The organism is Sphingomonas kaistensis, assembly GCF_036884275.1.
GTDB classification, from domain to species: domain Bacteria; phylum Pseudomonadota; class Alphaproteobacteria; order Sphingomonadales; family Sphingomonadaceae; genus Sphingomicrobium; species Sphingomicrobium kaistense_A.
This window is the reverse complement of sequence record NZ_CP145607.1, coordinates 1360538-1821910: the sequence shown is the minus strand read 5'-3', so window position 1 is coordinate 1821910 and position 461373 is coordinate 1360538. Positions and strand designations below refer to the sequence as shown.

The following is a 461373-nucleotide window of genomic DNA, read 5'->3' as shown; positions in this document are numbered from 1 at the left end:
ATTGTGGCGGGCATCGACCGTGTGCCATTCACCGCCGAGATAGGCTTCGAACCACGCCGAGAAATCCATCGGTGCGTCGGCCTTGGGAACCCCGATCTCGCCGAGAAAGCCGGTGCAATAGCGGGCCGGAATATTCATGCAGCGGCACAGCGCGATCGCCAGATGCGCATAATCGCGGCATACGCCCCGCCGCTCCTGATGCGCGTCCCACGCCGTCTTGGTCGAGCGGGCGTGCTGATAGCCGAACTCGATCTGCTGATGGGTGAAGTCGAGGATCGCCTGGAGCCGGGTCCAACCGGGCTGGACGTGGCCGAACAGCCCCCAGGCGGTGTCCGACAATCGGTCGGTCTCGCAGTACCGGCTGCCCAGCAGATAGACGAGCACGTCGTCCGGAAGGTCTTGCACCGGATGCTGGATCGCATCGGGGGTGACCCGATCGGGCTCGCCGCTGTCTTCGATGACGAAGCTGCTCGACAGCAGGGTCTCGCCTTCGGGGAGGACGAAGCGCGTGGCGATGTTGCCGAAGCCGTCCTTGTAGTCGTGCATCGGAATGTCGGGATCGCTGACCAGCCGGGGCTGAGTCTTGAGATATTGGTGGCGCGATTCATGGACCCCCAGAAGGGCCATCATCGGCGTCGGCTGGCGGCAGGTGAAACGGATATCGTAGCCGGCGCGGATCAGCATCTTGGGTTTTACTTTCTCGTAACAGCGGCGGGGATCGCCGGGATAAGGGGTTCGACCTGCTCATCGAGCGTGACGTCGACGGTGACTTCCATGCCGAGGTCGCTGGCGGGAAAGCCGCTCCACGTGCCGGAAATGGGAATGGCCTGCGCGGGATCGCGAGCGACGGCGACCCGGATCAAGCCCGAGTTTCCGACGATCCCGTTGGTCGGGTCGAACTCGACCCATCCCGATCCGGGCAAGAAAATACGCACCCACGCATGTGTACTGCCGCCCCCGACCCGGCCTGATGTTCCTTTGGGATTATACAGATAGCCGGAGACGAAGTGGGCGGCGAGTCCCAGCGCGCGGCAGGCTTCGATCATCAACACCGCAAAATCGCGGCAGGTGCCCTGGCGCTTGTGCAGCGTTTCGATCGGGGACTGGGTGCCCTTTTCGGCGCGCGACAGATAGGTGAAGTCGCGGCGGATCGCGTTGGTCATCGCCGTCAACATGGCCAGCGTATCGGTCTCGGCGCTTTTCTTGACGAAGCCGCGCGCCCAATGGTCGAGAATCCGCTCGGGATCGTGATGCTGCCGCTCCATCGACCGCAGCAGGTCGGGCAATTCGTCGGGCGAATAACCGAAGGGATAACGCCGGGCGTAGGGTTCGATCTCCACCTCGCCGCGCAGCAGCGGGGTGTGCTTGAGGCGAATCCAGCTGTCGATCCGCAGTTCCTTGGCCCGCCGGTTGAAGGTCGCAAGCGCCAGCGAATTGCCGAATACGTCCTGAGTCCAGCGCAATTCGGCAGATTTGGGGCTGATATCCAGCCGCGCTTCGAGCAGATGCTGGTCGTAGCTTTCACGCGGGCGGACAAATATACGATGCTCGCCAAACGCGACGGGCTGCCGGTAGGTGTAGCGTGTCACATGAGAAATAGTCAGGATCGTCATGCAAAATGGGCCCACCGTCGCCGTAGCAGCGGGCACTCCTATCTTGGCTCCCGATGAGCCGCCACCCGTCAATGTGCTGAACCCCGCGGGGGCCTCCCCGTTCCTGCTGCTCGGCGATCATGCCGGAAATCGCATTCCGCGGGTGCTCGGCGACCTCGGGCTCGATGAAACGGAGCGGACCCGGCACATCGCGTGGGACATCGGGATCGCCGCGCTCGGCACGCTGCTGTCGGCGCGGCTCGATGCGACCTTTATCCACCAGACCTATTCGCGGCTGGTGATCGACTGCAACCGGCGGCCGGGTGCGCCGACCTCGATCCCGCCGGTCAGCGACGGAACGGCGATCGCCGCCAACGCCGCGCTCGATGCCGCCGGGGCGGCGGCGCGGGCCGCGGCGATCCACGCGCCCTATCAGGCGACCATCGCCGCCGAGATCGAACGCCGGCGCGCCGCGGGGCAGGAAACCATCCTGATCGCCCTGCACAGCTTCACGCCGTCGATGAACGGGATCGACCGGCCGTGGCAGGTCGGGATCCTGCACGACGCCGGTGACAGCCGCTTCGCCCGCGCCATGCTCGCCGCCTTCGCCTTGGACTCGGCGCTGACGGTCGGCGACAACGAGCCCTATTCGATGGACATCATCGATCACACCATCCCCCACCACGCCTACCCCCCTCGCCTACCCTACGCCGAGATCGAGATACGGCAGGACCTGCTCAGTGACGACGCCGGGATTGCGGCATGGAGCGAACGGGTCTTCGCGGCGCTGGAAGAGGCTTATCGGTCCTATCAGCAGTTCTAGGGGCGTCCGGCCAATCGAAAGCTCGCCTTCTCAGGGAAGGTGAACTGCATGGCCGCTGGCTGCGATACCAAGCATTCAGCTGAGTAGCCTCGGCCCTTGTTCTATTTTCGAGGGACTGATCTCATCAGCACGCAGTTCCGCGGAGACTTAGGGCGCGACGAGACGCACCGCGAGATTGATGCCAACCAAATCGCCGGGTCGTTGATCACGTCTAAGCCGGTCGCCGCGCGTAAAAGCCGTATCCAGCAATCACCGCATAGCAGAGCGCCGGCAAGATCAGTGCGATCGCCAGACTGCCGCTGGCGTCGGCCAGCATGCCGGTCAGCAGCGGGATCACCGCGCCGCCGAAGATGGCGATGTTGATGATCCCCGACCCATCCGCCGCCCGCGCGCCCAGTTTCTCGCAGGCGAGGCTGAAGATCGTCGGAAACATGATCGAGTTCATCAAGCCGATACCGAGCAGACTGTAGGCCGACACCTGGCCGGTGCTGTGGGTCGAGATCGCGAGCAGTGCGATGGCGCCAGCCGCGACGCTCGCCAGGATCAGCCCCGGGCTCATCACCCGCAGGAACCAGCTGCCGATGAACCGACCGATCATCGCGCCGCCCCAGTAGAGGAAGATCATGTCCCCGGCGGCGCGTTCGCTAAGCCCGAGCACATGGCTCTGCTGGAGGTAATTGACGATCAGGCTGCCGATCGACACCTCGGCGCCGACATAAAGAAAGATGCACAAGGCGCCGAGGCCGAACCGCTTGCGGCTGAGCAGCGAGAAACCGGCGAGCGGCGAGCTGCGCTCATGCTGCTCGCCCGGCAGGCGATTGCGGAACAGGAACACCGCGCCCGCGATCACCAGCAGCGCGACCGCCAGGCCGATGTAGGTGTTGCTGATCGCCTGCGTTTCGGCGGTGCGATAGGCTTCGAGCTCGGCCCCAGTGAGATCCGACGCGCTGACCCCCGCCAGCCCGCCGAGGATCAGCGCCGAGCCGACGATCGGAAACACCGTGGTGCCAAGGCTGTTGAACGCCTGCGCGAAAGTCAGGCGGCTGTGCACCGTCCTGGCCGGTCCGAGCAGGCTGATCAGCGGATTGGCGACGACCTGCACCACCACTACGCCGCTCGCGAGCACGAACAGGGCAAAGAGGAACAGGCCATAGGTGGCCGTGCGCGAGGCAGGAATGAACAGCAGGCACCCCGCCATCATCACCAGCAGGCCCGTCATCGCGCCGCGCATATAGCCGATGCGCTTGACCAGCTGTGCGCCCGGAATGCCGATCACCAGATAGGCGGTGAAAAAGCAGAACTGCACCAGCATCGCCTGCGTGTAATTGAGCGTGAAGAGCTCTTTCAGCTTGGGCAGGATGACATCGTTGAGGCTGGTGATGCCGCCGAAGATGAAGAACAGCGCGAACACGAAATAGCGCAGCTCGGGCGCATCGACGCCGTCGCCCGCATCGCTGCCGCCGACCTCTGCGGATGTGGCACCGACCATGCTTTTCTCTTCCCCTTGTTATTCAGCGTCAGGTGCGTTGCGCACTGCTAAAAGGAGCATTCCACCCCGGCCGGAATGTCCTGTCGTGCGATCCGTGCGATACGCAAGGTCAACGGACCTGCGCTGGTGATCGACAGGGAACGGCCGGTGCCGGGCGCGCAGGCGCCGGTGATGATCATCTCCCGCCAGCCCTTGCCGGCGGAGGTGGTCAGTCCGGCGGTGACGTCGATGGTCTTGCCCCCGGTGCTCATCGTGACCGGCACGGTCGGTGCATCGGCAAGTTCGTAGAGAATTCGAAAGCCTCCGGTTCCGCGACCCGCATCGGTAAAGGTCAGAGTCGCGCCTGGCGTAAAGATGATCTCGCGCGCATCTTCCTGACGATTGCGGTCTACCCCTCGCGCCGTAATCCCGCCGCCCGAACCGCGCAGATTGGCAAGCGCAACGTCGCCGCCGCGCACGGTTATCCCCGTGCCGATCCGGCCGAGGTCGAACCATTCGGCCGAGCGCGCATCGAGTATCGCGCAAGTCTCGGGGAGCCGGGCCGCGGGCACCGCCTGACCGAAAGAAAGGCCATAACCGCGCTGGAAAAGCGCGCCCTCGGTGCCGTTCACCGGTTGCCCGGTGCAGGCAGCGGGCCAGCTGAACGACAAGCGACCGGTTGCAGGACGGCGACCGTAAAGGAAGTCGGCGACACCCGCGCCCTCCCCGCCCGGCAGCCAACTCGCGACGAAAGCGTCGGCGGCATTCATCTCACGATTCATCCACAACGGCCGGCCCGAAAGGAACACTGCAACCGTGCGAATGCCCGCCGCGCGAAACTTGCGAAGTAACGTCAGACCCTCGTCGTCGGCGAACACCAGATCCTTTAGGTCGCCGGCAAATTCGGCATAGGGCTTTTCGCCGAAAACGACGACGGCGACGTCGGGCTTCTTGGTATAGCTGCCATCGGCGGAAAGAGTGGCAGCACCGCCCCCTTCGCTTGCCGCAGCTTTGAGGCCCGACCAGATCGACGTGGCGCCGGGAAAGCGCGCATTCGTAAGGTCCTCGCCGCCCTGCCAGGTCAGCGTCCAACCACCCGATGCCTGCGCGATATCGTCCGCAGCGCGCCCGGCGACGAGAATCGAGGCGCCGGCCTTAAGCGGCAGAACGCCATCGTTCTTGAGCAGAACCTGGCTCTTCGCCACCGCCTCGCGTGCAAGCGCGCGATGCTGCGGCGAACCGAGCAAGGCGAGCTTGCCGCCATTGACCCGCTCCGATGGCCGCTTCGCGCTCGGATCGAGCAAGCCGGCCCGCAATTTCATTCGCAGCACGCGCGTCACGGCTTCGTCCAGACGCGCCATCGGGATGGTCCCGTCCTTCACCTGCGCCAGCAGGCTGGCATGAAGGGCCTTGGCATCGTCGGGCACCATGTAGATGTCGAGCCCGGCGAGCAACGCCTGCGGGCAATTCGAATTGGTGCAGCCAGGAATCTGCGCATGGCCGTTCCAATCGCCGACCACGACGCCGGTGAAACCCATCGTCCCACGCAGCAGCCCGGTCAACAGCGGCTTGTTGCCATGCATCTTGGTGCCGTTGATCGAATTGAAACTCGCCATCACGGCCTCGACCCCGGCGGCAATCGCGGCCGGATAAGGCCGTGCGTGGATCGCTTCGAGCGTCTTGAGGTCGCCGTCGACATTGCCTTGATCAACGCCCTGCGCCGTGCCGCCATCGCCAAAGAAATGCTTCGCGGTAGCGATCACGTGACCTTCGCCGATACGCCCGCCCGGCTGCGCCTTGCCCTGCAATCCCTGCACCAAAGCTGCGCCCAGTTCGGCGGCGATGTCGGGATCCTCGGAATAGCTTTCATAGGTCCGACCCCAACGATCGTCTTGCGCGACCGCGACGGTGGGCGAGAAGTTCCAGTCGATACCCGTGGCCGCGATCTCGGCCGCGGTGGCAGCACCGATACGGCGGACCAGATCGGGATCGCGCGCGGCGCCAAGCCCGATGTTGTGCGGGAAGATGGTGGCACCGACCACATTGGTATGGCCGTGGACGGCATCGGTGCCCCAGATGGCAGGGATCGCCGGCTCACCACCGGGCAATGGCGCAGTGGACGCGTCCCACATTTCATCCGCGAGTTTCAGCCAGTCGGCGGCCGGCGCATACTCATTGCCGTACGGTCCGCCATTGCCGCCATTCAAATAGCTGCCGTAGCGATAGGTTCGCATTTCCTCCGGCGTGACCGAATTGATCTGCGGCTGGATCAACTGGGCGACTTTGCGCTCCAGCGACATGCGCGCGAGCAAGGCGGCGAGACGCGTATCCTCGCTGACAGGTGCGGTCTGGGTCGCGGCGAGGGGCGCAACCACGCCCGGCGACGCGCATCCAGCAATCACGGCAACCAATGCGGCCGCGCCCAACAGCTTGCAAACTCGCTTCGTCACCCCACCGCCCCGTCTTTGTGAGAACGTTCTCAGGCTGGGAGGTCTGACATGCGATCTGGCCCTTTGCAAGCTGCTAAGATGTGCGTGGCATGCGGAGCAGGAGTAACGTCGCTATCGCGGCAAAAGCCGACAGCGCGACGAATAGACCGGTGAAACCGAATGCCGGCACCAAGGCCAAGGTCAGCCATGGCATGACCAGCGATGGCCCGGTGTTCGTGAGATTGAATATGCCAAGATCCCGTCCGCGGTGTTCAGCGCGCGGCAGCACGCGCAACGTCTGCGCACTGTGCAGCGACAGAAAGATCGAAGCGGACAGGCCGAAGATGACGTAACCAGTCAGCGCCGCGCCCAACCCGGGCGCGGCGGCCATCACCATGAGTCCCACGGCGGCCCCGGCTGCGCAAAGGGCAAGCGGGGCGAATGGACGGTCGTGACGGTCGGCCCATTTGCCTGCAGCGATCGCAAGTGGGACCGCACCGGCTAGGATCAGCCCAAAAATCTGCGCGACGCGGGCGTCGGTCATGGCGGGATCGATCGCTCGAAACCAGAAAAACAGAAAGGCGAACAAAGCGGCCTCGGATATCTGTACCAGCAGGCGCGCCGTCCACATTCGAATGACCTCGCCACGCTGGCGCTTGCGCGGTGCCGTCACTTCGTTTCTCTGCTCGTCGAGGGCGACAAGCGAGCGTGCGCGGCCGAACAGCAGCACCGGGGCGACGCAAAGGGCGACCAGCGCGGCGACCAGCCACAAGCGGGTGTCGGCCGTAGCGAGCCCGGGAAGCGTCACGAGCACCCCCGCCGCCGCCCCGGCCGCCGGCGAAAAGGCCAATAAGCCTCCAAGCCTACCCTTCTGGTCGTCGGGCACATGATCGCCGGCCCAGGCGGCGAGCGGCGCCAGCATCATGTTGAGCGCTATCTGCCAGAGCAGGAGCAGCAATATTGTCTCGGCGACGCCCCCGATCCATCCGAATGCTCCGAGCAGCACACTGGACGTGACCAGACCCGCCGCTATCCACGGCTCGCGCCGCCGGGTCCGATCGCTGGCCCAGCCGAAAGCGATATTCGACAGGCTTGCCGCAATCGCACCGAAAAAGGTGGCGTACGCAAGCCAGGCGACGTCGTCGGTTCCGGCCATTCCGGTGACCCGCATTGGCAGCAAAATGGTGAGAAAAGGGACATAAGCCACCGAACCGCCGGCGGCCGCGAGCGCATATAGCCACAAGAATCGCCGCGATTGCAGCGCGGCGCCTTGCTCCTCAGCCGGCAAGCGGCGCGGGCCCGGTCGATCCGCGCTCGATAAGCCGGGCGGGAACGATGACCGGCAGATCGGGCAGTGCCTCGCCGCGGCTGGCTGTGATAAGCAATTCAACCGCCTGGCTGACCGTTTCGGCGATCGGCTGATCGATCGCTGTTAGTGGTGGGTCGGTGAAGGTCGTGACCGGCGTGTTGTCGAAACTGATCAGTGAAAGGGCGCCCGGAATCGACAGGCCGATTTCCCCGGCCACATCGCGGGCCGCGAGAGCCATTTGGTCGCTGCTGGCGATGATCGCGGTGGGGCGTGGTTCAAGCGCCAGGAGCTGGCGTGCGGCCTTGCGACCCGAGCGATAGCTGAAGTCACCGCGGACACAGAGTTCTGTCGTCGGCAGGCCGGCCTCCGCCATCGCGTCGCGCCACCCGGCCTTGCGCCATTCGCTGAGCGAATAATCGGCCGCGCCCGCGATAAAGCCGATGCGGCGGTGTCCGAGTTCGACGAGGCGGCGCGTGGCGTCGCGCGCGGCATTCTCGTCACCCATCACCAGCGGAATGCCGCCCGCCTCGCCTTTCGAACCGATGCGCGCGAAAGGCACTCGGCGGCTCTGCAGAAAGGCTGTTATCTTGGGATTGTCCGAGTGCGGCGGAGTAAGGATCACGCCATCGGGCTGAAGCGCGGCAAGGGTCGCGGTCAGTTCGCGTTCGACGTGGTCGTCGTGCGTATCGACCAATTCAAACAGCATGCGATAGCCGTGCTCGGCGCATTTCAGCATGCCACCAAGCAGCATCTGGTCGACCCAGTCCGACCCCTGCCGCGCGCGCCACGCGTCGATCGTACGATCGCGGTCGTTCAGCGCCAGAATGAGATAGGAACGCGACCCGCTCATGCGCTGCGCGGCGATCGAAGGACTGTAGCCCAGCCGGTCGATCGATTCCTGCACCCGTTCGCGCATCTCGCTGCGCACATTGGGTTCGGCATTGATGACCCGGCTTACGGTTTGCAGTGACACTCCGGCATCGGCGGCGACATGCTTGATCGTAACGGCCTGACGCCTTCTCGGCATTGGTTCAGCGCTCTCCTTCGCAGGAGCGTGCGCTACCTCTTGGAGGCTGGCACTTCCAGACCCGCACCCAATCGACTTGCATCGTTCGTGGCCAGATCGTCTCGTCGACGCCGGTCAATCCACGCTCCTCCGACAATCCGCCCCCTACCGCGAGGTTGAGGATCAGATGGAAGTTACGGTCGAAGGGCGCAGCGGGGTCGCTGGACGCCGACGTCCACCAATCACCCCGGCGCTTTGTAGCAAACACGCGACCATCATAGGTCCAGTCAATGCGTCCCGGGGCCCAGACGATGCCGAAAGTGTGAAATCCGTCGAGGATATCGGGCGCATTGGTCTCGGTGCTGTTCAGCGCATTCTTGGGCCAGTTGCCGCCAAAATGAAGCGTGCCGAGGATGGTATTCTCGCGCCCGCCCGGACAGGCGGCGCAGGCAACACCGAGATTGACCGCCTCGAGAATATCGATCTCGCCCGACGCCGCCCATGGTCCGAGGCTTTTGTCTTCGGGCAGCATCCAGATCGCCGGCCACGTCCCCTGCCCCCCAGGCAGTTTGGCGCGCACTTCGATCCGGCCGTAGCGCCACGATGCCTTGCCGCGGGTAACCATCCGCGCGGAGGTATAATCCTTCGTGACGTCGGCGACCGGGCCGGACGCGGGCCGCATGGACGCCGGCAAAGACGGACCGGTGAAGCGTTCCTTGCGAGCGGTGATGGTGAGCAGGCCGCCGCCGACCGATGCGTTGGCCGGACGGTCGGTGTAGCATTGCCGCTCGCTGTTGCCCCCGCCCCAACAATCACGGTCGAAGTCCCACTTTGTGCGGTCTATCGACGGTCCATCGAACTCGTCAGCCCAGACCAAATTCCAGCCCCGTTCGCGGCCGGGCTCGCGGGTGGTCCCGGGGGCCGGCATGGCGACCGTGGCGATCGTTTTAGGCGGGCTGTCGGGACCAAGGTTCGCTGAGGCGGTCTGCGCCTCGGTGGTGCGTTGGGTGGTCGAGCAACCCGACACCGCAGCGCCAAGGGTGAGCGCAAACATGGGCACGCGCAAAATCATGGTCCCCGTCCCTTCGATCAATCCGGATGGCCCCTATGCGGTGCCATCCGGATATAGCCTGGCGACTTAGAAGTTGAAGCGCGCCAGGAAGGTATAACGGCGGTCATTCCGGAAGGCCGACCGGGTTACCCGATTGCCGTCGAAATCGATCACCTGCGTGGTTTGCGTCACCTCGTCCAGCAGGTTCACACCCTGAACGCCGAAGGTGATCCGCTTGGTCGGCGAATAGAAGACCGAGGCATCGAGCTGCCCCGAGGCTTCCTGCCAGATCGGCGAGAAGGGGAAGATGTCGTCGCGCGGGGTGATCAAGAAATCCGACCGCCAATTATAGGCGGTACGCGCGGAGAATTTGCCCTTTTCATAAAACAGCACGGCGTTGACCGTGTGCTTCGAAATTCCGGCAAGCGGCTGCTGCGCGGCAAACGAACTGCGTGTGGCACCGCCGACCTGTGTGTTTCGGAAGTCGCCGCCGTCGACATAAGTATAGGTAAGCTGCGTGCCGAGGCCGCCTAACAGGCCAGGCAGGAAGTCATAAACCTGCTGGTAGGCCACTTCGAAGCCCTTGAGCTTGCCACCGCTGCTGTTGACCGGCCCGTTGACCTCCACCGGAATCGTCAGGCCGCCTGGGCTGGTGAACGATTGCAGATCGACGCCGCCATTCACGATTCCCTTGATGTCCTTGTAGAACAAGGCGCCCGTCAGCGATCCGACCCGAGCAAAATACCATTCAAGCGAAAGATCGTAGTTCCAGGATGTCACCGGCCGCACATTGCGATTGCCGGTGAACAGCTGGAACAGCGGACCGTTCGCCAGCGTGCCCTGGGCCCGCAGGTCATTGGTGTTGTCGCTGATCCCGCCACCCGACGAGAAGAGGTTGAGCTCTGGCCGTGACAGGCCCTTCGACACCGCGACGCGGACCAGCTTGCCGCGACCGAAGTCGAACTTGGCATTGAAGCTCGGCAGCCAGTGATCGAAGGTAATCGCGCGATTGTCGTTGAGGAATTCGCCGGTGAACGCGTTGGCGAACTCCTGCTGGCGGGCCGGGGTCAGACTGCAATAGCCCGGAAGCGATTGACCCGGTGGGGTTTGGGCGCAGGCCGCGGTCAGTTCGGCGACTTCGACCCTGCCATTCTTGTTCCCGCCAGGGCCATTGTCGAACGCGAAGCCATTGGGGAAGCCGATCAGGCCGGTCGTCTTGACCCGGGTCTGGACGTAGCGAACACCGATGTTTCCATCGACCTTGATCCCGCCACTCCCGAGATCCCCGCCGAAATCGAGGCGACCGTAGGCTGCCTTGGTGACCTCGCCGACCGCGGAGATTTCCGGCGGGCAGAAGGGGGTGCAGGCGACCACCGTGCCGTCGAGCTGGGTGTAGGAACGACCCTGCACGCCGAAGAACGGATTGGGTGTCTGCGAGAAGGTATTGATCTCCGTCGCCTGCCGCTTGCTAATCCCGGCAAGATACTCACCGAGGAAGTCGTCGCCGCCAAAGAAGAATGCCGATCCGCCGGGGAGCGGAATCGGGGCATTGCCGCGCTGGAAATTGTCGCCGAACGGGCTGCGGACCTGCGAGTAGGTGGGGAAGTCGCTGACATACGCGCCGCCGGCGATGGCGAATTCCTGCCCTGGCAGACCGGTGTACAATCGGCCCGGGACAAACGGGCAGTTGGGCCCGGCATTCCACGGCGCGCAGCCGGCGCGGCCGGCCCACGGTGCCGACAGATTGCCCCACGTGCTGAAATTGGTGTTGCGAGTGGTGCGATCGCGATCAGCCCAACGCCCGCCGAAGCGGACGTTCTTGAAGAATCCGGTTTCGCTCAGTTCGTAATCGCCGTCGACGCGCAGCGTGTTCATCTTGGCGTCGTTCTTCTCGATGCTGTCGAGAAGGAACCAGTAGTAAGTATAGAAACCGCTCGAGAAATAGTCGGCGGGCGAGCCCTGTGGCGCCAAGAAAGTGACATTGGGCGTCTTGCCCGTCGCGTCGATCTGGACGTCGGCCCAGGTGCTCATCGCGCCGATGATGGAATCACGATTGAGGTCCGACTTTACGTGCTGTGCCTCGAAGTTGAGGCGCAGGCGCTCGCTGACGTTCCATTTGACGTCGAACGAGAAGTCCTCGGTCGTGCCGGTCGCGTCGCGCTGAAAGCGAAGGCTTTCGAGCGGGATGCCGCCGCGGCCGAACGGATTGGCGTAGGCGTCGCCCGGACGTTGGGTCAGGATGCCGCTCTGGAACACGCCGTTCTGGTCGAACTGCCAGGTGCTACCGGCCCGCGGCACCGGGAACAGGGCGTCGTCGTTGACCAGCGCCAACAGCGCATATTCGTCAGTGAAGAAGCTGGTCTTGGACTTCAGCCATTCGCCGGTCGCGACGATCGCGCCGCTCGGCGATTCCCACTGAACGGTGGCGTTGTAGGCGCGGCGCTTGCGCTCAAGCTCGGTGGTACGTACGCCCGCCCCCTTCGGCGCGACGACCGTGCCCGGCGGCGGGAAGTTGGCTTCGGTGAAATTGGGAGTATCGCCAAGCCCGGCCGACGTCGCCGACTGAACACGAAGGCAAGGCCCGTCGAGCGTGGCTGCGCGGTAACAGGGATCGGTCAGCTGCGACGCATCGGTCCGCGAGGTTAGCTTTGAATCGGCAATGCCGAACTGCAGGCCGATGGTGCCGATGCCGGTCTTGAAGGTATTGGAAGCAAGCAGCGAGAGGCCCGGCGTCCACTTCTTGGCCATGTCGCCGTAATTGGCCTCGAGCGTGCCCGCGATGTGGAAGCCCGAACGGTCGAGCGGCTTGCGGGTGACGAGGTTGACGGTGCCCGAGATGCCACCGTCGATCATATCGGCGGTGACGTTCTTGAACACCTCGACCCGGCCGAGCAGTTCGGGCGAAACGTCGTTGAAGCTGAGCTCACGCCCGCCGGTCGCGGAGAAGATGTCGCGGCCGTTCAGTTCGGAACGGACGAACGGCAGGCCGCGCAGGATGACGCCGGTGCCCTCGACCGAGAAACGATCGGGATCACTGGTCTTCTCGAACCGTCCGATGTTGATGCCCGGAACGCGCTGCAGCGCTTCGGCGACCGAGCGGTCGGGAAGCGCGCCGATGTCTTCGGCGGTGATGACGTCGACCACTGTGTCGGCATTGCGCTTGCGCGACTGCGCGCTGCCAAGTGCGGCACGGTAGCCGGTGACGACGATCGCGTCCGCATCGGGTTCCGGAGTCGTCGGGGTTGTCGCGACCTCTTCTTCGTCGTCAGGATCCTTGGCCGGGGCGGTCTGCGCATACGCGGGCTGTGCCGCGATCAAAGCAAGCGCCGATGCGCTGGTGACGATGCAAAGACGGCTTGCATCAAGACCGAGCCGGTGACGACGAACCAAGTGATCCTCCCCCTGCCAAAAGGCACTGTCACAATCAACACACACCCCTGTAACACGACAATGGATAACTTGGCTCGTGAACGTTCACAACAAAATAATGAACGTTCACATCTTGCATCGTGAAAGGCCCTGCGCGAACCTTCGTGTTGTTGGGGGAGGGTCAGTCAGTGAAGCCAATTCGACATATCGTCATCGTCGGCGGAGGGACCGCCGGATGGATGGCTGCGGCAGCCTTGTCACGGTTGCGGGAAGGCAACGATCTTTCGATCACGCTTATCGAGTCGGAAGAGATCGGCACGGTCGGCGTGGGCGAAGCGACGATCCCGCCCTTTGTCGAATTCAATCAACTGCTCGGCGTCGATGAGCGCGAGATGATGGCGGCCTGCCAAGCGACCTTCAAGCTTGGCATTCAGTTCGTCAATTGGGGCAAACAGGGCGACAGCTACATCCACCCCTTTGGTGCCTATGGCTATCCGATCGACGGGATCGGTTTCCAGCAGCACTGGCACCGCGCCCGCACCCTCGGCGACGCGCGACCGATTCAGCTCTTCAACCTTGAAACCATGGCGGCTTATTTCGGCAAGTTCGCGCGCACCGACGACTATCGCCGCGAGGATCTCCCGCCCGTCAATTACGCATACCACATCGACGCTTCGCGCTACGCCAGATATTTGCGCGGACTTGCCGAAGCGCGCGGTGTCGTGCGGCAGGAAGGCCGGGTCGCCCACACCTTACTCGAAGGCGAAACGGGTTTTGTGCAATCGGTCACGATGCAGGACGGGACGGTAATCGCGGGCGATCTGTTCGTTGATTGCTCAGGCTTTCGCGGACTGTTGATCGAACAGGCGCTCAAGACAGGGTACGAGGACTGGCGGCATTACCTGCCCTGCGATCGCGCGGTCGCCCTCCCCTGCCTGCGCGAGGACGGCTCGCCCCCTGCGCCCTTCACCCGCGCGACCGCGCATTCGGCCGGTTGGCAATGGTGCGTCCCGCTGCAACAGCGCAACGGAAACGGGCACGTCTACTGCAGCGAATACATGGCCGATGACGAGGCGCTCGGCATCCTTACCGGCAACCTTGCCGGCAAGCCGAAGGCCAATCCCAACTTCCTCCGTTTCGTCACCGGACGACGCAAGAAATTCTGGAACGGCAATGTCGTCGCGCTGGGCCTTGCGGCGGGCTTCATGGAGCCGCTGGAATCGACCTCGATCCACCTGATAAACACCGGCGTGAACAAACTGATTTCCCTGCTTTCGCTCGACGGGATCACGCCCGTGCAGGAAGAAGCATTCAACCGGCTGACGACCAAGGAATATCTGCGCATCCGCGATTTTCTGGTTCTCCATTACAACGCCACCGCGCGCACCGACTCGCCTTTCTGGGATCACGTGCGGACGATGGCCGTGCCCGACACGCTGACCGAGAAGATGCAGCTGTTTCGATTGAACGGCCAGATCTTCCGGGAGGAAGACGAACTGTTCACCGAGACCAGCTGGGCGGCGGTGATGATGGGTCAGGGCATTGCCATGGAAGGCCATAATCCGATGGCCGCCCGGATCCCGCCCGCCAAGCTGCGCGGCGAATTCGACGAGATCGAAAAATCGGTGCGCTTCGTCGTCGATCGCATGCCTTCGCACGCCGATTACCTGGCTCGTTATTGCCCCGCCGCGGCTGCATAGCGGAGGTCGGTGCAAGCAGCGCCCCTACCCGGCCGGATAACGCGCCACTTCGCTGTACTGCTCGTGCTGCGGCGCGCCGAGAATGACCGATCCGTCGACACTGACCCAGACATGGGCGGTGATCGCCTTGCCTTCCCGCGGCATCCGGACGCCGTAATGCAGGATCGCGTCGATACCGCGGCGGCGGAGCATCCATTGCAGCGCGATCCCGCGTTGCAGGCAGACCGAACGAAACGGAGCGCGCCGGCCAAGCGCATCCACGATCCGCGCAGTCTCGATCCCGCCGGCCCGAGAAACCCGCTCCAGCGGCCGAGCACCCAGCCTGATATAGCGTTTGAAAGGCAGTAGCCGCGTCGCAGCGGACGCGGCCGCAAGCGCCAGTCCAGCCTCGGCGATCGCGCCCCAGTTCCGGCGTACTAGCAGAGGATTTTCAGCCACGCGCATGGGTCGCTTCTAGCACCCTATGCCGCGCTTCGTCAGCCTTGCTCCTGCTCTTCGCCGGGAATGGGGGTTGCGGTGTCGAGCGCTTCACGAACGTAAAGCTTCTTCACCAGCACATAGATGACGACGGTCAGCGGCGCGGCGAAGATGATGCCGAGTGCGCCGAACAGGGTGCCCATCGCCAGCAGCGAGAAGAGCAGTACCGCGCCGGGCAGATCGACCGCCCATTGCTGCAACAATGGCGAGAAGAGATAGCCTTCGAGCTGCTGCACCACGAAATAGACCCCCGCCACCCACAGCGCCGACTGCGGATCGACCGCGGCGGCAATCAGGATCGCGGGAATGGCGGCAAGGATGGGTCCGACGAACGGAATGAATTCCATCAATGCGGCGAGAAGGCCGAAGGCGAGCGCATTCTCGACGCCCACCAGCCACAAGCCTAAGCCGGTCGCAGTGCCGACCGCGGCCATGGTGAGGAGTTGGGCTTTCAGCCACAGCCTCAGCGCAGTGCCGCTGTCCTCGATGGCGTCGGCGGTGAGGCCGCGGCGCTCCGACGGGAAAAGCTTGATCAGCCCGGTGCGGTAGAAGCGCGGTGAGGCGGCGAGAAAGATCCCGCCGATCACGATCAACAGCGCATCGGCCAATCCGCCGCCCACACTCATGACGAAGCTTCCGGCGTTAGAGACGAAGCCGCTGCCGCCGCTCTTCAGTTGGTCGAGCTGGCCGGCAAGGCCGAACCCTTCAAGCCGCTGCTGAAGCGCTGCCCAGGCGCGGGGCAGTGTCTCGCGGATCTGCTCATACTGGCCGACCAGTTGCGCGCCGAACAGCGCGATCCCGATACCCACCACCAGCAGCACCGTCAGGACCGCCAAAAACAGGCTGACCCCCTCGGGCAGCCCGATCTTGCGATAAAGGCCGGCGAGGCCTTGGAACAAGGTCGCGACGACGACGGCGCCGAACACCATTAGCAGGACTTCGCGCAACTCCCAGGCGAGCAGCGCAAGCGCGACAAGCGCGATGACGATGAGTGTTCGTCGAACGAAGAGCCCGTCGGGCTTGGTGACTGGGGTCATGCCTGACGGGACGCTTCGAGGGTGCTTACGGTTCCGTAAGGATCAGTCCGTGCCGCTCCCGGGCTCATTCAGCTTGCGGCCCTGCTCGGCGCTGACGCTTTCCGGAAGAACGCCAGCGGCAAGAACCTGCGCCTTGTTCATCAGGCCATGCACGACCGCATGCTCGCCCTTTTTCATCGCTTCCCAGCCGGTCTTGGCGACGTCCGCAGGATCGTCCTTCTTGGCCTGACCGACCTTGGTGTCCTCCATGTCGGCACGGGCAAAAAATTCGGTATCGGTCGCGCCGGGCTTGAGGCAAGTGACGGTGACGCCCGTGTCCTTGAGTTCGTTCCCAAGCGCGGCGGCGAAGCTGTCCACGAATGCCTTGCTGGCATGATAAACCGCCTGGAACGCCGCCGGGATGTGTCCCGCGATCGAGCCGGTAATGAGGATCTTGCCCTCTCCGCGCTGCGCCATCTTCTTGGCGATCGGCTGGATCAACAGCAGGGTGCCGGTGATGTTGGTGTCGATCACGTGCCGCCATTCAGCCGGCGCCTGGTCGAGAAAGCCGTGGCCCAGGCCGTGTCCGGCATTGGCGACCAGCACGTCGACATGGCGGTCCCCGATCTGTTGCAGCAGCTGCTTCACGCCTTGCTCGGTGGCGAGGTCGGCGTCGATCGAACTGACCTCTCCATCGAGGCCCGCGCCGGCATCCACCATCGGGGTATCGGAAGCGACGACCAGGTCGTAGCCCTCGGCTGAAGCCAGGCGCGCGAGTTCAAGGCCGATGCCCGAGGAGGCGCCGGTAATGACGGCAAGTTTAGTCATGTGTCTTTCCTTTACTCAGCCGGCTCGACCTGGCGCGCGGCGGCGCGGTCGGTTTCGGGTTTCCGGTCCATGCCGGGCTTCAGCACGATCTTGGTGTAGGTATCCTGCTCGTCGTGCCACTTCTGATAAAGCTCGGCGGCGTCGTTCAGCGGCTCGCGGTGCGAGATCATGAAGGTGGTGTCGAGTTCGTTTTCCTCGATCAGCTTTAAGAGGTCCTTGGTATATTTCTGGACGGGCGTCTGACCCGACTTGATGGTCAGCCCCTTCTCCATCAGCTGGCCGAGGGGGAATTTATCGGCGAACCCGCCATAGACGCCCGGGATCGACACCCGCCCACCCTTGCGGCAGGCGATGATCATCTGGCGCAGCGCGTGAGGCCGTTCCGTCCCGATCATCAGATGCGCCTTGGCGGTATCCATCAGGTTGTCGATCGCCAAGCCATGGCTTTCCATGCCGACGCAATCGATCACCGCGTCGGGGCCGATCCCGCCGGTCAATTCCTTGAGTGCCTCGAGCACCTCGACCTCGCGATAGTCGAGGATGTCGGCGCCGAGCTTTTTAGCGAGCATGAGGCGCGATGGATAATGGTCGATGGCGATCACCCGGTGCGCGCCGAGCTTGAAGGCGCTCTGGATCGCGAACAGGCCGACCGGGCCGCAGCCCCAGACCGCCACCGTGTCGCCAGGCTCGATGTCGGCGTTGACCGCCGCATGCCAGCCGGTCGGTAGGATGTCGGACAGGAACAGCACCTTGTCGTCGTCGAGGTGATCGGGAACCACGATCGGGCCGACATCGCTGAACGGCACGCGGACATATTCTGCCTGGCCGCCGGCATATCCGCCCGTCAGGTGAGCATAGCCGAACGCCGCGCCCATCGCATGACCCATCAGGGTTTCGGACGCGTCCGAGGTTTCGGCCGGGTTGCTGTTGTCGCAGGCGCTATACTGCTGCTTTTCACAGAAGAAGCAGGAGCCGCAGCTGATGGTAAAGGGCACCACCACGCGCTGCCCCTTCTTCAAGGTCGACTTCGACCCGACTTCGACCACTTCGCCCATGAACTCATGGCCGAGAATGTCGCCGGCCCGCATGGTCGGGATGTAACCATCGTAAAGGTGGAGGTCGGAGCCGCAGATAGCGGTCGACGTCACCTTCAGGATCGCATCGCGCGGAAGCACGATTTCGGGATCGGGAACATTATCGACGCGCACGTCGTGGCGGCCGTGGAATGTGAGGGCACGCATGGGCGAAACTCCTAGATACGGGGCTGGGTGGGGCTTTCGCCCTTGCGACCCGAAGGTGAGGCGTTGACCGGCACTTCGCCGGTTTCCATCAATTGTTTGAACCGGCGCAGGTCGCGGCGAGCCTGGACGTTGGGCTCACGCTGCATGACCTTCGCGACCAACCGGCCGAGTTCGCCTGCAGGCGGCGTGTAACGGAGCAGCAGGCGGACATAGGTTCCGCGGCCCGGAGGAGCGTCGGCGAATTCGACCCGGCCCTCGTGCTCGATCTGGCTGTCAGGCTCGCTGACCCAGGCGATGGTCTTGCCCGGCACGTCTTCAACAATGCGCGTCTTGACCGACACGGTGGCACCGGCGGGCGCTTCGATGATCCATTCCGAGCGGGTGTCGTCGATGCGCTTGATCTCGCGGACGTTGTCCATGAATTCAGGGAAACGCTCGAACTTGCGCCAGAAAGCATAAAGCTCCTGCGCGGGCTTGCCGATGGTCACGGTGCGCCCGACCAGCGAGCGACCCTTTTCCTGGTTTTGCGCCCGCTTCAGAGCCTTTCCGCGAAGAACATGGTCCGGCGCGTCGCTGAGCAACGGCCCGTCCGGCTCGTCGTCCGCAGCCTTGGCCTTGGCGAACAAGAACGCGGCGGCACCGGCGGTCGCCAATGTCAGGCCGAGCCCGATCAAGGCGCTGCTGCTGCCGCCGCCCTTGCGCGACGAGCGATCACCGTGGGCTTCCTCCTCGTCGCTGATCCGGACGCGCTCGTCCTCGTCGACGTGCGGGATCTGGCGGTCGCCGCTGTTCACTGGTGAACTGCGCGTTGCCTTGCGGACAGCTTCTTCGTTCAGGCGGGCAGCCTCGGCGGCCACCTCATCATTATCATTGTTACGGACCACTGCATCCTCCTGTCCTTTTTGCCAACGGGTCGGAGGATAGGGTGTTCCTATTGTTTCGGCTGCGCTTCGGACCAGCCTTCGATGATCTCGACGAAGCGACTGAGCCAGGCGTTGGTCTGATGCCCGTCGATGACGCGATGATCGATGGTCAGCGTGACATACGCCATCGGACGGATGGCGATCACATCGGCGCCGCCCTGGCTCAGCACCACCACGCGCTTCTGCAATTTGCCGACTCCAAGAATGGCGGCCTGTCCCTGATGAAGAATGATCGGCGCCGCCAGCAGCGAGCCCGACACGCCATGGTTGGAGATGGTGAAACTGCCGTTGGCGACGTCCGCGCGCTCGAGTTTGCCGGCCCGGGCGCGGGCGGTGAGATCGTCGAGGCGCGCACCGATCTCTTCGAGACTTGCGCCGCCGCAGTCGCGCACCACCGGGACCACCAGCCCCTTGTCGCCGAGCGCGGTGCCGACCCCAATATCGACGGTCGGCGAAACGACGATCCGGTCGTCGGCCCAGCGGCCGTTGACCGCCGGCGCGACCGCCATCGCCTCGGCGGCGGCTTTCAACAGATAGGCGGTGTAGCTGAGCTTGATGCCCTTCGCCGCAAGCGCCTTCTTGTGCGCGGTGATGGCGGTGAAGTCGGCTTCAAACAGCGCGGTGACGTGCGGCGCTTCGGCCACCGCGCGGACCATGTTGTCGGCGATCGCGCGGCGCATCCGGTCGTGGGGGATTTCCTGCCAGTTCGCCTCGGCCACCCGCGGCTGGGCGATCGGCTTGGGGCCGCCGTCGACGTGGCTGACCGTCGCACCTTCGACCGCGCGGTCGACGTCCTCGCGAGTGATGCGGCCGTTACGCCCGGAGCCCGTAATGCGGGCGGGGTCGATGTCGTGCTGCAAAAGCGCGCGGCGGACGGAGGGAGAGAGCCGCGTTTCTGCCTCCCCGCTAGTCCCGAGCGAAGTCGAGGGACGGTCGTCCTCGCGCACCGTTGCCTCGACGTCGCTCGGCACGAACGGCTTGGCTTGGCCGCCCTCCGCATCGATCCGCCCCAGCACCGCACCGGGCACCGCCTCGGCATCGGTGCCGAGCAGGATCTCCGCCAGCACCCCGGCCGCCGGCGACGGCACTTCCTGGGTGACCTTGTCGGTCTCTAGCTCGACCAGCGGATCGTTGACCGCCACCGTGTCACCCGGCTGCTTGAGCCAGGCGCGGACCACCGCCTTGGTGCCTTCCTGTTCGTCGGGGACGCGAACGTCGATCATCGTCTTCAGAACCCCACCAGGCGGTCGATCTCGGCCCGGATCCGCGCCACGCTCGGTACCGCGGCTTCGAGCAGCGACGGGTGATGCGGGCTCGGGATATCGGGCATGGTCACGCGGGCAACCGGCGCGTCGAGATCGAGAAAGGCTTCGTCGGCAACCACCGCCGCGATCTCCGCCCCGAAGCCGCCGGTGCGCAGATCCTCGTGGACGATCAGACAGCGGCGAGTGCGGCGGACGCTGTCGAGCACGGTGTCGCGGTCCCACGGGTTCAGCGTGCGCAGATCGATCACATCGGCGCTGATGCCCTCTGCCGCCGCCTCGCAGCGCGGCACCATAGCGCCCCAGGTGACGATGGTGATCTGGTCGCCCTCACGCGTCTTCTTCGCCTTGCCGAACGGCAGGACATAGGCATCGCCCGGCCACGGCCGCCGCGCCCAGCTGTCGTCGAGCATCGCGCGATGTTCGAAAAACAGCACGGGATCGTTACCGCGCAGCGCCATGCGGAGCAGGCCGACGGCATCCTCGGCATTGCTCGGCACCGCCACCATCCAGCCGGGATTGTGGACGAATTGCACCTCGTTGGTCTGGCTGTGCCAGGGATCGCCGCACTTGAAGAAACCGCCGGGCACCCGCAGCACCATCGGCGCGGCGAAGCGGTTGGCGGTGCGCCAGCGCATGGTGCCGGTGTCGTTGATTTGCTCCGTCGCGGGCTCGGCATATTTGCGGAACTGAATTTCGGGCACGGGCAACAACCCGGCAAGCGCCATGCCGACGGCACGGCCGACGATGCCTTCTTCGTTCAGCGACGTGTCGAACACCCGGTCGTGGCCGTATTTGTCCTGCAGCCCCAGCGTCACCGCGTGGACGCCGCCCTTGGGGCCGACGTCCTCGCCGAACACGCACATGCGCGGATTGGCGCCGAGTTCCTGGTCGAGCACCTTGCGGATCGCGGTGACCATGTTGATCCGCTGTCCCTCGGGACGCGGCTCATCATGGGTGCCGTCAAGCGACAGCCCGGCGCGGCCGCCGACCTCGGCATGATTGCCCGAAAAGAAGACGTCGTCAGCGACCTTGTCGCCGTCGAGCACGGGGCGCGCTTCGGCCTCCTCGCGGGCGCGGGCGACGTCCCAGGCGACTTGGGTCTCGAGTTCGCCCCAGCGCGCTTCGCCGATCTGCAAGGCGGCGCAATGCGACTTCAATTTGGGCAGCGGATCGCGGGCCCATTCGGCGGCGATTTCCGCCTCGCTCTTGTAGGTCTGTGTATCCTGGTAGCTGTGCCCTTCAAGGCGCGGCACGGTCAGGCGCAGCAGCGCCGGCCCCTTCCCGCTCCGCACATGCGCCACCGCCGCCTCGACCAGCCGCGCGGCCTCGACCGGATCGGTGCCGTCGCCGTTGAAGATGGTGAGGCCGGTGAAGCTGGCGAGGTTCGCCGCGATGTTCTGACCCGGCGTTTGATAGGTCGACGGCACCGAGATGCCGTAGCCATTGTCCTCGACATAGAAGAGCAAGGGCAGCTTCTGCGTAGTCGCGATGGTCAACGCAGACCAGAAGCCACCCGTTGCGCAACTGGCGTCGCCGCCAAGCACCAGCGCGAGGTCACCCTCAGCGCGCTCCCTCAGCACCTCGGCCTTGTAGCGAACGGCCTGTGCCCAGCCGGCCGCCGGGGTATATTGCGCCCCCACCCCGCCGCACATCGGCAGCGCATGGGCCCCGCCGGGGTTGGGGTAATTGAACACGACCCCGATATCGCGGCCGCCCGAATAGCCGCCGCTTCGTCCCATGCCCGAGCCGAGCGCATCGGCCAGCGGCACGCCCAACGCCAACAGCAGCGGCCGCGAACGATAATAGCCGCAGGCCGCGTCACCGTCGCGCAGCTTGAGGCCGAGCAGCACCTGCGCCATATCGTGGCCGCGGGCGCTGAACTGATAGAGGACCTGTTTGGCGGGAACGAGTTCCTCTTCCTCCAGGCGGTCGAGCTCGCGACTGGTCAGGACCAGGCGCGCAACTTCTTCCCAGTCGGTGTCGACGGTAAAGTCGGGGTCCTTTTCAGCCATTCATCGTCTCGACAATGGCGGCGCAGAAGCGGTCAAGGTCGTGGTCGGCGATCCCGACCAGGTTCGCTCGGCCGCTGTCGGCCATGTAGATGGCGTGGGTGTCACGCAGTTGCTGCACCTGATTACGCGACAGCGGCAGCATGGAGAACATGCCCTGCTGCTCGGCGATAAAGGCCAGCCGCGAGTCGGAGCCCGCAATTTTCTCGCGGACCATGCGGATCCGGGCGTGCATTTCGTCCAGCTCGGCGCGCCAGTCGGCGGCGAGGCCTTCGTCCTCCAACACGGTGCGAACGGTCGCCCCGCCATGATCGGGCGGCATCGACCAGGCTTCACGGCTGATCTGCAAGAGATGGGTGAAAGCGAATTGCGCTTGATCGGTGGTCGCTGCCTTGACGAACAGGCATCCGACACGGTCGCGGTAGACCGCGAAATTCTTGTCGCAGCTTTGCGTGATCAGCACCTCGTCGCAGGTGTCGAGCATCAGTTCGACCCCAAAGCGATCCTGATCGAGGCCACGGGCAAAACCCTGATAGGCAAAGTCGATCAACGGCAGCAGCCCGCGCCGCGCGACGATCTCGGCGACCTGACGCCATTGATCTTCGCTGAGGTCGGCGCCGGTTGGATTGTGGCAGCAGCCGTGAAGCAGCGCGACATCGCCGGGACGCCCCGCCTCGAGCGCCTCGGTCATGGCGGCGAAATCGACCTTGCGGGCGTCAGGTTCGTAGTGGCGATATTCGCTGATCTGCAGCCGCGCGCCAGCGATCATCGGCGGGTGGTTGGGCCAGGTCGGCGTGCCCATGATGACCTTCGCATCCGGGTTGGCCGTCGCGACCAGTTTCAGCGCAAGAAATATCGCGCCGCAACCGCCGGGGGTCTGGAGCCCGACGATCCGCTTGTCACCCGCATGGCGGCCAAGCACGATCGGGCGAAGGGCCTGGGCGAACCCACGGTCGCCAGCGCCGCCGAGATAGGATTTGCTGTGCTGCTCGTCGTGCAGCTTTTGCTCGGCCGCTTTGACTGCGCGCATGATCGGGGTTCGGCCCGCGCCATCGCGATAGACGCCGACGCCCACGTCGATCTTGTCGGGTCGGGCGTCCGCATTGACCATCGCGATCAGCGCCAGCAGCGAGTCGCTGACGAGGGGTGGCAGATCGGCGAAGCCGCGGCGCGCTGGACTGGTCAACATGGGAACGGCGATTAGCGCGGTCAGGCGTCGTAATCCACCGCCACGCCTTCACCCTTGGGCACGGCCTGGCAGGTCAGCACATAGCCGGCAGCGATTTCCTCGTCGGACAGGCCATAGCGGGCGGCCATGGTGACCTCTCCGCCGGTGACGCGGGCCCGGCAAGTAGCGCAGACACCGGCCTTGCAGGCGAAGGGCGCCGGGAGACCGGAGGCGCGCGCCGAATCGAGGATGTTGCTGCCGTCGAATGCGATCCGCCGGGTGCGCCCGTCGATGGTCACGCTCATTGTCTGGCCGGCCGCCTTCTGGCTGAGTTCGGCCATCTCGGCAGCGAGCGCGGCCGACGGCCTTCCGGCGGTGAAGCGCTCGATGTGCACGCGGTCGGCGGAAACCCCTGCATCGAGCAGAGCGGCCTCGGCGGCGTCCATCATCGGGCCGGGGCCGCAGATGAAAAAGGCATCGACGTCGGTGACGTCGGGCACGAAGGCGGCGATGACCTGCTCGCACGTTTCGCGGTCGAGCATGCCGTTCAATAGCTCGACATCGCCTTCTTCGTCGCTGAGCAGATGGAACAGCTCGAACCGCCCGAGATAACGGTCTTTCAGTTCGGCCAGCGCGTCGAGAAAGATGATGCTGCTGGCGTCGCGATTGCCGTAGAAGAGGGTGAAACGGCTGCCGGGCTCTTCGGCCAGCGCGGTGCGCGCCAGGCTCATGATCGGGGTGATGCCTGACCCGCCCGCGAACGCGACATAATGCCGGGTTGCGGCAGCGTCGAAGTCGGTCGTGAATGAGCCATGCGGCGGCATGACGTCGAGGCGGTCGCCGGGCTTGAGATTGCTCGCGACCCAGTTGGAGAAGGCGCCGCCGGCGATCTGCTTCACCGTCACCTTGAGCGCGCCTTCATGCGGCGCGGTGCACAAAGAATAATTGCGCCGCACGTCCTCGCCACCGATCTCGGCGCGAAGCGTCAGGTGCTGCCCGGCGCGATAGCGGAAGAGGTCGGCAAGCTCGGGCGGGACCGCGAAACGGATCGAACGCGCGTCGACGGTTTCCTCCACGATTTCCGCCACTTCGAGCGGGTGGAAATGCTTTTCGCTCACCACACGGCGTCCGGATAGGTGCGCGGCAGATATTGCATGATCGCGAGCAAGTGGCCGAGATGCTCGCTGTGATGCCCGCGGCGGCCGCCGAGAATGGCGCGCTGGTCGGCGGGCACGGGCAGCGTGGCTTCCGTCAGCACCGCCGCGATGGCCGCGCGATAGTCGGCTTCGAAAGCGCGCGGATCGGCGGCGATGCCGGCAGCGATCGCAGCTTCCAGTTCCTCGTCGACCTCGAACAATTCGGGCACGAAACGCCAGCACCAGTCGAGCGCGTCGAGCGTGCGTGCTCGGCTTTCGTCGGTGCCGTCGCCAAGACGAACGATCCACTCGCCGGCGATTTCGCGGTGATAGGCGACTTCCTTGACGCCCTTGGCCGCGACCTCGCGCACGGCCTGATCGCGGCTGTCGCTGAGCGCCTGGTAGAGCATGTGCTGCCAGGTCGAGAACAACAGGTGCCGCATCATCGTGCGGGCGAAATCACCATTGGGCTGCTCGACCAGCAGGCAGTTGCGAAAGTCGAGCACGTCACGCTTGAAGGCCAGTTCGTCTGCATCGCCCGCTGCACTCAGGAACAGGGTCGCCTGTCCGACCAGATCGAGCGCGAGATTGGCGAGGCTGAGGTCGACCTCGACCGACGGAGCATGACCGGTCCATTCGCTGAGGCGCTGACCGAGGATCAGCGCGTCGTCGCCGAGGCGCAGCAGATAGCCGGCGCGGACCGGGTCATGCGCATCGGACGGCGCATCGAAGGCCCCGGTCGGGCGCACCGTTTCCGCGGCGGCTACGTCCTCGGGCTGAATGGTCGGAAGGCTCGGCATCAGATGTGCTTCACCTCGTCTGGGATCTCGTAAAAGGTCGGGTGACGATAAACCTTGTCGGCGGCTGGCTCGAACAATTCGCCGGCCTGGGCTGGATCGCTCGCGACGATGTCGGAGGACTTCACCACCCACAGGCTGACGCCTTCCTGGCGGCGGGTATAGGTGTCGCGGGCGTGGCGCAGCGCCATTTCCGCGTCAGGCGCGTGGACACTCCCAAAGTGACGGTGCGCGAGCCCGCCCTTGGTGCGCACGAACACTTCCCACAATGGCCAATCCGACATCTGTTCCTCCGTCCGCGTCGGCCTGTCGCCTTGGCGGCGGACAACGTCAAGCGGCGGCCTTGCGCGCCTGCTTCTTGGCCTCGTGCGCCGCAGCGGCTTCGCGGACCCAGGCATTCTTTTCCCAAGCTTCGCGGCGAGCCGTGATCCGCTCCTTCGCGACCGGGCCCTCGCCCTTCACGACCGAATAGAATTCCTCCCAGTCGATCGCGCCGAAGTCGTAGCCGCCTTTTTCCTCGTTCCACCTCAAGTCGGGATCGGGGACGGTAAGACCGATGAACTCGGCCTGCGGCACGGTGATATCGACGAACTTCTGGCGCAGTTCGTCATTGGTCTCGCGCTTGATTCGCCAGCGCATCGACTGCGCGGTGTTGGGCGAATTGTCGTCGGGCGGCCCGAACATCATCAGACTCGGCCACCACCAGCGGTTGAAGGCGTCCTGCATCATCCGCTTCTGCTCCGCAGTGCCGCGGGCAAGAGCCATGCTGATTTCATAGCCCTGGCGCTGGTGGAAGCTTTCTTCCTTGCACACGCGGACCATCGCCCGGGCATACGGACCGTAGCTGGTCCGCTGCAGCGGCACCTGGTTCATGATCGCCGCGCCATCGACCAGCCAGCCGATCGCGCCCATGTCGGCCCAGGTCAGCGTCGGATAATTGAAGATCGTGCTGTACTTGGCCTTGCCCGAATGCAGCGCCTCGATCATTTCCTCGCGGCTCGTGCCCAGCGTTTCCGCCGCGCAATAAAGGTAAAGGCCGTGCCCCGCCTCGTCCTGCACCTTGGCGAGCAGGATCGCTTTTCGCCGAAGCGACGGGGCGCGGGTGATCCAGTTACCTTCGGGCAGCATGCCGACGATTTCGCTGTGCGCGTGCTGGCTGATCTGCCGCGTCAGGGTGCGGCGATAGGCCTCGGGCATCCAGTCCTTGGGCTCGATGAACTCGTCCGCCGCGACGCGCGCTTCGAACGCGTCGAGCAGCGCAGGATCCTCGGCGGGGCCGATCGGCTGGACCTTGGCGCTGCCGGGCTTGGAGAGATCGGTCGTGTACATGAGCCTTAGATAGCGATTGCAGGCCCTTGGTTCCACCCGGTCCTTTCGCCTAGAGCGCCCGGGTGCCCCTCCCTCGCGCCCGTGTCGTCACTTTGAATGCTGCCTTGGGGCCGCTCGACTACCGCGTGCCCGATGGCATGGCGGTCGAGCCGGGCAGCGTGGTAGTCGCGCCGCTGGGCCCGCGCCAACTGGTCGGCGTGGCGTGGGAAGCCGAACGGCTGCCGAGCGAGGAAGTCGGCGACAACCGCCTGCGCCCGCTTGCCGGGTTGATCGACGTGCCGCCAATCCCGGCGCCGCTTCGCCGCCTGTGCGAATGGACGGCCGACTATTATCTCTCGCCGCTCGCCTCGGTGCTGCGGATGGTGCTGCCGTCGTCGTCGGCGCTGGAGGGCTCACGCCAGCTGACCGAATACCGCCTGACCGGAGAGCGTCCGGACCGCCTGACCCCGCAGCGCACCCAGGCGCTCGACCGTCTTGAAGGCCGCCAAGGCACGATCCGCGAGCTTGCTGCCCATGCCGAGGTCAGTGATGCGGTGCTGCGCGGGCTGGTCAACAGCGGCGCGCTGGAGCGGATCCAGGTCGAGGCCGACCAGCCGCTGAGCTGTCCCGATCCCGACTTCGCGCCGCCGACCCTCAGCGAGGACCAGCAAACCGCCGCCGACAGCCTCGTCGCCTCAATCGGCGGCGGGTTCGACCCGGTGCTTCTCGACGGCATCACCGGCTCAGGCAAGACAGAGGTCTATTTCGAAGCCGTCGCAGAAGCGGCGCGCAAAGGGCTGCAAGTGCTCGTACTTCTCCCTGAGATCGCCCTCACCCAGCCCTTCCTCAAGCGCTTCGCCGCCCGCTTCGGCTGCGAACCGACGGCGTGGCACAGCGACCTGCGCTCTTCGCAGCGGCGCCGCGCGTGGCGTGGGATCGCCAGCGGCGAAGCGAAGGTGGTGGTCGGCGCGCGCTCCGCTCTCTTCCTGCCCTACGCCAACCTCGGCCTGATCGTCGTCGACGAAGCCCACGAAGCCTCGTTCAAGCAGGAGGACGGCGTCCAGTATCACGCCCGCGACGTGGCGGTGATGCGGGCGCGGTTCGAGGACATTCCGGTAATCCTCTCCTCCGCCACCCCCGCGCTCGAAACGCGGCACATGGTCGAGACCGGCCGCTACCGGGAGCTGCAACTGCGCGAACGTCATGCCGGAGCGCAGTTGCCAACGCTGACCGCCCTCGACCTCACCGCTGACCCGCCGCCGCGCGGACGCTGGATCGCCCCGCAACTGGTGAGCGAAATCGAAGCCAATCTGGCAGCGTGCGAGCAGAGCCTGCTATTTCTCAATCGCCGTGGCTTCGCTCCGCTGACGCTATGCCGCACCTGCGGGCATCGCTTCCAATGCCCGAACTGCACCGCCTGGATGGTCGAGCATCGCCTGATGCGCCGCCTCGCCTGCCATCATTGCGGGCTGGTCATCCCCCCGCCCGCCGCCTGCCCCGAATGCGGCGACCAGGACAGCCTCGTCGCCTGTGGCCCCGGCGTCGAGCGCATCGCTGACGAGGTGCAGGCGCTGTTTCCCGACGCGCGCACCGCGATCGTCACCTCCGACACCATCTGGAGCCCGGCCCGCGCCGCCGAATTCGTGCGGCAAATGGAAGACGGCGAAATCGACATCGTGGTCGGCACTCAGCTCGTTACCAAGGGCTATCACTTCCCGAACCTCACTTTGGTTGGCGTGATCGACGCCGACCTCGGCCTGTCGGGCGGCGACCTTCGCGCGGCCGAGCGCACCTTCCAGCAGATCAGCCAGGTCGCCGGCCGCGCTGGACGCGGAGGCAAGCCCGGCCGCGTGCTGGTTCAGACCCACCAGCCCGACGCCCCCGTCATCGCTGCCCTCGTCAGCGGCGACACCGAGCAATTCGTCGCCGCCGAAACCGAATCGCGCCAGGAAGCCGGCATGCCTCCGTTCGGCCGCCTGGCCGCCATCGTCGTCAGCGCCGAAGACAAGGGGGAAGCCGAGCAAACCGCCACCCGCATCGGGCGCAAGGCCCCGCAGGTCGAGGGCATGGCGGTCTACGGTCCCGCCCCCGCCCCGCTCGCCATGCTGCGCGGCCGCCACCGCTTCCGCCTGCTCGTCCACGCCCGACGCAGCCTCGACGTCCAGAATGTCATCCGCGATTGGCTCGGCGAGGTCGAATGGTCCGCCAAGGTCAGGGTCGCGGTTGACGTGGACCCCTATTCCTTTCTCTAATTCCGGCAGTCGTTTCGGGGGGAAAGGAATGTTGATTCGTAGTGGGTTGCTTGCCCTTCTGCTGATTGCCGCCGCGGTTAGTCCTGCAGCGGCGCGCTGGCACGAAGCAAAGACCCGGCATTTCATCATCTATTCCGAGCAGAAGCCGAAGGACCTGGCCGACTATGCCGAGCGGCTCGAACGGTTCGACGCCATGGTCCGGCAAATCCGCAAGATGGAGGATCCCGAACTGACCGACGGGGCACGGGTCACCATCTACGTCCTCCCATCGGTTTCGGCCATGCAATCGCTGTATGCGCGACCCGACCGCAGAAACGTGCTCGGCTTCTACATTCCGCGCGCCGCCGGCTCGGTAGCTTTCGTCAGCAACCGCAACGAGGAAAGAACTAACGGTGTGTCTGCCGAACACATTTTCCAGCACGAATATCTGCACCACATGATGCTGAGCGACACCATGACGCCGCTGGCCCCGTGGATGATCGAAGGCTTTGCCGAATTCTTCGGAACCGCCGAGGTCCAGAAGGACGGATCGATCAAGATCGGTCTGCCTCCGCAAAGTCGGGGCTATTCGATCGTGAACGACTTCGGCTTCAACGCCGAGCAACTGCTAACGGCGGCTACGCCCCGCAATCAGGAAGATCACGCTTCGATCTACGGCAAGGGCTGGCTGCTCGCGCATTTCCTGTCGTTCAGCGACGCGCGCCGGGGACAGCTCGACACCTATGTTCAAGGGCTTGCACGCGGGCAGAAGCCGCTCGCGGCGGCGCAAGCGGCATTCGGCGATCTAAAGCTTCTCGACCAGCAACTCGACCGCTACGCGCGAGGGACTTTCCGCGGCGCTCTCGTGTCGCCAGGACCCAAGCCGGTCGTCGCCCTTCGCCCGCTCAGTGCCGGCGAAGAAGCGATCATGCCGATTCGCATCCGTTCGGAACGCGGGGTCAATGCCGCGACCGCGCGTTCGGTGGCCGCCGACGCCAGCCGTATCGCTGCAGCCTTCCCCGGTCACGCCTCGGTTCAGGCGTCGCTCGCCGAAGCGCTGTTCGATGCGAGGGACTATGCCGGCAGCAAGGCTGCCGCCGATCGCGCTGTGGCTGCCGATCCTAGACACCCTCAGGCCTTGTAGTACCGCGCCAAGGCGATGATCGCGGAGGCACGGACGGCGCCGACTAAGGCCGATTGGTCCGCGATCCGACGGTGGCTGGTCAGGGCCAACGGCGCTGACCTCGAGAACGCCGAGCCCCTTTATCTCTTCTACCAGACCTTCCGGATGGCCGGAGTTCGTCCAACGGCGAATGCCATCGATGGACTTTATTACTCCTTCGCTCTGGCCCCCAACGACATCGGACTGCGCCTGACCACGGTTCGGCAGATGCTGACCGACAAAAAGGTCGAAGCGGCCGAACCCCTGCTTGCGGCGGTGATCTTCAATCCGCACCTCGACATCGCCAAGCGGCCGATGCTCACCCAAGCCATGGATCGGATCAAGGCCCGCGATGCGTCTGGTGCTCTTACCGCAATGGAGGACGATTTCCGGATGCGGTCAGGTCTTGAAGAAGATTCCGATCAGGGCATCGCCCTTCCATCGACATTACCCGACGGCGAATAGCGGCAGACGAGATAGGTCCACTGCCCGCCCGAACGGATCGCGCAGCCGACACGGGTGGTCCGGCTCGCGACCATTTGCGTGTAATGGCCGACGTCGATCCAGTTGCCGGTCGTGCTGACCGCCGGAAACACGCCCGGCCGGAACCAGCGCCGCTCGCCGGTCCAGCCGCCGACCATGTCCTCGATCCGGTAGGCGCCGGTCGTGCCCATCCAGAGGTTCTCGCCCTGCCCGGGCCGCGTCGCCTTGGGGCTGTGCCCCCACCGCCCGGTACGCGCGAGTTCGCTCGCATAGACGTCGGCCGCGGCGGCAAGCCCGAAGTCCCAGGCCAGCGGCGCGACCCGGAACGCAGCGCGCTCCCGGTTGTGCAAGTCCAGGGCCTGCGCTTCCCATGATTGAGCGGAAGCAGGCGCGGCGAACAGAAGGGACAGGGCCAGGGCGGCCGGGATTCGGGCAAGCATCGGGATGATCCTTGCCCGACAATCTCTTAACCGGGAGTAGCGATGGCCGCGTTAGCGCCAAATCGAGGCGCCACGCTGACGAAGCGCCGCCATCAAACTTTCGCTTACCGATACCGTCGATGGGCCACAGGCCGCATCCTTCCGCCCGGTCCATCCGTCTAGCCTGGCGACATGCTGCTTATTCCCATTCTCGGCGACCAGCTCAGCCACGGCCTCGCCTCCCTGCGCGGGGTCGACAAGACGGACGCCCGCCTCCTGCTGATGGAGGTTGCGGAGGAGACCACCTACGTCCGCCATCACAAGGCAAAGATCGTCCTGATCCTCTCGGCGATGCGCCATTTCGCCGAGGAGCTTCGCGCCGACGGCTGGCAGGTCGACTACATCCGCCTCGACGGCAACGAGAACACGGGCAGCTTCACCGGCGAGGTGGCCCGCGCGGTCGAACGCCACCGTCCCGCCGCCATCCGCATCGTCGAAGCCGGCGAATGGCGCGTCCAGAAAGCGATCGAAGGCTGGGCCGAACGCTTCGGCCTGCCGGTCGAGATCCTCGCCGACGACCGCTTCATCTGCCCCCTCCCCGACTTCTTCGCCTGGGCCGCCAGCCGCCGCGAACTGGTGATGGAAAACTTCTATCGCCAGCAGCGCCGCCGCACCGGCCTCCTCATGGAGTCCGACGACACGCCCACCGGCGGCCAGTGGAATTACGACAAGGACAATCGCGCCCCGCCGCCCAAGGCCCGCCCCATGCGCGAGCCGCAGCGCTTCGCGGCCGATACCATCACCCGCGAGGTCATCGCGCTGGTCGAAGGCCGCTTCCGCCATCATTTCGGAACGCTCGACCGTTTCGCGCTGCCGGTGACGGCGACCGAGGCCCGCGCGCTGCTCGACGATTTCGTTGCCGAGCGGCTGCCCCGCTTCGGCACCTACCAGGACGCCATGCTCGAAGGCGCCGACTTCCTCTATCATTCGCGCCTGTCGACCAGCCTCAATTGCGGGCTCCTGACCGCCCTCGAAGTCTGTGAAGCCGCCGAAGCCGCCTATCACCGCGGCGAGGTCCCGCTCAACGCCGCCGAAGGCTTCATCCGCCAGATGATCGGCTGGCGCGAATATATTCGCGGCATGTACTGGCTCGAGATGCCGGGCCTGTCCGAGGTCAATTTCTTCGAGAACAGCCGCGACCTGCCCGATTTCTACTGGACCGGCGCCACCGACATGGCGTGCTGCGCCGACAGTGTCCGCAACACCCGCGACAACGCCTACGCCCATCACATTCAGCGGCTGATGGTGCTCGGCAATTTCGCCATGCTGGCGGGCATCGACCCCGCCCAGGTCGCCGACTGGTATCTGGTAGTCTACGCCGACGCCTATGAATGGGTCGAGCATCCCAATGTGCTCGGCATGAGCCAGTTTGCCGACGGCGGGCGCTTGGGCACCAAGCCCTATGCGGGCTCGGGCGCGTACATCAACCGGATGAGCAATTACTGCAAAGGGTGCCGCTTCGACGTCAAAAAACGCGTCGGCGAAGACGCCTGTCCGTTCAATGCGCTCTACTGGGATTTTCTCGATCGCAACGAAAAGAAGCTGCGCAACAACCGGAGATTGTGGCAACCCTATGCGACGTGGGACCGCTTCGGGCCAGAAACCAAGGCCGAGGTGCGGGCACAGGCGAGGCGGTTTCTCGATTCGATCGAACCCGCCGCACCCGGCTGGGCCAAAGCGGTGCCTGGCAGCCCTTACGAATAGGCCGCTGCGGCCAGTATCGGCGCCTTTGACGTTTCGTAAGCGGAGGATCGATCAAATGGTCGCCTGACCTCTTCTTCGTCGAGCCCGAACGCCTTGGCGTCATAGCGATGCCCCCGGTGCTCGCTCGCGCGGTCGAGATAAGCCGCCATTCCGCCCAGCGCCTCTTCCGTCAGCGGTTCGCCGAGGAAATGGTAAAGCCGGTGCATGGCCGCTCGCCAGTCGCTCGACACTTCGTCGTAGGAAAGGTCGAAAGCCGCGATGGCCGGGTGGCGCTTCCGCGCGGCATCCTGATTCTGCTGGCGCTCGAGCGTGCGCGCGAACCATTCGGCCCCGACCGCTTCGCGATGCACGGCATCGCTATGAATTCGGCGTTGTTCGAACACCAAGCTGGCGCTGGACGCCACGACCGTGGCTGGATCGCGGCCCAGATGAATGACGCTGGCGTCGGGAAAAGCCTCGAACAGCGCGTCGGCCATGTCGCCATAAGCCGGGCATTTCAGCACCCATCGCCGCCCGGGTTTCTCGCCTCTTGCCCAGCCGTTCAGCCGCAGCAAGGTCGCCAACTCGTTCATCACCGGCGACCAGTCGCGCTGCTTCTCGGCCGCGACCAGACCGGGCACGTGCCACTGCACCGCCGCCTGCGCGCTGGTCATGGCATAGGAAAGATGCCCGAACTCCTCGTCCGGCAGCGTTGGACCCGAAGGATGGATGCGTTGCACCGCCGGGTTGAGCGTGCGCAGCAAGCGATGCACCGCAGCCGCCTGCCACTTCCGCCGGACGTTCCCGCGTCCATAGGGCACCGGGAACAGACTTTCGTAGAAGCGTGTCCAGGCAAAGCGTGGATCGCTCGCAAGCAGGCGCTGCACGCGGGTCGAGCCCGATCGCATCGGCCCCATGATGATGATCGGCCGTTCGATAGGGCGATCCATGATCTCCGGATGGCGCGCCAGCAGCCGCTCCGCCCGAACCCGCGCAGTCAGCAGCCCGACCAGTTGCCCATTGGCGACGAGACGACCGAGGGGATTGAGCGCGGCATGTCGTTCCAGCTCTTCGGCCAGGAGCGAGAACCACGGGCGCCAATGGTCGCCATCGATCCGCGCCGCGCCCGCGCGCTTCAGCACGAACGCCTCGATCTCGTCCGGATCGAGCGTAACCGGCGGCGCCTTGGCGAGCGCGCGGTTGGTCCGGTCGAGAAAGGGAAGCGGCGTGATCACGACCTCAAAGCAACGAACCTTGCGCGTGCTTTGTTTCGGCGGCGAGAAGATCCTTCTTGCGCTCCAGCCCCCCGGCATAGCCGCCGAGCGATCCGTCGTTCCGCACCACCCGGTGACATGGCACGATGATGGCGATGGGATTGGCGCCGTTGGCCGTCCCCACCGCGCGGGTCGCATTCGGATCGCCGAGCGCCCGGGCGATATCGAGATAGGACCGTGTCTCACCCGGCGGGATACGCCGAAGCTCGGCCCACACGCGTTGCTGAAACGCGGTGCCCGAGACATCGGTGGGCAAGGACGCGGCCAGCGCCGGGTCGTCGATCGCGGCCAGCGCCGCCTGGATCAAGGGGGCGTCCGGATTCTCGTTGAACGTCGCCGCCGGATAACGGCCCCGTAGCGCAGCTTCATCCTCGTCGAAGCAGACCCGGCAGAGCCCGCGCTCGGTGGCCGCAATCAGCAAGGGCCCGAATGCGCTCTCGACCCGGGCCCAATCGATGATCATGCCTTCTCCTCCTTTGCGCAGCGCTGCCGGCTTGAGGCCAGCGGCCTTTGCGTCGGCATAGAAGCGGCTCGGCGCCGAATAGCCCGCTTCGTAGATTGCGTCTGCCACGGAAGCGCCATCGCCAAGCCGCCGATCCGCGTCATTCAGCCGACGCGCCCGTTGCCAGGCCGCAGGCGAAACGCCGACATCGCGGGTGAACAGACGCTGGAAATGATGCGGGGCATAACCGACCGCACTCGCCAGCGCGTCAAGCGACAGCTTTTCTTCCGCCTGCTCCAGCAGCGTCAGGGCGGCAGCCACCGCCGCCCGGTCCCGCGCCACCGTATCGGGCGTGCAGCGCAGGCAAGCGCGATAGCCGGCGGTGACCGCCTCTTCGCCGGTGGGGAAGAAGCGAACATGCTCGCGCCGCGGGCGCCGTGCCGGGCATGAAGGACGGCAGTAGATGCGGGTGGTGCTGACGACCACGACGAAACGGTCGTCCGCCTTGCGGTCTCTCGCCTCGAAGGCTTCCCACGCCGATTGTTCGTCGATCATGCCAACGCTTCTACCAAGCCCGAGCGCCGGGCGCGTCCCGAATATTGCGGTCAAAGCTTCACCTCGCCCCGCCGCGCGCACCGGTTTAGGAAAGGCGCCATGCCGATCACCATCACGCAAGGCGAACTCGACCGGCCCGACGTTCAGGCGCTGCTGGCTCTCCATGTGGCCGCCATGCACGCCCATTCGCCGCCCGAGGCCTGCCACGTGCTCCCCGGTTCGGCTCTCGCCCATCCCTCCATCACCTTCTTCACCGCCCGCGAGCACGGCGAACTCCTTGGTTTCGGTGCGTTGAAAGCGCTCGGGGACGGCGAAGGAGAGATCAAGTCGATGCGGACCGACCCGGCCGCGCTCGGCAAAGGCGCCGGCAAGGCGATTCTCGCGGCCATCACCGCCGAAGCCTGCGCCCGCGGCTACGACCGCCTGCTGCTCGAAACCGGGACCACGCCCGATTTCGCCGCCGCGCTCCGCCTGTACGAGCGCGCGGGCTTCCTCGCGAGTGACCCGTTCGGCGGCTATCCGACCAGCGATTTCACCCGTTTCCTCCGCCTCGACCTGTGACTCGCCTTGCATCGTCCCGACCCCCCTGCTAGGGGCGCGGCAATCCGGCAGGGGTGATCGATCGCAAGGTCGAAGACGCCCCGCTTTGCATATCTTTGACGGAGCTTTGGGCGCGTGGAGACTTCCGGCGGCATTCGGGCCAGCTTAGCGGGACGCTATGCGTCTGCGCTGTTCGACCTTGCCCGCGACGAACGCCAGATCGATAACGTCGGGCAGAGCCTCGACAAGCTCAAGGCGGCGCTTGGCGAATCGCGTGACCTGCAGGGCCTGGTCTCCAGTCCGCTGGTATCGCGCGACGCGGCCAGCAAGGCGCTGGACGCGGTCGCTCCCTCGATGGGCCTCGATCCGCTGACCACCCGCTTCGTGGCGGTGCTGGCAAAGAACGGCCGCCTGCGCCAGTTGTCCGACATTATCCGCATCTTCGGCTCGCTTGCGGCTAATCATCGCGGCGAGACCACGGCCGAGGTTACCTCGGCCCGTCCGCTCGACGACAACCAGATTGCTGCGCTTAAGACCCAGCTCGGCGCCCGCGTCGGGCGTGACATCCGTATCGATGCCCGCGTCGATCCCTCCATCCTCGGCGGCATCGTCGTCCGGCTCGGAAGCCAGATGATCGACGCGTCGATCCGCACCAAACTCAATACTCTAGCTACGGCTATGAAAGGCTGAACATGGATATCCGCGCCGCTGAAATCTCCCGCGTCATCCGCGACCAGATCGCGAACTTCGACGCCGACGCGCAGGTCTCCGAAGTCGGCCAGGTGCTGTCGGTCGGCGACGGCATTGCCCGTATTCACGGCCTCGACAACGTCCAGGCCGGCGAGATGGTCGAGTTCGAGAACGGCACCAAGGGCATGGCCCTGAACCTCGAAGCCGACAACGTCGGCGTCGTGATCTTCGGGTCTGACTCGAACATCTCGGAAGGCTCGACCGCCAAGCGCACCGGCACCATCGTCGACGTTCCCGTCGGCAAGGGCCTGCTCGGTCGCGTTGTCGACGCGCTCGGCAACCCGATCGACGGCAAGGGCCCGATCGTCGCCGAAAAGCGCAGCCGCGTCGAAGTAAAGGCACCAGGCATCATCCCGCGCAAGTCGGTCCACGAGCCGATGCAGACCGGCCTCAAGGCCCTCGACGCCCTCGTCCCCGTCGGCCGCGGCCAGCGCGAGCTGATCATCGGCGACCGCCAGACCGGCAAGACCGCCGTCGCGCTCGACACCTTCATCAACCAGAAGGCCGCGCATCAGGGCGATAACGAGAACGAGAAGCTGTACTGCATCTACGTCGCGGTCGGCCAGAAGCGCTCCACCGTCGCGCAGATCGTACGCGCGCTCGAAGAAAATGGCGCGATGGAATATTCCATCGTCGTCGCCGCCACCGCGTCGGAGCCGGCCCCGCTGCAGTTCCTTGCGCCCTACACCGGCTGCGCGATGGGCGAATATTTCCGCGACAACGGCATGCACGCCGTGATCGTGTACGACGATCTGTCGAAGCAGGCCGTCGCCTACCGCCAGATGTCGCTCCTGCTGCGCCGTCCGCCGGGCCGCGAAGCCTATCCGGGCGACGTCTTCTATCTGCACAGCCGGCTGCTCGAGCGCGCCGCCAAGATGAACGATGCCAACGGCAACGGCTCGCTGACCGCGCTTCCTGTGATCGAGACCCAGGCGGGCGACGTGTCGGCCTACATTCCGACCAACGTCATCTCGATCACCGACGGCCAGATCTTCCTTGAGACCGACCTGTTCTACCAGGGCGTTCGTCCGGCCATCAACGTCGGTCTCTCGGTCAGCCGCGTCGGCTCGGCCGCGCAGACCAAGGCGATGAAGAAGGTCGCCGGCTCGATCAAGCTGGAGCTGGCTCAGTATCGCGAAATGGCCGCCTTCGCGCAGTTCGGTTCGGACCTCGACGCCTCGACCCAGAAGCTGCTGGCCCGCGGCGCGCGCCTGACTGAGCTCCTGAAGCAGGGCCAGTTCCAGCCGATGCCGATCGAAGAACAAGTCGTCGCGATCTTCGCCGGCACCCAGGGCTTCATCGACAGCGTGCCTACCAACGACGTGACCCGCTACGAAGCCGCATTGCTCAGCTACATGCGTTCGGACAAGCCGGAGATTTTGGCCAAGATCCGCGACACCAAGGCGCTGGACGACGAAACCGCCGCTTCGCTCAAGAGCGCGCTCGGCGAGTTCGGCAAGCAGTTCGCCTGAAGCTAGTCCCCTCCCCAGCGCGGGAGGGGTAAAGGAACGAAGATGGCATCGCTTAAAGCCCTCAAGCTCCGCATCGGCTCGGTCAAGTCGACGCAGAAGATCACCAAGGCGATGAAGATGGTCGCCGCGGCGAAGCTTCGCCGTGCGCAGAGCAATGCCGAGCAGGGCCGTCCCTATTCGCAGCGGCTGAGCGATGTCGTCGCCAGTCTTGCCAGCCGGATCACCGTCGGCCCGCAGAGCCCCAAGCTGATCGCGGGCACCGGTTCGGACCAGCGCCACCTGATCGTGGTCGCGAGCTCGGATCGGGGGCTTGCCGGCGCGTTCAACACCAACATCGTCCGCGCGGTTCGCCGCCAGGCCGATGAGCTGGTCGCGCAGGGCAAGGACGTCAGCTTCTACATCGTCGGCCGCAAGAGCCGCCCGGTGCTGACCCGCTTCTTCGGATCGGGCAAGATCGTCGGCCAGTACGACACCAGCGAAATGAAGAACCCGACCTACGCCGACGCGCAGGCCGTCGCCGCCGAGGTCACCCGCCGCTTCGAAGCGGGCGAGTTCGACGTCGCGCATCTGGCTTACTCGAACTTCCGCTCGGTCCTCGCGCAGGAACCGACGGTCGAGCAGATCATCCCGGTCAAGCCGCGCGCCGCCAACGACGCAGGTGCGCCTCCGAGTTCGGCTACTTCGGCCGCGGTCGAATATGAGCCGGACGAAGAAGAAATTCTCGCCGCGCTGCTGCCGCGCAACGTCGCGATCCAGATCTATCGCGCGATGCTGGAAAATCAGGCCGGCTTCTACGGCAGCCAGATGACCGCGATGGACAATGCGACCCGCAACGCCGGCGACATGATCAATCGCCTCTCCATTCAATACAACCGCCAGCGCCAGGCTGCGATCACGACCGAACTGGTCGAGATCATCTCCGGCGCCGAAGCGCTTTAAACAGACACGACAAGGCAAGGAAAACAGCCATGGCTACCGCCGCCGACAACATCATGGCCCCCACGACGGGCACCACTTCCAACCTCACCGGCCGCGTCGCGCAGGTGATCGGCGCCGTGGTCGACGTCGCCTTCGACGGCGAGCTTCCGGCCATCCTGTCGGCGCTCGAGACCGACAACAACGGTAACCGCTTGGTCCTCGAGGTTGCCCAGCACCTCGGCGAGAGCATGGTCCGCACCATCGCCATGGACGCGACCGAGGGCCTGACCCGCGGTCAATCGGTCCGCGCCACCGGCTCGCAGATCCGCGTTCCCGTCGGTCCCAAGACCCTCGGCCGCATCATGAACGTCATCGGTGAACCGATCGACGAGCGTGGCCCCATCGGCAGCGACATGTCGGCACCGATCCACGCCGACGCCCCGCTGTTCGTCGACCAGTCGACCGACGCCTCGATCCTGGTCACCGGGATCAAGGTCATCGACCTCCTCGCTCCCTACGCCAAGGGCGGCAAGATCGGCCTGTTCGGCGGCGCCGGCGTCGGCAAGACCGTGCTGATCCAGGAACTGATCAACAACATCGCCAAGGGCCACGGCGGCGTCAGCGTGTTCGCCGGCGTCGGCGAGCGTACCCGCGAGGGTAACGACCTGTATCACGAGTTCCTCGAAGCCGGCGTCATCGCCAGCGACGCCGACGGCAACCCGACCAGCGAGGGATCCAAGGTGGCGCTCGTGTTCGGCCAGATGAATGAGCCGCCGGGAGCGCGCGCCCGCGTCGCCCTGTCGGGTCTGACCCAGGCCGAATATTTCCGCGACGTCGAAGGCCAGGACGTGCTGTTCTTCGTCGACAACATCTTCCGCTTCACCCAGGCGGGCTCGGAAGTGTCGGCGCTGCTTGGCCGTATTCCCTCCGCCGTGGGCTATCAGCCGACCCTGTCGACCGACATGGGCCAGCTGCAGGAACGCATCACCTCGACCAACAAGGGCTCGATCACCTCGGTGCAGGCGATCTACGTTCCCGCCGACGATCTTACCGATCCGGCCCCGGCCGCGTCGTTCGCCCACTTGGACGCCACCACGACGCTGAGCCGCGCGATTTCCGAGCTCGGCATCTACCCGGCGGTCGATCCGCTCGACTCGGTCAGCCGCGTGCTGACCCCCTCGGTGGTCGGCCAGGAGCATTATGAAACCGCCCGCGCGGTTCAGGAAGTGCTTCAGAAGTACAAGAGCCTGCAGGACATCATCGCCATTCTTGGCATGGATGAACTGTCGGAAGAGGATAAGCTGGTCGTCAGCCGCGCCCGCAAGATCCAGAAGTTCCTCTCGCAGCCGTTCCACGTCGCCGAAGTGTTCACCGGCATCCCCGGCAAGTTCGTGCAGGTCGAAGACACCGTCCGCTCGTTCAAGGCGGTGGTGAACGGCGAGTACGACCACCTTCCCGAAAACGCCTTCTACATGGTCGGCGGGATCGACGAGGCGGTGGCCAAGGCCGAGAAGCTGGCCGCCGACGCGTAAGCGCCCCTTCCCCTCCCGCTCGCGGGAGGGGGTCGAGGGGTAGGTCTTTCGCGGCCGCCTATCCCTCAGATTGACGAAGGCCCACCCCCAGCCCCTCCCGCCCGCGGGAGGGGAGCAGGTAACAAGCGATGGCAGACCTTCACTTCACCCTCGTCACTCCCGAGCGCCAGTTGATGAGCGACGACGTCCACATGGTCGTAGTCCCCGGTACTGAGGGTGAGTTCGGCGTGATGGCCGGCCATGCGCCCTTCATGACCACGCTGCGCGATGGCGAACTGGCAGTCTATCGCACCGCCAACGGCACCCCCGAGCGGATCCGCGTGTCCGGCGGGTTTGCCGAGGTCGGCGACAGCGGCCTCACCATCCTCGCCGAGAGCGCCGAGGCCTGACCCTTCGCGCCCGGAGCAGGCAGCCCGCAGCTCCGCATAGTTAAGAAACGCCTTCCCCGATTAGCTTTTTGGCAAAGTTTGCGTGGCATCAACCACGCTGAACTTCGCTTAAAGAGAGACGGGACAGTACGGGCATGAGCGCATTCGGAAAGCGTGGCGGTGGGCGCCCAAGCTTCGGCGTGGCCCGTCCGATGAAGGGCGGCGCTGCCGGTGCCCCGGGCGGCGGCGAGCAATTCCCGCCGATCGACGAGCCTGAGATCGCATCTGCCGCTGCCCCGGCGGTCGAACCGGGCGGCGCGATGGACCGGCTGAACAACCGCATGAACGCCAGCGCGGATGCGGGGTCGTCGAGGCAGGAAGGGTTCGAAGCCTCGGTCCACCGGATCAAGGAGCAGGTGCTCCCGCGCCTGCTCGAGCGCGTCGATCCCGAAGCCGCCGCGACCCTCAGCAAGGACGAACTGGCCGAGGAATTTCGCCCGATCATCTCGGAAGTGCTGATCGAGCTCAAGATCAACCTCAACCGGCGCGAGCAGTTCGCGCTGGAAAAGGTGCTGGTCGACGAACTGCTCGGTCTCGGGCCGCTCGAGGAACTGCTCGCCGATCCGGCGGTCAGCGACATCATGGTCAACGGCCCCGACCAGACCTTTATCGAAAAGAAGGGCAAGCTGCAGCTCGCCCAGATTCAGTTCCGCGACGAGGAACATCTGTTCCAGATCGCCCAGCGGATCGTGAACAAGGTCGGCCGCCGCGTCGACCAGACCACGCCGCTCGCCGACGCCCGCCTTGCCGACGGCAGCCGCGTCAACGTCATCATCCCGCCCTTAAGCCTCAAGGGCACCGCCATCTCGATCCGTAAGTTCTCGGAAAAGCCGATCACGCTCGACATGATGCGCGGCTTCGGCTCGATGAGCGAAAAGATGGCGACCTGCCTCAAGATCGCGGGCGCGGCGCGGATGAACATCGTCATCTCGGGCGGTACCGGTTCGGGCAAGACCACCATGCTGAACGCCCTGTCGAAGATGATCGACCCAGGCGAGCGCGTCATCACCATCGAAGACGCGGCCGAACTTCGCCTCCAGCAACCGCACTGGCTGCCGCTCGAAACCCGTCCGCCCAACCTCGAGGGACAGGGCGCGATCACCATTCGCGACCTCGTCATCAACGCGCTGCGTATGCGTCCCGACCGGATCATCCTCGGCGAAATTCGCGGCCAGGAATGTTTCGACCTTCTGGCCGCCATGAACACGGGTCACGACGGCTCGATGGCAACCCTCCACTCCAACTCCCCGCGCGAATGCCTCGCGCGTATGGAGAACATGGTGATGATGGGCGACATCAAGATCCCGAAAGAAGCGATCAGCCGCCAGATCGCGGACTCGGTCGATCTCATCGTGCAGGTGAAGCGTCTTCGCGACGGGTCGCGCCGCACCACCAACATCACCGAAGTGATCGGCATGGAAGGCGAGGTCATCGTCACCCAGGAGCTGTTCAAGTTCGAATATCTCGACGAAACTGCCGACGGCAAGATCATCGGCGAATATCGCGCCATGGGCCTTCGCCCCTATACCCTCGACAAGGCTAAGCAGTACGGGTTCGACCAGCCGTATCTGGAGGCGTGCCTCTAGGGGGCGGACGATCGACCGGTGCACGGTCCCCTACCCCGGCAACAGCCGCTTACGCAAAATGTCTGCTTTCGACCCATTGCGGACATTGCGCAGTAGTTTAGTGCTTCCGCTATGGATTCAGCGGAACACTCCCAGTTGCCGCTTTCGATGCCCCACCGTCGTAGCGAGATGGTCCTCTACCTCCACGAAATGGCTTCATCTGACCCGCGCACCCTCTGGAGTGCGCAAAGAGAGAAGGGATTGGCTGCTGGCATCGACGAGGTCTTTCACTTTTTCTTCGATGACAATGATTTGGACGAGACTGACATCGGCGTCACGCTGCTGAATCACACTGAGGTCGCTGCCATTCAGCATCTCAAAGCTGCGCTGGAGATCGTCTTAGGGAGCGTTGGTAACGGGGATGATATTGCGTTCACTGGCCATCCCATGTGGCAGCAGGTCAGTGCAGCCGCATCAAACGCGTTGGAGCAGTTAGCCGCCCAGCCGTGATGTCCGCTTTCCACCCTAAGCAGACGTTAGTTCCACACCTCTTCAATGGTAAGCACGCCTCTTGAAAGGCTTACCGACACATCAGCCCCGTCTTCAACTTTGCGGGAGCGGGTGAACTTGCAAGTCGCCACGTCGGTTTCTCCACAAAGACGCCTTAGGTCAGACGCAGAGGCGTCGGCCTTGTAACGCCATCTCGCGAAGCCTTCGCCGAATTGAGAGAAATGCCGCTCTTTGGAGATGAGGCTGTCATCAGTAGCGATAGTCGTTCCGAGCACTTCATGCTGGATGTTCCTCGGCCATTGGAAGGCAAAATGGCGGTGGTCGTAGAGCCATGTAGTTGCTGCGATGCAGCCGACGAAGCCCAGCAACGCCGCTAGTTTTCTTTTTCTGCGGATACTTCGGGCTCGCATCATATCGAGATGAGCATATCGAATGTCCGCTTTCCACCCAAAGCGGACATTGGCGATAGCCACGACATCCTTTATGAGTCTTGTCGCGGAACTTTGATACCGATCCGGTAAGGCCCGGCACGCGAGGCTAGTTGCTGCCCTTTCCAGCTCAACCGAATCACGCCCTCCTCGAGCAGGCGATCGACCGCCGAGTGGACCACCGGCATGACCATGCGCCAGTCTTCCCCGGCAGCCATCGCCCGCGCGACCTCGCTGGGGCAAACGGTCGCGTCCGGCGCGCGCGTTGCGAGAAAGGTGAGTAGCGTCTGGCGCGCATCCGCGGTCATGGGCGGCGGCGGCCTCGTGATAACCGCCCGGACGTCATCGGATCGGGTTTGGGTGGCCGCTTCCACCCGGGCGGCGGCGTCATGCGCTGCTGGCTGGTGCCGAGGCCCATCGCGCCAGGCTCCTGCCGCTTGATCCCCTCGAAGTCGGCCTGCTCGGCCTCATCCGGCGTCGCCCCGCCGCGCAGCAGCGCAATCCGATCGCGACAGCGCTTCGCTTCTTCGAAATCCAGTGCAAGCGCAGCGCGCTCCATTCGCTGGTGAAGGCTTTCGATCGTCTCCGACATGCTCTCATAACGTACGGACAGGCATCCCGGATGCCGGGGATCGTTGCCGCCCGGGTCAGGCATCGCCGCCCGTCATCGTCCGTCGCCACCGCGCTTGCGAAGTCGGACTTCGCCTCACGGCAAGAAACGCCGTCAATACGCCAATCGCAGCGGAAAGCTCACGCGTCTGGCGGCGACGGCCCCCGGTACTTACCGACCGCGACCCTATTCGACCTTTGCCTGTCCGGATGATCCCAGCGGCTTCACCAGCACCGTCTTGATATTGACGAACTCGCGGATGCCATAGTCGGCGCATTCGCGGCCGTACCCTGAGTGCTTGACCCCGCCGAACGGCATCCGGGGATCGGAGCGAACATTCTCATTGACGAAGCTCATCCCCGCGTCGAGTTCGTCGCGGGCGATGCGGCGGCCGCGGTCGAGGTTGCCGGTCAGCACGCCCGAGCCGAGCCCGAATTCGCTATCGTTGGCGATGCGGATGGCGTCGGCCTCGTCCTTCGCGGTGATGATCGCCGCGACCGGTCCGAAGATTTCCTCGTCATGCGCAGGCTGGCCGGCGGCGACGTCGGTAAGGACCGTGGCGGGGTACCACGCGCCCGCCTTGTCCGGGATTTCGCCGCCCAGCAGGAGCTTCGCGCCGTTGGCGATGCTCTTCTCGACCTGCTCGTGAACCTCGTCGCGTGCCTCGACGCTCTGCATCGGCCCGAGCTTGGTGTTCTCCTCGGTCGGATCGCCAATCGCATAGGCTCGCATCGCCTTGACCAACGCGGCCTCGAACTGCTGCTTCATGGCTTCGACGACGATAAAGCGCTTGCCCGCGATGCAGCTCTGGCCGCCGTTCACCATCCGCGCGGTCGCCGCGACCTTGGCGGCGGCGGCGGGATCGGCATCGTCGAGGATCAGATAGGCGTCCGATCCGCCAAGCTCGAGCACGCACTTCTTGAGCACACCGCCGGCGGCTGCGGCGACGCTCTTGCCCGCCGCGACGCTGCCGGTCAGCGTGACGGCAGCGATATGCGGACTTTCGATCAGATGAGCGATGTCCTTGCTCGGCAACAGCAGGGTGCGAAACAGGTCGTCGGGAAGACCGGCATCACGGAACAGCTGCTCGATCGCGAGCGCGCAGCCCGGCACATTGCTGGCGTGCTTCAGCACCGCTCCATTGCCCGCCATCAGCGCGGGTGCGGCAAAGCGGATGACCTGCCAAAAGGGAAAATTCCACGGCATGACCGCAAGCACGACGCCAAGCGGATTGAAGGTGACAAACACCTCTCCTGCCCCGTCCACATCGACCGGCTGATCGGCAAGGTAGCGTTCGGCATTCTTGGCGAACCAGTCGCAATGCGCCGCGCACTTCTCGATTTCGGCGCGCCCGTCGGTCAGGGTCTTGCCCATCTCCTGCGTCATCAGCGCGGCATAATCGTCCGCCCGGTCGCGCAGCAGGGCGGCGGCCTTCCCGACCACCGCCGCACGGTCGGCGAAGCTGGTCTTGCGCCAGTCCAATTGCGCCGCCTTCGCGCGCTCCGCCGCCTTCAGTGCCTCGTCCAGCGTCGTCAGGGGATAGCTGTTTTCCCGCGCACCGGTGGCGGGGTTGACGACCTGCGCTACCGCCGCGCTGTCAGTTTTGGGCATGCTCACTCCTCGTTAGAGTGAGGCTTAACGCTCCATCCGGTAGATGAGGTTCAGCACCACACCGGTCTCGAGCTGTCCCGGGGCGACCAACGCATCGGCCTGGCTGCGCTCGACGCCCGGGGGCGGCGGCGGCGCGGGCGGCGCCGCGTAATTGACCCGGCTTCCCGTCACCACGACATCGGTGCCGCGGTAGCTGGTGCCCTCCTCGACCGACAGCAGGGTGACCCGCGTGAAGCCGCTGTTGCGGGCATATTCGAGCGCTTCGGCCATGCCGCGGGCAAGTCCGCGTACCCGCGCTTCACGGCGCAGCAGAATCGGATCGCTGATCGAGAAATTCGGTCCATAGACGCTGTCGGCCCCCGCCGCGGTGAGCGTATCGAGCAGCGCGGTCAGCCGCGGGATATCGCGGGTCTTGAGCTGGATGGTGTTGCTGGCGAGATAGCCGCGGAACACCTGCCGCCCGCTGCGTGCCCCGGGGTCCTGCACATAATCATATTCGGGCTGAAGCTGGATGCCCTGCGTCTGGATATCGCGCTCGCGAAGACCGGCCTTGCGGATGGTGGCGAGCAAACGCTCGGTCTTTTCCTTGTTCGCCGCACTCGCTGCCACCGCGGTCGGCGCGCGGCTCTGGGTGCCGACCTGGATGCTGGCCTCGTCGGGCGGGGTGCGGAGGTTCTCGGCGATCTGCAACTTCACCAGCGGTGTCGTCGCCATTTCCGCGATACTCGTCTGCGGCGCGACCTGCGCGGCAACCGGCGCGGCGACGAGGCAGGCAGCGAGAGCGACGGATGAGAACGGACGCATGGGCATTCCTTCGTGATTCGATTCCACATTCGAAACGGGAAGTTTCGGCGGCAGGTTCCAGGGTGATGGCCCGCCGTGCCTGAACCATTGCCGACCATACCACCGACGGAGGTGCCGATTGCGCTGGGCAAACAAAAAGGGCCAGCACGCTCCCCAGGAACGTGCCGGCCCTTCCAATCCTTCGGTAAAGCTGCCAGCCATCCGCTCCCCAGCAGAGGCGGCGGTCTTGCCTCAGGCGTCGTCGTCGGCTTCGGGTCCGACCATCAGCGCATCGCCGATCTCGTCCTTGCCGCGGCGAATGGCGGCTTCGAGGCGCGCCATGACCTCGGGGTTTTCCTTGAGGTAAGTCTTCGAATTCTCGCGGCCCTGGCCGATGCGGATGCTGTCGTAGCTGAACCAGGCGCCCGACTTCTCGACCACCCCGGCCTTGACGCCAAGATCGAGGATCTCGCCGACCTTGCTGACACCTTCGCCGTACATGATGTCGAATTCGACCTGCTTGAACGGCGGCGCGACCTTGTTCTTGACGACCTTCACGCGGGTGGTGTTGCCGACGATATCGTCGCGATCCTTGATCTGCCCGGTGCGGCGGATGTCGAGGCGAACCGAGGCGTAGAACTTGAGCGCATTGCCGCCGGTCGTCGTCTCCGGATTGCCGTACATGACGCCGATCTTCATGCGTAGCTGATTGATGAAGATCACCATGCAGCGCGAACGGCTGATCGAGCCGGTCAGCTTGCGCAGCGACTGGCTCATCAGACGGGCCTGCAGGCCGACGTGGCTGTCGCCCATCTCGCCCTCGATCTCGGCCCGCGGAACCAGCGCGGCGACCGAATCGACCACGAGCACGTCGATCGCATTGGAGCGGACCAACGTATCGACGATCTCCAGCGCCTGCTCACCGGTATCCGGCTGCGACACGATCAGTTCGTCGATGTTGACGCCAAGCTTCTTGGCATAAGCCGGGTCGAGCGCATGCTCGGCATCGACGAACGCCGCGGTGCCGCCGGCCTTTTGCGCTTCGGCGATGGTGTGCAGCGCAAGCGTCGTCTTGCCCGAGCTTTCCGGGCCGTAAATCTCGATCACGCGGCCGCGCGGCAGGCCGCCGACGCCAAGCGCAATGTCCAGCCCGAGGCTGCCGGTCGAGATCACCTCGACCTCCATCTTCTCGCGGCTGCCGAGCTTCATCGCCGAGCCCTTGCCGAAAGCCCGATCAATCTGCGCCAGCGCCGCGTCGAGCGCCTTTTGCCTGTCTACCGTCATTGCGTTCCCGCCCATACCAACAACCTTCAGCTGCGTTGCCATGCGCTTTTCCCTTCGTCCACGATAAAGGCAAATGCCCCCGTTACGGACATCCTGTACACGGTTCGTTCTCAAGGAACAAGAGGAGAACGGAATGAAAGGGAGGAACGCAGCAAGAATGAGCCGAGCATGCGCAGTCTAGCCGACGTCAGGATAAGCGCAACAGGTCAGAGCGTCGTCTTGAGCGGCGCGATCAGCGGCGCCTCGCGTCCCATGATGGAACAAATTTTCCGCTTCGCTGTCAGCAGCTTGTAACAGTGCAAGGCCACTGGCAGAGGCCGATCATCATGGTTTAAGCGGCCGCAAGATTCGGTTGCGTTGGGAGGGGTTTTCAACAGATGGCCAAGACGTATTTCAGCCTGCAGGGTGGTAATTTTTTCCAGGATTGGAGCGACACCAGGCTGATCACTGCCAACGATGTCTGGACGAACGTTCCCAGCATCGTCGGCTATCTCGGCAACGGTCTTAGCGGCACGAACCCCGGCTCGGTTACCGGCGACAGCATCGATGTCGACGTCATCGCCAATCAGACGAATCCCAACACCCTGACAAGCGGCGGCGTCGCGGAATTTCAGATCGTCAATCCGACCATCGCGCTGCAAGGGTCCGGCACCGCAGGCGCGCCCTACATCGCGCTGTATATGGATTCGACCGGCCGCGATAACGTCGTCCTGACCTTCAATGCCCGCGACATTGACGGAAGCGCCGACAATGCGGTCCAGCCGATCGCGGTCCAGTACCGGATCGGCGACAGCGGTCCCTGGATCACCCTCCCCACCGGGTCCTATAACGACGTCACCACCGGGCCGAGCCTCGCCACCGCGGTCACGCCCGTGACGGTGGCCCTTCCCGCCGAAGCGAGCAATCAGTCGCAACTCCAGATCCGCATCATCACCACCAATGCGGCGGGCAACGACGAGTGGGTCGGCATCGACGATATCAATGTCACCAGCTCGGCGCTTTCCGCCGTTGCGCGCGGGATGTTGTCGATCTCGGACGCCACACTTACCGAAGGCGACGCCGGCGCCACCGACATGCTGTTCACCGTCACCCGCAGCGGCGGGAGCGACGGCGCCGTGTCGGCGACCTGGACCGTATCGCTGAACGGCACCGCCACGGCCGACGACCTCGGCACGCCGCTCAGCGGAACGGTGACCTTCGCCGACGGCCAGACCAGCGCGACCATCCGTATCCCCGTCACCGGCGACCTCGCGATCGAACCCAACGAGACCTTTTCGGTGCTGCTCACCAGCCCGGTCGGCGGCGCGACCATCAGCGATGGCCTTGGCATCGGCACCATCCGCAACAACGACTTCCCGCCGGTTGCCAACGTCTTCATCAACGAGATCAACTACGATCCCGCCGGCGACGACACGGGTGAGTTCGTCGAGGTCGCCGGTCTAGCCGGCACCGACCTCACCGGCTGGTCGCTGGTGCTCTACAACGGCAACGGCGGCGGCAGCTACGGAACGCTCCCGCTGTCGGGCGTGCTGACCGACACCGCCAACGGCTTCGGCTTCAGCTCGATCACCACCGCCGCCAACGGCCTCCAGAACGGCGTGAGCGATGGCATCGCGCTGGTCGATCCGTACGGCCGGGTGGTCCAGTTCCTCAGCTACGAAGGCACGCTGACGGCCACCAATGGCCCCGCGGCGGGCATGACTTCGACCGACATCGGCGTATTCCAGACTCAAGGGCCGGTCGGGACCAGCCTGTCGCTGCAAGGCACGGGATCGAGCTACGCCGACTTCACCTGGGGCTTCAACATCGCCGGCACCAGCGGCGGAGCCAATACCGGCCAGAGCTTCCTGTCGGGCACCGACCAGGGTCAGATCCGTATCAGCGATGCCGCGGTGGTCGAAGGCAATAGCGGCACCACCGCCATGACCTTCACCGTCAGCCGCTCGGGCGGGTTCGCGACGCAAGCGAGCGTCGCCTGGACGCTCGACCTCGGCACCTCGGCCAGCGCCGACGATCTGGCGGCGAACACCCCGACCGGCGGGGTCATCACCTTCGGCCCCAACGAATTCACCAAGACGATCACCATCCAGGTCGCCGGCGATACCCTCGGTGAGAACAACGAAGGCTTCCTTATCCGCCTCGGCGACGTCAGCGGCAACGCGACGGTGGTCGACGGCAGCGGCCTTGGGGTGATCCTCAACGACGACCCCGTCGCCCGCACCATCATGGAGATTCAGGGCGAAGGCCATCAGTCGGCCTATGTCGGGCAGCCGGTCATCACCGGCGGCATCGTCACCGCGGTCGACGCCAACGGCTTCTATCTTCAGGACGCGACCGGCGACGGCAATGCGCGCACGTCGGACGGCATCTTCATCAAGACCGCCGGTGCGCCCACCGTGCTCGTTGGCGACGCCGTGCAGACGACCGGTATCGTCGCCGAATACAAGCCGAGCGACACCGGCCTCTCGGTCACTCAGGTCACCGCATCGGCCGTGACCGTCCAGTCGAGCGGCAACACCCTTCCCGCCGCCGTACTGATCGGCACGGGCGGCCTCCTGCCCCCGACCGAAAGCATCGACAGCGACGGTCTTTCCGTTTTCAATCCTGAGGTCGACGGCATCGACTTCTGGGAGAGCCTTGAAGGCATGCGGGTCACCATCGACACGCCGATCGCCGTGTCCAACAGCAACGAATTTGGCGAAACCGACCTCGTCGCATCGGGCGGCATCGGCGCGACCGGTGTCAACGAACGCGGCGGAATCACCATCAGCGAGGGCGACTACAACCCCGAGAAGATCCAGCTCGACGATCGCCTCGTCGGTCAGCCGACGCTGTCGATCGGCGACCGGCTTGGCTCGGTCACCGGCGTCCTCAACTACAGCTTCGACCGCTACGAACTGCTGGCCACCGAGCGGGCGGTGATCACCACCGACCGGACGCTCGGCGACAACGGGACGACGCTCAAGGGCGATGCCAATTATGTCAGCGTCGCGACGTACAATGTCGAGAACATGGACCCGTCGGACAACAAGTACGACATCCTCGCCAACGACATCGTCAACAGCCTCAAGGCGCCCGACATCGTCGCGCTGCAGGAAGTGCAGGATGCCGACGGCGCGGGCAACGGTTCGATCCTGTCGGGAGTCAGCAACGTCCAGGGCCTGATCGACGCGATCGCCAGGATCAGCGGGCTCGTCTACACCTATGTCGAGATCGCGCCGACCGCCGCCAACACGACCGGCGGCGAGCCCAACGGCAACATCCGCAACGGCTATCTCTATCTTGCGGACCGAGTCACCCTGGTCGAAGGCAGCCTCGGCCTGATCGAGGACCCTGCGTTCAGCGGCTCGCGCAAACCGCTTGTCGCGACCTGGTCCTTCAACGATCAGCAGTTCACCACCGTCAACGTCCACTTCACCTCGCGGCTCGGGTCCGATCCCCTGTGGGGCGACGCGCAGCCGCCGCGCGACGGCGGCGACGCCTCGCGCACCGCGCAGGCCGCAGCGGTCGGCGACTATGTGTTCGACATCCTGTCGAAGGATGCCTCGAAGCAGTTCGTGCTGCTGGGCGACTGGAATGGCTTCTATTTCGAGAAAGCGCAGACCCAGCTGACCGATGGCGGCGTGTTCACCAACCTGTCGAAGCTGCTGCCGGAGGAAGAGCGTTATTCCTATATCTTCGACGGCAACTCGCAGCTGATCGACAACATGCTGGTGACCGGCGGCCTGCTGACCGCCGCCAAATATGACGCCGTCCATATCAACGCCGAATTCACCGGCGTGCGCCCGACCGATCACGATCCGCAGGTCGCGCTGCTGCGCCTCGGCATCACCCCGACGAACGTCGTGATTACGGGCGGCACCGTGGCCGAAAACCTGCCCGCCGGAACGGTGGTCGGCACCCTGTCGGCGACCGACACGCCGGGCGATAAGCTCAGCTACACGTTGCTCGACGACGCCGGCGGCCGCTTCTCCGTCGATTCCAATGGCGTGGTTCGCACGACCGTCGCGCTCGACTTCGAGACGGCGTCGAGCTTCGTGCTCAAGGTGCAGGTGACCGACAGCGCCGGATTGACCAGCAGCAATGATGTCACGATCGCCGTGACCGACGTCAACGAAGCGCCGGTCGCCACGGCCGACGGCATTGCGGTGAACGAGGACGCCACCAGCGACAACCTCTGGTCGCTGCTGCTCGGCAACGACAGCGATGTCGATGCCGGCGACAGCCTCTCGATCAGCGCGGTCGGCACGGCCGGAACGCTCGGCAGCCTGCTGTTCGATTCCGCGACCAAGACCCTTCGCTACGTCGCCGACAACGATGCGTTCGATGCCCTCGCCCCCGGCGCCGTCGCGACCGACAGCTTCACCTACACCGTGACCGACAAGGGTGGGCTGACCAGCACCGCCACCGTCACCGTGTCGGTGACCGGCATCGCCGACGGCATCACGCTGCACGGCGGCAATGGGGTCGACAATCTGTTGGGCACCGGCGGCGAAGACCTTCTGTTCGGTGACAATGGCGACGATCGGCTGTTCGGGCTCGACGGGCACGACCGCCTCGACGGCGGGCGCGGCAACGACCAGCTGTTCGGCGGGCGCGGCAACGACCTGCTGATCGGTGGCCAAGGCGACGACAGGCTGGAAGGCGGCGCGGGCCGCGACAGCTTCGTGCTGAGCGCGCGCGGCGGCAACGACGTGATCCTCGATTTCGACATCGCCAACGACAAGCTGTTGTTCGACGCCACCGCCATACGCTCGAGCGACGCCCGTGACTGGAATGGCGACGGAACAGTCGACCTTCGCGTGAACCTGACCGCGGGCGGCTCCGTCACCCTGCTCGGCCTGTCGTCGCTGTCGGGCGTGCAAACCGGCCTCTACAGCGAAGCCTCGGATGCACAGCAAGCGCTTGCCTTTGAAGGGATCGACAGCCTTGCCGCGCGTCACGCGCTGAGCGGCGGCGACTTCTGGCTGGTCGCCTGATCCTGAACGGCGGGGTGGCCGATGCGCCGCCCCGCCGACTTCAGAAGAAGACGGCCGTCAGCCCTGCGTAAAGGATGGCGATCGCCGACAAGGCGGCGCCCATCAGGGCGATGCCGCCAAGCCAGGGCCGAAGCTCGTCTTCCCCGCGCGCCTCCCAGACGCGCCATGCCCCGAGCCCGAGCCAGCCCACGACGACCAGCGCGACAAGGGTAAGGCCAAGCGTGAGCCAGCTTGCCAGCGGCTCGCCCGGGAACAGGCTGGCGGCGATGTAGACGGCAAAGAAATGCGCGGTCCAGACCAGCAGCCCGCCCAGCGCGAACAGCCATTGCCGCATCAGGCGGCCACCGGGAACAAGCGGATCAGCAAGGCCGTCGCCGCCCCTTGCGCCGCGGTGTAGAGCGTGAACAACGCGACGACGTCGAAGGTCGTGTTGCTTGGCCGCGTGACCAGCCCCCGCGCCGTCCGCGCGGCAAGATAGACCGCCATCAGCACCACCACCGCCACCAATTGCGCTTGCAACGCCAGCATGGCGTGCGACATCGCGCCCTGGCTGGTGAGTTCGGGATCGATCCCCTGCGCGCGCCAGCTGAACCAGTCGATCGCCAATGCGGCGGTCACCGCGATACAACCGAACAGCAACGCCGCCGTCGGGCTCCACACCGTCGATCGCTCGCGCGCCAGCAGACGCCAGCCGAGCAGCACCAGCGCGGCGCCGAATCCGTACAGGCCCGCGATCGGCCATGCCCACCAGCGCTCCGTCGGCATCGTCCAGAAGCTCGGATGGATGCCGTACAGGAAGAGATAGCCGAACACTGCCATCAGGAAGATCATGAAGCAGACGACCAGCAGGCACACGATCGCCCACCAGCCGTGCGCGCTGCGACCGGTAACATAGGTCGGCAGCATGATACCCGCGCCGACATCGGCCTTGGGCATCGGCGGCGGCCGGTCGGTGTCCCACAGCCAGCGCAGCACCGAAAAGATCGCCAGCGGCAGGCAGACGATCGACAGGAAATAGGCCTGCACCGTCAGCAGCAGGAAGAAGCCGGCGGTGAATACGGCAGCGAGGAACGGCCACACCGAAGGCCCCATCATCACCGTCAGATATTGCGGCTCGGCGCGCACCGGGCTGGTGACCAAGGTTTCACGCAGGCCCGTCGCGCTGTTGGGGAGGAAATAGCGCCCTTCCTCGACGTTCTTGGCGAGGTCGGGATCGTCCCATAGCGGTTGGCGGCTCTTCACCACCGGAATGCTGCGGGTCGAATAGAGCCCCGTCGGCAGCCACTCCAGCGTGCCTCCGCCGTAGACGTTGCCGGCATCGTCGTCGGTCGTGAATCGGAAATTGCGGGCGAGGTCGAACAGGAACAGTACCACCGACAGGCCCAGCACGAACGCCCCGACCGTCGACAACAGATTGGTCCACTCCCAATCCATGCCCGGTAGATAGGTATACACCCGCCGCGGCATGCCCATCATGCCGGTCAGGTGCATCGGCAGGAACGTCAGGTGCATGCCGGCGAAAAACAGCCAGAACACCCATTTGCCGAGCCGCTCGGACAGGCGCTTGCGGCTGGTCATTCCAGACCAGAAATAGAAAGCGGCGAACACCGGCATGACGGCGCCGCCGATCAGCACGTAATGGAGGTGGGCGACGATGAAATAAGTGTCGTGCGCCTGCCAGTCGAACGGCACCATCGCGACCATCACGCCGGTCAGACCGCCCATCACGAAGGTCACCAGCCCGCCGATGACAAACAGGGTCGGCGTATTGAGGCTCGGCCGCCCGGTCGCCAGCGTCGCGATCCAGCTGAACACCTGGATGCCGGCAGGGATGCTGACCGCCATGCTCGCGGCCGAAAAGAAGCTCGTGGACAGCGCCGGCATGCCGGTCGCGAACATGTGGTGGGCCCAAACGCCGAAGCTGATGAAACCGGTGCCGACCAAGGCCAGGACGATCAGCTGATATCCCACCAGCTCGGTCTTCGCCAGCGCGGCGACCATCATCGAGACTAGGCCCGCGGCGGGCAGGAAGATGATGTAGACTTCGGGGTGACCGAAGAACCAGAACATGTGCTGCCACAGCATCGGGTCGCCGCCGCGCGTCGCGTCGAAGAACGGCCAGTTCAAAGCGCGCTCCAGCTCGAGCAGCAAGGTCGCCAGGATCACCGAAGGAAAGGCGATCAGGATCATGCCCGCGAACACCAGCATCGCCCAGGCGAACAGCGGCATGCGGGCCAGCGTCATGCCGGGTGCCCGCGTCTTAAGGATGCCGACCAGGATTTCGATCGCGCCGGCGATCGCGCTGATCTCAATGAACCCGATCCCGAGCAGCCAGAAATCGGCGTTGATGCCGGGTGAATAAGTGGTGCTGGTCAGCGGCGGATACATGAACCAGCCGCCGTCGGGCGCGAGACCCGCGAACAGCGACATGAAGAAGCACAGCCCGCCGATGAAGTACGCCCAGAAGGCATAGGCCGACAGCCGCGGAAACGGCAGGTCGCGCGCGGCCAACATCTGCGGCAGCAGCATGACTCCGATCGCTTCCATGATCGGCACCGCGAACAGGAACATCATCACCGTGCCGTGCATGGTGAAGAACTGGTTGTAGGTTTGCTGCGGAAGCACGCCGAGCAAGGGCAGCGACAGTTGCAGGCGCATCACCAGCGCCAGCACGCCCGCCAGCAAGAAGAACAGGAACGCCGCCCCGACATACCACAGGCCGACATAGTTATTGTTGACGTCGGTCAGCCGAGCCCAGCCGGTCGGCGACTTCCAGATCTCCTTCAGCCGCTCGAACTCGCCCTCAGGCCGCGGCTCCCTGGTCGGAAAACGATCGTAAAGCTTGGGATCAAACCCCGTTTCCGACGTCACTTCTGCGCCTCGAGATAGGTGGCGAGGGCATTCAGCTGATCGGCCGGGAGCACGGTGTACGGCGGCATCCGGTTGTTGGGCTTGATCGCTTGGCTATTACCGATCCACCCCATCAACGTGCCGCGATTGTTGGGCAGGATGCCGGCGCCAAGGCTGCTGCGGCTGCCGACGTGGGTGAGGTCCGGCCCGGCAAGCCCATTTGCGCCCGTTCCGGCGATACGGTGGCAGGACGAGCAGCCCGTGCTCTCGAACAATTGCGCCCCCGCGCCCGCCGCGACCGGCGCGGCGGAAGTCTGCCGGGCCATCCGCGCTGCCATCAGCTGCGCGAATTGCGCCGGCTGGTGGGCGATCACCTTGAATCCCATCAGCGCATGCGGCCCGCCGCAATATTCGGCGCATTGCCCGCCGAATACGCCTGCCTTGTCGGCCTGGATCCGCATCAGGTTGCGACGGCCTGGGATCATGTCGAGCTTGCCCGACAGGCGCGGCACCCAGAAGCTGTGAATGACGTCGGCCGACTGAAGCTCGAGCACCACCGGGCGCCCGACCGGGATGTGCAGTTCGTTCGCGTCCTGCACGACCTCGCGCCCGCTGCCGTCGAGATAGGCGACCCGCCACCACCACATCTCGCCCGTCACGCGCACGCGCAGCTCGTTGCCGGTGATCGGGTCCGACAGGTGCCGTGTCAGCGACAGGCCGTAGATCAGCAAAGCGGTCAGCACGACCAGCGGAAACGCCACGCCGCCGACCCAGATCGCCGTCTTGCCGCCGACCTTGGCCTGCAGCGCCGGCCGCCCGAACAGCGCCAGATAGAGCGCGACGAGGACAATTACGAGCACCGCGGCGCCCATGCCGAACAGGATCCAGCTGAGCAGGCTGACCGACGTCGCATACGGCCCCGCCGGGTCCAGCACGGGGGGTGGCCAGCCTTGCAACATTCCTACTTCGCTCCCTGTTCGTAAAGATAAGCCGCGATATCGCGGGCGTCTGCATCGTTGATCGGCATGGCCGGCATCGCCGAACCGGGAACCAGCGCCGGCGCGTTGCGAATATACGCCGACAGCACGTCGGGCTCATTGGGCAACTTGCCCCCGATCAACGCCCGTTCGGCCAGCCCGTCGAGCGCGGGCCCGACCTTGCCCTGCGGCCAGCGCACGCCGGGAATGCTGTGACAGCTACCGCACCCGACCCGCTCGATCACTTGCTTGCCGTGAGCGGCATCGGCCTGCGGCATGAATTGGCGCTGGTCGGGCGGCGGCTTGCAGGCGGCGAGCGCCAATGCCGCCAGCGGGAACAATCGCCGCATCCGGCTGGTTGCGGCCCCGTGCGCAAGTTCATCCTTCCAGCCGCGTCGGCGGCCCTGCTCGCCGGATGCGCGGCAGCCGACTCCACCTCGCTCGATCGTTTCGCGGAAAACGGCCGGGTGATCGCGCTGAGCGGGGCCAAGGCCGGCGCGGCCAACGCCTGTTTCACCTGTCACGGTCTCGACGGACGCGGCAACGGCGCCGGCGCCCCGCGCCTCGCCGCGCTCGACGCCGGGTATATGGAGGGGCAACTCGACGCTTATGCCGACGGACGACGTTACCATCCGCAAATGGGCTGGATCGCGCAGCAGTTGTCGGCCGACGAGCGCAAGGCGGTCTCGACCTTCTACGCCGGGCTGCCGTTCGAAGCGACCGCTTCCCCCCCGACACAGCGGCTCGCGCTTTACCATCAGGGCGATCCCAAGCGCGGCGTCCTCGCCTGCGCCGCCTGCCACGGCGAGCAGGGGCAAGGCCTCGGCGCCGGCAACCCGCCGCTCGCCGGTCAGCCCGCGACCTATCTTGCCGAACAGCTGCGCCTGTGGCGCATCGCCAAGCGCCGCAACGATCCGGGGGACGTGATGCTTCGGATCAGCCAGCTTCTGACCCCTTCGGAAGCGGCGGCGTTGTCGGCCTATTCGGCGGCACTGCCCGGCGGTGCCCTTCCCAATCGGGCACTTCCGGCAACATCGCCCGAAGCACGTCGTGTCGATCCCAGAAATGATGCTTCAATGCCGCCCCTGCATGTGCCGGAATCAGCAAGAGCAGAAGAATGACCGATGCGATATGCACGTCCTCGGCAAGGTCGAGGATGGCATATTGCGTAATCGGGTCGAGCGAACTCAGCGGCACCTGCGGCCACGGCACGATCCCACCCAGATAAAGCGGCCCCGGCGCCGCGACCGACGACCACATGAACCAACCCGACACCGGCAGCGTGAAGAACACCACGTAAAAGGTCATCGCGGTCCAATGCGCGATCTTGCTCTGCAATCCTGGCCGATCGGCATCGTTGATCGGATCGCTGATAAGAATGCGCCAGGCCAGCCGCGCTACCCCCAGCAGGAGAACGGGCAACCCAGCGGCGCTATGCACCTGATAGGCGAACACCTTGTCCCCGCCCGGCATCATCCAGTCGGTCCAGAACCCCCAGCCGATCTGAAAGAGGATCAGCAGCGCCATCACCCAGTGAAAGATGATCCCGATCGGCGAATAACGGCCGCGCCGCGTGTGGCTGTTGCCCCATTCCCGCAATCGCTCGATCATGCCGCGATCCCGCGGTCCTCGGCAGCGAACCAGCGCTGCGCGATGATCAGGGCGGCGGCGAGATACAGACCGGCCGACGGCGCCCACATGATCAGCCCGGCCATCTGCTGATCCTCGAGCGCGGAAAAGCCCCACGGCTCGGTGGTGAAGAAATGCGGGGCGTAAAGCGGCGCACCGGCAAAGGTAATCAGCGCGCCGAGCAGGCCCATCTGCACCGTGCTGACCAGCAGTGCCGCGACCGACGTCAGCGCGCTGGCCCGCCGCAGCGCTCCCCAAAAGCCCATCGCGGTCAGCGTCAGGGACGCCTGCATCGCCCAGTAGATCGCATCACTGCTCAGCGCCTCGGCATAAAGCCCGGGCGCATGCCATAACCAGAAGGTAACGGCCTGCACCCCGGTCCACAGCCCGAGCGACCCCGGCCAGCGTGTCTTGGCTTCGGGCAGAGCATAGATCAGCAACGGCGCCAGCACCGCGGCCAGCAACACGTGATGCGTCACCCGCGCGCTGAACAAGGCCGAACTCAGCGCGCAGAAGGGCGACACGAACAGGAACAGGGCAAGGGCGACGGCGGCAATCGTCAGTCGCCGTTGGACGCCCGTCTCCCCCGCCCGCCACAACAGCAGCGCGACGAGGCCGATACCGGCCAGCAGAAGGGCATCCAGGTTCCAGCGGCCCAGCAGGTCCGCCGGCACTGGCGCCGCGCCGCAATAAGGGAGCCATTCACGGCCGGCGGGGATGCTCACCTGACAGAGGCGACCCGCGCCGGCGCTTGCGTCCGCGTCGGCGTGACCCGCCACACGGTGTTCGACAAGTCATCGGCCACCAGCAGCGCGCCGCGCGGATCGACGGTCACGCCGACCGGCCGTCCGAAGGTCTTCCCGTCGGCCTGGAAGCCGCTGACGAAATCGACCGGCTGCCCGCTCGGCCATCCGCCGCGGAAGGGAACGAAGCTCACCCGGTACCCGACCGGCGTTCCGCGGTTCCAGCTGCCATGCTCGCCGATGAACACACCATCGGCGAAGTTCGCGCCCATTGCGCCATTTGAGAAGGCGATCCCGAGCGGCGCGTGGTGGGAGCCGAGCGAATAGTCGGGCTTGATCGTCTTGGCGACCATGTCTTCCTTGAACGGCTGGACCCGGCGATCGGGATTGGCGCCCCAATAAGCATAAGGCCACCCATAAAAGGCGCCCTGACGGACCGAGGTCAGGTAATCGGGGACGAGATTGGGCCCAAGCTCGTCACGCTCGTTGACCACCGCCCATAGCCGGCCGGTGCCGGGCTGGATGGTCAGTGCGGTCGGGTTGCGGATGCCGGTCGCATAGCGCCGCGACGCACCGGTCTGCGCATCGACTTCCCAGACCACGGCACGGTCCTCCTCGACCTCCATGCCCCGCTCGCCGATGTTGCTGTTGGAGCCGATGCCGACATACAGGAAGCGGCCATCGGGACTGGCGGTAAGCGCCTTGGTCCAGTGATGATTGATCGCGGAAGGCAGCTTGGTGACCTCCACCGGCGGCCCGCTCGCAGCAGTCTGGCCGGGTTGATAGGCGAAGCGCACCAGCGCATCCTGATTGGCGACGTAGAGCTGGTTGCCGACGAGGGCGAGGCCGTAAGGCGCATTCAGGTTCTTGGCGAACACGGTGCGACCTTCGTAGGTCCCGTCGCCATTGGCATCGCGCAGCAGAGTCAGCTGGTCACCGCCCTTCACGCTGCTGGTGCCCTTCGCCATGAAATAGCCGGCGATGATATCCTTGGGCCGCATCGCGGGCGCATCGGCCCCGCCCTTCCCCTCGGCAACCAGAATATCGCCGTTGGGCAGGACCAGCATCTGACGGGGGATCTTGAGATCGGTGGCGATGGGAGTGATCGTGAAGCCCTGCGGCACCGTCGGCCGGTTTTCGCCCCACCCGGCGGGGCTCGCAATCTTGAGCGTGGGAACCAAGCCACGGTGCGCGTCGGGAAGCGTGGGGTTGGGTCCGAATTGCCGCGCGTCGGGATCCTTACCGCAGGCTGACACCAGGCACGCGAGCGAAACGGCGGCGAAGAGAGTGGGCGACTTCATCGACGGGCTCCCGAGCGAAGGGTGGAAAAACCGAGCCAAACGGACGCGGCGACGAGCAGGAAGGTGATCAGCGACATCATCAGCCCGGCCGGCATCGTTGCGTATCCGTCCTTGCTGTGAATGAGAGCCGTGATGAACCCGATCACGAAAGTGGCGAGCAGCATCAGGACATAAAGGATCGAGTTCCGATCCCGCCCTACGTCGGAACGGAAGAAATCGATAATTGCCCACGCCAGCGCCAGCCCGGCGAACACCAATGCCCCGGCGTTCAGCCAGGCCGCAAAATTGATCCACTGCACTTCCTTGGTCGACGAATAAGCCCAGTCCGCCAGCAGGGCGCCGAGAAAAAGCGAAAAGCTCGAACCGAGGAGAAGGGCGTGCACCGGGTGAATGACCCGTCGCGGCGCGGTGATGCTGGCCATGAAGCTTCCTTTGCGCGTCGGCATGTCCCCTTCGGGCCAAGCCATGATGGAGCCGGTTTTGTGACGTCGCGGCCCCAGAACGCAGAGCCTTCATTTGCCAATGCCGAACCCCCGTACCGGTTCCGTCACGAAGTGAAGAAACGACTGCGGAGCGACTTCAGAACTTTTCCCGCGGACCTGCGTGCGGCCTGAAACCGTGCGTTCCGCCGAGGCCGAAGCTAAGCAAGACTTTCAATAATGGTGACGTTGGCGATGCCGCCGCCTTCGCACATGGTCTGCAGCCCGAACCGCTTGCCGCGCGCCTTCAGGGCATGCACCAGCGTCGCCATCAGCTTGGTCCCGCTGGCGCCCAGGGGATGGCCGAGCGCGATGGCGCCGCCGTTGACGTTGAGACGCTCGGGATCCGCTTCGAGCTCGCGCAGCCAGGCGAGCGGTACCGGCGCAAAGGCTTCGTTGACTTCGTAAAGATCGATATCGTCGATCACCCGCCCCGCCCGCTCCAGTGCGCGGCGGGTGGCGCGGATCGGTTCGATCAACATCACGACCGGATCACCTGCCGTGACCGTCAGATTATCGATCCGCGCCAGCGGGGTCAGGCCATGCTCTTTCAGCGCGCGCTCGCTGACGATCAGCGCGCCGCTCGCGCCATCGCAGATCTGGCTCGCGTTGCCAGCGGTGATGACGCCATCGGGCTTCAGCGTCTTGAGGCTGGCGAGCCCCTCCATCGTGGCCCCCGCCCGAACGCCTTCGTCACGCGTGTGGTGGTGGCGATTGCCGTCGGCATCGGTCACCTCGAGCGGGACGATCTCGTCGGCAAAGGCGTCGGCTTCGATCGCCGCTTCGGCCTTTCGGTGACTGCCGAGCGCAAAGGTATCGAGCTCCTCGCGGGTCATATCATATTGCTTCGCGATCATCTCGGCGCCGGTGAACTGGCTGAACTCGGTGACGCCGTAGCGGTCGAGGATCGCCTTGGACCACGGCCCCTGCCCGATTCCCGCCTGCATCGGCAGGATCACCGGCGTGCCCATCGGCACCCGGGTCATGCTTTCGACGCCCGCGGCGATCACCACGTCCTGCGTCCCGCTCATCACCGCCTGCGCGGCAAAGTGCAGCGCTTGCTGGCTGCTGCCGCATTGCCGGTCGATGGTGACCGCCGGCACGCTGTCGGGGAGCTTGCTCGCCATCACCATGTTGCGGCCGACGTGAAAACTTTGTTCGCCGATCTGGCTGACGCAGCCGACGATGACATCCTCGATCGCCACCGGATCAATTCCGCTCTTGTCGACCAGCGCATTCAGCACCGCCGCGCCGAGGTCTGCCGGGTGCCAGTCACGCAGCGCCCCGCCCCGCTTGCCGCCAGCGGTGCGGCGGGCATCGACGATATAGGCTGCGGTCATGGGCTGCTCTCCATTCTGGAAGTGCGTCATGCAAAGCCGCGCAGGCCCAAGGGGTCAAGGGCTTTCGCCCAGGCTCCGCGAAGCCACGGTTCAGCCGATCAATATTGGACGGTGATGATCACCGTGTCGGTATAAGTCCCGCTTCCCACCCACTGGCCCGCCGGTATTCGCCCGAAGACCGGGATCACGGTACTGGAGGTCAGAAGTCCGTTGAGGCTGGCGGTCGCGGTGGTCGTCCCGCCCGTCCCGTCGCCCAATATCTGGCTCCGCGCGATATCCGCATAAAGATTGTAGTTCAGTCCGGTGGCGGCCTGCACCATCGTCCTTTGCAGCTGATTGTTCGAGCTGCCCGTCCCGACCCTTACCTCCACCACGCCGAGAAGCGCGACAAGGCCGTTGCAATCGATCGACACGAGCGCACTCGCATCGCGCGGCAAAGCCGACACGGAATCGTAAGTCCCGAAACTGAGCGACGAGGCTGACGTCGTGCACGAACACGAGATGCAGGCGCTGGCCGCGGCCGGCAGCATCGCGAGGATCAGGGCCGCGAGGACGCGCCATAATCGTCGGCACACTACAGTACGGGTCATTGCGCGCGTTCCCTTGGTGAAGGCCGGCAAACAATCGGCGCTGCGGGTCCGAGGCTGCTTGTACTCCGCAGCACCGGCACCATCGCCTCGCACCGACCTTCCGTCGTCTTCACCCGCAACCGTTGCCCGTCGCCACCACCGGCAAGGAAGACCAATCCGTCATGCCCGGTGACGCCGATCCGCTGATCGTCGAGCATGACCTCGAAGCCCGGTCCAATCGGTCGGCCCTGCTCATCGACCAGCGCAATGGTTCGCGGGGCGCGGGCTTCGGTCGTTCCGAAGCGAACCAGCGCGGCCTGGCGGAAGCCCGGAACGGCCACGCCCTCGTCGTCGTCGAGGTCGATGTCGAGCGGAAGGTCTTCGGTACGAATGCCGACACGATTGGCGGCAAAGGGCTGCAGGCCGGTAAGCAGAACCGGACGTCCCGCCCTCGCCCGACGCGCGACCGGCCGTCCTTCCTGCAGGATGCGCACCCCCGTCTTGCTCTCGACTTCGACGAGAGCGAAACCGTCGTGCAAGCGCGGCGTCGGCACCAGGCGGCCTTCGATCAACACCAAAGCGCCGCGCGCGCTTGCCCGCATCGCCAGTCGCCGGTCCGCCCTGAACGCCGTCATTTCGAGGTCGCCGAACGAACTCAATGCAAGCGCATAACCGTTGAAGCGCATATCGCCGCCCGAACGGGTGGACGCGACGCCAAAGCTGACGCCTTGCCGATCAGGCGCGCTCCATTGGTAGCTGCTTGTCACCTGCCCCTTGTCGGCGGTGAGAGCGGCGCTGCCATGTCGTCCCAGCGGGCGACTGAGCGACAGGAAGAAGCCTTTGTCGGTCCCGCCGTTGAGGCGCGAGGCGCGCAGGCTGGCAGACAGGAAGACTGACCTCACGCTCGCGGAATAGCCGGCTGAGGCGAGGCGATAGCGTGAGCCGTCGCGAAGGCCGGCATCGACCACACCGACGCTGATCTGGCCGACGGGGAGGACCAGGCCAGCGGTGGCGCTGAATTCGTGCCGACTGGTGGCACCGAGCGCGGCGCGATCGTCGCCCACACGCGCGAATGTCCCGTTGCTTCGCAAGTAGCTGACCAGGAACGAGCCCCGCGGCCCCAGCCGCTGCGCCTGCGCACGCCACAAGGAACCGGCACGCGCACCACTGCGCGACAAGGCCCCCGCTACCGCGATTTCGCCGACGCGTCCGACCACCGCATTCACCGTCGCCCCGCCCATGACCGAGGTCTGGCTTGCCTCGATCCGAGCCCCGGCCGTGATCGAAGAATTTAGGCCCCGGCGAAGGCCCAACGCCGCGAAGGCAGGCCCATAGGAAGCGCTGCGCTGTCCGTAGCGCCGACGCAAGGCGCCGACTTCGAGCGAGAAGTCGGTCAGCCCCGGCCGAATCAGGCGGTTGCTGGTATAAAAGCTCTGCCGCACCTGCCGCACCGCTCCGGTGACGTCCGCGATTGTCATCACCACTTCGCCCGCGCCGCTGATGACCGGCGGCGCTTCGATCAGGAAGCGGCCGGGTCCGACCTCGTGGCTCTGCCGACCGCTGGCGGCAAGCAATTCGACGGTGGAGGGTACGAGCGCCGAACCGGCGAGCACGGGCAAGGGATAGCCGATCTCGCCCGGCGCAAGCGCGAAATCGGTTCCGATCCGCACGCCGCCGAAGCGCGCCGAGCCGTTGAAATCGCTGGCCCGGGTAAAGCTGTCGCCGATGACGAGCCGCAGCCTTTGCGCCGGAAAGTCGCGCTGGAAACTGTTGTCGAGCCGAACGGGCCGCTTCCCGCCGGCCGCCAAAAGCAGGGTCGTTCCCGCCACGCCCCAACTGCCCGACGCCCCGGCGTCGAACAATCCGCTCGCCCGAATGCCGCCTCGCTCATTGGCGAGCGACACGTCGTAGACGAGGAAGCCGAGCGGAAGAATGGTGCTAACCGGGGGCGCAGCGGCCCCCACCCGCGCAGAACGACGCGTCGCCACGAAGGCCGACGGCGACGCGGTAAGCAGCAGCGCGTCCTCGTCTTCGCTAAGCCGTCCCGAAAGCCCGGCGACGTCCGACACGCGAACGAAATCCTGTTCTCCGATCCGATTATGATTTCGCATGGGAGGCACGATGATCCCGAGCGCGATGAGGTCGTCGCGAAGCATCGCCAGTTGCCCCCCGACGGTCCCGACCAACGTCGGCTGTTCCTGAGGCAAGCCGTTCAGGACCAGGCCGACGGGCTTTATTGTCGCAAGCGACGACACCGAGCCTTCCGCCGGCTCGGCTGACGAGGCTTGGGCATCAGGCGCAGATGCGAGCAATAGCGAGAGGAAAAGCGCGCTTCGGCCAGCGAATCGATAGCGACCGCGATTGACCGGCATGCGATCACTCAACGGCCGTGGCGACGACATCCACCTTTCCGGTGTCCATGACCGCTTCGATCCGGGTGATACCGGCCGCACCGCCAGCAAGCGTAATCGGGCGGCGCGCGCCTGCCAGTAGATAAAAGCCGCGTTCGATCGTCTCGGGCTTTTTCCCTTCGCGAGTAACGATAAGCTTGCCGATCAGAGCATGCGCTCCGCCGGTGTTGCGAAGGTGCAGCGCGGAGCCGTCGCCGGCGCTCCATCGCAGGGCTGGCATCGCACCAGCGGGCTTGCGGAAGATCGGCAGGCTCAGCCGCAACACCGTCTGCATGGTGCCCGGCGAAAAATTGCCCCGCGGCAATTCGTCGACCAGCAGGCGGTGGCTGCTTTCCGCCGCGCCGGCCTGAGGTGGCAGGCTGCACCGCACCAGCCGTTTCTGACCTGCTTGCAGCTCCATGATCGAAGGGTTCACCGCGATGTCGGCGGGGTCGAGCCGGTCGGCGCCGTCGGTATCCTGCGACCAGGCGAACCCGCGCAGCTGCACCGCCACCTTGTCCTGGCCAAGGTTGCTCACGTGCAGCGAGCAGAAGTTGGCGTTCGACGCCAACTCGATCCTGATCGGCGCTACCGCAATCCGGGCGGCTGCATGCGCGGTGGACGCGGCACAGGCCCCGGCAAGAGCGCACAAGAAGGCGACGGCGCGCATCATTCAGTAGGTCACCGTAACCGTCACGGTGTCCGAATAGGCTCCCGCCGGCACGTTCTGCTGGGCGGCGATCTGGCCGTACACGGTGATCACGCTTGGGACGAGCGTTGCCGTGATCGGCGGCAGCGCATCCACCCCCGAGGTATTGCCCCAATTGCTCGTCCGGCTGGCATCGGTGAACAGGCCGTAATTCAAGCGCTGCGCCGCATTCGACATTTGCCGCGTCGACACCGTCGCACCTGCCGCCGTCCCCGCATTCAACCCAACGACGAAATTTGTCCCCGTCGTACAGGTCACGGTGATCAGGCCCATCGCATTGGTCGGCGTTGCGCTGGTCGGATCATAGCTGCCGAACACTATGGGAGCAGCGCTGACCAGGCATGAACTCTGCACGGTTGCAGACACGTTCATGGTGGTCTGCACCGTGCCGGCCTCGGCAATGGTGCCCCATCCCGCAAGCAGCGCGAGAAGCGCAAGGCAGATCCTGGGATGAATTGTCATGTCACTGGGTCCTTGGCTGCAAACAAGGTAAACCGGCTGACTAAAGGTTACCTTGCCTGTCGCTTCAAAGTGGACCGAAAAGGAAGAGCGGCGTGCCAACAGCACGTCCGCGACCGACTGGCATAAATCTGTCGCACCCGCGCGAAAGACAATTCACGCACGGAACCAAGCGGACATTGCCCATCGCCACAGCACCAAAAGTACGCCGCCGTACCGGATTGCCGAGTTGCTTGGCAAAAGCGGCCAGCGGGCGAACACTTGGCCGACGCGAACAGGAGATATCATGCGCAAGCTCTTCCTTCTGGCCACGGCGAGCCTCGCTGTCGCCGCTCCCGCCGTTGCCCGCGATGGGCAACCTTACATCGGTCTCGAAGGCGGCATCTTGTTTCCCCGAAACCAGAGCGGCGACATTCTTGTCGACTATACGACGACCCAGTCGCCAGCGACACCGGCGGCACCGGTCGGGCCCGCCGATTTTCGCGCGGGCAATGCGATCCGCCTCGATTATCGCCGGGGCTACGACGTCGACGCCTTGCTCGGCTACGACTTCGGTCCGGTAAGGGTGGAAGGCGAGTTCGGCTACAAGCGCGCCAAGCTCGATGGTTTCACGATCGACAACGGCTTCGTCACCAGCCTCAACACCGCGCTCAATCGCCCGTCCGCCGTTCCCGATCCCGGGGCGCCGGGCGTACGCGCGCTCACCGCTTCCGACTTCACCCTCGACGGACGGGCGAGCATCTATTCGGGGATGGTCAATGCCCTGATCGACCTCGGCAACGAGGACGGATTGTCCTTTTACGCCGGCGGCGGCGCGGGCCGCGCCCGTGTCAGATTCGCCAGTGCCAGGGACAATGCCTGGGCCTACCAGCTGATCGCCGGCGCGCGCTACGCCATCAGCGACAACATCGATTTCGGTCTGAAGTATCGCTATTTCATGACCGAGCGGCTGAATCTGACCGACGACAGCGGCGTCAATCTCGTCGGCAACGCCAATAGGTTCGTCGTCAATCCGGCGAATGCGACCATCGTCGACCAGACGACCAGTGCGGCATTGTTCACCACCTTCGACCGCAAGTTCCGCAGCCACTCGGTGCTGGCCAGCCTGACCTTCAATTTCGGCCGATCGGAAGCGCCGCCGCCCCCACCGCCGCCTCCCCCGCCGCCGGTTCAGGCTGCGCCGCCGCCGCCGCCTCCGGCAACACAGACCTGTCCCGACGGGTCGGTCGTTCTGGCAAGCGACGTCTGCCCCGTTCCGCCACCGCCCCCGCCGCCGCCCGAGGTGGCACCCGTTCGGGGCTGATCACTTTTTGAATGCAGAAAAGGGAGGCACCGCGGGGTAGCCGCCCTTTTTTGTGAGGAAAAACTTATCGCTCAGTGACTGTTGATTCCAATCACACGGTCGGCGCGGGACGGCAGCGATTTGCCGAACGGACCGAGCACCGAGCGATAAAAGGCTTCGGACGAGCCGTAGCATCCGCCCGCCACGCTCTCGAGGCCGCGACGGTCCCGAACGATGATCCGCCCGCGGCGGCCGCGGACATGGCCGGCGCCTTCGAGAAGGTGAAGCGTGTCGGTGATCGTCGCGCGGCGGGTACCGAGGTTCAACGCAATGCCGTCGTGGTGCACCGGTATCTCGTCTCCGCCCAGTCGATCATGCCTCAGGAGGATCCAGCGGGCCAGCCGTCGTTCCAGCGAATGCGATGCGGCGGCACCGATCGTTTCCGCCATTTGCAGCCCGACCGCATTGATGAAACCGACCAGCATCAGGCCGATCGACGGTCGCGCTACGATCAGTGCGCGAAGATGATCGCCGCGCACCCGAAAAACCCAACCGTCGCGGCCGCAAACCGTCGCTTCGAATGGTGATGCCGCGCATCCGACCAACGTCGGCCAACCGACGACGCCTTCGCTTCCGACCAAGGCCACTTCGACTGTATTGCCCTGGCTCAGCGAGATCAGTGGACCTTGCGAAAAATAGGCGAAGTCCCCGACGTCGGCCATCGCGACCAGCATGGCGCCGCGAGCGACCTCGACGAGCTCGAGACTGGGTTTCAGCAGCGCGAAATCGGAATCGCAGAGCCGTGACAGGAACCCAGTCGGGCGCCTTTCCGGCAACGGCATGGCGAAGTCGGATTCACAATGTAACAGCAACGCAGCCTCCGGATCGCCATACGGTTCGCCGCCGTTTTCGGATGCAAAAATGACGAAGTTTTTTATGCGCTTAAACGGAACCTAAAGACGCCTGGATTGCAGCAGTTTGATTTAACGTACGGGGGCGTACCGGAGTGAATGCGCCCTTGGCAACGCCCTCCGAACTCGGGACATTCGTCGCATACCGACACCCCAACCGGAGGCGTGCAATGGCCGACGATACAATGCTCGACATCTTGGAAGCGCGAGCAAAACGGCGAGATGAACGCCGTTCCTTTGTGCAATCGCTTGGGGTCTACGCGGCCGGAATCGGCGTCGCGGCAGCGACCATGAGTTCGCGCGCTTTTGCGCAAACGGTGTCGGATGCCGACATCCTGAATTTCGCGCTCAACCTCGAGTATCTCGAAGCGCAATTCTACTCGTTCGCGGTGTTCGGAACCGGCCTGCCCAACAGCAGCCTGAGCGGTACCGGAACCCAGGGTGCGGCTACCGGTGGTCGCCAGGTCGCGTTCACCGATCCGGTTGTCGCGCAATATGCCCGCGAGATCGCGCAGGACGAGATTGCCCACGTAAACTTCCTTCGTCGCGCCCTCGGCACAGCCGCCGTGGCCCAGCCGGCGATCGACATCGGCACCGATCCGAACGGAGCGTTCTCAACTGCTGCACGGGCCGCCGGACTGGTCGGTGCGGGGCAGAGTTTCGATCCCTATGCGAGCGACGAGAACTTCCTGCTCGGCGCCTTTATCTTCGAAGATGTCGGGGTCACCGCCTACAAGGGCGCAGCGCCCCTCCTCGCCAACAAGACCTTCACCGAAGCGGCGGCCGGCATCCTCGCGGTCGAGGCCTATCACGCGGCGATCGTGCGCACGACCTTGTACCGCAAGGGCATCCAGACCCCGGCGCTGATCGACGCGACCGAGAAGATCTCCAACGCGCGCGACTCGCTCGACAACCCGGCCGACGTCGATCAGGGCGTCGCCGCCATCGGCAATGCCAGCAACATCGTTCCGACGGACTCGAATGCGTTGGTGTTCGGCCGGACCACGGGTGACGTCCTCAACATCGTCTACCTGAACCCCGGAGCGGTCCCGCGGGGCGGCTTCTATCCCAATGGTGTCAATGGCGCCATTACCGTCAGCAGCGCCGGCTGAGAACTCCAGACAGGAAAGCGGTCCCATGAACCAGCAAGATCTCATTGCCGAACTGGGCGAGCGTCAGGCTGCTCGCCGCCAGCAGCGCCGGGCGTTTCTCAAATTCGCCGGTATTTCGGCAGCTGTCGCCGGAGCGACGGCGCTCAGCGGCTGCGGCGGCGGCGGTAACAGCGGCGACGGGCTCGGTGTCGATCCGGGTGCCAACACACCGCCCCCGGCCACCGGCCTGTCCGACGGCGACATTCTCAATTTCGCGCTCAACCTCGAATATCTCGAAGCCCAATTCTACAGCTTCGCGGCGACCGGCTCGGGCCTTGCCGCCAATCTCCTGACCGGCACGGGAACGCAGGGCGCGGCGACCGGCGGACGCGCGGTGACGTTCACCGATCCGGTGGTGCGCCAATATGCGAACGAGATTGCGGTCGACGAACGCCAGCACGTCATCTTCCTGCGCACGGCCCTCGGCAGCGCGGCCGTGGCGCAGCCGGCGATCGATATCAGTTCGTCACCGACCGGCCCGTTCTCGCAAGCCGCGGTCGCGGCAGGCCTAATCACGCAGGGCCAGTCGTTCGATCCCTACGCCAGTGACGAGAACTTCCTGCTCGGCGCGTACATCTTCGAAGATGTCGGCGTCACCGCCTACAAGGGTGCTTCGCCGCTGCTGAAGAGCGAGGTCTTCCTGTCGGCAGCGGCCGGGATTCTAGGCGCCGAAGCCTATCATGCCGGCCTCGTCCGCACCGTGCTCTATGCCAAGGGCATCGCGGTTCCGGCCTTGATCGACGCCACCGAGCGTATCTCCAATGCCCGCGACTCGCTCGACGGACCGACCGATGTGGACCAGGGCGTACGCGGCGCAAACGGAGCGTCGAACATCGTGCCGACCGACGCCGACGGCATCGCGTACAGCCGCACTCCAGGCGACGTTCTCAACATCGTCTACCTCAACGCGGGCGCGGTTCCGAGGGGCGGCTTCTTCCCCAATGGCGTCAACGGCTCGGTCAATACGAGTTCGGCCGGCTGATCCAGATGGAAAGGTCATGATGCAAGGGTCTGCCTTGAAATTCAGTCGCGGGGGCGTGGCACGCCGCGCCGCCGCGACTGGCCTGGCCTGCCTGGCGCTTGCGGCCGCCAATCCCGCCCGCGCCGACGTGATCGAACTGAACAAGGACGGCACGATCCTGGTGCGTGCCGCCGACCGTGGCAGCGTTTCCCCCACCGTCGGCGAAGTCGAGCAGATCGGCGATCTCCGGCTTCCCGCCGATGCGATCACCATTGCGGCCCCGTCATCGTCGCCGGTCGCTTATGCCGGTCTGGTCGAACAACTTGCCGAACAGCATCAGATCAGCCCCGCCCTGCTGGAAGCGTTGGTCTGGCAGGAAAGCCGGTGGCGCAGCAACGCGCGTTCGCCGGTAGGGGCGATCGGGCTTGCCCAGCTGATGCCCGCTACCGCGCGTGACCTTGGCGTCAATCCGCTCGACACCGCCGCCAATCTGGCGGGCGGAGCACGCTATCTTCGCCAGCAGCTGGATCGCTTCGACGGCGACGTCGAACGCGCGCTGGCAGCCTACAACGCCGGCCCGGGCCGGGTGATTCGCGCGGGCGGCATTCCGCGCATCCGCGAAACCCAGAATTACGTACGGTCCATCGTCGACCGCCTCAGCAACTCGACCAATTCGCAAGGAAGGGCACGATGAAGAGCACCACCCCACTGGCAACCTCGATCCTGCTGACCGCGGCCTCGCCCGCCCTGGCGCAGACGACCGATCCGCAAGGATCGGGACCGATCGTGTCCGCACTGGCATGGCTGCAGGGAACGCTGCTCGGCAATGTCGCCACCGCCGTTGCCGTGATCGCGGTGGCGATGGTCGGCTTCATGATGCTGACCGGCCGGATGAACTGGCGCTTCGGCGCGACGGTAATCGTCGGCTGCTTCGTGCTGTTCGGCTCGGCCGCCATCGTGTCGGGTATCCGCACCACTGCGGCAGTGTCGGGATAGGAAGGTGACCAGCCTCCACCGCGACCCTGTGTTCCGAGCGTTGACCAGGCCACAGATGTTCGCGGGCGTCACCTACAACTTCTTCGTCATCAATGCCGCGGTGACGACCGAAGCCTTCCTCATCACCGGCTCGTTCCTGGCGCTGCCGATCGCGCTGCTGGTCCACGGCATCGGCTATGTCGCCTGCCTGCGCGAGCCGCGCGTGTTCGACCTGTGGCTGACAAAGGTCAGCCGCTGCCCACGGGTCGCCAATTGGAAAAAGTGGGGTTGCAACAGCTATTCGCCATGACCGCACGCCAGTCAGGAACGCGCGGCATGGCCGCCTGGGCGAAGAAAGAGCAGCGCGCCGGGGATCGCCTGCCTTATCGGCGGCTGCTTGACGAACGCACGATCGAGCTTCGCGACGGGTCGCTGATGCGCTGCCTGCACGTGCCGGGAATGGCGTTCGAGACGGCCGACGCGGACGAACTGAACCATGCCCACGGCGTGCGCGAAATGCTTCTGCGCGGCACACTCGACGCCCGCTTCGTTCTGTACCGGCACATCATCCGGCGGCCGATCTCGACGTCGCTGTCGGCGGTGGAAGGCCCTGCTTTCGCCCGGCATCTCGACGAGCAATGGCGGGCCCGGCTCGGCGGACGGCAGATGTTTGTCAACGACCAATTCCTTACCATCGTCCGGCGCCCCGCGCGCGGCAAGACCGGCTGGCCCGAACGGATCGCGCGCAAGCTGTCGCGCGGCAAGTCCGAGATCGAGCACGACCCGAAAGCGCTGCGCGATCTCGACGCCGCCGCCACCGCACTGGTCGCCGGCCTCGCCGATTATGGCGCGCGACAGCTCGGCGGCTACGATGGTCCGGGCGGGCGCTGCTCCGAACCATGCGAATTGCTGTCGGCCTTGTTCAACGGCGAGCTTCGGCCCGTGCTTGCCCCCGATCCCGCAACCGATCTGGGCCAGCACCTCCCCTATTCGCGGATCAGCTTCGGACTGGACGCCTTCGAGCGGAGCGGGCCGTCCGGGCGCAGCTTTGCCGGCACCTTGTCGATCAAGGAATATCCCGGGACCACCCGCCCCGGCATGGTCGACGGCCTGCTGCGCCTGCCCCGCGCGCTGGTGCTGACCGAAAGCTTCGCGCCCGCCGACCGCCAGGTCGCCAAGGAGCGGATGGACCTCGCCATCCGCCGGCTTCGCGCCACCGACGAGGAAGCGACCACCGAACGCCGCGAAATGCTCGGAGCCAAGGACGCCCTCGCGGCCGGCCAGGCAGCCTTCGGCGACCACCACCTGACGCTCAGCCTGATGGTCGGCGACCTTGCCGTCCTTGACGAAGCGGTCGCCGAAGCTGCGGCGGCGCTGGCCGACCTGGGCGCCATCGCGGTCCGGGAAGACGTCAATCTGGAGCCGGCGTTCTGGGCGCAATTCCCGGGCAACGAGACCTATATCGTGCGCCGCGCCCTCATCAGCAGCGCCAATGCGGCAAGCTTCCTGTCGCTGCACGGCTTTCCCTTGGGCCGCGCCGAGGGCAATCACTGGGGTGAAGCAACCGCCCTGTTCGAAACCACCAGCGCGACGCCCTACCACTTCAATTTCCACGAAAACGACCTCGGCAATTTCACCGTCATCGGGCCCTCGGGTTCGGGCAAGACGGTGGTGCTGAACTTCCTCGCGGCGCAGGCCCAGCGCTTCAATCCGCGCACCGTCATCTTCGACAAGGACCGCGGCGCGGAAATCTTCGTGCGGGTGATGGACGGTCATTATGCGCGGCTGTCGGCGGGTCAGCCGACGGGCTTCAACCCGCTCCAGCTGCCCGACACGCCGTCCAACCGGGCGTTCCTGCGCGATTGGCTGGAAATCCTGCTGCAGGTCAGTAACGGGCACGAACTGCGGATCATCGCCGAAGCGGTGGATGCATGTTTCGAGCATGATCCGGCCTTCCGCCGCCTGCGCCATTTCCGCGAACTCCTCGCCGGAAACAGCCGCCCCGAGGAAGGCGATCTGGTGTCGCGTTTGGGTCCCTGGGTGGGGTCGGGCGAACATGCCTGGCTGTTCGACAATGCCGAGGACGAACTCGATCTCGACCGCCGGATGATCGGGTTCGACATGACCGCGCTGCTCGACAATCCGCGGCTGCGCACGCCGACCATGCTCTACCTGTTCCACCGGATCGACGAACGGCTGAGCGGCGAACCGGCGATGATCCTGATCGACGAAGGCTGGAAAGCGCTCGACGATCCGGTCTTCACCGGGCGCATCAGGGATTGGCTCAAGACCCTTCGCAAACGCAATGCGCTGGTCGGCTTCGGCACCCAATCCGCCCGCGACGCGCTGGAAAGCAGTATCAGTTCCGCGATCGTGGAGCAGACCGCGACGGGCATCTTCATGCCCAATGCCAAGGCCAGAGCCGAGGATTATTGCACGGGCTTCGGCCTGTCCGAACACGAACTCGACTTGATTCGGGCGCTGCCCGTCCACAGCCGCTGCTTCCTGGTCCGGCACGCCAATCATTCGGTTGTCGTGCGGCTCGACCTGTCGGGGATGCCAGAGGTGCTGACGGTCCTGTCCGGACGCGAAGCCAGCGTGCGCCGCCTCGACGGCCTGCGTGCCCTCTACGGCGAGCATCCGGCCGCCTGGTATCCGCATCTCACAGGAACCGCTTGGCCGGCCGGACCCGACGACGACTACACCCCCTGGCTGCAGGCCGCGGAATGAGCAGCTGTCCACCGCTTTCCCCGTCGACCGCCTCGGGCATCGCCGACGTTCTGCGGTCGGTGGACTGCGTGTCGGCGGAAGCGGCGGCGGGCGCGTTCGGCCGTTTGTTTGGACCTGATGGCCGGCTCGGTACGGCGCTGACGCTGCTGCTGACCTTGTACATCGCTTTGCTTGCCGTGAACCTGCTGACCGGCCGCGCGCGCATCGGCCTCAGCATGCTGACGCCGCGCATGATGACCCTGGGGCTGGTCCTGACCTTCGCCACCAGCTGGATCGCCTACCAAAGCGTGGTCTGGACCCTGTTGACCGGCGCGCCGGATCAGATCGCGGCGGTGGTGACCAATCAGCAAGGCTCGGCCACCGCGGCCTTCGCCAACCGTCTCGATACCTTGTTCACCGCGGTCGCTAATGCGGCCGAGGTCGCTAGTACGCCGGCTCCGGTTTCGCAGGTCAACGGCATTACCCCCGCCCCCGCCCAAGCCGCCGGATGGACCGCGGGCGACGTCCTGTGGATGGCCGCGCTGATGCTACTGCTCGGCACCGTGGGCGTGCTGCTGGTCGCCCGCATCGCGCTTGCCGCCTTGTTGGCGATCGGACCCGTTTTCATCGTTTTCGCCTTGTTTCGCGGCACTCACGGATTGTTCGTCGGCTGGCTCAAGGGCGCGGTATTGTTCGCGATCGTGCCCCTTTTCACGGTGCTGATCGGCGGCGCCGCTCTGGCGTTGCTGTCGCCGATCGTGGCGGAGCTCGCCATGGGCCCGGTCAGTATGCGCGCGGCGGTGTCGATGTTCTTGGGCGCGTCGGTCTACGTCGCGTTGATGGTGCTGGTGCTCAAGGTGTCGAGCACCATCGTCGCCGGCTGGCGGATCGGCCGCGGCGGACGTGAGTCGATCAGTGACGAGCGCGTCGTCAACGGCGGCGGTACGGTCGCGGGCGCGGCGGGCACCTCGGTTGCCGTTCAGGCCGCCGAGCAAAGCGTGGCGCCCACGGCACCCCCGGTGTCGGATCGGGTCCGCGCCATCGTCAGTGCAACCCAGGTGCCCGCCAACGACACGGGCATGCCGGGCGCCGTGGCGGATCGCCGCGTACCGATATTGGCGACCACGGGCGGAACCGGGGCCGACACCTTCGCCCCCCGGGCCCTTGCCACCGACCGACGCGTGCAAGGGGTGGGCACACGCTTCCGTTCCCCCGCGGCGCCCAGCAAATCTCCAGGAAAGCCGGTCCAATGAAGTTGCTTCCACTCGCCCTCGCCCCGTTGCTGCTGCTTGCCGGCCAGGCCGCGACGGCATCGGATGCGCGGGTTCGCTCGATCATGTTCACCCCCGACGAGGTCGTGCGCTTCATCGCCAAGCCTGGCTATCAGAGCTCGATACGCTTCGGCGCCGACGAGCGAATCGAGAATGTCGCGGTGGGTGACAGCGCGGCCTGGCAGGTGACGCCCAACAAGCGCGGCAATTACCTCTTCATCAAGCCGCTGATCGCCGGCGCACGCAGCAATCTGATGGTGATCACCGACCAGCGCACCTATCTGTTCGATCTTGAGGCCACGCGTGGATCGCAGCCGGTCTACACCTTGAGCTTCGACTATCCCGCCTACCCTGCCCCCGGGTCGATCCAGCCGCCGCCGCCACCGCCGCCAGCCCCGGCCGCCACGACCGCGCTGGCAAGTGCCCCCGTCACTCCGGCGCCGGTGCTCAACTTCGGCTGGAAGGTCGACGGCGCCAAATCGCTGCGCCCGGCCCGGATCTTCGACGACAGCAAGGCGGTCTACCTCAGCTGGCCCGACGCGCTGGCGCTGCCGGCAGTGCTGGCCCCGGCCTCCGACGGCACGGAAAGCCCGCTCGACTACCGGATGGAAAAAGGCTTCATCGTGATCGCCGGCCTGCCCCGGCGGATCATCCTGCGTCGCGGCAAGGAAACCGCCACCGTGCTGGCGACCAGCAATCGCGTGACCCTGACCCAGACCGCCAGCACGGAGGCCCGCAATGGACGTCCGTGAGACCCGCTCAACGATCGTCGGCGACGAGGTACAGCGCCCGATCGGGATGAGCGGTCAACTGGTGCCGTTCGACCCGCGCAGCCATCTCGACGAAGGCGCGCTGATCGAAGCAAGCCGGCTGGCTTATCCCGCGGTGGCGACGCCGCCTTCGCGCAAGGAAGGAATGGCACTGGCGGTCGGCGGCGGGGCCGCGGTCATGCTCGGCCTGGCGACCTTTCTCGGGCTGAGCAGCGGGCGCGATGCGCGGCAGGCGCCCGTGGCGCGGGACGCCCCTGCGGCGGTACAGAATGCCCCCCTCCCCGTGGTCCCCCCTCCCACCCCCGAACAGGTCGCGGCGCTCAACGGCGCGGGGCAGCCTGCCGGCGGATCTTTGGTCTTCAGTTCGCCGCCGCAAACCTTTCCGCAAGTCGCGCCCGTGCCGTCCGGAACCCCCGGCATGTCGGTAGCCGAGCGCCTTCGTTCGCCGACCCTGCTGTTCGACGGTTCGGGACCGGTGCTGAGTGCGCCCGGCGAACCGGCGGCGGCCGGCGCGGCAGCCGCGACGAGCCCGGCGACCGGGTCACGCCCGGCGGTGGGCGGCGATGATTTCGCGGCGCGGGCCGATGCGTCGGCCTCCGAAACGGCGATGGCGCGGCCGATGGCCAATCCGGCGTCCACCGTCAGCCAGGGCACGCTGATCCCCGCGGTGCTCGAAACCGCCATCAACAGCGACGTGCCGGGTTACGTCCGGGCGGTCGTCAGCCAGGACGTGCGCAGCTTCGACGGCAGCCAGATCCTGATCCCGCGTTCCTCGCGGCTGGTCGGCCAGTACAAGAGCGGCCTCGCGGCGGGTCAGACCCGTGCCTACATCCTGTGGTCGCGGCTGATCCGGCCCGATGGCGTCTCGGTCGCGATCGCTTCCCCCGGAACCGACGAGGCCGGGCAGAGCGGCCTTGCCGGCGAGGTCGACAATCACTTCTTCAAGCGCTTCGGATCGGCATTGCTGCTGTCGGTGGTCGGCGCGGCGAGCGCCATCGGCACCGGCGGCGCAAGCGTGCTGGCGTCGGGCGGCGGGATCGGCGCGGCCGGCGTCGCCGCGCAGCAAAGCGGCGGCATTCCGCCGACGGTGAAGGTGCGTCAGGGTCAGCCGATTCGGGTATTCACGGCCCGCGATCTCGACTTCTCGCGGGTCTCGACATCATGAACCCCCACCTCGTCAGCGTGCCCGACGAGGACCTGAGAGTGAGCAGTGACGGCGGCGTTTATCTGAACGCCTACCTCCATCCCTTTCGCCCGTGGATGGAACGCGACGACGTGTCGGAGATCATCGTCAACGCGTCCGGCGAGGTGTGGATCGAACAGGCCGGTCACATGCATCTGCAGCGCGTCGCGGCGCCGGGAATCGACGACCTGCTGGTGCGGCGATTGGCCGAGCAGGTGGCCCGATCGACCCATCAAGGCATCAGCCGCGAACGGCCCTTGTTGTCCGCGATCCTGCCCAACGGCGCGCGCGTGCAATTCATCTCGCCCCCAGCCACCCGCCGCGGCTGGGCCATGGCCATCCGGCAGCACCGGCTCGTCGACCTGCCGCTTTCTGCCTACGCGGGGGTTCCCAAGGCTGCCACCGAAGCCGCGGACGCGCCGTGCCCCGCCACCGATCCGGTGGGCTATCTGCGCCACGCCGTCCTCCAGAAACGCACCATCCTGATCAGCGGCGGCACGTCGTCGGGGAAGACCACGTTCCTCAATGCCCTGTTGCGAGAAGTGCCGGTGTCCGAGCGGATCATCCTGATCGAGGACACGCCCGAAATCCGCCTGCACAGTCCGGCAAGCCTGGGCCTGGTCGCGGTAAAGGGCGAACTTGGCGAAGCGCAGGTCAGCACCGACGACCTTCTCCAGGCCTCGCTGCGGATGCGGCCCGACCGGCTGGTGCTGGGCGAGCTTCGTGGCACCGAAGCGGTCAGCTTCCTGCGAGCGATCAACACCGGCCATCCCGGCTCGTTCAGCACGCTTCACGCCAACAATCCCCTTGGCGCCCTCGAACAGCTCGGACTGATGGTCATGCAGGCCGGGCTGGGCCTCACCCGCAAGGACACCCTGGCCTACGCCCGCTCGGTCATCGACGTCATCGTCCAGCTCGACCGCCGCAGCGGCAAACGCGGGATTTCGGACATCCTCGATCTACGCGCAGATCCGCCCATGGCGGACTGATGGAGGGAGCCGAAGCTGACCGCGCTTCATCGCTCAGAACCTTCAGCGGCTTTCAGCAGAAACTGGTGGGCGTGGCAAGGATTGAACTTGCGACCCCTGCGATGTCAACACACGCCCTTAGCACAGAAAGGGCGAAAACCCGGCCTTTTCCAGCGCAGCGCATGCAGAACAGGACTAGAACAAACAGGCTTTTTCCGCCGGTTGCACCGGACTTGCACCGGACTGCCTACCGAGAGCAAACGAGCGGATATTCAACTGCAGAAGGGTGAAGGACCAGAGAGGATTGATGGTGAAGCAGTGAGCTTCCTCATCAGATGAAAATCGAAGGGAGCTCGGATTGGCCAGATGGCCGCCCTCGATAGAGAAGAGAGTATCCCATTGAACCTTCACGTCCCAACGCTCGCCGCTCCGTCCCGTCCGACGGCAGCCATCACCAATCTCGTGCAGCGTTCGCTTGGTAACGTTATGTCGGAGCCAGTCACTGCCGGCCTTCCTGCCGGAGCCAAGCTCCTACCGCAGCAGCAGCTGGCGATCGCCGGCACTGTTTGCACCGTACCCCTCTTTCGGGAAGCGATGGAGGAAGTTGCCCAAACAAAAAACGTCGACGTTATTCTGGCCCGTCACGACACCTACCCCGAACTGCTGAGCGCAGTCATGTGGGACGCTGCTCTTCGCGTTAGCGGCCACATTCTCATGCTCACCGACCTCGTTCTCTTCGCGCGGGGCGTCGAAGATTATTGGCTGCTTCCCGCCAAGCCCGGCTTGTCCCTCCGGATCGGCTGTGACGGCATTCACATGGAGTCCGACGGGCCATTCATCACTTGGTACGAGCGCTGCACCGGCGTTTGCGAGGCGGCGAAGCGCATCGTCAAAGCTACTCGGCCTGGACTGGAGGGCTAAGCAATGGCGATCAAGAAGCGCCCTACCCCGCCCTCCTGCGACTACGAGCCCATCCCCGGTGCCGTCGAGGATATCTCTTTCGGCGTGGTGGAAGCATCTGGCGATCCTCAGCGCCGACTCGAGGATGCGATTGGCAAACGCTGGTTCCCGACAGAGCGCCCGGAGGACCTCAGCGCAGCGTGGCCGATACCTACAGCCGCCTCAGCCGAAGTTCTGCTTTCCCGGGGCGCGCCGGACCATTTCTCGTCGGTGCGCCACCTCTGCGAGGCCTACCATTCGAAATCTGGTAACCAAATCAAGCATCTCGCTGCCCAGATTACCATCCGGTTTCCCGGCGTCGACGAGGTGCCGCAGCGGCTGCGCCTGCATGAAGCCCGAGAGCTGGGTCGCGGGTTCGGGCTGCGCCTTGCTTCTAAGCTGCAAGCAGCTGTTGCGTTCTGCTTTCATGTCCCGGCGACATCATGGGCCCACGGAGTCCCGCACTGCCATCTGGTGATCCCAGCCCGTCATGTCCTCAGCGGCTCGGGCTTTGGGCGCTTCATCCCTACGCTCGTCGTCAACCCGGAAGAGGGCCGCGCAATGGTCGATGCCGAGTGGCTCAGCTGGACGAAGGAGAATGGCTATGAGTTCTGAGGAGGAGCTGTTCGCTAAACTGGACCGCTGGCTGGAAACTCTGCCAGCGGAGCCTACGATCTTCCAGGTGGCCGAGACCAAGGATGCGGATCTCTTTGCGGCCTACGTTCTCCGGCACTTCCGGGCCGCCGCCAAGGACGCGGTCGCCGATCGGTTGTCGCTCGAGGCTGGTAAGCTTGGTTCAGCAAAATGGGAGCGTGCTGGTGCGATCGGCGCGATTGTCGATTTCCTTGCGGAGACGTGGCGTCTTTCTAGGGCCGAGCAGCTGACACTCTTGGGTCTTGAAGATGAGGCCGAACTCGTCGCCGTCCGCAGCCAGCCAAGAGCCGCCGCTTCGCACCAGCTGCTGGACCGCCTGACGATGCTCATGGACATCTACCAGGCGCTTCGTTCACTTCTGCCGGGGCGCGAGGATGACGATGCTTGGCTGAGAAGACCGAACATCGCGCCGCTCTTCGAAGGCAAGAGCGCCATCAGCATCATGCTTGAGCGCGGGCGTTCGGGCATCAAGGATGTTCGAGCCCACCTGTGGGCGCAGATATGGTAGGCTCAGACTAAGTCGCAGCTGTCTGCTATGCGCCCTTCTCGAACTTTCCGAGCAAACGATGCGTCGACCGCAAGCGGGCGGTCTTTCGGCTAAGTCTAGCCGGGCTCCCGGCCGTTGCAGCGGCCGGGAGCATTATTGCCGCGGACGACTGATCTCGCGGCGATTGGTACGCTCTCGAGAGGTGTTTAAAAGTCTTCGGCTGATGCAGAAAGAGGAAGGCCGCTCGTTCGGGTAACTCTTGCCCTCGAATGCAACCTCTCCCTCCTGGGCTCCTCACGCACCTGGCGCACCACCACCACCATCAACCCCCCCGGACGCAGCTTTCCTGGCACTTTCCTCTTCGGCGAGGAGATTTTCGAACGACTTGGGTGTGGCCCCTTGCTCAAGCAAGGAAACGCCGATGTTCTTATTTTCCGTCACCACATACCCAAGTAACCGGAGGTTGTCGCCATCATCCATGATCAAGTCATGACCACGAGTCTCGATGCGCTGCTCTCGTTTGCTTTGGCTATAAGAACCTCCGCCACCCCAGCCTACTCCGAATATTTTCGCCTTGGCACTTCCTTTCGCTGAGAAGTCCGACGCGTAATCGTATGACCAATTCTGGGATGAGGTGAACTTGAAATTGAGACCTCTTGCCATGATGAGGTGGGTTGGATAGAAGCGAAGAGTTCCGTTATCTCCCAAGTATCTCTCGAACTTACGCCTGTTCCGCAGGACAAGAGGGTGCGAGAACATAGACGCGTTGAGCCATTCATTGACGATCGGTAGCGCCTGCAGCGACTTGGCTCCGACGGTTACTGATTGGGCGCTGGAGAAGTCGTTCTTAATACTCTGATGACTGCTTACTGAAGCGCTAACTCGGATGAAACGATAGCCACCAGACCCACTTGCAGACCAATCCGTAGTAATGCTTGAATTGGCGACGCTTGTCTTCGACAGAGTGTCACTGAACGAACCGAGAGTGCCGCTTGCGATCTGAGAAAGAGTGGACGTAGTCGTGAGCAGTTTCCGATTTGCAAAGATGCTCGACTCATTATCCGGGAGTCTTGCGAAGTAAATCACATTGAATTTTTTAGCTTCCTCGCCGTACTCACTGTCTCGATATAGAGGGTACCGCATGCGCGAGGCTGGCGACGTTGCCGCAGCGTATGCGTCCACAACGGCTTGATCCTCTGGATTGGTGTAGCGACGTATGCGGAGAGCATCGCTAAGCGCTTGATCGCGGGCCTGCTCCTCGGCGAGGGTGTACATCTCCTTGGTTGTCCAATGCTTTTGAGACCAGTGCTCAAACACGGTTACATCACCAAGATCGTGCATAGACCCTCGGGCGTAACTCTCCCAAGCCTCCCTCCTTTGATCACGAAGAGCCCAGATCTGGGTTTCGTAGTTCCTTATACGTGTGCCTAGGACATCGATGTCTTTGAGTGTCTTTGCATCAAGCTCTTTATACTCCACTAAGCTCAAGAGGTCAGACAAGAACAGAATATACTCGTTTGAAAACTTCGCGTTTGCTAGCAGCGTAACGTTGTCAGCGGCGCCGACTGGATCGATCCGTACGTCGAAGAACTTGGCGAGATTGCCGAGCGAGAACCAAGTATATTCAGGACTCACGTCGATAGGAATCGCGGTAAGCTGAATTTGTACCTTTTGGTCTGTTTGTAGATTTCCAACATTCGTCTTTACAAGCGAGTAGAAGTGGTCAAGAGTAAGCTTGAAGTCCGCCATAACGTCGACTTCTTTGATGTCAGACATCTCTCTCTCCTTCGCGGTTGATCACTATCTCTACGCAGCGATTTGCTGGTTCCGGCATTCCGTCTTCAGTCGGAAAAGGTAGCCTTGTTTCTCCACGCCAGCGGATCAGGAGCTTATCTCCACCAATGCCTTCGGCACGTAACTGGGCCGCGACAGCTAGTGCTCGTCGACGAGAGAGGCGGAGATTTCTCCATCGATGACCGACCCGATCGGCATGCCCAGTCACAGTGATGGACTGGACCCGATCTGACTTTGCGAGTGGCACAATAGCCCGGATGGCTTTGACTGCATCGTCCGTGAGTTCGTCTCCACCGTAAAGGAAATGGATCCTGTAAGGACCGAGATTTGGTGGCTGGTCACGTTCTTCCGCTTGCGCAAGGTCACTACCGAATCGGTAGTCGTGCGTGCTTGGTTCATAGAGCGCTCGTGCGTACCCATCTTGCAAACGCCCCGCCGAACTTGCTGCACTAACAGGCAGCAAGCAGCACAGGATCATGAAAGTAATTGATGCTTTGATGCCCCACCTTGCGGCGGATACTTTGGCTTTCGTGCTTAGGCTTTCAGCGATCGGCATTATGGCTTGGGCTGCGCGCGAAAGATGCTTCCAAGCTGATTAAATGCATACGGAGCGAACAACGATGAGCCCGCAAGAAAGAAGGTGCCCGTTTGCTCGAGCACGCTAGGCATTGCATTTGGCTGCCAGAATGCAGCCCAGATCATGTAGTTGGCGAGAGCCCAAAGGGCCGCAACAAGTACGAGAGACCCTAATACGCCAGCCATTCTGCTGAAACTTGCAGGGATTACATCAGCAGGTGAGCCGGGCGGAAGCTCGGCCGGCTCGTCAGAACTTGCGCCCAGCACCTTAGCCTCCCGCAGAAAATCGGATTTAGCAGCCAGGAGAGCTGCCTGCGCCTGCAAAAGTGCGGGATCCTTTTCGAGGATGATGCTCTTGAGTTCAGTGTTCAGGGAAATCCGCTTGAGGACCCAGAGCACGAATATGTTTAAGCCCACTAACGCGATCAAGAAGGTCAAGGCTCTTGGATCGAGTGTAACCAAGCCCAGCTTTAGACTGTTGTCGGACACCAAGCTTCTCCAGATCCAATCGAGCGGGCCTTACGAAGCAATCTATATGGAAACTAACTTGCGTCAACAACCTCGCGAGCGCCTCGGTTTCTGGAACTTGCTTAGGGCCTTTGACGTGACCGGTCCCGAAACCCCATCGGTTCGGCCGTGCCCATCAGTGTTGGAACCGCAGAGTTGACTGAGGGCTGCCTTGTATCGGCGAGCTTCGCCGCCTCTGCAGTCACAGGGCGAATACGTCGAAATCGGAAGGTGGCCGTGTATTGCTCTGGTTCGGTCAACGTGCGACTTTGCTGTCATAGGACTCGCGCACGCAACATGCTTGCGCTTGACTTCGTTGGGAACTCAAACTCGAGAGGTGCGCATGGCCGAGTATCCGCCACGGGGCAATATCAAGGGTCGCGTTTCTGAGGATGGCCAAACCTTTGTAGAAACCGGCCGAGACCTTCCATGCGAATTGATGGTTGGGCCGCGGCAGGCAGCCAGCGAAGCTAAAGTCGATCTATCAGCTCACGCGGGTCAACTGGTAAATGTTCGATACGAAGACACAAGAAGTGATTACGTAGCATACCAGTGCGACGTAGGAACGAGCGACGGCTGACAAATGCGATTGCGATAGTGCCGGCGACTGCCTGCGCGGACGCGTCCAGCATCGCCTTCCGATGTAACGCGTTCTGCCGGGCAATCCGCTGCCGCTCGGCCTGCTTTGCCGCTCGGTCCATCGCGCGCATCGTGCGAACCAAGCCGCGGGCGAACTGCCGCGAGATGACCATCTTCCCCCCTAGACTTCCGTTCCCCTGCGAGCGCTTATAGAGAATTGGGCCCCCTGCGGCCTGAGGGGGTTCTCATTGTCTTGGATTGCATTGGCACTGGCCGCGCAGGTTACATTCGCCGGTCGCGCAGAGGTGGTCGACGGCGACACGCTGCACGTCGGGAGCGAGCGCGTTCGCCTGTTCGGTGTCGACGCCCCGGAAATGTCGCAAACATGCGGGGTCGGTGCAGAGAAGGTGCCCTGCGGCCAATTCGCGGCACGATGGTTGAGATCGCGTGTCCAAGGCAGAACGCTGCAGTGCTCCGCGATGGACCGAGACCGATACGGACGCGTCGTCGCGCGCTGCAGGATTGATGGCGCCGATCTCGGGCGATCTCTTGTCGAGACAGGCTGGGCTACAGCGTACCGCAAATACTCCCTCCAGTACATCGATGCAGAGGGCCGCGCCCGGGCGGCGCGGCGAGGCATCTGGGCACTCCGTTTTCAGAGACCCGAGGAATACCGGCGAGCCCGTACCGCGACGGTTGCGGCGCAGGCTCCACCCGACCCGCGTTGCTTGGTGAAAGGTAATGTGAGCTCGAAGGGAGCACGCATCTACCACCGCCCGGGGTCCCGGGACTACCTGGCAGTCCGGATCGACCCCGGAAACGGGGAACGCTGGTTCTGCAGCGAGGCCCAGGCAGCCGCCGCCGGCTGGCGCCCACCCCGGTGACGATCAGCGGAGCGTTCGCTCTCGCAGCGCGGGAGCATCCGCGGCGGCGACTCCGCCTTTCGCTCGCTCGACCGCGATCCGCTTGAGCGGCGTGGCCCCGATGGGTAGCGCACGCTCGATAACTAGGCCACCGCCGGTCGTCTCCAGAGCGTCTTGCAACTTCGAGACGTCGCCGCACCAGATCGTCTCGGCGTCGCGGTCGCGGCCGGGGTGTGGTCCAGAGCCGCCCGCCTCGAACGCAACCGGACGCAGCTGCATGCGCTCGGCGCCCGCCACCGCACTGACTTCAACACCGTAATCTGGTCGCGCGGCGCTCCGGAGCACTAGTCGCCCCTCGTCTGCCAGCGAAGTCGCCATACCTTCGGTGACCTCATAGCCAAGGCCGGCGAGACCCTCGAGCACCGCCGCACGGCGCGCAGCCGTGGCGCGCTTGGCCCGAAGATCGTCAATGGCGGCACGATCCGAAGCGATCGCAGCCTCGAGTGCCGCCGCGTCGAAGCTCTCGATGTCGCCCTCTGGAATTGCTCCCCCGGCAGCCGCAAGTTCGGCGCGCACGAGTAGGAGGTCGGCCCGCAACGAGGCGCGCTGGCGGGCGTCGCTCAGCCTACGCCCGGACTCCACCTCCAGGCCGTCAACCAGCAAGCCGCGACGAGCCGTATTTGCCAAGTTGGTCTCGTCCAGCCGCGCCCGCAGGCCTGCCGTGTCCACTCCACCGATCGCGTCGAGCTCGTCGAGGCGGGCGGCGATCCGCTCGATCGCCGGGTCCGCGGGCGCCATCGGCTGCATGGCGAGCCAGTCCGCGAACGACGAGGCGGGTGACCCGTCCATGAGGCGCGCCGCAAGGCCGGGGGCAGCACCTTGCTGCCTTGTAGCTTCCGCCAAAATCGCGAACCCGGCGGCAAGCGCTTCCGCGTCACCCCGTTCCAAGGCTGTCGCCATGCCGACGTCGAGGGGAGCGTCCAGCTCCCGCAGCCGGCGCAGAAGGGTAGCCGCCGCTTCACGCCCGCGCCGCTCTTTCGACCGAGCGGCCGCCTGCTCGGCTGCAATCGCTACTAGCCTGCGCTGCATGTCGGCCCGCAGAAATTCCTCCTCGACCGGGGCTTGCTTCTGCAGCTCCATGAAGCGGTCGGCCGCAATCATCGCGGCCAGTGCGTCCCGCCGCCTTTGAGCCGCAGTCACCGCCTCCTCTTCGATGCAGTCGTTCCTGCGTCCAATCCTGATCCATTCCGCGAGCGCCGCATCCACGCGGGCTAGGTGCCCGTGGCAGATCTCCATGATCTCCTCGCGCGTAACAATGCGCACGACCTTCGGTCCGCTCACGCCAGCACCCCCATTGCCGAGATTACCGCTCTCCGCAGCCGCTCACGCTCCAGGTCAGGCTCATGGAACCAACGATGCGAGGAAACCCGGTGGATCGTCGGGATCGACCGCCTTAGCACGTCCGGCCGCCACATCTCACGGGCGCGGGCGCTCTCGAGGAGCGGATGCCTGGGCGCGTCGCATTCAATGCCGATCCCGTAAAGCCCAGAGCGCGGGTCCTCGATCGCAAAATCGAGGCCGAAAGCGCCGTCGTCGCCTACGGAAGCGGGTTCCCAGCCTAGCGAGCGGATCTCCTCGGCCACTGCCACCTCGAGGCCGTCGCCAGCCCCCTCACGCGAACGCTGACGACGCGGCTCGGGCGTCAGCCGCGAGAGCAGCGCCTCGGCAGCCTCGAGATCGCCATCTGAAAGCGCACGGGCATACTCGAAGTAGGCTTGGAGGAAGTCGCGGGGGCTACCGGCCTGTCGTCGCGTCGAGAGCAGGTCCGAGATCAGCGGGATCGGCATCGAGGTCACCAAGACCACCTTCTGCCGCGCGCGGGTCACCGCGACGTTGAGGCGTCTCTCCCCACCGGTCTGCCCGAGCACCCCAAACGATCGGCGGAAGGTCCCCTGAGCGTTGCGCCCGAATGTCGAGGAGAAGACGATCACGTCACGCTCGTCGCCTTGCACGTTTTCGACATTCTTGACGAACAGGCCCATGTCCTCACCGCCCTCCACACGCTCGCGTTCGCGGGAGAGCGCCGTCCGGAAAGCGGGATCAGCTTCTGCACGGTCCTCCAGGACCTCCTCGATCAGGTCCGCCTGCTTGCGGTTGAAGGTAACCACGCCGATGGTCGGAGGGCTGGTGACGGTGTCAGCCCAGATGTCCCGCAGGATGTCCGCAACCCGCTCCGCCTCCTCGGGGTTGGTCTGACCGACGTAGGTGCCGTCGACGCGGATCATCTCGACCGGCCGCTTGCGTCGCACTTCGTCAGCCGGATGGCGCGCCGGCACACTCAGGCGATTGACGTAGAAGGACGCATTCGAGAACTGGATAAGCTCGCGGTACGCAGACCGGTAGTGGATCTGCAGCGTAGTCGACGGCAGCACAGTCTTCGCCAGTTGCAAGAGATCGGGGCAGTCCTTGATCTCGCGCCGGTTCCAGGTCTCCTCGACCGCGTCGCGGTCCTCTTCCGGTAAATCCTCGTCGGCCGCCTGCCCCTCGAAGACCTCGGCCTCGTCGTTTTCGACGCGGCTGGAGAAGAAGGCAGTGGGAGGCATCTGCTTCTCGTCGCCGCTCACGATCATCGCGCCGCTGCGATAGAGTGTCGGAAGCGCATACTCGACCGGCATCTGCGAGGCCTCGTCGAAGATGACTGTGTCGAAAAGAGCCCTGCGCAAGGGAAGAAGCCGGCTCGCGACGTCGGGATTCACGAGCCAGACTGGCCGAAGCTGCATCAAGCCGAGGTCCGCGCCACGCTCGACGAACTCTCGCAGCCGACGGGCGCGTACACCTCGAAGCCGCGTAATATCCTCCCATTCGCGGAGCGGCCTCAGGCGACTGGCATCAAGCCCATCGACGAGGAGCCGGCGGTTTAGGCCACGCATCTCCCTGTCCGCAGTCTTGAGCGAGGCCGCCTTTGCCTCGAGCTCGTCGGCCTCCAGCATCAGGGTCGGGTCGGCTGCCTCCATACGGGATTTCCAGGCGAGCCGCGCTTCGATGCCCATAATGCGCCGCACCGTAGGCTCGAGGTCCGCGCGCGGCAGCTGCTCAAGTTGATCACGGATCCTCGCCAATTGGCCAAACACCGCCATCGCCTCGTCGCCAAGCTGCGGGACCCTCGCGCGAAATCGCTGGTAGGCGGACACGTGCGGCAGCTCATCCAGCAGCGGCGTGGCGGCCTCCGCCCCGGGTGCGTTCGCCCCAATGGCTGCCTCGCGCGCCTCGATCCAACCGTCCTGCATCCACGGTCGCATGAGCGCGAGGGCGGCACGCGAGGCGGTGCGAGCTGCATGCCGCGCGAGACCTTGGTCGATCCCCTCGATGAGATCCTCGACCGCGCCACGGGTGGCGGCACGGGCCATCGCCAGGGCAACGCGCGGCTCGGGATAGGACTCAAGCCGCAGCACTAGTGCCTCGGCAGCGGCAAGTTCCGCCTTGAGCACCCGGAGGTGCGCCAGAAGTTCGGGAACTCGCTGCGGCGGAAGCTGGCCGGCGGGCTCGCCGGCGGCAGTGGTCACCTCGATCAGTCGCGAGCGCAGCGGCCGCAACCCCGTCTCCCGGTGAAGCGCGGCTCCCAGGGCGGCACGATCGGCCAAGCCCTGCCGGCGCATCAAGCCCCGGCGTTTCCAGGCAGCCATCCAGCGGCCTGGAGACAGCCGTTGAAGGAGAGTCGGACGACGCAGGAGACGGTCCGAGATCGCGAGCCACTCTTGAAGCTCCGCGTCTTCCATTGCGCGCGCAACCTCGACTGCATCCGTCGGGGCTTCGTCCGCGGCCAAGGCGAGCATCGCACGCTCGAGCTCCGCCAACTCTGTCTGCGCCGCAGTGGAACCGGGCTGGCGATCCGCGGCCCCCGCGAACCGGTCGAGCCAGCGCGCCAGGCGTTCTCGCTGGCTTTCGTGGAGATCAAGAAGGCTCCTGCCGTTCGCAATCGACCAAGCACGATAGGGCTCGGGATCCTCGATCGCCAACGCATCAGGGGTCCGCTCCAGGACTTCGTCCCGCGACATCTCGGCGATGTGGAAGGCGCGGATGTCATCCCCGAAGGTCTCAACGCTTCCGTCATCGGTGCCGAATGCACGGGCTTCGGCCAACGGGCTGCCCTCGTAGCGGGCGGGGAGCCAGAGCCGGGCCGTCGGTGCACAGACCTCCTGCAGCACGGCGAGCCTGCCCGGATCCAGCCCGGCCAACGTGTGGCGCAGTGACGGGAGCGCGGGCGTGGCGCCCTCGCGGGCAAGGCCGATCAGGTCGCCAAGGACCAGCCGATACGAGAGGCCCGTTTGTTGATCCGCGGCGTGCAGAGCGCGGTGCTGGCCATCGAGGTCGCGCTCGAGAGCCTCGATACGCGCGGCAGTCTGCTCCCGCTGCTGACGCCAGCCGGACGCGCCGTGCGGGCGTTGGAAGAGGTCCTCGAGCTGATCGCGGACCGCACGAATGACGGGCTCCCGGTCCTTGTTGACGTCATTCACCATCACGATGCGATTACCGAGACCCGCCGCTTCAAGCCGCTTATGTACCACCTCAAGAGCCGCCTGCTTCTGGCAGACGACCAGCAGGCTGCGGCCGGTGCCGATCGCGTCGGCGACCATGTTGACGATTGTCTGGCTCTTACCCGTGCCCGGCGGACCCTCCACAAGCAGACCTCGGCCGGCCCTCGCCTCCAGGACCGCAGCCTCCTGGGAGGGATCGCTGTCGGTCGTGAAGTAGCGCTCGCGCTCGGGGACGTGCGGCACCTCGGGGCGGCGGATTTCCTCGCCGACCCTGAACGCCGTCTCTAGGCTGCTCCCCGCAGGCGGCATGGCCTTCAGCTGCCGCAAATCCTCCATGACGGCTTGCCCCATGAAGCCCAAGTGGAACAGCGCGGCAGAGCAGAAGACCCGGTCCTCACCAGGCGCGACGCGCAGGTCCTTCGAGGGCAAGGACGCAAGCGTCGGCCCTTTTGCTTCGGCCAGTTCGCCGAAAGCCTCCACTACCTCGGCGGCCGTCGCTGAGGAGCGGCCCAGCACCTCGTCAGCTACATCCTGCCAGCGTCGCGCCGCGTCGATGCCGAGGAGCGTCTCGAACGCCGGATTGAGACGGACCTCCTCGCGGTCCCGGTCAAAAGCGAGAGTGACACGGCCACGCGAGCCGGTCTCCGGGTGAAGCCTGACTGGCCACAGTAACACAGGCGCGATGCGCGGCCGCGTTGAACGGTTGGCCTCCTGCATCACTAGGAATGGAAAGCCAAGATAGAGTCCGTCAATACCGGTGTCGCGGCGGTAGAGCGTCGCGTGGGCATGAAGGGTGCGAAGCCGCCGCTCAACTCGCGGATCTTCAGCGAACGCGTGCGGATCGACGTCGATGACCTGCTCGTTGCGCAGTAGCACGTGGTCGAGGAGCGACGCCGCAGTTCGACGTGGACTGTCGAGTTCGGCGAGGTCGACGCGCGCGGTCGTCTTCCCGACGATAAGTCTGGTGAGCGGTCCGCGCATGATCGCGCCTGTGATGCGCCGCGCGTAGAAGTCGAGCAGCGTGGCGACGTAGGCTTGGCGCGGCGGCTGTCGCCATTCGCCAGACGGAACCGCCAACAGTGCGAGAGCCCGGGCGAGCGGCAGGCGCCGCTCAAGCCGAAACTGGTCACCCCATTCGTCGATGCGGTCCCGACCACACCTGGCGAAGCCCTCGAGGCGGGCTTCGATCTCGGCGTGGAGCTCGCGCCGCGACGTCGCCGTCCGAGCTAGAGCGGCATTCCGATCGAAGGCGTCGACACCGGCCCGGCGCGCAGCGTCCTCCGCCTCGTCGACAATCGCGTCGGCTGCGCGGAACTGGGTGGCGGCCGCGCTCAGCAGGAGGATCAGGTCCTCCTCCTCGGTCACGCGACGCTCGACGATCGCGAGCAGTCCGGGGTGGTCGGTATCCGGGAGGATGCGGCGGCGCTCGTCCCATACGGCAGCCAGGCGACTCTTCGAGGTCGAAAGCGCCGTGACACGCAGCTGCGCTTCATCGAGTTCGACGTCGAGCTGGCGCGCGCGCTCGCGAACGCGGGCCTCGCGGCGCTTGAGGCGCGCCAGCCAGACCTCGTCGTCGTCCCGCTCGAGCCGATCGGGCACGGGCCCGGTGACCAGCGCGTAACCCTCTTCGGGATGGTCCAGGAGCCAGCCCGGCGTCACAATCTCGCCGCGCACCACCAGCGGCATCGATGGGTTGAGCGCCTTCAGCGCCAGCGCCAGGCGCATGTCATTGGACACGCCCTCAAGCGTGACGATTGAGCGGATCTCGGCCCTTAGGCCGGCATGCTGACCAGCCTCCTCGAGCCAAGTGGCGAGCTCGCCGCCGAGCAGCATGGAGCGGGCCTCGTCCCAGGCAGTGGCCTCGGCGGCCGCGAGCGCGAAGCGCTCCGGACTTGGGTGCCTCGCCCCAGCCAGTCTTATGGAGCGCCCGCCTTCGTGGTCAGCGGCACGAAGCGCCGGCGGCGCCGGCGGGACTTCGCCGGCGAGCCAACGCTGGAGCTCCGCCCACTGCCACCGAGAGTGACGGTCGAGCGAGAGCAGGCCGCGCAGCAGCGCGTCAACGGGCGGCGCCAAGCCGTCGGGTATTGGCGCTCCGTTGGTAAGCACCGTGATGAGGAATGTTTGGTCGTCCGCACCGGCGAAGCACTCGCCGCGTGTGACTTGCTCGAGAATGAGCATCCCCAGGCTCCACCAGTCGCTCGCTGCGGCGACTCCGCCAGCGACCGCCTCGGGGGCGGTGTATCGGGTGATCTCAAGCGGCGAGACGACGTCTAGGTCATATTCCGAGAGGCGGGCCGAGCCGAACCCGCCGAGCACGAGATCCAGCGGCTCGCGTTGACGGACGAGGATGGCCCCCGGCCGCAGATCACGATGGCGAAGCCCGCACTCCCCCAAAGCCGCGAGCGCGCCGCCGACCTCGCGCAGGATACTCGACATCGTGACATGATCGTCAGCCAGCAAGCCTAGGTCGGCAAAGGTGCCGCCACGCACGTCCTCCGCGACCTCGTACGCCCGGTCCTCCCAGCGCCCCGTCTCGTAGATCTCGGGCACGTGGTCGCGGTTCAGCGTGCGAAGCGCGTCATAGACCTCCGTGTCCGGCTCACTCCCGTTTGCGTAAAGGGTGAGGACCGCCTCGCGACCGTCATCGCCGTGGACGACCTCGTACCGCTCGCGCACCTGGCTAGTGGTCGGCAGACGCCGGAGGAGCCGCCAGCCCGCAACGACCGTCTCGGAAGCCGCCTCCGCGGCTGAACTCGCCCCATGATCCAACCCGGCCGGGGCCAGGTTCGGCCGATCGGACTCTTCGAGCGGAGCAGTGTTATCGGCGCTCTCCGCGATGTCACCGCCGCATTCTGCGCACATGATGTCGCCGGGGTCTACGGCGTGGCCGTTCACGCAGAACGGCGCCGCTGCCGCGCCAGGGGCAGCGGGAGCGATCTGCTCCGGTCGCCAGCCATTAGGTCGTAAGGGCTGCGACGACAGCGGCCAGTCGCAGGGCGCGTCGTCAACCTCACCCTCGCAGAAAGTCTCAGTTGGAGGGCGCTCAGACCGGCAGTTGGGGCAGAACCTGATCAAGAGAATGCTCCCATTTTGTCGGACGTGACGGCGCGGTGCCCAGCGGCCGCAAGAGCGCGCCTGAGCCGTCCCATCTCGCCGCGTGCTGGGATGCCCGCCAGCCAGGCGTGGCCGTGCTCATCGAACGCCACGTCTAGCCGTCGATCGTCGGCAGTGGCTGGACGGTCATAGGCCAGCATCCCCGCACCGGCGGCAGTCAAGACTTGAATGCGTTGGTTGTCGCTGCCGCGCATCGCGAGCGTCTGCGGCAGATCTGAGCGAAACGGTCCGGTGACAAGCGCATCGACTAGGCCGGGGTGATCGGAAAGCCACCCCTTAACGTCGGCAAGCTCCCTACCGGTGAAGATGAGCGTAGGGGACGCGGCGGTAGTGCGCCAGTGCGTGAGGATCGCGGCAAGCGCGTGCGGCTGATCGAACGGCTCGCCGCCCGAGACGGTCAGTCCATCGGCCTCGCCGGCAATCGCGGCGAGCCGATGGAGGACATCAGCGAGGAGCACGGACCCGACGCCCGGCTCCCATGTGTCGACCGAGATGCAGCCGGGACATCGGATGGAGCAACCCTGGAACCACAGGCCGACCCGCCGTCCTGGGCCGAGGGTGGTGACGGGGAAGTGCAATCTCGAAATGGAAACGGTTGTCACGCGTCCTCCAACACAAGGGTCGTGACGGTGCCGGTCTCGACGCGCAGCACGGTAGCCGGGACATCGGACTCGCGGTCGAACAGGGCGCGAGCGAGCGGATTGATCAAGTGTGCCTCGATCTGATTGCGGATGCCGCGGCCGCCGTTCGAGAGGTCGGCGGTGCACAAGTGCCGTAGCGCGTCCCAAGCCTCGGAAGACAGGCTGATACGGTAACCGGACGTCTCCGCATCGGCCAGGACCGAGCGCACCATGGACGCGAAGATCTCCTCCGCCACTGCTGGTCGGATGAAATCGAAGACGATGACGTTCTCACCGAAGCGGTTGAGGATCTCGGGGCGGTTCAGGACTAACTTGAAGTGGTTGCCAATCTCGGCGCGAACGCGCGAGCGCACCTCCTGGAAGGGTTGGTCTGGCGTGACGTTGGCTTGGCGGCTGCCATCGGGTGCAGTCGAATAGATCCCGAGGTTCGAGGTGAAGACGATCAGCGCCTCCGAGAAGTAAACTCGGTCGCCTCGGCCTGACGTCAGGACCCCGTCGTCGAGTATCTGCAAAAACTTGTCGAGGATGCGCGGATGCGCTTTCTCGATCTCGTCGAAAAGGACCACCGAGAATGGGCGCTCACGGACCGCGTTTGTGAGTTCGCCGCCGGCGTCATAGCCGACGTACCCGGGCGGCGCACCGATGAGCCGCTGGTCTGCGTGCTCGGCGCTGAACTCAGACATGTCGAAGCGAATGTATGCGCTCTCGTCGCCGAAGAGCAGTTCGGTGATGGTCTTCGCCAGCTCGGTCTTGCCGACCCCGGTCGGCCCGGCGAGGAATGCAATGCCGCGGGGCCGACCCCCGCGACGCCCCCCGCCGATGCCCGTTGCCGCGCGCTTTACGATATCCAGCATGTGCACGACTGCGTGGTCCTGCCCAACTACCCGACGCTTGATGATGTCGGCGCCGCCACGGATCCTGTCGCGCTCTATCTTGCGCCAGGCATCCTCCGTCACGCCAACCTTGTATCGTCGGACGGCCTCCGCCACGTCCTGCACCGTTACCCCTTCGGTTCGCGCAAGCTGCGAGACCGCGCTGAGGTCGACCAGCAGCATTCCCTCCGTGGCGTCCACTAAGTCTGCCACGGCCGCGTCTACCACGTCCTGTCCAGCCTCGCGGGCTCCAGGCATGCCGCGGACCAGTGACGGCGCGACGGCGCCCCGCGCCGCCCGATCAGGCGGCGCGACCGGTATGTGGCGGAGCCTCGGGTTGTCGATCGTCAGCCAGTCGGGGAGATCGCCCTCCCTCTCGGCGATCCAGACTACGCAGTTGTAGCGGGGTGCGCGGCAAGGCCCGACGGGGCGCGCCTCCGCTGACTGGCTCAGCACGAGCGCGCGGGTGAAGAGAGCCTGCTCCTGCGGCGACAGCGCATCGTTGCGGACAACGAGGCGGGAGGCGAAGTCAGCGACTAAGGCGACCGGAGGACCGTCGAGCCTGACAAGCCGCTCGAGCGTGGTCCCGAAGAGATCCTGGCCCGCCGGGGCCCGGCCGTCGGACGGCGTAAGCCCGAGCCGGGTGAGGACTCCGTCGGGGTCACCCTGAGACCCGTCGGGGCGCGCCAGCACCGCGAAGCCCGTAAGGGGATCGTAGCGGACAACATCGGCGTAACCACCCTCGCAGAGCGTCGCCGCTAAGACGTCGGACAGCGGGGCTGCGACGGCAGTCCCCCCGACGTCGCGTATCTGCAGGTCCCGCACGTTGCCGGTCAGCACGAACTGGCTCTTGAGGGGAAGAAAGCGCGTTAGGTCGCGGACCCAGCGCGGCCGCAAGTCTTCTTCGCTCACCTTCGTGTTCCCCCATTTTCGGACGACTCCCTTCTTCCAGGTTCGTCGCGCGGCAGACTATCGGGTCGAGCGCTTATTTCAATGCGGACAGTGACTTGTTGCCCTGAACGGGACAGTTCGGCAGTCTGTTCTCAGGGTCGGCGGGAGAACGCGGCCTAGGGGGAGCACTGCAATGAGGAAGCCCGTAAGGATCGACAGGGCGTCCGGCACGCAGCCGACGTCTGCAAGGTTAACCACGCTTCCGGCGACGCCAGCGAGATCGACACAGCAGGACTCTTCCGTGGGCCAGGGCTGCGGCGGCGTGCTGGCGATCATCTTCATCCTGTTTCTCTTAGGAAAGTGCTCGTCAGATTTTTCAGAAGCGCCCCGCGCTTCGCCTCAGGCCGCGGTGTCGGAATCTGCCTACGTTGCGGCGCGAAGCCTGAACTGCCGGCGTGAGCCAAATGCTTCGGCAGCGGTATCGGAGGGTCTCACCCGGAACATCCAAGTGATCGTCGCTGAGCGCCGCGGCGAGTGGGCGCGCGTCACCCGCGCCGGCGGCGATTGCTGGGTGTCGAGTTCCTTCCTTGCAAGCGCCCCGGGTGAAAGCACAGCAGCCGCTGACTCGACGTCAGGCGCGCAAGGGCTGATGTCAGCCGGCACCGGCTCCACTGTAGCGGCGGGCGGCGCGGGGTACGTCGCCCGTAAGAGAGGCAAGTCAACGCGGGAGTACTCGCGATCGAGGCATCGGGGCGCATCCCGCAACTACCGCAGCTCGAAGGGTAGCTACTCGGGTTCAAGCTGCCCCTGTTCCGGCTCGCGCGTTTGCATCGGCCCGCGTGGTGGGCGCTACTGCATCACCAGCGGCGGCAACAAACGGTACGGGGTGTGACGATGGTCTCTCGGACGTGTAGGGATCATAGCAGGTCCGACAGCATGTCCCTGATCTCTTCCTCAGCAACCCCCAGCTTCGCGGAAGAGTACTCGATCGAGAAGCTGGTCTCATCACCTCCGAAGCCGTTTGCACCCAAGAACACATTCGTCAGATCCTCGGGCAGCTGCGCATAGGGTCTTTCCCATATGGTGAAGTAGTGGCGCTCATTGGCACTGAGTCCTTGCGTCCAGTCGCGGTCCTCGTCCCAAATCGATCCGGCCACTAGGAAGTCAGTCGTTTTTCCGGGTCCGTACCTCTTCTCCAGCTGGCCTCGGAGGTCGCCATGCTGCTGTCGAACCCGAGTTCCATAGGCGTCGTTGTTGAGGACCGGCGAGACTGCCTTGATCCACACGACACCCAATCCAGGTGTGGCCTGCACGACATATTGCTCGAAGGAAGGATGGGGCTTGGGCGCCGATACAAAGAACTTCCCCTGTCCCAGGTCAGTTAAGATTTGTAGGTCCGCCACTGCGGAGTAGAATTCAATCCCGAAAGGTGCGGTCATATATACCTCAACGCAGTTGAGCCGGCCTAAGAGAAGCAAGCGAGCGCGGCTGGACGGCACTTCTCCGCGCTTCATGCGGCGAGTAAGGCTCTAAGTCGAGTACCGTTAAGCGAAGCAGGTGCCCGGCAGCATTAACATTACCCCGCGTCCGAGCAGGCGCGAGAAGCGCTTGTAAGGGCCAAGCGCCCACCTCAGCGGCTCTTCACCGTGGCTCGCGTTACACTCTCAATCCGACTGTGCTGCCCTCCCCGCCGTTCCATGTAGCTGATCTACAACTTCACTGTTTCTGCTGGCACGCCCCAGAGAGTTGTCCATACTGTCTGCTGCTTGCGTCGTATGGCCTGACACAGCTCTTCGACCTGCCACCGCATCTTCTCAATTTCTCGAATGCCTTCCAGCGCATCTGCTTCTTCGAAAGCGATGGGCATTGGAACTTCGAAGGCCCGCAGATCCGCCATTTGGAGCATCTGTACTGACGTCCCACCAGCAAGTGCCTGAAGGCGATCAATGACCCCTGGTGCCGTAAGAAGCGCTGCTAAAATCAAGGAGAGATCCGACCGAGGCTCGACCCTGGCTCGGACAATGGCGAAGCTCTGGGAGATCACCCACGGCCGTCCATCTTTGCGAAGATCTGGTACCATTCCCACCAGCCCAACCCTTCCCTTCACGCAAACCACTATGTCGCGAGACTGCACAGCCGACCGGGACACGCGGTCTCGATCTGCCAACGAGAAGCGAACAAGTTTCGAGGGTCGGGTCACCCCCCCATCAACGATGTCGGCGGTAGTGAGTTCGTGCGCCTCGAAGGACTCTTCGACTTCGGCGGGTAGCGTTTTCGCGGCCTGCGGCCTTATGACTTCAGCGACGATGTCGAGCCTCATCGGAATCGAACGTCGCGGCCGTGTGCTGGGACCTGGAGGGCTGGCCCCTAGGTAACGCTCAACGGAGAGATTGAAGGCTTCGGCCTCGATCTCAGCAGTAGGAACACTCCTGTGTCTCTCCGGGCTCTCACCTAGCATCGCCGGTAAGGCCGCGAGATGCGCAAGCAAGTGCTGCTGAGTTGGCCGAGCCACACTCTCCGCTAAACGCCGTCCATCGTGGAAAACGACTTCTCCGGGCTCGTCCCGCCCGAAGATCAACAGGGTAGAGTTCGTTTCGCGACCAGCACCGCAAACACCTGCGGGAAGTGATGTAACCACAGCGTTTGACCGGCGCAGGATCATCTCTCGGATACGTCGTTCCTGGCCTGAACTTCGATGAAGAAAGCCATCCGTTACGACCGTTATCATGGTCTTGGACCAAAGATCGTCCAGTTCCTCGAACTGCAGGACCTCAGCACGTTTGGGCCCACCCCCGTCTCCCAGGTCGTACCGCTTCCCCAGAGGTGGCAGAGAAAAAAGGTGTTCGACTTCGGAAGAAGACCAGCATGACAGTTCTGAACGCCTACTGCCGAACGCGCTGCGCGAGAGAGGGTCTCTGACATCGACCGACAAGCCACTCCGAGTTCCTATGCCCAGCAAGGCTGACGTTATCGCCACGATCTCGTTGCCAGCGAAGAACCTGACTGGATTCGATACCGCAAGCCGCAAGGCCAAATGCGACGCTTGCGGGAAAGCGCACGCAACCGACTGTCCTCGCTCTACTGGTGAGCCGGCAATCATCAGCTCGGCCAAAGTCGGCGACAGAACCCCACCCGTACCAAGATGCAGATTCAAGATGGTGAGGATATGGCTCGCCACCGACAGGCATGCTGGTCCATAGTCCGGATCCACTCCCCGGGAGATCGCACTGGAGATCTGCCGGAGCAGAGCCTCGTCGAGACGCCGAATGGGCGGGTTGAGCAACCAAGCCCGGGCCAGAGCACCTCCGTCGAAGTCCTCACCCTGCGGCAGGGCGGAGCCTAGGGCAGTCAGAGCCGCAAACGGGGCTTCCGTGCGGGCGTGACGACCAAGAAGTTGCTGCGCTGCCAGGAATGCTGCGGCGCAGATCGCGTAATCGTCAACGCGGCCGCGTACGCCCCAACATTCGTGATTGAGATCAACTCGCTGCATCGCTTGCCCCTCCAGCAGCAACGCGAGTGGTATGGCGTGACACATCTTCGGTGGTATGCGGTGACACTGCATGCTCGTGGTAAGCCGTGACACAGCTACCCGGAACGGGCGCAATACCGTAAAATTTCCGGGCCAATTTTACTTTGCGGGGCAGCGGGGCTGCCCGTCGGCGGCTTTGCCGCCGGGGCCTCTGCAGCCGCGTTCGACGGCTGCTACGGCAGTTTGCTTGGGACCAAGTCACGAGCATCGAGCTTACTGACCGTCAAGCTCTACGAGGATGCCCGCAATCCGGCGAAGTCGCTCGGGCGATACTGCTGCCCAATGATGGTGCGTAATCCCGTGATCGCTGTAGAGCCGGTTCACCGCAGCTGCAGCAGCCGGATAAAGGCCGACGTCTGCCTTGGTGGAATGCTTCAGCAGCGCCTGCTCCTGCAAGGCCCGGTGCTCCGCCAGTTCCTCCTCATTCGTCTTCAACTTCAAGCTGACACGGATCGCGTTGATCAAGAGATGCTCTAGTTCTTCGCGTCCCTTCATCGCGGCGGCTTGAAGAGCGCGGACAGCCAGCTCCGGGTAGGTGGTCTTTAGCGCCGGGTGCTGCAGCCGCCGGCGGCCGTCGTCCGATGTTGGCCCCCGCCGCAAGCCGGCAACCTGTTCCTGGAGCGTCCGCACACGTGCAACGAGCTTGGTCAGTTCTGCCCCGTGCTGCTGGGCAGCCAAGGCGATGAGGATGTCCGCTACCGCATCTGCGGGAAGATCCAATGCGGATTCCAAATCTTCCCCTTCGCTATTGAACCAAATCTTCATGACGCTCTCCTCTTTACAACATATGACATCGCTCATAAGTTAGATGTGATCAAGGGGAGAATGAAATGGCGTTACGGGTTAGTAAGGCGGCCACGGTGACGGCTCTGCTGGCGTCGCTGGGTCTCGCGCCTGCCGAACGGAAGAAGCTTGAGGCTCGTCTGGCATTCATCGGCCGGACTGGGTTCCCGGCCGGGATCAATGCCGGTCGGGGATACCGTGGCGGGTACACGTACGAGCAGTTCTGTCAGATCTTCATGCTGCTGCATCTGCAGCGGATCGGCCTGTCGCTCGGCTCGGCCATCAAGGTCGTCCAGGCTCATTGGGCGCTCGCTTGCGCCCCGATCGACATCGCGTTCCAGAACGCGTCGGACCAGTTGCAGTTGACCTTCTATTGGGTCTTTCAGCCCGACGAAGCTCTGCCTGGAGATGAGTCCGTCTCGAACGGAACGTTCAACGTCTATGGTCTCGGGCCGGGTGAATCCCTCGAGGAGAAGGTGGCCCTCGGTCCGCATTTTGCGGCGATCAATGCAACTGCGGTGATCGCTAAGGCAGACACCGCCTTGAAAACCGCACTCGATCCCAGTGTGCGGGATGACCTCGTTGAAGCCCACCGGCTGTGGAAGGGTGAACTTAGCGCCTCCCTCCGCAAGCACATGAAGAGCAAGTCCAACGCCGCGTAAGCAGTCCTACGCTGCGACTGCCACATAGCCGCTAACGAGACCCGGCGGCCTACAGCCCGGCGGGCTCATCCAGATCAAGCAAGAAGATGCCCCATGAGCGAGATGACCCCCATCGCGCCGCCCACTCCCGAAGCGGCCATCATCGACCTCGACCGGCGCATGGCGCGCGCACTGGACCAGCAGCGCGGGATGAAGCTGAGTGGTGAAGAAATGGCCGTTCTCGCGGCCACTGGTGCCTACGGCACGCTCCGCGCAGCGGCTGGAAAGATTCTAGAGGAACAGGCGCGGTGCCGAGTAACAAAACAGATATCTATCGCAGAGGCGAATTCGTCCTCCGTTGGGACCGAAAGACGGATGGTACGCTCCGCTCCCCCTACCTGGCCATCGTCACCTACGACCCGAAGCGACGCCGGACTGTCAGCACTTCAACGGGCACAAGCGACATTGAAGCAGGGAAGCTGAAGCTTGATGCACACTATCTGAAGGTAACTCGCGGCGAGATTGTCTGCCCGACATGCGGTCAGCACATGCCCAGAGCGGCGGAGGCTCTCTTCCTCGCAGACGCGATCGCGAATTACCTCACGACGGAACTCGACAAGAAGGCCTCGGCTTCCGCAATCAAGGCCCGTCTCGCTCATGTCGTCAACTATCTCTCCACCTTGCCGGGTGACGTTCGGTGTAGTGACGTGGACGATGACTGGGTCGAGGGCTTTCGGCAGTGGGCCGCGAAGCAGCCGATCGTCACACCTACGGGCAAGCAGAAGGAGAGGTCACTCTCCACGGTAGAGAACAGCGTCCTACAGCTTGCTGCGGTAATTAACCACGCCTACGATTTTCGGCGCACGGGCAAGGGAGCGCTGTTCCGCCCCATTCCGACGAAGGAAGTCAATCGGACGCCTACCCATCGCTCCAGCGTGGCGCAGCTGGCCGAGATGTTTGCTTACGCCACGAACCCTGATCGCAAGGAGCGCCGTAAGCCGCTTCATCGTTTCCTCATCATCTCCGTTGCCACGCTCGCCCGCCCAGACGCCGCGCTCGACGTCTCCACGGCGCCGGAGCGTGGGCAATGGCATTCGAACCTTCGCGTGCTGAACCTCAATCCCAAAGGGCGCCGCCAGACGAAGAAGTACCGCCCCACCCTGCCCATCGCAAAGCAGGTGGCACCTTGGCTCGATGCCACCAAGGGCTTCTTCGTCCCCGTCGCAAGCGTGCGCGCAGCTTGGCGCAATATGGCGGCCGAGTTGACGTTACCCAAAGATGGAGAGAGCGGCATGAAACTCATTCGCCGATCCATGGCCAAGCTCCTCCGCGATCGCCTGCCGAAGGAGAATTGGGTCGATGTGGAACTGGTCTTGGGCCACAGCAAGTTCGACTCGGTGTCGGACATCTACGCCCCATCCGACCCTTCCTACTGCGCGGCTGCCAAGGCGGAGATCGAGAAGATCATCGACGAAATCGAGGCAGTCGTGCCTGGAGCGTTCAGTTTCGAACCAAGCAAGAAGGAGAATACGGCATCACAAAACATCTGAACGCATAGGCGGGGCGATCAGCTAGGCTCACCACCATACTCTTTCTTAAAGGGCGGGTCAGCGGAAGCCTTGAACGGAACTGGTGATCCTTGCGCAGCGCTCTGCGCGGTCGTCAACAGAGTCGGCGCGAATAGATGCCCGGCCGACGCATCATGATGCCGGACGTCTTCGCCTGCTCGTGAATCGCTGTATCGTCCATGGCGCGCGCGGCACGCTGCTCGCTCAGTTCGAGACGGGTCAGCGAGATCGTCTCGTTGCGGATTCCTAAGTTCACCAGCGTCTGCCTAGCGCCCTCAGTGCGGATCGGCGCAAGGATGCCGCTACCACCGAACGGGGCGACGTTGCTGAGAATCACGTGCTGGTAGAAGCGGTGGGAGTCGGCAATGCAGCACGTCCTGTATAGTTCGCCGAACGGATTGTGGGCGATAACGAACAGCGCGTCTAATGGAGTTTCGCGCCCTTCCATGTTGATCCGATGGACAAGATCGAAGTGGCTGAAGTCGTAACAAATCAGCACGCCGAAGGCATCGGCGTTTGAGTTCGTGAATCGGTAGAGCTTCCTTCCTCGCATCAAGGGCATGCGTCCGCCGACCTCATCGGCGAGCGCATCGTACTGCGACCGCGTGACTTTGTCGTATTCGGCGATCCTTCCCCGGCCTGTCATGATCCAGGCCGAGTTGCGGTTTTCCTCGTCCGTACTCCCCGGATAGTCTACTCCGCAGATGGCCACTGCGTTCGTCCTCTCACAGAAGGATACTAGCTCCTGCTCTGCGAACCTGCGCGAGACGAAGACCTCCGGCAGTACCAGGAAATCCAACACCTTCCGGCCGTTCGCTCCAACCGGTAAACGCTGCTCGAGGAATGAAAGATGAAGCTTCAAGCCTTCCTCGAAACGCGCCAGCTTGTAGGTATCCGCGAGCTGGTCCAGCCGGTAACGGCAGGCAACGTATTGGTCGGCTGGAACGGAATTGAGCTGGACAATTGCCACGGTCGGATCGTCACCGTTCCATTCAAGCGAAACGTCCACCACCTCGTCGACGGCTGGTGATCCTGCTTCACGATCGTAGGTGTGCATGAAGTGTTCGGACGGCGCTAGCGGCAAGTATTTGGCGCTGCGCATCGCCTTCGGACCTGACAAGCCCTCATCGCCGTATAGCTGACGAAGGCGGCGGAGCTCGGCGATGTCCAGATTGACCGTGGCCGTGGTTTCGAATGGTCCCCGGGTGGAGAATAGCTGCCCGGCGGTCCGCAACGTAGCGTTGCGTTGGTTCCCCAAGTGTCGGAAAGGCGCAAACGCGGCTGACCCGCCCAGTTCGGCGACGTTTACGACGATTATGAAGCAAAACAGGCGGTGGACGTCGGCAATGGCGTACTCCCAATAGAGTTGGGTAGCAGCGTTGAAAGTCACGACGACAAGAAGTTCGATCCGCCGCTCCAGCAGGATCTTCATTATGTCAGCGTGCGTGTATTCGTGGCAGTTCACCACGGCCCAGCGCACCGCCTCCGGTTCGTCCTCGTTGTGAAAGACGTGGAGGACGCGACCAGCGATAACGCCGTCGTCGCCGTCTTCCGACGAAAGCGACGTCTTAGCCTGCTCGTAGACCCTTCCGCCGCTTGCGATGATCGTCAGATTGTGAGCCTCCGGGCTGATGCCTCCGAGCGTCACGATCGACCGGTCTGAAGCCGCCCGTTTCAAGGCTTCGCGATTGCGTTGCACGCCGCGGTGAAATGACATCACCGCCAACTCGCCTTCGCGAGTGAGCCTCAATCGTTCCTCAAATGTCTGCACTTCGGACTCGGTGACATCGTCGACTTGCTGCGCGCGACGCAGAGCGTCCCGATCACCGAGAACGTCCCGCTCCGCTCGGTCCTGGAAAACTCTTACTTGCAGGGTTCCGTCGAGCGGTCGCAACGCTGATTCTTCGAGTTTGATCTCAAGCATCGGCTCTAGTCGGGCATGTGGGCGCAGTGAGCAAGATCGGGAGCGTTGGTTGGATCTCGTCGAATTGATCACCTGGTTCAGGCAAACCGAGCGGCGACGTGTCGCAGTTGCGCCCACGCCGACTATGTACCAAGTGCTGAGCACGGAGGTTATCGAATGGCTGAGCGGATCCGCTTCTATTATCATGAGAAGGGAAACCACGATGAGACGTGGCACTTCCTTTGCTTGGGCAAGGACGGCGAGGTGCACGTAGAGACCGAGTTTTCGGCTGGCCCTGGTCGCGGCGACATGGAAGTTGGTAAGCCGTTCATTCGGTCTGTGAATGAGTTCCTTGGGAGTGGGCGCGGCACCGCCCAGGACAAACTAAGGGCGCTTCTTGACGAACGCGGCATTGAGCACGCCTGAGCCCCCCGCAACTCGTTGGACCCACCAATCTCACCTTGTTGGTGGTTCGATGCCGCAACTGCCGCGGACAGCGCAGCAGTGACCAACCCCCAGCGCTGGGCCGAGCCATCTTTGCGCGCTCCCCGGGAGTTCACCCAGCTGTCCTAATTGATAGCCATGGACCCGCCTCCCTCACCTGTAGGCTGCTGCGCTATGAACTTTTCTTCCCTCCTCTCCGACACTCAGATCGTTGCAATTCGCAACGCTGATCTTGATGGCGATCAACGCCACCCAGCCTGGCCCATCCTTTTCGGCACCGACAAACGGCCGATGCACCACCTCGTCGATCAGATGGCGCGCGTGATTGCGACCGAACCGCAGCCGCGCGCGTCAGTGCAGACGATGATCGACCGAGCCGTCGCCATCAGCGATTACACTGATGCTGCTGCAGCACTGGCCGAGTTGCGTGCACTCGGAGGGCTGATGGAAGCTGGTATGGCTGTTCGGCCCATCGTTGCCGGCAAGGGACGCGGTGCTACGGCCGATTTCGAGGTCGATGCTGGTGACGGACCGGTGATTGTCGAAGTGCATGCCAAGCATGAGGATGGTGATCAGACTGCGCGCCGTCGTGCGATCGCGGCAGGCGAGACACCAGCAGGGGTGGAGCGTAGGTCAACCCGATTCGGAGACCGGGTCATCACTTCAACCACCTCGGTCTCCCATCCCGGTGGTTCACCGGATCCTGCAAAGCCACATGACTCCGTTCAGGCCAACGTGATCAGCAAGCTGTGCGCGGTGAAATCAAGCGAGCACCAGCAGCAACGAGACTTGCCCTTCGTTCTCTGGCTCGACCTTTGCCACTTCGGCGCCATGACCCACACGCTGCTTGAGCAAGCGCATCCGCTGATCTCTGGGCACATGGGGCTGACCTCGGGAGCGATCTGGTACGCTTTCTATGGCTGGAAGGGCGCCCCGATCTTGGAAGAAGGCAGCCCTCGCAAGGTTCTCATGGGGCACGATGGCCGCTTTCGGCAGCGTGGCGAACGCAAGAGCCGTGTGACGGCCGTAATCGTTGCGACGGATGGTGGAAGCTTCTTGCTGGAAAACCCCTGGTGCGAACGGCGCTTGCCCGTACAATTCCGCCGACGCTGTGAGCGACTTCCCTGGTTCAACCTCAATGCCAGTGTGGCCGACTGGACCCCGAAGGAGAGTGAGGCCTTGGTCAAGCTCCAGGAGGCGCGGATTGCCAAGCTTGCGACCGCTCGGCTGGAGTGATCTGGAGGCGATCGGCGGACGCGGATTAGCCGCCTAGAGAGCGCATTCCCTGCGGTACCGCCATGCCTCCCTTATGCAAGTCGAGCATCATGCGACCAACTTTTGACGGTCTCGAAGCGAGCGGGTCCATTCCGTAAGATCCGCCACGTGGGCTAGGAGATCGTCCGGTGGCGGGCATGCGGCGTTGCGCCCTCGCGACGGATCGTGGGCATCCGTGATGTCGCAGCAAACCTTGTATCCGCGCTCCCATCCGGCGATGTCTGCGCCCTCCAACACGACCACCTTCTTCAGGTCCTTTGGGTTGATGTAGTCCCGGTGTCGGTGGACCACGTTGCAGAACGCCACGTCTTCAAGGGCGCGCTCCCACGTGCTGCGCAGATGATTATAGAATGTGGCGACTGCAGCCGCGTAACCATCCTCGTCATGGTTCTCGTACAGAATGCGAGCGGCTCGCGCTTCCTTCTCGAGATTGTCCAAGCGTTCAGGGATCCGCTGTCCAACCCAAGGCAGGCCTTCCCGCACGACGCCGGCCCCACGGGCCGACTGACTGAGCGAGACTTCCTTGTGAGGAATGCCCCCGCGAGAGGCCAGCGTCTGAAGATCGCTCAGGAAGACGAGGTCGTGGGTGAAGACGATGATCTGCCTCGTCCGAGCCTCTTCGATGAGGCGCTCCGCGACCTTCTGGCGCCAGCGATGGTCGAGTGAGGAGACGGGATCGTCAAAAACAAGCGCGGAGGGTCGGTCGGCGGTGGTGAGCTCGGTGAGGAACGCTGCGAGCGCTACGCAGGTCTGCTCCCCTTCGCTGAGGATGGAGTGAACTTTCGCCTTCTCGTTGGCGAACAGCCGAACCTGATATTGAGGTGAGCCGAACCGCCCGCCGGATCGCACGATGTCGACCCGAACCCTGCCTGCAGCGAGCTTCTGGATCTCCTCTTGGAAGCGATCTCTCACGCGCGGCGTAATGACCTCATCGGCGATGGCATTGCCGAGCCTCGTTACCGACTTCGTGTCGGTCTCCGCGAGAGACCTGTGGATGCAGGCAAGCTCCCTCAGGCGGGCGATCTCGGCTTCGGCTTTTGGAAGGAGATCCCGCAGCGACTTCCGGTCACGGAGTTCGTCCCTCGCACTCTCCAGCCTTGCGCGCTCCTGGGGATCTGCAGCTCGCGTGAGTTCGTCAGCGTAATGCCGAGCCCTGGCGGCAAGCCCACGCAGGACATCGACGGGCGAAGAAGTCGGATGCGGCAGCTTCGCGATGTCCTGATCCGACAACAGTGTAAGCGCCCGCGATCTCCTGACGCGGGAGGCAGCAAGGCTACGCAAAACCGTCTTCCAGACGTCGGGAACTCGAATGGCCAGTTGCCCGACCAGTGGGAAAGCCGTGAGCCGAACAGGTGACGCCGCTAGCGCGCCAACCAAGGTATCACGCCGCTTCTCCGCCTGCTGCGCCTGCCTTTCGATGTCGTCTGTGACGAATGCCTCGAACGAAGTGAGACGGATGCGTGTTGCCGGATCAATCGGCTGCTGACACAGCAGGCATGCGGCATCTGCGTCTACGACAGGGAAGGCTTTGTCTGGATAGGCGCTCTCCTGTGAGTATCGCCGGGCCGCATCCCACAGGGCCCGCCATGGCGCTTCCCCAACACCTCGGACAACGGCTGCACCGAATGCGGCGCCAGCAGCCAATTGGGCGGCCTTCCGCTTGTCTTGAGCATCGACAACCGCCTCCATCAAAGCGCTTACGGCGACCTCGCTCGTCCTGGCCAAGGTCACATCAAGCTCTGTCGCGAAGCGCTCCAGCGAGCTTGCCCAAGTCCGCTCCGCCGTAGCGGCCTTGAGGGGGTCTCCAGCAAGGTCCTCAGAGAGTCGCTCAAGTCGTTCGAGCTCCTGGGCGGACATCGTTGCCAGAACTCTCAGGGCCTCGAGATCAGAGTCGGCGGTCAGCGAGCTCATAATGCGCCCGACGCACGACTGAGTGCTATACGGCGGTCGCGTGAAGATTTGATCTTGCGCTCTCGATAGGCGCTCCTGCTCCTGAGAGAGCTTCTCCTTCACGGCCTGACATGCCGCCGCGAGCTCATCCGGGATGTCCAGGCCGAACGGCCGGAACGCGACCTCATTCTGATCACGGACGTGGACGGCGGCAGAATCTCGATCGAACACGCTGATCGCACAAAGAACGGGGTGAGGCGCACCCTCATCGCTCCACTCGATCGGCGGACACTCGACGCCCTCATCTGCCCAACAGATTGTCGCACTCGCGGGCCCGGCTTCTGCCGGAGCGAATGCGTCCGGCAGGATGGCCGCGCTGAAGCGGGCGCGACAGGCACGCTTCAGAATTCGTGCGTAACCTGACTTCCCGACCCCGTTGTCGCCATAGATTACGGTGAGGCCCGCCGGCTCGAAGGGCAGCGTCTGTTCAGGAGCCAGGCGGTTGGCCCGAGTCACGTTGCTGATCGAGCGAAGGGAAAGCGCACCGCCTGCGGTTACGCGTACCAGGCGGTCGGCCGACGAAAGCGGCACCGGCTCAAGCGCCACGTCCTTCTTGCCTTGGCCTCGCAAGCACAACTGAACCAGCGCGTCGATGTCGCAGGGGTCCAGCTTACCGTTGGCCACGATCCGCTTTAGCGCATCCTGCTGCCACAAGGGCCGGCTCGGAGCCCACGCCAGGATCATTTCATATGCTGATTTCGGCGCGTCCGATCTCATGCCTGCCCGAACCGCTTTCCCGAAGCCGGTCCGCCCCCTTTGCCCGGGCGCAGACTAGCCGGTCTCGCGGACTAGGCCATCCCTAATTCTTGTGGACGTCGGCGGGATCTGCCGATCCCGGCAGATCGCTGGGATTTAAGCACGAGGATGCCACACTCGTACGTCAGGTTCCGACAATCATGCCGATTACTTCGGTAGAACCGGCTACCGAGCGAGAGTTCGCAAGTGACCACTCAGTGGTGTCTCAGCCCCCCTCTGGGCTCCCCCGCAGACCACGAGACGGGTGAAACAGCGAGACAGCGGAGACTAGGAAACCGCGATACCCGCAGGTGGCCGAAGACCTCAATAAATTCAGCCACCTATCGATCGGTCTGCGGCTCAAATGAGCTGACTCGGAATCCGACTTGGCCTGAATCAGTCAAGTTCAAGTCTTGGCTTAACGGCGTTTGTGGCGCGCTCATTCGCAGATACCAATACTCTGCATTCGACTCGATCAGGGAGGAAGCGTATTCATGCTCCATCGCTGAAGCCATTTAGCGAGCTTCCGAGCTCCAAACTCGGATGCAAACTTAACCCCCGGTCTTCGCGGTTCCTGGGGTTTGGTCAAGTAGCGAAGGGCCCGGCGTCCAAACCCGGGCCCGCCACTCCATCAGTGAGAAATTGCATGGTTCGCAGAAAAAAGAGGGACATCCTCCAAAGGCAATTGGATGCCAGAAAGCAGCTCTGGCCTGACCTTGACCCAAGGATGCTCTGGTCCGCCAGCAGTGGCGGCTGGGTAGCAATGCCTCGGCTTATGCCTCTTATGATGAGCATCATGGACGATCTATCTGGGAAGGGCTTTCCCGTAGGATCAACGTACCTTGAGCTGTGGTCTCGGATGCGGATCGAGGAAGGGTTCGTAACCCTAAACAGACCGGAAGAGATGGCATTCCACGCTGGCTTCGAAGGGCAGCGGGCCCTGAGAACTTGGAAAGACCGCGTCCAAAGGCTCGCGAACCTCGGCTTCATCGGCGCGAAAGGCGGACCACTTGGCGACCTTTCGTACGTCGTCGTTTACAACCCTTACCATGTGATCAAGCGTAAGGCCTTGGCTGGTCAGGTGCAGGATCGAAAGTGGCAGGCGCTAACCATTCGGGCGAATGAGATCAGCGCCTTTGACACTGACGACATCGATGAACACGGGGCCTTGCTGCCGCCGGACGAAAACGAACCAGGCAACATACAGGCGACGCTAGAGGTGCTTGCGTCCAAGCCTGCGTCGAAGCCAAAGGCGAAGAAGGTGACGGCAGTCAGCTGAATCGTCCTTCGCAATGACCGGCGCTGTCGCGCACGAGCCTGCTCAAAAGAGGGACCGCGATCGAGCAAGCGTTTGCTTCTCAGCGGTTGAGAAGTGTTGCTCGAACTCTCCTGGCCATCAGACTGGCCGCGTTCTTGTCGTGCTGACGGGCACTTTCAGCAAGGGCGCAAGTCGCCGCGAATGTCAGCAGGTGCGTCGTTTCAAACGTAAGCTCCTGCTCAACGCGTGCCAGACCTCCAGCCACTCGCCCGTCAACTTCTTCGCTCTCCTACCCGAACGCGGGCACGAGGAGACCACCACCTCTACCATTGCCCGCGCGGAGACCTTCACCGGAGTTGCACCGGACAGATGAAGTCAGCCGGCCAAGCGGACCGGCCTTAACTTGCTGAGATTGACGGAAAAACTGGTGGGCGTGGCAAGGATTGAACTTGCGACCCCTGCGATGTCAACACAGTGCTCTACCACTGAGCTACACGCCCACTCTGGGACGGGCCTCTAGCGGGGCCTTGGGCACCGCGCAAGGCGTCACGTCATGCGATGGCGAGGAATTTCTCGCGGCGGGCCGTGCGCAGCTGATCGGGGCTCTTGCCCGCGAGAAGGTCCAGCTCTTCGACGATCGCCACCTTGAGATTGGCGATCGCCTCCGCCGGCGCCCGATGCGCGCCGCCCAAGGGCTCGGGGACGATCCGATCGATCACCTTGAGCGACAGCAAATCCGCCGCGGTGATGCGCATCGCCTCGGCGGCGTCGGCGGCCTTGTCGGCGGTACGCCACAGGATCGAGGCGCAGCCTTCGGGGCTGATCACTGAATATACCGCATGCTCGAGCATCAGTACCCGGCTCGCGGCGGCGATCGCGATCGCGCCGCCCGAGCCGCCCTCGCCCACCACCGCGGCAATCGAGGGCACGCCCAGCGCCAGCCCGCGCTCGGTCGAACGAGCAATCGCTTCGGCCTGCCCGCGTTCTTCGGCTTGCACCCCCGGAAAGGCGCCCGGCGTGTCGACCAGGCTGATCACCGGCAGGCCGAAGCGATCGGCAAGATCCATCAGCCGGATCGCCTTGCGATAGCCTTCGGGCTTGGCCATGCCGAAATTATGCTTGAGTCGGCTGGTGGTGTCCGACCCTTTCTCATGCCCGATCAGCATCACCTTGCGCCCGTCGATCCGGGCCAACCCGCCCAGGATCGCCTGATCGTCGGCGAAAGCGCGGTCACCCGCCAGCGGCACGAATTCGTCTGCCAGACCGGCGACGTAATCGCGAAAATGCGGCCGCTCGGGATGCCGCGCGACCTGCGTCTTCTGCCACGGGGTCAGATGCGAATAAGTGTCCTTGAGCATCCGCGCGCTCTTGGCTTCGAGCCGTTCGATCTCATGGTCGATATCGAGGTCGCCGCCGCGCGCGGTGTCCTTCAGTTCCGCCACGCGGGAATCGAGTTCGGCGATCGGCTTTTCGAAGTCTAGAAAGGTCAGCATAGCGGGCGCGGGGCTAGGCCGGACTGCCATTCTTGGCAAGCGTCGCCCGCGCCAGGGGATGCACCCGGTTGACCAGCTCGACCAGCCGCCCGGCATCGACGTGCGTGTAAATCTGCGTGGTCGCGATGTCGGCGTGGCCGAGTAGTGCTTGCAGCACCCGCAGGTCGGCGCCGCCGGCCAGCAGGTGTGTGGCAAAGGCGTGGCGCAGGACGTGCGGGCTGACTCGGTCGGGCGCGATCCCCGCGTCGGCGGCCATCGCGCGGACCAGCTGGAACAGCCTCACGCGGCTGATGTGCCTGGTCCCGCCCGGGAACAGCCACGCTTTGCCCGGCGGCATCACCGCGCGCCAGCGGGCCACGGCGACGCGCGCCCGCTCCGAAATGGGCACCAGCCGTTCCTTGCCTCCCTTGCCGGCGAGGATCAAGAAGGGCTCGGGCCGGGCCAATGCGGCGGCGGGCAGGCTGACCAGCTCGGTCGCGCGCAGCCCCGAGCCGTAGAGCAATTCCAGCAGCGCGAGATTGCGCAGCCGCAGCGGTTCGTCGCTGGCGGCGCGGGCTTCGGCCTCGGCGAACATCGCGTCGACCTCGTGCCGCTCAAGGATGCGCGGCAAGGGGCGCACGGTGCGCGGCCGCGGCAAGGCGGCCGACGGGTCGTCTCCGCGCAACCCCTCTTCGACGAGAAATCCGTAGAATCGGCGCAGCGCGGCCGAGCGCCGGGCAAGCGTCGCGGCGCTCAAATCGGCCCATGCCTCGGCCAGCAACCCGATCTCGTCCGCGCCGGCCTCGCCGAGGCAACCCATGACCTCAGCCGCGGCGGCGAGGTCGCTTCGATAGGCGAGCAAGGTATTGCGCGCTGCCCCGCGTTCGGCGGCCAGCGCATCGGCGAAACGGTCGACCAGCGCGCGGTCGTCGGGGGTCACTGCCCTCGCGCGGTCCGCGCCAACATCTCTGCCGCGATCAGCCGGGCTTGGCTCTCGAGGCCCGCCGACCGCATCGCCTTCAGCGCCTGGAAAAGGTGGGCCGACGGAATACGCTCGGGTGTTGTGGCTTGCATGCCGACCGCGGCGAACAGCAAGGCGCTGCCCGGCTGCCGTCGCGTTCCGGCCTCGACCATGAAGCGCGTCCAGCTGCTCGACCTGCCAAGGCCGAGGCCATAGCTGCGGTTGAGCGCGGTTGCCGTCTCCGAATCGATCTTCCCGAGCCCGGCCAGCCCCGCCACCAGCAGCTTGGACCGGCTCTTGTCCTTGCTCGTGTCGGCGTCGATGAAATCCTCGATCCGGCTCGCCGAAACGTCGACTTGCGCAGTGGTGCCGAGCGCAAGCAGCGCCCAGGCCTGATCCGCCGCCGCTTCATTCTCGATCTCGCCCAGCACGGGCGCCCAGCGCGCGGCAGCCGCATCGTTGCCCCCTGCCAGCAGCGAGGCGATCAGCTTGGGGGCATCCGCCTCGACCGCCGCCGACGGCCGCACCCGGCTCGCGGCGAGCGACAGCAAGGCCTCGCCCGCCAGCCGCTGAAGTTGATCGTCGCCCGTTCCCCACAAACGGCGCATCGCGGCCAGCCGCTCGGCCGGATCGCGCGCGGCAAAGGCGAGGCGCAGTTGCCACGCATCGGTGCCGGCCAGATCGGACGGATCGGTGGCGTCATACACGGTCGAATACAGGTCGCCGAGCGCGGAGGAGGAGAACACGCCCAGCCCGGCCGCGATGCGCGCCGAGGGAAGCCGTTGCTCGGCGCTCAGCATCGGGACACGCGCTTGCCAGGCCCGGACCCGCGCCGGCGCCCGGTTAAGGAGATTGGCGGGCGGCATCATGCCGGTCGCCGCCGACAGGCCGAAGCGCCAGGCGGTCAGCGCCTCGACATTATCCCATTCGACCGTCGCCGCGCGACCCGTATCGGCCCCTGCGCCGACCACCTTGTCGGCCAGCACATGATCGATGCCCACGATCGGACCGCGACGCCGAGCCTGCTCGATCCGCGAGGCGGCCGTGGTCGCTTCGCCGGTCAGCGCCGAACACATGGCGTCGGTCAGCGGAAGAACGCGCTTTTCGACCTTGGCCATATTCTCGCGCAGCGGGCACAAGGCACCGGGGTCGGCCGACGCCAGCGCGCTCTGCACCGCGACCTGGGTCATCTTGGGGGTAAAGTCCGACACATCCACGCCCGCGACCAGCATGGCGGCGGCATCCGCCTCGCCCATCCGCAGCAGCAGCCAGGCCCGTTCGGCGACCCAGTCGACGGGATGGACCTCGGGCGGCGCATCGCTGCGCGCCAGCAAGGCGTTGCGCAGCGCGATATGCAGCCAGCGGCTCGGCAACGGTGTGTCGAGCCGGCGCATCAGCCCCGAAAGGAAGCTGCCGTTGGCGCGGCCCCACGGCGCATCGCCGAGGCCCCAGTTGAGCGGATCGATTGCGCCCACCCGCCGCGGATCGCGCCGCGACGCGTCGGGAATCTCGACCGGCGGCGGCGGGGCGGGAAGCTCCGCCAGTTCCTCCGGGGTCAGGCTTTCGCTTTCCACCACGGTCGAGCCTTCGGCGGCGGCGCGTCGCTGCGGCCGGCTCGCTTCGGCGGCGCTGCTGTCGGGCGCCTGCGCATTGCTCTGGCTATTGGTCTGCTCGGGCGCGGGGGCAGGATCGTTGAAGACCGGCGGAAGCAGGCTCTGCTGCGCCAGCGCAAGCGCCGGGATCGCCACCAGCCCGAAGGCCGCGCCCAGCAACAGGCGGTTAGGCCGGGCGGGCAACGTCCACCTCGATCGGCCGGGTCGGAACTTCCTCGACGCTGCCGGCCAGCCACACGGCGAACGCCACCAATATTGCCAGGATGATCAGCCAGATGATGAGCCCGCGCGCGGGATGCGGAGGCTTGCGTCGGATTGCCATGACGCGGGCTTTTGCCGACTTGGGCCCACGCTGTATAGCCCCGGCGAACATGTCCCGCCGTCCTCTCCCCTTCAATGGCAAGCTCGACCGCCCCGTGGTGCTGGTCGGGTTGATGGGCGCGGGCAAGTCCACCGTCGGCCGCCGGTTGGCCCGCCGCCTCGGCCTTCCCTTCGTCGACAGCGACAGCGAAATCGAGGATGCCGCCGGCCTGACCGCGGGCGAAGTCTTCAAGCGCTTCGGCGAACGCGACTTTCGCGATGGCGAGCGGCGGGTCGTCGCGCGCCTCGCCAATGGCCCGGTGCGGGTGATCGCCACCGGCGGCGGCGCCTTCGTCAACGACGGCACCCGGGCGCTGCTCAACGAGAAATGCATCACCGTCTGGCTCGACGCGCCGGTTGAGCTTCTGACCGAACGCACCGCGCGCCGGCCCGAGACCCGGCCGATGCTGACAGACGCCGACCGCGCCGAAACCCTCGCCCGGTTGAACGCCGAACGCCGCCCGGCCTATGCCGAAGCGCATATCCGGGTCACCAGCGAAGCGGGTGCCCATCATCAGGTGGTAGAGCGGATCGTCGCCGCCATCGATCGTCACCTCGAGGAGAAATCGTGAAAAGCCTGACCGTCGACGCCGGCGATGATCGCTATGACGTGCTGGTCGGTCGGCTGGAGGATTGCCGCAGCCGCCTGATCCCGCTCGCCGGGGGCAAGCCGCTGGTGGTGGTGACCGAGCCCAAGGTGTGGGGCCTCCACGGCGCGCGGCTGGAGGCGCTCCTTCCCTGCGATCCCATCCTGGTGCCCGAAGGCGAGGCCGCCAAGGATTGGCCGCACCTTCAAGGGCTCCTCGATGCCTACACGCAGCGCAACCTCGACCGCTCGGCGGCGATCGCGGCGTTCGGCGGCGGGTCGGTCGGCGATCTCGCAGGCCTTGCCGCCGGCCTGTTCAAGCGCGGCATTCCGATCGTTCAGCTACCCACTACCCTCCTTGCGCAGGCGGACAGCGCGGTCGGCGGCAAGACCGCGATCGATGCCTTTGGCCAGAAGAACCTCGTCGGCATGTTCCACCAGCCCCGGCTGGTCATCGCCGACATCTCGCTTCTCGACACGCTCGACGAGCGCCAGCTTCGCGCCGGCTATGCCGAGATCGTGAAATATGGCCTCATCCGCCACGAAGCCCTGTTCGAATGGCTCGAAGGCCACGGCGCCGCCCTTCTCGCCGGTCAGCGCGAATATCGCGAGGAAGCGGTGTGGCAGAGCATCGCCGCCAAGGCCCGCTCGGTAGAGGCCGACGTCACCGACCGCAACGGCGCGCGGGCGCTGCTCAATTTCGGCCATACCTTCGCCCATGCGATCGAAAGCGCGGCTGGGCTCGGCACCCTGCTTCACGGCGAAGCAGTAGCGATCGGCATGGTCCAGGCCTTCGACCTGTCTGCGGCGCTCGGCCTGTGCGCCCATGACGATGCCGAGCGGGTGCGCGCGCATCTCACGGCGGCCGGCCTGCCGGTCTCGATTGCCGAAAGCGGGGTCAGGCGCGCCGACCTTCTGCCGCTAATGCGCACCGACAAGAAGAATGCCGGCGGGGCGGTAAAGCTGGTGCTGACCCGCGGGATCGGCGACGCCTTCCTCAGCGAAGGCGTGGACGAAGCGGTCCTCGCCGACTTCCTCGAGCGCGCGGCCTAGTCTTCCAGCGGGGCCTTGGCGAAGCTGCGCTCCAGCCCGCTGCGCAAATCCCCGCTCGCATGCTGCGCCATCAGCCGCTCGCGGTCGCGGCTGCGATATTCCTGCTCGACCCGGTCGACCTCGCGAACGGCGATGCCCAGCGCCGCCAGCGCCTGGCGACCCATCAACACCGCGCTGTCGAACACCTCGCGCTGCATCCACGACAGGCCCAGCCCCTTCAACGCCAGCATCTGGCGGCGATCAAAGGTGCGGACCATGATCTTGGCCTTGGGAAAGGCTTCCACGATCGGGCCCAGCCGGTCGGGCCCAAGCTCGGCATCGTCGATGCAGAAGAAAATCCCTTCCGCTTCCTCGGCGCCCGCGGTGCGCAGCAGGTCGATCCGCGTGCCGTCGCCATAATAGACCTTGGTATCGAATTGCCCGGCCAGTTCGATCTGGGCGGGAGTGATATCGATCAGCGTCACCGGAATGCGCTTGGCCATCAGCATCTGCGCCACCGTCTGCCCAAACCGGCCATAGCCGACCACGATGGCATTGGTCGCGGGGCTGAATTCGGGTCCCGGCAGATCGACGTGCTTTTCCGGTTGATTGGCCTGAAGCCAGCCGATGAAGCGCATCAAGAACGGTGTCGCGGCCATCGAGGCGGTGACCACCGCGCCCAGCAGGCTCGCCTGGTCGCGCGTAATCAGCCCGCCGACCGCCGCGCTGGCAAACAGGACGAACCCGAACTCGCCCGCCTGGCTGAGCAGCAGCGACAGCGTCGCCGACCGGCCGGGCCGCGTGCCGAACGCCCGCGCGATCGGATACAAGGCTGCTGCCTTGAGGACGATCACGGCCAGCGCCAGGCCGATCACCAACAACGGTTGCCCGGCAATCACCCGGAGGTCGAGCAGCATGCCCACCGACATGAAGAAAAGGCCGAGCAGGATCGAGCGGAACGGCTCGATGTCGCTTTCGAGCTCGTGCCGATAGGGGCTTTCCGCCAGCATCACGCCCGCGACAAAGGCGCCGAGCGCAACCGACAGATGAAGCGCGTGCATCAGCGCCGCCGCGCCGATCACCACGGTCAGCCCGGCCACGATGAACAGTTCGCGCTCGCCGAGTCGCCCGATCAGCGCAAAGAAGGGTGCGACGACGAACCGGCCGGCAAGCACCAGCCCGACCACCGCGCCGATCGTCAGTCCGGTCATCGCCAAGCCCGACGGCGTGTCGGGATCGCCGGCAACGCTCAACGCCGCGACCAGAGTGATCAGCGGGATCAGCGCCAGGTCCTGCAGCAGGAGGATCGAGAAAGCGCGCTCGCCATGCGGGCTGTTGAGCTCCCCGGTCGATTTCAGCATGGGCAGCACCTGCGCGGTCGATGACAGGCCAAGCGCAAGCCCGATGGCAATTGCCGGCCCCCAACCGAGGCCGAGCACCAGCTTCACTAGCACCGCCAGCAGCGCGCCAGACGCCAGTAGCTGCGCGAGGCCGAGCCCGAAGATGTCACGCTTCATCCGCCACAGTCGCGAGGGCTGAAGCTCGAGCCCGACGATGAACAGCAGCAGCGCGATGCCGATTTCGCTGACCCGGTTGATCGCTTCCGCGTCGCCCGACAGATTGAGAACCGACGGCCCAACCACGATCCCGCCGACGATATAACCAAGCGTCGCGCCGAGCCCGAGGCGGCGGAACAGCATCACGAACAGCAACGCCGCGCCGAGCAAAACTGTCAGCCAGGTCAGATAATCGGTCACTTTTGGCCCCCCGGCGCCGGTTCCTCGAACGCCTTGAGCAAGGCGTCGAAGGGCAGCAACACCGCCCCGTGCCGCCCTGCCCGGCCCTGCACCGGCCTCAACACCGCGAATCCCTCCGGCACCTCGCCGCGCCCGTCGAGCCATGCCTTCACCGCGGCCCGCATCACGATCACCTCGGCCTTGAGCCGGCCCGGCGCCCACCCTTGCACCAGCGCGGCACTGGCCTGTCCGTAAGCGCAGGCCGTGACTTTTTGTGCGATGGCGGCGATCCGTCCGTTATCGGTCCGCAGTTCGCTACGGATGGTCGAACCGCACGTCGCCGATCGCGCTTCTGCGACATGGGTCGCGGCAGGCACCGAGGTCTCGATCGGCAAGGACGCCGCCAGCCGCAGGATATCCAGCGTGTAAGGCGGCTCGCGCGTCACGCCCTCCGCCAACTCGTGCCCTGCGGCCCGTCTTCGAGCAGGATGCCGTCGGCCTTCAATTTGTCGCGGATGCGGTCGGCTTCCGCGAAATCGCGCGCTTTCTTGGCGGCGTTGCGCGCTTCGACGCGTTCCTCGATCGACGCTGCGTCGTCGCTCGCCGCATCGCCCTTGAACCAGCGCGTGCCGCTTTCCCCCATCAATCCGAGCAGGTTCGCGCTCGCCTTGAGGGTCGCCGGATCCTCGATTTGACCGAGCCGCGAGATCGCCAGCGGCGTGTTGAGATCGTCGCCAAGCGCGTCCAGCACGCCCGCATCGACCTCGCCCGGTTCGGCATCACCGACGCGGCGATACAGCCCGTCCAGCGTCGCCCGGCTCTGCGCGATCAGCGCCTCGGTCCACGGCAGCGGCGAACGGTAATGCGCGCTCAGCAGCGCCAGCCGAAGCACTTCGCCCTTGTGCCCGGCCACGAACAAGTCTTCCGGCGTCACCACATTGCCGAGGCTCTTGCTCATCTTCTCGGCGCCGAAATCGACAAAGCCGTTGTGCAGCCAGAAGCGGGCCAGCGGCGCGCCGCCATGCGCGCAACGCGATTGCGCAGCCTCGTTCTCGTGGTGCGGGAAAACCAGGTCGATGCCGCCGGCATGAATATCGATCGTCTCGCCGAGGTGGCGGCGGATCATTGCCGAGCATTCGATGTGCCAGCCCGGCCGACCCCGGCCCCACGGGCTGTCCCAGCCGATCACACCTTCCGCGCTCGGCTTCCACAACACGAAATCGCCCGGCGCCCGCTTGTATGGCGCCACCTCGACCCGCGCACCGGCAAGCATCGCCTCGCGGTCGCGCTTCGACAGCGCGCCGTAATCAGGGTCTGACGCGACATCGAACAGCACATGGCCTTCCGCTGCATAAGCATGGCCGCGCTCGATCAGCGTCGCGATCATCGCCACCATCGGGGCGATTTCTGCGGTGGCGTGCGGCGCGATGTCGGGATCGCGCACGCCCAGCGCGCGCATGTCGTTCAGATAATGTTGCTCGAAGCGCTCGGTGATGACCGAGGTGTCGACCCCCTCGGCCGCCGCTGCCTCGATGATCTTGTCGTCGACGTCGGTGATGTTGCGGGCATAGACGAGGCTATCTTCGCCATAAGTATGCCGCAGCAGCCGCGCGAGCGTGTCGAACACCACCGCCGGCCGCGCGTTGCCGATGTGCGCGCGGCCATAGACCGTCGGCCCGCACACATACATGGTGATGCGATTGGGATCGGCAGGCTCGAAGGCGCGCTTTTCGCGGGCGGCGGTGTCGTAAAGGCGGATCATTGCTGGTTCATTCGCTTGAGACGGGTCTCGTTCCAGGTGGCGAGCAGCGCCCGCCCGCTGGCATCGAGCAGGGGATAGGTACGGCTTGTCCGCATCCATTCGGGTCGTTCGGCCCGCGCGCCGTAGACGAGATCGGTGCCGAGGTTGGCGAGCAGGAAGAACAGGGTCGCGCCGATCAGGCCCTTCAGCATCCCGAATCCGCCCCCGAGCAATCGGTCGAGCGGCATCAACCGCGAGGCGCGGGCCTGCCGGCCGAGGCGGTGGGCGAGCAGGCGCATCAAGACATAGGCCGGCAGGAACAGGATCACGAACGCCAGCGCCGAGGCACCGGTCGGACCGTTCGTCAGATGACTGACCGCGGCGGCGGTCGGCGCATGAAACAGGATCAGCGCGACGATTCCCGCAAGCCAGGCGGCCAGCACCAGCGTTTCCTGCACGAACCCGCGCACGAACCCGACCAGTGCGCCGCCGCCGAGCGCCAGGAGAACAAAGATATCGAGCGCAGTCATGGTGCAGCGCAGCGATAAGGGAGAGCGGGCAGCGGCGCTAGAGGCGCGTCACCGCCCCGTGACCTTCTCGACCAGCCCGCGCAATTGAGAAAACCGGGCGACCTTGATCCCCTTGGCCTCGACCCCGCCCGGGACCCATGCTTCCTCGAACCCGAGCTTGGCCGCTTCCTTGAGCCGCAACTGAGTATGCGCCGCCTGCCGAACCTCGCCCGACAGCGCCACCTCGCCCATCACCACCGCTTCGGCCGGGACCGGCCGTTCGGAAAGCGCCGAGACCAGCGCCGCCGCCACCGCCAAATCGGCCGCCGGGTCCTGCAATTTGTACCCGCCCGCGACGTTCAGATAGACCTCCGCCGTCGCGAAGCTCACGCCGCAGCGCGCCTCCAGCACCGCCAGCAGCATCGCCAGGCGCGAGCTATCCCACCCGACCGCCGACCGCCGCGGGGTCGCCCCGCTCGCCAGCCGCACGGTCAGCGCCTGGATCTCGACCAGCACCGGGCGCGTGCCTTCGAGCGCGGGGAAGATTGCCGTTCCACTCACCGGATCGTCGCGGCGGGTGAGGAACAGGGCGCTCGGGTTCGGCACTTCGGCGAGGCCCGCGCCTTCCATCGCGAACACCCCGATCTCGTCGGTTCCCCCGAACCGGTTCTTGACCGCGCGCAGGATCCGATACTGATGACTGCGCTCGCCCTCGAAGCCCAATACCGCATCAACCATATGCTCGAGCACGCGCGGCCCCGCGATGCTGCCATCCTTGGTGACGTGCCCGACCAGGATCAGCGCCGTGCCGCGCTCCTTGGCAAAGCGGATCAGTTCCTGCGCGCTCGCCCGGACCTGGCTGACCGTGCCCGGCGCGCCCTCGATCAGGTCCGAATGCATGGTCTGAACGCTGTCGATCACCAGCAGCGCCGGATTTTCGCTTTGCAAAGTCGTCAGAATATCGCGCACGCTGGTGACGCTCGCCAGCTTGACCGGCGCCCCGCCCAGCCCCAGGCGAAGCGCGCGCAGGCGGACCTGGTCCACCGCTTCCTCGCCCGAGACATAGACCGCGCCCTTTCCCGCGCTCGCGACCGCCGCCGCGACCTGCAGCAGCAAGGTCGATTTGCCGATGCCGGGATCGCCCGCCAGCAGCATCGCCGATCCCGGCACGATTCCGCCGCCCACCGCCCGGTCGAATTCGGCGATCCCCGTCGACACCCGCACCGGAAGCGCGACTTCGGCGTCCAGCCCGACCAGCTCGATCGCCCGTCCGCCGGTCGACAGGTCATGCTTCTGGCTGAACACCGTCGGTGCCGCGCTCTCCTGCAACAGCGTGTTCCACTCGGCGCAATCGGGGCACTGCCCCTGCCAGCGGGAATGAACTGACCCACAGGCCTGGCAGACATATCGGGCTTTGAGCTTGGCCATCGGCAGCGACGTAAAGATCCCTTCGACGCGCGGCAACGGGAAGCGGGTTCATCCGTTAACCATCCGCAACTCAAATGGAGAATCTGAATGCCGTACGCCAAGGCCAAAGATGGCACGATGCTGTATTACAAAGATTGGGGCCAGGGCGATCCCGTCGTCCTGATGCACGGCTGGCCGCTGACCGGCGATACCTTCGACGATCTCGCGATCAAGCTGGTCGAAGCCGGCAAGCGCTGCATCATCCCCGACCGCCGCGGGTTCGGACGCTCGGACCAGCCGTGGAACGGCTATGACTACGATACCTTCGCCGACGACGTCGCGGCGATCCTCGAAGATGCCGGAATCAACCAGCCGGTCGCGCTGGTCGGCTTCTCGATGGGCGGCGGCGAAGTCGCGCGCTTCACCTCCAAGCAGGGCAAGAACCGCGTCAGCGCGGCGGTATTCGCCAGCTCGGTCGTGCCGCAGGTGGTGCAGAGCGACGATTGGCCCGACGGCGTGCCGCAGTCCAAGCTCGACGACATTACCAAGCAGATGACCGAAGACCGCGCGGGCTTCATGAAGACCTTCCTGCAGCAATTCTACGGCTGGGGCGTGCTTTCGCGTCCGGTCAGCGAAGCGGTGCTCGATTCGGGCTTCCAGCAGGCGATGATGGCCGGCGCCCGCCCGACCTATGCGGCGGCTGCCGCCTGGGCGAGCACCGATTTCCGTCCCGATCTGCAGGCCTTCGACGGCGTGCCGACGCTGATCCTGCATGGCACCAGCGACGCCAATGTTCCGATCGAAGGCACTGGCCGCAAGACCAAGGAGCTGATCCCGCATGCGACGCTGATCGAATATGACGGCAGCCCGCACGGCATCTTCGAAACCGACAAGGAGCGGTTCTGCAAGGACGTGACCGAGTTCCTGACCCGCGAAAGCCGTGGCACCAGCGCCGACACCAGCGCCAGCGCCATTCCGCTGAGCAACTAAACCAGAACCTCCCGCGCAGCCCCCTGGCTCAAGAAGGTCTGGGGGCTCGCGGTGAGGCCGTAAGCCCCGGCGCAGAAGATGGCGATCGCGTCGCCCACCTCTGCGCGCGGGAGCATCACCTCGTCAGCCAGCAGGTCGAGCGGGGTACACAGGCAGCCAACCACGCTGACCTCTTCTTCCGGTTCAGCGCCGAAGCGATGCGCCACCGCTACCGGATAATTGCGCCGCAGCAGCTGCCCGAAATTGCCGGACGCGGCGAGCATGTGATGAAGCCCGCCATCGACCACCAGAAAGGTCTTGCCCCGACTGACCTTCCGATCGATCACCCGGGTCAGATAGACCCCGCACTCCCCAACCAGCCAGCGGCCAAGCTCGATCACGAATTTAGTATCCCGCAAGATCACCGGCCGCGCCGACAGCGTCTCTGTGAGCGCCGCGCTTACAGCCCCAATGTCGAGTGGCTTGTCGCCAGCGAAATAGGGAATACCGAAACCACCACCCAGGTTCACCTCGGGCGGCGTCAGCCCGACCTCGGCCGCAATCTCGCCGGCCAAGGCGACCGTCGCCCGCTGCATCTCGATCACCGCCTCGGCCCTCAGCGATTGCGAGCCGGCATAGACATGCAGCCCGCGCCACTCGGCCCCGGCCTCGACGATCCGTCGCACCAGCGCAGGCACGCGATCGTGATCGACCCCGAACTGGCTCGCCAGCCCGCCCATTTTCATTCCCGAGCCCTTGAGCCCGAACGGCGGATTCACCCTCACTGCGAAGCGGTCCGACCCGCCATGCACGAAGCGGTCGAACTCACCCTCGCTCTCGAGATTGACGGTGAGGTCGCGCGCAGCCTGCAAATCGGGCTTAAAATCAGGCTTGCCCGGGCCGGCGAAGCTGACCGGTAGTGTCCAGCCAGCCACCTCGCGAACCAATTCGAGTTCCCGCCAGGAGGCGAGGTCGAACCCGTCGACCAGCGGCGCCAGCGCCTTGACCAGCGGCGCATAGGGATTGGCCTTGACCGCATAGTGCAAGGCGACCTCCGGCGGCATCGCTGCCCGAAAGCGCGCCGCCTGGGCTTTGACGATCGCCCGGTCGTAAGCAAACAGCGGCGTGCCGCCCTGCGCCGCGACCAAGTCCGGAGCGCGCCAGTCGCCGACCATGAGCGAGCCGTCATCGGACGCCCGAAAGCCTGCCGGAATCGGCCCCATCGCCTTCATCGCGACAGCTCCGCCGCCAATGCCCACCGATTGATCTTGCCGTTGGGCGAGAGCGGCAGGGCATCGACCCATCGCACCTCGCTCGGCCGCAGATGCGCGGGAAGCTCGGCGGCGAACCAGCGCTGCAAGCGTTCGTCAGCCCCCTCACCCTTCGCCACCGCGACCAGCACGATCCGCTGGCCCAGCCGCTCGTCCTTCGCCCCGAACGCCGCGCAATCTTCGATGGCGCCGCTGGCCATCGCCGCTTCCTCGATCTCGCTGGGGGACACACGGTGCCCCGACACCTTGATCATCGCATCGTCGCGGCCCCGGATCCGCAGCAGCCCGTCCGCGCCGACCACCGCCCGGTCCCCCGACCAGACCGCCCCATCGCGAAAGCGCTGCGCGGTGCGTGTCGGATCGTTCCAATAGCCTTGCGCCACCAATGGCCCGGCGTGGACCAGCTCGCCCTCTTCCCCGCACGCCGCCTCGCTCCCGTCCGCGCGGCGCACCGACAGCTCGGCGAAGGGAATGGCGGCACCCACCGCATCCGGCTTCTTGTCGACCAGCGCGGGATCGAGGCTGGCCGAGCGGAAGGCTTCGGTCAGGCCATACATCAGGTGCAACCGCGCCTCCGGAAACAGCGACCGCAGCCGCCGCACCAACGGTTCGGGCATATGCCCGCCAGAATTGGTCAAGGTGCGCAGGCTAGCCCCCGCCCCGCCCCAATCCTGCTCGGCCAGCTGCACCCACAAGGGCGGCACCCCGGCGAGCACCGTCGCCCCCGTCCGCTCGACCGCCCGCACCACATCGCGCGGCAGGAGATAGTCGAACGCGATCGCCTCGCCGCCAGCGCACCAGGTCGAGAAGAGCTGGTTCTGTCCATAATCGAAGGCCAGCGGCAGCACGCACAAGGTGCGATCGCTCGCCGACAGCCCGAGATAATGCGCTACGCTAACCGCGCCGAGCCACAGGTTGGCATGGCTCAGCATCACCCCCTTGGGCCGTCCGGTCGAGCCGGAGGTGTAGAGCAATGCCGCCAGATCGTCCGGCGCTGCAGAACCGGCGGGCAGCGCCCGGTCGCCCTCGACCCACTCCTCCAGCGCGACCACCAGCTCCGGCCGCGCTTCCAGCGTCCCCGCCCGCGCCCGATTGGCCACCAGCAGCCGCGTCCCGCTATCGGCAAGAATATGCTCGGCCTGCGCCCGCCGCAGCACCGGGTTGATCGGAACATGCACCAGCCCCGCCCGCGCGCAGGCCAGCGGTGCCACGCAGGCAAGCCGCGCCTTGCCCATCCATGTCGCGACCCGGTCGCCCGGCCGCATCCCCAGCGCCAGCAACCGATCCGCCATCCGCCCGACCGCCTCGTCCAGAGCCGCATAACTCAGCGTCGCACCGCCCACCGTCAGCGCGGGCGCGCCCCGCTCCCCGCGCAGGGTCAGATGATCGAGCGGAAAAGGCGTCGGGTCGGGGCTCATCGCCAGCGCGGAATGCCGCCTAACTTGCGCCTTGGCCAGCCCTCCCCTAGAGGCGCGCCACCATGGCCGCCCAGCCTCAGCCCCAGTCGGCGAACGTCGACACCGCGCTTCGCCAGCTTCTGGCCGAGACCCTTGGCCTCTCCGAGGCCCGCGTCGCCGCCTTCGACGACAACACCGAACTATTCGGCGCGCTGCCCGAATTCGATTCGATGGCGGTCGCCAATCTCCTCACCGGGATCGAGGAAACCTTCTCGGTCCTGATCGAGGACAGCGACGTCGAAGCGGAGGATTTCGCCAGCTTCGGCTCGCTCAAGGCCTTCGTGGAGCGGCTGGCCCCCTAAGCCCGGGCGATCACTCGGCCGCCTGCAACTCCGCAAATTCCTCGGCCGCCAGGAACCGCTCGGCATCGAGCGCCGCCATGCAGCCCGTTCCCGCCGCCGTCACCGCCTGACGATAGGTCTTGTCCATCACGTCGCCGCAGGCGAACACGCCCGGGATGTTGGTCCGGGTCGATCCCGTCTCCACCGCCAGATAGCCATCCTCGTCGAGGTCGAGCTGGCCGTCGAACAACTCGGTCGCCGGCTTGTGGCCGATCGCCACGAACGCACCGTCGACAGCGATCTCGCTCAGTTCACCAGTCACCCGGTTCTTGAGCCGAAGCCCGGTCAGCGCCTCGGGCTCGCCGCCCGACAGGAATTCATCGACTTCGCTGTTCCAGATCACCTTCACCGACTTGTGCGCAAATAGCCGGTCCTGAAGGATCTTTTCCGCGCGGAAGCTGTCGCGGCGGTGGATCAGGGTCACGTCGTCGCTATGGTTGGTGAGGTAGAGCGCTTCCTCGACCGCGGTATTGCCGCCGCCGATCACCGCCACCTTCTTCCCGCGATAAAAGAAGCCATCGCAGGTCGCGCAGGCGCTCGCGCCCTTGCCCTTCATCCGCTCCTCACTCGGCAAGCCGAGCCACTTGGCCTGAGCCCCGGTCGCGATCACCAGCGTCTCGGCGAGATAGGTCGTGCCACCGTCACCGTGCAACCGGAACGGGCGGCCATTCAGCTCGACCTTGTCGATATGATCCCACACCATCCGCGTGCCGACATGCTCGGCTTGCGCCTGCATCTCTTCCATCAGCCACGGGCCCTGCACCACGTCGCGGAAGCCGGGATAATTCTCGACATCGGTGGTCGTCGTCAGCTGGCCGCCGGGCTGGATGCCCTGAATGACGATCGGCTGCAGCCCGGCGCGGGCGGCATAGATCGCGGCGGTCAGGCCGGCCGGGCCCGAGCCCAGTACGATCAGGCGGCTGTGAATGGTCTCGCTCATGGCCGTCTACTTAGTGATCATGCTCGTGAGCGCCATGCCCCTCGGCGGCGGCCGGCGCCTGCGCCTCGGCCTTTTTCTCGCAGCAGGGCATCGGCTTGTCCTTGCAGCAATCCATCGGCTTGCCGTCCTTGGGGCAGCAGGGCCCCTCGTGCTTCATGCCTTCGTGATGGCCGGAATGGCCTTGGGCAGGAGCGGAAACAGGCGCGGGAGCGGCGGCCAGCGCAGCGGCGAGAATGAGGTGAATCATGCCCCGCCACTAGCAGGGGCCGCGCCCCTGCGAAAGCGGATCAGGGGCGGCCGATCGCGCGCAGGCCGACGCGAGCGCTCACTTGGCCAGCATCCACACCGCCATCGCCACCATCATCACATTCTCGGTCAGCGACACGAAGCCCAGGGGCACGTTGGACGACCCGCCGACGCAGGCGCATTTTAGCTCACGCTTGTCGACATACACCGCCTTGAACACCGACACCGCACCGATCCCGCCGATGACGAGCGCGATCGGCACCGACAGCCACATCGCCGCCCCCGACAGCATCAGCACGCCCGCCAGCCCCTCCAGCCATGGATACAGGCTCGCATAAGGCACCCACCGCCGCGCCAGCAGGTCGTAATTCAGGAACATGGAGGAGAATTTGGAGATGTCCTGCAGCTTCAGCAGCGCCAGCACACACATCGACAAGGCGATGAACCATTCGCCGGCCATCACCGTCAGCGGCGTGCCGAACATCGCGAAACTCAGTGCCAACGCCATCGCGGCGGTCATCCCGAACAGGGCGGCAACCGGGCGATAGCTGGTCTCGCCCGGTTCGGCGACGCGAAGCCCGAGGAACCGCCGCAGATCGTCGTGCCCGCCGATCCGCTGTCCATCGATGAACACCTGCGGGGTGGTCTTCACGCCCGTTTCGGCTTTGAAGGCGTCGGTCTCCTCGCGGGTGGTGAGATGCCGGTCCTCGACCTCGTAGCCGCGGCTTTTCAAGAGATGCAGCGCTTTCAGTCCGAACGGGCAGACATGCTCGGGCATGACCATCCGAACCAGCGTTGCGCGGCGTTTCGTCGAGGCGGGGGCGTTCATGCGCCTCATATAGTGTGCCCCGTCGTCCCGGCGAAGGCCGGGACCTCAGGCGGCAAAGGCGCCAGACCCCACAGGTCCCGGCCTCCGCCGGGACGACGCACCAATCAGACCAACCTGCTTTGCTTCACCGCCGCCGCAATGAAGCTTGCGAACAGGGGATGCGGGTCGAACGGGCGGCTCTTGTATTCGGGGTGGAACTGCACGCCCACGAACCACGGATGGTCCGGCCGCTCGACGATTTCGGGCAGGCGACCGTCGGGCGACATGCCACTGAACACGAGCCCGCTCTTCTCGAGATCGGCCTTGTAATGCGAATTGACCTCGTAACGATGGCGGTGCCGCTCGGTGATCTGGGTCTTGCCGTAGATCGCCGCGACATGGCTATTGCCGCCCAGCGTCGCGTCATACGCGCCAAGCCGCATCGTCCCGCCAAGGTCACCCCCGGCGCGGCGCTCCTGCAAGCCTTCTTCGCTCATCCATTCGGTGATCATGCCGACCACCGGCTCGGTCGTATCGCCGAACTCGGTCGAGGAAGCGCCCTCGACCCCCGCCGCCCGCGCGCCCTCGATGCAGGCCATCTGCATGCCGAGGCAGATGCCGAAAAACGGCACCTTGCGCTCCTTGGCAAAGCGGACGGACGCGATCTTGCCCTCGGTCCCACGCTCACCGAAGCCGCCGGGCACCAGGATCGCGTGCATCGGCTCCAGCTCGCTGATCGTGTCGCCATCGGGCTTCTCGAATAGCTCGGCGTCGACCCACTTGATGTTGACCTTGACCCGATTGGCGATGCCGCCGTGGACCAGCGCCTCGCGCAGCGATTTGTACGCATCCGGCAAGCCGACATATTTGCCGACCACGCCGATCGTCACCTCGCCTTCGGGGTGATCGACCGCGTCCATCACCTGCTCCCAGCGGCTGAGATCCGGGCGCGGGTCGGTCGGCAGCCCGAACGCCTTCAACACCTCGTCGTCGAGGCCTTCGCGGTGATATTGCAGCGGGACGTCGTAGATCGACCGCGCGTCGAGCGCCTGGATCACCGCGCTCTTGGGCACGTTGCAGAATTGCGCGATCTTGGCCCGCTCGGCCTCGGGAATCGGCATTTCGCAGCGGCACAACAGCACATCAGGCTGCACGCCAAGGCTCGCGATCTCGCGCACGCTGTGCTGGGTCGGCTTGGTCTTGAGCTCGCCCGCGACCTTGATCCACGGCACCAGCGTCGTGTGCACGCTGACCGTATTGCCCCGGCCAAGGTCGTTGCGCAGCTGCCGGATGGCTTCGATGAACGGCAGGCTCTCGATATCGCCGACCGTGCCGCCGATTTCGCAGATTACGAAATCGAGGTCGTCGGTATCGGCCAGCGCGAACTCCTTGATCGCGTTGGTGACGTGCGGGATGACCTGGACCGTCGCGCCCAGATAATCGCCGCGCCGTTCGCGGGCGATGATGTCGCGGTAGATGCGCCCGGTGGTGACATTGTCCGACTGCCGCGCCGACACACCGGTGAAGCGCTCGTAATGACCGAGGTCGAGATCGCTCTCCGCCCCGTCGTCGGTCACATAGACTTCGCCATGCTGATAGGGGCTCATCGTCCCCGGATCGACGTTCAGATAGGGGTCGAACTTGCGAATACGGCACTTGTAGCCGCGCGCCTGCAGACAGGCTGCAAGACTAGCCGAAAGAAGACCTTTGCCGAGGCTGGAGACCACGCCGCCGGTAACGAAAACAAACCGCGCCATGGGAGTCGAGCCTTAGGGATGAGAGTGGGGAGGAAGCAAGCGCAAAAACGTGTCCGTCGTCCCGGCGCAGGCCGGGACCTTAGGCGGAAAAGCACTTGATCGAACGAGGTCCCGGCCTTCGCCGGGACGACGCAATTCTTACTGAGCCAGCGGCACCGCGCCGTTGTCGGCCGGAGCCGGAACAGCCGGATTGGTGGCCGGCGCCGTACCCGGGGCCTGCTGCACCGGAGCCTGGATCGGGGCATTGGCGATCGCGGCATCGACCGACACGCCGTCGCTGCGCGTTCCGGCCAGCGCCGCCAGTGCGATGCACAGGATGATGAACGCCCCGCCCAGCCAGGCCGTCGCGCGGCTCAGGAAATCGGCCGCGCCGCGCGCGGTCATGAACCCCGCCGACGACCCGCCGACGCCCAGCCCGCCGCCCTCGGAGCGCTGCAGCAGGATGACGGTGCACAGCGCGATCGCAACGATCGCCTCGACAATAAGCAGGAAGGTGAACATGGGCGGCCACTTAGCGGCGCTGCTGCCAGACTTCAATGCGGCACGGAATCCACAGGCTCGTTCGTGCTGAGCGAAGTCGAAGCACGCTCGCGCGGGCGCTCTTTGACTTCGCTCAGGGCAAACGGAGAAAGGCTAAGCAGCCCCCGCCTCGACGATCGGCAGGAAGTCCGCGGCCTTGAGGCTCGCCCCCCCGACGAGCGCGCCGCCGACCTCCGGCACCGCGAAGATCTCGGCCGCATTGTCCGCCTTGACCGACCCGCCATACAGGATACGCACGGCCGCCCCCGCCTCGCCGTAAGCCGCGACCAGCCGCTGCCGGATGGCCGCGTGCATCGCTTCGATATCGCCGGTGCTCGCGACCTTGCCCGTGCCGATCGCCCAAATCGGCTCATACGCCACCGCCAGCCGAGCCGGATCGACCTCGCCCTGCGGCAACGACGCATCGACCTGCGCCGCCACGACCTCGATCTCGCGTCCGGCCTCGCGCACCTCGAGGCTTTCACCGACGCACAGGATCACCTGAAGCCCGGCGGCGAGCCCCGCCTCGGCCTTGGCCCGCACCGCGGCATCTTCTTCGCGATGGGCCTCGCGCCGCTCGCTGTGCCCGACGATCACCAGGCTCGCCCCGGCGTCGTGCAGCATCGCCGCCGAGATATCGCCGGTGTGCGCGCCCTTGTCGTTATGATGCATGTCCTGCGCCCCGATTGCGAAGCCCGGCACCGTGTCCGCCGCCCGGTGGATCAGCGTCGCCGGCACACACAAGGCGACATCCACCGCCCCGGCATATTTCTCGGCAAAGGTGGCCACCGCCTCGATCTCGGCCAGGCTGTCGGCCGTGCCATGCATCTTCCAATTGCCCGCGATCAGCTTGATCATGCCCGTTCCCGTTCAGTTTCGCTCAACCGCGCGCCTAGCAAGGCCGTCTGCTTGAAGGAAGGCGGCGCCGCCCCTAAAGCGCCGTGCAACCCGTTCCACAGGATCACAGCCGACCCATGAAGACCTTCCGCCGCCTGTCGAAGTCCAAAGTCGGGACCGGCATCCTTGTCCTGTTCCTGCTGCTGATCCTGGCGAGCTTCGCGATTGCGGACATTTCCAACCTCAGTCAGGGCGGCGGCTCCCTGCCGCAGAACACGCTGGCCAAGGTCGGCGATGCGGAACTGACTGCGGCGGATCTCGACACGGCCATGCAGCGCCGGCTGGCGCAGGTCCGCCAGCAGAACCCGCAGGCGACCTATGCCGATCTCGCCGGCGACTTCGACGCCATCGTCAACGCGCTGATCCAGGAACGCACCTTGTGGGCCTACGCCCGCAAGCATGGCTTCACCGTGTCCAAGAAGCTGGTTGACGCCGAGATCGTGAAGATCCCGGGCGTACGCGGGCTCGACGGCCGCTTCAGTGAACAAGCCTATCGCGCCTTTCTCGCGCAGGAGCGCCTGACCGACGCGCAGGTCCGCCGCGAGATTGAAACCAGCCTTCTCCAGCGCCTCATCATCACCCCCGTCGCCGCCAGCGTCCGCATCGCGCCGGGCATCGCGCGGCCCTATGCCGACGCCTCGCTCGAACAGCGCAGCGGCAGCCTCGCGCTGCTGCCCTTCGCGGCCTTCACCGGCGGCGCCGCACCGACCACGGCCGAGCTCCAGACCTTCTACCGCCAGAACGTCGCGCGCTACACGGTGCCCGAACGCCGCACCTTCCGCCTCGCCCGCATCACCAACGATCAGCTTGGCAATGTCGCCGCGACCGATGGGGAAATCGCGGCTTATTACCAGCAGAACCAGGCGACCTTCGGCGGGGCCGAGAAGCGCGTGATCAGCCGCGCGACCCTGCCCGACCAGGCGGCGGTCGCCGCCATCGCCCAGCGCGCCAAGGCTGGCGGAACTTTTGCCGCCGCCGCCGCGCCCGCCGGTTTCTCCGCCGCCGACGTCAGTGTCGGCCCGGTGACCCGCGCCGAACTCGTCACCCGCGCCGGTGAAGCCGTCGCCGCGCAGGTCTTCTCCGCGCCCGCCGGAACCGTGGTCGGCCCGGTCCAGTCCTCGACCGGCTTCGACGTGATCAAGGTCGAAAGCATCCAGACCGCCGCCGGCCGCAGCCTCGCCGATGCCCGCGCCGAAATCGCCGCCCAGCTGACCGCCGAAAAGCGCAAGAACGCCATCGCCGACCTTGTCGGCAAGATCGAGGACAGCCTCGCCGACGGCCGCACCTTCGAAGAGGTCGCGACTGCGAACCGGCTGCCGGTGCTCGTCACCCCCGCGCTGACCCGCGCCGGTGCTGCCTTCGACCAGCCCGACTTCAAGCTTCCGCCCGAATATGCCGCCGTTCCGGGCGCCAGCTTCGACATCGGCGCGGATGACGAGCCGGTGGTCGAACCGCTCCCCAACGACGGCGGCTATGTGCTGGTCGACGTCGCCGAAGTGATCCCCGCCGCCCCGGCCCCGCTGGCCCGCATCCAGGACCAGGTCCGCACCGACTTCATCGCCAAGCGCGCGCAGGACCGCGCCAATGCGGCCGCATCCGCCATCCTCCAGCAGGTCGCCCAGGGCCGCTCGCTGGCCGAAGCGGTCGCGGCCGCCGGTGTCTCCGGGGTCAAGCCCCCCGAAGCGGTCGAGCTGCGCCGCGGCGCTCTCGCCCAGTTTGCGCAACAGGGCCAGGACGTCCCCCCGCCGCTTCGCATCCTGTTCACCCTTGCGCCGGGCAAGGCGCAGCGCGCCGCGGGCCCCTCGGGCATTTACCTCGTCAAACTCGACCGGGTGGTGCCGGGCAACGCCGCCTCCAACCCGCAGCTGATCGCCGGTGAAGTCACCAACCTCCAGCGCAGCGCGGGCGAGGAACTGGCGCTGCAATGGCTCGCCGCCGCGCAGAAGGAGCTTGGGGTCTCCCGTAATGAGGACGCGATCCGCGCCGCCCGCAGCCGCATCCTCGGCGGCGGCGCCCAAGCGGAGTAATGGGGCGCCGGAGTGACGTGCACCTCCTTGTCGTCGACAATCACGACAGCTTCACCTTCACGCTGGTCGACTACCTTCGCCAGCTAGGAGCGACCGTGACGGTGGCGCAGGCCGACACGCTCACCGTCACGCAAGCGCTCGCCCACGACGGCCCGCTGCTGATCAGCCCCGGTCCCGGCCACCCCGCCGACGCCGGCATCTCGGTCGCGCTCGCCGCCGCTTGCATCGAGACCGCAAAGCCCCTGCTCGGCGTCTGCCTCGGCCACCAAGCGATCGCACTCGCCGCCGGCGCAGCGATTGCCCGGGCCGAGCCGATGCACGGCAAGACCGACCGCATCACGCACGACGGCAGCGGTTTGTTCGAGGGCCTCCCCTCTCCGCTCACCATGGCCCGCTATCACAGCCTCGTGGCGAACGACGTGCCCGACAGCCTCCACGTGACCGCCCACGGCAGTGACGGCACCGTCCAGGCCCTCGCCCACCGTACCGCCCCTCTTCACGGCATCCAGTTCCACCCCGAAAGCATCGCCAGCGAGCACGGCCTTGCGCTTCTGGCGAACTTCCTGCGCCTCGCTCACGCCCCCGCTTGACACCCCCGCATCCGTTCCTTACTCGTTCCCCGTCTGTTCACTACAGGGCCTCGTGAACCATGCTCACCGTCAAACAACGCGAACTGCTCACCTACATCGACCAGCAGCTCAAGGCGTCGGGCATCAGCCCCAGTTTCGACGAAATGCGTGAAGCGCTCGACCTCAAGAGCAAGTCGGGGGTCCACCGCCTGATCTCCGCGCTCGAAGAACGCCAGTTCATCCGCCGCCTCCCCAACCGCGCCCGCGCGCTGGAAGTGGTGCGCCTGCCCGACACCCAAGGGTCGGCCCCCGCCCCGACCGCCGCGCCGCAGCCGCGCGCCGTGGTTCCCGCCAACGATACCATCGACCTGCCGCTCGCCGGCTGTATCGCCGCCGGCACCCCGATCGAGGCGCTGCAGGGCCAGGACAGCTTTCCCGTCCCCGCCGCCCTGCTCGGCCCGGGCGAACATTATGCGCTGGAAGTGTCGGGGGACTCGATGGTCGACGAGGGCATCCTCGATGGCGACTATGTCCTGATCCGCAAGTCCGACACCGCGCGCGAGGGGGAGATCATCGTCGCCCTGATCGACGACGCCGAAGCCACGCTCAAGACCTTCCGCCGCGAAGGCCAGATGGTCCGCCTCGACCCCGCCAACCGCGCCCACGAACCGCAGCGCTACGACCCGCGCCGGGTCAAGATCCAGGGCAAGCTCGCCGGCCTCATCCGCCGTTACCATTAAGCCGTCGTCCCGGCGCAGGCCGGGACCTCAGTCCTAACGCGCTGGCCTCATCGGTTTCCTTTCGCCGATCTGCCTCAATCCGCCGCTGACCGGCGGAACGCCTTCCCACCGTGCCGCTTTATTCCTGCGTACCCATTTCGCAGGAGGACACCAGCCATGGCCTACGACCGCTTTTCCGACGACAATTCCCAGGATCGCGCCCTCGACGACCGCTACGACCGCGACCGTGATCGCTCGCGCAGCTGGGGTCGCGGCTTCTTCCGCGGCGGCCGCGACGACCGCGGCCCGTCCGACCGCTACCGTGACGATCGCGACACCCTCGACAGCCGCCGCGACAACACGCGCATCGCCCGCGACGACGACCACCGCGCCCGCCGCGGCATCCCTTACGACGAAACCCCCGACCTCATCGCCTCGAGCAAGGTCGAAGGCACCCCCGTCTACGGCCGCGACGACCGCCGACTCGGCACCGTCAAGGCACTGATGATCGACAAGGTCCGCGGCCAGGTCCGCTATGCCGTCCTCAGCCATGCCACCGGCTTCCTCGGCCTCGACGAGGAAGTGGTCCCCGTCCGCTGGGAAGAACTGCGCTATGACGAACGCCGCGGCGGCTATCGCGTCGACTTCACGTCCGACGACGTCGCCTACACCATCGAAAACCGCCGCCGCGACCGCGAGCACGGCCGCGATCTCGACCGCGCCGGCCGCGTCCGCCGCTAAGCCCCCCACCTTGCCCACCCCGCCAGCCCCGCTAGGGTCGGCGGGGCCGGGCCAGGGGGTGGGTGTGACCAGCAAGCTATTCTACGGCGACAATTCGAACGTCCTGCGCACGCAAATCGCGGACGCCGAGATCTTCCAGGGCAAGAAACCTGGTTTCCCGTTTGGCGACCCCGCCAGCGTCAGGCGAGCCAAACGCAAAGATGTAAAAGCTCAGATCGATTAAGGATTTGATCTAAGGCTGTAGGCCAATACGAACCACACCGACCCGCCTTGCCCTGAGCGGCCCTCGTTCCCATTTCGCCCTATCGCCAGCGCCTTGCGCTTGCTTCCAGAACGAAAACGGAACAAACCTCCTCCATGCTGACTCACATCACCGTCAAGGGCGCGCGCGAACATAATCTCAAAGGCGTGGACGTCTCGATCCCGCGCGACCAGTTGACGGTGATCACCGGCCTCTCCGGCTCGGGCAAATCCTCGCTCGCCTTCGACACCATCTATGCCGAGGGACAGCGCCGCTACGTCGAGAGCCTGTCGGCCTATGCCCGTCAGTTCCTCGAGATGATGCAGAAGCCGGATGTCGAGCATATCGACGGCCTCTCGCCCGCCATCTCGATCGAACAGAAGACCACCAGCCGCAACCCTCGCTCGACGGTCGCCACCGTGACCGAGATCTACGATTACATGCGCCTGCTGTGGGCGCGCGTCGGTATCCCTTATTCGCCCGCCACCGGGCTTCCGATCCAGGCCCAGCAAATCTCGCAAATGGTCGACCGGGTGATGGCCTTGCCCGAAGGCAGCCGCCACTACCTGCTCGCCCCTGTCGTCCGCGGCCGCAAGGGCGAGTATCGCAAGGAACTGCTCGAATGGCAGCGCGCCGGCTTCACCCGCGTTCGCGTCGACGGCACCTTTTACGAGATCGACGAGGCGCCCGCCCTCGACAAGAAGTACAAGCATGACATCGAGGTGGTGGTCGACCGCATCGTGGTGCGCGACGGCATCCAGACCCGCCTCGCCGACAGCTTTGAGACCGCGTTGAAGCTCGCCGACGGCCTCGCTTATCTCGACCCCGCCGACCCCGCTTCCGAGCCTGCGGGCACCGAGCGCACCGGCGTCGCCGAAGTGCTGGAAAAGGCCGCGACCCGCGCTGTCCTCGCCACCAACGCGCCCCCGGGCCGCATCTGTTTCTCCGAAAAATTCGCCTGCCCCGTCTCCGGCTTCACCATCGCCGAGATCGAGCCGCGCCTCTTCTCCTTCAACGCACCGCAAGGCGCCTGCCCGGCCTGCGACGGCCTTGGCGAGCGAATGGAGTTCGACGAGGACCTCGTCGTCCCCAACCACGACCTCAGCCTCGCCAAGGGCGCGGTCGTGCCGTGGGCCAAGAGCAACCCGCCCTCACCCTACTACATGCAGGTGCTCGGCAGCCTGGCGAAGCATTACGGCTTCGACCTCCAGACCCCGTGGAAGGACCTCGATCCCGAACACAGCCGCGCGATCCTCCACGGCACCGGCGGCAAGGCGATCACCCTGCGCTTCGTCGACGGCCGCAAGAGCTACGAGGTCAAGAAAGCCTTCGAAGGCGTCATCGGCAATTTGAACCGCCGCCTCGCCCAGACCGAATCCGCGTGGATGAAGGAAGAGCTCTCGCGCTACCAGGCCGCCCACGCCTGCGAAACCTGCCACGGCGCCCGCCTCAAGCCCGAAGCCCGCGCGGTGAAGATCGCCGGCGAGGACATCTCGATCGCCGTCCGCCGCTCGGTCGCCGACGCCTATGCCTGGTTCGGCGCGCTCGAACCCAAATTGACGCCCCAGCACCAGGAAATCGCCCGCGCGATCCTGAAGGAGATCAACGAGCGCCTGGGCTTCCTCCACAATGTCGGGCTCGACTATCTCCACCTCGACCGCACCTCGGGCACCCTGTCCGGCGGCGAAAGCCAGCGCATCCGCCTCGCCAGCCAGATCGGCAGCGGCCTTTCCGGCGTCCTCTACGTCCTCGACGAGCCCTCGATCGGCCTTCACCAGAAGGACAACGACCGCCTCCTCGAAACCCTCCAGCGCCTCAAATCACTCGGCAACACCGTGCTGGTGGTCGAGCATGACGAAGACGCGATCCGCGCCGCCGACCATGTGATCGACATGGGGCCCGGCGCCGGCGTTCACGGGGGCGAAGTGCTTCATTCGGGCAGCCTTGAAGACCTGATGAAACAGGAAGGCAGCCTCACCGCCGACTATCTCTCCGGCCGCCGCTCGATCCCCCTGCCCGCCAAACGCCGCAAAGGCTCGGGCAAAAAGCTCACCGTCCACAACGCGCGCGAAAACAACCTCACCGGCGTCACCACCAGCGTGCCGCTCGGCACCTTCACCTGCATCACCGGCGTCTCCGGCTCGGGCAAATCGAGTTTCACCATCGACACCCTTTACGCCGCCGCCGCACGCCACCTGAACGGCGCCCGCATCCTCGCCGGCAAGCACGACAAGGTCACCGGCCTCGACCGGCTCGACAAGGTCATCGACATCGACCAGTCGCCGATCGGCCGCACCCCGCGCTCCAACCCCGCCACCTACACCGGCGCTTTCACCCAGATCCGCGACTGGTTCGCCGGCCTCCCGGAATCGAAAGAACGCGGCTACAAACCCGGGCGCTTCTCCTTCAACGTCAAGGGCGGCCGCTGCGAAGCCTGCACCGGCGACGGCCTGCTCAAGATCGAGATGCACTTCCTCCCCGACGTCTACGTCACCTGCGACGTCTGCCACGGCAAGCGCTACAACCGCGAAACGCTCGAAGTCCTCCACAAGGGCAAGAGCATCGCCGACGTGCTCGACATGACGGTCGAGGACGCGGTGGAGTTCTTCAAGGCCGTCCCCGGCATCCGCGACAAGATGGCGATGCTGGCCGAAGTCGGCCTCGGCTACATCAAGGTCGGCCAGCAAGCGACGACCCTCTCGGGCGGCGAAGCGCAGCGGGTCAAGCTCGCCAAGGAACTCTCCCGCCGCGCCACCGGCAACACCCTCTACATCCTCGACGAGCCCACCACCGGCCTCCACTTCGAAGACGTCCGCAAGCTCCTCGAAGTCCTCCACGCCCTGGTCGAGCAGGGCAACACCGTGGTCGTGATCGAACACAACCTCGACGTCATCAAGACCGCCGACTGGATCATCGACCTGGGCCCCGAAGGCGGCGTCAAGGGCGGCGAGATCGTCGCGGTGGGCACGCCCGAGCAGGTGGTGAAGGAGGAACGGTCGTACACCGGCCAGTACCTCAAGCCGCTGCTCGAGCGGATGGTTCCGGTTTTGGAGAGTGCTCAGGGCAAGCCGGCAAGGACGAAGCAGCGGAAGGTTGAGAAAAGTGCCGTCGCATAACTAGGTGGAGCTTCTCCAGGAGTCTTCTACCATGCTCCGACATCGTCGATTCCAAGCCTAGGTGATCGCGTTGGTTGCCAGACGATGCGCTACAGATCGTGCTTGGCAAACGGCTTCGTAGTTAGCACTACTTTATGTTACGCTAATCACGCTATGAGCATCTCCCTAGCCCCAGACTCGTTGCGCTTGCCCCTGTTTTGAGCTTGTGCATTTCAGTCTAGTTTGCGGCTTGTGGGTAGGTATGCCGCACAAATAACCAGGTGAAAACTCTCGTGCTCCGTGAATTCAGGATCAAGAACTACAAATCCATCGAAGAGCTGACCTTACAGCTTGGTCGGTTCAATGTGTTCATCGGAGAGAACGGCGCAGGCAAGAGTAACATCTTAGAGGCTTTGGCACTAACTGGTGCAGCAGATGCTGGGAAGTTAGATAATGAGTTTCTTGCCTCACGAGGAATTCGGGTCACGTCACCGCAGCTGATGCGATCAGCTTTTGACGGAACCAACGAGAACCGACCCATTGTCACTACGCTACGGACTCACGACGGCGCCACTTTCTCATACACGCTTAGCAATGACAACAAGCCTTACTCAAGTTGGACTAGTCACGTTAATATCACGCCGGGCCGCTCCAAGGAAGTTCTTGGTAGTTTCTCGAGAATGTTTGAGACTTATATGTCCAAACTTCCCGCCGAAGAGAGGATTTCGTTTGCCAAAGAGCTCTCCGAGCAATTGCGAACAGCTGTAGAAATTCTAGAGAATTCTGACGGAAGACAACCTGATAAAGATTTTACCCCCGTACGTATCCCATTGAGAGAGGATTTCCGGTTCGATCTGAGAAGCACTTCTACATCAATCGCGGATTTCGTTATCTATTCGCCTGAAAACTCGGCTTTGCGCGAGTTTCAAAAAGAGGGGCAGATTGAGCCTCTCGGCGTGAATGGAGAAGGTCTTCTTAAGCTTCTGCAGGTCTTGCAGACCGAGCAGCCAAAGTCTTTTAAGGCAATACGCGACGCCCTTCGTATGTTGAGCTGGTTCGACGATCTTACCGTCGTTTATGATGGAAGCCGAGCCGACTTGAGCATCGTTGACTGCTTTATCGATAGCCAGATTCGCTCGATTGATCAAAGGAGTGCTAATGAGGGCTTCTTGTATGTGGCCTTCTACTTCGCTCTGTTGTCTACTGATCTAACGCCTAAGGTGTTTGCCGTGGATAATATAGATGCTTCACTTAATCCTAAACTGTGTGAACAAATGACGAAAAAGCTCGCGTCCTTAGCCAAGCGTAATCGCAAGCAGGTCATATTGACCACTCACAATCCAGCCGTACTCGATGGTTTAGACTTGAATGACTCTCAGCAGAGGTTGTTTATCGTCAGTCGCGATCTGAAGGGACGGACCAAGGTAAGAAGATTTCAGAAATCGATGCCCGAGGGATTTCCAACCCGATTGTCGGAACTATTCCTACGTGGTACAATTGGCGGATTGCCGAAGAGTTTCTAATGCCCACGTTCGCGATAATTAGTGAAGGCATAACAGATCAAATTGTCCTTGATGCGATAGTACAAGGGTCTTGTGCCGATAAATATTCAGACGATGTGAGCGTGAACTTTCTTCAGCCAATTCGCGACGCGACTGACACGAATACCGCTGCTCATGGCGGATGGGAATTAGTGTTCGAGTACTGTAATCTACGGATGCTTGATGCAGTTTCTACGAATGATTATGTGATCATACACGTTGATACCGATTGCGGCGATCATGAGCGCTTTGGGTTAGCCCTTACTGAAGGTGGGGCGGATCGTCCAACTGCTGAGTTGGTAGAGGACGCAAAAACGATCCTTCGGAGCAAGATCGATCCCGCAATACTCGCCGAACATGCGCACAAGTTGATCTTTGCGATCGCCGTACATTCTACGGAGTGCTGGCTTCTTCTGTTACTTTTTGACGTACGGCGCACTAAGGGTTGCGCTGAAAGGCTGAACAGAGAACTAAATCGGAAATCTGGCTTTCGACTTTCCAAAGACGCCCGATCATACATGAAGGCAAGTCGTCTTTTAAAAAAGCGCAGGCTGTCTGAGGATTTCGGAGAAGCTGAAAGTCTCACTATATTCCTCCAAGACCTAAAGAACGTTGCGGCTTGACCTTCAATTGCTCGCCCGATACGCCGATGATAGTCTTCGACGACAACTCGGATCCAAGAAGCTATCGTAGCCGTTAGGGGTCCTCAAGAAGCTTCTTCGGATTCACAGTCACTCGTTGCTTTGCTCTCGCAGGGATGTCGATATACACGCGCCCCACGCAGATTTCGGCCTCGCCTCCGCCTCACTCGGGTTGGTCGCGGCGCTGGAGTGGAATGAGGTGATCAAGGCGACGCTCGCCTACCTTGGCCTCGGGGACAGCCTCGCCGGCCTCTACACCTATGCGATCATCGCCACCGTCAGCGCCGTCGCGGTGCTGGTTTGGCTCGGCAAGCTCGCCGCCCGCGTTGGCGGGGATGCGGCGTTCAGTCGTGAAGCGAAGGGCTGAGCGTCCCGCTCAGCTCTGCCCCGCGCTCTGCCTCACCCCAAACGTCCGCTCCACCCCGGCCCCCGCCATCACCCGCGCCACCACCTGTGCAAGCTCCGCCGGGCCGTCGCCCGCGAACACCTCGCCATAGCCGACGCCCGCCCGCCGCAGCGCTTCCTTCTTGACCGCGTCGCGGGCGGCCGCCGCGCCCTGGTGGTGCCCCTGCCCCTGATATTCGATCGCCATCCGCGGGCGCTGATCGGCGTCGACCAGCAGGGAATCGACCCGCTTGGCGTTGATCGTGTTGAACGCCTCGACCGTGCCGCCGTCCAGAACTTCGCCCAGGCTCACCTGCGTCCACACCCGCCAGCCCGGCTCCAGCTTGGCGACGATCGGTTCCAGCGCCGCCAGCACCTTTTCCTCGCCCTTGTTGAGCAGGCGCTTGGGGCGAAATTCGGACGCCATGACGATCCGCAATTGCTCGGCGGCATCGGGCACGCCCCGCGCGATCGGCGGCGCCGGCTCGGCCGATCCGAGCCCCTGCGCCCCCGGCCACGGCCCGCGCCATCCCGGCGGCGCGCCTTTGCGCGGGCGCTGGTTCCACTCGCCCTTTGGGCGCCATTTGCCGCGACCGCGCCGCTTCTTCGTCCCGAAGGCGCGATTGAGCGCGGCAAAGGCCGCCACACTGACAACGGCAAACACGACCAGCGGAACGAGATGCGGAATGGCTTGGCCGGCACCTGACGCCAGCATGTCCATGTAGGGATTGCTCATACGCCCTCCTGCCACGGCAAGGTTATGCAAAAGTTGATCGGGAGCAAGAAGAAGGGACCGTCACGGGAGTGAATCCCGTGACGTCAGACGGGTTCGGCGGTGCCGACCCGCTGGCCGGCCGGCTTCGCGGCTCTTCGCACTGCTTCCCGGTTGCTCGCGCAACCGCTCAGCTGCGCTCGGCGCTGCGCGGCTTGACTAGTAGGATCCCAACTGCCCTACCCTGGTCGATGGACAAGCACTGCATCGACCGCCTCTTCGACCCCACCTTCAACAGCTGCGAAAGCGAGGAGGAGTTCGCCCTCGCCTTTGCGATCCAGGGCCGGCTCGCCGACCTGCTTAAGAAGGGCGGCGCCCACCGCGGTCCGCAGCCGCGCGATCGCCACACCAATCTGCGCCGCCAAGCCGCCGAGCGCGATGCCGACCAGCGGCTGCGCGATCAGCATGAGCGCCGCGCCGAGGCGGTGCACGTGTTCGAGGACGACGACGATCCCGCCCTCGACCACGTCCGCGCCGAGGTTCCCGCCGACGTCCGCATCGACGGCTGGACCGCCAACCGCCGCATCCTCTTTCTCGAGCTGCTGGAGGAACGCGGCAGCATCCTCGCCGCCGCCCGCGCGGTCGGCATGTCGCGCCGCTCGGTCTATCGCCTGCTCCCCCGCGCCCCCGCCTTCGCCGCCGCCTTCGAAGCTGCGATGAGCCGGGTCGCCGCGACGCTCGCCGACACCCTGTTCGACCGCGCGCTCCACGGCCACGAGGTGCCCGTCATGCACGGCGGCGACGTGGTCGCCACCCGCACTGTCCACCACGACATGCTCGGCCTGCATCTCCTGCGCATGCGCGATCCGCTCAACTACGCTTCGCCCGGCGAAGGCGAACGCTGGCTTGCCGGCTCCGGCCTCAAGCCGATCGCGCAAATGCCCTCCCGCCCCGCGCTTCCCGAGCCCGCGCAGACCCCCGCCACCGGTGACCTTTGTGACCTTGTTCAGGAAACGCCCGACCACGAACCTTCTTCCTCATCCCGGACTCCGACCCAGGATCCCGCTTCTTCCTCCTCGCCCCCGCCAGACCAGGCGAACACCCCCTCACACCGGCGGCAACACCGTCAGCCGCGCCGAGCGCCCGCCGCAGCGCGAACAGCGCAGCCGCCGCTCGGCGGCCTCCAGCGGGCAGGATCCGAAGGCGGTGACCGCCTCGGGCCCGCTCATCGTCCGCGCCGAGGCGCAGTCCAGGCAGTCGAGCCTGATGCTCGCCCTGAACCGCACGAGGTCCCCCATCACCCGGATATGCTTGGCCGACATGAGTCGGACCTGTAGCGCGGTGAGAACGTAACGGGAACAGATGCGGCGGCGGAAAGCTGTGGATAGCGCCGCAAACGAAAAAGGGCCCACCTCGCGGTGAGCCCTTTGGTGGCAATGGCGCGCCCGGAACGATTCGAACGTCCGACCCTCAGATTCGTAGTCTGATGCTCTATCCAGCTGAGCTACGGGCGCCTGCCGAGGGCGGCATCTAGGGGCAGGTCGCCTGGAGCGCAACCCCTTGTTGCAGGGTTTCGCGCTGGTACAGGAAAGCGATGCGCCGCTTCACTCCCGCCCTCGCTTTGTCGCTGTTGCTGCTGGGCGGCTGCGCCTCGGTCACCGACGCCCCTTCGCTCGCCCGCCGCCCGGCCGAAGCGATCGATCCGCGGCTGCCCATCGTCGACGTGTCCGCCGCCCTCCCCGCCGATCCCGCGCTCGCCGCCGCGCTCCGCCGCGTCGCCGGCCCGGCCTTCGCGCAAGCGTCCGCCGTCGACGCCGCCATCGCCCGCGCCGACGCGCTTGCCGGCTCGGCCGGGACACCCGGCAGCGAAAGCTGGATTTCGGCGCAGCAGGCGCTCTCGGCCGCGGTCGCCGCGCAAGCTCCCGTCACTCGCGCGATGGGCGATTTCGACGCCGCCGTCTCCGACCGCATCCGCTCCGGTGCGCGCCTCGTGCCGCAGGACTTGGCGGCGGTCCGCGCCATCGCCGCCGACCTCGCCGCTCTCGACCGCCGCCAGCGCGCGGCGCTCGCCGCGGTTCAGGCCAAGCTCGCGCGCTGAGCCGCCCATTCCTCGCGGGTGATGCCGAACGTCACCTGCGGATTCGGCGGCGCGTGCGCCGGGAAGCGCGCGTCGATATAATCATGCTGCGGCCAGTGCCGCATCCCGAGCCGCTTCATCAGCGTCTGGCTCGGCGCGTTCCCCGCGGCTGTAAAGGCGATCACCCGCGCCGCGCCGAACCGATCGAAGGCCAGGTCGAGCGACGTGGCTGCCGCCTCGCGGGCATAACCTTGCCCCCACGCATCCTCGCGCAGCCGCCACCCGATCTCCACCTCGCCGTGGAGCGGCTCGGCACCCGGCGCATTGGCACGCTTCAGCCCGCAGAAGCCGAGCAGCGCGTCTTCCTCGTGCCGCTCCACCGCCCAGAAGGTGAAGCCATAGTCGCGCTGATAAGCATCGAGCCGCGCCCGCGCCGCCGCCATCTGCTCGGGCGAAAACACCCCGCCCAGCCAGCGCATCACCGCGGGCGTGTTGGTCAGTGCGACGAAGGCCTCCCAGCGCGGATCGTCCCACGTGCGCAGGCGAAGCCGGGCGGTTTGGGCGACGACTTCGCTCACCAAGGCTTGGCCACCACCGGCAGAATCGAAGCGTGGTCGTCGGTCCAGTGGACTCGGCGGCCAAGCGGGAGGTTGACCCACAGGCCGGGCTCGGTCGCGCGCACCCGGGCGAGGGTCGCCGGGTCGCTCGACAAAGCGGTCCAGGTCGATTCGTAGCCGCGCAGCAAGGGTTCTCCGGCCGCGGAGGCGAGCACCCCCGCCATGCCCACGCTCTCGCCGCCGGTGCGGACCACCGGGCGCAGTTCGAGGTGGCGGTTCGAAATGTGGATCATCAGCACCCCGCCCGGCCGAAGCACACGCTTGTAGATCGCGAAGGCCTCCTTGGTCAGGAGATGCATCGGGATCGCGTCGGACGAGAAAGCATCGATGACGAGGATGTCGAAGCTGGCGGGCGCGGTCTCGCCGAGCTTCAGGCGCGCGTCGCCGATCACCACCCGCGCGGTGGGCAAACAATCGCGCAGAAAATGGAAACCCGGCCCACGCGCGATATCGATCACCGTTGGATCGATCTCGAACAACGTCCAGCTTTGGCCCGGGCGCGAATAGCAGCCAAGCGTGCCGAGCCCGACGCCCACCACGCCGACCCGCGCGTTCGGACCGGCGATCGCCGGAAGCTGCGACATGACACGGCCGACGCCCGAGCCTTGCCAATAATAGCTGGTCGGCGTCCTTTCGCGTTCGGGCGTGCCGAGCAGTTGGACCCCATGCGTGGTCGTGCCGTGGATCAGCATCCGCTGCCCGACATAATCGTCGCTGACGCGGTAGACGCCGAAATAGCTGCGGGTCATCTGCCCCGTCAGGCTGTCGTGAAGTTGCTTGAGCCCGCCACCGGCAAGCATCACCGTCGCCAGTGCGAGGACGAACAGCCAGGCACGGCCAAGCGCGAAGGTCGCCATCCCGGCGGCGACTGAGGAGAGCAGCGCCAGCACGGCATATTTGCCCATCATGGCGGCAAGAAACGAGCCGATCAGCATGATGAGAATGAGGAGCAGGAGAACGCGCCCAGCCCGCTCGCCGCGCATCAGGTCGGCGATCGCGGGCAGCGGCTGGCGCGCGCCAAGCAGGAATGCGGCGGCGAGTATCAGCAGCGGATGCTCGTAGGTCCAGTCGAACAGCAGCGGCGCGAATAGCGCGCAGATCAATCCGCCGATAACCCCGCCGACCGACATGGCGAGATAGAAGAGCGTGAGGTTCTGCGGCTCGGGGCGCTGGTCGTACAGCCGCGCGTGAAGGGCGCAGGCGCTGAGGAACATGGCGAGGATCGCGGTCAACACGACCAGCGGCAGCATCGCGCCCGACATGACGAAGAGCATGGCTGCGGCAAGGATCAGCGCGAAGGGCGCCGCAGCAGTGCAGATGTTGGCGGCCCTACGCCGTTCGGAAAAGGCGATGGTGAAGCTGAGAAGATAGAGGCCAAGCGGCACGACCCACAGCAGCGGCATCGGCGCGACATCGGTGGTGAGATGCAGCGTCGTCGACAGCATCAGGCCGGACGGCACGGCCGCGATCAGCGCCCAGCGGATGAAGGTGCTTGCCCTGACCCGCGGCGCGTCGGACCGGGCGGGCGGAGCATGATCCTTACGCAGGAGCGGCAGCCCACAGCCCGCTACCAGCAGTAGCATGATGCCATAGCCCCACGACCACCACAGGCTGTTCTCGGCGACCCCGACCATCGGCTCGAGCAGCAAGGGATAAGCGACAAGTCCGCAGAAGCTACCGAGGTTCGAGGCGACATAGAGCGGGTAAGGATTGAGGCCGCCGACCGCCAGCCAGCGCTGGAGCAGTGGCGCTTGTGCCGAGATCGCGAAGAACAGGGGCCCGACCGAGATCAGCAGCAGCCACGGCACCCACAGAAAGGGCTCGGCGCTGGAGGGCGGACTTCCAGCCGCGAGCGACAGCGGAAGGGTCAGTCCGGCGAGCAGCAGCACCGCAAGGTGGACGCCGACCTGAATGCGGGTCCCGAAGCGGCCGAGGAAATGCGCATAAGCATAACCCGCTAGCAGCAGCCCCTGATAAACCAGCATCGCCGAATTCCACACCGCCGGTGCACCGCCCAGCCGCGGCAGTGCCATGCGGGCCAGCATGGGCTGCACCAGGAACAGCAGAAACGAGCCGGTGAAGATGCCAAGCGTGAACAGCCAGCGCGGCGCGAAGGAGGCGGCGGGCGCGGGTGCCGGAGGAGCGAGACTGGCCATTGTTTCTCCAGGTGAGCGATGCCGTTTCGTTAGCCGCTCATGGTTACGAGCGGCTTAGCCCGCGATAAGCCGTGCGGCGTCGAGGGCATGATAGGTCAGGATGCCGCTGGCGCCGGCGCGCTTAAAGGCGAGCAAGGTTTCGAGGATTAGCGCGTCGCGGTCCCCTGCCCCGGCCGCGGCAGCATGCTCGATCATCGCATATTCGCCGCTCACCTGGTAGGCGAAGGTCGGCACTTCGAAGCGTTTGCGGACGGCGGCGAGCACGTCGAGATACGGCATGCCGGGCTTCACCATCACCATGTCGGCGCCCTCGGCGATGTCGAGCGCGACCTCGCGCAGTGCTTCGGCGGCATTGGCCGGATCCATCTGATAACCGCGCTTGTCGCCCTTCAGGCGGCCGCCCGATCCCACCGCATCGCGGAACGGGCCGTAAAAGGCCGAGGCATATTTGGCGGCGTAGGCCATAATGGCGGTATCGCATTTGCCGGCCTGCTCCAGTGCCGTGCGGATCGCCCCGACGCGGCCGTCCATCATGTCGGAGGGCGCCACGATGTCGGCCCCTGCTTCGGCCTGAACCAGCGCCTGTTGAACCAGCACCGCACTAGTCAGGTCGTTCAACACACAGCCGCGTTCGTCGATCAGGCCGTCATGGCCATGCTCGGTATACGGATCGAGTGCGACATCGGTCAGCACGCCGATTTCTGGACAGGCGTCCTTCACCGCCTTCACCGCGCGGCAGATCAGATTATCGGGGTTGAGCGCTTCTTCCGCGCCGACGGTGCGCAGAGGACCCGGCGTATTGGGGAAAAGGGCCACGCACGGAATGCCCGCCGCATGAGCCTCCCTGGCGCGCGCGCCGATTTTGTCGACCGTCCAGCGGCTGACGCCCGGCAGCGCCGCGATCGGTTCTTCGCAGCCTTGCCCGTCGCAGATGAACAGAGGGAGGATGAAATCGCTCGGATGCAGGCGATGTTCGGCCAGCATGGCGCGAATCCAGGGGGCCGAGCGGCCGCGGCGCATGCGGAGCGCGGGAAAAGCTGCAGTCATGACCTGCTCTATACGGCACCCTATGGCTGTTCCAAGCATTGTGCCGCCATGAGTGACGATACGCTTCCGAAACAGGCCGTCCTGGTCGTCAATGCCATGAGCCGGTCCGGCGGCGATGCGTTCGAGGATGCGAAGCGGCTGCTGGAGGAGCGCGGTGTCGAATTGCTTGGCGCCCATGCCATCACCGACCCCGAACAGATGCGGCCTACCGTGGTGGCGGCGCTTGCCGACAAGGCCCCGATGATCATTGTCGGAGGCGGCGACGGATCCTTGTCCAAGGCCATCGACGACTTCCTCGGGACCGACACGGTGTTCGCGTTGCTGCCGCTCGGCACCGCCAACAGCTTTGCCAAGACGCTGGGGATCGGGACCGATCTGGAAGCCGCGGTCGAGACCATCGCCACCGGCAAGAAACTAAGGATCGATCTCGGCGCCATCGACGGCGATTATTTCGCCAATGCTGCGGCGATGGGACTGTCGCCGCTGATCGCCGAAACGGTGCCCCACAAGCTCAAGCGCACGCTGGGCATGCTCGGCTACATGATCTGGGCGGTGCGGGTTGCTTTCAAGTTCCGGCCCTTCCGGCTTCGCATCACCGAAGGCGGGCGGGTCCACAAGGTCTGGGCGACCGAAGCGCGGATCGCCAACGGAACGCACCACGGCGGCATCGAGCTGGTCGAAAGCGCCGACCTGCAATCGGGTGAGATCGTGGTGCAAGCGGTGACCGGCAAGAGCCTCGTCCACCTCGCCTGGAGCTGGCTTGCGACCTTGTTCAAGCTCAAGTCGCGCGACCAGAATGTGACCGAGTATCGCGGTCGGGAAATCCGTATCGAGGCGCGGCCGCGGCAGAAGATTTCGATCGACGGGGAACTGAGCGCCAAGACCCCGGTCACCGTCACGGTTGCGCGGGCTGCGGTATGGGTCGCGGCGCCCCGTTGACCGCCATGCGAGACTGTTTCCACCGGCCTGAGCGGAAATAGAGCACCGCCAGCACGAGGTTCGTCAGCGTGCTAGCCGGGAAGCTCCACCACAAGGCGTCGGCCCCGAGCCAGTCGCGACCGAGCCAGGCAAAGCCGATCCGCACCGGTAGCAGGCCGACCGCGAGAATGATCAGCGGTGCGATCACTGCGCCATTGGCCCGGACGGTTCCGAAGATAACGAGCGTGACCCCGAACAGGAGGAAGCTCCAGGTCGCGATCCACTGGATGTGGATGGCGATCGGCAGCGCCGGGCTGTCCATCCCGAGGAACAGGCCAAGCGCGGGCCGTTCGAACAGCAGGAACAGAGCGATCATGGCGCCGGTGATCGCCAGCACCTGTATGATCGCGATGCCGGTAATCTTGCCGACCCGATCCCATTGGCCCGCGCCGATGTTCTGCGCTGTCATCGCGCTGACCGCGGCGCCGAAGGCCATCGCGGGTATCTGGATATAGGTCCACAATTGCATGGTGACGCCATAAGCGGCAGCGGTGTGCACCCCTTCGGCATTGACGAGGCCGATGAGCAGGAGGCTGGACAGCGAGATGACGATCATCTGCAGGCCCATCGGGAAGCCTTTCACCACGATGGTCTTGAGCCGTTCGCCCGACGGGCGGAGATAGGCGAGCTCGGCCCCGCGCAGGCGGAGCGGCAGGTCTTTCCAATAGATAAACGCGAACAGCCCGGCGAGCGCGGTCCAGTTGGCGATGCTGGTCGCCACCGCCGATCCGGCGATACCCATCTGCGGAAACGGGCCGATACCTGAAATGAAAAAGGGATTGAGCCCACTGTCGAGCAGCACCGCCATCCCCATAAACCACAAAGGTGTCAGGCTGTCGCCGGTCCCGCGCAGGGCCATCATGGTGCTGACCATCAGGATCGCCGGGGGCAGCGCGACGAAGATGATGCGCAGGTAGGCGTCGGCCAGCGGCACCGCTTCGGCCGGGGTGCCGAGCAGGGAAAGGATGTTCGGGCTGAGGAACCAGCCGCCGACTGCGACGACCACGGCCAAGAGGCTGAAGAAGCCAAGCGCGGTGCCGAACGAGCGGCGGGCGGCGTCGATGTCGCGGCGACCGAAGGCCTGGGCGATCAGGATCGAGCTTGCCATCGAAAAGCCGAAGGTGAAGGCGCTGGCGAGGAACATCACCATATTGGCATTGGCGGTCGCGGCCAGCGCATCCTCGCCGATCAGCCGCCCGACCCAGGCCGAATTGATCGAGCCGTTCAGCGACTGAAGGATCGAGGAACCGAGCGTCGGTAGCGCGAAGCTGATCAGCGTGGTGCCGATCGGGCCACTGGTCAGGTCGCGCTGGCCGGGTCGAGCGGGCGAGGCGGTCGGGCGGTCGGCGTCAGCCATCAAGGCCGGTCGCGGCGGAAAAAGCCATAGGGTCCACTTCGTCCACTTCGCCGGGAAAGGCGGCTGAGAGGGTCAGATCATCGTGAACGCGCTGACGGGCAAATCGCACCAAATGCGCTTATCCCATTTGGTTATTTTCGTCAAGATTGCGGCTTTGGCGCGACGCCCCGGGTTTTTCGCCACGATCAGCCTCACGAGGCGGAACGTCGGGTAGGCAACATAGTTGAATGAGCATCGCCGGGATAGCCGGCGACTGAGAGACTGAGTGGTGCTCTCCATTTTCAAAACCGGGCCAAGCCATGTCGCGTTTTTTCTTTCATCTCAGCACAAGCCACAACATTCCGGATAATGAAGGCGTCGAACTCGACAGCCTGGAAGACGCCCGGTGTTATGCGGTGCGAATGATTGCCGAGGTGCTGTGCACCGCACCCCAGCGCTATTGGGAAGCCGAAACCTACCGGGTGACCACCGCCGACGAGCGCGGGCTGACATTGTTTACGGTGGAAGTCGTTTCCACCGACGCCGCCGCGATCGGAACTCGCCGCTCCTAGGAGCAGAAGGGCAGGACCACCTTCGGCCCTGCCCTTTTTCCATCAACCGAGCCGGGCCAGGGCAGCACGAAGCCGCTCGGCCTCGGCGCTGCGGGCCTCGTGATCGGCGCGGGCCTTGGCAACGGCTTCGGGCTTGGCGCGCTCGGCAAAGGCCGGGTTGCCGAGCCGCGCACCGAGGCTGTCGCGGTCCTTTTCCGCCGCTTCCGCGGCCTTGGCGAGGCGGGCGCGTTCGGCGTCGAGATCGATGGCGTCACCGAGCGGGAAGGCCACGGTCGCGCCACCGACGACGATCTGCGCCGAGCCGGCCGGCGGCGCATCCGCGGCTACGGCGGGGCCGACCTTGCCCATGCGGGTCAGCGTCGCGCCTTCCTGTGCGATGAGGTCGAGCATGGCGCTGCTCCCCTCGCCTGCCAGCACGTGCGGCACCAGCGTCGCGGTCCACGGCACGTTCAATTCGGCGCGGAGGGTCCGAATACCCTCGATGAAGGCGATAATCGCCTCGACCTTGGCTTTCGCCTCAGCGTCGCCCGAGGCCTGCGGCGCCGGCCATTGCGCGACGATCAGGTCGTAGGGGCGTGCCCCCATGCCGTGCCACAATTCTTCGGTGAGGAAGGGCATGAACGGGTGGAGCATGACCAGGATCTGGTCGAACGCCCAGCCGGCGACGGCGCGGGTTTCCTCGTCAAAGCCGCCCTTCACCAGCTCGACATACCAGTCGCAGAAAGTGCCCCAGGTGAAGTGATAGATGGCGTCGGCCATTCCGTCGAAGCGAAGCTCGTCGAAGGCGCGGTTGAGACGGGTGAGCGTCTCGACCACCTCGCCGATGATCCAACGATTGACCGGCTTGGTCGCTTGCGGCGCGGCGATCGACTGCGACGGGCCGACCCCGTTCATCTGCAGGAAGCGAGCGGCGTTCCACAGCTTGGTCGCGAAGTTGCGATAGCCCTCGACGCGCTTCTCCTCCAATTTGATGTCGCGGCCCTGGCTTTCCATCGCCGCCATGGTGAAGCGGAGGGCGTCGGCGCCATATTTGTCGATGAGGCCGAGCGGATCGACGGTGTTGCCCTTGGACTTGGACATCTTCTGGCCCTGGGCGTCGCGCACCAAGCCATGGAGATAGAGGATGCGCCACGGCACCTCGTCCATGAACTCGAGTCCCTGCATCGCCATGCGGGCATCCCAGAAGAACAGGATGTCGAAGCCGGATATCAAGACATCGTTGGGGTAGTGGCGGGCAAGGTCCTCGGTCTGCTCGGGCCAGCCGAGCGTCGCGAAGGGCCACAGCGCCGAGCTGAACCAGGTATCTAGAACGTCTTCGTCCTGCGTCAGCGGGCGGTCGTCGCCGGCCTGAGCTTGCGCTTCCTCGGCGCTTAGTGCGACGAAGGCGTTGCCGTCGGCATCGTACCAGGCGGGAATACGGTGGCCCCACCACAATTGTCGCGAGACGCACCACGGCTGGATGCCTTCGAGCCAGTTGAACCAGGTCTTGGACCAAGTCTCCGGCACGACCTTGATCGCGCCGCTCTTGGTCGCCTCGACCACGCGCTCGGCGAGCGGCTTCACGTCGACATACCATTGGTCGGTCAACCACGGCTCGATCACCACGCCCGAGCGGTCGCCGAGCGGGGTGGCGATCGTGCGGTCCTCGACCTTGACCAGCGCGCCGGCCGCGTCGAGCAATTCGACGACGCGCTTGCGGGCCTCGAACCGCTCGAGGCCGAGGAGGTCGGCGGGGATCAGGCCGTCGGCGGTCTGGCAGATGTTGGCCGCCGCATCGAGCATGTTGAGCATCTCTGCCGGCTTGAACCCGGCGCGCTTGCCGACCTCGAAGTCGTTGAAATCGTGGCCGGGCGTCACCTTGACCGCGCCCGACCCAAGCTCGGGATCGGCATGTTCGTCAGCGACGATCGGGATCAGGCGGCCGGTGATCGGCAGCTTGATCTGCTTCCCGACGTGCCCCGTATAGCGCGCGTCCTCGGGATGCACCGCGACCGCCATATCGGCCAGCATGGTTTCGGGCCGGGTGGTGGCGACCTCGATATGGCCGCTGCCGTCGGCGAGCGGATAGCGCAGGGTCCAGAATTTGCCGGCCTGGTCGCGGGTCTCGACCTCGAGGTCGGAAATGGCGGTCTGGAACTTGGGATCCCAGTTCACCAGGCGCTTGTCGCGGTAGATGCGGCCGCGCTTGTGCAGCTCGACAAAAGTGTGGAGGACGGCCTTCGAGAAGCCTTCGTCCATGGTGAAGCGCTCGTTGGCCCAATCGCACGAGGCGCCGAGGCGGCGAAGCTGGCGGGTGATCTGACCGCCGCTTTCGTGCTTCCATTCCCACACCTTGTCGACGAACTGGTCGCGGGTGAAATCGGTGCGCTTCTGTTGGTGAGCGTTCAGTTGCCGCTCGACCACCATCTGCGTGGCGATGCCGGCGTGGTCGGTGCCGACCACCCACAACGCATCCTTGCCCTGCATCCGGGCGCGGCGGACGAGGATGTCCTGCAGCGTGTTGTCGAGCGCGTGACCGATATGCAGGCTGCCCGTGACGTTGGGCGGCGGCATGACGATGGTGAAGGGCTCGGCCTCGGGGCGCGCCGGGCGGAACGCGCCGCTTTCTTCCCAATGCTGATACCAGCGGGTTTCGATCGGGCCGGGTTCGAAGGTCTTGGGGAGGTCGGTCATGGGGCGACCCGATAGCGGCCCTTGCCCGTCTCGTCATCCCGGGCTCGACCCGGGATGACGAAAGGCTCAGTTGCCGGCCGGCGCCGTCCCCTGCCCGCCGGTCCAGCGCTTCATCCAGCCTTCGACCTCACGGTACCATTGGATCGAATTCTGCGGCTTCAGCACCCAGTGGTTCTCGTCGGGGAAAACGACCAGCTTGGACGGGATGTCGCGGCGCTGGAGGGCGGTGAAGGCGGCGATCCCTTGCGTGTAGGGGATGCGATAATCCTTCTCGCCGGTGATCACGAGCATCGGGGTCTTCCATTTGGCGACGTGGTTGACCGGGTTCCAGCGTTCGAAGGCGGCCGGGTCTTCGTAATAGGTCTTGCCGCCATGCTCCCACTCGTCGAACCATAGCTCCTCGGTCTCGTAGGCCATGGCGCGGGCGTCGAACACGCCGTCGTGTTGGACGAGGCACTTGAAGCGATCGGGCCATTGGCCGGCGATCCAGTTCATCATGTAGCCGCCGTAGCTGGCGCCCAATGCGCAGGCGTTGTCGGCCTGGAGCTGCTTGTCCTGCGCTGTGGCGTAGGCGAGGCCGAGCTGAAGGTCCTGCAGCGGCTTGCCGCCCCAGTCGTTGCGGATGCTGTCCGTAAAGGCCTGGCCGTAGCCGGTGGAGCCGTGAAAATCGATGCTGACGACGCCGAAGCCCGAGCCGAGATTGGCAAAAGCCCGCGGATTCCAGCGGTAGGACCAGCTGTTGCCGAAGCTGCCTTGCGGGCCGCCGTGGACGACAAAGGCGATCGGCAGCGAGGCGTTGGTGACCGGCTTGACCTTGATGCCCCAGACCTTGTCGCCGTTGGCGCCGGCGAAGCTGAAGCGGTCCACGGTGATCGGGTCGAGCTCGGCCAGCAGCGTCTTGTTGACGGCGGTCAGCTGGACCGGCTTCCCGCGGCCGCGGAGGAGATACAGGTCGTCGGGCGCCTGGATGCTGTTGGAGGTGTAGAGCACCGCGCCGCCCGGCAGCGCCTGGACGTTACCGGCGTTGCCTTCGCCAGTCAGGCGGGTGACCCGGCCGCTGGCGACATCCACTCGGAAGATGGGGTGCTCCAGCGTGTCGCCGGTGGTGACCAGGATCGAGCGATTGTCCGGCGCCCATTCGATCGAACCGACCGAGCGGTCCCAGCCTTGGGTCAGTGCGCGGACGCGGCCGGTGGCGAGGTCGCGCAGCATCAGCACCTGGCGGTCGGCTTCGTAGCCGGCGCGGGCCATCGAGACATAGGCCAGGGTGCGGCCGTCGGGCGAGACGGTCGGCAGCGTGTCGGTGCCGTCGTTGTCGGGGGTCAGGTTGGTCGGTTGGCCCGACCCATCGGCGGGCGCTGCGAACACGTCGAGGTTGGTCGAGGTCGGCTCGATCCGGCCCGCTTCACGCAGGGCGAAGAAGACCGTGCGGCCGTCGCGCGACCAGCTGATCTCCTCGCCCCCGCCGAAGGGCTTGGACGGCGTGTCGCCGACAAGCGCGCCGGTGACGCGGGTGCCGAAGCCCTGCAGTTTCCCGTCGGCGATGTCGAAGGTGTAGATGCGACTTTTGGTGCCGGGTTCGACCCAGGTATCCCAGTGGCGCACGAACAATTGGTCGTAAACCCGGCCCGAGCCCGGCTCCTTGGCGGCGAAGGTCGTGGCGGCACAGGCGAGGTCGGGGCAATCGCGCTGATCGGCCCAGACGAGGACTTTGCTGCCGTCGGGGCTCAATTTGAAGCCCGAGATGTCTGCGCCGAAGTCGCTCATCACCTGCGCGGGCTGCCCCATCACCATGCGGTGAAGCTGGTCGCGCTCGCCGACGGCTTTCAGGAAATACAGCGCGCCATCGGGCCCGAACACCGCATCATGCGCGCCCTCGGCGCTGGCGACCGGCTGCGGCGCGGCGCCGGTGCGGGTGAGGTCGAGGCTGTGGAGGACGTTGCTGCGCTTATTCGCCGCAAGATCGGTGGTCGACAGCGTGAACACCGCGGTTTTGCCATCGGGCGACACCTCGGGCGCGCCCATCCGGCGCATCATGTGCATGTCGGTAGCGGTCATCGGCCGGGCGGCGGCGACCGTGGGGGCGAGAACGGCGGCAGCGGCCGCCAGCAGGAGGGAGCGCTTGATCATGGCGCCGAGGGGTAGCAGCGCCGCGATGAACCGCAAGTGGCGGCGGTTACAGCCCCTGCCCGGTGATCCGGCCGATCTCACGCTTCACATGCTCATCGACGATGCCGGGCAAGTTCTGGTCAAGCCAGTCCTTGAGCATCGGGCGCAGCATGTCGCGAACCATCTGCTCGAGCGGATTGACCGCTGGCGGCGGGGGCGCAGCGGCGGCAGCTTCCTGCAGCGCGGCAAGGCGCAACCGGCTGGCTTCCGCCGCATCCTCGCTGACCAGCGGCGGTCCGAGATCGACCTCGGGGAGGCGCATCGTCTCGACCACCGGCTCGTCGAGTTCGAGCACTTCCTCGTCGGCCGGCTCTTCGGGGTCAGGCTCTGCCTCAATGGGCGGAAGCGGCGCGGCGACCGACACGGTGCTGCGCAGCTCCTTTTCCTCCGCGATCACTTTCTTGATCGAAGCGAGGATGTCTTCCATCGAGGGTTCGCGGCCAGCCATGACGACTAGCTACAATCAACGCGGCGGATTTGTCACCCCCGGCGCGGGCGGCCCGGCGACCGGCGCGGCGGGCTGCACCGCTAGTGGCTCTTCCGCCGCGGACACGGTGCGGGTCGAGCGGGGCACATAGCGCCCTTCGCTCTTCCAGTCGTTCCATTGCGACGCGGTGCGGCGATAGGCGCCGGTCGGATCGTACAGCGGCCCGCCGTCCAATCCGAGATCGTCGGCCTCGGCCTGACCCATTGCGTTCAGCAGCTGGAAGCCGGCGACATATTGGTCACGGCGCGCACTGACGAGCTGGACCTGTGCGTTGAGCAATTCCTGCTCGGCGTTGAGCACGTCGAGCACGGTGCGGGTGCCGACGCTGCGTTCGGCGCGGGCGCCTTCGAGCGCGAGCTTGGCGGAGGACACCGCGACCTCGTTGGAGGCGATCGCCTGGCGCGTCGCGACGACGCTGGCAAAGGCCGAACGGACCGACTGGACGATCAGCCGCTCGGTTTCGATGGTGCGCTCGAGAAGCTGGCCTTCAACCGCGCGGGCCTGCGCGATGCGCGCGCTCGGCAAGCCGCCCTGATAGATGGGGATACGGGTGTTGAGGCCAATGGTGGTCTGCGTTCCCGACCGCGGGATCCCCGCCGTGGCGCCGCCCACGGTGTTGACGTAATCGCCGCTCACCACCCCCGACACGGTCGGCAGACGATCGGCATTGGCGACCCGCACGTCGAGCCCGGCGGCCTCGGCCTGGCGGACCACGGCGATCACGTCGGGGTTTTCGACCAGGGCGATGCGGACGGCTTCGTCGGCGCTGGCGGGCAGCGGCGGCAGCGGCGGGGGCGAGGCGAGCTGGCCCGGCGCCTGGCCGACCACCTGGCGGTAAAAGGCTTCGCTCGACAGCAGGCGGCCCTGCGCCAGCGCGAGGCTGGAGCGGGCGAGCGACAGGCGGGCTTCGGACTGGGCGACGTCGGTGCGGGTCAGATCGCCGATCTGGAACCGGTCGTTGGTGGCGCGCAAATTGGTGCCGAGAACATCGACCTGATTGCGGTTCAATTCCACGATCGCGCGGTCGCGGATCACGTCCATGTAAGCCTGGACCGCCTGGACGAAGACGTCGCCTTCCACCGCACGGAGGGTGGCACGTCCGGCTTCGACGCGGGTGCGCGCCGCTTCGACCGAATTGCGCACGCGGCCGCCCTGGAACAACGGCAGGCTAAGATCGACGCCGCCCGAGACCACCGGTCCCTTGCCGCGCCCGGTGTTGAGCACGCCCGAGCGGGTGAGGTCGCGGTTGAGGCCGACGGTGGCGGCAACCTGTGGCCGGCCGGCGGCGCGGGCCACGGCGACCCCGGCATCATTGACGCGCAGCGCCTCGCGCTGACCGTTCAGGGTCGGGTTAGTCCGGTAGCTCGCCACCAGAGCCTCGCGCAAAGTGTCGGCCGCGGCGGGGGTGGCGAGAGCAAGCGCGACAAGCGCGGTGCAACTGAGAAGATGGCGCACGGGCAGCTTTCTTGTGATCATCAGAAGGTGAAGACGGCGGGCCGGGCAAAGCCGGGCAGCGGCGCCATCGAGGCGTCGGCGACGGCCTTGAGCCCGAAGCCATGAACCGAACGTGTCCCGACCATCAGCCGCGGAACGCCCTTTTCGACGAGGCAAGCGGCGAGCCGGCCGCCGGGCTTGAGCTGTTCGACGAGGGCGTCGGGGAGCTGTTCGATCTGCCCGTCGACGAGGATCAGGTCGAACGGGCCCGCGGCAGGCGCGCCCTCTTCGAGCGCGCCTGCGTGAACGGTGATGCCGGGCACCGTGCCAAGCTGGTCGAGCAGGGTGGGATCGTTTTCGACCGCGACGACATCGACGCCCATTTCGGCCAGCACGGCACTGCTGTAGCCGGTGCCGGCGCCGACCACGAGCGCGCGCTCGCCTTTGCGGCAGCGCATCTCTGTTAGCATCCGGCCCAGGCTGGCAGCGGGGCTGAGCATACGCCCACCCTCGAGCGGCACCATCCGGTCGATATAGGCGATCGCGGCCGACGCCTGCGGCACGAACGCCTCGCGCGGAACGGTGGCCATGGCCGCGACCACCAGCGGATCGGTCACCGCCTGGGGCCGAAGCTGGCTGTCGACCATTGCGCGGCGCGCCTGGGCAAAGTCCATCGGGTCCTCGTCGTCCTTTTCGAGCTGAAACGCTTTGAGTGTCTTATCGCACTATGACACCGTCTTTGGCAATGCCCATGTAACGATGGCCGCGCGTCCCGCCAAGCGACGGGGCCGCCGTTTATCGAACGGAGGCGCCAGAGGATCGAGCGGTAACCGGGAACCGCTTGGCAGGCGTGGACTGCTCGGCTCTAACTCCGGGGGCACCCAAGTGTTTGTGATTCGGGCAGGAGATGGCATGTTCTTGAAGCGCCGCGTGGCCGTTGCGGCTTCCCTCTTGCTGGCCGGCACCGCCCTCCTCGCCGCCCCGCCACCCTCTCCTGCCCGGTCGACCGTTGCGGCGTCGCCGTCGGGCTGGATGCAGGGAGAAGGACTTCGCGCCGATCCGGAGCTGAAGCTCGGCACCCTGCCCAACGGGATGCGCTACGCCATCCGCCGCAACAAGACGCCGCCGGGTGAAGCCTCGCTGCGGCTGCTGATCGACACCGGGTCGCTGAACGAAGCGAACGACCAGCGTGGGCTGGCGCATTTTCTCGAGCATATGGTCCTGAACGGAACCGAGAACGTCCCCGAAGGCGATTTCGTCAAGCGGCTGGAACGGGCCGGACTCAGGTTCGGGCCGGACACCAATGCCTCGACCGGCTTCGGGCAGACCGTCTTCAAGCTCGAGCTTCCGCAGGCGAGCAAGGCGACCCTGGATGAAGCCTTTTTCCTGCTGCGCGAAGTGGCCGGCAAGGCGACCATCGATGCCGGCGCGCTCGACCGCGAACGCGGCATCATCCTGTCGGAAGAGCGGGCACGGGCGACCCCGTCCTACCGCATGCTGGTGGATCAACTGGCCTGGCTTTATCCCGGTCAGAGGCTGGCCGAGCGGTTGCCGATCGGCACCACAGAGGTGATCCGAACCGCGCCGCGCCAGCGCCTGCTCGATTATTATCGCGCCTGGTACCGGCCCGAGCGGGCGACCATGATCATCGTCGGTGACGTGGATCCGGGCGACATCGAACGGCGCCTGCAAACGCAGTTCGGCGACTGGAAAGGCATCGGTCCTGCCGGAACGCCGGCCGATCAGGGCAAGCCGATGGTCCGGCCGCTGGACGCGCGATTGTTCATCGATCCGGCCTTTGCCGCCGCGCTGACCATGAACTGGGTCCGCCCGGCCGATCCGACGCCCGACAGTCTCGCCGACCGCACCCGCGATCTCGAAGAACAGATCGCAGCGACCATCCTCAACCGTCGGCTCGAGAAACTGGCGCAGAAGGACAATGCACCGCCTTTCGTTGCCGCCCGGCTTTCGATGTCGAACCTCGAGGAGACGGCCGACACCACCAGCCTGGCGGTGCAGGCGCGGCTGGGCGACTGGCGCGGCGCGTTGAATAGCATCGACCAGGAGCAACGGCGGCTTGTCCAGCATGGCGTGACCGACGACGAGGTCGAGCGCGAATTGGTCGGCGTGCGCGCGGCGCTGGAAGCGGGGGTTGCCTCGGCCGCCACCCGCGCCAATGCCTCGCTCGCCGACAGCGTGGTCGCCGCGGTCGGTAATGAGACGGTGGTGACCAGCCCGGCCGACCGCCTCGGCTTCTTCCAGCAGGTCGCGCCGACCATGACGGCGGCGCGGGTGAGCGCGGCGGCCAAGCGGCTGTTCACGGGCTCCGGACCCCTGCTCTATCTCAGCCTGCCGAGGGGCGGCGTCACAAAGGAAATGCTGCTCGCGGCTTATGAGAGCTCGCGCAAGGTCGCCGTGTCGCCGCCCGCCGTGCAAGCCAGGATCGCCTGGCCTTACGAGCGCTTCGGAACCCCCGGCACGGTCGCCGAGCGGCGCGAGTTCAAGGATATCGGCGTGACCCATGTCCGCTTTACCAACGGTGTGCGGCTGACGGTGCGGCCCAGCACGACGCGCAAGGAGCAGGTGCTGGTGAGCGTGCGCTTCGGCGACGGGCGGCTCGCCATGCCGAACGACCGGACAAGTCCGGAATGGGCCCTGCCCGGCGCCTTCACCTTCGGCGGCACCGGCAAGCTCGACGCCGACAGCGTCAGCCGTGCGCTGACCGGCAAGCTCGTCGGTGCGGGCTTCGGGATCGACGACGACCGCTTCGTGCTGTCCGGTGTGACCCGGCCGACGGACCTTTCGACCCAGATGCAGCTTCTCACAGCCTACATCAGCGATGCCGGCTGGCGCCCGCTCGGATGGGAGCGGCTGAAGGCGCAGGCGGCCTCGATCCACGATCGATTCGAAAGCTCGCCGGGTGGGGTCCTCAACCGCGACTTGGGATTGATCCTGCGTTCGGGCGACAAGCGCTGGCAGGTGCCGAGCCGGGCGGCGATGCGGGCGAGCAGCATCGGCGAAGCGCGGGCGCTGGTCGGCCCCGCGGCCGAGACCGGACGGATCGAGATCATCATGGTCGGCGACATCACCGCCGAGCGCGCCATTGCCGAGACCGCGGCGACCTTCGGCGCTCTTCCGGCGCGCGGTGCCAGCAATCCCGTCGCCGGCCCGATGACCTTCCCGCCGCCTCCCGCCGGCGGCCTCATCACCCTCACCCACAAGGGGCGCGACGATCAGGCGGTGGGATTCATCGCCTGGCCGACCACCGGCTATTCGCCCGAAACCCGCCGGCTGGCGCGGACCCTGACCTTGCTCGGCGCGGTGTACCAGCTTCGCCTGACGCAAGAGCTGCGCGAAAAGGAAGGCGTCAGCTATGCGCCGTCGGCCACCCACGGCGCCTCGTCGACCTGGACCCGCTACGGCTATCTCGCCGCGCAGGTCGAAGCACCGCCCGCCAGCCTGCCGCGCTTTTTCAGCGAAGCCCAGAAGATCGCCGACGACCTCGCCTCGCGCCCGATCGACGAGGACGAGCTGGTCCGCGCGCGCCGGCCGCTCCTGGCCTCGCTCACCCGCGCGATGGACGGCAACGGTTATTGGATGGGGGCGCTGGAAGACCTCGGCGAGGATCCCTTCACGCTGGAAAGCATCCGCACCCAGCGCTCCGACTTCGAAGCGGTTACGCCCGCCATGTTGCAGGCGGCCGCTCGTCAGTATCTGCTGGCCGGGAAAGCGGTTCGGATTCAGGTGGTGAAGGAGACACCGTCAAAGCCCGCGTCAGCCAAAACCGCGTCCGCAAAAGATTGACAGGCCAGCGGTGCCCCTGCTTAGGGGGCGGACCGCATCGAGGCCCGATGGCGGAGTGGTGACGCAGAGGACTGCAAATCCTTGCACGCCGGTTCGATTCCGGCTCGGGCCTCCATTTCTCTTATCGTGAATCTCAGACGAGCAGTCGCCGGGCTGGCTGTTTGCCGAGCACGGGGGTTTGACGGCTCTAGACCAATCGAAGCTGGGCGCTATTCGGAATGGCTGGCCGCTTCACAGATGACCCTGTCATCGAACGAGCGGATGCCGGAGCTCAGCGAAACGCGATGGCGCGGTTCGCAAGGACGCACGTCATGCGGTGGATTTGAGTTCGTGATGCGGAAGCACTGTTCGCAGTGCCCCTAGCATTTCGTCTCCGGTGACCGGCTTCTTGAGCACGCGCTCATCCGACACGCGGAACGAGATTTCGGAAGCATCGTAGGCGGTGACGAAAATGAACGGAATGCCTCGCTGACGGAGGATCTCGGCCACCGGTTCCGATGTCTTGCTTCACCCGAGATTGACGTCAAGGAACGCTGCATCGAACTTGTCAGTCCTGGCAATCTCGATCGCCTGTTCCTGATGCACCGCCGGCCCGACGACCTCGAAGCCGAGCCTCTCCAAGAGGTCCGCCATATCGAGCGCCACGATGGTGTCGTCCTCGACGATGAAAATCTCTTTGATGTCAGACATCAGTTGAGGAATCCCGATCCTCAAATGCTGGCAGGTCGAGGTGCCATGTCAAACCGTCCTCCGAATAGTCAACCGCGACCGTGCCCCGAGACGATTGGACCCACATGACCGTGGGCGACGCACGAACTTGCCACCAATGCGATCAAATACGGTGCGCTGAAGGTCATCAGCGGAGTGGTCGACATCGAATGGCGGCTGATGGGCGACGAGCTCGAATTCAGCTGGTCCGAAAGCGGTGGTCCGGCGGTGGTTCAGCCCACCCGGAAAGGGTTCGGAAGCCGCATCCTCAATCGATACGCCACAATTACCCTCTCCGGCACGCCGAGCGCGAGTTATGACGCCAGCGGTTTTGCCTATCGATTAGTGGTTCCTGTAAGGGCCCTACAAAACGACTAGCGAGCGAGTATTCTTCGCCTTTTATACGAAGATAACGTTCTTCATTCTTGTCACGCCGCGACCTTTCGTCGTGCGAAAATCATTTTCTTTGATCCGTTTGGCATCGGCATCGCAATCGTCGGCGCTGACCAGGTACATCGCGCGATTGATGTCGTTCTTGGCGGCAAGCGCGCGCAGCATCCGGGATTTTTTTGCGAAGCAAACGCAGGGTGTCGAACATGCTTTGTTCGAGCATTTCCTCCTTGTAAGATAGCGGTCGGGCGTCAGGACGTAGCTCTTGCCGGCCTCCATCGGCATGTTCTCGTCCGCTTCGCCTACCGGCAACTTGGCAAACCGCTCCAGTATGTCCGCCGACTGGCTTTCGTGATCGGGAGCGAGACGCTGCAGGATTACGAAGCTGGCGGGCGTATCCGACGGTATCTCCGCGACGAGAGCCGTCAACGCCTCGATGCCGCTCAATTCGGTCTAATCATCTGTTTCTTGTATGACATCGCCGATCACACGGCGGACCACTTCCGTCGTCGTCCCGAACACCAGATGCGACGCCAGGGCGTAGAGGTGAGTGGACATGTCCGCTTTCCACGGTGGGTCGCCAAGCCCCGCCGCCGGCACGCCGATCTCATCGAACAGGGCGGCCGTTGCCAAGCCGAAGCCTGAGCCCGCGCCGGCCGTGATGCCGGGACGATATTCCGCCGCGATGCCGTATCCCAGCCCGAGTAGCGCGCCGAACCCGTAGTGGACTGCCTGCCCGGCGAGAGGCTTGTTGGCCTCGGACACCGGGGCGCCCGTGACCCCTTCAGCGACACGATCGGCAGCTTTTTCGGTGGCCGGCTCCTCATTCTCGGAATCGTCGGAAGACTGCATCCGGGATAGCGCCTTCTGGGCGAGGTCCATCGCAAGGGAGGCCACCAGTCCGGCGACCAGTCCTGCCATGGCGCCGCGCAACGGGTCCGGCGACCTGCCGCCGTCCCTCCCGTCACGGCGGGCCTCAGATTTACTGGCGTTGCCATCGGTCATGTCTTGCTCTCCAGGATACCGGAAAGAAACATGGCGTCATGATCGGAGTTCCAAAGCGGCTTCACGATACCCGCGTCGCCTCTCCATCGCTGGCCGCATCGTGCAGACCGCCGATTTCGGGCTGCCGTATTTATCCGATGCATCCGGAAAGGCCCCGCCGGGCCTTTCGTTGATCTTCTACCTATTTGGAAGGACGCTGGAATGACCGACAAAGCCGTGCCGCCGACGACAACCGATGCGGGCATTCCAGTGCAGAGCGACGAGCATTCGCTTAGCCTCGGGGCCGACGGGCCGCTGGTCCTGAACGACTTCTACCTCATCGAGCAGATGGCCAATTTCAACCGCGAACGGATCCCGGAGCGGCAGCCCCACGCCAAGGGATCGGGCGCGTTCGGGCATTACGAGACCACCGCCGACGTATCGCGCTACACCAAGGCCAAGATCTTCCAGCCCGGCGCGAAGAGCGAGGCGGCGATGCGCTTCTCGACGGTCGCGGGCGAACGCGGCAGCCCCGACACCTGGCGCGATCCGCGCGGCTTCTCGGTCAAGCTCTACACCGAGGACGGCAATTTCGACATGGTCGGCAACAACACGCCGGTATTTTTCATCCGCGATCCGCTGAAGTTTCAGCACTTCATCCGAAGCCAGAAGCGCCGCGCCGACAATGGCTTGCGCGACCATGACATGCAGTGGGATTTCTGGACGCTGTCTCCGGAAAGCGCGCACCAGGTCACCTATCTGATGGGCGATCGCGGGATCCCGAAGAACTGGCGCGAGATGAATGGCTACGGCAGCCACACCTACATGCTGATCAACGCGGACGGCGAAAAGTTCTTCGTCAAGTTCCACTGGATGACCGACGTCGGGACCGAGAGCGGCAACGCTTATCTCAGCCAGGATGAGGCCGACCGTCTGGCCGGCACCGACGGCGATTATCATCGCCGCGACCTGTTCGATCATATCGCCAAGGGAGATTATCCGAGCTGGACCTTGAAGTGGCAGATCATGCCGTTCGAGGAAGCCAAGACCTACCGGATCAATCCGTTCGACCTGACCAAGGTCTGGCCGCACGGCGATTATCCGTTGATCGAGGTGGGCAAATTGACGCTCACCACCAATCCGGTCGACTGGGACACGCAGATCGAACAGCTGGCGTTCGAACCCAACAACATGGTGCCGGGCACCGGCCTGTCGCCCGACAAGATGCTGCTCGCGCGCGGATTCGCTTATGCCGATGCGCATCGCCACCGGCTGGGCGTCAATTACAAGCAGATCCCGGTGAACGCGCCCAAGTCGCCCGTTCACAGCTATTCGCGCGGCGGCGCGATGCGGGTGCAGAATGCGCTTGATCCCGTCTACGCGCCCAACAGCTATGGCGGTCCCGCGGCGCAGCCGCAGGTGGGCGGCGAAGCGACCTGGCACGCCGACGGCGAAATGGTCCGCGCGGCCTACACGCTCCGCGCGGACGACGACGACTTCAGCCAGCCGCGTGACCTCATCCGCAAGGCATGGACGACGAACAACGCGAACGGCTTGTGCAGAACATCGCCGGTCACCTCGCCGACGGGGTAAGCGAACCCGTATTGGTGCGGGCCTTCGAATATTGGCGCAACATCGACGAGGAAACGGGCCGCAACGTCGAAAAGGCCGTCCGCGACCTGATTGGCGGGACGTCCGAGGAGCCCGGCATGGCATCGGCCGAAGCGGTGCGCGAGCCAGAGCCGGCGGAATAGCCGCTCGGCTTGCGCCGCATGTCCGGCCGATGACGATGTATCAAGTCTAGCTTACGACAGGCAAAGAAGGCGGCATGGACGCGGCGCCATGCGCTGGTAGGCGAGGCGGCTGGAGGATCGCCATGCTGACCCATCAACAGGCCACCGACAGCGGCGACGTCGTGGTCACCACCGCCGCCGGTGCCGTGCGCGGAGTCCGGAGCGGCGCGGTCGAACGGTTCCTCGGCCTTCCCTATGCCGCTCCGCCGGTCGGCGCGCTGCGCTTCGCCGAACCGCAGCCCGCTGCATCGTGGCAGGGCGAGCGCGATGCGACGCACGGCGGCGTGACCGCACCGCAGTGCCACAACCCCTTCCCCGCGCTCGACGTCGCGCCGCTGATCGGCACCGATCAGGCCGGCGGGAACGATTACCTGACCCTCAACATCTGGCGCCCGGCGGGCGGTGGCAGCGCCCTCCCCGTCATGGTCTGGATCCACGGCGGCGGCTTCGTCATCGGCAGCAAGGACGCGTCGGTGTCGGACGGCAGTGCTTTCGCCCGCGACGGGGTCGTCTGCATCGCGATCAATTATCGGCTCGGCATCGAAGGCTTTCTGCCCATTCCGGGCGTGCCGACCAATCTTGGCCTTCGCGACCAGATCGCGGCGCTGCGCTGGGTGCAGGACAATATCGCGGCGTTCGGCGGCGATCCCGGCAATGTCACCGTGTTCGGCGAATCCGCGGGCGGCATGGCGGTCGCCGATCTGCTGACCTCGCCGCTGGCCGCCGGCCTGTTCCGCCGAGCGATCGTGCAAAGCGGCCACGGTGCCATGACCCGCGACATCGGTGTCGCGCAGCGTCTTGTCCGGAGGCTGGCCAAGATGCTCCGGATCCGGCCTGACCCGGACGGCTTTCGGAGCGTGAGCACCAAGCGAGCGCTCGACGCCCAGCAAAAGATAAGTCAGCCGACCACCCTTATCGACCTGCGCGATGGCGACGGCCGCGAACCGGTGTTCGGGATCAGCCGCTTTGTCCCCGTGCATGGCGACGACGTCCTGCCGCAGCAGCCGCTGGCCGCGCTGAAGAAGGGCGCCGGCAAGGATGTTGACCTGTTGATCGGCACCAATGCCGAGGAGATGAATCTTTACCTCGTCCCGACCGGCGTGCGCGAAAAGATCGGGCGGTTAATGGCGACCTACCTGCTCCACCGGTCGCAGCCCAGAGCGCGCAAGGTGCTGACGGCCTACGGCCTTGGCCGCGATGGCCGGCGCCCGGGCCATGCGCTGACCGATGCGCTTAACGACCTCGTGTTCCGCTGGCCGGCGCGGCGCTTCGCCGAAGAGCATCGGGGGCGGACACACGTGTACGAGCTCGACTGGCGTTCGCCGGCGTTGGACGGTGAACTCGGCGCCTGCCACGCCATGGAATTGCCCTTCGTGTTCGACACGCTGGCAAGCGTCACCGGAGAACGCGGGCTTGCCGGAACCACGCCCCCGCAGGACCTTGCCGACCAAGTGCACAAGATCTGGGTCGATTTCGCCAAGACCGGCATCCTGCCCTGGCCAGAGTTCGACGCCTCCACGCGGCAGGTCTATCAATTGAGCAAGGGTGAAGCCGTGCACGAGCCGCCCATGCCCGCCGCTCCATTTCTTCCGTGAGACGCTGATGTATCTGGAGCGATTGCGGTTGGACGGGCGAACCGCGCTAGCCACCGGCGGCGCCGGCGGGATCGGCTTCGCCTGCGTCGAGGCGCTGGCCGAGATGGGCGCCTCCGTTACCATTGCCGATCGCGATGCCGGGGCGATCGAGGACGCCCGCTCTACGCTGGACCGCAAAGGCTACGACATAAGAGGCGTCGTTCTGGACGTCGCCGACGCGGCCGGCGTCACCAAGGTCGCCGACAACCTCGGGCCGATCGACATCCTCGTCAACAACGCCGGCATCGCCCGCAGCGAGACCGCCGCGGAAGACGTCGCCGACGAGCATTGGCTGAACGTCCTCGACGTAATTTGAACGGCACCTTCTGGTGCTGCCGCGCCTTTGGCCGGCACATGCTGGCCGCTGGTCGTGGCAGCATCGTCAACGTCGGATCGATGAGCGGGTTCATCGTCAATCGTCCGCAGCCGCAAAGCTATTACAATGCGTCCAAGGCGGCGGTGCATCAGCTGACCCGCAGCCTCGCCGCCGAATGGGCGCCGCGCGGTCTTCGCGTCAACGCGGTTGCGCCGACCTACATCAACACGCCGCTCAACCAGTTCGCCGACCGGGAAGGCGAGATGTATCGGCGTTGGATCGACGGCACGCCGATGGGCCGCCTCGGCGAAGTGGAGGAAGTCGCCTCGGTAGTCGCCTTCCTCGCCTCCGACGCGGCCAGCCTGATGACCGGGAGCATCGTCCTTGTGGACGGCGGCTACACCTGCTGGTGAACCTTGCCCTCGCCAAGAGCGTACCTGATCCGATCGGCTAAATCTTTTCGACGCTCGGCAAACTCAAACTCCCTGCTGTAGCCTTTCAGATAGGTTGCCTGTCTGATAGGTCAGCTTCCATCGATCAGGTGGAGGATGAAATTGTCGACGCGCTGTTCCAATCTGCTGTTTCTCGGCTGTGCGCTGAGCGCCCTTGCCGCCACCAACGGTGCCGCTCAGCCGGTGCCGCCCGCCGGGCAGACCGCGGCCCAGGACAGCACGCCGGGCGATACCCCGCAGACTGAAGATCAGCTCCAGCCGCAGGCGATTCCCAACGACGAGATCGTCGTCACCGCCCGCAAGCGCGAAGAACGGCTGCAGGACGTACCGGTCGCGGCGACCGCCGTGACCGGCGACCTGATCGAACGGCGCGGCCTTGCCTCGGTGCGCGATGTCGCCACGCTGACCCCCGGCCTCAACGTCAATGGCGATGCCGCCGGCCGTGTCTTCGTGTCGATCCGCGGTGTCGGCCTGACGCTGGTGCAGACGGTGCAGCCGGGCGTCGGCATCTTTATCGACGGTGTCTATCAGCCGAATACCTCGATCCTCAACAACCCGCTGGTCGACGTCGAACGGGTCGAGGTCCTGCGTGGGCCACAGGGTACGCTGTACGGCAAGAACACGCTGGGCGGCGCGATCAACATCATCAGCCGGCAGCCGAGCAACGAATTCCAGGTCCGCGGCGGCGGCAGCTTCGCCGGGCCGGACAATGCCTGGACCGCCTTCGGTTCGATCAGCGGTCCGATCATCGCCGACCGCCTGCAAGCCCGCGTCGCTTATGCCCACCGCGAACAGGATGGCTTCCTGCGCAATCCCTTGCTCGGCATCGATGCCAATCCGCTCAACAGCGACACGATCAACGCCACGGTGCGGGCCGAGCCGGTCGACGACCTGGTGCTCACCGTCAACGGTTATCAGGACAAGGTGGAAGGCGCTTCGACGCCCTATGCGCGGGTTACCGGTCCCACGGACTATTCGCGTCTGGTCACCTTCAACGCCGCCAATCGGCAGTTGATCGACTATCGCGGGGTCAATGCCCGCCTGCAGTTTCCGATTGCCGGTCTGAGTACCGACGTCACCCTGATCGGGGCGTATGACGAGCGCAAAGGCCGCACGCCCGACAGCGACGCCGACTTCAATCCGGTCAATTTCGCGCGTGCCAATGGCAGCGACAAGACGGAGGTCACCACGGCCGAGCTTCGCTTCGATAGCCGTCTGTCCTCGACGCTGACGTCGCTACTGGCCGTCTACTACAGCCGCGAAACCCTGTCCGCCGATGGCATCACCAGCATCATTCCGGCCGGTCTCAACCTGCGGGACGTGTCGCAGAAAAAATCCAACAACTACGCCGTCTACGGCACGTTGTTCTGGCGTCCGGTGGACGAATGGGAAGTGTCGGCGGGCCTCCGCTACGACCGCGAAAAGCGCCGCCTGACCGGCGCCACCGGTCTTGCCAACGCTCCGCTCGCGTCCGTTCCGTCGGTCGAGGACGGGCACAAGGAACTGTCGCCGCGCGTGACCGTGACCCGGCACTGGGACAATAGCTTCATGACCTATGCCTCGGTCGCCCGCGGTTTCCGTGGCGGTGGCTTCAACATCAATCCACGGGCGCCTTTCCGCAGCTACGAAGGCGATAAGGTCTGGACTTACGAGCTGGGCTCCAAATTCGCGTCGGCCGACCGCCGCCTGTCGCTCGCCGGCGCGGTGTTCTACAACGACTATAAGGACCTGATCGGCCTCAACACCATCGTTGGTCTTCCCGGTGGCGGGTTCGCCACGGTCGACCTCAACACTGGCGATGTCGAAAGCTACGGTCTCGAGCTCGAAGGCTCTTTCCGTCCGGTCAGCAACTGGACGCTGAGCGGCGGTTTTTCGGTGCAGCGCGCCAGGTTGACCGACATCTCGCCCTTCACCGCGGTGACCGGCCGGGTGCTTCCGTCGGATCGGCTACCCTTCCAGCCCGACTGGAACTTCAGTCTCAACAGCGATTATGTCGTGCCGGTCGGCCGCGGTGACCTCACCTTCACGGCCGGCGTGACCGGCAAAGGCAGCCGCATCGCCGCCTCGATCAGCGAAACGCGAGCGCCGGTGCTCGCCAGCTACGCGCTGGTGAACGGATCGCTCACCTATCGCCTTGGCGGGGTCGAGGTCGCGGCATTCGTGAACAACCTATTCAACAAGGACTATTTCGACTCGTACATCGAACAGACCACCCTTGTTCTCGCGATCCCGTTCCTGCCGCCGTCCGACCTCGGGATCATCGGCGAGCGCCGGCGCTACGGAGTGCGGGCCCGGTTCCGGTTCTAGATGCGATGGACAAGCCAGTAACTACGCCCGAGCGCCCGCCGCTCGACCCGGCGTTCATCGAGCTACTCCGCGCCTTGTTCGGGGAACGGCTGCACCTCACCGAGGCGATGTGCCTGCAACACGGCGGCAGCGAAGCGCATTTCGCGACCATGCCCCCCGACGCGGTGGTGTTCGCCCGGTCGACCGAGGAAGTGGTCGAACTCGTCAAGCTCTGCACCGCCCACGACGTGCCGATCATTCCTTACGGCGCCGGCACCTCGATCGAAGGCAACACGCTCGCGGTTCGTGGCGGGGTCAGCGTCAACCTGTCGGAGATGGACGCGATCCTCGCCGTCAACGCCGAGGATCTCGACTGCACCGTGCAGGCCGGTTGCCGACGCGAGCAGTTGAACGAATATCTCCGCGATCAGGGGTTGTTCTTCCCGATCGATCCGGGCGCCAACGCCACCATCGGCGGCATGGCCTCGACCCGCGCGTCGGGCACCAACGCCGTCCGCTACGGCACGATGCGCGAAGCGATCCTGTCGCTGCGCGTCGTCACCCCGGACGGGCGCGACATCCGGACCGCCCGGCGCGCCCGCAAGTCGGCCGCCGGTTACGATCTCACCCGGCTGATGGTCGGGGCCGAGGGCACGCTTGGCATCATTACCGAGGTTACCCTGCGCCTTCACGGCATTCCCGAGCAGATTTCGTCAGCCGTGTGCGGCTTTGAGACCCTGCAGGGCGCGGTCGATACGGTGGTCCAAGCGATCCAGATCGGGGTGCCGCTGGCCCGCGTCGAAATCCTCGACGACATGCAGATCAAGGCGGTGAACCTCTTCTCCAAGCTCGACCTGCCCGAGACGACCCATCTGTTCTTCGAATTCCACGGCTCGCCGGCCCATGTCGCCGAGCAGATCGAGACCGTGTCCGAGCTCGCCGCGATGAACGGCGGCGGGCAGTTTCAATGGTCCAATCTGCCGGAAGAACGCGCCCGTCTGTGGAAAGCACGGCACGAGGCTTATTATGCCGCCGTGGCGCTTCGCCCGGGCTCGGTCGGCTGGGCTACCGATGTTTGTGTGCCGATCAGCCGTCTCGCGGAATGCGTGGCGGAAACCAAGCGCGACCTTCAGACCTCCACGGTACCGGCAACCATCTTGGGGCATGTCGGTGACGGCAACTTCCATGTCGTGTTCGCGATGAACCCAGACGACCCCGCCGAGCGCGCGGAGGTCGAAGCGATCAACGGGCGGCTGGTCGAGCGGGCACTGGCGATGGATGGCACTTGCACCGGGGAACATGGCATCGGCCTTGGCAAACAGAAGTATCTCGAAGCCGAACTCGGCGAAGCGGTGGACCTCATGCGCATGATCAAGACGGCGCTCGATCCCAAGGATCTGTTCAACCCCGGAAAGATCTTTGCGCGATGACCCCAAACGCCGCCGCCGCATCATCGGCTGTCGCCGTGCCGGGCGACCCATCGCTGGCGCGATCGATCGGGCCCATCAGCGCAATCTCGCTCGCCATCGCCGCCGGCTTCACCGCCATGATGTCGTTCGGCACCGTGCAGGAAGCCGCGAAAGCCGAAATGGGGCTGAGCGACGCGGTGTTGGGTCTGGTCCAAGGTGTCAGCGCGGCCGTTCCTTTGGTGCTGTTTTCGATCCCGATCGGCATTCTGGTCGATCGCGCCAATCGCATGCGGCTGTTCGTCGCGCTGGCCCTGACCTGGACAATCGGCACCGCGCTGACGGCCTATGCGCAGACGGTCCCGGCGCTGTTCGTCGGGCGGATGCTGGCCGGGATCGGCACCACCGGCGCGCTGACCGCGGCCTTGTCGCTATCGGCCGATCTGTGCGCACCGCACGAACGGGGCCGCGGCGTGCTCCTCATCAGTCTCGGCAAGGCTCTCGGCCAGGCTGCAGCCTTTGCGATCGTCGGCTGGACCTTCGGCGCGTTCGTCGATGCCGCGGCTCCGACCTGGCTCGGCCTGACCCCGTGGCGCTCGACCCACCTTGCGCTGACTTTTGCCAGCCTCGCCTGCATCCTGCCACTGCTGTTCTTTCGCGAGCCCGCCCGGAATGAGGTCGAGGCGCATGTCGGAGCGCCCTTTCGCATCCTGATGAGCGAATTCTGGCAGCGTCGTGCGTTTCTCGTCCCGCTGTTCGCGGGGCAGGTCACGGTGGTGATGGCCGACGCCGCCGCGGCGATCTGGGCCGCGCCCGTTCTCAGCCGCGATTTCGGGCAGCAACCGCAGGACTTTGCCGGGTGGATGGGGGCGATCATGTTGCTGACCGGCATCGGCGGCGCGATCCTCGGCGGGATCGCAGCGGACGTGGGGCAAAAGACCGGTCGCCGTGGCGGCCTGTTGATCGGCGCGGTCGTTGCCGCCGTGCTGGCGATCCCCGCCGCGCTGTTCCCGCTATCCGAAAGCACGACGACCTTCGCCGTCGCGCTCGGCACCCTGGTCCTGTGCGGTACTGTCACCGGGCTCATCACCTCGGTCGCGCTGACCGTCTACATTCCGAACGAACTTCGCGGTTTGTGCATTGGCCTCTTCATCGCGGTCGCGGGCCTGATCGGCTTCGGGATCGCGCCGAGTCTCGTCACCCTGGTCAGCAGCCTGCTCGGAGGAGAGCAACATCTGGCGATCGCCCTGGCGTGGGTCGGCGTCGCGGTCAGCATCGTGTCCCTCGGCGCATTTATCATCGCCATGCGCAACGCACCTTCTCATGCGACAAAACCTGTCTGATAGGCTTGCACCAGCTTTCAGATAGGTTATGGATGGCTGGAGCATTGAGGGCATGAGGCGTCGCCATGAACCGTGAGCTTATCCAGGTTTCGCCCGAGATGAACGCGCTGATCGGCGCTGGAAGCCTCGACCCCTCGTCGTTTCCCGATCAGGCGGTCGCCTTCTCCTTTCAGGTTGCCGACCCGTCCGCCACGGTCGCCTTTCACGGCGCGGCGGACGCCGAGGCGCTGCAAAGCGTCGAGGCGCCGCTGCTGCTTATTGTCGCCCGCTCAGCCTGCCTTCGCATCTTCGGAAGCCTGCCTGACGAAGGCGTTTTCCACGCCCCGCCCGCGATCCGCGCCATTGCCGGAGCCATCCTGCAATGCTCTTTGCCCGAACCTGCCCGCACGACGCTCCGCCTCGCCAAGTCGATCGAGCTGCTGTGCGAAACCTTTCAGTTGTTTGCTGAGGACGCGCTAATCTCGACCACTCGCGACGCGCAGCTGTCCTATAGCGACTGTCAGCGCATTCGTGCGGCGCGGCGGCTGGTCGAGACGCGCTGGAACGAGAAACTGACGCTGGAGTCGATCGCGGCCGCCTGCGGCCTGAACCGAAGCAAGCTGGCGCGCGGCTTTCGCGACCTGTTCGACAACAGCGTTGCCGGCTTGCTGTCCGAGCAACGTTTGAGCGCCGCGCAGCAGATGCTGCTGGCGACCGAGCTGCCGATCTCCTCCATCGGCTATCGCTGCGGCTACGGCACCAATGCGGCGTTTACGCGCGCCTTCTCGCGCCGCTATGGCGTGGCTCCTTCCGGCTATCGCGCCGCGTCTTTAGCGGCCTGAGGACAGCAACGAAAATGGCGACCCGAGCGAACGACGGCCGATCCCTGGTGCATCAGGCGGTCCAATCGGTCCGGGATCATATCAAGGCCAACGACCTCAAGGTCGGTGACAATCTGCCGGGTGAAGGCTATTTCGCGGATGTGCTGGGGGTCAGCCGGGCCGTGATCCGCGAAGCATTTGGAGCGCTCGCGGCGCTGCGCCTGATCGATGTCGGCAATGGCCGCCGCGCGCGTGTCGGCGCGATCGACGGTTCGGTCATGGCGACCTCGCTCGATCACGCCGTCGCCACGGCGCAGGTGTCGTTCGGCGAGGTGTGGGACGTGCGGCGGACCCTGGAGCTGCGCACGGCGGAACTGGCTGCGAACGCCCGCTCGGATGCCGACGCCAAGGAGATCGTTCGCCTGGCCGACGGCATTGCGGCGTCGGGCGACGATCTCAAGGCCCGCACCAGCTACGACGTCGCCTTTCATGCCGCGATCGCCCGCGCCTCGGGCAACATGCTGTTCCTGCAGATCGTCCGCGCCTTCGCGCCGATGATGGAGATCGCGATTCCCGCTGCCTGGCATACCCGCACGGCCGAGGACGAACGCGAGCGCATTTCCCGGCTTCACCAGGAACTCGCCAGAGCGATCGCCGATCGTGACGCAGAGGCTGCGCGCACGCTGATGGACACTCATTTCGATGCCAGCATCCGCGATCAGCTGGTGACTTCCTGATAGCCATGCGGCGGCGCTGACCTATGCCGCTAGGCACGAACAGGCGCCTCGACCGCGCCAATAACATCGCGGACCTGCGGCGCCTGGCCCGGCGCGCGCTGCCGCGTCCCATCTTCGACTATATCGATGGCGGCGCGGACGATGAATGGACGCTCGCTCGCAACAGCACCGCATTTACGGATTACGAACTGATCCCCGATGTGCTGACCGACGTGTCAGCCATCCGCACGGCGACAAGCTTGTTCGGCCAGCCGGTGTCCGCCCCGGTGATGCTGGCGCCGACCGGGCTGACGCGGATGTTTCATCCCGAGGCCGAATTGGCGGTGGCACGGGCTGCCGCGAAGCACGGTCTGCTTTACAGCCTGTCGACGCTCGGCACGACGCGGCTCGAAGATCTTGCCGCCGCTGTCGGCGGTCCCAAGGTGTTTCAAATCTACATCTTCAAGGATCGCGGCCTCACCGCCGAATTCGTTGCCCGGTGCAAGGCGGCGGGCTTTCACGGCCTTGCCCTTACCGTCGACACGCCGGTCGCCGGCAACCGCGAGCGCGATCGCGTCAACGGCCTGTCACTACCGCCCAAACTGACCTGGAAATCGATCCTGAGCTTTGCCGCGCATCCCTCCTGGTCTCTTCCGGCGCTGCGCGGCTCCCGATTCGATTTCGCCAACGTCAGTCACAAGGTGGATGCGCTGGCGGCCGGGCCGATGAGCCTGTTCGACTATATCGGCGGGCAGTTCGATCGCAGCCTGACTTGGCGCGACGTCGAATGGCTGGCCGCCGAGTGGGGCGGTCCGCTGGCGGTCAAGGGCCTGATGACGGCGGAGGATGCCAAGCGCGCAATTGGCTGCGGCGCGACGGGCGTCATGGTTTCCAACCACGGCGGTCGCCAGCTCGACGGCGCACCGGCACCGATCGATCAGATCGCAGCCGTCCGCGGGGCCCTCGGCGACGGGCCCGACGTCATTTGCGACGGCGGCATCCGGCGCGGTTCGGACGTGATCAAGGCGCTGGCGCTCGGCGCCACGGCCTGCTCGATCGGGCGGCCCTATCTCTACGGTCTTGCCGCCGGCGGGGAAGCAGGCGTCGATCGCGCGCTGACGCTGCTCATCGAGGAGCTCGAAAGGACCCTGGCGCTGGCGGGCGTGATCGACGTTGCCAAGCTTGAGCGAAGGCACGTGCGCGCTCGCCGCAACATGGCTTATTAGATCAGCGCTCAGCTCACCGCCTGCACCTGAGCATCATCGAATGCGAGAAGCGATCGGTGCGATTCCGGCCAAATCTCCTTTCTCCGCATATCTTCCGGCCGGGACATTCGGCAAAGGACCCCGATGCTGTCCCTGATTCTTGGTCTTGCCGCCGTTGAACCCGAGCCGATCATCGTCACCGGGCGCGGGCTTGCCGCGGGCGAGACCGCGGGCGCGGCGGTGGTGGTGATCGACCAGGACCGGCTGCGGCAATCGGCTAGCGGACGGCTCGAAGACGTGCTTCGCGACGTGGCGGGGGTGCAGAGCTTTCGGCGGTCGGATTCGCGGTCGAGCCATGCGACCAACCAGTCGATCACGTTGCGCGGGCTGGGCGGCAATGCGTCGTCACGAGCGCTGCTGCTGCTCGACGGCGTGCCGCAGGGCGACCCGTTCGGCGGCTGGATCACCTTTCCCGCTTATTCCACCGACCGGATCGGCGAAGTCCGCATTCGCCGCGGCGGGGGGAGTGCGTATTTCGGGCCGGGAGCGCTCGCCGGAACGGTGGAGCTGGAAAGCGCAGTGCCGTCCGCCGACGACGCTGTGCGCGGCGCGCTGACCGTCGGCAGCCGGGACAGCCTCGACGCCCGTGCCGGCCTGCTGCTGTCGTCGCGCTCGCGCTTCGCAACAGTCTCGGGTGCCTTTGCCCGGGGCGATGGCTTCATCCCGATCGTCGCCGAAGACCGCGGCCCGATCGATCGCCGCGCGCCCTATCGGCAGGCGTCGGGGGCGGTGCGGGTGGTGCAGGACGTCGGTGCTGCGACCGAGGCGCAGCTCAATCTAGGTGCCTTTTCCGACCGACGCGACCGGGGCGTGCCCTTCACCACCAACCGCGGCCGCGGGATCGACACGTCGCTGCGGCTGGTCGGCAAAGGCCGGATCCGCTGGTCGGCACTCGGCTATGCGCAGTTCCGCAATTTCGCGTCCGATTTCAGCAGCATCAATGCCACCCGGACCACTAGCACTCAGACCCTCGACCAATATAGCGTTCCTTCGCGCGGCTACGGGTTTCGCGGCGAGATCCTGCCCCGCGTTGGAAGCGCGGAGCTGCGGGTCGGGATCGATGGCCGCCTCGTTCGCGGGGAAACCAAGGAATTGTATCAGTTCGTCGCGGGCGCACCGACCCGGCGGCGGGTTGCGGGTGGGCGGTCGGACACGTTCGGCCTGTTCGCCGCGGCTACTGTTCCGGCGGGATCAGCGATCCTGAGTGTCAGCGGCCGGGCCGATCGCTGGAGCATCACGGACGGGCGCTTCCTGCAGCAGACCCTGAACGGCCCGACCCTGACCGACACGGCCTTTGCCGACCGCAACGGATGGCAGGGCAGCGGCCGCGTGGCGGGTGAGGTCAGGGTCGCCCCGCCGCTCAAGCTTCGCGCCGCAGCCTATCGCGGCTGGCGCCTGCCGACGCTGAACGAGCTGTATCGCCCGTTCCGCGCGGGCGCCGATGCGACCGGCCCCAATCCCGGTCTCGAGCCCGAGACGATGGTCGGGGGCGAGATCGGCGGCGACTTCGGCTTTCCGCGCGGCTGGAAGCTGTCGCTCACCGCTTACACGGCGCGGCTCGATGGGGCGATCGCCAACGTCTCGCAAAGCAGCGGGCCGGGCACCTTTCCGATCGTCGGCTTTGTCGCGGCGGGGGGCACCTATCGCCAGCGCCAGAATCTCGACGCCATCCGCTCGCGCGGGCTCGAAGCGGACCTCGGCGGTGCGCTCGGCCCCCTAGATGCGCGCCTGTCCTGGTCGCTGGTCGATGCGCGGGTGGAGGGGTCGGGCGCCGCAGCGTCGCTCGACGGCAAGCGTCCTGCGCAGACCCCGGCCACCCAGGCCTCGGCGACGCTCGGCTGGAGCGGAGCCGACGACTGGCGGCTGTCGGGCACCGTGCGCGCGCTGTCCGGGCAATATGAGGACGATCTCAACCTGCGGCGGCTGAAGCCCGCGGTCACGCTCGACGGCTATGCCTCGGCGCCGCTGGGGTCGCGGATCGCCCTCGAAGTACGCGCCGAAAACCTGTTCAATCGCACGGTGGAAGCGGCGGTGAGCGGCGACGGCGTGATCGAGCGGGCACTCCCCCGCACCCTCTGGATCGGTCTGCGTCTGCGCTGACGCCGATCACCGTCGCCAGGCGTGGAAGCGCTCGACCCAGTCCAGCAGCGCTTCGGGCTTGTGCGCTTTCTTCCACTCGCCCGCGGCATATTTGTTGGCCTCGCTCATGGTCGGATAGGCGTGAATGGTGCCGAGCAGCTTGTTGAGGCCGATGCCGTGCTTCATCGCCAGCACATATTCGGCCAGCATCTCCCCCGCCCCGGCCGCGACGATGGTCACGCCGAGAATGCGATCCTTGCCCTTGGCGACCAGCAATTTGACGAAGCCCGAGCGCGCGCCTTCGGCCACCGCGCGATCGAGATGGTCGAGCGGGAAGCGGACGACTTCATACGCCTCTCCCGCTTCCGCCGCGGTGGCCTCGGTGTGGCCGACATGCGCGACTTCGGGGTCGGCGAAGGTGGTCCAGGGAATGACCCGATAATCGACGCTGATCGATTTAAAGGTGCCGAACAGCGCGTTCACCGCCGCAAACCAGGCCTGGTGTGCGGCGGCGTGGGTGAATTGATAGGGCCCGGCGACGTCGCCTGCGGCATAGATGTTGGGCAAAATCGTCTGCAGCCGCTCGTTCAGCGCGAGCGGCTTGTCGGTGTCGATACCGAGCGCTTCGAGCCCGAAACCCTTGAGCCGCGGCTTTCGCCCGACCGCGACAACGATTTCCTCGAAAGGTAGCGTCGTCTCCCGCCCCTCGCCTTCGACGATCAGGCATTTGCCCTCGCAGCGCAGCGCCTTGTGGCCGAGGAGCACGGAGACGCCTTCGCCGCGCAGCGTGTCCAGGATCAGGGCCGAGGCTTCGGGATCGTCCTTGGACAGCAGGCGCTCGCCGCCTTCGACCAACGTCACGGGGACACCCAGCCGTTGAAAGGCCTGCGCCATTTCGGTCCCGATCGGGCCACCGCCGATGATGACGAGGCGCCGAGGTGCGGTGTCCAGCCCGGCGAGATGATCCCACAAAGTCTCGCTCGTCAGCACGCCTGCTTCGCGCAGGCCCGGCAGGTCGGGAACGACCGGTTCGCCTCCGGAAGCGATGACGATGGAACGGGTGGTCAGACGGTCTTTCTGTCCGTTCGGACCGGCGATCTCGACCGTCCAGGGATCGATGATGGTGGCATAGCCCTGGCGGACGTCGACCCCGAGGCCGGTGTAGCGCTCAACGCTGTCGGCGGGCTCGATCACCCGGATCACCTCGCGGATGCGGCGCATCACGGCGGGGAAATCGACTTGCGGCTCGCTGCCCCCGATCCCGAAGTCGGCGGCATGGCGGATTTCGTGTGCGGTGCGCGCGCTGCGGATCAGCGACTTGGACGGCACGCAGCCGGTGTTGAGGCAGTCGCCGCCCATCTTGCCGGCTTCGACCAGGGTCACCTTGGCGCGTACGGTCGCGGCGATGTAGGCGGTGACGAGGCCCCCGGCGCCGGCACCGATCACCACCAGATTGCGATCGAACCGCCGCGGCCTCTTCCACCGGGCGTACACTCGCCGCCGCTTGACCATGCCGAGCACCCATTTGGCCAATAGCGGGAACAGGCCGAGCAGGACGAACGAGCCGATCAGCCCCGGCGACAGGATGTCCGACACGCTGCGGATCGCGGCGAGCTGGGTTCCGGCGTTGACGTAAACCAAGGTGCCGGGGAGCATCCCGACCTGGCTGACCAGATAGAAAACCGGCAGCCGCATCGCGGTCAGACCCATGGCGAGGTTGATGAGGAAAAAGGGAAAGGCCGGGATCAGGCGCAGGCTGAGGAGGTAAAAGGCGCCGTCCTGCTCCACGCCGCGGTCGATCGCCGCGACCCGTCGCCCGAACCGGTTTTTGACCCAGTCACGCAGCAGAAAGCGCGAAGAAAGGAAGGCGAGGCTCGCGCCGATCGCGGACGCGAAGGACACGATCAGCGTGCCCAGCCACAGTCCGAAGATCGCGCCCGCCGCCAGCGTCAGGATCACCGCGCCGGGCAACGACAGGGCGGTGGCCGCGACGTAGAGAAGGAAAAAGCCGCCGATGACCAACACCGGCCTTTGCGCCAGCAACTGCGCGATGCCGTCCCGCTGCGCCTTCAGATTGTCGATCGTCAGCAGGGAGCCAAGATCGAAGAGGAAAAAAGCCGCCACAGCGCCGACCAGCAGCACCAGCAGGGCGAGCCGCCCGGCAAGTCCGCTTTTCATTTGAAGTCCTTATGCCGGGACGGGGCGTGCCCTGCGGTTGGCAATTCGATCGCTCCTTCCCATCTCATCCGTATCGGCCGCTCATTCGTAGCTCATTGAAATGGTGGCTGGTCAAGCGAGGCAAAGAGGTAGCATGGACCTGAAGATGACAAAGCGCGGCTTTCTCGGCGGTTCGCTGACGACCCTAGGCGTGTTCTTGAGCGGCTGCGGCCAAAGCGAGGCCAAGGAAAGTTTCGAGATCACCAAGTCCGAAGCCGAGTGGCGGCGCATCCTGCCGCCGGCCGCGTTTGCCGTGCTTCGCAAGGAGCAAACCGAACGGCCGCGATCGAGCCCGCTCAATGCCGAGAAGCGTCGCGGCATCTATGCCTGCGCGGGATGCGCGCTGCCGCTGTATCGCTCGGATACCAAGTTCGAAAGTGGCACCGGCTGGCCGAGCTTCTTTGCCCCGATATCCAATGCGATCCGAACCCGGCCCGACGGCATCGGGCCGTTCAAGCGGACCGAAGTGCATTGCCGGCGCTGCGGCGGGCATCTTGGCCATGTGTTCGACGACGGGCCGCCGCCAACCGGCAAGCGTTATTGCATGAACGGCGCGGCGATGACCTTCCGTGCCGCTTAATCGCGCCCTCCTCGCCGCTTTGGGCTCGGCCGCCTTGCTGGCCGCGTGCAGCAGCGACCCCTCCCCCGCCGCGCCGCCCCCCGGCGGCCAGCGCGCGACGGCGGTGTTCGCTGGCGGCTGCTTCTGGTGCACCGAAAGCGATTTCGACAAAATGCCGGGGGTGATCTCGACCGTGTCGGGCTATACCGGCGGCAAGCTTGCGAACCCGACCTACGAGCAGGTGTCGGCTGGTAATACCGGGCATATCGAATCGGTGCGGGTGACCTACGACCCGAGCAAGGTCAGCTATGCCGAGCTGGCGCTGCGCTTCATGAAGACCATTGATCCCCTCGATAGCGGCGGCAGCTTCTGCGACCGTGGCTACCAATATCGCTCGGCCTTTTTCGTCGCCAACGATCAGCAGCGGCGGATCGCGGAAGCCGCCAAGGCACGCGCGATGCAGCAGCTGAGGCGACCGATCGCGACATTAGTTCTTCCCGCCAGCACCTTCACGCCGGCCGAGGACTATCACCAGGATTATTATAAGAAGAACCCGGTGCGCTATAAATTCTATCGCTCGCGCTGCGGCCGCGATGCGCGGCTGGCGGAAGTGTGGGGCGGGAAGTAGACCTACGCGGGTGAACGACCTCAGTCCTTTCGCGGCACCGCACGTCCGGCCGCTCGACCCGGCCAAGTTTCGCGATCCGCTGATTACGGCGGGCGGCGAGGTGCGGGCCGAGGTGGCAATGACGCGGCTCGATACGCTGTGGATCAATACCGGCACGCTGTGCAATCTCGCCTGCCGCACCTGCTATATCGAAAGCTCACCGCGAAACGACGCGCTGGTCTACATCAGCCTTGCTGAGGCCGAGGCTTATCTCGACGAGGCGTTGACCCTCGGCACGCGGGAGATCGGGTTCACCGGCGGCGAGCCGTTCATGAACCCCGACATGCTGGCGATGCTCGATGCCGCGCTGGCCCGCGGGTTCGAGGTTCTGGTGCTGACCAACGCGATGCGGCCGATGCAGCGGTTCGAGGCGCAGTTGCTGGCGCTGAAGTCGGACCGGCTGACCTTGCGCGTCAGTCTCGATCATTACAGCCAGCCGATCCACGAGGCCGAGCGCGGGCTTGGCACCTGGGACAAGGCCATCGCGGGGACGAAATGGCTCAGCGACCATGGCTTCCGGCTGGCCATCGCCGGGCGGCAATTGCCAGGTGAAACGCTTGAAGACGCGCGCGCGGGCTATGCTGCCCTGTTCGAAGCCGAAGGGCTGAACGTCGACTCGGCCGATCCCGCCGCGCTGGTGCTGTTCCCGGAAATGGATGCGACGGCCGACGTGCCGGAGATCACCGAGGCCTGCTGGGGCATTCTCGGCAAATCCCCCGACAGCATCATGTGCGCATCGAGCCGGATGGTTGTGAAGCGTAAGGGCGAGCCGCGCCCCGTCGTCGCCGCCTGCACGCTCATCCCCTACGACCCCGAGTTCACCATGGGCGAAACGCTGGCCGAAGCGAGCCGGCCGGTGCGCCTCAACCACCCCCATTGCGCACGCTTCTGCGTGCTCGGCGGGGCGAGTTGCTCGGCCTGAGAGAGGACGGCGCCGAGCGGCTGTCGGTGGTCATTCCGGCACTCAACGCCGCCGCCACGTTGCGCGCCTGTGTGGAGCGGCTCGCCGGCGCGAACGAGATTGTCGTCGTCGATGGCGGATCGAACGACGGCACCCCTGCCCTCGCCGCGCAGCTTGATGCAAAGGTCATCGAGGCACCGCGCGGCCGGGGTGTGCAGCTTCGTGCGGGCGCTGAGGCGGCGATGGGCGACTGGCTGCTGTTCCTTCATGCCGACACCCTGCTCGATCGCGGGTGGCAGCAGGCCGTCCGCGAGCACATCGCCGCCTTCCCGGATCACGCCGCCTGCTTCCGCTTCCGCCTCGACGATCCCGCCTGGCAAGCGCGGGTAATCGAACGCGGCGTGAGCCTACGGGCGGGAATGCTCGGCCTTCCCTACGGTGACCAGGGTCTGCTGATCTCGCGCCGACACTATGACGCGCTCGGCGAATTTCGCGCGCTGCCATTGATGGAGGATGTCGATCTCGTCCGGCGGATCGGACGAAAGCGCCTGCGCCATCTCGACATCGCGGCGGTCACATCGGCAGCGCGGTGGCGGCAGGACGGCTGGTGGCGGCGCTCGGCGCGCAACCTCCTGTGCCTGACGCTCTACCGCGCGGGGGTCAGTCCGGAGCGGATCGCGCGGCTTTACGGCTGACGGCCGAGCGTACGGGCGAGGATCGCGCCGAGCTTCTCGATCAGCGCCGGATCGCGCGCATCGGATGCGGTGATCAGTGCCGCGTCGAGCACCGTGTCCACCGGCGACAGGGCGCGCGTCGCCGGGAGCGAGCGGGCAAGCTCGACCACCAGTTGCCGCCCGAGATCGGCATTGGCCATCAATTGCGCGATCACCGCCGACACCTCGACCTGATCGCCTTCGCGCCAGCAATCATAGTCGGTGACCATGCCGACCAGCGCGTACGGAAGCTCGGCTTCGCGGGCGAGCTTGGCTTCGGGCATGGCGGTCATGCCGATGACGTCGCAGCCCCACCCGCGATACATGTGGCTTTCGGCGCGCGAGGAAAATTGCGGGCCTTCCATCGCAAGATAGGTGCCGCCGCGCGTCACGCTGGCACCCGCCGCCTCGGCCGCATCGGCGCACAGCGCCGACAGCCGCGCGCAGGTCGGATCGGCCATCGAGACGTGAGCGACGAGGCCCGTCCCGAAGAAACTGTGCGGCCTTGCCACCGTTCGGTCGATGAATTGATCGACCACCACGAAATGCCCGGGCGGCAGTTCGTCACGGAGCGATCCTACGGCGGAAATGGCGATCACATCGGTGCAGCCGGCCGCTTTCAGCGCATGGATATTGGCCCGGGCATTGACCTCGCTCGGCGGAATCCGGTGCCCGCGTCCGTGGCGGGGGAGGAAGACGAACCGGACGTCGCCGAGGCGTCCGGTCAGCAGCTGGTCGGACGGCTTGCCCCACGGCGTGTCGACGTCAATCCACTCGGGGCTTTCCAACGCATCGATGGCGTAGATGCCCGACCCGCCGATGACGCCGATCGTCCATTCGCTCACGCGGTGCGCTCCTTCAGATCGTTCAGGAAAGCGCGCACGCGGCGGGCATTGACGCCGACATCGCTGCCCCCGACCCGGCTGATCGAGCGCATGTCAACCACCGAGCCGCCGGCGCTGGCGGGATCGGGGCGGACCCGCACCACCACATCGTCCTTGAAGCGGAAAAAGCGGGTGGTCGCGGTCGCTTCCAGGATGCCGGCGGCGGGGTCGACCGCGGCGACGGTCCAGCCGCGATCGCGGGCAAGCAGTTCTGCCTCTTTCAGTACCGCTTGCGGCGTCGCCGTCACACGCAGGGGTGCCAAGTCGCCATAGGCTTGCCGGTGGAGCGCCTTCCACCGCTCTTCGGGCGGCAGCGCCTTGAGCTCTGCCCGTCCCTGGTCCGGGACCTTGTCGAGATTGTCGGACCGCACCGTCAGCCGGCTGAACTGCGGCAGATCGTCGAGATCGGTCGCGACATCGTGGATGGCGGGCACGGTACGGGCGGTGAAGATCATGTTGCCGAGATAGCCCGCGAACAGCAGGCTCGTCACGAGGGCAAGCCCGGTCGGCCACCCCGTCCGCACGCCCTTGCGCCGCCCGCCGATCCATGCCGCGATGGCCAGCACCCCGCCCGCCAGCGCCAGCGGCAGCGCGTAGCGCAGTGCGCCAAGGCCGCTGCCATACGGCCACCATCCCGCGCCCGTGCCCACCGCCGCGATCAGCGCGATGCCAATCCCGCCAAGGCTCAGCGCGAGCGCCAGCCAGGACAGGCGTTTGGGCCAGATTGCCTTGCCGTCGCTCATTTCTTCTCCCTTTGTTGTGGCGGTAGCCTCCGGAACGGTTGCAGCAGTAAGCGGCCCAGCGCCAGATCTCGCTCATCTCGAAATTGCGGCACGCCGAGGGTCATGCCGTCATGCCCGGCCTCCGGCTGCGCCCGGTAGGTCCCGAACAAGCGGTCCCATATGGCAAGATTGAACCCGAAGTTGCTGTGCGTTTCGCGCGGAACGATCGAGTGGTGGGTGCGGTGCATGTCGGGCGTCACCACCAGCCGGCGAACGATGCGGTCGAGGCCGAGCGGCAGGCGGATGTTGGAATGGCTCCACATGGCGGTGGCGTTGAGCAGCACCTCGAAGATCAGCACCGCCAACGCGGCGGCGCCGAGCGCCATCACCGCGGCGATCTTGATCGCCATCGACAGGACGATCTCGACCGGGTGGAAGCGCAGGCCGGTGGTCACGTCGAATTCGAGATCGGCATGGTGGACGCGGTGCACCCGCCACAGCGGCGGCACGGCATGAAACAGCACGTGCTGGCCGTAGATCAGAAGGTCGAGCAGGATCACCGCGGCGGCGATCTCGACCCAGGCGGGCAGATCGACGAGGTTGAACAGCCCCCACCCGCGCTCTTCCGCAAAGATCGCCGCGCCGACCGCCGCCGCCGGAAACAGCAATCGGACCAGGAGAGAGTCGAGCGCGACGAGGCCGAGGTTGGCGGGCCAGCGCTTGCCCCGGCCGATCGCTTGCCGCCGCCGCGGGGCCAGCATTTCGGCCACCGCCAGCACCGCCAGCACGCCGGCAAAGGTGCCGAGCCGAAGCCAGGGTTCGAGATCGGTCGGGAAGGTCACCCGACCCACATGGCAGTTTCGCCCAAGAATTCCATGTCGCCCCTTGGTCGCGCTTGGACTATCGACCTTGGCATGAGCGCAGTCCGGCTGGTCATCTTCACCCGCTATCCCGAACCCGGCAAGGCCAAGACCCGGCTGATCCCGGCGATTGGTGCCGAGGGGGCCGCAGCGCTGCATCGGCGGTTGACCGAGCATACGTTGGCCGAGGCGCGGGCATCGGGGCTGGCGATCGATCTGCGCGTTACCGGAGCGCCCGAAGCGGCGTTCCGCGAATGGCTGGGCGAAGGCTTGACCATCACGCAGCAGGATGAAGGCGATCTCGGCGACCGCCTGCGCGCCGCCGCCGCTCCGCCGCCGGTGCTGTTCATCGGCTCCGACCTGCCGGATCTCAGCGCCGCATATCTGGTCGAAGCGGCCGACCTGATCCGAGCCGGACGCACGGTCATTGGCCCGGCCGAGGATGGCGGCTATTGGGCGCTTGGGCTGACGGCACGAGCCGACTATCTGTTTGAGGACATGCCGTGGAGCACCGCAGCCGTCTTCGCGCTGACCGAAGCGCGCCTCAAGGGCCGGGGAATCGAGCCGGCGCTGCTGCCGGAGCTTGCCGACTGCGACCGCCCGGAAGACTTGTCGCGCTGGCCATGGCTCGCCGTTTGACTATCACACGGCCGACGCTTGGCGGCGGAGCGGCATGGTCAGGCAATGCACCCCGCCGCCGCATTGGGTGAACTCGCCGAGCGGCACCGTCAGCACCTCAAACCCTAGTGCGCGCACCGCAGCGTCGACCCGCGGCGCGGAGCCGGTGGAGATGATCCGCCGCCGCCCGAGCGACAGGACGTTGCAGCCGAGGCTGGCGATTTCCTCTTCGTGTACGGGCACGATGGTGATGCCAAGTTCGCAGATCATCGCCACGAACGCCGGGTCGAGCTTCTCGACGCAGGCCAGTGCCACATCGCGGTCGATCACGCAGAAGTGCGTGTCGAGGTGCAGCAGATCGGGATCGATCGGGGTCAGCGTGACCTGCCATCCGCGCTCCTCGAAGAAGCTGCCGAGCGCCCGAGCGCCCTCGGTGGTGGTGCGCTTTTCCGATACGCCGACGACGAGATGACCGGGGCGCAGCAGGCAGACGTCGCCGCCTTCAACCGTGCCTTGGCGGACCCGGCCGAGGATCGGCACGTCGTTCGCCCGCGCGGTTTCCAGCACCACATCGACCTCCCCCCGGCGATGCTCTGCACCCGGCCGCAGCCCGACCAGCCCCCACGGGGTCATCAGGCTGGTGTCACGAGTGAAAGCGAGGTCGGGAAGGCCCGCCACCGGCTGCACCATCCGCACCCTGACGCCTGCCGCAATCAGCGTGTCGAGAAGCGCACGATGCTGTTTGGCCGCGCTGATGCTGCACGAGCTTCGCCCTTCCGCCAGCGCGTCCTCGCTGACCCGGTTGCAGGGCACAATGCTGAGATTGCGCGGACTCGCCAGCAGCACGTCCCTGAGCAAGCCATATTCGCTGTTGGGTCCCTCCGTCGCCGCACTGGTCAACGCCGATGCGGCGGTGTTCGCGGGAAGGCCGGACGCGCGAAGTAGCTCAGGGGTCAAGGATCATCCTCTGGACGTGAAAAAGGTCTGCTGGCCCGGTCATGGATGGGCTCCAGTCAGACGAACCGTGCAGCCACGCCAACTGTTCCGCCCGGCTGTTCCCTCGACGAAAGGCCATCCCGGTCGGCAAGCGACATGGAAGGCCGGTTGCATGGGCGCAGGGGCTGCGCCATCGTGCGCCACGTCTTTTGGCCGGTCGCGCCTGACCGGCTTCGTCCTTCACCCATGAGGCCACAGTCATGATCGCCAAGCTTTCGCTCACCTGCGCTCTTCTGGCGAGCAGTGCGCTCGCCGCCGCGCAGGAGGCCGCCCCGCCCGCGCAAGCCTCGCCGGCCGAAGCCGCGACCCAGCACACGCCGCCCGCCGCCGCCCCACGCGAAACCGCGGACAAGGACGCCGCCAAGTGGAACGTCGAGGCGCCGCGCGGCATGACCTTGCGCAAGGTCCGGCTCGATACCGCCGAGGGCACGTGGATGAACGTCGACGTCTCGCCAGACGGCAGCCGGATCGCCTTCGACATGCTGGGCGACATCTATGTCATGCCGATCGGTGGCGGCACTCCGACCCGGATTGCCGAAGGCTTGTCCTACGAACAGCAGCCGCGCTGGTCGCCGGACGGCACCCGCATCGCTTTCGTCTCGGACCGGGCGGGCGGCGACAACATCTGGATCATGAACGCCGACGGGTCGAACCGGAAGCAATTGACCAAGGAAGACTTCCGCCTCCTCAATCAGCCGAGCTGGAGCCCGGACGGCCGCTACATCGTCGCCAAGAAGCATTTCACCACCACCCGCTCGCTCGGCACCGGCGAAGTGTGGCTCTACCATGTCGACGGCGGCAGCGGCGTGCAGCTGGTCAAGCGCGTCAACGACAAGTGGCAGAAGGAATTGGGCGAACCGACCTTCGCGCCCGACGGGAAGCATATCTACTTCACCCGCAACGTGACGCCCGGCGGCACCTTTCAATATGCGCAGGATTCGAACGGCGCGCTGTTCGCGATCGAAAGCTACGAGCTCGATACCGGTGAAACGCGGCGCGTGACCGGTGGCAATGGCGGCGCGGTGCGCCCCAACCCCTCGCCCGACGGCAAGTATCTCGCCTTCGTCCGGCGCGAGCGGGCCAAGTCGAAGCTGTACGTCCGCGACATGGCGAACGGCAACGAGCGCAAGCTGCTCGACCTTCCCGACCAGGACATGCAGGAGACTTGGGCGGTGACCGGCGTCTATCCCAACATGGACTGGACCGCCGACAGCCGCGAGGTCGTGCTGTGGAGCGGCGGCAAGCTGCGCCGAGTGTCGGTCGTTGACGGCAATGCGCGCGACATTCCCTTCCGCGTCAACGACGACCGAGTAGTCGCGGAATCGCTTCATCCCAAGGTCGAGGTGGCCCCCGACAGCTTCCAGACCAAGATGATCCGCTGGGCGCAGATGAGCCCCGACGGCCGCCAGATCGTTTATGAATCGCTTGGCAAATTGTGGGTCAAGCCAGCCGGCACCGGCGCGGCGGCGCGGCGTCTGACCCGCAGCGACGACAATAGCTTCGAGGCTTATCCGACCTGGTCGCGCGACGGCCGCACCCTGGCCTTCGTCAGCTGGACCGATTCCGGCCTCGGCAAGATCATGACGGTCGGCGCCGGGGGCGGCACACCCAAGGCCGTCACCACCGATCCCGGCCATTACATCACCCCGCGCTTCTCGCCCGACGGCAAGACCATCGCTTTTGCCGCGGGATCGGGCGGCGGGCTGACCGCCGACCGCTGGGGCCGCGACGGCGGCGTCTATGTAATCCCGACGAGCGGCGGCAAGCCGAGGCTGGTCGAGCGCGGCGCGTCCAACCCGCAATATGGCGCGACGGGCGACCGGCTGTTCATGACCATGCGCGGCGACGACAAGCTTCAATTGGTGAGCACCGACCTGTCGGGCGAGGCGCGGCGCAACCATGCGTCGGGCGATCTCGCCAGCGACTTCCAGGTCGCGCAGGATGGGCGCTCGGTGCTGTTCCGGCAGAATTACGAAGCCTATCTGATGCCCCTGCTGCCCGGCGCGCAGGACGTCACCGCTTCGACCGACAAGGGCGCGCTTCCCGCGATCCGGCTGAGCCAGGGCGGCGGCGATTTCCTCCACTTCTCGGCTGGCGGCCGCAAGGCGCACTGGAGCATCGGGCCGGTGCTCTACACCGCCGATGCCACCGGCAGCTATGCCGGTGGATACAAATATCCGACTGCCGGCGAGAATTTGTCGCAGACCGTTCGTGCGGCCAAGCCCACCGGCAGCGTCGCGCTGACCGGCGCGCGGATCGTCACCATGCGCGGAACCGATGGCGGGATCATCGAGGACGGCGTGATCCTGGTCCAGGGCGACCGCATCGCCGCGGTCGGCCGCCGCGGCGAGGTGCAGGTGCCCGCCGGCACTCCGACCATGGACCTTGCCGGCAAGACCGTCGTGCCGGGATTCATCGACGCCCACGCCCACGGACCGCAGGGCGAGGACGGCCTGACCCCGCAGCAGAATTGGTCGGCGATGGCCAATCTGGCGCTCGGCACCACCACCATCCACGATCCTTCGAACAGCGCCGCCGAAGTCTTCGCCGCCGCCGAATTGCAGCGCGCGGGCAAGATCCTCGCCCCGCGCATCTTCTCGACCGGCGAAATCATCTACGGTGCCCGCGCCGCCGGCGCCTTTGCCGAGATCGGCAAGTTCGCAGACGCGCTGGCCCATGTGCGCCGCCTCAAGGCGCAAGGCGCCTGGAGCGTGAAGAATTACAATCAGCCGCGACGCGAACAGCGGCAGATGGTGGTCGCCGCCGCGCAGGCCGAGAACATGCTGGTCGTTCCCGAGGGCGGCTCGCTGTTCAACATGGACATGAGCCTGATCCAGGACGGCAATGCCACGGTGGAGCACAACGTACCCGGCAGCACCTTCTATCAGGATGTGCTGCAGATGTGGGGTCAGACGAGGACCAACTACACGCCGACTTTGGTCGTGACCTATGGCGGCCCGGGCGGCGATCCCTACTGGCGCTCGCACACCAACGTCTACGAGCAGCCGCTGCTGCGCGCCCACATTCCGCCGGGAACGCTGGCCGCCGCCAATGCCCGCCGCGAGATCGCGCCCGAGGAGGACTATTCCGACACCTGGTCGGCCCGCGAAGCACGCAAGCTTGCCGACCGCGGAATCTCGGTCAGCATCGGCGCGCACGGCCAGCAGGACGGCATCGGCGCGCACTGGGAGATGTGGAGCTTCGTCAAGGGCGGCTGGACCCCGCTGCAAGCGTTGCAGGCGGCGACGGTCAACCCGGCCCGCACGCTGGGTCTCGATCGCGATCTCGGCAGCCTCGAAGTCGGCAAGCTCGCAGATCTCGTGGTGCTCGACGCCAATCCGCTCGATAACATCCGCAACAGCGAAAAGGTGTCGCACGTCATGCAGGGCGGCCGGCTCTACAATGCCGCGACACTGAACGAGGAAGTGACCGGCAACCGCCGCCGCCAGGCCTATTGGTGGGAAACCAGCGCGTCGCCGATGCCCGGCAACCGCCCGGCCGCTTCGGCACACAAGCACTGATGAAAGCCCTTCAGGCCATCATCCGCCACACCGGCGGCCCCGAGGTGATCGAGTGGGTGGAAGCCGATCTTCCCCCGCCCGGCCCCGGCGAGGTGGTCATGGCCAATGACGCGGTGGGGGTGAACTTCATCGACACCTATCACCGCACCGGCCTTTATCCTGGGCCACTGCCGAGCGGGCTGGGCATGGAAGCGGCGGGCCGGATACTTGCGGTGGGGCCGGACGTGTCGCTGAAGGAAGGCGACCGGGTCGCGACCTTCGGGCCGGAACGCGGTGCCTATTCGGCGGCGCGGATCGTCCAGGCAAAGAATTTGCTGCCGGTGCCCGACGATGTGGCGTTCGAAACTGCCGCCGCCGCTCTCCTGAAAGGCTGCACTGCCGAGTTCCTCGCCGAACGGTGCGGCGAGGTGAAGCCGGGCATGAATGTGCTGGTCCACGCCGCGGCGGGCGGGGTCGGGCTGATCCTCGTGCAGTGGCTGAAAGCGATCGGCGCCCGAGTCATCGGCACCGTCTCGACCGAGGCCAAGGCCGAACTGGCGCGCGAAGCCGGCGCCGACGACATCATCCGCTACGATCATGAACCGGTCGCCGAGCGGATTCGCGACCTGACCGGCGGCAAGGGCTGCAAGGTCGTGTTCGACGGGGTCGGCGCGGACACCTGGGAGGCGAGCCTCGATTCGGCGGCGCGGCGCGGGCTGATCGTCAGCTATGGCAATGCGTCGGGCCCGGTCACCGGCGTGAACCTCGGCGTGCTCGCGCAAAAGGGCAGCCTGCACGTTACGCGACCGACCCTGTTCGATTATTACACGAGCGAAGAGGAACGCCGCGCCGGTGCCGACCGGCTGTGGGCGATGATCCGCGGCGGGAAGGTCCAGGTGACCATCGGGTCGCGCTACCCGCTCCGGCAAGCGGCCGACGCGCATCGCGCGCTCGAGGCGCGGCAAACCACCGGCTCGTTGCTTCTCCTCCCCTGACGGCAGCTGGGACAAGGCGCTTCGGCGCATCATGCATGGGCCGAAAACCGCCAAGCCTTGCTCTTACCGCTCTTTCGTGGCCCAATCATCCGATCATGCTGCTCGCCCTCGACACCGCCACGCCCGCCTGCACCGCCGCCTTGTTCGGCGCAGATGGCGCACTTCTGGCCCGTGCCGACGAAATCATGTCGCGTGGTCACGCCGAGAAGCTGATGCCGCTGCTCGAACGGATGCTCGACGGCCGCCGGGCCGACGCCATTCTCGTCGGCTGCGGGCCCGGCAGCTTCACCGGGCTACGGGTCGGGATCGCCGCCGCGCATGGCCTTGGCATCGGTTGGGACGTGCCGGTGCTCGGCCTATCGACCCTCGCATTGATCGCCGCCGGACTGCCCGGCGAAAGTCCGGTCGCCGTTGCGCTGACGGGTGGGCACGGCGAACTATTCGTTCAGCAGTTCGAGCGCGCACCGCTCGCTCCGGTCGCTGCGGTAGCAAGCCTCACGCCCGCCGCCGCCGCCGCGGCGATCACTGCGCCGCTGATGGCGGGATCGGGCGCTGCCGCCCTTGTCGCCGCACGCGGTTTTGGCGAGGCGGTCGACGCCCTCCCCACCGCCGCCCATGCTCTCGCCCTGCCCGAAGCGCTTCGCTCGCTGGCGCCGCGCCCGACCTATGCCCGCGCGCCCGACGCCAAGCCGAAGGCGGCATGAGCAGCACCGCTCCCGTGCCGCTCGTCGTCGAACGCGGCGGCGGCGACTCGCTCGACGACGTCATGGACGTGATGACTGCGGCCTTCGACCGCCGCTTCGGCGAAGCCTGGACCCGCGCACAATGCGCCGGGATCCTGCCAATGGCCGGCGTGACCCTCATGCTGGCGCGTCGGGGCGACGAAATCGCGGGCTTCAGCCTTGCCCGCCGGATCCTCGACGAAGCCGAATTACTGCTGATCGCGGTTCATCCCGATCACGCCGGAACGGGCACGGGCACGCAATTGCTCAAACGATTCATTGCCGACCAACAGATGGCGGGGGCGCACAACCTTCATCTCGAGGTGCGCGATGGTAATCCGGCCGTCCGCCTGTACCGAAACACCGGTTTCGACATCATTGGGCGGCGCAGCAATTATTACCGTGGCACCGACGGAGAGCGTTTCGACGCCTTGACCATGGCACTGAGGATATAAGGTCGCCGCCACATCCTGTGCTCGTGCTGACTTGTTATTCAGGCGTAATTATTGTTATCGCTTTGGGTGCTGTAGCTCGGGCCGCGGCAACTTGCGGTAGCACGTCTATTAGGACCTTGATAATGAACGAGATTGACCAGAACGCCGAAACCTTGATCACCCTCACCGCCGACATTGTTGCGGCACATGTCAGCAACAACAGCGTGTCCGTGAACGACTTGCCGCAATTGATCCAGAACGTGCACGGTGCGCTTTCTGGTCTCGGCGGCAAGGCGCCGGAGCCGGAAGTGAAGCAGGAGCCGAAGGTCTCGGTGCGCTCCTCGGTCAAACCCGATTATCTCGTCTGCCTCGAAGACGGAAAGAAGCTGAAGATGCTCAAGCGGCATCTGATGACCCACTACAACATGACTCCCGATCAATATCGCCAGAAATGGAATCTCGCGTCCGACTATCCGATGGTCGCGCCCAACTATGCCGAACAGCGCCGCACCCTCGCCAAGAGCATCGGTCTTGGCACCAAGCGCAAGCGCACCGGTGCGCGCGCCGCGAAGTAACTCACCTGGCGGGAGGCGGGGCCTAGACGCCCCGCCTCCTCTACCTTAATCGCTGCCCCATGCACCGCAACATCGACATCGAAGCGCTTTGCGCGGAAAAAGGGCTGCGGATCACCGAGCAGCGGCGCACCATCGCCCGCATCATCTCGGAAAGCGCCGATCACCCCGACGTCGAAACGCTGCACGAGCGCGCGTCGGCGATCGATCCCAACATCTCCATCGCTACCGTCTACCGCACCGTTCGCCTGTTCGAGGAAGCGGGCATTCTGGAGCGGCACGAGTTCGGCAACGGTCGCTCGCGCTACGAAGCGGTGACCGAAGAGCATCACGACCATCTGATCGACGTCGAGAGCGGCAAGGTCGTCGAGTTTCATGACGAGGAGCTGGAGCTGCTCAAGTCGCGCGTCGCCGAGAGGCTGGGCTTCAAGCTGGTCGACCACCGGCTGGAGCTGTACGGCGTACCGCTTGAGCGCGACCGTTAGGCCGTCTTTCGTCGTATCGTGAAGCTGCGGGCGTTCCTCCGGCTTCTTGCCATCGTTCTGCTGTTCGCCTTCTGCGCGAGCATTCATCTCGTAAGTCGTCAATTCGGCCGATCGCCCTGGCCGCGGCGTTTCTTGCGCGGGATCGCGTGGATCGCCGGCGCGCGGGTCCGCACGGTGGGACCGCAGCCGACCGAGCGCACTTTGATCGTGGCCAATCATGTCAGCTGGCTTGACATCCCGATGCTGTCGGGCGCGACCGGTTGCGCCTTCGTGGCCAAGGACAATCTTGGCGATCACCCTTTCATGCGCTGGCTGTGCGAGGAAAATGGCACCGTCTTCGTCGAGCGTGACCGGCGCGGGTCGGTCGGCGAGCAATTGGCCGCGATGAAGGCGGCGATCCGCAGCCATCGGCCGCTCTGCCTGTTCCCCGAAGGCACCGTCAGCGATGGCACCAAGTTGCTTCCCTTCCGCTCCAGCCTGCTCAAACTCGCCGAAGACCCGCCGCTGCCGCTGACGGTCCAGCCGGTGGCGATCGATTATGGCGGCGACGCGCCCGAGTTCGGGTGGCCGGCCGGCGAGACGGGACAAGCCAATTTCATCCGCCTGCTCGGTCGCCGTGGCACGGTGGATGTCACGCTCCGTTGTTTGGAGCCGCTCGCGCCCGGGCAGGATCGCAAGGCGCTGACCCGCCAGTCTGAGGCCGCCATCGCCGCTGCGCTGCGGCTGGCCTAGCCGCCGCGCACCGCGTATAGGCGCGGCGCCATGACCGCCCCCCGCACCTTCGCCATCAAGTCCTTCGGTTGCCAGATGAACGTCTATGACGGCGAGCGGATGGCCGAGCTCCTCGGCGCCGAGGGCATGACCCCGGTCGCTGCCGGTGCAGACGCGGATGTCGTTGTCCTCAACACCTGCCACATTCGCGAGAAAGCGGCGGAAAAGGCCTACAGCGAAGTGGGCCGCCTGCGCCGTGAGGACGGCACGCGCCCCGTAATCGCGCTCGCCGGTTGCGTCGCACAGGCCGAGGGCGCCGAGGCCAAGCGCCGGTCCAAGGCCATCGATGTCGTGGTCGGCCCGCAGGCCTATCACCGGCTGCCGCAACTGCTGCGCGAAGTGGAGGCGGGCGCCCGCCCGGTCGATACCGATCTGCCGACGCTTGACAAGTTCGCCGCCCTTCCCCGCCGCCGCCGCGTGGGCGTGTCGGCGTTCCTGTCAGTGCAGGAAGGCTGCGACAAATTCTGCACCTATTGCGTGGTGCCCTACACCCGCGGGGCCGAGGTCAGCCGGCCGATCGGCGATCTCCTTGACGAAGCAGCCCAGCTGGTCGAGGGCGGCACGCGCGAGCTCACCCTGCTCGGGCAGAACGTCAATGCGTGGGAGGATGGGAGCGAAACGCTGGCGACCCTGATCTGCCGCCTGGCGCCGCTGCCGGGGCTGGAGCGGATCCGCTATACCACCTCGCATCCGATCAACATGGGCGACGACCTGATCGCCGCCCACGCCGAGGTGCCCGAGCTGATGCCTTATCTGCACCTTCCCGTGCAGGCGGGCAGCGACCGCATCCTCAAGGCGATGAACCGCCATCACACGGCGGCAGACTATCTCGCCGTTCTCGCCAAGGTCCGCGCCGCCAACCCGGCCATCGCGCTGTCGGGCGATTTCATCGTTGGCTTCCCCGGCGAAACCGAAGAGGATTTCGCCGCGACGCTCCGCCTTGTCGAGCAAGTCGGCTACGCCTCGGCCTTCACCTTCAAGTACAGCCCCCGCCCCGGCACCCCGGCGGCGACAATGGACGACCAGGTCCCCGAGGCGGTCAAGGACGAAAGGCTGCAGCGGCTCCAGGCGCTGGTGATGGAGCAAAGCCGCGCCTTCAATGCGTCCAAGGTCGGCACGCAAACCCGCATCCTGATCGACCGCGTCGGCCGCAAGCCGGGACAGATGATCGGCAAGTCGCCGTGGCTCCAGTCGGTCTTCGTCGATACCGACGCCAAGATCGGCGACATGATCGACGTGCGCCTGACCGCTGCGCTGCCCAACAGTCTGGCTGGTGAATTGATCGCACCCGGCAGCAAACAGGCCGCGTGACTCTGCCGAAGGACGCACTACATTCGGGAACGATGACGACATTCAAGGCTTCACGCCGCTAGATGCCCAAGCGCCCCGACCTTCGCGCCGTGGACGACCCCACCCGCGCCCGCCTCGAAATCGAGTTCGAGCAGCCTTATCTGCTTGGGCCGCTATTCGGCGAATATGACCGCCACCTGGTGGCGATCGAAGACCGGCTCGGCGTCAACATCGCCGCGCGGGGCACCCGTGTGCAGATCGAAGGCGAGCCCGACAGCGCGGCCAAGGCCCGCGAAGTGCTGGTCGATCTCTACAGCCGCCTCGATGCCGGTCAGGACGTCGATCTGGCGGTGGTCGAAAGCGTAATCGGCATGGGCGCGCAGCGCCAGCTCGACGGGATCGTGCCCGACGCCGATGCGCCGGCCGCCAACCCCAACCGGGTGATGATCCGCACCCGCAAGAAGACCATCGTTCCGCGCTCGACCATCCAGACCAGCTACATGGAAGCGCTGGCCCGCGACGACATGATCTTCGCGCTGGGACCGGCGGGTACCGGCAAGACCTATCTCGCGGTAGCGCAGGCGGTGTCGATGCTGATCGGCGGGCAGGTCGATCGGCTGATCCTGTCGCGTCCGGCGGTCGAGGCTGGCGAGCGCCTGGGCTTTCTGCCGGGCGACATGAAGGAGAAGGTCGATCCCTATCTCCGCCCGCTGTACGACGCGCTGTACGATATGCTTCCGACCGAGCAGGTAGAGCGGCGGATCGCGAGTGGTGAGATCGAGATCGCGCCGATCGCCTTCATGCGCGGGCGCACGCTCAGCGACGCCTTCATCATTCTTGACGAAGCGCAGAACACCACGCCGCAGCAGATGAAGATGTTTCTCACCCGCTTCGGCATGCGGTCGCGCATGGTGATCTGCGGGGATCCCAATCAGACCGACCTCCCGCGCGGGGTCGAAAGCGGGCTCGCCGATGCGGTGGACAAGCTCGAAGGCATTCCGCGGCTGGCGACGGTGCGGTTCAGCGCCGCCGACGTGGTGCGCCATCCGCTCGTCGGGCGCATCGTCGAAGCCTATGAGGGTCCCGGCCGGTGAGCCTCGACATTACTATCGACGCCGACGAGGAATGGGACAGTAGCACCGACTGGGCGCGGCTTGCCGAAGCCGCGGCCCAGGCCGCCATCGCCGAAAGCGCCTTTCCTGGGCTCGTGCAGGCCGCGCGGCCTGTCGAACTGTCGGTCGTGCTCACCAATGATGAGGAAGTGCGCGGCCTCAACGCCGAATGGCGCGGCAAGGACAAGCCGACCAACGTCCTGTCCTTCCCGCAGGCCGAAGCCGACGAACTCGACGACGCCGATACCCCCGGCCCCGAACTGTTGCTCGGCGACATCGTGCTGGCGCGCGAAACCTGCGCCCGCGAGGCCGAGGAAAAAGCCCTGCCTTTAACGTCCCATGCCACGCACCTGCTGGTGCATGGCACCCTTCACCTGCTTGGTTACGACCACTTAGACGACGAGACCGCCGAAGACATGGAAGCCCGCGAAATCCGCGCCCTCGCTCGGCTTGGCCTTGCCAATCCCTATGAGGTGGCCGCCTGATGGCGACCGAGCCCGACACCGGATCGCGCTTGTGGCGCGGCCTGCGCAGCCTGATGTTCGGCGACGACGGCGAGACGACGCTGCGCGATCAGATCGAGGAAGCGATCGACGACGCTGAAGACGACAGTCCCAAGCAGGGCGACCTCAGCCCGCTCGAACGGCAGATGCTGAAGAATCTGCTGCATTTCGGCGACCGCACCGCCGGCGACATCTGCGTCACCCGCGGCGAGATCATCTCGGCCAAGCATGGCAGCAGCATGGAAGAACTCGCCAAGATCTTCGCCGAGGCCGGGCACAGCCGCCTTCCGATCACCGGCGAGAGCCTCGACGAGATCGTCGGCATGGTTCACATCAAGGACGTCTTCAACGCCTATTTCGACGCCACCGAGCGCAAGAGCGTCGACGAGATCCTGCGCGTGCCGTTGTATGTGCCCGAAAGTATGGGTGTCCTCGATCTCCTCGCGCGGATGCGGGCCGAGCGGACGCATCTTGCGGTGGTGATCGACGAATTCGGCGGGACCGAGGGCCTCGTCACCATCGAGGATGTGGTCGAGGAAATCGTTGGGGACATCGCCGACGAACATGACGAGGAAGAGCAGCCCCTGCTCGCCCGGCTCGACGACGGCCTGTGGGAAGCCGATGCGCGTCTCGAGCTCGACGAGCTTGCCGAAGCGGTCGATGCCCGCCTGATCGCCGAGGACGACGAAGTCGACACGCTGGGCGGGCTCGCCTTCCTGCTTGCCGGCCGGATCCTAGAGCCGGGCGAAAGCATCGCTCACCCAAGCGGCTGGCGTTTGGAATCGGTCGAAGCGGATGAGCGCAGGCTAATCCGGCTTCGCCTCCACGCCCCCGAAGGCACCGAGCTGCCCGACGCCTAGCGGCGACGATATTTAAGATAATAAGGCCGCCGCCCCTCGCGCCGGCTCTTGGCGCCGTAGCGGGTCTCGATCCAGCCGGACGGGGGATCGAGAAAGTCCGACGGCTTTTCGGCCAGCCATTCGAACGTGTCGGTGTGGCGGGCCATGACGCTCAGCGTCCATTCGAGGTAGATCGGATGATCGGTCGCGATCCGCAGTTCGCCGCCCGGCTTGATCTTGTCGGCAAACAGGCCGACCGGGCCGTCGTTCACCATCCGCCGCTTGGCATGGCGCGCCTTGGGCCAAGGGTCCGGATGCAACAGATAGAGCATCAAGAGGCTGCCGTCGGGCACCCGGCGCAGCACCTCGAGCGCGTCGTTCATGTGCAGCCGCACGTTGCGCAGCGGCCCGTCGCGGACATGGCCGAGCGCGGTTGCAACGCCGTTCAAGAACGGCTCGCACCCGATGAAGCCGTGATCGGGCAGCAGGTCGGCGCGATAGGCGAGATGCTCGCCCGAACCGAACCCGATCTCGAAATGCAGCGGCCGGTCGTCGCCGAACAGGATCCGCGAACTGATCTCGCCCTCGGCGGGCACGCCGATCTCGGGCAGGAGGCGGTCGATCAGCTCCTGCTGGCCTTGCCGCAGCTTGTGGCCACTCGAGCGGCCATACAGACGATTGAGCGTGGTGGGATCACCGGACTTGAAGGCGGTCATGGGACCTGCCTTTAGTGCCCTGCGTTCACGCGACAACTGGCAAGGCGGCTAAGACGGTAATGACTGGCGACAATCCCCGCAGCACGGCGCAGATCGGTGGGCATCCGATCCACCCTTTGCTGATTCCTTTCCCCATCGTCAGCTTCATCGGCGCGCTGGTGACCGACGTCATGTTGCTGACGACGCTGGAGCGCGGCTGGGCGACGGCAAGCAGTTGGCTGCTCGGGATCGGCCTCGTTACCGCGCTGGCCGCGGCGGCGGCGGGAATGACCGATTATCTCGGCGACGATCGGATCAAGACGATCGGTGCCGCGACCCGGCACATGATCGCCAACATCGTGGTGGTGACGCTCGAGGCTGTGAACCTTGCCATTCGCCTTGCCAGCGGCGCCGATCAGGTCGCAGGCTTCGGCGTGTGGCTGAGCCTCGCGAGCGTAGCACTCCTGGCTTACTCGGGCTGGCTTGGCGGCGAACTGGTCTACAAGCACCGCGTGGGCGTCCAGCAATCGCCCGACACGCCCACGCCGGACCGCGACTTCAGCCGCGACCGGCGGTAGGTCCCCCGCCTTTGGGCCATTGCGGGCCCGCGATCGCGAATTGATCGTTTATGGGGGCATGAGCTTCACGCAACTCGCCCCGCCCCTTCCGCTTCATGTCGTCGACCGCGGCAAAGGTCAGGCCATGGCCGTCATCGACTATGGCCCGGAATTCGACCTGCTGTGGGTCGTTGCCATGGACGAAGGCGGCGAGATCTGGTGCGTTCCCAACCCGCAGGTGAGGATGCAGGCCAACTGGTCGCTGGGCCGAAGCCGGGAGAAGCTGCCCGCGCTGGGCAAGCTTGCTCCCGTGCCGCGGGCGGCGGGCGCCTGATCTTTAGGCGACCAGCGACTTCAGTTCGTCGCCAAGGTCGGTCTTTTCCCAAGGGAATAGCTCGCCCTCGGCCTTGCGACCGAAGTGGCCGTAGGCAGCGGTCTTGGAATAGATCGGCTTGTTGAGGCCGAGCGCGGTGCGGATGCCGCGCGGGGTCAGCCGGCCGAGCCGTTCAATCTTGCCGATCGCCTGCTCGAGCTTGTCGTCGCCGACGCTGCCGGTACCGTGCGTATCGACATACAGCGACAGCGGCTCCGACACGCCGATAGCATAGCTCAGCTGAATGGTGCAGCGAGTCGCCAAGCCAGCCGCGACGATGTTCTTGGCCAGATAGCGCGAGACGTAAGCCGCCGAACGATCGACCTTTGTCGGGTCCTTGCCCGAGAACGCGCCGCCGCCATGCGGGGCCGCCCCGCCGTAGGTGTCGACGATGATCTTGCGCCCGGTCAGACCCGAATCGCCGTCAGGGCCGCCGATCTCGAAGCTGCCGGTCGGGTTGATGTGATAAACGGTCTCGTCGCTCAGCAGATTGGCCGGAATCACGCTGGCGATCGCGTCGCGGACATAGGCCTTGAGTTCGGCTTCCTTGTCGCCCTCGTCATAGCCCTTCTTGTGCTGGGTCGAGACGACGATGGCGGTCGCGGCAACCGGCTTGCCGTTTTCGAAGCGCAGGGTGACCTGGCTCTTGGCATCAGGCTCGAGAAACGGCGCGGCGCCCGAATGGCGGTCGGCGGCCAGCTTTTCGAGGATCTTGTGGCTGTAGTCGAGCGTCGCCGGCATCAGGTCGGGCGTCTCATCGCAGGCGAAACCGAACATGATGCCCTGGTCGCCCGCGCCCTCGTCTTTGTTGCCGCTGGCGTCCACGCCCTGCGCGATGTGCGCCGATTGCGGGTGGAGGTTGTTCTCGAAGCGCAGGCTTTCCCAGTGGAAGCCGTCCTGCTCGTAGCCGATCTTCCTCACCGTCTCACGGACGACCTCTTCGATCTCATCTTCGATGCCGGGCGCCCAGTTCCCGGCCTCGTCCATGATGCCTTTGCCGCGGATTTCGCCGGCGAGGACCACGAGATTGGTGGTGGTTAGCGTTTCGCAGGCGACGCGCGCTTCAGGGTCCTTGCTAAGAAACAGATCGACGATGGCGTCACTGATCTGGTCGGCGACCTTGTCGGGATGGCCTTCGGACACGGATTCGGAGGTGAAAAGATAGGACTGGCGCATGGGACTCCGGTGCGTCTGGGAGCGGATATAAGGATATAAAGATAGCTTTATATGTGCTGTCTGTAGCGAGCCCGCGCGTCCATGCCAACCGCCAACACGACGAGCAGGAACGCCAGGCTCAGGGGGATCACATTGCCATGGCGACTGAAAAGCGTTGACGCTGCGGAGGGTGGGAGGTCGGCATCGATTGCGCCGGCGGTCCGCCACGGCAGGCTGGCCAGGAGATTGCCCTTCGCATCGATCACGGCGCTGATCCCGGTCGGGGTCGAGCGGATCACGGGCAATCCCTCCTCCGCCGCGCGCAGGCGGGCCTGGGCGAGGTGCTGGGGCGGGCCCCACGCGCCGAACCAGGCGTCGTTGGACGGGTTGAACAGGAAGTTCGGGCGGTGCGCGGGATCGATCACCTGTCCCGAGAAGATGATCTCGTAGCAGACCTGCACCCCCATGATGCCCCAGCCGGGGATCGACAAGTTGCGTGGTCCCGGGCCTTCCAGCGTGTCGCCTTCGCCCGGCGCCAGTTGGCTGAGACCGATCGCCGACAGCAAGGGCCGCATGGGCAGATATTCGCCGTAGGGCACCAGATGCGCCTTGTCGTAGCGGCCGAGAATGCTTCCGTCGCCCGCGATCGGCATCACGCTGTTGGTGCTTCCGACCAGCTTCGCATTGCGATCGACTACCAGCGCAAAGGCGCCGGTGACGAGCAGATCGCCGCCCGGCCGCAGCAAGGCACCCGCCCGGCGGGCCGGCGGCAGCGGCGTGGTCAGGCGCGCGGGCGGCGGACCTTCGAGCTGAAAGGCGACCGGCACCGCAACCTCGGGCCACAGGATCAAGGTCGGTGGTGCACCGGCCGGAAGGGCCGACAGCTTGGAGAGGCGTTGGAAGGCTTCTTCTTCCAGCCCTTCGCGCCATTTGTCTTCCTGGCCGATGTTGGGCTGAACGATGCGGAGTTTCTTTGCCGCCGCAACCTGGGGTAGCGGTGCGCGAAGCCAGCCCGACGCACCGACAGCGAGAACAAGGGTTGCGAGGACGAGCGCGTTTCGCCGGGCGGCGGAGAACAAAAGGAACAGCGCGCCGCCCAGCAGCACCACCAGCACCGACAGTCCATACGTTCCGATACCCGCCGCACTCAAGCGCCAGAAGGTCTCGAGCAGGGTTACGCCAACCGGATTCCACGCGAAGCCCGTGAACATGGTCGCCCGCAGCCACTCGCTCACCGCCCAGCCGCCGGCCAGCGCCAGCACCAATCCGGTCGGCGAGCACTGTCCGAAGCGCCAGGCAAGGCCGGTCGCCAGCGCCGGATAGACCGCCAGATACAGGCTGAGCAGCACCACCGCCAGCCAGCCGAGCCACGCCGGCATCGCCGCCTGGTAGGTAAAGGCGGTAGCGATCCAGTTGAGACCGAGCACGAATTGCCCGACCGCGAACAGCCAGCCGGTCCACAGGGCACGCGGCAAGCTCCCGCTTCGCGCGACCAGCAGCGCCAGCACCGCAAAGGCGAGCGGCATCAGCGGCCACAGTCCGACCGGCGCAAAGGCAAGCGCGGACAGGAGGCCGAGGGGAAAAGCGAGCAGCGAGTGCGAGGGCCGTAACGTCACGCCGGGCCCTTTGGCAGATGCGCGGACGCCTGCAAACACGAACGGCACTCCTGCGCCTCTCGCGCGTTGATGCCGCGAACCCAATTTCGGAGAACAATAATGAACATCGACACGATCGCCGGCGAAGGCACGGCCACCAAGGGCGATTTCAAGCGCGGTCTCGGCGAAGTCACCGGCGATGCCAAGCTGCAGCAGGACGGCACCGTCGATCAGCTGACGGGCGAACTGCGCAAGGGCTTCGGCCAGGTTCGCGACTTCGTGAACAACAACAAGGCTGCCAGCTACACCGCCGCCGCCGTGTTTGGTCTCGCAGTGCTGAACAGCCTGCGCGGCAAGGGCCGCGCTGCCTGATTAGCTGATCGCTGACAATATAAAGGGGCGGCTCCTCGCGGGGCCGCCCCTTTTCGTATCTTCAGGCCGGGGTCAGGCGCAGAAGCCGGCCGCTGTCCTCGAGAAGATAGACTTCGCCGCCGGGGCCCTGTTCGACCTCGCGGATGCGCTCCATCGGCCAGCGCTCGGCCTTGGCCGCCTGATCGCCGTTGACGTCGATGCGAATCAACGACTTGCCCGACAACGCGCCCATCAGGATGTCGCCCTTCCATTGCGGGAACAGGTTGCCGGAGTAGACGATCATGCCGGCGGGCGACACAGCAGGGTTCCACCAGACCTTGGGCGCTTCGAACTCGGGGCGGGTCGGATGATCGGGAATATCGCCGCCGCCATAGTTGGAACCGTTGGACACCACCGGCCAGCCGTAATTCTTGCCGGCCACGATGAGATTGACCTCGTCGCCGCCCTGCGGCCCCATCTCATGCTGCCAGAGCTTTCCGTCGGGCGCGAACGAGATGCCGAGGACGTTGCGATGGCCGATCGAATAAAATTGCGCCTGCACACCGCCTTTGGCCGCCCACGGATTGCCCGGGAACGGCTGTCCTTCGGGAGTCAGGCGAAGCACCTTGCCGAGATTGCCGGTCATGTCCTGCGCCGGCTGGAATTTCTGCCGGTCGCCTGAGGTCAGGTACATCGCGCCATCGGGACCGAAGGCGATGCGGTGTGAGAAGTGGCCGTTGCCGGTGACCTTGGGCGATTGGCGCCACACGGTCTTGAAGCCTTGCAGCGCGTAGGTGGCGCCGGTCTTCACCAGCCGGCCGTAGCCGACCGCCGCACCGCTGGTCCCACCGTCGCCGCCTTCGACGTAGCTGAGATAGATGCGGTTCTGCGGGCCGACGACTACATCGCCAAGACCGCCCTGCCCCGCGACCTTGAGCTTGGGCAGGCCCGATACCGCGGTCTTGGCGCCGGTGGCGGCATTGACGACCCACAGGCGCCCCTCCTTCTCGCTGACCAGCGCCTCGCGGCCACCCGGCAGGAAGGTCATCGCCCACGGCGTGTCGAAGCTGGCGACCGGAGCCACCTTGAACGGCACCTGTCCGCCCGTCGCCGGCTGATCCTGGGCCGGAACGGCGGCCGTTCCGCAGGCCGAAAGCGCTAGTCCAAAGGCCATCACGCCATGAAGAGCCCTACGTCGCATCCTTAATCCTCCTCGGCGAGTTACATTGCTCGAACCCCTACCTTAGGGGCCCAAAATAGGAAGCACCTCACTTAGTGCAGCCCGTCACTTTACTCAGCCTCGCCTCTGCCGTCCCGCCCTATCGCATCAGCCAGGCTGAGGCCAAAGCAATCGGCCGCGACCTCTTTTCCGGGCGCAAGGCGCTTTACGACCGCCTGTCGGGCGTGTTCGACAATGCCGGAATCGATGGGCGCAATCTCGTCGCGCCGCTCGACTGGTATGCGGGCGATCACGGCTGGCAGTCGCGCAACGACCTGTATCTCCGCGCTTCAGAGCAATTGTTCGAGGATGCGGCGCTTGGGGCGATCGTAAAGGCGGGTCTCCAGCCCAGCGACATCGACGGCATCGTGTTCGTGTCGACCACGGGGATTGCTACTCCGAGCCTCGAAGCACGGGTCGCCCCGCGGCTCGGCTTCCGCTCCGACGTCCGGCGCGTGCCGGTCTTCGGCCTCGGCTGCGCGGGCGGGGTCAGCGGCCTCGCCACCGCCGCGCGCCTCGCCGCAGCTGAGCCGGGCACTCGCTGGCTGTTCGTCTGTGTCGAGACCTGCTCGATTTCGATCCGGCTCGACACCGACGATCCCGCGGCGCTGGTCGCGACCGCGCTGTTCGGCGACGGCGCGGCGGCGGCCATCGTGTCGACCGAAGGAAGCGGCCCGGCCACCATCGCCGCAGCGGGCGAACGGCAATGGCCCGACACGCTCGGCATCATGGGCTGGCGGGTCGAGGATCCTGGCCTCGCCGTCGTGTTCGACCGTGCCATCCCCCCGTTCGTCACTGCCGAACTCGCGGGAGCGATCGACGGCATCCTCGGCGACATCGGCCTTTCGCGGCGCGACATCGACCGGCTCTGCTCGCATCCCGGCGGAGCCAAGGTGATCACCGCGATCGAGGAAGCGCTCCAATTGCCCTCAGGCGCCCTCGATCTGGAACGCGAGGTGCTTCGAGATCATGGCAACATGAGTGCGCCGACCGTCCTGTTCGTCGCCGAACGGCTGATCGCGCGCGGCCTTCCCGAGCGGACCTTGATGACCGCCTTCGGTCCCGGCTTCACCTGCGCCGCCCTGACACTGGAGCGCGCATGAGCGAGCATCACTGGCCGGCCTACGCCATCCTGTTCTTCGTGCTGTTTCAGCGCCTGTCCGAACTGAAGATCGCGCAGGCCAACACCGCCCGGCTGCTCGCCGCCGGCGCTTACGAGCATGCGCCAGGCCATTATCCGCTGATCGTCGCGGTGCATGCGGGCTGGCTCGCTACCCTGTTCTGGCTGGCGCCCGGACGCGACATTCACTGGTGGCTGTTCGCCCTCTTCATGCTGCTTCAGGCAGGGCGGTTATGGGTGTTGAGGACTCTCGGGCCGCGGTGGACGACGCGGATCATCGTGCTCCCGAATGCTCCGCTGGTCACCGGCGGACCGTTCCGCTTCGTGCGGCACCCCAATTACCTGGTCGTGATCGGCGAGATCGCAGTGCTGCCACTGGTCTTCGGCCTGTGGCAGGTCGCGCTGATCTTCTCGATCTTGAACGCCATCGTCCTGACCATCCGCATCCGCGCCGAAATGGGCGCGCTCGGCGGCTGATCAGCGGGGATAGACGTAGACGTCATATTCCTCGTCGCCGCCGGCATTCCGTAGCGAAGCAATCTTGCGAGTCGCCGCCTTGAATCGCGCCACGCTGGCCGGCGTCAGCAAGGTATAGTCGCGGTACATCATGTCGTAGGCGCCCGACTGCGTCCGATCGAGATTGAGCGCCAGCGCGATGACCACTGGTCGGCCGGTCCGGCTTTTTAAGCCATCCGCCTGTTGCAGCAGCCGGTCGAGCGTCAGCCTTTTGTCGCCCGCCGACGAAAAGGGCGTCAGCGTGGCCAATCGGTCGCGGCGGATCAGCCAATAGGGCCGACCGGTCTGGTAAACGACCGATTCTCCCATCGAATCGGGATCGATCATCAGCATCGAGCCCGAATATTCCGGCCGATTGAGGATCTGGGCGAGGTCGGCGGCATGCGAATAAGGCCGCCCTTCAACGAGGTTCGCGATCGGATCGGCGAGATAGCGGGCCGTTTGCGCGCCCATCAAGACTACGAAGGCGGTTGTGCCGAGCAACAGCGCCGGGCGCACGTCCGCCGTTTTCCATTCGCGCACCCAGCCCTTGCCCGCTTCGATCCAGGCCAAGGCAATCAAGAAGATGAAGAACAGCGACGAATGCCGGTAGTAGCCCGGATAGACGAAGAAAAAGAAGAATTTGAGGGTGATGAGCGCAAGCGCCGCGGTGGCGAGCGCCTTGGGCCGGTCGAGGAACAGCAACAGGCTGAACAGCACCACCAGGGATCCGAACAGCGACGCATTGCCAAGCCCGATCGCCATGAACGACCGCTCGGCGGTGAACAGCGCGCCGAGGAGGTTGGGGAGCGTGAGCGGCGCCGATCCGGCACTGGAGGCCGAGTCATTGGCCGGCGGATAGACCGCGATGAAGCACAGCAAGGTGCCGACCAGCAGCAGCGCGACGTTGAGCATCCAGCGCCGCCATTCAGGCGAGTGGAGGTTGCGATTGCCCTCCCACACTTCGAGCAGCCGATAGAAAGCGAAAGAGCCGGCAATGAACACGCTCGGCACGTTGGTATTGCACAAGAGGATCAGCAGCGCGCCCAGCCACAGGCTGTCGCGGATGCGGGTCCAGGACGCGGCGATGACGAGAATGATTAGCGCCGAGATGCCGTAGTTGCGGCTCAGCACCGTATATTCGAAGCCGAGGTGAAGGCTGAACACCAGCAGCGCCAGCATGCCGATCCGGAACGGCCCGCGCAGGATCAGCAGCGCGGAGGCCGCGGCGCCGATGACGGGACCGGTCACGCGCAGCACCTCGGGCGCCCCGAACACCTCCCACCCGGCGCGCAGCAGCATGTACCACAGGTAGGGATGACCCTCGCCTTGAACGGTGCGAAACATGTCAGGCCACGACCGGCCCATCAGCATCAGCGACCAGGCCCGCGCCTCATCGCGCCAGGGCACGTGCTTCACCGCCAGCACGATCGTAACGGTCAGCCAGACCCCCAACAACAGCCAGCGCGCGCCGCGATTGTCGGTCGTCGGACGCTCCGCCAACAGCGGCTGCCGGAGCCACCTATCCACCTTGCCTGTCACCCTGTTCCCCACCCGCGCTGCCCCGCAGCACCCCGCTCTTCCCAAGGCCGCACTTTTTCTGCAAGCGTTTACACTCTCGTTAACCTTCCTCGGCGATGGTTGCGGCCATTCGCGGTTTGAAGGAGAGCGTTTGGTGATCAACGGTAAAAAGGTGGCGGTGGTTCTTCCGGCCTATAACGCCGACCGGACGCTCGAGCGGACGTACAACGAAATCGACTTCAGCATCGTCGACGACGTGATCCTGGTCGACGATTGCAGCAAGGACCGCACCTCGGCCCTCGCCCGCGAGCTCGGAATCTTTACCGCGACCCACGACGACAACCGCGGCTACGGCGGCAACCAGAAGACCTGCTACACCATCGCGCTGGAGCGCGGGGCCGACATCGTGATCATGCTCCACCCCGATTATCAGTACAGCCCAAAGCTGATCCCGGCGATGGCCGGGATGATCGCATCGGGTCATTACGACGCCGTTTTCGCCTCGCGAATCCTCGGCAACGGCGCGCTCGCGGGCGGGATGCCGATCTACAAATATGTCGCCAACCGCTGCCTTACCGCGCTTCAGAATCTGCTGATGGGCGCCAAGCTCAGCGAATATCACACGGGCTATCGCGCCTGGAGCCGGAACGTGCTGGAAACGCTGGCGCTTCCGGCCTGCTCCGACGACTTCGTGTTCGACAACCAGATGATCGCGCAGACCATGTGGACGAACTTCCAGATCGGCGAGATCAGCTGCCCGACCCGCTATTTCGAGGAAGCGTCGAGCATCAACTTCCGCCGCAGCTGCACCTACGGCTTCGGCGTACTCGGCACCGCGTTCCTGTATCGGCTGTGCAAAATGGGGCTGACCTCTTCCACCCTGTTCACCAGCAAGGAACGGCTCGCGCCCGCCATGGCCGGTGCGGGGCGCGCTCCCCGGCCCGTTCCGGCGGTCGCCGAGCTCGTCTGATGCTTCGACCGTTGATGGCCGGTCACGCCCGCAAGGCGCAGCAATTGCTGGCGCATCCTGCCTCGCGCCAGCTTATCCGCTACATCATCGCTGGCCTGTTCGTGACCTGGCTCGCGACCTCGGCTTTTTCGGCGCTGGTCTGGCATCACGTCGATCCCTACCTCGCCAATGTCGGAAGCACCGCAGTGGGACTGTCGATCGGCTATTTCGTCCACAGCCGCTGGAGCTTCCGCGAAGGCGGCAACAAGGGCGAAGCGCTGCAGCTCGGGCGCTTCCTGATCTCGGCGGGCATCGCTTTTGCGATCAACAATTTCTGGATCTGGCTGACGGTGAAGCAACTCGGCCTCTCGCCGCTGGCCGCCACCCCGCTGATGATGGCCGCGACTCCGATCCTGAGCTTCCTGCTCAATCGTTATTGGGTGTTCAAGGCGCACTGAGCCGGTTGCGCAACCGCGCCGCTCTCCCTATACACGAATCTCCTCCTCACATCGTCGATGCTGGCGAGGCTGCCCGGGACACCGCGGCGGTCCGAGGGGGTTTGGATTGATGGGAGCCGCATGGACGCAACGCTGACTTCACGGATCGAGACCGAGGCCAAGGCACTCGGGTTCGAACTCGTGCGCGTGGCGATGATCGGCGGCAAGTCCGATCCGACGTTGCAGATCATGGCCGAACGGCCCGAGACGGGTCAGCTCGACCTCGGCGATTGCGAAGCGCTGTCGCGCCGGGTGTCCGACGTTCTCGACGAAATGGAGGCCGCCGGCCACGATCCCGTCGAGGGCGCCTACCGGCTGGAGGTCAGTTCGCCCGGCATCGACCGGCCGCTGACCCGGCTCAAGGATTATCGCGACTGGCAGGGCCACGAAGCCCGCCTCAAGCTAGCCCGCGAAGTCGATGGCGCCAAGCAGGTGACCGGTGACATCGAAGGCGTCGAGGACGAGACGATCCTGATCTCGGGCTCGCAAGGCACGCGCCGGATCCCCTTCGATGCCATTCATTCGGCCAAGCTGCTGCTGACCGACCGTTTGATTGCCGCCACCCAACCGCTCTCGACCGAGGGCGCCGATGAAGTCTTCGAGGCACCTTTGGATGGTGCCGACCAACTCGAAACCCAAGAGGAAGAGTAAGAATCATGGCCACCGCCGCTCCCGCCGCACCGACGGCCAACCGGGCCGAGCTGCTCGCCATCGCCGACAGCGTTGCGCGCGAAAAGCTGATCGATCGCGGCATCGTCATCGAAGCGATGGAAGACGCGATCCAGCGCGCCGCCCGCGCTCGCTACGGCCAGGAAAACGACATCCGCGCCAAGCTCGACCCGCAGACCGGCGACCTGCGCCTGTGGCGCGTTGTCGAAGTGGTCGAGGAAGCCCCGGAAGATTATTACAAGCAGATCGACCTCAAGGGCGCGCAGAAGCTCAAGGCCGATGCCGCGGTGGGCGACTTCATCGTCGATCCCCTGCCCCCGATCGAATTCGGCCGCATCGCCGCGCAGGCCGCCAAGCAGGTCATCTTCCAGAAGGTCCGCGACGCCGAGCGCGAGCGCCAGTATGAAGAATTCAAGGACCGCACCGGTGAGATCATCACTGGCGTCGTCAAGCGGGTCGAATTCGGCCACGTCGTCGTCGACCTTGGCCGCGCCGAGGGCGTGATCCGCCGCGATGCGCAGATCCCGCGCGAAATGCACCGCGTCGGCGACCGCGTCCGCAGTCTGATCCTGCGTGTCGCCCGCGAAACCCGCGGCCCGCAGATCTTCCTTTCCCGCTCGCACCCCGACTTCATGAAGAAGCTGTTCGCGCAGGAAGTGCCCGAAATCTACGACGGCATCATTGAGATCAAGGCCGCAGCCCGCGATCCGGGCAGCCGCGCCAAGATCGGCGTCATCAGCTACGACAGCTCGATCGACCCGGTCGGTGCCTGTGTCGGCATGAAGGGCAGCCGCGTGCAGGCCGTCGTGCAGGAAATGCAGGGCGAGAAGATCGATATCATTCCCTGGAGCGAGGACACCGCGACCTTCGTCGTCAACGCCCTCCAGCCCGCGACCGTTGCCCGAGTCGTGATCGACGAGGAAGAAGGCCGGATCGAAGTGGTGGTGCCCGATGACCAGCTCAGCCTGGCGATCGGCCGCCGCGGCCAGAACGTGCGTCTCGCCTCGCAGCTGACCAGCTCGCAAATCGACATTCTGACCGAGGCTGACGCCTCCGAGAAGCGCCAGAAGGAATTCGTCGAGCGCTCGGAGATGTTCCAGAACGAACTGGACGTCGACGAGACGCTGGCTCAGCTGCTGGTCGCCGAAGGCTTCACCAGCCTTGAGGAAGTGGCCTACGTCGAAGCCGACGAAATCGCGTCGATCGAAGGCCTCGACGACGACATTGCGACCGAGCTTCAGGAGCGTGCCTCCGAAGCGCTGGAGCGCCGTGAAGCGGCTGCCCGCGAAGAACGCCGTGGTCTGGGTGTCGAGGATGCATTGGCCGAGCTGCCGCATCTTTCCGAGCAGATGCTGGTGACTTTGGGCAAGGCCAAGATCCTGACCCTCGACGATCTTGCCGATCTCGCAACCGACGAACTCGTCCAGAAGAAGCGTCCCGAACCGCGCCGCCGCGCCGAAAACGCGCCGCAGCGGGCCGAGGACAAGGGCGGGATCCTCGCCGAATATGGCCTGACCGAAGAGCAGGGCAACGAGATCATCATGGCCGCCCGCGCGCATTGGTTCGAAGACGAGGCCGAAGCCCCGCACGCTGAGGAGGCCGCCGATGCGGAATCCTCGCAATGAGGCGCTAGCGCCCACTGACGGCGACGGTGCGGACGGGCATGGGCCCGAACGCACCTGCGTCCTGACGCGCCAATCCGCCGACAAGGCGGAACTGATCCGGCTCGTCCTCGGCCCCGATGGCCAGGTCCACCCCGATGTCCGCGCCAAGGCGCCTGGGCGCGGGGCGTGGATCGGCGTGTCCCGGCCCGAACTCGAGACCGCGATCGCAAAGGGCAAATTGAAAGCCGCGCTGTCGCGCGCGTTCAAGACCCAAGGAGTCGAGATCCCGGCCGACCTGCCCGAGCGGATCGAGCAGGCGCTTTCCCGCGCCTCGCTCGACCGGCTGGGTATGGAAGCGCGCTCGGGCACGCTGATCAACGGTGCCGACCGGGTCGATGAAGCCTGCCGCCGGGGCAAGGTCCACCTCCTTCTCCACGCCGCCGATGCCGGGGCCGATGGCCGCCGCAAGCTCGATCAGGCGTGGCGGGTCGGCGGGGCCGAGGAGCTTGGTCATCACCAAGGCTTGGAAATACCGGCTTCGCGCACCATCTTGAGCATGGCGCTGGGACGGGAAAATGTGGTACATGTTGCCCTGACCGACCCGAGAGCGGCCGCGCGCGTGCTTGGCACCCTCAAACGCTGGCGTGCTTTCATTGTAGGAACTGCTGGGCTAGGCCGCGGCGACGACGTCGTTGGTCAACCCCTTGCTGACGACGAGTAGATAAGGAATTTATGAGCGACCAGACCGACAAGCCGAAGCTGGGTACCCGGCCGCCGCTGGGCATCAAGCGCACGGTTGAGACTGGCAAGGTCAAGCAGAGCTTCAGCCACGGCCGTTCGAACACGGTGGTGGTCGAGGTCAAGAAGCGCCGCATCCTCGGCCGACCGGGCGAGGCGCCCGCTGCTGCGCCAGAGCCCGAAGCCGCCGCGCCCGCACCGGCGCCGGCGCCCGTTGCTGCGCCTGCTCCCGCTCCGGCGGCCCCGCGCCGTTCGGCGGCCGACGATATTGCGGCCCGCAAGGAAGAAACCGCTCGCCGGATGCGCGAGGCCGAAGAAGCGCGCATGACCGCGCTCGAAGACGCTCGTCGCCGCGAAGAGCAGGCCAAGGTCAACGCTACCGAGGACGAAAAGAAGCGCGCCGAGGACAAGCGCAAGGCCGACGAAGAGGCCGCCCGCCAGGCCGAGGAAGACGCCAAGCGGCGAATCGAGGAGGAAGCCCGCAAGGCCGACGAAGCCGACAAGGCTGCGGAAGCCGCTGCTGCTGCGGCGGCTGCCGCTCCCGCGCCCGAGCCCGAGGCTCCCGCTCCCGCGGCCACCCCGCGCACCGTGGCGTCGCGCCCCGGCCAGATGTTCCAGCCGGTGCGCCGACCGCCGCCGCCCGCGCCCAAGCCCCAACCCCAGGCCGCCCCCCAGGCGAGCCAGCAGCAATCCGCGCCCTCCTCGGGCGGCGGAAGCAGCAGCAGCAGCAGCGGTGGTGGCAGTGCCTCGCCCGCGCGCCGTCCCGAGCCGGCTCGTCCGGCGCGTCCCGGCCAGCGCGGCGGCGACGATCGTCGCCATTCGGGCAAGCTCACCGTCACCCGCGCCCTTGCCGGTGACGACGATCGCTCGCGCAGCCTCGCCGCCCTTCGCCGGGCGCGCGAAAAGGAAAAGCGCGCTTATTCGCAGTCGGGTCCGCGCGAAAAGCAGGTCCGTGACGTCGTGGTGCCCGACAGCATCACCGTCGGTGAGCTTGCCAACCGCATGGCCGAAAAGGCCGCCGATCTGGTGAAGGCGCTGTTCAAGATGGGCACCCCGGTGACCGTCAATCAGAGCATCGATCAGGACACCGCCGAACTGCTGGTCACCGAGTTCGGCCACAACATCAAGCGCGTCAGCGACAGCGATGTCGATATCGACACCGCGGCCGACGTCGATGATGCGGCGACCCTCGTCGCCCGTCCGCCGGTGGTGACCATCATGGGCCATGTCGATCACGGCAAGACCTCGCTGCTCGACGCGCTTCGCGGCGCCAATGTCGTGTCGGGCGAAGCCGGCGGCATCACTCAGCATATCGGCGCCTATCAGGTGAAGGTGCCGAGCGGCGATCTCATCACTTTCCTCGACACGCCGGGCCACGAAGCCTTTACCGAAATGCGCATGCGCGGTGCCAATGTCACCGACATCGTGGTGCTGGTGGTGGCTGCCGACGACGGACTGAAGCCGCAGACGATCGAGGCGATCAACCACACCAAGGCGGCCGGCGTGCCGATGATCGTGGCGATCAACAAGATCGACAAGCCCGATGCCAAGCCGCAGCGGGTCCGCGAGGAACTGCTTCAGCACGAAATCGTGGTCGAACAGCTGGGCGGCGACGTTCAGGATGTCGAAGTGTCGGCATTGAAGGGCACCAACCTCGACGGGCTGCTCGACGCCATCGCGCTGCAGGCCGAAATCCTCGAACTCAAGGCCAATCCCGACCGCGCCGCCGAAGGCACGGTGATCGAAGCCAAGCTCGACAAGGGCCGGGGTCCGCTGGCGACCGTTCTGGTGCAGCGCGGCACCTTGAAGGTCGGTGACGTCCTGGTGGTCGGCGCCGCGTCGGGCAAGGTCCGCGCGATGACCGACGATCATGGCAAGCAGGTCAAGGTCGCCGGTCCGTCGATGCCGGTCGAAGTCCTCGGCCTGGGCTCGGTCCCGTCGGCGGGCGATCAGCTCACCGTCGTCGAGAACGAAGCCCGTGCGCGCGAAGTCGCGAGCTATCGCCAGAGCGTGCTCGATCGCAAGCGGACCACCGCCGCGCCGATGAGCCTTGAGAATATGTTCGCCAACAAGGCCTCCACCATCATCGAATTCCCGCTGGTGGTGAAGGCCGACGTGCAGGGCTCGGCCGAAGCGATCGTCAATGCGCTCAACCGCCTGTCGACCGACGAGATCAAGGTCCGCATTCTGAATTCGGGCGTCGGCGCGATCACCGAAAGCGATGTCACCTTGGCCTCGGCCACCGGGGCGCCGATCATCGGCTTCAACGTCCGTCCGAACGCCAAGGCACGTGAAGTCGCGGCGCGGAACAAGACCGAGCTTCGCTATTACGACGTCATCTATCACCTGACCGACTGGGCCAAGGGTGCGATGGCGGGCGAGCTTGGGCCCGAGATCATCGAAACGGTCGTCGGCCGTGCCCGCGTGCAGGAGGTCTTCCCGGCCGGCAAGCGCGACAAGGCCGCCGGTCTGCTGGTGCTCGAAGGTGTCATTCGCAAGGGGCTCCACGCGCGCCTCACCCGCGAGGACGTCATCGTTTCCAAGACCACGATCAGCTCGCTGCGTCGCTTCAAGGACGACGTGGCGCAAGTCATCGCGGGTCTGGAGTGCGGTGTGCTGCTGGCCGACACCAACGACATCAAAGCTGGCGACAACCTCGAAGTGTTCGAGGTTGAGGAGCGCGCCCGGACGCTTTGACGAGGCAAATTCGAAAGAAGACGCGGTTCAAGCGGCTCTTCGACGGAGCAGATTTTGGGGGGTGCCTCGGCGAGGGCTGCGGGTGCCTTCTGCCCTGTCTGCTATTAATACCCGTTGCTGGCTGGATGATTGTGGCTTGAGAAAACAGGAAACCTCGGAAGGTCGTTCGGTCCGCTTGCTGCGAGTCGGCGAGCAGGTGCGCCACGTGCTGAGCGAAGTGCTGGCACGTGGCGACGTCCATGATGCGACGTTGCAGAGCCATCTCGTCAGCGTCACCGAAGTCCGGATGAGCCCGGACCTGCGCCACGCCACCGTGTTCGTGAAGCCGTTGCTCGGCCAGGACGAGGAAGTGGTGCTGAAGGCGCTGCGCACCAACACCGCCTTCTTCCAGGGCGAGGTCGCCCGGCGGGTGAACACTAAATATGCCGCCAAGCTCAAGTTCTTGGCGGACGAGAGTTTCGACGAAGGCGGCAAGATCGATCAGATCCTGCGCACCCCGCACGTCAAGCAGGATCTCTCCGACGAGCAATGAGTGAGCTGGCCGCGCCGATGACGGGCGATGGCTGCTCCGCCCTTCCCTTCGCCGAGGACTATCGCGCGGCACTCAAGAGCGCCTGCGCCGAAGACCGCGACATCTGGTCGATCTATTCCGTCAATTGCGGGCCGGACCAGTTCGACAACACGATCGACGCCTTGCTCGCCCGGCGGGATGCCGAGACCTTCGTTCTCTTCGACGGCGACGTCCTTGCTGGCATGTCGAGCTTCCTGCGCATCGACCCGCGCCATCGCGTGCTGGAAATCGGCTTCACTTACTGTCGCCCTGCCCTGCGCGGAACGGGCTTCAATCGGCGCATCAAGGACATGATGATCCGCCGCGCCATCGCTTGCGGGTTTCGCCGGATCGAGTTCCGGGTCGATGCCCGCAACCACCGCTCGCAGGCGGCGGTGGCCAAGCTCGGCGCCGTCCGCGAAGGCGTGCTGCGGGCCGACACCATCACCTGGACCGGCCATGTCCGGGACACGGTGATCTTCTCGATCCTCCGCGACGAATGGGTGGGCGAAGGACCGTAAGGCACCCTTGCGCGCTCCGGCGTTTTACGCTGCGACAGTGAGGAGAGTACGCATGACCGAGAAAAAAGGCCACGGCAGTGCCACCGCGCAGAAAGCCAACGCCAAGGCCAGCCACGAGGGCAAATCCAACCCCCGCAAATCGTCGGCAGCGCAGGCCGAGCTTGGCAAGAAGGGCGGAAAGGCCGTCGCGAAGAAGTGAACTGGACCCCGGCTTCGGCCGGGGTACAAGGCCGCCCATGGCCAAGCTCTATTTCTACTATGCCGCGATGAATGCGGGTAAATCGACGACGCTGCTGCAAGCCGATTTCAATTATCGCGAACGCGGCATGGAAACGATGCTGTGGACCGCCGCGCTCGACGACCGCGCGGGCGAGGGCCGGATCTCCTCGCGGCTGGACATCGGGGCGGACGCGCATAGTTTCGATGGCACCACCGATCTGCTTGAAACCGTAGGAGCCGAACTCAGCCGTCGCCGGGTCCATTGTGTGCTGGTCGACGAGGCGCAATTTCTGACAGAGCCGCAAGTGCTTCAATTGTGCCGCCTGGCGGACGAGATGGACGTGCCGGTGCTGTGCTATGGCCTGCGCACCGATTTCCGCGGAGCGCTATTCCCCGGGAGCGCGGCGCTGCTCGCCTTGGCCGATGCCCTCGTCGAACTGAAGGCCGTCTGCGAGTGCGGGCGCAAGGCGACCATGAACCTTCGCGTCGATGCCGATGGCCGCGCGGTGGCGCAGGGGCTGCAGACCGAGATCGGCGGCAACGACCGCTATGTTGCCCTCTGCCGCCGCCATTTCTTCGCGCGGCTACGGTCGGCGGAGGAAGCCCATCCGCACGAGCCCGCGGCGTGAAGCGCCCGCTTTCGGGCTGGATCGTCCTCGACAAGCCTCTCGGCCTTGGCTCCACCCAAGGAGTGACAGCGGTCAAACGTGCGCTGCGTGACGCCGGCGAGGCGAAGACCAAGGTCGGCCACGGCGGCACGCTCGATCCACTCGCGACCGGCGTGCTGCCCATCGCGCTGGGCGAAGCGACCAAGCTTGCCGGACGCATGCTCGATGCGGTGAAAAGCTACGACTTCACCATCCGCTTCGGCAGCCAGACCGACACGCTTGACCTCGAAGGCAAGGAAATCGCGTCCAGCCCCCATCGCCCGACGCTCGCCGAGGTAGACGCCGCCCTCCCGGCCTTCACCGGCCCGATCAGCCAGGTTCCGCCGGCTTATTCGGCCCTCAAGATCGATGGCCACCGCGCCTATGACCTCGCCCGCGCCGGGGAGGAAGTCGAACTCAAGAGCCGCGACGTCACCATCCATACGCTTGAGCGGGTCGGCGGCGAGGATGGCCCGCTGGAGGAGATCACCCTCTCCGCTACCGTCTCGAAAGGCACCTATATCCGCAGCCTCGCCCGCGACCTCGCGCTGGCGCTGGGCACCGTCGGCCATGTCACCATGCTGCGGCGGACCAAGGCCGGGCCGTTCACGCTTGCCCAGGCGATATCGTTGGACTTTCTTGGCGAATGCGCTAAGGGCGGCTCGCTCGACGGGGCACTTCTGCCATTGCAAGCAGGGCTGGACGACATCCCGGCCTTTCCCGTCACCCCCGATGAAGCCCGCCTGCTCCGTGTCGGACAGCGGCTTTCCCGGGTTCCGCTGGCAAGCGGTCTTCACGTCGCCGTCGACGGGCTCATCCCCGTCGCGCTGATCGAAGGAGACCGGATCGTCCGCGGGTTCAACCTTCAGGAATAGGAGTAACACGATGTCGATTACCGCCGAGCGCAAAGCCGAAGTGATCAAGGAATATCGCCGCGACGAGAACGACACGGGTTCGCCCGAGGTCCAGGTCGCTATCCTGACCAACCGCATCCAGACGCTGACCGAGCATTTCAAGGGCCACGCCAAGGATAATCACAGCCGCCGCGGGCTGCTGATGATGGTCAACAAGCGCCGTAGCCTGCTGGCCTACCTCAAGAAGGAAGACGCCCAGCGCTACACCGATCTGATCGGTCGCCTCGGCCTCCGCAAGTAACACCGAAATACGAAGGGCGCCCCAGCGGCGCCCTTCGCTTATGGGCGATCCGCATCCGGCGGGGCGTTCAGGGGCAAGGAAAACGCCCCAGCCGCTGGCAGACCGGTTTGTCCGCCAAAGCTGAACCCGTCCGCATCCGGCGGCGGGACAAAGGATACTCAATGTTCAATATCAACACCGTGGAAGTCGATCTCGGCGGCAAGACGCTGAAGCTCGAAACCGGGCGCATCGCCCGCCAGGCCGATGGCGCCGTGCTCGCCACCATGGGCGAAACCGTCGTCCTGTGCGCCGTCACCGCCGCCAAGAGCGTGAAGCCCGGCCAGGACTTCTTCCCGCTGACCGTCCACTATCAGGAGAAGTTCTCCGCAGCCGGGCGCATCCCGGGCGGCTTCTTCAAGCGTGAGCGCGGCGCGACGGAAAAGGAGACGCTGACCAGCCGTCTTATCGACCGCCCGATCCGCCCTTTGTTCCCGGAAGGCTTCTACAACGAAGTCCTCGTGATCGCGCAGGTCCTTTCCTATGACGGCGAGAATGAGCCAGACATCGTCGCCATGTGCGCCGCGTCGGCAGCCCTCACCCTCTCGGGCGTTCCCTTCATGGGCCCGATCGGCGCCGCACGCGTCGGCTATGTCGGCGGTGAATATGTGCTCAACCCGACCAACGAGCAGGTCAAGGAAGGCGATCTCGATCTCGTCGTCGCCGCCACCGGCGGGGCCGTGATGATGGTCGAATCCGAAGCCAAGGAGCTGTCGGAAGACGTCATGCTGGGCGCCGTCGTGTTCGCGCACGACGCCTGCAAGAAGGTCGTGAACGCGATCTGTGACCTCGCCGAAAAGGCCGCCAAGGAGCCGTGGGACCTGAAGCAGGCCGACGACAAGGCCGCCACCAAGGCCAAGCTCAAGGACCTCATCGGCGCCGACATCGCGGCCGCCTATAAGGTGACCTCGAAGGCCGAGCGTTCGGACCTCCTCAACGCCGCCCGCGCCAAGGCCAAGGAAGCCTTTGCCGACGCGGAAGCGCAGGAGCAGCTCGTCGCCGCCAAGCTGGTCAAGGTGCTGGAAGCGGACATCGTCCGCACCGCCATCATCGAGGAAGGCCGCCGCATCGACGGCCGCGACACCAAGACCGTTCGTCCAATCGAGGCGATGGTCGGCTTCCTGCCGCGCACCCACGGCTCGGCGCTGTTCACCCGCGGCGAAACGCAGGCGATCTGCACCACCACGCTCGGCACCAAGGACGCCGAGCAGATGATCGATGGTCTCGACGGCCTCAGCTACTCGCGCTTCATGCTGCACTACAACTTCCCGCCCTATTCGGTCGGTGAAGTGGGCCGCTTCGGCGCTCCCGGGCGCCGCGAAGTCGGTCACGGCAAGCTCGCCTGGCGCGCGCTGCACCCGGTGCTGCCGACCAGCGAGGAATTCCCGTACACAATCCGTGTCCTCTCCGACATTACCGAGAGCAACGGCTCCTCGTCGATGGCCACCGTTTGCGGCGGCTCGCTCAGCATGATGGACGCGGGCGTTCCGCTCGCGCGTCCGGTCGCGGGCATCGCCATGGGCCTCATTCTCGAAGGTGAGAAGTTCGCGGTGATCAGCGACATCCTCGGCGACGAGGATCACCTCGGCGACATGGACTTCAAGGTCGCCGGCACCGACCAGGGCATCACCACGATGCAGATGGACATCAAGGTCGCCGGCATCACCGAGGAGATCATGAAGGTCGCCCTCGCCCAGGCGAAGGACGGCCGCGCGCACATCCTCGGCGAAATGGCCAAGGCGCTCGACAGCACCCGCGGCGAGCTTTCGGCGCACGCCCCGCGCATCGAGACCATGCAGATCCCCAAGGACAAGATCCGCGAAGTGATCGGCACCGGCGGCAAGGTGATCCGCGAGATCGTCGCCACCACCGGCGCCAAGGTCGACATCGACGACGAGGGCCTGATCAAGATTAGCTCGTCCGACGTGAAGCAGATCGAAGCTGCCCGCCAGTGGATCCAGGGCATCACCCAGGAGCCGGAGCCCGGCACCGTCTACACCGGCAAGGTCGCCTCGATCGTCGACTTCGGCGCGTTTGTGACCTTCATGCCCGGCAAGGATGGCCTGGTGCACGTTTCGGAAATCAAGAACGAGCGGGTCGAGAACGTCCGCGACGTCCTGACCGAAGGCCAGGAAGTGAAGGTCAAGCTGCTCGAGGTCGACAACCGCGGCAAGGTCCGCCTGTCGATGCGTGTCGTCGACCAGGAAACCGGCGCCGAGCTGGAGGACACCCGTCCCCCGCGCGAGCCGCGTGAAGGCGGCGACCGTGGTCCCCGCGGTGACCGCGGCGATCGTGGCCCCCGCCGCGACGGCCGTGGCGGTCCGCGCCGTGACGGCGGCGATCGTGGCGGCCGTGACGGCGGCGGCGACCGTGGCCCGCGCGGCGAAGGCCGTGGCGACCGCGGCGACCGTGGTCCCCGTCGTGAGCGTTCGGACAGCGACAACGGCCCCGCGCCCGAGTTCGCCCCGGCGTTCCTGACCGGTGGCAACAACAACGACGACTAAGTCGGACGCTCTCGTCTGAAAAAGGAAAGGCCTCGCAGCGATGCGGGGCCTTTTCTCATTTCCTTCCTCATCAATTTGTTCACTTCGCCCGGCTAAGGTGGCAGCGAGCGCCAAGTTCATCCACAAGGACCGCATGACCCCCCTGCCCCGCATCATCGTCGCCATCTGCACCTACAAACGCAACGATCCGCTGCGGACCCTGCTCGACGCTTTGGTCGAGGTCGCCGCGACTTCGCGGGAGCGGGCTCGGGTCGGCGTGGTGGTGGTCGACGACAATCCCGATCGCCGGGCCGAGGCGGTGGTCGCCGATTTCGAAAGCGCCTTCGATTGCGGCATCCGCTACCGCGCGTCGGGCAAGGCCAACATCTCCATCGCCCGTAATCTGGCGGTCAATACCGCGCTCGAAGACGCCGACTGGGTGGCGATGGTCGACGACGATTGCGAGCCGGCGCCTGACTGGCTCAATGCCTATCTCGACGTACTCGAGGCGACCGGCGCCGATTGCGCAACCGGAGCGATGAACCTGCGGGTGCCTGACGGCTCACCCAAGTGGATGACCGACCAGCCTTTCTTCGACGATATCCGCTTCGACTTCGAAGATCGTGCCCCGATGGATCTGGCTGCAACCAACAATTCCATCATCCGCGCCCAATTCCTGCGCGACCATCCCGAGATCCGCTTCGAGCCGCGCTATGGCAAGCTAGGCGGCGAGGACATGGTGTTCTACCGCACCGCCCATGCGGCGGGCCTCACGATCCGCTTTGCCAAACATGCGGGGGTTTGGGGTAATGAGCCGGCCGACCGCGCGACCTTCAAGCACCTCGTCCTGTATCGCTTCTGGCTCGGCAATTCGATGTACGTCACCAACGCGCACTTCGGCGCCGGAAAGCTGCGCTTGTTCCTGCGCGGCGGGAAGACCAGCGCACGGGCGATTTTGCGGCCGGTCTCACGCCTGTTGCGCGGGGATCGCCCGCAATGGCGCTATGGCGTGGCGAGCTTCGCCACCGGGATCGGCCAGATGGCCGGCGCCGCCGGTTTCCGCAAAGAGCATTGATCCACCCCATGCGGATTCACTTTCTCCTCCCCGGCCTGCACCGCGTTCATCGCGGCGCCGAAGTCGCGTTCGAAGCAGTCGCGACCGAAATCGCCAAGCTTGGCCTCGACGAGGTCAAGCTCGTCGGCTCGGGTGACCCCATTCCGGATCGCCCCTACGACTTTCAGCGGATCGGCCTGATCCCGCGCGAACGCTTCGAACGAGCACCCAAGTTTCCGCCCTTTCGCTCCGAATCGATCGACGAGGAAGCGACTTGGGTGCTGAACGCGCTGCGCCACTATCGAAGCCGCGACGCCGACATCACCCTGACCTGCAGCTATCCGTTCGTGAATTGGATGCTCACGCGCTGGCCGCCTGGCGGCAAGCGCCCGGCGCATGTGTTCGTCACCCAGAACGGCGACTGGCCGGCTTATGCGGAAAACAGCGAATACAAGCTGTTCCGCTGCGACGGATTGGTCTGCACCAATCCGATCTATTTCGAGCGCAACGAAGCTCGCTGGCCCTCCGTTCTCATTCCCAACGGCATGAACCCAGAGCGATTTTCTCCTGGGGCACCCGTGCGGGCCCGCTTCGGACTTCCGGAAGACCGGCCCGTCGTTCTGATGGTCAGCGCGCTGATCGACAGCAAAAGGGTGCTGGACGGAATGCGGGCGGTGGCGCGGATTCCCGATGCCGAGCTGGTGGTGGCGGGTGACGGCCCCCTGCGCGATCAATTCGATGCGCTCGGGAAAGAGCTGATGCCCGGCCGCTTCCGCCGTATGACCCTTCCTCTCGCGGAGATGCCGAACCTCTATCGCTCCGCCGACGTCATGCTGCACCCGACGTTCCACGAATCCTTCGGCAACGTCTATGCCGAAGCGCTTGCCATCGGGGTGCCGGTCGTCGCCCATGACTATGCGGTCACCCGCTGGATCTTCGGCGATGGCTATCCCGGTCTGGTCGATGCCGCCGACAGCGACGCCATTACCGCCGCCGTCAGTAAGGCCATCAAGGAGGGCAAGCCCGATGCACTCGCTCGCGCCGCGGCGGGCGCCGAGCGCTTCTCATGGCGCAACATCGCTCGCCAGTATCGCGACTTTCTGGTCGAGGTTCACGACAGGCACCGCGCCGCCCGCCGCTGAACGGCCTCACTCCTTGCGAAGGATCGCTCCCACCGCCGCGATCCGGTCGGCGCCGGCGTCGGCATACACCGGCTGCTCGAGCTCTTCGCCGAAAATATCGGGGTCCAACTCCTCATAGCGAAGGCTCGCGCCCGCTTCGTCGGCGAGTTCGGACAGAGCGCCGAGCAAGCGGTCTTCGCCGGCGATGATCGGGCTGCCGGTATAGAGCAGCATGGTGCCGCCCTCGCCCAGCCGGCCCAGCGACTGACGCGCCCAGTCCAGCGACACGCCTGCGCCCAGCATCTCGCCGCCGTCGCGATAGTTGCGGCCCTTGGGGTCGGCGATGAAGGGCGGGTTGGCGATAATGAGATCGATGTCGCCCTCGACCTGCTCGAGACCACCCTCGATCGTCTCGACCTCGAGCCCCGCCGCCATCGCATTGGCGCAGGCCAGCGCAAGGGCGCGGGGATTGATATCGACCAGGCTGATCGTCTCGGGCTCGAGCAGCCCGGCGGCGCTGATCCCGCCCGGCCCCGCCCCGGCGCCAAGATCGACGAGGTGTCGCGGGGTCTCGAGATCCTCCGCGCTGGCCTCGACAAAACGGGCGAAACGATAGGTATCGGGTCCGAAGAAGACGCTGTCCTCGTCGTCGGTCGGAAAGGCCGAATGAAGGAACAGCCGTCCCGACAGCGACGACACTCGCACCAGGCTGCGACAGGTGCCGCTGCTCTCGTCCAGCGCGCCGCCTTCGCGCAGGAGATCGAAGAGATCGCCCGGCAGCAAATCGCGCGTGAACGGCATACTCCACCCGAAGATGTCGCGCAGGTCGCTTGCCGCCCGCCCCGGCCGCCGCGCCAGCACGCGGGCGTGGGTGGCGGGCGTCACGGTGGTGAAGGCATAGCCCTCCTGGTCGAGTTCCTGGAGCAGGGCGGCTAGCGGTTCGGAGGAAAAGGTCATGGGCACGCGGGTAGCAGGGGCGGCCCGCAAGACAAGCGCCCCGTCCCGCGGTCAGGCGACGCCCAGCAACTCCCGGTACCGGTCAAAGCAGCGCTCGCCGCACTTCAGGCGCATCAACGCGCCCTCGGCCATCGCCCGCGCCCGCGCCGGGCCCTCGGCCGCATCCTCGACCGCCGGACGGATGGCTTCCTTGTTCCATTCTTCGCTATGCTTGATGTCGAGCACGGCGTGGAGATCGAAATAGCGCCGCAGCTTCGCATCGAAGCCAAGCCGCCGCATCGTCTTCGACACCGCCGCCGACCGCGCCGGCGCGGTCAGTTCGATGGCACCGAGCGCGCCGACACTATGCCAGGCATAGCTGCGGTTCGAGGCCATCGCGGTCATCGCATTGGCGAGCGCAAGGCTCTCCCAGCAGGTGGTCTCGATTGCGGGCGTCAATTCCAGCGCCTCCACCACATAGTCGAGCATCGGGCCGTGCATCCCCTTGGGATTGCCGCGCCCCATCTCGTCCCAATAGTTGCGAGCAAGCTCCATCTTGGGCCGCGTCGGTAACCGGACCTGGGTCATCGCGACGAGATCGTCGAACCCGGCTTCGCCCGCTGCTTCCTGCGTCAGAAATAGTTTGAGATCGTCGACGGTGGCGTCGGTTTCCAGCCAATCGAACAGGCGATCATGCTGCCCGGGACCTTGCTCTTCGAGCGCTTCGAACCATTCAATGAACCCGTCGGCATCGGTCGGCGCCGTGGCGGCTTCGTCCATCACCTCGGCCCGAAGATCCTCGAGAAAGCCGAGTTCGAGCCGCATCATCCGCGCGTCGCGATCGATCCGTCCAGCGGCGCGCTCACCCGGAAACTGCGGCGCAAGCCGGTCGCGATTCCACTGGCTCAGCGCGCGCTGGAAGACGTCATTGAAAAATTGCGATCCGGACAGGGTCGAACGGAAACGGGTAGCCATGCTGGAGTCGCCTGCAAATAGAAGAGGTCTATCTCTCCCGAACGGCCCTCTTGCGCGACTTGTTCCGGCGCGTGGCCCAAGGTCCATGGTGTCGGCAACGATGCGCGATGCTGTCGCCTCGCGGCGAACTCGTGGGGGTGAGCTCAGCCCGCCGAGACTTGGACGCTATCCATCAATCTCAGGCCGTCCCGCGGACGATCAGGCGCGGCGGCATGACCACGCTTTCGGTAACTTCGCCGGCAAGACGGCGGACGAGCAGGTCGACCATGGCGAAGGCACCGGCGCGGATGTCCTGCCGGATGGTCGTGAGGGGCGGCGACGTCTGGCTCGCCAACGGAAGATCGTCGAACCCCAGCACCGGCATCTGATCGGGCACGACGATGCCATTGGCCTTGAGCCGTGCCAGGCAAGCCATCGCGATGCTGTCAGTCGCCGCAAAGATCGCATCGCCAGTTACGAAATCGCGATCAAGGTTGGCGGCCACTTCGGCTTCAAGGCGATCGCTGGACAGATGGCTCATCAGCGGGGTGATGGCGACCCCCATCCGTTCCGCCGCCTCAGCCGCGCCGGCATAGCGGGCGGCGAATTCGACTGCCGACGTGTCGCCCAGGAAGTAGATGTGCCGCGCGCCCCCGGCGATCAATCGCTCGGCCGCAAGCCTGCCGCCTAGCCTGTTGTCCGATCCGACGACGCAGTGACGCTGGCCTTCGGAATAATTGCCCCACACGACCATTGGTAGATAGCCGTCGGCCACGGCTTCGATGCGGTCGAACTGATCCGATTGGCCGATCACCAGGATCCCATCGATCATCCCCGATCCGATAAATCGGTCGAGCCAATCGGCATCACGCTCGGGAATGACCCGCCGCAGGCGCAGATCATAGCCGCGTTCGGTCAGCGCGTCGGCGAGATGCCCCAGAAGCGTCATGAAAAAGGTGTCGGAGATCTGCTGACGCTGATCGTGGCCGAGCGGGATGGCGATACCGATGACGTCGGTCTTTTGCCGGCGCAAGCTGCTTGCCATCTGGTTGGGGCGAAATCCGTGCTCGCGGGCCAGGGCGACGATCCGCTCCCGCGTTTCGGTATTCACGAGGCTGTTGCCCGCCAGCGCGCGGCTGACGGTTCCCGCCGACACACCAGCGATCCGCGCCAGATCGCTGAGCGTACGGACCGCAGGACGGCCCATCGTGGCAAGTTTCGCGCTCATCGCGGCGGCGATACCACGCCGTCAGTGGCTGGGAATAGCCGAAGCCAGATTGCCCGATCCGGACGCCCGTTCAGGCCTGCCGCCGGCTTGCACGAACAAGGTCGCAACCGCGCCCAACAGCATCAGGGCGCCGCCCATCATCAGCGCATTGCGCGGATCGCCTCCTAGTACCGGCTGATAGATCAGCGGCATCGTCACCGTTTCGATCAGCATCGGGATCACGATGAACATGTTGAAGATGCCCATGTAGATGCCCGTCCGCGCGGGCGGAATGGCGTCGGCCAGCATCACATAGGTATTGCCCATCATGCCTGCCCAGCCGATCCCGATCCCGAGCATGAGCACGAACAGTCCCACTTTGCTTTCCATGCCGGGGATCAGCAGCATTGCCGCTCCGGAGGCTGCGAGGCACGCGGCGTGAACCGGGCGGGCGCCGAGGCGGCGAACGATCGGAATCAGCACCAGGGCCGAGGCGAAAGCGATGAAATTGTAGAAAGCGCCGATCTGTTGCGATGTTAGTGTCGCCTCGCGGAAGGCGGCGCTTTGTGGATCGGTGGTGCCGTAGAGCGAACGACCAACCGCGAAGGCGATATACTGCCAATAGACGAACATCGCATACCATTGGCAGAGCATCGGGATCGCAAGCTGGCGCATCGGCGCTGGCATCTCGCGAATCGCGCCCACGATATCGGAAATGGCGGATCGCGCCGAAAGAGGTCGTGCCTTAAGCTCGGCTTGCTCGTCCTGGGTGAGCGGCAGCTCGGGCACCCGCCAGACCGACCATATGATCGTGCTGATCGACAGGATGGCGCCGATGATGAACGCCACCCGCACGATCACCGGCACCCCGTTTGAATCGAGCACGTCCCTCGCCACAAATGCCGTCAGGAGCGTCGGGGCCAGGTAACTCAGCGTCTGGGCGAGGCCGGTAAAGGCACTTTGCGTCAGAAAGCCGACAGGCTTCTGGTCCGGCGAAAGGCGATCAGAGACATAAGCGCGGTAGGGCTCCATCGTGATGTTGTTACCGGCATCAAGGATCCAGAGCAGCGAGGCTGCAACCCATAGCGCCGGCGAATAGGGCATGGCGAAAAGCGACAGCGAACAGATGATCGCGCCGATCAGGAAATAGGGCGTGCGCCGTCCTAGGCGGCTGTTGGTACGGTCGCTCAGCGCGCCAACAATGGGCTGCACGAGCAGCCCGGTCATCGGCCCGGCGAGCCAAAGCAGCGGCATGGTGGCTTCGTCCGCGCCCAGGAACCCGTAGATCGGCCCCATATTGGCTTGCTGGAGCCCGAAACTGAACTGAAGGCCGAAAAAACCGATGTTCATCTCGATGATCCGCGCCAGTGAAAGACGCGGTTTTCCAGCAGCTTCCATCAACCCTGCTCCTCCGTTCCGTTGCCCGAACACAACAACGGAAATCGATACGTGCCACCAAAAGGCTCTTTCTGCAATCGTTTGCAAGAAATTTGTTGCAAACGATTGCAGCGAAGTTAGGTTTAGGTTCGAATCGACGTCACGACGTGGTTTCTGGAGGAGAGGTTCATGAAAGTTCGTCACGCCCTGATTGCCGGCGCTGCACTATCGGCGCTCGCCACGCCTGCTTTTGCGCAGGACGCCACCATGACGGACGACGTGCCTCCGGCCACTGATCAAGCCGATATCGTGATCACCGCCGTCGCCCGCGGCCAGAATGTGCTCGACAGTTCGGTGTCGGTCAGCTCGATCAACAGCGAAGCAATCGTCGATCTCGCGCCGCGCTCCTCGGCGGAATTGATCCGGCAGATCCCGGGTATCCGCTCGGAAAGCTCGGGCGGCGAAGGCAATGCCAACATCGCCGTGCGCGGCCTGCCGGTGGCCTCGGGCGGTGCGAAATTCCTTCAATTGCAGGAAGATGGTCTGCCGATCCTCGAATTCGGCGACATCACCTTCGGCAACGCCGACATCTTCCTGCGCACCGATTACAACATTTCCCGCGTCGAAGCGGTTCGCGGCGGATCGGCCTCGACCTTTGCGTCAAATTCGCCCGGCGGTGTGGTCAACTTCATCTCCAAGACCGGCGAGCGCGAAGGCGGATCGGTCGGCGTCACGGCCGGTCTGGATTACCGCGAATATCGTGCGGACTTCGACTATGGCGGCCGCCTCGGACCCAACACCACCTTTCATCTGGGCGGGTTCACCCACATCGGGGACGGTCCCCGCAGCGTCGGCTACGACGGCGCGCGCGGCGGTCAGATCAAGGCCAACATCACCCAGAAATTCAATGGCGGCTATATCCGCATCTACGGCAAATATCTGAACGACCATTCGGTCGGTTATCTGCCCAATCCCGTCCGCGTCACCGGCACCAATTCGGACCCGGACTATTCCAGCATCACGAATTTCTCGATCAACTCGGACTCGCTGCATTCGCGCAACTTCGCACCGATCACCACGCTTGATCAGAACAACCAGGTCCGGACCTACAATATCGATGAAGGCATGCACCCCAAGGTGCTCGCCGGCGGGATCGAAGCGCAATTCGGGGTCGGCCCGTTCAGCGTCACCAATCGCTTCCGCTATTCCGACATCAGCGGTGCCTTCGTTTCGCCGTTTCCCGGCAGCGTGACCGGCGCGCAGGCCGCGGCCGATGCGATCGGCGGCGCTGGCTCGCGGCTGTTCTACGCCAGCGGACCTCTGGCCGGCCAGGCCGTCGCCAATCCGGCAGCGCTGGGCGGGAACGGCCTGATCGCCAACATCGTCACCTTCAACACCCGCCTCAACAGCCTCGACAATCTGACCAACGACTTGCGCGCGACAGCGGATTTCGACGTCGGCGGCGGCAAGGCAACGCTGACCGGCGGCCTCTTTTACTCGCGGCAGGACATCGACACCGCCTGGCTGTGGACGTCGCACCTGATGAGTGTCGAAGGCAACGGCAACGCAGTGCTTCTCGATGTCCGCAATGCGGCCGGCGTCGCGCAGACGCAGAATGGTACCGTCGGCTACGGGGCGACCTTCTTCGGCAATTGCTGCCGGCGATCCTATGATCTTCAATATACGACCAAGGCGCCCTTCGCCTCGCTCGGCCTAGAATTCGGCGGCCTCTCCCTCGACGGCAGCGTGCGCTTCGATTTCAGCCACGCCGAAGGCCGGACCTTCGGCGATGGCCCGTTGACGACACGCGACATCAACGGCAACGGCGTCATCAACAGGGCGGAAACATTGGTCAGCGTGCTGCCCACGACCGGCGCCGCGCTGGTCGATTACGACACCGATTACGTCTCCTATTCGATCGGCGCCAATTATCTCCTCACCAACTCGCTGTCGGTGTTCGGACGATACAGCAAGGGCGGTCGCGTCAATGCCGACCGGATCCTGTTCAATTCCAACAACGTCAACCCGGCGACGGGCGCGTTGCTGAATTCGGCCGTCGCGGTCGATTTCGTCAAGCAGGCGGAGATCGGCGTCAAATATCGCGCGGGCGGGCTTTCCCTCTATGCGACGGCCTTCGACGCGCGCACCGAGGAAGAGAATTACGAAGCCACCACGCAGACGGTGTTCAGCCGGGCCTACAAGGCGCGCGGCATCGAACTGGAAGGCGCGTACCGGATGGGTCCGTTCAGCCTTTCGGCCGGCGCGACCTACACCGATGCCGAAATCAGCCGGGACAACATCAGCCCGGCCAATGTCGGCAACACGCCGCGCCGTCAGGCTGACTGGATCTATCAGCGACCGCGGCCTATGACAGCAAGCTGTTCGGCCTGGGCCTGAATGCGGTCGGGACAACCGACAGTTATGCCCAGGACAACAATCAGCTGGTCCTGCCCGGCTTCACGGCGGTGAACGCCTTTGCCAACCTACGCCCGTTCGACGGCGTGACCTTCTCGCTGAACGCCAACAATCTCTTCAACACCAAGGGCTTTACCGAAGCGGAAGAAGGATCGATCCCGACCGGAGGAATCGTTCGCGCCCGTTCGATCAACGGACGGACCGTGTCGGCGTCGGTCCGCTTCGATTTCTAAGCAACGCCTGGCCCGGCACTGCCCTCGCAGAGCCGGGCCGTAACGTCTTCCTGTTCGTCCATTCGAGGATCGAAAGTGACCAGCGCATGGACCCCGGCCCACGTGGCCGCGATCAGACCTGCCGAAGCGGCCACCGTACCTCTCAGCGTACATGTGACCCGCCCAACTGGGGGCGAGCATCGTTATTATTGGGACATGTGGCCGGTGCAGGCCGCCGACGGCACGGTCGCCAGGCTCGGCGGGCGCGAGATGTGGATGGCGCTCTCCGCGACCGATGGAGGCGATCCCGGTCGTCGCCACTTCGAGGCCGAAATCCGCTGGCTGGAGCGAAACGAAGGCACTTGGATCGATCGCGGCGCCGTCTTGCCACCTCAGTCGCGACCGTACGAACGCGAATGGGCGGGTTCCGCCTTGTTCGACGGCGGCCGGCTGACCTTGTTCTTCACGGGGGCGGGCATCGCCGAGCGCCCGGGGGGCTACCAGCAGCGCCTGTTCGAAGCGAGTGCTCCGGTGGGCGCCGACGGCACGATCGGCGAGTGGACTCGGCCTCGGCCGTCGATCGTCGGCCTGACGCCCGAATATTGCGCTGCCGACGCGCACGAGGGCGAGCCCGGCCGGATCAAGGCGTTTCGCGATCCGGCCTTCTTCCGCGATCCAATCGGCGGCCACGATTACCTCATCTTCACCGCCTCGCTGGCGGCGACGTCGTCACCCTATAACGGAGCGGTCGGGATCGCCCGGCGCGACGCCGACGGCTGGGCGCTCCTGCCGCCGCTCGTCCATGCCGACGCGGTGAACAACGAACTCGAGCGGGCGCACATGGTCTTCCGCAACGGTCGCTACTTCCTGTTCTGGGTCACCCAGCGCGCCACCTTCGCGCCCGACCTCACGGCTGGACCCACCGGATTGTACGGCATGGTCGCCGAGCATTTGTCGGGCCCGTGGCGGCCACTCAACGGAGGCGGTCTCGTGCTCGCCAATCCGGAGAGCGACCCAAGTTGGTCCTACAGCTGGTTCGTCAGCGCCGAAGGCATCGTCGCGAGTTTCGTCGACGATCGCGCGGGTCATGGGTTCGCCGGCGCCCCAGCCCCGCTGATGCAGCTCGACTTTGCCGGCGAAAACGTGCGACTGGCTTCATCGACGACATGATTGGTGGAATCGAAGCTGGCGGCACCAAATGCGTGCTCGCCGTGGGACCGGAGCCCGGGCGCATCGACGCGATGCACATCGTGCCGACCCGCAGCCCCGACGAGACGATCGCGGACATTCTTGCTTGGTTCGCCTCGCAGCCGGCGGTGGCGGCGGTGGGGCTCGCGACCTTCGGGCCGGTCGGGCTTGACCGTTCGCGGCCCGACTGGGGCCATATCCTGCAAACACCGAAGCCCGGGTGGAGCGGCTTCGATTTCGCCGGAGCGCTGGAAGACAAGCTTGGCGTGCCGGTAGCGGTGGAGACCGACGTCAACGCCGCAGCGCTTGCCGAAGCGAATGCCGACGGCAGCGTCTCGTCGCTGGCCTATATGACCGTGGGAACCGGTATCGGCGTCGGACTGCTCATCGATGGACGCTGCGTCCACGGGGCGGCCCATCCGGAGATGGGTCATTACCGACCCCGTCGCCCGGCCGGCGACAACGGTTTTGCAGGGATCTGCCCCTTTCACGGCGATTGCCTCGAAGGGTTGGCAAGCGGACCCGCCATTATCGCCAGATGGGGCTCAAGGCTTTCCGATCTTCCCCCTTACCATTCCGCGCACGGCCTGATCGCCGACTATCTGGCGCAAACCTGCCATACCCTGTTTGCCGCGACGTCGGTGGAGGTCATCGTCGTTGGCGGCGGCGTTCTTGCAACGCCGGCCCTCCACGACCGGATCGTCGCCAGATGCATGGAATTGGACGCCGGCTACTTTCCGGGCGGAAACAGACATCGCATTATCGCCCCCCGCCTGGACGCGGGTTCCGGGATTACCGGGGCGATGCTTCTGGCAAGCGGTTGTTGAGATTCGCGACGGGCGCACAATCCGCTGAGTAGCCGTGCGAGCGGTCTGACTGAAACATGATGTAGCCGGGTTTCAGGCTTTCTCCGTCACTCTGACCGTCGCCTTGTCTGACAAACAGAGTTGCAGGTGGTCTGCCAACCTCATCGCGAGCGAACCAATGGCAAGGCCGGTGTGAGAGGCGCCGGTAGAAGGCAGGACCGACGCATCGCAAGCGTATACGCGCTGCCGCTGATGCACTCGAAGATTACTGTCCACGACCCCTGTGTCTCCGTTCAGCGAGATGCGACAGGTGCTGGCATGATGCGCGCCCGACCATAGACGAGACGATATTCCGTCGGGGGGCAGGTGCAGCTCGGCCTCAAAGGAGGCTGCTAGCTTTTGCAACGAGCGGGTGAGAGCCGCTACGCCGGCTTCTGCAATCGTCCACGATAAAATAAGTCGGCCGGAGGAATCATTGCGAACCGTATCATCTTCATTCGGCTCTTGTTCGAGCGTCGCGAGGACATAGGCGAAGCGGCCGACGCACTTTCGACCAAGCGCCCTATTCTTCCACATTTCGCGGTAGCTTTGGTTCTTGACCTTTTCGTAGAGCTCCAATGCGGAAAACATACGCCCGCCGCCTCCATTGGCATTGCTGAGGTAATGCTCCTCGGCAAAGGATGTATCGTGCGTTGGGCAAAGCTGAAATGAAGCCCACAAGCTGGTTGCTTCATCCTTAATTTTGATGATTGTTCGAAGCCCGTCGGGCCGGGCAAGCTGTGCATTGACCCGCATCGGGTTGCCGACTTCCAATTTAGCGACAAGACCCATGGGGTGATCCGTCAAATTACTCCCAACGAGGGGAGAGAAAATACCGCTTCTTCTTAGTATCCCGGGAGTATTCAGTGCTCCCGCACAAACGATGGCAAGGTCGAAGAATTGCTGCTGCCAATTCGCTCCATCACGAAAAACCACGACGACGCCTGATCCCTTCTCCTCCACCCGATCTACAACGCAATTGGTCCGGACGGAGACGGAGCGCCACGTCGACGATTTGGCAAGGCGTGGGCTTCTCGCTGGAACGAGCAGTGATCTTTCGAGGATATCGCCTAAGCTAGAATCCCATTCCTTCCGGCGAGACCATAGTCCGCCGCATCGCTCTCCAGCGAGATGGGTCACGAACTCGAGGTATGACCGCGGCAGTTCCTTTTTGACGATGTCTGGCCAGAGTGCGCCAAATTCATCTGCCTCCATGTCGAGCAGGCAGCCACGCCAGAGTGCGGTGGTGCCGCCAAGGCCATAGTTGACGGTCGAATGGAGCCCTAAAGATCGGCCGGAGGAGACGACGTGCGGTGAATATAGGCCGCGCGTGCTGCCACGTTCGAAAACAGTGACTTCGCAGAAGGACGACAGCCGTGCAGCCAACGCCTCCCCCGCCAGTCCCGATCCAATAATGGCGATCTGCGGCCTGACTCTACCGGAGAAAACATACGGTGGAGACGGTTTCGTCTCGTCCTTACGCAACCAGGCAAGTCCTTGAAAGTATATCAATGGTTCTGGCGCACATATCCGCCGAATATGTAACTTTCCGTTGGGCAGAGAGGAGGGGATTGGTTCGAGGATCCGCGCCGCAATGCTGCAATACTGGAAGCCAACTCACATAGTCATGGCGCTTGATGTCTCCGATCCTCGTCACAGCCGAATGCTGTGCCGCAAACTCCTTTGCATCCTGTGAATTCTCGAAGGTCAGGGTTAAACCGACCGCAGCATCGGGATCGTGGTGGGGGGAGACTTTTGCTCCTGACAACGGCAACAAGCGATCGATATTTCGCGCGCGTCGTCGACGTCGGTTTTGAAGATCTTTGTCGAGTCGACCGAATTGCGCCAGCAGTACCGCGCTGGTCAGTTCCGAGACACGCTGGTTACAACCGACAAAATCCCAGTCCTGCACCGAATAGTCGGCGCTGAAGGTGCCAATATCATGGTAGACTTCGGCTCTTCGCATGAGATGGCCGTCGTTGGTGATGACTGCTCCACCTTCACCCGAAGTGACATTCTTGTAGTGATTGAAGCTGAATGCACCCAAGTGCCCAATCGACCCGGCCCGCCGTCCCTTGTAGGTGACACCGACGGCTTGGCAGGCATCCTCGATCACGGCCAGTCCATGGCGGGTCGCAATCGCCATGATGCTATCCATGTCGCATACCAGATTCAGCATGTGCACCGGAATGATAGCCTTGCTGAACGGGGTTATCTTTCGCTCAAGATCGGCCGGGTCCATCGTGAGGCTCTCGTCAATATCGACCAGGATTGGGATGGCGCCGAGGAAAAGAGGAGCGCTTGCGGTCGAAACCCACGTGTAGGCCGGGACGAGAACCTCGTCCCCCGGGCCAATTCCGGCAGCTTTCAGCGCAACGATAAGTGCGCTGGTCCCACTATTTACCAGAAGGGCCTGCTCGACACCCATCATTTGGGCCAAGCGGGCCTGCGCACGTCCGGTAAAACTGCGGGTTTCACCCGCATGATGCATCAATCGGCCTGTGGCGATGACGCGGGCCAGGTTCAGCATTTCCATTGCACCTGGACGCGGCATGTCGAACTTTCAGCTTGGTTGTAGGGATGCGATTTAAATTTATCCCATCTGTTTTGAGGTTAACTTATCAATTTAATTTTGAGGATAAACAATATCACTCTCACTTAGGCGCCGATTTCGGCAAGTTAGCACCGCGCCTCAACCACCGTACCGATCACGCAGCACCTTTGCCGAAACCTTCGAAGGCGCTGCCAGCATGGCGTCGAACAACGAGGCCCGGGCCGCGCAACCTGTTTTTGTGGCTCCTTTGTCGTCCAAGGCGGCGAGAAAGACTTGTGGCTCCAGCCGCGCGCGCTTGGCGGCAAGTTCGACCACCTCGCCGGGAATAGTGTAATTGAACGTCCCGCCCGCTTCCGGAAGGGGCGCGGCGGGATCGGCCTTGTCGATGAGCTTCACCGTCAGCCTTTCGTAGGCACGCGAATACTCGCTGCCTGCGGCCTCCATCTTTCCATCCGTGAATTCGGCGCAAAGATCGGGGGTGCTGGCAAGGCGGGTGAATGTTGCGCGATCGAGTTCGGCCCGCTCCCGCAACAGCGAGATTGGTGCGTTCGGCCACTGCGCGTGTGCCATCAGGTAAACCGCGTTGCGGATTCCCGCGCGATAGGTATCCAGCGTGCGCCCTTGCGCGGCGGCGTTGGCCCAGTCGCGTTCGAACCAGGCGTAGAGCGCAGGATTGCGGTCCCGAACGCCGGCCGGATCCTCCTCGAGGCCAAGATCGCTTGCGAGCGTCCGCCACTCCTCCTCGCTGCTGCGGAGTGGCTGGGTGGTGACCACCCGTCCCGATGCGCTCGCCGTGGGAGCGGGATCGGTCTGAAGATAGCGCAAGCTCAAATGCGCGATTAGCAGTACGAACCAGACGGCAAAAAAGATGGTGCGGCGGCTGCCAGCGCCCTTCCGATCCCAAAGCCCGACGCGCCAGCTGTCCATGCTGTATTCGAGGGTGGGATGTCGGGTGCGAACAAGGGTCAGCAACTCCTGGACCTTGGCCGTGCTGACCAGCCAACCGCGCGAACTGCGATCGTTGGCGGGCTTGCGCAGTTCCTTCCAGGCGCGATGAAGAGGATGCGAGGGCTGATCGAGCTGACGGGCGAAGCCAAGGTCACGGCGGCGGTCGAGGACGCTGGCCAGGGCAGGATTGGCGGCAAGCTCATCCGCTTTCGTCCAGCCGAAAAAGAGAGCTGCCGGTTCGATCAGCAGGTCCGATTGCGGCAGGTTGTAGGCCAGCATCTCGGCAAAGATATCGGAGCCCTGCGCCAGAAGCCCGACATGCTCGAGCAGCGGATTGGCGACGAAATGGTCCCACGTCCGTGCGATCTCGTGATGCTCGTCCTCTCGCAGCCAGCGCTCCTCCTGATGCGCGGTGTCGAGGATGCCGGCGATCAGGTTCGTGTCCCGCGCCAATTCGTCGCGCAGCGCCTCGGCTTCGCCTGCGTCCATCGCATCGCCGTCAGCCGCTAGATGGGCGGCACTATCCGCATCGGTATCGGGCGTTGGCGAGGCTTCGAGCTGCGTATCGACGGGGAAGTCGTGAAGCGAATGCAGCGCTTCGATATCGGCGACGGCCGCGCCTTCGGCATAGCGAAGCGCGGCGTCACGGGCATCGCGAAGCCTGGCATAATCGTCCGGATTGGCCTCGATATCCATCGCCTTTAACCGGGCGGCATAGGCCTGGCGAATCGTCTTGCGATCGGCGACGGGATCGATCCCGAGGGTCTGGAAGCAATCCGGAACCCTCACAGAAAGCGTTCCGCTTCCAATTGATCGAGCGCGGCTCCGAAGTGACCGCGCGCTTCGTCGATGGCGCGGGGATCCTGGGATTCAACGGTGGAGCGGAACTGCTGGATCATCAGCCCAAGCTGCTCGCGCTCGGCCCCGAGATGATCTTCATAAGCTCGCTCCGCCCGGGCCAGCAGGGCGACGTTCGCGGCCTCTTCACGGGGATGCACCTTGAGCGCAGCCAGGGCCGTACGACGCTTTTCGATCTCGCCCGCCGGCATCGCCCCTTCCTCATCGACAATGACGAGATTGGCCCTCTCCCCCGTGGCCGGAATGAAGGTATCGACCTCCAGCAATCCGGAAAGATCGTAGCTGAAGCGGATGATCGGCGAGAATTGTCCTCCGATCAGCACCCCCCTCTGGTCGAAATTGCCGACCTCGACCCCGAGCGAGAACGGGCAGATGTCGGTCATCCGCACCTCCTCGAGGTGAACGTCGCGGTCCATCAGGCCGACTTGCACCGCGGCACCCCGTGCCACCGCCTCGTCCGGATGCACACGGTGATTGGGGAAGCGGCCGAACAGCCGGGTGATCGCCTTGCGCACCACCGGCATCCGGGTTGCGCCACCGACCAGCACGACGTCGCTCAATTCGTTGGCCCGAATGCGGCTGTCGCGCAGCGCGCGAAGCACCGGCTCGCGCAGACGCGTGACGAGACCCGCGACCTGGGCTTCGAACTCATCCGTCCCGATCGTGATCGCGAACCGTTCTTCCCCGACGGTCAGCGCGAACTCTCCGCTGTCCTGATGGGTAAGCTGACGCCGGCAGCTTTCGGCAGCGGCGAGAAGCCGCGTGCGAAGGATTTCGGGATCGATCCGCTTGCTGTCGATACTGAGCCGTGGCTGTGCGAGGCTTACCAGCGCCTCGTTGAAGTCTTCGCCGCCCAGACGATTGTCGCCGGCGGACGCGCGTACCTCGATGATCCCATCGTATATTTCGACAATTGAGACGTCGAAGGTCCCGCCGCCGAGATCGAAGACGAGGAACGGTTCGTGATCTTCCCGGTCGCTGATCCCAAAGGCGAGCGCCGCGGCGGTCGGCTCGTTGATCAATCGATCGATCGGAAGGCCGGCCAGTTCGCCGGCACGCCGCGTCGCCTTGCGCTGGCGATCGTTGAAATAAGCCGGGACAGTGACGACCGCGCTGGTGACGGCGGTTTGGAGATAGGCCTCGGCATCCCGCTTCAATGATTGCAGAACCAGCGCCGACAATTCCTCCGGCGCGAATTCCCTGCGTCCCAATTTTCGGCGATGAGCGGTACCCATGGAACGCTTGAACGTCGTCGCGGTGGTCAGCGGATGGCTGAGCTGCCGATCCAGCGCGGCCCTTCCCACGGTGACATTGCCATCGTCGTCGATCGAGACGGCAGACGGTGTCAGTAATTCGCCAAGCGCATTGGGTATCAACGCAGGCTGACCATCGACGAATGCCGCGACGAGGCTATTCGTGGTTCCAAGATCGATACCGATACGCAAATTACTTTCCCCCAGGCGCAACTTTCTGGACAATGCAGAAATTGAACTCAAGCGTTGCTTCAGCTGGGATCATGGTCTGAAAGCGAATTTTCTCGTCAGAGCCCTTAACGTCCGCTTCTTACCACCGGCATAACTGCGAAGCCTGACCCGTTCCGCTTCCGAGCGATCGGCCTTGAACGATACGGCGGCGCATGAAAGCGTCAGCCAACCGGACGCAAAGTTGCCTGCGATATCAGCGCGATGAGGAAACGGGCTGGCAACAAAGGCCGCGCCGCTGGGGAACCATCGAAATGCTTGAAGTCTAACCGGTGCGGATGGTGGAGCTGAGGGGAATCGAACCCCTGACCTCTGCAGTGCGATTGCAGCGCTCTCCCATCTGAGCTACAGCCCCGCACCGGTTGCCAGCGCCTCTAGCCGTGCTTTCCGCGCCGTGCAACGCGCTTTTCGCGCAGTCGCCGCCAGCCCTATCGATTCGGCCTTTCGATGCCTCATTCTGGCCTTCACGCCCGGAACGCCTACCCCAGCCTGACCGTTAACCATTCAACATCTCGGCGCCCCCTTGGCCGCGGATGCTTCAATGGAGGAGAGTAAATGGCTTACGATCGGTATGACGACCGCGACAACCGCGGTTACCGTAACGACCGCCAGCGCGGCGATCGCAGCGGCGGCAACAATGAAGATCGCGGCTTTTTCGATCGCGCGATCGACAGCGTGTCGAATTTCTTCAGCGACGACGACAGTGGCAGCCGGCGCGAATCCGGTCATGGCTACAACCGCGCCGCCAACACCTATGACCCCAATGCGTTCGAGCGCGGCGGCGGCTACAATCGCAGCAGCTACGAACCGCGCTCTTACGACCAGGACGAGGACCGCCAGCGCCGCGACCGTGAGGACGATCGCTTCGGCAATAGCGACCGCGGCGCGTTGTTCGGTGGTGGCCAGTCGACCAGCTACGGCCGCGGCCGTGACGACGGCGATTATCGTAACCAATATGGTCGCGGTGGCGGTGAAAGCGGCGGCTTCGGACGCGGCGATTACGACCGCCAGTCGCAGAGCCAATACCGCGACACCGGCAGCTCGTCGCGCTACACTCCGTCGACCTACGGTCAGACCGGCGGCAGCGCGTATCGCGACAGCCAGCAGTCGTCGTGGAATGACCGTGGCGGCAGCCAGGACCGCCAAGGCGGCGGCTACCAGAGCCAGGGCGGCGATCGTTATCGGCCGATGACCGGCGACTATGGCCGCAACTCGAGCGAGGAAATGCGCGGGGGCTCTGGCCTCGGCAGCCAGAACTACGGCCAGCAGCAATATGGCAGCCAGGATCGCTATCAGGATCAGGGTTCGTCGAGCCGCGGCGGGACCTCGGGCTTCGGCAGCAGCAGCAGCAGCTCGTCGAGCTATGGCGGCCAGTCGATGCGCAGCCCGCACGACCAGCATTATTCCTCGTGGCGTCAGCGCCAGATCGAGGAACTGGACCGCGACTATGACGAATATTGCCGCGAGCATCAGAACCGGTTCGAGAACGAATTCTCGGGCTTCCGCCAGACCCGGCAGACCAAGCGGCAGATGCTGACCAGCATCCGCGAGCATGCCGAAGTGGTGGACGAAAGCGGCCAGCACATCGGCACGGTCGACAAGGTCCGCGGCGACAAGGTCATCCTGACCAAGAACGATCCCGAAGCGCATGGCGTGCACCGCAGCTTCACCTGCTCGCTGCTCGACCGCGTCGAGGACGGCAAGGTCTATCTGACCGGCACCAAGGACTCGATCCGTTCGCGCCTCACCGAGGAGCGCGAGGACGATCACGGCCGTTCGCAGGGCGGTGGCATGCTTGGCGGCCTGTTCGGCGGCAGCGGGTCGGATCGTGACGATCGTCAGACTCAGTCGTCGACCAACCAGCCGACCGGCCAGACCATGAGCCCGACCTCGACCACCGGCGCTTCGACGACCGGGACCACGAGCGACGGTCCCCACATGCTCGATAAGAGCTTCTCGGGCACCTACGACGACGACTCGTCGACCACAGGTCGCTCGACCAAGAAGTAAGCTGTCCCCAGCAGCTTGACGGGAAGGCCCGGGCACCCCAGCGGTGTTCGGGCCTTTTCCGTTTCAAGTGAGGACCCGACCCATGCCCCAAGCCTGGCACCTGAAGAGCCGCCCGAACGGCACTCCCACAGCCGACAATTTCGAGTTCAAGGACGTGGCGTTGCCCGAGCTTGGCGAGGGCATGGTGCGGGTGCGCAATCACTGGCTGTCGGTCGATCCCTACATGCGCGGGCGCATGAACGACGTGAAGAGCTATGTGCCGCCGTTCCAGATCGGGGAGCCGCTCGAAGGCGGCGCGGTCGGCGAAGTGGTGGAAAGCCGCTCGCCCGACTTCCAGCCCGGCGACACCGTCATGCACATGATGGGCTGGCGCGACGAAGCGGTGGTGCCGGCACAAGCGCTGAACAAGCTGCCGACCATTCCCGGCGTCGAACCGCAAGCGTTCCTCGGCAACCTCGGGCTGACCGGCGGCACCGCTTACTGGGGCCTCCTCGACGCGGCAAAGGCCAAGGCCGGCGACATCGTGTTCGTGTCGGCGGCGGCGGGCGCGGTCGGCTCGGCGGTGGTGCAGATCGCCAAGGCCAAGGGCATGACCGTGATCGGCTCGGCCGGCGGGGCCGACAAGGTCGAGTTCGTGAAGTCGCTGGGGGCCGACGAATGCATCGACTATAAGGCCGGCGTCCCGCTGGTGAAGGCGCTTGGCGAAGTCGCGCCCAAGGGCATCGACGTCTACTTCGACAATGTCGGCGGCGAGCATCTCGACGCCGCGCTGGCGCTGGCCCGCAAGGACGCGCGCTTCGCCATCTGCGGCATGATCGACGGCTATAACAGCGGCGCCCCCACCAGCCTGCGCTACCTGATGCGCGTGATCGCGATGCGGCTAAGCCTCAAGGGCTTCATCTACACCGACTACCTGCCCCGCAACGGCGAGTTCTACGCCGAGATGGGTCCGTGGATCGCAAGCGGCGCGGTCAAGGGCCGCGACACGGTGGTCGAGGGTCTCGACAAGACCCCCGAGGCCTTCCTCGGCCTGTTCTCGGGCGCCAACACCGGCAAGATGCTGGTCAAGCTCTGAGGCGTGAAACTCCCCCGGTCCGCCGGGGGAACATCCCTTACACCCGGTTGTAGTTGCAGCTCGCCGGATTGCCGGTGCTGTAGCCACGGCGCAGCGCCTCGACGCGCTGCTGGCTCGACCCGTGGGTGAAGCTTTCGGGGCGCACCGACTGGCCCGCCTGCGATTGCAGCTTGTCGTCGCCGATCGCGGCGGCGGCGGTCAGGCCCTCTTCCAAATCGCCCTGCTCTAGCACCGGCGTGCCGTCGGGATTGCGGGCATTCTTGGCCCACACGCCGGCATAGCAATCGGCCTGCAATTCGACACCGACCTGGATCGCATTGCCCTGCGCCTCGCCCGCCGCGCGCTGCGCCCGGCTGGCGCGGTCGAGCGTGCCCTCGAGGTTCTGGACATGGTGCCCGACCTCGTGCGCGATGACATAAGCCTGCGCGAAATCGCCCGGTGCGCCGAACTTTTGGGTAAGCTCGTTGAAGAAGCTCGGATCGATGTAGACGTTTTGGTCGCCCGGACAATAAAACGGCCCGTAGGCTGCCCGGCCAGCGCCACAAGCCGTCTGCGTGCCGCCAGTGTAGGCAACCAGCGTCGTCGGTTTATATTGCTGTCCAGCTGCCGTGAAGATCTGGGTCCACACGCGCTCGGTCGAGCCCAGCACGCCGGTCAGAAAATTCTGGGTCTGCGCCGGAAGCGTCGACTTCGCGTTGCGGTCGCCCTGCTGGACGGTCGGGCTTCCGCCTCCGCCGCCCAGAATGCCGCCGCCGCCCAGGCCGCCCAGCGCGCAATAGCCGAGCGCAAGGATCAGCAGGCCGACGATGCCGAAACGGCTGAGGATCAGCGGCACCAGCAGGCCGAGAATGCCTCCGCCACCGCCCAGGATGGACCCGCCGCCCTGGCCGGTACGATCCTCGAAATTCGAACTGCCTGGTCCGTCGAGCCGCATTCTGATCTCCCTTACGGGTCCACAATGATCGGCGGCCCGCGGGGTTGCAATCGGCACTTCGTCATTGCGAGCCGCAGGCGAAGCAATCCATAGACGGCGCAAATCGATTGCGTCGTCGTTGCGCTCCTCGCAAGGACGACGCCGATAGGGAGTGTTGAACGATGATCCTCAAGGACAAGGTTGCTTTGGTGACCGGCTCGACCAGTGGTATCGGCCTCGCCATCGCCCGCGCGCTGGCCGCGGAAGGAGCGCGGATCATGCTCCACGGCTTCGGCGACAAGGACGCCAACATGGCGTTGAAGGACGAACTCGCTGCCCTGGCGGGTGATATCGCCAGCTTTTCCGACGCCGACCTGTCCGATCCCGAGGCGATCGACGCTTTGGTCGCGCAATGCACCGACGAACTCGGCAGCCCGTCGATCCTGGTCAACAACGCGGGCGTCCAGCACGTTTCCCCGATCGAAAGCTTCCCGGCCGAAAAGTGGGACTGGATCATGGCGGTCAATCTGTCGGCGGTGTTCCACACCACCCGCCTATGCCTCCCCTCGATGCGCCAGCGCGGGTTCGGGCGGATCATCAACACCGCCAGCGCCCACAGCCTCGTCGCCTCGCCCAACAAGGCGCCTTATGTCGCGGCCAAGCATGGTGTCGCGGGCTTCACCAAGGCGGTCGCGCTGGAAGCGGCGCGGGACAACGTCACGGTCAACTGCATTTCGCCCGGCTACGTCTGGACCACCTTGGTCGAAAATCAGATTCCCGACACGATGAAGGCCCGCGGCCTCACCCGCGAGCAGGTCATGAACGACGTCCTCCTGGCCGCCCAGCCGACCAAGCGCTTCGTCGAACCGGTCGAGGTCGCCGCGCTCGCCCTGTTCCTGTGCCGCCCCGAAGCCGGCAGCATCACCGGCGCCAATCTTAGCATGGACGGCGGCTGGACCGCGCAATGACGGCGCTGCGCTCTTCCATCGCGCTGGCACTGCTGCCGCTCGCCGCCTGCACCCCCAACGAGCGGCCGACCGCCGGGCCGGTGGCGAACGCCGCGTCGTGGCAGACGGTCGCCACGGTCGAAGATCGCGGCCGGCTGCGCGAATGGCGCAAGGCCTTTGCCACCGGCCTCGCGCAGGCCCGGGCGGCCGGTCACGACGGGGCGATCAGCCGCGAAGGCCCGCTGCTTCAGCCCGATGCGGCGATCGGCGGCGGCATCCCCAACGGCGACTATCGCTGCCGGGTAACCAAGCTTGGCGCCCGCTCGCCTGGCCTCCTGCCTTACGTCGCCTACCCGGCCTTCAACTGCCGGATCGCCACCTCCGGCCGCCTCCAGGCCTTTACCAAGCTCAGCGGTTCGCAGCGGCAGGTCGGCTATATCTTCCCCCACGACCAGATCCGCACCGTGTTTCTCGGCACGCTCGTGCTCGGGGAAGAACGGCGCGGCCTGCCCTACGGCGCCGACAATGACCGCGACCTTGCCGGCTATGTCGAGCGGATCGGGGCCAATCGCTGGAGGCTTATCCTCCCTTATCCGCGCTTCGAAAGCCTGATCGACGTGGTGGAGCTTGTGCCCGCTTCGTGAGCCACTAGGCTCGGCCCCATGCTGACCCTGCTCGCCGCCGCCGCCCTCGCCGCCCAACCGACCACGGCCGAGATGACCCCGCTGATGACGCTCTACCGCGAGCTTCACGCCGCGCCCGAGCTGGCCATGAGCGAGACCAAGACCGCCGCTCGCCTCGCACCCGAATTGCGCAAGCTTGGCTATCAGGTGACCGAAAAGGTCGGCGGCACCGGCATCGTCGCGGTGATGAAGAACGGCCCCGGCAAGACCGTGCTGGTCCGCGCCGACATGGACGGCCTGCCGCTCGAGGAAAAGACCGGCCTGCCGTTCGCGTCCAAGGTCCGGACCAAGGCCCGCTCTGGCGTCGACACCGGCGTCATGCACGCCTGCGCCCACGACACCCACATGACCGCGCTGATCGGCACCGCCCGCCGCCTCGCCGCTGCCAAGGCGCAGTGGAAAGGCACGTTGGTCCTGATCCTTCAGCCCGGCGAAGAGACCAGCGAAGGCGCGGCGGCGATGCTGGCCGACGGCCTGTTCACCCGCTTCGGCAAGCCCGACACCATGCTGGCCTTCCACAACAGCGCCTCGCTGCCGGCCGGCACCATCGGCCTGACCCCCGGCCCGGCGCTGGCCAACGTCGACAGCGTCGACATCACCGTCCGCGGCGTCGGCAGCCACGGCGCCGCGCCGCAGAACGGGCGCGATCCGATCGTGGTCGCTTCGCGCATCGTCTCGACCTTGCAGACCTTGGTCAGCCGCGAACGCAATCCGTTCGATCCGGCCGTTGTCACCGTCGGCAGCTTCCACGCCGGCGCCACGCACAACATCATCCCGGACGAAGCCAAGCTCCAGATCACCGTTCGCAGCTACACGCCCGAAGTTCGGCAGAGCCTGCTCGACGGCATCCGCCGCATCGCGCGGGGCGAAGCGATCGCCGCCGGTGTCCCCGACGACCGCATGCCCGTGGTGACCGTGCGCGATCCCTATACACCTGCCACCGTCAACAGCTCCGAGCTGACGAATGAAGCGCGCACCCTGTTCACCGGCCTGTTCGGAGAGAACCGGGTGCGCATGGTCCCCGCCGCCATGGTCGGCGAGGATTTCAGCCGCTTCCTGATTGCCAATCCGCAAGGCCGCAGCCTGCTGTTCTGGGTCGGCGGCGTGCCGCAGGCGCGGTGGGATGCGGCCGGCGGCGAGATCACCAAGCTTCCCGGGCTGCACTCGCCGCTGTGGGCGCCCGATGCCGAGCAGGTGATCGGCACCGCCGTCGTCGCGATGGAAGCGGCGACGCTGGAGGCGCTGAAAACCTGACGTCGTCCCGGCGCAGGCCGGGACCTCCGCAAGCTGAAGCGTCACGCCCTTCCCGCCTGAAGTCCCGGCCTTCGCCGGGACGACGAATAGACGGCGATAGTCCGTTCACCCTTCCTTTGTAAATTTCTCCGACAGTGGCGGCGTGGACAGCCTGCTCGCCTTCTGGAGCCATGCGCTTGGCGCGGTGGCGATGGCCGCCGTCCTGCTGTGGCAGCTGCGCGGCTGGGTCGCCGGCCCGGCCCAGAAGCTCCTCCTCGCCGGCCTGCTCGCCACCGCCGCCTCGGCCTGGCTCGGCGGGGTCATGGCCGGCACCATGCTCGCCGCCAACGCCGAAACCGCGCGCAACCTCGTCTGGGTCGCGATGCTCTACGTCCTGTCGAGCGCGGGCGAAGGCGGCGCCCGGCAACAGGGCGTCGCCCTGGTCTATGGCGCGGTCGCGCTGGTGCTTGGTGCGCAGACCCTGGTCGACAGCCTAGCCCCGCTCGCCCCCGCCGCCGACCAGCTCGCGCTGGAAGCGACCGGCATCGTGCTTCGCACCCTCACCGCGGCCGGCGCGCTGATCCTCGTCCACAATCTCTACGGGCAAGCCGCCGCCGCCAGCCGCGTTTCGATGCGCCTGCCGATGCTCGGGCTCGCCCTGCTCTGGGTGTTCGACCTCAACCTCTACACGCTGCAAGCGCTGCAACTTCCGCTCGGTACGACGCTCACAAACGTCAAAGGCGTGATTGTCGCGATCGCCGCGCCCTGCTTCGCCCTGACCCGCCCCGACAGCGCCGCCTGGCGGCCCAAGCTGTCGCGCGCCGCCACTTTTCAATCGCTCTCGCTGCTCGCCATCTGCTCCTATTTCGCGATCATGGCGCTGCTGGCGGCGATCTTGCGCACCGGGACCTTCGACTGGCTGCGCAGTCTCGCAGTGCTGGTGCTCGTCGCCATGACGGTCGCGCTTCTCGTCCTGCTGCCAAGCCGCCGCGCGCGCAGCTGGACCCGGGTCAAGATCGCCAAGCATTTCTTCGAACATCGCTACGACTATCGCACCGAATGGCTGCGCTTCGCTGCGACGCTCGGGGCCGACGGATCGAAAGAGCCGCTCGCGGTGCGGATCGTCCGCGCCTTTGCCGACATCCTCGAAGCGCCGCGCGGCCTGCTGCTCGCGCCCGACGATGCCGGACGGTTCACCGTCACCGGCGCCTGGCACTGGCATGACCGCCTGCCCGACGCCGCCGTCGCCGGCCAGGGTCTCGACGCCCTGTGGCCGCTGCTCGGGGAAGGCCGGGTGATCGAGCTCGACGCTCAGCGCCATCGATGGGGAAGCGCGGCCGACCTTGCCCTGCCCGTTCCCGACTGGCTGCGCGCCGACGAGAGCCTGTGGGTCGGCGTGCCGCTGGTCCACGGCGACCAGACGGTCGGCCTCGTCCTGCTGGCCGCGCCCGAACTTCGCCGCCCGCTCGACTGGGAAGATTTCGACCTTCTCCGCACCGCCGGTCGCCAAGCCGCCGCGAGCCTCGCCGAATTCGGCGCCGAACAGCGCCTCAGCGAAGCCCGCCGCTTCGACGAATTCAACCGCCGCTTCGCCTTCATCCTGCACGACGTGAAGAACCTCGTCAGCCAATTGACCCTGATCGCCCGCAATGCCGAGCGCCACGCCGACAACCCCGAATGGCGCGCCGACATGGTGGCGACGCTCAAATCCTCGGTCGGCAAGATGAACGACCTCCTCGCCCGCCTCGCCCCCGCCGCCACGCCTCCGGGCCGCCAGCCGCTCGCCGCTGTCGCGCTCCGCCCCCTTCTCGCCGCCTGCATCGCCGGGCACCGCGCCGCGCACGACGTTCGCCTGGCCGGTGAGTGCGGCCTCTCCGTGCTCGCCGACGCAGCTGGGCTCGAACAGGCGGTCGGCCATCTTCTCGCCAATGCGGTCGACGCCAGCCCGCCTGCCGAACCGGTCTCTGTCCGTGTCACCCACGGCGGCGGCGAAGCGCGGATCGAGATCAGCGATCACGGTCCCGGGATGGACGCCGACTTCATCACCACCCGCCTGTTCACCCCCTTCGCTTCAACCAAGCAGAATGGCTTCGGCATCGGCGCCTACGAAGCGCGCACCCTGATTCACGCGATGGGCGGCCGCCTGACCGTCGATAGCCGTCCCGGCTCTGGCACCCGCTTCACCATCACCCTTGCCCTCGGCACGGCCGACGCCGTTGCCTCGCCTGAAAGACTGATCGCATGACCGACCCCGCCGACCTTCCCGTCCTGCTCGTCGTCGAGGATGACGAAGGGCTGCAGCGCCAGCTGAAATGGGCTTACGACGGCTACAAGGTCGTCAGCGCCTTCAACCGCGCCGAGGCGCTCGAGTTGCTGCGCCTGCACGAGCCGGCGGTCGTGACCCTCGACCTCGGCCTGCCGCCCGATCCCGACGGCACCACCGAAGGCTTCGCGATCCTGTCGGAAATCTTGGCATTGAAACCCGACACCAAGATCATCGTCGCCTCGGGCCACGGCGCCCACGAAAGCGCGCTTCACGCCATCGCGCTCGGCGCTTATGATTTCTGCGCAAAGCCGGTCGACATCGATCAATTGGGTCTGATCGTCGCCCGCGCCTTCCACCTCCACGCGCTGGAAGCCGAGAACCGTCGCCTCGAAGCGCAGGCGTCCGAGGGTGGCACGGTGCTCGGCAGCATCATCACTGCCTCGCCCGAAATGATGCGCGTCGCCCGCACGATCGAGCGCGTCGCCCCGGCCGACGTCTCGGTCATGCTCCTGGGCGCCAGCGGCACCGGCAAGGAATTGCTCGCCCGCGCGGTGCACGAAAAGAGCCGCCGCGCGTCCGGCCCCTTCGTCGCCATCAACTGCGCGGCTATTCCCGAAAACCTGCTCGAAGCCGAACTGTTCGGGTTCGAACGCGGGGCGTTCACCGGCGCGGTCAAGACCACGCCCGGCAAGATCGAAATGGCGTCGGGCGGTACCCTGTTCCTCGACGAAATCGGCGATGTACCGCTGCCGCTTCAGGTCAAACTGCTGCGCTTTCTTCAGGAGCGCGTGATCGAGCGCATCGGCGGCCGCCAGACCATCCCGGTCGACCTTCGCATCGTCTGCGCGACGCATCAGGATCTTGGGCTGATGCAGGCCGAGGGCCGTTTCCGCGAGGACCTCTATTATCGCCTCGCCGAAATGGTGATCGCCATTCCCGCGCTCGCCGACCGGGCCGGCGACGCGGTGCTCCTCGCCCGCCACTTCACCCGCCGCTTTGCCCGCGAACTCGGCGTGCCGGTCACCGGCCTCGCGCCCGACGCGGTGGATGCGATCGACAGCTATGGCTGGCCCGGCAACGTCCGCGAACTCGAAAACCGCATCAAGCGCGCGGTGATCATGGCCGAAGGCAAGCTCGTCGGCGCACTCGATCTCGACCTGCCGGGCCTGTCGGAAGAAGCCTTCGCCGCGATCAACTTGCGGGCTGCACGTGAAAAGGCCGACCGCCGCGCCATCCATCAGGCGCTAGTGAGGACCGAACACAATATCTCGGGCGCGGCCAAGTTGCTTGGAGTAAGCCGTCCCACGCTATATGATTTGCTGAAACAATATCAGTTGGGCAGTTGATCGATAACGTTAAACTCCGATTCTGAATTAGCTTAACGATGACTCGTTATGCTCGGCAGTTTAGAGCCATTTCAGGTCGTTATCTTCGGTGCGAACATCCCTAAATTAGATCACACAATTTAGGGAGATTGAGATGATCAAGCACGCTCTGTTCGGTCTGCTGCTCGCCAGCAGTACTGCCGCCGTCGCGCAGACGACCCAGCCGGCAACCGATCCGCTTGCCCCCGGTACGCCGGTGACGACGCCGAGCGGCACCACGCCGGCGACCCCGGCAACCCCTGCCGACCCGGCCACCGGCACTGCAGCGACGCCTGCCACGCCGGCCGTCCCCGGCGGCTCGGCAACCGCGGCGCCGACCGACGTGGCCGGCATCGTCGCCGCCGAATGGGCGAGCTACGACGTCGACAGCAACAAGCAACTGAGCAAGGCGGAATTCACCAAGTGGATCACGACCCTTCAGTCTGCCAATGGCGGTAAGGCGCCGACCAGCGCGTATCTGAATGGCGCCTTCCGCTCGGCCGATACCAATAAGAGTGGCGGGGTCAGCGAGCAGGAGCTCGTCAAGTATCTCGGCTCGTAACTAGCTGAAACTCAGGGTCGCGTGCGGGTCAGGGCGACAAGATCGCCCGGCACGCAGGCGGCCCTATTTGCCTGCACCGGCACGAAGCGCCGGAGCACCGCCACCGGTGCGATCTCGCGATAGCCCGCCATTGCCGCCCGGAAGCGCGGATCGGCCATGAACCAGGCGAACACATCGCCGCCCGGGGCATCCTCGTCGTAGAAGCGATCCACCACCACCATCGCCGGGCGTTTGCAGGCGATTTCGGCCGCCACCTCGCGCTGCACCGCCTGCCCCAACGCAGCCATACGCGGATCGCGGTCGCCAGCTTTCTCCGCCGCCCACGGCGACAACACCATCCACAAGCCCATCGTCCGCGCGTCCCAGCGCAGCCCGCGCTCATAGACGGCGGGCCACGACAGCGCCTGGCTGGGCGAGATCATGACGACCCCTTCGCCTGCCCGCACCTCGCGCACCGCTTCCAAAAAGAACTGGTCGTAGCGCGCCTGCCCGGCCTTCCACGGCACAATCAGCGCCGCGAGCACACCCACCCCCGCCACCAGCCGCCCGCTGCCGCTCTTCTTGGCCAGCAGCAGGATCAGCAAGGTCAACAGCGCGAGACCCAGCGCCGGGATCGCCTGGTAATGAAAATTCTTGCCCTGAACGATGAACACCAGCGTGAAAGCCGCCGTGCCCACCGCCGCCGCGTGGCCCAGCGCGCCCAGCCGCTCCCGCCCGAGCAGCGCCGCCGCCAGCGCAAACATGGCGACCACGATCCCCGGCTGGAACAGCAGGGTCCACAGCGACGGATTGTAACCATGATAGCCCGCCCGCAGCAGCGGCAGCATGGTCTCCAGATAGCTCGACGCGACCATTAGCACCGCCGCCGCATACAGGACCGCCGCGCCGATAAGCGCGACATGCTCCGTCCGCACGTCGATCCGCCTGCGCCGCCAGATCAGCCAGCCCTCGATCAGCGCGGGAAAGATCAGGAAGTGATGCTTGAGTGCCAGCCCCGGTGCCGCCAGCAGCCCCACCGCAAAGGCCAACCCACGCGGCACCGGCTTCCCCTCGGCGCGCCGCGCCGCCAGCGCGACATAAGGCAGCACCGCCATCAGCAGGAATTGCTCGCGCTGGAGATGCGCGTAGGGGCTGGTCAGGAACAGCGTCGCGACCAGCGCCAGCGCCGCCGCCCATTGCCCGCGCCGCCCTTCGATCACCTGGAGCGTCAGCAGCAGTGAGCCCACCGCGACGCCAAGGAACGCCAGCGCCAGCCACCGCTCCCCGGCAAGCCCCGTCACGCTGCCGATCCGCTCGATCCCCGCGCCGATCCAGAACCACAAGGGCGGATTAACCTCGAGGATGTCGCCGTAAAGCGCCGCCCCGCGGTTCATCTCCCGGCCGATCCACAATTGCCACGCGACGTCGTTGACCAGCGGCCCCGACCAGAACACGGCTGCCCATAACAACAGCCCGATCAGCCCCGCGGCGAGCGGGCCGAACCGGCTGGCGCTCAAGCCAGCCCCTCGGCCATCTCCGCGACCTCGAGCCAACGCAGCTCCGCCGCTTCCTTCTCGCCGCGCTTCTTCTCGATGCTCGCCATCAGCGCAGCAAAGCGCTTCGGGTCGCGCACGTAAAGATCGGGATCGGCCAGCGCCGCTTCGTCCGCCGCGATGCCCGCTTCCAGCTTCTCGATCTCACCCGGCAGGCGATCGAGGTCGCGCTGGTCCTTGAAGCTCAGCTTCTTCGCCGGACCGGCCGGCCTGGGCGCCTCCTCGACCTTCTTCTTCGGCGCTGCCGCGCCCTTCACCGGCGTCCGGCGTTTGGCCCAATCCTCATAGCCCCCGGCTACCACATCGACCTTGCCCGACCCGTCGAGGCCCAGCGTCACCGTCACCGTGCGGTCGAGAAAATCGCGGTCGTGGCTGACGATCAGCACCGTGCCGTCATAATCCGAAATCACTTCCTGCAGCAGGTCGAGCGTCTCGAGATCGAGATCGTTGGTCGGCTCGTCCAGCACCAGGAGGTTCGACGCCCGCGCGAATTCCCGCGCCAGCAGCAGCCGCGACCGCTCGCCGCCCGACAGCGACGCCACCGGCGCTTCGGTCATTTCGGGCGAAAACAGAAAGTCCTTGAGGTAGCCCTTGATGTGCTTCTTAACCCCCCGCACCTCGAGCCAGTCGCCGCCGTCGGCCAGCACGTCGCGGACCTTCTTCTCCGGGCTCATCAGCTTGCGCTGCTGATCGATCACGATCCCGTTAAGCGTCTTGGCCTGCGTGACCTTGCCTTCGTCCGCCGCCAGTTCGCCGGTCAGCAGCTTCAACAGCGTCGTCTTGCCCGCCCCGTTGGCGCCGACGATCCCGATCCGGTCGCCGCGCTGGATGCGCAGGGTGAAGTCCTTGATCACCGCCCGCTCGCCGAAGCGCTTGGTGACATGCTCGGCGTCGATCACCGTCTTGGTCTTGCTGTCGTCGCGCTGCAGCCCGAGCTTTGACACCCCCGGCCCGCCGATCATCGCCGCCCGCGCCTCGCGCATTTCGCCGAGCTTCGCCAGCCGCCCCTGATTGCGCTTGCGCCGCGCGGTCACCCCGCGCTGAAGCCAGTGCAATTCGATCGCCAGCTTGGCGTCGAGCTTCTGAGCGGCCCGTTCCTCCTCGGCATAGACCCGCTCGGTCCACGCCTCGAACCCGCCGAACCCGACCTCCGCCCGCCGCACCTGCCCGCGATCCAGCCACAGGCAGCTCTTGGTCAGCCGGGTCAGGAAGGTCCGGTCGTGGCTGATGACGATGAAGGCGCCGTTGAAACGGTTGAGCCACCCTTCCAGCCAGTCGATCGCGGCCAGGTCGAGGTGGTTGGTCGGCTCGTCGAGGAACAGCAGGTCAGGCTCCTGTGCCAGCGCCCGCACGATCGCCGCGCGTCGCCGCTCGCCGCCGCTTGCCGTCGCGGTCGGTCGGGCAAGATCGATCCCCAATTGGTCGGCGATCGCCGCCGCTTCATGCGCTTGCGGCGCGCCCTCGCCGCTCAGCACCCAATCCTCCAGCGTCGCGTTCCCGCCCATGGGCGGATCCTGCTCGAGCAGCACGATCTTCTTGCCCGGCACCACCGATCGTTTGCCCTCGTCGGTGTCGATCACCCCGGCCAGGCACTTCAGCAGCGTCGTCTTGCCCGCCCCGTTGCGTCCGATCAGCGCCAGCCGGTCGCGCGGCCCCACCTGCACGTCGAGATGACGGAACAGCCAGCCTTCGCCTTGTACCAAGCCGAGATCTTCGAACGACAGAATGGGAGCAGCCATGCGCGGCCTTTACGGGGTGCATCGCGCGGCGTCATCACCTCGGCTATGGCTGTGGCCGCGATGCCACCACCCGCTCTTCACGAACCACAGCTGACCGGACGGTTCACAAGCTATTCAACACCTTGTGATAGAAGCGTCCTTGTCATGCGTACCAGTTTCACCCTGCTGCTAGCGGCCGTCGCTGCCGCCGTTACCGCCGCCCCCGCGGCGGCCGAACGGCCGCGCGACCAGGATCGCGCTTTCCAGGCGACCCGCGAAGGTCGCTCCATGCCGCTGCCGATGATCGAGCGGCGCGTGCTGCCGGGCATGGGGAATGCCGATTATCTCGGGCCTGAATTCAACGGGCGCACCTATCGCCTCAAATTCATGCGTGGCGGACGGGTGATCTGGATCGACGTCGATGCCGCGACCGGCCGGATCGTGGGCCGCAGCGGAGACTGATCGGCGTCGTTCCGGACCGCGCCTCTTCATTTCGCCAAAGCAACCGTTCATCTTCGCGCGTGTTAAGGTTCCCCAAAGGGAGAAAACATCAATGCGCGTCCTGATCGTCGAAGACGAACCCTCGCTTGGCCGCCAGCTCCGTTCGACGCTGGAAGGCGCGGGCTATGCGGTCGATCTCGCCACCGATGGCGAGGATGGACATTATCTCGGCCAGACCGAAAGCTATGACGCCGTGGTGCTCGACCTCGGCCTGCCCGAAGTCGACGGCCTCACCGTGCTCGACCGCTGGCGCAAGGAAGGGCGCCGGATGCCCGTGCTGGTGCTGACCGCGCGCGACAGCTGGTCGGACAAGGTCGCCGGCCTCGACGCCGGCGCCGACGATTATCTCGCCAAGCCGTTCCAGACCGAAGAACTGATCGCGCGCCTCCGCGCCCTCATCCGCCGCGCGTCGGGCAATGCCTCGAGCGAGCTCATCGCCGGCGACATCCGCCTCGACACCCGCTCGGGCAAGGTCACCAAGGACGGCGAGCCGGTGAAGCTCACCGCGCAGGAATACAAGCTGCTTAGCTACCTCATGCACCACAAGGGCAAGGTGGTCAGCCGGACTGAACTAATCGAGCATATCTACGACCAGGACTTCGACCGCGACTCGAACACCATCGAAGTGTTCGTGACCCGCATCCGCAAGAAGCTCGGCCCCGACGTCATCACCACCATCCGCGGCCTCGGCTACAGCCTCGAAGAGCCTGCATGACGTACAATTCGTCATTGCGAGCCAAAGGCGAAGCAATCCATGGCACCGCCAGCTGGATTGCTTCGCTACGCTCGCAATGACGAAGCAGGAACCCATCGCCGCCGCGACCATAGGTGCCCCGGCCCCCCGCCGCCGCGGCACGGGGTCTCTCACCCGCCGCATGATCGTCATCGCCGCGGTATGGATCTCGATCCTCCTCGCCGTCGGCGGCTTCGCGCTCGACCGGCTGCTGACCAACAGCCTGGTCCGCAATTTCGACGAAAATCTCGAGCTGGTGCTGCGCTCGATGATCGGTTCGTCGGAAATCGGCACGGTGGGCGAAATCCGCTTCTCGCGCCCGCCCGCCGACCAGCGCTTCATCGAAAGCTATTCGGGCAGCTATTTCCAGATCACGCCGCTGCCCGGCGCCGACGGCAAAACCCCGCAAGTGGAAGATTACCCTTCCCGCTCGCTGTGGGACCGCCGCCTGACCGTCGACCCCGCCGCGGTGCGCGGAACCGAAACCCACAAATACGACAGCTACCAGTTCAGCGGCGAGCCGCTGCGCATCGTCGAACGCGACGTCATCATCCCCGGCAGCCCGGTCAAATGGCGCTACCAGGTCGCGCAAAGCCGCGAAAATCTCGACATGCAGCTGAAAGAGCTGCGCACCACTTTGACCTGGAGTTTCGCGGTTCTCGGGCTCGGCCTCGTCATGCTCGCCGCGCTGCAGACCTTTTACGGCCTCTGGCCGCTGCGCCGGGTCCGGCACGAAGTGGTCGCCATCCGCTCCGGCGCCAAGACCCGCATTTCCGACGACTTCCCCGACGAAATCCAGCCGCTGACGCAGGAAATCAACCAGCTCCTCGCGCATAACGAGGAGCAAGCCGAGGAAGCCCGCCGCCACGCCGGCAACCTCGCCCACGCGCTCAAAACCCCGCTCACCGTCATCACCAACGCCGCCACCGCCCGTGATCCCGAGCTTCACGACACCGTGTGCCGCGAAGCGACCACCATGCGCCGCCAAGTCGACCACCACCTCGCCCGCGCCCGCGCGATCGGCCGCCGCGCCTCGGCCCAAGCCCGCGCACCGGTGTGGGAAAGCCTGACGGCGGTGCAGCGCGCGGTGACCACCATGCACGAAGGCACCACGATCGACATTGCCGGCGACAAGAAGTCGGAGGTCCGGGTCGAACGCCAGGACCTCGATGAAATGCTCGGCAACCTGGTCGAGAACGCCGCCAAATATGGCTCGGGCCGAGTGTTCGTCACGGTGGAGAAATCGGCGCCCTTCGTCGACATCCTGATCGAGGACGACGGCCCCGGCATCCCCGCCGAACAACGTACCGAACTCTTCACCCGCGGCAAGCGGCTCGACACCACCGGCAAGCCCGGCACCGGCCTCGGCCTCGCCATCGTCCGCGATGTGGCGGAAATCTACGGCGGCACCGTCAGGCTGGAAGAAAGCGAGGACCTCGGCGGCCTCCTCGCCCGCCTCAGCCTGCCGATGGGCTGATCAAACCGCCGCCGCATCCTCGACGGCGGCAAGCAGCTCGCTCGCCACGAACGGCTTTCCGATCCGCGCCGTGTCCGGGCAATTGCGGGCAAGCTCGTCGCTGTCGGCAAACCCGCTGACGATCAGGAACGGCAGGTCCGGCCGCACCTGCCGCGCTTCGCTGATCAGCTCGGCGCCGCTCATCTCGGGCATCAGATAATCGGACACCACCAAATCGAACTGCTCGGTCCCGATCGCCGCCAGCGCGCTGTGGCCGCTCGCCACCGAATCGACCGAATGCCCCGCTTCGCTCAGCATCTGCGCCAAGGTGGCGCGCACTTCGGGATCGTCGTCGACGACCAGCAGGCGCAGCGCATGATCGGTCGCCGTGGCACCTTCCGCTTGCGACGACCGCGACGCCATCGCCTGACCCTCGGCACAAGCCGGCAGACGCAGCAGTACGGTCGTCCCTTCCCCCGGCGCGCTCTCGATCTCGACCGAGCCGCCCGATTGCTCGACCACCCCGAACACCTGCGCCAGCCCGAGCCCCGTTCCGCGGCCGGTCGGCTTGGTCGTGAAGAACGGCTCCAGCGCCCGCCGCCGGGTCGCATCGTCCATGCCCGTGCCGCGGTCGATCATTGCGAACCGCACGAAACCCGCACTGCCGAGGCTGCCCGCCTCCCGCGTCACCCGGAGCTTGATCTCGCCTCCGTCGGGCGAAGCATCGCGCGCGTTGATCGCAAGGTTTAGCAACGCGAGCTCGAGCTGCGTCAGGTCGCTCCGCACGCAGCCGGTATCCGCCTCGACCTCGACCGTGAAGCAATGCCGGCTGCTGATCGTCCGTTCGACCAGTTGCGCGACGTTGCCGACAAGGCTCGCCACGTCGACCGGCTCCACCGTCAACCGCTGGCGGCGCGAGAACGCCAGCAACTGCTGCGTCAGCTTCGCCGCCCGCTGCGCCGAAGACAGGGCGCCGGTCGCCAGCTTGCGGCCGCGCTCGTCCAGCCCGTCGCGCCGGCTCAGTTGGTCGAGCACCCCGATCACCGGGGTCAGCAGATTGTTGAAATCATGCGCCAGCCCGCCCGTCAGTTGGCCCAGCGCCTCCATCTTCTGCGCCTGCTGCATCCGCTCGGCGAGCAGCCGCGCTTCCTTCATCTGGCGCAGCGCAAAGGCGATCAGCAATCCCGCCAGCAGCAGCGACAACAGCGCCGCGGCGACCAGCGACGCCAGGAACTTGCGCGCCGGATTGTCGATATAATTGCGGCCCAGCGCCACATGCCCGGTCCAGCCGGTGCGGTCCGAGCGGGCGAACGCGGTATAGCTTTCGAACCCCTCCAGCGTCCGCCCGCGATAGAAACCGGAATCGGCGCCCGACGCCACCGCCTTCTGCAGGTTGAGCGAAGCCAGCGAGCCGAACCGTTCCTCCTGTCCGCGGCTGCGCGCGATGAAATGCGCGCTGGGACCGACAAGGGCCGAGACCTCATAATCGTCCGTCACCGGCAGAAGGCGACGAAACTGGTCGCTGTCGGTCAGCAGGGTGATCTGAAGGGGCTGGCCGTCGTCGGTCCGGGCCGCCCGCTCGAACAGGAGGCAGCGGCAACCGCCGGTGCGGACATAACCCGCGAACAACGGCCGGCTCGACCGCGAACCCTCGGCGACTTCGGTCGCCCGTTCGACGGGCAAGCCGACGCGGCTGATCAGCCGGCCATCCGCGTCCTCGACCGTCAGCCCGCGAAGATCGGGATTGAGCGCCTTCAATTCGGCGAACCGGTCTCCCAGCCGCCCCCAATCGCGCTCACGCACCCCGCGCGACGTCGCCAGCGTATCGAGCAGCGTCGCGTAACGCACCGTCTCGGCATCGGCGGCGAGGATCAATTTGTCGGCGACATTCAGCGCCCGCGCTTCGAGCTCCTGGCGTTGCTCCTGCGCGGCGAACCCGACCTGGAAGATCACGAACAGCAACAGCGGCACCATCGCCGCCGCCACGATCAGCCAGGTCGATCGACCGGCCCTCAAGTTCGTTCCGCCCCCGTCACCCTCATCGGCCTAGAAGCCTTGGCGTAGTGCTTGGTTCCCGATGCCCATCCGTCCGTCATGCTTGCCCTCGCGCGCTTGGGCTCTTACCCGCCGTGCACGATGACCGCTTCCGTCCACCCGCTCAACCCGGCGCCCAGCCTCGATCCGCTGGTCGCCCTGACCGCTTCCGACATGAATGCCGTAAATCAGGTCATTCTTGCTCGAATGCAGAGCCAGGTGCCGCTCATTCCGGAGCTTGCCGGTTATCTCATCGCCGGCGGCGGCAAGCGGATGCGGCCGATGCTGACCTGCGCCAGCGCCGCCTTGTGCCAATATCCCGGCAGCCGCCATCACAGCCTCGCCGCAGCGGTCGAATTCATCCACACCGCGACCCTGCTCCACGACGACGTGGTGGACGTCAGCGAAACCCGCCGCGGCAAGCGCACCGCCAATGTCATCTGGGGCAATCCCGCCAGCGTGCTGGTCGGCGATTTCCTGTTCTCCCGCGCGTTCGAACTGATGGTCGAGGACGGCAGCCTCAAGGTCCTGAAGATCCTAAGCCGCGCGTCCGCCGTGATTGCCGAGGGCGAGGTCGCGCAACTGACCGCGCAGCGCCAGATCGGCACCTCCGAAGACACCTACCTGTCGATCATCGAGGCCAAGACCGCCGCCCTGTTTGCCGCCGCCTGCCACATCGCGCCGGTGGTCGCCGAAGCCGGCGAAGAAGCCGAGGAGGCCTTGAACAGCTTCGGCCGCAACCTCGGCATCGCTTTCCAGCTGGTCGACGACGCGATCGACTACACCAGCGAAGCGGGGACCAGCGGCAAGGATCTCGGCGACGACTTCCGCGAAGGCAAGATGACCCTGCCGATCATCCTCGCCTACGCCCGCGGCTCCGACGACGACCGCCGCTTCTGGCGCGAAGCGGTCGGCGGCGAACGGACGGGCGACGACGACCTCGCCCACGCCATTGCCCTTTTCCACCGCACCAACGCCATCGCCGACACGCTCGAACGCGCCCGCACCTACGCCCGCCGCGCGCTCGACAATCTTGCCCCCTTCCCGGCCGGCAAGGCCAAGGCGGCGCTGACCCAGGCGGTCGAATTTGCGGTGGCCCGGGCCTACTAAGACAGGAACCTTTGCGGCCCCCGGCGGCTTCTTTCTCCATCCCGAATTCTGGACAAAGAAGAGCTCACCCATGGTCGATACGATCGGTTACGCCGCCAAACACAGCTTCAGCCGCATGAAGCCCTTCCGCTTCGAGCGCGAGGATCCAAAGGACAATGAAGTCCTGATCGACGTCCTTTATTGCGGCGTCTGCCATTCCGACATCCACCAGGTGAAGAACGAATGGTCGAACACCGTCTATCCGTGCGTCCCAGGCCATGAAGTCGTCGGCCGCATCAGCAAGGCGGCGGCGAACGGCAAGTATAAGGTCGGCGACATCGTCGGCGTCGGCTGCATGGTCGACAGCTGCCAGTCCTGCTCGCCCTGCAAGGAAGGCGACGAGCAATACTGCGAAGGCCCCAACGGCTTCCTCGCCACCTACAACGGCCCGTTCATCCCCGCCAAAATGGCCGCGACGGGCGAGAACATGTATGGCCGCGACAACACCTACGGCGGCTATTCGTCGAACATCGTCTGCCGCGAAGATTTCGTGATCGGCATCCCCGACGGCCTCAAGCCCGAAGAAGCCGCCCCGATCCTGTGCGCGGGCGTCACCACCTTTTCGCCGATGAAGCATTGGGGCGTGAAGGCGGGCGACAAGGTCGGCGTGATCGGTCTCGGCGGTCTCGGCCACATGGCGGTCAAGCTTGCCAAGGCGCTCGGCGCCGAGGTCACCGTCTTCACCACCAGCGAGGACAAGAAGGCGGACGCCGAAAAGCTCGGCGCGACCCACGTCAATCTCGAAAAGGAGATCGCCAAGAAGGCCGAGGAACTGGGTGCGATGCCCGGCACCTTTGACTTCATCATCTCGACCGTGCCCGAAAAGCACGACATCAACCCGTTCATCGCGCTCTTGAAGCGTGACAAGACGCTGGTGATCGTCGGCGCGCTGGAACCGATGGCCGGGGTCGACAACAGCCAGGTCGCCTTCCACCGCCGCTCGGTCGCGGGCTCGCTGATCGGTTCGATCGCCGAAACGCAGGAAGTAATCGACTTCTGCGCCCAGCACGGCATTGCGCCCGAGATCGAGGTCATCCCGATCCAGGACGTCAACAAGGCAATGAAAAAGGTCGAAAAGGGCGACGTGCGCTTCCGCTACGTCATCGACATGGCCAGCCTCGACCAGGAAGAAGTCGACAACGACGACTGACCCGTCGCCGGGGGAAGCGTCGCTACGGCAGCGCTTCCCCCCTCGGTCACTAGACTAACTCACAGCGCGGGGCGCTGATCATAGCATCTCCAACGGGGTCGCCCGATCAGGTCGCGGAAACGCCGCATCCAGCGCCGCGATCTGATCCGCGTCGAGCACCAAGTCCGCCGCCTTTCGATTGTCCCGGACATGGCCCACGCTCCCGGCCTTGGGAATGGCGATCGTCCGCCCGTCGCGCATCGCCCATGCCAGCGCGACCTGCGCCTCGCTGGCGCCGATATCCCTGGCGATCCGCGCCAGCGCCGGATGGTCGAGCAGCCGACCCTGCTCGACCGGACTGTACGCCATCACCGCCATGTCATGCTCGGCCAGCCACGGCATCAGCGCCTGTTCCGGCCCGCGCCGCGTCAGATTGTAGAGGATCTGATCGGTAACGCAGGCCGACCCGCCTGCCGCCACCAGTTCCTCCATGTCGTCGGTATCGAGATTGCTGACGCCCCAATATCGGATCTTGCCCGCCCGCCGCAGCGCTTCCATCCCCTCGACCGTCTCGTCCAGCGGGACGTTTCCGCGCCAATGCAGCAGATAGAGGTCGAGCCGGTCGGTCTTGAGCCGCCCGAGGCTCGCTTCGCACGAAGCTTCGAGCCTGCGGCCAGCATTATGGGGATACACCTTGCTGACGAGGAACAGTTCGTTGCGCCGGTCGCCCAGCGCCTCGCCGATCAGGCTCTCGGCCGCGCCGTCGCCATACATTTCAGCCGTGTCGATCAGCGTCATGCCGAGGTCGACCCCGGCTCGCAGCGCCGCGATCTCATCCGCACGGCGCTCGGGTCGTTCGCCCATCATCCAGCTGCCCTGACCCAGCATCGGCACTTTGTCGCCGGTGGAAAGCGTAACGGTCTTCAACTGCGGTCTCCCATGCGGATCTGCCCTCTCAACGCAGCCCGCCCGGCAAGGTCGCACCCCTCGTCCGGTCCGGTCCTTGCAATGTAGGAAACGGACTGGTTGAATAACCACCGGGGTTCATGCCCCTCGCTCTTTGAAACCACCCAGATGCTTTTTTCTCGACCGATGAAAGGTCACAGATCGACGACAACACCCCGCCACCGGTGACCTTTGTGACCTTGGTGACCCGCTCGCCCTCTTGAACTGGGTCACACCGCCTCGCATGGAACCGGCGGTGAGCGCGCTTCCCATTCACCATGTCCTGCCCGACCTTCTGGCAGCCCTGGACGCCGGACCGCGCGCCTTGCTGGTCGCGCCGCCGGGTGCCGGCAAGACCACCGCCGTCCCGCCCGCCCTGCTGGGCCGACCGTGGTGTGACGGCCAGATCCTGCTGCTCGTCCCCCGCCGCCTCGCCGCCCGCGCCGCGGCTGAGTTCATCGCCCGTTCGCTGGGTGAGCAGCCCGGCAGCACGGTCGGCTACCAGACCCGCCTCGACAGCCGCGCCGGCAAGGGCACCCGCCTGATCGCCATGACCCACGGCGTCTATCTGTCGCGGCTCCAGAACGATCCCGAACTGTCCGGCGTCTCCGCGGTCCTGTTCGACGAAGTCCACGAACGCAGCCTCGACAGCGACCTCGCGCTCGCGCTCACCCTCGACGCGGCCGAAGCGCTGCGCCCCGACCTCCGCCTCCTCGCGATGAGCGCGACCCTCGACGGTGAGCGTTTCAGTGCGCTGCTCGGGGACCCGCCGCTGATCCGCTCCGAAGGCCGCTCGCACCCGCTGAGCCTGGTGCACCTCGGCCGCGATGCCGCCGCCCGCATCGAGCCGCAAGTCGCCGCCGCCTGCCGCCGCGCGCTGGCCGACAGCGACGCCTCGGTTCTCGCTTTCCTGCCCGGCGTCGCCGAGATCAAGCGCACCGCCGATGCGCTCGGGAGCTTGCCCGCCGACGTGGTGCTCCATCGCCTCCACGGCCAGGTCGACCCCGCCGCCCAGCGCGCCGCCCTTGCCGCCCCCGCGCCCGGTACCCGCAAGCTCGTGCTCTCGACCGCCATCGCCGAGACCAGCGTTACCCTCGACCATGTCGCCGCGGTGGTCGACAGCGGCCTCGCCCGCCGTCCGCGCTATGATCGCGGCGCCGGCCTCACCCGCCTCGTCACCGAACGCGCCAGCCGCGCCGCCGTCACCCAGCGCGCCGGCCGCGCCGCCCGCCAGCGGCCCGGCACCGCCTACCGTCTGTGGGAAGAAGCCGCCTTCAACGCCCTGCCCGCCCACGACCCGCCCGAAATCCTCGAAGCCGACTTGTCGAGCCTGCTCCTCACGTGCCTTGGCTGGGGCGAAGCGGACCCTTCCCGCCTCCCCTTCCTCGATCCACCCCCCGCCGCCGCCCTTGCCGAAGCCCGCCGCCGTCTCGAAGCCCTCGGCGCGCTCGACGGGGATCGCCTTACCGACCACGGCCGCGCCATCGCCCGCTTGCCCCTCGAGCCCCGCCTCGCGCACATGTTGATCGAAAGCGCCACCCGCAGCTTCGGGCAGTCCGCCGCCGATGCCGCCGTGCTGCTCACCGAGCGCGGTCTCGGCGGCAACGATCCCGACCTCGAACTCCGCCACCGCCGCTGGCGCAGCGATCGCGGCAAGCGCGCTGAGGGCGGCCGCGGGCTGGCCAGCCGCTGGCTCAAGCTGACCGGAGCGCCGTCTGGCCGCGCCGACCGCCTGGCCGAAGCCATCGCGCTCGCCTTCCCCGACCGCCTGTCCCGCCGCCGCGACGCGTCGGGTGAGCATTGGCAATCGGTCGGCGGCCGCGGTTTCCGGCTCGACCCCGCTTCCTCGCTCGCCTCCGCCCAGTGGCTGGCCGTAGCCGAGGTCGCCGGTGCCGCCTCCGGCGCCCGCATCCTCTCCGCCGCCGCGATCTACGAGGCCGACGTCCTCGCCCTGTTCGGCGATCGCATCGAGACCCGCCACGACGGCGCGTTCGACCCCGCCACCGGCAGCGTCACTCCGACCCGCAGCCGCCGCCTCGGCGCCATACGGCTCGCCTCTGGCCCCGATCCGCACCCCGATCCCGCAGCCATCGCCGCCGCGCTGGTCGAAGGCGTCGCCGAACACGGCCTTCACCTCCTGCCCTGGAACGAAGAGGCCGACGCTCTCCGGGCCCGCGCCGCCTTCGCCGCCGATCCGGCCGTGGCCGATCTTTCCGACGAAGCCCTCTCGGCACGTCTCGAGGAATGGCTCACTCCGTTGACGCAAGGCCGTCGCCGGCTATCCGACATCGCCGCCAGCGCGCTCGTCCAAGCGCTTCAGAACCTGCTCGGCTGGGACGGCCAGCAACGGCTCGACAAGCTGGCGCCCAGCCACTTCCGCTCGCCCGCCGGCTCGTCCCACCCGATCGACTATGCAGCGCCCGGCGGCCCAACGGTCGAGGTCCGCGCCCAAGCCCTGTACGGCCTTGCCAGCCATCCCACCGTCGCCGGTGGCCGCGTGCCCCTTACGCTGGCCATCACCTCGCCCGCCGGCCGGCCGATTCAGACCAGCCGCGACCTCCCCTCCTTTTGGGCCGGCAGCTGGCGCGAGGTCGCCAAGGAAATGCGCGGCCGCTACCCGCGCCACCCGTGGCCCGACGACCCCGCCGCTGCCTCCCCGACGCTGCGGGCCAAGCCCCGCTCTTGATTTCGGACAAGCCTTCCGCCACCTCGCTAGCCATGCCCACCGCCCGCATCATCGAAACCGATCGCAAGACCACCCAGAGCGGCCGCGCCAAGGCCGGCAAGTGGACACTCGAGTTCGAGAACGACCGGGCCCAGCGGCACGACCCGCTGACCGGCTGGGTCGGCAACGCGATCACCGCCACGCAGGTGCGCCTCGCCTTCGCGACCAAGGAACAGGCGATCGCCTATGCCGAGAAGCACGGCTTCGCCTATCACGTCGTTCCTGCGCCGCCGGTGAAACTCAAGCTGCAAGCCTACGCTGACAATTTTCGTTAAACGCGCCAGCCGGTCCGCCTTGCGGCCAAGTTAAAATCGACGTAATCGATACGGAGCCGAATCGCTTTCTCCTTGTCTTGGGAGGGCGGCGGTGTTCAATTCCATTCTGCTGGTCGTCGGCACGCGTCCCGAAGCGATCAAGCTTGCGCCGCTTGCGCGGGCTCTGGACGCGCTCGGCCTGACGCCGCTGATCGTCCTGACCGGTCAGCATGCTCAGCTCGACCCCGTGGCCTTCGGCTTTGCCGCTTACCCTCTGCTCCGCCTCCACTGCACCGCGCGAGGCGACCCGCGCGCGCATGCCGAAGCGGTCGCCGCCGGGCTTGCTCCAACCTTGCTGGGTGCCACCCGGCCGGACTTGGTGATTGTCCAGGGCGATACGTCCAGCGCGCTGGGCGGAGCGCTTGCCGCCACTGCCGCCGGCGTCCCCCTCGCGCATGTCGAAGCGGGCCTGCGCAGCCACGACCTCGCCATGCCCTGGCCGGAGGAAGGCAACCGGGTCGACATCGATCGCTTGTCGCACCTGCTGTTCGCCGCGACCGAGGAAAACGCCGCTAATCTCGCCGCGGAAGGCGTGACGGGTGACGTCCACGTGACCGGCAACACCGCCATCGATGCGCTGTTCGACATTCTTGCTGGCTTGCCACCACGGCTGGAAAGTCACGGACTGCCTCGGCTGCTGGTGACATGCCACCGGCGGGAAAATTGGGGAACGGCCTTCACGCCGATCGGTCTTGCCCTGATCGAGCTTGCGCGTTTGCCCTACCTCCGCATCGAGTTCGTGCTTCACAGCAACCCCGCCGTCGCGGCTTCGGCGCGGCTGCTACTCGGCGGCCATCCGCGGATCAAATTGCTCTCGCCGCTCGACCACCATGCCATGGTCGCCGCGATCCGTTCCGCGCATATCCTGCTGAGCGACTCCGGCGGCATTCAGGAGGAAGCCCCGGCGCTTGGGATACCCTTGCTGGTGCTTCGCTCGACTACCGAGCGACCGGAAGGGATCAGCGCCGGCAACAGCCTGCTGGTCGGCAGCGATCGCGACGAAATCGTCCGCCAGGTCCACCGATTGCTCGGGGACGACAGCGCCTACCGCGCGATGGCGGTGCCGGCCCTTCCGTTCGGCGACGGCAAGTCCGCGCCCCGGATCGCCGCCCTGTGCGAACAATGGCTTGCACGCCAGCCCCGCCCTGACCGGGCCCTGACCGCCTGATTGACGAATGGGGCCCGCCCCGCCATATGCCCGCCTCGCACCGCAGCACGGCCCCTTCGTCTAGCGGTCTAGGACGTCGCCCTCTCACGGCGAAAACACGGGTTCGAGTCCCGTAGGGGTCACCAGCGACGATGTTTCGGGTAACTATTATTCATTCATCATGGGTGTCGATGGGCTGATTACCGGCTTACTTAACTTAAGGTTGGAAACGGCATACGGCGACGACATAGTGTAGCGCCGAATGTGAGGTGTGGTGCGAATACTTAGGATCGAGATAGTCAAGTATCGCTACTCGAAGCACACTAAGTTGGACCTTTCGCAGTCCCGCTAAATACTCTCCTTCACAACCTCCTAAAAATTTGATCGCTTTTCAGTGAATTGCGAAGATGAGATAGTGTGATTCACCAGCCGTTGGCGTCCACCAAGGATTGTTCGATGAGTTCACGCGCTGACTATCAGAAAAGACGCTTCGCCCTTTTGAGAGATACAATCGATATTCCGAATTGCGTCGGGTTGGAAATCGGGGCGTGTGATCTTCCGACGGTCCCACGAGAAGCCGGCCAGTGCCGCTACGCCGACTTCCGCTCTGCTGACGAGATGATCACCGCGTGGGACCTTCCACCGGAAACAGTTTGCCACGTCGACTATCTTCTCAGTCGGCACAGACCCCCGAATGAACAGATCGCCGATCGATTTGACTACGTCGTTGCCTGCCATGTGCTCGAGCATATTGCGGACCCAATCTCGTACCTTCAGAGCCTGCAGCGCCTTTTGAAGGACGGGCCAGGCAAGGTCATTTTCATCACCTTGCCCGACAAGCGCGCGACACCGGATGCCACGAGGCCTTCGACCACGGTCGAGCATCTGCTCGCGTGCCACCATGAGCGGTCCACGAAACCGTCGTTCGAGGCGATCCTGGAATTTCACCGCCACTGGGTCGGCTATGCGAATGGCGGAACCAAGCCACTCGCGCTGGCACAAGCCTACGCCCACGCGGCCGAATATTTCAAAACCGACGACGCAGACGCGCACTGCAATGTGTGGCGGGATTTCGAATTTCGCGATCAAGTAGAAGAATTGGCAGAAGCCGGCTTTCTTCCCGGTTTGAGGATAAGCCTGTTCGAGCCGTTCTTCGTCGGCACCAACGAATTTGCAATTGCGCTCAAGACTATCGCCTAATCGACATCCTCACAGGCCAAGCCTGCGAAGCGACTTGGCGAATGGCACCTTTGCTGCCCCCTTGCGCGGCGGTGCTGCAACCTCTGCAATCTCGGTGCCCAGACCGGCGGCCTGGACGAAGAATTGCCCCAGTTCGCTATCGTCGGGCATTTGCTCGACATAGGCATAGCCGCGTGAGCGACGACGCTCCATTTCCGCATCATCGTTCAACAGATGCTGACAAGCGTCAGCGAGGCTTTCGGGCGTTCCGTCACAATAGGTCACGAAGGCATCGCCGCCGAAGTTGAGTTCGGAGAATTTGATCCGGGTATCGACCACGTTGACCCCGCAGGCGATCATTTCATACCCAAGCTGACTTGGATTTGTCGGCGAGAAACAAATGCCGACTTTTGCCCGGTGATATAGCTTGGCGAGATCGGAAAGATTGTCGAACGAGCCAAAGTTTTCGACCGCAATACCGATGTCGTCATATTCCTTTTCGCCGAAAAGGCCGATGGAAATGCCCGGCATTCGCGATTTCAGCTCGATCAGCGCCTCGACAATGATGTCAAAGCAACGGCGATCCTGTCCCGGGCGGGCGAATACCAGGACATCCACGTCGCGCGTCCCCTCCGAGGACGGGGGCGCATAGACGGTGTGATCCACGGTGAATGGCAACGCCTTTGCCTCGACACCCAATTCGTCGTGGATCTTCGCCTGCACCCAAAGTCCGTAGCAGATGATCTCATAATTGAGGCGGTAGGAAACCAGCGCGCGCAGATAGTCAGAACCGACCGGATGAAACATCGGCTCGTAGTCCTGGACGAAATTGATAATCCGTCCGGCAAATTCTACCTTTCGAAAGTCGTAAGTCGTCTTCCACTGGGTGCAAATGACGTCATTGTGGGCGTCCACTTCTCCGGCGAAGATAGCAATTTCCGCGTCGAGATGACCGAAGAGGCGACCCAAGTCTGCCCCGATCCGCGCCGGCGAACGGTTGGAATAGAAATAAAGCTTCAGGCTGAAGCCCAACTCCTCGAGCGCCTGACAAACAGTGAAAATCTTGCGATGACCTCCAGACGGACCTGAGAAGTCTGGTAAGATCACTCCGATATCCGCTGGACCGGAAGCGACGCGCTGTGGTTCTGAACCCTTAGAGCTCTTGGTTCCGATAAATTGCTCGTAAACTTCGATGGCAGTTTCAGCGGCGAAGCGCTGCGAGTAATTGACGCGCACCCCATGAAAGGCGTGGACGGCCCGATTAAGCATGATCGGGTAATTATTGTATATGTTCTTGAACGAATTGAGCCAGTCTTCCGTGGTTGTTGCAAGATCGGCAAGCCGCCCGTTTTCCGAAGCTTCGGTGAAGGTCTGAGTGGACGAGGCAATCACCGGACAACCGGCCAAGGATGCCTCGAAGAATTTGAGCTCGCTCTTCGCTTCGCAGAACGGGTTTCCGACCTCGAGCGGCGCGATGATGAGATCGCAGCTGAATTGATCGCGGATCATGGCATCGTGCGGCATCAGACCGACCCGCGTCACGCGCGGAAGATCACCGACCTTATGGACATGCTGCCAATATTCGAGCTCGGGATACTCGCTAAGGTCGAATTCACCCACCAGCCGGAAGACGACGTCCGGCATTTCACGCATGAACTCGATCAGTGCCGGGGCAACGACGCGGAAATCGGCCTGGTGCGTTCGCGTTCCGGAATAATAGCCGATGACAAAGGGCGCTGGCCGGCCCTTGCGGCGATATCCGACGTTCTCGAAGAACGCGATATTGTCGGCACTGATGGCGTTTGGGATGCGGAACGCCGGCTTGCCCATCTGGCGCATACGATCGACCAGGAAACTGGTGGTCGTCGTGCAAAGATCGGCATCCAGGATGAAGTCCCGGTAGGCGTTGACGCCTGCCAGAAAGGCGACCTTGGAGCTTTCGCTAAGATATTTGAAGCCATCGATGAAGGGAATCACGCTCTCGTCGAAAACAAGATCGTCGATGTCGTAGACGATTACCGAACCGAGACCGCGCATCTTCTGCACGAATTCAGGGTACGGTGACCAGAACGGCGCTCGGTGGATGACAACCAATCGCGGCCGGAGATCGCGTTCCAACAACGTGAACATGTCTTCGCCGTTCTCGCACTGCACCTTCCAGCCTTCGTCGCGAAGGCCGTTTGCAATGCGATGGACGCGATAAGGCGTGGAGGAAGTTCCATTGGTGCCGTCGATGAACAACGCATCAAGCGTGAACCTGGAACTATCATCAGTCTCACGAGGACCGACCGGACGACGGCCCAGCTTTTGACCAATCCACAGAAAGTGCTCGAGCGGGTCCATGCCCGACAGCGCTACGTCAGGGTACGCTTCGAGATAATATTGAGGATCGAACTGGGCCAACGAAGAAAATTTCTTTCGGCCCGCGCCACTTGCCACGCTCATTTACTCAACAATCCAGCTTTAAAAGGTTCGCGTCCGACCTTCGTTGATCCCATGACGACAATAATGCTCTAGCGCATCGAGACCGGCGGCTTCGACGTCCGGATACTTGTCGTAATAAGCGCGATGATCAAACAGATTGGCAGCGCGTAGGTCGCGATTAATCCTCTCGGCACGCCACGACGCCGGCATCAAACTCCACCAGGCAGGTTGATGAGCGAGCAGAGTACGGACTTGGTCGTTCCACTCCACATACTCCTGCAGCTCGGCAAGGCGTGCTTCGTGTTCCCGCAACAAGCCGGTCAGGATGCCCAGCTCGCGAAAGCGCTCATCCATCGCCCCTTCGGCGACTTCGGCGCGACTTTCGGCCCGATGAAGCCTATCATTCAGCGCCGGCACCTCGTGGTCCCAACGACTCCGATAGGAAGCGGCCTCGGCCTGATACGTCAGCATCTCGTTCCGAAGCTGATCATAAGATTCTCGCAGGCCTTCTAGCTGCTCATTCTGTCCTTTGAGCCGCGCCTCGGTCTGATCCATGAGCTTGAGGGTCGCAGAAAGCTCGTCATCGACCCTTGCCAGGCGACTGCGCAAGCGTTCGGCATCGGTCTCGCTATCAGAGAAAGCTCTCTTTGCTCGAATGAGTTCGTCGCGTGTTTGCTGGATTTCTTCCTGCCGCTGAAGAAGTTCGCTGTCCCTCGAAGCCAGAGCGGCGCGGACGGCGTCGAACTCGGCGAGCTTCTGCTCGAGATCGGCGATCCGCGTCGTCGAGGCAGTCTCCTGCTCGCGCAAGCCCTGGATAGTGGCGCCAAGCTCGTCGATTTCGCGCGTCTTGTCCTCGACCGTCGAGCGAAGTTCGGAAACGCGCCCTTCGGCTTCCGCGACCTTCTCGGACGCTTGCACGAGGAGGATGCGATCTTCTGTCTCATCCCGCGGGCGCATAATGGTTTCGGCGCGCCACGTGATGACGTTGAAGCTTGGCACATGCTCATGCAGAAAGGTCGCAGGCTGCAGCTTGGTGATGCGCCCTTTGCGGAAAACAGCGACGAAATCGTTCCAGATGTCGTTTTGACGCTCGGCGACGAAGCTTTCGATCAGCGTAACATGATGACCCTGCGAATTGGCCCATCGCGCCAGCGCCTTGCCCGCGCCCGGATAAAAGCGCCAATTGTCCTCGGGATATCCGTGCACGACGCCGTTTGACGGCACGTTGATATAAATAAAACCGCCATCCTTGGTCGCGCGACACATTTCCAGGAACGTCACCCAGAAGGAGGGGTCATGCTCGAAAACGGAGGTCGCGAAGACGAAATCGAACGACCCATCCTCGACCGGGAATGGGTGGGCGGGTTGGACAACAAGGTCGACGCCGTCGCCCTCCTCCATGTCGATCCCCACATAATGAGTGCCCGGAAGCGCACGACTGCGAAGCGAGCCATTGAACGCCTGCGACCCGATCTCAAGAACAGACGCCTTGGCCAGGTCGACATAGATGTCCATCGCAAGAGCGCCGATCTGAAAGGCAGTATCGTGCATTTGTCATCCTGATGGAAAAGGGGTCATCCAGCCGCGATACGACGGCGACGGTCGTCATGATTTCTGACCGCGCAATCGCCTATTCCAGACTTTCTCGTCAAGCCGTTGGCATTCCAACGGACCTTTTTCGAGAATCAGAGTGGCATCTCGGATAATCCTGAGATCGAAGCGACTTGCAAATCGGTCGCGAAGATGGATTTTCGCCGCGACAGCAAAAGCGCCCGTAATTAGGCCCCCGACCGAGCATCCGTCCCGACCATCACTCTCACCGCCCGCGCGACGTTCTCGAGCGTATAGGGCTTCTGAACGATGATCTGATTGCGGTGCTCCATCGGCAATTGCGCCTGCTCGCCATAGCCCGTCGCGAACAGGAACGGGATGCCGAGCTCCAGCAATCGATCCGCCACCGGGAAACTGTTGCGATCACCAAGATTGATGTCGAGCATGGCGATGGCCGGGCGGCGGGCGTCGATGGCGTCCAGCGCGACGTCGACCGTGGCGGCCGTGGTGATGTTCTCCGCGCCCAGACGTTGCAGGACGTCTTCCGCATCCAGCGCGATGATCAGGCTGTCTTCGACCAGGAGAACGTCCATGCCCGTCAACATTTTCTCGGGCGGCTCGGTCGGGTGGCCGATCGACGGCCTTGGATAGCGAATGGGCGCTCCTGCAATCGTCTTCGGCTGCTCCGACACATGGCGGGCGGGGATGCGGAACGAGGCCGACACCCCTTCCGGCGCATAATCGACGCTGGCGGACCCACCGAGATCGTAAGGAACTGACTTGCTGATGATGGTGGTCCCGAACCCCTTGCGCGTCGGCGGCGACACTGGCGGACCGCCGCGCTCTTGCCAGGTCAGGACCAGATCGCCGGAATCGTTGCGATCCCACTCGATCGAAACCTGCCCGTCAGCGGACAAGCTGCCATATTTGGTCGAATTGGTGATCAGCTCGTGCAGCACCAACGCCATCGTCGAAAAGGCCTGCGGGTTGAGCATGACCGGCTCCCCCGACACCATAATCCGTTCGACCGGCTCGATATAGGCGCGTGCTTCGGCATCGATCAGGGCACGCAAGGGCGCCGGGCCCCAGTGATCGTCCGTGATCTGGTTGTGCGCTCTGGCAAGGGCGTGAATGCGCCCATCGACCAGCGACACGAATTCTTTGACCGCCGGGTCGGAAGGCTGCGACTGGCGAATGAGCCCGCGGATCACGCCAAGGATATTGCGAACCCGGTGATTGAGCTCGGCAATCAGCAGCTCTTGCCGGGCGCTGGCCCGCTGCCTTTCCGCCGAGGCATCGTCGGCAAGCCTCAGCACGACCTCGATCAGCGTGGCGCGGAGGGTTTCGGCGACGCGTACTTCGGATGGTGAAAAGGGCTGCGAGCGTCCGCGCACGAGCTCCTTCCACTCGGCAAAGCTTTCGCGCGGAGTCAGGCGCGGGCCGTTGGGACCGAATTCGACGGGCTTGTGGGGATCGCCAGCCCAGCGGACCGAACGGACGAGTTCGGAGCGGAACAGCACGACATAATCGCGCGGCGCACGCGAAATCGGAATGGCGAGAAGCCCTGCCGCGAGGGACGAAAACTCCTCCGCCCCCTCGACCAGCGAGGAGATATGATCGGTCGCATAGACCTTGCCCGAAGCGGTTCCGTTGAGCGCCCGAACGATCCGCCGGAAATCGTCGCCTTCCGGCGTCATGCCCGAAAACGCGAAGCTTCCGTTGATCCACACGCCGACGCCGTCCGCCGGAATGGCGCTGGTCAGGATGTCGCCCAGCCAATCCGGATCCTTGAGCAAAGTCTCGTCCGATGCGACGGCGCCCAGCAGTTGATCGGAGATATCGCGGGCGCGCCGCTCGTACAGAACGGTCGCCTGCCGTTCGAAGCTTTCGAGACGCATCGAAAACATCTGCGCGAACAGCTCGGTGATCGAACGCCGCTCGAACGACGGGCAGCGCGGCGAATAATGGTGGCATGCGAACAGGCCCCACAGTTTGCCGTCGACCAGAATCGAAATCGACAGGGAGGCATCGACCCCCATGTTCTTGAGATATTCGATATGGATCGGCGACACCGATCGAAGCGTCGACAGGGACAGGTCGAGCGGCGTGCCATGCTCATCGAGCGTCGGCACGATGGGCACCGCTTCAGCATTGACGTCAGCAATCACGCGAAGAAGATTGCGTTCGTACAGCTTGCGGGCCTGAACGGGAATGTCGCTTGCCGGATAGCGAAGGCCGTGAAACTTGCCGATGCCGCCGCGAACCGCTTCGGCCACGACTTCGCCCGAGCCATCGGGCGCAAACCGGTAGACCATGACCCGGTCGAAACCGATCAGCGCCCGGACCTGCCGCGCCCCTTCCCGGAAGAATGTCTGGATGTCGGCACATTGATCGAGTCTGGAGATCATCGAGCGCACGGTGCCACTGGCATCGCTCTGCTCACCCGACGAGGGCTCGCACTCGATCACCACCTGACCGTTGGAAAAATGGATCGAAATGTCGAACGGCTTGCCGCCTTCCCGCAGGACGCAGCCGAACATCCGCTCGGTAGCGTCGGGGCCGCGAAGCATCGCCGTCCGGTTGCGCAGATCGTGGACGACTTTGGCCGACAGGAATGCGGACAGCGGTTCGCCGATGAGCTGTTCGGGCGTGTACCCCAGATAATCGCCGACATTCGCCGATGCGCGCGCCACCATCCAGTCCGCCGACAGCGCGAGCAGAAAGCCGATGGGCTGGATCGCGCCGAGGATGTGGATCGGTTCGCGATCGCAGTTGGTCAGGTCGACCCGGTCTTGGTTAAGCAATGTCAGGCTTCCTTCTGACAATCATCTGCTGTCTGCTTGGCTCAAAAAGGAAAGGTTTTGTGCGGCATCGGCTGCGATGGTTTCTCGCCGCAGCAGCCGAGCGAATTTCATTGGTGGCGCACGTCTTCCAGTGGAAAGGGTTGCGCTGGATAATTGATCGGCCCGACGGCGCAAGGCAACGCATCCTCACACCGAAAGTCGGACACTTACAAGACGATAGCGGCCCCGGATGCAAGCAGGAATGGCCGTCAGCAGCCGCCCGAAGCCGGCCGATCATCACCCGCAGGCCCTCGTCGGTCGAACAAACCACAGCCAGCGACCCGCCATCCGCCATGAACATTCGATCAGTAAAGATCAGCGAATTGCCCGGTTAGAATTTCAACCCACCTGGATCCCATAAGAACGCCATCGCTGACGCTTTCCTAAGCCTCCTAAGCCAACCAATGGCCTTGATTGAAGCCTCCGATAACTCCCGCTTGGCCGAATCCAACAATGTCGATCCTGCCGTCATTGTTGATGTCGGCAAGCTCACGGTGGAATATGTCGTCGCTTGTCCAGCCTTGGTTGGCGCCGAAATTCAGGATGTCCAACGACGACGCCGAGAAGGTCCCGTTCGCCTTGCCATAAGCGACGTAAGTGCCGGCGATGCCGAACCCGACGACGTCCGCGAAGCCATCGCCATTCACGTCTGCGACGGTGCGCGTAAAGCTGTCCTGGCTTGTCCAGCCCTGGTTCCGGCCGAAGTCGCTCGCCGCGAACTTGACCGTTTCAAAGGTCCCATCGCCCTTCGACAAGGCGAGCAGCGCGCCCGCGAAGCCGAAGCCGATGATATCGTCTTTGCCGTCGCCGTTGACGTCCGCGACGGTGCGATGGAATGAATTGTCGCTGCTCCAGCCCTGGTCGACGCCGAAGTCGATGATGCCGTACTTGGCGGCCTGGAACGTGCCGTCTCCGTTGCCGAGTGCAACAAGCGTACCGGCATAGCCGAAGCCGATGAGGTCGGCCTTGCCGTCGCCGTTCACGTCGCCGGTGGTTCGCGCAAAGCCGTTCTGCGAGGCCCATCCCTGGTCGATGCCGAAATTGGCGATGCCCGTAATCGGACCGGCAAAGGTGCCGTCGGCCCTGGCGAGGGACACCAGCGTCCCGGCATAACCGAAGCCGACGATATCGGCGCGGCCGTCGCCGTTCACATCGACCATTTCGCGGTGAAATTGATTGTCGCTGGTCCAGCCTGACGCTTGGCCGAAGTCCGCCAGAACCACGGCCGCCCCGGAGAAGCTGCCGTTGGCCGATCCGAAGGACACTAGGATGCCGCTCTGGCCGAACCCGACGATGTCGCTGAACCCATCGCCGTTCACATCCGCGATGTGGCGAGGATAAAGGTTCTGGCTCGACCAGCCGCCAGCGCCGACCGCGAAATTGTTGACGAGGATTCCGCTTCCACTTGCAAACTGGGTCGATAGCGTCAGTTCGACGCCGCCGCTCGCAGCCGCTTTCAAGGTCAAAGGACCGTTGAGGGCGGCGCCGAAAGCAAGGCTTCCGCCGGTGAAGCTCAGAAGGTTGCCGACAAGCGAAAACCGGAAGGCAGTGGGATTGGCATCGGTCAAGACGATCGTATCCGACCGCGCGAAATCGGCGATCGTGTCCCCGTTCAGATTGACCACCCGATCGCTGAAAATGTCCGCGCCGTCGCCGCCGACCAGCGTGTCGGCCCCCACCCCGCCGCTGAGGAAGTCGGCCCCGGCACCGCCAAGCAAGGTGTCGTCGCCCGCGCCGCCCTCGATGACGTCGTTACCTGCCCCGCCGTCCAGCCGGTTGGCGACATCGTTGCCGGAGATGCGATCAAAGCCGCTTCCCCCGATCGCATTCTCGATGATGGTGCCGATCGCAATCGACACATTCCCGACGCTTCCGCCGATGTTGGAAAAATTTCCGGATCGCAGGTCGATCGACTGGTTTGCCGAAAAGCCCGAATAATCGAGCGTATCGGCGCCGCCGCTATCGATGATGGTGTAGCTACCGGAACTGTATTTCGTCGCATCGAACACCGCGCGTCCGGCGGTGGAATTGAACCCGTAGACGGTGTCGCCAAGCCGGGTCGATGTCGGCATGCCGTAGAGCAGCGCCATGGCGGCGATATCCGCCACTTGCGGCGTCATGACATAATTGAACGTGAAACTGAAATCGCGATAATAAGAATTCTCGCGTTGATCGAAGTACGACATGATGGTCACGGGCCAACCGTCGTTCAGATAATCGGCATCGACGCTGTAGGACGCGGTTTCATTATAATCGCCGGCGTGCCCAAGCCCCAGCGCATGGCCGATCTCGTGCAGATACGTCTGGAAGGCATAGCTATTGAGGTTGCCGCTGCTTCCCGAAATCCAGCTAGTGCTGATGTTGATGGTCGCCGACTGAATGCGGCCGAACGAGTAGGTGGTCCCAGTGAAGGCACCCTCTTCACTGTCGTCGAACTTGATCCCGAAGGTTCCGCCGCTTCCCGGCATGTCGACGAAGCGGATGCCGGTGACATCCGCCCAAAGATCGAAGGCGGCCCGGGCGTGCGCCTGTCCGCTTGGAGTCAGCGCCGAGACATCAAACCAGATGGTCCGCGCGCCGGTTGAAAGATCCCAGGCGCGCTTGCTTCCGCCCCAGTAACCGAACGCCAGATAATTGGCGATCCGATCCACGCTCCAGACGGTCGAGGTGGGAGAAATGCTAAGGGTGTCTGCCGACCCGGATTGCAGATACATGGGCTCCGATGCCGCGCCATTGAATTCGAACACCGCTTCACACTCCCCGATCACCCCCGGGCGCGGCAGGCGATTGACAGCCAACGCGACCGGTCCCGGTCAAACCTAATCCCGCGGTCCTAACGCGCCATTTCTTACCGCAGATGAATTGCTAAGTCATTGACCGGGTATGAAAGAGTTCCACGGAGGCGCAATCCCATGGCGTTGCCTGCGAGCGGACCTCGCAAGTCCACAGGTTGTGCACCTTCGGCGAGGCGTTTATCCTCCCGAAATAGCAGTTTTTCGCCCTTCGGACCGAAAGAGCGCCACCGTACGATCCAACGGCTGAGGGAACGCGCAGCCTTTCCGTCGGTTCGGGGTCGATGACCATTACAGTTCCCAAAGAGGTCCTCGTCGTCGAGGACGAGCCATTCGTCAGAATGGTCGCCGCCGACGCGCTGACCGAGCGTGGGATCATGGCCTGGGAGGCAGGGGACGCCGGCGAGGCGCTTCAAGTCCTTTCCGAGCATCCGAACATCGGCCTCGTTTTCACCGACGTGAACATGCCGGGCGACATGGACGGGCTCGGCTTGGCGCACGAGGTCAATCGTCTCCGCCCGGACGTCTGCCTGATCGTCACGTCAGGCGCGGTCTCCGTGGCAGACGAAGAACTGCCCGATAGCGGCAGGTTCCTGCCCAAGCCCTATCCGACCGGGAGGCTGGTCCAGATCGTCGAAGAACAGCTCGACGGCCCCTTCCACGAGAAAGGCGGCTAAACCGTCTTCATAGCGGGTCACCCATTCGCCTTGGCTGTCAGCCGCCCCCGCTTCAGATCATCCAGTGGCCTAGATTGGATCCTGCCAGAACGCTGGTCGAACCAAAGCCGACGATATCGATTGTGCCGTCGTTGTTGATGTCGGCAAGCTCGCGATGAAAGCTGTTATCGCTCGTCCAACCCTGATTGGCGCCAAAGTCTGCCATATCGAAACGGGCGGCCGAGAAGCCCCCGTTGTCGAGGCCATAGGCGACATAGGTGCCGGCAATGCCGAAGCCCACAACATCGGCCTTGCCGTCCCCGTTTACGTCGGCGACGGCCCGGGCGTATTTGTCCTGGCTTGACCAGCCTTGGTTCTGGCCGAAGTTATTGACCGCAAGCGTCGGCGCAGCGAACGTGCCGTCGCCCTTGGACAAGGCGACTAGCGCACCGGCGTAGCCGAACCCGATGATGTCGTCGAAGCCATCGCCGTTGACGTCGGCGACCGTGCGATGAAACCCGTTGTCGCTGGTCCAGCCTTGATTGACACCGAAGTCGTTGAGGCCAAGCTTCGCAGCCGCAAAAGTGCCGTCACCCTTGCCCAGCGCGACATAGGTCCCGGCGGTGCCGAAGCCGATGATATCGGCCTTGCCGTCGCCGTTCACATCGCCAGTGAAGCGGGCGAAGTTGTCCTGCGATGACCAGCCATTGCCGGGGTTGAAATTGGCGATCCCGAGGATCGGGCCGGCAAAGGTGCCATCGGCCTTGGCAAGCGATACCAAGGTTCCCGCAATACCGAAGCCGACGATGTCGGCCCGGCCGTCGCCGTTGACGTCGGCAAGTTCGCGATGGAACAGATTGTCGCTCGACCAGCCCGACGCCTGCCCGAAGTCGGCCAGGATCACCGCGGCACCCGTGAAGCTGCCGCTGGCCGAACCGTACGAAACCAGCATGCCCGATTGCCCGAACCCGACGATGTCGTTGAACCCGTCGCCGTTCACGTCCGCGATGTGACGCGGATACTTATCCTGGCTCGACCAGCCGTGAACCTTCAGGAAGTTATCGATTCCTAGCTTGCCGGGATCGGAGAATTGCCGGCCCGACGTATTGATCGTCAGTTCGACCCCGCCCTCGGCCGCGGCGCGGGCATAGAGCTTGGCACCGGTCGCCAGTCCGCTCAGCGTCAGCGACGCGCCGCCAAAGGTCAGGGTGCTCCCGCTCAGCGAGAATTGGAAGCCGGCAAGCGTCGCATCCTTGATGACGATCCGATCCTCTGCCGAAAAATCGGTGATGGTGTCGCCGTTGAGACCGGCCCGCGTATCGATGAAGCTGTCCTTGCCGGCGCCGCCGATCAGGATGTCGCTGCCGCCGTTGCCGGTCAGAACGTCGTTGCCATCGCCGCCGTCCAGCCTGTCCGCGCCGCCGATCCAGTCGGGATCGACCCGCAGAGTGATCGCCTGATTATCGTCGAGCCCGAACGCCCCGTCGCCGACCAGGACGTCGTTACCGCCCCCGCCGATCAGGACGTCGTTCCCCTGCCCGCCCGCCAGAACATTGGCATTGCCGTCGCCCGTCAGGCGATCGTTGCCGTACCAGCCGCCGAGGTTCTCGATGCTGGTAAGGGTCCAGTTGCCGATACCGGTGGCCTGGGCGGAGCCCTGCGCCAGAAGGCTGACCGTCACCCCCGCATTGGTGTAGCTCGGCGCAAAGGCCAGATCGAGGATATCGACCGTGTCCGTCCCGCTGCCGCCGTCGATGAACTTGTCGCCAAGCCCGACGGTGAAATAGTCGTTGCCGCCGTTGCCGGACAGCCGGTCGGTCCCGCTGAAGGTCCAGAACCAGTTTCCGACATCATTCCCGATCAGCGTGTCGTCGCCATGCGTTGCGGTGATGTGCTCGATGCTGATCAGGGTATCGACGCCTTGCGTGCCGGTATTCTGCGGACCCGACATGCGCAGGTCTACCGTGACACCGGGTCCGCCGTTCAGGAAATAGCTGACCCGGTCGTTGCCCAGTCCGCCATCGTAAAGGTCGTTGCCGAACGGGCCGTAATTGCCCGAGAATTCCGACAGGAGATCGTGTCCCGCGCCGCCGTTGAGCTTGTCGTTGCCAAGACCGCCGCGGAGGATGTCGTTGCCCGCGCCGCCGGTGAGGATGTCGTCTCCGGCCTCCCCGCTGATCTCCACCACGCCCGGCGGACTGATGGTGTCGGGACCATCCGTTCCAAGATAGGACGTGCGTCCCGTGGCACGGAAATCGAAGCCGCTGATATTCTCGGGAACGAGCGCGTCAATGCCGACATTCTCGAGCACGAGCACCGTGCGGAAGACGCTGATCGAGGCGTCGAGCTGGGGATCAAACTCTTGGACCTGGATCTGCAGGACCACGTCCGAACCGCGCTGCGCAAGCCGCAGCCAGCCCGTGGAAAACGGATTGGTCGACGGGTCCCACGACCCGTTCGCGCCAGTGATATGGTCCTTCAGGAAGCCGAGCAGGTCGAGGCGGTCGCCGCCGGCGCCGGCCTCGAAATCGGTGATGTTGATCGCGTGAAAGAATGAGCTGCCGAACTCGCTGTCGTCATCGACGCGGCCTTGCGACCAATCGAGGTCGGTCGAACTCAGCAGCGATACGGTATCCGACCCGCTACCAAGCCGCACGCTGACCGTCGCCTGCGAACGATATTCGTAACGGTCGGCGTTGATCTTGACCACGTCGTCGCCGGCACCGGCATCGATGCTGACCTGCCCGCCGCCATCGACCGCGATCGTGTCATTGCCCTCGCCGCCGATCAGGCTGGCGATCACATAAGCGTTCTTGGGGGCATCGAGCCGGATGCTGTCGTTCCCTGCCCCGCCATCGAGCACCAGAGAGCGCGGAATGGCCAGAATCTCGTCTTGGGTGAAGTCGATGACCCGTAGCTGGTCGTCGCCGTCTTCGCCGTACAGGCTGTCATCGCCGCCGAGGCGATCGAGCAGCACGTCGTTGCCGGAACCGCCATACAGCGTGTCGTCGCCGAAATCGCCGTCAAGCCGGTCGGCCCCGTCGCCGCCAAGCAACCTGTCGTTGCCGGCGCCCCCGCTCAGCACATCGTCGCCGCTGCCGCCATTCAGGATGTCATCGCCGGACAGGCCGACGAGAACGTCGTTGCCGCTGGTCCCGGTAATCTCCTGACCCGCGACCGAAGCACCCGTGGGATCGAACCCGGCAAGATTGAAAGCGACGAGATCGACCTTCGCGACATTCTCGAAGGTGATCACGGTCTTGAAGATGCCGACACGCTCCCGGATGTCGAAGTCATATTCCTCGACGAGCACTTCTAGGCGGGTGTCGGGGCCATCCTGCACCAGTCGCAGAAAACCGGTCTCAAACGGATTGGTCGCTGGATCCCAGTCTCCATTCCAGCCGGTTACATGGTCCTTGAGAAAGCCGAGCAGATCGAGACGATCGCCCCCCGCCCCCGGGGTGAAATCCGAGACCAGCATCGCCTGAAACACCGTCCCACCAAACTCGCTCTCGGTATCGACGAGGCCGTTGGACCAGTCGATGTCGGTCGAACTCAGCAGCGACAGCGTATCGCGGCCTGCGCCGAGACGAATGCTGTACTGCGCCTGCGGCAGGTATTGGTTTGCATCGGCATTGACTTTGACGACGTCGTCGCCGGCACCGGCATCGATGCCGACCTGGCCGCCGCCATCGACTGCGATCAGGTCGTTGCCCTCGCCGCCGACGATGCTGGCGGTGAGATTGGGGTTGTAGCGAGCGTCCAGGCGAATGCCGTCATTGCCGGCGCCGCCGTCGAGCACCAGCGAGCGCGGGGCGGCGTTGAATTCATCCTCGGTGAAATCAATGATGTGCAGGCGATCGTCGCCATCTTCGCCGTAGAGCCGGTCATTGCCGCCGAGGCGATCGATCAGGACATCGTTACCGGCACCGCCAAAAAGCTGGTCGTCGCCAAAGTCGCCGTCGAGCCGGTCGTCACCGGCGCCGCCGCGCAAAATGTCGTTGCCGGCGCCGCCGCTCAGTACGTCGGCACCGTCGCCGCCGGTGAGGACGTCGTCTCCGGACAGCCCGACAAGCATATCGGCACCTGCCGTACCCGTGAACGATTGCCCAGGGCTCGGCGCTCCGCTCGGATCGTACCCGGCCAGATTGAAAGCGGTCAGACTGGACTTCAGGACGTTTTCAAAAGTGACGATGGTCTTGAAGACGCTGACGAAGCCTTGAGCGGACGTATCGTATTCGTCGGCCAGAAGCTGCAGCACCGTATTTGCGCCGCTCTGCACCAGCCGCAGCTTACCGGTCGCAAACGGGTTGGTCGAGGGATCCCAGGAGCCGCTCACGCTGCTCGCGTGATCCTTCAGGAAGCCGAGCAGGTCGAGGCGGTCGCCGCCGGCCCCGGGGGCGAAATCGACGATGTTGATCGCGTGAAAGAAAGAGCTGCCGAACTCGCTGTCGTCGTCGACGCGGCCGTTCGACCGGTCGAGATCGGTCGAACTCAGCAGGGACACGGTATCCGACCCGCTGCCCAGCCGCACCGTATAGGTCGCGGCCGGGCGAAATTCGTAGCGGTCGGCGTTGATCTTGACCACGTCGTTGCCGGCACCGACATCGATGCTGACCCGACCGCCGCCATCGACCGCGATCACGTCATTGCCCTCGCCGCCGATCAGCGTTGCGGTCACATAAGGATTCTGGGCTGCATCGAGGCTGATGCTGTCGTTCCCCGCCCCGCCATCAAGCATCACGGAACGGGGGGTCGCAAAGAAATCGTCTTCGGTCAGGTCGACGACCTGAAGCTGGTCGTCGCCTTCCTCCCCGTACAGCTTGTCGTCGCCGCCCAGACGGTCGATCAGGACGTCGTTGCCGGAACCGCCATACAGCGTATCGTTGCCGAAATCGCCGTCGAGCCGGTCGGCCCCGTCGCCGCCCATCAAGGTGTCGTTGCCCGAGCCCCCGCTCAGCAGATCATCGCCGCTGCCGCCATTCAGAACGTCAGCCTCAGACCGCCCCACCAACTTCGTCATGCCACGCCCACTCCACGCCAAGCCCAAGCCCAGATGCAGAGAGTGGCAGGTTATGCTTAATTATTCGATAAGGCGTCCGGACATTGCGCTCGCGAGCCACAGCACTGTTCGATTGAAATAGCCGAGCGCGTTTTTGATGGCATCTCCGCAGTCGAAATTCGCTTGCGGAGATGTAGCCATAGTGAATTGGCAGTAAGGGCGACCCGCTTATTCGATAAAAATAGGCTGGGTCGCCCTGCTGTTTATCAGATCAACCAGTGCCCTTGATTGTAGCCGGCAAGAACGCCCGAGGTTCCGAAGCCAACAATGTCGATGGTGCCGTCACCATTGATGTCGGCAAGGTCGTGATGGAAAATGTTGTCGTTGGTCCAGCCCTGATTGGCGCCAAAGTCGTTGAGGTCGAACCGGGCGGCCGAGAAGCCCCCATTGTCGAGGCCATAGGCGACAAAGGTGCCGGCAATGCCGAAGCCCACGACATCGGCCTTTCCGTCCCCATTTACGTCGGCGACGGCGCGGGCAAAGTTGTTCTGGCTCGACCAGCCCTGGTTCTGGCCGAAGTTGTTGACCGCAAGCGTCGGCGCCGAAAACGTCCCGTCGCCCTTCGACAAGGCGACCAGCGCACCGGCGTACCCAAATCCGATAATGTCGTCGAAGCCATCGCCGTTGACGTCGGCGACCGTGCGATGAAACCCGTTGTCGCTGGTCCAGCCTTGATTGACGCCGAAGTCGTTCAGGCCAAGCTTCGCGGCCGCAAAGGTGCCGTCGCCGTTGCCAAGCGCGACATAGGTGCCGGCGGTGCCGAAGCCGATGATATCGGCCTTGCCGTCGCCATTCACGTCACCGGTAGCGCGGGCAAAGCTGTCCTGCGATGACCAGCCGTTGTTGGGGTTGAAGTTCGCGATCCCCAGGATCGGATTGGTAAATGACCCGTCAGCCCGGGCGAAGGACACAAGCGTGCCCGCGATGCCAAAGCCGACAATGTCTGCCCGACCGTCACCGTTGACGTCGGCAAGTTCGCGATGGAACTGATTGTCACTCGACCAGCCCGACGCCTGCCCAAAATCGGCAAACACCAGTCTGGCGCCCGTAAAACTGCCACTGGCCGATCCGAACGACACCAGCACGCCCGACTGCCCAAAACCGACGATATCCTGGAAGCCGTCACCGTTCACATCCGCAATGTGACGCGGGTACTTGTCCTGGCTCGACCAACCGCCAGCACCGACCGCGAAATCGTTGACGAGAATGCTGCCGGTCGCAGTAAACTGCGAGGTGAAGATGCTAAGCGCGACGCCGCCACCTTGGACAGCATTCACGACCAGCGGAACGTTCAACGTCGATCCGAGCGTCAGACTTCCACCAGTAAAGTTCAGTGTGGTGCCGCTGACATTGCCTCTGAAGTTGCCATAGGTCGCATCCGACACGATGATGCGATCGCCGACATTGAAGTCGGCAATAAGGTCGCCATTCAGTCCGGCTGCGGAGTCGAAGAAAGTATCATTACCGTCCCCGCCTTCGAGCCGGTCTACGCCCAGGCCACCGGTGATCGTGTCGTTTCCGGCGAAGCCGGTAAGCTTGTCGTTATTAACTGAACCAACGACCGTGTCGCTGCCAGCGAATGCAGTCGCAAAAAGGCCGAGTTCATCGGTATTGGAAGGCGTTGCCACGGCGTCGTACACGGCCGACGCGCCGATGTTGACTCCTGCCGTGTACCAGTAGAGCCGCTGGCTGCTTGTCTCGACCACACCAACGAAGTTCACCGTACCCGACACAAGGCGGCCGGACGCATCCAGCGCCAGATTTGATCCGAGAATAACCAACTCGGTACCGTTCGAACTCTGAATCTTGAACTGGTCTTGGTAAGTAACGCCCGCGAACCTGGCTTGGGCATCCTTGGTTAGCTGGCTACTTACGGAAGTACGAAGATAAAGATTGAGATCGAGTGAAGAAATATCGAACTGCTCAAACGCTACTAGCCTAGACATATACTTCACTCCTAGAATGACTTGGCAAATATTGCACGGGCCGCAAGAGAATGCCGACTATGATGGGATTTGAGCGCTCGTCGCGCACGACCATCGAAACGATAGGCCTGACCGACCCCTCGCACACCGCAGTCATTAAATCCTCATGCTCCTCGCCCGCATAACCCCATGAAACGTCTACCAAACGCGAAGGTTCACGGCCTGAAAAATTGTCCGACAGGTGTCCCAAAACGAGCACAGATACCCTTCAGTCGGCTTCAATCTCGTAGCGCCAGTGATCTGTTCCGCGACGGTTGCGCGATATAGGGAGCTTGCCGAACCTTAAGGAACGCGCCCGAACAGGCTGATGGTCAGAAATTTGCCGTGTGTCTCGCTTTTCACCAGGAGTTGGCCCACGCCCTTGGCAGACAGCAGGTCGATCACGCGCGACAAGGAATAGTTGTTCATCTGCATGGCCGGCGCGTTCCAGGCGCGGCCCGCGAGCACATTCTGCGCCACCTTGACGCCCGGCACGTTGGCGCTGGCCCACCACAATGCCCGCGAACGGCGCCTGTCTGTTCGCGTGGAAAGGTGGAGGTGAAAGCCGCCACCGGGGGCGACGCGGCTGACCAAAGCATCGATCAGACGCATTCCGCGCGCGACCGGAACGTGCTGGAGCACCATCGCGGAATTCACGAAATCGAACCTTCCGCGAACATTCGAAAGATGATCGTCGGCGAGGGCGAGGTCTACGTTGAGGGCTGCGTTCGCGTCGCAATTGACCTCGGCCTCCGCGAGCATCGCCGGCGACACGTCGACACCGACGACCTGCGTGAACTCCTTCGCCAGCGGCAAGGTGAGACGGCCGACCCCGCACCCATGATCTAGCGCGCTTCCTCGCGCCAGCGGACCGAAATGCGCCTCGAACACAGACAGCATCGCGTCCACCTGCGCGCGTCCGCTTTCAAAGAAGATCGAACGGTGATCCTGCAACTGGCTTCGTGAGAACCGGGGGTCGGCAAGAACACCGAAATACGGATCCAGCTGCCCCCAACGATCCCACATCCGGTCGGTATTGATCACCGCCATCTGCCTTCGGGCGTTCGCGGACACGCCATCATCGTCAAGCGTCCATTCGCTCGATCATGCCTTCAATCAGCGTTTCCACCGCCGACTCGCTGGCAAGGCCACCCCGCACGAGGCAGCGATCGACCAGTACCTTGCGGAAGGCATCGTACAGCCCTTCGTCGGGCGCCGATGGATGCGACCAGAACGCGTCAACATGCCCGCAGTGGGTCAAACCTTCCATCTTGTAGATTGCGCCGCCAATGGCACACACCGGTTTGCCATGCGCCAAAGCCAGCGTCGCCGACGTGCTGTTGACGCAGATGAGACCGGTGGTCTCAGCCGCCATTTCATCGAGATCGCCGCCGTCGATGAAATGAACCCGCGACTCGACCTGCAAACGCTTGGCCAGCCTGCGGATGAAACCGCCCCAATCGAAAAAGCTGCTGTCCAGCGGGTGCCGCTTGATCAGCAGATGAGCATCCCCCGGCGCGTGCAAGGCAAAGCTCTCCAGCACATAGGCCGCTGCGCCCTGCATGTCGGCGAAGGGTGAGTGCGCGCGGATCTGGAAGTCCCCGGAAAGCTGCAAGGGAAACAGAAAGACCTTCTGCCCCCTCAAGCCCTGCCAGACCTTTTCCGCCTGCTCCTCCCGGCTCTTCTGCCGGTTGAGGCGCCATAGCCAGCCGAGCCCGTCCACGATGATCGAGCCCGGTCGATGCGATCGGTAATGCGGGTAGCGCAGAAGGCCGGTGACCACGTGATGATAATACCAGTAGCTGTCGCGCGCCCGGCGTTTGAAGCTCGCCCCCACGGGCGGCAAGGGCGGTTCCTCCTCCAGCCGCGCGGCTTCCTTGAAGAACCACTCCTTGGTCCCGCGCAGGGACGAGCGCGCGTTCACGCCGTCCAACTCGAACGTCATCCAGTGCGGCCTGAGATAACCTTCCTCGAGGACAAAGGTGCGCACCCCGCGCAGCTTGGCGATACCGTGCGCCTTGATGTGATAGGGCCGGCAGTCCCCGAACAGGAGCAGGTCGGTGATCGACTGCTCGCGCAGAAGCCTGTCGATGAAGGTCGGCCATTCGGAAAAGGTGCCGCGATAGTCGATCGCTCCCTCGGGCCAGTCGAGCCGATCGCCCCCGCCAAGGTTCACCCGGCACACGCGATGCCCCCTTTCCCGCAACGCCTCGCCGACGCGCAGAAACAGGGGCCCCGGCGGGCCTTGAAGAAACAGAAAGGAGCGGAGGTTGTCGGTCACGAGGCGAGGGTGCGGCGAAGGTGGCGGTTTAACCAGCCTTGCAGGCGGCGGGCAAGCACCAACGCGCTTCGGCTTCCAGATCCGCGCTGCACCATGTCCCCCATTCGCGAAATCACCACCTCGGCCGAACACGGCAGATTGGTCACCGGGTCGCTATAGCGGGGATAAAGGAGAAGAGCCGCCGCCGCGAGTTCGCTCAGCGAACGGCGTGCGGTTCGCCGCTCGGGCACGGCGCCGAGATCGGTCGTCAGCCCCCAGCCGGCGTAAAACGGCACGCCATGGGTTACCACGGCCTTGCCCCGCAGCAGCGCTTCGAAACCGGCCAGCGAGCTATTGACGTGCACCTCGTCGACCAAATCGATCCAGGATGAAATCGTCCCTTCCCTGACGATTTCGTCGGCAATCGTCAGGGCGACAGAATCGGGAACCGCACCCTTTCGGTGCCCTGCCTCCACATCGGGGTGCGGCTTGAACAGAATGTAGGCCTCGGGCCGCGCCGCTCGCACCCGCTTCAGCAGTTCGAGATTGGTGAGCGGCGGCCCTGTGACCGACAGCACCGCGCGATCGTCCTCGACCTGCGCCGGCACCAGCACGTGCGGCCGCGGCGATCGACGCGCAAGCTGCTGATGACCCACATCATATTTGCTGAGCCCCAGCGCCCTGATCCGGTCCAGCAGCGCCTCGACCTCTTGCAGGAGGTCCGGCGAGAAGTCGGTTTCCTCGAGTATCCGCTCCAGCCGGCTTGGCGACCGGCCGTCGAAATAGATGCCCTCGTCATCGACGACGATCGATTGCGGCGGCACGCAATTGGCGCCGAGCCCGGCCGAGCGGATGAAGCCGTCCTCGACCTCGACCAACTTCACCCCCACTTCGGCAAGCTGGGCCAGGCGATCGGACGATGTACGCGAGCGCCAGACCGCTACCGACTGGCCCGCGCGAAGCTCGGCCGGGTCACGATCGAATTGATACCCTGCCCGACCATTCCACAACAGCGCTTCCGTGGTGCTGCGCTTCCAGCCGGCAAAGCCGTAGACCGCGGCGATCGGGCGGTTGGCATCGATAAGCTGTCGCCATTCCCCGCAAAGGCTTATCGCTTCCGACCACGCCATCGGCTCACCCGTAAACGGATTAAGCGGCAAAGTCGGTTCGAGAGCTTTGCGCAACAGCGCGCGCAATTCTTCGCGAGCCAGAAGCCGGGCAGCCTGCCCATCATCGGGAAAGCGAACCGGCACCTCCAGAAGCCCGGCAATCAATCGCAGCGGATCGCCGCCCTCACACGCGATCTCGGTCGCGTTAGCCAGCATGTGCCACGGATCGACCTTATTCCGGGCCGAGGCAATTTCGGAAGGCCCCAAGGCGACCTTCTGCACGTCAAGGCCGGGCTGCGCGCCCCAATACAGGCCGCCTACCCTCTTCTCCCGAAGAAGCGCGAGCAGTTCATCGGCCTCATCGTCATCGAGATTGGTTGCGGTCGTCGACGCTTCGAAATTGTCTATCCGCCGCCGAGGAAAGGGCGGGATCGACAGAAAAGGACGCACGGCATCGCCGCGGCGTGCCCCGCTCACGCGCACCGCGGCAGGCTGTCGAAACATGCACCCCTCACGAAAATCACCCGCGTCCTGACCTCGATCGTCGGCAAGCGGCGATCATAGCGGGCACGCATCCGTAACCAAAGAGCCTAATCGAGCGTGGCCATCCAGCGATCCACGACGGCGAAGTGAGCGGCCCAGTCAGGCACCTGGAAACTGCGCATCGCGCCGATCTGCCTCGCCCGCTCCGGATCATCCTCGCAATATCGGATCACCACTCGTGCCCAGGCGTCGGCATCGTCGGGATCGAGGTAGGTGGGAATGTCGCCGGCCACCTCGTGATAGACCGGAAGGTCGGCGGCGATCACAGGCGTTCCGAATTCCAGCGCCTCGAACACCGGCATCCCATAGCCCTCGGCGAAGGACGGCATCAAAAGCGCTCGCGCGCCTGCCATCAGTTCGGCCAATTCCGCGTCCGAACAATGCCGTTTCTCGTCGATGAAGGGAGCCAGCGGACCGAGATCGTCGAGCTGCGCGAAGACATCGTCCGCTTCCCACCCGCGAGCCCCCACGATCACCAGCCGCGGGATCTTGTCCCCGAGACTGGCGTGCAGACCGCGCCAAACCTCCAGCAGCAGCCGGTGATTCTTGCGCCCCTCGATCGTGCCGAGCACTAGGAAATAAGGGCGCCCGGCGACTGCGCTTGACGACGGCCGCGCGATTGCCTGGCCGCTCAGCCACGCGACGACAGTTGGCGGCATCGCCATTCCCTCGCCCGCCGCAAACGCCGCCAGATCGTCCAGCGTCGCCTGCGAATTGCCGATCACCCCGGCCGCGCTGGCGAGAATGGTCCGCATCCGCCGCCCGTGCTTTTCGTCCTCGTCGGGCCGGCAATATTGTGGGTGGGTGAGCGGGATGAGATCGTGGACGAGATAGATCGCGCGGAGGCGATGGCGCTCGACCCAGGTCGCCAGATCGGGATCCTCGAGCCCGGTGTGCCCGACGTTCAAATAGAAGGCCCCCGCCGGTACTCGTCCCCACGACCCCGGCAAGATCGCCCGAGCGACGAACGTCACGAAATGCTTGCGAAAGTCGGGCCCGCCTTCCAGCAGAAGCGCAAAGAGCGCGCGTGACCGGCAGGGCGACAGCGCCAGGTGCCGGCCTTTGAACCGCACCACCGCCCGCGCCCGCGCGCCGAAATGCTCGACATAGGCCAGGCACACCCGATCGACCCCGGTCGGCAGGCTGCCGCGCCAGCGCCGCCAGATCAGGCGATTGACGTCTAATATGATGGGTGCCGAGACGGTCAGCGGGGCAAATCCTGCAACAGCGCGGCGACCTCCTCCCACACGACCGGATCGGTCGCCACAAGCAGGCCGGCCCGGCTTCCGTCCAGGTCATAGGGGCCGCCGTCAAGTCGCGCCGCCCGCCCCCCGGCCTCTTCGATCAACAAGGCGCCGGGAGCATGATCCCACGGCAGGGTTCGCTCGAACAGCGCCAGGTCCGGCCCCTCGATGAGCATCGCAGGATACAAGGCAGCGGCGCAGCGGGGGATGTCGACGAGGCGAAAACGACCCTGAAGACGCGACAGCACCGCGGCGTAGCGCTCCGGACGGCGTTGCCACAAAGAGGAGATGCCAATGGCAGGTCGCCCAGCCGCTGCCTGCCGCACCCCGATCTGCCGGCCGTCGATCCAGCATCCCGCGCCCGCCGCGGCCCAGGACCGACGTTCGGCGATCGGATCGAAGATCCAGCCGCCAACCGTTCGCCCCAAGCTCGCCAGCGCGATCATGATGCCGAACGGCTGCTGCCCGTCCGCGAAATAGCCGGTGCCATCGAGCGGATCGACGATCCAGCACAGCGGATCACCAAGGCGCTCGAGCAGGTCGGGCCGTTCGTGAACGGCCTCTTCCCCGACAATCGAGGCTGTCGGCAAGAGCTTGGAAAGCCCCTCGCTCAGCATCGCTTCGGCTTCGCGATCGGCGATCGTCACGACTTCGCCGGCGCTTTTTTCTTCGCGATCAGCAGCCGTGATCGTCTGGAAGCGGGGCAGAAGGACCTGCGCCGCCGTCTGCCGCATCACCTCCTCGACCTTTGGCGTCAGACTGGCGGCCAGGCGTCCGCCCTCGAGGCGATCCGCCTCTACCTCGCTCACCGCGGGACGTCCGTCGCCTGCCGCAATCGCTGAAGGTCCGCCACGATGCCCTCCATCTGGTCGAGCGGAATGGCATTCGGCCCATCGGACAAGGCCTGATCTGGATCGGGATGGCATTCCATGAACAGGCCGTCGACGCCAACCGCCACCGCCGCCCGCGCCAGGGGATGGACGAACTCGCGCTGTCCGCCTGACCGGTCGCCAAGCCCGCCCGGAAGCTGAACGCTGTGGGTGGCATCGAACACGACCGGGCATCCCGCCTGCCGCATGATGACCAGGCTGCGCATGTCGACCACCAGATTGTTGTAGCCGAAGCTCGTTCCGCGCTCGCACACCATGAATTTGTCGCCGTGCAGCCCGGCCGCCGCCGCTGCCGCGCGCGCTTTGCCGATCATCGGCACGACATCGATCGGCGCCATGAACTGCGCCTTCTTGAAATTTACCGGCAGGCCGCTGGTCGCCGCCGCTTCGATGAGGTCGGTCTGGCGGGCAAGAAACGCCGGGGTTTGCAGCGCATCGACCACCCCAGCCGCCGCACGCACCTGTTCGGGCGTGTGCACATCGGTCAGCACCGGCAGCCCGGTCGCCGCGCGAACCTTGGCTAGCACGGCCAGCCCCTCATCCAGGCCGACACCGCGAAACGAGGCGCCGGAGGTGCGGTTGGCCTTGTCGAAGCTGGCCTTGAAGATGATTTTCAGGTCCTGCCGCTCGGCAATCCCCGCCAACGCCTCCCCCACGCGCAGGCACAGCTCCTCGCTTTCGATCGCGCAGGGTCCGGCGATCAGGAACAAGCGTCCATCGGAGGCAAATGGGGAGCTCAAGTCAGGATCCTCATGCCGGCTGCCACTACAGCCCGCGCCTGCGTCAACGCAACTGCACCAGGCAATTCGCCCTAACGGACGGTGGTTTGGGCGGTGGCTATCGGCAGGAAGAGCTGGCTCAGCAGTTGCACGAATTTGCTGACCTGGTTGGCACGGGCATTGCCGACATAGAGCACATCGCGATCCCGCATCATGAAGCGCTGCGACAGGAGATACGCGCCGGGCTGCATCATGTTGAGATTGTAGACGGTCGGCTTGTCCAGCCCCGCCGCATCCTTGTTCATGCGAAACACGAAGATGGCCGCGGCGTCGCCTTGGTTGGGGTTCGCCCCGCCCGCCAGCGCAACTGCTTGCGCAAGATTAAGGGACGAGCGCGGAAAGGTGACTTCTTCGGCCCGATTTGACGCACCCAAAACAGACAGCGTCTGCGGGCGACTGATAACGGTCACCCGATCACCCGGCGCGACCCGTACATCCTGTTCGGGTGAGTCGAGAAGATCGCTGAGACGCATCTCAAAGGTACCGCCATTGCGCTCGACCCGGGCAACCGCATCCTTGGCCTGCCCGCGATAGCCACCACCAAGCGCGATGGCATCGGACAAGGTTTCGCGATTCGTGGACAGCACCAGACGACCCGGACGAGCGACTTCGCCACCAAGGATCACACTGTTCGACAAGGAATCCTGCGTGGTGACGATCACCTGCGGGCTTTGCGACTTGCCGCGCAAGCCGGCCTGGATGGCGTTCTGAAGTTCCGTAAGGGTCCGCCCTGCAGCACGGACTTGACCAATGAAGGGCACCCGGATCGTGCCGCGATCATCGATCCGCATTGCCGGCAGGCGTTCGGCCCTAGACCCTGGCGCAACGCCAAGCACGGCGCCTTCGCTCGCGCTGACCGCCGGCGAGCCGCCGAAGAGGCTCACTCCGACTTCGTAGATCGTGACGTTCACCACATCCCCGATCCCGAGAAGATCGGTCGAACGACGGCTAACTGCCGTCAAAGTCGGCACCACCCGGGGTTCCGGCGTCGGCAACGTCTCCGGGCCAGTGAGCTTGATCAAGGTATAAGGAAATTCCGAGTTCGTCGCAGACGCGCCATTGCGAATTACCGAACCGGTCGGCCCACTGCTTGGCAAGGTTGAGCAGGCACCGACCAGCACTGCTGCGAGAGTAATGCCACCAAGTCTGCCGCCAAAGCCCACCGACTTACGAAAAATCATTATAACTCCGGTACATGGCAATGGATCGCCAATACCATTCTGCCCTATCATCCTTCGCGCGGCGGGCGCAAGACAATCGCGACGGCTTGTTCTATCTCGCGGGTTCGAAACGAGGGCTTTCCGCGAGAGAATAGCCAGGTCGGTAACAGGTCGCATGTCACGCAAGACTTCTTTATTCTGGCGCAAGGCGCTTCCCTTGGTGCGCTACCGTCCGGCCAGCGCCCTTCGGGCAATTTTCTGGTATCTGACCCGGCGCCGGGTGCGTGCTTCCAACATCGTCCGTGACTCGTCCCGCGGCCTGCCGCTTGCCTATCACTATTGGCTTATCGCGCAGCAGGAGGAGATCACGCGGCTCGCCGATGCCGCCGGGACGAGCGCTGAACAGTGGCCAACGATCACCCTCGTCATTCACTATTCCGACGACACCCCGGCAAACCTTCGCCGCCGCTCGCGTCGATCGGTCGAGCAGCAGCTTTTGAAACCCAACGCCATCATCGAAACGCCGATAGACGATCTCGCCAGCGCCTTACGCGGCGTCACGGGCGACTATCTCTTTTTGCTTCGCGCCGGCGACCGTTTGGCCGAGTCAGCGATCGTTCGGCTGGCACGCTTCCTCCATGCCCGGCCCGTGGCGGTGCTCTATGGCGACGAGGACGTGCCATCCACGGGGGACGGACTGCCGACGCCCTGGTTCAAGGGCGAATGGAACCGCGAACTGTTCCTGGCCCTCGATTATCTGTCGTCGGCGGTCGCGATCCGCACCGATCTTGCACGCAGAACCGAACCGATACTGACGCAAAGCGGATCGCCGATCGACGCGTTATTGATGGCCGTGACAACGTCTTGCGACGAAGACGACGTGGCGCACCTGCCGGCCATCCTCGTGCACCGGCACACTGACAGCAGCGCCAGTAATCCACATCGGGCCGCCGCGATTGTATCGGCACTGGGAGCCGGAGTGCGGTGCGAAAAAGGGCCCTTCGACACGGTTCACGTGCAGTGGCCCCTGCCCCAACCCTTTCCTCTTATAAGCATCATCGTGCCGACCCGCGACCGGGCGGAATTGCTGCGAACCTGTATCGGCAGCGTCGACGCGCATACCGATTACAGACCCTTCGAATGGATCGTCGTCGACAATGAGAGCGCGGAGCCTGAAACACAGGACTTCCTAGCCGAGCTTTCGCTGCGCTCCGATGTCAGGGTCATCCGCTCGGCCGGAGCTTTCAACTTCTCGCGCTTGAACAACATCGGTGTGGCGGCCGCGGCGGGTGAGTATGTCCTGCTGCTCAATAACGACACTGAGGCCTTCAGTCCCGAATGGCTTGGCGAGATGATGCGCTATGCCGCCCGCGACGACGTCGGCGCCGTCGGAGCGCAACTCCTTTACGCAGATGGGTCGCTCCAGCATGCCGGCGTGGTGATCGGCATGGGCGAGGCCGCCGGCCATGCCCATCGATTTTTGCCCGCCGGCGATCCTGGCTATTTTCGCCTGCCCCACGCCGCGCAGGAAGTCTCGGCGGTGACTGCCGCCTGCCTGCTGGTGCGAAAGGACCGTTACATGGCTGTCGGAGGCCTCGATGAGGAAAAATTCGCGGTCGCCTACAACGACGTCGATTTCTGCCTCCGGCTAAAAGAGGCGGGCTGGTGCAACATCTACACCCCTCACGCCAAACTTTATCACCACGAATCAAAGTCGCGCGGGAGCGATTTTTCGGTCGCCAACCGCGAGCGCTACATGCGCGAACTGAAAAACCTTCAGACACGTTGGGGCACCCGGACCTTCCTCGATCCGCTACACAGCCCTCATCTCGATCGTTATAGCGAAACCTTTCAGCCGGGCTTTTGACCGACCATGACCATCGATCCGAAACTTCTACCCGGTATTCCCCTGATCGAATCGCCGATTTACGCGGGTATTGTCGATCAGCTCGGACTGACCGATGACGAGCGCCGGGTCGCCGACTCCCTCCACGAGCGCGGTTATGCGGTGATCGACTTTCCCGATCCCGAAGTGCTGGACCGCATCGACCGGATCAAGCGCCGGCTCGCCCCGCGTTTCGGCCTCGATCCCGAAGACCCGGCCCGTCGGCTGCGCGAGGCCTCGGTCCGCCGCGTCCAGGACGCCTGGCTGGAGGACGAGGATGTGCGCGCGATTGCCGCCAACCCGACCGTCCTCGCGCTACTCGGCAAGCTTTACGGGCGGCGGCCAATCCCGTTCCAGACCCTCAATTTCCCGGTCGGGACCGAACAAAAGCTGCACAGCGATTCCAATCATTTCTCGAGCCTGCCCGAACGTTTCATGTGCGGGGTGTGGCTGGCGATGGAAGATGTCCATCCCGACGCCGGGCCGCTCACCTATGCGCCGGGCTCGCACAAATGGCCGATCATCAGCAATCTCATGATCGGCCGGCGTGGCCGCGGCGGGCAGACCCATTCCGCCCAAGCCCCCTTCGAAGCCGCCTGGGATGCCCTTCTGGAGATCCACGGGTCGGAAAGCGAATTGCTGATCGCGAAAAAGGGCCAGGCACTGATCTGGGCCGCCAATCTGCTTCACGGCGGCAGCTTCCAAAACGACAAGAGCCTGACTCGCTGGTCGCAGGTCACGCATTATTATTTCGAGGACTGCATCTACTACACCCCCGCCTTCTCCGACGAAGCGGTGGGCGATCTCGCCGTACGGTCGATCACCGATGTCGTCACCGGGGACAAGGTCGAGAACCGCTACCTCGGCCAGGCGGCTGAAGCCCTGCTGCAGCGATCGTCCGCGCCAGCCGAGGACGAGCCGGAACCGTCGGGGTGGTGGCAGCGGCGGCGCAAGCGGGCCAGCGCCCCGCCTCCCACCATCACGCTCCCGCCCGACTTCGATGCCAAGGCCTATCTCGAGCTCAACCCCGACGTGGCGGCCGCCGGGATAGACCCGGCAGCCCATTACCTGCGCTATGGCTTCAGCGAAGGCCGCGCCTATCGGACCGACTGACGCCGGACATCAGACCGATCAGATTGCCGGAGCGTCGAGCATTTCCCGGTAAAGCGCGACGAGATCGTCGGTCACCTCGGCCGGGGTTCTCAGATGAACATCGCTGCGGGGCGCAGACCGACGGAAACGGGCAGGATCGTCGTCGATCGCCGACAAGACGGAGAGGAGATCGACCGCATCCTTGGGATCGATGACAAAGCCGTCGAAACCGGGTGTCAGATCCTCGGCCATTCCCCCGCGATTGCTGGCAATCACCCAACGGCCAAGACGCTGCGCCTCGCGTGACACCAGACCGAAACTCTCGAAGCACAGCGAGATGGCAAGCACCCCGTGAAGTTTCTCGAACACCTTGCCAACGGTCGAGAAAGACGTCTTCCCGACGATGCGTACTTCGTTATCGCCCCACAATTCGTAGCGTTCGGTGCCTTCGAGCATCCGGTGGTCGACGGCCAGGAATCGAAGATTTTCGAAACGACGGGTCTCAAGCGCTTTCTCGAGAAGCTTGAAACCTTTCACTCCGTGGAAACCACCAAGCAGTCCAAGCCAGACATGCTTTTCATCGTCAGGCCAGCCGACGTCGGGAAGCGTCTCCGATCCATTGCCAATCAACGTGACATTGTTGATTCCGCGACTGGTGTAGAGAGCCGCATGGCTCCTCGACACCGCAATGGTCGCATGGGCGTCTTCGAGACATTGGCGAAGTCGGCTGAGGCGTGCCGGATCGCCCCATACCCCAGTTTGCGACACAAGGGTGCCGAGATCGTCCGTAAGGAACTGCTTGTCCGAAATCCACCAGCAGTCATGCGCCGTGACCACGTAAGGGATAGAGCGATCCCGAACGACATCGATCAACGAAGCACTGAGCCACTGTATACAGTGAAAGTGAACGATCTCGGGCTTGAACTCATCGATATAGCGCTCGAAGAGCCGGTGCGTCGCTACGCTGCGCTCGATTGCGTCAACGTCCTTGGTCGGCCCGAGGCTCGTCACCTCGATGCCATCGGAGTGGTAGCGATCAAGATACCCTGGTCGTCCGTCGTCCTGACGACCGCAAAAGACCCGCACATCGAATTCGTCGCCGAAGCGCTCGTGAAGATCGATCACGCTACGTTCGGCAACTCGTGTTGCGCCTCCGGTGTACTCGGGCGGATAGAAAATATTCACGACCAGCAACCGCGTCTTCGGCTTGACCGATGGTTCCTCTGGCAGGGCAGAATATAGGTCGTTCACAAGCTGTTGGCTGCACTCGGCAAGACCATAGTCGCTAAGAACGCGCTCACGGGCGGCCTCGCCTACCCGGCGGCCAAGCGCTCGGTTGTCAGCCAATTGATTGAGCAAGCTGTACCAGTCTGCCGATTTGCGGGCGATGAAGCCCTCGCCTTCACGCACCACTCGATCGTAGGTCGCGCTGCTGCTGACGATCGACGGAACCGCAACCATTGCGGCTTCCATCCACTTGATCTCGCTCTTCGCGTCGTTGAACGGGCTGCTTACCAGAGGCGCCAGATTGACGTCGGCGCGAGCAACCTGACCCCAGTAGGAATCAAGGTCGGTGCTGAAAGGAAGCCTGACGATCTGGTGGCTGGCCGTGTCCAGCTCGCGGCCGAGGTCAACGGGACCCATGACGTGCAAGCGTGCAGACGGGCGCTCCTTGAGGAACCGGGCCACCCCGGGCGCCGCCAAGGCGAAATCGGCGTTATGGGTCTTGGTGCCGCTACCGTAGAAGATGATGAATCCATCCGCGGCCCGCTCAGGCAGGGCAGCCCCGACCGTCGTCATGTGCGCCTCGCCCAAGGCGTTGCGCGACAGGAAGCATTTTCTGCCGCGAACCAGTTTGCCGATCGCGTCGACCAGCGTCGGGGTCGAGGTGATGCCAAAGTCGCACATCTCTATCGCCATCCGGTACAGCGATCGGCCGGTGATCAGCCCGCTATATTCGACCGGCGTCACGACGTCGGAAATGGTTTCATATGCCGGCGGGTAATGGTCCGCATCGAAGATGAGGTCGTCGACGTCGAAGAAAGTGGTCACTCCGAAGCGACGAGCCGACGCGATGACGTCGATCACCTCGGGTAGTGCCGGCAAGCGGTAGATGATCAGAATGTCGTACAAGCCGACCTGGTCGCGAATGGCGCCCGCGTTGGTGTCGCTGAAAACGTCTGGCTCCAGCCCCGCGGCCCGAAGCTGATCGATTTTTTGCTGGATACGATACAGGCGGCATTGCGGCATGCTGTGGGCGCCGAAGATCGCGATGCGCAGCGCGTGCGGATTTGCCGGGCGCGGCTTTCGGCTCGGTTCGACTTCGTCGATGACGGTATCGCAATATTCCTTGATCGCCGCCTCGATCTCTTCGCAAGCGGCCTCGCTTTGCCTTTCGGTCGCACGGCTGTTCGCCTTGGCGAGGCGGACCCAGAAATGCTCGTCTGCGATCTTGTCGCGCTTGAACCGGACGGAGAGACGCTCGGGTCGGAGATGATAAGCGCGGTCAAGATGCTCGATCGCGGCGTCATGATCGCCGGTGCGGTGCAGCGCATCGGCAATATTGTAATTCGACCAGAAGTGACGCGGATCGCTGCTGAGAGCGGCACGATACATGCCGATCGCCTCGACCGCGAACCCACGATGGAGGTAGAAATCTCCAAGCTCATGCAGCAACCGCGGCGACGAAGCGCCCCGGAGATAGGCCAGCTGCAGGCAACGCATGGCCTTGTCGGAATCGACCTCGGCAAGCAGTTCGCCGAGCGTTTGCAGCAGTTCGGGGGCGGGGGAAGCCGCTGCCAGGAGCCTTGGTTCGGAAAGGCCCTCACCAAGGAAATGGGCGAGCGAGCGCCACTTGCCGGCCGATGGGATACCAGCCGCATGTGCATAGGCCGCCGCATCGAACAAGCCTTCAGGATAGGAAGGCAAGTAGACCTTCGTAGCCTTGGCGAATTCACGGCGGTGGTGCGAAGGAGATCTTGTCGAGGATTTAATGGATCGGTCCTCGGCCTTACCCAGGTGCAGGTAGTGCCAGAACGGATCGATCCCGGCATCAAGGACATCCGGATACTTGCTGATGTAATTGCTGACCGAAAACCACTCCGCGGGGTCACGCCTTTCACGCCAGCCATGCTGAACGTAATGGGCGAGCGGATCGTCGAGGACATCGGGATTATGACGCAAGTAAAAACGTGCATCGAAATTCTCGCGCACCAGCGCGTCGATCTCGATTGGCGGTGCGGGCTTTGCACCTCCAAACAGCCGCGCCATCTTCTTCAGCATCACATTCCCCACTATTCCGCCCTGCGATCATTCAGATCGCTATTCCGTCGGTTTACCAGCGCCGACGATCTTGCGCGTTCGAGCGCGCGTGACCGCGTTACATCGTCAGGTCATCGACCCTACAGATTGTTATAAACCACCAACGCTTCTTCGATGTCGTCATATTGCGAGGCCAGGCCCTCGTTCAGCACCACTGCCCGACTGCAGAATTCCCGCAACAGGGAATCGGAGTGGGTGGCGAAGATGAGCGCCCGATCGCGGCGGCGGACGAGGAGCTCCTCGTGGCACTTCCGGAAGAAATTCTGGTCGCCGACCATGATGACCTCATCGACCAGGTAACAATCGAAGTCGATTGCCAGCGACAAGGCAAAGCCCAGCCGCGCCCGCATGCCCGCCGAATAGGTCTTGACCGGCATCTTCAGTTGCGAGCCGAGCTCACTGAAGTCTTCGATGAAGGCCCGCAGTTCCTCATATTCGTGGCCGTAGATGCGGGCAATGAAGCGCGCATTGTCATAGCCGGTGAGACTGCCCTGGAACCCGCCGCTGAGACCGAGCGGCCACGACAGCGACATTTTCCGCCGGATGGTACCGGTGGTCGGCAGCTCGACCCCGCCGATCAGGCGGATCAACGTGCTCTTGCCCGCGCCATTGCGCCCCAGAAGGCCGACATGTTCGCCGCGACCGATGGTGAGATCGATGCCCCGCAGAACCGCCTTACGCCCCGATCCCATCGGGTAGGATTTGGTCACCCGTTCGCAGGTAATCATTCCACCACCAGATCACGTCGTACGCGCCGGCACATCGACAGGCCGATGACCGTCAATACCAGCGACGCGGCGATCGGAACCGAAACATCGTAGATCGCATTGACGCGGCCGCCGAAAATCCCCGCGCGCATCATTTCCATGCCGTGGACGAAGGGCGACCACCACAAGGCATCCTGCGCCGCGGGCGTCAGCCACGAGGTCATGGCGAACGTGCCCGAGAAAGGAATCATGATGTAGGTGGCGACCGGCATCAGCTTCTCGAAGACATCCGATTTTTCGGACAGCGGAGCCAGCACCATGACCAGCGCCAGGGTGAACCAGGAATAAAAGAACCACCCGGCGAAGAATAATCCCATGTCCGTCGGTATCGGGAATTCGCCCAGCGCCATCAGCACAACCGCGATGAAGAGATAAGCCATCATTGCGCCGATGAATTCGATCAGGAACCGGACAAAGATGAAATCGAGAACCTTGATCTGCCGATGATAGAGCAGGCTGCCGTTGACGCTGAAGACCCGCACCGAACGCGACAAGGCGTGGCGGAACAGGGTCAGCGGAATATAGCCCGTCGCAACAAAGGCAATGACGCTGACGCCATGCTCCTCCGGGCCCTTCATCGCCCGCCAGACGATGCCGACCAAGACCGCGAACAGCAGCGGCTCCACCATCACCCAGAGGAACCCGATGTTCTCGCGCCCGAACCGGGTAACCAGCTCACGGATCATCAGGGCGCTGGTGACCCGGCGCTGAATCCGCCACCCTGCCGCCAATCGGGCCATGCTTATTCCTCGGGTGCGTGTTCGAGGATGCCGACGACCAGCATCCACCCGATGAAATACAGGCACAAGGACGCGGCGAACACCGTCAGGACCCGGATAAAGCCGTTGGGCAAAGCGGGATCGTCGGGCAGGTTGGGCTCGACCACCCGCTCGAGATAATATTGCTGCTTCTGAACTTCGGTCCGGGCCTGCTCGAGTGAACCGTTGGCAGCGGTCAGCACCTGGCTGGCGAATTCCTGCTCCAGCGTAAGCTTCTCGAAGGTTGCAAGCCGGCTCGCAATCGCGCGTGGATTACCGACGACCCGATTGTTCTGATTTGCGATCGCCTTGCCGATGGCCGCAATCCGGTCCCGCAGCACCGGAATAGCGGGATTGTCAGGGGCCGACTGTTGCATCACCTCGAGCTGCGCCTGAAGCGAGGCCTGTTCGGCTGTCAGACGGTTGCTGATCTCAAGCACCGCTTGCGCCTGCTTCTCGGGATCCACGACGCTGGTCGAGTTGCGAAACGCACTCAATGCCACGCGCGCCTGGCGGACGCGGTCCTCGGCCTGGATCACCCGCCGTTCGGCTTCGGTGATGGCACGGTTCTCGGCGCGCTCGTTCAGGCGGTTGACCAGCACTTCGCTGAGATTGAGCAGTCGGGCGTTGATCTGCTGCGCGTCTTCGGGGCGAAATGCCTTGACCTGAAGAACCGCCATGCTGCTCTCGCTGTCGATGTCGGCCGACACCATCGAGCCGTAATATTTGAACAGATCCTCAAAGCTGTTGGTCTGCCAGGGACGAGGGAAACGGCTCAGGAAATCGGCGCCCCGCTCGCTGTACAGCGTGCGCAGGTCGCCCTGCTTGTTGAGGTCGGCCAACGCATTGCGCGAGCGGACATAGGCGATGATCTCGCGCGTCTGTTCGCCCCCTGACGACAAGCCGGTCGTCTGGATGATGTTGGCGAGGCTGAGAGTCGAAGCGGCCTTCTGGCCCGGCGCCTTGATTACGAAGCTCGATTGGCTGACATAGATCGGGCTGGCGATCAGCCCGTAGTAGAGCGCCGCGAGAAGGGTCGGCAGTCCGACCACAAGGAATTGCCAGAAGCGCTTCGACAGTTTGAACCGCCGGGACGGCTCCTCGGTCTGCCGGAGAGCCTTTTCCAACTCTTCCGGATGCAGTGTGTTAACGTTCATGCTGTCCCCTGAAGGAGCCAGGCGGATCAGGTTCCAAGACCGAGCCTCCCGAATTTTGAGGCCTGATATCAGCGCTAGGTGAACTTGACCATAACCAGAGTGAACCCGCCAAGCCTGCTGGCGCCAAGGAAAACCCTGCTATCAGCAGCTTAGACGTGTTGACGTATCGGTGAAGAGCGCCTCCGCGCCCCAGAAATCCTCATAAGCCGTCCTCGCCTCGCGGGCCGCCGCATGCTGCGAATAAAATTCGCATACCCAGGAAAAAGCCGCTTCGGCCCTCTCCAGCGCAGCATCGTAATCGGAATAGATCGCCTCAAACGCGCTGCGCCAATCGGTCGTGCTCGCCGCGAGTGAGGCAAGGCGCCCCCCATCCGTCGCAGCGATAAAGGTCGTGGTCGCCGCAGCGATGACCGGACACCTCGCGAGAGCGGCTTCGAAGAATTTGAGTTCGCTCTTCGCCTCGCAGAACGGATTGCCGATTTCCAGCGGGGCGATGATGAGATCGCAGGTCAGCTGATCGCGAAGCATCACAGCGTGCGGCATCAGGCTTCCGGTGATCACTCGTGGCGCTCCCGTGACCGGCCGCGCCCAGGCCGCCAACTGCGGATAATCGGCAAGATCGAGCGCCCCCACCAAGCGGAACACCACATCGTCATGATCTTCCATGAAGTCGATCAGCGCCGGCGCGACAACCGCAAAGTCCGCTTGATGTGTTTTGGTGCCCGAATAATAGCCGACAACGAACGGGCTCGGACGCTTCTCGAACCGGACCGCCAAGCGGTCGAAGGCGTCGATCGTGTCGCGCGCGATCGAATTGCGGACTCGATAAGCCCGCTTGCCGACCTTGCGCAGTTCATTGGCAAGGAACTCCGTCGACGTCGTACAGACGTCCGCGTTGAGAACGAACTCCCGAACGGCGAGGAAGGACCGCTCGAACATGCGCCTGTGCGTGTCCGGCATGTGATGGTAAGCATCCACGTACGGCAGGACATCGAGGTCGAAGACGAGATCGTCGACGTCGTAAACGATCACGGTCCCCCGACTTCTCAAATCGAGGATCGTGTCGCGCATCGCCTCGAAATCATAGGCGCGATGGATGATCAGGAATCGGCAACTGAAGTCGGCAGCCCCAAGCGCTTCTGCCGCCTGCTTGAAGCTGCAGGATCCAACTTTCCAGCCAATGTCGGCAAGCCCCTGCGCAATGAGGTCCACGCGGTAAGAGGTGGACGCGGTGCCGTTGGTTCCGTCGATAAAGAAGGCATCATAGCGCTGCTGTCCGGTCAGGACCGGCGCGTCGAACCTGGCTCCCTGTGGACCATGTGGGCGGCGGCCAAGCTTCGCGCCGAGCCAGAGAAAATGCTCGGCGGGATCCATTCCCGACGAGGCGACGTCGGGAAAGGTGCGCACATACCAGTTGGCGTCGAAGACACCGCTTTCGGTGAAGCGGAAAAGCGCCTCCTGCGGGATCTTAGCCACGATCGACCGGCAGCCTGTCGGAAGCGCCCGAACGACCCTCGTTCAGGCCGTGACTGAGATAATGGGACAAAGGATCGATCCCACTGGCAACAACGTCGGGATAGCGCCTGAGATACGCCTCGTGATCGAACAGACCGGCTGCTTTCAGGATCTCGAGCTGGCGCCGCCGACGCTTCACCGGCGAAAGAAGCGCCCACCACCGTGACGTCTGCAAAAGGTGTTCGTGCACCGCGGAACTCCACCGCAGCCGCGCCTTATACTCCTCGTTGCGCTGTTCTTCCATGACGAGGAGATTGGTGAGAAGCGTGATTTCCCTCAACCGGTCGTCCTCACCCTCGCGGGCAAGGTTCATCGGCGGCGAAGACGGGCGAACGGGGCTGGTCATGATCTCGCTGCTTGCCGATCTTGCTCTGGTGGTCAACGCCCTCGGGCGATCAGCCCCGTCATTCAAGAAAGCCTTTTAGCCGATCGATAATTAACGTCAGCTGCCGCCTTCGCGCTGCCGGCGTGCCGACCAGCTGTTTCATGATGAGCCGTGTGTCATGACGAACAGCCCCGCGTTCATTCAGTGAACGATAAAGCGACCAGAAGCGGTCGGCGCCGAGGATCGGAATCAGATTAAACGCTCCGTGAAACCCGAAGCTAGGGGCCGTGGGAGCGCAGCGCTCGAACGAAAACCGGGCAGCGGTGTCGGTATCGGCAAAGCGCAGCCCGTGATCTCGTTCGAGGCGCTCACGGTTGAGGCGGCCGATGGCCACATCCTCGGGGCTGGTGGTGATCATGTCCGGGGCTTGAAGGGCATCGAGCAATCGCCGGCTGCGAAGCGAAAACCCGCCGTTTCCGACATCGTGGCCATCGGTAAATTGAGGCCAAGGCGCACCGATATAATCGAATTGGAGGAAGTTATCGTCCCAGGCAGTCGGATCGACCACAAAGCCATCCCACTGACACACCAGGACATATTCGGTTGCGATATGGTCGCGCAACTCGGTCAGCATGAACCGGCAATAATCATCGACCGAGCGCAGCGGCGCGATCCTTCGGACGTTGATCGATGCCGGCACATCGACATCGGCATCGGTCAGCAAGAGGCATTCGCCAAAGCTCACCTTACTCTGGCATTCGCGCAATGCCGCGACCGTGGCGGCCACGTTCACCGACGTCGCCGCTACAAGGGTCACGGTCGGAAGCTGAAGCTTATTCGCCACGTTAAAGGTCCAGGATGAAGCTGGTCGTGGCTCGGCTCAGATGCCGATGATGAAAGGGGTCACGCACTTTATCGGTCAGCCAGCGCGCCTGAAGCGCTGTCAATTCCCTGGCGAAGCGGACCCTGCCTTCGGCATCGCGATCCTGTCCTCGCGACTTTGATTCGTGATGTACCAAGGTGGCGCGCGGCTCGTACAGCGACTGCCAGCCGCGCTGGTTCAATTTTAAGCAAAGATCGACGTCGTTGAAAGCCACTGGAAAGGCTTTTTCGTCAAACATTCCGACCGCGTCGAACTTGGCCCGGCTCACCACCAAGCAAGCCGCGGTGACCGCACTGACATATTGCGGAAGTCGGGCCCGATCGAAATAGCCTGGGCCGTCCGGCTGCTCGCCCCGATGCGCATGGCCCGCCGCCTCGCCCATTCCGATCACTACTCCCGCATGTTGAATCGTCCCGTCCGGATAAAGCAGTCTGGGACCCACTGCCCCGACATCGGTGCGCATCGCCTGCACAGCCAACGTCTCGAGCCAATCGGTCGCCGGCATCTCGACATCGTTGTTAAGGAAACAGATCAGATCACCGGTCGTACGGCTTACAGCCTGATTGTTGAGCGCGCTGAAATTGAATGGTCCGGGCAACCGCAGAACATTGGCTCCATGTTGCTCGGCTTCACGAAGCAGAGCCAGGGCATCGGCTGCCTCGCTACCATTGTCGACAATCGTGATTTCAACCTCACCATAGTCGACCGCACGAACGCCTTCGAGACACATCGAAAGCAAGTCTGCCTGATCGCGGGTCGGGATGATGATCGAAACCTTGGGTCGCTTCGCGGTTGCAAACTGCAGTCGTTCAATGGGCACCGTAGCCGCTGGCCGAGCGCGTCGATGATGGGTAATCTGCGAGACGTGTGCAGGCGCCTCCCCGCTGCGCAAGAGCCTTGTTAGGAGCGCTTTCTCCCAGCCCTCCTTCGGAAGATCGGCAAGATCGCCTCGACCGACCCGGAGCAGGCACGATCCGGAAAGGTAATCGTGGTGGGCGAACAGCTCGGCATTCCAATCGGGCTTGAAGTGCGGTGAATGCCGACGGCCACGGCTATCGGTAAGGTCGTCGTCACCATAAAGGACGGTTGCCTCGTGCCGCCCCCGCCCGAAAGCTCCATACGCCTCCGCGGCGCGTGACGAGAGAAGGTCGCCGGGGCTCAGGGCGCAAAGCCAGCGCTTTTCATCCGCTGCGAGGCAATCGGCCAATTCCTCTGCTTCCCGGATCGACCCAGAATCAGAGTAAGGCGGGCTCTTGCACCCAAGGAGCACGGCTTCCCACCCCACGGCGGCAACCGATCGCAGCGTTGCCGCCACGTCACCGTCTCCAGTGCGGCAATCGATCACGCAGAGAACGTCGCGCAAGACCGTGCCAGCGCTTCCAGGATCCTTCGCGACGGCCGCTTCGCGCTTTAGCCAAAGGTCATACGCAAGAGTGGTTCTGCCCAGCAGAGCTGCAAAATGCTGCCGCGACCTGACCTTCAATCGCCGAAGTCGCCAGTAAACTGCCCGAACGTAAGCGATCGGCTCGCGCCGGAGGGCCTCCAGATGAGCGCGCGCGCGCAAGCTCGACGCCCGCACCCGGGCAGGCTGCTGGTCACGCAAAGATCTTGCCATGGAGAAGTCCTAGGCGATGCCGCGTGCCGCTAACAGTCGCTCGATCACCGGAACGTCGCTCGGATTGTTGAGCTCGATCGGATCCCAGCCGAGCGGCTCGGCCGTGCACACGCCGACGGGCAGGCCAAGGTCGAGGAAACGAAGCTGCTCCAGCCCCTCGCTCTGCTCCAGCACCGATGGCTCGGCCGCCGCATAGTCCCGCAGCGCGGCGCGGCGATAGGCATAGACACCAAGATGCAAGAACACCGGCGCCTGATTGCGCGCGTCGGCCGGCAGATAGGGAATGATCCGCTTGGAAAAATACAGCGCCCGCTGGTGGCGATCGAAGACGGCGGTGGTGCCGCCGACCCGCCCCGCCGCTTCGTCGGTCTGCAAATGCTCCAGCATAGTCGCATTGCATCGGATCGCCGCGGTGGTCATCGCGAGCTGCGGATCGTCCGTCAGCCGCTCGACGAGCTGCGGCACCATCCACGCCGGCGTCAGCGGTGCATCGCCTTGCAGATTGACGATGACGTCGGCATCGCAGTCGAGTGTCCGCAGCGCATCCGCGCAGCGTTCCGTGCCGTTGGCGCACTCGGGCGAGGTCATCACCACCTGGCCGCCGAACCGCTCGACCTCAGCGGCGATGCGCTCGTCGTCGGTTGCGACCCACACGCCCCGGCAGCCCTCAATCCCGCTGGCACATTCCCAGCTGCGCTGCACCAGCGTCTTGGCAATGCCCGTCGCGCCTCGAAGCGTGGCGAGCGGTTTGCCGGGATAGCGGGTCGACGCGAAACGAGCGGGAATCAGAACCGCAAAATCAGCCACCATTGCGGGCTTAGCCGAGGCCCAGTCGCAGGAGGTCGTGAACGTGAATCACCCCGATCGGCACGCGATTGTTCACGGCCGCATCGGGCTCGATCACGAACGCCGCGGTGATCTCGTTGGTGTTGAGGATGCGCAACACCTCGTCGACCAGCATCTGTGGCTCAACGATCACCGGCGCCTTGTTCATCACCGACGCCGCTTCGGCACCGTGCAGCTGATGAATGTTGCGGCGCAGGTCGCCGTCGGTGATCACGCCTTTGAGGCGCCCCGCCATGTCGATCACGCCGGCGATGCCGAGGCCCGACGAGGTCATCGCATCGACCACCTCGTTCATGTCCGCGTCTTCGGCGATCAGCGGCAGGTCGGAACGGGTCATCACCTCGCGCACCGAGGTCATGCGGGTGCCGAGCGTTCCGCCGGGGTGCAGGTTCTTCATCCGCTCCAGGCAAAAACCACGCATGTCCATCACCGCCAGCGCGATTGCATCGCCAAGCGCGATCTGAAGCGTGGTCGAGGTGGTCGGCGCGACATTGGCCGGGCACGCTTCACGCACCGCCGGATAGCAAAGCTTCACCGTCGCCTGCTGCATGACCAACGATTCGCGCTGCGAGGCAACACCGATGATGTCGACGTTGATCGACTTGGCATAGCGCAGGAACGGACGCAGTTCACCGGTGTTGCCCGAATTGGAAATGACCAGCAGCACGTCGCCCGGGATAAGCATCCCGAGATCGCCGTGAGCCGCTTCGGCCGGATGCACGTAGATCGCCGGCGTGCCGGTGGCCGCCATGGTCGCCGCCCACTTGCGCGCGACGTGACCCGATTTTCCCATCCCGGTGATGACGATGCGACCGGCCGCGGAATAGATGGTGCGGCAGGCGTCGACGAAGTCGCTGTCCAGCCGCTCGCCCATCAGACGAAGCGCATCCGCCTCGGCCGCAATGACCTCGACGCCGCGCCGCAAAATTCCGTCGCTTGTTAAAACCTTAGGAACGGCAAAGCCGATACCCATGAAGGAGCTCCCCACTAAACCGAGCATCTCGCCATAGCGATAAATTGGTAAAGATGAAGTATTTACGTGCATCCCGGATGCTGTTGCCGCTACCTGTGGCCGCAAGGGCTCACCTCCAATGTTGCGCAAACGCAACGGTGGAATCGAACTTGATCATTGGTCCGGAACAAATGCTTCCGTCTTTGGTATTGGGCTCTGTATGAGGCAGATACTCATGTGCAAAACGACAGGTGCTTCTTAAGGACTTCGTTAGTTTCGCTTTGTATTTAACCACCGTACTCCGAAGATAATTGTAGAAAAGGGGAGTTAAATGAAGAACTTGAAGGTACCGCTGCTGCTTTCCGCAGCGATGCTCGCGGCCACCCCGGCCAGCGCGCAGAATAATTTCGATGGGTTCCGGATCGACGCCGGCGTTGGCGCGACCCGTTTCTATTCGGAAGGCAACAACAAGACCAAGCTCGCGGTTGGCGCCTCGGCTGGTTTCGATTTCGCGCTCGGTGACACCCTCACCGTCGGTCCGGAAATCGGCATCATGTTCGCCAAGCCGGAAAACGTCACCCGTGACGGCGCTGGCGTTGCCTATCGCAAGGCCTGGGAAGAATATCAGGTCGGCGGTCGCCTCGGCTTCGTGTCGGGCCCGAGCACCCTGTTCTACGTCCGCGGCGCCTACGTCGTGAACGCCCAGCGCAAGTATTTCGACTCGGACGCTCCGGGCCGTGACTACTACAACAAGTACAACACCCGCGGCTGGCTCGCCGGTGCCGGCGTCGAGCAGCAGCTCGGTTCGCCGCTGTACCTGAAGGCTGAAGGCACCTATTCGAACTACCGCACCAACTCGTCGCGGATCACCGGTCTGGTGAGCCTCGGCCTGCGCTTCGGTGGTCAGGACGTCCTTCCGCCGCCCCCGCCGCCGCCGCCCCCGGTTGCTGAGCCGGCTCCGCCGCCGCCGCCCGCCACGCAGACCTGCCCGGATGGGTCGGTGATCCTGGCGACCGACGCGTGCCCGGTGCCGCCGCCGCCGCCGCCGCCGCCGCCGGTTGCTCCGGTCCGCGGCTAACGCTTCGGCGCCTGCGCGCAAGCGCAGGTGAGAACGAGAGGCCTGCTCACGGGTTCGTGGGCAGGCCTTTTGTTTGTCCGCCGTCCAGCGACCGAAAGTCGCTACGCCATCCGCAGCGTGGCAAGGCCGATCGCTCGGTCAATTTTTTTCCAAGGCCGCATCCGGCGGCCACAAATCGTCAGGCTTCGCGGCGCTCTGCTTCGACGCTCACCGGAAGCTGCAGTGACCGGAGCCGTGCCCCCCACGGACCCGCCGGCGTCCAATGCTGTTTGCGCAAGCCCCACCGATCGAGAAGATCGGCAAGGCGGAGCAGCCAGCTCGCCCGCCCGTCCAGCGACAGCGGAAGCAGGCCCCGGCCGACCCACGGCAAGAAAGGCTGCCGCCGCTGCATCGCCCATAATTCGACGCGCAGGCTCGGCCGATCCGACGCGGCACGGGCATGGAACCCGCAGGTGTCGATCACGACAAGGGTATTGGCGGGCACGCAGAAGCTGACGGGCGGCGGCAATCCCAGGTCGGCCAGTTCGTCCTCGCGAACCCGAAACGATCCGCGCTGCGACAGGCGATCGCCGCGCTCCACGACCTCCAGGCTCTTGCGCTCCTCCCAGGAAAGCCGCTCCGGGGTCAGCCGGTGCGAACCAGGCACATAGGTCAGCGGCCGATCGTCCGCGCCCACGTCGGTCAGGAACAGCCACGCCTTCATCGAGGGCTGAAAGGTATCCGCGTGCAGGTCCTGCTGCGGATCGGGCGGGCCGGCGCTGACCCCGCCCTCGATCGCCTGAAGATAGTAGAGTGGCCTGACGCCCGACCCCGCGACATAGCCGAGCAGCGCCCTCCAGCGCCCTTCCTCGAGCACCGACCCCAGTTCCGGAACCGCGCGAACGACCGCCGGATCGAACGGCACGCGCACGGTTACGGTGTCGCCCTGCTGATGCGACCGGCAACCAGCCTCCAGCGCGGATACCTTTTCGACCAGCGCGGCAAACTCGGCCGGGGGCAGCCATTGCTCGACCTGAAAATAGCCCTTCTCATCGAACTGGCGGCGAAGCGCCGGATCGACCCGTGCCGCCAACCGGCGCCGCCGGAGCGCGGTGACCTGATGCGCAAGGCACACGCGCCAGCGGTGCAGGCCCATCCGGTTGAGGCGTTTGGAGCCGAGCAGGGGATTGTCGACGAAGCTCTTGGCCCCGGTGAACAGGGCGACGAACCAAACCGGAAAAAGCCACCACCGCGTCAACGACATCGTGCCCATAATAAGAACAGGTTGCAGGAACAGCCAGTGGCTGTGCCTCGCAAAACGACCGTTGGTTGGCTTGCCCCGGTTACAGGACGTAGCGGACGCGGATCTGCTGGACGCTCGGGCTTGCCGGCATGGCGAAGCGGATTTCCTCCCACTTCGGCGCGCGCGGTTTCATTGCCGGGTTGTTGGAAAAGCCGAAGCCTTCGCGCGGGATACCCATCATCATGTCGAGCTTGCCGTTGCGGTTCTCGTCATGGACGACCAGCAACGCATAGGTGCCGGGCCGGACCGGGCCGAGGTCGACCCGCCCCGCCGCCCCTGCCGCCAGCGTCCGCGAGACCGCCGCCGGATCCGACTTGCAATCGAGGAACTTGCCCGGGCTCGCGGTCAGGCAAAGATGCACCACGCCCTTGCCGGAGCGGACGCCCGACAATTGCACCTGAAGGTCGGCGCCCCCCCGCACCCCTGCCCCGATCGTCGCCCCTGCCACCAGCAGCGACGCCGCTGCCACCCCGATCCGCCTGATATCCATAGCCCGCCTTTGCCACCCAAGCCCTTTTCCCCCGATTAACGGGCCTTGGCCGGGGTCGCCAGCGCAGCCACGACACGCTAGACCGCAATCTTCATGGCATCGTGTGACCTGGTGATCGTTGGTGGTGGGCTCGCCGGAGGTCTTTGCGCCCTCGCGCTGCGCCGACGTCGTCCCGATCTCACGCTCCTGCTGGTCGAACCCGATGCCACCATCGGCGGCAATCACCTGTGGTCTTTTTTCGAAAGCGACGTGGCGCCCGGCCATCGCTGGCTGACCGACCCGCTGATCGGTCACCGCTGGGCCGGCTACGACGTCCACTTCCCGGGCCACAGCCGGCATCTCGCGCAACCCTACCAGACCATCGAAAGCGAAGCGCTCGACCGTGCGGTGCGCGCGGCCCTGAAGTCGGACGAAATCCGCCAAGCCACCGTCCGCGATCTTGGCCCCACCCACGTCGTTCTCGACAGCGGCGAGCGCATCGACGCGACCGCCGTCCTCGACGCGCGCGGCGGCAAGGCCGAGGGGCTCGACCTCGGCTGGCAGAAATTCGTCGGCCAGCTCCTCACCATCCCCCAAGGCCACGGCCTCTCCCACCCGATCGTCATGGACGCGCGGGTCGAGCAGCACGACGGCTACCGTTTCGTTTACTGCCTGCCCTTTTCGCCCACCGAATTATTCGTCGAGGATACCTATTATTCCGACGGTCCGGAGATCGATCACGATCGTCTTCGCGACCGCATCGGCGATTATGCAGCGGCGCAAGGCTGGCAGGTAGCGGCGCGCACTCGCGAAGAAGACGGCGCGCTCCCCGTCGTCACCGGCGGCGATTTCGACCGCCTCTGGCCAAGGCACGATCCCGTCGCCCGCGCCGGCGCGCGTGGCGGCTTCTTCCATCCGCTGACCAGCTATTCGCTGCCTGACGCCGTCCGCTTCGCCGTCTGGCTGGCCGAGGATGCGCCGCTCGGCCCCCGCCTCGCCGCCGCCACCCGCGCCCGTGCGCGCAAGCATTGGAAGCGCGGCGGCTTCTACCGCCTTCTGACCGCCTTGCTGTTCGGCGCGGCGGCCCCACCTGACCGATATCGCGTGCTGGAGCGTTTCTACCGTCTTTCCGGCCCCTTGATCGCCCGCTTCTATGCGGGGACGAGCAGCGGGCTGGACAAGGTCCGCATCCTGTCCGGCAAGCCCCCCGTGCCCGTGTTCCGGGCACTTCGAGTATTGAAGGACCGTTTGTGACCGCTTCGCCATACAAGACCGCCATCGTGATCGGCGCCGGCTTTGGCGGGCTCGCCCTCGCCATCCGCCTCCAGTCGGCAGGCGTCCAGACCACCATCGTCGAAGCCCGCGACAAGGCCGGCGGCCGCGCCTACGTGTGGGAAAAAGACGGCCACGTGTTCGATGCCGGCCCCACGGTCATCACCGATCCCGACTGCCTCCAGCGCCTGTGGAAGCTGTCGGGCCATGACATGGCCGAGGACGTCGACCTTGTGCCGGTCAAACCCTTCTATCGCTTGAGCTGGCCCGATGGCGTGGTGTTCGACTACACCAACGACGACGCCGAGCTGAAAGCCGCGATGGACGCGCTCAATCCCGACGACTGGGCCGGCTACCAGCGCTTTCTCGCCTACAGCGCGGGGGTCTTCAAGGAAGGCTACGTCAAGCTCGGCACCAAGGCGTTCGAAAGCATCGGCGACATGCTGAAAGCCGCTCCGGCACTGGCCAAATATCAGGCCTGGCGCTCGGTCTATTCGATCGTCTCGAGCTACGTGAAGGACGAACATCTCCGCCAGGCCCTGAGCTTCCACACCCTGCTGGTCGGCGGCAATCCGATGACCTGCTCGTCGATTTACGCCCTCATCCACAAGCTGGAGCGCGACGGCGGCGTGTGGTTCGCGAAAGGCGGCACCAACAAGCTGATTGCCGGCATGGTCCGTCATTTCGAGCGGATCGGCGGCACCATTCGGCTCGGCGATCCGGTCAGCTCGATCACCGCGACCGAAGACCGCGTCACCGGTGTCCGCACCCGCTCGGGCTGGAGCGCTAGCGCCGACGCGATCGCGTCCAACGGCGACGTGGTCCACAGCTACGGCCTGATCCAGGGTTCCAGCCGCGGTCCACAACAGGTCCGCGCCTTGAAGCGCAAGCGCTTCTCCCCCGGCCTGTTCGTCCTGCACTTCGGGCTCGAGGGCACCTTCGACATCGCCCACCACACCATCCTGTTCGGACCGCGCTACGGCGGGCTGGTCAACGACATCTACAAGACGGGCAAGCTTGCCACCGACCCGGCGCTTTATCTCCACCACCCGACCATCACCGATCCGTCGATGGCCCCGCCCGGCTGCTCGACCTTCTACGCCCTGGCGCCCGTCCCCAACGCCGCCCGCGCCGACGTCGATTGGGCAGTCGAAGGGCCGAAATATCAGGAAGTCGTGCTCGACACATTGGCCGAGCGCCTGATCCCCGACATCCGCAGCCGCATCCGAACCATCTTCCACTACACCCCGGCTGATTTCAGCACCGATCTCGCCGCCCACCTCGGCTCGGCCTTCAGCCTCGAGCCGGTGCTGTGGCAATCGGCCTGGTTCCGCACTCACAATCGCGACGACAAGCTGCGCAATCTGTACTTTGTCGGTGCCGGCACCCATCCGGGCGCGGGTATCCCCGGCGTGGTCGGCAGCGCGGAGGCAACCGCGGGACTGATGCTCGCGTGATTGCGGGCGACGAACGGGCGCGGCTGGTCGCGGGCGCGCTGGAAAGCATTTCGCAGGGCTCCAAGAGCTTCCGCTTCGCCAGCCAGCTGTTTGACCTGCCGACGCGCGAGCGAAGCTGGTTGCTCTATAGCTGGTGCCGCGCCTGCGACGACATCACCGATGGCCAGACGCTGGGCCACGATGCCGCGCGCGTCGCCGACCCCGCCGCCCGCATCGCCTTCCTCCACGAAAAGACCGCCGCCGCCTTTGCCGGCGAAGAGACCGGCCTGCTCCCGTTCGAGGCCTTGCGGGTGGTCGCCGCCGATTGCGCCATTCCCCAAGCCATCGCCGCCGATCATCTTGCCGGCTTCGAGCGCGACGCGGCAGGCTGGCGCCCGACCACCACCGACGATCTCCTCTCCTATTGCTATCAGGTTGCCGGCGCGGTGGGCGTCATGATGGCGCATGTCATGGGCGTGCCCGCTTCCGACGAGGACACGCTGCACCGCGCCGCCGACCTCGGAATCGCCTTTCAGCTCGCCAACATCGCCCGCGACATCGTCGAGGATGCCCGCGTCGGCCGGGTCTATTTGCCGTCCGACTGGCTGGAGGCCGAGGGCCTCGCCGGCGCAGACCTCGCCGATCCCAAACATCGCCGCGCGCTCGCCCGCCTCGCCCACCGCCTCAGCGACATGGCCGACGACTATCGCCGCTCGGCCCGCATCGGCGCAGCGAGCCTGCCCTTCCGCAGCCGCTGGGCGGTGCTGTCGGCAAGCGGCATCTACGGCGAGATCGCGACCCGCGCCGCCGCCCTCGGACCCAATGCTTGGGATGGCCGCATTAGCACGTCCAAGGCCGAGAAAGCCGCGCTGGTGATGGAAGCCTTCTGGGAAGCGCTGTGGCCGGTCAAACCCGTTCCGAGGAATGTGCTGTGGACGCGCCCTTCGCGGCCCTGACCCGCGCTTCGGCGCTCGCCTTCAGCGCCTGCTTCAGCACCTCGACCCGCGGCGCATAGAGAAAGCCATAGCTGACCGCCCCGTCGCGGCTCTCCACCGCATGATGCAATTTGTGGGCCTGAACGATCCGCTTGAAATAGGTCGAGCGCGGCACGATCCGGTGCGGCAGGCGGCCGTGCACGATGACGTCGTGAAAGCCGAAATAGATCACGCCATAGACCGCGACCCCGGCACCCACCCACGTCGCCCAGTCGCCCCATCCGCCATTCAGCCCGCCCCAGATCAGCAGGATCGACGGCAGGGCGAAAACCACGGCGTAGAGGTCATTGCGCTCGAACCAACCCTCGCGCTCGCGGTGATGGCTCTCGTGCCATGCCCAGCCCCACTTCGAATGCATCACGAAGCGGTGCAGCACGTAGGCGAAGCCCTCCATCACGAGGATCGTCGCCGCGAGCAGGAAAGGGCCGGAAAGCCAGGACATGGCAGCGATATAGGAGCAGCAGGCGCGCCCGTCACCCGGACCAATTGCCCTAGCGTTCGGCGATAAACCGCATCAGTTCGGCCAGCGTGCTTTCCATCTGGTCCTGCATCTGGCTGACCAGTTCGTTCTCGCGCATGCCTTCATGGTCGAGCGGCTTGGAATAGCTGTCGCTGAACGCCTTCAGATCGCTCTCGTCGAACACCCCGCGCGACACCAGCTTGGCGAGAATGACCAAGAGGCCATTGGTGTTGGCGATGGTTCCGGCGACCAGCGCCTCGTCCACCATCGACAATTGTTCGCGCTCGTCCGCGCCCGCTTCGTCTTCGACTTCGTCAGCCATGCCGTAGCTTTGAGACAGGGCCGGGCCCAAGGTCAATCGAGAAAGGCCGCCAGCGAGGCCCACCGCGCCGCCTTGTCGGCTAACGGCAGGGTATAGGCCGGGCTCGACGAAGGCAGGTCGACCAGCCTCAGCCCAGCGCCGCCAAGCGCCCGTCGCCCCAGCCGCGCCGCGGTGCCGCCGTTGAACCCGATCGCCCGCAATTCAGGCAACCCTGCGACAAAAGCCGCCAGGTCGCGCATCTCGATCGCGCGCATCTGCCCGTCCAGGCTCCCTTCGCGCCGCGCCGCATGCACCACGTCCCACAACGCCACCCGCCGCTCCCCCAACCTTTCGATCCGCTCGTCATAAGGCAGCGCGTCGAGCGCCACCCCCGTCACCTGCTCCATCAACCGCCAGAACCCATTGCGCGGGTGCGCGTAATAGCGCGCCGCGGCCAGCGACGCCTCGCCCGGCAGGCTCCCCAGCAGCAGCAACCGCGCATCGGCCCGTGCCACCGGCGGCAACCCATGCTTCACTCCGCCGTTCATGCTAGGAACGTCCATGCCCCGTCCCTTTCATCTTGCCATCCTCGGCCTGTTCGCCATCCTGCTCAGCCGCAGCAGCCGCGATTGGACGAACCCGCGGCCCCGCCGCTAAAGGCCGCTGCCATGGCGCCTGAGGACCTTCGCATCGCCCTTGTGTCGGGCAATTACAATTATGTGCGTGACGGTGCCAACCAGGCGCTGAATCGGCTGGTCGGTTTTCTCCTGCGCCAGGGATGCAAGGTCCGCACCTATTCGCCCACGGTCGAGCACCCCGCCTTTCCGGCCACCGGCGATCTCGTCTCCCTGCCCTCGATCGCGGCGCCCGGCCGGCCCGAATATCGTCTGCCCCTCGGCCTAACCCGCGCCGTCCGCAAGGATCTCGAAGCCTTCGCCCCCAACATCGTCCACATCGCCAGCCCCGACATCAGCGCGCACCGCGCGGTCAGCTGGGCCCGCAAGCGCAAGATCCCGGCGGTGGCCTCGGTCCACACCCGCTTCGAAACCTATCTTGCCTATTACCACCTCGAACTGCTCGAACCGACCGTCCGCGCCGCGCTCCGCCGCCTGTACCTGCGCTGCGACGCGCTCCTGGTGCCGGCCGAATCCACCGCCGCCGTGCTCCGCGCGCAGCGGATGAACCGCAACATCGCCATCTGGTCGCGAGGGGTCGATCGCACCCAGTTCAATCCCGAACGGCGAAGCCTCGAATGGCGCCGCAGCCTCGGCATCGGCGACGACGAACTGGTGGTCGCTTTTCTCGGCCGCATCGTGATGGAAAAAGGCCTCGACGTGTTCGCCGCCGTGCACGACGAACTGACTGCAATGGGCGTGCCCCACAAGGTGCTGGTGATCGGCGAAGGCCCCGCCCGCCCGTGGTTCGAGAAAGCGCTCCCCGGCGGTATTTTCGTCGGCCACCAGGAAAAAGACGATCTCGCCCGCGCGCTCGCCAGCGCCGACATCTTCCTCAACCCCTCGATCACCGAGACCTTCGGCAACGTCACGTTGGAAGCGATGGCCTGCGAACTACCCGTGGTCGCCGCGGCCGCCACCGGGGCCACCAACCTCGTCCGCGATGGCGAAACCGGCACGCTGGCCGAACCCGGCGACATTGCCGCGCTTGCCGCCGCCATCGCCGCCTACGCCGCCGACCCCGAGCTTCGCGCCCGCCACGGCGCCGCCGGCCTCGCCTTTGCCAAGACGCAGGATTGGGACGTGATCAACGGCGCGGTGCTCAAGACCTACATCCGCGCCATCGAACGGCGCGAGCGGCTCAGCCGGATGCAGGGCTGAGCCGTCGTCCCGGCGCAGGCCGGGACCTCAGCAGTCAAGAGCGCAAGTTCGACCGGGATCCCAGCCTGCGCCGGGACGATGAAATGTCAGCCCTCGAGCTGGCGGGTCAGCAACCGGATCGCCGCATCGATATCGGGATCGCTCGCGCGCAATTTCTCGATCTGCTTCACCGCATGGATCACGGTCGTATGATCGCGCCCACCGAAGCGGCGGCCGATATCCGGCAGCGACTTGGGCGTCAGTTGCTTGCTCAGATACATCGCCACCTGCCGCGGCCGGGCGACTTCGCGGGCACGCCGGGCCGACACCATCTCTGCCTTGCGGATGCAATAATGATCGGCGACGCGGGTCTGGATTTCGTCGATGCTGATCCGCCGCTGATTGGCGCGCAGCACGTTGGCCAGCACTTCCTCGACGAATTCGAGGTCGATCGCCCGCCCGGTCATCAGCGCATAAGCGCCGATCCGATTAAGCGCGCCTTCGAGTTCGCGAATCGAATTGGTCAGCCGGCGGGCGAGGAAATCGACCACGTTGGGGGCCATGCTGATGCCGGGCAGCAGCGCGAGCTTGGCCATCAGGATATTGTAGCGCAGTTCCAGGTCGGCGGCATTGATGTCCGCCACCAGCCCCCAGCTGAGGCGCGACAGAATGCGCGGGGCGATCCCGTCGAGGTCCTGCGGCGCGCGGTCCGAGGTGATCACCAGCCGCTTACCGGCGTTGATGATCTCGTTCATCGTGTGGAAGAATTCTTCCTGCGTCGATTCCTTGCCGGCAATGAACTGGACGTCGTCGATCAGCAGCAGGTCCGCGCTGCGCAGCCGCTGCTTGAATCCGATCGTGTCGTTTTCGCGAATCGCGCGGACGAACTCGACCATGAACTTCTCGGCGCTCATCATCACGACCTGCGCGTCCGGGTTGAGCTCGAGAAAGCGCTGGCCGAGCGCGTGCAAAAGGTGGGTCTTGCCGCGTCCGGTGCCGCCGTGCAGGAACAGCGGATTGAATGTCACCGTCGACGCTTCGGCCAGCGTCTTGGCGGCGGTGGCGGCAACCTCGTTCGCCTTGCCGACGACGAAGCTTGCGAAGCTGTAGCGCGGATCGAACGCCGGGCGTGGATGCACCGCGGCGGCAACCTTGCGCTCGGCGGGAATCGGTTCTTCGTCGAGGATCAGCAGCGGTGCGGGCCTGGGGCCGCCTTCGCAGGCCACGACCCGCACGTCGCGCACGACCGGCAGGGTCGTGCGCCAGGCAAGCTGCAGCCGCTCGCCGAAATGGCTGCGCACCCAGTCGGCCATGAACTGGCTCGGCATGACGATCTCGAGGCTGCCCGAATCGGGATCGAACGCGCCCAGTTCGGCAGGCTTCAGCCAGCCATCGAAGGTTCGCGCGCCGCAATCGCGGCGAAGACCGGTCCGGATCGCGGCCCAGGCGGCGCCGAGCGGCGAGCTATCACCGGCGTCCGCCAGCTCCGCTGCACCACCCCGTCCCTGATCCATATCTCCGAAACCGCTCACTGCCCGCCTGCCTCCATGTGTCCGCGCCGGCTGCGCTCCATCGCAGGCAAAGGAAGAGCGCTCGCGCCGACCGGTGTCGACACGCCCATTCCTGGCCTTGCTTGGACCCCCCCAGTGGAATCACTGCCGGAAGGGTTTTCTGGAGCATTGCGGGGGCGTCTGACAACGGCAATTTTTCACGGAAGTGAAATAAAGCCGCTTGACACGCATTTGTGAGGAGAAGCCGAGTTAATGGCGGTTTTCAGCCGTTTCAGAAGCGATCCTCAAGAGAGAGAGGATGCGAATCGCTGAACTCAAATGGTTTTATGGACGTAACGAAAAAGGCCGCCGGATTCGCATCCGGCGGCCTCTTCGATCTCGATCGAGCCGAAGCGTTTTAGCCCAGCGACGAAACCCGCTTGGTCAGGCGCGAGAACTTGCGCGACGCAGTGTTCTTGTGAAGCACGCCGCGCGCGACTCCGCGCTGCAGTTCCGGCTGGGCCAGCTTCAAGGCTTCCGACGCCGCACCCTTGTCGCCCGCCAGCAGCGCCGATTCGACGGCCTTGATGAAGGTCCGGATACGGCTGACGCGCGCGCCGTTGATTTCGGCGCGGCGGTTGTTGCGGCGGATGCGCTTCTTGGCTTGCGGCGTGTTCGCCATGGTCGGCTCGGTTCCCTAAAGATGCTGTATGAAACGAAAAGCGGCGCGGCCACAGGCGGCACGCACCGATTGGGCGCTCCCCTAACCGAAGCGCCCCGCATGGTCAACTCGGCTCAGCGCTGGCAGGCCGGGCAATACCAGGTCGAGCGTCCGCCCTGCGCGAATCGCTTTACCGTTCCGCCGCACGGGCACGGCTCGCCCTCGCGGTCGTAGACCGAGAAGCTCTTGCTGAAATAGCCGAGCTCGCCATCGGGCGCGGCATAATCGCGCAAGGTCGATCCCCCGGCCTCGATCGCCTCGGCCAGCACCGCATGGATCGCCGGCACCAGCCGCTTCAATCGCTCGAGACTGACCTTGCCCGCCGCCCGCCGCGGATTGATCCCCGCCCGAAACAACGCCTCGCAGACGTAGATATTGCCGAGCCCCGCGACGACCCTCTGATCGAGCAGCATCAGCTTGATCGCGGCACTTCGTCCTTGAAGCCGCCGCTTCAGCTCCTTCGCGGTCAGATCGAACGGCTCGGGCCCAAGGTCCTTGAACGGTCCCCATTCCGCCAAGTCCGCCGTGCGCACCAGATCGACGCTCCCGAACCGCCGCGGATCATTCAGCACCAGCCGGTGCGCATCGTCGGTCTCCAGCGCCAGATGATCGTGCGGCTCGTCCGCGCTGGGATCGATCCGCCACCGCCCGCTCATGCCGAGGTGAAACACCATCGTGTCGTCGCGGTCGGTATGGATCAGCCCGTATTTCGCCCGCCGCCCGAGGCCCGTCACCGTCGCCCCGGTCAGCCGCTGCCCGAGATCCTCCGGAAACGCCCGCCGCAAATCCGCCCGCCGCGCCTCGACGCGCGTCAGCCGGCGGCCGTCGAGCACTTTGGCCAGCCCGCGCACGGTGGTTTCGACTTCGGGAAGCTCGGGCATCTCTTTGGCCCATATGGCGCGGGGAGCCCGGCACCGCTAGAGCGCCCCCCATGAGCGATTTCGTGCAATTCGGCGACCAGCGTGTCACCCCCGAGGAAAAGACCCGCAAGGTCGGCGAGGTCTTCTCCTCGGTCGCCCGCCGCTACGACGTGATGAACGACCTGATGAGCGCGGGCATGCACCGCCTGTGGAAAGACCGCTTCGTCAACCGCGTGAAGCCGCAGGCCCACGAACATATCCTCGACATGGCCGGCGGCACCGGCGACATCGCCTTCCGCATGGCCAAGCGCGGCGCGGCGGTGACCGTCAGCGACATCAACGCCGACATGCTCGGCGTCGGCGAACAACGCGCGCAGAAGAAGGGCATCGAAGGCCTCAGCTGGTCGGTCCAGAATGCCGAAACCCTGAGCTTCGCCGACCGCAGCTTCGACGCCTACACCATCGCCTTCGGCATCCGGAACGTCACCGACATCCCCAAGGCGCTGCGCGAAGCCCACCGGGTCCTGAAATTCGGCGGTCGCCTCTTCGTGCTCGAATTCTCGACCAGCGACTGGCCGGGTTTCGGTGAGGCCTATGATCTGTGGGCCGACAAGGCCATTCCCAAGATCGGCAAGGCCGTCACCAACGACGAAGCGAGCTATCGCTACCTCGTCGAAAGTATCCGCCGCTTTCCCAAGCCCTACGACTTCGAACGGATGATCGGCGAAGCGGGCTTCACCCGCACTCGCACCGAAACCTCGATGGGCGGGCTCGTCTGCATCTGGTCGGGGTGGAAGGCTTGAGTTCTTCGCTCACCCACCTCCTGCGTATCCTCCGCTGGGGCCGCACCTTGGCGCGTTACGGCGCGTTGCAGGGGGTCGAGCGCGATCCCCTCACCCCGCCGTTCGCCCGCCGCATCGTCCGCCTCGCCCGCTTCGGCCTCAGCCAACCCGCCAAGCCCGATTACGCCGCCGCGCTGCAGCAGCTTGGCCCCGCGGCGATCAAATTCGGCCAGGCACTGGCTACCCGCCCCGACCTCGTCGGCGAGGAAGCCGCGCACAACCTCTTCGCGCTCCAGGATTCGCTTCCGCCCGCGCCCTTTCCGCTGATCCGCAAGGCGATCGAACAAGCGCTCGAAGCCCCGCTCGAAAGCCTGTTCAGCGAATTCGACGAAACCCCCGTCGGCGCCGCCTCGATCGCGCAGGTCCACCGCGCCGTCACCACCGAAGGCCGGCAGGTCGCGGTCAAGGTCCTCCGTCCCGGGATCGAGGAAACCTTCGCCGAAGCGCTCGAAACCTATGAATGGGCCGCCGCCCACCTCGAGGCGCACGCCGGCGACGAAATCCGCCGCCTTCGCCCGAAAACCGTCATCGCCCACTTCCGGCAATGGACCCGGCGCGAGCTCGACCTCCAGCGCGAGGCGGCGTCGGCCTCCGAGCTCAAGGAGAATATGGTCGCCGAAGCCGGCTTCTACGTTCCCGAGATCGACTGGCGCCGAACCGCCCGCCGCGTCCTGACGCTGGAATGGCTCGACGGCATCAAGCTATCCAAGCGCGACCAATTGCTCGACGCCGGCCACGACCCCCGCGCGCTCGCCAACATCCTGGTGAAAGCCTTCCTCCGCCAGGCGGTGATCGACGGCTTCTTTCATGCCGATCTCCACCAGGGCAATCTGTTCGCCCTCCCCGATGGCCGCCTTGCCGCGATCGATTTCGGCATCATGGGTCGCATCGACCGCCGCGCCCGCCGCTGGCTGGCCGAAATCCTCTACGGCCTCATCACCGGTGACTATGGCCGCGTCGCCGACATCCATTTCGAAGCGCAGTACGTCCCCCCGCACCACAATGCCGAGGAGTTCGCCACCGCGCTCCGCGCCGTGGGCGAGCCGATCCGAGGGTTGCCGGTCAAGGACATCAGCGTCGGGCGGATGCTCGAAGGGCTGTTTTCGATCACCCGCGACTTCGACATGCCGACCCAGCCGCACCTATTGCTGCTGCAAAAGACGATGGTGATGGAAGAAGGCGTCGCCACCTTCCTCGATCCCGACATCAACATGTGGGAATCGGCCGAACCCTTCCTGCGCGAATGGATCCGCACCGAACTCGGCCCCGAAGCCGCCATCGCCGACCGCCTCCTCGAATGGAAGCGCAGCCTTGAAAAGCTTCCCAGCCTTATCGACCGCATCGACCATTACTTCCCCGCCCCCGGCGGCGCCCCGCCCGAGCTTCCGGAAGTCAACGTCGACGTGAAGCAACTGCCACGCCCCGCGTGGCGCGACGTGGCGGTCGCGGTGCTCGGCGCCGCTGCCGGTGCGGCGGCGCTCTACTTGTTCGGCGTCTAATCGTCGTCCCGGCGAAGGCCGGGACCTCATTCGGCAGAAGCGCTCCACCGCACGAGGTCCCGGCCTGCGCCGCGACGACGCGAGATCCTACTTCGACGCCACCCGCGACCCGCTGCCCATGCGGCTCAGCACGTCCTTCAGCGCCGCCACCCGCTTGGCCGCGATCGGGTCGGCCGGCGCCCGCAAGCCACTCGCGAGCCCGCGCAGCTGCCCGGCGTTCGGCCGGGCGATCGCCTGCCGAAGCTGAGCGATCTGCGCCGCCGGCAGGCTCCCCGCCCGCTCCAGCTGATCGACATAAGCCGCCGCCACCACCGGCACCGCAGGCCAGCTCACCGGGGCCTGCTGCTGCGGGTTGAAGCGATTGTCGGGATAGACCGCCAGCGCCGCCGCCGCGATCTCGTTGCTCGACAGTTGCGCCGACGGCTGCAACGCCAGCACGTCGAGCCCGCGCGCGATCTCGGTCCCGTAGATCCGGCCCTTGTAATAATAAGCCGACCAGAAGCCGCCCATCACCAGCTCGTCCTTGTAGACCGGCCCGCGGTCGAAATAACCGATCTCGGTCGGCCGGCTGCTGTCGGTGAAATCGCTGATCGAGATCCCGCCCTGATACCAGGCCTGCACGAACAGATCGCGGCCCGGAACCGGGATGATCGACCCGTTGTGCGCGACGCAATTCTCTTGGCTCGTCTGCGCGGCGGGCAGCTTGTAGTGATTGCGGAACCGGAGCTTCTGCCCCTCGATGTCGTAGATGGCGTTGGCGCCCCAATTGGTGGGATCGCTGACCAGGCAGCGCGGCCGCCCGCCGCCGCCCCATTCGTCGGTGAACAGCACCTTGGTGCCGTCATTGTTGAAGGTCGCCGAGTGCCAATAAGCGAAGGTCGGGTCGACCACCTGGTCGATCCGCTTGGGCTTGGCCGGATTGCTGATGTCGAGGAGGATGCCGTTGCCCGAGCAGGCGCCCGCCGCGATCTTGGCGCTCGGAAACACGGTGATGTCGTGGCACTGGTCGGTCTGCGCCGTGTCCTGCGTCCCATCGCCGTGGTCGCCGCCGGCCCAAAGGCCCGAGATGCTCCCCGTCGCCGGATCGCCGAACACGCGCGGCCGGTCGATGATCCGCGCCGCCGCCGGATTGGCGACCGGGATCTCGATAACGTCGATCGAAAACAGCGCCGACTGCATCGAGCCCGGATCGGCGATGCAGCTCGGGATTTCCTGCGCCGAGCGGACGCCCGCGGTGCCCGAGACATAAACGATGATCTTGCCGTCACGCCCCGGCCCCGACACCACGCTGTGTGTATGGCTCCCGCGGCAGGTCTGCACCGCGCCGACCTGGCGCGGCTGCTGGAGGTTCGAAATGTCGAAAATGCGGATGCCGCGGAACCGCTCGGGGCTGACCGCTTCCTGGATCCCCTGCCGCCCGCAATCGAGCCGCCCGCGGCCCTGCTCGACCGACATGATCAGAAGATTGCCGACGATGCTCAGATCGCCCTGCCCGCCCGGGCAGATGACCGAGCTCACCAGTTGCGGCGCGCCGCCGGTCGGGCTCACCCGGTACAGGTTGAAGCCGTGATAATTGCCGGTCGCCAGCACATCGCCCTGGAACGCCATGTCGGTCTGCGCGAAGCTCAGGAGCGGCGAGCGGCCGGCCCCTTCCGGCGGCTTCTGGCCCGGCTTGACCAAAGCCTTGGCCGGCAGGTCATACGGATTGCGAGGATCGAAGAAGCCGGTCGGCTTGGGCAGGCTGGCGACCAGCGTCATGCCGCGGATCGCCTGCCCCGCCTTGTTGGTCCCGGCCGCCAGCGCAGTGCGCGGATCCTCGACGACGGTGCCGAGCAGCGCGGTCATCCGCTTGATCTCTTCCTGCTGCTCCTTGACCAGATCGACCACGAAAGCGTTGAGGCCGGGGTCCGCCGCGGTGCCGCCGCGCCCGGTCAGTTCCTGCGCCATCCGCACCGCGCCGGCGTGGTGATTGATCATCCGGGTCAGGAACAGCCGATCGAAGGCCACGCCCTTGGCGGCCTGCATTTCGGCCAGCTGAGCCGGGGTCGCCATGCCCATGCGGGTCATGTGGCCGGCGTCCATCATCATATGCGCGGCATGCGGGTTCGCCGTCGCCTGCCCGCGATCGGCCAGCCATTTGCGCATCCACGCCATTTCGTCCGACTGCGTCGCATCGATCCGCTTGGCCATCTGCAGGATCTCGGGCCGATTGGTCCGCCCCGCGACCAGCGCGGTCATCTGCGTCGCCTGCGCGTGGTGCGGGATCATGTCCTGCAGGAAAGTGACGTCGTAGGCCGAATAGCTGGTGTCTGCGATCCGGCTCGCGGTGGTCGCATCGATGGTCCGGCTCGCCTGCCCCGGGGCGCCGGGCTGAACGATCGGTGCCCCCTGCGCGAACGCGGTGGACGACAGCAGGGCGGCAAGCGCGAAAATGGACGACTTCATGGAACGGGACTCTCCTCAGGATCGAGGCGAGCCTAGCGTCCCTCTCGCCCTTGCCAAGCGCTCGTTTGTCAGAGCCCCAGCTTGTCGAGATCGGCGGCCGAATGCCGCTCGGCCAGTTGCTCGTTCTCCGGCCCGTAAGTGCGGTTGACGCTCCATCCGCGCTTCACCGCCCGGCGCTCCCAGATCTGATCGGCCCAGCGCTTGACGTTGGCATATTCCGACGCGCCGACGAACTCGTCCGCACCCTCGTAGATGCGTCCGCGCACCACCGATCCATACCACGGCCAGATCGCGATATCGGCGATGCTGTAGTCGTTGCCCGCGATGAACTCGCTTTGCGCCAGCCGCTGGTCGAGCACCGACAGCTGCCGCTTCACTTCCATCGTGTAGCGATCGATCGCATATTCGATCTTCACCGGCGCATAAGCGAAGAAATGCCCGAACCCGCCACCCAGGAGCGGGGCCGAGCCCATCTGCCAGAACAGCCAGCTCAGCGTTTCCGCCCGACTGGTGCCGAGCAGGGCGCCGAACTTCTCCGCCAGATACAGCAGGATCGCCCCGCTCTCGAACACCCGCACCGGCTCAGGCCCGCTGCGATCGACCAGCGCCGGGATCTTGCTGTTGGGATTGATCCCGACGAAGCCGGAGCCGAACTGGTCGCCCTCCATGATGTCGATCCGCCAGGCATCATATTCCGCCTGGTCGAACCCCGCCGCCAGCAGTTCCTCGAGCAGGATGGTTACCTTCTGCCCGTTGGGGGTACCGAGGCTGTAGAGCTGCAGCGGATGCTCGCCGACCGGCAGCTCCTTGTCGTGGGTCGCGCCAGCGACCGGCCGGTTGATCGCGGCGAAGCGCCCTTCGGCGGGCTTGGGGGTCCATACCTTGGGCGGCACGTAATCGGTCATCTTGAGGCTGCTCCCTGTCTGTCATGCCGCCACATGGGGTCGCCGCCCGCCCCGCCAAGAGGTCACCCCGATGTTCCTGCCTTCCCATGTAGGACTATAAGTGGCATCGCCGCCCCATGCGGGGCCGCATCCACTCTCTCGACACCTCGGCAAGGTTGGAAGCCTCGCTTTTCCGCAACGTCACACATACCCCCGCCACCGGTGACCTTTGTGACCTTGTTCATCTTCGGGTTTTGAATTGATGGCGAAAATCCTGCTCATCGTCGGCGGCGGCATTGCGGCGTTCAAGGCTGCCGAACTGATCCGCCTCGCACGCCGCCACGGGCATGAGGTGACTCCCGTCCTGACTGCCGGCGGCGCGCATTTCGTCACGCCCATGACCCTCGCCGCGCTCGCCGAAAGCCCGGTCTACACCTCGCTGTGGGATTTGAAGGACGAGACGGAGATGGGCCACATCCAGCTCAGTCGCGCCGCCGACCTCGTCCTCGTCTGCCCCGCCACCGCCGACCTTCTTGCCAAGATGGCCGCAGGCATCGCCGACGACCTCGCCACCACCTTGCTGCTCGCTACCGACAAGCCGGTCTTCGCCGCGCCGGCGATGAACGTCCGCATGTGGCTGCACGAGGCGACGCAGGCCAATGTCGCGACTTTGCGCGCACGAGGCGTCACCGTGATCGATCCCACCGAAGGCGCGATGGCCTGCGGTGAATACGGCCCCGGCCGCCTGCCCGAACCGGCCGACATCCTCTCCCACCTCTTTCGACACCCCGGACTTGATCCGGGGTCCCGCTTCTCGCCTGAGGAGCAAAAGGAAGAAGCGGGATCCCGGGTCGAGCCCGGGATGACGGTTGGAAAAGACCTCACCGGCAAGCACATCCTCGTCACCGCCGGCCCCACCCACGAACCGATCGACCCCGTCCGCGTCATCGCCAACCGCTCGTCGGGCCGCCAAGGCTTCGCCATCGCCGCCGCCGCCGCCGCCCTCGGCGCGCGCGTCACCCTCGTCGCCGGCCCGGTCGCCCTGCCCACCCCGCCCGGCGTCGCCCGCATCGACGTCGAGACCGCCGACCAGATGCTCGCCGCGGTGGAAAGCGCGCTCCCCGCCGACGTCGCCATTCTCGTCGCCGCCGTCGCCGACTGGAAAGTCGAGGCAAGCCCGTCCAAGCTCAAGAAATCTGCCGGTCCGCCCCAGCTCCGCTTCGCGCCCAATCCAGACATTCTGGCGACACTCGGCACCCATCCCGACCGCCCGCGCCTGCTGATCGGCTTCGCGGCCGAAACCGACAACCTCCTCTCCAACGCCGCGTCCAAGCGCACCGCCAAGAACGCCGACTGGATCGTCGCCAACGACGTTTCCGGCGACGTCATGGGCGGCGCCTCCAATCACCTCCATCTCCTCACCGCTGACGGCACCGAGGATCTGGGCGCAGGCTCCAAAGAAGTCCTCGCCCGCACCCTCCTCGCCCGCATCGCCCAGGACCTCGCATGATCCGCATCCAGATTACCCGCCTTCCCCACGGGGAAGGCCTGCCGCTCCCCACCTACGCCACCGCCCACGCCGCCGGCATGGATGTCGTCTCGGCCGAAGACCTCGACCTTCAACCCGGCCAGCGCCACGCGGTCGCCACCGGCCTGCGCATTGCCATCCCCGAAGGCTATGAGGTTCAGGTCCGCCCCCGCTCGGGCCTTGCACTGAAACACGGCATCACGGTCCCCAACACGCCCGGCACCATCGACGCCGACTATCGCGGTGAACTCAAGGTCATCATGATCAACCACGGGACCGAGCCCTTCCCCGTCCGCCGCGGCGAGCGCATCGCCCAACTCGTCCCCGCCGCCGTGACCCAGGCGCAGTGGGACGAGGTTGCCGAGCTCGACGAGACGGTCCGCGGCGAAGGTGGTTTCGGGAGCACCGGGCGGTGAACACCACGTCGTCCCGGCGCAGGCCGGGACCTCAGGCGACCCACGCCTTTTTCACGGAGGCCCCGGCCTCCGCCGGGGCGACGCGCTGATGCTCTCCGACGAAGAACTCACCCGCTACGCCCGCCAGATCGTCCTCCCCCACCTCGGCGGGCCGGGCCAGCAGCGCCTCAAGGCCGCGCGTGTCGCGGTGGTCGGAGCCGGCGGGATCGGCGCAGCGGTCATTCCGGCGCTGGCAGGCGCGGGCGTCGGCCGCGTCACCATCATCGATCCCGACACGGCGGACCTGTCCAACCTTCACCGCCAGCCGATCTACCGCTCGCGCGACGCGGGCGAGCCCAAGGCCGCGCTTGCCGCCCAGTTCGTCCGTCGTCTCAACCCCTTCGTGGAAGTCGCCGGGGTCGAACAGGCGATCACCAGCGCCAACGCCGCCGCCCTGCTCTCCGGCCACGACCTCGTCATCGACGGCACCGACAATTTCGCCACTCGCCTCGCGGTCAGCGATGCCTGCGTCGCCGCCTGCCTGCCGCTCCTCAGCGCCGCCGCCGCGCAGTGGCAGGGCCAGGTCGGCCTGTTCACCGGCCGCCCCTGCTACCGCTGCTTCGTCGGCGATGCCTTCGACGCCGACGATTGCGACAATTGCGCCGAGCTTGGGGTCACCGGCGCGCTGACCGGCCTCGCCGGCAACCTCGCCGCCCTCCTCGCTTTGCGCTTCCTGGCCCAGGCGGGCGAGGTGAAGGCGGGCACCGTTCACCTGATCGACGGCCTCGCCGCCACCCAGCGCCCGATCCGCATCACCGCGGATCCGGGCTGCCGGGCCTGCGGCGCTACGCCTTCTTCGCCGCCGCTTTCTTAGGAGCCGCCTTCTTCTTGGCCGGGGCTTTCTTCTTGCCCTTGGCCGGCCCCTTCGCCGCCTTGGCATCGATCAACGCCACCGCCTCGTCCAGCGTCACCGCCTTGGGATCGGCCGACTTGGGCAAGGTCGCATGGGTGGTCCCGTCGGTGACATAAGGCCCGAACCGCCCTTCCATCACCTTCAGCTCCTTGGCGCTCTCGGGGTGAGCCCCCAGCACCGCCAACGGCTCCCGAGCGGCCCCGCGCCCCCGACCCCCGCCATTCGCCGCATCGGCCAGCTTGGCGACCGCCGCGTTCATGCCCGTCTCGAACACCTCGGCGGTGCTGGTCAGCCGGGCATATTTGCCCTGATGCTGCAGATACGGCCCATAACGCCCGATCGACGCCGTGATCATCTCACCCGTCTCCGGATGCGCTCCGATCTCGCGCGGCAGGCTCAAGAGCTGCTTTGCCCAGCCGAGATCGATCTGTACGTCCTTCGGGATCGACGCTCGCTTCTCGCCCTGCTCGACATACGGCCCGAACCGCCCGGTCTTGAGCATGATGCCTTCGCCGAGGTCAGCCGGCTCGCTGGTGGTCGCTGCCGCATCGCCGCCCTGCCCGAACTTCCGGGTGAACTTGCATTCCGGATAATTGGAGCAAGCCACGAACGCGCCGAACTTGCCCCCGCGCAGCGCCAGCCGCCCGTTGCCGCACGCCGGGCACAGCCGCGGGTCCGAACCGTCGCCTTTGTCGGGGAACAGCCACGGCGACAGAAATTCGTCGAGCGCCGCGGTCACTTCCGACGGCTTCTGCTCCATCACCTCGCCCGCCTTGGGCTTGAAGTCGCGCCAGAACTCCTCGAGCAGCTTGAGCCAGGCCATCCGCCCGCCCGACACGTCGTCCAGCTCTTCCTCGAGCTCGGCGGTGTAATCGTAGCTGACGTATTTCTCGAAGAAGCGCTCTAGGAACGCCGTCACCAGCCGCCCGCTCTCCTCGGGAATGAAGCGGTTCTTCTCTACCCGGACGTATTCGCGATCCTTCAGCGTCTGTAGCGTCGCGGCATAGGTCGACGGCCGGCCGATGCCGAGCTCCTCCAGTCGCTTGACCAGGCTCGCTTCGGAATAGCGCGGCGGCGGCTGGGTGAAGCTCTGCACCGCATCGACGCCAAGCTTCTCCGGCCGGTCGCCCTTGGCGAGGTGCGGCATCTTGGCGCCATCCTCGTCCTCGGCCTTTTCATCGCGGCCCTCTTCGTACAGCGCGAGAAAGCCGGGGAAGAGCGTCACCTGCCCCGTCGCGCGCAGGCGGGCTCGGTCGCTAGCCAATTCGACCGTGGTCCGTTCCAGCCGCGCCGCCGCCATCTGGCTCGCCAGCGCGCGGTTGAGCACCAGTTCGTAGAGCCGCTGGTGGTCGCCGCTCGCAGCCCTCTCCTTCGAGAAGTCGGTCGGCCGGATCGCCTCGTGCGCCTCCTGCGCGTTCTTCGCCTTGGAGGTGTAGACCCGCGGCTTGTCGGGCAGGTGCTGCGACCCGAACCGATCGGACACGGCCTTGCGCGCCGCGCTGATCGCCTCGCCCGCCATCTGCACCCCGTCGGTCCGCATGTAGGTGATGAGGCCGTCCTCGTAGAGCTGCTGCGCCACCCGCATCGTGTGACTGGCCGAAAAGCCAAGCTTCCGCGCCGCTTCCTGCTGCAGGGTCGAGGTGGTGAAGGGCGGCGGCGGATTGCGGGTGAACGGCTTGGTTTCGACGCTCGCCACCGCGAAGTGCCCCGCCTCGACCGCCTTCTTGGCCTCGGTCGCCGAGCCCTTGTCGCCAAGCGTCAGCTTGTCGAGCTTCTTGCCATCGAGCTCGACCAGCCGCGCGGTGAACTCCTGTCCCGTCGCCGCGAAGCGCGCCGACACGGTCCAATATTCCTGCGCGGTGAAGCGCTCGATCTCGGCCTCGCGGTCGACGATCAGGCGCAGCGCCACCGATTGCACCCGGCCCGCACTCTTGGCCCCCGGCAGCTTGCGCCACAGGATCGGCGAGAGGGTGAAGCCGACCAGATAATCCAGCGCCCGGCGCGCCCGGTAGGCGTCGATCAGGTCGTGGTCGAGCTCGCGCGGCGCCGCCATCGCCTCCAGCACCGCCGACTTGGTGATCGCGTTGAAGGTCACCCGCCGGACGTCCTTGGGCAGCGCCTTCTTCTTGGCCAACAGCTCCCGAACGTGCCAGCTGATCGCCTCGCCTTCGCGGTCAGGGTCGGTCGCGAGGATCAGCGAGTCGGATGCCTTGGCGGCATCGGCGATCGCCTTCACCTGCTTGGCCTTGTCGCCATAGACCTCCCAGTCCATCGCGAAATCCTCGTCCGGGTTCACCGACCCGTCCTTGGGCGGCAGGTCACGGACATGGCCGTAGCTCGCCAGCACCTTGTGACCGGGCCCAAGATATTTCTCAATGGTCTTGGCCTTGGCCGGAGATTCGACGACGACAAGCTTCACTGAACCCAAACTCCCTCACGTATACGCACGAGGGTGGAGAGCCGGTAGCAAGGGCGTCAAGTCACTTGCCAATTCGCGAGGACGAAATGACAAGAGGCGACGCTTTCGAGGGGAGTAACGTGTTTCTGTCTGTTGTCGCACTGCTGATCGCTCCGGCTCCACCTTTGCAGGCTTCGCGGCCTGCTCTTCCCGGCTTCATCGTCGGGTACAAGGCCGAACTAGGCGGCGGTTCGCTTTTGGAGGAGGTTCCAACTGGTGAGACCGTCCAGAAGTGGACCCGAATGGTCACCACTCAGAAGTTCGAGAACATCGCCTATCGGCTCTCACCCGACCGAATGATGGGAAGTCTCGCGACCAACTACATGACCACATGCGTCGGCGGCACTGCTACGGAAGTTGGCCGCGATGGCGACTTCAGCACGGTACGGGCGGATTGCCCGAAAAATCCGCAAACCGGATTGCCGGAAACGATGTTGGCCCGAGCGATCGCCGACGAAGGTACGCTGCACGTCTTTCAGGTCGCTTGGCGAAGGGTTCCGACCGCGGCGGACCTTGCTTGGGGTGAAGCTTACCTCAAGGGGATCAAGCTTACGCCTGCAGGCTGACCTTGCCCCCAGCATGACGGTCGAGACGCCCGGCAAGGTCAAGCTCCAGGAGAACAAGTTGCACCGCGCCGGGCTCCATCCCCGACAGCCGGACGATCTCGTCCACGGGAACCGGCGACGGTCCAAGTAGCTCTTCGATTCGCGACCGCTCGGACTCGTCCGGCTCGACAGGAAGGGCAGGTGAATAGCTGAAAAGGTCCCGCCCCGATCGTACGCCGCCCAGCCCTGGGCGGATCGCCTCCAGCACCTCGGCCGCATTCTGCACCAGAGTCGCGCCTTCGCGGATCAGGCCGTTGCAGCCTTGTGCGCGTGGATCGAGCGGACTGCCCGGCACCGCCAGCACCTCGCGTCCCAGCTCGCCCGCCAGCCGCGCGGTGATGAGCGAGCCCGAGCGTGGCGCCGCTTCCACCACCAGGGTCGCGGGGCACAGGCCGGCGATGATGCGGTTGCGATAGGGGAAGTGGCGGGCTCTCGGCTCGGTGCCGGGCGGCATTTCTGCCAGCACCAGCCCTTGGCTCGCCATCTCGCGCTGCAGCCGCTCGTTCTCGGGCGGGTAGAAGATGTCGAGCCCGCCGGCGATCACGCCGATGGTGCCTGTCGCCAACCCGCCTTCGTGCGCCGCCGCATCGATGCCCCGCGCAAGCCCCGACACCACCACCACGCCCTCTCGCCCGAGATCGTGCGCCAGACCCCGTGCGAAGCGGCAGGCGGCAGCGCTGGCATTGCGGGCACCGACGACCGCCACGCTCGGCCGCTCGAGCAGCGACAGGTCGCCGATCGCAGTCAGCAAGGGCGGCGCATTGTCGCTCTCGGCCAGCAGCGGCGGATACAATCCCTGGCCGAAGCTGAGATAGCGCCCGCCGAGCGCTTCCACCTGCGCCATCTCCCGTGCCGCCTGTTCTTCGGTGCACAATGCTGGCCGGCGCCCGCCGCCGCGCGTCGCAAGGTCGGGCACGGCGTTCAAGGCCGCCTCGGCGCTTCCGAACCGCGCCAGCAATTGCCGGAACGTGATGGGCCCAATGCTCTGGCTGCGGATCAGCCGGATCCGCGCGAGAAGATCGGGCGGGTTCAAGCCTTGGACCGTCCCACCCGCGGCTCGGTCCCGGCGCGCAGTCGGACGAGATTGGCGCGGTGCTGCCACACGACCAGCACGGCGAAGGCCGCCAGCATGGTCGTGAGCTCGGGCCGTCCCATCAACGCCGCCGCGATCGGCGCGCTCACCGCCGCGCTCATCCCCGCGACCGAACTGATCCGAAGCATCAGCAGCAGTCCGATCCACACTGCGGCGTAGATAGCGGCAATCGGCCAGGCGAGGCCGATCAGGATGCCGAGCAGGGTTGCGACGCCTTTGCCGCCCTTGAACCGTAGCCAGACGGGATAAAGATGCCCGACCAGCGCCGCCCCGCCGGCGATCCGTCCGGCTCCGGGCCATAGATACTCAGCCAGCAAGACCGCCGCCGTGCCCTTAAGCGCATCGAGAATCAGAGTCGCCGCCGCCAGCCCCTTGGATCCCGTCCGAAGTACATTGGTGGCACCGATATTGCCGCTGCCGATGGCGCGGATGTCGCCCTTGCCGAACAATCGCGTCAGGATCAGTCCGAACGGAATGGAACCCAGCAGATAGCCGAGCGCGAGGGCGAGAAGCAGGGACGAGGACATTGCGCCAAAGCCTAACACCGCCAAGCGCGAGAGCAAGGTACAAGCCGACCGCAGTTTGCCGCGCCCCGCCGCCCGGCTAGATCGAACCCCATGATGCTTCAGCGAACGACGACCGACGAGCGCGCGACCTCCGTTGCGCGGCTGACGCCCAAGGAACGCGAATGCCTCGACCGCTGGCTCGCCCATGCCACCGCCAAGGAAATCGCGCTCGACCTCGGCATCACGCACCACGCGGTCGAGAAACGCTTGAAGTCGGCGCGGGCCAAACTCGGCGTCAGCTCGACGCTGGAGGCCGCCCGGATGCTCGCGGCGGCGGAAGGGTACGGGCAGGCCGTATCCCAATCGTCGGAGCTGGCACAAAGCGAACCGGAGGCTCAGGTCGGTGCGGTCGATCCGGTTGCCGCGACTGTCTCGCGGCGCAATCCTGCCCGGATCGCGATGGGAGTTTTGTGTATGTCGATACTCGCTCTGTCCGCCTTGCTGCTGTCCGGGTCGCAGGTTTCCGGAACCGCCCCGCAAGCTGCTTCGGCCGCGCCTCGCGTCATCACGGTTAATCGCTCGCCCAACCAGAAGGTCGAACTCGATAGCGCCTTACGTAAAGCCTTCGCGGCTCTTGATCGCGATAACGACGGCGTGCTTGCCGGCGCCGAATTGAGCGGGGCCAAGTTTCGCGTGCTGCGCATGAATGCCGCCAATGCCGCCTCGAACCCCGAGGGCAATAACGGCCTGAAAGGCTTGGATGCCGACAGGGACGGCCGGGTGACCCGTGACGAATTCCTGACGGGCATGACCGCGATGACCCGAAGCCAGACCTCCGCGCGCTAATTGACCTGACGACGGGGAGCGGCCAATCGCGGCAGGCCGTGGATGCCGCCGCTCCCCTTCTCTTTTTCGATTCCGGTGTCGGGGGCCTCAGTGTCCTCGAACCCACCCGCGCCCTGCTGCCGACCGCGCCGATCGTCTACGTCGCCGACAGCGCCGCCTTTCCCTATGGCACCCGTTCGGAAGCCGAGATCGCGGCGCGTGTCCCCGCGTTGCTGGGCCGCCTGACCGAACGCTTCCGCCCCCGCCTGGCGGTGATCGCCTGCAACACGGCCTCGACCATCGCCCTGCCCTTCGTCCGCGCCGCCCTCGACATTCCGGTGGTCGGCACCGTTCCCGCGATCAAGCCTGCGGCCGAGCAAAGCCGGACCCGCGTCATCGGCGTGCTCGGCACCGAGGCCACCGTTCGCCAGCCCTATGTCGACGACCTCGCCGCCCGCTTCGCCGCCGACTGCACGGTCCTTCGCCATGGCTCGGCCGACCTCGTCCAACTCGCCGAAGCCAAGCTGGCGGGCGAGGCGATCGATCCGGCCGCCGTCGCCGACGCTGTCGCGCCGCTGACCGGTCAGGACATGGATGTGGTGGTGCTCGCCTGCACGCACTTCCCGCTGCTGGCCGAAGAGCTTGGCAAGGCGCTTCCAGGCGTCGCGCAAGTCGACGGCGGCCCTGGCATCGCGCGGCGCATCGCCTCTCTGACCGCCGGGCAATCATGGCCGGTTCAGCCAACCCCCGGCATCGCGGTCTTCACGGGGGGTGGACCGAATGTCCAATTGGCGGCGGCGCTCGCCCGCTTCAATCTGGGTGACATTCGGCACGTCTGACTTTGCGAGTCGTTTGCATTGGCCTTGTGCCCAAAGTCTTTGTATTGGCTCGCGCGAGCACGAGGGACACTTTGGATTACCAATCCATCTTTCAGGCAGCGATCGATCGGCTGCACGATGAAGGGCGCTACCGCGTCTTTATCGATATCCTGCGCAACAAGGGGTCGTACCCCAATGCGCGCTGCTTCGCGGGCCACAACGGTCCCAAGCCGATCACCGTGTGGTGCTCGAACGATTATCTCGGCATGGGCCAGCACCCGTCGGTAGTCGCCGCGATGGAAGAAGCGCTGCACGACGTCGGCGCCGGCTCGGGCGGCACCCGCAACATCGGCGGCAACACGCATTACCATGTCGCTCTCGAGGCCGAGCTCGCCGACCTTCACGGCAAGCAGGCCGCGCTGCTGTTCACCTCGGGCTATGTGTCGAACGAAGCCGCGCTGTCGACGCTCGGCAAGCTGCTCCCCAACTGCATCATCTTCTCCGACGAGCTCAATCACGCGAGCATGATCGCTGGCATCAAGAATTCAGGCTGCGAGAAGAAGATCTTCCGCCACAACGACCTCGCCCATCTCGAGGAATTGCTTGAGGCTGAAGACCCGGACCGGCCCAAGCTGATCGCGTTTGAGAGCGTTTATTCGATGGACGGCGACGTCGCCCCCATCGCCGCCATCTGCGATCTTGCCGACCGGTTTGGCGCACTGACCTATCTCGACGAAGTGCACGCCGTAGGCATGTACGGCGCGCGCGGTGGAGGCATTTCGGAACGCGATGCGGTCGCCGACCGGGTGACCATCATCGAAGGCACACTCGGCAAGGCCTTCGGCGTGATGGGCGGCTATATCGCGGCCGACCAGAACATCGTCGACTGCATCCGCAGCTACGCGCCGGGCTTTATCTTTACCACGTCGCTATCGCCGGTGCTGGTCGCCGGCGCGCTCGCCAGCGTGCGTCACCTCAAGGCCTCCGCCGAAGAACGCGCCGGCCAGCAGGCCGCCGCCGCGATGCTCAAGCGCAAGTTTGCTGACGCTGGCCTGCCGGTGATGGAAAGCGTCACCCACATCGTGCCGCTGCTAGTCGGCTGCCCGGTCAAGGCCAAGCGGATCAGCGACATCCTGCTCGCCGAATACGGTTTCTACGTCCAGCCGATCAATTACCCGACCGTCCCCCGCGGCACTGAGCGCCTGCGCTTTACCCCCGGTCCGACCCACACGGCGGAAATGCAGGACGAGCTGACCGGCGCGCTCGCCGAAATCTGGGACCGGCTGGAGATGCGGCAGGCGGCCTAGCCGCCGGTCGCGCTACAGCCAGAGCCGGGGTGCTAGGCGACGCATGAGGGCGCGTAGACGCTCCTTGCGCAGGTAGGACGGGCTCGAATAACTTTCCCCGGTCCGGCCGTTGGTGCCCCTCAGCACCGGCTGAATGCGGAAGCGTGGGACAATGCCTTTCGGATCCTGCCGCCATGCCGCATAAGCGCGTTCGAAAAACGGCTTTTCGAGCGTAAATCCGCCATCATAGCGCCCTTCGAAAAAGTGCCGGTATCCTGCAATACTGAATGACAGGACGCGCAGATCCATCCAGCGATTGCCGCCCAGTCGCTCGCCGATCAGGGGCACGTTGCGAAGATCGCAATAGAGATCATATGTCTCGGGCGCGGTGCGGATCATGTCCGAGATGTTGAGCACGTGATGGCGCCCGGTCACCTTCCAGAATTTTGCTTCTGTCGAGAACCGACCGCCCTCGACGAGTTGCTTCATCCCGGCATCGATCATCAGGAATTCGCCGAAGCCCTTGCCCCGCGTGTGGTCATAATCGGCCGTCGTATTGATGAATGCGAAGGATTTGGCCGATCCGCTGTTCTCGTAAAGCGCTCGAAACGGCTCAGCGGACGCGCCCGAATTCTCGAGGATCACGACCGACTGAATGATGTCGTCTGGCTGGGCGAGATAGTGGGACAGGGCCTTTAGATACTCATCGCGTCGAATCGCGGCATCGTTATTCGCCGAGCCGGGCATCGTGCTACTCGGCGACACCGTTGCAGTCAGAAGAACGACAACCTCGCCCGATCGCTTACCCACCAATACCCACCCTTGTCAGTCCCGCCTGCGCGTCAGCGTATCAGCGCCCACCCGCTCAGACCACAGCACAACGCGAGGCCGACGCTTAGCGGTATTCGCAGTTGCATCCACCAGCGCGGAGCGAGCCGTCGCCGCACTAGCAGCCAGTCGACCGCCAGGACCGCGATCAGCGCCCCGGCCAGAGCGAACAGCGCCGCCGGCGGCTGGAAGGAGAAGATCGCCGCCCAGCCCGCCAGCGCCGGCAGCACCGACACGGCAAGCAAAAACGCACTCGGCCGTTCAGCTCTGCTGACGAACCCCCACCACGTGCCCCCAAGGAAGCTCAGGATGATCGCGGCATAGGTCAGGACAAAGCCGGGCATCGAAGGCGCAAACAGTCCGAGGTCGAGCAGGGCCCCCGCGGTCAGTCCGATCGGCGGGATCAGCCCGGCAAGGCCGAGCAACAGGGCTGACAAGGGAACGCGCATCGCCCATTCATGCAATGCCACGGAAGCGAAGGCCAGCCTGTCCTACGGACCAACCTTTTGCTAGGGCCGGGCAATGCTTTCCTCGCCCCTCTTCACCCCTGCAGCACCCAGCGAGAGTGACCCAAATTGGGGCGAAGTGGACGAAGTGGACCCTATGTCTTTTTCGCCTGTCCGCCCGTTCCACTCCCAAGCCCGATGGCATCTCCTCGCCCGGCTTGCTAGGGGCGCCCGGTGATCATCGCGCTCGCCTCGGACCATGCCGGTGTCGGCCTCAAGGACCAGCTTCGCGACTGGCTGCGCGAGGCTGGAAACTACGTTCTCGATCTCGGTACCAACGGCCCGGAAAGCGTCGATTATCCGCGCTTCGGCAAGCTGCTGGGCGAGGCGATCGCCGCCGGCAAGGCGGAGCGCGGCATCGCGATCTGCGGCTCGGGCATCGGCATCTCGATCGCGGTCAATCGCAATCCCGCCTGCCGCTGCGCGCTGGTCAACGAGCCGCTGTCGGCCGCGCTCGCCCGCGAGCATAACGACGCCAACGTCCTTGCGCTTGGCGCCCGGCTGACCGGCATCGACCTTGCCAAGGCCTGCGTCAGCGCCTTCCTCGACACCCCCTTCGCCGGGGGCCGCCACGCCGCCCGCGTCGACCTCCTTTCCGCGCCAACCGGAGACTGACCCATGGCCACCGCCGCCAATCTGAACGACGTCCAGCCGCAGGGCTTCTTCACCCGCGCCCTTGCCGAGGCCGACCCCGCGGTCGCCGCCGCCGTCGGCGACGAACTGAAGCGCGAGCAGACCCAGATCGAGCTGATCGCGTCGGAAAACATCGTCAGCCGCGCGGTTCTCGAAGCGCAGGGCTCGGTCTTCACCAACAAATATGCCGAAGGCTATCCCGGCCGCCGTTATTATCAGGGCTGCCATCCCTCGGACGCGGTCGAGCAGCTCGCCATCGACCGCGCCAAGCAATTGTTCGGCTGCGGCTTCGTCAACGTCCAGCCGCATTCGGGCGCGCAGGCCAACGGCGCGGTGTTCCTCGCCCTGCTGCAGCCCGGAGACACCATCCTCGGCATGAGTCTCGCTGCCGGCGGCCACCTCACCCACGGCGCCCCCCCGGCGCAGTCGGGCAAGTGGTTCAACGCGGTGCAATATGGCGTGCGTGAGGAGGACCATCTGGTCGACTTCGACGGCGTCGAGCGCCTTGCGCTGGAGCATAAGCCGAAGCTCATCATCGCCGGCGGCTCAGCTTACCCGCGCATCCTCGATTTCGCCCGCTTCCGCGCGATCGCCGACAAGGTCGGTGCCTATCTGATGGTCGACATGGCCCACTTCGCCGGCCTCGTCGCCGCCGGAGCCCACCCCTCGCCCTTTGGTCACGCGCATGTCGTCACCACCACCACCCACAAGACCCTGCGCGGCCCGCGCGGCGGCATGGTGATGACCGATGACGAAGCGATCGCGAAGAAGATCAACTCGGCGGTCTTCCCCGGCCTTCAGGGCGGTCCGCTGATGCACGTCATCGCCGCCAAGGCGGTCGCCTTCGGCGAAGCGCTCCAGCCCGATTTCAAGACATACGCCCGCGCGGTCATCGCCAACGCCCAGGCTCTCGCCGGCCGCCTCAAGGAACGCGGTTCCGATCTCGTCGCCGGCGGGACCGACACGCACCTCGCGCTGGTCGACCTCCGCCCGCTCGGCATCACCGGCAAGGACGCCGACGAAAGCCTCGAGCGCGCCGGTATTACTTGCAACAAGAACGGCATCCCGTTCGATCCACTGCCCCCGCTCAAGACCAGCGGCATCCGCGTCGGTTCGCCCGCCGGCACCACTCGCGGCTTCGGCGAGGCCGAATTCCGCGAGATTGCCGACATGGTCGCCGACGTGCTTGATGGCCTCAAGGCCAATGGCGTCGACGGCAACGGCGCGGTCGAGCGCCAAGTGAACGAGCGCGTCCGGGCGCTGTGCGCCCGCTTCCCGATCTACCAGGACTGAAATGCGCTGTCCCTTTTGCGGTGATCTCAGTTCGCAGGTGAAGGACAGCCGCTCGTCGGAAGACGGCGCCGCAATCCGCCGGCGCCGTCAATGCGACGGCTGCGCGGCCCGCTTCACGACATTCGAGCGGATCCAGTTGCGCGATCTGGTGGTGATCAAGCGCGACGGCCGGCGTGAGGCGTTCGACCGGGCCAAGCTTTCCCGTGCCATCGGCCATGCCAGCGCCAAGCGGGACATCAGCCCCGAAAAGATCGAGCGCCTGGTGTCCGGCATCCAGCGCCAGCTCGAAACCCGCGGCGACGAGGTTCGGGTCGAGGAGATCGGCGAAAAGGTGATGGCGGGTTTGAAGACCCTCGACCACGTCGCCTACATCCGCTTCGCCTCCATCTATCGCGACTTCTCCGAAGCCAGCGACTTCGCCGAAATCGCCGAGGAAGTGGGCGAACCACCCGAGCCGGGCAAATTGCTGTGAGCAGCGCCCCGCCGCCGATCATCGTCCTGGTCCGCCCGCAACTCGGCCAGAATATCGGCAAGGCAGCACGGGCGATGTTGAACTTCGGCCTGACCGAAATGCGCATCGTCGCTCCACGCGACGGCTGGCCCAACCCCGACGCCGGCCCTGCGGCCAGCGGCGCCGACCTCGTGCTCGAACGGGCGCAACTGTACGACACCGTGGCGGAAGCACTCGCCGACTGCAGCCAAGTCTTCGCCTCAACCGTCCGCAAGCGCGACATCGTAACCCCGGTGGTTGGGCCCGAGGAAATGGCGCAGGCGATCCACGGCCAGCCCGGTCGCTCCGCTATCCTGTTCGGCCCGGAACGCTCAGGCCTTGCGACCGAGGACGTGGTTCTCGCCAGCCATATCGTCACCGTGCCGATCAATCCCGAGTTCGGGAGCCTCAACCTTGCGCAAGCGGTGATCCTGCTCGCCTATGAATGGTCACGGCAGGCGACCTTGGTGCAGCCGACCCGCTTCGAGGTCGAGCCCCGCGCCCCGCAGGCCGAGCTCGACGGGCTGATCGAGCATCTCGACGGCTATCTGGCCCAGGTGAACTACTTCAATCCGCCCGAGCGCATTCACGCCACACGCAACACCATCCGAACCATTTTCACCAAGCCGGGCTGGTCGAGCCGCGAACTGAAGGCGGTGCGGGGGATCATCCGCGCCATCGCTCAGCCGCGGATCCGGTCGAACTCCTCGAATTCGTAAGCGATCGAGGCTTCGATCAATTGCTCGTAGAGGCCGGCAATCAGGCTCCGGTCGAGCCCCGCTTCGTCGGCCGCTGCATCGACATTCGCCAGCACCTGCGCCTTGCGCGCTTCGTCCCGCACCGCTTCGCGGCCGGGCTTGATGCGTGCGGCGGCTTCCATGTAGCCGAAGCGCAGCGCGAGCAGGTCGACGATGGCGCGGTCAACCTCGTCGACGCCGGCGCGGACCTCGGGCATGGTGGTGCAATCTTCGGGATCGAGGGGTTCGCTCATGCCTGCGGCCATGGCCTCCCGGCTTGACCTTCGCAACCCCTTCGCCTAGGGGCGCGCCTCCGCAATTGGCTCCGCACTCCGGTGAAGCGGTGGCCCTGCCCTGACCTGTCAGCAAGCAGCGCGGTTCCGGAACACGACTGAAACGCAATTGAAGGAATACCAATGTCGAAGCGCTCCAGCGCCAAGTACAAGCTCGACCGCCGCATGGGCGAGAACGTCTTCGGACGGCCCAAGAGCCCGGTTAACAAGCGCGAATATGGCCCCGGCCAGCACGGACAGCGCCGTAAGGGCAAGATGTCGGACTTCGGCATCCAGCTGCGCGCCAAGCAGAAGCTCAAGGGCTATTACGGTGACGTCACCGAGAAGCAGTTCAAGCGGACCTTCTTTGAAGCCAGCAAGATGAAGGGCGACGCGTCGCAGAACCTTATCGGCCTGCTCGAGCGCCGCCTCGACATGATCGTCTACCGCGCCAAGTTCGCGCCGACGATCTGGGCTGCCCGCCAGCTCGTCAGCCACGGACACATCCGCGTCAACGGCGTGAAGTGCAACATCGCCAGCCGCCGCGTGAACGTCGGCGAGGTGATCGAGCTCGGCCCCAAGGCGCAGGAAATGGCGCTGGTCATGGAAGCGCAGAGCCTGGCCGAGCGCGACATTCCCGAATATGTCACGCCGGACGGCAACACCAAGGTGACCTACACCCGCGTGCCGACCCTCGACGAGGTGCCTTATCCGGTCCGCATGGAACCGAACCTCGTGATCGAATTCTATTCGCGCTAAGTCTTTTTAGATTGATGCGATACGAAAAGGGCGGTCCTCGCGCAAAGGGCCGCCCTTTTTGGCATTGCGGGGTAGAGAATTCAGCCGCCCGATTTTCCGATCGTATCGGACAGTAGTCGGGCAGATCGTAACAGCATGAGCGCCCGCGCGTCATTGTCTTCCAGGCCGTGATCCAGCCCCTTGAAGATCACCAATTCGCTCTGCTTTCCAGCGCCTTTGAGAGCGCTGTCCATCTTTTGCGACTGAGTGAGCGCGACGTTCAGATCAAGGTCCCCGTGGAACATCAGAACGGGCGCCTGGATGCGACCGGCTTGCCGTGCCGGTGACCCGTCTTCGAGAAAGGTGCCCGATCCGATCCAGCGGCGCGTGACGGAATTGCTGGTGTACTGATCGAATTGGGAGCGCAGCATCGGAATATCGGTCACCGGGGCAATGGCGACCACCGCCTTGAACAGGGCCGGTTCGGTCGCTGCTGCCTGCAAGGCCGCATAGCCGCCGTATGACCATCCGACGATGGCCATCCTGTTCAGGTCACCTACCCCGGTGCGGGCAACATGGCGCCCGGCGTCGACGATGTCGTTGATTGCCGTTCGCCAGTTCTTGAACCCGTTTTCGTTTTCCCAACTTTCGCCATAACCCGCCGAGCCGCGGAAGTTCGGCTGGATCACCGCATAGCCTTGCGACGCGAAAAATTGCGGAAGTCAGTCGAAGCCCCATTCGTCCCTCGCGGCTGGACCTCCGTGGGGAAGAATGACGATTGGCAGCCCGCGACCCGCCTCCCTGCCCGGCGGCAATGTCAGGTAAGCGGGAACCGCGACCCCATCCCTGGCCGTATAGGTAATGCTCTGCACCGAAGCCAAGGCGCGCTGCTCGAGCTCTGGCCGCGACGGTAAGAGCTGGCCGAGTTTCTTGGTGGCTTTGTCGAAGAGCAGATACCGTCCCGCGTCATTGTCGGCGCCGGCATGAACCAAGACCTTGCTGCCATCCTCGCTACTGTCGACGAGTTGAATTTGCGACAGCTTCGGCAATGCTCGACCGGGCGCATCGACGAGCCCTTTGCTTGCCGGATCGAAATAAGTCACTTCGCGGCGCTCTTCGGCATGGGTGTAGCCGATGATCTTCTGGCCGTTGGCGCTGCGAACGATGTCATCGATGTCGACCTTGGGGTGACTGGCGACGAGTGTTTCCGACGGAGTTGCGCCAAGCGCGGTTCGGATGAGTGCATAGCGGCCGTCCTTGCGGCGAAGGGAGTAGAGGGCGTCGGAAAAAATCGCCATCCACGGCGAGCGGAATGAATTCCCCATCCTGATAGGGCTCGAGGTCGCGCCAATCCCTGCTTCCGGCGATACGATACTGATACTTCCTTCGCCCCGTCAGCTGACCGTCGCCGGTTTCTTCCGATATACCCTGCACACGCACATTGCCGCGACCATCGCTGAGAAAGGATCCCACTTGACGGCGCGCTGGCTCCACTTCGATCGATCGCAGCGTGCGGGTGTCCACCTTGACGACGCCGACCCCTTGCTTGTTTCGGACGGTGCTGAGCGACGCGGCGCGGGGACCTTGCGGCACGTAGAGCCGGCTCATCAGGATCTCGTCGCCATTACCCGGCAGCCAGTCGATGACCGCACCGTCCGTTTGCCTCAAGCCCTGGTCGTAATCGGTTTCGCGCTGACCGAGCGCCTTGATATCCGTTCCGTCAATGTTGAGAGAGATCGTTCGGGTCGAGGGGAGCAGCAGTCCGGCGCCGCCTTGCACCATGGCATAGAAGCGGCACACGAGCCGCCGATCGGACGCGAATTCGCACCATTGCAGCCGCTCCGGATTCCCGCTCGCCTTGAGGATCGGCTTGGTCGCGCCGACCGCGATGTCGACATGATAAGCGATGGTTGTTCGGCCCGGACCAGGTCCAACGAATACCGCCTGCTTGCCGTCGGGCGACAAACCCATGTTCCTGACGCTTTCGCGTGTGCCAAAGGCGATCGCGTCCGCCTCGATCGCTGTGGCAACCTGTGCGCTTGCCGCCGTTGCCCACAACATCATCATCACAGCCGAACCGGCCGCGCTTACGCTACGCAACATGAAAGCCCCTTCCCCTGTTTGAAGAAACTTACGTGTCGCGATGGCGAATGCAAGCGACTTGGCGGGGTCGTAACGCCTCGCTAGGGCGCGCCCATGGCACACGCCCCTACGCTCCTCCCGCCGCCCGAATGGGCCCCGCACGCCGCCATGTGGATCGGGTTTCCGAGCGATCCCGAGCTGTGGGTCGAGGATCTGGCGCCGGCGCAGGAAGAGGTCGCGGCGCTTGCCCGCGCGCTCCATGCCGACGGCAAGGGTGAGGAGATCATCCTCGTCGCCGCCGATGCCGAGGCTGCGGCCGAAGCCCGGCGCCTCGCGCCGTTCGCGACGGTGATCGAGGAAGCGTTCGGCGACATCTGGCTGCGCGACACGGGGCCGATCGTGCTCGGCTCGGGCGGCGAGCGGCGGGCGCAGGGGTTCGGGTTCAACGGCTGGGGCGGAAAATACGATCTCGAGGGCGACGACAGCATCGGTGAGCGCCTCGCTGCGTCCTCTCGCCTGCCCTACGCCAAGGCCGATTGGATCCTCGAGGGCGGGGCAGTCGATGGCGACGGCTCAGGGCTCTTCGTGACCACCGAGCAGTGCCTCCTCAACCCCAACCGCAACCCTGGTCTCAGCCGCGAAGAGGTCGAGCAGCGACTCGCCCGCGACCTCGGCGCGACCCGAGTGGTGTGGCTGGGCGAAGGGCTGGCCAACGATCATACCGACGGCCACGTCGACAACCTTGCCCGCTTCGTCGGCAGCGGCCGCGTGGTATTGCCGGAGCCTGCGGCCGACGATCCCAATGCCGCGGTCTATGCCGATGCCGCGGCGCGGATCGAAGCGGCGGGGCTGGATCTGGTGCGCCTGCCCTCCCCCGGGCGGATCAAAGCCGACGAAGACATCATCCCGGCCTCCTACATGAACTTCCTGATCGGCAACGCCGCCGTGGTGGTGCCGCTTTATGGCAGCCCTAACGACGAGGCAGCCGTCGCCGCGGTGCAGGCGCTGTTCCCGGGACGCCTTGCAGTGGGCCTGCGCGCCGACCACATCCTGACCGGCGGTGGCAGCTTCCACTGCATTTCCCAGCAGATCCCGGCCTGAGGCATTTCCATGACCAAGATCACCGTCGCTGCCCTCCAGCTCGAGCTTGGAGGCGATACCGAAACCAATATCGCGGCCGTGACCGAGCTGGTGCGTGAAGCCGCCGGCAAAGGCGCGCAGGTCGTGCTTCCGCCCGAATTGTTCGAAGGGCCTTACTTCTGCCGGACCGAGGACGAGGGGCTGTTCGCCACCGCGTTCCCGACCGAGAAGCACCCGAGCGTGCTGGCGATGCAGCGCCTTGCGAGCGAGCTTGGCATTTGGATCCCAACGAGCTTCTTCGAGCGCGACGGACCGCATCATTACAATAGTCTGGCGATGGTAAACCCGGACGGAAAGGTCGCCGGGCTTTACCGCAAAAGCCATATTCCCGACGGTCCCGGCTACGAGGAAAAGTTCTACTTCCGCCCGGGCAACACCGGCTTCAAGGTGTGGGACGGACCGGAGGCAGAGAAGCTTGGCGTCGGCATCTGCTGGGACCAATGGTATCCCGAGACCGCCCGCGCGATGATGCTGATGGGCGCCGAGATCCTGTTCTACCCGACCGCGATCGGAACCGAGCCGCACGACCCCGACCTCGATACCTCGCGGCTGTGGCGGCGGGCGATGATCGGGCATGCGGTCAGCAACGTCGTGCCGGTGGTCGCCGCCAATCGGATCGGCACGGAGGGCGGCCAGCGGTTCTACGGGCACAGCTTCATCTGCGACGAACGCGGCGATCTGCTGGCCGAATTCGGCGCCACCGAAACGGGGGTACTGATCGCCGAGCTCGACCTCGCCGCCGCCCGCCGCCACCGCGCCGCCTTCGGCTTCTTTCGCGACCGCCGGCCGGAGCTTTACGGGCGGCTAGTGCAGGACATCTGACGCGCCTTGGGGTAGAACAAATCTACTCAACGAGTTCCTCGACGGTCTCTTCACGATAAAGCGCCCAACCGGCGAGGAAGAGGCCGGCGACGACCGGCCCGACCACCACGCCGCTGAGGCCGAAGGCGGCGATTCCGCCGAGCGTACTGACCAGCACCAGCCAGTCGGGAATGCCGGTTTCACGGCCGACCAGCAGGGGGCGCAACAAATTGTCGGCCGAGCCGATCACCACGGCGCCCGATACGATCACCACGATCCCCTGCCAGATGCTTCCGGTCAGCAGCAGATAGCCCGCGATCGGGATCCACACGATCGCCGGCCCGATCGCCGGCAGGAGCGAGACGATCGCCATCAGCACACCGAGCAGCACCGCCGAGGGAAAACCGACGATCCAGAAGGTGATGGTCCCGAGCAGGCCCTGGACCAGCCCGACCACGACCGATCCCTTGATCGTCGCGCGAATGGTGGCGACAAAATTGCTGGCGAGATGATTGGCCGACCGCCTGTCGAGCGGCAGCGTGTCCTTGACCAGCGCACCGAGGCGGTCACCGTCGCGAAGCAGGAAATAGGTAACGTAGAGACCGACCGCGAAGACCAGCAGCGAGGTAAAGGCATTGCCGCCGATCTTGAGCGCCTGGCTGGCGATAACGCTCAAGCTGTCGCGGAGGACGGCTGTCACCCGCTCCTGGATCACCGCGAAATTGCCATAGCCCGATCCTTCGAGGATCTGGCTCAATCGCGTGGGCAACCTGCTCTGGATTTGTTCAAACGTGCCCGCCGCGTCGAACCGCCCGGCTTTGACCACTTCGTAGATTTGGAGCGCCTGCTTGACGATGATGTCGCCGATCGCGATCGCAGGCACGATCACCGCGACGAAGATGACGAGAAGGGTCGCGATCGCCGCAAGATTGCGGCCGCCGTTCAACCGGCTGAGCATCCAGCGATAAAGCGGCTGGAACATGATCGCCGCGATCACCGCCCACAACAGGGCCGAGGCGAATGGCCAGGCGATATAGCCGAGGGCCAGGGTGACGAGCACCAGAAACAGGAGAAAGCCCCCTCCCCTTTGCGGCTTCGGCGGACTGGCTTCCTGCATCGACATCTCCGGCAACTCCTGCTGGCTTCATAGAGCAACCATGCCCGAACGGAAGGCGCTCGCCGCAAGAGAGCGATGCTAGAGGTCGCGGCGCCAGTAGATGCTGTCGAACCACTGGCCCCCGATCAGCCACGTCCGGGCGGCTCGCCCGGTTTCGCGAAAGCCGTGGCGCTGGAGCAGGCGAATGCTGGCGGTATTACGCGGGTCGGTATCGGCGGTGAGAAAGGCGCTTCCCGCGCGGCGCCTGTGGGCGAGAAAGGCGGCGAGCGCTTCACCGGCGTAGCCTTGGCACCAATGGGCGGGGTCGAGCAGATAGCCGAAATCGGGAAGCTGCCAGGCACCCATCTTGCCGATCGCCTTGCCGTTCAGCGTGACGATGAAGTCGTCGTTGCCGGACGGAGGGTCGAGCATGCTTCGAACCCAATCGGCGGTGGTCTCGAGGCTTTCGTGAGGAAGGGTCGACCAGTAACGCATGGTGACAGGATCGCGCATGATGCGGTGCATTGGCTCGACATCCTCGATCCGGGCGCGGCGCAGGACCAGCCGCTCGGTGGCGATCGCTTCAACCACGTCCAAGCGCGACCGCGCGCTCGAACACCGCCTCGAACATCGGCGGGGTCAGACGGCGGGTGTTCTGATTGTAGCGGCTCGAATGATAGGTGCCGAGGAGAATGCGGCCGTCGGGGGCGACGATCTCGCTGCCATGGCCGAACTTGGCTTGGCTCGGCTTCAGCCCCAGCGCGCGCGCCGCGGCAGCATGGGCGATGGCGCCGAGCGCGACCAGCACCTGCACCTTGGGCAGGCTGGCTAAAGCGGCTTCGAAATAGGGCCTGCAGGTGGCGATTTCGATCGGCTCGGGCTTGTTCTGCGGTGGCAGGCATTTCACAGCATTCAGGATCAGCGCGCCGCGAAGCTGGAGGTCGTCGGAAGGATCGGCGCGATAGGTGCCGGTGGCAAGACCGAATTTCGACAGCGTCTGGTAGGTAAGGTCGCCCGCGAAATCGCCGGTGAAGGGCCGACCGGTGCGGTTGGCGCCATGCTTGCCCGGTGCCATGCCGACCACCGCAAGCCACGCGTCCGGATCGCCCCAGGCCGGAACCGGCCCATTCCACCAGTCGGGATGCTCGGCCCGGCAGTCTTCGCGCAGGGCAACGAGGCGCGGGCAAAGCGGACAGTCGCGCGGCGCTTCCGCCTGCGGGACCGGTGAGACGACGGGGGGGCTGGCGAACAGCATGCGGTGGGGATAGGCGAGGCCGCGTGACCGAGCAAACGCACCTTTACGCCGTCGCCGTCGGCTCCAACCGCCCGCATGGCCGCCACGGCCGCCCTCCGCATGTCGTCCAGGCCGCGATTGCCGAGCTAGACCGCCAATTCTCGCTGTTCGACGCTTCTCCCCTGTTGCTCAATCCGGCGAGCGGCGGCGCGGGCCGCGATTTCGCCAATGCGGTGGCCATCGTCGAAAGCGAATTGGAGCCGCCGGCAATGCTTGATGCGCTGAAGGCAATCGAACGCGCGTTCGGGCGGCGGCCGGGCAAGCGCTGGGGCGCTAGGGTGCTCGATCTAGATCTGTTGGCGTGGGACGGCGGGCGATGGTCCGACCGGCGCCTAACCATTCCTCATCCGGCGCTCGAGGGACGCGCCTTTATGCTGCTTCCACTCAACGCCATCGCGCCGCACTGGCCGCTTCGGGGAAGCCTGACCGCCAAACATCTCGCTGCCCGACTTGGCAAGCGCCGCGCGACCCACTAGGTGCGCCTTCGCGTGGGCCGTTAGCTCAGTCGGTAGAGCAGCTGACTTTTAATCAGCGGGTCGCTGGTTCGAGCCCAGCACGGCTCACGCGTTTCCCCACCCACATTGGCTGCATTCCTTGGCGCCAGCGGCATGCAACGGCTGGTGGGTCGAGCCACAGGCTCCTCACCGCCTTTGCAGGGGATCTCTTACATCGGCCGAAGCATAGCGGCTGGACCGTCCGGCCGGCGCGGGCATGACGAAGCGGAGTTTTTTCGCGCGCATGTCGATGGTCAGGCTGTCGAACGCATGAAGCGCGTTCATGCCGAGCAACAAGGCAGGGCGATCGTCGATGCCGAGGGCGCGAAAGGTGTGCACGTCGGCAAAAGCGATCCCGAGCTCCAGCAATGTCACGCCGCCGATATCGAGCTTGCGGCTCTTCATGACGCTGGCGGGAAGCGTCGCGCCGGTGACCGAGCCAAGGATGGCCGAGGTTTCGACGCCGAGCTGCCCGCGGCGGTGAAGCGCGCGGCGCAGCGCGGCATTTCCAACCGACATTTCGCTTCCGGTGTCGAGCACGACGGTCAGCTTTTGTCCGTCGAGTTCGGCCTCGGTGACGATCAGCCGGCCCGCGCGGCGGCGGGCTTCGACCACGATCGCATCGGGGTCGTCCGTTTTACGCTGCGCCTTGGTCGAAGGCAGTATGGAAAGCTGCCGCTGGCGGAAATCGAAGCGCACCATGGCCGAACGCAGGACATCGGTGCCGAGGATGCCGTCGGCGCCGACATGACTTTCGTCGAGCAAAGGCGCGTTGACGTCGGGAAGCGTCCGGGTCGCGACCTGCATGCCGCGCACCGACGCGGTGCTGACCCGGCTGACCCCGCTGACGCTGTGCAGCACGGCCTCACGGCCGGGAGCGAGCTTGAGCCTGGCGGCCATCTGGTGAGACACCGCGCTGCGATCGGCGGCGGTGTCGACCAGAAAGCGGAACGGTCCTTCGCCGCCCACCGCGACGTTCACCGTCAGTCGGAGGTCGGGCAAGCGTTCGAGCGACAATTTCTCGCTCTCGTCCGCACCGTCGTCGGCGGGCGCGTTGGTCGCCTCGAGCCTGGTGAGCGGCGTGCTCGCCGTTTGCGGAACAACGGGGGTCGCGGCGAGCGCGGCGGCGGCGGTCAGGGCCAACATCATGAGCCATTCTCCCGGAAGGCTGATGGTCGAGGATAACCCTCTCGGCCGAAACGGGAAAGACCGGCCGGAAACATATTCCCGAAATGGATCAATGGTCTAACCAGATGGTAATCACCCGTGCCTAGGAATCGCTGGAGGGAATTCGCGGCCAAACTGACGGCCGGTGGCGTCCGGGAGCTATAAAGTGGAAGAGATGCCCGTCGAGACGACCCTCTACTCCTTGAGCGATCGCGCCCCGGCGCCCGACGATCGCCGCGAGGGAGAGCGCCACCTGACCCTGTTCCGGGTCGGCACCATGGTGGTCGATGGACGGCGCGAATTGTGCCTCATCAAGAACATCTCGGCCGGGGGGGCGATGCTTCGGCTGTACAGCGAGAGCATCAGGCTTGGGCAACAACTCACGGTGGAATTGAAATGCGGCCAGCCGCTGAGCGGCAAGGTCGCCTGGGTCCAAAGCCCCAATGTCGGCCTGGTGTTCGACACGCCGATCGATGTGGTCGCCATGCTCAGCCAGAGCGAGGACGGCCCCCGCCCGCGCATGCCGCGGATCGAGACCTCGTCCTTTTGCACCCTGCGCGAGGGGGCGACCATCGTGCGGGCGCGGGCCTGCGATATCAGCCAGGGCGGGATCAAGGTCGAGACCGATGCCGGCTTCGCGCGCAACGCCGAGGTGGTGGTGAGCCTGCCGGGACTTCCACCGCAGCCGGGCGTGGTCCGCTGGACATCGGATGGCTGTGCGGGGATCACCTTCAACCGACTGCTTCCGCTGCCCGTGCTGATCGATTGGCTGAAAGCCCGCAGCGGCTCACGCCACGCGGCCTGAGCGCCTTTTTACGCGTCGATTATCGTCAACGGGCCGCAATCCCGGGCCGATCGCCCGGTCAGCCGAAAGGATCGGGCGCCTTGGCGACGCCCCACACCTGTTCAAGGCTTCGCTCGCTGCTGGTCATTGGCTGTGCGGCGAGGCCAGGGCGGCGGAAGGACGGCAGGATGCGCGGTTTGGGGGTCGGCACGTGGCGCAGCAACGCCTCGGGCGACAATCGCTGGTGAAAGTGGATGCCGGCGCGCTTGCCGCTGACCCAGACGATCTTGCCTGCGACGCTGAGATCGCCCTTGCGGAAGCGTATCTCGGCGCCTTCGTGCGGCAGCCCCTCGCCCTCGATCAGGGCGCCTTCGGCCGACAGATTGCGCAGCTTGACGTCGAGCGACTGTCCGGCTGCCATTTCGATCATGGCCGTCAGGAGAACATTGGAACGGCGCTGCCGCCGATTCTGTACCTGGCTACTCTCGTCCATATCAGCGGAACTAAAGTTCGGGGGTAAAAATTTGATTTAGCGTGACCACTCGATTTCGCATCCTGCCCTACGCCCTTCTCGCTGTTGCGATTGGCGTTTTCCTGTTTCTCGAGTGGATCGGAGGATCGACCTATCCCCTCGATGTAGCCGCAATCCGCGACGGCGCGCTGTGGCGTGCTGTCCATCCGCAGGCCGAAGGCTGGATCATTCTCTACACTCACCTCGGCAGCGCCCCTGCCCTGCTGACGATGACGGCGCTGGGCGCAGTGTGGTTGTGGTGGCGGCGTGAGCGGATGCGATTCGCGGCGCTGCTGGCGGCGGTGCTCGTCACCCGCATCGGGGTCGAGATCATCAAGGCGGTGGTCGACCGCGCTCGCCCGAGCCTCGACCCGCATCCGGTGGTGGTCCATTCGCAAAGCTTTCCGAGCGGTCATGCCAGCAACAGCATGGCGACCTTTCTCGCGCTGGCCCTGTTCGTCGCGCCGGAACGCTGGCGGCGACCGACGGTGATGGCGGCGGTGACGGCTTCGCTGGTCATGGGTGCGACGCGGCCGGTGCTCGGGGTCCATTGGCCGAGCGACGTTCTCGCCGGCTGGATCTTCGGGTCGACGGTGACCCTGATCGCCTGGTGGTGGCTCAATCGCCGCGGCGATCGAAGCGCAGCATGAGGTTGTTGGCCGGCATGTCGCGGCGCTCGGCGAGGTCGAAGCCCCAGTCGCGGGCTTCGGCGGCGAAGGTGGAAAGGTCGCGCAGGCCGTAGCGAGGATCACTCTCCTTCAGCTTCGCATCGAAGGCGAAGTTGGAATAGACCAGCAGTTCGCCCTCGACCCGCCACGGCCCGTAGAGGATTAGCGGTGCGCCGGGCGCCAGCAGCCGCGCGGCGCCGGCGAGCAGGCCCGTATTGGCTTCTGGTGTCGAGATATGGACGAGATTGATCGCGAGGATCGCATTGGCGCAAGTCACTGGCCAGGTGGCGGCGGTAACGTCGAGGTGCAGCGCGGGCTTAAGGTTGGGCGTGCCTTCTTCCTCGCGATAGGTATCGATCGAATCGCGCGCTTCCGGATCGAGGTCGGTCGGCTGCCAGGCGAGATCGGGAAAGGCAGCGGCGAAGTGCAGCGCGTGCTCGCCGGTGCCGGCGGCAATCTCCAGCACCTCGCCCGATGGGGGCAGCCAGTCACGCAGGACGGCAAGAATCGGCTCGCGATTGCGGAGCGCGGCGGGGCTGGTGCGCTTCACGAGCGGGCAGCGGCGCGGGCGCGGCGTTCGCGGATGGCGAGCCAGAGGACCAGGCCGAAGGGACCGGCCAGATAGGTGAGGATGAGGATCGGCGCCTGCGCGAGGCGGGAAAAGCCCTTGTTGTCGGCGTCGCGACTGATCCACAGCCCGACGAACAGGTCGAAGGCGAGATAATGGGTCCAGCCGACGACCACGCCGGCGTCGGTCAGGAACAGCTTGCGCAGGCCGCCGATACTGTAGTCCGCGATGTCGAACGGTGCCGCCCCGGGGAGCGCAACCGGATCGACGATTTTGCCGATCAGGAGGACCAGCAGCACCGCATAGGTCAGGCAAAGGAGGCCGACTCCGGCGTAAAGGATCGCCGAATAGGTCAATGGCCGGCGCGGCGCGAAGAGGAGCAAGGCCCAGCCAATCAGGGCGACGAGGTTGGTGAAGCTGAAGAGGGATTGCCAGAGCATGGGCAACCCTAGCGCCGCCCGGCCGCCGCCAGCAAGGCGCGCGCGCGCAGGGCGATTTCGAGCCGGGTGACGGCGATCAGCCCGAAAATCGTTCCGAGGGCGAAGTCGGTGAGGTTGAGGGTCGCGCTTTCGGGCGCGCCGGGGCCGATCCACAGGTTGGCGAGGAAGCGTAGCGCGACCAGGCTGACCAGCATGGTCACGGCCCAGCGCGAACGGCGCAGAAGCACCTTTCCGCTCGCTTCATCGAAGCGCAGGACGAACAACCGCCCGCGCCACCAGCCTGCGGCCGCGCCGAAAAGCAAGCCGGTTCCGAGCAGCGCCCAACCCTTCGGTCCCGGCGGATGACGCGACAGCGCGAAGGCGATCACCGCTAAGTAAAGTAGCGGCGCGAGCCACAGGAATCGGCGGCGCAGAGGGCGTTCCGCGTGCTGACGCCGCAAGCGCCAGCCAAGCACGAGCGCCAGGGTAAGAAGCGGCCCGGCGACGTTGGTTACCAGGCCGTTCGGATCCCAGGCGGGGCTCAGCGGTCGCCGATCTCGCTCGGGGTCGGCGCTTCGGCGGCGGCCGGGACCGGCTCCTTCCACGCGACGACGGGCTTCCTTGCCGCAAGCGTCTCGTCGAGGCGGCGGCGGGGGGCGTAGTGCGGCGCGCTCTTGAGGCTTTCGTCCCCTGCCCGGCAGCGTTCCGCGACCGAGCGCAGCGCCATGATGAACTGGTCGAGCGCCGCCTTGCTTTCGGTTTCGGTGGGTTCGACGAGCATGGCGCCGTGGACGACCAGCGGGAAATACATGGTCATCGGATGGAAGCCCTCGTCGATCAGCGCCTTGGCGAGATCGAGGGTCGAGACGCCGTCGGCGAAGCCCTTATCGCTGAACAGGGCTTCGTGCATGCACGGGCCCGAGTGGGCGAAGGGCGCGTCGAGCACGTCTTCGAGGCTGCGCAGGATGTAGTTGGCGTTGAGGACCGCGTCTTCGCTGACCTGCTTCAGGCCATCGGCGCCGTGGCTGAGGATGTAGGCGAGCGCGCGGGTGAACATGCCCATCTGGCCATGGAAGGCGGTCATCCGGCCGAAGCTCTGCAGTTTGCCGCCGAAATGCTCTTCGGCGAAAGCGTCGGCCTGCTCTTCCTCGATCAAGTGAACGACGCCGTCGGCGGTCTTGGCGGTGTAGGGCAGCGGGCCGAACGGCGACAAAGCTTCCGACAGGACCACCGGGCCCGAGCCCGGTCCGCCGCCGCCGTGGGGCGTCGAAAAGGTCTTGTGGAGGTTGATGTGCATCGCATCGACGCCGAGGTCGCCGGGGCGGACCTTCCCGACGATCGCATTGAAGTTCGCCCCATCGCAATAGACGAAGGCGCCTGCGGCGTGGACCGCGTCGCTGATCGCCTTCATGTCCGGCTCGAACAGGCCGCACGTGTTGGGATTGGTGATCATCACCGCCGCGACGTCCGGGCCGACGCGGGCTTTCAGCGCGTCGAGGTCGACCCGACCGGCGGCGGTGGCGGGGATGTTCTCGACCCGGTAGCCGCAGAAAGCGGCGGTGGCGGGATTGGTGCCGTGGGCGCTTTCGGGGACCAGCACGACCTGGCGGGCGTCTCCGCGGGCTTCCAAGGCGGCGCGGATGCAGAGCAGGCCGCACAGTTCGCCGTGGGCGCCGGCCTTCGGGCTCATCGCGACACCGTGCATGCCGGTCAGGTCGATCAGCCAGAAAGCGAGCGTGTTGATGAGTTCGAGCGCGCCCGCCACCGTTTCGCGCGGGGCGAGCGGGTGGATGTCCGCGAAGCCGGGCAGCCGGGCGATCTTCTCGTTGAGGCGCGGGTTGTGCTTCATGGTGCACGAGCCGAGCGGGAACAGGCCGAGGTCGATGGCGTAGTTCTGGCGGCTGAGGCGGGTGTAGTGGCGCACCGTCTCGGGCTCGGTCAGGCCGGGCAGGCCGATCGGCGCGGAGCGAAGCAGATTGTCGAGACCGGTTTCGCGCTGCTCCGGCACGTCGATGTCGACGCCGGTGGTGTCGGTGTCGCCGATCTCGAAGATCAAAGCTTCTTCCAGCATCAGCGCGCGATTGCCGGTCACGGTGCCGGTGTCGGTGGCGCCCTGAACCGGGCTCGATGGCTTCCAGCCGCTCTGATTGATGGTCACTTGACTGCCTCCGTCAGCGCCTTGGTCAGCGCATCGATATCCTCGTCGGTCGCGGTCTCGGTGACCGCCACCACTAGCCCGTTGGCGAGCCCCGCTTCGCCTGGATAAAGCCGGCCGAGCGACACCCCGCCGAGCACGCCGGCCTCGACCATGCGGTGAACCGCAGGGCGGGCTTCGACCGGCAGTTCGAGGGTGAATTCGTTGAAGAACAGGTCGTTGATTAGCCGCACGCCGGGGATCGCGGCGAGCTTGTCGGCGGCGAGGCGGGCGCGGGCGTGATTGAGTTCGGCCAGTTGCCGCAGCCCCTTTTCGCCGAGCAGGGTCATGTGGATCGAAAACGCCAGCGCGCACAGACCGGAGTTGGTGCAGATGTTGCTGGTCGCCTTTTCGCGGCGGATATGCTGCTCGCGCGTGGAGAGCGTCAGCACGAAACCGCGTTTGCCGTCGGCGTCGATGGTCTCGCCCGCGATCCGGCCCGGCATCTGGCGGATATGCTTTTCGCGGCAGGCGAATAGGCCAACATAGGGGCCCCCGAAATTGAGGCCGACGCCGATCGACTGGCCTTCACCCACCACGATGTCGGCGCCCATCTCGCCGGGCGATTTGAGCAAGCCGAGGGCGACCGGCTCGGTCACTACGACGATCAGCAGCGCGCCCTTGGCGTGGGCGGCGTCGGCGAGCGGCTGGAGGTCGGCGACGCGGCCGAGGATGTCGGGATATTGCACCACCACAGCGCTGGTCTCGCCGTCGATGCGATCAGCAAGGCCGGCGACGTCGGTTTCGGCGGTCAGCGTCGGGGCGGCGGTTTCCAGCGTGTCGCCGGTGAACTTGGCCATGGTCTTGCAGACGCCGACATAATGCGGGTGGAGGCCCGACGAGATCAACGTCTTGGTCTTGCGGGTGACGCGCCGCGCCATGCCGATCGCTTCCCAGCAGGCGGTCGAGCCGTCGTACATCGAGGCGTTGGCAACCTCGCAGCCGTAAAGGCGCGCGACCTGGCTTTGGAATTCGAACAGCACCTGCAGCGTGCCCTGCGCGATTTCGGGCTGGTAGGGCGTGTAGGCGGTCAGGAATTCGCCGCGCTGGATCAGGTGATCGACGCTGGCCGGAATGTGGTGCTTGTAGGCGCCGCAACCGAGGAAGAAGGGCGCGTCCGAGGCGGGCAAATTCTTGCGGGCGAGCGCGGTCAACTGCCGTTCCACCGACAGTTCGGAAGCGTGCAGCGGCAGGCCGTGGATCGGCCCGTCGAGCCGCGCTTCTTCGGGCACGTCGCGGAATAGGTCGTCGACACTCGCCGCGCCGATGGTGGCCAGCATCTCGCTGCGGTCGGTGTCGGAAAGGGGAAGATAGCGCATCAGGGCTTGTCCATGGTGAAGCGGAGGCGGATGTAATCGGCGGTATCACTGCCGTGGCGACGGGCGACGGCGGAAGCGATGGCAGGTCGCTGATCTTCGGGCACTTGCGCCCGGTCGAGCCAGCCCTTGCGGAAGGCGAGCACCCAGCCTTCGACCCCATGCTCGAGCGGTGTCGGGCGCTCGATCAGCTCGGCATCGACGTTGCGGAAGCCGACGCTCTGGTAGAGCGCGGTGAATTCCTCCGGTGTCGGATACCAGTTGGCGGCATAGGTCGGCGGGCCGAAGCCGCGTTCCACCAGCTCGTCGTCGAGATGGCGGCGGAGCGCGGCGAGATTGCCCGCGCCGCCCATCTCGCCGACGAAGCGGCCCCCAGCCTTGAGCGCGAACCAGATGGCGCGGGCGGCGCGTTCCTTGGCCAATACCCAGTGCAGGGTGGCATTGGAGAACGCAGCGTCGAACGCTTCGACGAATTTGAGGTCCGCGGCGTCCATCAGGCGGGCGTCGAGACCCTTGGCCCTGGCGGCGCCGATCATCGACAGGCTGTTGTCGATGCCCACCACCTCGGCGCCCGCTTCCTTGATCCGCAGCGTCAGCGTGCCGTCGCCGCAGCCGACGTCGAGGATCGTCTCGCCCGGCTGCGGCGCCAGCAGGTCGAGCGCTGCGGCGCCGAGCGCGGGCACGAAGCCCCCGACGCGGGCATAGTCCGCTGCATTCCAGCTGGAGGTCGAGGCGGGGGCGTCGATCAGAGCGTTTCGACCCAGGCGCGATAGGCGGCTTCGTCCATCAGGCCGTCCAGCTCCGACGGATCGGCGAGACGCAGCTTGAAGAACCAGCCGTCGCCTTCGGGATCGCTGTTGATGACCGAGGGGTCGTCGGCGATCGCCGGATTGGCTTCGAGCACTTCGCCCGAGGCCGGGGCATAGACGTCGCTGGCGGCCTTCACCGATTCGACCACCGCCGCTTCGCCGCCCTTGTCGAGCGTCTTGCCGGCTTCGGGCGCTTCGGCGAACACGATGTCGCCGAGCTGGTGCTGCGCGTGATCGGTGATCCCGACGGTGGCGGTGTCGCCTTCGACGCGGATCCATTCATGTTCCTTGGTGAAATGGATGCTCACTTGCTGGTCCCCTTGCGATGATAACGGTGCGGCACGAGCGGCATGGCGGCGACGGTCGCCTTGAACAGCTTGCCGCGTTGTTCGAGCGTCAGGGCGGTGCCGACCTCGGCCAGCGCGGTCGCGACATAGCCCATGCCGATCGGTGCTTCGAGGCTGGGCGAAAAGCCGCCGCTGGTGACCCGGCCGACTTCGTTGCCCTCGTCGTCGAGGATCCGGCCGCCTTCGCGGACCGGCTGGCGGCCTTCGACCGTGAAGGCGATGCGCTTTTGAATCGCGCCCTGCTCTACCTCAGCGAGAATACGGTCTGCACCGGCGAAGCCACCGTCGGTGCGGCGACGCTTGTTCACCGCGAACAGGAGGTCGGCCATGATCGGCGTCGTCTGTTCGTCGAGATCGTGCCCGTAAAGCGGTAGGCCGGCTTCGAGCCGAAGCGAATCGCGGGCGCCGAGTCCGATCGGACGAACCCGCTTGTCGGATAGCAACAGGTCGGCGACCCGGTCGGCATCGGCCGCGGGGAGCGAGATCTCGACCCCATCCTCGCCGGTATAGCCCGAGCGGCTGATCCACGCCTGCGCCCCCGCGAGGTCGAAGGCGCCGGCCTGCATGAACGACAAGTCGGCGACGCCCGGCGCGTGGGCGGCGATGACGTCGACCGCTTCCGGTCCCTGCAGCGCGAGGAGAGCCTGGTCCTCAAGATAGGTGAAGGAAATGCCGGCCGCTTCCAGCACGGCCATGTCGCCGGCCTTGGTCGCGCCGTTGACGACGAGGTACCAGCCGTCGGCGCGGCGGGTGATCATCAGGTCGTCGAGGATCCCGCCGCTTTCATTGAGCAGCAGGCTGTATTTGGGCCGGTCATCCTTCATCGCCTGAAGGTCGGCGGGAAGCAGGCGTTCCAGCGCTTGCGTCTGTTCGAGCGGAACCAGCAGCTGGCCCATGTGACTGACGTCGAACAGACCGGCATGGGTGCGGGTCCAGCGATGCTCGGCGATGATGCCTTCGTACTGGACCGGCATGTGATAGCCGGCGAACGGCACCATCCGGCCGCCGCGGGCGCGGTGCCAGAAGTCGAGCGGCAAAGTGCTGAGGTTGGTGTCGGGGACGTCGGCCACGGAAAACAAACTCCTGAAGGTTCGCGCCTCCTGCCCACCGTACCCGGCGGCCACGAAGCCTCAAGCGAACCCCCGTCTGTCCCTTCGTGCCTGAGAGCTTTCCCTCGCGATCAGGCGAGGTTACCCCTTCGGCGGCCATGAGCCGGAGCCCGTGGCACTTTCCAGACGACCTTCGACCCCGCGCGGTCCTTTTGCCTGAGAGATTCCGGGGGCGGTTGCTCCTTCGGCGCCCTGGTCGAGCCAAGGCCTCTCCCGCGCGAGTCGTTCGGCGTTGCCGCCGGACTGGCTGCCACCGGCTCTAGGGAGGCCCCCGCCCCTGTCAACGCGCCTTTAGGCGGTGGCGAAGAATTCGCGCGGGGACGAGCTTCGTCCGTGTCGAGCTGCGGAGCGCAGCTTCAAGGGATACGAAACGCCGCCGCGGCTTAGCGGGTGGCGTTGTAGCGGAGCTGTTCGGCGGTGAGCTGGAAGCCGACCAATTGCTCGTACGTGGCGCGGGCCACGGCGGCGCGGACGGTGGGGTCGGACAACGGATCGACGGCCGCATCGGCATCGCCCGGCTTGCGCACCCGGGTCAGCTCGCGCTGCACTTCGGCCGGCAACGCGACGGCCGAGCGGCTGACGCGGACGGTGGTCTGGCCGTTGGTCTGGGCGCGAAGCGATCCGGCAGCGAAGTTCAAGGCCACCGCGCCGACCTTCTTGGCGACGACGTTGGTGCCGCCCTGCATCGCGACGGTGAAGGTCGGCAGGACCACCTGCCGCGCTTGTCCCGCGTCGCGGCGGACGGCGACGACGTCGTAGGTGGCGGTGCTGACGACATTGGCCGCGTCTTCGGTGCAGGTCGCCTTGAGGTTGGTGATGGTGGCAACGACGTCGATCGCCCGCGCGTCGCGGCTGGTTGCCGGGTCGAACAGGGTGACGTCGCCCGTCGCGGCCGGAATGGCGACCTGCGGGCAGCCCGTACGAGTGACATAGACGCCGGTATCGGCGATCTGCCCGTCGCGGGCACAGCCGGCAAGAAGCAGGGCGATGAGGGCGGCGGAGCCGGCACGGCGCGAGATGATCATGGGGCAAGGCTCATAGGAAGCCCCTTCTTTCCAGGCAAGCGATGCCTTACATGGCCGCCATGCAAGAAGGCGCCAGTCCCCTCCACCTGATCATCGCCGCACCGCGCGGTTTCTGCGCGGGCGTCGAGCGCGCCATTCGCATCGTCGAGCTCGCGCTCGAGCGTTATGGCGCGCCGGTCTATGTCCGCCACGAGATCGTTCATAACAAATATGTGGTCGACCGGCTGAAGGCGATGGGCGCGGTGTTCGTAAAGGAAGTGAGCGAAGTGCCCGACGGCGTGCCCGTGGTGTTCTCCGCCCACGGCGTCCCCAAGACCGTTCCGGCCGAAGCGCAGGGTCGCGGCCTCGATTATCTCGATGCCACCTGCCCCCTGGTCAGCAAGGTCCATCGCCAGGCCCAGCGGCTGATCGAGGCCGGGCGGCACATCCTCTTCATCGGTCATGCCGGGCATCCGGAAGTGATCGGAACCTTCGGCCAGGTCCCGCCTGGATCGATGACGCTGGTCGAGACAGAAGAAGACGTGCCGCTGATCGAGGTGGCCGATCCAGAGAACCTCGCCTTCCTGACCCAGACCACCCTGTCGGTCGACGATACGGCGGCGATCGTCGCTGCGCTGCATCGGCGCTTTCCCGCGATCAAGGCGCCGCGGGGCGAGGATATCTGCTACGCCACCTCGAACCGCCAGGCCGCGGTCAAGGCGATCGTGCCACGGGTCGAAAAGATGCTGGTGATCGGCGCCCCCAACAGCTCCAACTCGCTACGTCTCGCCGAAGTGGCCGAGCGCGAAGGTGTTCCTGCGCGGCTGATCCAGCGCGCGGTCGAGATCGACTGGGAGTGGCTGGGCAGCCCCAAGGCGGTCGGCCTCACCGCCGGGGCGTCGGCGCCCGAAGTGCTGGTCGAGGAAGTGATCGAGGCGCTGTCCGAACGCTTCGTCCTCACTATGGAAGAACAGGATCACGTGCCAGAGGGCCTGACCTTCAAGCTACCGCGCGAACTGGTCGCTTAGTCTCGTCATTGCCAGCGAAGCGAAGCAATCCATGGATTGCTTCGTCGCTGCGCTCCTCGCAATGACGCTCGCATGAGCGAGCTTCCCCACGTCGAATTGTTCACTGACGGCGCCTGCAAGGGCAATCCCGGCCCCGGCGGCTGGGGCGCGTTGCTGCGCATGGGGAACGTCGAGAAGGAGTTGTCGGGGTCCGAGAACCCGACCACCAACAACCGCATGGAGCTGATGGCGGCAATTCGCGGGCTGGAGGCGCTGACCCGCCCGTGCCGCGTGACGCTTTCGACCGACAGCATGTACGTCAAGGACGGCATCACCAAGTGGGTCCACAACTGGCGACTCAATGGCTGGCGCACCGCGGCCAAGAAGCCGGTCAAGAATGCCGAGCTGTGGCAGGCGCTGTGTGCGGCGGTGGAGCCGCATCAGATCGAGTGGAAATGGGTCAAGGGCCACGCCGGTCATGCCGAGAACGAGCGGGTCGACCAGCTCGCCTGCGCGGCGGCGGAAAGCGTTCGCGGTTAGGCGAAGCGCTTTGGGTCGTAGGCGGCAGGGTCGACGCCTTCCGGTATCTCGCCTTCGCCTAGCAGGAGGGTGGCACCCATTTGCGCGGCAGCGGGCGCGGTCTGGATGCCGAAGCCGCCCTGCCCCACGCACCAGAAGAAGTCGCGGCGTCCCGCGGCAAAGCCGATTGCCGGCACCCGGTCGGGGGTGAAGGTGCGCAGGCCAGCCCAGCGCCGCTCCACCGCTTCGACCGGCCAGTCGACCACCGATTCGAAGCGGTGGATCGCCAGCGCGACGTCCACTTCTTCAGGTGCTGCGTCGCACGGCTCGCAGTCGATCTCGTCATGCGGGCTGAGCCAGATCGAGCGGTCGCTCTCGCCCTTGAAGTAGAAGCTGCCGTCGGCGCCCACCACCAGCGGTAGATGGCGCAGTCCCGTGCGGCCGAGGCGGAGCTGGACCATGGTGCGGCGCTTGGGCTTGAGGCCGAGGGGGAAGACGCCGCAGCCGCGCGCCACCGCATCACCCCATGCTCCAGCGGCATCGACGATAATGTCCGCTTCGATGGTCTCGCCATTCTCCAGCCTCACCGTCCACCCCCTCGCCCCGTGGCGGGCCGAAGCGAAGCGGGCGTCGGAGCGAATCTCCGTTCCCGCGCGGCGAGCGGCGGCAAGAAAATCGCCGTGAAGCCGAGCGACGTCGATGTCGGCGAGCGATGGCTCGTCGGCGCCGTGGGTCCATTCTGGACGAAGGTCGGGCAGCCGTTCCTCCAGCTCCCGGCGGCCAATCGGCGTGGCCGTCACGCCATCGACCAATTCGATCTCCTCGCCGTCGCGGGCAAGATGGATCGCACCGCGTGGCGAGAGATAGCCGCCCGCCTCCAACACCGGATGACTAGCGCGGCTCAACGGCGCGACCAGCGGTCCGCCATAGCCTTCATGCCAGAAGGCGGCCGAGCGGCCGGTGCTATGATAGCCGGGCTGGCTTTCCGCCTCGATCAGCAAGGTCTTACGGCGCCCGGCGATGGCGGCGGCCAGGCTCGCCCCCGCGATCCCTCCGCCCACGATCAGTAGCTCGACCCTGCTCATGCCGCCTGCCGGTTAGAGCGTGTAACCGACCCCCGTCCAGTGGCGGCGCTACAAAGGTCGACCGGGCGCGGTTCGCCGAACCATATCTTAACCATTTTGGCCGATTTGTTCCGCATTCGAAGGGTTTCCTGCGAGTTTCGAGGAAGGGGCGGGGTGTCGCCATGGATGTGAAGAAGATTGCACTGCTGGTGGGGGCGTTGCTGGTTGCAGCGATCACCGCCGTTATGGCCAAGAACATGTTCGCGGGCGCTTCGGCTCCGCAGGCAGAAGCGGCCGCCGTGCCGATGGGCCCCAAGATCCTGGTGGCGCGCAAGCCGCTTCCGGTCGGTGCCATGGTCGATGCCGAAAGCTTCGGCTACCAGCCGTGGCCGGCCGAACTGGTCCAGGAAGCCTATTATACCGAAGGCGGCCCCGACGCCGACCCGGCCAAGATGATCGGTATGGTGGTGCGCAGCGCCATCACCGCCGGCCAGCCGGTGACCCGCGGTCAGCTGGTCGGACCGCAGGATCGTGGCTTCCTTGCCGCGGCCCTGACGCCGGGCATGCGCGCCGTCACCGTTCCGGTCAGCGACATTGCGGCGGTTGCCGGCTTCGTCTTCCCGGGTGACCGCGTCGACATGGTCCTGACCCAGTCGGTCACGGGCGGCGGCGATGGTCCTCCCCTCAAGGTCTCCGAGACGATCATCCGCAACCTGCGCGTGCTGGCCACCGGCCAGGTCACCGATCGCAAGGGCGAGGACGGCAAGCCGACCGTCGCCAGCTTCGGCAACGTCACCTTCGAAGTGACGCCCAAGATCGCCGAAAAGATCGCGGTGGCCCAGAACCTGGGTCAGCTCAGCCTCGCGCTGCGCAGCATCGCCGACAATCAGGCGGAGCTCGAGCGAATGGTTGCCGCCGGCGAGGTCAAGGTGCCCGCAGGTGCCAATCCGGCCGAAGAACGCCGCATTCTGATGGCGATGGCCAGCCAGCCGATCGACAGCACGCCGACCTTCGCCACCGGTGGTGACGTTTCGCGCTTCCAGCGCCGCTCGGTCCCTGCCCGCACTGCCAGCGCTCCGGCGACCGTCACCGTCTCGGCCGCTCCGGCCGCTCAGGTTCCGGCCCCGATCGCCAGCGCCGCTCCGGCGGGACCGGTCGGACCTACCGTTCGGGTCGCCCGCGGCAACAACGTCAGCTTCGTTCCAGTGGGGGCTCGCTAACAATGAGCAAGGGTAACAAGTCCTTTGGGCGCGTGACTTCGGTCATGGCTGCCCTAGCCCTCGGCGCCTCGGCGCTGAGCCTGGCCGCCGCCCCGGCCGCCGCACAGCCCATGGCCGCGCGTCCGTCGGAAAACCTCAACCTGTCGGTCAACACCGGAACCATGGTTCGCCTGTCGGCCCCGATGAGCGACCTGTTCATCTCCAACGACTCGATCGCCGATGTGCAGGTTCGCTCGCAGAACCAGCTCTACATCTTCGGTAAGTCCAAGGGCGAGACCACCGTCTACGCTACCGACAAGTCGGGCCGGGTGGTCTATGCCGCCAATGTCCGGGTCGGCAACAACATCAGCTCGGTCGACGAGATGCTGCGCGCGGCAATGCCCGAATCGCAGATCCAGGCGACCCCGATGAACAATCTCGTGCTGCTGACCGGAACGGTCGCCAGCCCCGATGATGCATCCGAAGCGCAGCGCCTGGTCCAGGCCTATATCGGCGAAGGCACGCAGGTGGTCAGCCGTCTGCGCACCGCGGTGCCGCTGCAGGTCAATCTCAAGGTCCGCATCGCCGAGGTGAACCGTTCGGCGCTGAAGCAGATCGGCGTCAACCTCCTGAGCCGCGATGCCACCAGCGGCATACAGTTCGGCGTGGCGCAGGGCGGCGGCAACGCCCCGGTCCCCGGCGGAACGTTCAGCGTTGCCGGATCGGGTGCGGGCACCACGCTCGGTCTGGCCGGAAAGCTGCTCGGCCTCGATCTCATCGGCACGCTCGATCTCCTTGCGACCGACGGTCTGTCGACCACGCTGGCGGAGCCGAACCTCACCGCCCTGTCGGGCGAAACGGCGAGCTTCCTTGCGGGCGGCGAATTCCCGATCCCGGTCAGCCAGGGTGTCGGCGGCGCGGTCTCGGTCGAATATAAGAGCTACGGCGTCGGCCTCGATTTCAGCCCGGTGGTCCTCGCCGATGGCCGGATCTCGATGCGGGTGAAGCCGGAAGTCAGCGAAATCAGCAACGACACGGGTCTGCGCCTCGGCGGTTACGACGTCCCGGGCCTGCTGACTCGCCGCGCCGAAACCACCGTGGAACTGGGCTCGGGCCAGAGCTTCATGATCGCCGGCCTGCTGCGTTCCAACGCTTCGAACACGATCAGCAAGGCGCCCTTCCTAGGTGACCTGCCGATCCTCGGCGCGCTGTTCCGCTCGACCGGCTTCCGCCGCTCGGAAACCGAGCTGGTGATCGTGGTCACGCCGTACCTGGTGCGCCCGGTCAACGGCCGCCTGCCGACCCCGCTCGACGGGCTCCGCGTGCCCCACGACGGCACCGCCATGCTCGAAGGCCAGACCTTCACCGGCGTGTCCGGACCCCGCCCGACGGCGGCCGTCCCGGCACCGGCGCTGTCGGCCGGCGCAGCGGCCACGGCGGCGACGGCTCCGGCGCCCGGCTTCAAGCTGTGAACGGCCCAAGAAACAAGGACGTGAGCATGACCAACAAGCTTTCCCTTCTGCTGCTCGGGTCGATCGCACTGGCCGGTTGCCAGGTGCATCGCGGTGAAGACCGCCCGGCCCGCGGGCTGATCCCCGTCAACGAGCCGGTCGTCACCCGCGCGGACTATGTGTTCGACGCGGCGGCACCCGGCGGCAGCCTCGGCGCCCAGGAATCGGCTCGTCTCGACGGCTGGTTCCGCGGACTGGAGCTCGGCTATGGCGATGTCGTCAGCGTCGACGGCGTCGATGCATCGAGCGCCCGGGCCGACGTGGCGCGGGTAGCCGCCCGCTACGGCCTGCTGCTCGCCGACGGAAGCCCGGTCACCACCGGCGCGGTTCCCCCCGGAGCGGTCCGCGTGGTGGTCAGCCGCACCCGTGCTTCGGTGCCCGGCTGCCCCAACTGGTCGCGGCCGAGCAATCCGAATTTCTCCAACGAGATGATGAGCAACTTCGGATGCGCCTACAGCGGCAACCTGGCCGCCATGGTCGCCAATCCGGCCGATCTGGTCAGCGGCCGCGAGCCGTCGGGGCTGTCCGATCCGGTGCTCAGCAACAAGGCGATCCAAAGCTACCGGAACAAGGCGCCGGGCGCCAAAGGAGGCAATTGATGAACGCGCCGATCCAACGCGCAGGTTTGCGTGATCCGTTCACCGCTTTCGTCTGCGACGATGCCACCGCCGAGGTGCTTCGCCCGGTTGCGGTGGAACATGGCTGGAGCCCGGAAAAGGTCAACAAGGGCGGGCTGCGCAACGCGGTCCAGTCGCTGTCGGTCTCGGCTTCCCCGAACATCCTGTTCGTGGACCTGTCGGAATCGGCCGATCCCCTGAACGACATCAACGCGCTGGCCGAAGTCTGCGAGCCCGGCACGATCGTGATCGCGGCGGGCGGCGTCAACGACGTGCGTCTTTACCGCGACCTCCTCGCCAGCGGCATCCACGACTATCTGCTGAAGCCGTTCAGCGTCGACCAGCTGCGCGACACCTTTGCCAATGCCCAGATGATCCTGTCGGGCCCGCGCGGTGAAGCGCAGACCGACAAGCCGCACATCATGTCAGCGGTGATCGGCGTTCGCGGCGGAGTCGGTGCCTCGACGCTCAGCACCAGCCTCGCCTGGCTGCTGGGTGCCAAGGCGCAGCGCTCCACCGCGCTGCTCGACCTCGACATCCACTTCGGCACCGGCGCGCTGGCGCTCGATCTCGAGCCCGGCCGCGGCCTCACCGACGCGATCGAGAACCCCAGCCGCATCGACGGCCTGTTCATCGAACGCGCCATGGTCCGCGCCAACGACCGGCTGAGCGTGCTGTCGGCCGAGGCGCCGATCAATCAGCCGCTGCTTACCGACGGCACCGCTTACTTCCAGCTTCAGGAAGAAATGAAGAACGCGTTCGAAGCGACCGTTCTCGACCTGCCGCGCAACATGCTGATCCAATATCCGCACATGGTCCACGATGCCCATGTCGCGGTGGTGGTCAGCAACCTGACGCTTGCCGCCACCCGCGACACCATCCGCGTGCTCGCCTGGCTCAAGAGCAATGCGCCGCAGACCAAGGTCATCATGGTGGCGAACCAGATGCCCTCGAGCGGCGGTCTGGAAATCTCGCTCAAGGATTTCCAGGATTCGATCGAGCGCAAGGTGGACGTGCAATTCACCTCCGATCCCAAGCTTGCCGCGCAGGCGGCCAAGCTCGGCAAGCCGATGGCGGAAATCGCCAGCGGCAAGGCCGGGGCGCCGTTCAGCCAGCTGTGCAACATGGTGCTGAGCCATGCGACCGAGGAAGGCGCCGGCGATGCCGCCAAGATGGCCGCGGCCGCCCAGTCCAAGTCGCTGATGACCAGCCTCAAGGGCATGCTCGCCAAGCCGACGGCCAAGGCCGCGTAGCACGCTCGTGAAACGCAGCGCGCGATAAACAGATAAGGATGCCGGCATGTCGCTGACCCTGTTGCTTCTTGGCCTTGGCGTGGTGGGCGTGCTCGGCATGCTCTTCATCGCCCTGTCGGGCCCGAGCTCGAGCAAGGCCGTCAAGCGCCGTCTCGAGGCGGTGCGCGAACGGCATGGTGAGAACGGCTTGCCGGCGGTCGCCAACGCCCAGATCCGCAAGCTGCTGTCGCGGCGGGATTCAAAGTTGGAGAGCATTCTCTCCGGCCTCGTTCCCAAGCCCGCGGCGATGCAGAAGCGGCTCGAAAAGACCGGGCGCGCCATCACGCTTGGCCGTTACGCGATGGTCAATGCCGGATTGGTAGTGGTGGTCGCGGGCATCATGCTGTCGCGCGGCGCGCCGTTCCTGCTGTCGTTCCTGTTCGCCTTGTTCATCGGGATCGGGCTTCCGCACCTCGTCATCGGCAAGATGATCACGCGTCGGCTCAAAGCCTTCAACGCCAACTTCCCCGACGCCATCGAACTGATGGTGCGCGGTCTGCGCTCGGGCCTTCCGATCACCGAAACGCTCGGCATCGTGTCGAGCGAGATCAAGGGCCCCGTCGGGATCGAGTTTCGGGCGGTCAGCGACAAGATGAAGATCGGTCTCACCATGGAAGCCGCGCTTCAGGAAACCGCCGATCGCCTCGGCACGCCCGAATTCCAGTTCTTCGTCATCACGCTGGCGATCCAGCGCGAAACGGGCGGCAACCTGGCGGAAACCCTGTCCAATCTCGCCGATGTCCTTCGCAAGCGGGCGCAGATGAAGCTCAAGATCCGGGCCATGAGCTCGGAAGCCAAGGCTTCGGCGATGATCGTCGGCGCCCTCCCCTTCATCGTCTTCGTCATGGTCTACATGCTCAACCCCAATTACATGGGCGGCTTCTTCTCCGACGAGCGACTGATCGTCGCCGGGGTAGGCGCGATGGTGTGGATGGGCATCGGCGTCGCCGTCATGGCCAAGATGGTCAACTTCGAGATCTAGGGGCACCAGCACCATGTCACCCGCAGCCTCCGGGCCCACTCTCCTCGGCGTCGACGTCATCTGGTTCGCCACCCTGCTGACGGGTGTCGCCACGCTGGCGGTCATGATCGCCATCTATGCCGCGACCACGGTCCGCGATCCGATGGCCCGCCGCGTCAAAGCGCTGAACGAGCGGCGCGAGCAGCTCAAGGCCGGCATCGTCGCGTCGACCAACAAGCGCAAAAGCCTGATCAACAAGAACCAGGCGGCCGACAAGGTGCGCGGCGTCCTGTCGTCCTTCAAGATGATTCAGGGCAGCCAGCTTCAGGAGATCCAGGTCAAGCTGCTCCAGGCCGGCATCCGCACCAAGGACCTCGCCTTTTTCATCATCCTCGGCCGGCTGGTCCTGCCGATCGTGCTGGGCGGCGCGGCGATCCTGGCCGTCTATGTCTTCGACGCTTTCCCCGAATGGGGCGCGTTCAAGAAATATGCGCTGGTCGCGGGCGCCCTGATCGGATCGTACAAGGCGCCCGACATCTGGCTCAAGAACAAGATCGGCAAGCGCAGCGCCGCGATCCGCAAGGGTCTGCCCGATGCGCTCGACCTCTTGGTCATCTGCGCCGAAGCCGGTCTCACCGTCGATGCCGCCTTCGGCCGGGTCGCCCGCGAACTGGGCAAGGCTTATCCCGAGCTCGGCGACGAATTCGGCCTGACCTCGATCGAACTCGGCTTTTTGAACGAGCGGCGCCAGGCGTTCGACAACTTGGCCAGCCGGGTCGAACTGGAAGCGGTGCGCGGCGTCGTCACGACCATGATCCAGACCGAGAAATACGGCACGCCGCTCGCCTCGGCGCTACGCGTGCTGTCGGCCGAATTCCGCAACGAGCGCATGATGCGCGCCGAGGAAAAGGCCGCGCGTCTGCCGGCGATCATGACCGTGCCGCTGATCCTGTTCATTCTTCCGGTGCTGTTCGTCGTGATCCTCGGGCCGGCGGCCTGCTCGATCAGCGACAGCATGATCGGCGGCGGCTGAGCCGTTCGATACCGTCAGTGGGCGGCCTGGGGCGGTCGGTGGGGAACCATCGGCCGCCCTTCGTCGTAATGGTCGTTACGCAATCGCATCCGACAGGGACCCCACGCCATGACCAACTTCACCACCGACCAATGGATCATCCTTGGCCTTGTGTTCGTGCTCGGCCTGCTGGTCGGCATGTGGATGACCAGCGGTGGGCGCCGCAAATGGAAAGAACGCTACAACGAGGAAGTCACCGCGCGCAAAGCGCTGGAGACCCGTGACAAGGAGCGTGAAACCACCTGGGCGACCCGCGAAAAGGAACTGCGTGAGGACGCCGACCGCCGCGAAGCCGCCGCGCGTGCCGCGGCCGTGTCGGCTCCCGCCGCACGCACCGATCCTTATGTCGACGACCGCCTGCGCGACCGTCACCCGGACGATTTTTCGGGCCAGCGCCGCGATCTCGACCGCGACGGCGTGCCGGACAATTACGACCGCCGCCCGCTGGACGGCGACCGCCGCTAAGGCCGCCTAGCCTTCGATCCGCGAGAAATCCGCGACGCCGTGAACCGCGTCGCGCAAGCGGGCGAGGATATTGAGACGCCGACGCCGCACCGCGGGGTCGGCGTCGTTCACCGTCACCGTCTCGAAGAAAGCGTCGATCGGCCCGCGCAGGCTCGCGAGCGCGGCCATGGCGGCGCCGAAATCCTCCGCCTCGACCGCCGAGCGCGCAGCCGGTTCGGCTGCGTCGAGCGCGGCGACCAGCGTCCGCTCCGCCTCGGGCGCATCCGCCGGAAGCGCCGAGCCCTGCGCTTGCGCGAGGATTGCGCGGGCCAGTTCGGGCTCCTCATCGACCATCGACAGCGGATCTTCCTCGCCGGTCTGCGGCATCGCCTGCTCGCCCCGGTCGGCCATCACCCGCGGCAGGTCCCAACTCTCCTTCTTGAGGATATTGGCCGCCCGCTTGTAGCCGGCGAGGAGGTTTGCGCCCTCACCGCCCTCGACGAAGGATTGCAACGCTGCGACGCGGGCGAGAACCCGCACGAGGTCATCCTCCCCGCCAAGCGCGAACACCGCATCGATGAGATCGTGGCGGACGCCCGCCTCGCGCTGCTGAACCTTGAGGCGGTCGGCGAAGAAGTCGAGCAGGTCACCCTCGGCGATCGGCAGCCGCAAGCCGTTCTCGGTCACGATCTGGATGACTCCCAGCGCCGCGCGGCGCAGCGCGAAGGGATCCCTGCTGCCGGTCGGCGGCATCCCCGCGCCGAAGAAGGCGCGCAGCGTGTCGAGCTTGTCGGCCAGCGCCACCGCCACCGTGATCGGCGCGGTTGGCACGTCGTCGCCCTGCCCGACCGGTTTGTAATGATCGCGCACCGCCTCGGCGACGGCCTTGGTCTCGCCCTGCGCTTCGGCGAGGTAGCCGCCGATCAGACCCTGCAATTCGGGAAATTCGCCGACCATGCCGGTGACGAGGTCGGCCTTGCTGAGCGCGGCCGCGCGTCGGGCTTGGGCGGGATCGCAGTCCGGGACGATCCCTTCGCTGGCCAGCCATTCGGCGAGGTCGGCGATACGCTGCACCCGCTCGGCGACGGTGCCGAGCTTTTCGTGGAAAACGATGCCGGACAGCTTCTTCGCCTGCTCGTCGAGCGGTATCTTGAGGTCCTGCTCCCAGAAGAAGCGTGCGTCGCTGAGCCGCGCGGCGAGCACGCGCTGGTTGCCCGCGACGATCGCCGCCCCGCCGTCGCTCGCCTCGATGTTGGCGGTGCAGATGAAGGCGTTGGCCAGCGCGCCGCTGTCGTCACGCAGGACGAAATACTTCTGGTTGGTGCGCGCGGTCAGCTGAATCACCTCGGGCGGGACGTCGAGATAATCGGCGTCGAACCGGCCGAGCAGCGGCACCGGCCATTCGGTCAGCCCGGCGTTCTCGGCCACCAGCCCCTCGTCCTCGACCAGCGTCAGGCCGGCTTCGGCGGCGAGCGTGTGCGCCCGGTCGCGGATGATCGCGGCGCGCTCGTCGGCATCGACGATGACGTGGCAGGCGCGCAGTTTCTCCGCATAATCGGACGCGCCGCCGAGCGTGATCGGGCCGGGATGATGGAAGCGGTGCCCGACCGTGGTCGCGCCGCTCTCGATGCCCTCCACACTGACCGGCACGATTGCGTCGCGGAGCAGGGCGACGATGCCCTGCAAGGGACGCACCCAGCGCAGCGATGCGGTCGAGGCCGACGCCGCGCCCCAGCGCATCGACTTGGGCCAGGGGAAGTTGCGGATGATCCGCTCGATCGCGCCGCCCAGCACCGCCGCGGTCGGCTGGCCAGGCTTGTCGATCACCGCGAAATAGACGCCGTCGCGCTCGACCAGTTGGTCTTGGGCAAGCCCGATCTTGCGGAGGAAGCCTTCCAGTGCCTGCGGCGGGGCCGAGCTACGCGGGCCCTTGATCTCCTCGCTGACCGCCGCCGTCGCCAGCGGCAGCGTGCGCGCGATCAGGCCGAGCCGTCGCGGCGTGGCGAAGGTCTCGATGTCGTCGGCCTTAAGCCCGGCCTTGGCCAGTTCCTCGCCGAACATCCGCGCCAGATCGTTGCGCGCACGGGCCTGCATCCGCGCCGGAATCTCTTCCGAACGCAGCTCAAGCAAAAAGTCGGCGTGGGTCGGCGCGGCGGGCGCCGGATCGAGCGGCCCATGCTCGCGGGTGAAATCGGTGCTCATGCCGCTTTCTCCCCCTGCGCTTCCAGCCAGGCGCCGCAGGCCGCCTTCGCCAGGTCGCGCACCCGACCGATATAGGCCTGTCGCTCGGCGACCGAGATCACCCCGCGCGCCTGCAGCGTGTTGAAAATGTGGCTGGCCTTGATCGCCTGCTCATAAGCCGGAATGGCGAGCTTCCTGTCGAGGCAGTTCTGGCATTCCTCGCTCGCCTTGCGGAAGGCGTCGAACAGGCGCTCGGTCCCGGCGACCTCGAAATTCCACTCGCTCATCTGCTTTTCGTTGGCGAGGAACACGTCGCCATAGGTCGCCTGCCAACCGCCCGGGCCGGGCGCGTTGAACTTCAGCTCATAGACGTTGTCGACGCCCTGGATGTACATCGCCAGCCGTTCGAGCCCGTAGGTCAATTCGCCCGCGACCGGCGAGCAATCGAACCCGCCGACCTGCTGGAAATAGGTGAACTGCGTCACCTCCATCCCGTCGCACCACACTTCCCAACCGAGGCCCCAGGCGCCGAGCGTCGGGCTTTCCCAATCGTCTTCTACGAAGCGGATGTCGTGGGCCATGACGTCGATCCCGATCGCGGTCAGGCTGTCGAGATAAAGCTGCTGAAGGTCGGGCGGGCTGGGCTTCAGCATCACCTGATATTGGTAGTAGGCGCCGAGCCGGTTGGGGTTCTCGCCATAGCGGCCATCGGTCGGGCGGCGGCAGGGCTGGACGTAGGCGCAATTCCACGGATCAGGGCCGAGCGCGCGCAGCACGGTTGCCGGGTGAAAGGTGCCGGCGCCCATCTCCAGATCATAGGGCTGGAGGATCAGGCAGCCTTTTTCCGACCAATAGCGGTGAAGGGTCAGGATCAAGTCCTGAAAGCTGAGGGGCGCAGGCGCGGTCATGGCCGCGGGCCATAGGCCGGAGCTTGGCAGCGGGGCAAGCGGCTCCCATGTGTCGAAGGCGCGCCGGACAGGTGCGCGGCAGGAGACGAATGTGGGTCTGAAGTTCAACTGGATCGCCAAGGGCCTTGCGGCATTGGGCCTCGCCTCGGCGGGCGCTGGCGACGCGCGGGTGCCGTCCGATCCAAAGCCCGCGCTGTGGAAGGTCGCGGACAAAGACACCACCGTTTATCTATTCGGCACCATCCACCTTTTGCCGCAAGGCACGCGCTGGGAAAGCCCGCTGTTCGCGCGCGCCGCCGAGGAATCGCAGGGGCTGGTCGTCGAAACCATTGTCGATACCGCCAATCCCGCGCCCTTTGCCGCGACCATGATGCGGATTGCCACCGACACGCCGGGGCTGCCGCCGGTGCTTGACCGTGTACCCAGGGACAAGCGCGCCGCACTCGCCAGCGCCATCGCTCGCGCGCGTATCTCGCCCGCCGCGCTTGACCGGATGGAGACCTGGGCGGTCGCGCTTTCGCTGCTTGGGCCGCAGTTCGGAGCGATGGATTTAAAACAGGAAGAAGGCGTCGAGATGAAGCTCAAGGCGCGTTTCGCCGCTGCGGGCAAGCCGATCGGCCAGCTCGAGACCAACGAAGAGCAGTTGCGCTTCTTCGACCGTCTGCCCGAAAGTGCGCAGCAGGCGCTGTTGCTGGGCACGCTGGAAAGCCCGGCCGAGGTGAGCAAGGATTTCGGCGGGATGCTGAGCGCGTGGGGGCGCGGCGACGTCGCCGCCATCGCCAAGAGCTTCAACGCCGAGATGCTGGGTAGCCCGGCGATGGCCGAACTGCTGCTGAAGGAGCGCAATGCCAATTGGACCCGCTGGATCGAAGGCCGGATGGGCCAGCCGGGGACTGTCATGGTGGCGGTCGGCGCCGGGCATCTGGCGGGTGCCGATTCGGTGCAGGCAATGCTCCAGAAGCGAGGCCTTAACGTCACGCGCGTGCAGTAATCGGTTCGCGTTTTTCCCGGCCGACCGGCAGGGCTGGCAAGGCGCTCCCTAACCCTGCGCAAGGCGCCTGGCATAAAAGCGACAGTCATATACTTTTAAAGCACCGCTGCTTGCTGCTTTCGCCATCAACTGTACGGTTCGAGCCTTGCTCGGATACCTCTGATATCGTGCCATCTAACCGGAGAACCTCATGGCCCGCCTCTTCCGCTCGATACTGCTCGGCACCGCGCTCGGGCTGGCCTCGCCCTCGCTTGCGCAGACGGCGCAGCCCACTCCGGCCGCTGCCACGCTGCCCGACACCGATCCCGCTTTGTGGGTGGCCAAGGACAGCGACACCACCGTCTATCTGTTCGGCACTTTTCACGCGCTCGACGGCAAGACCGACTGGTTCAACGATGAGGTGAAGGCCGCGTTCGACCGGTCGAGCAAGGTCTATTTCGAGATCGTGAAACCCGAAAACGCGGCGGAAATGGCGCCGCTGGTCCAGAAATACTGGATGGCGACCGACGGCAAGCCGCTGACGTCCAGGCTCAGCGAAAAAGGCAAGAAAGATCTCGCCGCGGCGCTGGCCAGCGTCGGCGGCACCACCGCGATGGTCGAGCCGATGAAGCCCTTCGCCGCCTCGATGATGCTCGCCGCGCTCGGCATGCAAAAGGTCGGCAAGACCGGCGAACAGGGTGCCGAAGCCGTCATCACCGCCGCCGCCAAGGCCGGTAACAAGCCGATCGACCAGCTCGAGACCCTCGAATTTCAGATGCAGCTGTTCGACAAGCTGCCGGAAGCCGAGCAGATCCGCATGCTGGAATATACCGCCGCGACCTTTGGCGACATGGAATCGACCTTTGCCAAGATGACCAAGGCGTGGAACGCCGGTGACGCCGACGGTCTTGCCGCGATGATGAACGACATGCAGACGCAAAGCCCGGCGATGCATCAGCTGATGCTGACCGGCCGCAACGCGACCTGGGCCAAGTGGATTGAGGAGCGGATGAAGACCCCCGGCACCGTGTTCGTCGCGGTCGGCGCGGGCCATCTTGCGGGCAAGGACAGCGTCCAGGACTACCTTGCCAAGAGCGGGATCAAGACGGCGCGCATCAAGTATTGAGCAAAGCGCTGCGGGAAGGGGATAGTCTCCCCTTCCCGCTCGGACACTTGCCGCTTAACGAGCGGCCATGAGGATCATCGCCGGCAAATGGCGCAGCCGGGTCATCGCGGCGCCGCCTTCGCTTTCCACGCGCCCCACCGCCGACCGCACGCGCGAAACCCTGTTCTCGATGCTGGCGAGCCGGATCGGTAGTTTCGAGGATCTCATGGTCGCCGATCTCTTCGCCGGGAGCGGCGCGCTGGCGCTGGAAGCCCTGTCACGCGGTGCGGCGCAGGCGACCCTGGTCGAAACCGACGCCGCGGCGCGCAAGACGATCGCCGCCAATGCCGCGACGCTCGGCGCCGAGGTCAAATTGCTTGCCGGCTCGGCACTGAAGCTGCCGCCCGTCGCTGCGCCCTTCGACCTGATCTTTGCCGATCCGCCTTATGCGGCCGGGTCGGGCAATGCGGTCGTCGCGGCGGTCGAGCGGGCCGGGTGGCTGGCGCCCGGCGGCTGGCTGGCGATCGAAACCGCGCGCGGCGACCGGGTCGAGCCAGGCACGCTGCGGCTCGACGCCGAACGCGACACCGGGCCGGCCCGCCTCACCCTGCTCCAGCGCTAAGCGAGCTATTTCTTCTCCGCGACATCCTTGGCAGCCGATTTGGCGCTGCCTAATTCCTTCAATAGCCGCGCCCCGATCGCCGCGGCGGCGGCCTTGCCGGCCTTTTTCACATTGTCGGCGGACTTCACGGCCGTGGGATTCTTCGCTCCCGCATCGGCAATCGCCGCCACCGCGGCCAGCGCACCCGCTGCGAGGAGTTCGGACACCAGGGGGTGATCGGCGAGCTTCGATAGCGCTTCCAGCGGATGCGCGCGGGCGCCGCCGTCGCCGTCATGCTTCTTCGTCTTGGCCTTTTTGACCTTGGGGGCTTCGGCTTCGTCACCCTTGCGGGCCTTCTTCGGCTTCTTGTCCTTGGCCATGATATCCCCTGTGGCTGGTTACGGCAGACGACACATATCGGCATCGGCATAAGGCACCGCAAGCGCACAAGCGGTGGCAGCTTCCGAATCGAGCCAGGTCGGGACATCGGCGGCACGCAGCATCACCGGCATCGCCTTGGGATGCACCGCGCCGACCACGCCGTTCGGGTCGCAGGTGAGGAACGCCATGTAAGGCACCCCGCCCTCCCCCGGCCGCCACAGGCCGGCAAAGGCGAACAGCGGGTCGGCGCCCTCGTGCAGCCCGAACCACACCTTGCGCTTGGCGCCCTTTTCCCCCTCCCACTCGCAAAAGCGGGTGACCGGCACCACGCACCGCCGGTCGGTGCGATTGAGCGCGCTGCGCCAGAAGGGGCTGGCGAGATTACGGATGTTGGTCACCGGCCGCCCCTTGGCCGCGGCCGGTCCTGGAAAGCCCCATTCCATGATCTCGAGCTTGAGCCCTCCATCGTCCTTGCGGCGAAGCACCGGCGCAGGCTTGCCGGGATAGATTTCGCCGAAGGCCGGAAGATTGTCGCGCTCGCCCTCGAACGGGCCGAACAGCCGCTTCATCTCGTCCACCGTCGCCGTCATCGAATACAGATTGCACATCGTGTCGCCTCGCCTCGTCGGACCCGAATGATCGTTTCGCCGTTAAGCCGTTATTCCTCGCTTAACCCCGTCACCCATTGCCCGCTCGTTCAGGTTGAGGGGTGCAGACAAGTTCAAGCGATACCGCAACGAGAAACTAGGAGAATAGTCATGCGGACCATGATGATGGCAATTGCCGCCGCCGGTCTTACCGTTCCTGCCGCCACCTTGACCGTGGCCGCGCCTGCCGAAGCTCAGCGCTATTATAACGGCAAGACCTGGTATGACGGCCAGGGCCGCCTTCGCTGCAAGCGGAACAACGGCACCACCGGCCTGATCGTCGGCGCCGCCGGCGGTGCGCTGATCGGCCGTGCGATCGACACGCAGGGCAGCCGCGCCACCGGCACCATCCTCGGCGCCGCCGCCGGCGCGCTGATCGGCCGCGAAGTCGAGCGCAGTCGCAAGCGCTACGTCTGCCGCTAAGGCGTGTGCAAGCTGCCGCCTGAGGGCAGCAGCTTAGTGTATTGACACAATAGGACACCTCCCTGTAGCCTCCTTGGCAACAGGGAGGTGTTTCTATGTATAGCCAAAATGATCTCGACGAGGCGGTCGCCGCCGGGGCGGTGACTCCCGAGGCGGCGGCGTCGCTTCGCGCTTATGTCGATCGCCAGCGAAGCTCGCCCGCCGTCGATGAAGAGTATTTCCGGCTGATCACCGGTTTCAACGACATCTTCGTCTCGATCGCCGCCGCCATCCTGTTGTTCGCGGTCGGCTGGATCGGCCAGAGCATCGGACAGAACCTCGGCTTCACCGTCGACCAAAGCGGCCCTTCGCCGCTCGCACCGGCGCTGATTGCGGCTACGGCCTGGGGGCTGGCGCTGTTCTTCACCGCGCGCCGCCGGATGGCACTGCCGTCGATCATTCTCTTGCTCGCCTTTGTCGGCGGGGTCGCGGCAAGCGTCGGCTTCACCCTGGTCAGCCTGTTCGGCAATCCCGAGCTCGAGGCGGGGCAACAAGCCCTGACGGCCGGTCTGATCGGGGCTGGCGCAGCCTCGGCCGGGGCCATCTCCGCCTTCGCCCACTGGAAGCGCTTCCGGGTGCCCATCACGGTCGCCGCGGGTGCGGCGTCGGTCGCTGGTATCGTCGTCGCGCTGATCGCCGCCGCCATCGGGGACACGCCCAATACCGGCAACATCGTGCTGGGCGTCGTGCTGCTGCTCGGGCTGGGCGTCTTCCTTTATGCCATGCGCTGGGACAGCTCGGACCCGGCCCGCATCTCACGCCGCTCGGACGTCGCCTTCTGGCTGCACCTGCTCGCCGCACCGATGATCGTGCACCCGGTCTTCACGCTGCTGGGCCTCAACGACGGCAACGCCAGCGTTGGCGAGGGGCTGGTGGTGATCGCCATCTATATCGCGCTCGGCGTCGCCGCGCTCGCGATCGACCGCCGCGCGCTTCTGGTCTCGGCGCTCGCGTACGTGCTGTTCGCCTTGAACGAGCTGTTCGAGCAGTTCGGCGCGGTCAGCCTCAACATCGCGCTGACGGCGCTGGTGATCGGCTCGGCGCTGCTGCTCCTGTCGGCCTTCTGGCACCAGGCCCGCGCCGCAGTAGTCGCTCGCTTGCCCGGCTCGCTGCGCGGCCATCTGCCGAGCCTCAGTCCTCAACCAGCCTGAGGAGGCGCCGCTCGAGCGGGGCGAGGATGCCGTGAAGCTCCCCGCCCCGCTTGAGGATGACCCCATGCTCACCGACCAAGGCCCACGCCCCTTGCTTCAGCCGAAGCGAGGGGCGTTTTTCGATGCGGATCTCGGGCCGCTCGGCGGTGCGGCGAAAGGCGGCGAAGCTGGCGAGATCGGGCGCGAACTGCATCGCATAATCGCGCCAGTGCCCGGCCGCGACCATTCGCCCGTAGAGATCCAGGATACGCTGCAATTCGACCCGGTCGAAGGTGGCGACGGCCTTCCGGTCGGGACGCACCGGAAAGGGGGTGACACTGCTCACGAAGCCTTGCTCTCCGGCAGGGCTTCTCCCCGCGCCCGAAGCGATTTCAGCTCGGCGCGAAGCTCGGCCAGCTCTTCTTCCAATGTCGTCAGCCGAGCGCGCAGCGGATCCACATCCTCGCCGCACGGCGTGCCGTAGGGAATGAAGCCCGGGCTGTAATGGACCAGATCGACCGGCACCGGCCGCGCCGGGATGCCGACCACGGTGGTGCGCGGCAGCACGTCCTTGGTCACTACCGCATTGGCCCCCACCCGGCCGCCTTCGCCGATCGTGATCGGCCCCAGCACTTGCGCGCCCGAGCCGATGACTACGCCGTCCTCGAGTGTCGGATGGCGCTTGCCGCCGATTCCGGTCGATGGATTGGTCCCGCCGAGCGTCACGTTCTGATAGATGGTGACATTGTCGCCGATCAGCGCGGTTTCGCCGATCACGGTGAAGCCATGGTCGATGAAGAAATTGCGGCCGATCGTGGCGCCCGGGTGGATGTCGATCCCCGTCACCATCCGGCTCCAGTGATTGACCAACCGCGCCAGCCAGAACAAACGGCCGGCCCACAGCCAGTGCGCGGCGCGGTGATACAAAAGCGCCCAGGCCCCGGGGTACAGGATCACGTCCCACCGACTGCGTGCGGCGGGGTCCCGCTCCTTCACGCTGTCGAGGTAATCAATAAGAGCTAAGCGCAAGCAGGCGTCCTTCGGGGCCGTGACTATTCGGCGTGAATGTATGTCCTCCCGGCCCGGTTGCAAAGAAGGGCCAAGCACTCCGCCCTAGGCGAAGCGCTCAAGCTGAGGCATGGGGGCGCCGCAACAGGGAAAGGGACGACCTCCATCCTCGCCGAGCTTCTTGCCGATCCGTCGGTGCTCCTGCCCTTCATCCTGATCGGCTTCGCCGCCCAGTTGATCGATGGCGCGCTCGGCATGGCTTATGGCGTCATCAGCTCGACACTGCTGGTCGGCATGGGGGTCCCGCCCAAGGTCGCGAGCGCGGGCGTCCATACCGCCGAGATCTTCACTACCGGGATCAGCGCCACCAATCATATCGCGCACGGCAATGTCGACTGGCGGCTGTTCCTGCGGATCGTCATTCCCGGCGCAGTCGGCGGCGCGCTTGGCGCTTATGTGCTGAGCAATATTCACGCCGACATCGCCCGGCCCGTGGTGCTGGCCTATCTCGCTGCGCTCGGCCTGATCCTGCTGTGGCGCGGGTGGACGCATCGTCATGTCATTCGCCCGGCCCGGATCGTCGAGCCATTGGGCCTTGTCGGCGGCTTCCTCGATGCGGCGGGGGGCGGCGGGTGGGGACCGGTGGTCACTTCCAACCTCATGGTCCAAGGGACCGCGCCGCGCTTCACCATCGGCACCGTAAACACCGCCGAATTCTTCGTCACCCTCACTATCTCGGGGACCTTTTTGTTCACCATCGGCTGGGACGCGTTCAGCACCGCGATCATCGGCCTGCTGATCGGCGGGGTGTTCGCCGCGCCACTGGGGGCGATCATCGCCAAAAGGGTCGAGGCGGACAGATTGCTGGTGCTGGTCGGCGCCGTGCTGACCGCGACCAGCGCCTGGGGCCTGTGGCGCCTGCTCGCCTGATCACCTGTCCCAAAGGCCGGGCGCGGAACCGGGCCTCCCGCCGCGCGCTCCCTCACCCATGACAACAGCATCCGACAGCGCCGTCCAGGCCCGCCAACGCGAGATCGCGGCCGAACATATCCTGTTCCAGGTCGTCGCCCACGTCGAAGCCCAGCACCCGGGCCTGCTCGACCGGATCGAAGGGAGCATCGAGCACCTCGGCGACCCCGCCAGGGACGGAACCGGCGATGACGAAGCGGTCCGCGAAATCGCCCGCCGCTTCGTCGCCAGCGCCCGAAAGAGCTGAGCGCGGTCGCTCAGAAGCGCTGGTACGCCTCGTTGCCGACAAAACCGAGGCGCGTCAGATCCGCCTTTTTGGCGCGGACGAGGACGTCGTCTACCGCGCCATACGGCGCAGCCGCGGCCGGCTGCAGCTGAAGCTCGGGCTGACGCGGCAATTGCGCCATGCGCTCGAACAAGGTGGTGAGTTCGGGCGGGGTCACGGCCGCGCCGTTGAAGAGCAGACCGCCAGTGTCGGTCACCACCACCTTGTTGCGCAACGGATCCGGCTCGGCCTTGCCCTCGCCCGGCAGATCCAGTTTCACCGCATGGCTTTGCGGGGGAATGGTGATGATGAACATGATGAGCAGGACCAGCATGATGTCGATCAGGGGCGTGGTATTGAGCTCCATCATCGGCTCGGCGGCGGCAGGAACGGCAGAAGCAAGACTGACCATGGCGCACCCTTTCTGATCGAAACGTGATAGTGTAACGTCTCATGATACCGGACGAATGACAAGCGCGATTGCTCCGCTCGTTTGCGCCCCGATGGTGTTTCCGGCCATAAAAGCCTAAGGGCACGCCCATGCATTTCCTTGACCAGGCCAAGATCTTCGTCCGCTCGGGCGCGGGTGGGCCAGGCGCTGTTTCCTTTCGGCGCGAAAAATATATCGAATATGGAGGTCCCGACGGCGGCAACGGCGGCAAGGGCGGCGATATCGTGTTCGAAGCGGTGCCCGGACTCAATACCCTGATCGACTTCCGCTATACCCAGCATTTCCGGGCCCCTCGCGGCAAGGGCGGCGCGGGGTCCAACCGCTTCGGCGCTTATGGCGAGGATCTCGTCATCAAGGTGCCCGTTGGAACCCAGATCCTCGCTGACGACGAGGATCGCACCCTGCTCGCCGACCTCACCACCGAGGGCGAGCGGCTGGTGTTCCTGCGCGGCGGTGACGGCGGGCGCGGCAACGCGACCTATAAAACCTCCACCAACCGCGCGCCGCGCCAGCATCAGAAAGGCTGGCCGGGCGAGGAAATGTATGTCTGGCTGCGCTTGAAGCTGCTCGCCGACGTCGGTCTGGTCGGTCTGCCCAACGCGGGCAAATCGACCTTCATCAACGCCGTCACCAATGCCGACGCCAAGGTCGGTGCCTATGCCTTTACCACCCTGCGCCCGCAGCTCGGCGTGGTCAGCCATCACGGCCGCGAGTTCGTGGTTGCCGACATCCCCGGTCTGATCGAAGGCGCGGCGGACGGCGCCGGGATCGGCGACCGCTTCCTCGGCCACATCGAGCGCACCCGCGTGATCCTCCACCTGATCGATTGCCAGGACGAGGATGTCGCCACCAGCTACCGCATCGTCCGCGACGAACTCGAAAATTACGGCGCCGGGCTCGAAGACAAGGCGGTGGTGCTGGCCCTGAACAAGGTCGACACGATCGACGCCGAATTGATCGAGGCACTGTCGGAAGAGCTGCGCGAGGCCAGCGGCCTTCCGGTTTTGGCACTGTCGGCAGCGGCCGAAATCGGCCTTCAGCCCGTTCTCGACGCCTTGTCCGAGCATGTCGGCGGCCGCCTCGACGGTGATTTCGAGGAAGAAGCTGCCGACCCGGACGAGCCGGCGAAGAGCTGGTCGCCCCTGTGAAGCTGGCGATCACGGGCGGCACCGGCTTCGTCGGCGCCCGCCTGCTCGCGCTTGCCGTCGAACAGGGTCACGAGGTCGTGGCGCTGACCCGCCGGTCGCAGAACGAGCGGCACGGCGTGACTTGGGTACAGGGCGCGCTCGACAATCGGCAGGCGCTGCAGCGGCTGGTCGATCATGCCGATGCGGTGATCCACGTCGCCGGCGTCATCAGCGCACCAGACGCCGCAGGGTTCGAAGCGGGTAACGTCACCGGCACGCTCTCTCTCCTCGCCGCCGCCACCGCCAGCGGCGTCCATCGCTTTGTCCACGTCTCCAGCCTTGCCGCGCGGGAACCAGCGCTGTCGCTCTACGGCGCCTCCAAGGCCAGGAGTGAAGAGCTGGTGCAGCGCAGCGGGCTCGACTGGGCGGTCGTTCGCCCGCCCGCCGTCTACGGCCCCGGCGACAGCGAAACGCTGGACTTGTTCAAGGCCGCGCGCCTAGGCCTCGTGCCGCTGCCTCCCAAGGGACGGCTCAGCCTGATTCACGCCGACGATCTGTCGCGCCTGCTGCTGGCACTTGCCGCCGAGGGCGCGCCAAGCAAGCTGCTGGTCGAGCCCGACGATGGTCGCCCGAACGGCTGGACCCACCGCGAATTCGCCGCCGCCCTTGCCACCGCGCAGGATCGCCGCGCCCTGGCCTTGTCAGTGCCCGCCGGCCTGGTTCGGCTGGGCGCGCGGGTCGATGGGCTGCTGCGTCGGCACAAGGCCAAGCTGACCCCGGACCGCGCCGCTTATTTCTGTCATCCCGACTGGACCGTGGATCCGGCCCGGCGGCCTCCTGCCGACCTGTGGCAACCGGCAATCGCGACGCCGGACGGGCTTGCGCAAACCGCCCGCTGGTACGAACGGCAGGGCTGGCTCTAGCCCTTGGCCTTGAAGCCCGCGACGGCACCCAGGAGGAAGGTTGTCAGCAGCGCCAGGCTGACCTTCCCGCTCGGGTCTGACCAGCCGAAATAAGTCGGCCCCACCAGAAACAGGCCCAGGAAGATGGCAGTCGCAAGATAGGACATCGGCACGTTCTCTCTGGCCCGCAGGACGCTTGCACTTGCGCCTGCAATGCTTGCTAGACTCTTATCCCTTGTCCATAGGCCGCGTGTCAAAGCACCGACAATCTAAAACATGGGAGTGAAGCCATGAAGGCGCGGGTTCTGGTGACGTTGAAGCCGGGCGTGCTCGATCCGCAGGGCAAGGCGATCCACCATGCGCTGGAAGGTCTGGGCTTCGACGGCGTCAATGACGTGCGCGCGGGCAAGCTGATCGAGCTCGACCTTGCCGACGACACCGATGACGCTGCGATCGAAGACATGTGCCGCAAGCTTCTCGCCAACACGGTGATCGAGAACTTCAAGATTGAGCGGCTCGGCTGATGAAGAGCGCGGTTCTCGTCTTTCCGGGCTCCAACTGCGATCGCGATCTCGCCGTAGCGCTGGAGCGCGCGACCGGCCGCCGGCCCGAGATGGTCTGGCACCGCGATACCAGCCTTCCCGAGGGCCTCGACCTGATCGCCGTCCCCGGCGGCTTCAGCTACGGGGATTATCTTCGCTCGGGCGCGATGGCGGCGCGCTCGCCGATCATGCAGGCGGTGATCGACGAAGCCGGCAAGGGCCGCCCGGTGCTCGGCATCTGCAACGGCTTCCAGGTCCTGACTGAAGCAGGGCTGCTGCCGGGCGCCCTGATGCGCAACGCCGCACTCACCTTTGTCTGCAAGGATGCGGCGCTGACGGTCGAGAATAACCGTACCCGCTTCACCAACGCCTATTCAGCCGGTGAGACGATCCACATCCCGGTCGCCCACCACGACGGCAATTTCCAGGCCGACGCCGACACGCTGGCCCGGATCGAGGGCGAGGGACAGGTGGTGTTCCGCTACGCCTGCACGGTGAACGGCTCGGCCAACGACATCGCGGGCCTCGTCAACGCGGGCGGCAATGTGCTTGGCATGATGCCGCACCCCGAACGCGCAGCCGAGCCGGCGCATGGCAACGAGGATGGCCGCCGCTTGTTCGACAGCCTGGTCGGAGCGCTGGCGGCGGTCTAGCGCGCCGGCGGCGTCACGTCGCGGCAACCGGCGGTCGCGGGCGGCGTGGGGCAGAGATAGATTCGGTCGGGTCCGGCCTGCTCGATCACTACGACCCGGCGTTCCAGCGTCATGGGATCGGTCAGAATGACGATCCTTGCCGCCTCGGCGGGAGCCGCGGTTAACGCCATGGCGGCGACGAAAAAGCTCGAAAAAGCGCGCATAAACACCCCTGTCTTGCGCTGCTAATACACGGCCTACGCAGTGAATGAAAGATGAATGCTTGAGCCGGAGCCCGCTCCGCCTTAGCGACGACTGCAACGCGCCCGTAGCTCAGCTGGATAGAGCACGTGCCTTCTAAGCTCGTGGTCGCAGGTTCGAGTCCTGCCGGGCGCGCCACTTTTTTGAGAGGCTGCAATATAGTTGCGCCTCTGTTGCACACACTTGCTCCTCACGCTCGGACTAGCCGATCACACAGAGTCATCAAGCTGCCGTCGCTGGCTAAGTCAGACCACGCGCCTATCCCCTTGACCTTAACATGATGTCAGGGTCCATTTAGGGCTGGCTATGAGAAATCCTTCACACGCACCCGGGTCTGACTGTCACCACCAACATGGTCAGTCGACCTCTCACGACCATGTGACGCCCGGGAAGGTCATCGACCCCGTTTGCGGCATGACGGTCGATCCGGCGACTGCCTACCATCAAGCCGAGCACGCTGGCCGTACATATCATTTCTGTTCGGCCAAGTGCCGGGAGCGCTTCGAGCTGAGGCCAGAGCTCTACCTTGAGACTGGAAGTTCGGCACCTTCGCCCGGCTCATCCGAGATCGAGTACACTTGCCCGATGCACCCAGAGATCGTGCAGATTGGCCCCGGCACCTGCCCCATCTGCGGCATGGCTCTGGAGCCGAAGGCCTTCGATCCGAACAGCGGACCGTCAGAAGAGTATCTGAACATGCGCCGGCGCTTCGTCGTGTCGGCTGCCTTGTCCGCGCCCTTGTTCGTCCTCGTCATGCTTCGGCATTTCTGGCCAGCGACGGTTGAGTTCATCGGTGGCCGCACGCTCGATTGGGTCGAGCTCATCATGGCGACACCGGTCGTGCTCTGGGGTGGCTGGCCCTTCTTCGTGCGAGGCTGGAATAGCCTCAAGACGCTTCACCTCAACATGTTCACCCTGATTGCGATCGGAACTGGCATTGCTTGGGCCTATTCTATTGTGGGGGCCATCGCTCCCCAGGTCTTCCCGCCCGCGTTCCGAACTCACGAGGGGGGCGTCGGCCTCTACTTCGAGGCAGCTGCTGTAATCGTTACGCTGGTGCTGCTTGGCCAGGTGCTGGAGCTACGCGCTCGCGAACAGACCGGCTCGGCCATCCGAGCCTTGCTCGACCTAGCGCCGAAAACAGCGCACCTGATCCATGCCGGAAAGGAACGTGACGTTCCGCTCGACATGGTCAGAAGCGACGACCAGCTCAGGGTCAAACCTGGTGAAGCGATCCCTGTCGATGGGGAAGTAGTCGAAGGCGCGTCCTCGGTGGACGAGTCGATGCTTACCGGCGAGCCGCTACCGGTTGGCAAGGAGCCGGGCTCGCCCGTGACTGGTGGCTCCATCAACGGCGATGGCAGCTTCGTCATGCGTGCCGATCGGGTTGGGTCGGAGACCATGCTGTCGCGCATTGTACAGATGGTTGCCGAGGCACAGCGCAGTCAGGCGCCTATCCAGCGGAAGGTTGATCAAGTCGCTGCTTGGTTCGTGCCGGCAGTTATCGCTGTTGCAGTGATCGCGTTTGCAATCTGGTCTTTTGCTGCTCCCGAGCCGCGCCTTGCCTTTGCACTGGTTTCAGCGGTCAGCGTGCTGATCATCGCCTGCCCGTGTGCACTCGGACTGGCTACGCCCATGTCGATTATGGTTGGCGTAGGTAAGGGCGCGCAATCCGGCGTGCTCATCAAGAACGCCGAAGCCTTGGAGCGCTTCGCCAGCGTCGATACCTTGGTCCTCGACAAGACGGGCACGCTCACCGAAGGCAAGCCCGCACTGGTAGCCGTCGAGGCTACCGGCAGTCTGTCCTCTGATGAAGTGCTGCGGCTTTCGGCATCTTTGGAAGCATCGAGCGCCCACCCCCTCGCTCATGCGATCGTCAAAGGGGCAGAGGAGGGCCACCTGGCGCCTGTGCCATCCACGGACTTTCTCTCGATTAGTGGCAAAGGGCTTGTCGGCACGGTCGAGAACCGCCGAGTGGCGATCGGTAATTCCGCTCTGATGGAGGCGGAAGGCTCGGATACTAGCAAGCTGGAGGCTGCTGCCGGCAAGCACCGTGACGAGGGCGCTACCGTGATGTTTGTCGCGGTTGATGGGCGAGCCGCAGGGCTCATTGCAGTCGCCGATCCGATCAAGCACACTACCGAAGCTGCCATTGCAGGCCTTCATCGAGAAGGCCTGCGCATCATCATGCTAACCGGCGATAATCGCCGTACGGCTGAAGCAGTCGCTCGGAAACTCGGGATCGACGAGGTAGTAGCTGACGTGCTGCCCGCCGATAAGGATGCGGCGATCGAGCGACTGAAGCAGCAGGGCCGAGTGGTCGCTATGGCTGGAGACGGGGTCAACGATGCTCCCGCTCTTGCCCGAGCCGACATCGGGATCGCGATGGGAACGGGCGCTGACGTTGCAGTCGAGAGTGCGGGCGTAACTCTGGTGGGGGGTGATCTGACCGGCCTAGTGCGTGCTCGGCGGCTCAGCCGGGCGGTAACAGCCAACATTCGCCAGAACCTTCTGTTTGCCTTCGGCTACAATGCGCTTGGAGTGCCCATCGCAGCCGGCGTGTTGTATCCCGTCTTCGGTATCCTACTCTCTCCTATGATCGCCGCCTTGGCCATGAGCCTCTCTTCTGTATCGGTGATCGGCAACGCCTTGCGGCTTCGGAGTGTGCAGCTGTGACAAGACTAGAAGGAGCGGGCTGGGTGGGAATTACTACCGACCCTCTCGTGAGCCTGCCGCTGTCTGCCGACTACTCGAAGAGCGTACGGGCAAGGTCATTCGCATGAAGATCGGTCAGATTTCGTCAGCCAGTGGCGTTAGTCAGCGAATGATCCGACACTACGAGAAGATCGGCTTGATACCTCAAGCAGCCAGGCGCGAATCCGGCTATCGCGATTATGACGAACGCGATCTCCATACGCTCCACTTCATAGGTCGAGCGAGAGACGTTGGCTTTGGTATCGAGGATATCCGCCAGCTTCTGGAGCTCTGGCAAGACCGTTCCCGATCCAGTGCCGACGTAAAGGCACTGGCTCTCTTCAGGGCAGAAGAACTCGGCCGTAAGGCCCGTCAGTTGGAGCAGATGCGCGCCACGCTGCAGGGCCTAGCCGACGCTTGTAGCGGTGATGACCTACCTGATTGCCCCATTCTGGCGGGCCTTGAGTCCGAAGAGCTTATGCCAAAAGGCGCTTGACCCTGACACAGTGTCAAACCCTATATGATTTCCTCAGGATAGCTTTCGCCTCACTAGGGAACGGAAGCGTCTAGAACGGATTGGGCCTACTAGCCGACATTATGCACCTGCTACGTCACATCACGAGCCTGCGAGGGCTTCTGCAAGCGCTTCTGGCGCTCGCGGTGCTTGTGGCGCCCGTGACGGCGAATGCAATGGAGCGGCAACCGGCTCCAGCATCATCTCATCATCAGCAGGCAAGCGCATCGGCGCATTGTGGTGGGACATCCGAACAGGGTGCCAAGCACGAAAAGTTCTCGGGAAAGACGTGTTGTGCATCGATGTGCATGGGCATAGCGGTTGCGCCGCAGGCTTCTGCTGCTGACGAAGTGATTGTCCATGCCGAGGTTTCGTCCCCAGCCCTGACCGTCCTGATCGGCTCACCGGCCGAGCTTGCTACGCCCCCTCCACGAGTCGCGTGAAATCGATCTATTTTCTCGATTTCACGGAGACTCTCATGAACAAGATACTGTCTGCGATCGCTCTGTCGATTGCCCTTCCGTCTGTTGCCAACGCGCAGGCTGCTCCGGCGCCCAAGGCTGATTGTTGTGCTAAGATGGAGAAGCCCTGCTGCAAGGACATGAAGTCCGACTGCTGCAAGGATATGAAATCTGATTGCTGCAAAGATATGGACCATTCGAAGATGGGCCATGACATGAAGGCCAGCACCGATCCCCATGCCGGCCACGACATGTCCAAGTCCGCCGCACCCGGCGGCCTCCAGCACTAAGCCGCACTAAGGAAGCCGGCGGTGTCCCTTAGGGCCGCCGCCGGCCCTTTCGTGCCATGACTCCGCAAGGATCCCAGATGTTCGACAAGCTTGCTCTCGAGCGGCGCCAGTTCCTGCGCGCCGCCGCCCTTGGCGGTGCCGGTGCCGGATTCGCCTCCGCCATGCCCGCCTGGGCACAAACCGTGTCTCGCGGGATCGCTCGGCCGCTACCCACCGTCAGCGGCACTGACATCGCTCTAACGATCGGTCAGGTCGCTGTGAGAGTGGACGGCAAGGTCAGCCGCGCCATTGGCGTCAACGGCACGGTGCCCGCTCCGCTCGTCCGCCTCAAGGAAGGGCAGCGGGTTCGCTTGAGGGTCCAGAACACCCTCGATGAAGAGAGTTCGATTCACTGGCACGGGCTGCTCGTGCCCTTCGAGATGGATGGCGTTCCGGGCGTGAGCTTCCCCGGCATCATGCCGCGCTCAACCTTTACCTACGAGTTCGAGGTCCCGCAGTATGGGACTTACTGGTACCACTCTCACTCAGCCTACCAAGAAGAAGACGGGCTGTACGGTCCGATCGTGATCGATCCAGCTGGGCCGGACCCGGTCGCCTACGACCGCGAGCATGTCCTGGTCTTATCAGATCACACGCCGCTAAGCGGTGCCACCGTATACAAGAAGCTCAAGCAGATGGGCGGTGGCTACTTCAACCACCAGCGGCTGACCCTGTCGGGCTTGCTCGCCGGGCGCGACATGCCTGCAAAGGAGCGGCGCGAGTGGGCCAAGATGCGCATGGACCCCGCTGACATCGCCGATGTGACCGGGTCGACGTACAACTTCACGGTCAATGGCCACGGACCTTACGACAATTGGACGGGCCTGTTTCGTGCCGGCGAACGCGTGCGGCTTCGCATTATCAATGCCTCGGCTCAAACGAACTTCAATGTTCGTATTCCCGACCTGCCGATGACTGTGGTCCAGGCGGACGGCCAGAATGTTAAGCCGGTCACCGTGGATGAGTTCCAGATCGGCGTGGCTGAAACGTTCGATGTCGTAGTTACCCCCGGGGATCGCGCCTACAGCTTCGTCAGCGAGGCGATTGACCGGTCTGGTATGGGTCGCGCGACGCTTGCGCCTCGCGAGGGCATGTTCGCACCTGTGCCTCCCCTCCGCCCACGCCCGCTGCTCACCATGAAGGATATGGGCATGGATATGAGTGGCATGTCCGGCATGGATCATGGCGGCATGGCCATGGATGGGCCGAACATGCCGAACGTCGCGGTTCGTCGCGGGGTCGACCCCTCGGCTGAGCAGAACGCGTCGCGCAACCTGTGGAAGCTGACCGGGTGGAAGGAGCCGACCGACCACGGGACGATCAAGGCGGTCGCCGGTTCGATCGCTGCAGCCACGATGGCTGGCATGGGGCAGGCCTCCATGGCCGGCATGGATCACGCAGCAATGGGCCACGGCGCTGCTGCTCCGGCCGCCGCGAGCTCGATGGCTGGAATGGACCACTCGGCAATGGGGCACGGCTCAGCTCAGGCAGCTGCAACGCCGCAGGCCGGTTCGATGGCCGGCATGGATCATTCGGCGATGGGACATGGATCGTCAGCTCAGGGTGGCGCCATGCAGGGCATGGACCACGGTTCCATGAGCATGCGCGACTTCAGCAACGCGCCGCAGGTCGACAGGAACCCCGGCGTACAAACGATCTCGCCGATGCCCACCGATCGGACCAGCGAGCCGCCTCAGGGTCTGGAAGGCATGGACCACCGCGTGCTCACTTACCGCGACCTTGTTGCACTGGCGCCCAACCCGGACGTTCGGGCGCCCACACGCAAGCTCGACATCCACCTCACCGGCAACATGGAACGCTACATGTGGTCGTTCGACGGGGTGAAGCTTAGCGAACCAGCCGAGCCGATCCCGTTCCGCCACAACGAGCGGGTGCGGGTCACGCTGATCAATGACACCATGATGCCGCACCCGATCCACCTGCACGGACACTTCTTCGAGCTGGTGACGGGTCACGGGGCCAATTCGCCCCGTAAGCACACGGTGAATGTCCCGCCTGGCGGCAAGATGACGTTCGACGTCACTGCCGATGCGATCGGCGACTGGGCGTTCCACTGCCACAATCTCTACCACATGACCGCTGGGATGATGCGCGTCGTCACCGTCCGCAAGGCTTGAGGAGCAACATGATGACGCGCTTTTCCACTCTCGCGCTATTCGCCACGGCAGCAACAGCGGCGCTTGCCTCGCCAGCGGCAGCTCAGCACGCGGGGCACTCGGCGCAACCGGCACAGCCGCAGACAACCTGCCTGCCTGAGCACGCCGCCATGGGCCATTGCACCCTGCCCGCTTCGCCGCCGGCTGCGGCCAAGCCCCAAGCTGCACCAGCACCGCGTTTGCAGCCATCGACCTCGCAGCCGGCCGCGTGCCTGCCTGAGCATGCCGCAATGGGACACTGCACGCTTCCTCGTGCCGTACAATCAGCACTCCAGGATCAGTCTGCCCAGCAGCCGCAAAGCAGGCCCACCACGCCAGCCCAGGCGACTTGCCTGCCTGAACATGCAGCGATGGGGCACTGCAAGCTCACAGCGACTCCGTTGCAGTCGCCGACTGCCGCACCTCCGCAACCCGCGTGTCCGCCGGAGCATGCGGCTATGGGCCATTGCACCCCAGCGCCGACAGTGTTGTCGCCGCCTGCTGCACCTGCTCAACCTGCCTGCCCGCCGGAGCATGCGGCCATGGGTCATTGCACCCCAGCAGCACCGCAGCCGACATCGCAGGCTGCTTCAGGAACGAATCTGGCGGCAACTGACTCGCCTGCGCCTCCTGTCCCGACCGACCACGCCGGCGACGCCATCTACGGCGCTGAGGCGATGGCGATGGGTCGTCACCATCTCGACGAGCATCATGGAGGCCAAAGGTTCTTTCAGGCGCTGCTGAACATTGCAGAAGTGCAGTGGCGCAAGGGTCGGCAGGCCTACGAATGGGACGGTGAAGCCTGGTACGGCGGTGACATCGGACGCTTCGTCTTCAAGAGCGAAGGTGAAGGGGAGTTCGGCGGCGCTCTCGAGAAAGTCGAGACGCAGGCGCTCTACAGCCATGCAATCGGTCCTTATTGGAACCTCCAGGGCGGCGTGCGCTACGATATCCGACGCAACCCTTCGCGGGCCTATGTGACGATCGGAGTTGAGGGGCTCGCGCCGAGCTTCTTTGACGTCGAGGCGGCCTTGTTCCTGTCGAACAAGGGCGAGCTGCTCGGCAAATTTGAGGGTTATTACGACCAGCGCATCACCCAGCGCTTGATCCTTCAGCCTCGCGCCGAGCTAAACTTCGCAGCCCAAGACACGCCCGAGCTCAGGACTGGTGCAGGCCTGACTGACGGGGAGGTTGGCCTGCGCCTTCGTTACGACATCCGCCGCGAGTTCTCACCCTACCTTGGCGTTCAATATCGCCGCGCATTCGGTGACACTCGCCGCTTTCTTCGGGCTGACGGTGAGGATGCCAGTAGCTGGAGCATCCTGACCGGTATCCGGATGTGGTTCTGATCGAACAAGGGGAAACGAGATGAAATATCGCGGTGTACTGGCCGTCGTAGGGTCCGTCCTTGTGTCGAACGCGGCGATGGCTGCTCAGACCAACAATCGCCAAGCTACGGCCGCACGGGCCGCCTCAGAAGAAGTTGCCGTCAAGCAGATTCTATCGCGCTACAAGGCAGCTATCGAGAAGCTTGATGCCACGGCCACGCAGCAACTGTTCGCGCCTGACTCCGCCATATTCGAGACGGGCGGATCCGAAGGCACCTACGCGAACTACCTGACGCACCACCTCGGGCCGGAGCTCAAGGAGTTTAAGCGCTTCGGCTTCTCCGATTACAAGGTCGATGTACGCTTTGAGGGACCCGTTGCCCTAGCAACGGAGACCTACAACTATCGCATCGAGACGAAGAGCGGTGAGACGGCAGAACGGCGCGGCGTAGCGACCAGTGTGCTGAAGAAGATTGGTCGGCAATGGAAGATCTTGTCCATGCACAATTCCGCTCGCAAACCGAGGGGATTATGAGGAAGAAGGTCGGCGGCCCCTTCGTGGCGCTTCGCGGCTGGGCTGCAGCCCTTGTGATCCTAGTGGCAATTCTGTTGGCACCACCGGCCCTCGCCCACAAAGGTGAAAAGCACGGAAAGGCTCAGGCAGCGCAGCAGATGCAAACGCCCGGAGAGACTGGCGCCGTGCAAGCGGTTCCGGTTGTCGATCAGGCGCCCTCACACGGCATGATGGAGGGCATGGACATGGAGAACGACCGCTCCAACATGCCATTCTTCCAACGTCTCTACGAGTGGATGGGACGCTTTCACCCGCTAATCGTCCACTTCCCCATAGCCTTCTTCCCGGCGGCTCTGTTCACGGCCGTCGTTGGCCGCCGCAAACCAGCCTTCTCGGCGCCAGTTCAGTTCCTGGTAGTCGCGGGAGGCATTTTCGCTCCCTTCGCTGCTGCCGCAGGTTGGCTGGCCGGCATGGGGTCCGATCCAGACCCCATCCTGACCTATCATCGCTGGCTCGGCGTGGCCGTTGGCATTGGCGGCGCGGCTCTCGGCGTCTGGGCCTGGCGCAGGCCTTGGGAAGACCGTGGCGCTGGAATGATCCTGGCGCTCACGGTCATGACGATCGCAATCGCGGTCCAAGGCTTCCTTGGCGCGGGAATAACGCACGGCATCGAACATCTGATGTTCTGAGGAGAGAGGCATGCAACAGGGACATGAGCATCATCAGACTAGCGGCAATAAGATGGACGACGCGGCCATGATGCGAAGCCATTACAAGATGCTGGCGCTGAACCTCACGATCAGCCTTGCCATCATGTATTTTGTCATGTTCGCGATGATCAACTCGCTCGGCGAGTTCATCCAGAACGTGAACTTCTTCTACATGGCGTTGATGATGTGGGCTCCGATGGGCTCGCTCATGCTCCTGATGATGAGCGGCATGTACAAGAACAAACGCCTGAACATGGCGCTGCATGCCATCTTCGTCGCTGTCTTCATGCTGTCCTTTTTAGCGACGCGACAACAGTGGCTGGTGGGCGACAAGCAGTTCCTGCGCTCGATGATCCCGCATCACTCTGGTGCCATCCTGATGTGTCGTGAGTCCACCATCAGGGACGCAGAGATCAAGCGCCTTTGCGCGGAGATCATTCCCGCTCAGCAGCGCGAGATCGACGAGATGAAGCAGATCATGGCGCGGATGTGACCCGCTTAGTGGAGTTCCGGTGATGCGAAGGAAGCTTCGAGTGATTAGGGCATGGAGGGTTGCCGCTTCAAGCGCATTGATGACGGCCTTGCTAGCTGGCTGCGGTGGCCGCGAGGCCGCCCGCAATGAGGTGGCAACGGGCGAGCCGCTAGCCGCTCAGTCGCAAGCGACTGCACCCACTAAGGCCGAAGTCATCACGGTTTTCGAGACCCGACCTGCGGCTGCTGTTCGCTTTGGGCCGAAAGGGCGCGACAGGCTGGCTACGACGTACGGATCACCGATCGGCCGGACATGACCTCGGTCAAGCAACACCATGGCGTTCCGACGGATTTGTCCTCCTGCCACACCAGCCTCGTCGGTGGTTACGTCATCGAAGGTCACGTGCCGGTGCAGGACGTCGAGAGGCTGCTTCGCGAACGCCCAACGAACATCAAGGGGATCGCCGTGGCCGGGATGCCAACCGGATCACCAGGTATGGAAAGTCCGGACGGCACGAAGGAACCATTCGAAGTGGTCGCCTTCGGCGCGGACGGTCGAACTCGCGTCTACCGGTCGGTGAGAAGCTGATCGACCGAGACTTACCCAACTTGAGCGGGGCGGCTCTTTAGGAGAACGAACATGAACAAAGTAACGAGATTTACGGCTCTGCTGATGGCTACCGCAGCGCTGGCCGCTTGCGGATCACAGGCTGATAATCAGGTCGCCGGCAACGACGCGCCGATGGAAGCCAGTATGGCTGAAGGCAATTCCATGCAGATGAGCGGACCGTTCGGGGAGGCCGAGATGCGCATGGACGAGCAGATGATGGCGGCCGTCGGCAGTGACGTAGGCCAGAATTGGCTCAAGAAGATGATCGTGCACCACCAGGGAGCGATCGACATGTCCCGCATCGTGTTGGATCAGAACCCCAGCACGGACGCGGCGAAGATGGCCCAGGAAACGATCACCAAACAGGGCAAGGAAATCGAGGACCTTCAAAAGCTGGTGCAGAACGGCGCGCCTGACCAGCGCAGCGCTGAGCTTTACCGTCCCGCAATGATGGACATGCATCAGAAGATGATGGCGGCGTCGGGCGCCGACGTCTCCGAGACCTTTCTGCGCAAGATGCTGGAGCACCATAAGGGTGCCGTCGCCATGTCGGACGTCGCGCTGGCGAATGGCGTGACCGGCACTCTTCGCACTCAGATCCAGAAGACTCGCGCGGATCAGCAGAAGGAGATCGACATGACCGAAGCGATGCTCCGTGGCGAACCGATGCAGAGCGCCATGCAGCAATCGGGAGTGAAGACTGCTGCGCAGGCCAAGGCTGAACCCGCACCGGCGGATACGGCCAAGGCTGCTCCGAAGGCTCAGCCGAAAGCCACGCCAGCTGCCCGCACGTCCGAGCCGAAGGCGAGCACCACGGCGACGGCGAAGGCCGAACCTGCCCCTGCGGCATCGACTTGCCTTCCAGAGCATCGCGCAGCAGGGCACTGCTGATCTGACGAGGAGGTGATGGAGCTCGACTGTAGCGGGCTCCGTCACCTCCGATATCGTCACGAAATCGGGCCGGCCGGGAACTGTCGGCCCGTTACCGACATCCATTGGAGAGCGACAATCACCTGATGCGAAGCCACGTGATCGCCCGTAAAACACACAAGTGGCTTGGCCTCTTCGTCGGCCTGCAAGTGGTCATCTGGTCACTGAGCGGCGTCTACATGACGGTCGTTCACATCGACACAATCCACGGCGACCAATTTGTGCGCCATCAGCAACCACCGGGCGTCGATGCGGGTACGCTGAGGGACCCAATCGCCCTCGCTTCGTCCTCCGGTGCCGAGAATATCAGGTTGGCCTGGATGGGTCACCGACCGGTCTACGTCCTGACCGGCAAAGCAGGCGAGAGGGTTGTAGACGCTAAAGGTGGTGAGGCTGTTGCCCGTCCCATGGAGAAGCAGATCCGGGCGCTCGCCCGCTCATATTACACGGGCGCCGAGCCGATCGCCTCTGCGAGGCTGATCACCGATATCCCGGGAGAGATACGTGGCCGTAAGCCGCCGCTGTGGCGTGTAGAGTTCGAGCACTGGAACAAGCCGACACTCTACCTGTCTCCAACCACCGGCGAGCTGGTGTCGCGCCGCCATGAGCTCTGGCGTGTCTTCGACTTCGTTTGGATGCTGCACATCATGGACTATGCTGAGCGGGAGAACGTCAACAACCCGGTGCTACGGATCTTCACGTGGAGCGCTCTCCTGCTCGCCCTCTCCGGCGCTTGGCTACTGCTCTATTCCTTCCCAAAGAAAAAGAAGAAGGCAGCGGCGCGGGTATGATCATCAAATCGATCTGGCTCCGTCGTATCCACAAATGGGTTGGCCTGTTCATCGGCATCCAGTTCCTGCTGTGGGCGATCAGTGGCACAGCGATGGCCCTGCTCGACATGGAGGAGGTCGCCGGCGGTGACCGAGCCGAGCAGAGCACGCCATCGCTGCGAGCCACGCCAGTCGCGTGGCCGCGCGTACAGCAAGCGCTTGCTGGCGAGGCCGTGGCGGAAGTCTCGCTCCAGCCTTCACCTTGGGGGCAGAACTTGCTCGTGACCAACGCCAACGGCCAGGCGCGCTTGTTCAACGCTGCTACAGGCTTGCCCGTGCAGATCGGCGACCGCGAAGCTCGGCTTGTCGCTGCGTCAGCACATCCGCAGCGTGCAGCTGTTACGCGGGTAGCGCTGCTGACCGAGTTGACGCTAGCGGTTCGGGAACACGAACTACCTATCTGGCAAGTCGACTTTCGCGACGATCGGCTCAGCAGCTACTATGTGTCCGGGACTACGGGCGCCGTCCTCGAGCGCCGCAACGACACTTGGCGCTGGTGGGACTTCTTCTGGATGCTCCACAACATGGATTACGCTGACCGCAGCAGCTTTAACCACCCGCTGATCATCAGCGTCGGTATCGCTATGGCGTGGTTGGCGGTGACAGGTTTTTGGCTGCTGTTCCGCACAATGTGGCGCCATGATCTCAGATGGGCGGCGTCTGCTCAGCGCATACGCTCCGAGCGAGCTCGACCCTAGGTATTAAATTGGCTGAGTAATCGGTTCGGATTCGCATGGTGCGTCGCTGCGCCGGCGGCGCTGATCGGGGTCAGCAACTTCTTCGAGCTGCCCGGGGCGCCCGCGATCAGCCAATTTCGTCTTCAATCCGGCGCCGCGCTTGCGACGGTGATCAGGGTACTGGTCGAGGTGCCGGTCATGCCTTCTCTGCTTGCGATCGCGAAGCGCACACGCGACTGTGTACAGAAACCGCAGTCTGAAGTCCGCTGGCTTTTCGGTGAGCAGGGCACTATTGGGTCGCCATTCGCATGGACCCGGTGCAAGTCCGGGTGGCTATTCCGGCCGCCAATCCGCCGGACAACATCACGCATGAAGCCAGCCAAGCGCCTCAAAGCGCCGTGCGTTCTGATGTGGATACCAAATGACCAAATTTTCCGCTCGCCTCCGCCAGCAATGGCTGGGCGACAATGGCTCTCCCCGGCATGAACTGCTTGCCGGGATCGTCGTCGCGCTTGCCCTGATTCCTGAAGCGATTGGCTTCTCGATCATCGCGGGTGTCGATCCGCGCGTCGGCCTTTATGCCTCCGTGGCCATCGCCATGGTCGTGGCGTTTACCGGTGGCCGCCCGGGCATGATCTCGGCCGCGACGGCAGCCGTCGCCGTTCTCGTGATCCCGCTCGTTCGCGATCATGGTGTCGCGTATCTGTTTGCCGCCACCATTCTGATGGGACTGATCCAGATCGTCGCCGGCCTCGCCCGGCTCGATCTCCTCATGCAATTTGTCTCTCGCTCGGTGATCACCGGCTTCGTGAACGCACTGGCAATCCTGATTTTCATGGCCCAGCTGCCACAGCTGACCAATGTGACGTGGCAGGCCTACGCAATGGTCGCGGCCGGTCTGGCGATCATCTACCTTTTGCCGCGCCTCACTAAAGCTGTGCCGTCGCCGCTGGTCGCCATCCTCGTCCTGTCGGTGATCTCCATCTGGATCGGGGCGCCGGTCAACAGCGTGGGCGACATGGGCCGATTGCCCGAGGGGCTGCCGAGCTTTGTCCTTCCCGACGTACCGCTGACCCTAGAGACCCTGCAGACCATCCTGCCCTACTCGCTGGCGATGGCGGCGGTGGGGTTGCTGGAATCCTTGCTGACGGCGAAGATCGTCGATGACATGACCCATACCGACAGCGACAAGCGGCGCGAGTGCGCTGGTCAGGGCACATCCAACATCGCTGCTGCGCTTGTCGGCGGGATGGGCGGCTGCGCTATGATCGGTCAGTCGGTAATTAACGTCACATCCGGCGGGCGCGGACGCCTGTCGACCTTTACTGCCGGTGCGTTTCTCCTTTTCCTGCTTGCCGTGCTTGGACCGTTCGTCGGCCAAATTCCGATGCCGGCGCTCGTCGCCGTGATGATTATGGTGTCGATCGGCACCTTCAGCTGGAACTCGATTTCTAATCTTCGCCATCACCCTTGGCCCTCGTCAGTGGTGATGCTGACGACAGTGGTGGTTGTGGTCGCCACGCACGATCTGTCGATGGGTGTTCTCGTCGGCGTGCTGCTGTCGGGCATCTTTTTCGCAGGCAAGGTGCAACGCATGTTCGCGGTCGAGCGCACGGTCTCGTCCGACGGCGCCACCGCCACCTACCGGGTGTCAGGGCAAATCTTCTTCGCTTCGGTAGAGCGCTTTGTTCGGGCCTTCCAGGCCGAGGAAAGCGCCGGCACCGTCCTCATCGACATGACCGCCGCGCACTTCTGGGACATCTCGGCCGTTGGCGCCCTCGACAAGATCGTGGCGCGCCTCCGCCGGGAGGGTCGCACCGTTGAAATGGCGGGCTACAACCAGGCAAGCGCTGACATCGTCGACAAGTTCGCGCTGCACGACAAGACGGGCTTTGGAATTGGGGCGGTGCCACACTGAACCGTTCACCCACTTCCTTGCCGCCGGCACTTTTTATCTTCATGGCTTGGCGCCAAAGCAGCGGTTGGAACTGTCCGCCTTGGGCCAGGCCAATGCATTCAACACGGCGCTCAAGTGTGCCCCGTAAGGACGACATCGGAATTGATGAGCTACCGCTGGCGTCCAAGCTCGGCAGCTGATCGGGTGCGTCCGATTGGTGATTGCATGATGCAAGTGCCGGAGCGACCCAAAGAAGGTGGAAAAGCCCGGCACCCTTCGTGACGAAGACATGCACTAATTACGAAGATGCAGGTCGCACGTTCCTCATTGCTATTATTTGAACATTTCGCGCGGACGCGAATGCTGGGTCGACTTCACGAAGACTTCAAGTGTAGGTGGACGGGTCTCGAGTCTTGTTGTGGTGGTAAGCAAACTGGCTGCTTTCGGGTGAGGACTGGGGGGATCTCCTTGTTAATGCGGATCGGGCTTTCGGTTTGGCGCCCAGCACAGCTGCAACGGTGCGCTGCGCCCGCACCTGTAGGCGTACATGCCCATTAAAGAGGCGTTGCAGCCTGTTGCGCCGCCAAGCTGAAGGCGCTATCGACCGCCATGTGACGATATTACGTCAAGCTCTTGGCTTCGTGCTACTGTTCTGCTGCGCCACCGTTCTGGCTGCGCCGTCTGTTGCGAAATCGTCGCATCAGGTGGTGCATGCGGCAATGCCAGTGATCGATGGCGAGCACCACCATCACGAAGACGTTGATCTGGCGTCCGATCAAGCTGACGATGCGGCAGATCCGAAGACGGCGGACAAGTCCGGTCACTCTCATTTACCTGCCCCAGTGCTTGATCTGACCCTCCCGGCTGGATTGGACAGTCGCGATGCATTGCCGATTGGCGAGCAGTTAAAGGCGTCCGACACGCCAGCGCTTCCAACCCTCAGCTGGATACCGCCGATCCGACCTCCGATTACCGCCTAACCTGACTGACGTCTGGGCGCTTAGCGCCTGTCGGCTTTTTGGCGGAGTCCTGTTCATGTTTGTTGCTTCCCTGCGCCGCCGGTCGTCCGGCGTCGTCTCGGCGGGCTTTCTGGCCGCTGCTTTCCTGCTTGCCGTGCCCGCGTCCGCACAGGTCGATGCTGCTCCTGCTGCCGGGCCGGCAAGCACCCCCTTGTCCCTCGAGACGGCTCTCCGACGCGCTCTGAACGCGTCGCCGCAAGCATCGGTGGCGGCAGCCAGGCGCGAAGCCTTGCAGGCGGCGCAAGCGGCGGCCGGCCTTAAGCCGCAGCCCAGCGTCGACGTAAGCGTCGAGAATTTCGGATTGCCGATGGGCGACCTCTACGACCAGTTTCAGGTCACCGGTACCTACAGCCAGCGCATCGAGCGCGGAGGCAAGCGCGAAGCGCGGGTTCGGGCCGTCCAACGGGACTTCGACCTGGTGACGGCCGAGGCGATCGTCGCACGACTTGATTTGATCCGCACCGTTCAGCAGATTTTCGTCGAAGCTCAAGCCGCGCAAGCCCGCATCGGCATCGCGGAGGAACGCCTGCGCGTCGCTCGCGAGCTTAGCGGTGAGGTGGGGCGCCGGGTGGCATCGGCCAAGGATCCCGTATTCGCCGGTAGCAGGGCGCGCACCGGCGTTGCCGAAGCGCAAGTCGAAGTACGACTGGCCGTGCACGCTCGCGACGCTGCCTTAAAGCGGCTTGCCGCCTATTGGGGTGGGAGCGAAGGCGAGCGGATCGTGTCCGAACGCGATTTCCTCGATCTTGCTCCGGCTGCAATTGCCGCTGAGCCCTCTCCAGCCGATCTGGCCGTCTATGAGGCGCGCGCCGCCAGGGCTGAGGCGCTGACCGACGTGCAGCGGGCCAATGCCGCCCGCGACCCGACCATCTCTGGCGGCCCTCGTATCATCAGCACCAAGTCGATTGGTCTCGTCGCGGGCGTGTCGATGCCGCTCGGTGGCAAGCGGCTGGTTGAGGCGCGGGTCGCCGAGGCGCAGGCCGAAGGCCGCCGGATTGCGGCGGAGCTCGCAGTCGAGCGCTACAATCGCGAGCGGGCTATCGCGCTTGCCCGTGAGAAGGTGGAGGAAAGCCGAGACGAAGCCGAACTCATCCGCAGCGAGGTCGTGCCCAATGCCCGCACGACGCTGGAGCAGGTGCGGTTCGGCTATAATCGAGGCTTCTTCAGCTTTGCCGATGTCTCGGCCGCGCAAACCACCCTCACCAATGCCCGCGCCCGGATGGTCGATGCCGCGCGGCGCTATCACGAAGCCAGAGTCGAGCTGGACCGCCTCACAGGCCGCTTCACCGCCCTTGCCCAGGAGGCAGCACAATGAAGTTCTCCCCCTATTTGATCGGGGCGGCGTTCCTGCTGACCTCGCCGCTTGCTGGTTGCTCAAGCGAAGGTGCCAAGGCCGAAGCTGAAGAGGGCGAAGCGCCTGCGGCTGCCGAATATGAGCGCGGCCCACACAATGGGCGCATGCTGCGCGACGGCAATTTCGCGATCGAAGTGACCATCTTTGAGGATGGCGTCGAGCCGGAGTTCCGGATGTACGCCTATCGTGACGGCAAGCCTGTGGCGCCGGGGCAAGTGCAGTTGACCGCGACTCTTAATCGCCTTGATGGCGAAGTGAACCGCTTCAGCTTCCGGCCAGAAGGTGATTACCTGCGCGGCAGCGGGGTGGTGACCGAGCCGCATAGTTTCGACGTCACTGTCGCGGCCAGCGAAGGTGGACGGCGGCACCAATGGAAGTACCAGTCCTACGAAGGGCGGGTGACCATTGCCGAGCCGGCTGCCCGTGCGGCTGGCATTGAGGTCGCAAGTGTCGGGTCCGCGCAGATCGGCGAGACGCTGGAACTGGTCGGTCGGGTCGAGCTCGATCCCTCGGCTCGGTCCGAAGTCGGAGCCAAGTTCCCCGGCCGCGTCGTCTCGGTGAGCGGGAATGTCGGCGACCGGGTCGGCGCCGGACGCGTGCTTGCTCGGGTCGAGAGCAACGAAAGCATGCAGGTCTATTCGGTGACCGCGCCGATGAGCGGCGTCATCGTCGAGCGCCGGACAAACGTCGGGGACGTCGCTGGCAGCGAACCCTTGTTCGTCATTGCCGATCCCAGCCGCACCACGGCGGTATTCCCGGTGTTCCAACGCGACATGGAGAAGGTTCGCGCCGGCCAGCCGGTGCAGCTCGGCCTGCTCGAAGGGAACCGGACTCATGCTTCCAGGATACGCGATTTCCAGCCGGTCGCCGATCCGACCACCGGCGCGCTGCAGGCCCGTGCCTCCCTCCCCAATGGCGACAACTTCTGGCGGCCGGGCATGACGCTCAAGGGCGTGGTCACCGTCGAGCAGCGCAGCGTTCCGCTGGCGGTCCGGACCGAGGCGATCCAAGGCTTTCGTGACTTCGAAGTGGTTTTCGCCAAAGTCGGGCAGACCTACGAAGTGCGGATGCTCGAACTCGGCCGCAAGGGGCCCGAGTGGACCGAGGTTCTGGGCGGCATCAAGCCGGGCCAGCCCTACGTCACCAAGGGCAGCTACGTGATCAAGGCCGATCTCGAAAAGTCCGGCGCCAGCCACGACCATTAAGGGCAATCAGCACATGCTTGAACGCATAATCCGGCTGTCCATCCGGCAGCGCTGGGCCATATTGGCCATCGTCCTCGCGCTGTCGGCGCTGGGGATCTACAACTTCTCGCGGCTGAAGATCGACGCCGTCCCAGATATCACAAACGTCCAGGTCCAGGTGAACACGCCGGCGCCCGGCTTCTCGCCGCTCGAGGCCGAGCAGCGCATCACCTTCCCGGTAGAGACCGCGCTGGCCGGCGTGCCGGGGCTGCAATACACCCGCTCGGTGTCACGCGCGGGCCTCAGCCAGGTCACAGTCGTGTTCGCAGACGGCACCGACATCTACTTCGCGCGCCAGCTTGTGAACGAGCGGCTGCAGGGCGCACGCGACAGCCTGCCGCCGGATGTCGAGCCCAGCATGGGGCCGATCGCCACCGGGCTCGGCGAAATCTTCATGTACACACTCGAGGCGAAGCCCAACGCCATGAAGGAGAGCGGCGAACGCTATACGGCAGAGGATCTCCGGACGCTTCACGACTGGGTCGTGCGGCCGCAGCTTCGCAATGTGCCGGGAGTGACCGAAGTCAATTCGGTTGGTGGCTATCGTCGACAGTACCAGATCGCTCCTATCCCGGCCCGGCTGTCCGCGTTCGGGCTGACCGTCAGCGACCTGACCCAGGCTCTTGAGCGCAACAACGCCAACGTTGGCGCCGGCTATGTCGAACGGGCAGGTGCACAATATGTAATCCGTGTGCCAGGCGTCGCCACGGACGAGCGCGACCTTGCTGGCATCATCGTCGCCTATCGTTCCGGCACGCCGGTCCGGGTGGCCGATGTTGCCGACGTATCGATCGGTTCGGAGATCCGACAGGGCGCCGCCACCAAGGACGGACGCGAAGTCGTTCTCGGGACCATCTTCATGCTGGTCGGCGAGAATGCGCGCGATGTCAGCGTGGCGGTTGCCGAGCGGCTCGTAGAGGTGAACAAGTCGCTGCCGCCGGGGGTGCAGGCAGTCACCGTCTATGATCGCTCCAAGCTGGTCGAGAAGACAATCGGGACGGTCGAGAAGAACCTCGCCGAGGGCGCGCTTCTGGTCATCGTCGTGCTGTTCGCGCTGCTCGGCAATTTCCGCGCCGCGTTGATCACGGCTGCCGTGATCCCGGTGACCTTCCTCATGACCATCTCGGGAATGGTGGCCTGGGACCTATCTGGCAATTTGATGAGCCTCGGCGCGCTCGACTTTGGTCTCATCGTCGATGGCGCGGTGATCATCGTCGAGAATTGCCTCAGACGCTTCGGCGAAGCGCAGCATCGGCTTGGCCGCTTGCTGGAACGCCAGGAACGGTTCGACCTTGCGGCGAATGCGTCGGCAGAGGTGGTGCGCCCAAGTTTGTTCGGCATTGCCATCATCACCATCGTCTACCTGCCGATCTTCGCCTTGACGGGTGTAGAGGGGAAGACCTTCCATCCGATGGCGATCACCGTCGTGTTGGCACTGACTGCAGCCGCCGTCCTGTCGCTCACCCTCGTGCCGGCGGCTGTCGCGAGCTTCGTCACCGGGCGAGTGGAGGAGAAAGAAAGCCGTGTTATGCGGGCCGCCAAGTCCCGCTATGCACCGCTGATCGACTGGGCGCTTCGTTCGCGCCGAGTCGTAATAATCGGTGCAATGGCCCTGCTGGCGCTGACCGGTCTGGCGGCGACGCGGCTTGGTTCGGAGTTTATTCCCAACCTCGACGAGGGCGACATTGCGCTTCACGCGCTGCGCATTCCGGGCACCAGCCTGAGCCAGGCCGTTCAAATGCAGTCGGCGCTGGAGAACCGGATCAAGCAGTTTCCCGAGGTGGAACAGGTGTTCGCGAAGATCGGCACGGCGGACGTGGCGACCGATGCCGTGCCGCCCAGCGTGGCCGACACCTTCGTCATCATGAAGCCGCGCGACCAATGGCCCGACCCGCGCAAGCCCAAGGCAACCCTCGTCGCCGAGATGAATGCCGCCATCCAGCGCGACGTGCCGGGCAGCCGCTACGAGTTCATCCAGCCGATCCAGATGCGCTTCAACGAGCTGATCGCAGGAGTCCGATCGGACGTAGCCATCAAGATCGTGGGCGATGACCTTGACGAGCTTGCCGCCGCCGCCGAGCGAGTCGTGAAGGTGGTCTCGACCATCGATGGGGCCGAGGACGTCCAGGCCGAACAGGTCACGGGTCTGCCATTCGTCGAGATCATTCCTGACCGGCAGCGGCTCAGCCAGCTCGGGCTGAATGTCTCGGACGTTCAGGAAGTCGTGTCTGCTGCCACGGCAGGTGCCAATGCCGGGCAATTGTTCGAAGGTGACCGACGGTTCGACATTGTGGTGCGCCTGCCGGAGAACATTCGACAAGACCGTACCATCCTCGACCGTCTCCCGGTGCCCCTGCCGGGCGAAGGCGCCGGGATACGCGGCAGCGTGCCGCTCTCCGAAGTCGCGACCATTCGCGAGACGACCGGGCCGAACCAGATCAGCCGTGAAAACGGCAAGAGGCGCGCGGTCGTCACGACCAACGTGCGCGGCCGCGATCTCGGCTCATTCATCGATGAATTGCAGGAGAAGGTGGCGCTCCAAGCCGACCTGCCAGCGGGCTACTGGATCGATTACGGCGGCACGTTCGAGCAGCTGCAATCGGCGTCAGCCCGGCTCCAGATTGTGGTGCCTCTCACCCTGCTGCTGATCTTTGCCCTACTGTACCTGCTGTTCGGATCGATCCGCGATTCGGCCATCGTCTTCTCGGGTGTGCCGCTGGCGCTGACCGGCGGTGTGCTGGCTCTGTTGCTGCGCGGCATTCCCTTCTCCATTTCGGCAGGTGTGGGCTTCATCGCCCTGTCCGGCGTGGCCGTGTTGAACGGGGTGGTGATGCTCAGCTTCATCCGGCAGTTGCGCGAAGAAGGGCTCGAGCTTGAACCGGCGATCCGCGAAGGCGCTCTGACCCGTCTCCGTCCGGTGCTAATGACCGCACTGGTCGCCTCGCTCGGCTTCGTCCCGATGGCGCTCAATGTCGGCATTGGATCGGAGGTGCAGCGGCCGCTCGCGACCGTGGTGATCGGCGGGATCATCTCCTCGACCCTGCTGACCTTGGTGGTGCTGCCTGCCTTGTACCGGATCATCCACGGTCGCGACTGGAGTTGGCGTCAGCGGTCCGCACAAGCACCGAAGGTGTCCGCATGACCCATGCTCGCCCGGTGCCCAACGCCTTATTCAAGGATACTAAAATGCTGACGTCCGCATTCCGCTCGCCCGCTGCTGCGCGGTGGTGGACCTTGCTACTGACCTTTGCCGCACTTGCCCTGCTGTTCGCCAGTGAGGCGTTGGCTCACAATGTGGCCGAGGGTGACAAGGGCTACATTCAGGAAAGCAGCGGCGTGCTCCTGCTGCCGTTCATCTACCTTGGCGCCAAGCATATGGTCACCGGTTACGACCATCTGCTGTTCCTGTTCGGGGTCATCTTCTTCCTCTACCGGATGAAGGACATCGGCCTCTACGTGACCCTCTTCGCGGTGGGCCACTCGACCACCCTGCTGTTCGGGGTGCTCACCGGCATTAGCGCCAACGCCTACGTGATCGATGCCATCATCGGCCTGTCGGTGGTCTACAAGGCGCTCGACAACTTGGGTGCCTTCCAGCGTTGGTTCGGCGTCCAGCCAAACACCAAGGTCGCAACGCTCGTGTTCGGCTTCTTCCACGGCTTCGGCCTGGCGACCAAGATCATCGAGTTCGACATCAGCAAGGACGGGCTCATCCCCAATCTGCTGGCGTTCAACGTCGGGGTGGAGATCGGGCAGCTGCTGGCGCTTACCGCGATCCTGATCATCATGGGCTTCTGGCGCCGCACGCCGGGCTTCATCCGTCACGCCTTCACCGCCAACGTCATCCTCATGACCGCCGGCTTCGTGCTGGTCGGCTACCAGCTGACCGGCTTCCTTTCCGCCTGATCTCCAGGAGCCATCTCGATGTTCAATTCTCAGCGACCCTCGCTCGACGATCTCCCGACGGCTAATCAGCTGGCGAAAGCGACGGTATTGTCGCTCACTGCCGCTGCTGCGATTCTGGTCGCGATGGTTCTGCCGGCCGAATATGCAATCGACCCGACCGGCGTCGGGCGGACACTCGGTTTCACCCAGATGGGAGAGCTCAAAGCGCAGCTGGCAGAGGAAGTCGAAGCTGACGCTGCGCTTCGTCCGCGCACGGTCACGACGCTTGGAGCACCTGCGCTGCCGGCGACCACGCCTGTCGCTTCGGCCAGCCGAAACGACGTGACGAAGCTGACGCTCGCGCCTGGCGAGGGCGCCGAGGTCAAGGTCTCGGCAGGTAAAGGCGCCCGCGTCCGCTTCGCGTGGGAGGTGGCCGGCGGCCGGGTCAACTACGACACGCACGGCGATCCTATCAGCGCGCCGAAGGGCTTTTATCACGGCTATGGCAAGGGCAAGCAGTCCGCCGGCGAGCAGGGTGAGCTTGTCGCAGCCTTCGATGGCAAGCACGGTTGGTTCTGGCGCAACCGGTCGGATCAGCCGGTCACCGTGACCCTCAGAACCGGGGGGCAGTATTCAGAGGTCCGACGACTGGTCTGAGACGACGCAAGAGCAACGAACCGGATCAGGAGCAGTTGAGACGAAGATGCTGTCTGTTCTTGCCAACCGCACCTACCGCCACCTCTTTCTGGCCCAGGTAATTGCCCTCATCGGGACAGGGCTGGCGACGGTCGCGCTCGGGCTGCTCGCCTTCGAGATCGCCGGCAAGCACGCAGGCGCCGTGCTTGGGACGGCGCTCGCCATCAAGATGGTAGCTTACGTTGTGATCGCTCCGATTGCCGGGGCGTTTGCTGAGGTCCTTCCGCGTCGCGCTATGCTGGTTACGCTCGACCTCGTCCGGGCCGGTGTGGCGCTGGCGCTGCCGTTCGTCTCGGAAGCCTGGCAGATCTACCTGCTGATCTTCGTCCTTCAGTCGGCCTCGGCGGCGTTTACCCCGACCTTCCAGGCCACCATTCCCGACGTTCTGCCTGAGGAGCGTGATTACACCCGCGCCCTGTCGCTGTCGCGACTGGCCTATGACCTGGAAAATCTGTTGAGCCCGACCCTGGCGGCGTTGCTGCTGCTGGTCGTTTCCTATCATGCCTTGTTCTTCGGAACGGTCGTGGGGTTCATCGCATCGGCGCTGCTGGTGGTCTCGGTGTTGCTGCCCCGCCCCGCCCGAGGCGCTAGGCGGAGCTTCTTCGAGCGAACGTTCCGCGGACTTCGCTCCTATCTCGCCACCCCCCGCCTGCGCGGACTGCTGGCCATCTCGCTGGCAGTGTCTGCGGCCGGATCGATGGTCATCGTCAACACCGTGGTGCTGGTACAGGCGGAACTTGGGCTGAGCCAGCGGCAGACGGCGTGGGCGCTTGCTGCCTTCGGGGCCGGCTCGATGATAGCGGCCGTGCTTCTACCGCGCATTCTAGACAAGGTGCGCGATCGGCCGGTTATGCTGGCCGCCGCCGCAGTCCTTCCGCTCGCGCTGGTTCTTGCGGCGCTGCGTCCCGGCTATCTCTCCATCCTTGCGCTTTGGGTGCTGACGGGGATTGCCTACGCCTCGGCGCAGACACCGTCAGGCCGCCTGCTTCGCCGCTCGTCCAATGACCAGGACCGGCCGACCCTCTTCGCAGCGCATTTCGCAGCTTCGCACGCCTGCTGGCTGCTCTGCTACCCGCTGGCGGGCTGGCTTGGCGCGACCATCGGTTTGTCGGCGACAGCGTTGGTGCTTGCTACCATCGCCGCGCTTGGTGTGATCGTCGCCTTCGTGGTCTGGCCCGCCCAGGATCCGGCAGAGATCGAGCATGACCATCCCGAGATGGCTCCGGACGACCCCCATCTTCGCGAGCATGCCGAAGCCGGCCACGGCATGCATCGCCACGCTTTTGTGATTGACGACCAGCACCGGCGTTGGCCGACCACCGGCTGACACTCAAATGACCGGAAGTGCGGCGTACCTGAGCCTATTCGGCGCCGCCTTCCTTGCCGCGACCATTTTTCCCGCTCAATCCGAGATCTTGCTCGCCTACCTGCTCGGTCAGCGCACACTTGACTGGACGATGCTGCTGCTGGTGGCGACCGCCGGCAACGTGCTTGGTTCAGTACTGAACTGGGCACTCGGGCGCTTCCTCGAACGCTTCCGCGACCGCAAGTGGTTTCCTGTAAGGCCCGCCGCGCTCGAACGGGCCGAGCGCTGGTATGCGCGCTGGGGCAAGTGGTCGCTGCTGCTGTCCTGGGTCCCGGTGATCGGCGATCCGCTGACGGTCATCGCCGGCATGCTGAAGGTCCGGCTGCTTCCCTTCTTCCTTCTGGTGCTGCTCGCCAAGGCAGGGCGCTATTTAGTGGTGGCACTCGCGGTCGCGGGCATTCGGCCAGCGTAGACGACTGCGAGCCACTGATTGATTGGCGGCCTCGATCATGAGACCCTGCTTCTCGTTTCATGGAGTAGCCGCATGATGAAGCTAACAACTCCTCAGGCGTTGGCGGTATCGGCGGCGGCATGGCCGATCCTTGCTGCCGCCCCGACGCCAGCCACGGGGCGAACAGCTCCTGACCCATGGATCGCCGTCGATCGCAGCCTCGGGCGCGCGGGAACGACCCAGCCCGACGGCGTCCGCCGCTACAATTTTCTGCGCAGATACCTTAAAGTCCAGCTGGGGGATTGTTATCAGTCCTAGGCGGGTGCTTGGTCACGATAGCTTTTTATAGCCTCACGGTCTGGGCAGGCCCGCGACCAGGGACACGTCTCTAGCTTCTGCGCTCTGCCCCTCTGCAACGTCCATCGGCGCGGAGACATCGACCCATTGCTCATGCTGGTAGCGGCGACCATAAAGGCTTCGGAGGTGAGGAGGTCTCAAAATGAGCAACCGTGCTGAGGATGCCATGAGCAAGGTTCCTGCGGTGACGCTCGCTTTTTGGGTCATCAAGATACTCGCTACTACTCTCGGTGAAACCGGCGGCGATGCCGTGAGTATGAGTTGGCTGGGTGAGACAACCCCCAACGCAGCGAGCAACGGTGTCAACGGCTACCTTGTTGGAACAGCAATCTTTGGTCTGTTGCTAGTAGCTCTGGCTTGGCTGCAAATCAGAGCACGCCGTTTCAATCCTTGGCTCTACTGGGCGACAATCATAGCATCAACGACCGCAGGAACGACGCTGGCCGACTTTGCAACCCGATCGATTGGGCTTGGCTATCCGGGTGGCTCTTTGCTTTTGTTCAGCTTAGTCGCAATCTCGCTATTCAGTTGGCATCGTGCACTCGGGAGCGTTGACGTCAATCGCATCGACAATGCACGAGCCGAAACCTTCTACTGGCTCACAATCACCTTCTCGCAGACACTCGGCACTGCTCTGGGCGATTGGGTCGCTGATGGCTCTCTCGGCTACTCAGGAGCGGCCCTACTCTTTGGGTTAGGGTTAGCCGTCCTAGCAGCGCTCTACTTTTTCACTAACGTATCGCGCGTCTTACTCTTCTGGTCGGCTTTCATCCTCACGCGACCACTTGGGGCCACAGTTGGCGACTTTCTGGATAAGCCGATTGCAAAGGGAGGGCTGGAGTTTAGCCGACCGCTCGCAACTGCTGCGCTCGCCGCAGCTATCGTGCTGATGATACTGATTGTACCGCAGCGTGCTGGGGGCCACCTCAAAGGAGGAGCGTCGCAAGCTTAGCTGCTGATGTCCGCTTCCAGCACAAGCAGACGTTCAGGGACAGGCCGGCCTGAGCAGCGGCACGTGGTGGCAAGCAGACTGGCAGCTTCTGGGTGAGCAATGCAGATAAGCTGCCGTTCGTTCAGGCGGACCAAAACGTCGGCTTAGCGCCCATCGCGGTCGTTCATCATCGCAAGGGGCGCATCCGAAAGCGGACGTAAAGAGGGCCTTCTAGAGCTTCCTCGCGCTCAGGAAGGCGGTGGCGAACTCATCCGCTTGCAAGGCTCCGACGACGAGCAGGTGACCGATTAGGTACCCGGGTGTACCCGGTAATCTGAGCCGGGCCGCATCTAAGCGGTTGCGCGCGAGCCTCCGAGCGATGACCTCAGATCGCGACTGCAAATCGGCACTTAGCCGCTGCGTGTCGATGCCAGCCCCGGCAGCGATCTGCATGATTGAGGCGGAAGTGAATGGCACTCTGCTTGCCATCAGCGCCTTGTGCATCGCGACGTAGCGGCCGTGAAGATGGGCTGCGATGGCGGCACGCGCAGCCTCTTCTGATTGTGCGCCGAAGATGGGCCAATCACGATAGACTAGTCTGACCTTGCCATCCTTTGCGACAGCCTCATCAAGCTTGGGAGCCGCATAAAGACAGGCCGGGCACCTGTAGTCGGTGAAGGTGACGACGGTAAGATCAGCATCCGCAGGGCCGAAGGAGGGCCAATCAGTGTCTTTCAGAATGCTCTTGGCGGCGGGGTTGTCGTGGACGTCTCGGCCGAGGGGGGCGGTCCTCTGAAGAACGACGCTTGCCGCCGATCCAGCCACGGCTACCCCGAGTAGGGAAAGCGTCTCTCTGCGGGTCAGGCTTGCCATGAGGATGACCCAGATATCTTGCTCCGTCGCAGCGACGGCGTTGCGAGCCGCCATCGAACCCCTGCAGCGCAGACGAAGTCAGTCCGTGACAAGCGCCCAGCCCTTTAGTTGAAGGGTCGTCAGCGTCACCAAGGCGGAAAGGTCGACAAGAACGCCGGGTAGAATGCTGGTGCGCTCGATCTTCTGGCCGGCGAGGGCCTGCCCGCAGACGTGAACGCTCACACCAGCTTCCCGCAGACCAGTGACAAGTTCGACGTTGGGATTCGGGCTGCGGTACCTCAAAACGTGAGCTTCGTCGGTCAGCAAGGAACTCGTGGCGGCGCCATGGACGGCGACTACAATCGAGACACGGCGGCCTGGCACGCCTTCCGCGCGCAGCAGGTTCACATACCTGGCGACCTTCTCAAGGCCCGGATTGATCTGGTCCGATCGAGTTGCGGCCTTGGTGACGCTGAACGCCACCCGGTAGTTGAGCTTGGGGTCCGCTCGCATTGCGGCGCCAGGGACAGGCACGATCGATCCATACCGCGCGATCGCGGGACTGCTCCGCTCGTTCATCGCCTCAGCCGCGTCCAAGCTGACGGCAGCGAGAAACGAAAGCATTGCCGGCGCGATCACGAGTCTTCCCCCTCGTGCTTTACAGATTCAAGCTTGTCCTTGTTGTAGATGTCTCGCTGGACGACGAGTTTCCCATCGACCGGATAGGCCGTGAGGTAAGACAGGTAGACCGGGACGGGCCGGGGCAGCGGCACGTATTTGTCGGTTTCCTTCACCGTCGGGTCGAGAGCATCCCCGAGGATGAGCTTCGACAGGCCATCGGGATCTTCAAGCCTGACACAGCCCGCGCTGGCCAGCCGATCATCCTGCTTGAAAAGGCCCTTACCCGGTGTGTCGTGAAGGTAGATCCCCATCTCATTGGGGAACTTGAAGACAATTTTGCCCAGACCGCTGGTGGGCCCAGGCTTCTGCCGGACGAAGGCCTCAATCCGGCCTTCGACGACGGCCTTCCAGTCGACCTTCGTGGGGTCGAGTACCTTCGGGGCCGGGCCGAAGTCGGAAAGCACCTCATACTCCTTCGACCTAAGATAAGCCGTACCCTCCTTGAGTACTCGGGGCGCCACTTTGTCGCGGGTGATATCGGTCGGAATGTGCCAGGACGGGTTCTGGATGGCGTAGCGCATCATACCCGCCATCTCCGGCGTCTGCGTGTGCTTCATGCCGACCACTACCTTCATGCTTTCGAGGATGCGGGTGCCTTCGCGAACTTCCAATCGAGCCGAGGGAATGTTGACGAGGATGTAGCGAGCCGGACCTCGGGGAAGAGCGCGAGCTCGTTTGAGGTTGAGGCTGAGCAGCGATGCTCGCGTCGCGTCATCCCCGCTGGCCAGAAGCTCCTGGCGGAGTTGAGCATAGATGGGGTTCATCCATGCCATTTCCTCGATGAAGGTCTGTACCGATCCGCTTTCGCGCGCTCGAAGGAGGAGCAAGGTCGGTCGTACCGGACGCGGCCGTGCTGCTGGGTCGACATAGGTCACGCCGGTATCTCCGGCCTGAGCCAACGCTGCAGCGTAGCGAACGAAGGCCACTGACAAGGCCAAGTCCATGGTGCGTCGGTCGCGACGAGGGTCTGCCATCGTCTTGGCCGCCAGGTCGCGCAGCCTTGCGGCCGAAAAACTTTGCGGCGCCAGACCATCGACCGCACTGGTTTCAAGAACTCGCAGCAACGCTTCGACGGCGGCCGGCGTCCAAAAGGGTTGGTCGAAGCCGTATCTGTGAAAAGCATCCACTTCCGCAGAGATCTGTGCCGCCGAGGGAGACGACTGAGCCGCTGCGGGGGCGCCCAATCCGAGCAGGGAAAGGGCTACGACGGGCGCGAGAAAGGGTCGGGATATCATGACGTCGGGCTCCAGGGGACCTGACGGATGGAAGCCCAGCCTTAAGCCAAGCTTATGGCGTCGCCCTGATCGCCTCGGAAGGCAGCTCCAGGCTCGCCTCCAGGCCGCCGCCGGGCCGATTGGCGAGCCGTAGCACGGCTCCGAAACGGGCCCCGACCAACTCGACAATGGAAAGGCCGAGGCCACTTCCTGGTCCCTTCGCGCGACGGCCGCGAACAAAGCGCTCACGAATGTTTGGCAATTCCTCAGTCGGAATTCCGGGGCCTTCATCGAGAACACGGATCGCCGCAGAAGACCCTTGATCGGCAACATCGACGAGCACTCGCGACTCTTCGGGCGCGTGCTCGACAGCATTTCGAATAAGATTTCGCAGGGCGAGGGTCAGTGATGCTTCATCCGCGCGCACTTCAGTGCTCGCTGCCTTCGGGTTCAGCTCAAGGCGCACGGCGCGCCGGTCTAAATCGATCCGCATTTCGTCCTCGACCATCCGGACCACCGTGCCAAGCGAGCTCCAGCCCGCTCCAGTTGTCAACGAGACCGCTTCCTCGCGGGCGAGGTCGAGCAACTGCTCTACAAGCCGCGACGTGCGGTCCACTGACAGCTGAATGCTTCGCAGCGACTTGTCTCGGAGGATTGGGTCGTCAGCGGCAACGGCGACCTGAGCATGCGCCTTTAGGCCAGCCAGTGGGGTCTGCAATTCGTGAGCCGCGCTGGCGATGAAATGGCGCTCGGTCGCGCGGAGTTCCTCGAAGCGCCCGAATAGGCCGTTGATCGCGTCCACCAAAGGCCGCAGCTCGCGACTTGGCAGTTCTACGGTGAGGGCGTCCGTGTCACCGGGGTCGCGCTTGGAAAGCTCGTCGGCAACTTGTTGCAGGGGCCTCAAGCCCCTGCCGACTGCCGACCACAGGAGAACGGCAAGGGCGATGACGCCAGCCAACGCGGGAAGAAGCAGCCCTGCCATCACGTCGGCCGTCAGATTGCGCCGGACCTTGAGGTTGTCGCCAACCAGGATGCGCAGCCCGGCTTCGGGTTCGACCAGGGTGTAGACCCGCCATTCTTCGCCGTTGATGATCCGCTCGGAGAAGCCATTGTCACCCGCCGAGAGGGGCACACTGGGTGCGCTCCCAGAGCGGCCTACTAAGCGTCCATCCAAGGTCCAGATCTGGCAGGAAAGTTGCCGTCCCACATGCGTTTCCACCGGGAGCGTACGCTCGTCCGGAGCTGCTTGCAGCGTCCGCGCACTGTTGCGAGCCAGCGAGCCGACCATGCCGGCAGCCTCGACCAACCGGTTGTCGAGCACTCGCTGAACGTCGCTACGGGTGCTGACGTAGATCCAGGCGGCCGCTGCAGACCAGACGAGCACGGTGGCGGAGAGAAGCAGAGCGAAGAGGCGCCAGCGGATCGACGTCATGCTCGGCCCATCCTGTAACCTTCGCCCCGGACGGTCTCAATGGAATTGCGCCCCAGTTTGGCCCTAAGGTTGTGGATGTGCACCTCGACGGTGTTGCTCTCGACTTCTTCCTGCCAGCCGTAGAGCCGCTCCTCGAGTTGTGCTCTCGATGACAATCTCTCGGGATGCTCCATCAGAGCTTGGAGGATGGTGAACTCGCGGCGAGAAAGGGTCAGGCTCTCCCCAGCCTTGGTGACTACGCGATTGGCAGGGTCGAGGCTCAGGTCCGCCCATTCAAGCAGCGGAGCGGCGCGCCCCTGGCCGCGACGGACGATGGCGCGAAGCCGTGCCGCAAGCTCGTTCAAGTCGAATGGCTTGCCGACGTAATCGTCAGCCCCGCTGTCTAGGCCAGTGATCCTATCCTGGGTCGCGTTCCTGGCAGTGAGGAGCAGCACCGGCGTCGACCTCCCCGCCCTTCGCCACTCCTGGAGGAGATCCAGGCCGAAGCCATCGGGAAGGGCGAGATCGAGAACGATGGCGTCGTAGCTCCAGTCGGTGGCAGCAGCTTTCGCGTCGAGGAGATTGTCGACCGTATCGACCGTGAAGCCGGCGAGCGCGAGCCCGGCTTCCACGGCCTCCCGCAGCACCTCATCATCCTCGACGACCAACACTCTCATTGCGTCTCGCTCACTTGCCAAGGCTTCCGCTGCCGGGCCCGGCTTAAGGCTGACTTAAGCTCAAGCGGCTGGTTCCGCGAGGCTTGATGGCCTGTGCGCCATCTCCCTGTTGGAGAGAGACATTGAAGAGCATCCTTGCAGCATTGGCCCTTGTTGGAGCCGGATCGGCTTCCGCCATTGCCTTCTCGAGCGGCGAACCTGCCAAGTCTCCGCCGAGCCAAGCCGAGGTTGACACCCAAGCTGAGCCCAGCGCCGAGGAAACCCGCAAGTTCTTCCTTGAGGACGCACTGGCGCCAACCGTGAGACCGGCGAGCTACGACGTCACAATCGTGGAATATACCGACTATCAGTGTCCGGTGTGTCGGACCTCACACGACGCCCTTATGAAGCTGTCTGCGGCGGATAAGAAGGTTCGGATCATCTACCGCGACTGGCCGATCTTCGGCCCGCAGTCGCGACGAGCCGCCCGCTTGGCGATCGCCAGCCAGTGGCAGAACAAACATGCTCCATTTCACGATGCGCTGATGAAGTCGCCGCGTCCGCTTTCCGAGCAGTCGATTAAGGCTGCAGCGGTGAAGGCGGACCTGAATTGGGCGAAGCTCGAAAGCGATCTCAAGACGCGGGGGGTAGAGGTCGACGATCTGCTGGAGCGCAACGACGCGCAGGCAATCCAGCTCGATCTTGCGGGGACTCCGGGCTTCATCGTCGAGGACACCCTCTACGCGGGCGGGCTCGACCTGAAGGACCTCAAGGAAGCTGTGGCGATCGCTCGGAAGGCGGCCAAGCCCAAGAACTTCATTCCCCCGCAACCCGAAGGGATCTGAGGTCGCCATGCAGTTAGTTCTTGCGCTGCTGGCTCTACTCTCCTGGTCGACTGCTGCCGAAGCGCGTGAGCAGCGCATTGCCGTATCGCTCGTTGCCAGCACAGCGAAACCGAAGCCCGGCAGTACGATCACCCTCGGCCTTCGCTTTCAGCCGAAGGCCGGCTGGCATGGCTATTGGAGTAATCCCGGCGACAGCGGACTGCCGCCGCAGGTGGAGTGGACCGCTCCCGAGGGCCTGACCTTCGGCGCTTTGCGTCACCCCTCGCCGACGATCCTGCGGGTGGCCGGGATCACCAGCAATGTGCATTCGGGCGAACACGTCCTTGTCTCGTCCGTTCGAGTGCCGGCGAGCGTAGCGCCGGGGACCAAGCTTCCGGTGGAAGCGAGCGTGAGCTGGCTGGCCTGCTCGGACAGCCTGTGCGTCCCAGAGCGCGCTGTCGTCGAGGTCGAGCTCACAGCGGGCAACGGCGAAGCGAGCGCCGATGCCTCGGCGATCCGACGGGCGCAGGCTGCCCTGCCGCGCATGGTCGCTGCGGACGGCAGCTACACGGTAGAAGGACGGAAGCTGCTTCTCGCATTGCCCGAGGGAGCGCGCATAGGTTCAAGCCGCCCTCGCTTCTTCCCGGACGAGAACGGCTACCTGGATGCATCAACAACGGGCCTGATCGCTGGCAAGTTGACGGGCACTCTTTCCGGTGATCCGCCGACGACGATCAGCGGGATCGTCCAGGATGGGGCTGCGGCGTTTAGAATGCGGTTCGTAAGGACTGCGGCGGCAACGGAAAGGGCCAGCGATAGGTTGCCCTTGGAAGTGACGCTTACCAGCGAGGCAGGGGCTGCCGATCCTGCGGATCAGGAAGCCGCTGAGAACTCGGCGAAGCCCGGCCAGATCGTCACTGTGCCTGCGTCATCTGCTGATCCGATCGTCGGCGCCTCTGACCGGCCCGCCTCGTCAACGCCGGCTGCCTCGCTGCTCCTGGCGGTCGCAGGCGCCATCCTCGGCGGCTTGCTGCTCAATCTTATGCCGTGCGTGTTCCCCATCCTCAGCCTGAAAGCGCTTAGCCTTGCCCGTTCGGGAGCCTCAGAGCGCGGTGCGCGAACTGAGGCACTCGGCTACACGGCGGGAGCGCTGCTCGGTACGGGCGCGCTCGGCGGGGTCATCCTCCTCCTGCGCCAGGCCGGGGTGGAAGTGGGCTGGTCCTTCCAACTTCAGAACCCTGGAGTGATCTTCGGGCTTCTGCTTCTCAGCTTCGCCATCGCCCTCAATTTTGCCGGCCTGTTCGAACTGCCATCGCTGAGCGTCGGCAAGTCAGATGGTCAGGGTGTGGCCGGATCCGTCGCCACCGGAGCGACAGCGGCCTTCATCGCCACGCCGTGCAGCGGTCCGTTCATGGCAACGGCCCTCGGCGCTGCCATGCTGCTCGCGCCTGTGGGCGCCATGCTGATTTTTCTCGGCCTGGGTCTTGGCCTTGCCTTGCCGTTCCTGATCCTCGCTTACGTCCCGGCGAGCCGTCGCTGGTTGCCACGACCAGGACCATGGATGCTGACCTTTCGGCGTATCCTCGCGTTTCCGATGCTGCTGACGACCGTCGGGTTGCTGTGGCTGTTGGGTCGGCAAGGCGGCACGTCCGCGATGACGGCAGGAACGCTTGCTGCGCTTTCGGTTGCGGTCGGTTTGTGGTGGGTCGGCCTGCGTCAACAGGGTGGGCAGACGAGGAGCTGGTTTCCGCTAGCGCCGGTCGCAGCAGCGATCGGCCTGCTTCTCGTCACCGCACCACCGAGATCGCTCGCCGCCGTGCCGGCACCTACGATCGGCGGGGTCGAGCCCTTCACGGAGAAGCGACTTGCCGAGCTTCGAAGAGCCGGCACTCCCGTCTTTGTCGACTTCACCGCAGACTGGTGCCTTACCTGCAAGGTCAACGAGAAGGTCGCCATAGAGCGGCCAGCCACGAGAGATGCGTTCGAGAAGGCTGGCGTGGTGACGCTGCGAGGGGATTGGACCAACGGCGATCCGATGATCACGCGATTCCTCTCCCGGCAGGGGCGCAACAGCATTCCCTTCTACCTCTTCGTAGCACCGGGAAAACCGCCCGAGATTATGCCGCAGTTGCTGACATCGAAGATGCTCGTGGAGCGAGCCGCCGCCATCCAGACTTGACACAACATTAGAATGTTCTAAATAAGCGATATCTTATGAAGAGTCGCATGGATACGGAGCTTCTCGCTCAGTTCAGTGCCCAAGCCGAGAAGGCCGTGGGCCTGCTCAAATCGATGGCCAACGAGTGCCGGCTACTGGTGCTCTGTCACCTTGCGGCCGAGGGCGAGCTTTCGGTCGGGCAGCTTCAGGACCGCGTCGGGCTTGGTCAGTCAGCCCTGTCGCAGCACCTTGCCAAGCTCCGTGAGGAGGGCCTCGTCGCCACCCGCAAGGAGTCGCAGACGGTTTTCTACAGCGTCTGCGATCCCAAGGCGCAGCAGGTCCTCGCGCTTCTTCACGACCTTTTCTGCCCCGAGCTCGGGGCTAAGCATTCCAGCAGGAGCTAGTCTGATGACCACCTCTTCAACCAACGATCGCCACATCGATCATGCCTTTGCGCAGGTCACTGATGTCCTTCACGGTGAGCTTCGCGCACCGCAGGTAAAGGGCTTCTTCGACGAGCCGACCTTCACCGTCAGCTATGTCGTCAGCGACGTGGCGACCAAGCGCGCGGCAATCATCGATAGCGTCTGGAACTTTGATCACGCTTCGGGCCGGACCAGCTTCGACAGCGCCGACAAGATCGTCGCGTATGTCGAGGAGCAGGGCCTGACGGTAGACTGGATCCTTGAGACCCACGCCCATGCCGATCACCTGTCGGCGGCGCCGTACCTCCAGCAGAAGTTGGGTGGGAAGATGGCGATCGGGCGCGAGATCGTGACCGTGCAGGGCGTGTTCGGGAAGATCTTCAACGACGGCACCGAATTTGCCCGCGACGGGTCGCAGTTCGACCGGCTGCTCGACGATGGCGACGTGCTCGACATCGGCGGCATCCCGTTGATTGCGCTACACGTGCCCGGCCACACCCCGGCCGACATGGCCTATGTCGTAGGCGACGCGCTCTTCACCGGCGATACGATGTTCATGCCTGACTATGGCTCGGCCCGCGCGGACTTCCCTGGCGGTGACGCGCGGCAGCTCTATCGCTCGGTACGCCGGCTAATGAAGCTGCCTGACGAGACCCGCGTGTTTCTCTGCCACGACTACAAGGCGCCAAACCGTGACGAGTATGTGTGGGAAACCACCATGCTCGTCGAGCGCACCGCCAACGTCCACATCCACGAGGGTGTGAGCGAGGACGATTTCGTGGCCATGCGCACCCAGCGCGATGCGACCTTGTCGATGCCTAAGCTCATCCTGCCTTCGCTGCAGGTGAACATGCGCGGCGGGCACCTGCCCGAGCCGGAAGACAATGGCGTGCGCTACCTCAAGCAGCCGATCGACCTGCTATGAGCGAGCTGTTCGCCAACGCGCAGCCGCTGCATGGACTGATCGGCGGTGTGATGATCGGCCTTGCGGCGGCGCTGATGCTGCTTGGGGCCGGTCGGATCGCCGGCGTGTCGGGTATCACCGCGCGTGCCACCGGCCTCGCCGACAGCGGCATGTCGCGCGGCAGTGCTTGGATGTTCCTGATCGGCCTGCCGCTCGGCGCCCTCACTGTCGCTGCGATCACGGGACAGGGACAATCTCAGTTCGCCTCCTGGCCGATCCTCGTCGTCGCCGGCCTTCTGGTTGGCTTCGGCACGCGGATGGGAAGCGGATGCACGAGCGGACACGGCGTCTGCGGCGTCAGCCGCCTCTCGCAGCGCTCGATGATCGCCACCGCCACCTTCATGGCAGCGGGCATCACCACTGTTGCCGTTACCAACCTCTTGGGAGGCCTGTGATGAGTATTGCACGAGGCTTCCTTCCGCCGCTGTTGTCCGGAGCGCTGTTCGGCGGCGGCCTCAGCATCGGCGGGATGACCGATCCGGCACGGGTGCGCGGCTTCCTCGACCTGTTTGGCGCGTGGGACCCGACCCTGGCCTTCGTTATGGGCGGAGCTGTCATCGTCATGGCCCTCGCCTGGCGCCTGCAGGCAGGGATGGCGCGTCCGCTATTCGGTGAGCGCTTTGTTTTGCCTGACCGTACCGACCTCGACGGCAAGCTCATCACCGGCTCCGCACTGTTCGGGATCGGTTGGGGGATCGCCGGCCTGTGCCCCGGCCCCGCCATCGCCTCCCTCGCCTTGGCGCCCGTCGGAGTCCTCCCGTTCGTCGCCGCCATGCTCGTCGGCATGGCCGCACACCGCCTCATCCCCGAGCGCCGCGCGCTCACTGCTCAAGGAGCCTAGACCATGAAGCTTGCTGTCCTCACCCCGAACGTCACCGCCCTTGCCCAGCCGTCAGCTGACGACATCGCCGAACTCGCTGAGCGCGGCTATCGTTCGATCATCGGCAATCGACCGGAAGGCGAGAGCGAGGATCAGCCCGCGTGGGCCGAACTTGAGGCGGCCGCGTCCGCGCAGGGCCTTGAGGCTCGCCACCTGCCCGTCGTCATGGGCCAGATCACTGACGAGCAAATCGCGGAGTTCCGGAACGCTCTCGAGACGCTACCAAAGCCGATCGCCGTCTTCTGCCGTAGCGGTACCCGCGCCGCCCTGCTGTGGGCTTTGGCCAATCAGGCCAACCTCACGGTCGATGAGCGGATCGCGATTGCCGCCAAGGAAGGCTACGATCTCGAGCCCTTCCGCCAACGCCTGTCGCGGGAGACTGACGATGCTCAAGCATGACGTTGTCATCGTGGGCGGCGGCGCCGGCGGCCTCGCAGCGGCTGCTTCGCTGCTCCGCCGCAAGCCTAGCCTCGACATCGCCGTGGTCGAGCCACGCGAGACCCACGACTATCAACCGGGCTACACCCTGATCGGTGCCGGCGTCTTCACCATCGGTGATGTTCGCCGGCCAATGGCCAAGGTCATGCCGAAGGGCACGACATGGCTACAGACGTCCGTAAAGGCATTCGATCCGGGCAATGACGAGGTCATTCTCGGCGACGGTGAGATCCTCTCGTACCGTGTACTGATTGTCGCCACCGGCAATCGGCTCGACTTCGACGCAATTGAGGGCCTGACGGGGACGCTCGGTCGCAATGGCGTGACTTCGAACTACCGTCCCGACCTTGCCCCGTACACGTGGGAACTGACTCGCAATCTTCGGTCAGGCGCGGCGCTCTTCACTCAGCCGCCCATGCCGATCAAGTGCGCCGGCGCGCCGCAGAAGGCCATGTATCTGTCTGCCAATCACTGGGAACGCGAAGGCGTTCTCGATGATGTCCATGTTGCGTTCCACAGCGCTGCGCCCACAATCTTCGGCGTCAAGGATTACGTCCCGGCGCTGGAGCGGACGATCGATCGCTACGGCATCGAGACCAATTTTGGCAGCAACCTGATCGCCGTGGATGGCCCAGCCCGGCTTGCGACATTCAAGTCTGGCAATGCGGTGGAAACCCGCAGCTTCGACATGCTACACGTCACGCCGCCTCAAAAGCCGCTGGAGGTCGTTGCAAACAGCTTCCTGTCGGACAAGAGCGGCTACGTCGACGTCGACCAGCAGACGCTTCAGCATCTCATTTTTCCGAACGTCTTCGCCATTGGCGACATCGGCAACATGCCCAATGCCAAGACGGCGGCGGCGGTGCGCAAGCAAGCCCCGGTCGTTGCCGGCAATGCCCTTGCAGTGTTGGCCGCCAAGCCGTTGAGAGCCGCCTACGATGGCTACGGCAGCTGCCCGCTTACCGTTGAGAACGGCAAGATCCTGCTGGCCGAGTTCGGTTACGGCGGAACGCTTCTGCCAAGCTTCCCGAAGTTCGTGATCGACGGGACAAAGCCGTCGCGGCTCGCCTGGCACCTCAAGAAAGATCTGCTTCCCGCCATCTACTGGGACGCGATGCTTAAAGGCCGGGAGTGGATGGCCGCGCCCGCCGAACTGAAGAAGGCCGCGTGATGCTCGACACCGTACAATACATCCTCGGCCTGCTGTCGGGCAGCCTCGTCGGCTTCACCCTCGGCCTTGTCGGCGGCGGTGGATCAATTCTCGCCGTGCCGCTGATGGTCTATCTGGTCGGCGTCCAGAGCCCACATGTCGCGATTGGCACCAGTGCCCTTGCGGTGGCCGCCAATGCCGCGACCGGTCTCGCCAATCACGCCCGCGCGGGTACGGTGAAATGGCGTTGCGGCCTGATGTACGCGGGTGCTGGCGTCATCGGCGCCTTCTTCGGGTCGACTGCGGGCAAGGCCTTTGATGGCCAGAAGCTTCTCTTCCTCTTCGCCATCGTGATGATCGTGGTCGGCATCCTCATGCTCCGCCGCCGCAAGCATGAGGGCGAGGCAGGCGCTCAGTGCGATCGCACAAATGCCGGCAAGGTGCTCGGGGCTGGCCTTGGGACCGGAGGCTTCTCGGGCTTCTTCGGGATCGGCGGCGGCTTCTTGATCGTGCCAGGCCTGATCGCGTCGACCGGCATGCCGATGATCAACGCGGTCGGCACCAGCCTTGTCGCGGTGACCGCCTTCGGCCTGACGACTGCCGCCAATTACGCCTTCTCGGGTCTCGTCGACTGGGTCCTCGCCGGCGTCTTCATCGCCGGCGGTGTCGTCGGAAGCTTCGCCGGCACGCGCGCCGCCAAGCGTCTGTCGAGCTCGGGTCAGTTGACCAGCATCTTCGCCGTCCTGATCTTCGTGGTCGCCGCCTACATGCTGTGGAAGAGCGCGGGCGCGGCGTTCTAGGTGATGTCGTTCCCACAAGCCGTAGAAATCGGTCCTTTGTTGCTGGCTACCGATCGAGTTCTGGCGCTCGTTCTCATCTCTGTTTTCCTCCTCATCGCCATCATGGTGAGCAAGAGAGCAGATGAGAGCGCAGAGGGCGCAGGCTGGTGGGCGCTGGTGACGGGGCTCGTGGCTGCAAGGCTCGGATACGCCATAATCAACTGGGAGGCGTTCGCTGTCGAGCCAGCCTCGATCCTCGCGTTCTGGCAGGGAGGTTTTTCACTGGTGGCCGGGGTCGCGGCCGCGGTCCTCGTCACCCTGTGGAAGCTGCGCCTGCGCCCATCGTCGCTGCTGATGGCGGGCGCCATACTCATGCTTAGCGGAGCATACATCGGCTCATCGCAGCTGCTGACACCCGCACCGCGCCCGTTTCCAGCCGGAATTGCAGTCCAGAAGCTGGCCGGTGAAAGTCTGGATCTGTCCAAGTTGCGCGGCCAGCCGATGGTCATCAATCTGTGGGCAAGCTGGTGCCTTCCATGCCGCCGCGAGATGCCGATGATGGTCGATGTGGCTTCAACCTCCTCGGTCCCCATTCTCCTGGTGAACAGCGGAGAAGAGCGCGCGGTGGCCGAAGAATTCCTGTGGGTAAATCGTCTGCCGCCCAGCGCGGTCTACCTTGACACCACTGCTTCACTTGCTGCCGCCATCGAGGCTGGTGGGTATCCTGCGACGGTTTTCGTCAATGCTGCCGGCGAGATCAAGACGGTGCATGTCGGTGAACTATCGAGGGCCATGCTCACCTCCGAGCTGCGACACCTGGAGCAACGAGATCACTGAACTGTTTGGATCAAAGCGAGGAAATACCATGCAGAGGTTCGAATTCGCAAAGGTCACGGTCGCTGCACTATGGGACGAGCCGACCGGAAGCTGGCAATATGTGCTGGCGGATAGGGCTTCGAACAAAGCCGCAATCATCGACCCGGTGCTCGACTTCGACATGAACGCCGGCGCGACGTCCACAGGTAATGCGGACAAGCTGCTCGAGCATGTTGAGCGCCAGGGTCTCGCTGTTGAATGGATCCTGGACACCCATCCGCATGCCGATCATTTCTCAGCCGCGCCTTACCTTGCCGAGAAGCTGAAGGCCGCGCGCGCGATCGGCACGAAGGTGATCGAGGTCCAGAAGCTTTGGGCCGAGATCTACTGCCTGGACCGTCTGCCCACCGATGGCTCGCAATGGGACCGGCTTTTCGCCGACGGCGAGCAATTTCAGTTGGGCGAGACCGAGGTTCGCATTCTCTTCACGCCCGGTCACACCCTGGCTTCAATTGCCTATGTCACGGACGAGGTGGCGTTTGTGCACGACACCTTGATGATGCCGGACAGCGGGACTTCCCGTGCCGACTTCCCCGGCGGCAACCCTAAGGAACTCTACGCCTCCATCCAGCAGATCCTGGCACTGCCTGAGGAAACCGCCCTCTTCGTCGGGCACGACTATGCTCCAGAAGGCCGCGAAGCGCAGTGCTGTGCATCAGTGATGGAGCATCGCAGAAGCAACAAGCATGTCGGCAACAATCGATCGGAGGAGGACTTCGTCGCCCTTCGAAATAAGCGCGACGCGACCTTGCCTCTCCCACAGCTGATGTTGGCCGCACTGCAGGTCAACATACGCGCTGGCCACCTCCCCGAGCCGGAGTCCTGCGGTCGATCCTTCTTAAAAATCCCGCTCAACTATTTCGCATCTAGAGCGGCAGACGAGGGCTGAGACAGCCTTGATACGATGTGACGGTGCTCAATACCGCTTAGAGGAATGCCATGAAATCCCATGAAGAACGTCACTGGCAGACTGTCTACTCAACCAAAGACCCAGCGGAGGTCAGCTGGCACCAGAGCATACCAAGGCCCAGCCTGAAGGCGTTGGAGCAGATCGGTGCGAGTTCTGCACAGAGCCTTGTCGACGTGGGCGGCGGCGCCTCTACTCTTGTGGACGAGTTGCTCGACCGTGGATGGCGAGATCTCGCTGTTCTCGACATCTCCGGGGCGGCACTCGAGGGGGCACAAACTAGGCTCGGTCAGCGGGCGACAGACGTGAACTGGATTGCGGCCGACATTCGGAACTGGTCGCCTCAGCGGCAATGGGACATCTGGCACGACCGAGCCGTGTTTCATTTCCTTGTCGAGGCAGATGACCGCAAGCGTTACAAGGAAAAGCTGCTCCAGGGCCTTGCCCAAGACGGAGCTCTTATAATGGCGACGTTCGCCCTTAGCGGCCCTGAGCGCTGCAGCGGCCTACCCGTCAGGCGCTATGACGCATCCTCCCTAGCGGCTGAGATGGGTCCCGACCTGCAGTTTGTTGAGGGGTGGACTGACGATCATCTTGCGCCGTGGGGCAGCATCCAGACCTTTACGTGGGCGATTTTTCGACGAGTCAGCTGACGGCAAGTTCTTTGGAATGCGAGCCAGATTACCCGTCTTACAAGGTGCCGAATGCAGTCGATCTTCGATTGCTTCCATGCTTCAAGCGGCGCGCGGTGGCTAACCATTGCGAGCTTCACCAGTGAACTGAAGCCGAGCGGCGCTGAATGAAGCCACATGAGGGTCTGCTTGCGACCCTTCACCTCCACAACCGGACTTTCTGCAATCGGCCACTTGCGGACGCTCCGGCAAGCACCACCCGTTGGTCTGCTGGTGGTGGGACGCGGACGGGCAACTTCTGGGTGAGCAATGGCGATTAGCGGACGTTCGTTCATGCGGAGCGGTACGTCGGCCTAGCGCCCATTCCGGTCATAGATGCTTCATTGTCTGGCATTTCAAAGCGGACATGTTTCTGAGAACACATCAATCGGATTAGCGTTGCTGAACCTGCATCACGGGTCCTAAGGATTCCGGCGTCCCGGCCGCGACGACCAGGTAGCGCCGGACGCTTTTCACTTCGGCAGTCACGATCTGACGAAGCGGGCCGAGTGTATTGACGACAGCAGACCCTGACGGGCTTGTCATGAATTTCGCCAGCGGTTCGATTTTTCCTTTACCCTGCGGATCGCTGGCGAGCCCCAAGACATAAGCTGTCTTGGGGGCCAGCCCCGCGACGGCGGCTTGCAGAATCTGGACCTGGCCCTGGTCGAACAGCGTGACCTGGCTGCTTCCCGTTCCTTCCAAGATCAGCTGCACCTTCTTGCCGGCGTCGGCCAACGGCATGAGGTTGGCCATTCCCTCGCCGTTCGGCACCGCACCGGGCACATAGGCGACGCCTTGCGGCCCCTGACCGATCGGAATTGTGGCAATGACGCGATTGGAAAGCGTGTCGATCGCCGCGACGGCATCGGCATTTTCAAGGCCGACATACATTCGTGTCCCGTCACCCGACGGCCACAGGCCGTGGGGCAGTGCTCCGACCGGGATCGAAGCCACCTGCTCAAAATCGCTGGTTCGGAACACCTTGACCACATTCTCGGTTCCGACCGTGACATAAGCGAACTGGCCGTTGGGATTGCGAGCAATGTTGACGTGGTTGGTTATCGCCCCAGTGTCGATCGTTTTCAATATTGCGAATGGCGGCCTGGCGTCGAACACCATCACCTTGCCGACATCCTTGAACGTCAGCCATACCTGCTTGCCATCCGGACTAGCTGCGATGTCGGGACAGAAAGGGCTGGCCTGTTTGACACTCCCCGCGACCTTCTTGGTCCGCGTATCGATAACGACCGTTTCCGGTGAGAAACTTGAGCAAACGTAAGCGTAGCGGCCATTCGGCGAAAAGATCGTCATGCCCGGTCCGTTGGGAACAATGATCCGCCCGGTTTCCTTGAATGTGCGGCCGTCGAGGACGGACAAGTAATTCTCGCCGCGGATGCTGACCCAGACTTCGCGGCCATCCGGGCGGAAGAAAGCTTCGTGAGGCGAGCGGCCGACGTAGGTCTTGTGCTTGATCGAATTGGTCGCAGTATCGATGAAGGTCACCGAGTTGGACCCGATCGAAACGACAGCAAGCGTCTTGCGGTCGGGCGAGAAACCCATGCCGTGAACCAGCAACTCGCCCTTGTAGAGCGGGCTGAGATTGGCCGGTGTCAGATCACCGAGTTTGATCACCCCGAGCAAACTGTTGGTTGCCGGATTGATAACCGACACCGTGTTCGAAAATTGATCAGACGTATAGACGCGGTCCTTACTGCTGACCGGAATGTCCGCTGCGCCGTTGGGCACTTGTTGGGCGAATACCGGGCTCGACACAGCGATGGCCGCAGCGGTGATGAGGTGGGGTTTCTTCATTTTTGCCCTTCCGGATGGTGCATATGCCCCCGACCTTCGGGACGTGTAGCTGGCAACGCCCTTTCCTCGGAAAGGATGCCGCGCATCACTTCGATTTCCTGTCGCTGTTCGACGATGATAGCTTGCGCAAGCCGCTTCAATCGTTCGTCCTTGCCATAGCGCAGTTCGAGGGCGGCCATGTCGATCGCGCCTTGGTGGTGAGCGATCATCATGGCGGCGAAATCGCGATCCGCGTCTCCGCTATATCCTGTCCCCATCGATCGGTGCATCGTCGCCATTGCCCGGTCCATCTCGGACGCGAACGAGTCGGCGCTTGCGAAGGCAGCGGTCGAAATTACCAAGGCCACGACAGTAACAGCGATCCTGTTAGTTACAGTTGTAAAAAAAGCATGCATCGCCGGTGTCGCTTTGTGTGAGTGAGACACTATGACCGGTGAATGTCCAGTCATGCCACCACTCAACGCCGCGCACTCCAACTCGTGCCGGGGCTGCTGTTGTGCATCAGCATATCGCTAGCCGCAGTTGCGCTTCAGCATGCAGAGGAAGCCCTTACGGGCCGCGCGTGGCTCGAGGCCTTGGTGCTCGCAATCATCCTCGGCACCGTCATACGGACCGCTTGGACCCCACCGGCGCGATGGACGCCTGGCATCGATCTCAGTGCCAAGTTCCTGCTCGAAGTTGCAGTGGTTCTCCTTGGCGCCTCGCTAAGTGCGCAAACCATTTTCGCTGCCGGCCTGCCGCTGTTGCTGGGCATCATTGCAACCGTCACGCTCGCCATACTGGCGAGCTACGGACTGGGTCGGCTTTTCCGACTGCCTCGTCGGATGGCGGTGTTGATCGCCTGCGGCAATTCGATCTGCGGCAACTCGGCGATCGCCGCTGTCGCTCCAGTGATCGGGGCTGACGGCGACGATGTCGCGTCCTCGATCGCATTTACGGCTGTCCTGGGCGTTGTAGTGGTTCTGCTCCTGCCGCTGATAGGCGTCGCGCTTGCGTTGACTCAGCACAGCTACGGAGTGCTCGCCGGCCTGACCGTCTATGCCGTGCCGCAAGTGCTGGCCGCGACGATGCCCGTCGGCGCGCTCGCGACGCAGGTCGGCACGCTGGTCAAGCTCGTTCGGGTGCTAATGCTTGGGCCAGTGGTGGTTGTCCTCGCCTTGGTCGCCACGAAACTGCGAGAGGAAACCGACGAGCCGGCTCCCGCCGTCACGGCTGGGGAACGCCCCCGTTCCGGGTTGCCGCCGCTGCACCGCCTAGTTCCGTGGTTCATCATAGGCTTCCTATTGATGGCCGCTGCTCGTTCGCTAGCGCTGATCCCGGAAATGCTGCTCGGGCCAGTCGCGACAGCGGCATCTTGGCTGACGATTCTATCGATGGCCGCACTTGGCCTGGGCGTCGACGTTCGGGCCGTTGCTCGCGCTGGTTTGCGCGTGACCCTCGTGGTGACGCTGTCACTTATGGTCCTGGCGACGATCGCTTTGGGGCTAATCAGCGCGATTGGCCGATAGCTATTTTTACCCACGCGCGTTCAGGTTGTGGCACGCCGGAGGGCAAGTCACTGCGGTCTACGATAAACGGAAATGCAGACATCCGCGTTACGTCAGCGTGTGCACAGTCAATACTGATCCACGCAGCTGCTAACGGCAGGCGCAAACCTAGGACGCGGGCGTCGCACAGTCGCTCCTTGTTGCGCAGAAGGATTCGGTCTTCTCACGACCCTCTTCGTCCACGCGGTGCATTCAGCCGGATCGTGGTCCCCACAGAATTATCGCGGCTCCCAACAGGCAAGCTGTGGCTCCGATGACGTCCCATCGATCCGGTTTCACGCCTTCAGCAGCCCACAGCCAGAAAAGGGCTGATACAATATATACCCCTCCGTAAGCCGCGTAAGTGCGGCCAGCATGCTCCGCATCAACGAGGGTCAAGAAGTAGGCGAAAAGGCACAACGAAAGCACACCGGGGATGAGCCATAGGGGTGACCTGTCGAGCCTGAGCCATGCCCAAAACGCAAAGCATCCCGCGATCTCAGCAAGGGCCGCTCCGACGTATGCGAGGGCCAGCATTCAACCGAGGCTTCGCGCTGCGAACATGCCGACTAGCAAGGCTCCAACCGAGAGGACGACAGAGCCAATCACATACGCTCCAAGAGGTAGCCAATTCGCCTTTTCCCACATCAGAGCGGCATCGAGACTGAACGCGGAAAATGTGGTGAACCCGCCGAGAATGCCGGTCCCGAGAAAGAGACGCAACGGCTGATCTCCTTCGCCTCGCGCGAGCAAGGCAAAGACCACGACTCCCATCAGAAAACTACCAAGGACATTCACAAGCAGGGTTCCGAACGGGAACGAGGGGCCGAGCAGGAACAATGCTCCTTTATTCACTGCATGACGCAGTGCTGCACCAATCCCCCCTCCAATGAATACGATCAGATAGGTCATCGGCCGACACTACAGGCGGGGGCCGCGTTTCCAAATGTCGGATTTGAGCCGAAATAATACATTGAAGTTGGTGGTTCGAACGTCCGAGTTCGACTCTTGGCGTCTGGAAGCGGCCGGTCCGATCTCGGCCACTTTCAGCCTCAGGGCGGACTTGAACGAGCGGCTGCTTTCGGGAAGTCGCCAAGCGGCTCTGAATGTCGGCTAGTGGGTCTATTCTGCCGTTCTGCAATTCAATCGACGAAGATGCTCGTACACGCCGCAACCAACACCAAGTCGGGCGAAGCAAACCTTCGCAACTCTCCGGATATTACAGGGTAACGAGCTTACGCAGATCCTCGATTCTCGTCTCGATCTCCGCATTCGAGACTTCCACCTGAAGCTTCTCTTGCACAAAGTGTAGTCTAGCCTCGTTCTCGCGAACTATCTCTGCCCAAGTCTTGATCCAGAATTTGAAGCTGTCACCGTAGATAAACAGCCCAGGCGGCCGATCGGCTTGATGAATCCGTCCTGCGACTTCAGACTCGTATTCGCTGGCGACCAAGAAGAAGTTCCAAGTGGTATCCGTGTGGAGGTACTCTGGCTCGCACCTGATCGCGGTGACGTAATCCTCGACTTGATCGAGTTCCTTACGGCCAAGCTTAAGCGACGGTCGCTTGAGCTCGATGAGTAGAAACTCGCGCTTGCCAGCGTCGGAGTGTGGAACCGACCTGCCTAGGAAGACGTCCACGCGGGCGACTGAACCATCCTTCTTGGTAACTTTCCTTCCCTTGCGCTTCTGACCGAGATCCTCTGCCACCCTGTTCATGACCTTACTGAGGCCGGACTCGCCCATCGTGATGTGGAATCGCTCGCCGAAGAGCCAGGTGTGGTCTCGTATCAGAGCGTCGAGTTCGCCCCGTTCCTTTACTTTCTGCCGGTGCTTGGGATCGAAGATAATCCCCTTCAGAACTTCCAGCGTGGTTACCCGATCCGAGATGAGGCTCGATGCGCCGATGATGTTGCCAAGCTCGGTCTTCTTCAGAAGTGATGAGAATTCTGACTGTTTGCCCTTGGGCAAGTTCACGACTGCCTTCAGGATGGTCGAAAGGTCCTCGGGATTGCGCTTGATAGCCTCCTTAAGAAGCGTCAGCGTCATTTTCTTCAGCGACGCTTCTGCCTTCGAAAAGTCCCGGGAATGCGAGTTGATGGCGTAAGTGGCGATGTCAAAAACCTGACGTTCTCGCCGCTCGATCTGGTCACGAGGTTCACCCTCATAGGGGTACGCGCCCTGATTCTTAAGATCTTGGATGATGCCGAGTGATTGTTCGCTGAGCCGGACTCGGAAATACTCGGACAGCGCCTCCCTGATATGCGACAGGACGACAACAAAGTCAGGCTCGTTTAGGTCGTCGAGTTCGAGAAGGTTGTGGTCAGCGACCTCTTGGAAGTATGAGCTGTAGGCGTAAGCTGAAAACTCGAAACCGGGTGCGGTGACGTGGGCTGGCTGCGAACCAAGCACGATGCCGTCTTCGCCTCCAAAATGGATTTGGCGCGTGTCAGTGGCCGCTTTCCATTCGATGACCTTGACCCTGAGGTCGTTAATAGTCCTATCGGGAAGCTGAACGATTATGGCAGGCAGGTCCTCGCACCGCCGGATCGTTAGGTTAGGATCGACTTTGAACCCGTTGTACCAGATTTCGACATTAGGGTATTGAAGCACGTAGGGCGCAAACAGCGTGCTGAACCTGCTGAAGGCTTCGGTGCTGGATAGCTCGTCAAACGTGCTCTTCAGCATTGTCAGCACCACGCTAGTACCGGGTGCTTCGGCAAACGGCTTCTCAGCCTCGCTCACCTCGCAACGTTCTAGGGATTTCGAGTGGATCTCGATGGTCCTGGACGCCAGGGAGCTGATCTCCGCACCCGGGACGATCTCGCGCGTGGTGGAGAACCAGCGAGCGCGCTGAGCAAGGGAGAAGAAGCGGAGACGTCCTCGCCCTTCCTTCCCGTGAATGGCGCGCCCTAGCCCTGATGTACGATGTGCATCTCGTTTCCAGCTTGCACCGAGGTTGCCGAAATTAACTTCAGCATGCTGAGCGCTGATGCCGCCTCCGTCGTCAATAATGTGGATTGCCGCCAGTCCGCCAAGATCGTTGCGCTCGAGCTTGATCTCGACCTTGCTCGCGTCGGCATCGAGAGCGTTCCAAACGAACTCAGAAAGCGCGCGAACTGGATCGCGGGTCGCCGCGTCCCGTTCCAAGAAGTCCTGCTTCGCTTGAAGGTTGAGGGTTGTCATGGGTTCCGACCGGTGTTGCAGCGGAGAAACCTAGCCCCGGGCGGTGGGGAAAGCGATACGCTCTTCTAAGTCCCAAGAAGGTCACCCAGGGCGTCTTCAACTGCATTCCCAAGGCGAAGATACCGAGCTTGCAACCCGGCGGCCTTAGCTCCGGCGAAATCGTTTCGTAGCGAGTTTCCGATCATCAGCACTTCGGTGCGACCTCGAGCCGTTTGCACGTTTCCTCGTAGAGTAAGGCGGACGGCTTGGCTGCGCCCACCTCGAAGGATAGCACTTCGACGTCGATGAAGGCCGCCAACCACTGTCGCAGAGGCCCAGCGTATGGGAGGGCAAGGTTGGACGCGATCGCCAATCGATATCCCAGCCTCGCAAACGCTGCAGGACCTCCAGTGCGCCTGGCAAAGGCTGAACGGAGGCGAGTTCAAGCCGTAAGTCGTCTTCAAGCTTCTCCAAGATGCCAGCCTCGAGCATGCTTTCAGCGAAATTGCGGTTCGCGACGTCCCTGAGCGACATGGGAACAGTCATCGGCGATGGGTTCAACTGACCGCCGGCGAGCGCCGCCAACCGCTGAAAGGGCCGTCGGATGTCCGTAATCGTCAGCAGCGTGTCGTAGCAGTCGAACGCGATAGCCTTGGGCTGGCCGTCGATTTCCTGTCCTTTAGCCATTGATGGTTGGTCCTTGAAGTTCGGCATAGGAGCCATCTCGATGGCGTTCAGGGCTTGGTTCATCGCGCATCGGCAGCTTGCGCCTTGACCTCATGTTTTTGAGTGATCGGAACGGTCGCCACCCCATCATCGCGCAAGCTGCCAGGTCATGAGCTAGTGATCGAAGCGGTGTTCAATCAGGACGTTGAAGCCATCCGCGAGCGCTGAGGTGGGCTCGTGTGCGATCTGAATCAGCAGGTAAGCCATTGCCTCAGACAGCAGGGAGACGGCGACTGGCTGCGAGGGGTCGAACCCGGCCATAACGTTGGCGATGCTTGAAACGCTGGGGCCCAGTCGTTCCCGCAACTGTTCTCTCGCCGCACCTTCGTCAGTCGCTATTGTCGCAAAGAAGAGGTGGAGAACGCCGGCCGAGCTATGCTCAGCGCATGTCGCCGTGAAGAGCGTCGGCCCCCAATTCATCAAGGGAGCGCCACCACGGTCAAGGCTGCGACCAGTATGTTTAACCACCATGGATGCTTCGTCGTCGCAGTCCGATGAGGCAAGCAGCTCGGACATATCCTGCGGCGCCATGTCATAGACGGCGGTTGCCCCGTGCAGAACGATCGCCCGCATGAACATGGTGCGATCAACACAGGCAGTCAGCGCATTACGACCGCCGAACAGGCTTCTGGGCGCCGCCATCCAAGCGGCAGGATCATAGGACGAGCGCTCCCGAGCAAAGCGCGACCCCGTCTCCGCCGCCACGAACACCAGTCGTCCAATCTGGCGATGCGTCAGGGTGACCTTGAGGTCGGAGGGGCAGTCTGGCTCTAGCGGATCACAGAAAACGAAGTCGTGGACCTCGTCCTGACAGCGCTGGTGTTCCGCCAGCACCGGTTGGAAGAGCACCATCGCCGAAGCCGAGCAATCAATTGATTCCTGCATCCTACGCTCCCTGTCTAACCGCCATGCGAAGCGGTCGATGAAGCAGGTAGGTTAACCTTGTAGTAACTACAAGGTTTGAACACAAATTTAGCTTTCAGGCTTGAAGGTATTGCTCACTGACATTCAGCATCGAGGTATTCAGTCACTCTCTGAAGGTCATTCGGTTCGCCGCTCGCCATGATTGTGATTGCCGAGCGCCCCCCATGAATCGGCACTTTGCCGGGTGCCCGCATCCACTCAGCGGCCCGGTGCGCGTCCGGCAAAAGAGTGTTCACGGCTCGATAAATACGAAAGACATAAGAGAGCCTATGGAGGGTTTCCTGCTTGATCGAGGCAGGCTGTTCCTTGGCCAGCCTGAGCCCTTCTTCATCCAAATTGAGGATGGCGGCTCGCTCGGCTTCACTCAGCCGCCAGATATCAGCGATGCGAAAGAACGTTCGCAGCCCGGCAGCCTCGAGTTCAACGTGTTGATGGTGATCCACCGCTATGTCCTCGCTTGCCGTCAGGGCAACATGACATAGAAAACCTTGAAGCGACTACAAGCTTGCGTGCTGTCAGCTGTGGTCAGTTTCGCAGTGCTCATGATCCGCGAGAGCTAGCATGATCCGGCAGTCAGAGATCTGTCCGCCTCGGCATTGTGAAATCATGCGTCGGAGTTCGGCTTGCAGCTTGGTGAGCTGACCGATCTTCCGGCCCACTGCCGCAAGTTGATGACTGGCGATCCGATCAGCCTCCCCGCAATCTTGGTCGGGCGCTTCGGATAGCTCGAGCAGCAACCGTATATCTGCGATTTCGAAACCCAGGCCCCTGGCGTGCCGGATAAATGTCAGACGCTCAACGTCGCGATCATCGTAGTTGCGGTAGTTCCCGTCCGTTCTTCCTGCCTTGGGAAGAAGGCCTATCCGCTCATAATAGCGTATCGTCTCTGTGTTCGTCCCCGTCGCCTTCCCGAGCTGACCGATTTTCAATGCCATGTCAGTGTCCCCTCGGGGCAGCGTTAGTGCGCTCGGCCCAAGTTCGTCGACCCTTTACTTGCCGGCTCGACCATCAGGAATCTTGCAACCGTTAACCGCTGCGCTTTCGAGCATTGACGTTGAAAGCTGGGTGGGTTGGCGAAAGACCACCGCTCGATTTCCCGTCAGAGCTTGACCCTGTAGCCACTACAAGGACCATAAGGCCGCCATTCTGATTCGATTGAGGTAGCTAATGGCCTGTAATCATTGTGCTGCGGGGGCGCCAAGCGCGGCAGCCGATGCGCGCTGGCGTCAGGCGCTGTGGATCGCTCTGGCGGTTAACGGCGGTATGTTCGCCATCGAGCTTGCCGCTGGCGTGATGGCCGATAGCAGGTCGCTCCAAGCCGACGCCCTCGACTTCTTCTCGGATGCCGCCAACTACGCCATCTCGCTCGGCGTTGTTGGGCTCGCTCTCGTCTGGCGTGCGCGTGCCGCCCTCTTCAAAGGCCTGACTCTCCTGCTGCTCGGCGCTTACGTGATCACCACCGCCGTCGTGGCGGCCATGCAGGGGTCCAGCCCCGAGCCGTTTGTAATGGGCGGCATCGGCATCGCTGCCCTCGTCGCCAATATTGCCGTCGCTGTGATGCTGTTTCGCTGGCGTTCGGGTGACGCCAACATGCAATCAGTCTGGATCTGCAGTCGCAACGACGCGATTGCGAACATCGCGGTAGTCGCCGCCGCCCTTGGAGTCTTCGGAACCGGGACACGTTGGCCGGATCTTATCGTAGCCGGCCTGATGGCGGCTTTAAGTTTCGCCGGCGGCTGGAAGGTCGTTCGGCTCGCTATGGCTGAGCTTCAAACGTCTTCCGCCCCGATTGCAACGCAGCGGTGAAGGCATGGGCTTTCCCTTTGGCGAGCATCGCTGGTAAAGGCTGCCTCTCGATGCGTCGTATTCTACCCTTGGTCAGCGCTTTGATGCTGATGCTTGTCATTTGGACAGGCAGCGCTGCGCATGCGGCCGAGGCGTTCAGCTGCGCCGAGGTGGCGGCGAGCGCCGAGGGCCACTTCGACGGGGATAGCGATGAAGTCCCTGCAGACGGTGATAAGGCCGCTCCGCATCATCACAGTGCCTGTCATGGCCACTGTGTGGGCACGCCGCAGGAGGCCAAAAAGGGTGCATTCCCGGGCGCCAAGGACGCAAGTGTGATTGCGTCTACGGCTGCCTTCCAGTTCGGCAACGACCCCGGGACCGCATTGCGTCCGCCGATCGCCTGACGACACGCTGACGCTGGCTGGCTTCGGTCCAGCTGGCTCCTCCAGTGCCGTCAGGAGTCTTTCTGCATGTTTCGTTTATCCGCTGCGGCCTTCGCCGTGGCCATGGTTCCCATGGCGGGCGCCGGTGCGCAGGTCATCACGCCTGCAACACCGCGCGTCGGCTCACCAATCACTACACCACGCGCTGGCCCCCCAGCGCCCCTACCTTCTACACCTCTTCCCCTGCTCGTTTCACGAAGCGGGCCACTGCCGGCGTCGTTGACGCTTGTTCAGGCACTGGAGGAAGCCGAAGCGCGGTCGCCAGCAGTGCTCGCGGCTCGCGCACGCGTTGAGGCCGCTTCAGCGCGCATCGGGCAGGCCGGTCTTCGCTCTAACCCAGAACTCAGCGTTGAGGTCGAGAACTTCCTCGGCACCGGCGATCTGGCTGGGCTTCGCGCGACCGAAACGACGGTAGCGATCAATCAGCGGCTCGATCTTGGTGGACGTCGGCAGGCACGCGTCACGGCAGCGCAAGCCGAACTGACGGCGGAGCGTATCCGGCTTAGCATTGCCCGCGCCGACTTAGCCCGGTCGGTGAGGGAGCAATTCGCACGAGCCGCCGTCGCTCGCGATCGCCTTCGTCTCGCGGAAGACAATGAAGAGCGAGCTCGCGAGTTGGCACGGATTGCCCAGATCCTCGTCGACAACGGTCGTGAGCCCCCTCTTCGTGCCCTTCGAGCAAGGTCAGCGGCCACCCAAGCTGCCGCAGATCTTGAGGCAGCGCGCGCGGAGGAACGGTCTTCCAGAGCAACCTTGGTTTCACTGTTCGGCATGACCGACCCGGTACAGAGCCTTAGCGGAGGCCTCATCGATCTTACGCCCAGGCTGGTAAATCCCGGGCTCAGCCTTGAAATGCGTTTGGCTGAAGCGGAGCGTCTCGTAGCCGAGTCAGCACTCAGGCAAGAACAGGCTGCCAGTCGGCTCGACCCTGCTGTCGGGCTAGGCGTCCGCCACGTGCGGGAGGCCGGCGCAGTAGCGCTCGTCGGCGGGGTGTCGCTTCCGCTGCCGGTGTTCGACCGCAATCGCGGCAACATTGAAGCTGCCCGGGCCGGTATCCGTTCTGCCGAAGCCAATGTGGCGAACGTTCGCGCTTCCGTGCAGGTAAGGGCCGCGAATGCTGTGACCAACGTCCAGTCAGCTACGACACGAGTGGAAGCACTTGAGCGCTCCGCCATTCCGGAGGCGACTGAGGCGCTTCGGCTTTCGCGTCTCGCCTACATCGAGGGCCGAGCCTCGCTGGTCGAATTGCTGGATGCTCAGTCCGCCTACCGCGAAGCTCAAGCTGCCCTCATCGATGCCCGCCTCGCGCAGGCCCTCGCGACCGCCGAACTCGGCCGGGTCGCCGCACAACAGGATCCCCTATGACCGTGATCGAACGCGCGACCTCCGTCATCCAATTGCGTGACGGCCGCTCCAAGCTGATGGCTGGCGGAGCAGCTCTTGCCCTGCTTGCAGGCCTCGGTGGCGTGCTGATTGGCAGGAGCATGGCACCCACTGCCGTCGCGACCAGCACTGAAGCTCCTGCCCCCGAAGGCGAAGCGGGCGAGGAGCAAGGACCTGAAGGCTTCATTTCGATGACGCCGGCACAGCTCGCGACCAATGGCATTGCCGTTGAACGGGTCGCCCCGGGCTCCATCCTGTCAGAGGTAATTTCGCAGGCAACCGTCACCGCGCCTCCCCAGGGGCAAGCATTGGTGACTGCCCGAGCCGACGGCGCCATTACCCGCATCAACAAGCGGCTCGGCGATCCTGTTAGTGCGGGCGAGACAATTGCCCTCCTTGAGAGCCGTGACGCTGCAGCTTTCGTCGCAGAGCGCAACGCTGCAGCCGCGCGCGCCCAAGCAGCGCGAGCTGCTGCGGCCCGAGAGCAACGACTTTTTAATGCCAAGGTGACCGCTCGCCAGGACCTCGAGGCCGCTGTCACCGCTCGGCAGACGGCGGAGGCCGAACTGCAGCGTGCTGAGGCAGCCGTCAGAACAGCCGGCGTGACCGGCAACGGCCGTTATCTCGCCGTCCGTTCGCCGATCGGCGGCAGAATAACCGAGGTAGACACGCAACTCGGAGCTTACGTGGCCGCTGGCGCTGAGCTCTTCAACGTCGCCAATCCGAACAGCATTCAGATCGAGGCAGCTGTCCCCGTGCCCGAGGCACAGCGACTCCAGCCGGGTGACCCGGCGGTCGTCGAGCTACCGGGTGGCGGCATCGTCGAGGCTCGGGTTCGTTCGATCACCCCGTCGGCCGACCCACAGAGCAGGGCAATCGCCGTCATCCTTCAGCTGTCCGGCGCGCCTGGTGGTCTGCGCCAAGGCCAGGCGGTCAGAGCCCGTATCACCCCTCGAAGCAGCGAAGTCAGCGGCATCATCCTTCCTGAGGACGCCGTCCAGCAGGTCGAGGGCCGCGACACCGTTTTTGTCCAGGTGAAGGGCGGCTTCCAGACGGTGCCAGTCCAGATCGGCCAACGTAGCGGCGGCCGCGTCGAGATTTTGAAGGGCCTTCAGCCCGGCCAGTTGGTCGTCTCGCGTGGCGCTTTTGCGCTGAAGTCGCAGCTTGGGGCGAGTGAAGCGGAACACTGATGGTGTTGTCCGCTCCTCCCCTAATCTCATCAGGATTGATCCAACATGATTGAGCGTATTCTCGACGCTGCGATCCGCTTCCGCTGGGCCACGATCGGTCTGACCTTGGTGATCGCTCTCTATGGCGCCTTTCAGCTTCTCAAGCTGCCGATCGATGCCGTTCCTGACATCACCAACAAGCAGGTCCAAGTAAACGTCACCGCACCCCAGTTCGGCCCGCTCGACATGGAACGGCTGGTTACTTTTCCGATGGAAACGACTCTCGCTGGTATCCCAGGCCTAGACTACACAAGGTCGATTTCGCGCAACGGCTTCGCGCAGGTGACGGCAGTGTTCGACGAAGAGGTCGACATTTACTTCGCCCGCCAGCAGGTCGCCGAACGGCTGGCTCAAGCGAGCGAAAGTCTGCCCGACGGCGTCCAGCCGCAAATGGGGCCTGTCTCCACCGGACTTGGCGAAGTCCTGATGTGGTCGGTTGATTATCAAGCCACGGCAACGGCGAAGAACCCAAAGATCGCTGGACGCCCCGGCTTCCAGCCCGATGGCTCCTATCTCACCATCGAAGGCGAAAGACTTACCGATGAGGTCTCCAGGCTGGCCTACCTCAGGACCATCCAAGACTGGGTGATCCGGCCGCAGCTGCGCAACGTGGCCGGGCTGGCCGGTGTCGATAGCATTGGGGGCTACGAAAAGCAGTTCGTGGTCCAGCCAGACCCGGCACGTTTGGCATCCTACGGTGTGTCGTTCACCGAGCTCGCTGATGCTCTCGAAGGCTCGAACATCTCCGTCGGTGCCAACTTCATCCAGCGTGCCGGCGAAGCCTTCCTCGTGCGAGCCGACGCCCGCATCCGGCACATCGACGAGATCGGCGGCACCGTCATCGCCAATCGCAATGGCGTAGCGGTCCGTGTGTCGGATGTGGCCAACGTTCGTTTGGGCGGTGAACTCCGCACGGGTGCTGCCTCCTACAACGGCAAGGAAGTCGTCGTCGGAACGGCGCTGATGTTGGCTGGCGCAAACAGCCGGGTCGTGGCCGAAGCCGTTGCCGAGCGCCTGAACGAGGTGGCTAAGTCCCTTCCACCGGGCGTGAAGGTGACGCCTCTGTATGACCGCTCAGCGCTCGTGGATGCTACTATTTCGACGGTGGAGAAGAACCTGATCGAGGGCGCCCTTCTCGTCATTGCCGTACTGTTTTGGCTGCTCGGAAACATCCGAGCCGCCATCATCGCGGCGCTAGTAATCCCGCTCTCATTCCTGATGATGGCGATCGGCATGACTCGCTACGGGGTGTCGGGAAATCTGATGAGCCTCGGCGCCCTCGACTTCGGTTTGATCGTCGATGGCTCAATCATCATCATCGAGAACTGCCTGCAAAGGCTAGCCGAGCGACAGCATCGCGAAGGCCGCCTCCTCCAGCTGTCCGAGCGGCTCCACGAGGTGTTCCAGGCTGCGAAGGAAATGGTCCGCCCAACCCTCTACGGGCAGGCGATCATTCTTCTCGTGTTCGCGCCCTTGCTCACCTTCACCGGCGTCGAAGGCAAGATGTTCACCCCGATGGCAATCACCGTCATGTTCGCTCTTGTCGGTGCCTTCATCCTCTCGCTCACCTTCGTTCCAGCGATGGTGGCCGTGCTGATCAAGGGCAAGGTTGCGGAGAAAGATGTCGCGGTCATTCGCTGGACCAAGGAGCAGTATGAGCCGCTCCTCGGCAAGGTGCTTTCGCGACCCAAGCCGTGGATTGGCGCCGGCCTTGGGGTTTTCGCCCTCGCCGGCGTTCTGTTCACGACCTTGGGTCAGGAGTTCATCCCGCAGCTCGATGAAGGGGACGCCTCAGTCCAAGCGATCCGGATTCCTTCGACCTCCCTCGATCAATCCCTCGATATGCAATTAAGGGTTGAGCGGGCAATCTCGTCACTTCCCGAGGTCGCTTTCATCTACTCTAAGACCGGCACGGCCGAGGTCGCAACAGACCCCATGCCGCAGAATATCTCCGACTCTTTCGTCATCCTGAAGCCTAGCAAGGAGTGGCCGGAGGGCGTCGCCAGCAAAGACGACGTGGTCGAGCGCATCGAGCAGAAGATGGGTTCGCTCACCGGCAATGCCTTCGAAGTCAGTCAGCCGATCGAAATGCGCTTCAATGAATTGATTGCCGGCGTTCGTGGCGATGTCGCGATCAAGGTGTTCGGTGATGATCTGGCTCAACTCGAAACCGTTGCCGCTCAGGTCGCAGCGTCGATCAGCAAGGTCGAAGGCACGGCAGACCTTCGTTCCGAACAGACCGCCGGGTTCCCGACCTTGGAGGTGGTGTTCAACCGAGCCGCAATCGCGAGCTACGGGCTGACTGTTGAAGAGGTAGCAAACACCGTAGCCGCAGCCCTTGGCGGCCGCGAAGCTGGCATTGTCTTCGAAGGCGATCGCCGCTTCGACATTGTGGTGCGGCTCGACAACGCTACCCGCGACAATCTCGAAGCCATTGGCGCACTGCCGGTCATGCTGGAGAACAGCGGCGCCAGCGCTCGCACCTCGGTGCCGCTTCGTGAGGTCGCCAGCTTTCGCTTCGCCGACGGGGTTAATCAGGTCAGCCGGGAAAACGGACAGCGGCGCGTGGTCGTCCAAGCCAATGTTCGTGGTCGCGATCTCGGCTCCTATGTCGAGGCTGCGCGCGATGCGGTCGAGCGCGAGGTTAAGCTGCCCCCCGGCGTCTTCATCGAGTGGGGTGGTCAGTATGAGAACCTACAAGCCGCCTCAGCGAGACTTTCTCTCGTGATCCCGGCGGTGTTCCTGCTGATCTTCGGCATCCTCTACATGGCTCTACGTAGCTTCAGCTCGGCGCTCGCGGTCTACTCAGCCGTGCCTCTTGGGCTGGCTGGAGGCGTCTTCGGCTTGGTAATTGCGGGCTTCCCCTTTTCAATCTCGGCAGCTGTTGGCTTCATCGTGCTGTCCGGAGTTACCGTGCTCAATGGCTTGGTCGTGATGACCAGTATCCAGCAGCGGATTGGCGCGGGCGAAAGCATCGATGCCAGCATTCGTGGCGGCATGATGGAGAGGGTTCGGGCTGTTCTAATGACGGGTGTTGTCCCGGCGATTGGGTTTGTGCCGATGGCCTTGGCCACAGGCCGTGGTGCGGAAGTCCAGAAACCGCTGGCGGTCGTGGTAATCGCCGGTCTCATCGTGGCGACCCTACTCACGCTCTTCGTGCTCCCGGCGATCAGCCACTTCCTCCTGCACAGGGCTCGAGCCCGCCATGTCCAAGGTGACTACGGAAATGAGGATCCGCTCGGTCGCGAACCTGTTCTGGCCGAATGATTCGACGATAGGAGACGAAGCATGGCGCATGATCACGGTGGGCACGCCCACAACCACGCGGCGGGCGCCAACAGCAAGATGCTGGCCTGGGCCCTCGCCCTTACGACCACTTTCCTCGTCGCCGAGCTGATTGGGGCCTACATCTTCAACAGCCTCGCGCTACTCTCCGACGCGGCGCATATGTTTACCGACGCAGCGGCCTTGGCAATTGCTCTGGCTGCCGTGAAGATCGGCCAGCGGCCAGCCGACGAGAAGCGAACCTTTGGCTACCGGCGCTTCGAGATTCTGGCGGCCGCCTTCAACGCTCTGCTGCTCTTCGCGGTGGCGGCCTACGTCCTTTACGAAGGCATCCGCCGGTTCCTTGAGCCCAGTGAGGTGCAATCGACCGGGATGTTGATCGTAGCCACGATCGGACTCGTCGTGAACATCATTGCCATGCGCCTGCTGGTCGCCGGCAAAGACAAGAGCCTGAACGTAAAGGGTGCATACCTAGAAGTCTGGGCAGACATGCTCGGATCGATAGGTGTGATCGCCGGTGCCGGTGTGATCATGGCAACCGGTTGGCAGTGGGTCGACCCGCTGGTCGCCATTGGCATCGGCCTATGGGTGCTTCCGCGTACATGGATACTTCTCAAGGACACCACGCGCATCCTGCTGGAGGGAGTGCCGAGCGGCATCAGCCTGGCCGAAGTTAGGAAAGCAATAGCCGTCGTCCCCGGCGTGGCTGGTGTTCACGATCTGCATGTCTGGTCGCTTACTAGCGACGACAACAGCCTCTCCACCCACGTCAAACTCAGCGAAGGAGCCGATTTCGAAACGGTGCGGATCGCGATCGCTGCCGTGTTGCACGAGCGCTTCGAGCTGCAGCATTCGACGATTCAGGTTGAACGTGAAGACTGTGAGGACGCCGATGCCCTTCATCCGTGATCATCAGCATGGAGGTCGTGGTTGGTCAGTGAGGGCCACTTACATCGTCCTGATCGCCGCGATTGCGGCGGAGTGAAAGGAAGCCGTCATGGTGCATCACGGTCGGATAGGTCTGCCGGTCTTCACACCAAAAGGATCGCTTTACGATGACATTCGGAGCAGGATCGCGAGTGCTGGGGGCACCATCAGTCGCGACATGCTGGATGAGGAACTCGCCACCCATGCGTCGTGCTCAAAGCGGATCGCGGAGGTTGGCGGTTTATCCGCTCTTCTGACCAACATGCACCATAGTGGAGAAGTCATTCTAGAGCGGAAAGTCATCTCGCTCACCGAGCGCGCGAAACGGAGAATGGCGAAGCAGAGAGGGGCGAGATGAAGCACGACCGTCCTGTCCTCGGGGGCTTTGCAGTAGCTCTGCTAGCGTTGCTGCTGACGCTTCTCGCCGCAACTGCCTGGCGCGCTCTCACCCCAGCGTCACAGCAAACCAACGATGCAATTCTCGACGCGCGCGCGGCCAAGGGAGAGCTTTGAAAGAGGGTGCGCGTTGAAGCGTTCTCTCGACGAACTCTAGTTTAAGTCCTCAGACCTCTCGCTGATACCCTCACAGCACTACGATGATGAAGGTGGATAGAATTCGATCTCCGATGCAATTCATCGGAGGAAAGAGTGCGCGACGAGATCACAATGCAGCTGGCGGAGTTACCTCCGCACCTCTGGGCGGATTCTCTCCGTCGGTTGGAAGTTGTTCACCGTTACCTTGCCCTCGACAAGCCGACGACTGCCGAGGCAGATCGTTCGGCTGCCGAGCTAGACTTGGTTCAGCGCAGCTTCTTCCGTCTCGCCGCTGCAGTTCGCGAACTTCGCGCCGGCAGAGCCCCGAAGGTTTCCTTGCAGGGACGTCAGAGCAAACTTCGGCACGACACGCGCAGCGTATTGGACACAACCATCGCGGATCTTGGTCCAGGCGCACGTGACAGCGAGATCTTTGCCGAGTGCCGCCGGCGGTGCAAAGAACAAGGTATCGTCCCGCCCTCGTGGAATGCGATCCGAACACGCACTGGCAAGCCGGTGCTGAACCCTGATCTGCGGAGCCGCATGCGCCGCGACGCTGATTTCGTCCTCGACGCATGTCCTCTCGACCTGACGGTGCAGGTTGCTTCTGGCGACCCGCAATTGGCTGTTCTCACCGCGATCATCCATGTCGACAGCGGCGAAGTGCTGGGCTTCCACCTCGATGGGCAACCGATGGATGCGTCAGCGGTGGCGCACGCTTTCATGGACGCCATCGAACATCCGCGAAGCCGCCGCCATTCCCGACCCTCAGGTCAACGACTGATTGTCTCGACAGCCGTGCAGCCGTACATGTCAGTCGTTAAGCATCTTGCTCAAGCCGCCCAACTGCAACTGGACACCACGGCCTCCCTTGGCCTCACGCCCGGCACTGCGCTGACAAACGCCGTTGGTCGGAAGATTGGGCGCATTCCATTCGTGCCGCGCGCCCGCGCGAAGGCTCATCCTGAGTTGGCTGTCCCGCTTCACCACGCACAAGCAATTGTGGGCGAACTCCTCGCTCGACGTTCTCGTGCACTTAACGATGTGAGCCCGCCTCACTCTGGCTTAGCGGGCCCCAGGCAAGTCCGCTTCGTTCGTGACGTTGCGCTCGGCATTCTTGAGGATTGCGGCTGACGAGGCGTCGAGCGCCGGCAGAAACAAATTAGTCATGCTCCGCAGAATCTCAATCAGGCGCTCCCGACGGGCGGCTCGGGACCGGCCAATCTTCATCTGCTGCAATATCCCCTCGTTCCACTTTCCCACGGCGTGCCGCACGACTTCCTCAGCCTTCGCAAAGGGGAGAGGTGCGGTCGCGAGCTGCTCATCTACAATCTGGGGATTTGCCGTCGATCGAATGAGCAAGGTGTAGGGGCCCAAGCGATTGCCGATCATACGAAATATGTTTTCACCATGGCGGCGGGGTCCACGGCCCGATCTCGCGGTGACACCATAGTCCAGCATGAACCCCGATATCTTGACGTCTTCGGGATCAACCCAATGGAAGTCGCGGAGCCGAGTGGCTACAGTCAAGCTGGCGCCGGCAAACTCGGGCACACGAGACCAGGCGTCGACGAGGGCGGCCAGCACACCGGATAGCGGGTTGCCTCGTCTAAGTAGCCCAACACCACCGATAAGCTTGGTCTGCCGGTCAATGAGCAGCGTAACGACAACATACTCGAGCCCCTGAACGCTCTCGGTGGTGAGAGTTATTGCCGTCTGATCCAGAAGCCAGTGTCCGCCGAAAATGCGTTCGCCAGCGTCCCGCAAGCGGCCTTCAGCTCGAAGGGCAAGTAGACGGCGCCTGATTGCAGCAGTTGAAGGAGGCTCTACGTTCGCCGCTTTGCATGCTTCCAGCACCTCGCTGACCACGGTCTTCCAGCGCGCATCGCCTTCGGTTTCGAAGATCCGCTCCAAGGTCATTTCAGCAACCTTGCCCAAGCCGTCGGCGGCGGCCGATGACCGCTGACGCACCCTAAAATTCGGAGCTAATCCTGCCACGGGTCCGTGCTCGCGAAACTTGCGGATCAGCCGGTAGAAATTGCGCTCAGACATGCCGAGATCCGCCGCCAAGGCAGCGGCATCCGCAGATGTCGGGGCTGGCATCCCCAAGTATTTATCAAGAGCCCTTAGTCGCTGCAGAACGGCAGTTTGATTTGCGAGCGGCAATCCAAGGAGCGTGGCCTCGTTGCTTTCGAAGGCGGCCCGGCCGCCCGAGTGTTTCGCCACAAGTTCAAGATCAACTGCCGAGATCATCGTTCCTTAGTACGCGTGCCTGCTTCAGCAGGCAACGATCGCTTTCACATTTTTTGTCAGCAGAAAGCTTGCGCCCGGCGCAGCTCAACACTAGCTATGGCCTCTCACCGACAAGAAAAGTGGAAACGAATCATGGACGAGCGCTTCTCAGTCGACCCAGAGAAGGCTGCTTTCGAAGCCTCGCAAATCCCGGTCCTCAACAAGGGCGCTGGCCTTGCTGGACCGGGTGACGACACCCAGGATACCGTTGCTCCCGTGGTCGTCACCGACGCCATGCGGCGGCTTACCTGGCGCCGCCGGCAGGCTCGTCCGTGGATGCGCGGGCCCCACGGTCAGGCTCCTGAAGCGTGAGCGAACTCAAGAGTGAAGACATCGTCGCGACCCCGGTTGCGACGCATGTCGATCCGCGCTTCGCCATCGCTCGCCAGCTGCTTGATCCCGCTGTGACGCCGGATCGTACCCGTGTGCGCCCGCTCACGAACTTGCCTGAGGCGGGCGACGAGCTCGTCACAATGGCTCACATGTATGTAGCCGCCCACGGCGGCTCCTTGCGCACCTTCACCGGCAACCTCGCGCACGAGAATGGCTGGTGGCCCTCGTACAAGCGCCGCCGACTTCAATATTGGGAAGGCATGACGCAGCGCGCCTACCTCATGCGCTGCGAGGTGGATCCTGACGTGGAATGGGCGCAAAGCGAGCGCCGCCGCTTCGAGTTTCCCTTGAATGGCCGGCTCCGTCGATACACCTGCGATGTTGAGGTTCAGAAGACTGACGGCTCGATCGAGATCGTCGAGCTCAAACGCGACGAGCGCGACCTGCAAGACGAAGATTATCGCCATACCCTTGCCGGGGTTGCCGAAATTTGCCGCCGCTGTGGTTGGACTTTCAAGATCGCTCTGGCACCCGAGATCTTCGTGTCACGTCACCACCGTGACAACGTCGAGCTTTTCCAGTCGCGTCGCTTTGCGCGGGTCAGCCCCGATCACATCCGCCGGCTCGACAGCTTCGCTTTGAAGCGCGGACTGGCCAGCAGCTACGGAGAGCTCGCCGAGGTCATCGAACCCAGCTTTGCTCCGGCCGGAATGGCCGTGCTTCAGGCGCTTCTCGTCAGAGGCCGGATCAGCATGGACCTTACTCAGCCCATCTTTCACGAGACGCCTGTGCGTATCGTTTAGAACCGCCCCAATCCCGAGGAGACCCGAGGCGCCTGCAAGCGCCGACACACCGCTGAGCGCGTCGCTCAGCGGACAGGAAAACTATTGCCTAGCAGGGAGAAGACTATGTCGCATTACAACTATCCTTTGAACACCATCATTGAGATCGATGAAGCGCCTTACAAGTATGTGGGCTTGCCCATGCCGGGCCGCATTCATCTGATGCACTGCCAGACGGGGCTGCCCTACATTGTCGAAGACAACGAGGGCTTCATGGGGTTGTTGACGCCAGAGGGCTACGATGAGCTGCTTTTGGAAGGCCGCCTCGTCGTCCGCGAGACCGAGCGAGCATCGATCGCTCGCAAGATGGCTTCTGAGACGGAGTGGACTTTCGCTGATTGCGACGAGCTAGATCCGAAGGCTCGCAAGATGCTCGCACAATGCGAGGTCCTCGACGATCATGGCGTACCAAATGGCGTTAAGGCGATCGGGCTTGCGTTGGCCGATCATTGGACTCCTGAGCTTCGTGAGAAGTACGGCGAACATGACAATCCGCACACCATCAAGCGGTGGCGTACCGATCGTGGTTTCGCGGGAGACCGCAACATCCGCGACATGGTCCGAATGACCGGCCGGGTCCGTCGTGCTCCCTACTTCGACGATGTTCCGCAAGAAGTTCTTCAGAAGGGCGCTCTTCTAAACTGGACGCAGCAGTTCAGCTACACGGACGTGGCTGTTGAAATCAGCAACGAGCTGCGCGACATCAATGCGGGCCGCTCATCTCTCTATGCGAAGCCGGAGAAGCCCTACCCTGTTCCGCACTACGCAACGGTGCGGCGTGCCTGCCGCGCCCTGATTGGAGCCGTCACCCGCGAAGCTCGCGACGGAAAGGCCGCTAGCGAGGCCGATTGGAAGGGTTCAGGCCGCCCGCTGACCGCAAAGCGTGCCCTCGAACTGGCGATCATCGACCATACGCCCATAAATGGCTTTTTCGTTCTCGACCTCGATCACGAGATGGTGGCTGGCAAGCCATGGTTGACCGTCATGATTGACGTTCACAGCGAGGTGATCCTCGGCCACGTCATCACGTACCTCCCACCTTCCTACTGGACTGTCGGCGAGGTGCTGAAGCGGGCAAGCCTCCCTAAGCGCCCTCCGCCCAAGCTCATCGAGCGATATCCCATTCTTCGCCGTATCTGCGGCAGGGCAGCGGAAATCATCGTCGATAACGCGACTGAGTTCCGGAGCCAGGCGCTTGAGGACGCTGCTAAGGGCGCCGGTTTCGCCGTTCGCCACTGCCCCATTAAGAAGCCGCGCTACCGCGCGATTGGCGAGCGCATCTTTCCGACGCTGCAGGAGAAAATCACTAAGCTGATTCCTGGGGGATCGAAGCCCATCGCTCTTGCGCGGAAGCTCGGCCATGACCCTGAAAAGGAGGCATGCGTTACGGTGCGCGAGCTGGAAGCCTTGGTGAACGCCGCAATCGCTGAATATCACATCTCCCCTCACTCTGGCCTCCAGGACCGCCAGCCCGCGCTTATTTTCGAGAAGAGCGTAGCCAAGCATGGCATCGACCTCATCCACGATCTCGCGGGCTTCCAACGCGAGATAATGGATGTCGTACCCGGCGCACAGCTGTCCAACACCGGCTTGCGGCTCTTTAACCTGCGGTACCACTGCATTCGCGGGGTTCCGAGCTTGCTCGAGGACCTCGTTGCCGTGGAACCTCGCCGACAGTCGACTGCAGAAGCAGTCGCCACCGTGAAGGTGAAGTACGACCCTCAGGACATTTCGGTGGTCCACGTCTGGAATCGCGTCAAGAAGACTCACACCACCCTTCGCTGCTCGGATGAGACCTACGCGGAGGGAATGCCGCTCTGGTTTCACAATCAGCTTCTTGAGCGTGCGCGCGACGAGGCGGCCGCCTTTAATACAGAGGCAGAGCGAATTGCATTCCGTTCGCGGCGCATCAAGGCCATTCGCAATATCTCACCGGAAGCCAAGCACCGTGAGCGACTCACGCTCGCACGGCTCTACGAGATCCCGCGCCTCCGGCAGATAACGGGCAATCTCGTCCACCTTCACATGGACGAACCCGAGCCGATTTCCCTCGAAGAATTCATCGCTCACGACCTTTCAGCGACTACGATGCTGGACGACGAAATCTTGGCTCCTCGTCTTCCTATCGATCAATCTCGCAAGCCCAAGAAGAAGCGTGATCGTCGTGACGCAGGCCAGGCCCATGAAAGCCAAGAAGGTCAGATGCCCGCCCGTCGCACTACCCGCACCCGCCGCGTCAGCGGCAGCTATGAGTGAAGGTAGCGCGATGGCCGAACACATGAACACCTTCGTCCGAGCGGATAACGGCATGGAGGGGCGCTTGGAGCGTCCCTCCGAGCGCTCCCGCCGTGTGGCAGAGGCACGCGCCAAGTTTCGCGCGATCCGCCTCCCCTACCCTCGTCAGGATGAGCTAGTCGCCGCCTTGGATGAGCTTCGCCTTACCGGTCAACTCTCTAAGGGCCAGACGCAGGGAGGAGTTCGCCTCATTGCCAACACCGGTTCCGGCAAGACCGTTGGAGCTGAGCGGTTCAAGAGCTACGTCGAGGCGGCGGGCGAGCATGCTCCGGGGTCCCAGCCGGTGGTCATCGCCACGGTCGACGGCTCTGGCACCACTCGCTCCATCCCCGCGAGCATCTTGAAAGCGATGGGAGTCCCGAGACCAGAACACGGGGCTGAGCCGGTCCTGTGGATGCGTGCTTTCGACGCGTTGGAACGCTACGAGACCCAGCTGCTGATCATCGATGAGTTCAATCGCGCTGCGCGGCGCCCGACCATGAGTTCGGCAATTGCCACTGCCCTCCGCGACGTCATGGATCGTGGCATCGTGCCGATGGCTTTTCTCGCTACGGAGGAGGCTCGCGACGTCTTCAAGCGCAGCCCCGACCTTGCTGGGCGGCTGGATGCCCCTGTCACGATGGATCCTCTCGACTGGCTTGTGGAGGAGGACCGCGAACTTTTCGTCGGGTTCGTAGCCGGCCTAGACCGGGAACTCATGAGGCAGCGCATTTTGCGCACTTCCTCCGGCCTTGCAGAGGAGGCCCTCGCACGCACGCTGTGCGAAGCGGCGAACGGCAATCTCCGCCAGCTGTGCCGCATCATTGAAACTGCTCTCGCGGCTGTTGTGCGGCGAGACGATCTCGCGATCGCAAGCGAGGACCTTGCGGACGCGGTCGATGATTGGTCGATCGCCAACCACTGCATCTCCTACAACCCGTTCCGAGCTAAGTAGGCCATGGCGACAGTTAGTCAGCATGCCCGCGCCCCTTGGCAGGTCGAGGCTCCTCAGGCCCCGATAGCCGGAGAGTCGCTCGACGGGTACATCGCCAGGGTTGCCGCAGCCAACTGGATTGAGAATGCTCTGACGATCACGAGCCTAGCTGGTGTCATCTACGGTCATAAACCGACGCTATCGACTTCAAACTGGGATGGTCTTCCTATCATCGCCGATTGCTTGCGTGTCGACGTCGAGGAACTGCAATCTCGTTCTTATCCGACTGACTCAAACGGGCGCCGCGTGTTCTTCGGAGTGCCTGTTCCGCGAAATGATATCGACATCGCAGTACGGCGCTACGCGCCTGCTGCCTTGTCTATCTCTCCACATCACCGAGCGCTGTGGCAGCTTCGAGCCTTCCCCTTCTGCTGCGAAACCTGGCAGTACCTAGTGGATCGTTGCGCTCGGTGCGAGCGCATCCAGCGTTGGCACCACACCAACGGTATTGCTCGTTGCGATCGGTGCGTTGACGATCTCTTTGCAAGCGCAGCCGCCGCTGTACCGAGCGAGCTTCGAACAAACCTCAGTGCGGCTGTGGGGCTCGTCCATACCGATGTGGCGCGCCGGCAGCGCAGCCTTGCTGTGCTCCCCGCCGTCTTGCAACATCTTGGCGTCGCTGATGTCTATGAATTGCTGGTCAGGGTGGCAATCGTGATCGAGCCACGCCTCACGCCGGCTCGATATGGCACTAATGCAAGTTGGAGCCAGCCCAGCTGCGTAGTTGCTGAAGCTATGGCAGCCGCCTGGGGCATGCTCCTGGATTGGCCACACTCGCTCCAAGGTCTCATTGCGAAGCGGTTGAGCAGCGCATCTACGCGTCACCAAGACGGCAACGAAGGAAGCACCATGCGCTTCCTTCGACTCTCCACGCACGAAGCACTCACAGATGCACTACGGCAGACTATCGATCAGTTCCGCTCGGCTATCGATCTCGACGGGCCGAACTCCAGTCAGTTGGGCAAGCAAACGCTCAGCACCCAGGAGGCGGCTGCCCGGCTTGGCTATTCGACCAAGGGAGTTGCCGAGCTTCGCCGGCAAGGAGCACTCACGACCGTCTTTGCCTTGCATGAATGTCGAGCTGCACCCCGTTACGACGCAGCTGAGATCGACACGTTGGCGGAGATCATTGCAAACCGGGTTGCGCTGGAGGGTGCAGCTTGGAAGCTGGGTATATCCTACCATGGGGTAGAGCAGCTGATCGCAATGCAGATGCTGCTAACCCAAGGTGATCGCTTCTGCGTACCTCGATATGGCTCTCCGCAGATTGCCGGTCCTGTGCTTGACGGCCTCACAGGGAGCATCAAAGCTTCGTCCCGCTCCGTCCTTGCAAGTGAAGGAGTGTCACTGCGGACCGCCGTTGGCTCAGTCGGTGGCCGAGCCAAGCCTTGGGGGCCGATCTTCAAGAGCCTGCTGGATGGTTCGCTGCCGTTCAAGCTTGATCATCGTGCAGGGGCCCTGGCGGAGCAGATCCTGGTCGATCATACCTGCTTCCGCTTCCTTCGCTCGTTGTTCTTCGATGCATCGAGCTTCGAGGGAGCGAAGTTCAGCAGCATGTTGTCGAGGCGAGATGCTGGCGAAGTCCTGAACCTCTCTCCGAAGTCCTCAACCCCTCTCTTTCAGAGGATGGCAGCTTCAGAAAACATTTCTAAGGCCGTGAGCTTTGCGGAAGTTGTGAGGCTCAGCGAAGTTCATATCAGCAGCCGCGAGATCGCTCTCCGCCTAGGCATAGCGCCAAAGACGGCGTTTGCCCGAGCCAATGAGATGATGATTCCGCTGCTTGGTCCAGCAGGTTGGTGCCGTGAAACTGCCGAGAGCCAGCTAGGGCTCACATGAGGGATCCAAGTCGCTATCCAGCTCATCGTTCCGCTTCGTGGAACGGCAGGCTCCAGCGCTCTTTCCAGAAGGCTGCCGCTGCTGACGTTCGAAAGCTGAGATCATAGCCGGAAGGCGAGGCTGATCGAGCACCAAGTAGATAGCGTTGGCAGCAGCGTTCACGGCAGACCAGCGATCATGTTGTCGCTCGCTCGTCAGGGCATCCCAGAAACTCTTGAACGGCCAGAGCGGCAGAACTCCGTCACCGCCGCGATGGCGAAGCCAAGCAAGAGCGAGCGCAAGCCCTCTGCTTCGTCGAACTGGCCCAATGTGAGATGCTGCGGCCGCTTCTTCAATCGCTTCGAGCGCGAGTTCGCGCAGGTCGTTGTCGTGGAATCGTCGCATAACGCCGCTGAGAACGTATAGAGAACAGAATGACAAGGTGCTTACGCAAGCACCTGTAGGATCCTTAAAGCCGACCCACCTTAACGGCACGTGGCGCTTCATGGAGCATCGTACAATTGCACCTCGGCTTTTCTCGCGAGGTCTCCCCGCGAGCGCTCGGCGCAAGCGGCTGCAAATTTACCCCGGTTTAGGAGCATCTTTGTGCCAATGATCCTTGCTGCAAATCAAAGGCCCCTTTCTTGAAGAAGCGCAGCCTAAGTGCAGCCTCACATTTTTCCGCCGCATAGTGAGAGGATCGCCGCACTAGAGCGGCCGGGTCAAAAAAGCGGGCTCGGATGTCCGCCTTTACCGCCCGCCCGGCTGGAAGCGGCGATCAGCTGGCGCGTTCGAACCCGCTCAGGACATTCACCGCCGAATAAGGCTTGGTCAGGATCGGACGATCGCGGAACTTGGGATCGATCATCGTGCTGTCGCCGTAACCGGTCGCGAAGATGAAGGGGATCTGCAGCGCCGCCAGCCGCTCGGCCACCTTTACGCTCTGTTCCTTGCCGAGATTGTAATCGAGAATGGCAAAGGTCGGCCGATGGCTCGAAAGATAGTCGAGCGCGCTGCTGACGTTCGAACACACCTGCACGTCGCTGGCACCGATCGAAAGCAGCATTCCCTCGGTCTCGAGCGCGATAAGCAGATTGTCTTCGACCAGCAGGACTTCGCCTTCCAGGCGCTCGAGAGTGCTTCCCTTGACCGGCTTGATCGCCGCGACTTCGGACGCCTCCGATTGCTCGCATTTCGTCACGTAATTGCGCGGAATGAACAGGCTGGCCCGCAATCCGTCCGGCTCAAAGAAAACCTCGGCACTGCCGCCCAGTTCATGCGGAATGGCGCGCTCGATGATCGTCGATCCGAAGCCGCGCCGCGTGGGCTCGGTCACGATCTTGCCGCCTTCTTCCTTCCAGGTCAGCGACAATCCGTAATCGTCATCACATTCGAGATGGATCCGGACCACACCATGCGAATCGCGGAAGGCGCCATATTTGGCGGCGTTGGTGATCAGTTCGTGCACCACTAGCGCAACCGTTGCAAAGGCATCGGGCTCGATCGCCGCGTCGTCGCCGGTGATGTGCACCCGCTCCGCCTTGACCCCGAGATAGGCGCCGGCCTCGACTTCGATCATCCGGGTGATGGAGCGCGCTCCCCAGCCGTTGCTGGTCAGCTGATCGTGGGCCCGCGCCAGGGCAAGCACCCGGGTATTCACCTCTTCCGAGAAACTCGCAATGTCGGCCGCACCGTCCGCGCATTGCCGAACCAGCCCGACGATCAGGCCGAGGATGTTGCGGACCCGGTGGTTAAGTTCCGCGATCAGGAGATCCTGCTGATCGTTCGTCGCACGGCGCTGATTTCCGCGGCATCGGTGACCTGCAGCATGATTTCGAGCAACGACACCCGCAGCGATTCGGCCAGTTCCAGGTCAGCTGCCGAAAAATGCGCGGATTCACCGCGGACGATCTGCCGCCATTCCGCGAAACTTGCCCGTGGCGTCAGACGCAGCGTGCCGTCCGCGCTCGCCGTCGCGGTCTTCTCGGGCGACCCCGCCCAGCGGACGGTGTCCACAACCTCGCGGCGGAAGAACATCACGAAATCTCGGGGACGTCTCGAAACCGGAATGGCGAGCAGGCCGGCGACGTGCTCCGATGTGAGCGCGAACGGAAGAACCGCGCCAAGGCGATGCGTCTGGTACACGGTGCTGGCGGCCGCACCGTTCAAGAAGCGCGTCAGGTCCAGCATCTCGCCCGTTTCGGGCGTCAATCCGCTCAGCTTCATCCGCCCGTCGACATACATGGCGACCCCATCGGCATGGAAAGCGCTGGCAAGATCGATCATGAGCGGAAAAAGGTCGTCCATCGACGCGCTTTCGCTCGACACGCGCGACAGCATGCGCATGTGCATGACACGAGCATCGGCCTGACGTTGCAGCACCTCCGCGCGCTTTGCGGATTCGACCTTCGAGGACAGCACGCTGGCGTAGAAAGGGTTTGCCGGGTTGCGACTGAAAGGACGCGACCAGAATGGTGATGGCAGGCCAGAAGCCCCCACAATTTGCCGTTCACCACGATCGACAGCGACATGGACGCCGCGACGCCCATGTTCTTCAGATACTGGATGTGGGTGGGAGAGACGGCCCGAAGATCGGCCATCGATAGATCAAGTCGCTGACCGTGAACATCGATCCGCGGCTCGACCGCATAAGTATCCCAGGTGACGTCGCTGATCGCCCGGAGGGGGTTGCGAAGATACAGCGCCCGAGCCTGGGGCGGAATGTCGCTGGCCGGATAACGCAGACCGAGAAACGGCTCGATACCGCTTCGCCGCGACTCGGCAATGACCTCACCGCTATCGTCGTCATGGAAGCGATAGCACATCACACGGTCGTAACCGGACAAGGCACGAACCTGGCGCACCGCGGTCTTCGCCACGCCTTCGATGTTTCCCAGCCGCTGCAGCTGGATCAACATCTTCTGAACGTCCAACTGCATCGTCTCGCTCGAAGCGACCGATACCTCGCCTTCGACGATGAGGTTGTCCGACGAACGGTGAATCCGCAGGTCGAACTGCCGGTCATCTCCTGCGATATGCGCGCCCAGGACGGCCTCTACGCCTCCGGACGCATCGCCGATCTGCAACTGCGACCGCAGGTCATGAACCACCTTGCGTCCGAGCACCTCTGCCGCCGACAATCCGAGAATGGCGAAATGGTCGACCGGCAGGAACTGTCCGATGTTGGTCGATGCCCGGCGTACTATCCAATCCGACGACAGCTCCAGCAGGAATCCATGCTCCTGCACCTCACCGAGGAACTGAATCTGTTCGAGCGCGCAAAGAGCGGACACATCGACCATCGCCTGATCATCGTTCGACGCTCGTTCGCGTGCGTCGGATTGAATGGGATTGGTCGACATCGATTATCGTTGCGCGCTTTTTCGACTAAATGGAAGTGCAAGTCGCGCAATTTGCTTCAAATAATCTGCGACATGTAGATTTTTTGTCACCTGTTGGGTTCTTATGTTACGAAGACGACATGCCTTGGAACAAAATAAGTCACGACAACCTCGTTAGATTTGTGCGTGAAACTGCCGCCGCGACCTGGGCGGTGGATGCGGACGGCTACGTCCTCGACGTTCCCGAATGGTCCGCCTTGACTGGGCAAACCGCGGCCGAAGCCGAAGGTGATGGCTGGATGAATGCAATCCATCCCGACGATGTTGAGAGGGTTGCTGCAGCCTGGAGGACGGCGGTCGCGCACAGCTCGCATTACAATACCGATTACCGGCTGCGGTGCGCCGACGGCAGTTATCGCTGGTTCAATGCGAGGGGCGTTCCGGTACAAGGCGTCAACGGCGAGACGACCTCGTGGATCGGCATCATCCTTGCGATTCCGGGTGCCTCCCGCCCTTCCCGCTCGCTTGATGCGCCCCGGCGGACGCGGCCAGCCGATCAGTTCGAGGACATTTCACCCGCCGCATTGCGCGCTGCCCGGGCCATCTTGAACTGGCCGGCCGACAAGTTGGCCGAGCGGGCCGGCGTTGCGCGCTCGACCATTCGCCGTCTGGAGGACGACGCGCCTTCCAGCACGCCGCGCAAGGCGAGCGTCCAGAAAATCCTCGCCGTGCTCGCGGCCGAAGGCGTCCGTTTTCTCGGGTCAGGCACGCGGGTGATGGGCATCCTCGACCCGAGCGCCTCGGACCCGGGCAACGCCGGTGAAACCAATGCCGATGTCAGGCGGGCAGGCCAGACGCTCCAATAAGCGAGTGAATGGCAAGGCAAAAGTTACCCGGAGGCGCCGTGCTTCTGCAGGCTCAGGATTGCCGCGCGCTCGAACATCTCAAAGACGTCGCGCGCGCTCGCCGCGGCGGCATTCACCTGCTCCTCCGTCACGAGGCGCCGTTCGAGAATGTCCGCGAAGGCCGACCATCTGAGCGTCGTCGGGGCGCTTAGAAAGCGGGAAGGAAATTCGGCCGGCACCGCCTTGCGCAAGATCGCGCCGCCCAATCGGGATCCTTCGAGCACATAGGCAGCCCCCAGCAGCGCGGCCTCGCTCTTCATCGCCGGAGGCAGCAGCGGATCGGGCACATCGGTCCGCAGGTCCGCCAGATCGTCGAGGATAAGCGGCCCACGTTTGTGATCGACAAGCTGGGGCACGCTTTGCCCGATGCCCCCGTCGATGATGGCCTTTTCGACCGGAATGAAAGCGGCCGCCTGAGAAGCCAGAAACAGTCGATAGGTTGCGAGCTGCCCCAGATCCATTTCGGAGAAAAGATCGTCGACCCGTTGATGGCAGGCCGCCGTCTCGTCTCGCAGCCGAAATCGCACGGACATCTGGCGCTTGTCTTTCGAATGATCAGGCACGCACCGTCCTCGCTGCTGTAGCAATCGTTTATCGCGAGGATTGTCCGTCGCAAGCGTCTCGATCCCGAAACGCGTACAAACTCAGGCGCATCGGAAGGGCAAGGCAGTCTCTAACTGAATGCTCCGGCGCTTTTCCACAGCATGTAGGCCGCGACCACGAAGATCAGGACGGCGAACACCCTGGTCAATTGGCCCGAGCCCGACATGCGCTTGGCGGCGCGCGTCCCGGCGACGCTGCCGATGACCCCGCCGATGATGAACACGGCCGCCAGCGTCCAGTTGACGAGGCCCGACAACGCATAGTTCGCGGCCGTGGTCAGTCCGAAGGCGGTCACTGCGACGAGGCTGGTGCCGACCGCATTGATCATCGGCATGCCGGTGGAAGCGATCAGGCCGGGTACGATAAGAAAGCCGCCGCCAATTCCGAAAAAGCCCGAAAAGCTGCCCGTTCCAAGGCCGGCGCCAAGGACCTTGCCGGCGTTACTGGACGTGCATTCGGCATCGGCGTTGCCTTGATGCTTGCGGCGGCGAACCATGAGAATGCCGACCACGATCATCACGATCGCGAACAGGAACAGCAGCTTCTGCCCGTCGAACGCCTTGCCGGCAGTGGAGCCGGCAAACGCACCTATGACTCCGGCCCCGGCATACATCAGGCCGCAGCGCCATTTCACCGTCCCGGCCCGGGCGTGATTGACGAGGCCGGTGGCAGCGTTGGCGGCAACCGCGAACGCGCTGGTGCCGATCGCCACGTGCGGGTTCGAAACGCCAACCAGATAGACCATTAACGGCACGGCGAGGATCGATCCCCCGCCGCCGACCAGGCCGAGCGTGAAGCCGACAAGACTGCCCGAAAGCAGGCCCAATAGGTATTGCACGGTGTCGAGCATCATCCGCTCGTCGGTTGTGTTCCGGGCTGGGCCACTTCCTGCGACAAGCGCTGGCGGAACGGCTCGAGATCGTAATCGTCCTTGGCGGCTATGCCGATGCGTTCATCCACCGTCAGATTGGCTTGATTGGCCAGCGCCCATAAGAGCGCGGCGCGCGTGCCGGTGCGACAGAATATTGCGATCGGCTTAGGCAGCGTTTCCAGCGCCTCGCGAAACTCGGCGACCTGTTCGTCGGTGATCTGACCCATGACGACCGGGATGTGGCGCGCTTCGAGGCCAGCCCCGGAAGCGGCGGCTTCGAGCTCCGCCCATGAGGGTTGATCCTCGCTTTCGCCATCAGGACGATTGCCGATGATCGAGCGATAGCCTTTCGCGGCGAGGTCCACGATGTCCTCGGCCGACGGCTGGGCCAGTACGGTGACGTTAGGGGTGAGAACGGCAAGTTTCATGGGTCATGATCCCTGACTGGCGAGCGCCCGGCGGCGCTCTGGAAAAAGGTGGTGGGCGATCATGCCGATGAGCATGGCCGCGACGAAGGGAAGCACGGCGGTTGGCGCCAGCGCGAGAGAGGCGACGGCGGGCCCGGGGCACAGCCCGGCGATGCCCCAGCCGATGCCGAACAGCGCGGAGCCGGCGATCAGCTGGCCGTCGAGGTCGGTCCGGTCCGGCAGGGCGAAGCGCTCGCCGAACAGCGGCCGCGCCATCCTCGCCTGCAGGCGCCAGGCGATCGCCATAACGATCACCGCGCCGCCCATGACGAACGCCATTGTCGGGTCCCACGCACCGAACAGATCGAGAAAGCCGCGCACGCGGGCCGGATCGGTCATTCCGCCGATGCTGAGCCCGCCACCGAACAACGCTCCCGACAGGAGCGGCGGGAGGAAGCGTTTGGCAGCGCTCATGACAGGCCTCCCAGACGGTTGGTGATGACGACCGTCGCGATGCCGGCTGCCATGAAGGTCGCGGTGGCGATCATCGAGCGCTGGGACAGTCGGCTTACACCGCAGACGCCATGCCCGCTGGTGCAGCCGCTACCCATCCGTGTTCCGATGCCCACTAGCAGCCCGGCAACGACCAGCACCGGCCAGGACGCGAACTCGGCCGGTCCCTGTCCGGTGATGGCAATGACAGCCAGAGCCCCGAGCGGCAGGCCGATCAGGAACATCCACGCGCTGCTGCGCGACATCCCGCTGTCGGCAAGACCCGTGGCGCGGGCGGCAATGCCCGACACGCCGGCGATGCGGCCGGCCCCGAGCAGCATCAGCGCTGCCGCAAGGCCGATCATCACGCCGCCGGCAAGGCCGTGCAACGGCTGCGCGTTGGCGAACAGCCCGCTCACAGCAGGTCGATCGGCTGCTTGAGGTAGCGCACGCCATTGTCCTCGGGTTCGGCAGGTGCCCGCCGCGCATGTTCACCTGCAACGAAGGCAGAATGAGTTTGGGCATCGACAGGGTCGCGTCGCGCTGGGTGCGCATGGCGACGAAATCGTCCTCGCTCACCCCCTCGTGGATGTGGACATTGGCGATGCGCTCGGCGAGCATGGTGGTTTCCCACACGAACTCGTCGCGGTTCGGCGCCTTGTAGTCGTGACACACGAAGACTCGGGTTTCGTCCGGCAGCTTCATCAGCCGGCGGACCGAGCGATAAAGCTGCCGCGCGTCACCGCCCGGGAAGTCGGCGCGGGCCGAGCCATAATCGGGCATGAACATCGTATCGCCCGTGAACAATGCGTCGCCGACGACGTACGCCATGTCGGCCGGCGTGTGCCCGGGCACGTGCAACGCGATCAGCGGAATGCCGCCGATGTCGAGCACGTCGCCGTCGTCGAGTAGCCGGTCGAACTGCGACCCGTCGCGCGCGAACTCGGTACCTTCGTTGAAGATCTTTCCGAACACGCCCTGCACGGTCACGATCTCGCGCCCGATCGCCATTTTCCCGCCGAGCTTCTGCTGGAGATACGGCGCCGCCGACAGGTGATCGGCGTGGGCGTGGGTCTCGAGGATCCAGTCGACCGTCAGACCCTGCTCCTCGACATAGGCGACGATCTTGTCGGCACTGTCGAAGCTGGTCCGTCCCGACGCCTGATCGAAGTTCCAGACGCTGTCGATGATCGCCGCGCGCTTGGTCGCCACGTCGCTGACGACATAGCTGACGGTAAAGGTCGGCTCGTCGAAAAAGGCTTTCACTTGCGGCGCGCGAAGTTCGCCGTGGAGCACGTCCGCGACCTGAGCGGCGGCGTTCTCGATATGAGGATCGGTGGTCGAAGCGCTGGCCATCGGACTAGCTCCTGCTGGACTGGGTGGCCCCAAGCTCGGGGCAGAAAAGATCGTGAAGAAGCGCCAGCACCTGCTGCGCCTTGGGGTCGCAGATGCTGTAGAATACCGTTTGCGATTCCTTGCGGGTAGCGACGAGGCCCTCCTCGCGAAGCTTGGCGAGGTGCTGCGACAGGGCGGACTGGCCAAGCCCAACGCGATCCTGCAGCTGCCCGACCGACAGCTCGCCTTCGGCTGCCAGGTGACAGAGCACCAGCAGCCGGCATTCGTTGGCCATCGACTTCAGCAAGCCGACGGCTTTTTCCGCCTGCGCGCCAAATTGTGCCAACGCCGCCACGTCCATGCCGTCCTCCATAAGATTACTCTTATTTAGAGGATTCTAATGTTATGTCAAGCGATGTGGCGCTTGCCTGATAAAGGCGAATTTACAGTGGGAAGAAGGTGAGGATGGCCGCCATTCCGACCGCCCAGGTAATGAGATTGAGCGGCAATCCGACCCGTACGAAATCCAGATAACTGTACTTGCCGAGTTGATAGACGATGACGTTGGTCTGGTAGCCGAAGGGCGTCGCAAAGGCCGCGCTGGCCGCCATCATCACGGCGACGAGAAACGGCCGCGGACTGACACCGAGGCTTTCCGCCAGCGCGACCGCGACGGGCGTGAAAAGGACGGCGACGGTGGCGTTCGACAGCACTTCGGTCAGGAACAAGGTCGCGCCATAGAATAGCGCCAGCGCGAGAACGGGGCCGAGCGGTTCCGACGCCCACACGAGCGCATCGGACGCAGCGCTGGCAAGGCCGCTTTCCTCCAGCGCGATGCCGAGCACCACCATGCCGGCGATCAGCAGCAGGATTTCGGGGCGAAGACCCTTGTAGGCTTCATCGGCGCTGATCACGCGCAGCAGGATCAACAACACCGCTCCGGCAAAGGCTGCCGCCGCGATCGGCGCGATGCCGACACCAGCCGCGGCGATCACCCCGACGAAGACCAGCATCGAAATGGCCGCACGGCGACGATCGAACTCGACATGGGGCCGAAACACATCGGGGGTGCCGACCTGCGCACCGGACATATCGATCAATTGGTTTGAATCGCCACGCGCCGGCTCCTCGGTGGTCGACGCCCGGATCAGCCGCCCGCTGACCAGAAGCAAATAGAGACCTCCCACCGCAGCGATGCAAAGCCCGACGGGCGTGATCTCGAACAAACCGAAGGTCGCCTGACCCGAAACGCGCGCCATGTCGGCGACGAGGAGATTGGTGGAGGTGCCGATCAGCGTGCAGCAACCGCCGAGGATGCACATGTAGGACAAGGGCATCAGAAAGCGCTTGGGATCGAGATCGAGCTTCTCGGCGCTTTCCTTGATCACGGGTGCCGCAAGAACCACGATGGGCGTGTTGTTGAGAAACGCCGACGCCGCGCCGCACAGGCCAACGGTCAGCCACATTCCAAGCGCGCCGAGCCTTCGCCCCAGGCCCACCGCCGCCACGATCATGCGGTCGAGCAGGCCCGACAATTCCATCGCGTAGACAATAACAAAAAGCGAGGCGAGCGCGATCAACGCGGGACTTGCAAAGGCGCCCTGAACCTCGCTCGGCCTGACCACGCCGCTGAACAGCAGCACGGCGGCCCCCGCCAGCGCGACGACATCGGAGCGCACTTTGTCCCAGATCAATGCCGCGACGACGGCGGCAAGCACCAGAAGGGTGACGAGTTGGTCCGGCGTCATTGCCGGCATCTTTGCAGCCTGCATGCCTGATGTGACAAGGAGAGATCGACGGCTTGGAAAAAACCTGCCCAGCGGCGATGGTTCGGCTGCGCCGGATACAAAGGATCGGAATGAGCGTGATCTCATGAATTGGCGGGCCCTGGTGGCGGGAGGAGTGTTCATCGCGCTGCTGATTGCGGCGGTTCTCATTGCGCGTCCCGAGAAAGCGCCGATCGAGGAACTGCCCGTCCCGGCGCGCCTGCCCCCGCCGCCCGTTGCAGCGGCGCCCGTCCTCCCCCTTGGCCGTGCAGAACTGATCGACGCGGCCGCGCGCGCTGCCGATGCGCATGCGAGGGGCGCGACGGTGTCACCCGAAGACAGCAAGCTCGTCGGCCGCCGCTTCACGCTGCAACTTCCCTTCGGCTGCACCGGATCTGCCGAGACCGGCAGTGAAGCGCCGCTTCGCTGGAGCTACGACCCGGCGGAAGGAACCCTGAGAGTGTCGGTGACACCCAATGTCTGGACCGATGCCGCCCCAGTGCGCGCGGCGGCCCAGGGCGTCGAATATGAGGCGGCCGAAGGATTCTGGATCGAGCGGCCGTGGCTGCGCACTGCCGATTGCCCGCTAGTGCCGCAGCCGCAAGCGCAGCCCACCGAACAAGTCGACCCTGCCGATGAATCAGCGGCCACCAACAGTCCACCATCGCCGGTGATCGCGTCCGATAATGCCGCCACCGCCGGCGGGGAGACGGCGAACGTGCCGCCCCCTGCCCGCAAGACACTCGCCTTGGTCGAACTGTTCGAACCCGGGTCGCGTCGTGCCGCCCGCCGCAACGGGCGACCCTATACGGTGGTCACCAACATCGCGCCGGGCGAGATCGATCTGTCGAAGGGCCTTCGCCTCGTGGTCACGGGCCGCTTGGCCCCGTTGCGCCAGGGCAATGCGATCGTGTGCACTGGAAGGCTCATCGACGAGCGTCCGCTGTGCATGATCGGCGCCGCGGTCGATCGAGTGGCGATCACCGACGCTTCGGGATCGCGTATTCTCGGCGAATGGGGTTCCTAGAGCCTAACCGAACGACGATGCGGCTTTCTCGCGCGGCGTTGTGCGGATCAGCCGTGAGGTCAGCACCACGGCGTGGCGATATTCCTCATCCTTGACCATCTCGAGAAACGTCGAGGCGGACTGATAACGGGCGACGAAGACCGCATCCCATCGTCCGGTCACGACGATGGTGAGCCCTGATCCTCCGTCGATTTGGCCGGCGGCGCGAGGCCGGTGTCGGGCAGCGAGCGGATGTGCAGGTCGCGCTGGGGAAAGGGAATCTCGATCCCATGCTCCTTGAACATTCGCCATAGGGCGTTCAGCACTTCCGACTGGACATTGCCGACCCCGGCTTCCGGATCGGCGACCCACACCAAAATGTCGTGATCGACGCTGTTGTCGCCGAACCCCTTCAACCACACCGCGGGAGCGGGCGTGGGCAGCACGCGGGCGGGCTGCTTGCTCGCTTCGATCATCAATTTCTGCGCCAGCGGGAGATCGCAATTGTAGGATACGCCGACCGGAATGTGGATCCGCACCTTGGTGTCCGAGTAAGACCAGTTGACCACTTCCTGCGTCATCAGATTTTCGTTCGGGATCAGATGCTCCTTGCCATCGCGGGTGACGATCGACACCGCCCGCACCCCGATCTTGCTAATCGCCCCGAAGCTTTCACCGACCGAGATGACATCGCCTGGCTTGATCGACCGATCGAGCAGCAGGATGATCCCGGCGATGAGGTTGCCGAAGGTCTTCTGAAGACCAAAGCCGATCGCGAGCCCTACCGCGCCCGAGAAGACCGCAAGTGCGGTGAGGTCGATGCCGAGAAGGTCGATCCCGATCAGAAAGGCGGCGGCAAGCAGCGCGATCCCGGCTAATTTCTGCGCAAGGACCTTTTGGGTGGAATCGAGCTTGTCGGTCCGCGCGATCGAATGGGAGATGACCCGCCTCGCCAGCCGGATCACGGCCGCCAGCACAAGCAGCGAGATCGCCAGCGTCGCGGCGTCGAGCAGGGTAAAGGTGCGGTCACCGATCCGCAGGGATACATCCTCAAGGATGCTACCGAGCGAGCGGATCCCGTTGATCGCCCGAGTCAGCGCCGCGACAAAGGCGGCCCCGGCAAGGATCGCACCCGCCCAGCGCGGCATCCTCAGCCCGCTGGTCAGCGTCCAGACCAGCAGCGCCGTGGCAAGGCCCCACGACAAGCCGAGCAGCAGATTGGCGGGCAGCGTCCACTCCCGGAGTTCGAGTAGCAGGCCGAGCAACAGCGACACGCAAAGATAGAGTAGCAGATCGCCAAAACGCGGGCCGAAGCCACTTGCCCGCTCGCCCGCTTTTAGCGCCCACCAGTCGGCTAGCGGAGGACCGGCGCGCCGGCCGAGATAGATCCCAAGCAAGACCGCAAGCGCAACCAGGCCCGCCGTACTCGCAAACTCGATTGCGATTTCGGGGTTCGTTCGAAAGGAATTTGCGACATTTCCGACCGTATCGATGCTCATTCAAGATGAACGCGGCCGGCCCGGTCCATATCCCCCCGGCCCCCGCCCGACACGATTGCCGTCCGAACTTGCGGCCCCCTCGAACGTTGGAAGCCTAGAAAGGACGCAATGACCCTTCCCATCGTCGCTCTTGTCGTAGCCGCGTCGGCTGTTGCCGTTTTCCTCTGGCGAGCATCGAAATCCAAGTCGCCCGAAGTCATCGACGCCGCGCGTCTGGGTCTTGCCGGACGGCCGCTGATCAGCCCGCAGCAGATCTGTCAGCAAGCCGCCGCGCGTCTGGGGCTCAATGTCGTTTATATCGAGCAGGGCGAAAAGGGCGCGGTGCCTGTCGCCGGAGTCCCGTGGCCAGCACATCTAGAAGTGATCGACATCATGGCGATCGACGCCTGCCTCGAAAGCGGAGAACCTGCCGGCATCGGATCGGGACAGCATGGCGCGTCCGACTGGCTTTTCCTTCCCTTGCGTAAGGACGGGCGGACGCTCGCCGTCGCAGGGGTGGCCGGCCCCTTCTGCCGCCGCAGGCTCGACCCCGGCGAGTCCGGAATGCTTTCCCTCCGCCGCAATTTCGAACGCTACCTCGCCGAGCGGCCGCCCGGCAGCGTAACGGACGCGTCGCCGATGCCCTTGCAAGCCGGGCCATCGCCATTGCCGTCTTCGCAGCCAAGCGTCGCCTCAGGTCAGAGTTGAGCGATGAACCTGTTCGAAAGCCTTGGCCCCGCCGCCCCTGCTGCCGGCGCGCTGCTCCTCACGGCGGGGGCGATCGCCTGGACCTTGATCCTGGCGCGGCTGGTCGGCTTGCGCGCATTCAGCAAGGCCACGGCATTCGATTTCGCGGCCACCATCGCTACAGGCTCCCTGATCGCGCAGGCCGGAACGCGCAGCGAATGGGCGGAATATCTGTGCGCGATGGCGGCCATCGGCGCGGTCTTTTTAGTCCAGTTCGCGCTCGCCAAGGGACGACTCTTCTCGCGACGCTTTCAAAAAGCCATCGATAACGAGCCACGGCTTCTGATGCGTGACGGACGCTTCCTCGACGAAGCCATGCGCGACGCCCGGGTAACCCGCTCGACCCTCTTGGAGCGGATCCGCAAATCGGGCGCGCATTCGGTCGATGAGGTCACCGCGATGGTGCTCGAGACCACGGGCGACATCAGCGTGCTGACCGACAGCAATCCCGACCCGCGTTTGCTCGAAGGAGTGCGCGGTGCCTGATCACATGCGTCTCGATCGACGAGCGCAAAGGCCAGCCATTGAACGGAGATCTGTAAGCGTCCCATGACGTCAGATGACGATCCCTCTCGCAACGAACTTGCCGAGGACCGCACCATCCTCGCCAACGAGCGAACCTTCGGCAGCTGGATGCGCACCAGCCTTGCCTGCGTGGCGATCGGCGTTGGCTTCAAGGGGCTGTTTCCGACCATGACACCCGAATGGGTGCCGCGCGCGATCGCTACCGGTTTCCTATGTCTGTCCGTAATCGTCATCGTCGCAGCGGAACGACGGGCCTCCGCGGTTTACAAGCGAATGGAAGCGCATGTCGTCATCGCCGCGAGAGGCATCAATCTGCGCTTATTTGCCTGGCTCGTGAGCCTTGGCGCGCTCGGTCTCACCATTGCGATCTGGACCGTCCCCATCGGGTAGCGGTCATCGCCTCTCCGACGAGCATTAATTCGCAACGTAGATCGGCCGGACGTCGCTCCTTTGCGGCGGCGTTGACCGAGCATGGCCCGCGGCGGGGATATCCGCGGGCCATGCCTCGAGGAACCCGTCAGAAATCGAGGTTGGCGCTCGCGTAATAATAGGTCCCGTTGAAGCCGAACTGACCCGCGTTGCGGGTGTAGGGGGTTTGCCCGTTGGAGTAGGAACCGGCTTCTCCGGCAAAACCGAAGCGGCGCGCGTTCCATTTGTCGGGATAGGTGTTGAGGAGGTTGTTGACGCCTACCGTCAGCGACAGCGGCTTGTTGACCTGGTAGGTGCCCGACAGGTCGACGAGCGCTTTCCCGCTAAAGGTCTGGACGCAGCGGTTGGCGGCGTCGCAGCGCACGTTCGAGTCGTTTGCGCTGAGCCCGGTCGAGAAAGCTTTGACGTTGCCGAAATAGCTGACTCGGGTCGTCAGCGTGAAGCGGTCGACTTCCACCGCCGCGCTTCCCAGCACCTTGGTCCGCGGCTGCGCGACTTCGATCAATTCGATCGCGGTCAGGCCGACCAGCGGCGCCGCACGAACCGTCGCCGAAGCGCCCGTCAGGAGCGCGGCCGGCGTGGCCTTCTGCCGCCGGACCTCGGTCTTGGCGTGGGTTCCTGCCAACGTCAGGTTGAGCCGCGCATCGCCGGGAAGCGGCGCACGGTAGGTGAGGACCAAATCGGCACCGCGGGTACGCGTGTCGATCTGATTGGTGAAAAAGCGGATTTCGCGAACGCCTGGAAACAGCGCCGCGACCGCCGGGTAACTGGCGGTAAGAATGCCGTCGGTGATCGCGATGCGATCCTTGATGTCGATCTGAAAGGCATCGAGCGTGGCCGTAAGGCGGCCGAATTCTCCGGTCATGCCAAGCGCATAGCTGTTCGAGATCTCAGCCTTGGGATCCGGAATACCGAGCGTCTTCAGCCGCGGATCGTCAGACGAGATCTGCTGCGTTTGCAGGATCAGGCCGTTCTGTACCGTGGACGTATTCACCCGGTTGCCGATCTGTGCCAGCGACGGCGCACGGAAGCCGCGATTATAGCTTGCGCGCAGGCCCAGCATCTCGCTCAGCTTCAGGCGCCCAGCGAGTTTGCCCGACAAGTTGCCGCCGAAGTCGCTATACTTTTCATAGCGCAGCGCGCCCGTCAGCAGCAGCGCCTCGGTGATGTCGGCCTCGACATCGATAAAGGCACCGACGTTGCTGCGGCTGAGGTCGTTCTCGTCCTGCGGAGCGTATCCCGGGCGGCCGTTCGATCCCGACGCCTTGCCGCTCGTCGCAAGCGGACCGATCGCATAACTGGCAGGATCGCCGCGATCGACTTTGAAGTTGTCGCGGCGGTATTGGACGCCCGCCGCAAGGTTCAGCGACTGCAGCCCGAACGCGATGCCGAAATCGCGGGTCACCACGAGATCGGCGACATGCTGCCCAAAACTGGTGCGGCCGACGTAAAAGCTTGTCGGGCTGGCCGCGCCGAGCGACGCATTCACCGTGTTCAGCGCATTCTGGTCGAGATGATTGTGGCCATAGCCGTAGCTTCCATCGACTTTCCACGGTCCGAGATCGAAGCGGAGGCCAGCGACCGCGCTATAGTCGATCGAGCGACCGGGAAGGCGCGGGATGTAGCCGTCAGGGAAAATGGTGAGGGCTGAATTGGCGAAGGTGGCGGGCGCGCGGAAGAAGCCGAACGCGCGAATGTCCTTTCGCGAATAGCCCCCAAAGGCATAGGCCGTCAGCGTTTCGGACAGCGGAAGCTCGGAATTGACGAAGCCTTGGTAGGTTCGGTTTTGATTGGACCCGTAATTGCCGACCACGAAAGCGCCGGTCGCCGGATAGATGCCGCGATCCACGCGCGGATTGGCGGTGGTATAAGGGAATGCGGCGGTCGGTCCCGTAAAGGGTGACGGCGCGGTGGGATAAAGCGGTCCGTCATACGGGTCCGACCGGTTGGTCGCCTGCGAGCGGAAATATTCCAGCGTCAGATTGATGAAGCCGTTGGCGCCGAGACGCAGGCCCTGATTGACCCCGGCCTTGACGGTGAAGCCGTCGCCTTCGCTGTGGATGCCCGAAGTGAGATTGGCCCTCGTCCCTTCGGCATTGTCGGCCAGCGTCAGATTAATGACGCCGGCGATTGCGTCCGACCCATATT

425 protein-coding genes, 7 tRNA genes, 5 pseudogenes, 1 riboswitch and 1 other annotated feature (2 of these 439 only partly in view) are annotated in these 461373 nt (G+C 64.7%); of the genes and pseudogenes, 230 read left to right on the top strand and 207 right to left on the bottom strand.

The window, feature by feature from the left end; all coding sequences use genetic code 11:
• Together V6R86_RS08830 and V6R86_RS08825 are read right to left on the bottom strand one after the other, a co-directional pair.
• Window positions 1–684, bottom strand: partial view of a transglutaminase family protein gene (locus V6R86_RS08830; RefSeq protein WP_338503825.1) — the 5' portion only. It extends 132 nt beyond the left edge of the window; 684 of the gene's 816 nt are visible here — the first part of the coding sequence; the start codon lies at window positions 682–684; the stop codon falls past the left edge of the window.
• Between the two features lie 8 nt (window positions 685–692).
• Window positions 693–1613, bottom strand: a complete 921-nt coding sequence (locus V6R86_RS08825) for a transglutaminase family protein (RefSeq protein WP_338503823.1) — start codon at window positions 1611–1613, stop codon at window positions 693–695.
• Between V6R86_RS08825 and V6R86_RS08820 the strand changes: the two genes are divergently transcribed.
• Entirely contained in the window at window positions 1612–2415 is an 804-nt protein-coding gene (locus tag V6R86_RS08820) for an N-formylglutamate amidohydrolase (protein ID WP_338503821.1), read from the top strand. The genes V6R86_RS08825 and V6R86_RS08820 overlap by 2 nt on opposite strands.
• A gap of 211 nt (window positions 2416–2626) precedes the next feature.
• Here the strand turns inward: V6R86_RS08820 and V6R86_RS08815 are convergent, their stop codons facing one another.
• The 6 genes from V6R86_RS08815 to V6R86_RS08790 all read right to left on the bottom strand — a co-directional run bounded on the left by V6R86_RS08815 (window position 2627) and on the right by V6R86_RS08790 (window position 13068).
• Complete coding sequence (locus V6R86_RS08815) at window positions 2627–3904, bottom strand: sugar MFS transporter (RefSeq protein ID WP_338503820.1); 1278 nt, start codon at window positions 3902–3904, stop codon at window positions 2627–2629.
• 47 nt (window positions 3905–3951) lie between these two features.
• Window positions 3952–6258: a glycoside hydrolase family 3 protein gene (locus V6R86_RS08810; RefSeq protein WP_338503818.1), complete on the bottom strand. Its 2307-nt coding sequence runs from the start codon at window positions 6256–6258 to the stop codon at window positions 3952–3954.
• 148 nt (window positions 6259–6406) lie between these two features.
• Window positions 6407–7600 (bottom strand): MFS transporter, encoded by a 1194-nt coding sequence (locus V6R86_RS08805; protein WP_338503816.1) that lies wholly within the window; start codon window positions 7598–7600, stop codon window positions 6407–6409.
• Complete coding sequence (locus V6R86_RS08800) at window positions 7590–8648, bottom strand: LacI family DNA-binding transcriptional regulator (RefSeq protein WP_338503814.1); 1059 nt, start codon at window positions 8646–8648, stop codon at window positions 7590–7592. The genes V6R86_RS08805 and V6R86_RS08800 overlap by 11 nt, the downstream gene beginning before the upstream one ends.
• A gap of 4 nt (window positions 8649–8652) precedes the next feature.
• Window positions 8653–9681, bottom strand: coding sequence for a glycoside hydrolase family 16 protein (locus V6R86_RS08795; RefSeq protein WP_338503812.1), 1029 nt, complete (start codon window positions 9679–9681; stop codon window positions 8653–8655).
• A gap of 84 nt (window positions 9682–9765) precedes the next feature.
• Window positions 9766–13068, bottom strand: coding sequence for a TonB-dependent receptor (locus V6R86_RS08790; RefSeq protein WP_338503811.1), 3303 nt, complete (start codon window positions 13066–13068; stop codon window positions 9766–9768).
• 167 nt (window positions 13069–13235) lie between these two features.
• Here V6R86_RS08790 and V6R86_RS08785 point away from each other — a divergent pair, with 167 nt between their 5' ends.
• The gene (locus tag V6R86_RS08785; RefSeq protein ID WP_338503809.1) at window positions 13236–14747 is read left to right on the top strand and encodes a tryptophan halogenase family protein; all 1512 of its coding nucleotides are present in this window, start codon (window positions 13236–13238) and stop codon (window positions 14745–14747) included.
• Between the two features lie 24 nt (window positions 14748–14771).
• Here V6R86_RS08785 and V6R86_RS08780 read toward each other — a convergent pair whose 3' ends face one another.
• The 12 genes from V6R86_RS08780 to paaA are packed head-to-tail and all read right to left on the bottom strand — an operon-like array spanning window position 14772 to window position 26936.
• Entirely contained in the window at window positions 14772–15185 is a 414-nt protein-coding gene (locus V6R86_RS08780; protein WP_338503807.1) for a lasso peptide biosynthesis B2 protein, read from the bottom strand.
• A 38-nt stretch (window positions 15186–15223) separates the two neighbouring features.
• Window positions 15224–16261 (bottom strand): AI-2E family transporter, encoded by a 1038-nt coding sequence (locus V6R86_RS08775; protein WP_338503805.1) that lies wholly within the window; start codon window positions 16259–16261, stop codon window positions 15224–15226.
• 42 nt (window positions 16262–16303) lie between these two features.
• Complete coding sequence (locus V6R86_RS08770; protein WP_338503803.1) at window positions 16304–17068, bottom strand: SDR family NAD(P)-dependent oxidoreductase; 765 nt, start codon at window positions 17066–17068, stop codon at window positions 16304–16306.
• Window positions 17069–17079: 11 nt separating this feature from the next.
• Complete coding sequence (locus V6R86_RS08765; RefSeq protein WP_338503801.1) at window positions 17080–18309, bottom strand: zinc-dependent alcohol dehydrogenase; 1230 nt, start codon at window positions 18307–18309, stop codon at window positions 17080–17082.
• 11 nt (window positions 18310–18320) lie between these two features.
• On the bottom strand, window positions 18321–19193 hold the full coding sequence (locus V6R86_RS08760) for an SRPBCC family protein (protein WP_338503799.1): 873 nt from the start codon (window positions 19191–19193) through the stop codon (window positions 18321–18323).
• A gap of 47 nt (window positions 19194–19240) precedes the next feature.
• A complete protein-coding gene (locus V6R86_RS08755; RefSeq protein ID WP_338503796.1) occupies window positions 19241–20455 on the bottom strand; it encodes a dihydrolipoamide acetyltransferase family protein in 1215 nt (404 codons plus the stop codon).
• A gap of 5 nt (window positions 20456–20460) precedes the next feature.
• A complete protein-coding gene (locus V6R86_RS08750; protein WP_338503794.1) occupies window positions 20461–22509 on the bottom strand; it encodes a transketolase C-terminal domain-containing protein in 2049 nt (682 codons plus the stop codon).
• Window positions 22502–23695, bottom strand: coding sequence for an amino acid aminotransferase (locus tag V6R86_RS08745; RefSeq protein ID WP_338503792.1), 1194 nt, complete (start codon window positions 23693–23695; stop codon window positions 22502–22504). The genes V6R86_RS08750 and V6R86_RS08745 overlap by 8 nt, the downstream gene beginning before the upstream one ends.
• 20 nt (window positions 23696–23715) lie before the next feature.
• Complete coding sequence (locus tag V6R86_RS08740) at window positions 23716–24792, bottom strand: ferredoxin--NADP reductase (RefSeq protein ID WP_338503790.1); 1077 nt, start codon at window positions 24790–24792, stop codon at window positions 23716–23718.
• Window positions 24789–25610, bottom strand: coding sequence for a 1,2-phenylacetyl-CoA epoxidase subunit PaaC (gene paaC, locus V6R86_RS08735; protein WP_338503788.1), 822 nt, complete (start codon window positions 25608–25610; stop codon window positions 24789–24791). The genes V6R86_RS08740 and paaC overlap by 4 nt, the downstream gene beginning before the upstream one ends.
• On the bottom strand, window positions 25610–25891 hold the full coding sequence (gene paaB / locus V6R86_RS08730) for a 1,2-phenylacetyl-CoA epoxidase subunit PaaB (protein ID WP_314444253.1): 282 nt from the start codon (window positions 25889–25891) through the stop codon (window positions 25610–25612). The genes paaC and paaB overlap by 1 nt, the downstream gene beginning before the upstream one ends.
• 46 nt (window positions 25892–25937) lie before the next feature.
• Window positions 25938–26936, bottom strand: coding sequence for a 1,2-phenylacetyl-CoA epoxidase subunit PaaA (gene paaA, locus V6R86_RS08725; RefSeq protein ID WP_338503783.1), 999 nt, complete (start codon window positions 26934–26936; stop codon window positions 25938–25940).
• Window positions 26937–26998: 62 nt separating this feature from the next.
• On the opposite strand from paaA, the gene V6R86_RS08720 reads away from it, so the two are divergent.
• The 3 genes from V6R86_RS08720 to V6R86_RS08710 are packed head-to-tail and all read left to right on the top strand — an operon-like array spanning window position 26999 to window position 30773.
• Window positions 26999–29167 carry a primosomal protein N' gene (locus V6R86_RS08720; protein ID WP_338503781.1) on the top strand — a complete coding sequence of 723 codons (2169 nt, stop codon included), beginning with the start codon at window positions 26999–27001 and terminating at the stop codon, window positions 29165–29167.
• 28 nt (window positions 29168–29195) lie between these two features.
• Window positions 29196–30290, top strand: coding sequence for a hypothetical protein (locus V6R86_RS08715; protein WP_338503778.1), 1095 nt, complete (start codon window positions 29196–29198; stop codon window positions 30288–30290).
• Window positions 30291–30305: 15 nt separating this feature from the next.
• Window positions 30306–30773, top strand: a complete 468-nt coding sequence (locus tag V6R86_RS08710) for a hypothetical protein (RefSeq protein WP_338503777.1) — start codon at window positions 30306–30308, stop codon at window positions 30771–30773.
• Here V6R86_RS08710 and V6R86_RS08705 read toward each other — a convergent pair.
• Window positions 30731–31231 (bottom strand): CAP domain-containing protein, encoded by a 501-nt coding sequence (locus tag V6R86_RS08705; RefSeq protein ID WP_338503774.1) that lies wholly within the window; start codon window positions 31229–31231, stop codon window positions 30731–30733. The two genes, V6R86_RS08710 and V6R86_RS08705, sit on opposite strands and share 43 nt — an antisense overlap.
• 171 nt (window positions 31232–31402) lie before the next feature.
• On the opposite strand from V6R86_RS08705, the gene V6R86_RS08700 reads away from it, so the two are divergent.
• Complete coding sequence (locus V6R86_RS08700; RefSeq protein WP_338503772.1) at window positions 31403–32974, top strand: cryptochrome/photolyase family protein; 1572 nt, start codon at window positions 31403–31405, stop codon at window positions 32972–32974.
• Here V6R86_RS08700 and V6R86_RS08695 read toward each other — a convergent pair.
• Window positions 32965–34188 (bottom strand): sulfotransferase, encoded by a 1224-nt coding sequence (locus V6R86_RS08695; protein ID WP_338503771.1) that lies wholly within the window; start codon window positions 34186–34188, stop codon window positions 32965–32967. The genes V6R86_RS08700 and V6R86_RS08695 overlap by 10 nt on opposite strands.
• A gap of 4 nt (window positions 34189–34192) precedes the next feature.
• Window positions 34193–35224: a methylated-DNA--[protein]-cysteine S-methyltransferase gene (locus V6R86_RS08690; RefSeq protein ID WP_338503770.1), complete on the bottom strand. Its 1032-nt coding sequence runs from the start codon at window positions 35222–35224 to the stop codon at window positions 34193–34195.
• Window positions 35225–35323: 99 nt separating this feature from the next.
• On the opposite strand from V6R86_RS08690, the gene V6R86_RS08685 reads away from it, so the two are divergent.
• The 8 genes from V6R86_RS08685 to V6R86_RS08650 all read left to right on the top strand — a co-directional run bounded on the left by V6R86_RS08685 (window position 35324) and on the right by V6R86_RS08650 (window position 42939).
• On the top strand, window positions 35324–35785 hold the full coding sequence (locus V6R86_RS08685) for a GNAT family N-acetyltransferase (protein WP_338503768.1): 462 nt from the start codon (window positions 35324–35326) through the stop codon (window positions 35783–35785).
• Window positions 35786–35899: 114 nt separating this feature from the next.
• Complete coding sequence (locus tag V6R86_RS08680) at window positions 35900–36454, top strand: F0F1 ATP synthase subunit delta (protein WP_338503767.1); 555 nt, start codon at window positions 35900–35902, stop codon at window positions 36452–36454.
• 2 nt (window positions 36455–36456) lie between these two features.
• Window positions 36457–37986 (top strand): F0F1 ATP synthase subunit alpha, encoded by a 1530-nt coding sequence (atpA, locus tag V6R86_RS08675; RefSeq protein ID WP_338503766.1) that lies wholly within the window; start codon window positions 36457–36459, stop codon window positions 37984–37986.
• Between the two features lie 42 nt (window positions 37987–38028).
• Window positions 38029–38925, top strand: coding sequence for a F0F1 ATP synthase subunit gamma (locus V6R86_RS08670; RefSeq protein WP_338503765.1), 897 nt, complete (start codon window positions 38029–38031; stop codon window positions 38923–38925).
• A 53-nt stretch (window positions 38926–38978) separates the two neighbouring features.
• The gene (atpD, locus tag V6R86_RS08665) at window positions 38979–40436 is read left to right on the top strand and encodes a F0F1 ATP synthase subunit beta (RefSeq protein WP_338505457.1); all 1458 of its coding nucleotides are present in this window, start codon (window positions 38979–38981) and stop codon (window positions 40434–40436) included.
• A gap of 128 nt (window positions 40437–40564) precedes the next feature.
• On the top strand, window positions 40565–40825 hold the full coding sequence (locus V6R86_RS08660) for an ATP synthase F1 subunit epsilon (protein WP_338503764.1): 261 nt from the start codon (window positions 40565–40567) through the stop codon (window positions 40823–40825).
• 134 nt (window positions 40826–40959) lie between these two features.
• Complete coding sequence (locus tag V6R86_RS08655; RefSeq protein WP_338503762.1) at window positions 40960–42450, top strand: CpaF family protein; 1491 nt, start codon at window positions 40960–40962, stop codon at window positions 42448–42450.
• A gap of 111 nt (window positions 42451–42561) precedes the next feature.
• Window positions 42562–42939, top strand: a complete 378-nt coding sequence (locus V6R86_RS08650; RefSeq protein ID WP_338503760.1) for an SCO4402 family protein — start codon at window positions 42562–42564, stop codon at window positions 42937–42939.
• Window positions 42940–42965: 26 nt separating this feature from the next.
• On the opposite strand, the gene V6R86_RS08645 is transcribed toward V6R86_RS08650, so the two are convergent.
• From V6R86_RS08645 to recA, 6 genes are all read right to left on the bottom strand, one after another.
• Complete coding sequence (locus V6R86_RS08645) at window positions 42966–43412, bottom strand: hypothetical protein (protein ID WP_338503758.1); 447 nt, start codon at window positions 43410–43412, stop codon at window positions 42966–42968.
• An 8-nt stretch (window positions 43413–43420) separates the two neighbouring features.
• The gene (locus V6R86_RS08640) at window positions 43421–43675 is read right to left on the bottom strand and encodes a DUF3253 domain-containing protein (RefSeq protein ID WP_338503757.1); all 255 of its coding nucleotides are present in this window, start codon (window positions 43673–43675) and stop codon (window positions 43421–43423) included.
• Window positions 43672–43959 (bottom strand): UvrB/UvrC motif-containing protein, encoded by a 288-nt coding sequence (locus V6R86_RS08635; RefSeq protein ID WP_338503755.1) that lies wholly within the window; start codon window positions 43957–43959, stop codon window positions 43672–43674. The genes V6R86_RS08640 and V6R86_RS08635 overlap by 4 nt, the downstream gene beginning before the upstream one ends.
• Before the next feature lie 204 nt (window positions 43960–44163).
• A complete protein-coding gene (locus tag V6R86_RS08630) occupies window positions 44164–45588 on the bottom strand; it encodes an NAD-dependent succinate-semialdehyde dehydrogenase (protein WP_338503752.1) in 1425 nt (474 codons plus the stop codon).
• 24 nt (window positions 45589–45612) lie between these two features.
• Entirely contained in the window at window positions 45613–46392 is a 780-nt protein-coding gene (locus V6R86_RS08625) for an SIMPL domain-containing protein (protein WP_338503750.1), read from the bottom strand.
• Between the two features lie 231 nt (window positions 46393–46623).
• Window positions 46624–47697, bottom strand: coding sequence for a recombinase RecA (gene recA / locus V6R86_RS08620; RefSeq protein ID WP_338503748.1), 1074 nt, complete (start codon window positions 47695–47697; stop codon window positions 46624–46626).
• Between the two features lie 335 nt (window positions 47698–48032).
• Between recA and V6R86_RS08615 the strand changes: the two genes are divergently transcribed.
• Window positions 48033–52634 carry a Calx-beta domain-containing protein gene (locus V6R86_RS08615; RefSeq protein WP_338503746.1) on the top strand — a complete coding sequence of 1534 codons (4602 nt, stop codon included), beginning with the start codon at window positions 48033–48035 and terminating at the stop codon, window positions 52632–52634.
• A 40-nt stretch (window positions 52635–52674) separates the two neighbouring features.
• Here V6R86_RS08615 and V6R86_RS08610 read toward each other — a convergent pair whose 3' ends face one another.
• The 4 genes from V6R86_RS08610 to V6R86_RS08595 are packed head-to-tail and all read right to left on the bottom strand — an operon-like array spanning window position 52675 to window position 56811.
• Entirely contained in the window at window positions 52675–52968 is a 294-nt protein-coding gene (locus V6R86_RS08610; protein WP_338503745.1) for a hypothetical protein, read from the bottom strand.
• On the bottom strand, window positions 52968–55505 hold the full coding sequence (locus V6R86_RS08605; RefSeq protein WP_338503743.1) for a cbb3-type cytochrome c oxidase subunit I: 2538 nt from the start codon (window positions 55503–55505) through the stop codon (window positions 52968–52970). Before V6R86_RS08605 ends, V6R86_RS08610 begins: the two co-directional genes overlap by 1 nt.
• Entirely contained in the window at window positions 55502–56443 is a 942-nt protein-coding gene (gene coxB / locus V6R86_RS08600; RefSeq protein WP_338503742.1) for a cytochrome c oxidase subunit II, read from the bottom strand. Before coxB ends, V6R86_RS08605 begins: the two co-directional genes overlap by 4 nt.
• 2 nt (window positions 56444–56445) lie before the next feature.
• On the bottom strand, window positions 56446–56811 hold the full coding sequence (locus tag V6R86_RS08595) for a c-type cytochrome (protein WP_338503740.1): 366 nt from the start codon (window positions 56809–56811) through the stop codon (window positions 56446–56448).
• On the opposite strand from V6R86_RS08595, the pseudogene V6R86_RS08590 reads away from it, so the two are divergent.
• Window positions 56716–57384 (top strand): annotated as a pseudogene (locus V6R86_RS08590) (c-type cytochrome); the annotation flags it as partial. The gene V6R86_RS08595 and the pseudogene V6R86_RS08590 sit on opposite strands and share 96 nt — an antisense overlap.
• A gap of 13 nt (window positions 57385–57397) precedes the next feature.
• On the opposite strand, the gene V6R86_RS08585 reads toward V6R86_RS08590, so the two are convergent.
• The 9 genes from V6R86_RS08585 to V6R86_RS08545 form a co-directional block, all read right to left on the bottom strand.
• Window positions 57398–58072, bottom strand: coding sequence for a cytochrome b (locus tag V6R86_RS08585; protein WP_338503738.1), 675 nt, complete (start codon window positions 58070–58072; stop codon window positions 57398–57400).
• Entirely contained in the window at window positions 58069–58815 is a 747-nt protein-coding gene (locus V6R86_RS08580; protein WP_338503736.1) for a cytochrome c oxidase assembly protein, read from the bottom strand. The genes V6R86_RS08585 and V6R86_RS08580 overlap by 4 nt, the downstream gene beginning before the upstream one ends.
• Window positions 58812–60134, bottom strand: coding sequence for a sorbosone dehydrogenase family protein (locus V6R86_RS08575; RefSeq protein WP_338503735.1), 1323 nt, complete (start codon window positions 60132–60134; stop codon window positions 58812–58814). Before V6R86_RS08575 ends, V6R86_RS08580 begins: the two co-directional genes overlap by 4 nt.
• The gene (locus V6R86_RS08570; protein WP_338503733.1) at window positions 60131–60556 is read right to left on the bottom strand and encodes a DUF2231 domain-containing protein; all 426 of its coding nucleotides are present in this window, start codon (window positions 60554–60556) and stop codon (window positions 60131–60133) included. Before V6R86_RS08570 ends, V6R86_RS08575 begins: the two co-directional genes overlap by 4 nt.
• Before the next feature lie 218 nt (window positions 60557–60774).
• Window positions 60775–61953, bottom strand: a complete 1179-nt coding sequence (locus V6R86_RS08565; protein WP_338503730.1) for an acetyl-CoA C-acetyltransferase — start codon at window positions 61951–61953, stop codon at window positions 60775–60777.
• Window positions 61954–62051: 98 nt separating this feature from the next.
• Window positions 62052–62543: a spore coat protein U domain-containing protein gene (locus V6R86_RS08560; protein ID WP_338503728.1), complete on the bottom strand. Its 492-nt coding sequence runs from the start codon at window positions 62541–62543 to the stop codon at window positions 62052–62054.
• Window positions 62540–64777, bottom strand: a complete 2238-nt coding sequence (locus V6R86_RS08555) for a fimbria/pilus outer membrane usher protein (RefSeq protein ID WP_338503725.1) — start codon at window positions 64775–64777, stop codon at window positions 62540–62542. The genes V6R86_RS08560 and V6R86_RS08555 overlap by 4 nt, the downstream gene beginning before the upstream one ends.
• A gap of 121 nt (window positions 64778–64898) precedes the next feature.
• Window positions 64899–65585, bottom strand: a complete 687-nt coding sequence (locus V6R86_RS08550) for a fimbrial biogenesis chaperone (protein WP_338503723.1) — start codon at window positions 65583–65585, stop codon at window positions 64899–64901.
• Entirely contained in the window at window positions 65586–66083 is a 498-nt protein-coding gene (locus V6R86_RS08545; protein WP_338503722.1) for a spore coat U domain-containing protein, read from the bottom strand. It abuts the gene before it with no gap.
• A gap of 283 nt (window positions 66084–66366) precedes the next feature.
• Here V6R86_RS08545 and V6R86_RS08540 point away from each other — a divergent pair, with 283 nt between their 5' ends.
• Window positions 66367–67383, top strand: coding sequence for an outer membrane protein (locus tag V6R86_RS08540; RefSeq protein WP_338503720.1), 1017 nt, complete (start codon window positions 66367–66369; stop codon window positions 67381–67383).
• 71 nt (window positions 67384–67454) lie between these two features.
• Here V6R86_RS08540 and V6R86_RS08535 read toward each other — a convergent pair whose 3' ends face one another.
• The gene (locus V6R86_RS08535) at window positions 67455–68204 is read right to left on the bottom strand and encodes a Crp/Fnr family transcriptional regulator (protein ID WP_338503719.1); all 750 of its coding nucleotides are present in this window, start codon (window positions 68202–68204) and stop codon (window positions 67455–67457) included.
• 239 nt (window positions 68205–68443) lie between these two features.
• Here V6R86_RS08535 and V6R86_RS08530 point away from each other — a divergent pair, with 239 nt between their 5' ends.
• From V6R86_RS08530 to V6R86_RS08470, 13 genes are all read left to right on the top strand, one after another.
• The gene (locus V6R86_RS08530; RefSeq protein ID WP_338503718.1) at window positions 68444–69385 is read left to right on the top strand and encodes a ferritin-like domain-containing protein; all 942 of its coding nucleotides are present in this window, start codon (window positions 68444–68446) and stop codon (window positions 69383–69385) included.
• A 25-nt stretch (window positions 69386–69410) separates the two neighbouring features.
• Window positions 69411–70406 carry a ferritin-like domain-containing protein gene (locus V6R86_RS08525; protein WP_338503716.1) on the top strand — a complete coding sequence of 332 codons (996 nt, stop codon included), beginning with the start codon at window positions 69411–69413 and terminating at the stop codon, window positions 70404–70406.
• A 34-nt stretch (window positions 70407–70440) separates the two neighbouring features.
• The gene (locus tag V6R86_RS08520) at window positions 70441–71079 is read left to right on the top strand and encodes a lytic transglycosylase domain-containing protein (RefSeq protein ID WP_338503714.1); all 639 of its coding nucleotides are present in this window, start codon (window positions 70441–70443) and stop codon (window positions 71077–71079) included.
• Entirely contained in the window at window positions 71076–71381 is a 306-nt protein-coding gene (locus V6R86_RS08515) for a TrbC/VirB2 family protein (RefSeq protein WP_338503712.1), read from the top strand. Before V6R86_RS08520 ends, V6R86_RS08515 begins: the two co-directional genes overlap by 4 nt.
• A 4-nt stretch (window positions 71382–71385) precedes the next feature.
• On the top strand, window positions 71386–71670 hold the full coding sequence (locus V6R86_RS08510; protein ID WP_338503711.1) for a type IV secretion system protein VirB3: 285 nt from the start codon (window positions 71386–71388) through the stop codon (window positions 71668–71670).
• Window positions 71667–74090: a VirB4 family type IV secretion/conjugal transfer ATPase gene (locus V6R86_RS08505; RefSeq protein WP_338503709.1), complete on the top strand. Its 2424-nt coding sequence runs from the start codon at window positions 71667–71669 to the stop codon at window positions 74088–74090. Before V6R86_RS08510 ends, V6R86_RS08505 begins: the two co-directional genes overlap by 4 nt.
• On the top strand, window positions 74087–75322 hold the full coding sequence (locus tag V6R86_RS08500; protein WP_338503707.1) for a type IV secretion system protein: 1236 nt from the start codon (window positions 74087–74089) through the stop codon (window positions 75320–75322). Before V6R86_RS08505 ends, V6R86_RS08500 begins: the two co-directional genes overlap by 4 nt.
• Window positions 75319–76092: a TrbG/VirB9 family P-type conjugative transfer protein gene (locus V6R86_RS08495; protein ID WP_338503705.1), complete on the top strand. Its 774-nt coding sequence runs from the start codon at window positions 75319–75321 to the stop codon at window positions 76090–76092. The genes V6R86_RS08500 and V6R86_RS08495 overlap by 4 nt, the downstream gene beginning before the upstream one ends.
• Window positions 76079–77275: a TrbI/VirB10 family protein gene (locus V6R86_RS08490; protein WP_338503703.1), complete on the top strand. Its 1197-nt coding sequence runs from the start codon at window positions 76079–76081 to the stop codon at window positions 77273–77275. The genes V6R86_RS08495 and V6R86_RS08490 overlap by 14 nt, the downstream gene beginning before the upstream one ends.
• Window positions 77272–78282: a P-type DNA transfer ATPase VirB11 gene (virB11, locus tag V6R86_RS08485; RefSeq protein WP_338503701.1), complete on the top strand. Its 1011-nt coding sequence runs from the start codon at window positions 77272–77274 to the stop codon at window positions 78280–78282. The genes V6R86_RS08490 and virB11 overlap by 4 nt, the downstream gene beginning before the upstream one ends.
• Before the next feature lie 345 nt (window positions 78283–78627).
• Entirely contained in the window at window positions 78628–79182 is a 555-nt protein-coding gene (locus V6R86_RS08480) for a hypothetical protein (protein ID WP_338503699.1), read from the top strand.
• Between the two features lie 3 nt (window positions 79183–79185).
• Window positions 79186–79815 (top strand): hypothetical protein, encoded by a 630-nt coding sequence (locus tag V6R86_RS08475; RefSeq protein ID WP_338503697.1) that lies wholly within the window; start codon window positions 79186–79188, stop codon window positions 79813–79815.
• Window positions 79805–80362 carry an antitoxin Xre/MbcA/ParS toxin-binding domain-containing protein gene (locus V6R86_RS08470; protein WP_338503695.1) on the top strand — a complete coding sequence of 186 codons (558 nt, stop codon included), beginning with the start codon at window positions 79805–79807 and terminating at the stop codon, window positions 80360–80362. The genes V6R86_RS08475 and V6R86_RS08470 overlap by 11 nt, the downstream gene beginning before the upstream one ends.
• A 273-nt stretch (window positions 80363–80635) precedes the next feature.
• Here the strand turns inward: V6R86_RS08470 and V6R86_RS08465 are convergent, their stop codons facing one another.
• The 3 genes from V6R86_RS08465 to V6R86_RS08460 all read right to left on the bottom strand — a co-directional run bounded on the left by V6R86_RS08465 (window position 80636) and on the right by V6R86_RS08460 (window position 83200).
• Entirely contained in the window at window positions 80636–82117 is a 1482-nt protein-coding gene (locus tag V6R86_RS08465) for a hypothetical protein (RefSeq protein ID WP_338503693.1), read from the bottom strand.
• Window positions 82110–82613, bottom strand: a complete 504-nt coding sequence (locus V6R86_RS13860; RefSeq protein ID WP_425335985.1) for an OmpA family protein — start codon at window positions 82611–82613, stop codon at window positions 82110–82112. Before V6R86_RS13860 ends, V6R86_RS08465 begins: the two co-directional genes overlap by 8 nt.
• Window positions 82614–82690: 77 nt before the next feature.
• Entirely contained in the window at window positions 82691–83200 is a 510-nt protein-coding gene (locus tag V6R86_RS08460; protein WP_338503692.1) for a hypothetical protein, read from the bottom strand.
• 902 nt (window positions 83201–84102) lie between these two features.
• Between V6R86_RS08460 and V6R86_RS13855 the strand changes: the two genes are divergently transcribed.
• Window positions 84103–84681, top strand: coding sequence for a thermonuclease family protein (locus tag V6R86_RS13855; RefSeq protein ID WP_425335984.1), 579 nt, complete (start codon window positions 84103–84105; stop codon window positions 84679–84681).
• A gap of 3 nt (window positions 84682–84684) precedes the next feature.
• On the opposite strand, the gene V6R86_RS08455 is transcribed toward V6R86_RS13855, so the two are convergent.
• The 4 genes from V6R86_RS08455 to V6R86_RS08440 all read right to left on the bottom strand — a co-directional run bounded on the left by V6R86_RS08455 (window position 84685) and on the right by V6R86_RS08440 (window position 94734).
• Window positions 84685–86001 carry a hypothetical protein gene (locus tag V6R86_RS08455; protein ID WP_338503691.1) on the bottom strand — a complete coding sequence of 439 codons (1317 nt, stop codon included), beginning with the start codon at window positions 85999–86001 and terminating at the stop codon, window positions 84685–84687.
• Window positions 85998–92090 carry an AAA domain-containing protein gene (locus V6R86_RS08450; protein ID WP_338503689.1) on the bottom strand — a complete coding sequence of 2031 codons (6093 nt, stop codon included), beginning with the start codon at window positions 92088–92090 and terminating at the stop codon, window positions 85998–86000. Before V6R86_RS08450 ends, V6R86_RS08455 begins: the two co-directional genes overlap by 4 nt.
• Before the next feature lie 176 nt (window positions 92091–92266).
• Window positions 92267–92911: a 4Fe-4S cluster-binding domain-containing protein gene (locus tag V6R86_RS08445; protein WP_338503687.1), complete on the bottom strand. Its 645-nt coding sequence runs from the start codon at window positions 92909–92911 to the stop codon at window positions 92267–92269.
• On the bottom strand, window positions 92908–94734 hold the full coding sequence (locus V6R86_RS08440; RefSeq protein WP_338503685.1) for an AAA family ATPase: 1827 nt from the start codon (window positions 94732–94734) through the stop codon (window positions 92908–92910). The genes V6R86_RS08445 and V6R86_RS08440 overlap by 4 nt, the downstream gene beginning before the upstream one ends.
• 172 nt (window positions 94735–94906) lie before the next feature.
• On the opposite strand from V6R86_RS08440, the gene V6R86_RS13850 reads away from it, so the two are divergent.
• Entirely contained in the window at window positions 94907–95605 is a 699-nt protein-coding gene (locus V6R86_RS13850; protein ID WP_425335949.1) for an SH3 domain-containing protein, read from the top strand.
• A 25-nt stretch (window positions 95606–95630) separates the two neighbouring features.
• Here the strand turns inward: V6R86_RS13850 and V6R86_RS08435 are convergent, their stop codons facing one another.
• The 3 genes from V6R86_RS08435 to V6R86_RS08425 form a co-directional block, all read right to left on the bottom strand.
• Window positions 95631–96152 (bottom strand): hypothetical protein, encoded by a 522-nt coding sequence (locus V6R86_RS08435; protein WP_338503683.1) that lies wholly within the window; start codon window positions 96150–96152, stop codon window positions 95631–95633.
• Window positions 96153–96421: 269 nt separating this feature from the next.
• Window positions 96422–98203 (bottom strand): hypothetical protein, encoded by a 1782-nt coding sequence (locus V6R86_RS08430; protein ID WP_338503682.1) that lies wholly within the window; start codon window positions 98201–98203, stop codon window positions 96422–96424.
• Between the two features lie 252 nt (window positions 98204–98455).
• Entirely contained in the window at window positions 98456–99007 is a 552-nt protein-coding gene (locus V6R86_RS08425) for a hypothetical protein (RefSeq protein WP_338503680.1), read from the bottom strand.
• 95 nt (window positions 99008–99102) lie between these two features.
• Here V6R86_RS08425 and V6R86_RS08420 point away from each other — a divergent pair, with 95 nt between their 5' ends.
• Window positions 99103–99687, top strand: a complete 585-nt coding sequence (locus V6R86_RS08420; protein WP_338503678.1) for a hypothetical protein — start codon at window positions 99103–99105, stop codon at window positions 99685–99687.
• 287 nt (window positions 99688–99974) lie between these two features.
• Window positions 99975–101216, top strand: coding sequence for a phage integrase SAM-like domain-containing protein (locus V6R86_RS08415; protein ID WP_338503676.1), 1242 nt, complete (start codon window positions 99975–99977; stop codon window positions 101214–101216).
• 112 nt (window positions 101217–101328) lie between these two features.
• Here the strand turns inward: V6R86_RS08415 and V6R86_RS08410 are convergent, their stop codons facing one another.
• Window positions 101329–103158: a hypothetical protein gene (locus tag V6R86_RS08410; protein ID WP_338503674.1), complete on the bottom strand. Its 1830-nt coding sequence runs from the start codon at window positions 103156–103158 to the stop codon at window positions 101329–101331.
• 156 nt (window positions 103159–103314) lie between these two features.
• On the opposite strand from V6R86_RS08410, the gene V6R86_RS08405 reads away from it, so the two are divergent.
• Window positions 103315–103563: a hypothetical protein gene (locus V6R86_RS08405; RefSeq protein WP_338503672.1), complete on the top strand. Its 249-nt coding sequence runs from the start codon at window positions 103315–103317 to the stop codon at window positions 103561–103563.
• 192 nt (window positions 103564–103755) lie between these two features.
• Entirely contained in the window at window positions 103756–104817 is a 1062-nt protein-coding gene (locus V6R86_RS08400) for a hypothetical protein (RefSeq protein WP_338503671.1), read from the top strand.
• 87 nt (window positions 104818–104904) lie between these two features.
• Here V6R86_RS08400 and V6R86_RS08395 read toward each other — a convergent pair whose 3' ends face one another.
• Window positions 104905–107490 carry an AAA family ATPase gene (locus tag V6R86_RS08395; RefSeq protein ID WP_338503669.1) on the bottom strand — a complete coding sequence of 862 codons (2586 nt, stop codon included), beginning with the start codon at window positions 107488–107490 and terminating at the stop codon, window positions 104905–104907.
• Window positions 107491–108328: 838 nt separating this feature from the next.
• Here V6R86_RS08395 and V6R86_RS08390 point away from each other — a divergent pair.
• The gene (locus V6R86_RS08390; protein WP_338503667.1) at window positions 108329–108820 is read left to right on the top strand and encodes a hypothetical protein; all 492 of its coding nucleotides are present in this window, start codon (window positions 108329–108331) and stop codon (window positions 108818–108820) included.
• Between the two features lie 404 nt (window positions 108821–109224).
• On the opposite strand, the gene V6R86_RS08385 is transcribed toward V6R86_RS08390, so the two are convergent.
• The 5 genes from V6R86_RS08385 to V6R86_RS08365 all read right to left on the bottom strand — a co-directional run bounded on the left by V6R86_RS08385 (window position 109225) and on the right by V6R86_RS08365 (window position 113167).
• A tRNA-Val gene (locus tag V6R86_RS08385) sits at window positions 109225–109299 on the bottom strand.
• Between the two features lie 51 nt (window positions 109300–109350).
• The gene (locus tag V6R86_RS08380; protein ID WP_338503665.1) at window positions 109351–110292 is read right to left on the bottom strand and encodes an acetyl-CoA carboxylase carboxyltransferase subunit alpha; all 942 of its coding nucleotides are present in this window, start codon (window positions 110290–110292) and stop codon (window positions 109351–109353) included.
• A 13-nt stretch (window positions 110293–110305) separates the two neighbouring features.
• On the bottom strand, window positions 110306–111211 hold the full coding sequence (locus tag V6R86_RS08375) for a tyrosine recombinase (RefSeq protein WP_338503663.1): 906 nt from the start codon (window positions 111209–111211) through the stop codon (window positions 110306–110308).
• Window positions 111208–113028 (bottom strand): hypothetical protein, encoded by a 1821-nt coding sequence (locus V6R86_RS08370; RefSeq protein ID WP_338503660.1) that lies wholly within the window; start codon window positions 113026–113028, stop codon window positions 111208–111210. The genes V6R86_RS08375 and V6R86_RS08370 overlap by 4 nt, the downstream gene beginning before the upstream one ends.
• Window positions 113012–113167: a hypothetical protein gene (locus V6R86_RS08365; protein WP_338503658.1), complete on the bottom strand. Its 156-nt coding sequence runs from the start codon at window positions 113165–113167 to the stop codon at window positions 113012–113014. The genes V6R86_RS08370 and V6R86_RS08365 overlap by 17 nt, the downstream gene beginning before the upstream one ends.
• A 49-nt stretch (window positions 113168–113216) precedes the next feature.
• Here V6R86_RS08365 and V6R86_RS08360 point away from each other — a divergent pair, with 49 nt between their 5' ends.
• Together V6R86_RS08360 and aroB are read left to right on the top strand one after the other, a co-directional pair.
• The gene (locus tag V6R86_RS08360) at window positions 113217–113777 is read left to right on the top strand and encodes a shikimate kinase (RefSeq protein WP_338503656.1); all 561 of its coding nucleotides are present in this window, start codon (window positions 113217–113219) and stop codon (window positions 113775–113777) included.
• Complete coding sequence (aroB, locus tag V6R86_RS08355; protein ID WP_338503654.1) at window positions 113774–114844, top strand: 3-dehydroquinate synthase; 1071 nt, start codon at window positions 113774–113776, stop codon at window positions 114842–114844. Before V6R86_RS08360 ends, aroB begins: the two co-directional genes overlap by 4 nt.
• Here the strand turns inward: aroB and V6R86_RS08350 are convergent.
• Genes V6R86_RS08350 through radA form a run of 5 tightly spaced genes read right to left on the bottom strand, consistent with a single transcriptional unit; the run spans window position 114841 to window position 120237 of the window.
• Window positions 114841–116580 carry a cation:proton antiporter gene (locus V6R86_RS08350; RefSeq protein ID WP_338503652.1) on the bottom strand — a complete coding sequence of 580 codons (1740 nt, stop codon included), beginning with the start codon at window positions 116578–116580 and terminating at the stop codon, window positions 114841–114843. The two genes, aroB and V6R86_RS08350, sit on opposite strands and share 4 nt — an antisense overlap.
• Window positions 116577–117005 (bottom strand): iron-sulfur cluster assembly scaffold protein, encoded by a 429-nt coding sequence (locus tag V6R86_RS08345; RefSeq protein ID WP_338503650.1) that lies wholly within the window; start codon window positions 117003–117005, stop codon window positions 116577–116579. Before V6R86_RS08345 ends, V6R86_RS08350 begins: the two co-directional genes overlap by 4 nt.
• Entirely contained in the window at window positions 117002–118321 is a 1320-nt protein-coding gene (gene cysS / locus V6R86_RS08340; protein WP_338503648.1) for a cysteine--tRNA ligase, read from the bottom strand. Before cysS ends, V6R86_RS08345 begins: the two co-directional genes overlap by 4 nt.
• Window positions 118318–118830 (bottom strand): CvpA family protein, encoded by a 513-nt coding sequence (locus tag V6R86_RS08335; RefSeq protein WP_338503646.1) that lies wholly within the window; start codon window positions 118828–118830, stop codon window positions 118318–118320. The genes cysS and V6R86_RS08335 overlap by 4 nt, the downstream gene beginning before the upstream one ends.
• Window positions 118831–118878: 48 nt before the next feature.
• The gene (gene radA / locus V6R86_RS08330; RefSeq protein ID WP_338503644.1) at window positions 118879–120237 is read right to left on the bottom strand and encodes a DNA repair protein RadA; all 1359 of its coding nucleotides are present in this window, start codon (window positions 120235–120237) and stop codon (window positions 118879–118881) included.
• Window positions 120238–120354: 117 nt separating this feature from the next.
• On the opposite strand from radA, the gene V6R86_RS08325 reads away from it, so the two are divergent.
• Window positions 120355–121206 (top strand): alpha/beta hydrolase, encoded by an 852-nt coding sequence (locus V6R86_RS08325; RefSeq protein ID WP_338503642.1) that lies wholly within the window; start codon window positions 120355–120357, stop codon window positions 121204–121206.
• On the opposite strand, the gene V6R86_RS08320 is transcribed toward V6R86_RS08325, so the two are convergent.
• A complete protein-coding gene (locus V6R86_RS08320) occupies window positions 121203–122417 on the bottom strand; it encodes a pyridoxal-dependent decarboxylase, exosortase A system-associated (protein ID WP_338503640.1) in 1215 nt (404 codons plus the stop codon). The genes V6R86_RS08325 and V6R86_RS08320 overlap by 4 nt on opposite strands.
• Window positions 122414–123874 carry an AMP-binding protein gene (locus V6R86_RS08315; protein WP_338503638.1) on the bottom strand — a complete coding sequence of 487 codons (1461 nt, stop codon included), beginning with the start codon at window positions 123872–123874 and terminating at the stop codon, window positions 122414–122416. Before V6R86_RS08315 ends, V6R86_RS08320 begins: the two co-directional genes overlap by 4 nt.
• A 62-nt stretch (window positions 123875–123936) precedes the next feature.
• On the opposite strand from V6R86_RS08315, the gene V6R86_RS08310 reads away from it, so the two are divergent.
• Window positions 123937–124215 (top strand): acyl carrier protein, encoded by a 279-nt coding sequence (locus V6R86_RS08310; RefSeq protein WP_338503636.1) that lies wholly within the window; start codon window positions 123937–123939, stop codon window positions 124213–124215.
• 10 nt (window positions 124216–124225) lie between these two features.
• Here V6R86_RS08310 and trxB read toward each other — a convergent pair whose 3' ends face one another.
• From trxB to tpiA, 6 genes are all read right to left on the bottom strand, one after another.
• The gene (gene trxB, locus V6R86_RS08305; RefSeq protein ID WP_338503634.1) at window positions 124226–125194 is read right to left on the bottom strand and encodes a thioredoxin-disulfide reductase; all 969 of its coding nucleotides are present in this window, start codon (window positions 125192–125194) and stop codon (window positions 124226–124228) included.
• Between the two features lie 10 nt (window positions 125195–125204).
• On the bottom strand, window positions 125205–125441 hold the full coding sequence (locus V6R86_RS08300) for a hypothetical protein (RefSeq protein WP_338503632.1): 237 nt from the start codon (window positions 125439–125441) through the stop codon (window positions 125205–125207).
• A gap of 78 nt (window positions 125442–125519) precedes the next feature.
• Window positions 125520–126269, bottom strand: coding sequence for a MauE/DoxX family redox-associated membrane protein (locus V6R86_RS08295; RefSeq protein WP_338503630.1), 750 nt, complete (start codon window positions 126267–126269; stop codon window positions 125520–125522).
• 104 nt (window positions 126270–126373) lie between these two features.
• Window positions 126374–128005, bottom strand: a complete 1632-nt coding sequence (locus V6R86_RS08290; protein ID WP_338503627.1) for a CTP synthase — start codon at window positions 128003–128005, stop codon at window positions 126374–126376.
• 138 nt (window positions 128006–128143) lie between these two features.
• The gene (secG, locus tag V6R86_RS08285) at window positions 128144–128506 is read right to left on the bottom strand and encodes a preprotein translocase subunit SecG (protein WP_338503625.1); all 363 of its coding nucleotides are present in this window, start codon (window positions 128504–128506) and stop codon (window positions 128144–128146) included.
• A 132-nt stretch (window positions 128507–128638) separates the two neighbouring features.
• Window positions 128639–129382 carry a triose-phosphate isomerase gene (gene tpiA / locus V6R86_RS08280; protein WP_338503623.1) on the bottom strand — a complete coding sequence of 248 codons (744 nt, stop codon included), beginning with the start codon at window positions 129380–129382 and terminating at the stop codon, window positions 128639–128641.
• 116 nt (window positions 129383–129498) lie between these two features.
• Between tpiA and V6R86_RS08275 the strand changes: the two genes are divergently transcribed.
• The 9 genes from V6R86_RS08275 to V6R86_RS08235 all read left to right on the top strand — a co-directional run bounded on the left by V6R86_RS08275 (window position 129499) and on the right by V6R86_RS08235 (window position 139362).
• Entirely contained in the window at window positions 129499–131448 is a 1950-nt protein-coding gene (locus V6R86_RS08275) for a peptidylprolyl isomerase (protein ID WP_338503622.1), read from the top strand.
• Between the two features lie 17 nt (window positions 131449–131465).
• Window positions 131466–132038: an aminodeoxychorismate/anthranilate synthase component II gene (locus V6R86_RS08270; RefSeq protein ID WP_338503620.1), complete on the top strand. Its 573-nt coding sequence runs from the start codon at window positions 131466–131468 to the stop codon at window positions 132036–132038.
• A gap of 59 nt (window positions 132039–132097) precedes the next feature.
• Window positions 132098–132757, top strand: a complete 660-nt coding sequence (gene lexA / locus V6R86_RS08265) for a transcriptional repressor LexA (protein WP_338503618.1) — start codon at window positions 132098–132100, stop codon at window positions 132755–132757.
• A 156-nt stretch (window positions 132758–132913) separates the two neighbouring features.
• Complete coding sequence (locus tag V6R86_RS08260; protein ID WP_338503616.1) at window positions 132914–133477, top strand: PRC-barrel domain-containing protein; 564 nt, start codon at window positions 132914–132916, stop codon at window positions 133475–133477.
• A 64-nt stretch (window positions 133478–133541) separates the two neighbouring features.
• Window positions 133542–133700 (top strand): hypothetical protein, encoded by a 159-nt coding sequence (locus tag V6R86_RS08255; RefSeq protein WP_338503615.1) that lies wholly within the window; start codon window positions 133542–133544, stop codon window positions 133698–133700.
• 134 nt (window positions 133701–133834) lie between these two features.
• Complete coding sequence (uvrA, locus tag V6R86_RS08250; protein WP_338503613.1) at window positions 133835–136834, top strand: excinuclease ABC subunit UvrA; 3000 nt, start codon at window positions 133835–133837, stop codon at window positions 136832–136834.
• Window positions 136835–137106: 272 nt separating this feature from the next.
• Window positions 137107–138336 (top strand): AAA family ATPase, encoded by a 1230-nt coding sequence (locus V6R86_RS08245; protein WP_338503611.1) that lies wholly within the window; start codon window positions 137107–137109, stop codon window positions 138334–138336.
• A complete protein-coding gene (locus tag V6R86_RS08240; protein WP_338503609.1) occupies window positions 138336–138977 on the top strand; it encodes a hypothetical protein in 642 nt (213 codons plus the stop codon). Before V6R86_RS08245 ends, V6R86_RS08240 begins: the two co-directional genes overlap by 1 nt.
• Before the next feature lie 115 nt (window positions 138978–139092).
• On the top strand, window positions 139093–139362 hold the full coding sequence (locus tag V6R86_RS08235; RefSeq protein WP_338503606.1) for a DUF5654 family protein: 270 nt from the start codon (window positions 139093–139095) through the stop codon (window positions 139360–139362).
• A 9-nt stretch (window positions 139363–139371) separates the two neighbouring features.
• Here V6R86_RS08235 and V6R86_RS08230 read toward each other — a convergent pair whose 3' ends face one another.
• Window positions 139372–140115, bottom strand: a complete 744-nt coding sequence (locus V6R86_RS08230; protein ID WP_338503604.1) for a DUF2726 domain-containing protein — start codon at window positions 140113–140115, stop codon at window positions 139372–139374.
• 227 nt (window positions 140116–140342) lie between these two features.
• Between V6R86_RS08230 and V6R86_RS08225 the strand changes: the two genes are divergently transcribed.
• A complete protein-coding gene (locus V6R86_RS08225; protein WP_338503602.1) occupies window positions 140343–141428 on the top strand; it encodes a hypothetical protein in 1086 nt (361 codons plus the stop codon).
• A gap of 100 nt (window positions 141429–141528) precedes the next feature.
• Here V6R86_RS08225 and V6R86_RS08220 read toward each other — a convergent pair.
• Window positions 141529–141605 (bottom strand) — tRNA-Arg (locus V6R86_RS08220).
• Between the two features lie 80 nt (window positions 141606–141685).
• On the opposite strand from V6R86_RS08220, the gene V6R86_RS08215 reads away from it, so the two are divergent.
• The gene (locus V6R86_RS08215) at window positions 141686–142189 is read left to right on the top strand and encodes a hypothetical protein (protein ID WP_338503600.1); all 504 of its coding nucleotides are present in this window, start codon (window positions 141686–141688) and stop codon (window positions 142187–142189) included.
• Here the strand turns inward: V6R86_RS08215 and V6R86_RS08210 are convergent.
• From V6R86_RS08210 to hemB, 3 genes are read right to left on the bottom strand one after another with little or no spacing between them, the layout of a single operon-like run.
• A complete protein-coding gene (locus tag V6R86_RS08210) occupies window positions 142168–142746 on the bottom strand; it encodes a GNAT family N-acetyltransferase (protein WP_338503598.1) in 579 nt (192 codons plus the stop codon). The two genes, V6R86_RS08215 and V6R86_RS08210, sit on opposite strands and share 22 nt — an antisense overlap.
• Window positions 142743–144941 (bottom strand): fused MFS/spermidine synthase, encoded by a 2199-nt coding sequence (locus tag V6R86_RS08205; RefSeq protein WP_338503596.1) that lies wholly within the window; start codon window positions 144939–144941, stop codon window positions 142743–142745. The genes V6R86_RS08210 and V6R86_RS08205 overlap by 4 nt, the downstream gene beginning before the upstream one ends.
• 54 nt (window positions 144942–144995) lie before the next feature.
• Entirely contained in the window at window positions 144996–145988 is a 993-nt protein-coding gene (gene hemB, locus V6R86_RS08200; protein ID WP_338503595.1) for a porphobilinogen synthase, read from the bottom strand.
• A 48-nt stretch (window positions 145989–146036) separates the two neighbouring features.
• Here hemB and V6R86_RS08195 point away from each other — a divergent pair, with 48 nt between their 5' ends.
• A complete protein-coding gene (locus tag V6R86_RS08195) occupies window positions 146037–146927 on the top strand; it encodes a diacylglycerol/lipid kinase family protein (RefSeq protein WP_338503593.1) in 891 nt (296 codons plus the stop codon).
• Here the strand turns inward: V6R86_RS08195 and V6R86_RS08190 are convergent.
• Window positions 146884–148323 carry an MATE family efflux transporter gene (locus tag V6R86_RS08190; protein ID WP_338503591.1) on the bottom strand — a complete coding sequence of 480 codons (1440 nt, stop codon included), beginning with the start codon at window positions 148321–148323 and terminating at the stop codon, window positions 146884–146886. The two genes, V6R86_RS08195 and V6R86_RS08190, sit on opposite strands and share 44 nt — an antisense overlap.
• A gap of 299 nt (window positions 148324–148622) precedes the next feature.
• On the opposite strand from V6R86_RS08190, the gene V6R86_RS08185 reads away from it, so the two are divergent.
• On the top strand, window positions 148623–148874 hold the full coding sequence (locus V6R86_RS08185) for a DUF6894 family protein (RefSeq protein WP_338503589.1): 252 nt from the start codon (window positions 148623–148625) through the stop codon (window positions 148872–148874).
• Window positions 148875–148916: 42 nt separating this feature from the next.
• On the opposite strand, the gene V6R86_RS08180 is transcribed toward V6R86_RS08185, so the two are convergent.
• From V6R86_RS08180 to V6R86_RS08160, 5 genes are all read right to left on the bottom strand, one after another.
• Window positions 148917–151547, bottom strand: a complete 2631-nt coding sequence (locus V6R86_RS08180) for a valine--tRNA ligase (RefSeq protein ID WP_338503587.1) — start codon at window positions 151545–151547, stop codon at window positions 148917–148919.
• 66 nt (window positions 151548–151613) lie between these two features.
• Entirely contained in the window at window positions 151614–153677 is a 2064-nt protein-coding gene (locus tag V6R86_RS08175; RefSeq protein ID WP_338505455.1) for a S9 family peptidase, read from the bottom strand.
• A gap of 46 nt (window positions 153678–153723) precedes the next feature.
• Window positions 153724–154164, bottom strand: coding sequence for a DUF2497 domain-containing protein (locus V6R86_RS08170; protein ID WP_338503585.1), 441 nt, complete (start codon window positions 154162–154164; stop codon window positions 153724–153726).
• A 15-nt stretch (window positions 154165–154179) separates the two neighbouring features.
• Window positions 154180–155658 carry a TolC family outer membrane protein gene (locus tag V6R86_RS08165; RefSeq protein ID WP_338503583.1) on the bottom strand — a complete coding sequence of 493 codons (1479 nt, stop codon included), beginning with the start codon at window positions 155656–155658 and terminating at the stop codon, window positions 154180–154182.
• Window positions 155659–155678: 20 nt separating this feature from the next.
• On the bottom strand, window positions 155679–156311 hold the full coding sequence (locus V6R86_RS08160; protein WP_338503581.1) for a protein-L-isoaspartate O-methyltransferase: 633 nt from the start codon (window positions 156309–156311) through the stop codon (window positions 155679–155681).
• Window positions 156312–156549: 238 nt separating this feature from the next.
• Here V6R86_RS08160 and V6R86_RS08155 point away from each other — a divergent pair, with 238 nt between their 5' ends.
• Together V6R86_RS08155 and V6R86_RS08150 are read left to right on the top strand one after the other, a co-directional pair.
• The gene (locus V6R86_RS08155; protein ID WP_338503578.1) at window positions 156550–159441 is read left to right on the top strand and encodes a M16 family metallopeptidase; all 2892 of its coding nucleotides are present in this window, start codon (window positions 156550–156552) and stop codon (window positions 159439–159441) included.
• A 41-nt stretch (window positions 159442–159482) separates the two neighbouring features.
• Window positions 159483–159556, top strand: a tRNA-Cys gene (locus tag V6R86_RS08150).
• A 194-nt stretch (window positions 159557–159750) separates the two neighbouring features.
• On the opposite strand, the gene V6R86_RS08145 is transcribed toward V6R86_RS08150, so the two are convergent.
• Window positions 159751–159930, bottom strand: coding sequence for a hypothetical protein (locus V6R86_RS08145; RefSeq protein WP_338503576.1), 180 nt, complete (start codon window positions 159928–159930; stop codon window positions 159751–159753).
• A gap of 18 nt (window positions 159931–159948) precedes the next feature.
• The gene (locus V6R86_RS08140; RefSeq protein WP_338503574.1) at window positions 159949–160131 is read right to left on the bottom strand and encodes a response regulator; all 183 of its coding nucleotides are present in this window, start codon (window positions 160129–160131) and stop codon (window positions 159949–159951) included.
• A gap of 174 nt (window positions 160132–160305) precedes the next feature.
• Between V6R86_RS08140 and V6R86_RS08135 the strand changes: the two genes are divergently transcribed.
• On the top strand, window positions 160306–160527 hold the full coding sequence (locus V6R86_RS08135) for a hypothetical protein (protein ID WP_338503572.1): 222 nt from the start codon (window positions 160306–160308) through the stop codon (window positions 160525–160527).
• Window positions 160528–160548: 21 nt separating this feature from the next.
• On the opposite strand, the gene V6R86_RS08130 is transcribed toward V6R86_RS08135, so the two are convergent.
• Window positions 160549–160986 carry a chemotaxis protein CheB gene (locus V6R86_RS08130; protein WP_338503570.1) on the bottom strand — a complete coding sequence of 146 codons (438 nt, stop codon included), beginning with the start codon at window positions 160984–160986 and terminating at the stop codon, window positions 160549–160551.
• A 6-nt stretch (window positions 160987–160992) separates the two neighbouring features.
• Window positions 160993–161544, bottom strand: a complete 552-nt coding sequence (locus tag V6R86_RS08125; RefSeq protein WP_338503568.1) for a DUF1440 domain-containing protein — start codon at window positions 161542–161544, stop codon at window positions 160993–160995.
• Between the two features lie 201 nt (window positions 161545–161745).
• Here V6R86_RS08125 and V6R86_RS08120 point away from each other — a divergent pair, with 201 nt between their 5' ends.
• From V6R86_RS08120 to V6R86_RS08070, 11 genes and pseudogenes are all read left to right on the top strand, one after another.
• Entirely contained in the window at window positions 161746–163116 is a 1371-nt protein-coding gene (locus V6R86_RS08120) for a catalase (protein ID WP_338503567.1), read from the top strand.
• Complete coding sequence (locus V6R86_RS08115; RefSeq protein ID WP_338503566.1) at window positions 163080–163277, top strand: catalase-related domain-containing protein; 198 nt, start codon at window positions 163080–163082, stop codon at window positions 163275–163277. Before V6R86_RS08120 ends, V6R86_RS08115 begins: the two co-directional genes overlap by 37 nt.
• A gap of 122 nt (window positions 163278–163399) precedes the next feature.
• Window positions 163400–164911, top strand: coding sequence for a carboxylesterase/lipase family protein (locus V6R86_RS08110; protein ID WP_338503564.1), 1512 nt, complete (start codon window positions 163400–163402; stop codon window positions 164909–164911).
• 7 nt (window positions 164912–164918) lie between these two features.
• Window positions 164919–165679: pseudogene (locus V6R86_RS08105) on the top strand (SDR family NAD(P)-dependent oxidoreductase).
• A gap of 135 nt (window positions 165680–165814) precedes the next feature.
• The gene (locus tag V6R86_RS08100) at window positions 165815–168025 is read left to right on the top strand and encodes a TonB-dependent receptor (protein WP_338503562.1); all 2211 of its coding nucleotides are present in this window, start codon (window positions 165815–165817) and stop codon (window positions 168023–168025) included.
• A gap of 5 nt (window positions 168026–168030) precedes the next feature.
• The gene (locus V6R86_RS08095) at window positions 168031–169434 is read left to right on the top strand and encodes an FAD-binding oxidoreductase (protein ID WP_338503560.1); all 1404 of its coding nucleotides are present in this window, start codon (window positions 168031–168033) and stop codon (window positions 169432–169434) included.
• Window positions 169431–170753: an MFS transporter gene (locus V6R86_RS08090; protein ID WP_338503558.1), complete on the top strand. Its 1323-nt coding sequence runs from the start codon at window positions 169431–169433 to the stop codon at window positions 170751–170753. Before V6R86_RS08095 ends, V6R86_RS08090 begins: the two co-directional genes overlap by 4 nt.
• 65 nt (window positions 170754–170818) lie before the next feature.
• Entirely contained in the window at window positions 170819–171574 is a 756-nt protein-coding gene (locus V6R86_RS08085) for an AraC family transcriptional regulator (RefSeq protein WP_338503556.1), read from the top strand.
• 14 nt (window positions 171575–171588) lie between these two features.
• Complete coding sequence (locus tag V6R86_RS08080; RefSeq protein WP_338503555.1) at window positions 171589–172290, top strand: FadR/GntR family transcriptional regulator; 702 nt, start codon at window positions 171589–171591, stop codon at window positions 172288–172290.
• Between the two features lie 23 nt (window positions 172291–172313).
• Window positions 172314–173495, top strand: coding sequence for an alpha-hydroxy acid oxidase (locus V6R86_RS08075; protein WP_338503554.1), 1182 nt, complete (start codon window positions 172314–172316; stop codon window positions 173493–173495).
• A 123-nt stretch (window positions 173496–173618) separates the two neighbouring features.
• Window positions 173619–175634 carry a TonB-dependent receptor gene (locus V6R86_RS08070; protein ID WP_338503553.1) on the top strand — a complete coding sequence of 672 codons (2016 nt, stop codon included), beginning with the start codon at window positions 173619–173621 and terminating at the stop codon, window positions 175632–175634.
• Window positions 175635–175640: 6 nt separating this feature from the next.
• Here V6R86_RS08070 and V6R86_RS08065 read toward each other — a convergent pair whose 3' ends face one another.
• The gene (locus V6R86_RS08065) at window positions 175641–177791 is read right to left on the bottom strand and encodes an FAD-dependent oxidoreductase (protein ID WP_338503550.1); all 2151 of its coding nucleotides are present in this window, start codon (window positions 177789–177791) and stop codon (window positions 175641–175643) included.
• A gap of 133 nt (window positions 177792–177924) precedes the next feature.
• Between V6R86_RS08065 and msrB the strand changes: the two genes are divergently transcribed.
• Genes msrB through V6R86_RS08045 form a run of 4 tightly spaced genes read left to right on the top strand, consistent with a single transcriptional unit; the run spans window position 177925 to window position 180652 of the window.
• Window positions 177925–178410, top strand: coding sequence for a peptide-methionine (R)-S-oxide reductase MsrB (gene msrB / locus V6R86_RS08060; protein ID WP_338503548.1), 486 nt, complete (start codon window positions 177925–177927; stop codon window positions 178408–178410).
• Window positions 178400–179017, top strand: coding sequence for a peptide-methionine (S)-S-oxide reductase MsrA (gene msrA / locus V6R86_RS08055; protein ID WP_338503546.1), 618 nt, complete (start codon window positions 178400–178402; stop codon window positions 179015–179017). Before msrB ends, msrA begins: the two co-directional genes overlap by 11 nt.
• Window positions 179018–179027: 10 nt before the next feature.
• The gene (locus V6R86_RS08050; RefSeq protein WP_338503544.1) at window positions 179028–179978 is read left to right on the top strand and encodes a radical SAM protein; all 951 of its coding nucleotides are present in this window, start codon (window positions 179028–179030) and stop codon (window positions 179976–179978) included.
• The gene (locus tag V6R86_RS08045; RefSeq protein WP_338503542.1) at window positions 179966–180652 is read left to right on the top strand and encodes a TIGR04283 family arsenosugar biosynthesis glycosyltransferase; all 687 of its coding nucleotides are present in this window, start codon (window positions 179966–179968) and stop codon (window positions 180650–180652) included. Before V6R86_RS08050 ends, V6R86_RS08045 begins: the two co-directional genes overlap by 13 nt.
• Here the strand turns inward: V6R86_RS08045 and mtnP are convergent.
• Genes mtnP through V6R86_RS08030 form a run of 3 tightly spaced genes read right to left on the bottom strand, consistent with a single transcriptional unit; the run spans window position 180643 to window position 183118 of the window.
• Entirely contained in the window at window positions 180643–181515 is an 873-nt protein-coding gene (gene mtnP, locus V6R86_RS08040; RefSeq protein ID WP_338503540.1) for an S-methyl-5'-thioadenosine phosphorylase, read from the bottom strand. The genes V6R86_RS08045 and mtnP overlap by 10 nt on opposite strands.
• A complete protein-coding gene (locus tag V6R86_RS08035; RefSeq protein ID WP_338503538.1) occupies window positions 181512–182297 on the bottom strand; it encodes a DUF1499 domain-containing protein in 786 nt (261 codons plus the stop codon). The genes mtnP and V6R86_RS08035 overlap by 4 nt, the downstream gene beginning before the upstream one ends.
• The gene (locus tag V6R86_RS08030; RefSeq protein ID WP_338503535.1) at window positions 182294–183118 is read right to left on the bottom strand and encodes a sterol desaturase family protein; all 825 of its coding nucleotides are present in this window, start codon (window positions 183116–183118) and stop codon (window positions 182294–182296) included. The genes V6R86_RS08035 and V6R86_RS08030 overlap by 4 nt, the downstream gene beginning before the upstream one ends.
• 72 nt (window positions 183119–183190) lie before the next feature.
• On the opposite strand from V6R86_RS08030, the gene V6R86_RS08025 reads away from it, so the two are divergent.
• Complete coding sequence (locus V6R86_RS08025; RefSeq protein WP_338503533.1) at window positions 183191–183775, top strand: TIGR04282 family arsenosugar biosynthesis glycosyltransferase; 585 nt, start codon at window positions 183191–183193, stop codon at window positions 183773–183775.
• Window positions 183776–183778: 3 nt separating this feature from the next.
• Here the strand turns inward: V6R86_RS08025 and V6R86_RS08020 are convergent, their stop codons facing one another.
• Window positions 183779–184711 carry a dimethylarginine dimethylaminohydrolase family protein gene (locus tag V6R86_RS08020; protein ID WP_338503532.1) on the bottom strand — a complete coding sequence of 311 codons (933 nt, stop codon included), beginning with the start codon at window positions 184709–184711 and terminating at the stop codon, window positions 183779–183781.
• A 239-nt stretch (window positions 184712–184950) separates the two neighbouring features.
• On the opposite strand from V6R86_RS08020, the gene V6R86_RS08015 reads away from it, so the two are divergent.
• The 11 genes from V6R86_RS08015 (at window position 184951) to V6R86_RS07965 (ending at window position 195994) form a co-directional block, all read left to right on the top strand.
• Window positions 184951–188271, top strand: coding sequence for an amidohydrolase family protein (locus V6R86_RS08015; RefSeq protein WP_425335948.1), 3321 nt, complete (start codon window positions 184951–184953; stop codon window positions 188269–188271).
• The gene (locus V6R86_RS08010; protein WP_338503531.1) at window positions 188271–189245 is read left to right on the top strand and encodes a quinone oxidoreductase; all 975 of its coding nucleotides are present in this window, start codon (window positions 188271–188273) and stop codon (window positions 189243–189245) included. The genes V6R86_RS08015 and V6R86_RS08010 overlap by 1 nt, the downstream gene beginning before the upstream one ends.
• 95 nt (window positions 189246–189340) lie before the next feature.
• Window positions 189341–189949 (top strand): tRNA (adenosine(37)-N6)-threonylcarbamoyltransferase complex dimerization subunit type 1 TsaB, encoded by a 609-nt coding sequence (gene tsaB / locus V6R86_RS08005; protein ID WP_338503529.1) that lies wholly within the window; start codon window positions 189341–189343, stop codon window positions 189947–189949.
• On the top strand, window positions 189946–190422 hold the full coding sequence (gene rimI, locus V6R86_RS08000; protein ID WP_338503527.1) for a ribosomal protein S18-alanine N-acetyltransferase: 477 nt from the start codon (window positions 189946–189948) through the stop codon (window positions 190420–190422). Before tsaB ends, rimI begins: the two co-directional genes overlap by 4 nt.
• A 122-nt stretch (window positions 190423–190544) precedes the next feature.
• Entirely contained in the window at window positions 190545–190976 is a 432-nt protein-coding gene (locus V6R86_RS07995) for a MucR family transcriptional regulator (protein WP_338503525.1), read from the top strand.
• Between the two features lie 59 nt (window positions 190977–191035).
• Window positions 191036–191458, top strand: a complete 423-nt coding sequence (locus tag V6R86_RS07990) for a Fur family transcriptional regulator (RefSeq protein ID WP_338503523.1) — start codon at window positions 191036–191038, stop codon at window positions 191456–191458.
• Between the two features lie 132 nt (window positions 191459–191590).
• A complete protein-coding gene (locus V6R86_RS07985) occupies window positions 191591–192190 on the top strand; it encodes a lysophospholipid acyltransferase family protein (RefSeq protein ID WP_338503521.1) in 600 nt (199 codons plus the stop codon).
• Between the two features lie 30 nt (window positions 192191–192220).
• The gene (miaB, locus tag V6R86_RS07980) at window positions 192221–193540 is read left to right on the top strand and encodes a tRNA (N6-isopentenyl adenosine(37)-C2)-methylthiotransferase MiaB (RefSeq protein WP_338503519.1); all 1320 of its coding nucleotides are present in this window, start codon (window positions 192221–192223) and stop codon (window positions 193538–193540) included.
• A gap of 62 nt (window positions 193541–193602) precedes the next feature.
• Window positions 193603–194613, top strand: a complete 1011-nt coding sequence (locus V6R86_RS07975; RefSeq protein WP_338503517.1) for a PhoH family protein — start codon at window positions 193603–193605, stop codon at window positions 194611–194613.
• A complete protein-coding gene (gene ybeY, locus V6R86_RS07970; RefSeq protein WP_338503515.1) occupies window positions 194610–195116 on the top strand; it encodes an rRNA maturation RNase YbeY in 507 nt (168 codons plus the stop codon). Before V6R86_RS07975 ends, ybeY begins: the two co-directional genes overlap by 4 nt.
• The gene (locus tag V6R86_RS07965) at window positions 195116–195994 is read left to right on the top strand and encodes a hemolysin family protein (protein ID WP_338503513.1); all 879 of its coding nucleotides are present in this window, start codon (window positions 195116–195118) and stop codon (window positions 195992–195994) included. The genes ybeY and V6R86_RS07965 overlap by 1 nt, the downstream gene beginning before the upstream one ends.
• On the opposite strand, the gene trmB is transcribed toward V6R86_RS07965, so the two are convergent.
• Window positions 195991–196689: a tRNA (guanine(46)-N(7))-methyltransferase TrmB gene (gene trmB / locus V6R86_RS07960; RefSeq protein WP_338503511.1), complete on the bottom strand. Its 699-nt coding sequence runs from the start codon at window positions 196687–196689 to the stop codon at window positions 195991–195993. The two genes, V6R86_RS07965 and trmB, sit on opposite strands and share 4 nt — an antisense overlap.
• 59 nt (window positions 196690–196748) lie before the next feature.
• Here trmB and V6R86_RS07955 point away from each other — a divergent pair, with 59 nt between their 5' ends.
• Entirely contained in the window at window positions 196749–197246 is a 498-nt protein-coding gene (locus tag V6R86_RS07955; protein WP_338503509.1) for a DUF2231 domain-containing protein, read from the top strand.
• A 58-nt stretch (window positions 197247–197304) separates the two neighbouring features.
• A complete protein-coding gene (locus V6R86_RS07950) occupies window positions 197305–197559 on the top strand; it encodes a hypothetical protein (protein WP_338503507.1) in 255 nt (84 codons plus the stop codon).
• 3 nt (window positions 197560–197562) lie between these two features.
• Here the strand turns inward: V6R86_RS07950 and metK are convergent, their stop codons facing one another.
• Both metK and lnt read right to left on the bottom strand, forming a co-directional pair.
• Window positions 197563–198774, bottom strand: a complete 1212-nt coding sequence (gene metK / locus V6R86_RS07945) for a methionine adenosyltransferase (protein WP_338503505.1) — start codon at window positions 198772–198774, stop codon at window positions 197563–197565.
• Window positions 198775–198821: 47 nt separating this feature from the next.
• Complete coding sequence (lnt, locus tag V6R86_RS07940; protein ID WP_338503503.1) at window positions 198822–200369, bottom strand: apolipoprotein N-acyltransferase; 1548 nt, start codon at window positions 200367–200369, stop codon at window positions 198822–198824.
• A gap of 99 nt (window positions 200370–200468) precedes the next feature.
• Here lnt and V6R86_RS07935 point away from each other — a divergent pair, with 99 nt between their 5' ends.
• Window positions 200469–200720, top strand: coding sequence for a CsbD family protein (locus V6R86_RS07935; RefSeq protein WP_338503501.1), 252 nt, complete (start codon window positions 200469–200471; stop codon window positions 200718–200720).
• Window positions 200721–200781: 61 nt separating this feature from the next.
• Here V6R86_RS07935 and V6R86_RS07930 read toward each other — a convergent pair whose 3' ends face one another.
• Entirely contained in the window at window positions 200782–201900 is a 1119-nt protein-coding gene (locus V6R86_RS07930; protein ID WP_338503499.1) for a PQQ-dependent sugar dehydrogenase, read from the bottom strand.
• A 74-nt stretch (window positions 201901–201974) separates the two neighbouring features.
• Between V6R86_RS07930 and V6R86_RS07925 the strand changes: the two genes are divergently transcribed.
• Both V6R86_RS07925 and V6R86_RS07920 read left to right on the top strand, forming a co-directional pair.
• Window positions 201975–203021 carry a type III polyketide synthase gene (locus V6R86_RS07925; RefSeq protein WP_338503497.1) on the top strand — a complete coding sequence of 349 codons (1047 nt, stop codon included), beginning with the start codon at window positions 201975–201977 and terminating at the stop codon, window positions 203019–203021.
• Complete coding sequence (locus tag V6R86_RS07920) at window positions 203018–203515, top strand: isoprenylcysteine carboxyl methyltransferase family protein (RefSeq protein WP_338503495.1); 498 nt, start codon at window positions 203018–203020, stop codon at window positions 203513–203515. Before V6R86_RS07925 ends, V6R86_RS07920 begins: the two co-directional genes overlap by 4 nt.
• Here the strand turns inward: V6R86_RS07920 and V6R86_RS07915 are convergent, their stop codons facing one another.
• The gene (locus V6R86_RS07915) at window positions 203516–205063 is read right to left on the bottom strand and encodes a hypothetical protein (RefSeq protein ID WP_338503493.1); all 1548 of its coding nucleotides are present in this window, start codon (window positions 205061–205063) and stop codon (window positions 203516–203518) included.
• Between the two features lie 145 nt (window positions 205064–205208).
• Here V6R86_RS07915 and V6R86_RS07910 point away from each other — a divergent pair, with 145 nt between their 5' ends.
• The 15 genes from V6R86_RS07910 (at window position 205209) to V6R86_RS07840 (ending at window position 220015) form a co-directional block, all read left to right on the top strand.
• Window positions 205209–206024, top strand: a complete 816-nt coding sequence (locus tag V6R86_RS07910) for a glycosyltransferase family 2 protein (RefSeq protein ID WP_338503491.1) — start codon at window positions 205209–205211, stop codon at window positions 206022–206024.
• Complete coding sequence (locus tag V6R86_RS07905; protein ID WP_338503489.1) at window positions 206024–206461, top strand: GtrA family protein; 438 nt, start codon at window positions 206024–206026, stop codon at window positions 206459–206461. Before V6R86_RS07910 ends, V6R86_RS07905 begins: the two co-directional genes overlap by 1 nt.
• Before the next feature lie 120 nt (window positions 206462–206581).
• A complete protein-coding gene (rimP, locus tag V6R86_RS07900) occupies window positions 206582–207151 on the top strand; it encodes a ribosome maturation protein RimP (protein WP_338503488.1) in 570 nt (189 codons plus the stop codon).
• A gap of 5 nt (window positions 207152–207156) precedes the next feature.
• Window positions 207157–208794: a transcription termination factor NusA gene (gene nusA, locus V6R86_RS07895; protein ID WP_338503486.1), complete on the top strand. Its 1638-nt coding sequence runs from the start codon at window positions 207157–207159 to the stop codon at window positions 208792–208794.
• Window positions 208775–209494 (top strand): DUF448 domain-containing protein, encoded by a 720-nt coding sequence (locus V6R86_RS07890; protein ID WP_338503485.1) that lies wholly within the window; start codon window positions 208775–208777, stop codon window positions 209492–209494. Before nusA ends, V6R86_RS07890 begins: the two co-directional genes overlap by 20 nt.
• A gap of 11 nt (window positions 209495–209505) precedes the next feature.
• Window positions 209506–212208: a translation initiation factor IF-2 gene (gene infB / locus V6R86_RS07885; RefSeq protein WP_338503483.1), complete on the top strand. Its 2703-nt coding sequence runs from the start codon at window positions 209506–209508 to the stop codon at window positions 212206–212208.
• Window positions 212209–212344: 136 nt separating this feature from the next.
• Window positions 212345–212740, top strand: a complete 396-nt coding sequence (gene rbfA / locus V6R86_RS07880; protein WP_338503481.1) for a 30S ribosome-binding factor RbfA — start codon at window positions 212345–212347, stop codon at window positions 212738–212740.
• On the top strand, window positions 212737–213279 hold the full coding sequence (locus tag V6R86_RS07875) for a GNAT family protein (protein WP_338503479.1): 543 nt from the start codon (window positions 212737–212739) through the stop codon (window positions 213277–213279). Before rbfA ends, V6R86_RS07875 begins: the two co-directional genes overlap by 4 nt.
• A 52-nt stretch (window positions 213280–213331) precedes the next feature.
• Window positions 213332–213478 (top strand): hypothetical protein, encoded by a 147-nt coding sequence (locus V6R86_RS07870; protein WP_338503477.1) that lies wholly within the window; start codon window positions 213332–213334, stop codon window positions 213476–213478.
• Window positions 213479–213515: 37 nt separating this feature from the next.
• Window positions 213516–214127, top strand: a complete 612-nt coding sequence (locus tag V6R86_RS07865) for a thymidine kinase (RefSeq protein ID WP_338503475.1) — start codon at window positions 213516–213518, stop codon at window positions 214125–214127.
• Window positions 214124–215020, top strand: a complete 897-nt coding sequence (gene truB, locus V6R86_RS07860; RefSeq protein ID WP_338503474.1) for a tRNA pseudouridine(55) synthase TruB — start codon at window positions 214124–214126, stop codon at window positions 215018–215020. The genes V6R86_RS07865 and truB overlap by 4 nt, the downstream gene beginning before the upstream one ends.
• Window positions 215021–215030: 10 nt before the next feature.
• On the top strand, window positions 215031–215300 hold the full coding sequence (gene rpsO / locus V6R86_RS07855; RefSeq protein WP_168068637.1) for a 30S ribosomal protein S15: 270 nt from the start codon (window positions 215031–215033) through the stop codon (window positions 215298–215300).
• Window positions 215301–215461: 161 nt separating this feature from the next.
• Window positions 215462–217840 carry a polyribonucleotide nucleotidyltransferase gene (gene pnp / locus V6R86_RS07850; protein WP_338503469.1) on the top strand — a complete coding sequence of 793 codons (2379 nt, stop codon included), beginning with the start codon at window positions 215462–215464 and terminating at the stop codon, window positions 217838–217840.
• 133 nt (window positions 217841–217973) lie between these two features.
• Window positions 217974–218894: a glycosyltransferase family 2 protein gene (locus V6R86_RS07845; RefSeq protein ID WP_338503467.1), complete on the top strand. Its 921-nt coding sequence runs from the start codon at window positions 217974–217976 to the stop codon at window positions 218892–218894.
• A gap of 8 nt (window positions 218895–218902) precedes the next feature.
• Window positions 218903–220015 (top strand): glycosyltransferase family 4 protein, encoded by a 1113-nt coding sequence (locus V6R86_RS07840; RefSeq protein WP_338503464.1) that lies wholly within the window; start codon window positions 218903–218905, stop codon window positions 220013–220015.
• Between the two features lie 6 nt (window positions 220016–220021).
• On the opposite strand, the gene V6R86_RS07835 is transcribed toward V6R86_RS07840, so the two are convergent.
• From V6R86_RS07835 to V6R86_RS07820, 4 genes are all read right to left on the bottom strand, one after another.
• Window positions 220022–220951, bottom strand: a complete 930-nt coding sequence (locus tag V6R86_RS07835) for a methyltransferase (RefSeq protein WP_338503462.1) — start codon at window positions 220949–220951, stop codon at window positions 220022–220024.
• A gap of 51 nt (window positions 220952–221002) precedes the next feature.
• Window positions 221003–221905, bottom strand: a complete 903-nt coding sequence (locus V6R86_RS07830) for an iron-containing redox enzyme family protein (protein ID WP_338503460.1) — start codon at window positions 221903–221905, stop codon at window positions 221003–221005.
• A gap of 178 nt (window positions 221906–222083) precedes the next feature.
• A complete protein-coding gene (locus V6R86_RS07825) occupies window positions 222084–223112 on the bottom strand; it encodes a LacI family DNA-binding transcriptional regulator (RefSeq protein ID WP_338503459.1) in 1029 nt (342 codons plus the stop codon).
• 21 nt (window positions 223113–223133) lie between these two features.
• Window positions 223134–224489 (bottom strand): MFS transporter, encoded by a 1356-nt coding sequence (locus V6R86_RS07820; protein ID WP_338505451.1) that lies wholly within the window; start codon window positions 224487–224489, stop codon window positions 223134–223136.
• 168 nt (window positions 224490–224657) lie between these two features.
• On the opposite strand from V6R86_RS07820, the gene V6R86_RS07815 reads away from it, so the two are divergent.
• The 4 genes from V6R86_RS07815 to V6R86_RS07800 all read left to right on the top strand — a co-directional run bounded on the left by V6R86_RS07815 (window position 224658) and on the right by V6R86_RS07800 (window position 229110).
• Window positions 224658–226865 carry a TonB-dependent receptor domain-containing protein gene (locus tag V6R86_RS07815; RefSeq protein ID WP_338503457.1) on the top strand — a complete coding sequence of 736 codons (2208 nt, stop codon included), beginning with the start codon at window positions 224658–224660 and terminating at the stop codon, window positions 226863–226865.
• Between the two features lie 68 nt (window positions 226866–226933).
• Window positions 226934–227116 carry a hypothetical protein gene (locus V6R86_RS07810; RefSeq protein ID WP_338503455.1) on the top strand — a complete coding sequence of 61 codons (183 nt, stop codon included), beginning with the start codon at window positions 226934–226936 and terminating at the stop codon, window positions 227114–227116.
• A 75-nt stretch (window positions 227117–227191) separates the two neighbouring features.
• Entirely contained in the window at window positions 227192–228265 is a 1074-nt protein-coding gene (locus V6R86_RS07805; RefSeq protein WP_338503454.1) for a glycoside hydrolase family 68 protein, read from the top strand.
• Window positions 228262–229110 carry an ROK family protein gene (locus tag V6R86_RS07800; protein WP_338503452.1) on the top strand — a complete coding sequence of 283 codons (849 nt, stop codon included), beginning with the start codon at window positions 228262–228264 and terminating at the stop codon, window positions 229108–229110. Before V6R86_RS07805 ends, V6R86_RS07800 begins: the two co-directional genes overlap by 4 nt.
• Window positions 229111–229182: 72 nt before the next feature.
• On the opposite strand, the gene V6R86_RS07795 is transcribed toward V6R86_RS07800, so the two are convergent.
• From V6R86_RS07795 to V6R86_RS07775, 5 genes are all read right to left on the bottom strand, one after another.
• Window positions 229183–230613 carry a GMC oxidoreductase gene (locus V6R86_RS07795; protein WP_338503450.1) on the bottom strand — a complete coding sequence of 477 codons (1431 nt, stop codon included), beginning with the start codon at window positions 230611–230613 and terminating at the stop codon, window positions 229183–229185.
• Window positions 230606–231658, bottom strand: a complete 1053-nt coding sequence (locus V6R86_RS07790) for a DegT/DnrJ/EryC1/StrS family aminotransferase (RefSeq protein WP_338503448.1) — start codon at window positions 231656–231658, stop codon at window positions 230606–230608. Before V6R86_RS07790 ends, V6R86_RS07795 begins: the two co-directional genes overlap by 8 nt.
• A 162-nt stretch (window positions 231659–231820) precedes the next feature.
• A complete protein-coding gene (locus V6R86_RS07785; protein ID WP_338503446.1) occupies window positions 231821–233419 on the bottom strand; it encodes a hypothetical protein in 1599 nt (532 codons plus the stop codon).
• The gene (locus V6R86_RS07780) at window positions 233416–234933 is read right to left on the bottom strand and encodes a molecular chaperone HscC (protein ID WP_338503443.1); all 1518 of its coding nucleotides are present in this window, start codon (window positions 234931–234933) and stop codon (window positions 233416–233418) included. The genes V6R86_RS07785 and V6R86_RS07780 overlap by 4 nt, the downstream gene beginning before the upstream one ends.
• Window positions 234934–235248: 315 nt before the next feature.
• Window positions 235249–235324: transfer RNA gene (locus tag V6R86_RS07775), tRNA-Ala, on the bottom strand.
• 200 nt (window positions 235325–235524) lie between these two features.
• Between V6R86_RS07775 and V6R86_RS07770 the strand changes: the two genes are divergently transcribed.
• Together V6R86_RS07770 and V6R86_RS07765 are read left to right on the top strand one after the other, a co-directional pair.
• Window positions 235525–236979 carry a DUF2171 domain-containing protein gene (locus V6R86_RS07770; protein ID WP_338503442.1) on the top strand — a complete coding sequence of 485 codons (1455 nt, stop codon included), beginning with the start codon at window positions 235525–235527 and terminating at the stop codon, window positions 236977–236979.
• An 82-nt stretch (window positions 236980–237061) separates the two neighbouring features.
• Window positions 237062–238054: an NADP-dependent oxidoreductase gene (locus tag V6R86_RS07765; protein ID WP_338503440.1), complete on the top strand. Its 993-nt coding sequence runs from the start codon at window positions 237062–237064 to the stop codon at window positions 238052–238054.
• 37 nt (window positions 238055–238091) lie between these two features.
• Here V6R86_RS07765 and ypfJ read toward each other — a convergent pair whose 3' ends face one another.
• Complete coding sequence (ypfJ, locus tag V6R86_RS07760; protein WP_338503438.1) at window positions 238092–238988, bottom strand: KPN_02809 family neutral zinc metallopeptidase; 897 nt, start codon at window positions 238986–238988, stop codon at window positions 238092–238094.
• Between the two features lie 161 nt (window positions 238989–239149).
• Here ypfJ and V6R86_RS07755 point away from each other — a divergent pair, with 161 nt between their 5' ends.
• The 6 genes from V6R86_RS07755 (at window position 239150) to V6R86_RS07730 (ending at window position 246022) form a co-directional block, all read left to right on the top strand.
• Window positions 239150–239935: a 3-hydroxybutyrate dehydrogenase gene (locus V6R86_RS07755; RefSeq protein ID WP_338503436.1), complete on the top strand. Its 786-nt coding sequence runs from the start codon at window positions 239150–239152 to the stop codon at window positions 239933–239935.
• Window positions 239932–240558 (top strand): DUF4893 domain-containing protein, encoded by a 627-nt coding sequence (locus tag V6R86_RS07750; RefSeq protein WP_338503434.1) that lies wholly within the window; start codon window positions 239932–239934, stop codon window positions 240556–240558. The genes V6R86_RS07755 and V6R86_RS07750 overlap by 4 nt, the downstream gene beginning before the upstream one ends.
• Before the next feature lie 18 nt (window positions 240559–240576).
• Window positions 240577–241851 (top strand): amidohydrolase, encoded by a 1275-nt coding sequence (locus tag V6R86_RS07745; protein ID WP_338503432.1) that lies wholly within the window; start codon window positions 240577–240579, stop codon window positions 241849–241851.
• A 142-nt stretch (window positions 241852–241993) separates the two neighbouring features.
• Complete coding sequence (gene prsK, locus V6R86_RS07740; RefSeq protein ID WP_338503430.1) at window positions 241994–244075, top strand: XrtA/PEP-CTERM system histidine kinase PrsK; 2082 nt, start codon at window positions 241994–241996, stop codon at window positions 244073–244075.
• On the top strand, window positions 244072–245442 hold the full coding sequence (gene prsR / locus V6R86_RS07735) for a PEP-CTERM-box response regulator transcription factor (RefSeq protein ID WP_338503428.1): 1371 nt from the start codon (window positions 244072–244074) through the stop codon (window positions 245440–245442). The genes prsK and prsR overlap by 4 nt, the downstream gene beginning before the upstream one ends.
• Before the next feature lie 133 nt (window positions 245443–245575).
• A complete protein-coding gene (locus tag V6R86_RS07730; protein ID WP_338503425.1) occupies window positions 245576–246022 on the top strand; it encodes an EF-hand domain-containing protein in 447 nt (148 codons plus the stop codon).
• An 11-nt stretch (window positions 246023–246033) separates the two neighbouring features.
• Here the strand turns inward: V6R86_RS07730 and V6R86_RS07725 are convergent, their stop codons facing one another.
• Both V6R86_RS07725 and V6R86_RS07720 read right to left on the bottom strand, forming a co-directional pair.
• Window positions 246034–247518 carry a hypothetical protein gene (locus V6R86_RS07725; RefSeq protein WP_338503423.1) on the bottom strand — a complete coding sequence of 495 codons (1485 nt, stop codon included), beginning with the start codon at window positions 247516–247518 and terminating at the stop codon, window positions 246034–246036.
• On the bottom strand, window positions 247515–249293 hold the full coding sequence (locus V6R86_RS07720; RefSeq protein WP_338503421.1) for an ABC-F family ATP-binding cassette domain-containing protein: 1779 nt from the start codon (window positions 249291–249293) through the stop codon (window positions 247515–247517). Before V6R86_RS07720 ends, V6R86_RS07725 begins: the two co-directional genes overlap by 4 nt.
• A 144-nt stretch (window positions 249294–249437) precedes the next feature.
• On the opposite strand from V6R86_RS07720, the gene V6R86_RS07715 reads away from it, so the two are divergent.
• The 3 genes from V6R86_RS07715 to V6R86_RS07705 all read left to right on the top strand — a co-directional run bounded on the left by V6R86_RS07715 (window position 249438) and on the right by V6R86_RS07705 (window position 251983).
• Window positions 249438–249734 carry a hypothetical protein gene (locus V6R86_RS07715; protein ID WP_338503419.1) on the top strand — a complete coding sequence of 99 codons (297 nt, stop codon included), beginning with the start codon at window positions 249438–249440 and terminating at the stop codon, window positions 249732–249734.
• A 91-nt stretch (window positions 249735–249825) separates the two neighbouring features.
• Entirely contained in the window at window positions 249826–250488 is a 663-nt protein-coding gene (locus tag V6R86_RS07710; protein ID WP_314443682.1) for a response regulator transcription factor, read from the top strand.
• Window positions 250489–250564: 76 nt separating this feature from the next.
• On the top strand, window positions 250565–251983 hold the full coding sequence (locus V6R86_RS07705) for a HAMP domain-containing sensor histidine kinase (RefSeq protein ID WP_338503415.1): 1419 nt from the start codon (window positions 250565–250567) through the stop codon (window positions 251981–251983).
• On the opposite strand, the gene V6R86_RS07700 is transcribed toward V6R86_RS07705, so the two are convergent.
• Window positions 251984–253978, bottom strand: coding sequence for an ATP-binding protein (locus V6R86_RS07700; protein WP_338503413.1), 1995 nt, complete (start codon window positions 253976–253978; stop codon window positions 251984–251986).
• Window positions 253979–254098: 120 nt separating this feature from the next.
• Here V6R86_RS07700 and V6R86_RS07695 point away from each other — a divergent pair, with 120 nt between their 5' ends.
• Complete coding sequence (locus tag V6R86_RS07695) at window positions 254099–255106, top strand: polyprenyl synthetase family protein (RefSeq protein ID WP_338503411.1); 1008 nt, start codon at window positions 254099–254101, stop codon at window positions 255104–255106.
• Window positions 255107–255176: 70 nt separating this feature from the next.
• Entirely contained in the window at window positions 255177–256295 is a 1119-nt protein-coding gene (locus tag V6R86_RS07690) for an NAD(P)-dependent alcohol dehydrogenase (protein WP_338503408.1), read from the top strand.
• Window positions 256296–256373: 78 nt separating this feature from the next.
• Here the strand turns inward: V6R86_RS07690 and V6R86_RS07685 are convergent, their stop codons facing one another.
• Entirely contained in the window at window positions 256374–257201 is an 828-nt protein-coding gene (locus V6R86_RS07685; RefSeq protein WP_338503406.1) for an aldo/keto reductase, read from the bottom strand.
• A gap of 262 nt (window positions 257202–257463) precedes the next feature.
• Here V6R86_RS07685 and hrpB point away from each other — a divergent pair, with 262 nt between their 5' ends.
• From hrpB to V6R86_RS07660, 5 genes are all read left to right on the top strand, one after another.
• The gene (hrpB, locus tag V6R86_RS07680; RefSeq protein WP_338503404.1) at window positions 257464–259905 is read left to right on the top strand and encodes an ATP-dependent helicase HrpB; all 2442 of its coding nucleotides are present in this window, start codon (window positions 257464–257466) and stop codon (window positions 259903–259905) included.
• A 32-nt stretch (window positions 259906–259937) separates the two neighbouring features.
• Window positions 259938–260219: an NADH dehydrogenase ubiquinone Fe-S protein 4 gene (locus V6R86_RS07675; RefSeq protein ID WP_338503402.1), complete on the top strand. Its 282-nt coding sequence runs from the start codon at window positions 259938–259940 to the stop codon at window positions 260217–260219.
• A gap of 91 nt (window positions 260220–260310) precedes the next feature.
• Window positions 260311–261426, top strand: a complete 1116-nt coding sequence (wecB, locus tag V6R86_RS07670; protein ID WP_338503400.1) for a non-hydrolyzing UDP-N-acetylglucosamine 2-epimerase — start codon at window positions 260311–260313, stop codon at window positions 261424–261426.
• Between the two features lie 49 nt (window positions 261427–261475).
• A tRNA-Glu gene (locus V6R86_RS07665) sits at window positions 261476–261551 on the top strand.
• Between the two features lie 310 nt (window positions 261552–261861).
• A complete protein-coding gene (locus V6R86_RS07660) occupies window positions 261862–262605 on the top strand; it encodes a class I SAM-dependent methyltransferase (RefSeq protein WP_338503398.1) in 744 nt (247 codons plus the stop codon).
• A gap of 9 nt (window positions 262606–262614) precedes the next feature.
• Here V6R86_RS07660 and V6R86_RS07655 read toward each other — a convergent pair whose 3' ends face one another.
• From V6R86_RS07655 to V6R86_RS07640, 4 genes are all read right to left on the bottom strand, one after another.
• Entirely contained in the window at window positions 262615–264987 is a 2373-nt protein-coding gene (locus V6R86_RS07655; RefSeq protein WP_338503396.1) for a hypothetical protein, read from the bottom strand.
• 60 nt (window positions 264988–265047) lie between these two features.
• On the bottom strand, window positions 265048–266559 hold the full coding sequence (locus tag V6R86_RS07650) for a methyltransferase domain-containing protein (RefSeq protein ID WP_338503394.1): 1512 nt from the start codon (window positions 266557–266559) through the stop codon (window positions 265048–265050).
• Between the two features lie 227 nt (window positions 266560–266786).
• Window positions 266787–269363, bottom strand: a complete 2577-nt coding sequence (locus tag V6R86_RS07645) for an HWE histidine kinase domain-containing protein (protein ID WP_338503392.1) — start codon at window positions 269361–269363, stop codon at window positions 266787–266789.
• 431 nt (window positions 269364–269794) lie between these two features.
• Window positions 269795–272116: an FG-GAP-like repeat-containing protein gene (locus V6R86_RS07640; protein ID WP_338503390.1), complete on the bottom strand. Its 2322-nt coding sequence runs from the start codon at window positions 272114–272116 to the stop codon at window positions 269795–269797.
• Between the two features lie 362 nt (window positions 272117–272478).
• Between V6R86_RS07640 and V6R86_RS07635 the strand changes: the two genes are divergently transcribed.
• The gene (locus V6R86_RS07635; protein WP_338503389.1) at window positions 272479–272871 is read left to right on the top strand and encodes a response regulator; all 393 of its coding nucleotides are present in this window, start codon (window positions 272479–272481) and stop codon (window positions 272869–272871) included.
• A 52-nt stretch (window positions 272872–272923) separates the two neighbouring features.
• Here the strand turns inward: V6R86_RS07635 and V6R86_RS07630 are convergent, their stop codons facing one another.
• The 9 genes from V6R86_RS07630 to V6R86_RS07590 form a co-directional block, all read right to left on the bottom strand.
• On the bottom strand, window positions 272924–277873 hold the full coding sequence (locus V6R86_RS07630) for an FG-GAP-like repeat-containing protein (RefSeq protein WP_338503387.1): 4950 nt from the start codon (window positions 277871–277873) through the stop codon (window positions 272924–272926).
• Between the two features lie 245 nt (window positions 277874–278118).
• Window positions 278119–279858, bottom strand: coding sequence for an FG-GAP-like repeat-containing protein (locus V6R86_RS07625; protein ID WP_338503385.1), 1740 nt, complete (start codon window positions 279856–279858; stop codon window positions 278119–278121).
• 321 nt (window positions 279859–280179) lie between these two features.
• Window positions 280180–280920, bottom strand: coding sequence for a class I SAM-dependent methyltransferase (locus V6R86_RS07620; RefSeq protein ID WP_338503383.1), 741 nt, complete (start codon window positions 280918–280920; stop codon window positions 280180–280182).
• A 40-nt stretch (window positions 280921–280960) separates the two neighbouring features.
• Window positions 280961–282157, bottom strand: a complete 1197-nt coding sequence (locus tag V6R86_RS07615) for a capsular biosynthesis protein (RefSeq protein ID WP_338505449.1) — start codon at window positions 282155–282157, stop codon at window positions 280961–280963.
• Complete coding sequence (locus V6R86_RS07610) at window positions 282154–283749, bottom strand: hypothetical protein (RefSeq protein ID WP_338503381.1); 1596 nt, start codon at window positions 283747–283749, stop codon at window positions 282154–282156. The genes V6R86_RS07615 and V6R86_RS07610 overlap by 4 nt, the downstream gene beginning before the upstream one ends.
• An 86-nt stretch (window positions 283750–283835) precedes the next feature.
• A complete protein-coding gene (locus V6R86_RS07605) occupies window positions 283836–285035 on the bottom strand; it encodes a glycosyltransferase family 1 protein (protein ID WP_338503379.1) in 1200 nt (399 codons plus the stop codon).
• Window positions 284993–285841, bottom strand: a complete 849-nt coding sequence (locus tag V6R86_RS07600; protein WP_338503377.1) for an inositol monophosphatase family protein — start codon at window positions 285839–285841, stop codon at window positions 284993–284995. Before V6R86_RS07600 ends, V6R86_RS07605 begins: the two co-directional genes overlap by 43 nt.
• A complete protein-coding gene (kdsA, locus tag V6R86_RS07595) occupies window positions 285838–286662 on the bottom strand; it encodes a 3-deoxy-8-phosphooctulonate synthase (protein WP_338503376.1) in 825 nt (274 codons plus the stop codon). Before kdsA ends, V6R86_RS07600 begins: the two co-directional genes overlap by 4 nt.
• Before the next feature lie 71 nt (window positions 286663–286733).
• Window positions 286734–287882, bottom strand: coding sequence for a polysaccharide biosynthesis/export family protein (locus V6R86_RS07590; RefSeq protein ID WP_338503375.1), 1149 nt, complete (start codon window positions 287880–287882; stop codon window positions 286734–286736).
• 154 nt (window positions 287883–288036) lie between these two features.
• Between V6R86_RS07590 and V6R86_RS07585 the strand changes: the two genes are divergently transcribed.
• On the top strand, window positions 288037–289728 hold the full coding sequence (locus V6R86_RS07585; protein WP_338503373.1) for a glycosyltransferase family 2 protein: 1692 nt from the start codon (window positions 288037–288039) through the stop codon (window positions 289726–289728).
• A gap of 6 nt (window positions 289729–289734) precedes the next feature.
• Complete coding sequence (locus V6R86_RS07580) at window positions 289735–290859, top strand: phytanoyl-CoA dioxygenase family protein (RefSeq protein ID WP_338503371.1); 1125 nt, start codon at window positions 289735–289737, stop codon at window positions 290857–290859.
• An 18-nt stretch (window positions 290860–290877) separates the two neighbouring features.
• Here V6R86_RS07580 and V6R86_RS07575 read toward each other — a convergent pair whose 3' ends face one another.
• A complete protein-coding gene (locus V6R86_RS07575; protein WP_338503369.1) occupies window positions 290878–292926 on the bottom strand; it encodes a glycosyltransferase in 2049 nt (682 codons plus the stop codon).
• Window positions 292927–293091: 165 nt separating this feature from the next.
• Between V6R86_RS07575 and V6R86_RS07570 the strand changes: the two genes are divergently transcribed.
• Entirely contained in the window at window positions 293092–294255 is a 1164-nt protein-coding gene (locus tag V6R86_RS07570) for a hypothetical protein (RefSeq protein WP_338503367.1), read from the top strand.
• Here the strand turns inward: V6R86_RS07570 and V6R86_RS07565 are convergent.
• From V6R86_RS07565 to V6R86_RS07525, 9 genes are all read right to left on the bottom strand, one after another.
• Window positions 294240–294887, bottom strand: coding sequence for an ABC transporter ATP-binding protein (locus V6R86_RS07565; RefSeq protein ID WP_338503365.1), 648 nt, complete (start codon window positions 294885–294887; stop codon window positions 294240–294242). The genes V6R86_RS07570 and V6R86_RS07565 overlap by 16 nt on opposite strands.
• Window positions 294884–295666 carry an ABC transporter permease gene (locus V6R86_RS07560; protein ID WP_338503363.1) on the bottom strand — a complete coding sequence of 261 codons (783 nt, stop codon included), beginning with the start codon at window positions 295664–295666 and terminating at the stop codon, window positions 294884–294886. Before V6R86_RS07560 ends, V6R86_RS07565 begins: the two co-directional genes overlap by 4 nt.
• Before the next feature lie 2 nt (window positions 295667–295668).
• Window positions 295669–296841, bottom strand: a complete 1173-nt coding sequence (locus tag V6R86_RS07555) for a capsule biosynthesis protein (RefSeq protein ID WP_338503361.1) — start codon at window positions 296839–296841, stop codon at window positions 295669–295671.
• Between the two features lie 141 nt (window positions 296842–296982).
• Window positions 296983–298215: a hypothetical protein gene (locus V6R86_RS07550; RefSeq protein ID WP_338503360.1), complete on the bottom strand. Its 1233-nt coding sequence runs from the start codon at window positions 298213–298215 to the stop codon at window positions 296983–296985.
• 94 nt (window positions 298216–298309) lie between these two features.
• Complete coding sequence (locus V6R86_RS07545; RefSeq protein WP_338503358.1) at window positions 298310–298702, bottom strand: hypothetical protein; 393 nt, start codon at window positions 298700–298702, stop codon at window positions 298310–298312.
• Window positions 298703–298760: 58 nt separating this feature from the next.
• Window positions 298761–299525, bottom strand: a complete 765-nt coding sequence (locus V6R86_RS07540) for a DUF5672 family protein (RefSeq protein WP_338503356.1) — start codon at window positions 299523–299525, stop codon at window positions 298761–298763.
• Between the two features lies 1 nt (window position 299526).
• The gene (locus V6R86_RS07535; protein ID WP_338503355.1) at window positions 299527–300927 is read right to left on the bottom strand and encodes a glycosyltransferase family 2 protein; all 1401 of its coding nucleotides are present in this window, start codon (window positions 300925–300927) and stop codon (window positions 299527–299529) included.
• A gap of 261 nt (window positions 300928–301188) precedes the next feature.
• Entirely contained in the window at window positions 301189–301989 is an 801-nt protein-coding gene (locus V6R86_RS07530; protein ID WP_338503353.1) for a manno-octulosonate cytidylyltransferase, read from the bottom strand.
• A 7-nt stretch (window positions 301990–301996) separates the two neighbouring features.
• Window positions 301997–302998, bottom strand: a complete 1002-nt coding sequence (locus V6R86_RS07525; RefSeq protein ID WP_338503351.1) for a KpsF/GutQ family sugar-phosphate isomerase — start codon at window positions 302996–302998, stop codon at window positions 301997–301999.
• Window positions 302999–303308: 310 nt separating this feature from the next.
• Between V6R86_RS07525 and V6R86_RS07520 the strand changes: the two genes are divergently transcribed.
• Window positions 303309–304055 (top strand): outer membrane protein, encoded by a 747-nt coding sequence (locus tag V6R86_RS07520; RefSeq protein ID WP_338503349.1) that lies wholly within the window; start codon window positions 303309–303311, stop codon window positions 304053–304055.
• Between the two features lie 178 nt (window positions 304056–304233).
• Here the strand turns inward: V6R86_RS07520 and V6R86_RS07515 are convergent, their stop codons facing one another.
• Both V6R86_RS07515 and V6R86_RS07510 read right to left on the bottom strand, forming a co-directional pair.
• Window positions 304234–305298, bottom strand: coding sequence for a phytanoyl-CoA dioxygenase family protein (locus V6R86_RS07515; protein ID WP_338503347.1), 1065 nt, complete (start codon window positions 305296–305298; stop codon window positions 304234–304236).
• A gap of 79 nt (window positions 305299–305377) precedes the next feature.
• The gene (locus V6R86_RS07510; RefSeq protein ID WP_338503345.1) at window positions 305378–305827 is read right to left on the bottom strand and encodes a DUF2141 domain-containing protein; all 450 of its coding nucleotides are present in this window, start codon (window positions 305825–305827) and stop codon (window positions 305378–305380) included.
• A 93-nt stretch (window positions 305828–305920) separates the two neighbouring features.
• Between V6R86_RS07510 and crtY the strand changes: the two genes are divergently transcribed.
• Genes crtY through V6R86_RS07495 form a run of 3 tightly spaced genes read left to right on the top strand, consistent with a single transcriptional unit; the run spans window position 305921 to window position 309470 of the window.
• Window positions 305921–307060: a lycopene beta-cyclase CrtY gene (gene crtY, locus V6R86_RS07505; RefSeq protein ID WP_338503343.1), complete on the top strand. Its 1140-nt coding sequence runs from the start codon at window positions 305921–305923 to the stop codon at window positions 307058–307060.
• Window positions 307057–308535 (top strand): phytoene desaturase, encoded by a 1479-nt coding sequence (locus V6R86_RS07500; protein ID WP_338503342.1) that lies wholly within the window; start codon window positions 307057–307059, stop codon window positions 308533–308535. Before crtY ends, V6R86_RS07500 begins: the two co-directional genes overlap by 4 nt.
• Complete coding sequence (locus V6R86_RS07495) at window positions 308532–309470, top strand: phytoene/squalene synthase family protein (protein WP_338503340.1); 939 nt, start codon at window positions 308532–308534, stop codon at window positions 309468–309470. The genes V6R86_RS07500 and V6R86_RS07495 overlap by 4 nt, the downstream gene beginning before the upstream one ends.
• Here the strand turns inward: V6R86_RS07495 and V6R86_RS07490 are convergent.
• Genes V6R86_RS07490 through V6R86_RS07480 form a run of 3 tightly spaced genes read right to left on the bottom strand, consistent with a single transcriptional unit; the run spans window position 309421 to window position 310833 of the window.
• Window positions 309421–309951 carry a sterol desaturase family protein gene (locus V6R86_RS07490; RefSeq protein ID WP_338503338.1) on the bottom strand — a complete coding sequence of 177 codons (531 nt, stop codon included), beginning with the start codon at window positions 309949–309951 and terminating at the stop codon, window positions 309421–309423. The genes V6R86_RS07495 and V6R86_RS07490 overlap by 50 nt on opposite strands.
• Before the next feature lie 49 nt (window positions 309952–310000).
• Complete coding sequence (locus tag V6R86_RS07485) at window positions 310001–310291, bottom strand: hypothetical protein (RefSeq protein WP_338503336.1); 291 nt, start codon at window positions 310289–310291, stop codon at window positions 310001–310003.
• Between the two features lie 32 nt (window positions 310292–310323).
• Window positions 310324–310833: a DNA-deoxyinosine glycosylase gene (locus V6R86_RS07480; RefSeq protein ID WP_338503334.1), complete on the bottom strand. Its 510-nt coding sequence runs from the start codon at window positions 310831–310833 to the stop codon at window positions 310324–310326.
• 105 nt (window positions 310834–310938) lie between these two features.
• Here V6R86_RS07480 and V6R86_RS07475 point away from each other — a divergent pair, with 105 nt between their 5' ends.
• A complete protein-coding gene (locus tag V6R86_RS07475; protein ID WP_338503332.1) occupies window positions 310939–312105 on the top strand; it encodes a glycosyltransferase family 1 protein in 1167 nt (388 codons plus the stop codon).
• An 86-nt stretch (window positions 312106–312191) separates the two neighbouring features.
• On the opposite strand, the gene dnaA is transcribed toward V6R86_RS07475, so the two are convergent.
• The 3 genes from dnaA to mutM form a co-directional block, all read right to left on the bottom strand.
• Window positions 312192–313598, bottom strand: coding sequence for a chromosomal replication initiator protein DnaA (dnaA, locus tag V6R86_RS07470; RefSeq protein ID WP_338505447.1), 1407 nt, complete (start codon window positions 313596–313598; stop codon window positions 312192–312194).
• Between the two features lie 394 nt (window positions 313599–313992).
• On the bottom strand, window positions 313993–314256 hold the full coding sequence (rpsT, locus tag V6R86_RS07465) for a 30S ribosomal protein S20 (RefSeq protein ID WP_338503330.1): 264 nt from the start codon (window positions 314254–314256) through the stop codon (window positions 313993–313995).
• Between the two features lie 113 nt (window positions 314257–314369).
• The gene (gene mutM, locus V6R86_RS07460) at window positions 314370–315176 is read right to left on the bottom strand and encodes a bifunctional DNA-formamidopyrimidine glycosylase/DNA-(apurinic or apyrimidinic site) lyase (RefSeq protein ID WP_338503328.1); all 807 of its coding nucleotides are present in this window, start codon (window positions 315174–315176) and stop codon (window positions 314370–314372) included.
• A gap of 50 nt (window positions 315177–315226) precedes the next feature.
• Here mutM and V6R86_RS07455 point away from each other — a divergent pair, with 50 nt between their 5' ends.
• Both V6R86_RS07455 and ubiB read left to right on the top strand, forming a co-directional pair.
• A complete protein-coding gene (locus V6R86_RS07455) occupies window positions 315227–315958 on the top strand; it encodes a class I SAM-dependent methyltransferase (protein WP_338503326.1) in 732 nt (243 codons plus the stop codon).
• Window positions 315955–317496, top strand: a complete 1542-nt coding sequence (gene ubiB / locus V6R86_RS07450; RefSeq protein ID WP_338503324.1) for a 2-polyprenylphenol 6-hydroxylase — start codon at window positions 315955–315957, stop codon at window positions 317494–317496. The genes V6R86_RS07455 and ubiB overlap by 4 nt, the downstream gene beginning before the upstream one ends.
• Window positions 317497–317583: 87 nt before the next feature.
• On the opposite strand, the gene V6R86_RS07445 is transcribed toward ubiB, so the two are convergent.
• The gene (locus V6R86_RS07445; RefSeq protein ID WP_338503322.1) at window positions 317584–319941 is read right to left on the bottom strand and encodes a DUF305 domain-containing protein; all 2358 of its coding nucleotides are present in this window, start codon (window positions 319939–319941) and stop codon (window positions 317584–317586) included.
• 68 nt (window positions 319942–320009) lie between these two features.
• Entirely contained in the window at window positions 320010–320846 is an 837-nt protein-coding gene (yghU, locus tag V6R86_RS07440) for a glutathione-dependent disulfide-bond oxidoreductase (protein ID WP_338503321.1), read from the bottom strand.
• 241 nt (window positions 320847–321087) lie between these two features.
• On the opposite strand from yghU, the gene V6R86_RS07435 reads away from it, so the two are divergent.
• The 3 genes from V6R86_RS07435 (at window position 321088) to V6R86_RS07425 (ending at window position 323622) form a co-directional block, all read left to right on the top strand.
• Window positions 321088–322335, top strand: a complete 1248-nt coding sequence (locus V6R86_RS07435; RefSeq protein ID WP_338503319.1) for a bifunctional phosphopantothenoylcysteine decarboxylase/phosphopantothenate synthase — start codon at window positions 321088–321090, stop codon at window positions 322333–322335.
• Complete coding sequence (gene dut / locus V6R86_RS07430; RefSeq protein WP_338503317.1) at window positions 322332–322769, top strand: dUTP diphosphatase; 438 nt, start codon at window positions 322332–322334, stop codon at window positions 322767–322769. The genes V6R86_RS07435 and dut overlap by 4 nt, the downstream gene beginning before the upstream one ends.
• An 88-nt stretch (window positions 322770–322857) precedes the next feature.
• The gene (locus V6R86_RS07425; RefSeq protein ID WP_338503315.1) at window positions 322858–323622 is read left to right on the top strand and encodes a HesA/MoeB/ThiF family protein; all 765 of its coding nucleotides are present in this window, start codon (window positions 322858–322860) and stop codon (window positions 323620–323622) included.
• On the opposite strand, the gene topA is transcribed toward V6R86_RS07425, so the two are convergent.
• Window positions 323594–326080 carry a type I DNA topoisomerase gene (gene topA / locus V6R86_RS07420; RefSeq protein ID WP_338503314.1) on the bottom strand — a complete coding sequence of 829 codons (2487 nt, stop codon included), beginning with the start codon at window positions 326078–326080 and terminating at the stop codon, window positions 323594–323596. The two genes, V6R86_RS07425 and topA, sit on opposite strands and share 29 nt — an antisense overlap.
• Window positions 326081–326199: 119 nt before the next feature.
• On the opposite strand from topA, the gene V6R86_RS07415 reads away from it, so the two are divergent.
• Window positions 326200–326685 carry a hypothetical protein gene (locus V6R86_RS07415; RefSeq protein WP_338503313.1) on the top strand — a complete coding sequence of 162 codons (486 nt, stop codon included), beginning with the start codon at window positions 326200–326202 and terminating at the stop codon, window positions 326683–326685.
• Here the strand turns inward: V6R86_RS07415 and dprA are convergent.
• Both dprA and plsY read right to left on the bottom strand, forming a co-directional pair.
• Window positions 326669–327757 (bottom strand): DNA-processing protein DprA, encoded by a 1089-nt coding sequence (gene dprA, locus V6R86_RS07410; protein WP_338503312.1) that lies wholly within the window; start codon window positions 327755–327757, stop codon window positions 326669–326671. The two genes, V6R86_RS07415 and dprA, sit on opposite strands and share 17 nt — an antisense overlap.
• Window positions 327754–328344 carry a glycerol-3-phosphate 1-O-acyltransferase PlsY gene (plsY, locus tag V6R86_RS07405; RefSeq protein WP_338503311.1) on the bottom strand — a complete coding sequence of 197 codons (591 nt, stop codon included), beginning with the start codon at window positions 328342–328344 and terminating at the stop codon, window positions 327754–327756. Before plsY ends, dprA begins: the two co-directional genes overlap by 4 nt.
• A gap of 90 nt (window positions 328345–328434) precedes the next feature.
• Between plsY and V6R86_RS07400 the strand changes: the two genes are divergently transcribed.
• The 3 genes from V6R86_RS07400 (at window position 328435) to hemA (ending at window position 331273) form a co-directional block, all read left to right on the top strand.
• Entirely contained in the window at window positions 328435–329169 is a 735-nt protein-coding gene (locus tag V6R86_RS07400; RefSeq protein ID WP_338503310.1) for a LuxR C-terminal-related transcriptional regulator, read from the top strand.
• A gap of 38 nt (window positions 329170–329207) precedes the next feature.
• A complete protein-coding gene (gene murI, locus V6R86_RS07395; RefSeq protein ID WP_338503309.1) occupies window positions 329208–329987 on the top strand; it encodes a glutamate racemase in 780 nt (259 codons plus the stop codon).
• Window positions 329988–330058: 71 nt separating this feature from the next.
• Window positions 330059–331273 carry a 5-aminolevulinate synthase gene (gene hemA, locus V6R86_RS07390; RefSeq protein ID WP_338503308.1) on the top strand — a complete coding sequence of 405 codons (1215 nt, stop codon included), beginning with the start codon at window positions 330059–330061 and terminating at the stop codon, window positions 331271–331273.
• Window positions 331274–331285: 12 nt separating this feature from the next.
• On the opposite strand, the gene V6R86_RS07385 is transcribed toward hemA, so the two are convergent.
• Window positions 331286–332062: a hypothetical protein gene (locus V6R86_RS07385; RefSeq protein WP_338503307.1), complete on the bottom strand. Its 777-nt coding sequence runs from the start codon at window positions 332060–332062 to the stop codon at window positions 331286–331288.
• Between the two features lie 32 nt (window positions 332063–332094).
• A complete protein-coding gene (locus V6R86_RS07380) occupies window positions 332095–332529 on the bottom strand; it encodes a DUF3429 domain-containing protein (RefSeq protein WP_338503306.1) in 435 nt (144 codons plus the stop codon).
• A gap of 231 nt (window positions 332530–332760) precedes the next feature.
• Between V6R86_RS07380 and rpiB the strand changes: the two genes are divergently transcribed.
• The 4 genes from rpiB to V6R86_RS07360 are packed head-to-tail and all read left to right on the top strand — an operon-like array spanning window position 332761 to window position 335721.
• Window positions 332761–333201, top strand: coding sequence for a ribose 5-phosphate isomerase B (gene rpiB, locus V6R86_RS07375; RefSeq protein WP_338503305.1), 441 nt, complete (start codon window positions 332761–332763; stop codon window positions 333199–333201).
• 3 nt (window positions 333202–333204) lie between these two features.
• On the top strand, window positions 333205–334512 hold the full coding sequence (glyA, locus tag V6R86_RS07370; protein ID WP_338503304.1) for a serine hydroxymethyltransferase: 1308 nt from the start codon (window positions 333205–333207) through the stop codon (window positions 334510–334512).
• A 1-nt stretch (window position 334513) separates the two neighbouring features.
• Window positions 334514–334984: a transcriptional regulator NrdR gene (nrdR, locus tag V6R86_RS07365; protein WP_338503303.1), complete on the top strand. Its 471-nt coding sequence runs from the start codon at window positions 334514–334516 to the stop codon at window positions 334982–334984.
• Window positions 334981–335721, top strand: a complete 741-nt coding sequence (locus tag V6R86_RS07360; protein ID WP_338503302.1) for an RNA methyltransferase — start codon at window positions 334981–334983, stop codon at window positions 335719–335721. The genes nrdR and V6R86_RS07360 overlap by 4 nt, the downstream gene beginning before the upstream one ends.
• Here V6R86_RS07360 and V6R86_RS07355 read toward each other — a convergent pair.
• The gene (locus V6R86_RS07355; protein ID WP_338503301.1) at window positions 335685–335993 is read right to left on the bottom strand and encodes a chorismate mutase; all 309 of its coding nucleotides are present in this window, start codon (window positions 335991–335993) and stop codon (window positions 335685–335687) included. The two genes, V6R86_RS07360 and V6R86_RS07355, sit on opposite strands and share 37 nt — an antisense overlap.
• 162 nt (window positions 335994–336155) lie before the next feature.
• Here V6R86_RS07355 and rpsD point away from each other — a divergent pair, with 162 nt between their 5' ends.
• On the top strand, window positions 336156–336770 hold the full coding sequence (gene rpsD / locus V6R86_RS07350; RefSeq protein WP_338503299.1) for a 30S ribosomal protein S4: 615 nt from the start codon (window positions 336156–336158) through the stop codon (window positions 336768–336770).
• An 80-nt stretch (window positions 336771–336850) separates the two neighbouring features.
• Here rpsD and V6R86_RS07345 read toward each other — a convergent pair.
• The 3 genes and pseudogenes from V6R86_RS07345 to V6R86_RS07335 form a co-directional block, all read right to left on the bottom strand.
• A pseudogene (locus V6R86_RS07345) lies at window positions 336851–337453 on the bottom strand (alpha/beta hydrolase family protein); the annotation flags it as partial.
• A gap of 18 nt (window positions 337454–337471) precedes the next feature.
• Window positions 337472–337852 (bottom strand): hypothetical protein, encoded by a 381-nt coding sequence (locus V6R86_RS07340; RefSeq protein ID WP_338503296.1) that lies wholly within the window; start codon window positions 337850–337852, stop codon window positions 337472–337474.
• A 64-nt stretch (window positions 337853–337916) separates the two neighbouring features.
• Window positions 337917–338852, bottom strand: a complete 936-nt coding sequence (locus V6R86_RS07335; protein WP_338503294.1) for a hypothetical protein — start codon at window positions 338850–338852, stop codon at window positions 337917–337919.
• Window positions 338853–338945: 93 nt separating this feature from the next.
• Between V6R86_RS07335 and V6R86_RS07330 the strand changes: the two genes are divergently transcribed.
• Both V6R86_RS07330 and aguB read left to right on the top strand, forming a co-directional pair.
• Entirely contained in the window at window positions 338946–339932 is a 987-nt protein-coding gene (locus V6R86_RS07330; protein ID WP_338503293.1) for an agmatine deiminase family protein, read from the top strand.
• Window positions 339933–339941: 9 nt separating this feature from the next.
• The gene (aguB, locus tag V6R86_RS07325) at window positions 339942–340793 is read left to right on the top strand and encodes an N-carbamoylputrescine amidase (RefSeq protein ID WP_338503292.1); all 852 of its coding nucleotides are present in this window, start codon (window positions 339942–339944) and stop codon (window positions 340791–340793) included.
• Window positions 340794–340815: 22 nt separating this feature from the next.
• Here aguB and V6R86_RS07320 read toward each other — a convergent pair whose 3' ends face one another.
• The 3 genes from V6R86_RS07320 to V6R86_RS07310 all read right to left on the bottom strand — a co-directional run bounded on the left by V6R86_RS07320 (window position 340816) and on the right by V6R86_RS07310 (window position 343123).
• Window positions 340816–341895 (bottom strand): AI-2E family transporter, encoded by a 1080-nt coding sequence (locus V6R86_RS07320; protein WP_338503291.1) that lies wholly within the window; start codon window positions 341893–341895, stop codon window positions 340816–340818.
• A gap of 72 nt (window positions 341896–341967) precedes the next feature.
• Window positions 341968–342459: a GNAT family N-acetyltransferase gene (locus V6R86_RS07315; RefSeq protein ID WP_338503289.1), complete on the bottom strand. Its 492-nt coding sequence runs from the start codon at window positions 342457–342459 to the stop codon at window positions 341968–341970.
• Entirely contained in the window at window positions 342452–343123 is a 672-nt protein-coding gene (locus tag V6R86_RS07310; protein ID WP_338503286.1) for a uracil-DNA glycosylase, read from the bottom strand. The genes V6R86_RS07315 and V6R86_RS07310 overlap by 8 nt, the downstream gene beginning before the upstream one ends.
• 23 nt (window positions 343124–343146) lie before the next feature.
• On the opposite strand from V6R86_RS07310, the gene folK reads away from it, so the two are divergent.
• Both folK and V6R86_RS07300 read left to right on the top strand, forming a co-directional pair.
• Window positions 343147–343638 (top strand): 2-amino-4-hydroxy-6-hydroxymethyldihydropteridine diphosphokinase, encoded by a 492-nt coding sequence (gene folK / locus V6R86_RS07305; protein WP_338503285.1) that lies wholly within the window; start codon window positions 343147–343149, stop codon window positions 343636–343638.
• 14 nt (window positions 343639–343652) lie between these two features.
• Window positions 343653–343725: transfer RNA gene (locus V6R86_RS07300), tRNA-Lys, on the top strand.
• A 78-nt stretch (window positions 343726–343803) separates the two neighbouring features.
• Here V6R86_RS07300 and V6R86_RS07295 read toward each other — a convergent pair.
• Window positions 343804–344805 (bottom strand): aspartyl protease family protein, encoded by a 1002-nt coding sequence (locus V6R86_RS07295; RefSeq protein WP_338503283.1) that lies wholly within the window; start codon window positions 344803–344805, stop codon window positions 343804–343806.
• Between the two features lie 193 nt (window positions 344806–344998).
• Between V6R86_RS07295 and V6R86_RS07290 the strand changes: the two genes are divergently transcribed.
• A complete protein-coding gene (locus tag V6R86_RS07290; RefSeq protein ID WP_338505445.1) occupies window positions 344999–345628 on the top strand; it encodes a PilZ domain-containing protein in 630 nt (209 codons plus the stop codon).
• 58 nt (window positions 345629–345686) lie between these two features.
• On the opposite strand, the gene V6R86_RS07285 is transcribed toward V6R86_RS07290, so the two are convergent.
• The gene (locus tag V6R86_RS07285; RefSeq protein WP_338503282.1) at window positions 345687–346100 is read right to left on the bottom strand and encodes a PilZ domain-containing protein; all 414 of its coding nucleotides are present in this window, start codon (window positions 346098–346100) and stop codon (window positions 345687–345689) included.
• Between the two features lie 41 nt (window positions 346101–346141).
• Between V6R86_RS07285 and V6R86_RS07280 the strand changes: the two genes are divergently transcribed.
• Window positions 346142–346768 (top strand): phosphatase PAP2 family protein, encoded by a 627-nt coding sequence (locus tag V6R86_RS07280; protein WP_338503281.1) that lies wholly within the window; start codon window positions 346142–346144, stop codon window positions 346766–346768.
• On the opposite strand, the gene V6R86_RS07275 is transcribed toward V6R86_RS07280, so the two are convergent.
• The 9 genes from V6R86_RS07275 to V6R86_RS07235 all read right to left on the bottom strand — a co-directional run bounded on the left by V6R86_RS07275 (window position 346737) and on the right by V6R86_RS07235 (window position 354573).
• On the bottom strand, window positions 346737–347336 hold the full coding sequence (locus V6R86_RS07275) for a DUF938 domain-containing protein (RefSeq protein ID WP_338503280.1): 600 nt from the start codon (window positions 347334–347336) through the stop codon (window positions 346737–346739). The genes V6R86_RS07280 and V6R86_RS07275 overlap by 32 nt on opposite strands.
• On the bottom strand, window positions 347333–347794 hold the full coding sequence (locus V6R86_RS07270) for an ABA4-like family protein (RefSeq protein ID WP_338503279.1): 462 nt from the start codon (window positions 347792–347794) through the stop codon (window positions 347333–347335). The genes V6R86_RS07275 and V6R86_RS07270 overlap by 4 nt, the downstream gene beginning before the upstream one ends.
• Window positions 347795–347802: 8 nt before the next feature.
• Complete coding sequence (locus V6R86_RS07265) at window positions 347803–348234, bottom strand: hypothetical protein (protein WP_338503278.1); 432 nt, start codon at window positions 348232–348234, stop codon at window positions 347803–347805.
• Window positions 348235–348314: 80 nt separating this feature from the next.
• Window positions 348315–349931 (bottom strand): aminomethyl-transferring glycine dehydrogenase subunit GcvPB, encoded by a 1617-nt coding sequence (gcvPB, locus tag V6R86_RS07260; protein WP_425335947.1) that lies wholly within the window; start codon window positions 349929–349931, stop codon window positions 348315–348317.
• A complete protein-coding gene (gene gcvPA / locus V6R86_RS07255) occupies window positions 349928–351286 on the bottom strand; it encodes an aminomethyl-transferring glycine dehydrogenase subunit GcvPA (RefSeq protein ID WP_338503277.1) in 1359 nt (452 codons plus the stop codon). The genes gcvPB and gcvPA overlap by 4 nt, the downstream gene beginning before the upstream one ends.
• On the bottom strand, window positions 351286–351966 hold the full coding sequence (locus V6R86_RS07250) for a class I SAM-dependent methyltransferase (RefSeq protein ID WP_338503276.1): 681 nt from the start codon (window positions 351964–351966) through the stop codon (window positions 351286–351288). The genes gcvPA and V6R86_RS07250 overlap by 1 nt, the downstream gene beginning before the upstream one ends.
• A 62-nt stretch (window positions 351967–352028) precedes the next feature.
• Window positions 352029–352400, bottom strand: a complete 372-nt coding sequence (gene gcvH, locus V6R86_RS07245; RefSeq protein WP_338503275.1) for a glycine cleavage system protein GcvH — start codon at window positions 352398–352400, stop codon at window positions 352029–352031.
• Window positions 352397–353509: a glycine cleavage system aminomethyltransferase GcvT gene (gene gcvT / locus V6R86_RS07240; protein ID WP_425335946.1), complete on the bottom strand. Its 1113-nt coding sequence runs from the start codon at window positions 353507–353509 to the stop codon at window positions 352397–352399. Before gcvT ends, gcvH begins: the two co-directional genes overlap by 4 nt.
• Window positions 353510–353682: 173 nt before the next feature.
• Window positions 353683–353774: riboswitch (glycine riboswitch) on the bottom strand.
• Window positions 353775–353931: 157 nt separating this feature from the next.
• Window positions 353932–354573: a hypothetical protein gene (locus V6R86_RS07235; protein ID WP_338503273.1), complete on the bottom strand. Its 642-nt coding sequence runs from the start codon at window positions 354571–354573 to the stop codon at window positions 353932–353934.
• A 50-nt stretch (window positions 354574–354623) separates the two neighbouring features.
• Here V6R86_RS07235 and ispH point away from each other — a divergent pair, with 50 nt between their 5' ends.
• Both ispH and rnhA read left to right on the top strand, forming a co-directional pair.
• Window positions 354624–355580 (top strand): 4-hydroxy-3-methylbut-2-enyl diphosphate reductase, encoded by a 957-nt coding sequence (gene ispH, locus V6R86_RS07230; RefSeq protein ID WP_338503271.1) that lies wholly within the window; start codon window positions 354624–354626, stop codon window positions 355578–355580.
• A 72-nt stretch (window positions 355581–355652) separates the two neighbouring features.
• The gene (rnhA, locus tag V6R86_RS07225; RefSeq protein WP_338503269.1) at window positions 355653–356099 is read left to right on the top strand and encodes a ribonuclease HI; all 447 of its coding nucleotides are present in this window, start codon (window positions 355653–355655) and stop codon (window positions 356097–356099) included.
• On the opposite strand, the gene V6R86_RS07220 is transcribed toward rnhA, so the two are convergent.
• Window positions 356096–357163 carry an FAD-binding oxidoreductase gene (locus V6R86_RS07220; RefSeq protein WP_338503267.1) on the bottom strand — a complete coding sequence of 356 codons (1068 nt, stop codon included), beginning with the start codon at window positions 357161–357163 and terminating at the stop codon, window positions 356096–356098. The genes rnhA and V6R86_RS07220 overlap by 4 nt on opposite strands.
• Before the next feature lie 161 nt (window positions 357164–357324).
• On the opposite strand from V6R86_RS07220, the gene cpaB reads away from it, so the two are divergent.
• The 7 genes from cpaB to V6R86_RS07185 all read left to right on the top strand — a co-directional run bounded on the left by cpaB (window position 357325) and on the right by V6R86_RS07185 (window position 364259).
• Window positions 357325–358362 (top strand): Flp pilus assembly protein CpaB, encoded by a 1038-nt coding sequence (cpaB, locus tag V6R86_RS07215; RefSeq protein ID WP_338503265.1) that lies wholly within the window; start codon window positions 357325–357327, stop codon window positions 358360–358362.
• Between the two features lie 44 nt (window positions 358363–358406).
• Window positions 358407–359813 (top strand): type II and III secretion system protein family protein, encoded by a 1407-nt coding sequence (locus V6R86_RS07210; RefSeq protein ID WP_338503263.1) that lies wholly within the window; start codon window positions 358407–358409, stop codon window positions 359811–359813.
• Between the two features lie 26 nt (window positions 359814–359839).
• Window positions 359840–360451, top strand: coding sequence for a CpaD family pilus assembly protein (locus V6R86_RS07205; protein ID WP_338503261.1), 612 nt, complete (start codon window positions 359840–359842; stop codon window positions 360449–360451).
• Window positions 360451–361722, top strand: coding sequence for a pilus assembly protein CpaE (locus tag V6R86_RS07200; protein WP_338503259.1), 1272 nt, complete (start codon window positions 360451–360453; stop codon window positions 361720–361722). The genes V6R86_RS07205 and V6R86_RS07200 overlap by 1 nt, the downstream gene beginning before the upstream one ends.
• A 46-nt stretch (window positions 361723–361768) precedes the next feature.
• Complete coding sequence (locus V6R86_RS07195; protein WP_338503257.1) at window positions 361769–362743, top strand: type II secretion system F family protein; 975 nt, start codon at window positions 361769–361771, stop codon at window positions 362741–362743.
• Window positions 362744–362756: 13 nt separating this feature from the next.
• Window positions 362757–363755, top strand: coding sequence for a type II secretion system F family protein (locus V6R86_RS07190; RefSeq protein ID WP_338503255.1), 999 nt, complete (start codon window positions 362757–362759; stop codon window positions 363753–363755).
• Window positions 363756–363863: 108 nt separating this feature from the next.
• Window positions 363864–364259, top strand: a complete 396-nt coding sequence (locus tag V6R86_RS07185) for a hypothetical protein (RefSeq protein WP_338503253.1) — start codon at window positions 363864–363866, stop codon at window positions 364257–364259.
• Window positions 364260–364265: 6 nt separating this feature from the next.
• Here V6R86_RS07185 and glyS read toward each other — a convergent pair whose 3' ends face one another.
• Both glyS and V6R86_RS07175 read right to left on the bottom strand, forming a co-directional pair.
• Complete coding sequence (gene glyS / locus V6R86_RS07180; protein ID WP_425335983.1) at window positions 364266–366332, bottom strand: glycine--tRNA ligase subunit beta; 2067 nt, start codon at window positions 366330–366332, stop codon at window positions 364266–364268.
• A 104-nt stretch (window positions 366333–366436) separates the two neighbouring features.
• The gene (locus tag V6R86_RS07175) at window positions 366437–367327 is read right to left on the bottom strand and encodes a glycine--tRNA ligase subunit alpha (RefSeq protein ID WP_338503249.1); all 891 of its coding nucleotides are present in this window, start codon (window positions 367325–367327) and stop codon (window positions 366437–366439) included.
• A 91-nt stretch (window positions 367328–367418) separates the two neighbouring features.
• Between V6R86_RS07175 and V6R86_RS07170 the strand changes: the two genes are divergently transcribed.
• The 3 genes from V6R86_RS07170 (at window position 367419) to rsmD (ending at window position 370024) form a co-directional block, all read left to right on the top strand.
• On the top strand, window positions 367419–368318 hold the full coding sequence (locus V6R86_RS07170; RefSeq protein ID WP_338503247.1) for a TraB/GumN family protein: 900 nt from the start codon (window positions 367419–367421) through the stop codon (window positions 368316–368318).
• Between the two features lie 190 nt (window positions 368319–368508).
• Complete coding sequence (locus V6R86_RS07165) at window positions 368509–369423, top strand: TraB/GumN family protein (RefSeq protein ID WP_338503245.1); 915 nt, start codon at window positions 368509–368511, stop codon at window positions 369421–369423.
• Window positions 369424–369490: 67 nt separating this feature from the next.
• Entirely contained in the window at window positions 369491–370024 is a 534-nt protein-coding gene (gene rsmD, locus V6R86_RS07160; protein WP_338503243.1) for a 16S rRNA (guanine(966)-N(2))-methyltransferase RsmD, read from the top strand.
• A gap of 5 nt (window positions 370025–370029) precedes the next feature.
• Here the strand turns inward: rsmD and V6R86_RS07155 are convergent, their stop codons facing one another.
• Window positions 370030–370383 (bottom strand): hypothetical protein, encoded by a 354-nt coding sequence (locus tag V6R86_RS07155; RefSeq protein ID WP_338503241.1) that lies wholly within the window; start codon window positions 370381–370383, stop codon window positions 370030–370032.
• An 18-nt stretch (window positions 370384–370401) separates the two neighbouring features.
• Complete coding sequence (locus V6R86_RS07150; RefSeq protein WP_338503240.1) at window positions 370402–370992, bottom strand: SOS response-associated peptidase; 591 nt, start codon at window positions 370990–370992, stop codon at window positions 370402–370404.
• Window positions 370993–371142: 150 nt separating this feature from the next.
• On the opposite strand from V6R86_RS07150, the gene V6R86_RS07145 reads away from it, so the two are divergent.
• Both V6R86_RS07145 and V6R86_RS07140 read left to right on the top strand, forming a co-directional pair.
• Entirely contained in the window at window positions 371143–371454 is a 312-nt protein-coding gene (locus V6R86_RS07145; RefSeq protein WP_338503239.1) for a glycine zipper 2TM domain-containing protein, read from the top strand.
• A 95-nt stretch (window positions 371455–371549) separates the two neighbouring features.
• A complete protein-coding gene (locus V6R86_RS07140) occupies window positions 371550–372644 on the top strand; it encodes a hypothetical protein (protein WP_338503237.1) in 1095 nt (364 codons plus the stop codon).
• Here the strand turns inward: V6R86_RS07140 and V6R86_RS07135 are convergent.
• On the bottom strand, window positions 372625–372969 hold the full coding sequence (locus V6R86_RS07135) for a DUF2794 domain-containing protein (RefSeq protein WP_338503234.1): 345 nt from the start codon (window positions 372967–372969) through the stop codon (window positions 372625–372627). The genes V6R86_RS07140 and V6R86_RS07135 overlap by 20 nt on opposite strands.
• Window positions 372966–373652 (bottom strand): serine O-acetyltransferase EpsC, encoded by a 687-nt coding sequence (gene epsC / locus V6R86_RS07130; protein WP_338503232.1) that lies wholly within the window; start codon window positions 373650–373652, stop codon window positions 372966–372968. Before epsC ends, V6R86_RS07135 begins: the two co-directional genes overlap by 4 nt.
• A 144-nt stretch (window positions 373653–373796) precedes the next feature.
• On the opposite strand from epsC, the gene V6R86_RS07125 reads away from it, so the two are divergent.
• Together V6R86_RS07125 and V6R86_RS07120 are read left to right on the top strand one after the other, a co-directional pair.
• Window positions 373797–374561, top strand: coding sequence for a sulfite exporter TauE/SafE family protein (locus V6R86_RS07125; RefSeq protein WP_425335982.1), 765 nt, complete (start codon window positions 373797–373799; stop codon window positions 374559–374561).
• Window positions 374562–374619: 58 nt separating this feature from the next.
• Window positions 374620–374847 (top strand): hypothetical protein, encoded by a 228-nt coding sequence (locus V6R86_RS07120; protein WP_338503228.1) that lies wholly within the window; start codon window positions 374620–374622, stop codon window positions 374845–374847.
• Between the two features lie 10 nt (window positions 374848–374857).
• On the opposite strand, the gene V6R86_RS07115 is transcribed toward V6R86_RS07120, so the two are convergent.
• Window positions 374858–375277, bottom strand: a complete 420-nt coding sequence (locus tag V6R86_RS07115; protein ID WP_338503226.1) for a biopolymer transporter ExbD — start codon at window positions 375275–375277, stop codon at window positions 374858–374860.
• 128 nt (window positions 375278–375405) lie between these two features.
• Between V6R86_RS07115 and obgE the strand changes: the two genes are divergently transcribed.
• Window positions 375406–376464, top strand: coding sequence for an Obg family GTPase CgtA (gene obgE / locus V6R86_RS07110; RefSeq protein ID WP_338503224.1), 1059 nt, complete (start codon window positions 375406–375408; stop codon window positions 376462–376464).
• Window positions 376461–377366 (top strand): NAD-dependent epimerase/dehydratase family protein, encoded by a 906-nt coding sequence (locus tag V6R86_RS07105; protein ID WP_338503223.1) that lies wholly within the window; start codon window positions 376461–376463, stop codon window positions 377364–377366. Before obgE ends, V6R86_RS07105 begins: the two co-directional genes overlap by 4 nt.
• On the opposite strand, the gene V6R86_RS07100 is transcribed toward V6R86_RS07105, so the two are convergent.
• Window positions 377363–377512: a hypothetical protein gene (locus V6R86_RS07100; protein WP_338503221.1), complete on the bottom strand. Its 150-nt coding sequence runs from the start codon at window positions 377510–377512 to the stop codon at window positions 377363–377365. The two genes, V6R86_RS07105 and V6R86_RS07100, sit on opposite strands and share 4 nt — an antisense overlap.
• Before the next feature lie 123 nt (window positions 377513–377635).
• Here V6R86_RS07100 and purS point away from each other — a divergent pair, with 123 nt between their 5' ends.
• Both purS and purQ read left to right on the top strand, forming a co-directional pair.
• Window positions 377636–377869, top strand: coding sequence for a phosphoribosylformylglycinamidine synthase subunit PurS (gene purS / locus V6R86_RS07095; protein ID WP_338503220.1), 234 nt, complete (start codon window positions 377636–377638; stop codon window positions 377867–377869).
• Window positions 377869–378540 carry a phosphoribosylformylglycinamidine synthase subunit PurQ gene (gene purQ / locus V6R86_RS07090; RefSeq protein ID WP_338503219.1) on the top strand — a complete coding sequence of 224 codons (672 nt, stop codon included), beginning with the start codon at window positions 377869–377871 and terminating at the stop codon, window positions 378538–378540. Before purS ends, purQ begins: the two co-directional genes overlap by 1 nt.
• Here purQ and V6R86_RS07085 read toward each other — a convergent pair.
• Window positions 378537–378743 carry a hypothetical protein gene (locus tag V6R86_RS07085; protein ID WP_338503217.1) on the bottom strand — a complete coding sequence of 69 codons (207 nt, stop codon included), beginning with the start codon at window positions 378741–378743 and terminating at the stop codon, window positions 378537–378539. The genes purQ and V6R86_RS07085 overlap by 4 nt on opposite strands.
• Window positions 378744–378841: 98 nt before the next feature.
• Here V6R86_RS07085 and V6R86_RS07080 point away from each other — a divergent pair.
• The 24 genes and pseudogenes from V6R86_RS07080 (at window position 378842) to V6R86_RS06965 (ending at window position 404165) form a co-directional block, all read left to right on the top strand.
• Window positions 378842–378918, top strand: a tRNA-Arg gene (locus V6R86_RS07080).
• Window positions 378919–379086: 168 nt separating this feature from the next.
• Window positions 379087–381456, top strand: coding sequence for a heavy metal translocating P-type ATPase (locus V6R86_RS07075; RefSeq protein WP_338503214.1), 2370 nt, complete (start codon window positions 379087–379089; stop codon window positions 381454–381456).
• A gap of 103 nt (window positions 381457–381559) precedes the next feature.
• Complete coding sequence (gene cueR, locus V6R86_RS07070; protein ID WP_338503212.1) at window positions 381560–381970, top strand: Cu(I)-responsive transcriptional regulator; 411 nt, start codon at window positions 381560–381562, stop codon at window positions 381968–381970.
• 496 nt (window positions 381971–382466) lie between these two features.
• Window positions 382467–382739, top strand: a complete 273-nt coding sequence (locus tag V6R86_RS07065) for a hypothetical protein (RefSeq protein ID WP_338503209.1) — start codon at window positions 382467–382469, stop codon at window positions 382737–382739.
• 77 nt (window positions 382740–382816) lie between these two features.
• Window positions 382817–384916: a copper resistance system multicopper oxidase gene (locus V6R86_RS07060; protein ID WP_338503208.1), complete on the top strand. Its 2100-nt coding sequence runs from the start codon at window positions 382817–382819 to the stop codon at window positions 384914–384916.
• A 503-nt stretch (window positions 384917–385419) separates the two neighbouring features.
• Complete coding sequence (locus tag V6R86_RS07055) at window positions 385420–386283, top strand: copper resistance protein B (protein ID WP_338503206.1); 864 nt, start codon at window positions 385420–385422, stop codon at window positions 386281–386283.
• 19 nt (window positions 386284–386302) lie between these two features.
• The gene (locus V6R86_RS07050) at window positions 386303–386797 is read left to right on the top strand and encodes a nuclear transport factor 2 family protein (RefSeq protein WP_338503204.1); all 495 of its coding nucleotides are present in this window, start codon (window positions 386303–386305) and stop codon (window positions 386795–386797) included.
• Window positions 386746–387465: a DUF2231 domain-containing protein gene (locus tag V6R86_RS07045; protein WP_338503203.1), complete on the top strand. Its 720-nt coding sequence runs from the start codon at window positions 386746–386748 to the stop codon at window positions 387463–387465. Before V6R86_RS07050 ends, V6R86_RS07045 begins: the two co-directional genes overlap by 52 nt.
• Window positions 387466–387517: 52 nt before the next feature.
• Window positions 387518–387979, top strand: coding sequence for a DUF305 domain-containing protein (locus V6R86_RS07040; RefSeq protein ID WP_425335981.1), 462 nt, complete (start codon window positions 387518–387520; stop codon window positions 387977–387979).
• Between the two features lie 291 nt (window positions 387980–388270).
• Window positions 388271–388546 carry a DUF411 domain-containing protein gene (locus tag V6R86_RS07035; RefSeq protein ID WP_338503200.1) on the top strand — a complete coding sequence of 92 codons (276 nt, stop codon included), beginning with the start codon at window positions 388271–388273 and terminating at the stop codon, window positions 388544–388546.
• Window positions 388547–388597: 51 nt separating this feature from the next.
• Window positions 388598–389458 carry a DUF305 domain-containing protein gene (locus tag V6R86_RS07030; protein ID WP_338503199.1) on the top strand — a complete coding sequence of 287 codons (861 nt, stop codon included), beginning with the start codon at window positions 388598–388600 and terminating at the stop codon, window positions 389456–389458.
• A gap of 137 nt (window positions 389459–389595) precedes the next feature.
• Window positions 389596–390288 (top strand): PepSY domain-containing protein, encoded by a 693-nt coding sequence (locus tag V6R86_RS07025; protein WP_338503197.1) that lies wholly within the window; start codon window positions 389596–389598, stop codon window positions 390286–390288.
• Window positions 390285–391025 carry a PepSY domain-containing protein gene (locus V6R86_RS07020; protein ID WP_338503196.1) on the top strand — a complete coding sequence of 247 codons (741 nt, stop codon included), beginning with the start codon at window positions 390285–390287 and terminating at the stop codon, window positions 391023–391025. The genes V6R86_RS07025 and V6R86_RS07020 overlap by 4 nt, the downstream gene beginning before the upstream one ends.
• A 9-nt stretch (window positions 391026–391034) precedes the next feature.
• Window positions 391035–391238: pseudogene (locus tag V6R86_RS07015) on the top strand (arsenical-resistance protein); the annotation flags it as partial.
• A 73-nt stretch (window positions 391239–391311) separates the two neighbouring features.
• Window positions 391312–391367: a sequence feature (sul1 is cis-regulatory element that is thought to sense ions involved in sulfur or methionine metabolism; They are found in Alphaproteobacteria), on the top strand.
• Between the two features lie 58 nt (window positions 391368–391425).
• Window positions 391426–392922: a SulP family inorganic anion transporter gene (locus V6R86_RS07010; RefSeq protein WP_338503194.1), complete on the top strand. Its 1497-nt coding sequence runs from the start codon at window positions 391426–391428 to the stop codon at window positions 392920–392922.
• A gap of 554 nt (window positions 392923–393476) precedes the next feature.
• Window positions 393477–393881: a hypothetical protein gene (locus V6R86_RS07005; protein WP_338503192.1), complete on the top strand. Its 405-nt coding sequence runs from the start codon at window positions 393477–393479 to the stop codon at window positions 393879–393881.
• 55 nt (window positions 393882–393936) lie between these two features.
• The gene (locus V6R86_RS07000) at window positions 393937–395235 is read left to right on the top strand and encodes a TolC family protein (protein WP_338503189.1); all 1299 of its coding nucleotides are present in this window, start codon (window positions 393937–393939) and stop codon (window positions 395233–395235) included.
• A complete protein-coding gene (locus V6R86_RS06995) occupies window positions 395232–396479 on the top strand; it encodes an efflux RND transporter periplasmic adaptor subunit (RefSeq protein WP_338503186.1) in 1248 nt (415 codons plus the stop codon). The genes V6R86_RS07000 and V6R86_RS06995 overlap by 4 nt, the downstream gene beginning before the upstream one ends.
• Before the next feature lie 13 nt (window positions 396480–396492).
• Window positions 396493–399660 carry a CusA/CzcA family heavy metal efflux RND transporter gene (locus tag V6R86_RS06990; RefSeq protein WP_338503184.1) on the top strand — a complete coding sequence of 1056 codons (3168 nt, stop codon included), beginning with the start codon at window positions 396493–396495 and terminating at the stop codon, window positions 399658–399660.
• Between the two features lie 44 nt (window positions 399661–399704).
• On the top strand, window positions 399705–400424 hold the full coding sequence (locus V6R86_RS06985) for a HupE/UreJ family protein (protein ID WP_338503182.1): 720 nt from the start codon (window positions 399705–399707) through the stop codon (window positions 400422–400424).
• 18 nt (window positions 400425–400442) lie between these two features.
• On the top strand, window positions 400443–401060 hold the full coding sequence (locus V6R86_RS06980) for a transmembrane anchor protein (protein ID WP_338503180.1): 618 nt from the start codon (window positions 400443–400445) through the stop codon (window positions 401058–401060).
• 46 nt (window positions 401061–401106) lie between these two features.
• Window positions 401107–402426, top strand: coding sequence for an MFS transporter (locus V6R86_RS06975; protein WP_338503178.1), 1320 nt, complete (start codon window positions 401107–401109; stop codon window positions 402424–402426).
• A 7-nt stretch (window positions 402427–402433) separates the two neighbouring features.
• Window positions 402434–402877 carry a YqaA family protein gene (locus V6R86_RS06970; protein WP_338503176.1) on the top strand — a complete coding sequence of 148 codons (444 nt, stop codon included), beginning with the start codon at window positions 402434–402436 and terminating at the stop codon, window positions 402875–402877.
• A 478-nt stretch (window positions 402878–403355) separates the two neighbouring features.
• Window positions 403356–404165, top strand: coding sequence for a hypothetical protein (locus V6R86_RS06965; protein WP_338503174.1), 810 nt, complete (start codon window positions 403356–403358; stop codon window positions 404163–404165).
• 210 nt (window positions 404166–404375) lie between these two features.
• On the opposite strand, the gene V6R86_RS06960 is transcribed toward V6R86_RS06965, so the two are convergent.
• The 5 genes from V6R86_RS06960 to V6R86_RS06940 form a co-directional block, all read right to left on the bottom strand.
• On the bottom strand, window positions 404376–405071 hold the full coding sequence (locus V6R86_RS06960; protein ID WP_338503172.1) for a DsbA family protein: 696 nt from the start codon (window positions 405069–405071) through the stop codon (window positions 404376–404378).
• Between the two features lie 24 nt (window positions 405072–405095).
• Window positions 405096–405635 (bottom strand): DsrE family protein, encoded by a 540-nt coding sequence (locus tag V6R86_RS06955; RefSeq protein WP_338503170.1) that lies wholly within the window; start codon window positions 405633–405635, stop codon window positions 405096–405098.
• Entirely contained in the window at window positions 405632–406804 is a 1173-nt protein-coding gene (locus tag V6R86_RS06950) for a L,D-transpeptidase family protein (RefSeq protein WP_338503168.1), read from the bottom strand. Before V6R86_RS06950 ends, V6R86_RS06955 begins: the two co-directional genes overlap by 4 nt.
• Window positions 406805–406964: 160 nt before the next feature.
• Window positions 406965–408323 carry an ATP-binding protein gene (locus V6R86_RS06945; RefSeq protein ID WP_338503166.1) on the bottom strand — a complete coding sequence of 453 codons (1359 nt, stop codon included), beginning with the start codon at window positions 408321–408323 and terminating at the stop codon, window positions 406965–406967.
• A complete protein-coding gene (locus V6R86_RS06940) occupies window positions 408320–408979 on the bottom strand; it encodes a response regulator transcription factor (RefSeq protein WP_338503164.1) in 660 nt (219 codons plus the stop codon). The genes V6R86_RS06945 and V6R86_RS06940 overlap by 4 nt, the downstream gene beginning before the upstream one ends.
• Before the next feature lie 86 nt (window positions 408980–409065).
• Between V6R86_RS06940 and V6R86_RS06935 the strand changes: the two genes are divergently transcribed.
• The 12 genes from V6R86_RS06935 to V6R86_RS06880 are packed head-to-tail and all read left to right on the top strand — an operon-like array spanning window position 409066 to window position 419012.
• Complete coding sequence (locus V6R86_RS06935) at window positions 409066–409803, top strand: DsbA family protein (RefSeq protein ID WP_338503162.1); 738 nt, start codon at window positions 409066–409068, stop codon at window positions 409801–409803.
• Between the two features lie 7 nt (window positions 409804–409810).
• A complete protein-coding gene (locus tag V6R86_RS06930) occupies window positions 409811–411961 on the top strand; it encodes a protein-disulfide reductase DsbD family protein (protein WP_338503160.1) in 2151 nt (716 codons plus the stop codon).
• A gap of 47 nt (window positions 411962–412008) precedes the next feature.
• Window positions 412009–412344: a metalloregulator ArsR/SmtB family transcription factor gene (locus V6R86_RS06925; protein WP_338503158.1), complete on the top strand. Its 336-nt coding sequence runs from the start codon at window positions 412009–412011 to the stop codon at window positions 412342–412344.
• Between the two features lie 4 nt (window positions 412345–412348).
• Window positions 412349–413290, top strand: a complete 942-nt coding sequence (locus V6R86_RS06920; protein ID WP_338503156.1) for an MBL fold metallo-hydrolase — start codon at window positions 412349–412351, stop codon at window positions 413288–413290.
• The gene (locus tag V6R86_RS06915; RefSeq protein ID WP_338503154.1) at window positions 413287–413724 is read left to right on the top strand and encodes a YeeE/YedE family protein; all 438 of its coding nucleotides are present in this window, start codon (window positions 413287–413289) and stop codon (window positions 413722–413724) included. Before V6R86_RS06920 ends, V6R86_RS06915 begins: the two co-directional genes overlap by 4 nt.
• Window positions 413724–414170, top strand: a complete 447-nt coding sequence (locus tag V6R86_RS06910) for a DUF6691 family protein (protein ID WP_338503153.1) — start codon at window positions 413724–413726, stop codon at window positions 414168–414170. Before V6R86_RS06915 ends, V6R86_RS06910 begins: the two co-directional genes overlap by 1 nt.
• Window positions 414171–414173: 3 nt before the next feature.
• The gene (locus V6R86_RS06905) at window positions 414174–414608 is read left to right on the top strand and encodes a TIGR01244 family sulfur transferase (protein WP_338503152.1); all 435 of its coding nucleotides are present in this window, start codon (window positions 414174–414176) and stop codon (window positions 414606–414608) included.
• Window positions 414595–415818, top strand: a complete 1224-nt coding sequence (locus V6R86_RS06900; RefSeq protein WP_338503149.1) for an FAD/NAD(P)-binding oxidoreductase — start codon at window positions 414595–414597, stop codon at window positions 415816–415818. Before V6R86_RS06905 ends, V6R86_RS06900 begins: the two co-directional genes overlap by 14 nt.
• On the top strand, window positions 415818–416597 hold the full coding sequence (locus tag V6R86_RS06895) for a sulfite exporter TauE/SafE family protein (protein ID WP_338503147.1): 780 nt from the start codon (window positions 415818–415820) through the stop codon (window positions 416595–416597). The genes V6R86_RS06900 and V6R86_RS06895 overlap by 1 nt, the downstream gene beginning before the upstream one ends.
• A 3-nt stretch (window positions 416598–416600) precedes the next feature.
• Window positions 416601–417413, top strand: a complete 813-nt coding sequence (locus V6R86_RS06890) for a TlpA disulfide reductase family protein (RefSeq protein WP_338503146.1) — start codon at window positions 416601–416603, stop codon at window positions 417411–417413.
• 28 nt (window positions 417414–417441) lie between these two features.
• A complete protein-coding gene (locus tag V6R86_RS06885) occupies window positions 417442–418341 on the top strand; it encodes an MBL fold metallo-hydrolase (RefSeq protein WP_338503145.1) in 900 nt (299 codons plus the stop codon).
• Between the two features lie 50 nt (window positions 418342–418391).
• Window positions 418392–419012: a class I SAM-dependent methyltransferase gene (locus V6R86_RS06880; protein WP_338503144.1), complete on the top strand. Its 621-nt coding sequence runs from the start codon at window positions 418392–418394 to the stop codon at window positions 419010–419012.
• Between the two features lie 411 nt (window positions 419013–419423).
• On the opposite strand, the gene V6R86_RS06875 is transcribed toward V6R86_RS06880, so the two are convergent.
• Window positions 419424–420845, bottom strand: a complete 1422-nt coding sequence (locus tag V6R86_RS06875) for a YncE family protein (protein ID WP_338503142.1) — start codon at window positions 420843–420845, stop codon at window positions 419424–419426.
• A complete protein-coding gene (gene copM, locus V6R86_RS06870; protein ID WP_338503141.1) occupies window positions 420842–421240 on the bottom strand; it encodes a CopM family metallochaperone in 399 nt (132 codons plus the stop codon). The genes V6R86_RS06875 and copM overlap by 4 nt, the downstream gene beginning before the upstream one ends.
• Window positions 421241–421282: 42 nt before the next feature.
• Between copM and V6R86_RS06865 the strand changes: the two genes are divergently transcribed.
• Complete coding sequence (locus V6R86_RS06865) at window positions 421283–422353, top strand: YeiH family protein (RefSeq protein WP_338503140.1); 1071 nt, start codon at window positions 421283–421285, stop codon at window positions 422351–422353.
• A gap of 231 nt (window positions 422354–422584) precedes the next feature.
• On the opposite strand, the gene V6R86_RS06860 is transcribed toward V6R86_RS06865, so the two are convergent.
• From V6R86_RS06860 to V6R86_RS06830, 7 genes are all read right to left on the bottom strand, one after another.
• A complete protein-coding gene (locus tag V6R86_RS06860; RefSeq protein WP_338503138.1) occupies window positions 422585–422908 on the bottom strand; it encodes a YnfA family protein in 324 nt (107 codons plus the stop codon).
• On the bottom strand, window positions 422909–423283 hold the full coding sequence (gene crcB / locus V6R86_RS06855; RefSeq protein ID WP_338503136.1) for a fluoride efflux transporter CrcB: 375 nt from the start codon (window positions 423281–423283) through the stop codon (window positions 422909–422911). It lies immediately after the preceding gene.
• Window positions 423284–423590: 307 nt separating this feature from the next.
• A complete protein-coding gene (locus V6R86_RS06850) occupies window positions 423591–425555 on the bottom strand; it encodes an ATP-binding protein (RefSeq protein ID WP_338503134.1) in 1965 nt (654 codons plus the stop codon).
• Between the two features lie 144 nt (window positions 425556–425699).
• The gene (locus V6R86_RS06845) at window positions 425700–426284 is read right to left on the bottom strand and encodes a hypothetical protein (RefSeq protein ID WP_338503132.1); all 585 of its coding nucleotides are present in this window, start codon (window positions 426282–426284) and stop codon (window positions 425700–425702) included.
• A gap of 90 nt (window positions 426285–426374) precedes the next feature.
• Window positions 426375–427145, bottom strand: coding sequence for a hypothetical protein (locus V6R86_RS06840; protein WP_338503130.1), 771 nt, complete (start codon window positions 427143–427145; stop codon window positions 426375–426377).
• Window positions 427146–427258: 113 nt separating this feature from the next.
• A complete protein-coding gene (locus V6R86_RS06835; protein ID WP_338503128.1) occupies window positions 427259–427627 on the bottom strand; it encodes a DUF2384 domain-containing protein in 369 nt (122 codons plus the stop codon).
• 72 nt (window positions 427628–427699) lie between these two features.
• A complete protein-coding gene (locus V6R86_RS06830) occupies window positions 427700–428119 on the bottom strand; it encodes a helix-turn-helix domain-containing protein (protein ID WP_338503126.1) in 420 nt (139 codons plus the stop codon).
• Window positions 428120–428351: 232 nt separating this feature from the next.
• Here V6R86_RS06830 and V6R86_RS06825 point away from each other — a divergent pair, with 232 nt between their 5' ends.
• From V6R86_RS06825 to V6R86_RS06795, 7 genes are all read left to right on the top strand, one after another.
• Complete coding sequence (locus V6R86_RS06825) at window positions 428352–428990, top strand: cation transporter (protein WP_338503125.1); 639 nt, start codon at window positions 428352–428354, stop codon at window positions 428988–428990.
• A gap of 50 nt (window positions 428991–429040) precedes the next feature.
• Window positions 429041–429373, top strand: coding sequence for a hypothetical protein (locus V6R86_RS06820; RefSeq protein ID WP_338503123.1), 333 nt, complete (start codon window positions 429041–429043; stop codon window positions 429371–429373).
• A gap of 258 nt (window positions 429374–429631) precedes the next feature.
• On the top strand, window positions 429632–430777 hold the full coding sequence (locus V6R86_RS06815) for a TolC family protein (protein WP_338503121.1): 1146 nt from the start codon (window positions 429632–429634) through the stop codon (window positions 430775–430777).
• Window positions 430774–431985 carry an efflux RND transporter periplasmic adaptor subunit gene (locus tag V6R86_RS06810; RefSeq protein ID WP_338503119.1) on the top strand — a complete coding sequence of 404 codons (1212 nt, stop codon included), beginning with the start codon at window positions 430774–430776 and terminating at the stop codon, window positions 431983–431985. The genes V6R86_RS06815 and V6R86_RS06810 overlap by 4 nt, the downstream gene beginning before the upstream one ends.
• Before the next feature lie 45 nt (window positions 431986–432030).
• The gene (locus tag V6R86_RS06805; RefSeq protein ID WP_338503117.1) at window positions 432031–435291 is read left to right on the top strand and encodes a CusA/CzcA family heavy metal efflux RND transporter; all 3261 of its coding nucleotides are present in this window, start codon (window positions 432031–432033) and stop codon (window positions 435289–435291) included.
• Between the two features lie 21 nt (window positions 435292–435312).
• Window positions 435313–436218: a cation diffusion facilitator family transporter gene (locus V6R86_RS06800; RefSeq protein ID WP_338503115.1), complete on the top strand. Its 906-nt coding sequence runs from the start codon at window positions 435313–435315 to the stop codon at window positions 436216–436218.
• Window positions 436219–436884: 666 nt separating this feature from the next.
• Window positions 436885–437904 (top strand): hypothetical protein, encoded by a 1020-nt coding sequence (locus V6R86_RS06795; protein ID WP_338503112.1) that lies wholly within the window; start codon window positions 436885–436887, stop codon window positions 437902–437904.
• Here the strand turns inward: V6R86_RS06795 and V6R86_RS06790 are convergent.
• A complete protein-coding gene (locus V6R86_RS06790) occupies window positions 437836–439023 on the bottom strand; it encodes a hypothetical protein (protein ID WP_338503110.1) in 1188 nt (395 codons plus the stop codon). The two genes, V6R86_RS06795 and V6R86_RS06790, sit on opposite strands and share 69 nt — an antisense overlap.
• 132 nt (window positions 439024–439155) lie before the next feature.
• On the opposite strand from V6R86_RS06790, the gene V6R86_RS06785 reads away from it, so the two are divergent.
• The 6 genes from V6R86_RS06785 (at window position 439156) to V6R86_RS06760 (ending at window position 445746) form a co-directional block, all read left to right on the top strand.
• Window positions 439156–439374: a hypothetical protein gene (locus tag V6R86_RS06785; protein ID WP_338503108.1), complete on the top strand. Its 219-nt coding sequence runs from the start codon at window positions 439156–439158 to the stop codon at window positions 439372–439374.
• The gene (locus V6R86_RS06780) at window positions 439371–440198 is read left to right on the top strand and encodes a hypothetical protein (RefSeq protein ID WP_338503106.1); all 828 of its coding nucleotides are present in this window, start codon (window positions 439371–439373) and stop codon (window positions 440196–440198) included. Before V6R86_RS06785 ends, V6R86_RS06780 begins: the two co-directional genes overlap by 4 nt.
• A 105-nt stretch (window positions 440199–440303) precedes the next feature.
• Window positions 440304–442493 (top strand): transposase family protein, encoded by a 2190-nt coding sequence (locus V6R86_RS06775; protein ID WP_338503104.1) that lies wholly within the window; start codon window positions 440304–440306, stop codon window positions 442491–442493.
• Between the two features lie 10 nt (window positions 442494–442503).
• Window positions 442504–443466: a TniB family NTP-binding protein gene (locus V6R86_RS06770; protein ID WP_338503102.1), complete on the top strand. Its 963-nt coding sequence runs from the start codon at window positions 442504–442506 to the stop codon at window positions 443464–443466.
• A 3-nt stretch (window positions 443467–443469) separates the two neighbouring features.
• Window positions 443470–445341 (top strand): hypothetical protein, encoded by a 1872-nt coding sequence (locus V6R86_RS06765; protein WP_338503100.1) that lies wholly within the window; start codon window positions 443470–443472, stop codon window positions 445339–445341.
• 177 nt (window positions 445342–445518) lie between these two features.
• On the top strand, window positions 445519–445746 hold the full coding sequence (locus V6R86_RS06760) for a hypothetical protein (protein ID WP_338503098.1): 228 nt from the start codon (window positions 445519–445521) through the stop codon (window positions 445744–445746).
• 352 nt (window positions 445747–446098) lie between these two features.
• Here V6R86_RS06760 and V6R86_RS06755 read toward each other — a convergent pair whose 3' ends face one another.
• Genes V6R86_RS06755 through V6R86_RS06745 form a run of 3 tightly spaced genes read right to left on the bottom strand, consistent with a single transcriptional unit; the run spans window position 446099 to window position 448682 of the window.
• Complete coding sequence (locus tag V6R86_RS06755) at window positions 446099–447085, bottom strand: HWE histidine kinase domain-containing protein (RefSeq protein WP_338505439.1); 987 nt, start codon at window positions 447083–447085, stop codon at window positions 446099–446101.
• On the bottom strand, window positions 447085–447627 hold the full coding sequence (locus V6R86_RS06750) for a hypothetical protein (protein WP_338503096.1): 543 nt from the start codon (window positions 447625–447627) through the stop codon (window positions 447085–447087). Before V6R86_RS06750 ends, V6R86_RS06755 begins: the two co-directional genes overlap by 1 nt.
• Window positions 447603–448682 carry a GAF domain-containing protein gene (locus V6R86_RS06745; protein ID WP_338503093.1) on the bottom strand — a complete coding sequence of 360 codons (1080 nt, stop codon included), beginning with the start codon at window positions 448680–448682 and terminating at the stop codon, window positions 447603–447605. Before V6R86_RS06745 ends, V6R86_RS06750 begins: the two co-directional genes overlap by 25 nt.
• Before the next feature lie 29 nt (window positions 448683–448711).
• Here V6R86_RS06745 and V6R86_RS06740 point away from each other — a divergent pair, with 29 nt between their 5' ends.
• Window positions 448712–449527 carry a PAS domain-containing protein gene (locus V6R86_RS06740; RefSeq protein WP_338503091.1) on the top strand — a complete coding sequence of 272 codons (816 nt, stop codon included), beginning with the start codon at window positions 448712–448714 and terminating at the stop codon, window positions 449525–449527.
• A gap of 23 nt (window positions 449528–449550) precedes the next feature.
• Here the strand turns inward: V6R86_RS06740 and V6R86_RS06735 are convergent, their stop codons facing one another.
• The 8 genes and pseudogenes from V6R86_RS06735 to V6R86_RS06700 form a co-directional block, all read right to left on the bottom strand.
• Window positions 449551–450129, bottom strand: coding sequence for a biliverdin-producing heme oxygenase (locus V6R86_RS06735; protein ID WP_338503088.1), 579 nt, complete (start codon window positions 450127–450129; stop codon window positions 449551–449553).
• 110 nt (window positions 450130–450239) lie between these two features.
• A complete protein-coding gene (locus tag V6R86_RS06730) occupies window positions 450240–451022 on the bottom strand; it encodes a sulfite exporter TauE/SafE family protein (RefSeq protein WP_338503085.1) in 783 nt (260 codons plus the stop codon).
• A complete protein-coding gene (locus V6R86_RS06725) occupies window positions 451019–451468 on the bottom strand; it encodes a TIGR01244 family sulfur transferase (protein WP_338503083.1) in 450 nt (149 codons plus the stop codon). The genes V6R86_RS06730 and V6R86_RS06725 overlap by 4 nt, the downstream gene beginning before the upstream one ends.
• Before the next feature lie 3 nt (window positions 451469–451471).
• On the bottom strand, window positions 451472–451921 hold the full coding sequence (locus V6R86_RS06720; RefSeq protein ID WP_338503081.1) for a YeeE/YedE family protein: 450 nt from the start codon (window positions 451919–451921) through the stop codon (window positions 451472–451474).
• A complete protein-coding gene (locus V6R86_RS06715) occupies window positions 451918–452304 on the bottom strand; it encodes a YeeE/YedE family protein (protein WP_338505438.1) in 387 nt (128 codons plus the stop codon). The genes V6R86_RS06720 and V6R86_RS06715 overlap by 4 nt, the downstream gene beginning before the upstream one ends.
• Before the next feature lie 50 nt (window positions 452305–452354).
• Window positions 452355–453295 (bottom strand): annotated as a pseudogene (locus V6R86_RS06710) (MBL fold metallo-hydrolase).
• A 4-nt stretch (window positions 453296–453299) separates the two neighbouring features.
• A complete protein-coding gene (locus V6R86_RS06705) occupies window positions 453300–453647 on the bottom strand; it encodes a metalloregulator ArsR/SmtB family transcription factor (protein ID WP_338503079.1) in 348 nt (115 codons plus the stop codon).
• A 70-nt stretch (window positions 453648–453717) separates the two neighbouring features.
• Window positions 453718–455022, bottom strand: a complete 1305-nt coding sequence (locus V6R86_RS06700) for an SLC13 family permease (RefSeq protein WP_338503077.1) — start codon at window positions 455020–455022, stop codon at window positions 453718–453720.
• Between the two features lie 124 nt (window positions 455023–455146).
• Between V6R86_RS06700 and V6R86_RS06695 the strand changes: the two genes are divergently transcribed.
• The gene (locus V6R86_RS06695) at window positions 455147–456067 is read left to right on the top strand and encodes a hypothetical protein (RefSeq protein WP_338503075.1); all 921 of its coding nucleotides are present in this window, start codon (window positions 455147–455149) and stop codon (window positions 456065–456067) included.
• Between the two features lie 3 nt (window positions 456068–456070).
• On the opposite strand, the gene V6R86_RS06690 is transcribed toward V6R86_RS06695, so the two are convergent.
• A complete protein-coding gene (locus tag V6R86_RS06690; protein ID WP_338503073.1) occupies window positions 456071–456229 on the bottom strand; it encodes a hypothetical protein in 159 nt (52 codons plus the stop codon).
• The gene (locus V6R86_RS06685; RefSeq protein WP_338503071.1) at window positions 456226–457443 is read right to left on the bottom strand and encodes a mechanosensitive ion channel family protein; all 1218 of its coding nucleotides are present in this window, start codon (window positions 457441–457443) and stop codon (window positions 456226–456228) included. Before V6R86_RS06685 ends, V6R86_RS06690 begins: the two co-directional genes overlap by 4 nt.
• A gap of 210 nt (window positions 457444–457653) precedes the next feature.
• Here V6R86_RS06685 and V6R86_RS06680 point away from each other — a divergent pair, with 210 nt between their 5' ends.
• The 3 genes from V6R86_RS06680 (at window position 457654) to V6R86_RS06670 (ending at window position 459186) form a co-directional block, all read left to right on the top strand.
• Window positions 457654–458232, top strand: coding sequence for a hypothetical protein (locus tag V6R86_RS06680; protein ID WP_338503069.1), 579 nt, complete (start codon window positions 457654–457656; stop codon window positions 458230–458232).
• Window positions 458233–458235: 3 nt separating this feature from the next.
• Entirely contained in the window at window positions 458236–458757 is a 522-nt protein-coding gene (locus tag V6R86_RS06675) for a DUF421 domain-containing protein (protein WP_338503067.1), read from the top strand.
• A gap of 63 nt (window positions 458758–458820) precedes the next feature.
• The gene (locus V6R86_RS06670) at window positions 458821–459186 is read left to right on the top strand and encodes a DUF202 domain-containing protein (protein WP_338503065.1); all 366 of its coding nucleotides are present in this window, start codon (window positions 458821–458823) and stop codon (window positions 459184–459186) included.
• 127 nt (window positions 459187–459313) lie between these two features.
• Here the strand turns inward: V6R86_RS06670 and V6R86_RS06665 are convergent, their stop codons facing one another.
• Window positions 459314–461373 carry the 3' portion of a TonB-dependent receptor gene (locus V6R86_RS06665; RefSeq protein ID WP_338503063.1) on the bottom strand. The gene runs 529 nt beyond the window's last position, so 2060 of the gene's 2589 nt are visible here — the last part of the coding sequence; the start codon falls outside the window, past its right edge; it ends in the stop codon at window positions 459314–459316.

Excerpts from the sequence above, each read along its gene's own strand:
- V6R86_RS08755 (WP_338503796.1), bottom strand. The coding sequence starts at position 20,455 with ATGATCGACGTTCGCGTCCCCGACGAACAGGAAGGCACCAAGGCGGTG.
- V6R86_RS08660 (WP_338503764.1), top strand. The coding sequence starts at position 40,565 with ATGGCAGACCTTCACTTCACCCTCGTCACTCCCGAGCGCCAGTTGATG.
- hemB (WP_338503595.1), bottom strand. The coding sequence starts at position 145,988 with ATGACTGCAGCTTTTCCCGCGCTCCGCATGCGCCGCGGCCGCTCGGCC.
- V6R86_RS08065 (WP_338503550.1), bottom strand. The coding sequence starts at position 177,791 with ATGAAAAGCGGACTTGCCGGGCGGCTCGCCCTGCTGGTGCTGCTGGTC.
- V6R86_RS06905 (WP_338503152.1), top strand. The coding sequence starts at position 414,174 with ATGAAGCTTGCTGTCCTCACCCCGAACGTCACCGCCCTTGCCCAGCCG.
- V6R86_RS07145 (WP_338503239.1), top strand. The coding sequence starts at position 371,143 with ATGCGGACCATGATGATGGCAATTGCCGCCGCCGGTCTTACCGTTCCT.
- V6R86_RS08470 (WP_338503695.1), top strand. The coding sequence starts at position 79,805 with ATGAGTTCTGAGGAGGAGCTGTTCGCTAAACTGGACCGCTGGCTGGAA.
- V6R86_RS07355 (WP_338503301.1), bottom strand. The coding sequence starts at position 335,993 with ATGAGCGAACCCCTCGATCCCGAAGATTGCACCACCATGCCCGAGGTC.
- V6R86_RS06820 (WP_338503123.1), top strand. The coding sequence starts at position 429,041 with ATGCGTCGTATTCTACCCTTGGTCAGCGCTTTGATGCTGATGCTTGTC.
- rpsT (WP_338503330.1), bottom strand. The coding sequence starts at position 314,256 with ATGGCGAACACGCCGCAAGCCAAGAAGCGCATCCGCCGCAACAACCGC.
- V6R86_RS07890 (WP_338503485.1), top strand. The coding sequence starts at position 208,775 with ATGCGGAATCCTCGCAATGAGGCGCTAGCGCCCACTGACGGCGACGGT.
- V6R86_RS08325 (WP_338503642.1), top strand. The coding sequence starts at position 120,355 with ATGCTGTATTACAAAGATTGGGGCCAGGGCGATCCCGTCGTCCTGATG.
- V6R86_RS08750 (WP_338503794.1), bottom strand. The coding sequence starts at position 22,509 with ATGGCTGAAAAGGACCCCGACTTTACCGTCGACACCGACTGGGAAGAA.
- V6R86_RS08365 (WP_338503658.1), bottom strand. The coding sequence starts at position 113,167 with ATGGCAATCCGACGCAAGCCTCCGCATCCCGCGCGCGGGCTCATCATC.
- V6R86_RS08230 (WP_338503604.1), bottom strand. The coding sequence starts at position 140,115 with ATGAGCAATCCCTACATGGACATGCTGGCGTCAGGTGCCGGCCAAGCC.
- V6R86_RS08225 (WP_338503602.1), top strand. The coding sequence starts at position 140,343 with ATGGACAAGCACTGCATCGACCGCCTCTTCGACCCCACCTTCAACAGC.
- V6R86_RS07955 (WP_338503509.1), top strand. The coding sequence starts at position 196,749 with ATGACTGGCGACAATCCCCGCAGCACGGCGCAGATCGGTGGGCATCCG.
- atpA (WP_338503766.1), top strand. The coding sequence starts at position 36,457 with ATGGATATCCGCGCCGCTGAAATCTCCCGCGTCATCCGCGACCAGATC.
- V6R86_RS08290 (WP_338503627.1), bottom strand. The coding sequence starts at position 128,005 with ATGGCGCGGTTTGTTTTCGTTACCGGCGGCGTGGTCTCCAGCCTCGGC.
- V6R86_RS07690 (WP_338503408.1), top strand. The coding sequence starts at position 255,177 with ATGGTCGATACGATCGGTTACGCCGCCAAACACAGCTTCAGCCGCATG.
- V6R86_RS08490 (WP_338503703.1), top strand. The coding sequence starts at position 76,079 with ATGGACGTCCGTGAGACCCGCTCAACGATCGTCGGCGACGAGGTACAG.
- V6R86_RS08685 (WP_338503768.1), top strand. The coding sequence starts at position 35,324 with ATGCCGATCACCATCACGCAAGGCGAACTCGACCGGCCCGACGTTCAG.
- V6R86_RS08155 (WP_338503578.1), top strand. The coding sequence starts at position 156,550 with ATGTTCTTGAAGCGCCGCGTGGCCGTTGCGGCTTCCCTCTTGCTGGCC.
- V6R86_RS08795 (WP_338503812.1), bottom strand. The coding sequence starts at position 9,681 with ATGTTTGCGCTCACCCTTGGCGCTGCGGTGTCGGGTTGCTCGACCACC.
- V6R86_RS08110 (WP_338503564.1), top strand. The coding sequence starts at position 163,400 with ATGCTGACCCATCAACAGGCCACCGACAGCGGCGACGTCGTGGTCACC.
- ispH (WP_338503271.1), top strand. The coding sequence starts at position 354,624 with ATGGCCGCCATGCAAGAAGGCGCCAGTCCCCTCCACCTGATCATCGCC.
- V6R86_RS08310 (WP_338503636.1), top strand. The coding sequence starts at position 123,937 with ATGGCCGCCCAGCCTCAGCCCCAGTCGGCGAACGTCGACACCGCGCTT.
- V6R86_RS07525 (WP_338503351.1), bottom strand. The coding sequence starts at position 302,998 with ATGGGTATCGGCTTTGCCGTTCCTAAGGTTTTAACAAGCGACGGAATT.
- V6R86_RS07800 (WP_338503452.1), top strand. The coding sequence starts at position 228,262 with ATGATTGGTGGAATCGAAGCTGGCGGCACCAAATGCGTGCTCGCCGTG.
- rpsO (WP_168068637.1), top strand. The coding sequence starts at position 215,031 with ATGTCGATTACCGCCGAGCGCAAAGCCGAAGTGATCAAGGAATATCGC.
- V6R86_RS08315 (WP_338503638.1), bottom strand. The coding sequence starts at position 123,874 with ATGAGCCCCGACCCGACGCCTTTTCCGCTCGATCATCTGACCCTGCGC.
- V6R86_RS06900 (WP_338503149.1), top strand. The coding sequence starts at position 414,595 with ATGCTCAAGCATGACGTTGTCATCGTGGGCGGCGGCGCCGGCGGCCTC.
- V6R86_RS08705 (WP_338503774.1), bottom strand. The coding sequence starts at position 31,231 with ATGCTTGCCCGAATCCCGGCCGCCCTGGCCCTGTCCCTTCTGTTCGCC.
- V6R86_RS06970 (WP_338503176.1), top strand. The coding sequence starts at position 402,434 with ATGACCGGAAGTGCGGCGTACCTGAGCCTATTCGGCGCCGCCTTCCTT.
- V6R86_RS06675 (WP_338503067.1), top strand. The coding sequence starts at position 458,236 with ATGAACCTGTTCGAAAGCCTTGGCCCCGCCGCCCCTGCTGCCGGCGCG.
- V6R86_RS07150 (WP_338503240.1), bottom strand. The coding sequence starts at position 370,992 with ATGTGCAATCTGTATTCGATGACGGCGACGGTGGACGAGATGAAGCGG.
- V6R86_RS06810 (WP_338503119.1), top strand. The coding sequence starts at position 430,774 with ATGACCGTGATCGAACGCGCGACCTCCGTCATCCAATTGCGTGACGGC.
- V6R86_RS08655 (WP_338503762.1), top strand. The coding sequence starts at position 40,960 with ATGAGCGCATTCGGAAAGCGTGGCGGTGGGCGCCCAAGCTTCGGCGTG.
- V6R86_RS07750 (WP_338503434.1), top strand. The coding sequence starts at position 239,932 with ATGACGGCGCTGCGCTCTTCCATCGCGCTGGCACTGCTGCCGCTCGCC.
- V6R86_RS07715 (WP_338503419.1), top strand. The coding sequence starts at position 249,438 with ATGCGTACCAGTTTCACCCTGCTGCTAGCGGCCGTCGCTGCCGCCGTT.
- ypfJ (WP_338503438.1), bottom strand. The coding sequence starts at position 238,988 with ATGCGGCTCGACGGACCAGGCAGTTCGAATTTCGAGGATCGTACCGGC.
- V6R86_RS06840 (WP_338503130.1), bottom strand. The coding sequence starts at position 427,145 with ATGCAGGAATCAATTGATTGCTCGGCTTCGGCGATGGTGCTCTTCCAA.
- V6R86_RS07765 (WP_338503440.1), top strand. The coding sequence starts at position 237,062 with ATGCCCCAAGCCTGGCACCTGAAGAGCCGCCCGAACGGCACTCCCACA.
- V6R86_RS08670 (WP_338503765.1), top strand. The coding sequence starts at position 38,029 with ATGGCATCGCTTAAAGCCCTCAAGCTCCGCATCGGCTCGGTCAAGTCG.
- V6R86_RS06715 (WP_338505438.1), bottom strand. The coding sequence starts at position 452,304 with ATGATCGGCCTTGCGGCAGCGCTGATGCTGCTCGGGGCCGGCCGCATC.
- V6R86_RS06845 (WP_338503132.1), bottom strand. The coding sequence starts at position 426,284 with ATGAACCAAGCCCTGAACGCCATCGAGATGGCTCCTATGCCGAACTTC.
- mutM (WP_338503328.1), bottom strand. The coding sequence starts at position 315,176 with ATGCCCGAGCTTCCCGAAGTCGAAACCACCGTGCGCGGGCTGGCCAAA.
- V6R86_RS08475 (WP_338503697.1), top strand. The coding sequence starts at position 79,186 with ATGGCGATCAAGAAGCGCCCTACCCCGCCCTCCTGCGACTACGAGCCC.
- V6R86_RS08625 (WP_338503750.1), bottom strand. The coding sequence starts at position 46,392 with ATGCGTCCGTTCTCATCCGTCGCTCTCGCTGCCTGCCTCGTCGCCGCG.
- nusA (WP_338503486.1), top strand. The coding sequence starts at position 207,157 with ATGGCCACCGCCGCTCCCGCCGCACCGACGGCCAACCGGGCCGAGCTG.
- V6R86_RS08640 (WP_338503757.1), bottom strand. The coding sequence starts at position 43,675 with ATGACCGCGGATGCGCGCCAGACGCTACTCACCTTTCTCGCAACGCGC.
- V6R86_RS06765 (WP_338503100.1), top strand. The coding sequence starts at position 443,470 with ATGGCGACAGTTAGTCAGCATGCCCGCGCCCCTTGGCAGGTCGAGGCT.
- V6R86_RS07875 (WP_338503479.1), top strand. The coding sequence starts at position 212,737 with ATGAGTGAGCTGGCCGCGCCGATGACGGGCGATGGCTGCTCCGCCCTT.
- V6R86_RS08540 (WP_338503720.1), top strand. The coding sequence starts at position 66,367 with ATGCGCAAGCTCTTCCTTCTGGCCACGGCGAGCCTCGCTGTCGCCGCT.
- V6R86_RS13860 (WP_425335985.1), bottom strand. The coding sequence starts at position 82,613 with ATGATCCTGTGCTGCTTGCTGCCTGTTAGTGCAGCAAGTTCGGCGGGG.
- crcB (WP_338503136.1), bottom strand. The coding sequence starts at position 423,283 with ATGACCTATCTGATCGTATTCATTGGAGGGGGGATTGGTGCAGCACTG.
- cpaB (WP_338503265.1), top strand. The coding sequence starts at position 357,325 with ATGGATGTGAAGAAGATTGCACTGCTGGTGGGGGCGTTGCTGGTTGCA.
- virB11 (WP_338503701.1), top strand. The coding sequence starts at position 77,272 with ATGAACCCCCACCTCGTCAGCGTGCCCGACGAGGACCTGAGAGTGAGC.
- V6R86_RS08745 (WP_338503792.1), bottom strand. The coding sequence starts at position 23,695 with ATGTTGACCAGTCCAGCGCGCCGCGGCTTCGCCGATCTGCCACCCCTC.
- gcvPA (WP_338503277.1), bottom strand. The coding sequence starts at position 351,286 with ATGCGCTATCTTCCCCTTTCCGACACCGACCGCAGCGAGATGCTGGCC.
- V6R86_RS07635 (WP_338503389.1), top strand. The coding sequence starts at position 272,479 with ATGACCATTACAGTTCCCAAAGAGGTCCTCGTCGTCGAGGACGAGCCA.
- V6R86_RS07165 (WP_338503245.1), top strand. The coding sequence starts at position 368,509 with ATGGCCCGCCTCTTCCGCTCGATACTGCTCGGCACCGCGCTCGGGCTG.
- V6R86_RS08125 (WP_338503568.1), bottom strand. The coding sequence starts at position 161,544 with ATGACCGATGGCAACGCCAGTAAATCTGAGGCCCGCCGTGACGGGAGG.
- V6R86_RS08090 (WP_338503558.1), top strand. The coding sequence starts at position 169,431 with ATGACCCCAAACGCCGCCGCCGCATCATCGGCTGTCGCCGTGCCGGGC.
- V6R86_RS06910 (WP_338503153.1), top strand. The coding sequence starts at position 413,724 with ATGAGTATTGCACGAGGCTTCCTTCCGCCGCTGTTGTCCGGAGCGCTG.
- V6R86_RS08400 (WP_338503671.1), top strand. The coding sequence starts at position 103,756 with ATGAACTTTTCTTCCCTCCTCTCCGACACTCAGATCGTTGCAATTCGC.
- V6R86_RS07035 (WP_338503200.1), top strand. The coding sequence starts at position 388,271 with ATGACCTCGGTCAAGCAACACCATGGCGTTCCGACGGATTTGTCCTCC.
- dnaA (WP_338505447.1), bottom strand. The coding sequence starts at position 313,598 with ATGGATCAGGGACGGGGTGGTGCAGCGGAGCTGGCGGACGCCGGTGAT.
- V6R86_RS08205 (WP_338503596.1), bottom strand. The coding sequence starts at position 144,941 with ATGGCCAGTCTCGCTCCTCCGGCACCCGCGCCCGCCGCCTCCTTCGCG.
- V6R86_RS07400 (WP_338503310.1), top strand. The coding sequence starts at position 328,435 with ATGATGCTTCAGCGAACGACGACCGACGAGCGCGCGACCTCCGTTGCG.
- V6R86_RS08215 (WP_338503600.1), top strand. The coding sequence starts at position 141,686 with ATGCGCCGCTTCACTCCCGCCCTCGCTTTGTCGCTGTTGCTGCTGGGC.
- V6R86_RS07480 (WP_338503334.1), bottom strand. The coding sequence starts at position 310,833 with ATGGACGTTCCTAGCATGAACGGCGGAGTGAAGCATGGGTTGCCGCCG.
- V6R86_RS08390 (WP_338503667.1), top strand. The coding sequence starts at position 108,329 with ATGAGCATCATGGACGATCTATCTGGGAAGGGCTTTCCCGTAGGATCA.
- tsaB (WP_338503529.1), top strand. The coding sequence starts at position 189,341 with ATGCTGCTCGCCCTCGACACCGCCACGCCCGCCTGCACCGCCGCCTTG.
- V6R86_RS08120 (WP_338503567.1), top strand. The coding sequence starts at position 161,746 with ATGACCGACAAAGCCGTGCCGCCGACGACAACCGATGCGGGCATTCCA.
- V6R86_RS08585 (WP_338503738.1), bottom strand. The coding sequence starts at position 58,072 with ATGATCGAGCGATTGCGGGAATGGGGCAACAGCCACACGCGGCGCGGC.
- rimP (WP_338503488.1), top strand. The coding sequence starts at position 206,582 with ATGGACGCAACGCTGACTTCACGGATCGAGACCGAGGCCAAGGCACTC.
- V6R86_RS06975 (WP_338503178.1), top strand. The coding sequence starts at position 401,107 with ATGCTGTCTGTTCTTGCCAACCGCACCTACCGCCACCTCTTTCTGGCC.
- V6R86_RS08275 (WP_338503622.1), top strand. The coding sequence starts at position 129,499 with ATGAAGACCTTCCGCCGCCTGTCGAAGTCCAAAGTCGGGACCGGCATC.
- V6R86_RS07590 (WP_338503375.1), bottom strand. The coding sequence starts at position 287,882 with ATGATTTTTCGTAAGTCGGTGGGCTTTGGCGGCAGACTTGGTGGCATT.
- V6R86_RS06985 (WP_338503182.1), top strand. The coding sequence starts at position 399,705 with ATGCTGACGTCCGCATTCCGCTCGCCCGCTGCTGCGCGGTGGTGGACC.
- V6R86_RS06695 (WP_338503075.1), top strand. The coding sequence starts at position 455,147 with ATGAATTGGCGGGCCCTGGTGGCGGGAGGAGTGTTCATCGCGCTGCTG.
- V6R86_RS07905 (WP_338503489.1), top strand. The coding sequence starts at position 206,024 with ATGCTTCGACCGTTGATGGCCGGTCACGCCCGCAAGGCGCAGCAATTG.
- V6R86_RS07610 (WP_338503381.1), bottom strand. The coding sequence starts at position 283,749 with ATGTTTCGACAGCCTGCCGCGGTGCGCGTGAGCGGGGCACGCCGCGGC.
- V6R86_RS07705 (WP_338503415.1), top strand. The coding sequence starts at position 250,565 with ATGACGAAGCAGGAACCCATCGCCGCCGCGACCATAGGTGCCCCGGCC.
- V6R86_RS07445 (WP_338503322.1), bottom strand. The coding sequence starts at position 319,941 with ATGAAGTCGTCCATTTTCGCGCTTGCCGCCCTGCTGTCGTCCACCGCG.
- V6R86_RS07100 (WP_338503221.1), bottom strand. The coding sequence starts at position 377,512 with ATGTCCTATCTTGCGACTGCCATCTTCCTGGGCCTGTTTCTGGTGGGG.
- V6R86_RS08335 (WP_338503646.1), bottom strand. The coding sequence starts at position 118,830 with ATGACTGCGCTCGATATCTTTGTTCTCCTGGCGCTCGGCGGCGGCGCA.
- V6R86_RS06925 (WP_338503158.1), top strand. The coding sequence starts at position 412,009 with ATGGATACGGAGCTTCTCGCTCAGTTCAGTGCCCAAGCCGAGAAGGCC.
- paaC (WP_338503788.1), bottom strand. The coding sequence starts at position 25,610 with ATGCCGAGCCTTCCGACCATTCAGCCCGAGGACGTAGCCGCCGCGGAA.
- V6R86_RS08505 (WP_338503709.1), top strand. The coding sequence starts at position 71,667 with ATGACCGCACGCCAGTCAGGAACGCGCGGCATGGCCGCCTGGGCGAAG.
- V6R86_RS06790 (WP_338503110.1), bottom strand. The coding sequence starts at position 439,023 with ATGATCTCGGCAGTTGATCTTGAACTTGTGGCGAAACACTCGGGCGGC.
- V6R86_RS06700 (WP_338503077.1), bottom strand. The coding sequence starts at position 455,022 with ATGACGCCGGACCAACTCGTCACCCTTCTGGTGCTTGCCGCCGTCGTC.
- V6R86_RS07510 (WP_338503345.1), bottom strand. The coding sequence starts at position 305,827 with ATGGATATCAGGCGGATCGGGGTGGCAGCGGCGTCGCTGCTGGTGGCA.
- V6R86_RS07030 (WP_338503199.1), top strand. The coding sequence starts at position 388,598 with ATGAACAAAGTAACGAGATTTACGGCTCTGCTGATGGCTACCGCAGCG.
- V6R86_RS08465 (WP_338503693.1), bottom strand. The coding sequence starts at position 82,117 with ATGTCTGACATCAAAGAAGTCGACGTTATGGCGGACTTCAAGCTTACT.
- V6R86_RS07930 (WP_338503499.1), bottom strand. The coding sequence starts at position 201,900 with ATGCGACGTAGGGCTCTTCATGGCGTGATGGCCTTTGGACTAGCGCTT.
- V6R86_RS07155 (WP_338503241.1), bottom strand. The coding sequence starts at position 370,383 with ATGGCCAAGGACAAGAAGCCGAAGAAGGCCCGCAAGGGTGACGAAGCC.
- V6R86_RS06770 (WP_338503102.1), top strand. The coding sequence starts at position 442,504 with ATGGCCGAACACATGAACACCTTCGTCCGAGCGGATAACGGCATGGAG.
- V6R86_RS08160 (WP_338503581.1), bottom strand. The coding sequence starts at position 156,311 with ATGGACTTTGCCCAGGCGCGCCGCGCAATGGTCGACAGCCAGCTTCGG.
- V6R86_RS08100 (WP_338503562.1), top strand. The coding sequence starts at position 165,815 with ATGAAATTGTCGACGCGCTGTTCCAATCTGCTGTTTCTCGGCTGTGCG.
- V6R86_RS07065 (WP_338503209.1), top strand. The coding sequence starts at position 382,467 with ATGAACAAGATACTGTCTGCGATCGCTCTGTCGATTGCCCTTCCGTCT.
- V6R86_RS08180 (WP_338503587.1), bottom strand. The coding sequence starts at position 151,547 with ATGACCGACCTCCCCAAGACCTTCGAACCCGGCCCGATCGAAACCCGC.
- V6R86_RS06740 (WP_338503091.1), top strand. The coding sequence starts at position 448,712 with ATGGAAGTGCAAGTCGCGCAATTTGCTTCAAATAATCTGCGACATGTA.
- V6R86_RS07000 (WP_338503189.1), top strand. The coding sequence starts at position 393,937 with ATGTTTGTTGCTTCCCTGCGCCGCCGGTCGTCCGGCGTCGTCTCGGCG.
- trxB (WP_338503634.1), bottom strand. The coding sequence starts at position 125,194 with ATGAGCGAGACCATTCACAGCCGCCTGATCGTACTGGGCTCGGGCCCG.
- V6R86_RS06995 (WP_338503186.1), top strand. The coding sequence starts at position 395,232 with ATGAAGTTCTCCCCCTATTTGATCGGGGCGGCGTTCCTGCTGACCTCG.
- V6R86_RS08650 (WP_338503760.1), top strand. The coding sequence starts at position 42,562 with ATGGATTCAGCGGAACACTCCCAGTTGCCGCTTTCGATGCCCCACCGT.
- V6R86_RS07075 (WP_338503214.1), top strand. The coding sequence starts at position 379,087 with ATGAGAAATCCTTCACACGCACCCGGGTCTGACTGTCACCACCAACAT.
- V6R86_RS06785 (WP_338503108.1), top strand. The coding sequence starts at position 439,156 with ATGGACGAGCGCTTCTCAGTCGACCCAGAGAAGGCTGCTTTCGAAGCC.
- V6R86_RS07675 (WP_338503402.1), top strand. The coding sequence starts at position 259,938 with ATGCCCACCGCCCGCATCATCGAAACCGATCGCAAGACCACCCAGAGC.
- V6R86_RS07755 (WP_338503436.1), top strand. The coding sequence starts at position 239,150 with ATGATCCTCAAGGACAAGGTTGCTTTGGTGACCGGCTCGACCAGTGGT.
- V6R86_RS08435 (WP_338503683.1), bottom strand. The coding sequence starts at position 96,152 with ATGACCGCACCTTTCGGGATTGAATTCTACTCCGCAGTGGCGGACCTA.
- V6R86_RS07040 (WP_425335981.1), top strand. The coding sequence starts at position 387,518 with ATGGACGACGCGGCCATGATGCGAAGCCATTACAAGATGCTGGCGCTG.
- V6R86_RS08035 (WP_338503538.1), bottom strand. The coding sequence starts at position 182,297 with ATGAGCGACGGCAAGGCAATCTGGCCCAAACGCCTGTCCTGGCTGGCG.
- lexA (WP_338503618.1), top strand. The coding sequence starts at position 132,098 with ATGCTCACCGTCAAACAACGCGAACTGCTCACCTACATCGACCAGCAG.
- V6R86_RS08560 (WP_338503728.1), bottom strand. The coding sequence starts at position 62,543 with ATGACCCGTACTGTAGTGTGCCGACGATTATGGCGCGTCCTCGCGGCC.
- V6R86_RS08395 (WP_338503669.1), bottom strand. The coding sequence starts at position 107,490 with ATGATCCTGGCGTGGGCTCCGAGCCGGCCCTTGTGGCAGCAGGATGCG.
- glyA (WP_338503304.1), top strand. The coding sequence starts at position 333,205 with ATGGCCACCGCCGCCAATCTGAACGACGTCCAGCCGCAGGGCTTCTTC.
- V6R86_RS08800 (WP_338503814.1), bottom strand. The coding sequence starts at position 8,648 with ATGCCGAGAAGGCGTCAGGCCGTTACGATCAAGCATGTCGCCGCCGAT.
- V6R86_RS07335 (WP_338503294.1), bottom strand. The coding sequence starts at position 338,852 with ATGTTGCGTAGCGTAAGCGCGGCCGGTTCGGCTGTGATGATGATGTTG.
- V6R86_RS06990 (WP_338503184.1), top strand. The coding sequence starts at position 396,493 with ATGCTTGAACGCATAATCCGGCTGTCCATCCGGCAGCGCTGGGCCATA.
- V6R86_RS07330 (WP_338503293.1), top strand. The coding sequence starts at position 338,946 with ATGGCACACGCCCCTACGCTCCTCCCGCCGCCCGAATGGGCCCCGCAC.
- obgE (WP_338503224.1), top strand. The coding sequence starts at position 375,406 with ATGCATTTCCTTGACCAGGCCAAGATCTTCGTCCGCTCGGGCGCGGGT.
- V6R86_RS07085 (WP_338503217.1), bottom strand. The coding sequence starts at position 378,743 with ATGCGCGCTTTTTCGAGCTTTTTCGTCGCCGCCATGGCGTTAACCGCG.
- V6R86_RS07790 (WP_338503448.1), bottom strand. The coding sequence starts at position 231,658 with ATGCTGAACCTGGCCCGCGTCATCGCCACAGGCCGATTGATGCATCAT.
- V6R86_RS08615 (WP_338503746.1), top strand. The coding sequence starts at position 48,033 with ATGGCCAAGACGTATTTCAGCCTGCAGGGTGGTAATTTTTTCCAGGAT.
- V6R86_RS07650 (WP_338503394.1), bottom strand. The coding sequence starts at position 266,559 with ATGCACGATACTGCCTTTCAGATCGGCGCTCTTGCGATGGACATCTAT.
- miaB (WP_338503519.1), top strand. The coding sequence starts at position 192,221 with ATGACCGCCCCCCGCACCTTCGCCATCAAGTCCTTCGGTTGCCAGATG.
- secG (WP_338503625.1), bottom strand. The coding sequence starts at position 128,506 with ATGTTCACCTTCCTGCTTATTGTCGAGGCGATCGTTGCGATCGCGCTG.
- V6R86_RS07285 (WP_338503282.1), bottom strand. The coding sequence starts at position 346,100 with ATGGACGAGAGTAGCCAGGTACAGAATCGGCGGCAGCGCCGTTCCAAT.
- V6R86_RS06960 (WP_338503172.1), bottom strand. The coding sequence starts at position 405,071 with ATGGCGGCTCGCAACGCCGTCGCTGCGACGGAGCAAGATATCTGGGTC.
- V6R86_RS08010 (WP_338503531.1), top strand. The coding sequence starts at position 188,271 with ATGAAAGCCCTTCAGGCCATCATCCGCCACACCGGCGGCCCCGAGGTG.
- pnp (WP_338503469.1), top strand. The coding sequence starts at position 215,462 with ATGTTCAATATCAACACCGTGGAAGTCGATCTCGGCGGCAAGACGCTG.
- V6R86_RS07870 (WP_338503477.1), top strand. The coding sequence starts at position 213,332 with ATGACCGAGAAAAAAGGCCACGGCAGTGCCACCGCGCAGAAAGCCAAC.
- V6R86_RS06890 (WP_338503146.1), top strand. The coding sequence starts at position 416,601 with ATGTCGTTCCCACAAGCCGTAGAAATCGGTCCTTTGTTGCTGGCTACC.
- msrB (WP_338503548.1), top strand. The coding sequence starts at position 177,925 with ATGGACCTGAAGATGACAAAGCGCGGCTTTCTCGGCGGTTCGCTGACG.
- V6R86_RS08190 (WP_338503591.1), bottom strand. The coding sequence starts at position 148,323 with ATGGCTGACGCCGACCGCCCGACCGCCTCGCCCGCTCGACCCGGCCAG.
- V6R86_RS07995 (WP_338503525.1), top strand. The coding sequence starts at position 190,545 with ATGAACGAGATTGACCAGAACGCCGAAACCTTGATCACCCTCACCGCC.
- V6R86_RS08700 (WP_338503772.1), top strand. The coding sequence starts at position 31,403 with ATGCTGCTTATTCCCATTCTCGGCGACCAGCTCAGCCACGGCCTCGCC.
- V6R86_RS07050 (WP_338503204.1), top strand. The coding sequence starts at position 386,303 with ATGAAATATCGCGGTGTACTGGCCGTCGTAGGGTCCGTCCTTGTGTCG.
- V6R86_RS08195 (WP_338503593.1), top strand. The coding sequence starts at position 146,037 with ATGAGTGACGATACGCTTCCGAAACAGGCCGTCCTGGTCGTCAATGCC.
- dut (WP_338503317.1), top strand. The coding sequence starts at position 322,332 with ATGATCCGCATCCAGATTACCCGCCTTCCCCACGGGGAAGGCCTGCCG.
- paaA (WP_338503783.1), bottom strand. The coding sequence starts at position 26,936 with ATGTACACGACCGATCTCTCCAAGCCCGGCAGCGCCAAGGTCCAGCCG.
- V6R86_RS08765 (WP_338503801.1), bottom strand. The coding sequence starts at position 18,309 with ATGCGTGCCCTCACATTCCACGGCCGCCACGACGTGCGCGTCGATAAT.
- V6R86_RS07455 (WP_338503326.1), top strand. The coding sequence starts at position 315,227 with ATGAGCGATTTCGTGCAATTCGGCGACCAGCGTGTCACCCCCGAGGAA.
- V6R86_RS07720 (WP_338503421.1), bottom strand. The coding sequence starts at position 249,293 with ATGGCTGCTCCCATTCTGTCGTTCGAAGATCTCGGCTTGGTACAAGGC.
- V6R86_RS07580 (WP_338503371.1), top strand. The coding sequence starts at position 289,735 with ATGACCATCGATCCGAAACTTCTACCCGGTATTCCCCTGATCGAATCG.
- V6R86_RS08550 (WP_338503723.1), bottom strand. The coding sequence starts at position 65,585 with ATGATGCGCGCCGTCGCCTTCTTGTGCGCTCTTGCCGGGGCCTGTGCC.
- V6R86_RS08535 (WP_338503719.1), bottom strand. The coding sequence starts at position 68,204 with ATGCCGTTGCCGGAAAGGCGCCCGACTGGGTTCCTGTCACGGCTCTGC.
- V6R86_RS07060 (WP_338503208.1), top strand. The coding sequence starts at position 382,817 with ATGTTCGACAAGCTTGCTCTCGAGCGGCGCCAGTTCCTGCGCGCCGCC.
- V6R86_RS08295 (WP_338503630.1), bottom strand. The coding sequence starts at position 126,269 with ATGAACGCCCCCGCCTCGACGAAACGCCGCGCAACGCTGGTTCGGATG.
- V6R86_RS06775 (WP_338503104.1), top strand. The coding sequence starts at position 440,304 with ATGTCGCATTACAACTATCCTTTGAACACCATCATTGAGATCGATGAA.
- V6R86_RS08775 (WP_338503805.1), bottom strand. The coding sequence starts at position 16,261 with ATGACCCCAGTCACCAAGCCCGACGGGCTCTTCGTTCGACGAACACTC.
- V6R86_RS07935 (WP_338503501.1), top strand. The coding sequence starts at position 200,469 with ATGAACATCGACACGATCGCCGGCGAAGGCACGGCCACCAAGGGCGAT.
- V6R86_RS08185 (WP_338503589.1), top strand. The coding sequence starts at position 148,623 with ATGTCGCGTTTTTTCTTTCATCTCAGCACAAGCCACAACATTCCGGAT.
- V6R86_RS08080 (WP_338503555.1), top strand. The coding sequence starts at position 171,589 with ATGGCGACCCGAGCGAACGACGGCCGATCCCTGGTGCATCAGGCGGTC.
- V6R86_RS08710 (WP_338503777.1), top strand. The coding sequence starts at position 30,306 with ATGATCGCGGAGGCACGGACGGCGCCGACTAAGGCCGATTGGTCCGCG.
- V6R86_RS08570 (WP_338503733.1), bottom strand. The coding sequence starts at position 60,556 with ATGGCCAGCATCACCGCGCCGCGACGGGTCATTCACCCGGTGCACGCC.
- V6R86_RS06750 (WP_338503096.1), bottom strand. The coding sequence starts at position 447,627 with ATGGACGACCTTTTTCCGCTCATGATCGATCTTGCCAGCGCTTTCCAT.
- V6R86_RS08820 (WP_338503821.1), top strand. The coding sequence starts at position 1,612 with ATGCAAAATGGGCCCACCGTCGCCGTAGCAGCGGGCACTCCTATCTTG.
- V6R86_RS08095 (WP_338503560.1), top strand. The coding sequence starts at position 168,031 with ATGGACAAGCCAGTAACTACGCCCGAGCGCCCGCCGCTCGACCCGGCG.
- V6R86_RS07545 (WP_338503358.1), bottom strand. The coding sequence starts at position 298,702 with ATGACCAGCCCCGTTCGCCCGTCTTCGCCGCCGATGAACCTTGCCCGC.
- V6R86_RS07950 (WP_338503507.1), top strand. The coding sequence starts at position 197,305 with ATGAGCTTCACGCAACTCGCCCCGCCCCTTCCGCTTCATGTCGTCGAC.
- V6R86_RS07235 (WP_338503273.1), bottom strand. The coding sequence starts at position 354,573 with ATGATCATCTCGCGCCGTGCCGGCTCCGCCGCCCTCATCGCCCTGCTT.
- paaB (WP_314444253.1), bottom strand. The coding sequence starts at position 25,891 with ATGTCGGATTGGCCATTGTGGGAAGTGTTCGTGCGCACCAAGGGCGGG.
- V6R86_RS07550 (WP_338503360.1), bottom strand. The coding sequence starts at position 298,215 with ATGGATCCCGCCGAGCATTTTCTCTGGCTCGGCGCGAAGCTTGGCCGC.
- V6R86_RS06930 (WP_338503160.1), top strand. The coding sequence starts at position 409,811 with ATGCAGTTAGTTCTTGCGCTGCTGGCTCTACTCTCCTGGTCGACTGCT.
- cysS (WP_338503648.1), bottom strand. The coding sequence starts at position 118,321 with ATGATCCGCCTTTACGACACCGCCGCCCGCGAAAAGCGCGCCTTCGAG.
- V6R86_RS07835 (WP_338503462.1), bottom strand. The coding sequence starts at position 220,951 with ATGACCTTTTCCTCCGAACCGCTAGCCGCCCTGCTCCAGGAACTCGAC.
- V6R86_RS08075 (WP_338503554.1), top strand. The coding sequence starts at position 172,314 with ATGCCGCTAGGCACGAACAGGCGCCTCGACCGCGCCAATAACATCGCG.
- V6R86_RS07270 (WP_338503279.1), bottom strand. The coding sequence starts at position 347,794 with ATGCTCTGGCAATCCCTCTTCAGCTTCACCAACCTCGTCGCCCTGATT.
- purS (WP_338503220.1), top strand. The coding sequence starts at position 377,636 with ATGAAGGCGCGGGTTCTGGTGACGTTGAAGCCGGGCGTGCTCGATCCG.
- V6R86_RS06875 (WP_338503142.1), bottom strand. The coding sequence starts at position 420,845 with ATGAAGAAACCCCACCTCATCACCGCTGCGGCCATCGCTGTGTCGAGC.
- V6R86_RS08015 (WP_425335948.1), top strand. The coding sequence starts at position 184,951 with ATGATCGCCAAGCTTTCGCTCACCTGCGCTCTTCTGGCGAGCAGTGCG.
- V6R86_RS08070 (WP_338503553.1), top strand. The coding sequence starts at position 173,619 with ATGCTGTCCCTGATTCTTGGTCTTGCCGCCGTTGAACCCGAGCCGATC.
- V6R86_RS08260 (WP_338503616.1), top strand. The coding sequence starts at position 132,914 with ATGGCCTACGACCGCTTTTCCGACGACAATTCCCAGGATCGCGCCCTC.
- V6R86_RS07625 (WP_338503385.1), bottom strand. The coding sequence starts at position 279,858 with ATGTCTAGGCTAGTAGCGTTTGAGCAGTTCGATATTTCTTCACTCGAT.
- rimI (WP_338503527.1), top strand. The coding sequence starts at position 189,946 with ATGAGCAGCACCGCTCCCGTGCCGCTCGTCGTCGAACGCGGCGGCGGC.
- V6R86_RS07920 (WP_338503495.1), top strand. The coding sequence starts at position 203,018 with ATGAGCGAGCATCACTGGCCGGCCTACGCCATCCTGTTCTTCGTGCTG.
- V6R86_RS07290 (WP_338505445.1), top strand. The coding sequence starts at position 344,999 with ATGCCCGTCGAGACGACCCTCTACTCCTTGAGCGATCGCGCCCCGGCG.
- V6R86_RS07205 (WP_338503261.1), top strand. The coding sequence starts at position 359,840 with ATGACCAACAAGCTTTCCCTTCTGCTGCTCGGGTCGATCGCACTGGCC.
- V6R86_RS06885 (WP_338503145.1), top strand. The coding sequence starts at position 417,442 with ATGCAGAGGTTCGAATTCGCAAAGGTCACGGTCGCTGCACTATGGGAC.
- V6R86_RS07710 (WP_314443682.1), top strand. The coding sequence starts at position 249,826 with ATGCGCGTCCTGATCGTCGAAGACGAACCCTCGCTTGGCCGCCAGCTC.
- V6R86_RS07770 (WP_338503442.1), top strand. The coding sequence starts at position 235,525 with ATGGCTTACGATCGGTATGACGACCGCGACAACCGCGGTTACCGTAAC.
- tpiA (WP_338503623.1), bottom strand. The coding sequence starts at position 129,382 with ATGATCAAGCTGATCGCGGGCAATTGGAAGATGCATGGCACGGCCGAC.
- V6R86_RS08770 (WP_338503803.1), bottom strand. The coding sequence starts at position 17,068 with ATGACTAAACTTGCCGTCATTACCGGCGCCTCCTCGGGCATCGGCCTT.
- V6R86_RS07115 (WP_338503226.1), bottom strand. The coding sequence starts at position 375,277 with ATGGTCAGTCTTGCTTCTGCCGTTCCTGCCGCCGCCGAGCCGATGATG.
- V6R86_RS08430 (WP_338503682.1), bottom strand. The coding sequence starts at position 98,203 with ATGCAGCGAGTTGATCTCAATCACGAATGTTGGGGCGTACGCGGCCGC.
- V6R86_RS07845 (WP_338503467.1), top strand. The coding sequence starts at position 217,974 with ATGACCCCCCTGCCCCGCATCATCGTCGCCATCTGCACCTACAAACGC.
- V6R86_RS07490 (WP_338503338.1), bottom strand. The coding sequence starts at position 309,951 with ATGTCCTGGCTTTCCGGCCCTTTCCTGCTCGCGGCGACGATCCTCGTG.
- V6R86_RS08595 (WP_338503740.1), bottom strand. The coding sequence starts at position 56,811 with ATGCGGCGATTGTTCCCGCTGGCGGCATTGGCGCTCGCCGCCTGCAAG.
- V6R86_RS08320 (WP_338503640.1), bottom strand. The coding sequence starts at position 122,417 with ATGAAGGCGATGGGGCCGATTCCGGCAGGCTTTCGGGCGTCCGATGAC.
- V6R86_RS08495 (WP_338503705.1), top strand. The coding sequence starts at position 75,319 with ATGAAGTTGCTTCCACTCGCCCTCGCCCCGTTGCTGCTGCTTGCCGGC.
- V6R86_RS07990 (WP_338503523.1), top strand. The coding sequence starts at position 191,036 with ATGCACCGCAACATCGACATCGAAGCGCTTTGCGCGGAAAAAGGGCTG.
- V6R86_RS07745 (WP_338503432.1), top strand. The coding sequence starts at position 240,577 with ATGCTGACCCTGCTCGCCGCCGCCGCCCTCGCCGCCCAACCGACCACG.
- V6R86_RS07175 (WP_338503249.1), bottom strand. The coding sequence starts at position 367,327 with ATGACCGCGCCTGCGCCCCTCAGCTTTCAGGACTTGATCCTGACCCTT.
- atpD (WP_338505457.1), top strand. The coding sequence starts at position 38,979 with ATGGCCCCCACGACGGGCACCACTTCCAACCTCACCGGCCGCGTCGCG.
- V6R86_RS07200 (WP_338503259.1), top strand. The coding sequence starts at position 360,451 with ATGAACGCGCCGATCCAACGCGCAGGTTTGCGTGATCCGTTCACCGCT.
- V6R86_RS07045 (WP_338503203.1), top strand. The coding sequence starts at position 386,746 with ATGGAAGATCTTGTCCATGCACAATTCCGCTCGCAAACCGAGGGGATT.
- V6R86_RS07825 (WP_338503459.1), bottom strand. The coding sequence starts at position 223,112 with ATGAGCGCGAAACTTGCCACGATGGGCCGTCCTGCGGTCCGTACGCTC.
- V6R86_RS06805 (WP_338503117.1), top strand. The coding sequence starts at position 432,031 with ATGATTGAGCGTATTCTCGACGCTGCGATCCGCTTCCGCTGGGCCACG.
- V6R86_RS07320 (WP_338503291.1), bottom strand. The coding sequence starts at position 341,895 with ATGTCGATGCAGGAAGCCAGTCCGCCGAAGCCGCAAAGGGGAGGGGGC.
- V6R86_RS06895 (WP_338503147.1), top strand. The coding sequence starts at position 415,818 with ATGCTCGACACCGTACAATACATCCTCGGCCTGCTGTCGGGCAGCCTC.
- V6R86_RS06945 (WP_338503166.1), bottom strand. The coding sequence starts at position 408,323 with ATGACGTCGATCCGCTGGCGCCTCTTCGCTCTGCTTCTCTCCGCCACC.
- V6R86_RS07120 (WP_338503228.1), top strand. The coding sequence starts at position 374,620 with ATGACAACAGCATCCGACAGCGCCGTCCAGGCCCGCCAACGCGAGATC.
- V6R86_RS08715 (WP_338503778.1), top strand. The coding sequence starts at position 29,196 with ATGTTGATTCGTAGTGGGTTGCTTGCCCTTCTGCTGATTGCCGCCGCG.
- rpsD (WP_338503299.1), top strand. The coding sequence starts at position 336,156 with ATGTCGAAGCGCTCCAGCGCCAAGTACAAGCTCGACCGCCGCATGGGC.
- V6R86_RS07555 (WP_338503361.1), bottom strand. The coding sequence starts at position 296,841 with ATGAACGTTAACACACTGCATCCGGAAGAGTTGGAAAAGGCTCTCCGG.
- V6R86_RS08140 (WP_338503574.1), bottom strand. The coding sequence starts at position 160,131 with ATGTCTGACATCAAAGAGATTTTCATCGTCGAGGACGACACCATCGTG.
- V6R86_RS08630 (WP_338503752.1), bottom strand. The coding sequence starts at position 45,588 with ATGCCCAAAACTGACAGCGCGGCGGTAGCGCAGGTCGTCAACCCCGCC.
- V6R86_RS07565 (WP_338503365.1), bottom strand. The coding sequence starts at position 294,887 with ATGATTACCTGCGAACGGGTGACCAAATCCTACCCGATGGGATCGGGG.
- V6R86_RS07185 (WP_338503253.1), top strand. The coding sequence starts at position 363,864 with ATGACCAACTTCACCACCGACCAATGGATCATCCTTGGCCTTGTGTTC.
- V6R86_RS08380 (WP_338503665.1), bottom strand. The coding sequence starts at position 110,292 with ATGCTGACCTTTCTAGACTTCGAAAAGCCGATCGCCGAACTCGATTCC.
- V6R86_RS08515 (WP_338503712.1), top strand. The coding sequence starts at position 71,076 with ATGAAGAGCACCACCCCACTGGCAACCTCGATCCTGCTGACCGCGGCC.
- V6R86_RS08525 (WP_338503716.1), top strand. The coding sequence starts at position 69,411 with ATGAACCAGCAAGATCTCATTGCCGAACTGGGCGAGCGTCAGGCTGCT.
- V6R86_RS08545 (WP_338503722.1), bottom strand. The coding sequence starts at position 66,083 with ATGACAATTCATCCCAGGATCTGCCTTGCGCTTCTCGCGCTGCTTGCG.
- V6R86_RS08085 (WP_338503556.1), top strand. The coding sequence starts at position 170,819 with ATGAACCGTGAGCTTATCCAGGTTTCGCCCGAGATGAACGCGCTGATC.
- V6R86_RS06680 (WP_338503069.1), top strand. The coding sequence starts at position 457,654 with ATGACCCTTCCCATCGTCGCTCTTGTCGTAGCCGCGTCGGCTGTTGCC.
- V6R86_RS07830 (WP_338503460.1), bottom strand. The coding sequence starts at position 221,905 with ATGGCTACCCGTTTCCGTTCGACCCTGTCCGGATCGCAATTTTTCAAT.
- V6R86_RS07820 (WP_338505451.1), bottom strand. The coding sequence starts at position 224,489 with ATGGAAGCTGCTGGAAAACCGCGTCTTTCACTGGCGCGGATCATCGAG.
- V6R86_RS08480 (WP_338503699.1), top strand. The coding sequence starts at position 78,628 with ATGGCCGCCCTCGATAGAGAAGAGAGTATCCCATTGAACCTTCACGTC.
- V6R86_RS07020 (WP_338503196.1), top strand. The coding sequence starts at position 390,285 with ATGATCATCAAATCGATCTGGCTCCGTCGTATCCACAAATGGGTTGGC.
- V6R86_RS07210 (WP_338503263.1), top strand. The coding sequence starts at position 358,407 with ATGGCTGCCCTAGCCCTCGGCGCCTCGGCGCTGAGCCTGGCCGCCGCC.
- V6R86_RS08690 (WP_338503770.1), bottom strand. The coding sequence starts at position 35,224 with ATGATCGACGAACAATCGGCGTGGGAAGCCTTCGAGGCGAGAGACCGC.
- V6R86_RS06730 (WP_338503085.1), bottom strand. The coding sequence starts at position 451,022 with ATGATGCTCGACACCGTGCAATACCTATTGGGCCTGCTTTCGGGCAGT.
- yghU (WP_338503321.1), bottom strand. The coding sequence starts at position 320,846 with ATGACCGATTACGTGCCGCCCAAGGTATGGACCCCCAAGCCCGCCGAA.
- nrdR (WP_338503303.1), top strand. The coding sequence starts at position 334,514 with ATGCGCTGTCCCTTTTGCGGTGATCTCAGTTCGCAGGTGAAGGACAGC.
- glyS (WP_425335983.1), bottom strand. The coding sequence starts at position 366,332 with ATGCAGGCCCGTGCGCGCAACGATCTGGCGCGGATGTTCGGCGAGGAA.
- plsY (WP_338503311.1), bottom strand. The coding sequence starts at position 328,344 with ATGTCCTCGTCCCTGCTTCTCGCCCTCGCGCTCGGCTATCTGCTGGGT.
- V6R86_RS07975 (WP_338503517.1), top strand. The coding sequence starts at position 193,603 with ATGCCCAAGCGCCCCGACCTTCGCGCCGTGGACGACCCCACCCGCGCC.
- V6R86_RS07730 (WP_338503425.1), top strand. The coding sequence starts at position 245,576 with ATGATCAAGCACGCTCTGTTCGGTCTGCTGCTCGCCAGCAGTACTGCC.
- V6R86_RS07435 (WP_338503319.1), top strand. The coding sequence starts at position 321,088 with ATGGCGAAAATCCTGCTCATCGTCGGCGGCGGCATTGCGGCGTTCAAG.
- V6R86_RS06720 (WP_338503081.1), bottom strand. The coding sequence starts at position 451,921 with ATGAGCGCTGCCAAACGCTTCCTCCCGCCGCTCCTGTCGGGAGCGTTG.
- V6R86_RS08610 (WP_338503745.1), bottom strand. The coding sequence starts at position 52,968 with ATGCGGCAATGGCTGTTCGCGCTGGGCGGGCTGCTGGTCTGGACCGCG.
- V6R86_RS06760 (WP_338503098.1), top strand. The coding sequence starts at position 445,519 with ATGTTGTCGCTCGCTCGTCAGGGCATCCCAGAAACTCTTGAACGGCCA.
- purQ (WP_338503219.1), top strand. The coding sequence starts at position 377,869 with ATGAAGAGCGCGGTTCTCGTCTTTCCGGGCTCCAACTGCGATCGCGAT.
- V6R86_RS08635 (WP_338503755.1), bottom strand. The coding sequence starts at position 43,959 with ATGTCGGAGACGATCGAAAGCCTTCACCAGCGAATGGAGCGCGCTGCG.
- V6R86_RS07140 (WP_338503237.1), top strand. The coding sequence starts at position 371,550 with ATGTATAGCCAAAATGATCTCGACGAGGCGGTCGCCGCCGGGGCGGTG.
- V6R86_RS08500 (WP_338503707.1), top strand. The coding sequence starts at position 74,087 with ATGAGCAGCTGTCCACCGCTTTCCCCGTCGACCGCCTCGGGCATCGCC.
- V6R86_RS06705 (WP_338503079.1), bottom strand. The coding sequence starts at position 453,647 with ATGGAGGACGGCATGGACGTGGCGGCGTTGGCACAATTTGGCGCGCAG.
- V6R86_RS08425 (WP_338503680.1), bottom strand. The coding sequence starts at position 99,007 with ATGAAGATTTGGTTCAATAGCGAAGGGGAAGATTTGGAATCCGCATTG.
- V6R86_RS07530 (WP_338503353.1), bottom strand. The coding sequence starts at position 301,989 with ATGGTGGCTGATTTTGCGGTTCTGATTCCCGCTCGTTTCGCGTCGACC.
- V6R86_RS08360 (WP_338503656.1), top strand. The coding sequence starts at position 113,217 with ATGTCCCGCCGTCCTCTCCCCTTCAATGGCAAGCTCGACCGCCCCGTG.
- V6R86_RS07010 (WP_338503194.1), top strand. The coding sequence starts at position 391,426 with ATGACCAAATTTTCCGCTCGCCTCCGCCAGCAATGGCTGGGCGACAAT.
- prsR (WP_338503428.1), top strand. The coding sequence starts at position 244,072 with ATGACCGACCCCGCCGACCTTCCCGTCCTGCTCGTCGTCGAGGATGAC.
- V6R86_RS08825 (WP_338503823.1), bottom strand. The coding sequence starts at position 1,613 with ATGACGATCCTGACTATTTCTCATGTGACACGCTACACCTACCGGCAG.
- V6R86_RS06670 (WP_338503065.1), top strand. The coding sequence starts at position 458,821 with ATGACGTCAGATGACGATCCCTCTCGCAACGAACTTGCCGAGGACCGC.
- V6R86_RS07380 (WP_338503306.1), bottom strand. The coding sequence starts at position 332,529 with ATGCGCGTTCCCTTGTCAGCCCTGTTGCTCGGCCTTGCCGGGCTGATC.
- rnhA (WP_338503269.1), top strand. The coding sequence starts at position 355,653 with ATGAGCGAGCTTCCCCACGTCGAATTGTTCACTGACGGCGCCTGCAAG.
- V6R86_RS08530 (WP_338503718.1), top strand. The coding sequence starts at position 68,444 with ATGGCCGACGATACAATGCTCGACATCTTGGAAGCGCGAGCAAAACGG.
- V6R86_RS08175 (WP_338505455.1), bottom strand. The coding sequence starts at position 153,677 with ATGATCAAGCGCTCCCTCCTGCTGGCGGCCGCTGCCGCCGTTCTCGCC.
- V6R86_RS06850 (WP_338503134.1), bottom strand. The coding sequence starts at position 425,555 with ATGACAACCCTCAACCTTCAAGCGAAGCAGGACTTCTTGGAACGGGAC.
- V6R86_RS07515 (WP_338503347.1), bottom strand. The coding sequence starts at position 305,298 with ATGTCGTTGACGCGGTGGTGGCTTTTTCCGGTTTGGTTCGTCGCCCTG.
- V6R86_RS08575 (WP_338503735.1), bottom strand. The coding sequence starts at position 60,134 with ATGAAGTCGCCCACTCTCTTCGCCGCCGTTTCGCTCGCGTGCCTGGTG.
- V6R86_RS07640 (WP_338503390.1), bottom strand. The coding sequence starts at position 272,116 with ATGTATCTGCAATCCGGGTCGGCAGACACCCTTAGCATTTCTCCCACC.
- hrpB (WP_338503404.1), top strand. The coding sequence starts at position 257,464 with ATGGAACCGGCGGTGAGCGCGCTTCCCATTCACCATGTCCTGCCCGAC.
- V6R86_RS07295 (WP_338503283.1), bottom strand. The coding sequence starts at position 344,805 with ATGATGTTGGCCCTGACCGCCGCCGCCGCGCTCGCCGCGACCCCCGTT.
- infB (WP_338503483.1), top strand. The coding sequence starts at position 209,506 with ATGAGCGACCAGACCGACAAGCCGAAGCTGGGTACCCGGCCGCCGCTG.
- trmB (WP_338503511.1), bottom strand. The coding sequence starts at position 196,689 with ATGACCGCCTTCAAGTCCGGTGATCCCACCACGCTCAATCGTCTGTAT.
- V6R86_RS07815 (WP_338503457.1), top strand. The coding sequence starts at position 224,658 with ATGAAAGTTCGTCACGCCCTGATTGCCGGCGCTGCACTATCGGCGCTC.
- V6R86_RS08300 (WP_338503632.1), bottom strand. The coding sequence starts at position 125,441 with ATGATTCACCTCATTCTCGCCGCTGCGCTGGCCGCCGCTCCCGCGCCT.
- V6R86_RS06915 (WP_338503154.1), top strand. The coding sequence starts at position 413,287 with ATGAGCGAGCTGTTCGCCAACGCGCAGCCGCTGCATGGACTGATCGGC.
- V6R86_RS08240 (WP_338503609.1), top strand. The coding sequence starts at position 138,336 with ATGCCCACGTTCGCGATAATTAGTGAAGGCATAACAGATCAAATTGTC.
- V6R86_RS07660 (WP_338503398.1), top strand. The coding sequence starts at position 261,862 with ATGAGTTCACGCGCTGACTATCAGAAAAGACGCTTCGCCCTTTTGAGA.
- V6R86_RS13850 (WP_425335949.1), top strand. The coding sequence starts at position 94,907 with ATGAGGAAGCCCGTAAGGATCGACAGGGCGTCCGGCACGCAGCCGACG.
- V6R86_RS06825 (WP_338503125.1), top strand. The coding sequence starts at position 428,352 with ATGGCCTGTAATCATTGTGCTGCGGGGGCGCCAAGCGCGGCAGCCGAT.
- rsmD (WP_338503243.1), top strand. The coding sequence starts at position 369,491 with ATGAGGATCATCGCCGGCAAATGGCGCAGCCGGGTCATCGCGGCGCCG.
- V6R86_RS07630 (WP_338503387.1), bottom strand. The coding sequence starts at position 277,873 with ATGACGAAGTTGGTGGGGCGGTCTGAGGCTGACGTTCTGAATGGCGGC.
- V6R86_RS06745 (WP_338503093.1), bottom strand. The coding sequence starts at position 448,682 with ATGTCGACCAATCCCATTCAATCCGACGCACGCGAACGAGCGTCGAAC.
- V6R86_RS07485 (WP_338503336.1), bottom strand. The coding sequence starts at position 310,291 with ATGGCTGACGAAGTCGAAGACGAAGCGGGCGCGGACGAGCGCGAACAA.
- V6R86_RS06725 (WP_338503083.1), bottom strand. The coding sequence starts at position 451,468 with ATGAAACTTGCCGTTCTCACCCCTAACGTCACCGTACTGGCCCAGCCG.
- recA (WP_338503748.1), bottom strand. The coding sequence starts at position 47,697 with ATGGCAACGCAGCTGAAGGTTGTTGGTATGGGCGGGAACGCAATGACG.
- V6R86_RS07695 (WP_338503411.1), top strand. The coding sequence starts at position 254,099 with ATGACCGCTTCCGTCCACCCGCTCAACCCGGCGCCCAGCCTCGATCCG.
- copM (WP_338503141.1), bottom strand. The coding sequence starts at position 421,240 with ATGCATGCTTTTTTTACAACTGTAACTAACAGGATCGCTGTTACTGTC.
- V6R86_RS07520 (WP_338503349.1), top strand. The coding sequence starts at position 303,309 with ATGAAGAACTTGAAGGTACCGCTGCTGCTTTCCGCAGCGATGCTCGCG.
- V6R86_RS07425 (WP_338503315.1), top strand. The coding sequence starts at position 322,858 with ATGCTCTCCGACGAAGAACTCACCCGCTACGCCCGCCAGATCGTCCTC.
- V6R86_RS07190 (WP_338503255.1), top strand. The coding sequence starts at position 362,757 with ATGTCACCCGCAGCCTCCGGGCCCACTCTCCTCGGCGTCGACGTCATC.
- V6R86_RS06980 (WP_338503180.1), top strand. The coding sequence starts at position 400,443 with ATGTTCAATTCTCAGCGACCCTCGCTCGACGATCTCCCGACGGCTAAT.
- V6R86_RS06965 (WP_338503174.1), top strand. The coding sequence starts at position 403,356 with ATGAGCAACCGTGCTGAGGATGCCATGAGCAAGGTTCCTGCGGTGACG.
- V6R86_RS07840 (WP_338503464.1), top strand. The coding sequence starts at position 218,903 with ATGCGGATTCACTTTCTCCTCCCCGGCCTGCACCGCGTTCATCGCGGC.
- cueR (WP_338503212.1), top strand. The coding sequence starts at position 381,560 with ATGAAGATCGGTCAGATTTCGTCAGCCAGTGGCGTTAGTCAGCGAATG.
- metK (WP_338503505.1), bottom strand. The coding sequence starts at position 198,774 with ATGCGCCAGTCCTATCTTTTCACCTCCGAATCCGTGTCCGAAGGCCAT.
- aguB (WP_338503292.1), top strand. The coding sequence starts at position 339,942 with ATGACCAAGATCACCGTCGCTGCCCTCCAGCTCGAGCTTGGAGGCGAT.
- V6R86_RS07475 (WP_338503332.1), top strand. The coding sequence starts at position 310,939 with ATGGCGCCTGAGGACCTTCGCATCGCCCTTGTGTCGGGCAATTACAAT.
- V6R86_RS08025 (WP_338503533.1), top strand. The coding sequence starts at position 183,191 with ATGAGCGCAGTCCGGCTGGTCATCTTCACCCGCTATCCCGAACCCGGC.
- V6R86_RS08410 (WP_338503674.1), bottom strand. The coding sequence starts at position 103,158 with ATGCTTGAGATCAAACTCGAAGAATCAGCGTTGCGACCGCTCGACGGA.
- V6R86_RS06880 (WP_338503144.1), top strand. The coding sequence starts at position 418,392 with ATGAAATCCCATGAAGAACGTCACTGGCAGACTGTCTACTCAACCAAA.
- V6R86_RS07220 (WP_338503267.1), bottom strand. The coding sequence starts at position 357,163 with ATGAGCAGGGTCGAGCTACTGATCGTGGGCGGAGGGATCGCGGGGGCG.
- V6R86_RS06800 (WP_338503115.1), top strand. The coding sequence starts at position 435,313 with ATGGCGCATGATCACGGTGGGCACGCCCACAACCACGCGGCGGGCGCC.
- V6R86_RS07865 (WP_338503475.1), top strand. The coding sequence starts at position 213,516 with ATGGCCAAGCTCTATTTCTACTATGCCGCGATGAATGCGGGTAAATCG.
- V6R86_RS07965 (WP_338503513.1), top strand. The coding sequence starts at position 195,116 with ATGGCGACCGAGCCCGACACCGGATCGCGCTTGTGGCGCGGCCTGCGC.
- V6R86_RS08815 (WP_338503820.1), bottom strand. The coding sequence starts at position 3,904 with ATGGTCGGTGCCACATCCGCAGAGGTCGGCGGCAGCGATGCGGGCGAC.
- V6R86_RS06830 (WP_338503126.1), bottom strand. The coding sequence starts at position 428,119 with ATGGCATTGAAAATCGGTCAGCTCGGGAAGGCGACGGGGACGAACACA.
- uvrA (WP_338503613.1), top strand. The coding sequence starts at position 133,835 with ATGCTGACTCACATCACCGTCAAGGGCGCGCGCGAACATAATCTCAAA.
- V6R86_RS08170 (WP_338503585.1), bottom strand. The coding sequence starts at position 154,164 with ATGGCTGGCCGCGAACCCTCGATGGAAGACATCCTCGCTTCGATCAAG.
- V6R86_RS08565 (WP_338503730.1), bottom strand. The coding sequence starts at position 61,953 with ATGACCGCAGCCTATATCGTCGATGCCCGCCGCACCGCTGGCGGCAAG.
- V6R86_RS06935 (WP_338503162.1), top strand. The coding sequence starts at position 409,066 with ATGGCCTGTGCGCCATCTCCCTGTTGGAGAGAGACATTGAAGAGCATC.
- coxB (WP_338503742.1), bottom strand. The coding sequence starts at position 56,443 with ATGTTGCAAGGCTGGCCACCCCCCGTGCTGGACCCGGCGGGGCCGTAT.
- V6R86_RS07560 (WP_338503363.1), bottom strand. The coding sequence starts at position 295,666 with ATGGCCCGATTGGCGGCAGGGTGGCGGATTCAGCGCCGGGTCACCAGC.
- V6R86_RS07195 (WP_338503257.1), top strand. The coding sequence starts at position 361,769 with ATGTCGCTGACCCTGTTGCTTCTTGGCCTTGGCGTGGTGGGCGTGCTC.
- V6R86_RS06920 (WP_338503156.1), top strand. The coding sequence starts at position 412,349 with ATGACCACCTCTTCAACCAACGATCGCCACATCGATCATGCCTTTGCG.
- crtY (WP_338503343.1), top strand. The coding sequence starts at position 305,921 with ATGGCATCGTGTGACCTGGTGATCGTTGGTGGTGGGCTCGCCGGAGGT.
- V6R86_RS06865 (WP_338503140.1), top strand. The coding sequence starts at position 421,283 with ATGTCCAGTCATGCCACCACTCAACGCCGCGCACTCCAACTCGTGCCG.
- radA (WP_338503644.1), bottom strand. The coding sequence starts at position 120,237 with ATGGCCAAGCTCAAAGCCCGATATGTCTGCCAGGCCTGTGGGTCAGTT.
- V6R86_RS07310 (WP_338503286.1), bottom strand. The coding sequence starts at position 343,123 with ATGCTGTTCGCCAGCCCCCCCGTCGTCTCACCGGTCCCGCAGGCGGAA.
- V6R86_RS06940 (WP_338503164.1), bottom strand. The coding sequence starts at position 408,979 with ATGAGAGTGTTGGTCGTCGAGGATGATGAGGTGCTGCGGGAGGCCGTG.
- V6R86_RS06860 (WP_338503138.1), bottom strand. The coding sequence starts at position 422,908 with ATGCTGGCCCTCGCATACGTCGGAGCGGCCCTTGCTGAGATCGCGGGA.
- V6R86_RS08405 (WP_338503672.1), top strand. The coding sequence starts at position 103,315 with ATGGCTGAGCGGATCCGCTTCTATTATCATGAGAAGGGAAACCACGAT.
- V6R86_RS07585 (WP_338503373.1), top strand. The coding sequence starts at position 288,037 with ATGTCACGCAAGACTTCTTTATTCTGGCGCAAGGCGCTTCCCTTGGTG.